We start from the raw sequence: 369,773 nt of genomic DNA on the forward strand, positions 1-369,773 counted from the left end.
GGTCACCCCGAAGATCACCAGGGCGCTGGGCCCTGCGATCCGGTTCAAGCGGCGGTCATCGGGGTCGCGGAGCGGATTGCGTCCGCGAGAGACTTCCACGGTCATAGGGGGGAGGCTCCTACTGGGCAGCTTCGAAGAGCGTGAGCACTTCGGCCTGCGGATCGGTCAGCGTGAGCGTCACGACGGGGCGTCCGTGCCCGTCGGCGAGCACGCTCGCATCACCGGCCGCCTGTGCCTGGATCAGCTGACCGAAGGTGAACGGCCGTCCGGGGATCTCGAGGTCGACGTCGGTCTGCTCGATGATCTGCAGGAACACACCCGTCGCGGGGCCGCCCTTGTGGTACTGACCGGTCGAGTGCAGGAAGCGCGGACCCCAGCCGAAGGTCGTCGGACGGCCCGAATCGGCCGCGACGAGTTCGCGAAGTCCCTGCAGCTGCGGCAGGCGCAGACGGTCGACATAGGCCTGCACCGCGACGTAGCCGTCGGCAGGGATCCGGGACCACAGGGCGTCGAGCACGCCCGCGAGGGTTCCGGATGCTGCGAGCTCGGGGTCCGAGACGCGCACCTCGACGCCGTTGACGGCGAAGGCAGGAGCCGTCGGCTCGGGGCGTGCGTCCAGCAGCCCCCGCGTGGCGATCTTGGCCGATTCGACATCGGGCTGGTCGAAGGGATTGATCCCGAGCATCCGCCCGGCGATCACGGTGGCGTACTCCCACACGACGAACTGAGCCCCGAGCGAGCCGCTCACGAGCACTTCGCCCTCGTGGTGCTCGAACAGGTGGAACTGCTTTGCCTCGTCGACGAGTCGCACGATCTGCATGTCTTCGGGCGTTCTCTCGACCTCGGGCGAGACGGGCAGCAGCACGACGGGAAGGATGCCGGTGCCGTTCTTGCCCGTCGACTCGGCGACGAGCTGTTCGATCCAGTCGGGCAGGCCCACGACGTGCGTGCCGTCGGTGATGAGACCGAGCTTGTCGCGGCGCGGTTGGGAGCCGGTGATCGCGGCGGCCAGAACGAGCGCGGGGTTGTCCGGGCTGTCGATCGAGACTTCGAGGAGCGTCGCCTCGGCTTCGTCGAGGATCTCCGAGATGTCGACGCCGGCGAGGCCGGACGGCACGAGACCGAACGCCGTGAGGGCTGAGTAGCGGCCGCCGACGGTCGGGTCGGCGTTGAAGACGCGGTAGCCGTCCGCGCGAGCGGCCATGTCCAGCGGGGAGCCGGGGTCGGTCACGACGACGATGCGCTCGAGCGGATCGATGCCGATGTCGCGGAACGCGGCCTCGAAGGCGCGCTTGGCCGAGTCGGTCTCGACGGTCGATCCGGACTTGGACGACACGACGAGCACGGTCTGGTCGAGACCGCCGGCCTCGGCGTCGCCGTCGATCGCGGCGAGCACCTGGCCGGGGGCCGTGGAGTCGAGGATGACGAGCGGCACGCCCGCCGTCTGGGCGATGACCTCGGGGGCGAGCGAGGAGCCGCCCATGCCGGCGAGCACGACCCGGGTCACGCCCTTCGCCACGAGTTCTGCGCGCAGGGCCTCGATCTCGGGCACGAGCGGACGCGATACGCTGACCGCCTGAACCCAGCCGAGACGCTGAGACGCCTCGGCTTCGGCTGCGGGCCCCCACAGGGTGGGGTCGCCCGCGGTGATGCCCGAGGCGACGAGGCTCTCGACGAGGGCCGGCAGTGTGGCCTCGACGACGGACTTGACTTGGCCGCTGAGGTGGATATCGAAGCTCATCGGGTTTCCTTCGCGTTCGTCAGGGCATCGGACACGGTCTGCTGCAGGTCGTGCCACGACGCGATGAACTTGTCGACGCCCTCGTCTTCTAGCACCTGCGTGACATCGGCGAAGTCGACGCCGACGGTCGCGAGATCGGCGAACACTTTGTGCGCGGCCTCGTAGGTTCCGGTCACCGTATCGCCGGCGATCTCGCCGTGGTCGAACGTCGCCTCGAGCGTCTTCTCGGGCATCGTGTTGACGGTGCCGGGGGTGACGAGCTCGGTCACGTAGAGCGTGTCGGGGAGTGAGGGCTCCTTGACGCCGGTCGAGGCCCACAGGGGGCGCTGGGCGTTGGCGCCGAGCTCGATGAGCTTGCGAGCGCGGGGCTCGGCGAACTTCTGCTCGTAGAGCTCGTACGCGAGGCGCGCGTTCGCGACGCCCGCGAGGGACTTGAGCGCGAGCGCCTCCTCGCTGCCGATCTCGACCAGCCGCTTGTCGACTTCGGTGTCCACGCGCGAGACGAAGAACGACGCGACGGAGTGGATCGATGCGAGGGGGAAATCGGCCGAGAAAGCGCGCTCGAGACCTTCGAGGTACGCATCGATGACCTCTGCGTAGCGCTCCAGGCTGAAGATCAGCGTGACGTTGACGCTGATGCCTGCCGCGATGACCTCCGTGATGGCGGGCAGACCGGCCTTCGTCGCGGGGATCTTGATCAGGACGTTGTCACGCCCGACGCGTGAGTACAGCTGCTTGGCCTGCGCGATCGTGCCTGCCGTGTCGTGCGCGAGATCGGGAGAGACTTCGATCGACACGCGGCCGTCCACACCGCTCGTGGCGTCGTAGACGGGCCGGAAGATTTCGGCCGCGTCGCGCACGTCATCGGTCGTCGCGGCGAAGATCGCCTCGTCGACGTCGGCCCCGGATGCCGCGAGTTCGGCGATCTGGGCACTGTAGGCCTCGGCGCCGCCGCCGATGGCCGCCTGGAAGATGCTGGGGTTGGTCGTGACGCCCGTGACGTTGCGGGTCTCGATCAGCTCGGCGAGGTTGCCGGACGTGATCCGTGAGCGCGAGAGGTCGTCGAGCCAGATGCTCACGCCTGCTTCGGACAGCTTCTGGGTGGGAGTGCTCATGCGTTCTCCTTGAGGGTTTCGCGGGCCGCCTCGACGACCGCTTCGGCGGTGATGCCGAACTTCTGGAAGAGCGTCTTGTAGTCGGCCGAGGCACCGAAGTGCTCGATCGAGACCGAGCGGCCGGTGTCGCCGACGATGTCGCGCCACGTGAGTGCGAGGCCGGCCTCGACGGAGACGCGCGCCTTGACGGCGGCGGGGAGGACCGATTCGCGGTAGGCCGCGTCCTGCTCGGCGAACCACTCGAGTGACGGCGCAGAGATGACGCGCGCCTGCACGCCTTCGGCAGCGAGCGTGTCGCGCGCCTCGACGGCGAGCTGCACTTCGGAACCCGTCGCGATGAGGAGGACGTCCGGGTTGCCGTCGGGGGCGTCCACGAGCACGTAGGCACCCTTGGCGACGCCGTCGGTCGTGGCGAAGCCGTCCTCGCCGCGGGGGAACACCGGGATGTTCTGACGGGTGAGTGCGATGCCGGCGGGGCCCCCGTGACGCCGCAGGATCTCAAGCCACGCGGCGGCGGTCTCGTTAGCGTCGGCGGGGCGCACGATCGCGAGGTTCGGGATCGCGCGCAGCGTCGCGAGCTGCTCGATCGGCTGGTGCGTGGGGCCGTCCTCGCCGAGGGCGACCGAGTCATGCGTCCACACGAACACCGACGGCACGTTCATGAGGGCCGCCAGACGCACGGCCGGCCGCATGTAATCACTGAAGATGAGGAACGTGCCGCCGTACGCCCGGGTGGGCCCGTGCAGCACGATGCCGTTCACGATCGCGGCCATCGCGTGCTCGCGGATGCCGAAGTGGAGCACCCGACCGTAAGGGTCGCCGGACCACTCGGTCGTGGACCACTCGGACGGGATGAACGACTTGGCGGACTTGATCGTCGTGAGGTTGGATTCGGCGAGGTCGGCCGAACCGCCCCACAGCTCGGGGAGGTGCTCGGCGAGGGTATTGAGGACGAGGCCTGACGCAGCGCGCGTCGAGACCTCTTTGCCTGCTTCGAAGCTCGGCAGCGCGTCGGCCAGATCCTCGGGCAGAGCTGCCGCCTCAAGCCGGTCCAGCAGCGCCTTGCGCTCGGGGTTCGCCGCGGCCCACGCGTCGAACGACTCCTGCCAGGCGGCGCGGTCTTCCCGTGCGCGCTCGGCGAGCCGGCGGGTGTGCGCGATGACATCGTCGGCGACGACGAAGGACTGTTCGGGGTCGAAGCCGAGGACGGACTTCGTCGCGGCGAGCTCGTCTGCGCCCAGCGCCGAACCGTGGATCTTGCCCGTGTTCTGCTTGCCGGGGGACGGCCAGCCGATGATCGTGCGCAGAATGATGAGGGACGGCTTGCCGGTCTCGGCCTTCGCGGCCTCGATTGCGGCGTGCAGTTCGGCGATGTCTTCGACGTACTCGCCGGACTTCTTCCAGTCCACCGTGCGCACGTCCCAGCCGTACGCCTCATAGCGGGCGGCGACGTCTTCGGAATAGGCGACGTTGGTGTCGTCCTCGATCGAGATCTGGTTGGAGTCGTAGATCGCGATCAGGTTGCCCAGCTGCTGGTGGCCGGCGAGAGAGGATGCCTCGCTCGTGACGCCCTCCTGCAGGTCGCCGTCGCCGGCGATGACGTAGACGAAGTGGTCGAAGGGGCTCGTTCCCGCCGCGGCATCCGGGTCGAAGAGACCCCGCTCGTAGCGCGCCGCATACGCGAAGCCGACGGCCGAAGCCAGGCCCTGCCCCAGCGGCCCGGTGGTGATCTCGACGCCGTCGGTGTGACCGTGCTCGGGGTGACCCGGGGTCTTCGAGCCCCACGTGCGCAGGCTCTTGAGGTCGTCGAGCTCGAGTCCGAAGCCGCCGAGGTACAGCTGCACGTACTGGGTGAGCGAGGAGTGCCCGACCGAGAGGATGAAGCGGTCGCGTCCGAGCCAATCTGTGTCGGTCGGATCGTGGCGCATCACCCGCTGATACAGCAGGTACGCCGCCGGGGCCAGGCTCATCGCCGTTCCCGGGTGGCCGTTGCCCACCTTCTCGACGGCATCCGCCGCGAGGATTCGCGCGGTGTCCACCGCGCGCCGATCGATTTCATCCCACTGCAGATCCGACACCCGGCCGCCTTCCAGAAAGAGGGGTTGCGCCCGCCGAAGCCGGTAAGCAGACCGCGTCCGCGAAGACACAGCCGGTGCGGGGCGCGCGTGTGGTTTCAGCATAGCGAAGGCGCATGCACCGGCGACGATACGACCGCGACGCAGGGCGTCCCGCTCACGGCGGGGGAGGGCGGACGCCCCATGGCCTAGACTTGGAGGGATTCTCTGGCGGGCGAAAAAGCGGGAGCGATGGACACGACGACACTGCGGACGACTGCGACTTCCGCCACCCGTCGCCCCCTCGGACAGACGATCCGTGCCTATGTGCAGCTGACCAAGCCGCGCGTGCTCGAGCTGCTGCTCGTGACGACGGTGCCGGTCATGGTCCTCGCCCAGAACGGCCTGCCGAACCTCTGGCTCGTGCTCGCCACCGTCATCGGCGGTTCGATGAGCGCCGGGTCGGCCGCCGCGTTCAACATGTACCTCGATCGCGACATCGACGCGCACATGGCGCGAACGGTCAACCGCCCCCTCGTGACGGGCGAGGTGTCACCGCGTGGCGCCCTCATCTTCTCGTGGGTGCTCGCCGTGGTGTCGACGCTGTGGCTGCTGGCCACGACGAACTGGCTCGCCGCGACGCTGTCGGCCGGCGCGATCTTCTTCTACGTCGTCATCTACACGATGATCCTCAAGCGCCGCACCGAGCAGAACATCGTGTGGGGCGGCATCGCCGGATGCTTCCCCGTGCTGATCGGCTGGACGGCCGTCACGGGGTCGCTCGCGTGGCCTCCCATCATCCTGTTCGCCGTCGTATTCCTGTGGACGCCGCCGCACTACTGGCCGCTGTCGATGAAGTACAAGGTCGACTACGAAGACGTCGCTGTGCCCATGCTGGGCGCGACGCGCAACGGCTCGCAGGTCGGCCTGCAGGTCATCCTGTACGCGTGGGCGACCGTCGCGTGCTCGCTGCTGCTCATCCCCGTCGCGCACATGGGACTCGTGTACTCGGTTTCGGCCGTCGTCTTCGGTGGCTGGTTCATCTACGAGTCGCACCGCCTGTACAGCCGCGCTGTGCGGGGCACCGAGCCCCGCCCCATGCGTGTCTTCCACGCGTCGATCACCTACCTGACGCTGCTCTTCGTCGCGATCGCCGTCGACCCGCTGCTGCCCTTCTAGCCCGCGGATCAGACGCCCGCCGCGCTATGCGGGGCATCCGTGACGTCGGCTGGTGCGCGCACCGAACCATCCGGTGCATCGGTCCGTCGCCGACCCACGCGCTGGTGTGTCCGTCTGCAGAGCGGATGGTGACTTCGGGAAGGGATGCCCGGTCGATGACCGGTGGTCTCTGAGCCTGTCGGATCTTCCGGCACGGTCAGGTCGCCACGGCACGGTCAGTCCCCGCGGTACCCGGTCGGGGATCGTGGCCCGTCGGGGACCGTGCGCTCGGAGACCCGGGCGCGGTGCGTCAGAGGGGGCGGGATGCCTCGGGCGCGCGAGTCGCGAGCTCGGCGTCGATCGCGGCCTGCGGCATCTTGAGGTGCAGGATGACGACGGTCATCACGGCGGCCGTGAGGGCGGCGAGCACCATGTGCACGCCGACGGCGAGGACGGGCAGTCCGTTGCGGGCCTGGTAGAGGCCGACGCCGATCTGCACGAGTTCGGCGACGAGCAGCAGCGCCGTCCACAGAGCGAGGCTCGGAACGGCCGAGCGCCGCGCCCACGAGCCGACGAGCAGGATGACCGTGAGCGCGAACAGGATGTACCCGGGCCACGCGTGGACATGCTCGAGCACTTCGGCGTTGAAGCCGCTGCGCCCCGCGTCCGCGTCACCCGAGTGCGGGCCGGCGCCCGTCGTGAGCACGCCGAAGAAGATCGTCAGGGCGACGGCGAAGGTCGTGACACGAGCGACCAGGGCGTACCACCGCGGCACGGCGAGGACGCGCGGACCGGGTTCCTGCCGCATCCGGACGAGGAAGGCCGCCGTGACGCATACGAGCATGACGGACGCGACGTAGTGGAAGCCGACGATGAAGGGGTTCAGCCCCGTCAAGACCGTGATCCCGCCGACGACCGCCTGCGCGACGACGCCGCCCACCACGATCAGGGCGAGCACGAAGAGGTCGCGGCGCGAACGGCGCAGGCGCCAGAGGAGCACGACGACGATGAGGGCGAGAATGCCGACGAGCCCCGTCAGGGTTCGGTTGCCGAACTCGATCACCCCGTGGATGCCCATTTCTGGCGTCGGCACGAGCGAATCTGCCGTGCAGTTGGGCCACGTGGGGCAGCCGAGGCCCGACCCGGTGAGTCGCACGGCACCGCCCGTGCCGATGATGAGCACCTCTGCGAGGAACGACAGCCACGCGAAGACGCGGACGCGCCGATCGACGCGGTCGGGCAACCAGCGCGGTGTCGGAGCGATGAGCGTCTGCACGGACATTGTTTCTCCTGCGGGTCGACTCCGGTGCGGCGGCGGAGCAGGGCGCCTCGCCCGCGAGCGCGGGCAAACCCTGTAGAATCGTGAAGTCGGATGCGGTCGCTCGAAGCGCCGAGATCCATAGACAGTCTAGGCGCGAAGCACAGCGCCACTTGAGGGGCCCACCAGCGGCATCCATTCCTTCGAATACATCATGTGAGTGGAATGCCGGGGCGGATGAAACCGTTGAGGCCCAGAGGAGAGTGTGACGATGTCAGATGTGCTGATCGACCGCCCGGAGCTCGATGGGCTGGGTGTCTACGAGTTCGGATGGCACGACGCGGATCCCGCGGGTGCCATCGCCAAGCGAGGGATCGATGAGAGCGTCGTACGCGGCATCTCGGCCCTCAAGGACGAACCCGAGTGGATGCTGAAGACCCGGCTCAAGGGCTATCAGCTCTTCGGCCGCAAGCCGATGCCGACGTGGGGCGCAGACCTCAGCGCGATCGACTTCGACAACATCAAGTACTTCGTGCGCTCGACCGAGAAGCAGGCACAGTCCTGGGAAGACCTCCCCGCCGAGATCCGCGAGACGTACGAGAAGCTCGGCATCCCCGAGGCTGAGCGCCAGCGCCTCGTCGCCGGCGTCGCCGCGCAGTACGAGTCCGAGGTCGTCTATCACCAGATCCGCGAAGACCTGGAGCAGCAGGGTGTCATCTTCATGGACACCGACACGGCGTTGCGCGAGCACCCCGAGTTCTTCCAGGAGTACTTCGGAACGGTCATCCCCGCCGGCGACAACAAGTTCGCGGCGCTCAACACGGCCGTGTGGTCGGGCGGATCGTTCGTCTACGTGCCGCCCGGCGTGCATGTCGAGATCCCGCTGCAGGCGTACTTCCGGATCAACACCGAGAACATGGGCCAGTTCGAACGGACCCTCATCATCGCCGACGAGGGCTCGTACGTGCACTACATCGAGGGCTGCACGGCACCCATCTACAAGAGCGACTCGCTGCACTCGGCCGTCGTCGAGATCATCGTGAAGAAGAACGCCCGCGTGCGCTACACGACGATCCAGAACTGGTCGAACAACGTCTACAACCTCGTCACGAAGCGTGCCGTCGCGCACGAGGGCGCGACGATGGAGTGGGTCGACGGCAACATCGGCTCCAAGGTGACGATGAAGTACCCGTCGATCTTCCTCATGGGTGAGCACGCGAAGGGCGAGACCCTGTCGGTTGCGTTCGCGGGCCCCGGTCAGCACCAGGATGCCGGCGCGAAGATGGTGCACATGGCGCCGTACACGCAGTCGTCGATCGTGTCGAAGTCGATCGCCCGCGGTGGCGGTCGCACGGGCTACCGCGGCGAGGTCCGTGTCGAGCCCGGAGCGCATCACTCGGCGAACTCGGTCGTCTGCGACGCGCTGCTGGTCGACACCATCTCGCGTTCTGACACCTACCCCGCGATCGACATCCGCGTCGACGACGTGCAGCTCGGCCACGAGGCGACGGTGTCCAAAGTCAGCGAGGAACAGCTGTTCTACCTCCAGTCGCGCGGCCTGCCCGAGGCAGAGGCGATGGCGATGATCGTGCGCGGCTTCATCGAGCCGATCGCGCGCGAGCTTCCCATGGAGTACGCGATGGAACTCAACAAGCTCATCGAGATGGGCATGGAAGGATCGGTCGGCTAGATGACGGCCCTGACACAGGCACCCACGACGGTGCCGGGTTCTCGAGCGCACTCAGACGGTGCCGGGGCATTCGTCCCCGTGCAGACGCGGTCCGAACGGCCCTGGTCGTTCGACCCCGCGGACTTCGCGGTGCCCACGGCCCGCGACGTCGGCTTCAAATACGCACCGCTTGACCGGCTCGCGCCCCTGTTCGCCGATGAGGCGGGCCCGCGCGAGGTCATCGAGGTCTCCGTCGACGCACCCGACGAGGTCGAGCAGCTGACTCTCGAGGTCGGCCAGTCCCCGCGCGGCGACGTCTTCACCCCCGAGGACCGGCCGTCGGCGATCGCGTGGAAGCAGGAGGCCGACGCTCCCCTGCTGCGGATCCCCGCCGGCGTCGAGCTCGATCAGCCGATCGTCGTCGACCTGCGCGGCACCGGCGGAATCGCACACGCCCACGTCGTCATCGAGGCGATGCCGAACTCGCGCGCGACCGTGCTGTTCCGCCACGTCGGGTCGGCCCACCACGCGCAGAACATCGAGATCATCGTGCGCGACGGTGCGCGCCTCGACGTCATCTCGGTGCAGCAGTGGAACGACGACGCCGTGCACGCGGCATCCCATCAGGCCCGCGTCGACAAGGACGCGTTTCTGCGCCACTTCGTCGTGAGCTTCGGCGGGGGCGTCGTGCGCGTCAACCCCTCGGTCGAGCTCGCAGGCCCCGGCGCTCAGGGTGAACTGTACGGTCTGTCGTACGCCGACGCCGGCCAGCACCTCGAGAGCCAGGTGTACCTGCACCACAAGGGGCCGCAGACGCGTGGCGACGTGCTCTACAAGGGCGCGCTGCAGGGTCAGTCCGCGCGCAGCGCATGGGTGGGCGATGTGCTCATCGGGCGGGATGCCGTCGGCACCGACTCGTACGAGGCCAACCGCAACCTGATCCTCACCGACGGCGCCCGCGCCGACTCGGTGCCGAACCTCGAGATCGAGACGGGTGACATCCAGGGCGCCGGGCACGCGAGTGCGACGGGTCGCTTCGACGATGAGCAGCTGTTCTATCTGCAGGCTCGTGGGATCCCCGAAGCCGAGGCGCGACGCCTCGTCGTGATCGGGTTCCTGACCGAGATCGTCCAGAAGATCGGCATCGCCGATCTCGAAGCAGAGCTGTCCGCCGCCATCGAGCGCGAACTCGAGGGTGAGACGGCCCCGTGAGCGCGACCCGCGTATGCGCGCTGAGCGACCTCGTCCAGGACGAAGCCCGTCGTGTCGAGGTGGACGGCGTGGCGATGGCACTCGTGCTCGACTCCAGCGGCGAAGTGCACGCGATCGGCGACGTGTGCACGCACGGTGACATCTCGCTGTCCGAGGGCTTCGTCGACGGTGAGACGCTCGAGTGCTGGGCCCACGGCTCGGCCTTCTCGCTGCGCACCGGCAAGCCCCTCAACCTCCCTGCGTATGAGCCCGTCCCGGTCTATGCCGTCGAGATCGACGGCGACGACGTGCTCATCGACCCCGCTTTGAAGAAGGAAGTCTGAATGTCTGTCCTCGAGATCCGCGACCTGTACGTGACGGTCCAGACGGATGCCGGCACCACGCCCATCCTCAACGGTGTGACCCTCACGATCCGCAAGGGTGAGACCCACGCCATCATGGGACCCAACGGCTCGGGCAAGTCGACCCTGGCCTACACGATCGCCGGTCACCCCAAGTACGAGGTCGTCAGCGGCACCATCACGCTCGACGGCGAAGATGTCCTCGAGATGTCCGTCGACGAGCGTGCTCGTGCGGGACTGTTCCTGGCGATGCAGTACCCCGTCGAGATCCCGGGTGTGACGGTGACGAACTTCCTGCGCACCGCCAAGACGGCGATCGAAGGCGAAGCGCCCGCGATCCGCACGTGGACGAAGGACGTCAAGCAGGCCATGAAGAACCTGCGCATGGACGGCAAATTCGCCCAGCGCAACGTCAACGAGGGCTTCTCGGGCGGCGAGAAGAAGCGCCACGAGATCCTGCAGCTCGAACTGCTGAAGCCTCAGATCGCCGTTCTCGACGAGACCGACTCGGGCCTCGACGTCGACGCGCTCAAGATCGTCTCCGAGGGCGTCAATCGCGCCAAGGCCGAAACCGGCCTCGGTGTGCTGCTCATCACGCACTACACGCGCATCCTGCGCTACATCCACCCCGACCACGTCCACGTCATGGTCGGCGGGCGCATCGTCGAAGAGGGCGGCCCCGAACTGGCCGATCGTCTCGAGAACGAGGGCTACGACCGGTTCCTCGACCCGTCGGCGGGCTCGGGCACCGACCTCGCCGCAGCCGACGCTTAGGATCGCCGTATGTCCGCAACGCTCGCACCCGAGAAGTACGAAGAGGTCATCGAAGCGCTCAAGGACGTCATGGATCCCGAACTGGGGATCAACGTCGTCGACCTCGGTCTCATCTACGACCTCGCGTGGGACGAGGAGAACGACGCTCTCGTGATCCACATGACGCTGACGTCGGCGGGCTGCCCGCTGACCGACGTGCTCGAGGAGCAGACGGCGCAGTCCCTCGACGAGGTCGTCGACCGCTTCCGCATCAACTGGGTGTGGATGCCGCCGTGGGGCCCCGAGCGCATCACCGACGACGGCCGTGACATGATGCGGGCGCTCGGCTTCGCGATCTGACCTTGGGTAGGCTTGCGCGGTGAGCGTGACCCCCCTTGAGGCCCTTCCCGTCGAACGTCTTCGGCAGCGCACGAGCGTCAAGTGGCGCGCGTATCCCGACGACGTCCTGCCGCTGTTCGTCGCCGAGACGGACTTCGCACCCGCGCCGGCCATCACCGCCGCGCTGTCTCGTGCCGTCGAGCTCGGCGACACCGGATACTCCGCGCCCGGCACGGGCGTGGCGACGGCGTACGCGGGCTTCGCGCAGCGCCGGTTCGGGTGGAAAGTCGACCCCGGGCGCGCTCGCACGACGTGCGACGTCATGATGGGGATCGTCGAAGTGCTGCGACGCGTCACGGCCACCGGCGATCGGGTCGTCGTGACGACCCCCGTGTATCCGCCGTTCTTCGACTGCATCCCCGAAGCGGGTGCCGTCGTCGAGACCGTGCCGCTGCGCGAATCGGATGCCGGATGGCAGCTGGATCTCGCGGGGATCGAGTCCGCCCTCGCGGCCGGCGCGCGGGCCGTGCTGCTGTGCAACCCGCACAACCCGACGGGCACGGTGCATTCGAGGGCCGACCTCGCCCAGCTCGCCGACATCGCCGAGCGGCACGGAGCCGTCGTGCTCAGCGACGAGATCCACGCTCCGCTCACGCAGCCCGATGTCGTATTCACGCCGTTCCTGTCCGCCTCGCCCGCCGCCGCGCGGGTCGGCTTCGCGTTCGTCTCGGCGAGCAAGGCGTTCAACCTCGCCGGTCTGAAATGCGCCCTCATGGTCACCGACTCCGACGAGAGCTCCGCCGTTGTGCGCTCGCTTCCCGACGAGGTCGAGTGGCGCACGGCGCACTTCGGCGCCCTCGCGGCGATCGCGGCCTTCTCAGGCGACAGCGACGACTGGCTCGATGCGCAGCTGGTCGCTCTCGACATCAACCGCCGGCTGCTGGCCGATCTGCTCGCCGAACACCTGCCCGGCGCGCGCTACCGGATTCCCGACGCCGGCTTCCTCGCGTGGGTCGACCTGTCGGCGTACGGATGGGGTGACGACCCGGGGCGTCGCATCCTGCGCGACGCGAAGGTGGCCTTCCACTTCGGTCCGCAGTTCGGAGAGCAGGGCGTGGGGCATGTGCGGATCAACTTCGGCTGCGCGCCCGACATGCTGCGCGAAGCCATCCGGCGCGTCGCCGCGTTGGTGGAGAAGTGACGGCGCCGACCCACCGAGGTGAGAGCGTGTGGAGCGCTCGCTACGTCTGGGTCACGATCGGCGCCGTCGCGCTGATCTTCCTCGCGGCGATGCAGTCACTCGCCGTCACGACCGTCATGCCGGTCGTCAGCGCCGATCTGTCCGGCGAGGCACTGTACGCCGTCGCCTTCGCCGGCACCCTCGCCACGAGCGTCATCGGCATGGTCGCCGTCGGCGCGTGGTGCGATCGCGGGGGAGTGCTCGCTCCTCTCGCGACGGCGGTCGTGCTGTTCGTCATCGGTCTCGTCATCGCCGGCGCCGCTCCCACGATGGAACTGCTCGTCGCCGGACGGCTCGTGCAGGGCCTCGGCACGGGAGGGCAGACGGTCGCCCTGTATGTCGTCGTCGCCCGCGTCTATCCGCCCGAGCTGCACGGTCGGGTCTTCGCGGCATTCTCCGCCGCGTGGGTCGTGCCGTCGCTCATCGGTCCGTTCCTCGCGGGAGCGGTCACGGAGTTCCTGCACTGGCGCTGGGTGTTCCTCGGCGTCGCGGGCCTCACCGTCGTGGCCTTCACGATGGTGGTGACCCGCCTGCGGGGGCTTCCGCTTCACACCGATGAACCCGCGACGGGGCGGGTCGCCCCGCGCATCCTGTGCGCCGTCGCCGTCGCCGTGGGCGCCCTGGCTCTGAGCCTCGCGGGCGAACTCGGCGCGGGAGCGTGGGTCGTCGTGGCGGCATCCGCTGTCGTGATCGCCCTCGCGGCGAGGCCGCTGCTGCCGCCGCGCACGCTCGTCTCGGGGCGCGGACTGCCGAGCGTCGTGCTCATGCGCGGGCTCATCGCGGGGGCGCTGTTCGGCGCCGAGATCTACCTTCCGTACCTGCTGATCGACGAATACGGCTTCTCGCCGACCTGGGCCGGGCTCGGGCTCACGGCCGCAGCTGTCACGTGGGCGATCGCCGCTGACGTGCAGGGCCGGTTCGGCGACCGCATCGGCAATGCCCGCATCACACTCCTGGGCAGCGCACAGCTGGTCGCCGCGATCGTGCTGGCGGGGCTCACGGCGCTCGCTCACCTGCCGCCCGGGCTGCTCATCGCGGGCTGGGCCCTCGCGGGCGGCGGCATGGGGCTCATGTACCCGCGGCTCACGGTACTCACGCTGGCGTACTCGACGCCGGGCAACCAGGGCTTCAACTCATCGGCGCTGTCGATCTCGGATGCCGTGGGCTCGGCGACGACGATCGCGGTCATGGGTCTCGTGTTCACGGCCCTCAGCGGCTCGGGCGCGGGGTTCACCGCCGTCTTCGCCTTGGCGGGCGTGCTCGCCGTGCTCGCGCTCGTTCCCGGGCTGCGGCTCGGTCATGCGAACGAGCGGAGTCGTCAGGCCTCGGCTCTGCCCACGCGCCAGTAGCCCATGAAGGCGACCGCACGCCGGTCGACGCCCCGATCGGTCACGAGGTGCCGCCGCAGGCTCTTGATGGCCCCGGCCTCGCCCGCGAGCCACGCGTACACCGGCGCTTTCTTTAGGGCGGCGCCGCCTTTCGCCGTGCGCGGGACCTCCCAGAGGATGTCACGGTCGATGTCGATCTCCTCGACGTCGGCGCCGTGTCCCGCGGGAGTGAGGCGGGATGCCGCATCCTGCACGGATGTGACCAGATGCTCATGGCGGCTGTGCTCGTCGCGTCGCGCGGCGACGAGGTACTCGAACCCCGGGTGGCGGGGCAGATAGTCGATGTCACGCTCGTCGGGCACTTCGAGCACGACGACACCGCGGGCATCGTGGGGGAGCTGCTCGAGGATGACGGCGAGCGCGGGAGCCGCCGTCTCATCGCCGGCGAGCAGATGCGCACCGGTGACCGCGGGGGGAACGAAGTCGATGCCGTAGCTGACCCCGGTGTGCGCGGTCGTGGGGGCGTAGATGAGCACCTCGTCACCGATCCGGGCGTCGGCGATCCACGCCGAGGCGGGCCCGAGCACACTGTGGGCGACCATGTCGACGTCGACCTCGCAGCGCTCGCGACGCACGGCGCGGGTCGTGTAGGTGCGAAACGGCGGCCGGGCGGTCTCGTCGAGCTCACGCCACCGCGTGTACCAGTCCTCGCTGCGGGGCATGGCCTCAAGTCCCGCTCCGGGGGTCGGGAAGACGATCTTGATCCGCTGGTCGAGCCCCGGGTCGCCGTAGTCGGCGAGGTCCTCACCGGTGAAGGTGAAACGCCTAAAGCTCGGGGTCAGGTCGGTGATGCTCCGCACCGTGGCGCGGAAGAACCGCGACGTGCTCATCGAGGCGGCCATGGGTCGTCTCCCGTCGATAGGGGATGGTCGAGGATGTGGTGGCGCCCGCGGGGGATCACGATGGGGCTGCCCGAGAGCGGATCCTTCACCACGAGGCTCTCCAGCTGAAAGACCTCGCGCATCAGGGCGCTCGTGATGACGGCGGCCGGTGGTCCCGCTGCCACGATGCGACCCGCCCGCACGGCGATGACGTGGTCGGCGTACCGAGCGGCGAGATTGATGTCGTGCAGCACCATGACGATGGTCGTGCCCCGGTCGCGATTGAGGTCGGTCAGCAGATCGAGCACCTCCACCTGGTGGGCGACGTCGAGGAACGTCGTCGGCTCGTCCAGCAGCAGGACATCGGTTTCCTGCGCGAGCGCCATGGCGATCCACACCCGCTGTCGCTGCCCTCCGGACAGCTCATCGACGGCCCGGTCCGCGAGGTCTGCGGTGCCCGTCGCGGCGAGCGCCTGCGCCACCACTTCATAGTCGTGCGGGCTCCAGCGGGCCAGGAGCTTCTGATGCGGGTGACGGCCGCGACCCACCAGATCGGCCACCGCGATACCGTCCGGAGCGGTCGGATCCTGCGGCAGCATCGCGATGATCCGCGCGATCTCTTTAGAGGCGAGTGTGGTGAGCGCTTTGCCGTCCAGCACGATCTGCCCCCGTCGCGGCGTCAGCAGCCGGGCGAGGGCGCGCAGGATGGTCGACTTGCCGCACCCGTTCGCCCCGACGATGGCGGTCACCCGGGCGGGGGGGACCTGCAGGTCCAGAGCCTGCACGACCGTGCGGTCGCCGTAGGCGAGAGTGAGGTCCTCGGCGGCGAGGGTGTGCGTCGCACTCATAGCGATCCTCCGGAGCGGTTCGTGCGGATGAGGAGGTAGATCAGGTACGGCGCGCCGAGGACGCCCGTGATGACGCCGACGGGGTAGCGCGTGCCGAGCGCATACTGACCGACGAGGTCGGCGGTGAGCACGAGGACGGCGCCCACGAGCGCCGACGGAAGCAGGAGCGCGGAGCCGGGACCCACGATTCGCGCGGCGATCGGTCCGGACATGAACGCGACGAACGCGATCGGGCCGGTCGCTGCGGTCGCGAAGGCGAGCAGGGCGACCGCGCCCAGGATGAGGAGGATGCGGGTGCGGCGCGCGGGGACACCGAGGGACATGGCGGCGTCGTCACCGAGCCGAAGCACGTTCAGATTCCGTCCGCCGGCGATCAGCATCGGAGCCACGACGGCGCACGCGATGGCGAGAGGGAGGACGGCGGCCCACGAGGCGCCCGAAAGGCTGCCGGTGAGCCACGTCAGCGCCGTCTGCACATCCCAGGACGATGCCCGCGAGAGCAGGTAGGTGATCGCGGCGTCCAGCATCGCGGCGACACCGATGCCGATGAGGATGAGGCGCGTCCCGGCGAAACCGCCGCGATGGGACAGTAGGTAGATCGCGAACGCGGTCAGAATGCCGCCGGTGAGCGCCAGGAGCGAGACGGTGGGTCCACTCACCGACAGAACCACGACCCCGAACACTGCGGCGGCGCTCGCGCCGGCATCGATGCCGATGATGTCCGGCGAGGCGAGCGGGTTGCGCAGCATCGTCTGGAAGGTCACGCCGGCGATGCCGAACGCGAGTCCCGCGAGCAGAGCGAGCACGGCTCGCGGAAGCCGGAGCTCGCCGACCGTGAAGCTCGCACCCGGCACCGTCTCGCCGAACAGGACGCGGAGCACATCGACGGGGCCGTAGAAGGTGTTGCCGATCATGAGGGACACGGCGAACACGATGGCGATGGCGATGGCCAACGCGGCGGTGCGGACATGACGACGGCGCGCACGGGCACGGCGCCCCGCGACGATGACGGCGACGCTCACAGTTCCCGCACCTTCTGGCGTCGCACGATCCAGATGAAGAACGGCGCACCGATCAGGGCGGTGATGACACCGACCTCGATCTCGCTCGGGCGAGCCACGACACGGCCTACCGTGTCGGCGGCCACCAGCAGACATCCGCCCACCAGGGCGGCCGCCGGCAGCAGCCACCGATGATCGGTGCCCACCAGCATCCGGCACAGATGCGGGACGACGAGGCCCACGAACGCGATCGGTCCGGCCACGGCCGCGGCCGCGCCGCACAGGACGACCGCGCCGATCGAAGCGACGATACGCGTTCGGGCGACGTTCTCGCCGAGGCCCGTCGCGAGGTCGTCGCCCAGGGCGAGGGAGTTCATTCCGCGCGCCGTCGCCAGAACCAGCACCGCGCCGATGCCGAGGACGGGGACCACGGTCGCGATCCGGTCCCACGTGGCTCCGCCCACGCCGCCGATCTGCCAGAACTGGAAGGTCTCGATGATGTCCACGCGCGGCAGCAGAACGGCGCTCACGATCGAGAGGAACGCCGCCGAGGTCGCCGCACCGGCCAGAGCGAGCTTGAGGGGAGTGGCGCCGCCTCGACCCAGGGAGCCGACGGTGTAGACGAAGACGGCCGCGACGGCCGCGCCGACGATCGCGGCGGCCATCGTGGCATACGGGTCGGTGAGGCCGAAGAACGCGATCCCGATCACGACCGCGAGCGCCGACCCGCCCGTGACGCCGAGGATGCCCGGGTCGGCGAGCGGATTGCGGGTGACCGCCTGCATGGTGGTTCCGGACAGCGCCAGTGCAGCTCCCACCACGATCGCGAGAACCGTGCGGGGCAGGCGGTTGACCACGGCGGCCTGATCGATGCTGTCGGTGGCGCCGCCGAGGCCGGCGAGGATCTCTTCGAGCGATACGCTGCGCACTCCGAACGAGACGGACGCGACGCACAGGCCGAGCAGCACGACGACCCCGACCGCCAGCCAGGTCGCGCGCACGGCTGCCGGACGCCGCAGTGCGGGGGCATCCGGCAGCGGTGCCTGAAGACGCGCGCCGCTCATGCGGTCTAGCCGAGCGCCCCAGCGAGCAGGGTGAAGTACTCATCGATGCCCCACGGGATCGACAGCGGCGAGGGGTTCGCGGATGCCGCGAGCGGGGTGCCGTTCTCGAGGACCGCGATGCGGCCCTCGGCGATCGCGGGGATCTGCGACATGAGGGGGTCTGCCTGGAGCGCCGCGACGATGTCGCCGCCCGGATCGCCGTACGTGACGAAGACGTCGACATCGGTGAAGCGGTCGGCTTCTTCGGCGCTCACGGTCGTGAAGAACTCCTCCGTGCCCTCGGACACCTCCGCGACGATGCTCGGCTGGGGCAGGCCCAGGCCCGTGAGGAAGCCGGGGCGCGTGTCGTGCGCCGTGTAGAAGCCGATCTGGCTGAAGTCGGCAGGGTCGAGGTAAGAGAAGAGGATGTTCGCATCGCTGAGCTCGGAGTGCTCCGCCAGCGCGGTGTCGACCTCGGACCGGAGGTCGGCGATCAGCTGATCGCCCTCGTCGGCGAGGCCGATCGCCGCGGCGTTCACCTGGATCATCTCTTCGTACGGTGTGCCCCAGGCCACTTCAGGGAAGGCCACGACCGGAGCGATCTTGGAGAGCGTGTCGTACTCCTCCTGCGTGAGACCCGAATACGCGGCGAGGATGACGTCGGGCTGCGTATCGGCCACGGCCTCGAAGTCGATGCCGTCGGTCTCGTCGAAGAGAACCGGAGTCTCGGCGCCGAGGTCTTCGAGGGCGTCTTCGACCCAGGGCAGCACGCCGTCACCGTCGTCGTCGCCCCACGTCGCCTTGCTCATGCCGACCGGCACGACGCCCAGCGCGAGGGGGACCTCGTGGTTGGCCCACGCGACGGTGGCGATGCGCTCCGGCTGGGCGGGGATCGTCGTCTGGCCGTAGACGTGGTCGATCGTGACGGGGAAGACCGCATCCGCGGCGGTGTCGGCGGGTTCGCCGGCGCTGTCCGCGCCTGCGCATCCGGCGAGGGTGAGGGTAGCGAGGGCGGTGAGAGCGGTGAACGTGGCAGCGGCACGGAGTCGGCGCATGCGGGAGTCCTTCGGCGTGGGTGGTTAGGGAAGCCTTACTTTACTCCTGTGGCGTCGCCAGCGCGAACCCGTCCCGGGTAAACTGGGACGTTCGGCCGCTCGGCCGCTCATCCACCCACCCTGAAGAACGGACGTCCGCTGTGCTCGCCGTGCACGACCTCGAGATCCGCGTGGGCGCACGCGTGCTCATGTCGGACGTGTCCTTCCGCGTCTCCGACGGAGACAAGATCGGCCTCGTCGGCCGCAATGGAGCCGGTAAGACGACCCTCACGAAGGTGCTCGCCGGCGATGTCATCCCCGCCGACGGCAAGGTCGAACGGTGGGGCGAACTGGGTTATCTGCCGCAGGATCCCCGCACGGGCGACCCCGAGATGCTGGCGCGCACTCGCGTGCTGGACGCCCGCGGCCTCGGTTCGCTCGCGATCGGCATGCAGGAGGCGTCGCTCGCGATGGCCGACAGCGACCCGGAGGTCTCGGCGCGCGCGATGCGCAAGTACGGCTCGCTGACCGAGAGGTTCGAAGCGCTCGGAGGGTATGCAGCCGAAGCCGAAGCGGCATCCATCGCGCACAACCTGTCGCTGCCGGATCGCATCCTCGATCAGCCCCTCAAGACGCTGTCCGGTGGACAGCGCCGCCGCATCGAACTGGCGCGCATCCTGTTCTCGGATGCGCAGACGATGATCCTCGACGAACCCACGAACCACCTCGACGCGGACAGCGTCGTGTGGCTGCGGGAGTTCCTCAAGGGGTACAAGGGCGGACTCATCGTGATCTCGCACGATGTCGAGCTCGTGGGCGAGACCGTCAACCGGGTGTTCTACCTGGATGCGAACCGCCAGGTCATCGACGTGTACAACATGAACTGGAAGAACTACCTGCGTCAGCGGGTCGCCGATGAGGAGCGCCGCAAGAAGGAGCGCACCAACGTCGAGAAGAAGGCGACGGTGCTTCAGCAGCAGGCCGCTCGGTTCGGGGCGAAGGCCTCCAAAGCGGCTGCCGCGCACCAGATGGTCGCGCGTGCCGAGAAGATGCTGGCGGGACTCGACGACGTTCGGCAGGAGGAGCGCGTCGCGAAGCTGCGCTTCCCCAAGCCCGCACCGTGCGGCAAGACGCCGCTCATGGCGTCGGGGCTGTCGAAGTCGTACGGCTCGCTGGAGATCTTCACCGACGTCGACCTCGCGATCGACCGCGGTTCGCGCGTCGTGATCCTCGGCCTCAACGGTGCCGGCAAGACGACGCTGCTGCGGATCCTCGCCGGTGTCGATCAGCCCGACACGGGTCAGCTCGAACCCGGCCACGGTCTCAAGATCGGCTACTACGCGCAGGAGCACGAAAACCTCGATGTCTCGCGGTCTGTGCTCGAGAACATGATGTCGGCGGCGCCCGACATCACAGCGACCGACGCGCGAAAGGTGCTCGGGTCGTTCCTTTTCACGGGCGATGACGTGCTCAAGCCCGCGGGTGTGCTCTCGGGCGGCGAGAAGACGCGCCTGTCGCTCGCGACGCTCGTCGTGTCGTCGGCGAACATGCTGCTGCTGGACGAACCCACGAACAACCTCGACCCCGCCTCACGCGAAGAGATCCTCGGCGCGCTCGCCCACTACGAGGGTGCCGTCGTGCTCGTCTCGCACGACGAGGGCGCCGTCGAAGCGCTCAACCCCGAACGCGTTCTCATCCTCCCCGACGGCGTCGAGGACATCTGGGGTCGCGACTACGCCGACCTCGTCGCGCTCGCCTGACACACCCTCGAGCCCCGCGGCCGAGAGCGGTCAGCGGACGGCGTCGAGGAGGGCATCCTCGGCGTCGGCGTCACGGTCGCGACGGCGAGCAGGTGCCGCGGGACGCGGTTGCCCGGTGGAGCCCGGGTCGTCGTCTTCGGCGTCTTCGCGCCGCGCGATGATCTCGGTGCGGATCATGTAGCCGATGAAGATGAAGCCCATCACGGCGAACAGGATCCACTGGATCGCGTACGACAGATACGGGCCCGGGTCCTCGGACGGCGAGGGCAGGGCACCGGGCATGACCTCGACGGCGGGATCTTCGGACACGACGATGCCGTACGCGCTCAGCACGAGTGCATCGCCCACCTCGGGCGCGACGCGCTCAGCGACGAAGGGCAGGTTGATCGTCGGCACCTGGCCGGCATCGGCCGTGCGCCCCGATGCGGGGAGCGCCTCACCGGGCCGCAGTCGCACGGTGACCGTCGCCTGGCCCGACGGCGGCGCCGGAACGGCATCGGGCTCGGGCTGGTCAGCGCCGGGCGGAACCCAGCCGCGGTCGACGATGAGCACGCGCCCGTCGTCGAGGCGGAACGGCACGAGCACTTCGTACGCGGCGGTGCCGCCGTGCGGGCGGTTGCGCACGAGCAGCTGCTCGTCGGGGAGGTATTCACCCGTCAGCACGACCGGATGCCACTCGTCGCCGGCGTCGAGCGTTTCGCCGGGGGGGATCAGCTCGGCCAGGGCGACAGGCGGCGCGTCATAGTTCTGCTCGACGAGCGCGAGCTGCGCGGAGCGGTCGCCGTTGCGGGTGAACTGCCAGTCCGACAGGAACGCGCACACCACGGCGAAGAGGGCGGCCACGAGCAGGTACGCCGACCAGCGGACGGCGGCGGGGGCATTCTTCACGTCGAAACCTCGAGTCGGCCCACATCGAGCGGGAAGGAGCGGGCAGCGAGGAATTCGCGCAGGTACGACACGTGCTCATCGCACGCGACCCACGTCTTGCGGCGGTCCTCGGTGTGGATGCGCGGATTGCGCCAGTCGATGCGCCAGCGCGCCGCCGCGCGGCAACCGGCGCGCGAGCACGTCGTGTCGACGTCGGCGCTCATGCGGAATCCTCTTGTGCACGGGGCGGTACATCGCGCGGGCCCTCGACGGCGCGGGTCTCGTCCAGCCGGATGACCGGGGCACCACCGCCCCCCGCGGGTGACGCCTGCGCGGGCAGGCTCCGCTCGGGGGATACGGCCGCCGTGCGGGTCGGGGGCTTGCTGACGTTCGCCGCCACGACGGCGAAGTAGGGCAGGAACACCGCCGCTGCACCGAGGAGCCACGTGTACCAGCCGTATGGCGTGATGGCGACCATGAGTACGAAGCACGCGACGCGCACACCCATCATGATCAGGTAGTGCTTCGTGCGCGCGCTCGATTCCTCTTGCGGAGACGTCGGCAGCGATGTCGCTGATTGCCGCTCGGACGAGTTCCCCACCCATCCAGGGTACGCCGCTTCGACTCCGGCGGATCAGCTGAAGGACGATTGCACTGCGGCGAGCGGGATGACCGAGAGGAAGAAGATCACGCCCAGCACGAGGAACGCCAATCCCACCCAGCCGACGATGACACCGGCCAGCGCCATGCCCCGGCCATTCTCGCCCGTCCGCGCGATCTGCTTGAGCGAGATGTGGCCCATGATCGCGCCGGCGAGCGAGCCGATGAAGGGCAGCACCCAGATGAAGCCGGCGATGCTGGCGATCATCGAGATGATCGCCAGGACGTTCGTCTTGGTCGCGGCGTAACCGTAGGCCGGAGGAGCGCCATACGGGCCCGCCGGGGCGCCGTACGAGGGGGCGCTGGGGTACTGCGGCTGCGCATAGCCGCCGTAGGCGGGGTACGCCCCGGGCGCCTGCGGAGGGACATCGGCTGCGGGCGGCGGTGGGGTGCCGGGGGATGCGGGGTACGCGGGGGGCGCGCTGTACGCGGGGGGCGGCGTGTAGGTCGGCGGAGCGTACGGGGGGCGAGCGTCGCCGTGTTCGTCGTTCGAGGGGTTCTCCGGAGGGGTCACGGCACGCCTTTCGTCGCTGAGGTCTCCAGCGTTCCAGCGCGGGCCGCGTAGGTCAAACGGCGCGCCGCTAGGCTGGGGCGGTTCGTCGTCATCCCGAGGGAGTGTCATGTCCACCGATCGCGTCGTGCTCGTCACCGGCGGAAACCGCGGCATCGGTCGCGCCATTGCGGAGCGTTTCGTCACCGCCGGCTACAAGGTCGCCGTGACCGCGCGCTCCGGCGAAGGCCCCGAGGGCACGCTGACGGTGCGCGCGGACGTGACGGATGCTGCATCCGTCGACGCGGCGTTCACCGAGGTCGAGCAGAAGCTCGGTCCCGTCGAGATCGTCGTCGCCAACGCGGGCATCACGAAGGACACTCTGTTGCTGCGCATGACCGACGACGACTTCGACTCCGTCGTGGCGACGAACCTCGGCGGCGCGTTCCGCGTCGTCAAGCGCGCCTCCAAAGGGATGCTGCGTGCTCGCTGGGGCCGCGTCATCCTCATCTCGTCGGTCGTCGGCCTCTACGGCTCGCCCGGCCAGATCAACTACTCCGCATCCAAAAGCGGGCTCGTCGGGTTCGCCCGGTCGCTCACGCGTGAGCTCGGCTCACGGGGCATCACCGCCAACGTCGTCGCTCCCGGCTTCGTCGAGACCGACATGACGGCCGAGCTCGCTGCCGAGACGCAGGCGGAGTACAAGAAGAACATCCCCGCCGGGCGCTTCGCGTCCCCCGACGAGATCGCCGGTGTCGTGACGTGGCTCGCGTCGGACGACGCCGCCTACATCTCGGGCGCCGTCATCCCCGTCGACGGCGGCCTGGGCATGGGGCACTGACGCCGCACTCTCAGACGGCCCCCGACCGTGGTCAGGGCAGCAGGGGGATGACTTCGCGCAGGTCGATCGGCCCGATCACGAGATCGGCCTGCTGGCGCACCGCGGGCTTGGCGTTGAACGCCAGCCCCAACCCCGCCGCCGCCATCATGAGCAGGTCGTTCGCGCCGTCGCCGACGGCGATCGTGCGCGACAGCTCGACGCCGGCTTCGGCTGCCCATTCGCCGAGGGCGGTGGCTTTGGCCGCGGCATCCACGATCTCGCCCTCGACGTGACCGGTGAGGATACCGTCGGCGGTCTGGAGGCGGTTCGCACGCCACACGTCGACGCCGAGCCGGGGAGCGATCGTGTCGAGGATCTCGTGGAAGCCGCCGGAGACGACACCGAAGCGGCCGCCCCGCTCATGGACGGCTGCGATCAGCTCGTGCACACCGGGCGTCGGCTCGACGCGCGCCAGCACGCGGGAGAACGCCGCGACCGGTACGCCTTCGAGCGTCGCGACGCGCGAGCGCAGGCTCGTCGCGAAGTCCACCTCGCCACGCATCGCGGCCTCGGTCGCCTCGGCGACCTCACGGCCGCGGCCCGCCTCGTCGGCGATGAGCTCGATGACCTCGTTGCGGATGAGGGTGGAATCGGCGTCGAGAACGACGAGGAAGCGGGCGTCCTGAAGCGGCATCCCTCCACGCTAGCGCCGTGCAGGCACGGGCGCGGACAGGTCAGCGCTCGACGCGGATGCCCTTGCCGACGACCGTGATGCCGCTGTCGGTCACGGTGTAGCCGCGCGCGATATCGTGTTCGAGGTCGACGCCGACGGTCGCCCCGTCGTCGACGAACACGTTCTTGTCGAGGATCGCGCGGTGCACCCGCGCACCCGCACCGACGTGCACATGGTCGAACAGCACCGAGTCGGTGATCGTCGACCCGCCGCCGGCGAGCGTCCAGGGGCCTACGACACTGCGTTCGAGGTGCGTGCCCGAGAGCACCGAGCCGAGCGAGACGACCGAGTCGATCGCGTTGCCGATGCGTCCGACGGCGTCGCGCACGAACTTGGCAGGTGGGGAGTTGACCGCCTGCGAGTGAATGGGCCACTGCATGTTGTAGAGGTTGAAGATCGGCAGCGTCGAGATCAGGTCGCGGTGCGCGTCGAAGAAGGAGTCGATCGTTCCGACGTCGCGCCAGTAGTACCGGTCGCGGTCGGTCGAACCCGGCACGTCGTTGAGCTTCATGTCGTAGACGCCGGCCTCGGCGCGGTTCACGAAATACGGCACGATATCGCCGCCCATGTCGTGGTTCGAGGTCGGCAGCTCACCGTCGGACTCGACGGCCTCGATGAGCGCGTCGGTGTCGAAGATGTAGTTGCCCATCGATGCGAGCACTTCGCCGGGGGAGTCGGCGAGCCCCGTCGGGTCCTGAGGCTTCTCGAGAAAATCGCGGATGCGTCCGGGGTGGGTCGGGTCGACGTCGATGATGCCGAACTGGTTCGCCAGACCGATGGGCTGGCGGATGCCGGCGACCGTCGCCCGCGCGCCGGACTCGATGTGCGCCGTGAGCATCTGCCGGAAGTCCATGCGGTATACGTGATCCGCACCGATCACGATCACGATGTCGGGCTTCTCGTCGTTGATGAGGTTGAGGCTCTGCAGGATCGCGTCGGCCGAGCCCGAGAACCACCGCTTTCCGAGACGCTGCTGCGCGGGAACCGACGCGACGTACGAGTCGAGCAGAGGCGACATGCGCCACGTCATCGAGATGTGGCGGTCGAGGCTGTGCGACTTGTACTGGGTCAGCACGACGGTCTGTCTGACACCCGAGTTGATCAGGTTCGAGATGGCGAAGTCGATGAGCCGGTACTGGCCGGCGAACGGCACCGCCGGCTTGGCACGATCTGCCGTGAGGGGCATGAGTCGTTTGCCCTCGCCCCCCGCGAGGATGATTCCGAAGACCTTCGGTGCTGCAGGCATGGGACCCACCCTAAGTGCGGCGCGCGGAGGAGGCATAGCAACTGTGACGGGAACCTCTCGTGTACTAGGTTTCGTGCCATGCGCGTCGACATCGTCACGAAGGAATACCCCCCACAGATCTACGGAGGCGCGGGTGTGCACGTCACCGAACTCGTGGCGGCGCTTCGCCGCAGCATGACGGTGCGCGTGCGCGCGTTCGGTGCGGGCCGCGACGAGGAGGACACGACGTCGTACGACGTGCCGGTCGAGCTGGCGGATGCCAATGCCGCGATCCGCACGCTCGGCACCGACCTCGAGATCGTGGGAGATGTCGCAGGCGCCGATGTCGTCCACAGTCACACCTGGTACGCGAACTTCGCGGGCCATCTCGCTTCGCTCCTGCACGGGATCCCGCACATCGTCACGGCGCACTCGCTCGAGCCTCTGCGCCCGTGGAAGGCGGAGCAGCTCGGCGGCGGATACGCCGTGTCGAGCTACATCGAGAAGACGGCGTACGAGGGGGCAGCCGCCGTCATCGCCGTGAGCGGGGGCATGCGCGAGGACATCCTGCGCAGCTACCCGGCGCTTGACCCCGGCAAGGTGCACGTCATCTACAACGGGATCGACGTCGAGGCCTGGCGCCCGGTCGATGATCCCGCGCTGCTCGCTGAGCTCGGAGTCGATTCCTCCCGCCCCTCGGTCGTGTTCGTCGGGCGCATCACGCGTCAGAAGGGTCTGCCGTACTTCCTGCGGGCCGTCGAGCTGCTGCCGCCCGATGTGCAGGTCATCCTGTGCGCGGGGGCGCCGGACACCCCGCAGATCATGGCCGAGGTCGAAGGGCTCGTGCGCGGGCTGCAGCAGACGCGTGACGGCGTCGTCTGGATCGACCGCATGCTGTCCCGGCATGAGCTGTGCACGATCCTCACCGCGGCGACGACGTTCGTCTGCCCGTCGGTATACGAGCCGCTCGGCATCGTCAACCTCGAGGCCATGGCATGCGGCGCCGCTGTCGTCGGCACCGCGACCGGCGGCATCCCCGAAGTGGTCGTGGACGGCGTGACCGGGCGCCTCGTGCCGATCGACCAGGCGAAGGACGGCACGGGAACCCCGACCGATCCCGACCGGTTCGTCGCCGATCTTGCGCGCGTGCTGACCGAGGTCGTGTCAGATCCGATCCGGGCGAAGGCCTATGGTGCGGCCGGACGCCGGCGTGCGGCGGAGGACTTCAGCTGGGCGCGGATCGCAGAGCAGACGGCCGCGCTCTACGCCGAGGTCGTGGCTTCGGGCCGTTAGGCTGGGCGTCATGTCCCAGGTGCTCGATTTCTCCGACGTCATCGTCCGCCGCAACTCCCGCAACATCATCGATCATCTCGACTGGACGGTCGACGACGACCAGCGGTGGGTCATCCTCGGGCCGAACGGCGCCGGAAAGACGACGCTGCTGCAGCTCGCCGACACGCTCCTGCACCCGACGTCGGGTGTCGTGACGATCTTGGGCGAACGCCTCGGTCGCACCGATGTGTTCGAACTGCGCCCGCGGATCGGCTTCGCATCGTCGGCGATGGCGCGTCGCATCCCGCCGGAGGAGACGGTGCTCGACGTCGTGCTGACGGCGGCCTTCTCGGTGCTCGGCCGCTGGCGCGAGGACTACGAGGACATCGACGAGCGGCGCGCGCTGCGCGTCTTGTCGCAGTGGAATCTCGAGAACCTCGCCGACCGCACGTTCGGCACGCTCAGCGACGGCGAGCAGAAGCGCGTGCAGATCGCGCGCGCCGTCATGACCGACCCCGAGATGCTGCTGCTGGACGAGCCGACCGCGAGCCTGGACCTCGGCGCGCGCGAAGAGCTGCTTGCGCTCCTGAGTGGATACGCGCTGGCCCCGACGACGCCGGCGATGGTCATGGTGACCCACCACGTCGAAGAGATCCCGGTCGGATTCACGCATGTGCTGCTGCTGCGCGACGGTCGCGCCGTCGCGCGCGGACCGATCGCCGAAGCGCTCACCGCCGAAGCCCTCACAGAGACGTTCGGCGTCCCCATCGTGCTCACCGAGGCCGATGGCCGGTACGCGGCGCGCGCGGAGCTGGTTTCCTGATAGGATCGCTCCTTGGTGCACTCGCATCACGGACCCTGGTTCCTGGTTCTCGGCAGGGACGCCATCCCCTTAAGGATTTTTCATGAAGACTGACATCCACCCCGACTACAAGGCCATCGTGTTCCGCGACCTCGGCTCGGGAGACACCTTCCTCACCCGTTCGACGGTGACCAGCGACAAGACGATCGAGCTCGACGGTGTCGAGTACCCCGTCATCGACGTCGAGATCTCGTCGGCATCGCACCCGTTCTACACGGGCAAGCAGCGCATCATGGACTCGGCCGGTCGCGTCGAGAAGTTCAACCAGCGCTTCAAGAACTTCGGCAAGTAATCGCCGCCCCGAAAGCCCCGCTCCGGCGGGGCTTTCGTCGTCTGTGCGCTCAGCGCACGGGCCACACGCCGTCGACGGCGTCGTCAGGGCCGAGTCGCCCGATCTGGATGAAGTACTCGGTGAGGCTCGCCGCCTGCGCGCGGGCCCACGAGATCTGGCTCGTGTGCAGCTCGTGCGGCGTGGCAGGCAGGTGCGTGGAGTACCGCGTGACAAGCGCCTGCGCGACGCGGCCTGCGGCGACGGCGTCGGAAGCCGCTTCGTGTGCGTTGTCGAGCGAGACGGCGTAGTGCGCGGCGACGGCCTCGAGCGTCCGCTTGCCGCGGCGGTAGCGGTCGCAGTGCTTGTCGATCACGAGCGGGTCGATGACGGGCGACGGAGATGCGATCCCGGCGATGCCGTGGCGCTCCGCTTCGTACTTGAGCAGCGAGAAGTCGTACGCCGCGTTGTAGGCGACGACCGGGATGCCGGCATCGAGCATCGCGCGGAGCGCCTCGACGACCTCGCCGACGACATCGCGCGCGGGTCGGCCCTCAGCGCGGGCGCGAGCGGTCGTGACGCCGTGGATCGCGGCGGCGCCGTCAGGAATCTCCACACCGGGGTCGGCGAGCCAGTCGCGCGCACGCACGACTGTTCCGGTGCGGTCCAGCAGTCCCACGTACGCCGTCACGATGCGGTCGGTGCGGACGTCGACGCCCGTCGTCTCGAGATCGAACACGCCCACGGCCGTGGACCAATCCGGATGCACCGAGGGAGCGGGCACGGCGGGCAAGAGCTGCATGCCGCTCACGGTATGGGACGCCGCCGACATCGCGTGCGAGGCGCTCCGCGGACGAGGCCGGCACCGGGCGGACCGCCTCGTAGACTCGTCCGGTGCCCGCCTTCAACCCGTATGCCGCCCTGCTCGAGCAGATCCCCATCGAGCGGCGCGAGGCCGAGGTGCTCGGCGGCACGACGGCGTACTGGCAGTACGGTCCGCACGACGCCGAGACGACGATCATCGCGGTGCACGGCTTCCGCGGCGACCACCACGGCCTCGAGCCGGTCATCGCCCAGCTGCGCGGCATCCGCGTCATCTCGCCCGACCTCCCCGGCTTCGGTCAGACGCCCCCGCTGCCCGGCCGCACGCACGACCTCGAGGCCTACGTCGAGTGGCTCACGCGCTTCGCGCAGTCGGTCGCCCCAGGCGCCGTGATCCTCGGGCACTCCTTCGGCTCGATCGTCGCCTCGGCGGCGGTCGCCGGCGGCTTGGCGACGCCACGCCTCATCCTGATCAATCCGATCGGCGCTCCCGCGCTCGAGGGGCCGCGGGGCGTGCTCACGCGGCTCGCCGTCTTCTACTACTGGGCGGGAGCGAAGCTGCCCGCGGCGATCGGCGACGCGCTGCTGCGAAACGGCATCATCGTGCGGGTCATGAGCATCTCGATGGCCAAGACGAAGGATGCGACGCTGCGGCGCTTCGTGCACGACCAGCACGACACCTATTTCTCACGCTTCGCCGATCGCGATGTTCTGCATGACGCCTTCGTGACGTCGGTGTCTCACGACGTGCGCGCCGCGGCGCCGCGGATCGATGTCCCGACACTGCTCATCGCCGCCGTGCGCGATGACATCACGCCGATCCAGGCGCAGCGGCACCTCGCGACGCTGTTCGCCGACGTCGAGCTGGTCGAGATCCCCGATGTCGGGCATCTCATCCACTACGAGACCCCCGCGCCCGCGGCCGCGGCGGTCAGACGCTTTCTCGCGCCTTCCGCTCCCGGTACGCGATGACGTTCATGCGGTTGCCGCAGTTGCCGGTGTCGCAGTAGCGCTTCGACCCGTTGCGCGAGTAGTCGATGTAGACCGCATCGCAGTCATCGGCCTCGCAGACGCGCACGCGGTCGTACGAGTCGCTGCGGATCACTTCGACGAAGGCCATCGCCGCTTCGACCATGATGCGCGTCGCGATGGGGGCGTCGTCGGGGGTCGCGTGGATGTGCCAGTCGTGGTCGCCGTGGATGACCAGGCGTGGCACGGCCTCTCCGTCGCGCAGCATGTCGTTGACGAGCGGCACGGCTCCTTCGCGGTCGACATCCCACAGTTCCCGCACCCGGGCGCGCACGTGGCGAATCTCATCGACCGTCGCGCGATCGCGCCGGACGGTGCCGGAATACGGGTGTTCGGCGAGGTAGGCATCGAGGTCGGCGACGGTCGTCATGGTGTCGTCGCCGTCGCCCAGCGGCAGGGTGTTCACGAGCGCGGCGGCGGCTTCGAGACTCTGTCTCGTGTCACGGATGAAGACCATGTTGACTCCTGACATTCGACTCGGATACTGTCACCAGTGTAATCACCCTTCACTCCTGACAGCCGGACGCCCATGACCTCGACCGCCCCCCTGCCCATCATCCGAGACGTCGCCACCTCGGCGCGACTCAATACGACCGGAGTGCTCTTCGCTGTCGGCTCCGCTCTGGCCTTCTCCTCGAGCGGCCCCTTCATCAAGCCGCTGCTCGAGGCGGGCTGGTCGGTCGGTGCAGCGCTCATCGTGCGGATCGGCCTCGCGGGACTGCTCCTGTCGCCTGCCCTGATCGTCGCGATGCGGCGCCAGCGGTCGTTCCTGCGTCGTCACGGGGTGCTCATGGCCGGGTTCGGTCTGACGGCCGTCGTCGGGTGCCAGCTGTTCTACTTCCTTGCGATGCAGCGGATGCCGGTGGCCGTGGCGTTGCTCATCCAGTTCCTCGCCCCCGTCCTGCTCGTCCTCCTCGCGTGGGCGCGCACCAAGCGCGCGCCGTCGCGGCTCGTGATCATCGGCTCCGTCGTCGCCGTGGCCGGCCTCGTGCTGGTGGTCGACATCTCGGGGGTAAGCTTCGACATCGTCGGCACGCTCTTCGCCCTCGGCGCCGCCGTCTGCGTCATGGCCTACTACCTGATCGCCGAGAAGCCCCGCGAGGATCTGCCGCCGCTCGCCCTCGCCGCCGGTGGCCTGCTCACCGGCGCCGTCTTCATGGGGATCCTGGTTCTCGTCGGCGTCCTGCCGTTCCACGCTCCGCCCGTGTCGGTCGAACTCGCGGGCATCGTGGTGCCGTGGTTCGTTCCGCTGCTGTGGGTCGCGTGCGTCGCGACGACGCTCGGGTACGGCCTCGGCGTGATCGCGGTGCCGCGCATCGGTTCGCGCGTCGCGTCGTTCGTCGGGCTCTCCGAAGTGCTCTTCGCTCTGGGCTTCGCCTGGCTGCTGCTGGCCGAGGTGCCGGCACCGATCCAGTTCGTCGGTGGCGCGCTCATCCTGATCGGCGTCGTGCTCGTGCGTCTCGACGCGTCGTCGGGTGGGCTTCCGCGCAGCCGTGCGAAGAAGGGCTACTTCTCGCGCCGTGCCAGCTCCATGAGCGGCGTGAGCCGATAGGGGATCACCTCGTCCATGACGAGCGAGGTCTCGGTGCGCTCGACGCCCTCGATCGAGAGGATGCGCGCATCCGTGTCGAAGAGGTGCTGCGTGTCGCGGCAGGCTACCCGCACGAGCAGGTCGATCTGACCGCTCAAGCCGTGCGCCTGCACGATCTCGGGGATCGCGGCCAGATCATCGGTGATGCGCGGCAGGTCGGCCTGCCGCACGATGACGCTGATGAACGCCTCGATCGGGAAGCCGAGAGCGGCCGAGGACAGGGCGCGCTCGTACGAGAGGAACACCTCGGCGCGGTCCAGCCTCGACATGCGCGCCTGCACCGTATTGCGCGAAAGGCCCAGGCGCTCGGCGAGGGCGACGACGGTCGCGCGGGGGTCGGCGGACAGGGCTGCGAGCAGGTCGAGGTCGATCTGGTCCAGAGTGCTCATAGTGCGAAACGTTAGCACGCCGTATTTTGGAATGGGTTGGCAACATGCTCAAGGACCTTCCGCTGGCTTGAGCTAGGTGCAATGTCGACGTAGTGTCTCGCATGTCGGCGCAGTCGCCGATGACCGCGACGAGCTGCCCACGAGGTCGGCTCCCGAGGAGGGATGACGATGACGCACACCCTGACACCGACCGCCGAGCTGGCCACCGACGTCGACGACGTCGCGCGGCTCGTGACACCCGAGGGCGAGCGGATCTCCGACCCCGAGCTGGAGCGCTGGGTGGCCGACATCGACGCCGACGCACTGCGCGGGCTCTACCGCGACATGGTGCTCGTGCGTCGCGTGGACACCGAGGGCGTCGCCCTGCAGCGCCAGGGGCAGTTGGGCCTGTGGGCACCCTGCCAGGGCCAGGAGGCCACGCAAGTCGGCACGGCCCGCGCGTTCCGGGCCGACGATTTCGTCTTCCCGAGCTACCGCGAGATCGGCGTGAACTTCGTGCGCGGCGCCAAGCCCGCAGACTTCGTGCTCGCGTGGCGCGGCGAGTCGCACTCGACGTACAACCCCTACGACATCAACACGGCCACGCCGCAGATCATCATCGGCGCGCAGGCACTGCACGCCGTGGGCTACGCGATGGGCATCCAGCGCGACGGCACCGACCAGGTCTCGGCGGCGTACTTCGGCGACGGAGCCACCAGCCAGGGCGATGTCAACGAGGCGATGGTCTTCGCCTCGTCGTTCCGCTCTCCCGTCGTCTTCGTCTGCACGAACAACCAGTGGGCGATCTCTGAGCCCGTCACGGTGCAGGCGAAGTTCCCGATCGCCGGACGCGCGCCGGGCTTCGGCATCCCCAGCATGCGGGTCGACGGCAACGATGTGCTCGCGTGCCTCGCCGCGATGCGCTGGGCGATCGACAACGCCCGCCAGGGCAACGGGCCCGCGTTCATCGAGGCCGTCACGTACCGGATCGGCCCGCACACCACCTCGGATGACCCGACGCGCTACCGCGACAAGGAAGAGGTCGAGCGCTGGCGCCACCGCGACCCGATCGCGCGCATCGAGGCGCTCCTGCGTGCCGAGGGCGCCTTCGACGACGCGTTCGCCGCCCAGGTCGCCGCCGACGCCGACGCGCTCGGCGCCGAGGTGCGCGCCGCGACGCTCGGCGCCGTGACGCGCCCCGCGATCGAGGCGCTCGACGACGTCTACGCCGAGCCGCACACGGGGCTCGCAGAGCAGCGCGAATGGTTCGGTTCGTACCTGGCCGGTTTCGACACCGAGGAGACGGCACGATGACTCAGCTCACGATGGTCAAAGCGATCAACGAAGGTCTGCGGCGCGCCATGGCCGACGACCCGAAGGTCCTGCTCATGGGCGAGGACATCGGCAAGCTCGGCGGGGTGTTCCGCATCACCGACGGCCTGATCGATGAGTTCGGCGCGCAGCGCGTCATCGACACGCCGCTCGCCGAGTCCGGCATCATGGGCGCCGCCGTGGGACTGGCGTTCCGCGGCTACCGTCCCGTCGTCGAGATCCAGTTCGACGGGTTCGTCTACCCGGCCTTCGACCAGATCGTCTGCCAGGTCGCCAAGCTGCACTACCGCACGCGCGGCAACGTCAAGATGCCGATCACGATCCGCATCCCCTGGGCCGGTGGCGTCGGTGCTGCCGAGCACCACTCGGAGTCGCCCGAGGCGTACTTCGTGCACACCTCGGGGCTGCGCGTCGTCGCGGTCTCGAACCCGCAGGACGCGCACGTCATGCTGCGCCAGGCCATCGCGAGCGATGACCCGGTCGTCTACTTCGAGCCGAAGCGGCTCTACCACACGAAGGGCGAGGTCGACTTCGACACCGACCTGGCCGACGCCCCGCCGATGGGCCTTGCCCGGGTCGCGCGCGAAGGCAGCGATGTGACGATCCTGACCTACGGCGCCCAGGTGCCGGTCGCACTCGATGCGGCGATGGCCGCTGAAGACGACGGACTGTCGATCGAGGTCATCGATCTGCGCTCGCTTTCGCCTGTCGACTACCGCACCGTGACGGCATCCGTCCGTAAGACGGGCCGCGTCGTCGTGACGCACGAGGCCGCGCGCGAAGCCGGCGTGGGTGCCGAGCTCATCGCGAGCGTCACCGAGCGCTGCTTCAACCACCTCGAGGCAGCACCGGCCCGTGTCACGGGCCATGACATCCCCTACCCGCCCGCCAAGCTCGAGAAGAACCACGTGCCTGACCTCGATCGCATCCTCGACGCCGTCGACCGCGTCCTTGACCGCCCGAACAGCCTGACGGGAGTCGAGCTGTGATCCAGGACTTCCGTCTTCCCGACCTCGGCGAAGGACTGCCCGAGGCCGAGCTCGTCCAGTGGCTGGTCGCCGAGGGGGACACCGTCGCCCTCAACCAGACGATCGCCGAGGTCGAGACCGCGAAGGCCGTCGTCGAATTGCCGAGCCCCCACGCCGGCATCGTGCAGAACCTCCACGCCGCGGCAGGCGATGTCGTCGAGGTCGGCGCGGTGCTCATCTCGTTCCAGCTCGAGGGGCAGGCCGCTACGCCCGAGGCGGCGGCATCCGCCCCCGCCGAGGCGGAGGATGCCGGCGAGAAAGCCCCGCCGAACCTCGTCGGCTACGGTGCGGCCCCCCGCTCGTCGAGTCGCCCGCAGCGGCGCTCACGCGCGGCCACCGGCGGACGGAAGGAGCCCGCCGACACGGCAGTGCTCGAGGCCGCACCGCACGACGCCGTCCACTCGCACGAGGTCATCGAGCGTCCGCTCGAGCGGCCGCGGTCGACCCCGCCCGTGCGCATGCTCGCGAAGAAGCTCGCCGTCGACCTCGCCCTCGTCGAGGCCAGCGGCGCAACCGGCATCATCACGCGTGAAGACGTCGAGGCCTACGCCGCCCGCGTCGGCGCCGCGCCGGCCGCGTCCGCGACCACGGCGCCCACGCAGGCTGCGCCCGCCCGTGAGCCGGGGGAGCGCACGACGCGCATCCCGATCCGCGGAGTCCGCAAGCACACGGCGGCTGCCATGGTGCAGAGCGCTTTCACGGCACCGCACGTCACGACGTTCCTCACGGTCGACGTGACGGCGACGAGCGAGCTGATCGCCTCGCTCAAGGCCGACCGCCGTCTGCAGGACCACCGCATCGGTGTTCTCACGGTCGCGGCCAAGGCCGTGTGCCTCGCGCTCGGCGCGCACCCCGAGCTGAACTCGAAGTGGGACGACGCAGCGGGCGAGATCGTCCAGCACCACTACGTCAACCTCGGGATCGCTGCAGCGACGGGCCGTGGTCTGGTCGTGCCGAACATCCGCGACGCGCAGGACCTGTCGCTCACCGAGATGGCCGACGCCATCCGTGCGCTCGCTGAAACGGCCCGGGCGGGCAAGACCTCGCCCGCCGAGATGATGGGCGGGACGTTCTCGATCACGAACGTCGGTGTGTTCGGTGTGGATGCCGGCACTCCGATCCTCAACCCCGGTGAAGCCGGCATCCTGGCAATCGGCGCGGTACGCCGTCAGCCGTGGGAGTACCGCGGCGAGATCGCCCTGCGCGATGTCATGACGCTCGCGCTGTCGTTCGATCACCGTCTCGTCGATGGGGAACAGGGCTCGAAGTTCCTCGCCGACGTGGCCGCCGTACTGCGCGAACCCGGACGCGCGATGCTTCTGCGTTGACGGTGATGATGAAGCCCGCCCGAGATGATCGGGCGGGCTTCGTCGTTCGCCGGGTCAGGCGCTGAGCGCCGCGATCGCCATGGACTCCAGGATGCCCCGGATGTGCGGTGCATCGGGTGCCTGGCGGAGGCCCCGCACGCTGTGCGGGGTCGAGTTGATGAGGCCGAAGCACGCGTGCGCGCGTACGCGCAGGTCGCTCGGTTCGCGGTCGGGATGCAGATCCGACAGCACGCCGATCCACAGCTCGACGTACTCGCGCTGTAACCGGCGGACGGTGTGTCGATCGTCGTCGGCGAGACTCGCGAGATCACGGTCCTGCACACGGATGACGTCGGCGTCGGCGAGTGCGAAGTCCACGTGGAAGCGGACGAGGCCCGCGAGCCGCTCGGCCGGGAGCTCATTCTCGGCCAGCACGGCGCGACCGCCCGAGAGCAGCCGCTCGCTCACGCGCACGAGGATCGCGGCGAGAAGGGCCTGCTTGTTGAGGAAGTGCCGGTAGACGGCGGGTCCGCTCACCCCGACCGCGGCGCCGATGTCCTCGAGACTGACACCGGTGTAGCCGCTTTCCGCGAAGAGCCGCGCGGCTTCGTGCAGCAGGGCGGCGTGACGGTCGGCTTTCGCGCGTTCGCGATCCGTGACACCACTTGTCATTTCAGTTAACCCTCGCTAACCTAAGAGCCCGGTTAGTGAACACTAACCAGTTCGGATCCTATGCCGTTCGAAGCGTGATCCGATCGTGACGTCGACGGAGATGACATGACCACACTCGAAACCGAGGTCGTCGCGGACGAGACGTTCACTCGAACGCGCGAAGCACAGGAAGACCTCGCACAAGAGCTGCGCGCCCGGCTGGCCGCTACCGCGCTCGGGGGACCGGAAGCCTCGCGGGAGCGCCACGTCGCACGGGGCAAGCTGCTTCCTCGCGAGCGCGTCGCGCGACTGCTCGACGAAGGCAGTCCGTTCCTCGAGGTGAGCGCGCTGGCCGCCGAGGGGCTCTACGGCGGGGATGCCCCCGCAGCGGGCGTCATCGCGGGCATCGGCCTCGTGCACGGGCGACACGTCATGGTCGTGTGCAACGACGCGACGGTCAAGGGCGGCACCTACTACCCGATGACGGTCAAGAAGCACCTGCGCGCGCAGGAGATCGCCCTGGAGAACCACCTGCCGTGCATCTACCTCGTCGACTCGGGCGGCGCCTTCCTGCCCATGCAGGACGAGGTATTCCCCGATCGCGACCACTTCGGGCGCATCTTCTTCAACCAGGCGCGCATGTCCGCCGCGGGTGTTCCGCAGATCGCCGCGGTCATGGGCTCGTGCACCGCCGGTGGCGCCTACGTGCCGGCGATGAGCGATGAGACGGTCATCGTGCGCAACCAGGGCACGATCTTCCTCGGCGGGCCACCCCTCGTGAAGGCCGCGATCGGCGAGATCGTCACGGCCGAAGAGCTCGGCGGCGGCGAACTGCACGCCATGCGGTCGGGCGTCGTCGACCACCTCGCCGAAGACGACGAGCACGCGCTGCAGATCGTCCGCGACATCGTCGCGACGCTGCCGCCGCCGGCCGAGCCGGCCTGGGACGTACAGCCCGCGGCCGACCCCGCCGTCGACCCGTCCGACCTCTACGGTGTCGTGCCCGTCGACGTCAACCAGCCCTACGACGTGCGCGAGGTCATCGCGCGCCTCGTCGACCGCAGCGAGTTCCACGAGTTCAAGCGCGCGTACGGCGAGACCCTCGTGACGGGATTCGCGCGGCTGCACGGGCACCCGATCGGCATCGTCGCCAACAACGGCGTGCTGTTCGGCGAGTCCGCGCAGAAGGGCGCCCACTTCATCGAGCTGTGCGACCAGCGCGGCATTCCGCTGCTGTTCCTGCAGAACATCTCGGGCTTCATGGTCGGGCGAGACGCCGAGGCCGGTGGCATCGCGAAGGACGGCGCCAAGATGGTGACCGCCGTCGCGACGACGCGCGTGCCCAAGCTCACGGTCGTCATCGGCGGCTCGTTCGGCGCCGGCAACTACTCGATGTGCGGACGCGCCTACTCCCCGCGCTTCCTGTGGACGTGGCCCGCGAGCCGCATCTCGGTCATGGGTGGGCCGCAGGCGGCATCCGTCCTCTCGACCGTCAAGCGGGACCAGATCGAGGGGCGCGGCGAAGAGTGGTCCGCCGATGCGCAGAGCGACTTCGAGGCGCCCATCCGCGAGCAGTACGAGCGCCAAGGCAGCCCGTACTACGCGACCGCACGACTGTGGGACGACGGCATCGTCGATCCCGCCGATACCCGTGACCTGCTGGGGCTCGCGCTCGACGTCGTGTCGCGCACGCCGCTCCCCGAACCGCGCTTCGGCGTCTTCCGGATGTGACCATGATGAACACCGATTCCGACGCGGTCCCAGAGTTCGCCGACGGGTTCGACACCGTCCTCGTCGCCAACCGCGGCGAGATCGCCCGCCGCGTCATCCGCACGCTCCGGCGCCTCGGCATCCGCTCCGTCGCCGTCTACAGCGACGCCGACGCCGACGCCCCGCACGTGCGTGAAGCCGATGAGGCCGTGCGCATCGGCTCCGCCGCGGCATCCGCGTCGTATCTGAACATCGACGCCGTCGTGCGCGCCGCCGTCGAGACGGGCGCGCAGGCCGTGCATCCGGGATATGGGTTCCTCTCGGAGAACGTCGCCTTCGCCCGCGCGTGCGCCGAGGCGGGGATCGTCTTCGTCGGCCCCGGCGAGCGCGCCCTCGATGTCATGGGCGACAAGATCCGCTCGAAGGAGCACGTCACCGAGCACGGTGTGCCGACGGTGCCCGGCTTCAGCGCAGCCGGCATGACCGATGACGCCATCGCGGCGGCTGCGGCAGAGACCGGTTTCCCGCTGCTCATCAAGCCCTCGGCGGGCGGCGGTGGCAAGGGGATGCAGATCGTCCGAGCCGCCGATGAGCTGCCCGATGCCCTCGCGACCGCCCGGCGCGTCGCCGCGGCGGCTTTCGGTGACGACACGCTGCTGCTGGAGCGTCTCATCGAGCGACCGCGGCACATCGAGGTGCAGGTGCTGGCCGACGCCCAGGGGCGGGTCATCCACCTCGGCGAGCGCGAGTGCACGTTGCAGCGCCGCCACCAGAAGGTCATCGAAGAAGCGCCGTCGCCCATCGTCGATGCCGAGACCCGCGCGCGTCTGGGAGCGGCCGCCTGTGCTGCCGCAGCGTCGGTGGACTACCGCGGCGCGGGAACGGTCGAGTTCCTCGTCGCGGGGGACCGCCCCGACGAGTTCTTCTTCATCGAGATGAACACCCGGCTGCAGGTCGAGCACCCCGTGACCGAGCTCGTGACGGGCATCGACCTCGTCGAGCAGCAGCTGCGCATCGCCGCGGGGTTCGCCCTGGAGATCGCGCAGGACGACGTCGTCCTCGACGGCCACGCGATCGAAGCGCGCGTGTACGCCGAGAGCCCTGAGCGCGGGTTCCTGCCCGCAACGGGCGACGTGCTGCTGTGGGAGACCGCAGACCCGGCCGGCGTGCGCACGGACTCCGCCGTCGAGAGCGGCTCGGTCGTGGGCTCGGACTACGACCCCATGATCGCGAAGGTCATCGTGTGCGGGGTCGACCGCGCCGACGCACTCGCGCGCCTCGACGCGGCTCTCGCGGACACCGTCCTGCTCGGGGTCGACACCAACATCGCGTTCCTGCGTGCTCTGCTCGCCGAACCCGCCGTGCAGGCGGGCGACCTCGACACGGGGCTCATCGATCGGATGCCGCCGTTCACGGCACCCGAGCCCTCGGCCACCGCGCTGAGCGCCGTCGCGACCGCCGACGAAGGCCGGCATCTCGCGGGACGGCAGCAGGGAGCCGCGGCACCGCTGTGGCGCACGGGCTCGGGCTGGCGGATCGGCGACAACGCCCCGGCACGCACAGTCACCGTGCTGGCCGAGGACGGCGACGTGCGCTCGGCGCCCGTTCCCGACCCCGATCCCGTCATCCCGGTCGGAGCCGGCGGCTGGCGCGCCGTGTCGCTGGGCCGCGCGCTGCCGGACGGCGTGCAGCTGAGGACCGGCCGCGACGGATGGTCGTGGGTGCACGCCGACGGCGTCGCACACCGCCTCCTGCCGTTGACGCGCCGTGAGGCGCTCGAGCGGCGCCTCGCCGCGACGGCGCGCGGGGCCGCGGCCACCGCGCCCGAACTGCGCGCCCCCATGCCCGGAGCAGTCGCCGCGGTGCACGCGGCAGACGGCGACCGCGTCGAGACGGGCGATCGCATCGTCACGATCGAGGCGATGAAGATGGAGCACCCTGTCACGGCGCCGCACAGTGGCATCGTGCGCCTGGATGTGGCCGCCGGCGACCAGGTGCGCCGCGATCAGGTGATCGCACACGTGACGGCTGACCCCTCGACGGTCTCAGAGACCGAGCCCGGCTCAGAGACAGAGACTAAGGAGTGACCATGGACCACCACAACCTCACCGATGACGAGCGCGAACTCGCCGGCCTCGTGCGCGAGTTCGCCGACGAGGTCGTCGCGCCGCAGGCCTACGAGGCCGACCGCACGAAGACGCTCTCGATGGACGTCGTGCGGCAGATGGGCGAGATGGGTCTGTTCGGTCTGCCCTTCTCCGAAGAGGTCGGCGGGCAGGGCGGCGACTACTTCGCGCTCGGTCTCGCGATCGAGGCACTCGCGCGCGTCGACCAGTCGATCGCGATCACCCTCGAAGCCGGGGTCAGCCTCGGTGCCATGCCCATCTACCGCTTCGGCACCGACCAGCAGAAGCACGCCCTCCTGCCCGACCTGCTCGCCGGAAAGGCGCTCGCGGGCTTCGGCCTGACCGAGCCCGAGGCGGGATCGGATGCCGGTGCGACGCGCACGACGGCACGGCTCGAGGACGGCCACTGGGTCATCAACGGCGCGAAGCAGTTCATCACGAACTCCGGCACGCCCATCACGCGCTTCGTCACCGTCACGGCGGTCACGGGGGAGCAGAACGGCCGCAAGGAGATCTCGACGATCATGGTGCCCCACGGCACCGAAGGATTCACGGTCGAGCCGGCCTACGACAAGGTCGGGTGGCACGCCTCCGACACGCACCCGCTGACCTTCCAGGACGCCCGCGTTCCCGAGGAGAACCTCATCGGCGAGCGCGGCCGCGGCTTCGCGAACTTCCTGCACATCCTCGACGAAGGTCGCATCGCGATCGCCGCGCTCGCGACCGGTGCGGCCGAAGGATGCCTCGAAGCGGCGATCGACTACGCGGGCAAGCGCACGGTCTTCGGCGAACCGCTCGCGACGCGCCAGAGCATCCAGTTCATGATCGCCCGCATGCAGCTGCGCGTGCACAACGCGCGTCTCGCGTGGCACCACGCGGCACGCCTGCGCGATGCCGGCAAGCCCTTCAAGACCGAGGCGGCGATCGCGAAGCTCACCTCCAGCGATGCGGCGATGGACAACGCGCGCGACGCGACGCAGATCTTCGGCGGCAACGGGTTCATGAACGAATACCCCGTCGCACGGCACTTCCGTGACTCGAAGATCCTCGAGATCGGCGAGGGTACGAGCGAGGTGCAGCTGCTCGTCATCGCCCGCTCGCTCGGGATGGCCTGAGCCTGTGAACGAGATCGTCCAGCGCGGACTCTACGTCGACGAGCTCGAGGTGGGCGCCCGCTACTCCCACCGCCCGGGCCGCACGGCGTCCGAGGCCGACAACGTCCTCTTCACGACGCTCACGATGAACGGTCAAGCGCTGCACCTGGATGCTGCGTTCGCCGCGTCGCAGCCGTTCGGGCAGCGTCTCATGAACTCGATGTGGACGTTGTCGACCATGGTCGGCGCCTCTGTCGGGCAGATCACGCAGGGCACGCTCGTCGCTCAGCTCGGGCTCGGAGACATCACCTTCCCCGCCCCGGTGTTCCACGGCGACACGCTGTACAGCGAGACCGAGATCGTCGAGAAGCGTCCGTCGAGCTCGCGTCCGGGTCAGGGCATCGTGACGATGAGGCACACGGGACGCAATCAGGACGGGGTCATCGTCGCGACGGCCACGCGCACCGCGCTCATGTGGATGAACGCGGAGTCGCAGGCGTGAGCGCATTCGACCTGGGTCCCGCGCTGCTGTTCTGCCCTGCCGATCGCCCGGAGCGGTACGCGAAGGCCTTCGACCGGGCCGATGCCGTCATCCTCGATCTCGAGGACGCCGTCTCGCCGTCGGCCAAACCCGCCGCCCGCGGTGCGCTGATCGAGTCCGATCTGGATCCTGCCCGCGTCATCGTGCGCGTCAACCCGCCCGAGACGGACGAGTTCGCCGCTGATCTCGCGACCCTGTCGCAGACCGACTACCGCCGCATCATGATCGCCAAGGCCGAGTCGCCCAAGCGGCTCAAGCGCCTGGACGAGCGCTTCGAGATCATCGCGCTGTGCGAGACGGCGAAGGGCATCGCGCAGGCCGACCGGATCGCGGCGCTGGACAACGTCGTCGCGCTCATGTGGGGCGCCGAAGACCTCGTGGCCTCGCTCGGGGGCACCTCGAGCCGCCGCGCCGACGGGCGGTACCGCGACATCGCCCGTCACGCGAGGGCTCGGACGCTGCTCGCAGCGGGTTCTCGCGGCAAGGGAGCGATCGACGCGGTGCACCTCGACATCGCCGACGTGGCAGGTCTTGCCGACGAGGCGGCTGACGCTGCGGCATCCGGGTTCACCGCCACGGCGTGCATCCACCCGAGCCAGGTCACCGTCATCCGCGACGCCTACCGCCCCGACCCCGAATCGGTGACGTGGGCGCGGGTGGTCCTCGCGGCTGCCGAATCCGAGCGCGGCGTCTTCGCGTTCGAGGGACGCATGGTCGACGAGCCCGTCCTGCGGCACGCGCGCGCCCTGTTACGACGCGCCGACTGAGGCCGACCGACTCGACGAGAGATCAGACGAGAGGTGAGCCGGCGTACGAGCGCAGGCTCAGTCGCTCGCGCTCGAGCAGGAACGAGAACGTCGCGCCGTTCGCGAGGCGTTCGCCGGACGGCGGCATCTCGCCCGCCGTCGCGTGCATGATGACCTCGCGGATCAGCGCGCCGTGCGAGACGACCACGAGTGCGGGCGACGCGGGCGCCGTCTCGCGGCGTGCCCGACGCACCGCCCGACGCAATCCGAGCACGGCGCGAAGGCGCAGGTCCTCGCGCGACTCGGCGCCGGGGACCTCGGCGGTGTACCAGTCGCCCCACCGTGCGAAGAACTCCGTCGTGACGATGCCCTCGGCCTCGCCATACGCGCGTTCGCGCAGCTCGGGGTATGCGTGCGACAGGTCGACGCCGAGTCCGTCGGCCACGATCGCGGCGGTCTCCCGCGCGCGCGAGAGGTCGCTGGACACGACGACGACGGGGGAGCCGTTCAGCTGGTCGCGCAACGACAGGGCGGCCTCGCGAGCCTGCTGACGGCCGGTGTCGTTGAGCGGGATGTCGGTGCTCCCCTGGATGCGTCGCGCGCGATTCCAGTCGGTCTCGCCATGGCGCATCAGGATGAGGGTCGTCACCCTTCGAGCCTAACCGCGCTCAGCGGTCCGGGAGCGAGGCGGCGAGCGCCTCGAGAATCCGGCTCGCGCTGCCGTCGATCTTGAGAGTCGCCCGATCGTCGGCGCGCGTGGAGCCGCGGTTGATGATGACGATGGGCAGGTCCTGGCGGCGGGCGCGTTCGATGAGGCGGATGCCGCTGTTCACGGCGAGCGAGGATCCGGCCACGAGCAGGGCGTCACCCGTGTGCACGAGCTGCTCGGCTTGGCGGAACTTCTCGCGCGGCACGAACTCGCCGAAGAAGACGACGTCGGGCTTGAGCATGCCATCGCACACGCTGCACGCGGGCACGCGGAAGCCCTCCGTGCTCTCGGGGAGCACATCGCCGTCGGGGCCGAGGGCGACGCCGTCGGGCACCGTGATCCAGGGGTTGTCCGCTTCGACGCGGGCGGCGATGTCGCGGCGATCGAAGATCTGGCCGCAGTGCGTGCAACCGACGCGGCGCATCGTGCCGTGCAACTCGACGACGCGGCGGCTGCCGGCGCGCACGTGCAGGCCGTCGACGTTCTGCGTCACGACGCCGGTGGCCAGACCTCGCTGCTCTAGGCGGCTGATCGCGTGGTGCCCCGCGTTGGGACGCGCCGTGGCGAACGCGCGCCACCCGAGGTGGCTGCCGACCCAGTATCGGCGGCGGTCGGCCTCGTCGCCGAGGAATCGGTCGACGGTCATGGGGGTGCGCACGGGAGCACCCGATCCCCGGTAGTCGGGGATGCCGGAGTCCGTCGACACGCCCGCGCCCGTCAGCACCGCGATGCGGTGCCCCGCGAGCACATCGACCGCCCGCGCGACGTCATCCGTTTCGGTCATCCGTCCCTCCCGCCCTCGCAGTCTAGGTCGCCACATCGACCGTGCGGCCGTCCCGCACGCGTCCGGGCTGGGATAGTGGAAAGGTGGCGACAGTGATCGAGACGGCGGACGACCCGCGGCTGGCCGACTATCGGGACCTGACCGACGTCGCCCTGCGGCGCGTGCTCGAGCCCGAGGGCGGGCTCTACATCGCCGAGTCCGCGAAGGTCATCGCGCGCGCCCTCGCCGCCGGCCACCGCCCGCGGTCGGTGCTGGTGCAGCAGAAATGGGCGGATGCCGCCCGGGAGCTGCTCGCCGATCATCCGGACGTGCCTCTCTACATCGTCACACCCGAGGTCGCCGAGAGCCTCACCGGGTACGTCGTGCATCGAGGCGCCCTCGCGGCCATGCACCGTCCGCCCCTTCCGCCGATGAGCGAGGTCCTCGCCGACGCGCGGCTCGTCGTCGTGCTCGAGGACATCGTCGACCACACCAACGTCGGCGCGATCTTCCGCGCCGCGGCGGGCCTGGGCGCCGACGCTGTGCTCGTCAGCCCGCGGTGCGCCGACCCGCTTTACCGCCGCAGTGTGCGGGTGAGCATGGGAACGGTGTTCCAGGTGCCGTGGACACGGCTGCCCGAGTGGGCGGATGCCGAGCGCGAACTGCACGACGCCGGATTCCACCTCGCCGCGCTCGCGCTCGCCGACGATGCCGTGCCGCTCGACGCGTTCGTCGCGGCCGGCCACGACCGCGTCGCTTTGCTGCTCGGGTCGGAGGGCGACGGGCTGTCCCGCCGCGCGCTCGCGGCATCCGACTCCCTCGTGACGATCCCGATGTCGGGCGGGGTCGACTCGCTCAACGTCGCGGCGGCGAGCGCCGTGGCGTTGTGGGAGCTGCGGCGCTAGACCTGATCGTCGCGCGGTTCTGCGGCATCCGCTTCGGGCGCGAGGGTGACCACCGGCAGCGGTTCGGGGCGCTTGGCGTTCACATGGTCGCCCGATGACCGGTGGCGCACGCGGCGCAGCACCCACGGCACGAGGTACTCGCGCGCCCACACCAGGTCGTGTGCACGCGCCGCGCGCCACGTGCGGGCGGGCAGGGGATCGGGCTGCATCGGCTGCAGGTCGTTCGGCACGTTGAGCGTGCGCAGCACCATGCGGGCGACCTCATGGTGCCCGAGCGGGTTGTAGTGCAGTCGATCGTCGTCGAAGAAGCGCATGTCCTGCACTTCTTTCAGCGCCCACTGGTCGGCGACGATGCAGTCGTGTCGCTCGGCGATCGCGCGGATGTTCTCGTTGTAGATCGCGACCTTGCCCCGGATGCCGCGGAAGACGGGCGTGAAGTTGGTGTCGATACCCGTGAAGAGGACGATGTTCGCGCCGCTGGCGGACAGCCGCACGACGGCGTCTTCGAACGACTCTGCGACGGCGTCGGGATCAGAGCCCGGACGGATGACGTCGTTGCCGCCGGCCGAGAAGGTCACGAGGTCGGGCTTGAGGGCGATCGCCGGCTCGATCTGGTCGTCGACGATCTGCCGGATGAGCTTTCCCCGCACCGCGAGGTTCGCGTACGCGAAATCGTCGACCTGCGAGCCCAGCACTTCGGCGACGCGGTCGGCCCAGCCGCGGTGCTGATCCGTTCCGGGGATCGGGTCGCCGATTCCCTCGGTGAAGGAGTCGCCGACGGCGACGTAGCGCCGCCAGGGGTGGGCCTCGACGTGGGGGGCGTCCGGGCCTCGGTCTGCATCGGTGCGCGGCATGCGCTCCTCCTGGGGAGTAGAGGCTTTCGAGGGTACCCCGTGGACCGATGATGTCGGGCGAACGGTTTAGGGTGGTCAATCGTGCTGTCCGCGGCTGAGGGCAGTTTTCGCGGAAGGGGGACCGGTGGACGAAGCGACCACGACCGCCGATCCCGCGGCGAGCGGCGCCCCGGAGCACTTCGGCAGCTTCGCCGCCGAGCACCTGTCTCCGGCGTATCCGCAGCGTGCCCCGTGGGGTACGGCGCAGCGCCTGCGTGCATGGCAGGCCGAGGCACTCGACCTGTACTTCGGCCTCGACGGCCCGGACGGTCCCGGCGGCGGCCCGCGCGACTTCCTCGCCGCCGCGACACCCGGTGCCGGCAAGACGACGTTCGCCCTGCGCCTGGCTTCCGAGCTGCTGCGCCGCGACATCGTCGATCGCATCGTCGTCGTCGCGCCCACCGAGCACCTGAAGACCCAGTGGGCGGATGCCGCGGCTCGCGTCTCGATCCGTCTCGATCCGTACTTCAGCAACCGTCACGGTCTGCCGTCGCGCCAGTTCCACGGCGTTGCCGTGACCTATGCCCAGGTCGCGGTGAAGGCGTCCGTGCACGAGCGGCTGATCCACGACCGGCGCACGCTGGTGATCCTCGACGAGGTGCACCACGGCGGCGACGCGCTCAGCTGGGGCGATGCGCTGCGCGAGGCATACGGCCGTGCGACGCGGCGACTGCTGCTGAGCGGCACCCCGTTCCGCAGCGACACCGCCCCCATCCCGTTCGTCGAGTACCACCCCGACGACAAGGGCATCCGCGTCTCGCGCACCGACTACAACTACGGCTACCGGCGCGCCCTCGAAGACGGCGTCGTGCGGCCCGTGCTCTTCCTCGTCTACGCGGGGCAGATGCGCTGGCGCACGAAGACGGGCGACGAGATGGAAGCCCAGCTCGGCCAGGACAACACGAAGGACGTCACGTCCCAGGCGTGGCGCACGGCGCTCGACCCCGAGGGGGAGTGGATCCCCGCCGTCCTGCGCTCGGCGGACCGCCGCCTGAGCGAGGTGCGCGAGCAGATCCCCGATGCGGGGGGCCTCGTGATCGCGACCGACCAGACCGCTGCCCGCGCCTACGCCGACATCCTCGACCGGATCACGGGCGAGAAGACGACCGTCGTGCTGTCGGACGAAGAGGGCGCCTCGGCGCGCATCGAGCAGTTCGCGAACAACACCCGGCGCTGGATGGTCGCTGTGCGCATGGTGTCCGAGGGCGTCGACGTGCCGCGCCTGGCCGTCGGGGTGTACGCCACGAGTGCGTCGACGCCGCTGTTCTTCGCGCAGGCGATCGGACGCTTCGTCCGCGCGCGGCGTCGCGGAGAGACGGCGAGCGTCTTTCTTCCGAACGTGCCTCAGTTGCTGGCCCTCGCGAACGCGATGGAGGTCGAACGCGACCATGCGCTGGATCGAGAGAGCGACGGAGATGAGTGGGCGCTCGATGACGATCTGCTCCAAGCGGCCGAGCAGGGCGACACGGCGTCGGACGCCCTCACGTACGAGTTCACCTACCAGGCGCTCGGGTCGCTCGCCCACTTCGACCGGGTGCTGTACGACGGCAAGGAGTTCGGTCAGCTCGCGGTCCCCGGCACCCCCGAAGAAGAAGAGTTCCTCGGCCTTCCGGGTCTGCTCGAGCCCGAGCACGTGCACGAGCTGCTCATCCAGCGTCAAGCGCGCCAGAGCCGCCACCGCCGCGTTCGCGAAGCACAGCAGCCCGCAGCGGACGCGCCCGCGCCCGATGCGCCGCCGGCGGCACTGCACCGCACGCTGAAAGAGCAGCGTCAGCTGCTGAACAGCCTCGTAGGGCTCTACGCGCGGCAGTCCGGTGAGCCGCACGGCGCCGTGCACGCCGAGCTGCGCCGCGTGTGCGGCGGTCCCGGTGTCGCGCAGGCGACCGTCGCTCAGCTGCAGGCACGGATCGATGTGCTGCGCGCTCGCGTGCGGTCGTGACGCGCGTTCGGAGCTCCGAAATGCTGGCAATACCGGGCTCACGGGGCAGGTCAGCGCCTCGGCGTGGCTAGCGTGGGGGCATCCCGCCACTCTTCCGGAGGCCACGATTGACCGCGCCAGCTGAACCGACCGCCCGCGACCGACGACGGTGGGCCCGGTATCTCGTGAACGAGCGCGCCGAGGCCGAGGTCTATCGGCAGCTCGCAGCCCGCCGCGACGGCGAAGAGCGCGAGATCCTGCTGGCGCTCGCCGAAGCCGAGAGGCGTCACGAGGAGCACTGGCTGGTGCTGCTCGGGGGCGAGCCGCCGCGCAACGCGCGGCCCGAGCTGCGCACCGTCGTGCTGGGGTGGATGGCGAAGCGGTTCGGGTGGATCTTCGTGCTCGCCCTCGCGCAGAATGCGGAAGGGCGCTCGCCGTACGACGATGAGCCGTTCGCGACCCCACGCATGGCGGCGGACGAGCGGATCCACCACGAGGTCGTGCGGGGGCTTGCGGCGCGGGGACGACGCCAGCTGTCGGGCACGTTCCGCGCGGCCGTGTTCGGCGTGAACGACGGCCTCGTCTCGAACCTCGCCCTCGTCCTCGGCATCGGCGCGACGGGGGTCGACGCGAGATTCGTGCTCATCTCGGGCATCGCCGGGCTGCTCGCCGGTGCGCTGTCGATGGGGGCGGGAGAGTTCGTCTCGGTGCGCTCGCAGCGCGAACTCCTCGAGGCCACCGCGCCGAGCGAGTACACCGCCGCAGCGCTTCTCGATCTCGATCTCGACGCCAATGAGCTCGCCCTGGTGTACCGCACCCGCGGGATGCCCGAGAGTGAGGCGCTGGATCGTGCGCGGCGCGCTGTAGCAGCGGCGCAGGCAGGCGATGTCGCCCCCGCCCGATCCGAGCGCGTGCAGGCGGACGAGGTCGTCGGCAGCGCCCGAGGAGCGGCGCTGTCGAGCTTCCTCTTCTTCTCGTCGGGGGCGATCATCCCCGTGCTGCCGTGGCTGTTCGGGCTGACAGGCGGCGCCGCCGTCGTCACGGCACTCGTGCTCGTCGGAATCGCACTGTTGGGCACGGGGGCGACGGTCGGTCTCCTGTCCGGCGGGCCGCCGTGGCGGCGCGCGCTGCGTCAGCTCGCGATCGGGTTCGGTGCCGCTGCAGTCACGTACGCGCTTGGTCTCGTCTTCGGCGTCACGATCGGCTGATTCCGATCCGGGCGGGCGAGGTCCGGACAGCAAAAAGGCCCCCTTTCGGGGGCCTTTTTGTTCTTGTGCGCGAGGGGGGAATTGAACCCCCACGCCCTATACGGGCACTAGCACCTCAAGCTAGCGCGTCTACCAATTCCGCCACCCGCGCGAGGTGGTTTTCGGTTTCGCAACCGAGGGTCGACACTAGCACGGTTTCAGAGACGGATCGAATCGAGCGTGCGGGTAGGTTAGTCCGCATGCCCACTTCCGACACCACGCTGCCTGAGGTGGTCCAGGTCGCCCGCGATCTCATCCGGATCGACACGACCAACTACGGCGGAGGCAACGCCAAGGGCGAGCGCGAAGCAGCCGAGTACGCCGGCTCCTACCTCGAGTCCCTCGGCCTCGCAACGCAGTACTTCGAGCCCGTTCCGCGTCGCACGAACGTGTGCGCCCGTGTGCCGGGCCGTGACCGCTCCCTGCCGGCGCTCGTGCTGCACGGCCACCTCGATGTCGTGCCGGCGATCGCCGAGGACTGGAGCGTCGATCCGTTCGCGGGCGAGATCCGCGACGGCATGCTGTGGGGTCGCGGCGCGGTCGACATGAAGGACATGGATGCCATGATCCTGACCTCGATCGGCGACATCCTGCGCGCGGGGGAGCAGCCCGCACGCGACATCATCGTGACGTTCTTCGCCGACGAGGAGGACGGCGGCGTCGAAGGATCCGCGCTCGTCGTGCGTGACCACCCCGAGTGGTTCGCCGGGGCCACCGAGGCCATCAGCGAGGTCGGCGGATATTCGATCGCGGCGGGCGACAAGCGCGCCTACCTGCTGCAGACGGGCGAGAAGGCGCTGTGCTGGATCCGCCTGCGGGCTCGCGGACGCGCGGGGCACGGCAGCCGTGTGCATCCCGAGAACGCCGTCACGCGGCTCGCCGAGGCGGTCGCTGCTCTCGGGCGCACGTCGTGGCCCCTCGCGATGACCCCCACGACGCGTCGCATGGTCGACGACCTCGCGGCGCTCGCGGGCGCCGACCCCGCCGATCCTGATGACGTGGCCGAGCGCTTCGGCGCGGCATCCGCTTTTCTGCGCTCGACGTTCCGCACGACCGCGAACCCGACGGGGCTCGCTGCGGGCTACAAGCACAACGTCATCCCGGACACGGCTGAAGCGCTCATCGACGTCCGGACGCTGCCGGGGCAGGAAGAGACCGTGCTCGCCGAGATCCAGCGCATCGTGGGGTCCGACGTCGAGGTCGAGATCGTCGTGCGCGATGTGGGGCTCGAGGCGTCGTTCGAGGGCGGCCTCGTCGACGCCATGGTCGCCGCGCTCGGACGTCACGACCCGGGAGTGCCGGTCATCCCGTACCTGCTGGGTGCGGGCACCGACAACAAGGCTCTGGCCCGGCTCGACATCGCCGGCTACGGCTTCGCACCGCTGCGACTGCCGGCCGACCTCGATTTCACAGGCATGTTCCACGGCGTCGACGAGCGCGTTCCCGTGGATGCCCTCGTCTTCGGGCAGCGCGTGCTGACCGACCTGCTGCGCACGTACTGAAGGACACGAATGCAACTGCTCGAGGCCCTCTTCCTCGGATTGATCCAAGGACTCACCGAGTTCCTGCCGATCTCGTCGAGCGCGCACCTGCGCATCGTCGGGGAATTCCTGCCGTCCGCCGAAGACCCGGGCGCGACCTTCACGGCGATCACGCAGATCGGCACCGAGCTGGCCGTGCTCGTGTACTTCTGGGGCACGATCGTGCGGATCATCTCGCGCTGGGCGCAGTCGCTGGGCGGAAAGATCCCGCGCAACGATCCCGACGTGCGGATGGGCTGGCTCATCATCATCGGCACCGTGCCGATCGGAGTACTGGGCTTCCTCTTCCAGGACGTCATCCGCTCGACCTTCCGCAACCTCTGGCTCGTGGCGATCGTGCTCATCGTCTTCGGCCTGCTGCTCGGTGCCGCCGACCGCTGGGGGCGTCGCGAGCGCGACCTGTCGCAGCTGACCTATCCCCACGGGCTGGGACTCGGCTTCGCGCAGGCGCTCGCGCTCGTGCCGGGCGTCTCGCGCTCAGGCGCCACGACGACGCTGGGTCTGGCCCTGGGGTACACCCGGCCTGCGGCAGCCGAGTATGCCTTCCTCCTGGCGGTTCCGGCCGTCTTCGGCAGCGGGTTCTATGAGCTGCTCAAGAGCTTCGAAGAGGTCGGCGGGCCGTACAGCCTGCTCGAGACGGGCGCCGCCACGCTCGTCGCGTTCTTCGTGGGCCTCGCGGTCATCGCGTTCCTCATGAGCTACATCAAGACGCGCAGCTTCCTGCCGTTCGTCATCTACCGCGTCGTGCTCGGCGCGACGCTCATCGTGCTGCTGAGTCTCGGCGTCCTGCAGCCGTACTGATCAGCGGCGCGGGTCGTCGCGCCCGTGCTTGCCCGGGCCGTCGGATCCGCGGCGCAGGTACTTCTCGAACTCCTGCGCGATCGCGTCGCCCGAGGCTTCGGGGGAGTCCCAGGTGTCGCGGGTGTGCTCGAGCTGACGGATGTACTCGGTCATCTCTTCGTCGTCCGCAGCGGCGGCGTCGATCGACGCCTCCCACGCGGCGGCCTGCACGGGCAGTTCACCCGGCGAGATCTCGGCCGACGTGAGCTCGCCCAGTCGCTCGAGCAATGCAAGCGTCGCCTTGGGCGACGGCGTGTGGCCCGCGACGTAGTGGGGAACGCTCGCCCACAGCCCCGCAGAGGGGATGCCGGCCGTATCGGCGGCGTCGGTGAGCACGCTCATGATGCCGACGGGACCTTCGTACGTGCTGCGCTCGAGCTTGAGCGTTGCGCGCAGGCTCTCGTTCTCGCTGCCCGCGAAGATCGAGATCGGCCGCGAGTGCGGCACGTCGGACATCATCGATCCGAGGCACACGAGCCCCGTGACGTCTTCGCGCAGGGCGACGTCGATGATCTCTCCCGCGTAGGCCTGCCACGCCCGTGCGGGCTCGACGCCCGTCAGCAGCCACAGTTCGGTGGGGCCGGTCACGTGCGTCGGGCGCAGGAGCGTCGTCTCGGGCCAGCGCAGCGTGCGCCGGCCTTCGCCGTCGGACTGGATGTGCGGGCGCGTGTACTGGTAGTCGAAGTACAGTTCGGGGTCGACCGAGAAGACCGGTTCGTACTCACCGGCCGCCCGCAGATGTGCGACAGCCGACGAGGCAGCCTCGCCGGCGTCGTTCCAGCCGTCGAACGCGGCGACGACGACTCTCCGACCCAGTCCGGACACACGGCCTCCTTCGCCCACGGCGCGGGCTTCTACCAGGATAGGTGCCCGCCCCGACCGCCCGGCAGTCCGGGTCGTGCTCGATACGATGGAACGATGACCTCTTCACCCCCCGCCGCTGTCCTGTGGGACATGGACGGCACCCTCGTCGACACCGAGTCGCACTGGATGGCGGCCGAAGGCGCCCTCGTGGCTCGTTTCGGCGGCGAGTGGACGCCGGACCAGGCGCTCAGCCTCGTGGGACTGGGTCTCTCGGATGCCGCCCGCATCCTGCAGGACGCGGGTGTCCGCATGAGCACCGACGACATCGTCGACCACCTGACCGACACCGTCATGAGCACGATCGCCGCCGAGGGCGTGCCCTTCCGGCCCGGCGCGCGCGAGTTGCTGCGCGACGTGCGTGCCGCCGGGATGAAGACGGCGCTCGTCACGATGTCGATGCGCCGCATGGCGACGGCGATCGCCGAGCTCATCGGCGAGGACATGTTCGACGTCGTGATCGCGGGCGACGACGCGACGCGCCCCAAGCCCTTCCCCGACCCGTACCTGCAGGCGTGCGAGGCGCTCGGCGTCGCCCCCGATGAGTCCGTCGCGATCGAGGACTCCCCGAACGGCATCCGCTCGGGCGTCGCCTCGGGCGCCACCGTGATCGGCGTTCCGCTGATGGTCTCCCTCGCGGGGGCGGGTGCGCACGAGATCTGGCCGACGCTGGAGGGACGCACGGCCGCCGATGTCTCGACGGTCCACGATTCGCACCGCACGATCGGAGTCGCACGATGACCGAACAGCCCCGCGGACCCTTCCGCCTCGGCGACCGCGTCCAGCTGACCGGCCCGAAGGGACGCATGCACACCGTCACGCTCCGCGAGGACGGCGAGCTGCACACGCACCACGGTGTGCTGCGCCACGCCGAGCTCATCGGGCAGCCGGACGGCTCTGTCGTCGTCAACAGCTCCGGCCAGGAGTATCTGGCGCTGCGTCCCCTGCTGCGCGACTTCGTCATGTCGATGCCGCGCGGAGCGGCCATCGTCTACCCGAAGGATGCCGCGCAGATCGTCGCGCAGGCTGACATCTTCCCCGGGTCCGTCGTCGTCGAAGCCGGTGTCGGGTCGGGTGCGCTGTCGCTGTCGCTGCTGCGCGCGGCCGGGTCGACCGGGCGCGTCCTGTCGTTCGAGCGGCGTGCTGAGTTCGCCGAGGTGGCCACGGCCAACGTGAGCACGTTCCTCGGAACAACCCCCGAGAACTGGCAGGTCATCGTGGGCGACCTCGTGGCCTCTCTGCCCACGGCCGTCGAGCCGGCATCCGTCGACCGTGTCGTGCTCGACATGCTCGCGCCCTGGGAGTGCATCGACGTCGTCGCCGATGCGCTGACCCCCGGCGGCGTCGTGCTCTGCTACGTCGCGACGGCCACCCAGCTGAGCCGGGTCGCCGAGTACATTCGCGGCACCGGGCTGTTCACCGACCCCGACGCCAGCGAGACGATGGTGCGCGGCTGGCACGTCGAGGGTCTCGCCGTGCGCCCCGATCACCGCATGATCGCGCACACGGGCTTCCTGATCTGGGCGCGCCGCCTCGCGCCCGGGGCCGTTCCGCCCGAAGTCAAGCGCCGCGCGTCGAAGTCGAGCTACGGCGACGAGGACGTCGAGCTGTGGACGCCGGGAGCAGTGGGGGATCGGCAGATCTCCGACAAGAACCTGCGCAAGCGGGTGCGCGAGGCGCAGAAGGCGGCGGACGGGGCCCGAATGGCAGCCGAAGCTGCGCCCGTCGAGACCACGTCTTCCACTTAGGATGTCCTGGTGCGCAGATTCCCCCTGATCCCCGCGGCCGTCTCGGTCCTCGGACTCGTCGCCGTCGGCCTCGTCGGGTGCTCAGCCCCCGCGAGTGCGGGCTGCGAGCGGCCCGACCTTGACCGTGCCGTCCTCGATGCCGTGACGGTCTCCGACGACACCACGCAGACCGCCGATGTCTCGGTGTATCCGCAGTTCCGCGCCAACGACCTCGCCGTGCGTGACGTCGTGACGGGCGACGGCCTCGCGATCGTGGGCGACAATCAGCTCGTCGGAATCGATCTGACGATCGTGAACGGCCGCACGGGCGAAGTCGCCCTCCAACAGGCTTACAACCCGATTCCGCTCACGGTCCTGCAGGGTGCGATCCCGGCGCTGCCCGAGATCCTGCACTGCGCGACCGAGGGCACCCGCACCGTGGTGGCGCTCGCCCCCGGCGACATCGAAGAGGGTTCCGCGTCGTCGATCGGCATCAACGCCGACGATTCGGCCGTCGCCGTCATCGACGTCCGCACCGTGTTCCGGTCCAAGGCCGACGGGGTCGATGTCCCGCAGTCCGGCTTCGGACTTCCCAGCGTCGTCCGCGCGCCGGACGGACGCCCCGGCGTCACGATTCCCGACGCCGCACCGCCGACCGAACTCGTCGTGCAGACGATCAAGCGTGGCAACGGTCCCGTCGTGACGGGCGAGCAGCCGGTCCGCGTCCACCTGACCGGCACGGTCTGGGAGACGCGCGAGGAGTTCCAGTCGACGTGGGAGACCGAACCTCCCTCCATCACCCTCGGCTCGTTCCTGCCCGCACTCGACGAGGCGCTCAAGGACCAGACGGTCGGCTCGCAGGTGCTCGTCGTCGTCCCGCCCGAGGACGGCTTCGGCGACGAGGCGCAGGGCACCGTCCCGCCGAACTCGACCCTCGTGTTCGTCGTCGACATCCTCGGCCTCGACCCCACGCCGACGCAGTAGTCCGCACCGGCCCGAGGCGCGGCACCGACCTAAGATGAGGAGGTGCCCGCCAAAGCCCCCGCCAAGAGCCCGCCCGAGGAGCGGCTTGTCAACCTCGTCGTGGCGCTGATGGCGACCGAGCAGGGACTCACGAAGGACACCATCCTCGCCTCGGTCGCCGGATATCGCGAGCACACCGAGGCCGGTGCCTCGAAGGACGCCCTCGAGAAGATGTTCGAGCGCGACAAAGAGAACCTGCGCGGTCTCGGCATCCCGATCGAGACGATCGGTGACTGGGCGGATCCGGATGACCTGCGCGAGGCCCGCTACCGCGTGCCCACCGCCGAGTACGCGCTGCCCGAGGACATCGTCTTCACCCCCGCGGAAGTCGCGCTGCTGACTCTCGCCGGCGGTGTGTGGAGCGAGAGCTCGCTGTCGGCCGACGCGCGTAGCGGCCTGCGCAAGATCCGCGCGCTCGGCATCGAGGTCGACGAGCCGATCATCGGCTTCTCACCGCGCATCAGCGTGCGCGAGCCGAGCTTCACCGCGTTGCAGCACGCGATCGAGCAGGCGCGCGTCGTGCGCTTCTCGTACCTCAAGCCGGGCGAGACGACCGCACGCCGCCGTCGCATGCAGCCGCTCGCGCTCGTCGAGTACGAAGCCCGCTGGCACGTTTACGGCATCGACACGGATGCCGGCGCCGAGCGCACCTTCCTGCTCTCGCGCATCGTGGGCGATGTCGAACCCACCCGGGAGACATTCGACGCGGCTCTGCGCGAGGGCGCCGGTGAGCGCGCCCTCGCGGGCCTGCGTGAGGTCGCGGCGCGCAACGTCGCACTGCTCGAAGTCACTCCGGGCACCGAGGCAGCGCTGCGCCTGGGACGGCGGGCGACCCCGGCCGACCAGGGGATCCTCGTGTCGTACGTCGACGTTCACTTCTTCGCCGATGAGCTCGCCTCGTACGGTCCCGAGGTGCGCGTCGTCGAGCCAGCGGATCTGCGGGATCTGGTCATCGCGCGGCTCGAAGCCGCGGCGACCCTGCACGGAGCCGCACGATGACGCCCCGCAAGCCGCTCGTCGCCACCGATCGGGCAGCCCTGCTGCTGCAGCTCGTGCCCTATCTCGTCGGCAAGGGCGAGGTCTCGATCGCCGAGGCGGCCGAAGAGTTCGACGTCGATCCCGAGCAGATGCGCGGCATGGTCGAGAAGCTCACCGTCATCGGACTCCCCGGTGACGGTGGGTACTGGCAGATGGCCAACGACCTGTTCGACATCGACTGGGACCTGCTCGACCAGCAGGGGATCATCTCGATCACGAACGCCGTCGGGCTCGAGCGGGCACCCCGGCTCACCGCTCGCGAGGCCGCCGCGCTGCTCGCGGGGCTGCAGCTGGCTCGCACGATCCCCGGAGTCGGCGACACCGAGCTGTTCACCGCACTGCTCGCCAAACTCGCGCGCGGAGCGTCGGCTGCTCCCGCTGACGTCATCGTCGCGCCGGGCCCCGTCGATGCCGTGCGAGACGTCGTCGCGGCGGCACTCCAGCGAGGCGTCGCGGTGTCGTTCACGTACAAGGCTCCGGATGCCGCCGCCACGACCCGCACGGTGGACCCCGTGAAGGTCGTCATCGCCGACGCTCAGTGGTATCTGCAGGGGTGGTGCCATCTGCGCGAGGGCATGCGCACGTTCCACCTCGACCGGGTCAGCGACCCTGTAGCCACCGACATCGCCACGACGCACGCCGAGGACCGCGTGCCGGATTGGTTCGAAGAGAGCGAGGGGCAAGACGTCGTGACGCTGTGCTTCGCCGACGACGTCGCACCGCTCTTGGGTGAGTACCTCGCCGGGGCGACGATGAAGACGACGAACGGCGTGACTCTGGCGACGTTGCGCGTCGCCGACGAAGTGAGCCTGCGTCGGCTCGTCACCCGCCGCGGCGGCGCCGTCGAGATCGTCGAGCCCGAGGCGGCCCGCCGCGCGGCGGCGGACTGGGCGGCAGCGGGCCTCGCGCTCTACCGCTGACGGTATTCGAACCCCGCCTGTCACCTGCGTCGCACGAAGTCAGCGGGGTTACACTGGGGCGACGACATCCTGGAAGAAGGACACTCATGGGAATCCAAGGCTGGCAGTGGCTCCTTATCCTGGCCGTGATCCTTCTGCTGTTCGGGGCGGCCAAGCTCCCGGCGCTCGCGAAGAGCATGGGCCAGTCGGCGCGCGTGTTCAAGGGCGAGATGAAGGCCATGAAAGAGGACGACAAGGCCGCTGAGGCCACGACGGCGACTTCTGTCGTCGCCGATCCGCCCCACCCCGTACCTGCATCACCGACCGAGAACCCCTCGAATTCGGGTGGGGCATCCAACCCCAAGCCGTAGTCGTCCGTGGTGACGGCTGAGCAACCGCACGCACGCGGACGCAGACCTTCGCGCCGCGACCGGCGGATGTCGCTGGGTGGGCATCTGGTCGAGCTGAAGAACAGGCTCATCATCTGCGCCATCGCGCTCGTGGCCGCCATGGTGGTCGCGTTCATGATCACCGACCCGGTGCTGCACATCATCACCGAGCCCATCCGCATCGTCGCGGATGCGCGCGGTGACGAGTCGCGCGTCGAGCTCATGTTCAGCACCGTGACGTCGGGCTTCGACCTGAAGCTGCGGATGTCGTTCGCGATCGGCATCCTGCTGTCGGCGCCGATCTGGCTCTGGCAGATCTGGGCGTTCATCATGCCGGGGCTGCGCCGCAGGGAGATCCTCTACACGATCGGGTTCGTGTGCGCCGCTGTGCCGCTGTTCTTCGCGGGGTGCGCGACGGGGCTCTACGTCATGCCCAACATCGTGAAGCTGATGGCCGAGTTCGTGCCCGACGGTGCGGCCGCGTTCTACGACGCGATGTATTACTACGACTTCGTCTTCAAGCTGCTCGTCTTCGTCGGCGTGGCCTTCGTGCTGCCGATCTTCCTCGTGGCGCTGAACCTCTCGGGCGTCATCTCGGGCCGGGCGATCCTGAAGGGCTGGCGTGTCGCGGTTCTCGTCGCTGTCACGTTCGCCGCGATCGCCACGCCCCCCGCCGATGTCGTCACGACATTCCTGCTCGCCGGCATCCTGACCCTGCTCTTCTTCGCGGCGGCGGGGCTGTCCATGCTGTTCGACCGACGCAAGTCCAAGCGCGACGCCACTCTGCTCGGCCCGGAGGCACCTTCATGAGCGACCTCGGCCCCGCCGACCGATACGCGCTCGCACGTAAGCGCTCCTCGCGCGAACGCCATAGCCCTGTGACGGCGGCGTTCGCCGAGGCGCAGCGCTTCGACCTGGACCCGTTCCAGATCGCGGGATGCGAGGCGCTCGAAGCGGGTCGCAGCGTTCTCGTTGCGGCGCCCACGGGAGCGGGTAAGACCATCGTCGGCGAGTTCGCGGTGCACCTGGCGATGCGGGAGCCCGGCGACAAGGCGTTCTACACGACACCCATGAAGGCCCTGTCGAACCAGAAGTTCCGTGAACTGCAAGAGGTGTACGGCGCCGACGAGGTCGGACTCCTCACGGGGGACACCAACATCAACGGCAATGCGCGCGTCGTCGTCATGACGACCGAGGTGCTGCGCAACATGCTCTATGCGGATTCGCCTGCACTGCGGGGCCTGCGCTTCGTCGTGATGGACGAGGTGCACTACCTCGCCGACCGGTTCCGCGGCGCCGTGTGGGAAGAAGTCATCATCCACCTGCCGCCGGCTGTGCGGCTCGTGTCGCTGTCGGCGACGGTGTCCAATGCCGAGGAGTTCGGCGATTGGCTCGACACCGTGCGCGGTGACACCGAGGTGATCGTGTCCGAGACGCGTCCCGTCCCGCTCGAGCAGCACGTCCTCGTGCGCGGCGATCTGCTGCCGCTCTTCGACGATCGCGCCGGCGTCGCGACGGCGCAGGTCAACCAGGAGCTGCTGCGCATCCGCTCGGCGAAGGCTCCCGCGGTCGCCGACCGCCGACGCGGCAACCGACGCCAGCCGCGTCGCTGGGACGCGCAGCGGGTCGAGCGGATCGACCGGCCCGACGTGGTCGAGCTGCTGGGCCGGGCGAACCTGCTGCCGGCGATCTTCTTCATCTTCAGCAGGGCGGGCTGCGACGCTGCCGTGCAGCAGGTCCGTCGCGCCGGCGTGCGCTTGACGACGCACGAAGAGCGACTCGAGATCCGCGAGATCGTCGAGGAGCGCACGCGCACACTGCTGGACGAAGATCTCGAGGTACTCGGCTACTGGCAGTGGCTCGACAATCTCGAGCGAGGAGTGGCATCCCACCACGCGGGTCTGCTGCCCGCGTTCAAGGAGGTCGTCGAGGAGCTCTACCAGCGCAAGCTCGTGAAGGTCGTCTTCGCGACCGAGACCCTGGCGCTCGGCATCAACATGCCCGCCCGCACCGTCGTTCTCGAAAAGCTCGAGAAGTTCAACGGCGAAGCGCGCGTCGCGATCACTCCGGGTGAGTACACGCAGCTGACGGGCCGCGCGGGGCGCCGGGGGATCGACGTCGAGGGCCATGCCGTCGTGCAGTGGACGGAGGGCCTCGATCCGCAGGGGGTCGCATCGCTCGCGTCACGGCGGACCTACCCGCTGAATTCGAGCTTCCGGCCCACGTACAACATGGCGGTCAACCTGATCGACCAGTTCGGACGCGCCCGAGCGCGGCAGATCCTGGAATCGTCGTTCGCGCAGTTCCAGGCCGACCGTGCGGTCGTCGGGCTGGCGCGCCAGGTGCGCGAGCAGGAGCAGTCCCTCGCCGGATACGCGCAGGCGATGACGTGCGACCGCGGGGACTTCGCGGAGTACTCCGGCATCCGCCGCGAGCTGAGCGACCTCGAGAAGCTCAACCGCAAGGACGCCAACGCCTCGCGGGCCACGCGCGACAAGCGCCAGCGGCAGATGTCGACCCTGCGCACGCGCATGCAGCGCCACCCGTGCCACTCGTGCCCCGAGCGCGAGGACCACGCGCGCTGGGGGGAGCGGTACTGGAAGCTCAAACGCACCGTCAGCAAGCTGCGCCGACAGATCGAGACCCGGACGGGCGCGGTCGCCCGCGTCTTCGACCGCGTCGTCGATGTACTGAGCGAACTGGACTACGTGCGGGTCGAGGACGACGGCACGACGGTGCTGACCAGCGCCGGTCGCACGATGCGGCGGATTTACGGCGAACGCGACCTGCTCGTGGCGGAATCGCTGCGCCAGGGCATCTGGCAGGAGCTGGATCCCGCGTCGCTTGCGGCCCTGGCGTGCTCGATCGTCTACGAGCCGCGACGCGATGACGGAATGACGGGCGAGCACGACCTGCCCCGCGGCCCGTTCCGGCGCGCCTACGCCGACACGCTGGCGCTGTGGCAGCAGCTCGACGACCTCGAGCGCGCGCACCAGCTGCCGGGATCCGAGCCGGTCGCCGCCAGCCTCGCCCGCGCGATGGCGTCGTGGGCCAACGGGCTGCCCCTCGAGCGGGTGCTCGATCAGGCCGACATGGCAGCCGGAGACTTCGTGCGCTGGGCCAAGCAGACGATCGACCTGCTCGATCAGCTCTCGCTCGTCGCCGACGAGAAGCTCGCCCGTACGGCGCGGAAGGCCCTCGACGGCGTACGGCGCGGCATTGTGGCGTACTCGTCGGTATGAGCGAGCCGCAGACTCCCCGCATCCGCCCCCTGCTGCCGCTGTGGGCTGCGCTCATCGTGTCCGCCGCGGCGGGGGCGGTCCTCGACCTCGCCTTCCCCGCGGTCGGCTGGTGGCCGCTCGCGTTCGTCGGCGTCGGGCTGTCGCTCGTCGCGCTCATCGGCCGCGGCGCGTGGAGTGCGCTCCTGGTCGGGCTCGTGTTCGGTGCGTCGTTCTACCTCATCCACATCATGTGGATCACGCGCTACCTCGGCGTCGTCCCCTGGTTCGCCCTCTCGGGCCTCGAGGCGCTGTTCATGGGGCTGGGGTCGATCCCCATCGCCCTGGCCTACCGGTGGATGCCGCGCGTCCTCGCGGGGCGCTGGTGGCGCCTTGTGGGCCTTCCCGCCCTCGTGGGTGCCCTCTGGACGGGGCGCGAGCTGTTCATGGGCTCCTGGCCCTACACGGGCTTCCCCTGGGGGCGCATCGGCATGAGTCAGTCCGAGAGCCCGCTCGCGCACATCGCGTCGTGGGTCGGTGTGGCGGGGCTCACATTCCTCATGGTCTTCTTCACCGCGGCCGTCATCGAATGGGTCCGGATGCGGCGTTTCCGCGACATGCGCACGGCGATCCCGTCGGCGGCACTTGCCGTGCTGCTGGTCGCCGTGCCCGCGTTCCCGACCGAGCCGGCGGGGAACCTGCGGGTCGGCGCCGTACAGGGCGACGGCCCCTCGGGGTATTTCGACGAACGCACCCGCAACGCGGTGCTGAACGCTCAGCTCACGGCCTCCGCTCCGCTCTTCGGCGAGGACATCGACGTGCTGCTGTGGCCGGAGGGTGGCATCGACTCGGATCCGCTGTCGAACCCCACGACGGCGGCCGTGCTCGACCGGCTCGCCCGGCAGGTCGACGCGCCGCTCATCGTGAACGCCGCGACGCAGCGTGGGGACGACACGTTCAACACGTCGATCCTGTGGGTGCAGGGCGAAGGTGCCGTGCAGATGCACGACAAGCTCAATCCGGTGCCCATGGGGGAGTACGTGCCCGATCGGTGGTTCTTCGAGGCTATCGCGCCCGATCTCATCGGACTGATCCAACGCGAGTACACGCCCGGCTCGAACGCGCCCTTCTTCGATCTCGACGGGATCGGCGTGGGGCTGGCGATCTGCTTCGACGTCATCTACGACGACGTCATCTGGCAGGGTGCGCGCGAGGGCGCCGAGGTCTACATGTTCCAGACGAACAACGCCGACTTCCGTGACACCGACGAGAACCTGCAGCAGCTCGCTTTCGCACGGATGCGGGCGATCGAGACCGGACGCGCGGTCATGAACCTCTCGACCGTGGGCACGAGTCAGGCCATCGCGCCCGATGGGTCGACGATCGACGGTCTGCCGGCGGGTGAAGCGGGGCACATGCTCACCGACGTGCCGCTGCGGACGGGGCTCACACCGGCGGTGATCGTGGGCGGCTGGCTGCAGCTCGTCATCGGGTGGGGCGGACTGGTCGCCCTCATCGCCCTCGGCGTCTGGGTGCGGGCGTCTGGCCGCACAACGAAGACGACGCCGGCCCGAGGAGGGGCCGGCGTCGTCGAGTCGTAGTCAGCTCAGGCGCTGATCTTCGTCTCGCTCGCACCACGGCGGGCGCGGACGAAGGCGAGACGCTCTTCGAGCAATTCCTCGAGCTCTGGAATCGTGCGTCGCTCGAGGAGCATGTCCCAGTGCGAACGGGGCACCTTCTCGTTCGAGTGGTCGACCGTCGCGGTCGTGTCGCCGATACGACGGAGTGCCTCGGCACCGCACTGGCGGCACTCCCAGGCATCCGGTACTTCAGCGTCGACTGCGAAGGTCATGACGGTGTCACGCTCACACGACGTGCACGCGTACGTGTGCTGTGCGCGCTCGTGGAAAACAACGCCTTCTTCGCTCTGTAGGCTCTGGGCGCCAAGGCGTATGCCGCGCAGGCTGCGATCTGCCATTGTGTGGTCCTCTCAACAGGTATCAGGTCTAACGTCTTGACCTGGGTGGATCATCCGAGAAGGGCCTGTTCCAGACCCTTTCACAGAGGATGCTCAGCGGGTGCCTCAGTGATGCTCAGGCGAGCACGTCGATGGCAATGTCGGCTCGGTCGGTGACGATGCCATCGACCCCCATGCCGACGAGGCGGATCATCGCGGCGGGGTCGTTCACGGTCCATACGTGCACCTCGACACCGAAGCGGTGCGCGGCCTCGATCAGGCGCGGTGTGACGACGCGCACGCGCCCGTGCCGCTCGGGCACCTGGAGCGCGTCGATGCCGCGCACACTGCGCGAGACGAGCACTCGCGAGCGCATGCGCACTCCCGCGATGACACGGGTGACCGTCTCGCGGCCCGCCGAGGTCGCGGGCACCATCTCCGCCCCGGCGGCCGCGATCGCTTCCAATGTGCGCCGGCGCCGTGCATCGGAGAAGCTCGCGACGAGCACGCGCTCGGCGTGGGGCGCGATCGCCGTGCCCATGGGCTCGGCGACAGCGTCCGACTTGGCATCGAGATTGAACCGGACCGTGGGGAACGCATCGAGCGCCTGAGCGAGCGTGGCGAGTCCGCCGCGCTCGGACATGATCGATTCGAGCTCGGTCGAGGTGACGTCGGCGATCTTGCGCGGGTCGCCCGTCACGCGCTGCAGATCGTCGTCGTGGAACAGCACGACGACGCCGTCGCGCGTGACATGACAGTCCGATTCGACGATGTCCGCGCCCGCGGCGTGGGCGGCCGCGATGGCCGCGAAGGAGTTCTCGGCGACGCCGAGTGCCGTGCTTTCTGGCGTCACGAGTCCCCGGTGCGCGAGCACGCGGGGTCGTACGCCGGCGAGGAACGGGTGCCGGCTCGCCGTCACGTCAGACGTCGCCTGGCGAGCGGCGTGCGGGCATCTCGGTCGACAGAGCCTCTGAAGCGATGTCGTCGGCTGCGGAGGCGGCTTCGCGGGCTGCGGCGACTGCGGCCGAGGCTTCCTGGCTCGCACTCGTCGCGGGCCGGCTCGCACGCGGCCGGGGTGTCGATGCTGCTGCGGCGGCTCGTCCGCCGAACGCGTCGCCGATGCCCTTGAGCGCCTCGGTGAGTTCGCTCGGAATGATCCAGAGCTTGCTCGAGGAGCTCTCGGCGATCTTGGGCAGAGTCTGAAGGTACTGATACGCCAGAAGCTGCTCGTCGGGCGCTCCGGCGTGGATCGCGTCGAAGACCATCTGGATGGCTTCAGCCTCACCCTGCGCGCGCAGCACAGCGGCCTGCTTGTCGCCCTCGGCGCTGAGGATCTCGGCCTGTCGCCGGCCCTCGGCCTCGAGGATCTGCGACTGCTTCGAGCCTTCGGCCGTCAGGATCGTGGCGCGACGCTCGCGCTCGGCGCGCATCTGCTTCTCCATGGAGTCCTGGATCGAGTGGGGCGGGTCGATCGCCTTGAGCTCGACGCGGTTCACGCGCAGGCCCCACTTGCCGGTCGCCTCGTCGAGGACGACGCGTAGCTGGCCGTTGATGTTGTCGCGGCTCGTGAGGGCCTCTTCGAGGTTCAGTCCGCCGACGACGTTGCGCAGCGTCGTCGTCGTGAGCTGCTCGACGGCGCTCAAGTAGTTGGCGATTTCGTAGGTCGCGGCGCGCGCATCGTTGACCTGGAAGTACACGACGGTGTCGATCGAAACGACGAGGTTGTCTTCGGTGATGACCGGCTGCGGCGGGAACGACACGACCTGCTCGCGCATGTCGACGAGCGGACGCAGGCGATCCACGAACGGCACGAGCAGGTTGAGACCGGGTTGCAGGGTGCGCTGATACCGCCCGAGACGTTCGACGACGCCCGCGTAGGCCTGCGGCACGATGCGGATCGAGCGGAAGACCACGACGATCACGAAGATCACCAGGACGACGAGCAGGGCGATCACGAAGATCTGCCCGATGAACGCTCCGGGGTCAACCATCGGGGTTCCTTTCGATAGGGGAAGGGGATGCCGCGGGCCCCACTTCGACGGTCGCACCCAAGACGGTGAGCACGATCGCCCGCGAGCCGACGGCCAGAGGGGTCGAGGTGTCGTGCGGGAGCTTCGCCGTCCAGGTCTCGCCGTTGTCGAGCCGGACGGAGCCGAGACCGTCGACGAAGGGCGCGACGACACGGGCGCCCATGCCGTACAGGGCGTCGACGTTCGTGCGCGCCGGGTCGGCGCGGCGATGCAGGATTCTCAGCAGGAGCGGCCTGATCGCGAAAAGCAGGAGCGCCGACAGTGCAGCCGCCAGTGTGATCTGCAGCCACCAGGGGCCGCCGAGAAGTTCGACGCCGAGGCCGCCGATCAGGGTTCCGGCGGCGAGCATGAGGAACGTGAACTCGAGCGTGAGCACCTCGATCACCACGAACAGCAGCGCGAGGACAATCCAAGCGATCCACAGGTACTGCGTCAGATCCGGAAGCATGGCCACCCCCTCGGTCGCTCCAGAAACACTACCAAGCCCGGGCGGAGCAACGGTCCGTTGATAGGGTCGATTCGTCCCCGAGCGTCGCTCGCCGCCTTGTCATTTCCAGGAGCAGCACCATGTCCCAGATCCTCGAACCCGGCTCGCTGAGCGGCAAAACGGCGCTCGTGACGGGATCATCCCGCGGGATCGGCGCTGACACGGTGCAGTACCTCGCCGAGGCGGGCGCGAACGTCGTCATCAACTTCCGCAACAAGGCTCCTCGCGCTGAGAAGCTCGCGGCGCAGGTGCGTGAGCTCGGGGTCGAAGCCCTCGTGGTCGGTGCGGATCTCACCGACGCCGACTCGGTGAACGAAATGTTCGCCGCCGTCCAGCGCACGTTCGGAAAGCTCGACATCCTCGTGCTGAACGCCTCGGGCGGCATGGAGGCCGGAATGGCCGAGGACTACGCGCTGCAGCTGAACCGCGACGCGCAGGTTCGGGTGCTGGATGCCGCCCTGCCGCTGCTCGGCGACGGTTCGCGTGTCGTGTTCGTCACGAGCCACCAGGCCCACTTCATCCGCACGACGCCGACGATGCCCGAGTACGAACCGGTCGCGCTGTCCAAGCGTGCGGGCGAGGACGCCCTGCGCGAGCGGATTCCCGAGCTGGAGGCGAAGGGCATCGGCTTCGTCGTCGTGTCGGGCGACATGATCGAGGGCACGATCACCGCGACCCTGCTCGAGCGTGCGAATCCCGGTGCGATCTCGTCGCGCCGCGAATCGGCCGGGCGCCTCTACAACGTCTCGGAGTTCGCGGCCGAGATCGCTCGGGCGGCGGTCGAGCCGCTGCCCGAAGACAACACGCGGCTCGTCGGCGATACCGGATCGTTCGCGAAGGAGTGAGCATGCGGGCCACCGACATCGGCAAACTCGTCGCGGTGGGTCGGCCCGACATCGCCCGCGACGGGTCGTTCGCCGTCTTCGCGACGTCGCGCCCCGATCTCGAGGCCAACCGAGACGTGGGCCAGATCTGGCGCGTCGACCTGCCCGACGGAACACCGCGCCGCCTGACGCGCGGCGCCGCCGACACGGCACCGGCACTCTCTCCCGACGACAGCAGACTCGCGTTTCTGCGCGGGGATGAAAAGGGGAGGCCGCAGGTCTTCGTCGTCTCGGCGAACGGCGGCGAGCCCGTGCAGGCGACGGCCGCGCCGCTGGGCGTCTCGGAGTTCGCGTGGGCGCCCGACGGTGCGCGGCTGGCCTACATCGCACGGATGCCCGAGCATGGTCGCTACGGCACGATCGAGGGGCTGGATGCTGCGGCTGAAAGCCCGCGCCGCATCACGGGCGTGCGCTGGCACGCGAACGGCCTCGGCTACCTCGCCGATCAGCCGGCCCACCTGTTCGTCATCGCGGCCCCGCTCGTGGACAGCGAGCCGTTCTACGAGCCGGCCCCCGCTGTCCTCCCCGAGGGCGCGGAGCCCGAGCATCGCCGACGGATCCCGGGGGAGCCGGTACGACTGACCGAGGGCACAGCCTCGCACAGCGGGGTCGTGTTCCGCGGCGACGAGGTGCTCGTGCTCGTCGACGAGATCGAGCCTGATCGCCGCGATCTGCGCTCGCGCATCATCGCGATCGCGCCCGAGGAGGGGGCGCGCGATCTGCTCACGCCCGACGCAGGGCTGTCGGTCACCGACATCGCCGTGGCGCCGGACGGAAGGGTGTTCGTGCTCGCGTCGGAGGTGGGGGAGTCGGGCGTGGATTTCGTCGCACCCGGTGTCGCGCTGTGGGAGCTCGGCGAGGATGCACCGCGCTGCCTCACCGACCCCGAGACGATCGATCTCGGCGAGGTCGGAAGCCACATCGGCTTCGACGAAGATGACGTGCTCGTGCAGGACCGCACGCGCGGCCGCGTGCGACTGCTGCGCGTGACGCGGTCGGGTGTGGTCGCCGAGGTGCTCGGCGGCGATGTGGAGGTCGCGGGGCACGCGGCCGGCGGTGGGCGCATCGTCGCGGCTGTGGCGACGCCTGAATCGTTCGGCGAACTCGTCGTGCTCGATCACGGCCTGCACCGCACCGTGACGGCATTCGGAGCAGCCGTCGCGGCATCCGGGGTCGTGCTGCCGGATGAACGGACGGTGATCGGCCGCGACGGCACACCCGTCCACGGCTGGGTCGCCGCGCCCGAGGGGGAGGGGCCGTTCCCTGTCATCCTGCAGATCCACGGGGGGCCGTATGCCGCCTACGGCATACACCTGTTCGATGAGACGCAGGTGCTCGTCGACGCGGGCTACGCGGTTGTCTACTGCAACCCGCGCGGGTCTGCCGGCTACGGTCGTGCGCATGGGCGCAGCATCCGGGGCGCCATGGGCACGGTCGATCACCACGACGTGATCGACTTCCTCGACGGAGCACTCGCGGGGGATCCCCGGTTGGACGCGTCGCGCGTCGGCATCATGGGCGGGTCATACGGCGGCTATCTGACCGCGTGGATCATCGCGCACGATCACCGGTTCGCAGGGGCGATCGTCGAACGGGGCTTCCTGGATCCGGCGTCGTTCCAGGGAACGAGTGACATCGGATCTTTCTTCGGAGACGAGTACGTCGGCGTCGATCCGGCAGACATCGCGCGGCAGAGCCCGCTCGCCGTCGTCGGCGGAGTGCGCACCCCGACACTCGTGATGCACGCCGAGCTGGACTTCCGGTGCCCCCTCGAGCAGGCGACGCGGTACTACTCTGCGCTCAAGCGGCAGGGGACACCCACCGAGATGCTCATCTTCCCGGGGGAGAACCACGACCTCACGAGGTCGGGTCGCCCGCGGCACCGGGTCGAGCGATTCGCCGCTGTTCTCGGCTGGTGGGAACGGATCCTGCCCACCGGGTGAAAGAGAACGGTCCCCGGCATCTGCCGAGGACCGTCCACCAGGAAGCGTGCCGTTACAGGTCGCTGCCCTTGAAGGTGAAGGCGCGGATGACGTTGACCACGCCGAGCACGATGGCCGAGATGCCGAGCAGCCACCACAGTGCGGCGATGTAGGCCGGCGAGAAAAGCAGGATGAGACCGGCGATGATGCTGATGATCGCGAAGAAGATCGTCCAGCCCTTCGACGAGGTGTCGTTGAGGGTCGTGAGAGACACGATTCCTTCGATGATCCACATGATGCCGACGAGGATCCCGATGAATACGGCGAGGAACGCCGTCGTCGCGCCGAGATTCATGAACGCGATGATGCCCGCGATGATGAACAGCACGCCGAGCAGGATGTGGCCGATCCGCGCCCATCCGCCCTTCGTCTTGGAGAAGATGCCGAGTCCGGCGTAGACGAGGCCGGCGGCGATGGCGTAGATCGCGATGATGGCGGTGACCACCATGGCGGTGCGACCGGGCCAGACGAGAATGAGGATGCCGACGATGACGGCGAGCACGCCGCCGATGCCGAGAGCGGTGCGAATGCCGTTGACGGCCGACTTCGCGACGGGGGAGTCTGTGGACATGGGATTGTCCCTTCCTGAGAGATTCCTGAAAACAGGGGCGCCTGAAGTCTAGACCTAAGGTTCAGAGTTATGTCGTTGTTTCGATGCGGCGTGTGGCGCGGCATCCGGGGGGTCACGACAGTAGGAATGTCGCGAGAAGAATCACGGGGACGCATCCGACCGTCGTGAGGAAGATCGTGTCCCGTGAGATGGTCTCGCCGACGCCGTAGCGCTGGGAGTAGTTGAAGACGTTCTGCGCCGTCGGCAGCGCCGCCAGCACGACGACGACGAGCACGTCGGAATCCGACAAGCCGAAGACGAATCTCGCGACGGCCCACCCGACGAGCGGCATGACGACGAGCTTCAGCGCGGTCGCCAAGACGATGTCCCGCCGGCGCCCGGACGCGCCGAGCACGCGCTGCCCGTAGAGCGAGATGCCGTAGCTGATGAGCAGGACGGGAACGCAGGCATTGGCGAGGAGGATCGCCGGCTCCATGACGATCGGCGGCAGCTCGAGGCCGCTCACGGACACGAGCGTGCCGAGCACGGATCCCAGCACGATCGGGTTGACGGCCGTGCGGCCGAGAACGCGCCAGATCGACGAGCGGCTGGAGCTGACCGCGTCGAGGATGCTGATCGAGATGGGCGTGAAGAGGAGCAGCTGCAGCAGGATGACCGGCGCCGGGAACGCGGCGCTGCCGAGCAGATAGAGCGAGAGCGGGATGCCGATGTTGTTCGAGTTGACCTGTCCTGCGCTCAGCGCCCCGATGAGGGTCTCGCCGACGGAGCGGCGCCAGGCCAGGCGCGCGATCACGACGTAGACCGCCATGACCGCGAGGGCGGCGATGGCCGAGACGGGCAGCAGGGCGGAGAAGAGCATCGCGACGTCGGCCTGTGCGAGTACGACGAACAGCAGGAACGGCGACAGCACGAAGAACGTCAGGCGCGCGAGGACAGGACGCGCGTGTTCGCCGAGCAGGTCGATGCGTCCGATGATCCAGCCGACGAGGATCGCGACGCCCACCACGACGAATCCCGTCAGCGAGTCGAGCATGCTTCGAGCGTAGGGCCGCCGGTGCGGCGATCGAGGACGTCGCCCACTCAGTGGTGTCGCCGATAATGCACATTATGTCAGCTCATGGTCGCGCGCCTCCTCCCCGAACCTCGCCCGCTTTCGTTCACCGGTTCGGGATGTAGGTGAGCGCGACGGCGCCGGAGGCGAACTCCACGCGCCCGGTGAGCGTGAGATCCAGTGGCGCGGACAGCCCGTCGAACAGCCGCGGACCGTGCCCGGCGATCCGTGGCAGCACGACGAACTGGTACTCGTCGATGAGCCCCCACTCCGCCAGTGCCGTCGGAAGGGTCACTCCGCCGGTATAGAGACTCTCCCCGGGCATCTCCTTCACCCGCTGGACCTCGCTCCGCAGGTCGCCGTGAAGAAGCTGCGCGTTCCAGTCCACAGAAGTCAGAGACGACGACACGACGAACTTCTCTGCGGAATCGATCGTCTCGGCGAACGGGTGCGTCCACTCGGGCATGTCGTCCGAGATCGGCGAGCGCCAGGCGTCCTCCATCATCTGATAGGTCACGCGGCCGAGGATGAGAGCGTCGGCACGCGCGATGAAGTCCGTCGCGTGGCGGTGGCTCTCGGGGTCGGGCATCCCCTCCCGGTGGTCGACGCACCCGTCGAGCGTGACGTTGATGGAGTACGTGAGGCTGCGCATGTGAGGAGATTACGACGCGGATGCGGGGCGGGAAAGGGCGCGCGCGTCGTGATCGCCGCGCGACCTGCGCCTGGGGCTACGCGACAGAGCTGCTCGAGGGCTACGGCTCCGTCCGCAGATCACTCCACTCCCCCTGATGTGTCGAAAGCTTCGGCAGTGCAACGTGGGCTCCGCTGAGCCGAGGCTGGCCGTGTCGAATTGACACGTTCAAATTCGCGCCTTACATTCGCCCACAGCCGATTGTAAGGATTCAATTGCGGCCTCGTGCGTGCCCCGCGCGAGCATTTCAAAGGAGAAACGCCCATGACGCCCGACACGCCCGATGCCGCAGGTTCTCGGATCACCCGGCGCCAGCTCATCCAATATTCGGCTCTGGCCGCGGCCGGTCTCGCGATCGCATCGTCCGTATCGACGCCGGGTCGTGCGTCGGCCTTGCCCGCCGTGGCAGGCAGCAGCTTCGGTGCAGGGGCTCGCGTCGGTGCAGCCGCTCAGGGCGCGACCATCGACGGATTCAGTGTTCCCTCCCCCGCGACCGCCGCGCGCTTCCGGTGGTGGTGGCCCAACGCCGAGGTCGACCTGGGCGAGATCGCCGCCGAAGTCAAGACGGTCGCCGACGCCGGCTTCGGCGGTCTGGAGATCTCGGATGTGCACCACAGCGTGAAGGGCGGACTCGACATCGAGCACGCCCCGTGGGGCGGCGAAAAGTGGGTCGCTGCGATGGAAGCCGCGCTGGTCGCAGGTAAAGAGCACGACGTCGAGATCGACATCACCCTCGGACCGTCCTGGCCCGCGGCGCTGCCCGACATCACGCCCCAGTCCGAAGCCGCCATCAAAGAACTCGCCCACGGGTCGGCTGTTCTGACTGCCGGACAGCGCTTCGACGACGTGCTTCCTCAACCCATCGTCGCCGCGCACGCTGGTGTGACCGCGAAGACCCTCATCGCGGTGCAGGCCGCCGAGATCGTCTCGGTCGGCACCCGCACGACGGTGCTGCGTCGGTCGAGCGTGACCGACCTCACCTCACAGGTCACCGGCGGCCGCATCGACTGGACCGCACCCGCCACGGGTGGCTCATGGGTTCTCTTCGCGTATTGGGAGCGGGGCTCGGGTCAGCAGCCCGAGGGTGGTCCGCACACCAATCCCGCGTCGTACGTCGTCGACCACTTCAGCGCGCTCGGCTCGCAGGCGATGATCGACTTCTGGAACGCCAACCTGCTCACGCCTCGCATGAAAGAGTTGCTGCGCGAAGCCGGCGGCACCTTCTTCGAGGACTCGCTCGAGATCGAGACCAAAGCCACGATCTGGACTCCGCGCATCCGAGAAGAGTTCCGCACACGTAAGGGCTACGAACTTCTCCCCCACCTGCCGGTCATCGTCGAGGTCAACGAGAAGTACCTCTACGACTTCGACGACATCGTCACGACGCGCCCGCGCGACGACTTCAACGAGGTCATGAGCGACCTGTATGCCGAGCATCACCTGATCCCGCTTCGGGACTGGGCGCACTCGCTCGGCCTCCAGTACCGCGTGCAGATCTACGGTCTCGAGCAGGACTCGATCCAGCAGGCGTCGATCGTCGACATCCCCGAGTCCGAATCGCTCGGGGCGAAGAATGTCGACGATTACCGACTGCTGGCGAGCGCGCGCGACATCGGCGGCAACACCATCCTCAGCTGCGAAGCGGCCGCCTACCTGAACAAGGCGTACGTCTCGACCTGGCGCAACGACGTGCTCGTCACGGTCGCCGAGATGTTCGGCGGCGGAATCAACCAGGCCGTGTTCCACGGGTTCCCCTACGCCACGGCGCCGGGCGCGACGTGGCCTGGCTTCGCCGCCTTCTCCCCCTACAACGGCGGCGTCGGCTACTCCGAGGCCTGGGGCCCGCGCATGCCCGTGTGGCAGCACATCCCCTCCGTGGCGGCATCCCTCGCGCGCACCCAGTGGGTGCTGCGTCAGGGTCGCGCCGAGTACGACATCGCCTTTTACCGCCAGAAGGGATGGGCGCACACCGGCATCGGCGCGCCGTGGGGAACGGCCGCCGGCATCCCGATCGGCTGGTCGCAGGGGTTCCTCAACGAATCGAGCCTGTTCCTGCCGCTGTCGAAGCTCGAGAACGGTCGCTTCGCTCCGCAGGGCGGCAACTACAAGGCGTTCATCATCGACGTCGACCGCTTTCGCGGCAGCGAGGCGACGATCTCCGTGCGCGCCGCCGAGAAGCTCGTTCACCTGGCGCGGGCAGGGTTCCCGCTCGTGCTGTTCGGCGACTGGAGCAACCCGTCGTCGACGGGATTCACCGATACCGCGACCAACGCCCGGGCCGCCGCCCTCATCGCCGAGCTCAAGGGAGTGCCAACCGTGGCTCAGGCGCCGGCCAACGACGATATCCCGCTCGCGCTCGCGGCGCTCGGGGTCACTCGCGCGGTGAGCCACTCGGCGTCGAACCTCAAGCACGTCCACCGCGTGGACGCAGGGGTCGACTACTACTACCTCGTCAACGGCAAGCACAATCCGGCCAAGGACAAGCTCGTCCGAATCGACCAGGAGGTCACTCTGACGGCGGCTGACGCCCACTCGGTGCCCTTCGAGCTTGACACCTGGACGGGCGAGGTCCGCCGCATCCCCGTCTTCACCCGCCACGGTGCGAAGATCACCGTCAGCGTCCGTCTGGAGCCCGCCCAGTCGATCGTCGTCGTGCTGGCTCCCGCCGGATGGGCCGACGCCGTCGCCCCGTCGCTGAGTATCGCCGGCACCTCTGCCGACGATGCGTCGATCGCCGCCGACGGCACCGTCATGCTTCACGCCGCGACGGCGGGGATTCACACGGCGACGTTGTCGAACGGGCACGTGGCGAAGGCCATCGTGCCTGCGCTTCCCCCGTCCATCCGGCTCACGAATTGGGCGCTCACGGTCGACGACTGGCAGCCGGTCGATGTCAACGGCACCCAGACGAAGCACGTGTCGCACGAGCTGCAGGTGTCGTCGCTGGCGTCGTGGGCGCAGCTCGGGCTGCCCGAAGTCGCCGGCATCGGAGACTACCGGTCGACCTTCACGCTCGACGCCTCGTGGCGGCCGGGCGAGGGCGGCGTGATGCTGTCACTCGGATCGGTGCTCGACACGTTCCGCGTCTGGGTCAACGACACGCTCGTCGACGGCGTCGACATCACGTCGACCGACGTGGACATCTCCGAGTACGTCATGGCCGGTTCCAACACGGTGCGCGTCGAGGTCGCTTCGCCGCTCATCAACCGCCTGCGTGTCGTCACCCCGAGCGTCTACGGAGTCGTCGGGGTGCAGAACTACGGCCTGATGGGGCCGGTCACGGTCTCGGCATTCGGCAGGGCACCCGTCGAGCAACTGCCGGCGACCGTCGAGGTGACGCCTCGCACGCTCGGCGGCAAGGTCTACCTGTCGGTCGAGGTCACCAACCACGCCGACATCTCCGTCAACGTGAAGGTCACGACACCGTACGGCGGCAAGACGTTCACGCAGATTGCCGTGGGGCACACGGCGGCTGTGTCGGTGAATACGCGTCTCGCCCAGCTCGTTGCCGGCACCGTGACGGTCGACGTGTCTGCGATCATCGCCGGTCAGACGGTCACCGAGACGACCTCGGTGCCCTTCGGCTGACCTTCCCTCCCGTGGGGCCCGTGCCGGACACGCGAGCGCGACTTCGGTCACCGCTCTCCCGGCACGGGCTCTCGCGTGCCGCAACTGCGACAGCAGAGGATGATGGATCCATGCCCGCCGCTCATCGCCCCGGCCTTCGGGTCGACTCGAGGATCACGATTCCCGAGTCCGAGCTGTCGTGGCGGTTCTCACGATCGTCGGGTCCGGGCGGGCAGGGTGTGAACACCGCCGACTCGCGGGTCGAGCTCGTGTGGGATGTCGCCGGCTCGGCGGTTCTCACACCGCTGCAGCGCGAGCGGATCCTCGATCGGCTGAGCGGCAGGCTCGTCGACGGCGTCGTCACGATCGCGGCATCCGAGCATCGCGCACAACTGCGCAATCGGGATGCCGCGCGCACGAGGCTGGCAGAGCTCGTGGCCGACGCCGTCCGGCCGCCCGCGCGTGCGAGACGCGCGACGAAGCCGAGTCGAGGATCGAAGGAGCGGCGCCTCGCGCAGAAGAAGCGCCGCACCGACGTCAAGAAGCTGCGTCGTCCGCCTGCGGACTGACAGGTCCGCGACCACCGCGACGGCGGGGCCAGAGTAACGCCGATCCTCCGCCGACCGTAGACTTCTGCGGTTGCGCGCCACCGGCGCCGAGCACGGGAGACCGCCATGTCCGCTGACCGTCCGTCATACCGGACGGTGCTGCGCACCCCTCACGTCACGCGGGTCTTCGGCGCCAGCATCCTCGGTCGCCTCTCGCTCGCGACGTCCGGCCTCGCTCTCGTACTGCTGCTCGAGCAGTCGACCGGCTCGTTCGCCGTCGCCGGAGCTGTCACGGCGGTGCTCGGGATCGCGAACGTCGTCGCGACGCCGTGGCGTGCGCGGCTCATCGACCGGCGCGGACAGCGCCTCGTGCTCGGAGCGCTCAGCTTCGCGCACGCGCTCTCACTCGTCGCGCTGGGGCTCACGCCGGACGCAGCACTCCCCCTGCTGCTCACCCTCAGTGCGCTCGCCGGGGCGAGCGCACCCCCCTTCGGCGCAGCGATGCGCGTGCTGTGGTCGTCGGCGCTGCCGATCGGCCGCATGCGCACGGCCGGCTTCAGCCTCGACGCCGTCGCCGAAGAAATCACGTTCGCCATCGGTCCCCTCGTCGCCGCGCTCCTCGCGGTGGTCATCGATCCCTTCACGGCGCTCGCCGTCGCCGCCGGCGCCGTGGCTTCGGGTGGTGCGCTGTTCATCCTGAGTCCGCTGTCGCGCGCCCAGCGCGGATCCCACGGCACCGAGCTCGACCGGCACCCCGCCGTGTCGCCGCTGCGATCGAAGGGGTTCGTTCCGGTCGTGCTGGCCATGGCGGCACCGGGGATCGTCCTGGGCTGCGTCGAGATCGCCGCTCCCGCCGTCGCTGTCGCCGAAGCCGACACGCTGCTCTCGGGCTTCCTGCTCGCCCTGTTCGCCGCGGCGAGCGCCGTCGGCGGCCTGGTCTACGGTCGTATTCACCCGCGCGTGCGTCTCGAACGACAACTGCTCGTTCTGGCGCTCGTCCTGCTGACGATCACCGCTGTCACGGGGCTGCTCGGCGGCACGGGCGCCGCGATCATTGGCTTCACGCTGAGCGGGATGTTCGTCGCTCCCCTGCTCATCGTCGGATACCTCGCTGCCGACGCGCGCACCGACGAGCGTGTGCGCACCGAAGCGAGCAGCTGGATCAGCGCCGCCGTCAATCTGGGCGCGGCCGGTGGCGCGCTCGTCTTCGGACTGCTGACGGATGCCAGCGGGCCCGGTGTCGCGCTCGCGCTCACCGCTGCTGCCGGAGTCGTCGTCCTCGCGCTGTGTGCCCCGTCCCTGCTGCGGGCGAAGCGGCACGACTGATCACGCGGTCATCCTCCGGCGATGTGCGACGATGCTTGCGATGGACGACGTGACCCGAGAAGAACTGCGGATGCTCCGCGCACGCGCCTACGGTCCGGACGCCGACATCGGGCTCGATCCCGCAGCGCAGGAGCGTCTCGAAGAGCTGGAACACCGCGCCCAGCGGGCGACGCGGCCAGCCGAGGCCGTCGAGGCGGCGCCGGTCGCCGAACCGTCCCCGCTGCCGCCGACGAACGCCGCCGTCGATGCGGTCACAGATGCAGACGAAGGCCCCGCTGACGATCCTGCGCCTGGGCGCTCACTCCCCCGGAGTACCCTCGCGCTGTGGGCCGGCTCGGTCGTCGTAGCGCTCCTCGTGGGCATCGCCGCGACGGTCGGTGCGTCGAGCATCTCGGCACTCGGACGCGACGCGAATGTCCGTCAGGTCGCGATGTTGCAGGCCGACGCCGGCCTGGAGGGGCCCGCGTTCCTCGGATTCGGCAGCGGAGAAGCTTCCGGCTTCGAGGAGTTCTTCGGCCTGACCCCGTTGCTGCCCGGAGAAGATGTCGCGGGGGGCGCCGACCAGACCTGCATGATGGTGGTTTTCACGAGCGACATCGAGGCCAGCGCCGAGTACATCCAGGGCGCCAGCTATTTGGGCTGCGGAGTCGGCGCGTTCCCGGCGACCGTGCAGATCGCGATCGATGCGGGCATGCCCGACCGATTGCGCGAGCGGTTTCCTGAGGGCAGCGCGCTGCAGTTCGTGCTCGAGGGCGACCGGGTGGTCGTCTTCTCGGACGCGGAGTGAGTCCGCGGGTCAGACGACGTCGCTGTCCGAGCGGGTCGTGCGACGCGTGACCTGCTCCCCCACCGTCGGGTCGACCGACGTGCGGGTCACCGAGTCGGTCTGCCGGCGTCGCGCGAGCATGATGAGCCCGATGATGAATACGACCGCGCCCGCACCCATCAGGATGTAGCCGATCAGATCGAGGTTGACCCACTCGACCTCGACATTGACGGCGAACGCGAGGATCGCGCCGACGACGAACAGCAGTACTCCGGCACCGATGCTCATGTTTCTCCCTCCCGGCACGCGCGACGCGTCCCGTCCTCTACCGATCCTCGGGGATGCCGCGCGACCGGGCCAACCGGTTGACAGGCCCTTCGACGGTCCGTTAGGGCGCGCGGATCGATAGCGCTCAGTGGGAGGTGGGCACGACCTCGCCCCACGTGCCGAATTTCGGCTCGCGGCCGTCGCCCGACGAGGTGCCCGACAGGCGCCGCCGCAGCCACGGACCGACGTGCTCGCGGTAGTACGCAGCACCCCGCGCCCCGATCGGCGCGGCGGTGGGCAGCGACCACCACTCCTGCGGGGGCTCGAAGCCGAGCGCGGTCAGCACCCGCGCGGCGACCCGGTGATGGCCGCGCGAGTTCATGTGCAGGCGGTCCTCCGACCAGTACGGCGCCGTGGACAGCTCGCGGTCTGGCCAGTTGAGTGCACGCACGATATCGGGCCGCTCCGCGATGTGCGCGACGACGGCGGCCGACAGCACATCGCCACGCCGCTGGATGACGCGTCGCAGGGGCAGCTGTCCCGAGGGGTTCGCACCCGACAGCAGAATGAGCTGCACGCCCTCCTCATCGCACCGGCGGATGACCCGGTCGAAGGCTTCCAGCACGTGCGCCATGCTCGTGCGCGGGCGCAGCATGTCGTTGCCGCCGCCGTTGAACGACAGATGCGTCGGCTTCAGGGTGAGGGCGGGCTCGAGCTGCTCATCGACGATCGGCCACACGAGCTTGCCCCGGATCGCGAGATTGGCATATGAGATCGGCTGCCCAGCGGCATCCGCCCAGCCCTGCGCGACGAGATCTGCCCAGCCGCGCACGCGGCCGTCGGGAAGATCGTCGCCCACGCCTTCGGTGAACGAGTCGCCGATGGCGACGTAGCGAACGGGAGTCACTGCACCAGCGTACGGCGGCTCATCGTTCATCCAGCGCGCTTCCGCGTCGATCGACGAGCCCCCACGCCGCGGCGGCCGCGACGACGAAGAAGACCGCGAACAGCACGAAGAGCAGGGGCGCTCCTCCTGCGAGCAGCAGCGGCGGCACGCTCAGCGGCGCGATGATCGACGCGATCCGGCCGACACCGGCCGCCCAGCCCGACCCCGTCGCGCGCAGCGACGTCGGGTACATCTCGGGGGTCACGGCATAGAGCGCCCCCCACGCGCCGAGGTTGAAGAACGACAGCGCCATCCCCGCCGCGATCACCGCCGTCTCGGTCGTGGCCGTGCCGAAGAGGACGGCGGCGGTGGCCGATCCCACGAGGAACACCGACAGCGTCGCCCGGCGACCCCAGACTTCGATGAGCCACGCGGCCACGGCGTACCCGGGCAGCTGCGCGAGGGTGATGATGAGCGTGAATCCGAACGAGCGCACGAGGTCATAGCCCTGCGAGACGAGGATCGACGGGATCCAGATGAAGGCCCCGTAATACGAGAAGTTGACGCAGAACCACACGACCCACAGGCTCAGGGTCCGGACGCGGAACTCCCGCGCCCACAGCGCGCCGACGCGCGATGACAGCGACGTCGCGACGGGGGCGTCCACGACGCTGAGCGTGACCGACGGTGCGGAGACGCCCGCGGACTGCTCGAACGACCGCACGATCTCGTCGGCGCGCGCGTGCTTGCCGCGCCGATTGAGCCATCGCGCCGATTCGGGGAGCCCCAACCGCACGATGATGGCGTAGGCCGCAGGGATCGCGCCGAGCGCGAACGCCCAGCGCCAGCCGTCGTCGGAGCCGGGGATCACGAGGAAGCCGATGAGGGCCGCCGCCGTCCATCCCACCGCCCAGAACGCCTCGAGGATGACGATGAGCCGCCCGCGCATGCGTGCCGGGGCGAACTCGCTCACGTACGTCGACGCGACGGGAAGCTCGGCGCCGAGGCCCAGGCCGACGAGGAATCGCAGCACGAGCAGCGCGGCGAGTCCCCCGACGAGCGCGCTCGCCCCCGTCGCGAGTCCGTAGACGAGCAACGTCGCCGCAAAGACCTGACGCCGCCCGAACCGGTCGGCGAGCAGGCCGCCGACGCTCGCCCCGATCGCCATGCCGATGAATCCCACCGACGCGATCCACGCCGTCTCGCCGGGGTGCAGCGACCACTGCGCGGCCAGCGCCGCGATGACGAACGAGATGAGACCGACGTCCATCGCATCCAGCGCCCAACCGAGCCCCGACCCCGTGAGCACCCGCAGGTGACGCTTCGTGAAGGGCAGGGAGTCGAGGCGCTCGGGAATCGTGGCGGCGTCGGTCATATCGTCATGCTACGGATGCCGCAGTCCCCTCACGACAGCATGTCGCGCACGAGCGGAACGACTTTCGTGCCGTAGAGCTCGATCGAGCGCATCATCTTCTCGTGCGACAGCGTCCCCGTCGAGAACTTCATGTCGAATCGCTGCACCCCCAGCGTGCGGACCGTGTCGGCGATCTTCCGCGCCACGGTCTCGGGCGATCCGGCGTAGACGGCGCCTTCGGGCCCGACATCCTGCTGGAAGCGCAGCCGGTTGTAAGCCGGCCACCCGCGCTCGCGCCCGATGGTGTTGTTGAGCGATTCGAACCCGGGGTAGGCCTCGTCCCACGCCTGCTGATCGGTCTCGGCGATATGACCGGGCGAGTGCACGCCGACAGGCAGCGTCTCGCGACCGAAGGATGCCAGTGAGCGGTGGTACAGGTCGACGAAGGGACGGAAGCGGTGTGCGGGACCACCGATGATGGCGAGCATCAGCCCGTAGCCGTACCGCGCCGTGCGAACGACCGACTCCGGCGATCCGCCGACGCCGACCCATGCCTTGAGGCCGCCCTCGGTCTTGGGGTACACGTCGGCATCCTGCAGCGCGGCGCGCGTCGTGCCTTGCCAGGTGACGGGCTTCTCAGCCATGAGCTGAGAGAACAGGTCGAGCTTCTCTTCGAAGAGCACCTCGTAGTCGCGCAGGTCGTAGCCGAAGAGCGGGAACGATTCGATGAACGACCCGCGGCCGAGAATCACTTCGGCTCGGCCCTTCGAGACGGCATCCAGAGTCGCGAACCGCTCGTACACCCGCACGGGGTCATCGCTCGAGAGGACCGTCACCGCCGTTCCGAGGTGGATCGATGACGTGACCGAAGCCGCCGCGGCGAGTACGATCTCGGGGCTCGAGACAGCGAACTCGGGGCGGTGGTGCTCCCCCACGCCGAAGAAGGACAACCCGACCTCGTCGGCGCGGACCGCCTGGGCGACGACCTGCCGGATCGTCTCCGCATCCGACACGCGTTCACCTGCCGCGTCGATCGTGATGTCGCCGAACGTGTCGAGCCCGAACTGCAGTTCCTGGGTCATGCGTGCACTCCTCTATTCACATGCATGCAAACCGTGCCGCGTGCCGGTGCATTCCCGCGGTGTTCGGGCGACGACGTGAGCCGCCCGCCCGTCAGCGACGGAGGGCAGAGCGCAGCGTGTCGAGCCCTACGCCGCCGACGTCGAGGGCGCGCTTGTGGAACGCCTTGATGTCGAAGGCGTCACCCTCGCGCGCGCGCACGTCGTCTCGCAGCTGCTCCCAGATCCGCTGTCCGACCTTGTACGACGGGGCCTGCCCCGGCCAGCCCAGATACCGGTTGACCTCGAACTGCACGAATTCGTCGGGCATGTTGACGTTGCTGCGCATGAACTCCCGCGCATAGTCGTGGTCCCACGTTCCCTGTCCGTCGAGCCGCGGTTTCTCGAGGTGCACACCGATGTCGAGAACCACACGGGCGGCGCGCATGCGCTGACCGTCCAGCATGCCCAGCCGGTCGGCGGGGTCGTCGAGGTAACCGAGCTCCTGCATGAGGCGTTCGGCGTACAGCGCCCACCCCTCCGCGTGGCCGCTCGTGCCCGCGAGCAGACGGCGCCACGAGTTGAGCTGCGCACGGTTGTAGACCGCCTGCGCGATCTGGAGATGATGGCCGGGCACACCCTCGTGATAGACCGTCGTCAGTTCGCGCCACGTGTCGAACTCGGTGACGCCTTCGGGAACCGACCACCACATGCGGCCGGGTCGTGAGAAGTCGTCAGTCGGGCCCGTGTAGTAGATGCCGCCTTCCTTCGTGGGTGCGATCATGCACTCCAGGCGGCGGATAGGCTCGGCGATGTCGAAGTGCGTGCGTCCGAGCTCGTCGACGGCACGGTCGCTCGTCTCCTGCATCCAGGCCTGCAGCGCCTCGGTGCCGTAGAGCTTGCGCGACGGGTCCTGCTCGAGCAGGGCGACGGCTTCTTCGACGGATGCCCCGGGGGCGATCTCGTTCGCGATCGCCGTCTGCTCGGCCACCATGCGGGCGAGCTCTTGGATGCCCCACTCGTAGGTCTCATCGAGGTCGATCGTCGCGCCGAGAAACCGGCGTGAGTTGAGGGCGTAGAGCTCGCGTCCGACGGCGTCCTTCTCGGTCGCGACCGGTGCGAGCTCGGTCGAGAAGAAGTTCGCGAGGGTTTCGTAGGCGACGCGCGCGGCGCCGGCCCCGTCGGCGATCTCGCGGGCGAGCGACGCGGGAAGCTGCCCCTCTGCCGGCGCCGCCTCACTGGCGAACTCGGCGAAGAACCCGTTGTCGGCCGTATAGCGGGCGATCTGGGTCACGCACTCGACGACCTGACGACGCGCGGGCACCACCCCCTCGGCGATTCCCGTGCGGAGCGTCTCGATGTACCCGTCGATCGCGGCGGGCACGGCGCCGAGCCGTGTCGCGATGGTCGCCCAGTCCTCGGTCTTCGCGGTCGGCATGAGGTCGAACGTCGAGCGGATGTCCTGCACGGGCGATGCGATGACGTTGACGTCGCGCAGATGCTGGCGCGCCTCGTGCAGGGCGAGGTCGAGTTCGAGCTCGCGCGCGAGGTCTTCTTTCGTGACGGCGTCGATCTCGTCGACCGGCTCTGCCCGGCGCAGCTCGGCGAGGGTCGCCCGCGTCGCATCGGCGCGGGCTTCGTGGCCGGCGGGTGAGAAGTCGGCGAGCCGACCGTTGTGCTCGAACCGGCCGATGTAGGTCGCGACGGCAGGGTCGAGCTCGGCGTAGGTGTCGACCCACGCGTCGGCGATCGCGTCGATCGGGGTGGGAGTGCGTGCATCGGTCATGCCTTCGAGCCTAAGCAGTCGCCTGGTGCTTCGACAGTGCCGGTGAGTGGGCGGTGCACCTCAGTGCCCGGCCTCGTTCCAGTCCGCGCCGCGCCCGATCTGCACGTCGAGGGGCACGGAGAGCTGTGCCGCGTCGCCCATGCGCGCGCGCACGACGCGTTCGGCCGCATCCCACTCCCCCGGTGCAACCTCGACGACGAGTTCGTCGTGGATCTGCAGCAGCACGCGCGACTTCAGCCCTTCGGTGCGGAATTCGTCGTGGATCCGGAACAGAGCGACCTTCATGATGTCGGCGGCGCTGCCCTGGATGGGTGCGTTGAGGGCGGCACGTTCGGCGTTCTCGCGCAGCACGCGGTTGGGGCTCGCCAGATCGGGGAACGGCCGGCGTCGCCCGAAGATCGTCTCGGTGTAGCCGTCGATGCGCGCCTGCTCGACCGATGAGCGCAGATAATCGCGCACGGCGCCGAAGCGGGCGAAGTACTCCATCATGAGCTGCTTAGCTTCAGACTGATCGATCCGCAGCTGCTTCGACAGGCCGAAGGCCGACAGGCCGTAGACGAGGCCGTACGACATGGCCTTGACCTTCGTGCGCATCTGGGGCGTCACGTCTGAGGGGTCGACCGAGAAGACGCGTGCGCCGACGAAGCGGTGCAGGTCTTCGCCCGAGTTGAAGGCCTCGATGAGCCCGGGGTCTTCGGACAGGTGCGCCATGATGCGCATCTCGATCTGCGAGTAGTCCGCCGTCAGCAGGGTGTCGTACCCGGTGCCGACCTCGAAGGCCGAGCGGATGCGGCGGCTCTCTTCGTTGCGGATCGGGATGTTCTGCAGATTCGGGTCGGTGCTCGACAGACGCCCTGTCTGGCTGCCGGTCTGCAGATACGTCGTGCGGATCCGCCCGTCGTCTTCGATCGCGGCGTCGAGCGATTCGATGATCTGACGCAGCTTCGTCGCCTCACGGTGCTGCAGGAGCTGACCGAGGAAGGGGTGGGGGTTGCTCTCCTGCAGATCGGCGAGCACTGCGGCATCCGTCGAATAGCCCGTCTTCGTCTTGCGCGTCTTGGGCAGCTGCAGGTCTTCGAAGAGCACCTCTTGCAGCTGCTTGGGGGAACCGAGGTTCACTTCGCGGCCGATCGTGGTGTAGGCCTCTTGCGCGATCGCCTCGGCGCGGGCGCCCAGTTCGGCTGAGAACGACGACAGTTTGTCATGCGACACCGCGACGCCGGCGAGCTCCATGTCGGCGAGGGTCAGCAGAGTCGGCAGCTCGATCTCGTCGAGCACGCGGCTGACCGGCGCAGGAAGCTCGGCGCGCAGCGCCTCGGCGACCCGCAGGATGAACCACGACAGTTGCCCGGGCGTGGCCCCCTCGGTCTCGGGCACGAGCTGCGTGGGGTCGGCCTCGGGCAGCTTCTCGCCGAGGTATCGGTCGACGAGGTCGGCGAGCTTCTTGTCCGGAAAGCTCGGGCGCAGGAGCCACCCGGCGAGGATGACATCGAACGCGAGATTGCGAACGGAAAGACCCGCGCGGCGCAGTGCCTTGATCTGCGGCTTCGCATCGGCGTAGACGGCGGTGTCGTCATCGGCGAGCCAGCGTGCGATCGCGGCGGCGACGTCGGGAGACCATGACGCCTCGACGACGTCGTCGGCCCGCGCGAGCCCGATGCGCTGCGGCAGCCCGCCCTCGGTCGTCACGGTCACACCGACAGCGCCCTCGGTGTCGGCCAGCCATGTCGCGAGTTCTGCCGCGGGCAGTTCGCGCACGGACGGCATCTCGGGTGCCGGGGTCGTCGCGGATGCCGTTGCCTGCTCACCCGCTGCCTCGAAGACGCGCGGCAGGAGCGTGCGGAACTCGAGTCTCGCGAAGATGTCGCGCACGGCCTGGGCGTCGATCGGCTGCACCTCGAGGTCGGCGGGGCCGACGGGAAGCTCGACGTCGCGCAGCAGCCGGTTGAGCGCGCGGTTGCGGCGCACGGTGTCGATGTTGTCGCGCAGGTTGCCCCCGACGACGCCCTTGATCGTGTCGGCGCCATCGAGCAGCGCATCGAGCGAGCCGAACTGCGTGAGCCACTTGACGGCGGTCTTCTCGCCCACCTTGGGCACGCCGGGCAGGTTGTCGCTCGTCTCCCCCACGAGGGCGGCGACGTCGGGGTACTGCTCGGGGGGCACGCCGTAGCGCTCGATGACGGCCTCGCGGTCGTAGCGCTTGAGCTGCGAGACTCCCTGCACGTTGGGATAGAGCAGCGTGACGTCGTCGGTGACGAGCTGGATCGTGTCGCGGTCACCCGAGCACACGAGCACCGAGAAACCCGCTTCGGCGCCCTGAGTCGCGAGCGTGGCGAGGATGTCGTCGGCCTCGAAGTCCTCTTTGGAGAGCACGGGGATGCGCATCGCCGCGAGGCAGTCCTGCAGCAGGGGGATCTGGCCTTTGAACTCGGCCGGACTCTCGGACCGGTTCGCCTTGTACTCGGCATACTCGCGTGTGCGGAACGACTGGCGCGAGGTGTCGAATGCGACCGCGAGGTGCGTCGGCTTCTCTGCCTTGATGAGATTGACCAGCATCGCCAGGAACCCGTAGATCCCGTTGGTGTGCTGGCCGTCCTTCGTCGTGAAGTTGTCGACCGGGAGGGCGAAGAACGCGCGGTACGCGAGGGAATGGCCGTCGACGATGAGAAGGGTAGGCTTTGCGGAATCCGTCACCCTCCCAGCGTAGACGCGAGGTGGGACAGCGTTCGAAAGCGAGACCCATGCCCGACCCCGTCTCCTCCCCCGCGCCCGTCGACGCCCACGAGTGGCTCACTGAATACGGCATGGGCGCGCTCGCCGAGAAGATGGGCGTCGAGTTCACCGAGTTCTCGGTGCAGCGCTGCGTCGCGACGATGCCGGTCGAAGGCAACACGCAGCCCGTCGGGCTCATGCACGGTGGCGCGTACGTCGTCCTCGGCGAATCGCTCGGCTCGATGGCGGCGAATCTTCACGCTGGCCCCGGCCGACTCGCCGTGGGGATCGATGTCAACGCGACCCACACCCGCTCGGCGACGAGCGGGGTCGTCACGGGCGTGTGCACGCCGATCCACCTCGGCCGGTCGATGACCGTGCACGAGATCGTCGTGACCGATGATCAAGGTCGGCGGTGCTCGACCGTGCGCATCACCAACATGATCAAGAAGCTCCCGCAGGACTGAGAGCCGCGGGGCCGCGCGGGTCTGCCGCGTCAGTCCTTCTTGGGCGCCAGCTGCTCGATGATCGCCTTCGCGACGTCCTGCATCGTGAGGCGACGGTCCATCGAGGCCTTCTGAATCCAGCGGAACGCCTCGGGCTCGGACAGGCCCATCTTCTCGTTGAGCAGGCCCTTCGCCCGGTCGACGAGCTTGCGGGTCTCGAAGCGCTCGACCATGTCGGCGACCTCGGCCTCGAGCGTGATGATCTGCTCGTAGCGCGCCAGCGCGATCTCGATCGCCGGCAAGAGGTCGTGCGGCGTGAAGGGCTTCACGACGTACGCGAGTGCGCCCGCTTCGCTCGCGCGCTCGACGAGCTCTTTCTGGCTGAACGCCGTGAGCAGAACGACGGGGGCGATGTGGTTCTTGCTGAGCTTCTCGGCGGCAGAGATGCCGTCCAGAACCGGCATCTTCACATCCATGATGACGAGATCGGGGCGCAGCTCAGTGGCGAGCTGAACAGCCGTCTCACCGTCGCCGGCCTCTCCGACCACATCGAATCCGTTGTCGCGGAGGATCTCGACGATGTCGAGGCGAATGAGCGATTCATCCTCCGCCACGACGACACGACGGGGTGCGGATGCGGACGCCTCAGCGGGCTGGTCGAGCTCTGTCACCCTTGAATCCTACGGTATCGTCGTTCGCGGCAGCGCGCCGAGCGATCACGCGTGCGCCGGTGTGGCGGAATGGCAGACGCGACCGACTCAAAATCGGTTGTCCGAAAGGACATGTGGGTTCGAGTCCCACCACCGGTACTTCCTCCTCCGACTCAGGTCTCCGACAGCCGGCTTCCGACGGCCTCTGAGCAATTTCACCCTGCCCTTCACCCCGGGTTAGCCCGGCCGCGATCCCAGTGCTGGCGCGGAAGACGCATCGCGCCCGGTATTCAGACCGCTGACACGCGCCCGGCGGAATCGACCCAGTGGGTATGGTGAGCGCGGAGCGGGACGAACGGGCATCGTTCATCCATGCTCAGGACTTCCGACCGAGTGTGGAAGAGACCGGTATTCGCGAGAGGCAACTGAAGTATGCGCAACGTCTGGCGTGTTTTTACTCGCGACCTCAAGCGTTTCGGGCGCGTCCCGCTGGCGTGGGTCATCATCGGTGGAGCGCTCATCACGCCGAGCCTCTACGCGTGGTTCAACATCTCTGCGTTCTGGGACCCGTTCGACAACACCAAGAACCTCAGTATCGCCGTCGTCAATCTCGACGAGGGCGGCTCGAGCCCGCTCACCGGCGACCTGAATGTCGGCGATCAGCTGGTGGCGCAGCTCAAGGACAACGATGATCTCGGCTGGCACTTCCTCTCTGAAGACGAGGCCATGGACTCGATCAAGAGCGGTGAGAGCTATGCCGCCTTCGTCGTCCCGGCGACGTTCACGGCAGATCTGCTCAGCCTCACGACGGGCGACTTCACCCAGCCCAAGCTGCTCTACTACGTCAACGAGAAGTTGAACGGGGTCGCACCCGAGATCACCGACACCGGTGCCACGACCGTCCAGACGCAGATGACGGACGCATTCACGAAACAGGTGGCCAGCGCCGTCGCGACCGCGATCAAGACCGACAGCGGTGCGGCCGAACAGGACCTGCTCGATGCCGAGGCCAAGATCATCGCCGACCTCGAAGCGGCTGCACGGATCGTGGGGCAGACCCGTGACCACGTGAGCGAGCTGCAGGCAGGCCTGCAGTCCACCCGCGAAGGACTGCAGAGCGGAGTCGTCACCCTCTCTGACATCGATCGCGCGCTCGGCGGTATCGAGGGGTCCCTCAGCGAAGTTCGCGCCCTCTCCGACAAGGCGCAATCCGACTTGCTCCGCTTCGCCGGCGAAGCCACGACCGGCCACGTCATCGGGTCTGCCGAGGTCGCCCAGGGTGCGGCTGCGGCCATCGCGGCGATCGGCAAGGTGACGGCCGCGAGCAACTCCCTCTCGGCCGGTGTCGCGGCGCAGCGCACGCTCCTCGGAGAGGCTTCCGGTCTGCTGTCAGGGCTCGACGGTCAGCTCGCTCAGACCTCGACGGCTCTCGCGAGCCTCGACGCCGACCTCGCCCTGCTCGAAGGCGACATGGGCATCGCCGTCACAGACCTGCGCACCATCGGCGGGGCGGCCGCCTTGCAGGAGCTGCAGAGCCTCACCTCGCTGAACCCCGAGCAGATCGCGGAGTTCATGTCGGCGCCGGTGGTCGTGACGCAGCACACCATCTTCCCGACCAAGACCTACGGGTCGCTGATGGCAGCCCTGTTCATCAACCTCTCACTGTGGATCGGCGCGTTCGTGCTCGTGGTCATCCTCAAGCTCGAGGTCGACCGCGAAGGAGTGCCGAGCCTGACGGAACGGCAGGGTTACCTCGGCCGATGGATGCTCTTCGCTTCGATCGCCGTGGCGCAGGCCATCACCCTCAGCATCGGCAACCTCATCATCGGCGTGCAGCACGTCAACCCGTTCGTGTTCGTGGTCACTCCGATCCTGATCGGGCTGAGCTATCTCAGCATCATCTACGCGCTCTCGGTGACGTTCGGCTACGTCGGCAAGGGCCTCGTGGTGATCCTCGTGATCATGCAGATCCCCGGAGCATCCGGCATCTATCCGATCGAACTCATGCCGCAGTTCTTCCAGTCGCTGTACCCGTTCTTCCCGTTCACCTACGGCATCGACGCGATGCGTGAAGTGATCAGCGGCTTCGCGGGCTTCGCGTACTGGCGCTACATGGGGACACTCGCCCTGTTCGTCGCCTTCGCGTTCTTCCTCGGCCTCGTCCTGCGGCCCCGCGTCTCCAACCTCACGAGGCTCTTCACGCAGCAGGTCCGCGCGACGGAGCTGTTCGTCTCTGAGGACGGCGCCCCGTCGGGCGCCGGCTACCGCCTCAACCACCTGCTGCGGGCACTCGCGGACCGCGCAAGCTACAAGGAGCGGCTCGCCAAGCGCGCGCTCCCCTTCGCTCGGTCCTACCGCAAGATGCGCACCGCGATCGTCGCGGTCGGACTGTTCGGGGTGTTCGTGCTCGCCGGGCTCGCGATGGCCTTCCCCGACAACAAGACCGAGTTCGTGGGGCTGTGGATTCTGTGGCTCGTGGTCATCTTCGCCTTGCTCATCACGCTCGAGTACATGCGCTACAGCCTGCGTCTCTCGACGGAGGTGGGCGACATGCCCGAAGCGGAGATACGACGAGAACTCGCTGAAGTGGAGGCGCAGAAATGAGCGGAATCTGGGAGCTCTTCCGCGCCGACCTGCGCCGCGCCACCCGCAATGTGATGTCGATCATCGTGCTGTGCGGCCTCATCGTGATCCCCTCGGCATTCACCTGGTTCAACGTCATCGGCAGCTGGGAGCCGTTCGACAACACCAAGAACCTCAAGGTCGCCGTCGCCAGCGTCGACGAGGGATACACGAGCCCGCTCATCCCGATTCACCTCAACATCGGCAGCATCGTCGAGTCTGCGCTGCGAGCGAATGACCAGCTCGACTGGGTCATCACGACGAAGGAGGATGCCATCGCGGGCACCACATCGGGCGAATACTATGCCGCGATGGTGCTGCCGAAGGACTTCAGCAAACGCATGCTGACGTTCTACACGGCGGGTTCCCAGCGCACGCAGATCGACTACTACACCAACGACAAATCCAACCCGCTGGCGCCGCTCATCACGAGTGAGGGCGCCGATGACCTGTCCGCGAAGATCAACGCCGAGTTCACTCAGGAGCTCAGCAACATCGCCCTCAGCCTGGTCTCCTCGCTCACGACATCATTGGGTGATTCCGAGGCGCAGGCTGCGTTCGCCCGCATCGAGGCCCACGTCGGTCAGGTCGCGGTGCAACTGCGTGCAGCGGCGGGGACGGCTGATATGTTCACCGCCCTGCTCGAGTCGAGCGTGCCGCTCGTCGACGGCGCCTCGAGCCTGCTGAGCACGGTCGAGTCCGAGTTCTCTGCCGCTACCGGCAAGGTGCAGGAAGGGCTCGGAGCCTCGCAGGATGCCGGCGGAGCGATCGCGCAGGCGACGCAGGCGCTGGCGGCGGCGGTGACCGCGAGCAGCGAGCAACTGGGCCGTTTCGGAACCCAGGTCGAGCGGATCTTCTCGAGCGTGGACGCGGACACCGATGTGATCATCGGGATGATCGGCGAGATGTCCGATCAGCTCGCCGATCTCATCAGCAAACAGCAGGAGTTGCGCGACAGGCTCGTCAATGACGTCCTGCCGAACCTGCCCGAAGAGGATGTGCCCGCCTTCGAGGTGATCCTCGACAGCCTCGACGCCGCGATCGCACAGGAGCAGGCTCTCGAAGACCGCATGCAAGAGGCCTCGGTCGGGCTCGCCGCGGGCAACGCCGACCTTCAGCAGTTCCGCGACGAACTCGACACCCGCATCGCGGCGGCGCAGGCTTCGCTCGCCAATGCCAACAGCGTGTACGCGAACGACCTGAAGCCCACTCTGGACCAACTGGGGGCGGATCTCACCGCCGTGGGTGCTGGACTGGGCGCCATCGCGGGTGATGTGGCCGCCGTGACGAACGTGGCCGGGGGTGCAGCTTCCCTGCTCGACGCGGCCGAGCGAGACAACGGTGCGCTCGCAGAGGCGCTCTCCACGGCAGCCGACTCGGTCGAGAAGCTGCAGGCGTCGCTGTCCCGTGCCATCGACTCCGGCGATCTGAGCATGATCGGCAGGATCATCGGTTCGAACCCGTCCGTGCTCGCCAGGGCACTCGCGCAGCCCATCGGAGTGGAGCGGATCGCGGTCTATCCCGTCGTGAGCTTCGGTGCGGGGATGGCTCCCCTGTACACCGTTCTGTCGCTCTGGGTGGGTGCTCTGCTTCTCTCTGTGACGCTGCGGGTGGACCCGCCCACGCGTGCGTCGCCGGGCGGCCCCCCGCTCAAGCTCCACCAGCAGTTCCTCGGGCGCTACGCGATCTTCGCGCTCATGGGCCTGGCACAGAGCACGCTGGTGTTCCTCGGCAACATCCTCCTCGTCGGTCTTGACCCGGTGCATCCGTTCCTGTTCATGCTCGTCGGATGGACGAGCTCCCTCGTCTTCACGTTCATCATGTACACGCTCGTCGTCTCGTTCAGCGAGGCCGGCAAGGCCTTGGCCGTGTTCCTGCTCGTCATCCAGGTGGCGGGCGCCGGCGGAGCCTATCCCCTGGCACTGCTGCCCGAGTGGTTCCAGAACATCAGTCCGTTCCTTCCCGCCACGCACGCCATCGATGCCTTCCGTGCGGCGCTCGCGGGGATCTATCGGGCCGACCTGTGGATCTCTCTGGGCTGGCTGCTCGCGTTCGTGATCCCGATGCTCCTGCTGGGTCTCGTGCTGCGCAGGCCGCTCATCGGCATGAACGAGAAGATGGAAGGCATGCTGCAGTCCACGAAACTCATGTAGCGCGCACACCCGCACCGAACGGCGAAGGCGGCCACCCCGAGGGGTGACCGCCTTCGCCGTTCGCTCGCGCGCTACTCGCGATAGATGGGGGCCTTGCCGTGCACGGCATCACCCACCTTGTGGACGCGGATGTCGTTGGTCGAGCCGACGATCCCAGGAGGCGATCCCGAGATGACGACCACCTTGTCACCGACGGCGGCGAGATCGTTGGACAGCAGGTAGTCGTCTACCTGGATGAACATCCGGTCGGTGTGCGGCACGTGCTCCACGAGGGTGGACTGCACGCCCCACGTGATCGCCATGCGGCGGCGGATGTCCGGTTCCGGCGTGAACCCGAGCATCGGGATGGCCGGGCGCAAGCGTGACATGCGACGTGCCGTGTCGCCGGACTCGGTAAAGATGCAGAGGTACTTCGCCTCGACGAAGTCGGCGACCTCGAGCGCGGCGAGCGTGATCGCCCCGCCCTGCGTGCGGGGCTTCGTCGTGAAGGGCTGGATGCGCTCCAGGCCGTGCTCTTCCGTGGATGCGATGATGCGGGCCATCGTCTCGACGACGACGACGGGGTAGTGCCCCACGCTCGTCTCGCCCGACAGCATGACCGCGTCGGCGCCATCCAGCACGGCATTGGCGACGTCACTCGTCTCGGCGCGCGTGGGGACGGGGTTCTCGATCATGGACTCGAGCATCTGCGTCGCGACGATGACGGGCTTGGCCATGCGGCGGCAGAGCTCGACGGCGCGCTTCTGCACGATCGGCACGGCCTCGAGCGGAAGCTCGACGCCGAGGTCGCCGCGGGCCACCATGATGCCGTCGAAGGCGTCGATGATCTCCTCGAGGTTCTCGACCGCCTGCGGCTTCTCGATCTTCGCGATGACCGGGACGTGTCGCCCTTCCTCGGCCATGATGACGTGCACGCGCTGCACGTCCTTCGCCGAACGGACGAACGACAGCGCGATGAAGTCGGCACCGGCTTGCAGGCCCCAGCGCAGATCCGCTTCGTCCTTCTCGGAGAGCGCCGGAACGTTGACGGCGACACCGGGCAGGTTGATGCCCTTGTTGTTCGAGACGGGCCCGGCGACGATGACCTTGGTGGTGACGACCGTGCCGTCGCTCTCGACCACCTGGACGCGCACCTTGCCGTCGTCGATCAGCAGGAAATCGCCCGGCTTGACATCGTGGGGCAGACCCTTGAACGTCGTCGAGACGATCTCCTTCGTGCCGACGATGTCCTCGGTCGTGATCTTGAAGATGTCACCGACGGCGAGCTCGTGCGGGCCGTCCGCGAACTTGCCGAGTCGGATCTTCGGTCCTTGCAGGTCGACGAGGATCGCGACGGCGCGCCGCGCGTCTTCGGCGGCCTTGCGCACATTGGCGAAGTTGGTCTCGTGGACCGAGTAGTCGCCGTGGCTCAGGTTCAGGCGAGCGACGTCGACACCGGCATCGATGATCGCTCGGACCATCTCATACGACGACGTTGCGGGACCCAGAGTGGCGACGATTTTTGCGCGTCTCATCCGTGCTTCTTCCGATGGTGTGCGAGTGGGGAAGCCTTCGCCAGCCTACGCGGACGGCAGGCCGATGGCGACATCGTCGGGTCGCACGGGCGCGGGCAGCTGCGTACTGCCCATCAGGAATGCGTCGACGGCTGCCGCCACCGAGCGCCCTTCTGCGATCGCCCACACGATGAGTGACTGTCCGCGACCGGCGTCTCCTGCGACGAACACACCGGGCGTCGTCGTCTGGTAGTCGGCATCACGCGAGGGGATGCCGCGCTCGGTGAAGCGCGCCCCGAGCTGGTTCTCGAGCAGCTCGCGGTCAGGGCCCGTGAAGCCCATCGCGATGAGCACGAGGTCTGCGGGGATCTCGCGCTCGGTACCGGGCTTGGGGACACGCCGTCCGTCGACGAACTCCGTCTCGGCCACGCGCAGCGCGCGAACCTCTCCCGCGCCGTTCCCGAGGAACTCGACGGTCGACGCCAGATACGAGCGCTCACCGCCTTCCTCGTGCGCCGACTGCACCTCGAACAGGGTGGGGGCGGTGGGCCACGGCTGATGCTCGGGCCGCTCCCCCGGCGGGCGCCGGCCGATCGCCAGGTTCGTGACGCTGAGCGCCCCCTGGCGGTGCGCCGTCCCGATGCAGTCCGCTCCCGTGTCACCGCCGCCGATCACGACGACGTGCTTGCCCGCAGCCGTGATCTGGTTCGGCACGATGTCGCCGGCTCCGACGCGGTTGGACTCCACGAGGTACTCCATCGCGGTGTGCACGCCGTCGAGGTCGCGCCCCGGCAGGGGCAGCTCGCGCGCAACCGGCGCGCCTGTCGCAACGACGATCGCGTCGTACCGCGCGCGCAGGTCGTCCCATGACAGGTCGGCACCGATCTCGATGCCGGCACGGAATCGTGTGCCTTCGTCCTGCATCTGGCGCAGGCGTGTCTCGAGGTGCTTCTTCTCCATCTTGAAGTCGGGGATGCCGTAGCGCAGCAGTCCGCCGATCCGGTCGTCGCGCTCGAAGACGGCCACCGTGTGGCCCGCGCGGGTCAGCTGCTGCGCGGCCGCGAGGCCGGCCGGTCCCGATCCGACGACGGCGACCGTCCGACCCGTGAGGCGCCCGGGCGGCTCCGGCTCGATCCATCCCTTTCCGAACGCCTCATCGGCGATGGACACCTCGATCTGCTTGATCGTCACGGCGGGCTGGGTGATGCCCAGCACGCACGAGCTCTCGCACGGGGCCGGGCACAGCCGTCCTGTGAACTCGGGGAAGTTGTTGGTGGCGTGCAGACGTTCGCTCGCCGCCCGACCCTCGCCGCGCCACGTGAGGTCGTTCCACTCCGGGATGAGGTTGCCGAGCGGACAACCGCGGTGGCAGAACGGCACGCCGCAGTCCATGCAGCGGCTTGCCTGGCGGCGCAGCACGGCGCTGTCACCGGGTTCATAGACCTCTTTCCAGTCCATGATCCGCACGGGAACGGGGCGCCGCGCCGGCAGCTCACGCTCGGTGGTCTTCAGAAAGCCCTTCGGGTCAGCCACCCGTCACCTCCAGGATGCGGTTCCACACGACGTCTCCGTCGGGATCGAGTCCCTCGGCGACGGCGGCTTGTCTTGTGTGCAGCACGGCGGCGTAGTCGCGCGGCAGCACCCGTACGAAGTTCGTCACCTCGGTCTCGAAGTCCGCGAGCAGCGATGCCGCGCGCGCCGATCCGGTGTGGGCGACATGCTGCTCGAGCAGATCGCGCAGCATGGCCGCGTCGCCCGATCCGAGCTGCCCGAGCTCGAGCTCGCCGTTGGCGAGCGCTTCGCGGTTGACCAGCGCCGGGTCGAGCCGGTGGACGTACGCCGTGCCTCCGGACATGCCCGCCCCGAGGTTTCGCCCTGTCGTGCCGAGGATGACGGCGAGGCCGCCCGTCATGTACTCGAGCGCGTGGTCGCCGACGCCCTCGACGACGGCGGTCGCGCCGGAGTTGCGCACGAAGAACCGCTCCCCCACGACACCGGCGAGGAACATCGTTCCCTGGGTCGCCCCGTAGCCGATGACGTTGCCGGCGATGACGTTGTGCGCCGCGTCGAACGCCGCCGCCCGGGGCGGGCGCACGATGATCTGACCTCCGGACAGGCCCTTGCCGACGTAGTCGTTGGAATCCCCCTCGAGGCGCAGCGTGATGCCCGCCGGAAGGAAGGCGCCCAAGGACTGTCCGGCCGACCCGGTGAGGTTGATCTCGATCGATCCCGTGCGCAGCCCGTGCTCGCCGTGCGCGCGGGTCACGTGGTGACCCAGCAGCGTTCCGACGGCGCGCTCGGTGTTGCGGATGGGCAGGTCGAGCGCGATGTGTCCGCCCTCGGCGATGACTTCTTGAGCGCGTTCGATGAGCGGCACGTCGAAGTGCTCCTCGAGTCCGTGCTCCTGATCGCGTGCGTGCCGGCGCGGCTGGTCATCGGCGAACCTCGGCCCGGCCAGGATCGGCGCGAGATCCAGGCCGTCGGTCTTCCAGTGCCGCACGGCGTCGTCGACGTCGAGCAGATCGGTGCGGCCGACGATCTCGTCGAGCGAGCGGAAGCCGAGCTGGGCGAGCAGCTCGCGCACCTCTTCGGCGATGAACTCCATGAAGTTCACGACGAACTCCGGCTTGCCCGTGAAACGCGCGCGCAGCGTCGGGTTCTGCGTCGCGATGCCCACGGGGCACGTGTCGAGATGGCAGACGCGCATCATGACGCATCCCGAGACGACCAGCGGCGCCGTGGCGAAACCGAACTCCTCGGCCCCGAGCAGGGCGCCGATGATGACATCGCGGCCCGTCTTGAGCTGGCCGTCGACCTGCACGACGACGCGGTCGCGCATGTCGTTGAGCATGAGCGTCTGCTGGGTCTCAGCCAGACCCAGCTCCCATGGCGTGCCGGCGTGCTTGAGGGAGTTGAGGGGGCTCGCACCCGTGCCGCCGTCGTGCCCCGAGACGAGGATGACGTCGGCGAGGGCCTTCGCGGTGCCCGCAGCGACCGCCCCGATTCCGGACTGGCTCACGAGCTTGACGTGCACGCGCGCCGAGGGGTTGGCTCGCTTGAGGTCGAAGATGAGCTGCTTGAGGTCTTCGATCGAGTAGATGTCGTGGTGCGGGGGCGGCGAGATGAGTCCCACGCCTGCCGTCGCGTGGCGCGTGCGCGCGACCCACGGGTAGACCTTGGTCGGCGGAAGCTGTCCGCCTTCGCCGGGCTTCGCGCCCTGAGCGAGCTTGATCTGGATGTCGTCGGCCTCGCTCAGGTAGAGGCTCGTGACGCCGAAACGACCCGAAGCGACCTGCTTGATGGCGCTGCGGCGTGTCGGGTCCAGAAGTCGGTCCACGTCTTCGCCGCCTTCGCCCGTGTTCGACTTCGCGCCGATGCTGTTCATGGCGATCGCGAGCGTTTCGTGGGCCTCTTGCGAGATCGAGCCGTAGCTCATCGCCCCCGTCGAGAACCGGGCGACGATGGATGCCACCGACTCGACCTCGTCGAGCGGCACGGGCGGGCGTTCCCCCGTCTTGAGACGGAACAGTCCCCGCAGCGTCTTCAGCTCGTGCGCCTGGTCGTCGACGAGCTTCGTGTACTCGCGGAAGATGTCGTACCGGCGTGTGCGCGTCGAGTGCTGCAGCCGGAAGATCGTGTCGGGGTTGAACAGGTGCGGCGAACCGTCGCGGCGCCACTGGTACTCACCGCCGGTCCACAGTCGCTCGTGCGCGCGGGCCGCGGCGTCTTCGGGGTAGGCGAAGTCGTGGCGCGCCTGGTTCTCAGCTGCGATCTCATCGATCCCGATGCCGCCGAGCTTGCTCTCGGTGCCCGTGAAGTACGCGTCGATGAGTTCTTGCCCCAGGCCCACGGCCTCGAAGGCCTGTGCCCCCGAATACGATGCGACGGTCGAGATGCCCATCTTGGACATGATCTTCAGCACGCCCTTGCCCAGCGCCCGGATGACGTTTCGCACAGCCTGCTCGGCCGAGATTCCCGTGATGAAGCCCGTGCGGACGAGGTGCTCGACGGTCTCCATCGCGAGGTACGGATTGACCGCGGATGCGCCGTAGCCCAGCAGCGTCGCGACGTGGTGCACTTCGCGCACGTCACCCGCCTCGACGACGATCCCGACCTTCATGCGCGTCTCGTTGCGGATCAGATGGTGGTGCACCGCCGAGAGCAGGAGCAGCGACGGGATGGGCACGAGGTCCTTGTTCGAGTCGCGGTCGGACAGAATGAGGAACTCGGCGCCCTCCGCGATCGCGGTGTCCGCTTCGGCGCACAGCTCACGCAGGCGCGCCTCGAGCACGCCCTGGCCGGCATCGAAGTGATAGAGACCCCGCAGCGTCACGGCGCGGCGACCCGGCATCGTGCGGTGGATGTTCTGGATCTTCGCGAGTTCGTCGTTGTCGAGCACCGGGAAATCCAGCGTGATCTGCCGCGCGTGATCCGGACCCCACGAGAGCAGGTTGCGCTCGGGCCCGATGCCGGCGCGCAGACTCGTCACGATCTCTTCGCGGATCGAGTCCAGCGGCGGATTGGTGACCTGCGCGAACTGCTGCGTGAAGTAGTCGAACAGCAGGCGCGGGCGTTCGCTGAGCACGGCGACGGGCGTATCGCTTCCCATCGCGCCGAGCGGCTCGGCACCGGTCTGCCCCATGGGGGTCAGCAGCATCCGGACTTCTTCTTCGGTGTAGCCGAAGGTGCGCTGTCGACGCGTGATCGAGGCGATCGGGTGCACGATGTGCTCGCGGTCGGGGAGCTCTTCGAGTTGCAGACGCTGACGCAGCCACAGCCCCCACGGCTCGAGGTGGGCAAGACGCGTCTTGATCTCGTCGTCTTCGACGATGCGGCCCTCGGCCGTGTCCACGATGAACATGCGCCCGGGGCGCAGGCGCCCGCGGCGCTTGATGCGCTCGGGCTCGAACTCGAGCACGCCCGTCTCGCTGCCGATGACCACGAGGCCGTCGGTCGTCTCGGTCCAGCGGCCGGGGCGCAGCCCGTTTCGGTCGAGGGTCGCACCGACGAGGGTGCCGTCGGTGAAGATGAGGGCGGCGGGGCCGTCCCACGGTTCCATCTGCAGCGCGTGGTAGTCGTAGAACGCGCGCAGTTCGGGGTCGAGATCGGCCTGCTTCTCGTAGGCCTCGGGCATCATCATCATGACCGCGTGCGGCAGACTCCGGCCGGACAGCGTGAGGAGCTCGAGCACTTCGTCGAACGAGGCCGAGTCGCTCGCGCCGGGCGTGCAGATCGGAAGCAGCGGTGCCATGTCGCCCAGCAGCTCGGATTCCAGCTGCGACTGGCGCGCGCGCATCCAGTTGCGGTTGCCACGCACCGTGTTGATCTCGCCGTTGTGCGCGAGCATGCGCAGGGGCTGTGCGAGCGGCCAGGACGGAAAGGTGTTGGTCGAGTAGCGCGAGTGCACGACCGCCAGCTCACTGGCGAATCGCTCGTCGGAAAGATCAGGGAAGAACGGCTCGAGCTGAAGCGTCGTGACCATGCCCTTGTAGCCGAGTGTGCGACACGAGAGGGAAACAAAATACGCGCCCAACTCATGTTGGGCGCGCTTGCGAAGACGGTAGACCACACGGTCCAGAGCAACACCGGACATCGCCGGAGCGCCGCCGATGGCGGGGCGGGACAGGAACAGCTGCTCGAAGTCGGGGCGCGCCGCCAGAGCGAGCTTGCCCAGGTGCTCTTCGCGCGTGGGCACGAGGCGCCAGCCGAGTACGACGAGGCCCTCGTCGGCGGCGATGCGGGCGATGCCTTCTTTCACGGCGGTGCGCTGGGCGTCATCGCGCGGCAGGAACGACATGCCGACGGCGTATTCGCCGACAGACGGCAGCTCGAAGTCGACGACGGCGCGCAGGAACGCGTCGGGGATCTGCGTCAGGATCCCCGCTCCGTCACCCGTGCCGGCATCCGAGCCGATCGCGCCGCGGTGCTCGAGGTTGCGCAGCGCCGTCAGAGCGTGGTCGACGATGTCGTGACCGGGAGTGCCGCGCAGCGTCGCAACCATCGCGAGACCGCACGCATCTTTCTCGAACGCGGGGTTGTACATGCCCTGAGCGGGGGGAAACCCGCTGAGGTCGCCAGAAAGCGGGCTCACGCCCATGGGAACCGTCCTCACTGAGTGGAGATGGGGGACGTCGTCGGCCCGTTGGACGAAGTGCGCGTGACGCTACTTCGTGGCGACTGTGCTTGTGGCGGTGTCCTCTTCGACGGTGTCGGTCGGCGGTTCGCTGACGTCGACGTAGTCGGGTGACTGAGATTCTACAGCCCCGTCAGGCTTCCACTCCCGCCCCGGCCGGTAGGGCGAGGGCTCATCGGCGGTGTGGCGTCGAGCCTGCACGATGAGGATGACGACACCGATGATGACGCCCGCGATGGCCGCCCACACGTTGGTGCGCAGGCCGAAGATGACATCGCTCGGGTCGATGCGCATCGACTCCCACACGATGCGGCCGGCGCTGTACCAGATGAGGTAGACCGCGAACAGCCGGCCCCACTGCAGACGCAGGCGACGGCCGAGCCACAGCAGCACGACGACGCCGAGCAGGTTCCAGATCACTTCGTAGAGGAAGGTGGGGTGGAACAGCGTGCCTTCGGGCAGTCCGATCGGCCACGCGGCGTTCGGATAATCGATCTCGAGACCCCAGGGCAGGTCGGTCGGGGTGCCGAAGAGCTCCTGGTTGAACCAGTTGCCGAACCGGCCGATCGCCTGCGCGAGCAGGAGGCCGGGCGCGAGCGCATCGGCGAACGTCCAGAAGCGGATGCCGGTCCAGCGGCAGCCGAGCCAGGCTCCGATGGCACCGCCGATGAGCGCGCCGTAGATGGCGATGCCACCGTCCCACACGTTCCAGATGGCGTCCTTGACGAACGGGTTCCACCACTCGCGTCCCTCGGCGAAGTAGAAGTTCGCGTGCGTGAAGACGTGATAGAACCGCGCCACGATGATCGCGAGCGGCACAGCCAGCAGGCTGATGTCGATCACGACCCACGGCTCGGCGCCCCGCTTGGTGAGCCGGTAGTTCGTCATGAACATCGCGACGATGATGCCCGTGATGATGCACAGCGCGTAGATGTGGATCGTCAGCGGACCGATCGAGAACGAGCTGATGTCGGGACTCGGGATGCTGGTGACGACGCCCGCGGCGGAGGAAAGCATGATTGCGAGTTTAGTTGTCGCGACCGACGGTCGTGACCGTACCGGCGGTGAGTGCGCGTGTCTCGGTCGCGAGGCCTTCGAGTCCACTGTCGCGCAGGGCGCGTACGAGGGCCGTTCCGACGATCGCGCCGGCCGCGTACTCGACGACACCGGCGACCTGATCGGCTGTCGAGATGCCGATTCCGACGCACGCGTGACCGGCTCCCCTGGCCTGCAGGCGCTCGACGAGCGTGCGAGCAGCGGCGTCCAGCTCAGCCCGCTCCCCCGTGATGCCCATCGTCGAGACGGTGTAGATGAAGCCCGTCGAGTTCTTGATGATGAGGTCGAGACGCTCGTCGGTGGATGTGGGTGCGGCGAGGAAGACGCGGTCGAGGCCCGTGCGCTCGCTCGCAGCGATCCACTCGGTCGCGGCTTCGGGCGTGATGTCCGGCGTGATGAGACCTGCCCCGCCTGCGGCGACGAGATCATCGGCGTAGCGGTCGACGCCGTACTGCACGACCGGGTTCCAGTACGTCATGACGAGGACGGGGACATCGACACGTGCCGTGATCTCGCGGATCGCCGTGAACGTGTCGCGCAGACGGAATCCCGCCGCCAGGGCCGTCTGGGTGGCTTCCTGGATGACGGTGCCGTCCATGACGGGATCGGAGTACGGAGGGCCGAGCTCGATGATGTCGGCACCGTTCTCGGCGAGGGTGACAGCGGCTTCTATGCTCGCCTGCAGATCGGGGAACCCGAGCGGCAGGTAGCCGATGAACGCTCCGCGGCCTTCAGCGTGAGCCTTGTCGATCGCGGCGGCGACCCGCGACGCCGTCACAGCTCGACCCCGTCGCCCTTGGCCGATTCGGCGGCGGCGGGTGCGTCCACGGGCGATTCCTCGTCGTACAGCTCGAAGTAGCGGGCGGCGGTGTCCATGTCTTTGTCGCCGCGGCCGGACAGGTTGACGGCGAGGATCGCATCCGGACCGAGCTCGCGTCCGATGCGCAGGGCCCCCGCGAGGGCGTGCGCGGATTCGATCGCCGGAATGATGCCCTCGGTGCGCGACAGGAGACGCAGCGCCTGCATCGCCTCGTCGTCGGTCGCGGGGATGTAGGTGGCCCGCCCGATGTCGGCCAGCCACGCGTGCTCGGGGCCGACGCCCGGGTAGTCTAGTCCCGCGGAGATGGAGTGGGACTCGATGGTCTGGCCGTCTTCGTCCTGCAGCACGTACGTCTTCGCGCCGTGCAGCACGCCGGGACGGCCTCGTTCGATGGATGCCGCGTGCCGGTCGGTGTCGACACCGTCTCCGGCCGCCTCGACGCCGTACAGGCGGACACCCTCGTCATCGAGGAACGCGTCGAACATGCCGATCGCGTTGGAGCCCCCGCCGACGCACGCGAGGACGGCGTCGGGCAGTCGGCCCGTCTCATCGAGGAGCTGCTGGCGCGCCTCTTCGGAGATGACCTTCTGGAAGTCGCGCACCATGGCGGGGAACGGGTGCGGGCCTGCGGCCGTGCCGAAGACGTAGTTCGTGTTCTCGACCGTGGCGACCCAGTCGCGGTAGGCGTCGTTGATGGCGTCTTTCAGCGTGCGCGAACCCGTCGTGACGGGGATCACCTCGGCGCCGAGCAGCCGCATGCGAGCGACGTTGAGCGCCTGGCGCTCGGTGTCGACCTCGCCCATGTAGATCGTGCAGTCGAAGCCGAACAGCGCGGCGGCGGTCGCCGTGGCGACGCCGTGCTGTCCCGCGCCGGTCTCGGCGATGACGCGGGTCTTGCCGAGACGCTTCGTCAGAAGCGCCTGGCCGAGGACGTTGTTGATCTTGTGCGAGCCGGTGTGGTTGAGGTCCTCGCGCTTGAGGAAGATGCGCGCTCCCCCGGCGTGCTCGGCGAACCGAGGCACCTCGGTGATGATCGAAGGACGGCCGGCGTACGTGTGGAGCAGGCGCACGAACTCGGCGTGGAACGCGGGATCGGCCTTCGCGGCGTCGTACTCGGCTGTCAGCTCGTCGATCGCCGCGATGAGCGACTCGGGCATGTAACGGCCGCCGAAATCGCCGAAGAAGGGGCCGGCTGCCGCCCGCAGACTCATGAGCCCGCCTCGAGGAACGCCTGAAGCGTTGAGACGGGGTCATTCGTCACGAGCGCTTCGCCGACGAGCACGGCGTCGGCGCCCGCGGACCGGTAGTGGGTGACGTCGTCGGGTGAGAGGACGGCGGACTCGGCGATCTTGATCGCGTCGGCCGGGATCCGGTCGACGAGGCGGCCGAACAGGTCGCGGTCGAGTCCGAAGTTCGACAGGTCTCGCGCATTGACGCCGATGAGACGTGCGCCGAGCTCAGCCGCTGTGTCGACCTCGCCCGCGCTGTGCGTTTCGACGAGCGGGGTCATGCCGAGTTCGAGCACGAGGGCATGCAGGCGCGTCAGAACGGGCTGGGCGAGAGCCGCGACGATGAGCAGCACGAGGTCGGCACCCGACGCGCGCGCTTCGAGCACCTGGTACTCGGTCGCGATGAAGTCCTTGCGCAGCACGGGCACCTGCACGGCGGACTTGACGGCCTCGAGGTCGGCGAGGCTGCCTTTGAAGCGACGTCCCTCGGTCAGGACCGAGATGGCGGATGCACCGCCCTCCTGGTAGCGCAGAGCCTGCAGGGCGGGGTCGGGGATCGCCGCGAGGTCACCACGCGAGGGGCTGGCGCGCTTGACCTCGGCGATGATCTTGACGCGGTCGGCCGGCGCGAGCGCGGCGAGGGCGTCACGAGCGGGCGGCTGGATGAGGGCGTCTCGCTCGACGACCGCGAGGGGTCGCGCAGCAGCGCGAGCCTCTGCATCCTGAACCGCGCCGGCCGTGAGATCGGCCAGCACCTCAGTGGGCCTTCGGCGAGTACTTCGGGCCGTTGACGCCGTAGCCGACCTTGGCCATGACCCATCCGACGATGAGCCCGACGACCAGGAGCGCCGCGGAGGCCCACACGAGGGCGGGCATGTCGAGGACGAAGAAAACGACGCCGAGAGTGACCGCGACGAGCATGATCACGACGGCCGTCCAGGCGGCGGGCGAGTGTCCGTGGCCGGGGTCGCCGATGTTGGTGCTCATGGATCTCCTCCGAAATAGGCGCGGGTCGACGTCAGTCTATCGGTCAGGTCGTCGGATCCTCGCCACGAGAAAGGCCGTCCCAGTCGTCGATCGCGTCGTGCGGGCGCGATCCCGCGCTCGTCGCCGTCGCACGCCCGGGAGTGTCGCCCGTCGTGTAGCGGCGCCCCGCGCCTTTCCAGCGGTGCGCCGTGGCGATCGTGAAGACCCCGGCGATGAGCAGCACGACCCAGCAGACGAGCGTCACGGCGGGCCACACAGAGACCTCGACCGTCTCGACGAGGCCGGCCACGGCCTTCTCGCCCGTGATGCCGGTCGCTTCGGTCACGGTCGAGGCGACGTGGGAGGTCTGCGGGCCCGTCACGACGGCTGTGGTCAGCACCAAGAGGATGCCGGCGAGCACGACCGTCAGTGCTCCGAACATGTACCGCAGCACCCGGCCGACGACCGACAGGGCGGCGCCGAGCGCGAGAACGGCGAGACTGAGCGGGGCGAGAACGGGGATCGCCGAGGCGCCCGGGACGGGCAGCGTGTGATGCGCGCCGTCGGCGAGCACGACGGTGAGCCAGGTCTGCGTGGAGGCGATGACTCCGATCGCTCCGGGCAGGAGCGTCGAGAGGATGGCGACGAGGCGCGCGCGGCTGATCATTCCGCGGGGCCGTCCGCGACGAGCGGGGCGAGGTCGTCGGCATCGAAGCACGTTCGCGTGCCCGTGTGGCAGGCGGGGCCCACCTGTTCGACGGTGAGCAGGATCGCGTCGCCGTCGCAGTCCAGGCGCGCGCCCTTCACGAGTTGGATGTTGCCCGACGTGTCGCCCTTGCGCCAGTACTCGCGCCGCGAGCGCGACCAGAACGTGACACGCCCCTCGGTGAGCGTCCGCCGCAGCGCCTCCTCATCCATCCAGCCGAGCATGAGCACTTCGCGCGTGTCCCACTGCTGCACGATGGCGGCGACGAGGCCGTCATCGGTGAAGGTGACACGGTCGAGCCGGGGATCGCGTTCGTGCGTCATGAGGCGACCTCGCGCACCGGGATGCCCTCGGCCACCATCGCCGCCTTGACGTCGCCGACGGTGAGCTGGCCGGAGTGGAAGACGGATGCCGCCAGCACGGCGTCGGCGCCTGCGGCGATCGCTGGCGCGAAGTCGGCCGCCCGGCCCGCACCGCCCGAGGCGATGACGGGCACGCTCGAGACCTCGCGCATGAGCCGGACCAGTTCGAGGTCGAACCCCTCACGTGTGCCGTCGGCGTCGATCGAGTTGACCAGCAGCTCGCCCGCGCCGCGCTCGATCGCTTCGCGCGCCCACTCGAGGGCGTCGAGCGTCGTCGCCGTGCGCCCACCGTGCGTCGTCACGACGAAGCCCGAGGGCACGAGGTCGGCCAGCTCGCCGGTCGCGCGCGCGACGTCGAGCGACAGCACGAGCACCTGCGCGCCGAAGCGATCCGCGATCTCGTCGATGAGGCCCGGGCGTGCGATCGCGGCGGAGTTGACGCCGATCTTGTCGGCGCCCACGGCCAGAAGCCGCGCGACGTCGTCGACCTGACGCACTCCCCCGCCGACCGTGAGCGGAATGAAGACCTCTTCGGCCGTGCGGCGCACGACGTCGTAGGTCGTCGCGCGCTCGTCGATGGTCGCGGTGACGTCGAGGAACGTCAGCTCATCGGCACCCTGGCGGTAGTACTCGCGTGCGAGTTCGACGGGGTCGCCCATGTCGCGCAGGTTCTGGAAGTTGACGCCCTTCACGACGCGACCCGCGGCCACGTCGAGACAGGGGATGACGCGGCAGACGACGCTCATCACAGCCTCGCGTTGTGGATCGCCGTCACGAGGATCGCACGGGCGCCGATCGCATACAGGGCATCCATCACCTGGTTGACGCCCTGACGCGCGACCATGACGCGCACGGCGACCCACCCGGGGTCGCGCAGGGGTGAGATCGTCGGTGACTCGACGCCACCGGCGACCGCGACGGCCTCATCGACGAGGTGGGCCGGCAGGTCGTAGTCGACCATGACGAAGCGGCGGGCGACCATGACGCCGCGCAGACGCCGCAGGAGGGTCTGGGTGCCGGGTGCCTCGGCGGGCGAGGTGATGAGCACGGCTTCGGACTCGAGGATGACGGGCCCGAAGATCTCCAGGCCCGCCTGACGCAGCGTCGTGCCCGTCGAGACGACATCGGCGATGGCGTCGGCCACGCCCAGCGCGACGGCGGATTCGACGGCGCCGTCGAGCGGCACGAGGTCGACGGCGATGCCGTGGTCATCGAGGAAGGCATCGACGAGACCGGGATAGGCCGTCGCGACGCGTGCGCCCTCGAGGTCGTGCACGCTCGCGAAGCGTCCGGGCGGACCCGCGAAGCGGAACGTCGAACCGCCGAAGCCGAGAGCCTCGACTTCGACCGCACCCGGCATGCGCGCATCGAGCAGCAGGTCGCGGCCCGTCACGCCGACGTCGAGGGCTCCGGAGCCGACGTAGGTCGCGATGTCCTTGGGGCGCAGGTAGAAGAACTCGACTTCATTGGTCGGGTCGATGACGTGCAGGTCTTTCGGGTCGCGGCGACCGGTGTAACCGGCCTCGGCGAGCATCTCGGTCGCGGTCTCGGCGAGCGAGCCCTTGTTCGGCACGGCGATTCGCAGCATTTCAGATGAGCTTTCTCATGTCGCAGATGACGGGTGGAGGCACGCTCACAGATGTCGGTAGACGTCCTCGAGCGTCAGTCCCTTCGCGAGCATGAGCACCTGCAGGTGATAGATCAGCTGTGAGATCTCTTCGGCCGCGGCGTCGTGCGACTCGTACTCGGCAGCCATCCACACTTCGGCCGCCTCTTCGACGATCTTCTTGCCGATCGCGTGTACGCCGGCATCGAGCTGCGCGACCGTCCCCGATCCTTCGGGGCGCTCGGCGGCCTTCGCCTGGAGCTCAGCGAACAGGGCGTCGAACGTCTTCACCATGCCAGGGTACCTGTCAGTGGCGGTGGGTCGCCGCCGCGGCGGCCGCGCGCAGCTTCGCAATGGCGGCATCCGGATCCGATGCGCCGAACACGGCGGATCCTGCGACGAAGGTGTCCGCCCCCGCTTCGGCGGCCTGCGCGATGGTCGCGTCGCCGATTCCGCCGTCGACCTGCAGCCACACGCTGGATCCGCGGCGGCGTGCTTCGTCGGCGAGGCGGCGCAGCTTGGGCATCATCTCGGGCATGAACGACTGACCGCCGAAGCCCGGCTCGACGGTCATGACGAGGATCTGGTCGAACTCGTCGAGCAGGTCGAAGAGGCCCTCGACGGGTGTCGCCGGCTTGACGGCGACGCCTGCCCGTGCGCCGATGTCGCGCAGGCGCCTGGCGAGCGCGACCGGCTCTGCCGCCGCTTCGAGATGGAACGTGACGGATGCCGCACCCAGCTCGGCGTACTCCGGCGCCCAACGATCGGGGTCGCTGATCATGAGGTGCACGTCCAGCGGGACGGGACTCGTCGCCTGGATGCGCTCGACCATCTGGGGGCCGAACGTGAGGTTCGGCACGAAGTGGTTGTCCATGACGTCGACGTGCACGAAGTCGGCCGCGTGGATGCGCGCGAGCTCGGCTTGCATGTTGACGAAGTCGGCGGCGAGGATGCTGGGGTTCACGCGGATGTCGGGCACCGCTCCATTATGGTCAGAGCCGGCGAAGCAGCGAGATCGACATGGCGTCGGTGTTGTGCCGGTGCGGCCACAGCTGCGCGCGCAGACTGCCGTCGGCCTGCGGCAGCAGGTCGGGATCGCCGACGGACGCCGCCGTCACGGCATCGCGGGCCGAGAGCTCCTCGACCGCGTCACCCCATTCACGGCGGACTTCGGCGACGACGCCGGCCGTTTCGGCGAGGTGGGGCGAGCACGTCACATAGGCGACGATCCCGCCGGGCCTCAGGGCGCCGATCGAGGCGGAGAGGAGCTCGCGCTGCAGCTCCGACAGATCGGGCACATCGGAGGGCGCCTTGCGCCAGCGCGCCTCGGGGCGCCGGCGCAGCGCGCCCAACCCTGTGCACGGCGCGTCGACGAGGATGCGGTCGTACGTGTCGCGGGCTTCGGCCGCGCGGATCCGTCCGTCCTGCTCAGAGACCGGCACGTCCAGGGGAATCCCCGCGACGGCCTGGCGGACCAGACCCGCGCGCGCCGGGGCGATCTCGTTCGCCTCGAGGCGTGCTCCGTGGGTGAGAGCCTCGGCAGCCAGCAGCGCGGTCTTGCCGCCGGGCCCGGCGCACAGATCCAGCCACCGCTCCCCCGGCTCGATCGGCGACGCGTGGGTCAGCGCGAGGGCCGCGAGCTGCGACCCTTCGTCTTGCACGCGGATGCGCCCCTCGGCGGCGCGGATGATGCCTTCGGGGTCGCCGCCGGACAGGCGGAAGCCGTACGGCGAGTACGGCGTGCGGCGCGCGTCATCGGGAACCTCGGCGAGCCCCGGTAGGGCCGCCATGGTGACCCGCGGCGAGACGTTGTCGGCGGTGAGGAGCGCCTCGAGCTCGCCGGCGCGTCCTTCCGCAGCCAGGGCGCGGCGCAGAGCCCGCACGACCCAGACGGGGTGCGCGAACAGCAGGCCCAGGCGCTCGTCGTCGGAGCGGGCCGTGTCGGCGACGCGCATCATCCAGTCACCGGGGGTCTCCCGCGAGACGCGGCGCAGGACGGCATTCGCGAATCCGGCGGCACCGCGTCCTGCCGCATCGCGTGCAAGCTCGACCGACTCGTTGACGGCCGCGTGCGATGCGACGCGGGTCGACAGCAGCTGGTGCACGCCGAGCCGCAGCGCGTCGAGCACGGCGGTGTCGATCTCGTGCACGGGCCGGTCGGCGGCGAGGGCGATGATCGCGTCGTAGGTGCCCTCGCGGCGCAGCGTGCCGTAGGTCAGTTCGGTGGCCAGCCCCGCGTCGGCGGTCGACAGGCCCGCGCGGGCGATCGAGGCGGGCAGCAGCAGATTGGCGTACGCGTCGGACTCGTGCACGGCGCGGATCGTCTCGAAGGCGACGCGGCGGGCCGGCTGCACGCGGCTCATGAGGCGACCACCGGCTGGACGCCGCGCAGACCCCGCCACCAGTCGGCCGCGCGCATCGCGCCCTTGCCGGCGGGCTGGATCGTCTCGAGGAGGACGGGCCGTGAACCCGTACCCACGACGACGTCCTTGCCGTGTGCGCCGAAGACGCCGGGGGCGAGGTCAGGCGCGTCGTCGGGCGCGGGGGCGGCGGCGAGGATCTTCAGGCGCGCTCCGCCGATCGTCGTGTGCGCGCCGGGCTCAGGGGTCACGCCGCGGATGCGGTTCATGACGGCGTCGCGCGTCTCGTCCCAGCGGATCCTGCCGTCGTCGTCGGTGAGCTTGGGAGCGTACGAGGGGTTTCCGGTCTGCGGCGTCGCGACGGCGGTTCCGGTCTCGATCGCGTCGACGACCTCTCGCAGCAGGTCGGCGCCGTCGTGCGCGAGTTCGTCGAGGAGCGATCCGGCCGTCGCATCGGGGCGGATGGGGTGCGAACGCTCGGCGAAGACGTCGCCCGCATCGAGAGCCGCGACGAGCTGGAACACGCTCGCTCCGGTTCGGTCATCGCCCGCGATGAGTGCGCGCTGCACGGGTGCCGCCCCGCGCCAGCGCGGCAGGAGCGAGAAGTGCAGGTTGATCCAGCCGTAGCGGGGTGTCGACAGCAGAGGCTCGCGGACGAGTCCGCCGTAGGCGACGATGACTCCGAGATCGGGCTCGAGCGCTGCGATCTGCGCGGTGGCCGCGTCGTCGAGCCGGTCGGTGCGCAGCACGTCGAGGCTGAGGTCGCGGGCGGCTGCGGTCACGGGCGACGGCGTCAGCGTGCGCTTGCGCCCGAGCGGTGCGTCGGTGCGGCTCACCACGAGCGCGATGTCGTGGTGCGAGGCGGCGAGTGCGCGCAGGGACGGTACGGCGGGCGCGGGCGTGCCCGCGAAGACGAGGCGCATGGTCTCCTCACAGATCGAGATCGGGCACGTCGACCCGAACTCTGAGTGTATTGCGGGCGGCGGGATTGCGGCCTTTGGCGGCCTTGCGCGCGCTCAGCGCATTGGCGACGACGGCGGCGCGCAGTGCTTCGGTGACCGCTGCGCCACTGCCGTAGTCGAAGCGCACGAGGGCGCGGACGCCTTCCTCGCGCGGCACGGGGCCGAGCACCGACGAATCGTCGAGTGTCGGCACGGCTGCGCGCACCGAAGTGATGGCCGTCTCGACGGCCGTGCGCGGGCCCTCGAGCGCGGCGACGCGCACGGTGGGCGGCATCCGCAGGGCGGCCCGGTCGGCGAGCTCGCCGCGCGCGTAGGCGGGCTGCGACCATGTCGCGAGGGCGCGGGCGACGGCTCCGGCGACGCCCACGAGGTGCACGGGCGCCTTCGGCTGGGCGAGAGCTGCCGCGTTGGACCACCAGCGCAGACACGACTCGCCGATCCGCAGGGCTTCGGCCTGCAGCATGCGGTCGCCGTCGAGCAGGATGACGGCGCGGTACCCGCCGTCGGCGATCGGCTCGGCGCCGCGCGTCGCGACGACGAGGGCGGGGCGTGCGTCGACGCGCATAACGGGGTGGTCGCCGTCGGCGACGATGATGCGCACGCCGGGGAAAGCACGGCCCAGTTCGTCGGCCGTGCGCTCACTGCCCGACGAGGCCATACGCACGGTCGTTCCGGCGCAGTCGGGGCATGTCCACGCCTGCGCCCGGCGCCCGCACCAGCCGCACACGGGAACGGCGCCGTGCGACTTGGCATGCAGGGGTCCGCCGCAGTGCGCGCATCGCGCGGCGTGGCGGCATCCGGCACAGACGAGCACGGGGGCGTAGCCGGGTCGGGCCACCTGGACGAGCACGGGGCCGTCGACGAGGGCTTCGCGCGCCGCGGCGAACGCCGATGAGGGCACGCGGGCGCCCTGCGACTCGCCCTCGCGCGTGGCGCTCAGCACGACGCGCGGGCTGCTCTTGCGGGCGGGAGCGACCTCGCGCACCCAGTCGAGCGAGACGAGGCGTTCGACGTCGGTCGTGCGCGTGTGTCCCGCGAACACGAGAGCGGGACCGTCGAGCTCCTGCCGGATCAGAGCGGCATCGCGGGCATGGACGCCGGGGCTCAGCGGCTCGCCGAGCAGCGGATCGCCGTCGTCCCAGATGGCGATGAGGCCGATCTCGTGCACGGGCGCGTACACCGCCGACCGGTTGCCCAGCACGATGCAGGGCACGTCGGTCAGGGTGCGAAGGAACGCGGCGTATCGCGCGGGCGAGGACTGCCGCGCGTCGACGGCGACGATGGCGTCGGGCGCGACCAGGTCGGTGAGGGCGGCGGCGAGCTGATCCTGATCGCGGTGATCAGGCACGACGAGCACGGCGCTGCGACCCGCCGCGAGCGTGTGCGCGGCAGCGGATGCCAGCAGCACGGCCCACGACCCCACGGTCGTGCCGTCCGAGAGCCGGGCAGGGTGGGGCGGGGCGGTGAGGGCGACGCGCTCGCCCGCGTCGAGCGCGTCAGCGAGCCCGGGGTACACGTCAAGCGCCGGGAGTGCGTCGGCGGTGACCTCGGCGGCGACGGGGCGGGCGGCGGCGAGCCAGGCCTTCTCGGCCCGCACCATGCGCTTGGGGATCGCCAGGCGCAGGATGTCACCGGCCGAGCCCGCCGCGCGATCGGCGGCACGTCGGGCGAGGGCGTAGAGCCGCGGGGGCAGCACCGGCACGGTCGACACGACGGCGTCGAGTTCGGACAGCGGGCGCTCGGGGTCGTCGGATTCGGCCACCTCGACGAGATAGCCGTCGATGACGCGGCCCGCCGTGCGCAGGGGCACCCGCACGCGCGCACCGGCGACGGCGTCGTCGATGAGGTCCCTCGGGATCTCGTAGTCGAAGAGCCGGTCCAGCTGCGGCAGCGGCGAATCCAGCAGCACCCGCGCGACGCGGCGCGTCACGTCAGAGTCCGGCGGCGCGCCGGAGGTCATCGACGCGGTCGGTGCGCTCCCAGGTGAAGTCGGGCAGCTCGCGCCCGAAATGCCCGTACGCGGCCGTCTGCGCGTAGATCGGGCGCAGCAGGTCGAGCTGCTCGACGATCGCTCGCGGACGCAGGTCGAAGACCTCGAGGATCGCCCGCGTCATCGCTTCGTCTGAGACCCGACCCGTGCCGAACGACTCGACGTAGAGCCCGACCGGCTTGGCTTTGCCGATCGCGTAGGCGATCTGCACCTCGAGGCGGTCGGCGAGCCCTGCCGCGACGGCGTTCTTGGCGACCCAGCGCATGGCGTAGGCGGCCGAGCGATCGACCTTCGACGGGTCTTTGCCACTGAACGCACCGCCACCGTGGCGCGATGCCCCGCCGTACGTGTCGATGATGATCTTGCGGCCCGTGAGCCCGGCATCGCCCTTGGGTCCGCCGATCACGAACGGGCCCGCGGGATTGATGTAGAACTTCACGTCGGAGATGTCGAGCCCCGTCGCCTCGAGCACGGGGTCGATGACCTCGGCCCGCACGGCGGCGCGCAGCGCCTTCTGCGAGATGTCGGGGTTGTGCTGCGTCGACACCACGACCGACTGAACGGTGCGCGGCGTGCTCCCCTCGTAGCCGAGGGTCACCTGCGTCTTTCCGTCGGGGCGCAGGAACGGCAGCGCGCCCGAGCGTCGCACTTCGGCGAGGCGCTCGGCCATACGGTGTGCCGTCCACGCCGCCATGGGCATGTACTGGGGGGTTTCGTTCGTCGCGTAGCCGAACATGATGCCCTGGTCACCCGCGCCCTGCAGGTCGTGCGGGTCGTCGGAGCCGCCCTCGCGCCGTTCGAACGCCTTGTCGACGCCGGCCGCGATGTCGGAGGACTGCGCGCCGATCGACACGCTCACGCCGCACGATTCGCCGTCGAAGCCCGTCTCGCTCGAGGTGTAGCCGATGCGGTTGACCACGTCGCGCACGATCGCCGGGATCTCGACGTACGCCGACGTCGACACCTCGCCCGCGACGTGCACGAGCCCCGTTGTGACGAGCGTCTCGACGGCCACGCGCCCGTTCGGATCATCGGTGAGGATCGCATCGAGGATGCTGTCGGAGATCTGGTCGCAGATCTTGTCGGGGTGGCCCTCGGTCACGGACTCGGACGTGAACAGGCGCAACTCGGTCATGATCCTCCAGATCGGGGCGGGGGCGGAAACCAGTATGCCCCCGGGTGCGGACATCGCATCATCGGGGGCATCGGGCCGTCACACAGACGGCGGAGGTGTGTCTTACTCCTCGTGGCGCAGGCGCAGCTTGTCCTCGTGGATCTCGTGCAGCGCGATCGTGAGCGGCTTGTCTTCGACGTTCGAGTCGACGAGCGGGCCGACGTTGTCGAAGAGGTTGCCCTCGTGCAGGTCGGAGTAGTAGTCGTTGATCTGGCGCGCGCGCTTGGATGCGTAGATCACGAGCTGGTACTTCGAGTCGACCTTCCCGAGCAGCGAATCGATGGGGGGATCGATGATCCCCTGGTTCTTCGTTCCGGCCATGGCGGAATCCTTTCGAAGCGGGTGGATGTCAGCGGTGGATGTCTGGGGCAGCGCGCCGAGCGCGCATGCATCCGACCATTCTATCCGACATGCGGGTCAGCGCGCCGTCACCTGGCGTTTTGATGAGATGACGCCCGTATCGAAGCCCGCCAGGCGCAGTCCGCCGTGGAAGCGGGCGTGCTCGATCTTGACGCAGCGGTCCATCACGACGCGGAGCCCGCCCGCCTCGGCGATCGCGGCAGCCTCTTCGTGCCATGAGCCCAGCTGCAGCCACAGCGTCTTCGCGCCGACGGCGACCGCTTCGCGTGCGACCTCGGGCAGATCGTCGTGCTTACGGAAGACATCGACGATGTCGGGGGCGACCGGCAGATCGGCGAGTGAGGCGTAGACGGGCCGGCCGAGGATCTCGGTCGCGCGCGGATTGACGAAGTACACGTCGAGGTCGGACCCGCCCAGCAGGTACGAAGCGACGAAGTAGCTCGCCCGCGCACGGTTCTCCGATGCTCCGACGATCGCGATGGAGCGAGCGTGGCGCAGCAGGTCGTAGCGCTGCGCCGCAGACGGCTCGTGCCACGTGCGTGCGACGTGCGCGGCCGGGGCGGCGGCGGGCAGCGCACAGGCAGCCGGCACCGCGGCGGGCGCGGGCAGAGCGCACGCATCGGGCTGATCGAGTCGCGCGGTCATCGCGGCAGTCCTGTCGCTCGGGTGAGGGCCTGATCGAGATCCCAGAGGATGTCCTCGGCGTCTTCGAGACCGACCGAGATGCGGATGAGGTCGACGGGAACGCCGGCTGCGGCGAGCTGATCGGGGGTCAGCTGCTGATGCGTCGTCGATGCGGGATGGATGACGAGCGTGCGCGCGTCGCCGATGTTCGCCAGGTGCGACGCGAGCTGGAGCGCATCGATGACGGCCTCCCCCGTGCTCCGTGCCGCGTCGAGGCGCTCGTCGCCCGACGCGAACTCGCCCGACGGTGTCACCCCGAACGCGAACACCGCGCCAGGCCCCAACGGCAGGTACCTGCGCGCGCGGTCGTGGTGCGGGTGACCCGCAAGTCCGGCCCAGGTGACGTACGAGACGCGGGGATCGGAATCCAGCCACTCCGCCACGACGCGGGCGTTCGCGAGGTGCGCGTCCATGCGCTGCGGCAGCGTCTCGACGCCCTGCAGCAGCAGGAAGGCCGACTGCGGGCTGAGTGCGGGACCGATGTCGCGCAGCTGTTCGGTGCGCAGCTTCGTGAGGAAGCCGTACTCGCCGAAGTTGTCCCACCAGCGGATGCCGCCGTACGACGGCACGGGCTCGGTCATCTGCGGGAACTTGCCGTTCCCCCAGTCGAACGTGCCCTTCTCGATCACGACACCGCCGAGGGTCGTGCCGTGACCGCCGAGGAACTTCGTCACCGAGTGGATGACGATGTCCGCGCCGTGCTCGAGGGGGCGGGACAGATACGGCGTCGCGAGCGTCGCGTCGACGACGAGCGGAATGGATGCCGCGTGGGCGACCTCGGCAAGGCCCGCGATGTCGGCGATCTCGCCCGACGGGTTGCCGATCATCTCGACGTAGAGCACCTTCGTCTCGGGGCGGATGGCGGCGGCGAAATCCGCAGGGTCGTCCGACGCGACGAAGGTCGTCTCGACACCGAAGCGCCGAAGGGTCACGTCGAGCTGCGTCACGGTGCCGCCGTACAGCTGTGCCGAGGCGACGACGTGGTCGCCCGCGCCCACGAGCGCGGCGAACGTGATGAACTCGGCGCTCATGCCCGACGCCGTCGCCACGGCGCCGATCCCGCCTTCGAGCGATGCCAGACGCTCTTCGAGCGCCGCGACGGTCGGGTTTCCGATGCGGGAGTAGATGTTGCCGTACTTCTGCAGCGCGAACAGGTTCGCGGCATCCGTCGCATCGTCGAACACGAACGACGTGGTCTGGTAGATCGGCACGGCGCGGGCGCCCGTCGAGGCGTCGGGGGTTCCGCCGGCATGCAGGGCACGGGTGCGGAATCCGAAGCGGTGGTCGTCGGTCATGTCTTCTCTCGGTGTGCGGGGCGGGGCGATGGTGACGCAGAGGCGAGCACGTCGGCGATCTGGGCGACGCTCCAGGGGTTCTGCAGCGAGGTGGTGTCGCCGAGGGGCGCGGGAATGTGCCCCGCTCGACGATCCCGCTCAGCCTGCCACAGCTGTGCGAGCAGGCGCCGAAGGATCTTTCCCGAGCGGGTCTTGGGCAGTTCGGGCACGACGTAGAGGTGCCGCGGCTTCGCGATCGGACCGATCTGCCGCGCGACGCCGTCGCGCAGCCGCGCCGGCTCTAGGTCGGCCCTGTCCGAGGCGACGACGAACGCCGCGACCGCGTGGCCGGTCACCGGGTCGTCGACGGCTGTCGCGCCGGCTTCGCCGACGCCCTGCTGCGAGACGAGAGCAGACTCGATCTCGATCGTCGAGAGGCGATGCCCCGAGACGTTCACGACGTCGTCGAGGCGACCGAGGATCCACACGTGCCCGTCGCCGTCGACGGTCGCACCGTCACCGGCGACGTAGTAGCCGCCGTGCGCACCGTGCCCCGCGAAGCGCGCCCAGTACGCATCGCGGTAGCGCTCGGGATCTCCCCACACGGTGCGGGCCATGCCGGGCCACGGTCGTCGCACGACGAGCGTGCCCGACCTGCCGGGCGTCACCGGGTCGCCGGCGTCGTCGACGACGGCCGCGTCGATTCCCGGCAGCGGAACGGTTGCCGAACCCGGCTTGAGCATTGTCGTCCCCGGCAGCGGCGCGATCATCGCGGCACCCGTCTCGGACTGCCACCACGTATCGACGACGGGCACGTCGTCACGGCCGAAGGTGCGCCGGAACCATACCCACGCTTCGGGGTTGATCGCTTCGCCGACCGTGCCGAGCAGGCGCAGCGACGTCAGGTCGTATTCCGCCGGCAGGTCATCGCCGAACCACGACATGAAGGTGCGGATGAGCGTGGGCGCGGTGTAGTAGACCGTGACCCCGTAGCGCTCGATGATCTCGAGATGCCTCTCGCGGTGCGGTGCATCCGGTGTGCCCTCGTAGATCACCTGCGTCAGGCCGTTCGACAGCGGACCGTACAGCTCGTACGTGTGCGCCGTGACCCACGCGAGATCGGCGGTGCACCAGTGCACGTCGTCGGGTTTCGCGTCGAAGTGCGCCCAGTGGGCCCAGCTGGCATGCGCGAGGTATCCGCCCGACGTGTGGACGAGGCCTTTGGGGCGCCCTGTCGTGCCGGAGGTGTAGATGATGAAGAGCGGATGCTCCGCCTCGAACGAGACTGCATCGTGCACGTCGCTCGCGGTGTCGACGACGTCGTGCCACCACACGTCGCGGCCGGCGGTCCACGGGACGTCCTGCCCCGTGCGCCGCACCGTGAGGACGTGCCGGACGTGGTCCAGACCATCGACGGCCGTATCGGCGGCCGACTTCACCTCGACGGCTGACCCCCGACGGAACTGGCCGTCGGATGTGACCAGGAGCGCCGCCCGGGTGTCCTGCAGGCGGAATCGCACGGCCTCGGCAGAGAAGCCGCCGAAGACGAGCGAGTGCACGGCGCCGATGCGCGCGCACGCGAGGGCGACCACGACGGTTTCGATCAAAACCGGCAGATACACCACGACCCGGTCTCCGGGCTCGATGCCCAGACCCAGAAGCGCGTGGGCTGCGCGTGCGACTCGCCGCTTCAGATCTGCGTACGTGACGCTCATACGGTCGCCCGGTTCGCCTTCGAAGTGCAGCGCGACGCGCTCGCCGCGACCGGCCTCGACATGACGGTCGACGCAGTTGTACGCGACGTTGAGCCGCCCGCCGGTGAACCATCGGGCAGCGGGGACCGAGAGGGTGCCGTCGGCACGCGTGACGGGTGGCTCCCACTCGAGGGGCGTATGCCAGGGCGCATCCCACGTCAATCGGTGCGCGGCCTCCTCCCAGAAGGCCGTGGGATCGGCGGCGGCGCGCGCGTAGGCCTCGTCGCCGAGGTTGGCCTGAGCGCGGAACGCGTCACCGGGCGGATAGGTTCGTCGTTCGACGAGCCGCGTCTCGGTCGTCACCTCAGGCCCACTTCTTGAGCAGGTGCTTCTGCACGATGCTGAGGATGCCGTTCGTCACCGCGCCCAGCAGCGCGAGCAGCACGATCGCGAGCAGGATGCGGTCGACGCGGCCCGTGCTCTGAGATTCGGTCAGCAGGAACCCCAGCCCCATCGAGGCGGCGATCAGTTCGGCAGCCACGAGGAAGAGCCACGCCTGCGCCATGGCAAGACGCAGTCCCGAGACGATCGAAGGAACGACGGCGGGCAGCTGCACGACGCGCAGCAGGTGCCACCCGCGCAGTCCGAACGAGCGGCCCATCTCGATCAGGTGGGGGTCGACGTGGCGCAGCGCCGAGCCGACGGTCGTGAAGACGGGGAAGAACGCGCCGATCGCGATGAGGGCGACCTTGGAGTCTTCGCCGATCCCCATCCACAGCAGCAGCAGCGGCACGAGGGCGAGGGAAGGGATGGCGCGGAGGGCAGCGAGGGTCGGGCTCAGCAGCACGTCGCCCGCGCGGGTGAGACCGACGAACGCCGCCGCGACGAGGCCGGCGAGAGCGCCGATCGCGAAGCCGAGCAGCACGCGCTGCACGGAGATGGCGATGTGCAGCCAGAGCACGCCGCTGTCGAGCATCTCGACGGCGGCCTGGAAGACCGTGGCGGGTGCCGGCAGCCGGTGCGGTGGCAGCACGCCCGTCACGGTGACCGCCTGCCAGAGCGCGAGCAGCGCGAGCGGCACGACGAAGCCGCCCGCGACGCGCACGACGCGGCGGTCCCAGAACGAGCGGCCCGCAGGTGCGGCCGTGGGCGCGGCGGTGACCGCCTCAGCCAGGGCGCTCATCGCCGGTTCACCGCCTCTTCGGCGAACGTCGCGTTGATGATCGTCGCCAGCGCGTCGGTGACGGCCTGCTCGCCGCCCTGCACGGCGTCGGAGTCGACCAGGACGGGGGCGATCTTCTCGAGCACCGCGAGCTGGGCATCACCGGGGATGCCGCTCACGTCGAGGTTCGACCGCTCCTGGACGACGGTCTCGGCGACGGCGAGGTCGATGCCGGCGACCTCGGCCAGCAACGCCGCCGTCTCGTCGGGGTGGGCCAGCGCCCACGCCCGGGCCTGTTCGTACGCGTCCACGACGACCTGGGCGACGTCGGGGTGATCGGTGATGAACTCCTCGGTCGCGTTGAGGAATCCGTACGTGTTGAAGTCGACGTTGCGGTAGATCAGCTGCGCGCCGGCATCGACTTCTGCGGAGGCCATGATCGGGTCGAGCCCCGACCACGCGGCGACCGATCCCGCCTCGAGCGCGGCCCATCCGTCGGCGTGCTGCAGGTTCTGCACTTCGACGTCGGCGATGCCGAGGCCCGCGGCCTGGAGCGCCTGCAGCAGGAAGAAGTACGGATCGGTGCCGATCGTCGCCGCGACGGACCGTCCCTTCAGATCGGCGACCGAGGTGATGTCGCTGCCGTCGGGAACGACGATCGCCGACCACTCCGGCTGCGAGAAGATGTCGATGACCTGGATCGGTGAGCCGTTCGCCCGGGCGAGCAGCGCGGCTGAGCCGGCTGTCGAGCCGACGTCGATCGACCCGGCGCGCAGCAGCTCGTTGGCCTTGTTCGAGCCGGCGGACTGCACCCACTCGACCGTGACGGAGTCGCCGAGCGTCTCTTCGAGGAGCCCCTGCTCCTTGACGACGAGGCTCAGCGGGTTGTACGTCGCGAAGTCGAGCGTCAGCGTGTCGGTCGACCACCCGCCCTCCCCCGCGGTGGCCGGTGCCGCGGCGGCGTTCTCGCCCGCGACGCATCCCGTCGCGCCGAGCATGACCACGCCGGCGAGGGCGAGGACGGGAAGGATGCGGCGAAGCGGACGGTTCATGGTGTCTCCTGAGTGAGGGTGTGGTGCGTGTCGACGCCGAGCCCCTCCAGCAGCTCGGCGCGCAGGTCGGCGAGAGTGCGGTCGGAGCGGTCGCGCGGGCGGAGCCCGGGAACCGTGATGGTGCGAACGATCGACGCCTCGCCGCTGTCGGGGCCCGGCTCGATGGCACGCAGCAGCAGCACCCGGTCGGCGAGGTAGAGCGCCTCTTCGACGTCGTGCGTCACGAGCACGACCGTGGTCGGCACCGCGGCGTGCACGTCATTCAGCAGGTCCTGCATGCGCAGCCGCGTCAGGGCATCGAGCGCGCCGAACGGCTCATCGAGCAGCAGCACCTCGGGACCGCGCGCGAGGGCGCGGGCGAGGGATGCACGCTGCGCCATGCCGCCTGACACCTCACGGGGGCGCAGGTGCGCAGCCTGATCGAGGCCGACGAGCGTCAGCAGTTCGGCGACGCGGTCACGACCGGCGCGCGTGTCGGTGCGGCGGTCGAGTCCCAGTGAGACGTTCTGGGCGAGCGTGCGCCAGGGTAGAAGTCGCGGCTCCTGGAAGGCGACGGCCGTCGTGCCGGCCACCTCGACGACGCCCGCGGTGGGTGCGTCGAGCCCGCCGATGAGGCGCAGCAGCGTCGACTTCCCGCAGCCGGACGGACCGACGATCGCGAGGATCTCGCCGTCTCTGAGGTCGATGTCGATGTCGCGCAGGACGGTGCGCGGCGTTCCACGCCCGGCGAAGGTGCGCCCGACGCCCGCAAGGCGGACAGCCGGAGCGCGGTCCACCGCGACGGTGGCCGTCTGACGAGGCGCGAGCAGGGTGCTGGACATGCACTGATGGTTTCGGAGGTGCCCCCCAGAACGAAGCCGCGCGTAATGTTCTGCAACGAGAGCGGCATCCGGACGATGCGATCCTGCGCCGCCGTCCGTTCGCGAACGCGTCAGGCCTGCGCGAGCGCGACCACTTCGTCCGCCGCACGAGCGACGTCGTCGTTCACGACGCGGTAGTCGAACTCGTCCTGCGAGGCCAGCTCGACCTTCGCCGTCTTGAGACGGCGGGCGCGCTCTTCGGCGCCCTCCGTGCCGCGCCCGACGAGCCGGTCGACGAGCTCGTTCCAGCTCGGCGGCAGCAGGAAGACGAGCGTCGCAGCGGGTTCAGCGGCGCGCACCTGGCGCGCGCCCTGCAGGTCGATCTCGAGCAGCACCGTGCGCCCCGCAGCCAGCGCCTCGTCGATCGGCGCGCGCGGCGTGCCGTAGCGGTACCGGTTGTGCACCGTCGCGTACTCGAGCAGCTCTCCGGCCGCGATCATGCGATCGAACTCGGCGTCGTCGACGAAGTAGTAGTGCTCACCGTCGACCTCACCGGGTCGCGGCGCGCGTGTCGTCGCCGACACCGACAGCATGATCTCGGGGTGGCGCTCCTTGATGTGCGCGGCGACAGTGCCCTTGCCGACCGCCGTGGGGCCTGCGAGCACGAGCAGGCGGCTGCGGCCGCTGCGGGGCTCGGGCTCGGGGCGTCGCTCGTCGAGGAAGCTCCGCAGCGCCGCGCGCTGGCGCGCGCCGAGTCCGCCGAGACGCTTGACAGGCGAGATGCCGAGCTCGGCGAGGATGCGGTCGCGCTTTCCTTCGCCGATCGCGGGGATGCAGGTGAGGAACTCGGTCACGCGCATCGCGCCCGCTGGGGCATCAGGCTGCGCGAGCGCGCGGCGCAGCAGCTCCTGCGGCGTGATGACGCGCGTCGTGACGTCGTGTTTGAGGGCGGCGCGTTCGCGGCGCGCCGCGACCGCACGGCGGGATGCCGCGATGCGATCGACGTCGGGAGGAGTGCGTGAGTCAGCCATCGGAACCACTACGGTACAACGCCGCGCGCTCGGCGATGCGCACCGCCAGGGCGTCGGGACCCGCCGAGAGGATGCTGCGGCTCTCGGACGCGACGACGTTCGCAGCGACCGCCCCGAAGAGCGACGTCAACTGCGCGGGCTCGGCGCCTTGGGCGCCGAAGCCCGGAGCGAGGATCGGGCATCCCGCGAGCACGTCGTCGGTGAGTCCGAACTCGAACCGATCGACGGTCGCCCCGATGACGAGACCTGCCGGTCCCAGGTCTCCGGAGAACGCTGCGGAGCCGTTGACCCACGCGATGTCGCGCGCGACGCGGGCTGCGACGGTCTGGTCGTCGGCCGATGCGACATCGACCGTCAGGGCGGTCTGCAGGGCCGCCGCCTCGGGATTGCTCGTCGCGGCGAGGACGAAGACGCCCTTGCCGCCGCGCACCGCGGTCGCGAGTGTCTCGCGCAGCGACTCGGGGCCGAGGTACGGGCTCACGGTGAGGGCATCCGCTTCGAGCGGGGAACCCGGTGCGAGCCAGGCGGCGGCGTAGCCGGCCATCGTCGAGCCGATGTCGCCGCGCTTGGCGTCGGCGATGACGAGCAGGCCCGCCGCGCGTGCCGCCTCGAGGACGTCCTCGAGGGCCGCGAACCCCGCCGACCCCCACCGCTCGAAGAACGCGACCTGGGGCTTCACGACGCCGACACGGCCGGCCGCGGCCTCGACGACACGCAGGCCGAAGTCGCGCAGGCCGCGCGCGCCGGCATCCATCCCCCACTCCGCGAGCAGGTGCTCGTGAGGGTCGATGCCGACGCACAGCGGTCCGTGCGCGTCGATCGCGGCGCGAAGCCGCACGCCGAACGGTGTCACGCGTGCGCTGCCCGCTCGGCGGCGTACTCCTGCAGGCTCTTCACGTCGAAGCCCTTGCGCAGCGTCGACATGCCGCTCACGGCGGCCCCGAGCACGGCCATCGTCGTGAAGAGAGCCTTGTCGCCCGCCACAGCCGCGGCGCGGATCTCGTAGCCGTCGGCGCGCGCCGTGCCGCCCGAGGGCGTGTTCACGACGATGTCGATCTCGCCCTGGTTGATGAGGTCGACGATGTTCGTCTCTCCGCCCTCCTGGGTCTCGCTGTACTTCGCGACGACCTTCACGGCGATGCCGTTGCGGGCGAGGATCTCGGCGGTGCCCTCGGTGGCCACGAGCGTGTAACCGAGCTCCTGCAGACGGTGCGCCGGCAGGATGACGGCGCGCTTGTCGCTGTCGGCAACCGAGATGAAGACGGTCCCCTCCAGCGGCATGCCGCCGTAGGCCGCCGCCTGCGACTTCGCGAACGCCGTCGGGAAGTCACGGTCGATGCCCATGACCTCGCCCGTCGAGCGCATCTCCGGGCCGAGTACCGAGTCGACCATCTTGCCGTCCTTCGTGCGGAACCGCTTGAACGGCAGCACGGCTTCCTTGACCGACACGGGCGCATCCAGCGGAATGCGCGAGCCGTCGGCCTCGGGCAGCAGGCCCTCGGCCTTGAGCTCGGCGATCGATGAGCCCACCATGATGCGAGCTGCGGCCTTGGCCATCGGAATGCCGAGTGCCTTCGAGACGAAGGGCACGGTGCGACTCGCCCGCGGGTTGGCCTCGATGACGTAGAGCACGCCCGCCGAGATCGCGAACTGCACGTTGAGCAGTCCCCGCACGCCCACGCCCTGCGCGATGGCGAGGGTCGCCGTGCGCACGCGGTCGACATCGGTGCGGCCGAGCGAAATCGGCGGCAGCGTGCACGACGAGTCGCCCGAGTGGATCCCGGCCTCTTCGAGGTGCTCCATGACGCCGCCGATGTACAGCTCGGTGCCGTCGAAGAGCGCGTCGACGTCGATCTCGATCGCGTCGTCGAGGAAGCGGTCCACGAGCAGGGGCTTGCCCTCTTCGACGATCACTTCCCCCGCCGTGCGCACGAAGTACTCGCGCAGCGCGGGGGTGTCGTAGACGATCTCCATGCCGCGGCCGCCGAGCACGAAGCTCGGGCGCACGAGCACGGGGTAGCCGATCTCTTCGGCGATGCGCACGGCACCCTCGGGGTCGATCGCCGTGCCGCTGCGCGGTGCGACCAGGCCCGCCTCGTCCAGCAGACGTGAGAACAGCTCGCGTTCTTCGGCGAGGTCGATCGCGGCGGGGCTCGTGCCGAGGATCGTGTAGCCGGCGTCCTCGATGCCGTGGGCCAGTCCCAGCGGCGTCTGTCCGCCGAGCTGGCAGATGACGCCGAGGATCTCACCCGACTGCGACTCGGCGTGCAGCACCTCGAGCACGTCTTCGAGCGTCAGCGGCTCGAAGTAGAGCCGGTCCGACGTGTCGTAGTCCGTGGACACGGTCTCGGGGTTGCAATTGACCATGACGGTCTCATAGCCGGCGTCCGACAGGGCGAACGACGCGTGCACGCACGAGTAGTCGAACTCGACGCCCTGACCGATGCGGTTCGGGCCCGACCCGATGATGACCACCTTCTGCCGCTCCGACGGTGTGACCTCGGTCTCGGCGTCGTAGCTGGAGTAGTGGTAGGGCGTGAGTGCCGGGAACTCCCCCGCGCACGTGTCGACCGTCTTGTACACGGGGCGCACGCCCAGCGCGTGACGGATGCCGCGGATCTCGGCCTCGGACACACCGCGCAGCTGCGCGAGCTGTGCATCGCTGAAACCGTGCTCCTTCGCCAGACGCAGGGTCGCGGCATCCAGTTCGGGTGCGTGCCGCACGAAGTCGGCGACCTCGTTGATGAGCACCATCTGGTCGAGGAACCACGGGTCGATCTTCGTCGCCTCGAAGGCCTGCTCGACCGTCGCACCCTTGCGCAGCGCCTGCTGCAGTACGACGATGCGGCCATCGGTCGGCGTCTTCGAGATCTCGAGCAGCTCGTCGACGGAGCGGTCTTCGGGCCCCCAGTGGAAGCTCGAGCCGCGCTTCTCGAGCGAGCGCAGCGCCTTCTGCAGTGCCGTCGCGTAGTTGCGTCCGATCGCCATGGCCTCGCCGACGGACTTCATGGTCGTCGTGAGGGTCGTGTCGGCGGCGGGGAACTTCTCGAAGTTGAACCGCGGCACCTTCACGACGACGTAGTCCAGGGTCGGCTCGAAGCTCGACGGCGTCACCTTGGTGATGTCGTTGGGGATCTCATCGAGCCGGTAGCCGATCGCTAGCTTCGCCGCGATCTTCGCGATCGGGAAGCCCGTGGCCTTGGAAGCCAGCGCCGACGAGCGCGAGACGCGCGGGTTCATCTCGATGACGATGATGCGCCCCGTCGCAGGGTCGATCGCGAACTGGATGTTGCAGCCGCCGGTGTCCACGCCCACGGCGCGGATGATGTCGATGCCGATGTCGCGCAGCTTCTGGTACTCGCGGTCGGTCAGAGTGAGCGCCGGGGCGACGGTGATCGAGTCACCCGTGTGCACGCCGACGGGGTCGACGTTCTCGATCGAGCAGACGACGACCGTGTTGTCGGACGTGTCGCGCATGAGCTCGAGCTCGTACTCCTTCCACCCGAGGATCGATTCCTCGAGCAGCACCTCGTTGGTGGGCGAGTCGTGCAGGCCCGCGCCGCCGATGCGGCGGAGGTCCTCTTCGTCATACGCGAAGCCCGAACCGAGGCCGCCCATCGTGAACGACGGGCGCACGACGAGCGGGTACCCGAGCTTCTCGGCGCCGGCGAGCAGGTCGTCCATCGAGTGGCAGATGACCGAGGCCGCGACGTCGGCGCCGGCTTCGAGCACGAGCTCCTTGAAGATCTGGCGGTCCTCGCCCTTGTTGATCGCCTCGAAGTTCGCTCCGATGAGCTCGATGTCGTACTTCTCGAGGATGCCGTGGTTGTGCAGCTCGATCGCGGCGTTGAGCGCCGTCTGGCCGCCGAGGGTCGGCAGAATCGCGTCGGGGCGCTCCTTGGCGATGATCGTCTCGATGACCTGCCACGTGATGGGCTCGATGTACGTCGCGTCGGCGAAGTCCGGATCGGTCATGATCGTGGCCGGGTTCGAGTTGACGAGGATGACGCGCACGCCCTCCTCACGCAGGACGCGGCACGCCTGGGTGCCCGAGTAGTCGAATTCGCACGCCTGGCCGATGACGATCGGCCCGGAGCCGATGACGAGGACGCTCTTGATGTCGTCGCGCTTAGGCATTGTTCTCCTTAAGTCCCTGACCTGCGTCCGACTGAAGGGTCGTGACCACGAGGTCACGGAACCGATCGAAGAGGTAGTTGGCATCGTGCGGACCCGCGGTCGCTTCGGGGTGGTACTGCACCGAGAAGGCGGGGATGTCGAGCGCGCGCAGTCCTTCGACGACCCGGTCGTTGAGGCCGACGTGGCTCACCTCGACCCGGCCGTAGCCGTTCGGGCTGTCGAACTCGCCCTCGAGGGGTGCCTCGACGGCGAAACCGTGGTTGTGCGCCGTGATCTCGACGCGCCCGGTCTGCTTGTCCAGCACCGGCTGGTTGATGCCGCGGTGGCCGAAGGGCAGCTTGTAGGTGCCGAGCCCGAGTGCGCGGCCGAGTAGCTGATTGCCGAAGCAGATCCCGAAGAACGGCAGGCGGTCATCGAGCACGGCGCGCAGGAGCGACACGTGATGGTCGGATGCCGCGGGGTCGCCCGGCCCGTTGGAGTAGAACACCGCGACGGGGCGGATCGCGCGGATCTCGTCGATCGTGACGCTCTGCGGCAGGACGTGCACGTCGAAGCCGCGGGCGGCCAGGTTGTCGATCGTCGCCTGCTTCACGCCCAGGTCGAGCACGGCGAGATTGCCGATCCGCTCCCCTGTCGCCGGGGTCACGCGCGCGGCGTCGACCGACACGGCGGCCGAGAGGTTCTGGCCCGCCATCGGCGGTGCTTCGTTGACGAGGCGCAGCTGCTCGTCGGGGTCGATGCCGGAGGCTTCGCCCGAGAAGATCCCTCCTCGCATGCTGCCCGCCGAGCGGATGTGCCGGGTCACGGCACGTGTGTCGATGCCGCTGATTCCGACGACGCCCTCGCGCACGAGCGCGTCGTCGAGCGAGCCGTCGGCCCGCCAGTTCGACACGACGCGAGAGGGGTCGCGCACGATGTAGCCGGAGACCCAGATGCGGTGCGACTCGACGTCTTCGGCGTTGACGCCGGTGTTGCCGATGTGGGGCGCGGTCTGCATCACGATCTGACCCGCGTACGACGGATCGGTGAGGGTTTCCTGGTATCCGGTCATGCCGGTGGCGAAGACGACTTCGCCGAGGGTCGTGCCGCGCGCGCCGTAGGCGCGCCCGGTGTAGCGGGTGCCGTCTTCGAGGACGAGCACCGCGGGGTCGGTGGAGAAGAAGGTCATGCGTCGCTTCCCGTCTGGGTCGGGGTGAGGATGCTCGAGATCGCATCGGCGAGGGCTCTGGCCGATGCGTCCTGAGGTCGGAGGTAGGAGTCGACGACGGTGCCGTCGTCGAGGCGCCACGTGAGGCGGACGAGCCCGTCGCGCTCGACGACGCGGTCGATCGTCACCGTGGCCTGCGTGACGCGATCGATGCGGTCGGCGCCCACGAACACGCGGGGCTTGCCGGTCAGATCGAGCGCGATGCCGGCGCTGGTCACCGTGACATCGGCGCGCGAGCGGAACGCGAGCCCGCGGATCGCCAGGCGCTCCAGCGGCTCGCCGTGTTTCGTCGTCGCGACGTACAGCGAGGGAAACTCGCTCATCGTCTCGGCGCCGGCGGGGGCTTCGCTCACAGGCGCGGACAGTCCCGAGTCGCGGCGCGTTCGTCGCCACCACGCGAAGGCCGCGAGCGCGAGGATGAGGACCGCGACGCCGATCATGACGGCGACGGCTCCTTCGCGGGTCATGCGCGCTCCCCCGGCCGGTCCAGCACGACCCCGTCGACGACCGTCGGCGTGCCGCGGTACAGCGTCCAGCGCACCTCGCCGGGGAGGTCGCGCCCGAGGTAGGGCGAGTTGACGCTGCGTCCGTGCAGGTCGTCCTTCGAGAAGGTGCGGACGGGCGCGGGATCGATCAGCGTGAGCGATGCCGCGTAGCCGGGCGCGAGCGGTGTGCCATGGCCCGCCAGCCGGCCGATCCGCGCCGGTTCGCGCGACATGATGCGGGCCACGTCGCTCCAGACCAGCATCCCCGTGTCGATCATCGTGTGCTGCACGACGCGCAGCGCGCTCTCGAGCCCGACCATGCCGTTCGCGGCGGCCTGCCACTCGCACGCCTTCGCTTCGGCCGGGTGCGGTGCATGGTCGGTGGCGACGATGTCGATCGTGCCGTCGGCGAGGCCCTCGCGCACGGCGCGGACGTCTTCTTCACGGCGCAGCGGCGGGTTCACCTTGAACCGGGCGTCGTAGTCGCGCACGAGTTCATCGGTGAGCAGCAGGTGGTGCGGTGTGACTTCGGCTGTCACATCGACGCCGCGCTTCTTGGCCCAGCGGATGATGTCGACCGATCCGGCCGTGGACAGGTGGCACACGTGCAGGCGGGAGCCGACGTGTTCGGCCAGGAGCACATCACGCGCGATGATCGACTCCTCGGCCACGGCCGGCCAGCCGGCCAGACCGAGCTCGGCCGAGACGGCGCCCTCGTTCATCTGGGCGCCCTCGGTGAGGCGCGGGTCCTGGGCGTGCTGTGCGATGACGCCGTCGAATGCCTTGACGTACTCGAGGGCACGCCGCATGATCAGCGGATCCCACACGCAGAAGCCGTCGTCGCTGAAGACGCGCACACGCGCCCGGGAGTCGGCCATCGCGCCGAGTTCGGCGAGACGCTCGCCCTTCTGCCCGACCGTGACGGCGCCGATCGGCTGCACCGTGACGAATCCGGCCGCTTCGCCGAGGGCAAGTTCTTGCTCGACGACGCCGGCGGTGTCCGCGACGGGTGAGGTGTTGGGCATCGCGAAGACCGCCGTGAAGCCTCCGGCCGCGGCCGCGCGCGATCCCGTGAGAATCGTCTCGGATGCCTCGTAGCCGGGCTCGCGCAGGTGCGTGTGCAGGTCGACCAGGCCAGGCAGGGCGATGAGCCCGTCGGCGTCCACGACGGTCGCTCCGGCACGGGACAGGCTCGAGCCGACCTGCGTGAGGACGCCGTCCTCGACGAGGATGTCTGCGGCGGGGCCGCCCTCGAGGCGGGCGCCTCGGATGAGGAACGTCTCAGTCATCGCGTGCTCTGCTCTCGTTCGGGTCGCTCGCCCGCCAGCAGCAGGTAGAGCGCGGCCATTCGGACTGAGACGCCGTTGGTGACCTGCTCGAGCACCGTCGAGCGCGGCGAATCGGCGGCTTCGGCGGAGATCTCCAGCCCTCGGTTCATGGGTCCGGGGTGCAGGACAATGCTACCGGCCGGAAGCGCGGCCAGGCGCCGTGCGTCCAGGCCCCATCGGCGTGAATACTCCCGTTCAGTGGGAAAATAGGCGGCGTTCATACGCTCGAGCTGGATGCGCAGCATCATGAGCGCGTCCGGACCCGCAGCGATGGCTTCATCGATGTCGTAAAGGATCCTCGCAGGCCACTGCGACGCATCCTGCGGAACGAGGGTGGGGGGCGCGACGAGCGTCACATCGGCGCCGAGGGTGTCCAGCAGCCACACGTTGGACCGCGCGACGCGCGAGTGCAGCACGTCGCCGACGATCGTGACCGACAGGCCCTCGAGGTCGCGACCGCGGCTGTCGTCGCCGAAGCGGCGCTTGCGGATCGTGAAGGCGTCGAGGAGGGCCTGCGTCGGGTGCTCGTGCGTGCCGTCGCCGGCGTTGACGACACCGGCCGTGATCCAGCCGCTCGTCGCGAGGGTGCGCGGAGCGCCCGAGGCTCCGTGGCGGATGACGACGGCGTCGGCGCCCAGGGCCTGCAGGGTCTGCGCCGTGTCCTGCAGCGACTCCCCCTTCGACACGCTCGACCCCTTGGCGGCGAAGTTGATGACGTCGGCCGACAGCCGCTTGGCTGCAGCCTCGAACGAGATGCGGGTGCGGGTGGAGTCCTCGAAGAAGAGGTTGACGACGGTCTTGCCGCGCAGCGTCGGCAGCTTCTTCACTTCGCGGCGCTGGGTGTCGGCCATGTCCTCGGCGACGTCGAGGATCTGCAGCGCGTCCTCGCGAGACAGGTTCTTGGTGTCGAGCAGGTGCCTCATGATTCGATCGTCACCTCGTCGGTGCCGTCGGTCTCCGCCAGGCGCACATTGACGCGCTCGTCGCGCGCGCTCGGCAGATTCTTGCCGACGAAGTCGGGCCGGATGGGCAGTTCGCGGTGACCGCGGTCGATGAGGGCGGCGAGGCGCACGACCGAGGGACGACCGATGTGCTGCAGTGCATCGAGGGCGGCGCGGATGCTGCGACCCGAGAAGAGCACGTCGTCCACGAGCACGACGACCTTGCCGTCGATGCCTCCGGCCGGGATCTGCGTCGGCTGGGGCGTGCGGGTGGGATTGCGGTGCAGGTCGTCGCGGTACATCGTGACATCGAGCGCGCCGGTCGGAATCGATGTGCCGCTGAACTCCGACAGCAGACCGCCGATGCGGCTGGCCAGGGTGACGCCACGGGTGGGGATTCCGAGGATCACGAGATCCTGGGGGCCCTTGTTGGACTCGAGGATCTCGTGGGAGATCCGAGTCAGTGCACGGGCGATATCGGCGCTGTGCAGGACGACGCGGGGCAGCTCGGTGCGCGTGCTCATCCGCCGCTCCCTTCTCCGCCTCACAGGACGGGGTTAAAGGTTGCTTGTTTCTTCCGACAGTCTAGGGGGTCGTGGGGGCTCGCGTGCTCGCCCGCTTCACCCCCGCGCGGTGAGTCAACGCCCGGGCGCGGGCGCCTCCTCGGCCTCGCGGGCGCGGATCGGGTGACCCTGCGTCGTCAGGCACTTTCCGCTGGCGAGATCCCACTTCCAATCGTGCAGCGAGCACGTGAGCACGCCGTCCTCGATCTTGCCCGTCTTGGTGAGGTCGGCACGCAGGTGCGGGCACCGGCGCTGCACGACCCAGTCGCCCAGCTGCGCATCCTCGGTCTGGTCGCTCTGCTCGGCGTACCAGTTCTCGACGTACTCGATGCGATCGCGCGACAGGCACTTGAGGAAGGTCGTCAGGAACTCGTTGAACTTACCGCTGCGTCCGACCTCGAACTGCATCGAGAGGAAGATCGAGTTCGACCAGTCGATCTCGTGGTCGGCGATGTTCGTCGAGACGAGGTCTGCGGGAATCGTGTACCAGTAGACGCAGTCCTCGCCGGCGTACTCGCGCACCTTGGCCTTAGGGAAGTCCACGACCATGTCGAGCTCGCCGATCCGAAAGCGCACGGCCCCGCCCACGCCGTTCCGGATCGTACGGGCGCGGCGCAGGAGCGGCTCCCACCACTCCTTGATCGCGGCGAGCATCTCGGCGGGGGGCAGCACGGCGGCACGGGTCGCCTCTTCGGCTGCGACCTCGTCCTGCCGACTGTCGCGCTGCTCGGCGAGGTAGGCCCACTTGTCGTCGAACATGCGGTCGATCTCGGCGTCGGTGTACAGCGTCTGCGTCACGGAGATCTCGCCGTGGTTCAGATCGACCTGCGTGCCCGGGACGAACTCGTAGCCCTTCTGCTCGGGTCGCAGCTCGCGCATGTGCGCGAGGAACTGACGCTGATCCGTGAAGATCGAGTCGTCCTCGGTGCCGTAGCCGTTGTAGCGGAACAGCTCTTCGCGCAAGAACATCGGCGGTCCGGCCATAGGGAAGACATGCGCCGCGTCGACCTTCTCGATGTAGTACATGGCCCGTTTGTTCTGTGCGTCGCGCTTGAGCTTCGCGAAGTTCTGCTTGGCGTCCTGCGGCAGGTCGTAGACCATGGGCCACCAGATCGCGCCGGACACCTGCGTGAAGTACGCGTCGGGCTTCGAGAAGGTCAGCAGCGTCTCGAGGTCGAGGGGGTGCGAGTCGTTCTGGTTCAGGATCGACGCCGTGCCGTCGTCGACCGAGAGCGAGGAGTCGCCGATGGGCCCGTCGCTCGGGGCACGCAGGGGGGTCACCATGAGCGTCAGGTCGCCGTAGTGCAGAGGCACGCCGGCCTGCGTGTAGACGATGTTCTCGTAGCCGAGCTTGATGAGGTCGACTTCGAGGTCGTCGGTCGGGTACTCCGGCAGGAGGACGGCGATGTCCTTCGGCACGTAGCGCTCGAGCAGCGCCGGGTCGAAATGGTCGCGGTGCCGGTGCGAGATGTAGAGGAAGTCGGCTTTGCCGAACTTCTCCCAGTCGAGGCCCCGGTTATCGGGAAAGGGGAACCACGATCCGAAGAAGCTGGGGCCGATGACCGGGTCGCAGAGGATGGTTCCGCCCGCCGTCTCGATGAACATTCCGGCGTGTCCGAGCCCCGTGATGCGCATGGAAATCCCTCCCGTATGAGCCTCTGAGTCTAGGCGAGGCCCGCCGCCTCACTCCGCGAAGAGCGCGCGGATGTCGTCCGCGCCGAGTGTCTGGCCGAACAGGCCGTCATCGTCCATGACCGAGCGGAACAGGCGCGCCTTGCGCTGTTGCAGCGCCATGACCTTCTCTTCGATCGTGCCGTTGGAGATGAGGCGGTAGACCATGACGCTGCGGTCCTGGCCGATGCGGTGCGCACGGTCGACGGCCTGCGTCTCGGCGGCGGGGTTCCACCACGGGTCGAGCAGGAACACATCGTCGGCCTCGGTGAGGGTCAGCCCGAATCCGCCCGCCTTGAGGCTGATCAGGAACACCGGCGCGCCGCCCTGCCGGAAGTGCGCGACGGCCGCGTCGCGATCGCGCGTCGACCCGTCGAGGTAGGCGAACGCGACGCCGCGCTCTTCGAGCCGCTGTGCGACCAGACGCAGGAACGACGTGAACTGGCTGAACACCAGGATGCGATGGCCCTCGGCCACCGCCTCGTCGAGCCGTTCGAACAGGGCGGTGAGCTTGCTCGGCACGATGTGCGCGTGCGCCGGATCGACGAGCCCGGGGGCCAGGCTCAGCATGCGCAGCAGCGTCAGCGAGCGGAACACGATGAACCGGTTGCGATCGAGGTCGTCGAGCAGTCCGAGCACCTTCTGACGTTCGCGCTGCAGCACCGTGTCGTACAGCGCGCGATGCGCTGCGTTGAGCTCGATCCGCAGCTCCTGCTCCTGCTTGGGCGGCAGTTCGGGCGCCACGAGCTCCTTCGTGCGGCGCAGCACGAGCGGGCGGATCCGTCGGCGCAGGCGCGTGAGGCGGCGGGCACGGTACTCGCCGCCCTCTTGCGTGCTCGGGATCTTGCCCTTCTCGATGGGCGCGATGTACTCGTCGCGGAACCGTCGTGCCGAGGCGAACAGCCCCGGCGCCGCGAGAGAGAGGAGCGCCCACAGTTCGGTGAGGCTGTTCTCGAGCGGCGTGCCCGTGATCGCGAAGGTGACGTCGGCGCGCAGCTCCTTCGCGACACGGTGCGTCTTGGTCTGGCTGTTCTTGACGAACTGCGCCTCGTCGAGCACGAGACCCGCCCAATCGATGGCGGTGAACGCCTCCGCGTCCAGTCGCAGCAGGGTGTACGACGTCACGATGACGTCGGCTGAGGAGGCGACATCGGCCACCTCGCTCCCCCGCGCGCCGACGACGTGTACCCGCAGGTCGGGGGTGAACCGTGCGGCTTCATCGCGCCACGTCGACAGCACCGATGTCGGTGCCACGACGAGGAACGGGCGTGTCTCGCCGGATTCCCGCACGTGCGCGAGGAGCGCGAGCATCTGCAGCGTCTTGCCGAGACCCATGTCGTCGGCGAGGATGCCGCCGAGTCGGTGCTGCCACAGGAAGGCGAGCCAATCGAAGCCAGTGCGCTGATAGGGCCGCAGATCGGCGGTCAACCCGCGAGGAAGGGGCGTGGGCGCAACGCCGTCGGCATCGCGCAGTCCCTCGGCGGCGGCGCGCCAGGCCGTGGCGGGCACCGCCTCGTCGGCGACGTCTTCGAAATCGGCCCAGAGATCCGTCTGGTACCGGCTGATGCGCGGCGCCGTCTGCCATTCATCGAGTTCTCCGGCTTCGTCGATCAGGTCGCGCAGGCGGTGAAGCGCCGGATGCGTCAGCGAGAAGTAGGCGCCGTCACTCAGCAGAAGCTTCTTGCGCCCCCGCGACATCGCGCTGAACAGGGTGCCGAACGGGATGTGACGCCCGTCGATCTTCACGACGATGCCGAGATCGAACCAGTCGGTGTCGGTCGTCTCGACGGTCGTGATCTCGATGCGCGGATCCCCGGAAAGCTCCCGATAGCGCGGGCGTTCGCCGGAGAGCACGACGTCCACCTCGTCGGTGGCCTCGAGGAGCGGCAGGACCCTCGAGGAGAACTCCGCCGCATCGATCCCCGTCAGCGAACCGGCGGGCGAGAAGTCGACCGGTGACGCATCGGCCCAGACCTGCTCGACACGGACGCGAATGCTGCTCTCGGCCGCCGGGTCGCGTTCCTGGCTCGCATCGGCGTCCCATGCCAGAGCCGCACCGCGGCCGTACTGCCACGACAGGGTGTAGTCGAGGCGGTCCGACGGCGAGAAGCGCACGGCCACGACGAGGGTCGGCCGGGCCGCCGCCGGGATCGCGATGCCGGGGGCGTCGACGGTGACGCGCCGTGCGATGCGCCCGAGGTGCTCGCTGACGAATTCGTCGGTCTCGTCCGCCGGCACCGACACGGCCGATCTCGCGGCCAGAAGCGCCGGCACGGGATCAGGCAGGGGAAGCTCCGCGAGGGTCAGCGCGATGCGGTCGCGGTGCACCGTGAACCGGTAGATGCCCGAGCGCCCCACGGGACGCAGCGCCGCGGCATCCGCTTCTACGTCGTCGATCGTGACGCGCGGCCGGATATCGATCGCGCCGGCCACCCGCTCCGCACGCACGACGACGGAGGCCGCCCGAGCGACGTCGACGCTCTGGTCGGGCTTGGTCGCCACGAGAGGGATGTCGTGCTCGGCTGCGGCGGCGAGATGGGCCCACAGCAGGCTGGACGCGATGTCGTCGAGGGTGAGCCACTCCGAGACGTCCGAGAAGGCGCCGAACGAGCGCACGTCGCGGCCGATGCTGTGCAGCTCGGCGAACCACCGGGCCTGCGCGGGTTCGTGGGTCGTGATGGGGCGACGCAAGGCGTCCCACGACACGGTGCCCTTGATCCATGACTTCGTGCGTGGGCTCTGCTCGAGCGGACGCAGCCCGACGAGAACGTCGGGGGCCTGCTGGTGGAGGCTCCGCGGCGTCGCCGTCTCGACGCGCGCAGGCGCCCACGCCGATGATCCCCGCCGCATCCGCTGGCGCAGTTCGATGCCGAGCGCGAGCCGTGTCGAGGTGCGAGTGGGTTCTGCAGACGGAGCGAGGACCGCACGCCACGACGACTCTGCGCGGGTCGCCGCCTCAGCCGACCGGTTGCTCGCGAGGATCGTGGCGACGGTGTGCTTGCAGTCGATCTGCATGGGGCACGTGCAGGTCGTCGCGATGATCGGCGCGAGCGGGCGGTGCACGTCGATCCGGATGCGGCAGCGATAGACCTGCGAGCCGGTCCCGGCGACGACGGATTCGATGAGGGACGCGACGGGGTCCCACGTGACCCGCTGCACGGCCCCGTCGGCGAAGTAGGCGACCCCTCGTTCGTACGCGCCAGGCCCGGCGAGACGCCGGATGTGGACCGCGTCGATCGACGGAGGGGTCACGCGATGACGCTCAGGAGGCGCGGGCGATCCGGCCCAGAACCCCGTTCACGAACGACCCCGCCTCGTCGGTCGAGAACTCCTTCGCGAGTTCGACCGCCTCATCGATCGCGACGGCGGGCGGGACCTCGTCGTTGTAGAGGATCTCCCACACGGCGATGCGCAGCACGGCGCGGTCGACGGCGGGCATGCGTGCGAGGCTCCAGTCCTTCGCGAACGTCGTGATCTGCTCGTCGATGGCGTCCCGGTTGTCGATGACGCCGTCGATGATCTCGCGGGCGTACAGCCATGACGTTGCGCGGGCCGGTTCGCTTGCCGCGCGCTTCGCTTCTGCGGCGAGGACGGTCTGCAGTTCGTCACCGCGGACGTCGGCCTGGAAAAGGATGTCGAGCGCGCGCTTGCGCGCCTTGGAACGAGCGCTCACGCCTTACTTCTCGCGACCGAGGTATTCGCCGGTGCGCGTGTCGACCTTGATCTTCGTGCCCGTTTCGAGGAACAGCGGCACCTGCACTTCGTAACCGGTCTCGACGGTCGCGGGCTTCGTGCCCGCCGACGAGCGGTCGCCCTGCAGGCCCGGCTCGGTGTAGGTGACTTCGAGCACAACGGATGCCGGCAGATCGACGTAGAGCGGGTTGCCGTTGTTGAGCGCGATCGTGACCTGCTGGTTCTCGAGCAGGAAGTTCTTGGCGTCGCCGACGGTCGCAGCGGGAACGGTCAGCTGGTCGTAGTCAGCGACATCCATGAAGACGAAGCCTTCACCGTCGTTGTACAGGTAGGTGAAGTCGCGACGATCGACGTTCTCGATGTCGATCTTGGTGCCGGCGTTGTACGTCTTGTCGATCGTCTTGCCGGTGACGACGTTCTTCATCTTCGTCCGCACGAACGCGCCGCCCTTGCCGGGCTTGACGTGCTGGAACTCGACGACGCTCCAGAGCTGGCCGTCGATGTTCAGGACGACGCCGTTCTTGATGTCTGCGGTCGATGCCATGAGGTGATTCAGTCCGATCGTGTGGGAAGCCGACGCTCGAGTCTACGGGATGGCACGAAGCACCAGTTCTCCGATTCGACGGCGTCGTCGGGTCGGGCGCGCGGTGGCGTGCCGCCGCGCGGTCGGTCAGGTGATGAGATCGACGAGCATGCCGACGGCTTTCGCGTAGCCGGGAACACCCTCACCCACCACGTGCACGGCCGCGACATCGGCGACGTACGAGCGGTGTCGGAAGGGCTCGCGTTCGAGCACGTTCGAGATGTGGACCTCTGCGACGGGAAGACCGACGCCGGCCAGCGCGTCGCGCAGCACGATCGAAGTGTGCGTCAGGCCGCCGGGGTTGATGACGATGCCGGCGCAGTCGTGGCGGGCGTCGTGGATCGCGTCGATCAGGACGCCTTCGTGGTTGCTCTGCACAGCCCGCACGTCGAAGCCCCGTGCGGCCGCGGCTTCGGTCGTGATCGCCTCGACATCGGAGAGCGTGCTCGCGCCGTACACGTCGGGTTCGCGGGTGCCGAGCAAGTTGAGATTCGGCCCGTTGACGAGCAGCAGTCGGCGTTCGGTCACGCGATCACCCTACCGATCCGCGCCCGCACGGTTGGCCCATCGTGCCGCGAACTCGGCACGGCGCGCACCCTGGAAGACTGGTGCCGTGCTCCGAAAGCAACCCCCTGTCGTCGCGGTCAGCGCCCGGGAAGACGTCTCGGCTCCTGCCACCTGGCCCGGTGGCATCCCTGCGGTGAGACAGTTGCTCGAAGACGGCTTGCGGCTCGATCCGGGAATCACCTTCCTCGTCGGCGAGAACGGCTCGGGCAAGTCGACGATCCTCGAGGGCATCGCGCTGGCGTACGGCATGTCTCCCGAGGGCGGCTCGACGAACGCCCGCCACACGACCCGATCGAGCGAGTCGCCGCTGTCGGATTGGCTGCGCCTGCAGCGCGGGGTCGGTGCCAGCCGCTGGGGGTTCTTCCTGCGCGCCGAAACGATGCACTCGTTCTACTCGTACCTCGAAGACAACCCGGGCGGGCCGGACCCGGCCTTTCACGAGATGAGTCACGGCGAGTCGTTCCTCGCCCTGCTCGACACCCGCTTCGATTCGCCGGCGTTCTACTGCCTCGACGAGCCCGAGGCCGCGCTGTCCTTCACGTCGACGCTCACGCTCATCGCAACGCTGCGCCGCATCGCCGACGAGGGCGGTCAGGTGCTCTGCGCGACGCACTCACCCGTGCTCGCCGCCCTTCCGGGTGCCCGCATCCTCGAGATCGGCCCCTGGGGCATGCGTCCCACGGCCTGGGAGGACCTCGCCCTCGTGGGGCACTGGAAGTCTTATCTCGACTCCCCCGAACGCTACCTCCGGCATCTGCTGGCGTAGCCGCGTCGGTCACAGGTCGGCGATGACGATCTTCTTCATTTCGAGCAGTCGCTGATAGACACCGGGTTCCTGCACCCGCTCCCCCATGTCAGCGGGCGTGATCTGCCAGCTGAGACCGAACCGGTCGACGAGCCACCCGCACGCTTCGGCCTCGGGCACGGCGCTCAGGGCGTCCCACAGCCGGTCGATCTCGGCCTGGTCGCGGCAGCGCACCTCGAGCGAGAGACCCGGCGTGAACGACGAGTCCTGCGGCACGGCCGAATCCATGGCCGCGAACCACTGGCCGGCGAGCTGGAACTCGCTGAACATCACAGCACCCGCGGCAGCTGGGCCCGTCTCGTGCGGATACGGCGCGACCATGCCGAGCCGCCCGTCGAACAGCGAGATGTAGGTCTCGACGGCTTCGGAGGCGCGGTTCTGGGCCGCTCCGCCGAACAGCAGCGAGGGGATGAGAAACGGCCGCGGCTCGCCCGCGGGATCCGTCAGCAGCAGCTGCCACGAGACGCCATAGCGGTCTTCGACCCACCCGTAGCGCGCGCTGAACGAATACTCCCCCAGCTCCATGAGCACACGTCCGCCGGTGCCGAGGTCGAGCCACAGGGCATCCAGCGCGCCGCGCGCGGCCGCTTCGTCGCCGTCGAAGAGCAGCGGATCGACGTTGACCATGAACGACACCGATGCATTCGGGCGGAAAGTCGCGTCGCCGTTGATGAGCGCCAGCCGGTACCCGTCGATGACGACATCGATCGTGAGCACGTCGCCCGCGAAGTCCTTCTGGAACTTCGGGAGACCCTCCGTCGGGTAGCGCAACGTCACTTCGCTCGTCGCCTTCGGGAAGATCCGCGTGTAGAACGCAGCAGCCTCCGTCGCGGTTCGATCACACCAGATGTTGGGGACGATCTTCTGCATCCCGCCACTCTTCGCCTGCGCGAAGCGTCGCGCAAGAGGTCAGCCTGCGACCTCTTGGTACGCCGCGAACAGCAGCGATTCGTCCGGGGCCCGCAGGACGGTGGGGCGGGCGATCTCATCGAGCACGATGAAGCGCAGCATGCCGCCCCGGCTCTTCTTGTCGCGCTGCATCGACGCCTTCAGCTGCGGCCACGCCCCCGCGCGGTATGTCGTCGGAAGGCCCAGAAGATCCAGGATGCTGCGGTGCCGCTGCGCCGCGTCGTCGGAGAGCCGCCCCGCCAGACGGGACAACTCGGCGGCGAAGACCATGCCGACCGAGATCGCGGCGCCGTGGCGCCACCGGTAGCGCTCCGCGTGCTCGATCGCGTGGCCAAGGGTGTGGCCGTAGTTGAGGATCTCGCGCAGTCCCTCTTCGCGGAAGTCCTCGCTCACGACGCGCGCCTTCATGTCGATCGCGAGTTCGATCGTGCGGCGGAACGCGTCGCTGTGCGGGTCGACGGCCTTCTCGGGGTCTGCCTCGATGAGATCGAGGATCTCGGGCGCCCAGATGAAGCCGGCCTTGACGACCTCGGCGTATCCCGCGACGGTCTCATTGCGCGACAGCGAATCGAGCAGGTCGAGGTCGCAGACGACGGATGCGGGTGGCCAGAATGCTCCCACGAGGTTCTTGCCCTCGGCGGTGTTGACGCCGGTCTTGCCGCCCACGGCGGCGTCGACCATGCCCAGCACGGTGGTGGGCACCTGCACGACCTCGATGCCGCGCAGCCACGTCGCGGCGACGAAGCCGGCGAGATCCGTGACGGCGCCTCCTCCGAAGCCCACGACGACGTCGGTGCGGCTGAAATCGGCCTTGCCCATGACCTGCCAGCAGAACGCTGCGACCTCGATGCGCTTGCCGGCCTCGGCGTCGGGGATCTCGGCGAGCAGCACCTCGCGGTCACCGAGGAGCGAATCCCGCAGCGCCTCGGCCTGCACCGCAAGCGTCGGCGGGTGCACGATGAGCACCTTGCGTGCGGCGTCGGGCAGCTGTTCGGCGAGGGACGGCAGGATGCCGCGGCCCACAGTGATCGCGTAGTCGCTCTGGCCCGTGACGGTGATGCGGGTCGTGTCGGTCATGGCGTCTCCTCGTCGGTGCGGTGCACCCACTCGACGACGGCATCGACGACCTGCTGGAGCGGGCCGTGCGACGTGTCGAAGGTGACATCCGCGAGTTGGTCGTACAGGGGGCGACGCTCGCGATAGATCGCGCTCCACCGCTCCAGTGCGTCGCCGTCCTGCAGGAGGGGACGCACCGAGTCCTTCACGCGGGCTGGCACGACGTGCGGCTCGACCGTGAGCAGCACGACGCGGTGCTCCGCGAGGGCCTCCCGCGTCGCGGGATCGAGCACCGCTCCCCCGCCGAGCGAGACGATGCCGCCGGCTTCGAGCCCTGCGCGCACGGCGTCGCGCTCGAGAGCGCGGAAATGCGACTCGCCGTGCTCGGCGAAGATCTGCTCGATCGGACCGTGGTCGCGCGCGACCGCGATGTCGCTGTCGAAGAATGCGCGACCCGTAGCCTTGGCGACCTTGCGTCCGATGCTCGTCTTGCCGGCGCCCATAGGGCCGATCAAGACGATCGCGTCAGAGCGCGACGTCATGCTGAGCGAGACCGGGGTCGCTCGTGTCGGTCGTGCGCAGCGTGGTGGGAAGCGCCGCCAGGTAGCCCTCGAGATTGCGCTTGGTCTCGGCGACGCTGTCCCCGCCGAACTTCTCGAGCACGGCACCGGCGAGCACGATCGCCGTCATCGCTTCGGCGACGACTCCCGCGGCCGGCACGGCGCACACATCCGAGCGCTGGTGGTGCGCGGACGCCGCCTCGCCCGAGGCGATGTCGACGGTGCGCAGCGCACGCGGCACGGTCGCGATGGGCTTCATCCCGGCCCGCACGCGCAGGACCGTGCCCGTCGACATGCCACCCTCGGTGCCACCGGCCTTGTCCGACGACCGTGCGATGCCGTCATCGGTCACGAAGAGCTCATCGTGCGCGGCAGAGCCGCGGCGCCGAGTCGTCTCGAAGCCGTCGCCGACCTCGACACCCTTGATCGCCTGGATCGACATGAGCGCTTCGGCGAGCTTCGCGTCGAGGCGGCGGTCCCAATGCACGTGCGAGCCGAGCCCGGGCGGAAGCCCGTACGCGAGCACCTCGACGATCCCCCCGAGGGTGTCGCCGTCCTTGCGAGCGGCATCGACCTCGGCGACCATCGCGGCGCTCGTCGCCGCGTCGAAGCACCGCAGCGGGTCGGCATCGAGTGCCTCGACATCGGCGGGGGTCGGAAGCGGTGCATCCGCGGGCGACTGCACGGGACCGATCGACAGGGTGTGCGACACGAGTGCGATGCCGAGCTCGGACAGGAACGCCCGGGCGAGGGCGCCGAGCGCGACGCGTGCCGCCGTCTCACGTGCGCTCGCGCGCTCGAGGATGGGGCGGGCCTCGTCGAATCCGTACTTCTGCATGCCGACGAGGTCGGCGTGACCGGGCCGGGGGCGGGTCAGGGTCGCGCCGCGTCCGCGTGAACGGTCGGTCAGCTCGACCGGCTCGGCACTCATGACCTCGCTCCACTTGGGCCACTCGGTGTTGCCGATGCGAAGGGCGATCGGGCTCCCCAGAGTGAGCCCGTGCACGACCCCCGACGAGATCGAGAGTTCGTCTTCTTCGAACTTCATGCGCGAGCCGCGTCCATAGCCGAGCTTGCGGCGGGCCAGATCGGCCTGGATCGCGGCGCGGGAGACGGGGATGCCGGAGGGAAGTCCCTCCATGATGGCAACGAGTTCGGGACCGTGGGATTCGCCGGCCGTGAGCACGCGGAGCATTGCTCTAGTCTCCCATGACCGCCCGGCGCATCGCGGACAGCACGTCGGACTCGGCTGCGAGGGGGATCTCGGGGTCGCCCGCGACGAAGATCCGCACCTGCAGGAGAGCCTGGTGAAGCAGCATCCCGAGCCCCGATGTCGCGCGGTGGCCGGCCTGCTGCCACGCTGCCCCGAGGATCGTCGGCCACTGCCCGTAGACGACGTCGAGCAGCACGCCGCCGCTCGCGGCGAGGGGTCGGGCCGCGGCATCCGGCACGGGGGCGTCGCCCGGCAGGGCGGCGATGGTCACATCGACCGGGGCGAATGACGGCGCGTCGAACGACGCCGCGCCCACCGTGACACCGAGCGTCTCACCGAGGGCGGCGAGCGGAGCGATCGCTTCGGGTCGCCGGGCGACGATCTCGGCTGATGAGGCGCCGAGTTCGGCGAGGGCGACGAGGGCCGACGTCGCCGTGGCACCTGCGCCGACGATGCGGCCGTGGGCGGCGGAGGTGACGCCCTCTTCGCGCAGCGAGGCGACGAGGCCGCCGATATCGGTGTTGTACCCGTGCAGGCCGTCGTCGGTCAGCAGCAGCGTGTTGACGGCACGTGTCGCCTCGGCCCGGGCGTCACGCACGACGGATGCCGCGTACGCAGCTCCCTTGAGGGGGTAGGTCACCGAGAGCCCGCGCCACGATTCGTCGAGCTCGATGAGCGCCGTCGCGAACTCCGCCTCCGTGACGCGGCGCCTTTCATAGCGCCAGTCGAGCCCGAGGGCGGCGTAGGCGGCGGCGTGCAGGCGCGGCGATCGGCTGTGGTCGATCGGATCCCCCCACACCGCGAGCCGGTTCGAGGTGGTCAGCACCCCGAGTCCGGATTGTCGCGGCACCACGCGACCATCTGATCGACGTATCGCAGATGCTCGTTGTACGTCTCGGTGAAGACCGTCTCGCCGGTGTTCAGGTTGACCGTGACGAAGTACAGCCAGGGACCCTCGGCGGGATTCATCGCGGCCTTGATCGCGACGTCACCCGGATTGGCGATCGGTCCGACGGGAAGACCCGCGTGGACGTACGTGTTCCAGGGGTTGTCGTCGTACTGGGCCTGTTCAGACGTGCTCGCCGAGCCGGCGTGCATCTCGCCGTAGCCGTACTGCGCCGTCGAGTCCATCTGCAAGAGCCCGAAGGTCTCCTGATTGTTCGGGTCCATCCGGTTCTTGATGACCGTCGAGACCTTCTGCATATCGGCCTCGTATCGGGCTTCGCGCTGGATGATCGAGGCGATGGTGAGGATCCGCTGACGGTCCTCGACGGGCACAGCAGCCGCATCCAGGGACTCGACCGTGCGGTTCACGAGCGTCGCGATCACTTCCGGTGCCGTCACCCCGGGGTTGAACTGGTACGTCGCGGGGAAGAGCCATCCTTCGAGGGTCGACGCGCTGACGCCGTAATCGGCGGGGTTGGCCACGGCGGCCTGGAATTCCTCGAGCGGGATCCCGATGACATCGGCGAGGATCGGCAGCGACTGGTCGACCGTGAGACCTTCGCGCAGCTGCGCCATGTTCTCGAGCTTGTTGCCGGGCTCGAGAATGGCCGCGAGCGCCGCGGCCGAGGTCATCTGCTTCTGCAGCTTGAAGACGCCCGGCTGGAAGGGCGGGTCGATCCCCTCGGCGATCAGGTAGTCGTAGAAGGCGTTCGGCGTCTTCGTGATGCCGGCGTCATGCAGCTTGGGCGAGATCGAGTAGCCCGTGTCGCCGGAGACGATCGTCAGCAGTGCCTCGCCGTTCGCGAGCCCTGCTTCATAGTCCTTCGGCTCCTCCCACGCCATGAACGCGCGGATGCGGTCTTCATAGGTCGACCAGACGTACCAGCCGCCCCCCGCGATGCCACCGAGGATGGCGACGATGACGCCGAACGCGATCCAGCCGGCGGTGCGGCGCCGGCGCTTTTCGCGCGGGTGGGGGTGCGTGCCGATCTCGTCGGTCGTGCTCTTGCCCGAGAAGAGGTCCTCGAGTCCGGGCGATGTCGGTCGTGGCGCGGGCGCGGGCGCTTCTGTGTCGTCGAGGACGGATGTCAGTCCGGCGCCGGATCGCGCGTAAGCGGGGCCGACGGCGTCGCTGACCGCCAGAGCCGGGGCGGGACTGCTCGGCCGCTCGCTCGCGTCGCGCGCGGCAGTCGGCGGTGCAGCCGAGCGCGGCGGCGCGTACTCGGCAGTCGACCCGGACGTGCGCTCGGGTGCCGGCGGGGTGGCTGAGCGCGGGGGCGCCTCGGGAGCGGGTTCGGGTGCGCGCTCGGCTGTGGGCTGCGAAGGTGCCGGAGGGACGGCGTCGCGCGTGTTCTCGGCGTTCTTCGCCGCGGCGGCGCGGAGGGCTGCCTCGCGCGCCTCTCGGCGGCTCAGGGGCGGTGCATCCGATCCGGACACGGCAGGCCCCGTCGGCGCGGGGCGCGGGGCGGGGTCGTCGCGGATCTCGCGCGAACTCGGGTCCGGCAGCTGGCCGAAGAGGTCCGCGAAGGGATCAGCGGGTGTGGGATCGGGCATTCAGGCGGGCTCCTGGGCGACGGGGGTACCAGCCGGGCGACCCGTGCTCTTCTCAACGTCGAGAGCCTGTTGCAGAAGGACGACCGCCGCGACCTGATCCACAATGCTACGAGAAGAACGCTGAGAACGCCCGGAATCGCGCAGAGCGGCGTGAGCTGACACGGTCGAGAGACGCTCGTCGATGAGGCGCACGGGCCGATCGGATGCCGCCGATACGGCCGCCGCGAACTCCCTCGCGTCGGTCGTCGAGGGCGTGTCCTCGCCGCGCATGTTGAGCGGCAGCCCCACGAGCACCTCGAGCACGTCGTACTCCTGCGCGAGCGCCGCGATGCGCGCCACGGAGACGTCATCGCGCGGCACGGTTTCGACGGGCGTCGCGAGCAGCCCGTCGGGATCGCATCGAGCGACGCCGATCCGTGCCCGGCCGACGTCGACACCCAGTCGCACGCCGCGACGGAAGCTCACCAGGCCTCGAGCGCCGTCGTGATCGCCGACAGGGCGGCCGGCAGAGCCGCGGCATCCGCGCCGCCACCCTGAGCGACGTCGTCACGCCCGCCACCGCCGCCGCCGAGCACACCGGCGGCGAGCTTGGCGAGCACGCCCGCCTTGCCGCCCGCCGTGCGCGCGGCGTCGTTCGTCGCGACGATGACGACAGGGCGGTCGCCCACCGTCGCGCCGAGGGCGACGACGGCGGGTTCTGAGCCGAGCCGGTCGCGCACCTGCAGGGCGAGCGTGCGCAGGTCGTCACCGGATGCCGCCGTTCCGACTGCGCTCGCGACGACTCGGTACGGACCGACGCGGACCGCGTCGTTCGCCAGCGCGGGAGCACGTTCGGCGAGGGCCTTGGCCTCGTACGCCGCAATCTTCTTCTCGGCGGCCTTGAGGCTCGCCGTGAGCTCGGCGATACGCGCAGGGAGCTGCTCACGCGGAGTCTTGAGCGATGTCGTCAGCTGCGACACGAGCGCGCGCTCGGCGGCCAGCGACCGGAACGCGTCGAGGCCCACGAGGGCTTCGACCCGACGGTTGGACGCGCCGACCGAGGACTCCCCCACAAGGTTGATGAGGCCGATCTCGGCGCTGCGCCCGACGTGCGTGCCGCCGCAGAGTTCGCGCGACCAGGGGCCGCCGATGTCGACCATGCGCACGACATCGCCGTACTTCTCACCGAACAGTGCCTGCGCGCCGAGCGCCTTCGCCTCGTCGAGCGGGAGCACCCGCGTCGTGACCTCGAGGTTGTCGCGCACGGCGTTGTTGGCGATCTCTTCGATCTCGCTCTTCGTCGCCTCGGACAGCGCCTGGCCCCACGAGAAGTCGAACCGCATGTAGCCGGCGCGGTTGAGCGAGCCCGACTGCGTCGCCGACGAGCCGAGCGTGTCGCGCAGCGCGGCATGGATGAGGTGCGTCGCCGAGTGCGCCTGCTGCGCGGCGCGGCGGTTCGCCGCGTCGACGACGGTCGTCGCCGGCTGGCCGACGCCGACCTCACCGGTCGTGACCTGCACGGTGTGGCTGATCAGACCCGCGACGGGGCGCTGCACGTCGAGCACCTCGAGTTCGTAGCCGGGCCCGACGATGATGCCCTTGTCGGCGACCTGACCGCCCGACTCGGCGTAGAGCGCCGTCTCGGCCAGGATGACCTCGGCGATCTGCCCGCTCGGAGCGCTGTTGACCGAGACGCCGTCGACGAGGATGCCGAGCACGGTCGATTCGGTCTCGAGATCGGTGAATCCCGTGAAGACGGTCTCGCCCTGCGCGCGCAGATCGCGGTACACGCTCGTATCCGCGAGCTGGCGCTTGCGCGAACGCGCGTCGGCCTTGGCGCGTGTGCGCTGTTCGAGCATGAGCGCGTCGAACGCGTCGCGGTCGACCGTGAGGCCGGCCTCTTGCGCGACCTCGAGCGTCAGGTCGATCGGGAAGCCGTACGTGTCGTGCAGCAGGAACGCCTCGGCACCGGCGATCGTCGTGCCCCCGGCATCCTTCGTCGCGACGAGGGAATCATCGAGGATCGCCTCGCCCGCTGCGAGCGTGCGCAGGAACGTGGCCTCTTCGGCCAGTGCGTACTGTTCGATGCGCGCATAGTCGGTCTCGACGACGGGGTACGTCGTCTTCATGGCGTCGCGCGACGCCGCGAACAGTTCGCGGAACGTCGGCCCGTCGACCCCCAGCAGGCGCATCGAACGGATGGCACGGCGCATGAGGCGGCGGAGGATGTAACCGCGACCGTCGTTGGACGGCGTCACACCGTCCGAGAGCAGCATGAGCGACGAGCGCACGTGGTCGGCGACGACGCGGAAACGCACGTCGTCCTCGTGGACGGCGCCGTACTCGCGGCCCGACAGCTCGACGGCCTTGTCGAGGACGGGACGCACCTGGTCGGTCTCGTACATGTTGTCGACGCCCTGCTTGATGAAGGCGACGCGCTCGAGCCCCATGCCGGTGTCGATGTTCTTGTTCGGCAGCTCGCCGACGATGTCGAAGTCGTACTTGGACTGCACGTTGGCGATCTCGTACTGCATGAACACGAGGTTCCAGATCTCGACGTAACGGTCGTCGTCGGTCGCGGGACCGCCGTCGATGCCGTACTCGGGACCACGGTCGAAGAAGATCTCCGAGCACGGACCCGCCGGTCCTGGCAGACCCGTCGACCAGTAGTTCGTGTCCTTGCCCAGGCGCTGGATGCGCTCGTCGGGCAGGTCGCTCAGGCGCCGCCACAGCTCGTGTGCCTCGTCGTCGTCTTCGTAGACCGTGACCCAGAGGTCCTTCGGATCGAAGCCGAGCCCGCCGTCTTCTTCAGGCGTCGTGAGCAGACCCCAGGCGAAGCGGATCGCGTCTTCTTTGAAGTAGTCACCGAACGACCAGTTGCCGAGCATCTGGAAGAACGTGCCGTGGCGCGGTGTGTGTCCGACTTCTTCGATGTCGAGGGTGCGCAGGCACTTCTGCACATCGGCGGCGCGCTTGTACGGGGCCGGAACATCACCGGACAGGTACGGGATGAACGGCACCATGCCTGCGACGGTGAACAGCAGAGCGGGGTCGTCGGTGACGAGAGAGGCGGACGGCACGATGACGTGGTCCTGCTTCTCGAAGTAGTCGAGGAAGCGCTGGGCGATCTCGGCGGTCTTCATGCGTGATGGCTCCTCGGAAACGTCGGCGGCCGGGTCACCGTCGACGGTTCGTGGTGGGTGGTCAGTCGGAGGTCGAACGAGCGGAGTCTGCGACAGCCGATGCGGTGTCGGAGACGAGTTCCGCTATCCGCGATTCCTGATCGCGGTAGGCATCGCCCATGCGATCGGTGAATTCGGTGATGCGCGTATCGACCTCGGCGAGCAGTTCTTGGCCACGCGGGTCTTTGTTGACGAGGTGCGCGGCGATGAAGCCGCTCACGATGCCGAGCAGAAACCACAGCAGGTTCTTCATGTGACCATTCTCTCGCGAACGCCGCGAGTCGCGGCTGGGTCCATCGTAGGCGGAAACGACGAAGGGCGCCGGGATTCCCCGGCGCCCTTCGTGCGGTACTGACGACGTGACGTCAGCGCGCGGCGTAGTACTCGACGACGAGCTGGACGTCACAGACGACGGGCACCTCGGCGCGCTTGGGGCGACGCTCGAGACGGGCCTGCAGCTTGTCGAGGTCGACCTGGAGGTACGGCGGCACGGGAGGAAGGACCTCGGCGTGTCCACCGGCGGCGGCGACCTGGAACGGCTCGAGCGCCTCGCTCTTCGGCTTGACGTGGATGAGCTGACCCGGCTTCACGCGGAACGACGGGCGGTCGACGAGCTGGCCGTCGACGAGAATGTGGCGGTGCACGACGAGCTGGCGAGCCTGTGCCATGGTGCGGGCGAAGCCAGCACGCACGACGAGCGCGTCCAGACGCATCTCGAGCTGCTCGACGAGGTTCTCACCCGTCAGGCCGTCCTTGCGGCGGGCCTCTTCGAACTGGATGCGCAGCTGCGCTTCGCGGATGTTGTACTGCTCGCGCAGACGCTGCTTCTCGCGAAGACGGACGGCGTAGTCGCTGTCCTGCTTGCGCTTGGTGCGGCCGTGCTCTCCCGGAGCGTACGGACGCTTCTCGAGGTACTTGGCGGCCTTGGGGGTCAGCGCGATGCCGAGAGCGCGCGAGAGGCGGACCTTGCGGCGGTCCTGGGCTTTCGAAGCCATGATTGCCTTCCGAAGACGTGGCCGTGTCTTTCACGGCTCACGGACGTATCTCCCGCTCCTCGCCCTGGCGATGTGCACGTCGGGGCACACCGGAAGGTCGGTCAAGAGGGTGGGGATGCCCGAAAACTCGGTTTCAAGCCGGTCAAGTCTACCAGCCCGGCGACGCGGCGGTTGCGCCGCTCATTCCGGAGTCACTCCCCGTCGAGGATCCGGCGGATCTTCTCGAGACGCGCCTGCAGATCGCGCTCGGCGCCGAGCGCCTTCGGCTCGTAGTAACGGCGCCCGCGGAGCTCGTCGGGCAGATACTGCTGCGCCACGATGCCGATCTCGGCGGCGTGCGGGTATCGATACCCCTTGCCGTGCCCGAGACGCTTCGCGCCGGGATAGTGCGCGTCGCGCAGATGGGCCGGTACACGTCCGAATCCGCCCGCGCGGACATCGGCGATCGCCTTGTCGATGGCGCTGTACGCGGCGTTGGATTTCGCCGTCGTCGCGAGATACGCCGTCGCCTCGGCCAGCGGGATGCGCCCCTCGGGCATGCCGATGAACTGAACGGCGTCGGCGGCGGCGACCGCGAGCGGCAGCGCGTGCGGGTCGGCCAGCCCGATGTCTTCTGCCGCCGAGATGATGAGGCGGCGTGCGATGAAGCGCGGGTCTTCGCCCGCTTCGATCATGCGCGCGAGATAGTGCAGCGACGCGTCGACGTCGGAGCCGCGGATCGACTTGATGAACGCGCTGATGACGTCGTAGTGCTCGTCACCCTGCCGGTCGTAGCGCAGCAGGGCGCGATCGACGGCCTGCGAGATGTGGTCGGGTGTGATGGTCGGAGCGTCGGCGTCGCTGTTCGTCTCGATCGCGAGGGATGCCGCGGCCTCGAGCGTCGTGAGAGCCCGGCGGGCGTCGCCCGACGCGAGGCGCACGATCGCGTCGCGGGCTTCATCGGGCAGTGTGACCGCACCGTGGAGGCCCCGAGGGTCGGTCGTTGCCCGGGTCAGCAGCATCCGCAGATCATCGTCGGTGAGAGGGCGCAGCGTCAGCAGGAGCGAGCGCGACAGCAGCGGCGAGATCACCGAGAAGGAGGGATTCTCGGTCGTCGCGGCGATCAGCACGACCCAGCCGTTCTCGACGCCCGGCAGCAGTGCGTCCTGCTGGGCCTTCGTGAAGCGGTGGATCTCGTCGAGGAACAGGATCGTCGAGTTGCCGTAAAGATCGCGCTGCGTCAGTGCGTCCTGCATGACCTCACGCACGTCTTTCACGCCGGCGGTGACCGCGGAGAGTTCGACGAAGCGCCGCCCCGACGACCGGGCGATCGCCTGCGCGAGCGTCGTCTTTCCGGTGCCGGGCGGGCCCCACAGGATCACCGACGTCGCAGCGCGCGTCGACGCCTCGGAATCGGCGAGGGTGACCAGGGGCGAGCCGGGCGCGAGGAGATGTCCTTGACCGGCGACCTCATCGAGCGAGGTCGGTCGCATCCTCACCGCGAGGGGCGTCTGACCCTGAAAGAGCGCGGTCGGAGGGGGCACAGTCACCTGTCCAGGCTAATCGCGTCGACCGACATGGGGCCTGTTCGTCGCACACGTCTTTTGCCGTGGGCCTGCGTTCTGAATAGGATCGTCCCGGCCCGGGGCTCACCCGGAAAAGGAGGTCCCGTGTCCAGCGTGGGAAAGGACCGTGGTGCGCGTGAAACGCGCGAACGGTCGCGGGTGTACCAGGCGCGTCAGGCGTTTCATGAGAGTCAGACCCGTCGCCGCACACGCGACAATCTGATCGCCGGCATCGGCGGCGGACTCGCCATCGTCGCGATCGTCGTCGTACAGACTCTCTACTTCACCGTCGGGCCGGGTGTGCCGGTGCCTGAGCCCGAGCCGACGTCGATCACGACGCCGCCGGCGCTGCCGACGCTGCCCGACCCGGTCGGATCCGAGACCCCCGTTCCCGAGCCCGTCGACACGGAGCTTCCCGAGCCCGAGCCGACCTCCACACCCTGACCCGAGAACACCGCTGTCGAGACGTCGTGCGATGAAGCTCGCGTACTAGGCTTGACGCGTCCATCCCCCACAGGCGGCGAGGCCGCGATGAGGTGCAACCCGTGACTGCCGACGCAGAGCCCACTCCCCTGTCCCCCGAAGACGACACGACGCCGGTCCCCGGCGCCGAGGCGACTCCGACCTCCGACGTCGAGGCGGCACCGCCCGCTGACGCCGAGCCCGCTGCGGAGCCGGAAGCCGAGGCGGCACCCGCCGCTGACGCCGAGCCCGCTGCGGAGTCGGAAGCCGAGGCGGCACCCGCCGCTGACACCGAGGCACCTGCGGAGCCGGAAGCCGAGGCGGCACCCGCCGCTGACGCCNCCGGAAGCCGAGGCGGCACCCGCCGCTGACGCCGAGGCACCTGCGGAGCCCGCCGGTGAGGCCGCGACACCCGCCCCGTCGCCCATCCCCACGCCGCGCCCGCGCGCTGTGCCGGCGCCGCCGGCCGCTGCGGCGCCCGCCAAGCCCCTTGCAGACGCAGAGGCGTCCGCTGCGGGCGGCGAGCCCTGGGGGCGCGTCGACGACGACGGCACGGTCTCGGTGCGAGAAGCCGCGGGATGGCGCATCGTCGGTCAGTACCCCGACGGCACCCCCGCCGAAGCTCTCGCATACTTCGAGCGCAAGTACACAGATCTCGCGGGCGAGGTGTCGCTGCTCGAAGCACGCCACCGCCGGGGCGGGGCTTCGGCCTCCGACCTGCGTTCGGCCGCCCGCGCTCTGCTCGCCCGCACCACAGACGCCGCGGCCGTCGGCGACCTCGCCGGTCTCGCAGCACGCCTCGGCGCGCTCACCGAGGCTCTCTCGGAGGCATCCGCGACGGAAGCCGCCGCTGCACGTCAGGCTGTCGATGAGGCCGTACGCGCCCGCACGACCCTGGTCGAGCAGGCCGAGACGCTCGCGGCCCGCGACCCCAAGACGGTGCAGTGGAAGCAGGCATCGGCTGACATGGCCGATCTGTTCGAGCAGTGGCAGTCGCAGCAGCAGAACGCCCCGCGTCTGCCGAAGTCGACCGCGCAGCAGCTGTGGAAGCGTTTCCGCGACGCGCGTTCGACGGTCGACAAGCACCGCCGCGAGTTCTATGCGCAGCTCGACGACTCCCACAAAGAGGTGCGCGAGCGCAAGACGAAGCTCATCGAGCGCGCCGAGGCCCTGGCGCCCAAGGGTGAGGACGGCATCGCGGCGTATCGCGAGCTGCTCGACCAGTGGAAGACTGCCGGCCGTGCGGGCAAGAAGGCCGACGACGCCCTGTGGGCACGCTTCAAGGCCGCCGGAGACGCGCTCTACTCGGCGCGAGGCGAGCGCGAAGCCGCCGACATCGAAGCATCGCGCGAGAAGATCGAGGCGAAGCGCGAACTGCTCGTCGAAGCCAAGACGATCGCCGATGAGCCCGACATCGCGAAGGCCCGCGCGGCGCTCACGAGCATCCAGCGGCGGTGGGACGACATCGGGCGCGTGTTCCCCCGCGACACTGAGCGTGGCCTCGATGACGACCTGCGCAAGATCGAGCAGGCCCTGCGCACGCGCGAAGAGGCCGACTGGAAGCGCAACAACCCCGAGACCAAGGCGCGCGCGAACGACATGACGCGTCAGCTCACGGACGCGATCGAGAAGCTCGAGCAGGAGCTCGACGCCGCGAACGTGTCGGGCGACAAGCGTGCGATCGCGAAGGCGACCGAAGCGCTCGAAGCGCGTCGCGGCTGGCTCAAGGCACTCGGCGGCTGAGCGAACCTCCCGCACCTCCAGATCGGCCCGGTTGTCCACAACCGGGCCGATCTGCGTCAGGACCGGCGTCTGGGTCAGACACACTTCCGTCATGAGCTCGCCGTTTCTGTACTTCCCCGGCGGCCGGCTGTCCGAGGCCGAGCTGTCTGCCGCGAGGCTCGATGGGCACGTCGTCGAACTCGGTGACGCGTTCATCCCGGCGGATGCCGTCGAGACTGCGGCCCTGCGGGCGGGATCCCTGCGCGGCATCCTCGGTGAGACGCTCGCGGCGACCCACCTCACGGCCGCCTGGGTGCACGGCGTGATCACCGCGCCACCCGCCCGGCACACGGTCCAGCGCGCGACCCGTCGACGGCTGCACGCCGTCATCGACGTGCGACTCCTCTATCGCGACCCCGCCGTAGCGGCAGAAGATCTGCAGCTGATCGGCGGCGTCTGGGTCACGACGCCGGGGCGCACGCTCGCCGACCTCGTACGCGTCGATGACGACGCCCACGCAGCGGCTGCCCGGGCACTCGCCGGCGACAGGCCTGAAGCCGTCCACGAGGCGGACACGTGGCTCGCGCAGCACGCGGGGGTGCCGCACAAGAAGGTCGGGCGAGAGCGCCTGCGCGCGCTCGGTCAGGACGACGTGACGCGGTAGACGTCATAGACCGCATCCACGCGGCGCACCGCATTGAGGACCCGGTCGAGGTGGACGATGTCCCCCATCTCGAAGACGAACCTGCTGATCGCGAGGCGGTTGTTCGAGGTGGTGACGGTCGCCGACAGGATGTTGACGTGATGCTCGCTGAGAACACGGGTGACATCGCTGAGCAGGCCCGCGCGGTCGAGGGCCTCGACCTGGATCTGCACGAGGAAGACGCTCTTCGACGTCGGGGCCCACTCGACATCGATGAGGCGCTCGGCGTCCTGTGTGAGCGAGGCGACGTTGGTGCAGTCGGCGCGGTGCACGGAGACGCCGCTTCCCCGCGTCACGAATCCCATGATCTCGTCGCCGGGCACCGGCGTGCAGCACTTGGCGAGCTTGACGAGGATGTCGGGTGCGCCGCGAACGAGGATGCCGGAGTCGCCGCCGCGCGGCGCGCGGGCGCGCCCGAGCTGCGGCAGATCGATGGGGCCAGTCGCGGTGTCGTTGACGTTGATGAGCGCCGTGACCTTCTCGATCACCGACTGCGTCGAGACGTGGCCTTCGCCGACGGCGGCGTACAGCGCCGAGACGTCTTCGTAGCGCAGCTGCTGCGCAACCTCGGTGAACGAATCCTGGCTCATCAGGCGCTGCAACGGCAGGTTCTGCCGGCGCATCGCGCGCGCAATGGATTCCTTGCCCTGCTCGATCGCTTCCTCGCGCCGCTCCTTCGTGAACCATCCGCGGATCTTGCTGCGCGCCCGCGTGCTCGTGACGAAGCCGAGCCAGTCCTGACTGGGGCCCGCGTCGGGGTTCTTCGACGTGAACGCCTCGACGACGTCGCCGCTCTTCAGCGTCGTCTCGAGGGGAACGAGCCGCCCGTTCACCTTGGCGCCCATCGTGCGGTGACCGATCTCGGTGTGCACGGCGTAGGCAAAGTCGACGGGAGTCGCGCCGGCGGGGAGTCCGATCACCCGACCCTTGGGGGTGAAGACGTACACCTCTTTCGCGCCGATCTCGAACCGCAGCGAATCGAGGAACTCACCGGGGTCGGCGGTCTCGGCCTGCCAGTCCGAGATGTGCGCGAGCCAAGCCATGTCGGTGTCGAGCGACTTGGCATCAGCCTTGCCGCCGTTCATCCGCTCCTTGTACTTCCAGTGCGCGGCGACGCCGAACTCGGCTTGCTGGTGCATCTCGTTCGTGCGGATCTGGATCTCGACCGTGCGCCCGCCGGGGCCGATGACCGTCGTGTGCAGCGATTGGTAGAGGTTGAACTTCGGCGTGGCGATGTAGTCCTTGAACCGGCCAGGCAGCGGCGTCCACCGTGCGTGGATGGAACCGAGCACGGCGTAGCAGTCGCGCACACTGCCGACGAGGATCCGGATGCCGATGAGGTCGTAGATGTCGTCGAACTCGCGACCGCGGACGATCATCTTCTGGTACACCGAGTACAGCTGCTTGGGGCGGCCCATGACGCGGCCGCGGATGCGCAGATCTCGCAGATCTGCGTCGACGGCGTCGATCACGTTCTGCACGTACTGTTCGCGCTGCGGGGTGCGCTGGCGCACGAGAGAGTCGATCTCGGCGTAGATCTTCGGGTGCAGGACGGCGAAAGACAGGTCCTCGAGCTCGGATTTGATCGTCTGGATGCCGAGGCGGTGCGCGAGCGGCGCGTAGATCTCGAGCGTCTCCGTCGCCTTCTTGGCAGCCTTATGGGTCGGCACGAACCCCCACGTCCGGGCGTTGTGAAGTCGGTCGGCCAGCTTGATGAGCAGGACGCGGATGTCCTTGGACATCGCGACGATCATCTTGCGTACGGTCTCGGCCTGCGCGCTGTCGCCGTACTTGACCTTGTCGAGCTTCGTGACGCCGTCCACGAGCATCGCGACCTCGTCGCCGAACTCGGCCGCGAGGGTGTCCAGCGCGTAGCCGGTGTCCTCGACGGTGTCGTGCAGCAGTGCGGCCGCGATCGCCTTCGGGCCGAGGCCCATGTCGGCCAGGATCTGCGCGACGGCGAGCGGGTGGGTGATGTACGGCTCACCGCTCTGGCGCTTCTGGTCGCGGTGCGCGTCGGCAGCGACCCCGTAGGCCCGCTCGATGATCGAGAGGTCACCCTTGGGGTGGTTCGTCCGCACCGTGCGCAGAAGCTTCTCGACGTCGTCGCGTCGGGCGGCCCGCGAGAAGATGCGCGGGACGAGTCGGCGCAGCGACGACGGGTGGGCAGGAGGGAGCGTCTCCGCCATGCGATCGACCTCCCTCCCCCGACCTGCCATCTTAAGCCCGCGGAACGGGCGAAAGGGTCAGGCGGGGACGCCCGCCAGTTCACGCGCCGCCAGAACACGCTCGTCGCGTGCCGCGATCGCCGGCTCTTTCTCGCGCATCAGCGAGTAGAGAGGCGAGGCGACGAAGATCGTCGAGTAAGCCGCGACGATGGTTCCGACGAAGATCGACAGCGAGATATCCGTGAGGGTCTGCGCGCCGAGCCAGAGCGAGCCGATGAACAGGATCGCGCCGGTCGGCAGAATCGCGACGACGGTCGTGTTGATCGAGCGCACCAAGGTCTGGTTCACCGCGAGGTTGACCGATTCGCCGAATGTTCGGCCGGACACTTCCCCGTCTTCGTTCGTATTCTCCTTGATCTTGTCGAACACCACGGCGGTGTCGTACAGCGCATAGGAGAGGATCGTCAGGAAGCCGATGACGGCGGCGGGCGAGATCTCGAAGCCGAAGGCCGCGTAGATGCCGACCGTGACGACGAGCACATCGAGGACGCCGATGATCGCGGCGACCGACATCTTCCACGTACGGAAGTACAGCGCGAGGATGATGAAGGTCAGGGCGAGGAAGATCGCGAGTCCCCACAGCGACTGACGGGTCACATCGGCACCCCAGGTGGGGCCGATGAAGGACGCCGTCACTTCACTCTCGGGAACGTCGAACTCGTCGGCCAGAGCAACGGTGACGGCGCGGGTCTCCGCCTCGGTCATCTGGTCGGTCTGCACGCGCACGGCGGTGTCGCCGATCGTCGTGACCTTGGTCGTTGCGCCGGGCACCACCGTGTGCACGGCATCGGTTGCCAGCGACTGCTCAGGACTGGACAGCCCCGACACGGTGAACTGCGATCCACCCGTGAACTCGATCGAGAACTGCACGGGCCGGATGAACGGCACGAGGACCGATCCGATCACGAGCACAGCCGCGATGATGAACCACAGCTTGCGCCGCCCGACGAACGGGAAGGATGTCTTGCCGGTGTAGAGGTCGTTGCCGAGCTCGCTCATGCTGCGCATCAGTCGCCTGCTTCCTTGACGTTCGGGCCGGGTTTCGAGGCGTCGCGGGAAGCGAGTTCGGCGGCTTGTCGGCGTTCTGCGATGGTTTGGCGGCGCACGGCTTCGGACCGGGATTTGACCGCCCGCCTGCCAGCAGGTGTCTTGCTCGTCGCGGAGACCGGGGCACGGAATTGCGCGCGTCCGCGGTAGACCGCACCGAGAGCCGCGGGGTCCATGCCCGACAGCGGGTGACCTTCGCCGAAGAACTTCGTCCTCGCCAGCAGCTGCATGACGGGGTGTGTGAAGAGGATGAAGATGAAGACGTCGATGATGGTCGTGAGGCCCAGCGTGAACGCGAAGCCCTTCACGGTCGCGTCGGCGAGGATGTACAGCACGACAGCGGCGAGGATGTTGATCGACTTCGAGATGTAGATCGTGCGCTTCGCGCGCGACCAGCCGTCCTCGACTGCGCCCGTGATCGACTTCCCGTCTCGCAGCTCATCTCGTATTCGCTCGAAGTAGATGATGAACGAGTCCGCCGTGAAGCCGATCGACACGATCACACCCGCGACGCCGGCCAGCGACAGGCGGAAGCCCATGCGCCACGCCAGGATGCAGAGCATCACGTAGGTCAGGACACCCATGACGAGCAGGGAGGCGATGATCACGGTGCCGAGCGCCCGGTAGACGATGAGCGAGTACAGCGCCACCAGGATGAGGCCGATGAGACCCGTGATGAGCCCGATCTCGAGCTGCTGCGAACCGAGCGTCGCCGAGATCGTGTTCGAGCTGACGACCTCGAAGCTGAGCGGCAGCGCGCCGTACTTGAGCTGGTCGGCGAGCGTCTTGGCCGTTTCCTGCGTGAAGCTGCCCGTGATGCTGGGCTTGCCGTCCATGATGACGCCGTTCATCGACGGCGCCGACAGGATGTAGCCGTCGAGCACGAACGCGAACTGGTCCTGCGGCGGCTGCGCACCGTAGAGGCGCTGGCTGATCTCGCCGAAGGTCTTGGTGCCCTCGCGGTTGAAGACGAGGTTGACCGCCCAGCGGCCGTCGGTCTGCTGCAGGCCGAACGTCGCATCCGAGATTGACGAGCCGTCGAGCTCGACCGGACCGAGGAGGTACTTCGCGGACCCGGACGGGTCGCACGTGATGAGAGGCTCGTCCTTGGGGGCGTTGGCCGGGTCGTTCGTCGGGTTCGCGCAGTCGTAGGCCATGAACTCGGCCTCGAGCTTGGGCGTGATCCAGTTCGTGTCGCTGCCGTTGGTCGGCTCGACCGTGGGCGTCGCTCCGAGCGTCGGGTCCGGCGTCGGGTACGGCGTCGATTCGCCGTCTTCTCCGACGAACGTGTTCGCGGGGGCGCCCGCTACGAGCACGGCGCGCAGCTGGAGCTGCGCGGACGCCTCGATGCGTGCACGTGTCTCGTCATCGGCCTCGCCCGGGATCTGGACGACGATCTGGTTGCCGGCTTGTGTGCCGACCTCGGCCTCGCCGACGCCGGACGCGTCGACGCGCTGGCGGATGATCGTGACCGCCTGGTTCATCTGCTCTTCGGTGGGCGCGGAGCCGTCAGGCGTCTGTGCCTGCAGGACGATCTGCGTTCCCCCCTGAAGGTCGAGCGCCAGGTCGGGGCTCCAGGAGCTCTGACCCTTGCCGTCTTCGTCAGTGAAGACGTAAACGCCCAGTGCATTGATGCCGAATAGGACGGCTGTCGTCACGACGAGCGCGATGAGCGCGCGCCAGGCGTGCCGGACAGGGGTGGATGTCGCCACGGTTATTCGCTTCTCTCGGGGGGATGGCCGCGAAGGGCCGGTCAGGCCTCGGGCTTTTTGTCTTCGTTGCCCGGCTGCGACTCGTCGCTGGCCCTGCGGGCGCGGTCGTCGCTGATCGAGGAGATGTCTCCATCGGCGACGGCCGCCTCGTACTCGGCCTCGGACTCCTCAGCTTCGATGAAGTCGTCTTCCGTGACGAATCCCTCGGTCGGGTTCACGACGCGAAGGATCGCCTGGCTGTGCACCTTGATGTCGACGCCGGGAGCGATCGACACGATCGCCGGCTGGTCGAGGTTCTCGCCGTCGTATTCGACGACGGTTCCGTACAGGCCGCCTTGCAGCAGCACCTCGGCGCCGGGAACGGTCTGGCGGGCCTTTTCTTCCTGCTCCGACTTCTGCTTCTGCATGCGGCGGCGCGAGCTCCAGAACATGAAGACGAGCAGCAGGATGAGCAGCACGATGAGGCCGTACTGCTGGAAGAAGAGACCGAATTCCATGGGGCGGGGTGCCTTTCGGGTCAGGCGTGCGCCACGGCGCCGATGCCTTGCAGGGGATGTAGGCGAGAAGCCTTCAGTGATTATAGGTCATTGAAGCCGAGGACCGCGGAGTCGCGTGGCGTTCCGAGGTGGTTATAGGCGGCGGGCGTCGCGACGCGGCCGCGCGGAGTGCGTCCCATGAAGCCGATCCGGACGAGATACGGCTCGACGACGGACTCGATGGTGTCCGGCTCTTCGCCGACGGCGACAGCCAGGGTGCTGAGGCCCACGGGCCCGCCTCCGAACCGGCCTACGAGCGCGTCGAGGACCGCGCGGTCGAGGCGATCCAGCCCCAGAGCGTCGACGTCGTAGAGGTCGAGCGCAGCGTCGACGGTCGCGGCATCCGCGGCGGCGCCGTCGCCGTGGACCACCGTGTAGTCCCGCACACGGCGCAGCAGACGGTTGGCGATACGCGGTGTTCCGCGCGAGCGGCGGGCGATCTCGGCGCGCGGGGTCGCGGGCAGCTGGATGCCGAGCATCGGCGCCGAGCGCCCGAGTACCCGCTCCAGTTCGTGGGGTTCGTAGAACTCCAGGTGCGCCGTGAAGCCGAATCGGTCGCGCAGGGGGTTGGGAAGGAGACCCGATCGCGTCGTCGCGCCGACGAGCGTGAAGGGTGCGAGATCGAGAGGGATGCTGGTGGCGCCGGCGCCCTTGCCCACCATGATGTCGATGCGGAAGTCCTCCATCGCGAGGTACAGCATCTCTTCGGCCGAACGCGCCATGCGGTGGATCTCGTCGATGAAGAGGACTTCGCCGGGAGTCAGGCTCGACAGGAGCGCCGCGAGATCGCCCGCGTGCTGGATCGCCGGTCCGCTCGACAGACGCAGGGGCCGTGCGCTCTCGTGGGCGACGATCATGGCGAGCGTCGTCTTGCCCAGCCCGGGCGGACCCGACAGCAGGATGTGGTCAGCGGGTCGCTGCTGCATGCGCGCCGCGTCGAGCAGCAGCTGAAGCTGACCGCGCACCTTCTGCTGGCCGACGAACTCCGCAAGGGACGCCGGGCGAAGGGCGCCCTCGATCGCGAGCTCGCCCTCGTCTACGGGCTCATCGGCGTCTCTCAGATCATCCACCGACGGGCTCCTTCCGTGCCGGGCCCAGGGCCGCGAGCGTGAGCCTCAGCAGAATCGGCACCGACGCGCGGTCGGTGTCACTCGCTGATTCGGCGACGGTCGCGACCGACTCGGTCGCGACGCGCTCCGACCATCCCAGGCCGACGAGGGCCTGGACGACCTGCGTGGGGATGCCCGCATCGGCGACGGCGCCCGTCGACGGGCGTGTGGCCGCGAGGGCATCGATCTTGCCGGCCAGTTGCACGACCATGAGCTTGGCGGTCTTGGGGCCGATGCCCGACACCCGTCGGAACGGCGCGTCGTCCTCGACGGCGACCGCATCCGCGATCTGCCCGACGGTCAGCGTCGACAGCACGCCGAGCGCGGACTTCGGGCCGACGCCCGTCACGCCCAGCAGCAGTCCGAAGACGGCGAGGTCTTCGCGCGTCTCGAAGCCGAAGAGCGACAGGGCGTCTTCGCGCACGATGAGCGTCGTGTGCAGCATGATCTCGGCACCGACCGCCGTGCTGCGCGCGATCTGAGGTGTCACGGCGACTGCGAAGCCGACTCCCCCGACCTCGACCACGACGGCATCGGTGTCGACGTGCACAGCGGTGCCGCGGAGCGAGGAGATCATGAGCCGAGCCTATGTGCGGATTCGGATCTATGTTCGACCGACACGCTATCGGCGGCTGACACGCTCGGCGTCTGCCCACGCGCGCTGCGCGGGGGTGAGCGGCGCCAACGTGCCCGAGACAGGTCCACCGCGCCACGCGTGGCAGAGGGCGAGCGCGAGGGCGTCGGCGGCGTCGGCGGGCTTGGGCAGCTCGTCGAGCCGGAGGATGCGGGCCACCATCGTCTGCACCTGACGCTTGTCGGCGCTGCCGTAGCCGGTGATGGCGGCCTTCACTTCGCTCGGAGTATGTGTCGCGGCGGGCAGTCCGCGCTCCCCCGCGACCAGCAGGGCGATGCCGCTCGCCTGAGCCGTTCCCATGACGGTGTGCAGGTTCTGCTGCGCGAACACGCGCTCCACCGCGATGACAGCCGGGGAATGCCGATCGACGACGGCGCGGATGCCGGCGGCGATCGCCGCGAGCCTCGTCTCGATCGGGTCTGTGGGCGCTGAGCGCACGACTCCGACGTGCACGAGGGTGGCCGAGCGGTCGCGCGCGACGTCGACGACGCCGATACCGCACCGCGTGAGACCGGGATCGATCCCGAGGACTCGCAGTACGCCACGCGCAGAGGAAGAGGTCACCGCTCCACGCTAAGCGAGCGCGCGACCCGCACCACCGAGGCGCGCCCGGGTGGTGGCATCCGTCGGATCAGTCGTCGGATTCGAGCTCGGCCTGCACCTCGGGGCTCAGGTCGAAGTTGCTGAAGACGTTCTGCACGTCGTCGCTGTCTTCGAGTGCGTCGATCACTCGGAACACCTTGCGTGCCGTGTCGGCGTCGATCTCGACCTTGAGGTTGGGAACGAACTCGATGTCGGCCGACTCGTAGTCGATACCGGCGTCCTGAAGCGCCGTGCGGACGGTCACGAGGTCGGTCGGCTCGGTGACGACCTGGAACCCCTGCGGGTGCGGTTCGACCTCTTCGGCCCCCGCGTCGAGCACGGCGAGCATGACGTCGTCTTCGGACACGCCTTCACCGGACACGACGATGACGCCCTTGCGCGTGAAGTTGTACGCGACGCTGCCGGGATCGGCCAGGTTGCCGCCGTTGCGGCTCAGCGCCGTGCGCACCTCGGCGGCGGCGCGGTTCTTGTTGTCGGTCAGACACTCGATCATGAGCGCCACGCCGTTGGGCCCGTAGCCCTCGTACATGATCGACAGGTACTCGATGGACTCGCCGCCGATACCCGCACCGCGCTTGATGGCGCGGTCGATGTTGTCGTTGGGGACAGAGGTCTTCTTCGCCTTCTGTACCGCGTCGTACAGCGTCGGGTTGCCTGCGAGGTCAGCGCCGCCGAGCTTGGCGGCGACCTCGATGTTCTTGATGAGCTTGGCGAACGACTTGGCACGACGGGCGTCGATGACGGCCTTCTTGTGTTTGGTCGTCGCCCACTTGGAGTGGCCGGACATGCAGATGATTCTACGGGTCCCGTTGCCCGCGACTCGAAGCGGGAGGACACTCGAGGCATGGACGACCGGGCGCGCGCCCTCGAGGCGGCTCATGAAGCGGCATCCCGATTCCTCGACTCGCTCGATGAGCGGCCCGTGTGGCCGCGCGCGAGTCTCGACGACATGCTCGCCGTCTTCGGCGGCGCGCTGACGGATGAGGGTCAGGATGCCGCCGAACTCGTGACCGACCTCGCCGAGCGGGCCGACCCCGGACTCGTCGCGATTCCGGGGGGCCGATTCTTCGGCTTCGTGATCGGCGGAACCCTCCCCGCCGCCCTGGCGACCGACTGGCTCGTCTCGGCGTGGGACCAGAACGCCGGCTCGAGCACGATGACGACCGCGACCGTCGCGCTCGAGCGCATCGCGGGGCGTTGGATGTGCGAGCTGTTCAGGCTGCCCGTCGATGCGGCCGTCGGATTCGTCACAGGCGCGCAAGTGTCGAACTTCGTCTGCCTCGCCACCGCTCAGCACGCCGTTTTGCGCCGGGCCGGGTGGGATCTCACGCGTCAAGGGCTGCGCGGCGCGCCAGAGGTCCGGCTCATCGTGGGCGAACAGCGGCACGGCTCCGTCGACCGCGCTGCACGCTTCTGCGGCATCGGAGCCGATGAGCTCGTCGTGGTGCCCGCCGACCGTGAGGGGCGGATGCTGCCCGACGGGCTGTCCACGGCGCTGCAGGATGCGCGCGGCATCCCGACGATCGTGTGCCTGCAGGCGGGTGAAGTGCACACGGGGGCGTTCGACCCCTTCGCGCAGCTCGTTCCGCTCGCCCGAGCGCATGACGCGTGGGTGCACATCGATGGCGCGTTCGGCCTGTGGGCGGCTGCCTCGCCCTCCCTGCGCTCACTCACCGATGGCGTCGAAGGCGCCGACTCGTGGACGAGCGACGCACACAAGACGCTCAACGTGCCGTACGACTGCGGCATGGCGATCATCCGCGACCCCGCCGATGCGATCGCGATGTTCCGCACGGGCGGCGACTACCTGATGTACACGAGCCTTGACCCGTGGGACGTGAATCCCGAGCTGTCGCGCCGCGCGCGCGGCGTGCCGGCGTGGGCGGCGCTGCGCAGTCTCGGTCGCCGCGGCGTCGCCGACCTCGTCGATCGGCTGCACCGCAACGCGGTGCGCCTCGAGACGGGTCTGCGACGGATGCCGCGGGTCACCGTCGTCAACGAGGTGGCGTACACCCAAGTGATGTTCCACCTCGAGCACGACGAGGCGACGCGCCGGTTGGGTGCCGCGATCCTCGCCGACGGGACGGCGGCGCTCACCGGTGCCGAGTGGGACGACCGCGCGACGCTGCGCTGCTCGATGTCGTCGTGGGCGACGACCGACGACGACATCGACAGGACGCTCGCGGCGATCGAGCGCCTCATCGAGACGGTGCCGACCGGGGCGTGAGCGTCACGCCGCTCGCACGTGTCCGAGGAAGCGCTCGTGGAAGCGGGAGTCGCCGTTCACCTCCGGGTGGAACGATGTGCCGAGCAACGCGCCCTGCTCGACGGCGACGACTCCCCCGTCGGGCAATGATGCGAGCGCGCGCACGTTCTCGCCGACATCGATCACGAGCGGTGCCCGGATGAACGTCGCGTGCACGGGCGGGCCCGTGAACCCGTCGACGGCGAGTGCGGTCTCGAACGAGTCGATCTGACTGCCGAAGGCGTTGCGGGCCACGGTGATATCGAGCCCGCCGAGGGACTGCTGACCGTCGATCGCACCCGTGATGCGGTCGGCGAGCATGATCAGGCCCGCGCACGTGCCGTACACGGGCATGCCGCCCGCGATCGCTTCGCGGAGGGGTTCGCGCAGGCCGAACGCGCGGGCGAGCTTGTCCATGACGCTGGACTCGCCGCCGGGGATCACGAGCCCGCGCACCCCGGCGAGTTCGTCGCGCCGGCGCACGCGGACGACCTCGGCGCCGAGCCCCTCCAGCACGCCGACGTGCTCGCGCACATCTCCCTGCAGCGCGAGCACCCCGACCTTCATGCGTCCTCCGTCACCAGCCCCGCTCCGCGAGGCGATGCGGAGCCGGAAGGTCGCTGACGTTGATGCCGACCATGGCTTCGCCGAGGCCCCGCGACACGTCGGCGATGACCTTCGGGTCGTCGAAGAACGTCGTCGCCCTCACGATCGCGGCGGCGCGCTCGGCCGGGTTGCCCGACTTGAAGATGCCCGAGCCGACGAACACACCGTCGGCGCCGAGCTGCATCATCATGGCGGCATCCGCGGGGGTCGCGACACCACCGGCGACGAACAGCACGACGGGCAGCCGGCCGGTCTCGGCGATCTCGGCGACGAGGTCGTACGGCGCCTGCAGCTCCTTCGCCGCGACGTACAGCTCGTCCTTGGTCATCGAGCGCAGCACATTGATCTCGCCCGAGATGGTGCGGATGTGCTTCGTCGCCTCGGAGACGTCGCCCGTTCCGGCTTCGCCCTTCGAACGGATCATGGCAGCACCCTCGTTGATGCGGCGGAGGGCCTCGCCGAGGTTCGTCGCGCCGCACACGAACGGCACGGCGAAGGGCCACTTGTCGATGTGGTTCACGTAGTCGGCGGGCGAGAGCACTTCGGACTCGTCGATGTAGTCGACGCCGAGCTCCTGAAGCACCTGCGCCTCGACGAAGTGCCCGATGCGCGCCTTGGCCATGACCGGGATCGAGACGGCGGCCTTGATGCCGTCGATCATGTCCGGATCGCTCATGCGCGACACGCCACCCTGCGCACGGATGTCGGCGGGCACGCGCTCGAGCGCCATGACGGCGACGGCGCCGGCGTCTTCGGCGATCCGCGCCTGCTCGACGTTGACGACGTCCATGATGACGCCGCCCTTCAACATGTCGGCGAGTCCGCGCTTGACGCGCTCGGTTCCGGTGGCGGCAGTCGACATCTGGTCCCCCTGGGGTAAGTGCAGCCAATCGATTGATTGACCTAGGCCAAAAGCTAGCATGTCCCCCACGTAGGATCGAGTGGTCGGAAGGGGCGGGATGGACCTCGCTATCAGCGGCGCCACGGCAGCCGAGATCGCCGACAGCGTGCGCGGTCTCGTCGAGCGGGGCGAGCTTCGCGCGGGCGATCCGCTTCCGCCGGTGCGCGCGCTCGCCGAACGTCTCGGCGTCAACCGCAACACGGCCGTCTCGGCTTACCGCCAGCTCACGCAGTCCGGAGTCCTCGAGGCGCGCGGCCGTGCCGGCACCCGCGTCGCTGACCGCTCCGTCGTCGCGCAGGAGGGCTTCGCGGTCGACAGCGTGCTGCGCGATGTCGCCACCGGGAACCCCGATCCCGACCTCATCCCCGACGTCTCCCGCGCGCTCGCCCGGGTCACCGGCCGCCCTGTGCTGTACGGAGAGCCCGTCGTCGATCCGGGCCTCGAGGCGTGGGCGCGCGCGTGGATGAGCGATGGCCTCGCGGGCCGCGAAGAGATCCACGTCACGATCACGAGCGGCGCGGCCGACGCCGTCGAACGGCTGCTCGCGCAGGCGCTCACGCGCGACGATGCCGTGGGCCTGGAAGACCCGTGCTTCCTGGCGAGCATCCATACCGTGCGCCTGGGCGGCTATCGCCCCGTGCCGATTCCCGTCGACGACGAGGGCATGACGGTCGACGGACTCCGCGCAGCCCTCGACGAGGGCGTGCGTGCGATCGTGTGCACGCCGCGGGCCCAGAACCCCACCGGGGCGAGCCTGTCGGCGCAGCGCGCGGTCCAGCTGCGCGACGTTCTGGCGCAGCATCCGTATGTGCTCGTGATCGAAGACGACCACTTCTCGATGCTGTCGCGCGCTCCGTATCACTCGCTCATCGCACCGGAGCATCGGCGTTGGGCGCTCATTCGATCGGTCTCGAAGTTTCTCGGTCCCGACATGTGCCTGGCGGTGACGGCGTCCGACGCCGAGACCGCCGAGCGCCTCGCGATGCGGCTCACCCCGGGCACGACATGGGTGAGCCACTTGCTGCAGCGGCTGACGCACGCGCTCCTCAGTGACGGTGAGGTCGCTCAGGCGATCGAACGCGCCGGCGCGCACTACGCCGAACGCAACATCGCCTTCGCTCGAAGGCTGGCCCGGCACGGCGTCGTGACGGAACCGGGCGACGGACTCAATCTGTGGGTCGAGCTGCCTGTTCCGGCCCGCGCCGTCGTCGAGCAGCTCATGCGACGCGGCTGGCTCGCCCGGGCGGGCGACGAGTTCGCGCTCGCGGCGACCGGCCCATCGCGGCGACTGCGACTGACGGTGCACGACCTCGACGAGCAGTCCGCCGACGCGCTGGCGCGCGATGTGGTGGCATCGATCGACGCGGCACGCGTGCGGTCGGCCGCACGAGAGGTGGCATGATCGTCCCGTGAAGGTGCTCTCGATCCAGTCCGCCGTCGCCCACGGTCACGTCGGCAATTCGGCCGCGGTGTTCCCGCTGCAGCGCATCGGCGTCGATGTCCTGCCGGTGTACACCGTCAACTTCTCGAACCACACGGGCTACGGCGCGTGGCGCGGGCCGCTGATCTCTCCCGACGACGTTCGCGATGTCATCACCGGCATCGAAGAGCGCGGCGTGTTCTCGAGCATCGACGCCGTGCTGTCGGGCTACCAGGGCAGTGAGGGCATCGCCGATGTGATCATCGACGCCGTCGCGCGCGTGAAGGCGGCCAATCCGAACGCCGTGTACGCGTGCGACCCCGTCATGGGCAACGCGAAGTCCGGATGCTTCGTGGCACCGGCCATCCCCGTGCTGCTGCGCGAGCGGGTCGTGCCGGTCGCCGACATCATCACGCCCAACCAGTTCGAGCTCGGGTTCCTCACCGACTCCCACCCCGACACGATCGATTCGACCCTCGACGCGGTTGACGCGGCGCGCGCCATGGGCCCTTCGACGGTTCTCGTGACGAGCGTCGAACGCCCCGACCGCGAAGACGGCACGATCGAGATGCTCGTGGCCGACGACTCCGGCGCCTGGGTCGTGCAGACCCCGTTGCTGCCCATGAAGGCGAACGGGTCGGGCGATGTCACGGCGGCGCTGTTCACCGCCCACTACCTGCGCGAGAAGAATGCCGCGGTCGCCCTCGAGCGCACGGCATCCAGTGTCTTCGACCTGCTCTCGCTCACGCTCCAGGCGCAGGACCGCGAGCTGCGGCTCGTCGAAGCCCAGGAGTTCTACGCTCACCCGCGCATGCAGTTCACGGCGCGTCAGGTGCGCTGAGCAGAAGCTCTGCGCGGTCCCGCCCGCGCTGGGCGCCCGTCTTCTCAGTGGATGGCGGCGTCGTGCGTGTCGCGGTGACTCAGGCGTCCCACGCGTCGGCGACCGTACGGCGCACGTCGCCGAGCAGCTGCGGAAGAGCCTTGGTCCTGGCGATGATCGGGAAGAAGTTCGCATCGGAGCGCCAGCGCGGCACGATGTGCTGATGCAGGTGGCCTTCGACGCCGGCCCCGGCGACCTGACCCTGGTTCATGCCGAGGTTGAAGCCGTCGCAGCGCGACACCGAGCGCAGCACCCGCATCCCGCGCTGGGTGAGCGCGCCGATCTCGGCGACCTCTTCGGGCGTCGCCTCGTCGTACGTCGAGACGTGGCGATAGGGGCACACGAGCAGGTGGCCGGAGTTGTACGGGAACAGGTTCAGCAGCACGTACGCCGTGCGGCCGCGCGCGACGATGAGGCCGTCTTCGTCGCTCTTGTCGGGTGCGGCGCAGAAGGGACACACGTCGCGCAGCGGCTCGGGTCCGGCGTTGATGTACGCCATCCGGTGCGGCGTCCACAGTCGCTGGAACTCGTCGGGCGTGCCGGGCAGCGTCGCCGCGTCGACGAGTCGGTCCTCGCCCTCGGTCTCCGAGCCTGCCGACGCGTCGTTCACGCCAGGTCGTCCGCCGTGTTGACCAGGGCGTGCGAGTCGACGGCGGCGCGGATCCGCTGCACCGCTTCATCAATGGGCACGCCGTTCTGCTGCGTGCCGTCGCGGAATCGGAACGACACGGTGCCCGCGGAACGGTCCTGCTCCCCCACGATCAGCATGATCGGAACCTTCGCCGTGGTGTGGTTGCGGATCTTCTTCTGCATGCGATCGTCGCTGCGGTCGATCTCGGCGCGCACGCCGGCTGCCGTGAGAGACGAGACGACATCCTCGAGATAGTCGGCGAAGTCCTCGGCGACCGGGATGCCGACGACCTGCACAGGAGCGAGCCACACGGGGAACGCGCCGGCGTAGTGCTCGAGCAGAATCGCGAAGAACCGCTCGATCGAGCCGAACAGAGCGCGGTGGATCATGATCGGGCGCTTCTTCTGCCCGTCACGGTCGGTGTACTCGAGCTCGAAGCGCTCGGGCAGGTTCACATCGACCTGCACGGTGGACAGCTGCCACGTGCGGCCGATGGCATCCTTCGTCTTCAGATCGATCTTGGGGCCGTAGAACGCCGCTTCGCCCGGCACTTCGGTGACCTTGAGCCCGCTCGAGTGCGCGACGTTGCGAAGCGCCGAGGTGGAGTACTCCCAGAACTCGTCCGACCCGATCCACTTCTCTTTCTGGTCGTCGCGCATCGACAGCTCGAGCTCGAAGTCCTCGAGGCCGAAGTCGCGCAGCATCGTGATGACGAACTCGAGCACGCGGGTCGTCTCGGCTTCGAGCTGCTCGGGCGTGACGAACAGGTGCGAATCGTCCTGCGTGAAGCCGCGCACCCGCGTGAGCCCGTGCAGGGCGCCGGAGAGCTCGTTGCGGTAGACCGTGCCGTTCTCGGCGAGCCGCATCGGCAGGTCACGGTAGCTGCGCGCACGCTCCTTGAAGATCAGGATGTGCATGGGGCAGTTCATCGGCTTCAGGTAGTAGTCGATGCCCGCTTTGGTGATCTCGCCCGCGGCATCCCGCTCTTCGTCGAGGTGGATGGGCGGGAACATGCCCTCCTTGTACGTGACGAGGTGGTTGGACTGCAGGAAGAGGTCCTGCTTCGAGATGTGCGGGGTGTACACGTAGGTGTACCCGCCCTCGATGTGGCGGCGACGCGCGTGCTGCTCCATCTCGCCGCGCACGATGCCGCCGCGCGGGTGCCACACCGACAGGCCCGACCCGATCTCATCCGGGAAAGAGAAGAGGTCGAGCTCCCGGCCGAGGCGACGGTGATCACGCTTGGCAGCCTCTTCCAGACGGTGCTGGTAGGCGCGCAGTTCGTCTTTGGTGGGCCAGGCGGTGCCGTAGATGCGCTGCAGCTGCGGGTTCTTCTCGCTGCCGCGCCAATAGGCCGCGGCGATGCGGGTGAGGTCCCAGCCGTTGCCGATCATGCGGGTGCTCGGCAGGTGCGGTCCGCGGCAGAGGTCCTTCCAGACGACCTCGCCGTCGCGGTTGACATTGTCATAGATCGTGAGCTCGCCCGCCCCGACCTCGACCGAGGCGCCCTCGACGGCTCCGGTTGTCGAAGAGCTGCTCTTCAGGCCGATCAGTTCGAGCTTGAACGGCTCGTCGGCGAGCTCGGCCCGAGCCTCGTCGTCGGTGACGACACGGCGGGTGAACCGCTGCCCCTCGCGCACGATGCGCTGCATCTCTTTGCTGATGGCCTTGACGTCTTCGGGGGTGAACGGCTCATCGACGCCGAAGTCGTAATAGAACCCGTCGGTGATGGGCGGTCCGATGCCGAGGTTCGCCTGCGGGTGCAGACGCTGCACGGCCTGCGCGAGCACGTGTGCCGTCGAGTGGCGCAGGATCGCGAGTCCGTCGGGGCTCTCGATCGTGACGGGCTCGACCTCGTCGGTCTCGTCCACCACGGTGGCGAGGTCTTTCAGCTCGCCGTTGACGCGCAGAGCGACGACGGAACGATCGGGGAACAGGGCGAAACCATCGGCGGGGTAAACCACGTCGGACGGTGCGGCAGCGTCAGTCACTAGTAACTCCAGAAGAGGGCGTGCGTAAAGGCTACCGGCCCGGGCGGGTGGATTCCGCGCAGCCGGCAGCTCAGCCCCCGGAGCTCAGTTGCAGAGCTCGCTCATCGCCTGGCCGGCGATGGCGACCTCCTTCGACACACTCTGCAGTTCGGTGACCCGGTCGGCGATCGCCGTCGGGTCTCCGTCGGGTGCGTCCTCGAAGATGCGGGCGAAGTCGCCCACCTTGTTCGCCAACGCGTTGAGGGTGCGGCGCACGTCGGCGTTGCCGAGAGATTCCGCGGTCTCACCGAGGTTCACGTGCAGGTCGAGGAGTTGCTCGGCGACGACCGAGAAGTTGCCCGCCGTGACCTCGGTCGTGATGTCCGACAGCCCGGACTGTGCGGACTCGACCGATGTCGCTGCCTGCGAACACGCGTCGGCGACGGATTGGTCGTCTGGCCCCCCAGGGCCGCCCGCGACACCCGAGCACCCCGTGAGTGCGACGAGCCCGAATGCCGCCGCAACCGCGACGACGGACGGCTTGGTGATGGTCCGCAAAATCCCTACCCCCTGTGCCGTCGCTTGGGGTCGACGGACTCGGTGTCATGACGGCGGCTTTTGGCGCAGCCGCTGTGCGAGCCTAACGGCTCAGCCTTGATGCGACAGGCGGCGGTCGGTGTCTGCGCACGGCACCGGTGGGGCTGATGGCGATGTCGTCAACGTTCATGCTCCGCGACTAGCCGATCACAGAGACCGACGTTCTCCGCTGTTTCCTGGGGCGTGATCGCCCAATGCTGGGTGCTTGACACTGTCGCCGACGAGCTTGCCGAAGCCGCCTCTTGCCCGGCGACGATGATGGTCATGATGTCGATCTCGTTGTGTCTCGCTGACATGCGGTCGCCCCCACGGAACGACGGGTTGTGATGGTTGCGTGGGAGCCGGGACATCCGCGGACCGTGTTCGCGTGGCGTCCATCCGTGACGCGCCGGGCGAAGTTGGTACGGTCGCAGGCATGACGGATACCTTCGCGCTACTGACAGTCGCCAACATCGCGGCGTCACTGCTCGGGCTGATCATCGGCTTGCTGCTGCTTTACCTCGTGATCCGCCTAGCGGTCACTCATGGGATGCTCTCCTACTCGCGTCGCATTGACGACGAACGAGGGCGGTCGCCACGGCATATTGGTTGAGTCATCCGGGTGAGGCTCTTGAAGTGACCCCCACAATTCGGTGTTGGCCATTCGGGTGACGATGCTGTCGCATCGCGCCCACCACGGAGGCCCTGAGAGCATCTGAGGCACAGGCTCACCGGCGGGGTCGTCCTCCCGCGGAGACGAGGTTCGTCGGCGCCGACTGCGGTCTCCTTGATCGGTTGCTGCGCCGTCTCGCGCGCGCTCATCTCAACCGATGCCCCACGTGAATCCCACGCAGAGAGTTGGATCGGACCTGGAAACCAGAAAACCCCCGGTAAGCCGGGGGTTCTTGTCTGTGCGCGATACTGGGATCGAACCAGTGACCTCTTCCGTGTCAGGGAAGCGCGCTACCGCTGCGCCAATCGCGCCCGTAAGGGCTATTAAGTTATGCAGGCGAGGTGGCGACGGGATTCGAACCCGTGTAAACGGCTTTGCAGGCCGGTGCCTAGCCGCTCGGCCACGCCACCGTGTGGTTTGACCCCACGTGCCGTGGTTCCCCGAAGGGAACCTCTGCACTCGAGCGGATGACGAGACTCGAACTCGCGACCCCAACCTTGGCAAGGTTGTGCGCTACCAACTGCGCTACATCCGCGTTCCCGGTTTGCCCCGGGCACTTGAGCAACTTTAGCCCATGAATTCTGACTCGCCAAACCGGTGACACCCCGAGCGTGTCGCGCCCGGCCCGTTCGCTCACACCCCCCGGTATCCGGTAGCATCGAGTCTCGGCCCTGAATGGGCCATGGGCGATTGGCGCAGTTGGTAGCGCGCTTCCTTCACACGGAAGAGGTCATCAGTTCGAGTCTGGTATCGCCCACCATCAGACCCCCGGAGATTTCGATCTTCCGGGGGTCTTCGGTTTTCGGTCCCGCACCGGTCGGCAACCCGCCCGGCGCGGCATCGAGCGCCCGACTGAGGTCCGTCCACGGTCACCGTGCGAGGCTGGAGCGGTGAGCAGAACGAAAGACCGCACTCGGCAGTCCAGTGCGGCAGCACTCTGCTGGTCACCCCTCGTGAATCCCGTGGGCGATCGACGGCCGCGGCGTGACGGACGTCTCGACGGACGCCGCGTGACCGGGGCCGCCACAACTGCGAATCCTCTTGGTCGCTGACGGTCACGTGCCGATAGGTTCGGTACATGGGCTCCGAGCACAACCCGCTGTTACCCGCTTCGTATGACGTCGCGTGGTCGGTCATCGCGATCGCGGTGACCGTCTTCACGATCGTCGGGTTGGTGCTCTTGGCGCGCGCTGCCTCTCGCCTCACGGCGACGCAGGCGGTCGTCTGGACAGTCGTGATCCTGTTCGTCCCCGTGCTGGGCTCGCTCAGCTGGATCACCGTGGGCCGTCGCGCGCTGTCGCGGGCCGACGACGAGTCCCGGGACGGTCAGCGGATAGCCAGCTGACCTGGCGCAGTCACCTTCAGTCGCCCCTGTGGCCCTCTGAACGCCGCCTATGGTCAGTCAGCCGACACTCCAGCCGTAGCGCTGCTGCAGCGCTCGCGCGACGACGGCGAAACGATTGAGATCGAGTGCGGATGCCTCGCGGCGCAGGCCCGACGCATGCACGCTGTACAGCTGGTCGATGTCGATCCACGACGGGCGGCCCTGCGAATCCCACGGGCCCGAGCCGATCGGAAGATAGTCGCGGTCGCCGTCGCGCCCTTTGCTCGTGAGGCGCACGGCATAGACCCGATCGGCGTTCTGGCGACCGATGACGAGCACGGGCCGGTCCTTGCCGCGACCGTCGTTCTCGGCGTACGGCACCCAGGTCCAGACGATCTCGCCGGCGTCGGGATCACCGTCCATCGCAGGGGCGTACGTGATGCGCAGCTTCGACGCCGGAGGGGGCACGACCTCGATCGTCGCGGTCGAACCTGCGGGGCCACGCGATTCCGCGCCCCCCGACGCCGAAGACCCCGACGCAGCGACGCGCGACGGGGTCTTCGTCGAGGTGATCGTGCGCAGAAGTCGAGACAGGGTGCCGAGGATGCCGGAGCGCGGAGCCATCCGCCCACCCTACTTCTGCGGGTTCGTCACACCCGTGCTTCGAGCAGGTAGCCCTCCTCGCCGTGCACGACGGTGTCCACACCGGCGAGTTCGTCCTCGTCCTTCACGCGGAAACCGATCGTCTTCTCGATCGCGAAGCCCAGGATGAAGGCCACGACGAGCGAGTACAGCAGCACGCCGATGACGGCGATGACCTGGACGATCAGCTGCTCGAACCCACCGCCGACGAGCAGACCCGTCTCGGTGGCGAAGAAGCCCAGGAACACGGTGCCGATCAGACCGCCGGCAAGGTGGATGCCCACGACGTCGAGCGAGTCGTCGAAGCCGACGCGGAACTTCAGCTCGATAGCGAAGGCGCAGGCGACGCCGGTGATCGCACCGAGCAGCAAGGCCCAACCGGGTGTGAGGTTCGCGCAGGCCGGGGTGATCGCGACGAGTCCTGCCACGGCGCCCGATGCGGCTCCGACCGAGGTGGGCTTGCCGTCTTTGAGCTTCTCGACGACGATCCAGCCGATGACCGACGCGGCTGTCGCACCGAGGGTGTTGATCGCGATGAGTCCGACGCCGCCCATGTCTTCTGAGAGCCATTCGGCACCGGCGTTGAAGCCGAACCAGCCGAACCACAGCAGCGCGGCACCCAGCAGCGTGAGTGGGACGTTGTGGGGCTTGAGGATGCCCTTCTGGAACCCGATGCGCTTGCCGAGCACGAGGGCGAGGGCAAGAGCCGCGGCGCCCGCGTTGATGTGCACGGCGGTGCCACCGGCGTAGTCGATGACGGCGACGCCGCTGTCTGCGCCGAAGAGGGTCGTGCCGAGCTCGTACACCCAGCCGCCGCCCCACACCCACGCCGCGACGGGAAAGTACACGAGCGTCGCGAACAGGCCCGCGAAGATCATCCACGAGCCGAACTTGGCCCGGTCGGCGATCGCGCCCGAGATGAGCGCGACCGTGATGATCGCGAACGTTCCGCTGTACGCGACCCCCAGGAGGCCCACGTTGGCGTCCTCCCCCGACGCGAGTCCGTTCAGCGCGAAATCGCTGAACGGGTTGCCGGCGAAGGCCGTGGGCGAGTCGACGGCACTCATGTTGAACCCGAACAGGATCCACAGGACGCCCACGAGACCGATGGCACCGAAGCTCATCATCATCATGCTGACGACGCTCTTGGCTTTGACGAGTCCTCCATAGAAGAACGCCACTCCCGGCGTCATGAGAAGGACGAAGGCGGTCGCAGTGACGGCCCACGCGATGTTGCCGGGTGCATCCATGGTGTTACCTCGCATCAGTCGGGTGACGAAGAGGCGAGGCGATCGCGACGTCGGGATCGCCTCGCACTGACGTCAGTGTGACCAGTGCGCGTTTCCGGCGACGTGCGTCGCGCGTTTCGCGTCGGTTACAGCGACCGCGCGCGTGTGAACATCACGTTTCGCGTCAGGCGAGCGTCGAGGCGACGAGGCGCGAGATGGCGCGCAGGTACTTCTTGCGGTACCCGCCCGCGAGCATCTCGTCGGGGAAGACGAGGTCGAGGGAGACCCCCGTCGCCCGGATCGGAAGCTGCGCGTCGTAGACGCGGTCGATGAAGGCGACGAAGCGCAGCGCCGAAGACTGATCGGTGAAAGGCGCGACATCGCGCAGCCCGATCGTCGAGACGCCGTCGATGAGGCGGATGTATCGCGACGGATGCACCCGAGCCAGGTGCGAGACGAGCTCTTCGAAGCTGTCGTCCGCGGCGATACCCTGCGTCGCGGCGTCGGCGATCGCCGCCTCGTACTGTGCATCGCTCATCACGGCGGCGTGTCCGTCGAGGGCACGCTGGCGGAAGTCGACGCCGTCGATGCGCAGCGTGTCGAAGCTCGCGGCCATCGCGTGGATCTCGCGCAGGAAGTCCTGCGCCGCGAAGCGGCCCTCACCGAGCGCATTGGGCGGAGTGTTCGACGTCGCCGCGAGGCGCGTGCCCGACGAGACGAGCTCGCCCAACAGCCGCGTCATCACCATCGTGTCGCCCGGATCGTCGAGTTCGAACTCGTCGATGCAGAGCAGATCGGCGCCTCGGAACAGCTCGACGGTGTTCTGGTAGCCGATCGCGCCGACGAGCGCCGTGTACTCGATGAACGAGCCGAAGTACTTCCGGCGGGCCGGAAGGGCGTGATAGACGGATGCCAGCAGGTGGGTTTTTCCGACACCGAAGCCGCCATCGAGGTAGACGCCCGGCTTGAGCGCCGGTGGGCGCTTCGCGCGGCGGAACAAGCCGCCCTTCGCGCCGGGCGCGCCCATGCCCGAGAACGACATCAGGCGGTCCTTGGCCTCTTGCTGCGAGGGATAGGCGGCGTCCGTGCGGTACGTGTCGAACGTCGCGTCGGCGAACTGCGGCGGCGGCACGAGCGCTGCGACCATCTCGGCGCCGCTCAGCTGCGGAGATCGTTCGGTGAGGCGGACGATCCCGGTGGCGGGCGTGGTCATGCGGATCCTCGTGAGGTGTGACGGGCGGATGCACTCCCCCGCCCGGGAATCTATAGGGTCGAAGGGCGGTTCAACCCTACGCCGTCCCTTCCGCGATTCCCGACCCCGAGGAGCTCCGTGGCCGTCGAGTTCGACACGTCATCGCCCAAGTTCGCCGAGTACGCCGCGCCCGGGCGGCTGGTGAGCGGCGACTGGCTCGAGGAGCGACTGGGTCTTCCGGGGCTCGTCGTCGTCGAGTCCGACGAAGACGTGCTGCTCTACGAGACGGGTCACATCCCCGGCGCCGTCAAGATCGACTGGCACACCGAGCTCAATGATCCGGTCGTGCGCGACTACATCGACGGAGCGGGCTTCGCCGATCTGCTCAGCCGCAAGGGCATCTCGCGCGAGGACACGGTCGTCATTTACGGCGACAAGAACAACTGGTGGGCCGCCTACGCGCTGTGGGTGTTCTCGCTCTTCGGTCACGAGGACGTGCGGCTGCTCGACGGCGGGCGCGATCGATGGATCGCCGAAGGGCGCCCGCTGACGACCGAGGCTCCGGCCCGCGCGACCACCGACTACCCCGTCGTCGAACGCGACGACACAGCGCTTCGTGCGTATAAGGACGACGTCCTCGCCCACTTCGGCCACCCGCTGATCGACGTGCGCTCCCCCGAGGAGTACGACGGCACGCGCACGACGGCGCCCGCGTACCCCGAAGAGGGTGCTCTGCGCGCCGGTCACATCCCGTCCGCGCAGAGCGTGCCGTGGGGTCGCGCCGTCGCCGAAGACGGTGGCTTCCGCCCGCGCGCGGAACTCGACGCGATCTACCGCGACGAGGCTGGCCTCACCGACGGTGAGCCCATCGTGGCGTACTGCCGCATCGGCGAGCGCTCGAGCCACACGTGGTTCGTGCTCAAGCATCTGCTCGGCTTCGACGACGTGCGCAACTACGACGGCTCGTGGACCGAATGGGGCAGCGCCGTCCGCGTGCCGATCGTGACCGGCTCCGAGCCGGGTGAGGCTCCCGCCCCGCGATGAGCGATCAGATGCTGCCTGCCACCCTCGCCGAGATCCGCGACGAGTTCCTCGAGCTGCCCGAATCCGACCGCCTGCAGCTGCTGCTGGAGTTCTCGTACGAGCTGCCGCCCGTGCCCGAGAAGTACGAAGGGCATCCCGAGCTCCAGGAGCGCGTTGCGGAGTGCCAGTCACCCGTGTACATCGTCGTCGACGTCGATGACGACGACATCGTCGCGATGCATGCGACCGCGCCGCCCGAAGCTCCCACGACGCGCGGCTTCGCCAGCATCCTGGCGCAGGGCATCACGGGCCTGAGCGCCGACGAGGTGCTCGCGATCCCCGAGGACTACCCGCAGAGCATCGGCCTGACCCGCGCCGTCTCACCGCTGCGCATCGCCGGCATGACGGGCATGCTGCTGCGCGCGAAGCGCCAGGTGCGCGCCAAGCGCGCGGCCGGCTGAGCCGCCGTCAGCCGTCGCTCTCGACCGAGAGGCCCTGCGCTGCGAGCCACGTCCGGATGCGCGTGCTCCACCGCTCCTGGTCGTAGTTCCACAGCTTCGTGTGCCGCGCGACCTCGAAAACCTCGAGCTCGACGAGGTCGGGCCGCGCGACGAGCAGATCGTGCGAGGCATCCGAGGGCACGAAGCCATCGTCGTCGGAATGCAGGATGAGGATCGGATGCCGCAGCTCTGCGGCGCGCGCGATGACATCCAGCCGGTCGAACGGGATCGCCGACCCCCTGCGCGTGGCGGGCGTCGCCCACCCGTGTCGCAGAGCTTGCAGCGCGAGGCCCGCCACGGCGGGCGGAATGCGCTGAAGCTCCGCCTGATAGTTCAGGACGACGCGCCAGTCGATGACCGGCGACTCGAGGATCAGTCCCGCGATGATGTCGCGATGGGCCGAACTGAGCTCTGCCTGCAGCGCGACCGCGCCGCCCATCGACCACCCCATCATGATGACGCGCTTCGCGCCGCGGCCCCGCGCGAAGCCGATCGCGGCGTCGATGTCGCTCCACTCGGTCGCGCCGAGCGTGTAGGTGCCGCTGCGGCTACGGGGCGCTTCGCCGTCGTTGCGGTACGACACCACGAGGCTCGTGATGCCGAGAGCGTGGAAGACGGGGACCGCGCGTAGGCACTCCGACCGGGTCGTGCCGCGACCGTGGATCTGCACGACCCACACGTCGCCGTCTCCGCTGGGGAACAGCCATGCCGGGCAGGGTCCGACCGTCGAGCCGATGAGTTCCGGCGTGAACGGCAGGTGCAGCTCTTCGGGGCGCTCGTAGTACCAGCCGCTGAAAGCCGCGTCGGCGGGCACCGTGGTGTCGGAGCCGACGTGGGTGAGCAGTTTTCGGGTCACGCTCGTGTCATCCTCGGACAGCACCGAGCCGAGCTTCACGTACCCCGACGGGTCGGCCGTGAAGAGTCCGTAGCGACCGGGCAGCACCGTGTCGGCCGTTCGCTCGAGCGTGACGGTCTGAGCAGCCGTGTCGAGGGCCAGGATCCGCGTGTCGGTCACGCGGGCTGCGGGGGTGACGACGAGGCGCGCGACGCGGGCTGCCGCGGCCACCAGCATGGCCATGGCTCCCGCTGCGGCCGTCGACACGAACAGCAGTCCGACGCGGACGCCGGGGAGGTACCGAGGGGATGCGCCGCGGTTAGCGGCGCGCCTGTGAGCGCGCATCGAGGCCTCACTCTAGTCTGTCCGCGTGGCAGACCAGCGTCCTCCCGCGTCCACCTCGTCGTTCGCCCACGCGGCCGACGAGGTGCGCGACACCCGATTCCGGGATGACTTGTCGGTGCGCGAGATTCCCGCGCCGACAGGTCTCGCTCCCGACGCCATCGCCCTCGCCGGCGATGTGCGACCCGAGCCCGGCGCCGAGGATTCGCCCTTCGGCACGGGGCGCTTCATCCTGCTGCACGACCCCGACGAGCCCGCGCCGTGGAACGGCCCGTGGCGGATCGTCTGCTTCGCGCAGGCCCCGCTCGAACGCGACATCGGGGTCGATCCGATGCTCGCCGACGTCGCGTGGGCATGGCTCACCGACGCGCTCGCGTCGCGGCATGCCGGCTTCCACTCGGAATCCGGCACGGCCACCACGACCCTCTCGAAGGGCTTCGGCTCGCTCGCGGCCGAGGGAGAGGGCGCACAGATCGAGCTGCGCGCCTCGTGGTCGCCGGAAGGCCCCCTCGGTCCGCACATCGAGGCATGGGCCGAACTCACCTGCATGCTCGCCGGGCTGCCGCCCGGATCGGAAGGAATCGCGATGCTCGCAAATCGCCGGTCAACACGTGACTGAGTATGTCGTCATCGAGGAGGCCGCCGGTCTGTCCCGCGCCCTCGACACCCTCGCCGCAGGGACAGGCCCGGTCGCCGTCGATGTGGAACGCGCCTCAGGGTTCCGCTACTCGCAACGCGCCTACCTCGTACAGGTGTTCCGCCGTGACGCGGGCGTGTTCCTCTTCGACCCGCCGGCGATCGGCGACCTCACACCCCTGCAGGAGGTCATCGGCGGCGAGGAGTGGATTCTGCACGCCGCGAGTCAGGACCTGCCGTCTCTGCGTGAGGCCGGGCTCGAGCCCGCGCGACTGTTCGACACCGAGCTGGCTGCCCGCCTGCTCGGTCACGAACGGGTGGGGCTCGGCGCTCTCGTCGAGGACACGCTCGGGATCACGCTCGCGAAAGCGCACTCCGCCGCCGACTGGTCGACACGGCCGCTCCCCCAATCCTGGCTCGAGTACGCCGCCCTCGATGTCGAGCACCTCGTGGATGTGCGCGACGTGCTCGTCGACGAGCTCGTCGCACAGAACAAGACCGAGATCGCCGCCGAGGAGTTCCAGGCGACGCTCGAGCGCACGCCGAAGCCGCCGCGCGAAGAACGGTGGCGTCGCCTGAGCGGCCTCCACACCGTGCGCGGGCGCCGCAACCTCGCCGTCGCGCGCGCCCTGTGGACCGCACGTGAGGAGTTCGCCCGCGACGAGGATGTCTCTCCGGGCCGTCTCGTGCCCGATCGAGCGCTCGTGGCCGCTGTCCTCGCCGAGCCCGACAGCAAGCAGGCGCTCGCCCGCGTCAAGGAGTTCACCGGTCGCGCGAGCCGCTCGCAGCTCGATCGCTGGTGGGCTGCGATCGAAGAGGGGCGCACGACGACAGACTTGCCGCTCGAGCGCGCTCGTGGCGGCGACTCGCTGCCGCCGCCGCGCGCGTGGTCCGATCGCAACCCCGAAGCGGATGCACGGCTCAAGGCGGTGCGCCCGATTCTCGAAGCGCGCGCCGAAGAGCTGAACATGCCGATGGAGAATCTGCTGACGCCGGATACGCTGCGCCGGATAGCGTGGTCCCCGCCGCAGGAGTGGGATGCGGCATCCATCGCGACAGCGCTCGAGGCGCTCGGCGCCCGCCGCTGGCAGATTGAGGAAACTGCACAGCGGATCGCGGATGCTTTTGTGGGTTCCGTGCAACCGGGCTCGTCAGGCTCGGACGCGGCTTCGTAGATTCTCCCCACCCGTTTGCCCGCGGGAGCGGGCCGGTTCGTAGGCTGAACTCATCCGACACTCTCTTGGAGGCTTCAGTGGCCGAGATCTCAGACGTCTTCTTCGTCGACGGAATGCGCACCCCCTTCGGGCGCGCCGGCGAGAAGGGCATGTACTGGAACACTCGTTCCGATGACCTCGCCGTAAAGGCGACGATCGGACTCATGGAACGCAACCCGAGCGTTCCCGCGGACCGCGTCGATGACGTCGCCATCGCCGCGACATCGCAGACCGGAGACCAGGGGCTCACGCTCGGCCGGTCGGTCGCGATCCTCGCGGGACTGCCGCAGACCGTCCCCGGATTCGCGATCGATCGCATGTGCGCGGGCGCTATGACGAGTGTCACGACGATGGCGGGCTCGATCGGCGTCGGCATGTATGACATCGCTCTCGCGGGCGGTGTCGAGCACATGGGGCATCACCCGATCGGCACGAACGCCGACCCGAACCCGCGGTTCGTGGCCGAGAAGATGGTCGACCCGGGCGCGCTCAACATGGGCGTCACCGCCGAGCGCATCTTCGACCGGTTCCCGCAGCTGACGAAGGAGCGCTCTGACCGCTTCGGCATGCTCAGCCAGCACAAGGTGCAAGCCGCCTACGACGCCGGCAAGATCCAGCCGGATCTCGTCTCGGTGGCCGTCAAAGACGCAGACGGCGCCTGGGCGCTCGCGACCGAAGACGAAGGCCGTCGCCCGCAGACCACGATGGACGACCTCGCGGCCCTCAAGACGCCGTTCCGCCCCCACGGGCGCGTGACGGCGGGAACGTCGTCGCCGCTCACCGACGGCGCGACGATGTCGCTGCTGGCCGGAGGGCGGGCCGTCAAGGAGCTCGGTCTCTCCCCCAAGATGCGGCTCGTGTCCTTCGCCTTCGCCGGCGTGCAGCCCGAGATCATGGGCATCGGGCCGATTCCCTCGACCGAGAAGGCGCTCAAGAAGGCCGGCCTCACGATCGGCGACATCGGCCTGTTCGAGTTGAACGAGGCGTTCGCCGTCCAGGTCATCTCACTGCTCGACCACTTCGGCATCGCCGACGACGATCCCCGCGTCAACCCGTGGGGCGGCGCGATCGCGTTCGGCCACCCGCTTGCCGCATCCGGTGTGCGCCTCATGATCCAGCTCGCGGCGCAGTTCGCCGAGCGTCCTGACGTGCGCTACGGCCTCACCGCGATGTGCGTCGGCCTCGGACAGGGCGGTTCGGTCATCTGGGAGAACCCCCACTACGACGGCAAGAAGCGAAAGTAAGGGTACGGACGAATGACGAACTACGACGACATCGACTTCTCTCCCATCCAGGCCCTCGCCGGCGACGAAGTGATCACACACTCCCGCGTGCGGGACGTGCTCCTGCCCTCGGGCAAGACGCTCGCGCTCATCACGCTCGACAACGGGCGCGACCACACACGGCCGAACACCCTGGGCCCGGCGACGCTGACCGAACTCGGTGAGACGCTGGCCTCGCTGAAGGCGCGGGCGACCGCGGGCGAGATCCAGGCCGTGGGCATCACGGGCAAGCAGTACATCCTCGCCGCCGGCGCCGACCTGTCCGACATCTCGAAGCTCGGATCGAAAGAGAACGCGAAGCTCATCGCGCAGCTCGGGCACAAGGTGTTCGGCTCCCTCTCCGAGCTCGGCGTCCCCTCGTTCGCGTTCGTCAATGGGCTCGCCCTCGGCGGCGGCCTCGAGATCGCCCTGAACTCGACATACCGCACGGTGGATTCCTCGGCGGCGGCGATCGCGCTGCCCGAGGTCTTCCTCGGCATCATCCCGGGGTGGGGCGGCGCGTACCTGCTGCCCAATCTCATCGGCATCGAGAACGCCCTCGAGGTCGTCATCTCGAACCCGCTCAAGCAGAACCGCATGCTCAAGCCGAAGCAGGCCTTCGACCTGGGCATCATGGACGCGATCTTCCCCGCGGGCAACTACCTCGAGGACTCGCTGCGGTGGGCCGACGGCGTGCTCTCGGGCACCATCAAGGTCGACCGCAAGAACGAGCCGGGCAAGATCGAGCGACTGACGAAGTGGCCGATCGCGATCAAGATGGCGCGCGGCATGCTCGAGTCCAAGATCGGCACCGTCCCCCGCTCCCCCTACGTCGCGCTGGACCTGCTCGACAAGGCCAGGAGCGGCACGAAGGCCGAGGGATTCGCGCGTGAGGACGACGCACTGGCAGAGCTCGTGACGGGCGATCAGTTCGCGGCATCCATGTACGCCTTCGACCTCGTGCAGAAGCGCGCCAAGCGCCCCGTCGGCGCTCCGGACAAGGCGCTCGCCAAACCCGTGACCAAGGTCGGCATCGTCGGCGCCGGGCTCATGGCATCGCAGTTCGCGCTGCTGTTCGTGCGCAAGCTGCAGGTGCCGGTGCTCATCACCGACCTCGACCAGGCGCGCGTCGACAAGGGAATCGCGTACATCCACGACGAGATTGCGAAGCTCGAGACCAAGGGTCGTCTCGACGGCGACGCCGCCAACCGGCTGCGCGCCCTCGTCACGGGCACCGTCGACAAGAGCCAGTACGCCGACTGCGACTTCGTCATCGAGGCCGTCTTCGAAGAGGTCGGCGTCAAGCAGGCCGTCTTCGGCGAGCTCGAGGGCATCGTCGCCGAAGACGCCATCCTCGCAACGAACACGTCGTCGCTGTCGGTCCAAGAGATCGGCGCCAAGCTCACGCACCCCGAGCGTCTCGTCGGCTTCCACTTCTTCAACCCGGTCGCCGTCATGCCGCTCATCGAGATCGTCAAGACGCCTCAGACCTCGGATGCCGCTCTCTCGACCGCGTTCGTCGTGGCACGTGGGCTCGGCAAGAACGCCGTGCTCACCGCCGACGCGCCCGGGTTCGTCGTCAACCGGCTCTTGGCGAAGGTCATGGGCGAAGCCGCGCGGGCCGTCTACGAAGGCACGCCCGTCGCCGACGTCGAGAAGGCCTTCGGCCCGCTCGGACTGCCGATGGGCCCCTTCCAGCTGATCGATCTCGTGGGATGGAAGGTCGCCGCGCACGTGCAGGACACGATGGTGCGTGCGTTCCCCGACCGGTTCTACGCGAACGAGAACTTCCACGCACTGGCAGAGCTCCCCGCCGTCGTCGAAAAAGACAAGGGCGGTCGCGTCACAGGGTTCACCAAGGCCGCAGAGAAGACGATCAAGGGCCACGTCGGGTCGTCGCCCGCGTCGGCCCTCACGATCCTGCGCCGTGTGCAGGACGGCCTCGCACAGGAGATGAAGATCATGCTCGACGAGGGTGTGGTGCCCGAGGTCGAGGACATCGACCTGTGCCTCATCCTCGGGGCCGGCTGGCCGTTCATCGACGGCGGCGCGTCGCCGTACCTCGATCGCGAGGGGGCGTCGGAGCGCGTCTTCGGTGACACGTTCCACCACCCGCCCATCCGCGGCGTGAGCGCCTGACAGCACGTCAACGGCGGCCCCGGGCTTCGGCTCGGGGCCGCTGCCGTATGCGCATCAGGCGCGGTGCGAACGCTGCCAGTCGGTGAGCGTCGGGATCTCGGACGTCGCCGGACGAGCGACGGGGATACGGGTGCCGAGCACCTGAGCCACGATGTCGTGGGCGATCTTGGCGGGCGTCAGCCCGGCATCCTCGAAGATCTGCTCGCGTGAGGCGTGGTCGATGAACTCTGCGGGAAGCCCCAGCTCATCGACCGCCGTATCGACGCCCGCTTCGCGCAGCACCTGGCGCACGCGCGTGCCGATCCCGCCGACGCGGATGCCGTCTTCGATCGTGATGACGAGGCGGTGGGATGCCGCCAGCTCGATGATCGACGGCTGCACCGGCACGACCCACCGCGGGTCGACGACGGTCGCGCCGATCCCCTGCGCGCGAAGGCGCTCGGCGACATCGACAGCGAGGTGAGCCATGGGGCCGATGCCGACGATGAGCACGTCCTGTGCGCCGTCGCGGGCGAGAACGTCGACACCGTCGGGCAGTCGCTCGAGGGCGGGCAGTTCGGGGCTCACCGAGCCCTTGGGGTAGCGGATGACGGTGGGGGCGTCGTCGACGGCGACGGCTTCGCGCAACTCTTCGCGCAGGCGGGCTTCGTCGCGCGGAGCGGCGATGCGGACGTTCGGCACGATCTGCAGCATCGCCAGATCCCAGATGCCGTGGTGGCTCGGCCCGTCGGGGCCCGTCACGCCGGCCCGGTCGAGCACGAACGTCACCCCCGCCTTGTGCAGTGCGACATCCATCAGCACCTGGTCGAAGGCGCGGTTCACGAACGTCGCGTAGATCGCGACGACCGGGTGCAGCCCGCCATAGGCGAGACCTGCCGCCGAGGCGACGGCATGCTGCTCGGCGATGCCGACGTCGTACACGCGGTCGGGAAAGCGCTGCGCGAAGGGCAGCAGGCCGGTCGGGCGCAGCATCGCCGCCGTGATCCCGATCAGTTCGTCGTGCTCTTCGCCGAGCGCAACGAGCTCGTCGGCGAACACGTCGGTCCAGCCGAGACTCGACGCGGACCCGACCGGTCGCCCCGAGACGGGGTCGATGCGGCCCACGGCGTGGAACTGGTCGGCTTCGTCGTCGCGCGCGGGCTGGTACCCGCGACCCTTCTCGGTGATCGCGTGCACGATGACGGGTGCGCCGTAGGACTTCGCCAGCTCGAGGGTCTCGATGAGCGTCTCGAGGTCGTGCCCGTCGACAGGACCGAGGTACTTGATGTCGAGGTTCGAGTACAGCTCGGTGTTGTTCGTGAAGCGCGAGAGGAACCCGTGAGTTCCGCCGCGCACACCGCGGTAGAGCGCGCGCGCGGCGGGTCCGAGCTTGCGGAAGAGCGTCGCCGAGCCCTCGTGCAGCTGCCGATAGGTCTCGGCGGTGCGCACGCGGTTGAGGTACCGCGCCATTCCGCCGATCGTCGGCGCGTAGGAGCGGCCGTTGTCGTTGACGATGATGACGAGATTGCGGTCGTTGTCATCCGAGATGTTGTTGAGGGCTTCCCACGTCATGCCGCCGGTGAGGGCGCCGTCGCCGACGACGGCGACGACATGCCGGTCGTCATGCCCCGTGCGTGTGAGCGCGCGCGAGAGGCCGTCGGCCCAGCTCAGCGAACTGGAAGCGTGCGAGGACTCCACGACGTCATGAGAGCTCTCGGACCGCTGCGGGTAGCCCGCGAGTCCGCCACGCGTGCGCAGCTGAGAGAAGTCCTGGCGGCCCGTGAGCAGCTTGTGCACGTAGGACTGATGCCCCGTGTCGAAGATGACGGGATCGTTCGGGGAATCGAAGACGCGGTGCAGCGCGATCGTGAGCTCGACGACACCGAGGTTGGGACCGAGGTGCCCGCCCGTTCGGGCGACGTTCTCAATCAGGAATGCGCGGACTTCGCCGGCGAGCTCTTCCAACTGCTCCGTCGAAAGGGCGTCGAGATCGCGTGGCCCGCGGATCGACTGAAGAAGACCCATGCCGTGTATGCCCTTCGTGAGCGGATGCCGCCGCTCGCGGCATCCCTAGATTCTACGTGTCCCTCATGCGGAACAGCAGAAGGTCCCGGAGCCTTCCCGCCCGGGACCTTCTGTTGTTCCGAATCAGACGAGCGAACGAAGCACGTACTGCAGGATGCCGCCGTTGCGGTAGTAGTCCGCCTCACCCGGCGTGTCGATGCGCACGACGGCGTCGAACTCGACGGTCTGCTTGCCCTCGGGTGAGAACTCGCTCGGCGTGGCCGTGACCTTGACCGTCTTGGGCGTGATGCCCTCGTTCAGCTGCTCGAGGCCCGTGATCGAGACGATCTCGGTGCCGTCAAGGCCCAGCGACTCCCAGCTCTGGCCGGCGGGGAACTGCAGCGGGACGACGCCCATGCCGATGAGGTTCGAGCGGTGGATGCGCTCGAAGCTCTCGGTGATGACGGCCTTGACGCCGAGCAGGCTCGTTCCCTTGGCCGCCCAGTCACGCGACGAGCCGGAGCCGTACTCCTTGCCGCCGAAGACGACGAGCGGAGTGCCCTGCTCCTGGTAGTTCATGCACGCGTCGTAGATGAACGACTGCGGGCCGCCCTCCTGCGTGAAGTCGCGCGTGTAGCCGCCCTCGACGACAGCGCCGTCGTTGACCGCACTCACGAGCAGGTTCTTCAGGCGGATGTTGGCGAACGTGCCGCGGATCATGACCTCGTGGTTGCCGCGACGCGAGCCGAAGGAGTTGAAGTCCTTCTGGCGGACACCGTGTTCTTCGAGGTACTTCGCGGCCGGCGTGCCGATCTTGATGTTGCCCGCGGGGCTGATGTGGTCGGTCGTGACGGAGTCGCCGAGCGTCGCCATGACGCGGGCGCCCGTGATGTCCTTGACGGGCGTGAGCTCCATCGTCATGCCGTCGAAGTACGGCGCCTTGCGCACGTACGTCGAGTTCTCATCCCACTGGAAGACCGAGTCATCCGGAGTCGGCAGGCTCTTCCAGCGCTCATCGCCTTCGAACACCGTGGCGTACTGCTTGATGAACTGCTCGCGCGAGATCGACGAGTTGATCGTGGCCTGCACCTCTTCGGGCGAGGGCCAGATGTCCTTCAGGAACACGTCGTTGCCGTCGTGGTCCTGCCCGAGCGGGTCGGTCTCGAAGTCGAAGTGCATCGAACCGGCGAGGGCGTAGGCGACGACGAGCGGCGGCGACGCGAGGTAGTTCATCTTCACGTCGGGGCTGATCCGGCCCTCGAAGTTGCGGTTACCCGACAGCACGGCCGTCACGGCGAGGTCGTGCTCGTTGACGGCGTGCGAGACCTCGTCGATGAGCGGGCCCGAGTTGCCGATGCAGATCGTGCAGCCGTAGCCGACCGTGAAGAAGCCGAGACCCTCGAGCGCCTTGTCGAGACCGGACTTCTCGTAGTAGTCGGTGACGACCTTCGAGCCGGGGCCGAGCGTCGTCTTGACCCACGGCTTCTGCTTGAGACCCTTCTGCAGCGCGTTGCGCGCCAGAAGACCGGCCGCGAGCATGACGGACGGGTTCGACGTGTTGGTGCACGACGTGATCGCGGCGAGGGTGACCGCGCCGTGGTCGAGCGTGTAGTTCAGCCCGTCAGGCGTCGTGACCTTGACGGGCTTGGATGCCGCGGCGGGCCCGCCGCTCGAGATGTGCACGTCGCGCGTGTCGACCTCTTCTTCGCCGGGCACAGCACCCGGGTCGGACGCGGGGAATGAGTGCTTCGACTCGAGGTCGACGATGTCGTCCGATACGTGCGGTACGGCGTAGTTGACGATGTCCTTCTCGAACTGCGTCTTGGCTTCGGAGAGCAGGATGCGGTCCTGCGGGCGCTTCGGTCCGGCGATCGAGGGCACGACCGTCGACAGGTCGAGCTCGATGTACTCGCTGAAGACCGGCTCGACCGAGGGGTCGTGCCAGAGGCCCTGCAGCTTCGAGTACGCCTCGACGAGCGCGACGGACTCTTCGCTGCGGCCGGTGAGGCGCAAGTAGTCCAGCGTCACGTCGTCGATGGGGAACATCGCCGCGGTCGAACCGAACTCGGGGCTCATGTTGCCGATCGTGGCGCGGTTCGCCAGCGGGACGGACGCCACACCGGCGCCGTAGAACTCCACGAACTTGCCGACGACGCCGTGCTGGCGCAGCATCTCGGTGATCGTGAGCACGACATCGGTCGCGGTGACGCCGGCGGGGATGTCGCCGGTCAGCTTGAAGCCGACGACGCGCGGGATGAGCATCGACACCGGCTGTCCGAGCATCGCGGCCTCGGCCTCGATGCCGCCGACGCCCCAGCCGAGCACGCCGAGGCCGTTGACCATCGTGGTATGCGAGTCCGTGCCGACGCACGTGTCCGGGTAGGCGCGCAGCACGCCGCCGACCTCACGGTCGTAGATGACCTTGGCAAGGTGTTCGATGTTGACCTGGTGCACGATGCCGGTGCCCGGGGGGACGACCTTGAAGTCGTCGAACGCCGTCTGGCCCCAGCGCAGGAACTGGTAACGCTCCCCGTTGCGCTCGTACTCGATCTCGACGTTGCGCTCGAGGGCGTTCTCCGAGCCGAACAGGTCGGCGATGACGGAGTGGTCGATGACGAGCTCGGCCGGCGAGAGCGGGTTGATCTTGTCGGCGTCGCCGCCCAGACCCGCCACGGCTTCGCGCATCGTGGCGAGGTCGACGATGCAGGGCACTCCGGTGAAGTCCTGCATGACGACGCGTGCCGGCGTGAACTGGATCTCGGTGTCGGGCTCGGCGTTCGGGTTCCAGGAGCCGAGCGCCTCGATCTGAGCCTTGGTCACGTTCGCACCGTCTTCGGTGCGCAGGAGGTTCTCGAGCAGCACCTTGAGGCTGAACGGGAGCTTCTCGTAACCGGGGACGGTGTCGAGGCGGAAGATCTCGTAGTCGGTGCTGCCGACTGTCAGGGTGCTTTTCGCACCGAAGCTGTCAACCGTGGACACGTGGGTCTCCTTCGTCGGCGGCGGAGCGCGGCACAGAGCGCGCTGCTCCCATCTTTCCCCCGCGTCAGCCCTGTGGCTAGTGAGGTTCACCTAACGCGGAGAGGAAGAATTTATCTCGATGTCGAGATAAATGTATCACTCGGCGGGATCATCCGGGGTTGACGCGCCGCGGGGGTAGACGGCCCGCACGACGAGCCAGGTGACGGCCACGAGGGGTGCGAACAGCGGAATGCCCATGACGAGTTTCAGGGTTCCCAGCGCCGTGACGTTGTCGGCCAGGTAGAGCGGAACCTGCACGATGAGGCGCGCGGCGAACAGGCCCGCCCACGCGATCGTGAGCCAGAAGAACACGCGCCGCTTGCGTTTGTCGCTTCGCCAGGCGGTGCCCTCCCCCATCAGGAAACCGACAGCGAGACCGATGAGCGACCAGCCGATGAGGGCCGAGGCGAGCAGTGCCGAGCCGTACACGATGTTCGTGATGAACCCGGGGATGAAGTTGTTGCTGGCCTCGCCCGTGAACGCAGCGAACGCGGCGGCCACGCCCGCGGCGACGAGACCTCCCACGGCGGCTGTCACGGGTTGGCGCGCGATGAGGCGAGCGATCGTGAAGACCGCGGCGATCCCGACCGACAGGCCGAGCGACAGCCACAGGTCGCCCTCGCCCGTGGCGGGGTCGATCGTGATCGTGTAGACGGCGACGAAGACGAGTCCGGGAAGGACGGATTCGAGGACCCCTCGCCAGCCGCCGATGGCTCCCCACACGACGTGGCCCGTGGTCTTGGACTCGGAAGGGTCGAGCCCTGCCCGGCGCGCAGCGCTACCCAGCGCCGCTCCGAAAATCTCGGACGCCGAGGGTGAGGCGTCCTCCGCCGGAGCGTCGCGCTCGGGCGGCGTCAGGTCGGGGCGGTCGCTCACGTGGTGCCCGGGGTTGCCGGCATCCGCAGCGGGATCAGGTCACGGGGCGGCATGGGCGTGCCGCCGCGCACCACGACGATGGAGCGGAAGAGGTCTTCGACCTTGCCGGCGGCCTCGACGTCGGAGGTCGCGGCACCGCCGATGACGCCGCGCAGGAACCAGCGCGGCCCGTCGACGCCGACAAAGCGCGCGAGGCGCTTGCCCTGCTGACCCTCGGCCGTCGCGACAGGGACCTCGGCGAGCAGTTCGGGGCCGAGCGGGCCCTCGCGCTCCTCGACGCGCCCACCCTGCTGGCGCACCTGCTCCCGGATCTGCTCACGCGTCTCCTCCCACAGTCCCGCCGACCGCGGAGCGGCGAACGGCTGCACCTGCAGGGTGGAATCGGCGTAGTCGAGCCCGACCGCGACGATGCGCTTGGTCTGCTCTTCGACCTCGAGGCGCAGATTGAGGCCTTCGCGGGGCAGGATCTTGATGCCGCCGAGATCGATGTACGGGCGGACCGGGTTCGCCTCGGACTCGTCGAACGGGCCGGAGGTGGCTCGATCCTGGGGGGCGACTTTGCCCGTGTTCGAGGGGGTGGCGTCAGTCATGATGTGACTCCGTTCTGGTAGCCGGTCGATCCGAACCCGCCATCGCCGCGCGGGCTGTCAGGCAGGACATCGACCGGGAGGAACCGTGCCCGCGGAACCGGCATCAGGATCAGTTGAGCGATGCGATCCCCGACGGCGATGTCGTAGGCATTGTCGGTGTCGGTGTTCAGCAGCGCAACCTTGATCTCGCCGCGGTATCCCGCATCGACCGTACCGGGTGCGTTGACGACCGTGATGCCGTGCTTGGCCGCGAGCCCCGACCGCGGCACGACGAATGCCGCATAGCCGTCCGGCAGTGCGATGCGCACGCCCGTGCCGACGAGGGCCCGCTGTCCGGGCTCGAGCCGCACGCTCTCGCTCGAGACGAGATCTGCGCCGGCGTCCCCCGGGTGCGCGTACACCGGGAGTTCGGGCGCGATAATGGGGACGTCCACGGTTTCGGTCACTCATCGAGGGTAATGCAGATGGCATCCACGAAAGGCGGAGCGATCACCGAGGTCGTCTACCGCGAAAGACTCAGTCCCTCCTTGTGGGTTCTCGTCGCCGCGGCGCTGTGCGGGCCCATGGCCGCGCTCATCTTCACGCCGATCGACACGACGCTCGCGCTGGCGATCGGCATCGCCGTCGCGGTGGTGCTGGTGGGATCCCTGGTGCTGGCGTCGCCCGTCGTCGAGGTCCGAGACGGGATGCTGCGCGCCGGCCGGGCGCGGATCGAGGTCCGCTTCACAGGGGAACCGATCGCGCACACCGGCGAAGTGGCACGGCACGCCCGCGGTTCGGGGCTGGACCCGCGCGCTTGGCACGTCATCCGAGGCGGCATCGACGGTGTCGTCATCGTGCCGATCCTCGACGTCGACGACCCCACGCCGAACTGGGTCATCTCTACCCGCACTCCCGACCGCCTGCAGGCGGCGCTTCGCCGTGAAATCGCGAAGGCGAGCGCTTCGTAGCGCTCGCCTTCGCGATATCAGGGGGTGCTGCTCAGGCTGCGCACTCCAGGCAGATGAGCCCGTCGGACGACTCGTGGTCGACCTGTGAGCGGTGCTTCACGAGGAAGCAGCTCATGCACGTGAACTCGTCTTCCTGCGGCGGCAGCACGACGACGTCGAGCTCGAGGTCGGACAGGTCCGCGCCGGGCAGTTCGAAACCCGTGGGGTTGTCGGCATCGTCGACGTCGACCGAGCCCGAGAGCTTGTCGGGAACGCGCTCCTTGAGAGCCTCGATCGATTCGCTGTCGTCCTCAGTCTTGCGGGGGGCGTCGTAATCGGTGGCCATGCGTGAACTTCTCGACTTCCGGGTATGTGGGGGCGCCTCGACCTCATCGGGCGGCGATAGTTTGCATGACGTGTGGCCATTTCGCAAATGCCATATGTCCTGCGCTCATGCGTCACCGTGAAACTCACGGCGCGCGCGCGATATTCCCGGCCAATCCGATGTCGCGTGACACGATGGGCGGCAGAGATCTCGATCGGAGGGCGTTTCGCATGGAACAGCTCAAAGTCATCGCAACCGAAGACGACACGCTGGTGCTGGCGACCCACTCGGGCGAACGGTTCGCGCTGCCTCTGGACGAGGCGCTGCGAGCCGAACTGCGCAAGACACGGCGTGATCGCGAGCCGGATCAGCGTGCTGACCGCCCGAGTCCGCGTGACATCCAGGCTCAGATCCGGGCAGGACTGTCTGCGCAAGAGGTCGCGACGCTCCTCGGCGCGCGCGTCGAAGACGTCCAGCGCTTCGAAGGACCCGTTCTCGCCGAGCGCGAGCACGTCGTCGGCCAGGCTCTGGCTGTGCCGGTGCTGCTCGGCAGCGACTTCGACGGCGACACGAACCCCACGTTCGGGGCTGCCGTTCGCGCCAAGCTCGCCGCCATCGGCGCGACTGCCGAGCGCTGGACGAGCTGGAAAGAGCAGACCGGCTGGATCGTCAAACTCGAGTTCACGGCGAGCGAGGTCGACCACGACGCGCGGTGGGGATTCGACCCTCGCCGCAGCACGCTGTCTCCCCTGAACTCCGATGCCATCCAGCTGTCCCGCCAGGGGTCGCTGCCCGAGGGCCTCATCCCCCGGCTGCGGGCGCTCGACTCCGTCGCGCCGAAGGACGAGTCGCGCTTCGACAGCGGCGCCTTCGGTCCGCGTCGCCTGCCCGACGCCGACATCGAGACCCCCGACCTGCCTGCGCCGGCGACCCCGGCGGTGCAGCAGGCCGCGATCAAGCGTGCGACCGAGACGACGGTCACATCCGCTGAGACGGCCGATCTGCTCGAGGCGCTGCGTCGCCGCCGCGGGCAGCGCGAGCCGCTTCCCGAAGCGCCGTCCGAGTCCGAGGTCGACGAGCCGCGTGGGCAGGCCCCCGTCGCGCTGTTCGATGCTCTCGAGCCCGGCTACGACGAGACGCCCGATGACGAACCCCGCTCCGAGGACCGCTCCGAATCGGCACAGGCCGTCGCGGGCGAGGCCGGCAGCCGTCGCAAGCGGCGCACGTCGATGCCCTCGTGGGACGAGATCGTCTTCGGAGCCCGCGGCGACGACTGAGGGTCAGGCGTACGCGCCGAGCTTGAGCAAGGGCACGATGCGCTCTTCATTGGTCAGCGAGCCGTGCTGGCCGACCATGTTCTGCGACGCCCTATCGTCCACACGATCGTCGTAGTACGCGATGCCCGATCGTGCAGCGACGAGGACATCGCCGATGCGCGCAGACACCGCGGGATCCACGTCGCCGAACAGTCCTGCCGCGGTCGCCTCGGCGCGCGAGAGCACCCACGATCGGCCACCCTCGGTCTGTCGCCACGTCTCGAGCACGTGATCGGCTTCGCCGTCCTCGGCGTAAAGGTGCAGCATCCGCGGTTCCCCTCCGATGAGCCGGACGCCCTCGACATGGGCGTCGCCGTCGCCCAACAGGATCTGGCGGTGCCGCGGCACGTCGACCATGCCGTGATCGGCCGTCACGACGATGCCCGTGCGCGGGTCTGCCGCGGCCGTGAGCGTGCGGGCAGCGGCATCGACGCGTTCCAGGGCGCTGACCCATTCGTCGGACTGCCAGCCGCGCCGGTGGCCGATGGCGTCGAGATCGTTCGCGTAGAGGTAGATGAATGAGCCGGGATGCCGCGCCGCGAGGTCGGCGGCCCGTTCGACGCGCGCCGTGAGATCGTTCTCGCCGACGAACTCCGCCTCGCCCATCGTGGCCTCGGTGAATCCCGTGCCGGCGTACTCGGTCTTGGACACGACGAACCGTGGCCGATCGGCGTGACGGGCGACGAGCCGCTCGGCGCGCTGCCAGCTCTGCGGAAGTCCGTCGGTGTCCCAGCCGCGCAGCTGGTTGACGACATCGTCCGTGCCCGGCACTCGCGCACGGTAGCCGACGATGCCGTGGGCGCCGACGGGTGCGCCCGTGAGGAGGCTCGTGAGCGCCGCAGCCGTCGTCGAGGGGAACACGGTGCGCACGACGTCCTTCTTCGTGCCGGCTTGAGCGAGGAAGCGCGCGTGACCGGCCCGTGCGGCCAGCGATGACGCGCCGAGACCGTCGATGACGAAGACGATCGCGCTCGTGGCCGCGGCGAACCATTCGGATCGGCCCTCGAGCGAGGCGAAAAGCTGTGGCGCGACACCGGTGAGGCTCCGGGCGCGCGGCGGGTCCGCAGGTAGGCTGAGTGACATCCGGGTCAGTCTCGCACACGCGCAGAAGGCCCTCTCCGGACCGCCGTAACCCGAGGTCGCACCCGCACCATGCCCGCATCCCGCCCCGCAGCCATTCCCGCCGATCACGGACGCATCGAAGACGTCGATGTCTCGGCAGAGATGCAGAACTCGTTCCTCGAGTACGCCTACTCGGTGATCTACTCGCGGGCTCTTCCCGACGCGCGCGACGGTCTGAAGCCGGTGCAGCGCCGCATCCTCTACCAGATGGCCGACATGGGCCTGCGCCCCGACCGCGGCCACGTCAAGAGTGCGCGGGTCGTCGGCGAGGTCATGGGAAAGCTGCACCCGCACGGTGACGCGCCCATCTACGACGCCCTCGTCCGCCTCGCCCAGTCGTTCTCGTTGCGCGTGCCGCTGGTCGACGGACACGGCAACTTCGGTTCGCTCGATGACGGCCCTGCAGCAGCCCGCTACACCGAAGCGCGCCTCGCCCCTGCGGCGCTGGCCCTCACCGAGAATCTCGACGAAGACGTCGTCGACTTCATCCCCAACTACGACGGCCAGTTCCAGCAGCCTGAAGTGCTGCCCGCCGCATTCCCGAACCTGCTCGTCAACGGCACGACAGGCATCGCCGTCGGCATGGCGACGAACATGGCCCCTCACAACCTCATCGAGGTCGTGAGCGCAGCGATCCACCTGCTCGATCACCCCGACGCGACGGTCGAAGAGCTCATGGAGTTCGTCCCGGGCCCCGATCTGCCCGGCGGCGGGATCATCGTCGGACTCGACGGCATCAAGGACGCCTACGCCAAGGGCCGTGGCAGCTTCCGCACGCGCGCCAAGGTCTCGGTCGAGTCGCTCGGTCCGCGTCGCACGGGTCTCATCGTGACCGAGCTGCCCTACCTCGTCGGGCCGGAGCGCGTGATCGAGAAGATCAAGGATGCCGTGCAGGCCAAGAAGCTGCAGGGCATCGCCGACGTCACCGACCTGACCGACCGGCACAACGGCCTGCGTCTGGTCATCAGTATCAAGACGGGCTTCGACCCTGACGCCGTGCTGCAGCACCTCTATCGGCTGACGCCGCTCGAGGACTCGTTCAGCATGAACAACGTCGCGCTCGTGAAGGGTCAGCCGCAGACGCTCGGGCTGAAGGAGATGCTGCGGGTCTATCTCGATCACCGCATCGAGGTCGTCACGCGGCGCAGCCGGTATCGTCTCGCCCGTCGCAACGAACGGCTCCACCTTGTCGAGGGGCTGCTCATCGCGATCCTCGACATCGACGAGGTCATCCAGGTCATCCGGGCCTCAGACGACAGCGAGCAGGCCCGCACGCGGCTGCAAGAGGTCTTCGACCTGTCGCAGCTGCAGGCCGAGTACATCCTCGAGCTGCGTCTGCGTCGCCTGACGAAGTTCTCGCGCGTCGAGCTCGAGAGCGAGCGCGACGCGCTCAAGACCGAGATCGCCGCGCTCGAAGAGCTCCTCGGCAGCGAGATGCTGCTGCGCGCTCAGGTGGCCCTTGAGCTCGACGCTGCGGCGGAGACCTTCGGGACTCCGCGCCGCACGCTGCTGCTCAACGGCGGACCCGTCGCACCCCGGTCGCGATCGGCCGCGGCCGCCGCCGATCTGCAGATCGCGGATGCACCGTGCCGTGTGTTCCTCTCGGCCACGGGCCGTATGGTGCGCGCCGAGCTGTCAGCCGATGCGTCCGCGGGCGGGATCGTGCCGCCGGGGCGCCGTTCGAAGCACGATGCCATCCGCTCGGCCGTCGACACGACGACCCGCGGCGACGTGGGGGCCGTCACGAGCACGGGACGCCTCGTGCGATTCTCGCCCGTCGACCTGCCCTCTGTACCGGGCAACTCGGTGCAGCTCGCCGCCGGCACGAAGGCCGACCAATACCTCGGACTTGCATCGGGCGAGCACGTCGTGGCGATCGTGCCGCTCGTGGACTCCCCCACCGTCGCGCTCGGCACCGCCCAGGGTGTCGTCAAGCGCGTCGCGGCGAGCGAGATCGCCAACAAGCCCGACATCGAGATCATCGCGCTCAAGCCCGGCGACCGCGTCGTCGGTGCAGCACCGGCGCCGGACGACGCCGAACTCGTCTTCGTCACGACGGACGCGCAGCTGCTGCGTTTCGACGCTTCGTCCGTGCGGCCACAGGGTCGCGGTGCCGGAGGCATGTCCGGCATCCGGGTCTCGTCCGGCGCGAGCGTGCTGTTCTTCGGCGTCGTCGAGCCGGGGGCATCCGATGTGTGTGTCGTGACGATCGCGGGCAGCAACGACGCCTTGTTCGGAGCCGAGTCGGGCACGGGAAAGGTCTCGTCGTTCGACGAGTACCCCGCGAAGGGCCGCGGCACCGGCGGTGTGCGTGCACAGCGATTCCTCAAGGGCGAAGATGCGCTCACCCTCGCGTGGGCAGGTCCCGAACCGCGCGCGGTCGGCCCGGACGGCGGCGTGCGTCCGCTGCCACCCACGGGTGCGAAGCGCGACGCCTCGGGCATCCCGCTGGACGGCGTCGTCGGCGCGGTCGGCTCCCCCCTCCGCTGACACCCGCCCTCGTCGCTGCGCGAAGCAGGCACGGAGCCGCGGGGCCCGCTCGCGAGGAGGGCCGTCAGGCGTCGATGCGCTCGCGGGCGAGGCTGTCGCTCGAGTCGATGATGAACTCCTTGCGCGGGGCGACGTCGTTGCCCATCAGCAGCTCGAACACCCGAGACGCGGCCTCGGCGTCTTGCATGCGCACGCGACGAAGCGTGCGACCTGCACGGTCCATCGTGGTCGTCGCAAGCTGGTCGGCATCCATCTCGCCGAGCCCCTTGTATCGCTGCACCGGCTCCTGCCAGCGTTTGCCCGACTTCGTCAGCTTCGTCAGGAGCGCATGCAGCTCTTGCTCGGAGTAGGTGTAGATCGTCTCGTTCGGCTTGGAGCCCGGATTGATGACGACGACGCGGTGCAGCGGCGGAACGGCGGCATAGACGCGGCCGTCGTCGATGAGCGGACGCATATAGCGGAAGAAGAGGGTGAGCAGCAGCGTGCGGATGTGCGCGCCGTCGACGTCGGCGTCGCTCATGAGGATCACCTTGCCGTACCGGGCCGCATCGATGTCGAACGAGCGGCCGGACCCGGCCCCGATCACCTGGATGATGGCGGCGCATTCGGCGTTGCCCAACATGTCCGAGACGGAGGCCTTCTGGACGTTGAGGATCTTGCCGCGAATCGGCAGCAGCGCCTGGTACTCGCTGTTTCGGGCGAGCTTGGCGGTGCCCAGCGCCGAGTCGCCCTCGACGATGAACAGCTCGGATGCCGTGACATCATTCGTGCGGCAATCGGCGAGCTTCACCGGAAGTGACGACGACTCCAGGGCGTTCTTGCGGCGCTGTGTCTCTTTGTGGGCGCGCGCTGAGAGGCGAGCCTTCATCTCGGAGACGACCTTCTCGAGCAGCTGGCCGCTCTGGGCCTTGTCGTCGCGCTTGGTCGAGGCGAAGATCGCGGAGAGCTGCTTGGTGACGACGTTCGCCACGATCTGCCGCACGGCTGGCGTGCCGAGGATCTCCTTCGTCTGCCCCTCGAACTGCGGCTCGGCCAGGCGGACCGTCAGAACGGCCGTGAGGCCGGCGAGGATGTCATCCTTCTCGATCTTGTCGTTGCCGACCTTGAGGCGCCGGGCGTTCTGCTCGATCTGGGATCGCAGCACCTTGACCAGGCCCGCTTCGAAGCCGGCCTGGTGCGTTCCGCCCTTGGGCGTCGCGATGATGTTGACGAACGAGCGCTGCAGCGTTTCGTAGCCTGTGCCCCACCGCAGCGCGATGTCGACGTGACACGTGCGCTGCACCTCGGTCGGCACCATCGCCCCGGTCTTCTGCAGCACCGGCACGGTCTCGGTGAACTCGCCGTCGCCGGTCAGCCGCCAGATGTCGGTGATGGGCGCGTCAGGCGCGAGGAACTCCGCGAACTCCGAGATGCCGCCGTCATAGCGGTACGACGTGACGACGGGTGCGCCGTCTGCGGATGCGGACACCGTCGACGCGCGCTCATCGCGGATGACGATCTCGAGCCCGGGCACGAGGAACGCGGTCTGTCGGGCGCGCTGCTCGAGCTCGACGAGGTTGAAGGCGGCATCCTTCGTGAAGATCTGGCCGTCCGCCCAGTAGCGGATGCGTGTGCCGGTCGTGCCCTTGGGCGCGCGGCCCACCATCCGCAGCTCGGAGCTCTTCTGGAAGGGCGTGAACACCGACGACGGCTCGGGGCCCGCGAAGATACCGGGCTCGCCGCGGTGGAACGACATGGCCCAGGTCTTGCCGCCACGGTCGACTTCGACGTCGAGCCGTTCGGACAGGGCGTTCACGACCGACGCGCCGACACCGTGCAGGCCACCCGAGGCGGCATACGAACCGCCGCCGAACTTTCCACCGGCGTGCAGCTTCGTGAAGACGACCTCGACACCCGAGAGGCCCGTGCGTGGTTCGATGTCGACCGGGATGCCGCGTGCGCGGTCGCGCACCTCGACGCTGCCGTCGCTGTGCAGCACGATCTCGATGAGCGAGCCGTGCCCGCCGAGCGCCTCGTCGACTGAGTTGTCGATGATCTCCCAAAGGCAGTGCATGAGCCCGCGGGAGTCGGTCGAGCCGATATACATGCCGGGGCGTTTGCGGACCGCTTCGAGGCCTTCGAGCACCTGGAGGTGGTGGGCGGAGTACTCTGCGGTCACATCCTCAAGGGTATCCGCGCCCCCTGACACCGCTGTCCGTGACACACGTCTGCCCGCTCCCCGTACGCGGACAGCGAACGGGGACCGGTTCCGGGCATGCTGACGGGCCGCGCATGGTTGTATTTCTGAGACCAGCTGGCCGTTCTGACCACCCGAGGAGGAACTGAGATGACCACGCTTACGACACCTACCGAGAACGCGGCCGTTCTCGAGCACCGCCTCACCGCGGCGGACCGTTGCGACTCCTGCGGTGCGCAGGCCTACATCGCAGCCGATGTGAACGGCACCGAGATGCTCTTCTGCGCGCACCACGGACGCAAGTACGAAGAGAAGCTGCGCGCCGTCGCGTCGTCCTGGCACGACGAGACCGCTCGTCTCGCCGAGGCCCGCTGAGGCGGCGTCAGGTCAGAGCTTGATCGCGGTGAAGTGCGCGTTGCGCGCGTGCCGTTCGATCTCAGCGCGGGCGAGCTCCGCGTGACGATCCACCGTCTGGTGTTCTTCGCGGACGACATACTCAGCGCCGGCGTGCGTCGCGCCGCGGCGTAGGAGCGCGTCAGCGAACTGCGGGTTCAGCGGCAGGACGGGGCCCTGCACGTTCGTCGCGTACAGCCCCTCGACACGAAGCGTCTCTCCGCCGTCGACCACGCTGCCGCGGCCGGAGACCACCGTGCCGTAGCGCACGTCAGCCGGTGCGGAGGAAAGCGGCGTCCACTCGGACGCGTGGTCTTCGAAGCCGACGAGCCGGCCGTCCGCGGTGTCGGCCACGATGTAGCCGACGCGACGCGTGCGCGTTCGGGCGACACGCGCAGGCACCAGGCCCAGGCCCTCGACGACGGATCCGTCGAGCATATCCACGCCCGCGCTCAGCAGTTCGGCGCCGCCGCCGACGGCGAGCAGCGCGGCACCATCGGAGTGCTGACGCGCGAGCCACTCGCGACGAGCCGTCAGGTCGGCGTGCACCGTCCGCATCGCGGAGAGCGGGCCGTTGCCGATCACGATGATGTCCGCGCGCTCGGGCTCGGGATCGCCGATTCCGAGCTGCGAGACGACGGGCGTGAGGCCGGCGAAACGCGCTCGTGCCGCGAGCACGTCGACGTTGCCGCGGTCTCCCGTCACTCCGAGCAGATCGGGATAGAGCTGCACAATGTGAAGCGTCGTCATCGGCGGGCCACCTCCTGGTCGCCGTAGCCGAGCACGCGGCGACCGCTCATCATCAGCTCGTAGTTGACGAACCACACCTGGCGGCGGGCTGCTGTCTCGGGGAACGCGCGCATGAGCTCGACGGCTTTCTCCATATCGGGCTCGACGACGCCGATCGGGATGCCGGCATAGGCCAGCCGCGTCGCGATCTGGTGCGCCTTCTCGCCCGTGACGACATCGACGTGGTCGAAGGCCGACAGGTCGACGTCGTACAGCCACGAGATGTCGGGCGTTCCCTCGTCGATGGCCATCAGGACGCGTTCGGGCGCGCCGTCGAGCGCATCGACGTTGAGCTGCAGACTGGGCCCGTTCTTGAACATGACGAACTCGACCTGCTCGCCGTTCGGGTCGCGCCGCAGCGGAACCAGTTCGCCTCGCCCGTACGCCGGTGCCATCCGGGCGAAGCCCGCTGACGCGGCATTCGGGGTGAAGCGGTCACCGAGCACGTGCACGGCGACGCTCAGGGCGGCGGCGGCGTCGACGGCGTAGTGCAGTCCGCGCGCCGGAAGGGTGATGCTCAGACGCGTGCCCGCCAGGTCGATCTCGACGTCGCGGCCCGAGATCGAGACGACCTCGGACTCGCTATCGCGCTTGTGGACGCCGGCGATGCCGCTGCGCGTGTCGACGGCGTTCGCCAGACCGTGGGCCGACGCTGCGACGATGTCGGCGGACGCCCCGAAGAACGATGCGGGTGCGCGCAGCGACGACTCATCGATCTTGCTCAGATACGGGTCGTCCCCGTTCACGACGACGCGCACGGATGCGCGCGTCGCGGCATCGAGCATCATGTCGGCGACCCGCTCCGTCTCGTAGAAGCGATACAGCTGATCGACCTGTACGTTCAGCGCCAGGATGACCCGGGGACCCAGGATGTCGGCCAGCTCGGACGCGAAGCCCTCGTCGACTTCGAGCACGGCGACGTCGGCGCGCACCTTGCCGGTGAGCGTCGCGTCGGCAAGCAGCGCACTCGTCACGCCCTGCGGCAGGTTCGCGCCCGTCGGGTTGGTGAAGACCGTCAGACCGTGCGCCCGCAGGATCTCGCTGATCATGTGGGTCGTGGTCGTCTTGCCATTCGATCCGAGCACGAACACCACGCCGTACGGGAACTGCCCGCCCAGCGTGTTCAGGAGTGTCGGCGCGAGCCGGTTCGCGATGTATCCGGGGAACGCCGAACCGCCGCCGCGCAAGCGCGTCGCGAACCGCGCGAGCTTGCCGGCGACGATCGCCGGAACGTACCGGAGGCCGCTGCCCTGGCGCGGGCTCACTCGAGATAGTCCCGCAGCGACTGCGAACGGCTCGGGTGACGCAGCTTCGCCATCGTCTTCGACTCGATCTGACGGATGCGCTCGCGCGTCACGCCGAACGTGTCACCGATCTGGTCGAGGGTCTTGGGCTGGCCGTCACCGAGTCCGAAGCGCATGCGGATGACGCCCGCTTCGCGCTCGGAGAGCGAGTCCAGGAGCGACTCGAGCTGACGCTGCAGCATCGTGAAGCCGACCGCGTCGGCCGGGACGACCGCCTCGGTGTCCTCGATCAGGTCGCCGAACTCGCTGTCGCCGTCTTCGCCGAGGGGGGTGTGCAGCGAGATCGGCTCGCGGCCGTACTTCTGCACCTCGACGACCTTCTCAGGCGTCATGTCGAGCTCACGGCTGAGCTCTTCGGGCGTGGGCTCTCGGCCCAGGTCCTGCAACATCTGCCTCTGCACACGGGCGAGCTTGTTGATGACCTCGACCATGTGCACGGGGATGCGGATGGTGCGAGCCTGGTCGGCCATCGCGCGGGTGATCGCCTGGCGGATCCACCACGTTGCGTAGGTCGAGAACTTGAAGCCCTTCGTGTAGTCGAACTTCTCGACGGCACGGATGAGGCCCAGGTTGCCCTCCTGGATCAGATCGAGGAACTGCATGCCCCGACCGGTGTAGCGCTTGGCGAGCGAGACGACGAGACGCAGGTTGGCGCCGAGCAGGTGGCTCTTGGCGCGCTGACCGTCGCGTGCGACCCACTGGAGGTCAAGGCCCAGCTGCGCCGACTTCTCAGCAGCCGACATGTGCGACAGCTTCTCTTCGGCAAACAGACCCGCCTCGATGCGCATCGCGAGCTCGACCTCTTCGGCCGCGTTCAGCAGCGGCACCTTGCCGATCTGCTTCAGGTAGTCCTTGACGGGGTCGGCGGTCGCGCCAGTGATCTGCGTCGAGTAGACCGGGACGTCCTCGTCGTCGGACGAGGAGATGACGATAGCTCCCGTGGGGAGGGGATCGGCGAAGGCCGGAGCCTTCGTCTCGTCTTCGTCGTCTTCGACGTCATCGCTCTCGTCGGACGCCTTGCCCTTGCCGGCGGCGAGCTTGGCGTCGGCCTCGACGTCGACCTCGGTCTCTTCGTCCATCTCGTCGTCGGCCTTGGTCGCCTTCTTCGGCGCGGCCTTCTTCGGTGCAGCCTTCCTCGGTGCAGCCTTCTTCGGCGCGGCCTTGGCGGCAGGTGTCGTCGCTGCCGGCTTCTTCGCCGCGGGGCGCTTGGCAGCAGCCTTCGGGGCGTCGGCCTCCTGCTCGGCAGCGCTTGTCTCAACCGGCTCGGCTGCCTTGGCGGCGGTCGAGCGGGCCTTCGTGTTCGTGCCTGGAGTCACGTTCTGCCTTTCACCGGTGAGACCCCGAGGGGGCCGGCGCCGGTAGATTTCGGACACTAGTAAGACCCTTGTCAAGTCCGCGAGCCGACAGGGTGCACCTGCGGAACGGTTGACAACGGGTCAATGCATCCAGTATCGCATACTCGCTCCACGACATTCGTCAGCCGTGGTAGGGGCGTGCGACACGGTGCTCTGGGGTCAACCTCGCAAGGCCCTGAAGCATTCCCGCGTCAGCCGCGTGTGTCGTCGTCGCTCGGTCTGTTCGCGAGGAATCGCTCCAGTTCGGCGGCGAGCTCGTCGGCGCTGGGCAGATCGCCCGTGTGCACCATGGGGGCGGCGAGCGTCGATCCGGCCATGTAGGAGTCATAGCGCTCCTCGAGCGCCTGGAGCATGCGGGACAGTTCGTCGCTCGCGGTCACCTGCTCCTGCACTCGGGCGAGGTAGTCGCGGTTCTCATCGCGCAGATCCTCGCCGGCGAAGACGAGCCCGGTCGCGACGGTCAGGCTGTCGAGGGCGGCCAAGGCCGCGGCGGGGTACTCGGTGTCCCCCAGGTAGTGCGGCACGAGCAGCACGAAGCCGGCAACCCGAGCGCCGGCCTCGGCGAAGCGGTACTCGAGAAGGTGTCCGGCCGTCGCAGGCACCTGCGTGTGCGGCTTCCACACCGAATGCGCCTCGGTGAGGTCCGTGCGGGTTCCGCTCACGGTCGTGCCGATCGGGCGTGTGTGGGGCACGGGCATGGGGATCGCGTGCACCCAGGTGACGGATGCCACGGAGTACTCGTGAGCGAGCGTGACGACGGCCGTCGCGAAGGCCTCCCACGAGAAGTCGGGCTCGTAGCCCGACAGCAGCAGGAAAGGCTGGCCCAGCGCATCGTGCGTGAGCGAGAGCTCGAGCCGAGCCGGCCGGTAGTCGGTGAGGTGGTCCTGATCGAACGAGATGATCGGGCGACGCGCGCGGTAATCGAGCAGCGCATCGTTGCGGAACACGACCAAGGGGATCGGCTGCAGCTCGGTGCGGAAATGCTCGACGAGTTGTCCGACGGCGCCTCCTGCGTCGGTGAAGCCGGTCAGCGCGATGACGAGCGGCAAGCTCGCCGGAACGGGCGGCGCCGATACCGAGCGCTCGAAGAGCTGACCGTGCAAAGGCATGGGTCCATGCTACGAGCCGTGTCGCGCGCGCGGGCCGCGTCGATCCCGCTCACAGCGAACGCCGCCTCCCTAGGATGGAGGACATGTCGTTTCCCGACCTCGAGTACCGCACCGATCCGATCCGAGAGGCCGACGCCGACGCTCTCCTCCTAGCGCTCCCGCCCGTCGAAGACGATGAGGTCCTCGCCGGCTGGCCGGGGCTGGCTCAGGCGCTGACGTCGATCGGCTTCACCGGCGCGCCCGGCTCGTATGCCCGGGTCTCCGCTCCCGAGAGCACGAGCCTGCCGCTGGCCGTCGTCGGCACCGGTGCTGATCCGGATGCCGCCGCGCTGCGTGACGCCGTGGGCACCGGCATCCGCACACTCGTCGGCTTCGAGACCGTCGCCGTCGGTGCGCCGCTGGCCGATGGGCAGCTGTGGACGGCGGTGGCAGAGGGAGCCGTGCTGGGCGGCTACCGCTTCGACTCATACAAGACCGAAGCTCCCAAGGCCCGCGCGGCGCGTGTCGTCGTGCACGGTGAGGTCGACGCCGAACCCGGCGCGATCGCCGACATCCTGGCCGTCGCCGACGCTGCGGCACTCGTGAAAGACCTCGTGTCGATCCCGGCTGAGTGGCTGGGCCCCGCCGACTTCGCCGATCGCGCGCTCGAGTCGGTCGAAGGTCTCGGCGTCTCGGTCGACGTCTTCGACGAGACCCGCCTGGCCGAGGGCGGCTACGGCGGCATCCTCGGTGTGGGCCAGGGATCTGACCGCCCGCCCCGCCTCGTGCGACTCGACTACGCGCCCGAAGGCGCTTCGCGTCACGTGGCGCTCGTGGGCAAGGGAATCACCTTCGACACCGGAGGGCTCTCGCTCAAGCCGGCGGCCTCGATGGTGGGGATGAAGTACGACATGTGCGGCGCCGCGACGGTGCTCGCCGTGCTGCGCGCCGTGGCGACGATGGGCCTTCCCGTGCGCGTCAGCGCCTGGCTGTGCGTCGCCGAGAACATGCCGTCGGGTCGCGCGACGCGCCCGGGCGACGTGCTGCGCATGCTCGACGGGACGACCGTCGAAGTCACCAACACCGACGCTGAGGGCCGCCTCGTGCTGGCCGACGGACTCGTCGCGGCGAGCCGCAGCAAGCCCGACGTCATCGTCGACGTCGCGACCCTGACCGGGGCGATCACGGTCGCGCTCGGCAACCGTCACACGGGAGTCATGGGCGAGGATGAAGCCGTCGCCGAGTATCTCGCGGCTGCCGATGCCGTGGGTGAGCTCGCGTGGCAGCTGCCTCTGCCGGTGCACATGACCGATGACCTCGACTCCCCCATCGCAGACGTGCAGAACGCCAAGATCGGAGACCCGGCAGGCGGGTCGATGTTCGCGGGGCTCTTCCTCCAGCGGTTCGTCGGACGCGTCAGCGATGACGCCGACGCGCCGCGCATCCCGTGGGTGCACTTGGACATCGCCGGTGTCGGCATGAACAAGGGCAGCGGCTACGGATTCACCGACAAAGGACCGACCGCCGCCACCGTGCGGTCGCTCATCCGCTTCATTGCGGGAGAGGAAACACAATGACAGATCACACCTTCGACCTCGTCGTCCTCGGCGGCGGCAGCGGCGGTTACGCCGCGGCCCTGCGGGCTGCCGAACTCGGCAAGACCGTCGCTCTGATCGAGAAGGACAAGGTCGGCGGTACGTGCCTGCACCGCGGCTGCATCCCGACCAAGGCGCTGCTGCATGCCGCCGAAGTCGCCGACACAGCGCGGGATGCCGCCAGCATGGGGGTGCGCGCGACGTTGGACGGCATCGACCCCGAGGGCGTGCGCGCCTACCGCGAGGGCATCGTCGCGAAGAAGTTCAAGGGACTCGAAGGTCTCATCAAGGCGCGCGGCATCACGGTGGTCCCCGGTGAGGGACGCCTCGAAACGGGCGCCGCCGTGCGCGTCGGTGACGACCTCTACCGCGGTACCGACGTCGTGCTGGCCACAGGGTCGTACAGCCGCACCCTTCCCGGCCTCGAGATCGGCGGACGCATCCTGACGAGCGAGCAGGCTCTCGCCCTCGATGTCATTCCGGACCGCGTCGTGATCCTCGGCGGCGGTGTTATCGGCGTCGAGTTCGCGAGCGTGTGGCGTTCGTTCGGTGCCGAGGTGACGATCGTCGAGGCGCTGGAGCACCTCGTGCCCAACGAGGACATCGCCCTCAGCAAGGGCCTCGAGCGTGCGTTCCGTCGCCGCGGCATCTCCTACTCGCTGGGCGTCCGGTTCCAGAAGGCGACGCAGACCGACGACGCCGTGACGGTGACGCTCGAGGATGGGAAGAGCATCGAGGCCGACTACCTCCTCGTCGCCGTCGGGCGCGGCCCCGCAACCGCCGGGCTCGGATTCGAAGAAGCCGGGCTCACGATCGACCGCGGGTTCGTCGTGACAGACGAGCGGCTGCGCACGGGTGTCGCGAACGTGTGGGCCGTCGGTGACATCGTTCCCGGCCTGCAGCTCGCGCACCGCGGATTCCAGCAGGGCATCTTCGTCGCCGAAGAGATCGCGGGGCTCAATCCCGAAGTGATCGCCGATGCGCTGATCCCCAAGGTGACCTACTCCCACCCCGAGGTTGCTTCGGTCGGCATGACCGAGGCGCAGGCCATCGAGGCGCACGGCGCAGACGGGGTCGTGTCGTACGACTACAACCTCGCCGGCAACGGCAAGAGCGAGATCATCGGCACGGGCGGGCTCGTCAAGGTCGTCCGCGAGAAGGACGGCCCCATCCTGGGCGTGCACCTGCTCGGCGACCGGGTCGGCGAGCTCATCACCGAGGGACAGCTCGCGGTGGGCTGGCAGGCACACCCCGAAGACATCACCCCGTTCCTCCACGCTCACCCGACGCAGAGCGAGGCGCTCGGCGAAGCGTTCCTCGCCCTCGCCGGCAAGCCGCTGCACGCGCTCTGACCTGCGTGCGCACCGGCATCACTAAGCTAGACACGACATTGGCAATCCTGAAGGAGACAAGCCCATGAGCACTTCCGTGGTCCTCCCCGCGCTCGGCGAGAGCGTTACCGAGGGAACGGTCACCCGCTGGCTCAAGAACGTCGGCGACACCGTAGAGGCGGACGAGGGATTGCTCGAGATCTCCACCGACAAGGTCGACACCGAGATTCCCTCCCCCATCAGCGGCGTGATCGAAGAGATCCTCGTCCAAGAAGACGAGACGGTCGAGGTGGGCGCTGTGCTCGCCAAGATCGGTGACGGCTCCGCAGCGGCATCGTCAGATGCCGCTCCCGAAGCGGCTGCGCCCGCTGAGGAGTCCGCACCCGAGCCGGCGGCACAAGAAGCGCCGGCCGAGGCTGCGCCCGCCGAAGCCCCGGCTGCCGAGGCGCCCGCGCAGTCGGATGCCCCCGCACCGGCGGCATCCGAAGGCAAGCAGGTCGTGCTGCCGGAACTCGGCGAGAGCGTCACCGAGGGAACCGTCACGCGCTGGCTCAAGCAGGTCGGCGACGATGTCGCCGTCGATGAGCCGCTGCTCGAGATCTCGACCGACAAGGTCGACACCGAGATCCCCTCGCCGTATGCCGGCGTGCTGCAGAAGGTGCTCGTCCAGGAAGACGAGACGGTCGAGGTGGGCGCTGTGCTCGCTGAGATCGGCGACGGCGCGAGCGTTGCCCCGGCGGCGCCGGCCCCGGCTACTGAACAGCAGGCGCAGCCTGCACCCCCAGCACCCGAGGCCAAGCCCGCGGCTGAGGCCAAGCCCGCGGCGCAGCCCGCGCCCGAGGCGGCACCGCAGGCGGCTGCTTCGGCTGCTTCGGCTGCTTCGGCTGCAGAGTCGTCCGATGCGACGTCGTACGTGACGCCGCTCGTGCGCCGCCTCGCGCAGCAGAAGGGCGTCGACCTGTCGACGGTCAGTGGCACGGGCGTTGGCGGGCGTATCCGCAAGGAAGACGTGATCAAGGCCGCCGAGGCCGCGTCGAAGCCTGCCGCCGGTGCTCCGGCAGCGGCACCCGCTGCTGCTCCGCTCGAGGTCTCGCCGCTGCGCGGCACGACGCAGCCGATGTCTCGTCTGCGCAAGGTGCTCGCGGAGCGTGCCGTCGCGTCGATGCAGCAGACGGCGCAGCTGACCACGGTCGTCGAGGTCGATGTCACGAAGCTCGCGGCATTCCGTGACCGCACCAAGGCTGACTTCCTCGCCAAGACGGGCGACAAGCTGTCGTTCCTGCCCTTCTTCGCCCTCGCGGCGGCTGAGGCGTTGCGGGCTTACCCCGTCGTCAACTCGACGGTCGACGGCACGAACATCGTGTACCCGGCGTCGGAGAACCTCTCGATCGCCGTCGACACCGAGCGCGGTCTGCTCACGCCCGTCGTGCGCGACGCCGCGAGCAAGAACATCGCGCAGATCGCCCGCGAGATCGCTGATCTCGCAGCGCGCACGCGCGAGAACAAGCTCAAGCCCGACGAGCTCGCCGGTGGAACGTTCACGCTGACGAACACGGGATCGCGCGGGGCGCTCTTCGACACGCCCGTCGTGTTCCTGCCGCAGTCGGCGATCCTCGGCACCGGCATCGTCGTCAAGCGGCCCGGCCTCGTGACGGTGGACGGCAAGGACGCGATCTCGATCCGTTCGTATGTCTACCTCGCGCTGTCGTACGACCACCGCATCATCGACGGAGCTGACGCCGCTCGCTTCCTCGGCGCGGTCAAGTCCCGCCTCGAAGCGGCGGACTTCGAGGGCCAGCTCGGCGCCTGATCTGACGCATCCTCATGGCTGTTGCGCGGCGTATACGTCGCGCAACAGCCATGAGTCGTCTGTGCGCTGTATGACGACGAGCTGAGATGCTGCGTCGGGCGCGTCGACCCTCAGCACCGCCACGCCGCCGAAGTCATCGAGCAGTGTGACGCTGCGGGTGTCTGCCGTTCGATCGATCGCCCCGGCGGGGAACGACACGTGGGGATCTGCCTGCACCTCAGTCAGGCATTCCGCGGATGCTCCGCAGGCGGCGCGCGCTGTCAGCAGGTCGGTCACGACCGCGGTGGGGTCGTCACGCAGCGCCGTCTCGGCCGGCGGGGGGCCGTCCAGCGGAGCGCTTGACGGGGATGGACTCCCGATCGATTCGCTCGTCTTGGCGATGGGCACCGGTGTGGCGGCCGCGAGGGGTTGTTCGTCGCCGGGCCAGAACGCGCCGAGAGCGACCACCAGACCCGCCGCCCCTGCCGCCACCGCCCACGGGGTGACGCGCGCCCGGCTGCCCCGTTCGCGCCACCGTCGCCAGACGCGCGTCGTCGTTTTCGACACGAGGTCGGCGACGTCGGCGTCGACGTGCCGGGCCAGGCTGTCGAACAGGCTGCCGCGCTCGTGCGCCGCCACCGGCGTCGGGACTGTGCCCTCGGCCGGTGCGGTCGCAGGCTCGGAACGCCACGATGCCCGCGCCTGAGCGAGAACCGCGTCGCCGAGTGGCTCCGGCCGGGCCAGCCTGAAGAGCTCGTCTTCGAGTCGAGCGATCGCCGCATCGGTGAGCGCGCGGGTCGCGATCGTTTCGATCAGGTCGTGCCACACCGCGAATCCGGGCTCGGCAACCTGCTCGAGCAGCTGGGTCGATGCCTCGAGTGCGTCATCGGACGAGACACCCGTCGCGAGCACCGGCCTGCCGGCGTCGGTCAGCCACCACTCCCCTGTCACCGTCGATCTGTCACCCGCGTGTGGGATCCGCGCGAGTTCGGCGACTCCGCGCAGCACGCTGACCGCGATCGTCACCCGCTCGCCCGACGTCAGCTCGACACGGGCTTCGCGCCGGCGGCGGACGGCGTCGGTCACGCGGCGCGGACACGGGGGCAAGACGACGTCGTGACCATCTTCGCGACGTACCACATCGAGGCACGCGAGAACGTGCCCTGTGTCCGACGCGTGCCATCCTGCCCACTCATCGTCGAACATCGCCGCGTCGACGAGCACCCGCGATTCTCCTGAGGCCAGTCGGACGAGGATGCCGGCCCAGGGGGTATCCGTACCCGAGCCCACGCGCCGCACGACGCGGTACGGGGCGAGAAGGCGCTCGTTCGCAGCGGTCGGCATGCGGGGAGTCTGCCCTTCCGGGCGGGGCAGCCGAACGAGGTGGAAGGAAGCGGCGGACGAAGTGCCGATGGATCGGTTTGGGGAGGAACGGTCGCAGGAGCAGAAAAGGTAGGCTGGGTGTCATGGCCCGCAGTACCGCTCCCGAGAAGCGCCCCGGCTTCTTTTCGCAGATCCGCACCCTTTACGTCTTCACGCAGAAGGCGTTCCGGTGGCTTCCGTTCCTCCTCATCGGCATTTTGCTGGTGGGAATCGGGCTCGGCGTCACCGTCGGACTTCTGATCCCCCCGGTGGCGATCTGGAGTGTCATCCTCTGGGGCGTCACGGGACTCATGTTCGGCATCCTGGGTTCGCTCATGGCGATGACCCGTCTGTCGACCCGCGCGATGTACACGCGACTCGACGGGATGCCGGGGGCCGCAGGCCACGTGCTCTCGACGTCGCTCGGGCGAAAGTGGCAGGGCAGCGAGATGCCTGTCGGTGTGAACCCGAAGACGCAGGAGGCGGTCTACCGCGCGATCGGCCGCGGTGGTGTCGTCATCGTCGGCGAAGGTGCGCGCGGCCGTCTCACCCGCCTCGTCAACGACGAGCGCATGAAGGTGCAGCGTGTGGCCTCGGGCGTGCCGATCACGGTTCTCTACGTCGGACACGGCGAGGACGAGATTCCGATCAGCAAGCTCGCGCCGACCATCAAGTCGCTTCCGAAGTCGATCGACCGGGCGACCATGGCCGCCGTCGTGAAGCGTGTCGACTCGGTGTCGCAGTCGCTCGCTTCGCTGCCGATCCCCAAGGGCATCGACCCCACGAAGGCCCGCGCACCGCGTCCTCGCTGACGGGTCAGGGTCAGGCGCGGACGAGCACCGTCCCGGCTGCCTTGTCGTGCAGACCACGGTTGTCGGCATCCCAGATCGCCGCCGGGATGACCAGCAGCAGAAGCAGCGTGCGCACGATGGGACGCCACAGTCCCGTCCAGCCGCCGGTGGCAAGTTGAAGACGCATGCCCATCAGGCGGTGCCCGGGGCTCCCGCCGATCGTCGGGATGAACAGCAGCTGCACCGCGGCGAACACGATCATGGGCGTGAACATCGTCAGTCCCGCCTCGGCGGGCAGTGCGAACTGGTCGTATCCGAAGAACGCAATCGCGATGACCGTCGCCGTGAGGTAGTCGATCAGAAGGGCGAGTGTGCGGCGCCCGAGTTTGGCGATGCTGCCCCGGCCGGATGCGGGAAGGCCGAGCCTTTCACCGGGGTACGAAGTGGCAGGAAGTGCGTCGGGCATTCCCCCAGCCTACCGAGCACCGCGTAACATGCCGGAAACAAAGGTGTCATGGCAGGGCAACCCCTGAGGGGTACCGTGCCAGACGTGCCCGGCCCGTTCGCGGCACGAGACGAAGCCCTAACTCTGGAGCATCAATGTTCAAAGAACCATCTGAGGTCCTGTCGTACATCAAGGATGAGGACATCAAGTTCCTCGACATCCGTTTCACGGATCTTCCGGGTGTTCAGCAGCACTTCAACATCCCTGCTTCGACGGTGGATGAGGAGTTCTTCACGGAGGGGCAGCTGTTCGACGGATCGTCGATCCGCGGCTTCGCCAACATCCACGAGTCGGACATGCAGCTCATCCCCGACGTTTCGACCGCCTACGTCGACCCCTTCCGTGAAGCGAAGACCCTGATCATGATCTTCGACATCTACAACCCGCGCACGGGAGAGGTGTACTCGAAGGACCCGCGTCAGGTCGCCAAGAAGGCCGAGAAGTACCTCGCATCGACCGGGATCGCGGACACGGCGTTCTTCGCGCCCGAGGCCGAGTTCTACATCTTCGACGACGTGCGCTACGACGTGACGCCGAACCAGAGCTTCTACTTCGTCGATTCCGAAGAAGGTGCGTGGAACACGGGCCGCGTCGAAGAGGGCGGCAACCTCGCCAACAAGACGACCTACAAGGGCGGCTACTTCCCCGTCTCCCCCGTCGACAAGCAGGCCGATCTGCGCGACGACATCAGCCTGCGCCTCATCGACGCGGGCCTGCACCTGGAGCGTTCGCACCACGAGGTCGGCACGGGCGGCCAGGCCGAGATCAACTACCGCTTCGACACGATGGTCCACGCGGCGGACGACATCCTGAAGTTCAAGTACATCGTCAAGAACACCGCGCTCGAGTGGGGTAAGGTCGCGACCTTCATGCCCAAGCCGCTGTTCGGTGACAACGGCTCGGGCATGCACACGCACCAGTCGCTGTGGCTCGAGGGCAAGCCCCTGTTCTACGACGAGAAGGGCTACGCAGGTCTCTCGGACGTCGCCCGCTGGTACATCGGCGGTCTGCTGGCCCACGCTCCGGCCGTCCTCGCCTTCACCAACCCGACGCTGAACTCCTACAAGCGTCTGGTCAAGGGCTACGAGGCCCCCGTGAACCTGGTCTACTCGGCCGGCAACCGCTCGGCTGCCGTCCGCATCCCGATCACGGGCAGCAACCCCAAGGCCAAGCGCATCGAGTTCCGCGCTCCCGACGCTTCGGGCAACCCGTACCTCGCCTTCGCAGCGCAGCTGATGGCCGGCCTGGACGGCATCCTGAACCGGATCGAGCCCCACGAGCCCGTCGATAAGGACCTGTACGAGCTGCCCCCCGAGGAGGCCGTCAACATCCCGCAGGTTCCGAACTCGCTGCTCGACTCGCTCGAGGCGCTGCGCGCCGACCACGAGTTCCTGCTGCGCGGCAACGTGTTCACGCCCGAACTGATCGAGACGTGGATCGAGTACAAGATCGAGAACGAGATCCGTCCGATCAACGCGCGACCGCACCCGTTCGAGTTCGAGCTGTACTTCGGCGTCTGATCGTCGCTAACGAACCCGCCTCCCCGCACGACACGGACGGGGAGGCGGGTTTCGTGCGTTCGGTTCTGCCAGACTTGCCAGAGCCGACTCCGGAGGAACGATGACAGATGGTGCCGCTGCCCCGAAGCATTCACGCCGGCGGGGCCGACGCATCGTGCTGGTGATCGTCTCCGTCATCGTCGGCATCGCCGTCGTCATCGGCATCGTCGGCGCGATCACGCCGTGGCCGTCGGCGATGCTGATCCGCGCGGTGTTCGAGCGCGGCGGCACGGCGGCGGCAGCCGAGATGGAACGTCACCAGCCCGCAGGGCCGGTGGATGAGACTCTCGACATCCCGTATGGCACGCCGGGCGATGAGACGACGACGCTCGACGTGTTCACCGTCGCAGAAGAGGGCGAGACGCTGCCGACGATCGTCTGGGTGCACGGCGGCGCGTGGATCTCGGGGTCATCGGCGAACGTCGATCCGTACCTGCGGATCCTTGCCGACGCGGGCTACACGGCCGTCGGCCTGAACTACGGGCTCGGTCCCGAGCAGACCTACCCCACGGCCGTGCGACAACTCAACGACGCGCTCGCCTACCTCGACGAGAATGCGGCCGAGCTGCGGATCGATCCCGACCGCATCATCTTGGCCGGCGACTCCGCCGGCGCCCAGCTCGCGAGCCAGCTCGCGACGCTCACGACGAACGAACGCTATGCCCACCTGCTGGGCATCGAGCCCTCGCTCGACGCGTCGCAGCTGATCGGGATCATCCTCAACTGCGGCGTGTACGACATGCCCGCCATGGCGGAACTCGAGGGCCTGATGGCGTGGGGCCTGCAGGTCTCGCTGTGGGCGTACACCGGCACGAAGGGCTGGTCGGCGACCTATGAGGGAGCCACGATGTCGACGATCGACTTCGTCACGGAAGGTTTTCCGCCGACGTACATCAGCGGAGGCAACGGAGACGGACTCACCTGGCTGCAGTCCATCCCCATGTCCACGGCGCTGCAGGATGCCGGCGTCGAGGTCACCGAGCTGTTCTGGCCGGCCGATCACACGCCCGCGCTCCCCCACGAGTACCAGTTCCATCTCGACAGGCCCGAGGCGCAGCAGGCTCTCGATGCGACGATCGCGTGGCTCGCTGAGCTCACGGCGTCGGATCAGCCGTAGAAGAGCTTCTCGAACACTCGGCGCGCCCGGCGCGTCACGCCGAGGTAGTCCTCTTCGACCTCGGTCGCCGCGCGCGGCGGGTAGCCGAGCAGACGACCGATCCCGTCGAGCTTCTTGCGGTCGGTCGGGAGCAAGTCGCTCGTGTGGCCTGACAGCAGGGTGTTCGCCGAGCGCAAGCGGCTCGCCAAGACCCATGCGGCCGTGAGCCGTTCTGCGGCGACCGTGCTCACCAAGCCGGCCTCTTGAGCCGCGGAGAGCGCCCCGAGCGTCGACGTCGTCCGCATGCCGGGGACGGCATGCGCGTGTTCGAGCTGCAGCAGCTGCACGAGCCACTCGACGTCGCTGAGCGAGCCGGGTCCGAGCTTGAGATGCCGCGCGGGGTCGGCACCCTGAGGCAGTCGTTCGCTTTCGACGCGGGCTTTGATCCGTTTGATCTCACGCAATCCCTGCGGGTCCACGGATGCCGGATACCGGATGTCGTCGGCCAATGCCATGAAGTCCGCCAGCAGGGCGGGGCTCCCTGCCACGCCGCGCGCCCGCAGGAGCGCCTGGGCCTCCCACGACAAGGACCAGCGCCGGTAGTACTCGGCGTACGAATCGAGCGAGCGCGCGACCGGGCCCTTGCGTCCCTCCGGGCGCAGGCCCGCGTCGAGGTCGAGCGGCATGCGGTGGTCCTCGGAGTGCTCACGCAGCGCATTGACGATCCGCACCGCCAGCGACTGAGCACGTTGCGGGTCGATGCCGTTGGGGCGGTACACGTACAGGATGTCGGCGTCCGAGCCGAAGCCGAGCTCGCCCCCGCCGAATCGTCCCATGCCGATGACGGCGAACTCGAACGCGTCGTCCTCTTCGGGGACGATCTCGCGGCGGACGGCGCGCAGTGTCGCCTGAATCGTCACGTCGGTGATGTTCGTGAGCGCCGCGGCGACATCGGCGACGTCGGACTCGGCGCGGAGGGCGCCCATTGCGATGCGAAGCAACTCGCGGCGGCGCAGCGCACGAACGGCGCGCATCGCAGCGGCGATCGTGCCGTGTCGCGTCTGGATTGCCCGCGCCTCTTCGAAGAGCACCTCTGCCGAGCGCGGCCGCAGCAGGGCGGCGTCGTCCAGCCACGCGGCGGACTCCGGTATCCACTCCATGAGGTCGGCCACGTAGCGCGAGCCCGAGAGCACGTGCGTGAGGTGCTCAGCCGCGCCCGAGGAGTCGCGCAGCATCCGCAGGAACCAGTGCGTCGACCCGAGCCGCTCGCTCAGACGTCGGAACGCGAGCAGGCCGTAGTCGGGATCGACACCATCGGCGAACCAGCGGATCATGACGGGCATGAGGTGGCGCTGGATCGTCGCCTTGCGGCTGAGCCCGCTCGTGAGCGCCGTGATGTGGCGCAGGGCACTCGCGGGGTCGGCGAAGCCGATCGCCGCGAGACGGTCGTGCGCCTGCGAGATCGAGAGTGCTCGCCCTTCGTCGGGCAGCATCCGCTCGTCTGCCGGCAGCGCGGCAACCGCTGAAAGCAGAGGTCGGTAGAACAGCCGCACGTGGATGTCGCGCACTTCGCGCTTGATGGCCTCCCACCGCTTCCACAATGCTTGACCGCTCGTGGCCAGACCCGACGATCGAGCCAGGACGCGCAGGTCATCGGGGTCGGCGGGCATGAGGTGCGTGCGACTCAGCTGGCGCAGCTGCACACGGTGCTCGAGCAGGCGCAGCTCGCGGTAGTCGCGAGAGAACGCGCCGGCCTCGGCCCGGCCGATGTACCCCTCAGCGACGAGCGCATCCAGTGCCGCCAGCGTGCCGCGCTGACGGATGCGGTCGTCGGCGAGCCCGTGCACGAGCTGCAGCAGCTGCACCGTGAACTCGATATCGCGGATGCCACCGGGCCCGAGCTTGAGCTGGTACGGAACCTCGGCGGGCGGGATGTGTTCGGTCACCCGCTCGCGCATGCGCTGCACGCTGTCGACGAAGTTCTCGCGCGCCGCGCTCGTCCACACTTTCGGCAGCACTGCGTCGACGTATGCCTGACCGAGCGCCGCGTCGCCCGCAAGCGGGCGTGCCTTCAGGAGCGCCTGGAACTCCCAGCTCTTCGCCCAGCGGTCGTAGTACGACAGGTGCGAGTCGAGCGTGCGCACGAGCGCTCCCTGCTTGCCCTCGGGGCGCAGATTGGCATCGACATCCCACAGGGGCGGCTCCATCTCGGAGCCCGAGACGCCGCGCATCGTCTGCAGGGCCAGCCGCGTCGCGATGTCGACGACCCGGCTCTCCCCCGCCTCGGCGAGCGTCTTGTCGTCGGCACCGCCGACGAAGATGACGTCGACATCGCTCACGTAGTTCAGTTCGCGCGCCCCGGCCTTGCCCATGCCGATGATCGCGAGCGCCGTCCCGGCGACCTGCTCGCGCGGAAACAGCCCGGCGCCGGCGACGCCCGTCGAGATCCGCGTGCGGGCGACCGAGAGCGACGCTTCGAGCGCTGCCCCCGCGGCATCCGCCAGCGTCGCCGCAACCGCAGGGAGTGCATCGACGGGGCTGTCGTTGAGTAGATCGAACGCGGCGATCCGGGCGAGCTGGCGGCGATAGCGCACGCGCAGCGCGACCCAGGATGCCTCGTCTCCGTCGGACGCGAAGCCGTCGACGTCGCCCACGGAATCGAGCAGGTCGGCGCGCAGCTCTTCTGCCGTCGGCAGCGTGGACGCCCCTCCGGCGAGGTGGAGGATCTCTTCGGGATGCCGGAAGAAGAAGTCCCCGAAACCCGTGGAAGCCCCCACCACGGCCCAGAGGGCACGCCAGCCGGGCTCATCGACGATGAGCGCGCGCACCGAATCGGGGTCACGGCGCCCGATGCGCGCGATCGCCGCCAGCGCGGCATCCGGATCGGCGGCGACGGACGCCGCCGAGGTGAGGTCATCGCGCGTGAGGCCCGTCTCCTCCTGCAGCTCACGCAGCAGCGCATCCGTCTCGGCGAGCCGAGAGAAGCCCTGCCGGGCGAGAGCGGTCAGTGACGATGTGCGTGGGCTCGCGGACATGCGGGACCGGTCAGAGCATCTCGAGGTTGTTCGTGAGCTCGAACGGCGTCACCTGAGCGCGGTACTCCTGCCACTCCTTGCGCTTGTTGAGCAGCACGTAGGTGAACACCTGCTCGCCGAGCGTCTCGGCGACGAGCTCGGACTCCTCCATGTAGCTGAGGGCGTGGTCGAGACTCTGCGGCAGCGGTGCGTAGCCGAGCGCGCGTCGCTCGGCGTCCGTCAGCGACCACACGTTGTCTTCGGCCTCGGGGGGAAGGTCGTATCCCTCTTCGATGCCCTTGAGGCCCGCGGCGAGCAGCAGCGCGTACGCGAGGTAGGGGTTGGCCGCCGAATCGAGCGCGCGATACTCGACGCGCGAGGACTGACCCTTGTTCGGCTTGTACATCGGCACCCGCACGAGTGCCGACCGGTTGTTGTGACCCCAGCAGATGAAGCTCGGCGCTTCGTCGCCCCCCCACAGTCGCTTGTAGGAGTTCACGAACTGGTTGGTCACCGCCGAGATCTCGTTGGCGTGCCGTAGCAGGCCGGCGATGAACTGGCGGCCCACCTGCGAGAGCTGGTACTGCGCGCCTTCTTCGTAGAAGGCGTTCTGGTCGCCCTCGAACAGCGACATGTGCGTGTGCATGCCGCTGCCGGGCTTGCCGCCGAGGGGCTTCGGCATGAACGTTGCATAGACGCCCTGCTCGATCGCGACCTCTTTTACGACAGTGCGGAAGGTCATGATGTTGTCAGCCGTCGCGAGGGCGTCGGCATAGCGCAGATCGATCTCGTTCTGGCCGGGACCGCCCTCGTGGTGGCTGAACTCGACCGAGATGCCGAGATCTTCGAGCATCCGCACCGAGCGGCGGCGGAAATCGTGCGCCGTGCCGCCGGGGACGTTGTCGAAGTAGCCCGCCGAGTCGACGGGAACAGGTCCTTCGGGGCCGAAGGACGAGGACTTCAGGAGGTAGAACTCGATCTCGGGGTGCGTGTAGAACGTGAAGCCCGCATCGGCGGCCTTCGCGAGCGCCCGCTTGAGGACGTGTCGAGGATCCGCGACGGCGGGCTGGCCGTCGGGAGTCGTGATGTCGCAGAACATCCGCCCGGTGGGGTCGATCTCGCCGCGCCAGGGCAACGTCTGGAATGTCGAGGGATCGGGATGCGCCAAGAGATCAGACTCGTACGAGCGAGTGAGGCCTTCGATGGCCGACCCGTCGAACCCGAGGCCTTCCGTGAAGGCTCCTTCGACCTCGGCAGGGGCGATCGCGACCGATTTGAGGGTGCCGATCACGTCGGTGAACCACAGGCGGACGAACTTGACGCCGCGCTCCTCGATCGTCCGCAGGACGAAATCGCGCTGCTTGTCCAACGTCACTTGCCGGTGTCCTCGGAGGAGCCGCTCTGTGCGGAGCCCCAGCGGTCCTCGCGGGCTTCATCCTCGGACCACGCGCGCGAACGCTCACGCAGGATTTCGGGTGCCCGTGCGGCCTCTTCGGCGGTGTCGAAAGGGCCTGCCCGGTCGATCGCAGGAGACTCGAAGCCCTTCTCCACTTCGCCCGTCGTGAGGTTGTACCAGTACTTCTCGTTCTCGCTGGACACCGTGACTCCTCCCATGCGGCGGTCGCGCCCGGATTCCCGGGCGTGTGTGGACGGATCCGCCTGGGTTGATCCTACTGATGCGACGGATGCTGCTGGATAGGCTGGCAGGTATGGCAGAACTCGCGACCCGGGCCGTCGGCGTGGACATCGGCGGCACCGGGATCAAGGCCGGTGTGGTCGATCTCGATCGGGGAGCACTCGCGAGCGAGCGCATCAAAGTGGCCACTCCCGCCGGAGCCGAACCCGGTGACGTGCTCGCCGCCGTCCGCACCGTGCTCGACCGGCTCGGGATCAGCGATCAGGGTGTGGCGCTCGGGATCGCGTTCCCCGCGATCGTGAAGAAGGGGCGCACGCTGTCGGCGGCCAATGTGTCCGACGCATGGATCGGGTTCGAGGCCGAGAAGTTCTTCGAGGACGGACTCGGTCGCGAGATCCACTTCGCCAACGACGCCGACGTCGCCGGCGTCGCAGAGCTGCGCTACGGCGCGGCGAAGGGGCGCGACGGGCTGACGATCCTTACGACGCTCGGCACCGGGATCGGCAGCGCGCTGATCCACGACGGCGTGCTCGTGCCGAACTCGGAGCTGGGCCACGTGCAGCGCGCGAAGCACGGGAAGGACGCCGAGGCCTACGCGGCCTACTCGGCGATGGAGCGCGGCAACCTGAGCTGGCAGGAGTGGGCGAGCCGGCTGCAGTGGTACTACAGCTACATCGAGTCACTCTTCAGCCCCGACCTGTTCATCGTGGGCGGAGGCGTGTCCAAGCACGCCGCTTCGTTCTTGCCGCTGCTGGACATCGCTACACCGATCGTGCCTGCGGTGCACCGCAACAACGCGGGCATCATCGGCGCAGCCGCGCTCGCGCTGGGCTGACGAGGCCGCGGCGAGCGGCGGGCGTGGAGGCGAATGGGCCGGCCTGTACGCCGGGTTCTGTCCGGGGGCGTGAGCCCCGTGGACGGTCATCTCTCTCGGCGACACGTTGCCGTGCCGCTCTAGCGGTCTACCCGGGGACTCGGCGGGCCGCGTCATCATCCCCTGTATGACCTTGCTCCGGGCGAGGTTTACCGTGCGATTCGCGTCACCGCGAACCCGGTGGTCTCTTACTCCACCCTTTCACCCTTACCGCCCGGTCCTGAGACACGCTCAGGACCAGGAGGCGGTCTGCTTTCTGTGGCACTGTCTCGCGGATCACTCCGGGTGGGTGTTATCCACCGCCCTGCCCTGTGGAGCCCGGACGTTCCTCGGCGCTACACGGTGAACCGTGCGCGACGCGACCGTCCAGCCGACCCATTCGCTGCGACGACTTTACCCGTATTTGCGGAACGTCCGAGAGAATGTGCGGAAAAGCGTTAGCGTGTGACCAGCCACGGTGCGCACTGGGAACGTGCCGCGGTTGTACAGTCTTCAGGGAGGCAAAAACAACTATGCGAAAAATCATGCTCGCTGCAATGGCCGCAGCGACACTCATCATCGCCACACCGCTCGCGGCCACAGCCGACGAATCCGAAGTACAGCCGCCGTCGGTTCAGATCAATGTCGAGATCGGCGACTACCCGCCCGGGACTCCTGACGCGCCGTCGCTTGCGGGCAGCACAGTCATGGGCGACTGCCTGCAGAGTGTTCCGTGGATCAGCTATTCCGTCCTGCGGTCTGATCCCGACGGCGTCGCGGCCGACATCCCTGCCGTGCTGCACCTGACAGACGGCATGAACAGCGTCGATGTTCCGCTCGGCACGCTGGTCGACAACCGTCTGAACGGCCGCGTCCTGTGGCCTGGTGCGTCCGCAGACGGCTCCGGTGTCGCCACCGGCCCGTACGCCTGGACGCTCGGTGACATCCACGCCACGATTCGCGCCGGCGCAGAAGAGATCGCGACGCCGCTGTCGTACCCGCTCGAGAGCCCCGAGTGCCTGTCGCTGCCCCTCACCGACGGTCCCGCCGGTGCCGATGGCGCGCCTTCGTCACTTCCTCTGACGGGAATGGACGCCGCGGTTCTTCCGATCGCGCTGGCCGGTGCAGTCGTTCTGCTCGCCGGCGTGGGCTTCATGCTCGTGCAGCGCCGCCGCCGCGCTTAGTGGCGACTGCCGAGACGCACCCGGGGACGACCCGCCGTACGCGGCGTCCCCGGGTGCGTCTGTGGTTCCTCCTGATCCTCGCCGTTCTCATCGTGGCCCTGGCCTGGGTCGGCGCGCGGGCAGTGCTGGCGAAGTCCGCCGTCGACGAGATCATGCCGCTCGCGCAGCAGATGCAGGATGCCGCAGCGGCAGGTGACCTGGACCGGATCGACGAGCTCTCCGTCGCGCTCGAGGACCATGCGTCCGACATCGCCGTCCTCGAGAACGACCCGCTTTGGCGCGCCGCCGAGTGGATGCCTTTCGGGGGACAGAATCTCGTCGCCGTGCGGACCGCCGGCAGCGAGCTCGCCACGATCGCCGAGGTGCTCCCCCGTCTGACGGGAGTCGCGCGTTCGCTGGACGAGCCGCACACCGGTGCGCTCGTCTCGCCCGCGGCCTTGTCGAGCGCTGCCGACGTGCTCTCGGACGCCGATGCCGTGTTCGTCCGGGCCGCCCACCGGCTCGGAGCCTTCGACGCCGACGCACTTCTTCCGCCCGTCGCCGACGGAGTCGCCCGGCTCGACGGTGTCGTGAGTCAAGCCGCCCCCTTGATCGCCACGGCGGCTCGAGCGAGCGCTGTGCTGCCCGCGATGCTCGGCGGGGAAGGCGAACGCACGATCCTGGTCATGATCCAGAACCCCGCCGAGTTGCGCACGGGTGGCGGCATCACGGGGTCCTTCGCCGAGATCCGCGCTCTCGAGGGAGAGCTGACGTTGGTGAGTCAAGCCGAGTCGGCTGACTTCGCAGCGCGGGCTGACGCGATTATCGACCTGCCCGAGGGCCTCACGACCGTCTACTCCGACGTCGTCGGACGCTTCGCCCAGAACATGTCCATGCCGGCGGACTTCGCCACCACCGGCGCACTCGCGACGGCATGGTGGCAGGAGCTGACCGGGCGCGTGCCCGATACGGTCGTCTCGATCGATCCGATGGTGCTGCAGGCGCTCCTCACCGTCACGGGGCCCATCGAGCTGGCCACAGGCGAGCAGTTGGATGCTGACGGTCTCCTGGACACCCTCCTGTTCGATGCCTACCGCACACTGTCGATCGAACAGCAGACCTCGCTCTTCGCGTCGGTGACCGACGCGGTCTTCGATCGCGTCGCCGGCGGGGGCGTCGATCTGGTCGCGCTCATCGGGGCTATGGCGGTGCCGGTGCAGGAGGGTCGCATCGCGGTGTGGGAAGCCGACGAGAACGCGAACGAGATCTTCGCTTCGAGCGCACTGGGCGGCCCGGCGGCACGACAGGATGTCGCAGGCGACGGCGCGTTCGCGGTGTATCTGAACGACGCCACCGGCGCCAAGATGGGCGGATTCCTTGACGCCGCGATCACCGCCGAGGTCGTCTCGTGCCGCGCGGACGGACAGACCGAGGTCGCGGTCACCGTCACCCTCACGAGCACCGCGCGGGCTGATGCCGCGTTGCTCCCGATGAGCGTCACGGGCGGCGGCTACTACGGAGTGGCGCCCGGGGACATCGCGACGAATGTGGCGGCTGTAGGGCCGACGGCGGGGTCGGTGGGCGCCGTGCTCGTCGACGGCGAGCCGTACGCCGGCGCGACAGCCGTCGACGACGGACGGCCGACGAGTGCTGCGCGTGTCGATCTCGCCCCCGGCGAGTCCAGCCGGCTCTCCTTCCACTTCTTCATGCCGCACGACGACGTCGCCGACCTCGTCGTGCTGCACACTCCGCTGCTCACCACGCCCCAGGTCGAGATCGGACCGACGGCCTGCGGCTGATCGGGCTTACTCCTCAGCCGTGTCGGCGATGCGCAGGTCGAGCGGGAAATCCAGCGGAAAATCTCCGAAAAGGTGCCGGGTCGCTGCCGCTGCGGCATCCGTGACCGCTTCGGCGACATCATCGACCATCGCTGCGGGCGCGTGCACGATGACCTCGTCGTGCAGAAAGAAGGCCAGATGCGGTGCCCGCTCGAACACGGCGCCGGACCGTGACGCCGCGGCATCCGTCGTCAACGGCATCGCCGCGAGGCGCCGCCGAATCTCGGCGAGCCAGGCCAGCGCCCACTCTGCCGCCGTTCCCTGAACGATGAAGTTGCGCGTGAAGCGCCCGCGATCGCGCGCCGCTCGGCGAGCGTGCGACTCCTCGCCGGTCGACGCACCGGTGTCGCTCGCGCGCGCTTGCGCAGCGGTCCACTCCGTCGAGGGCCGCGGTGACGTGCGACCGAGCCACGTCGACACGACGCCGCCCTGCTCTCCCGTCGCCGCCGCCGCGTCGACGAGCCCCATCGCTCGCGGGTACGTGCGCCGCAGCCGCGGCACGAGACGGCCCGAGTCCCCCGTCGTCGCGCCGTACATCGCGCCCAGGACGGCGAGCTTCGCTTCGGCGCGAGTCGGCACGGCGCCACCCTGGACGATGCCCTCGTAGAGATCGCGCCCGTTCGCCGCCGCTGCCAGAGCGGTGTCGCGGGACATGGCTGCGAGCACTCGCGGCTCGAGCTGCGCGACGTCGGCCACGACGAGCTTCCAGCCCGGATCCGCGCGCACCGCGGGGCGTAGCTGCCGCGGCAGCTGCAATGCTCCCCCGCCCGATGACGCCCACCGGCCCGTCACGACTCCCCCGGGCACATAGACGGGCCGGAAACGGCCGTCAGTGACCCATTCGTCGAGCCACGCCCAGCCGTTGGCAGACAGTAGCCGGGTGAGCTTCTTGTACTCCAGCAGCGGTTCGATCACGGGATGTGTGTGCTCCGCCAGCTCCCAGCGACTCGTCGATGTGACGAGTACACCGGCGCGGTGAAGAGCGCGCAGCAGCTTCGGGTGCGAGTCGAGGTTCGCGTGCGGGTCGCCGAGAGCGTCGCGCACCCGCTGCGCGGCCTGCACGACGAGCGCGGGTGTTCCCCCGCTCGCGGGGCGAGCGCCGAGCACCGCCGTCAGGATGCGGTCGTGCCCCACTGCATCCCACGGAACGCCCGCGGTGCGCAGCTCGACCGCGATGAGCGCCCCGGCCGACTCGGCAGCTGTCAGCAGGCGCAGGCGCGCGGGGTCGGTGGAGGTCGCGATCGCGGCACGCTGGCGCAACAGCTCGTCGCGCGACGCGTCGAGCCGGTCCGGCAGGGCCGATGACGCGGTATCGACGAAGTCGAAGAGCGCCGGTGTGTCATCGACCGGCGCCGGGGCGGCGTCCCAGGCCGACGGGGCGCGCAGAGCGGCATCCGTGACCAGTTCGCTGTCGCGCAGGATCGCACGGCACAGTCGCAGGTCGTGACAGCGTTCGACGCGCACGCCGTTCTCGAGGAGCGGTGAGTACCAGGCCGGGGTGTCGCTCCACACCCAGCGCGGATGCCCGAGGTGTTCCTGAGCCGTGATCCATGGGCTCAGGTCGGAGCGGTCGAGGCTGAGCCGCTCGAGCTCTCTTCCCTCGATGTCGAGCGTGACGATTCCGACGTCGTCGCCCGCGCGGCCGACGACGATCCAGGCGGGGGCGTCAGCGCCCGTCACAGCTCACAGACCGGATTCCTCCGTGCGCACGAGGATGCAGCCGCACTCGGGGCAGGTGAGGACGACATCATCGGCGGCGGAGCGCAGCGTCTGCAGATCGGTGCCCGAGAGAACCATGCGGCACCCTTCGCACGTGCGCGCACGCATGAGCGCCGCGCCGACGCCGCGCGTCGCGATCCGTTCGTAGTGAGCGAGCAGGTCAGCGGGAACATCGTGGGCGACCGCCGCGCGATCGCGGGTCGCAGCCTCGAGCGCTGCCGTCGCCTCGGCGACCACGCGCTTGGCCTCGGCGCTCAGCTCAGTGCCCTCGGCGTTGGTCGCCGCGATGAGGCCCTCCTGCTCGGCGACGGCTGCTTCGGCTTGTTCGAGTCGCTCCATGGCTTCGAGTTCGGCGTCTTCGAGCTCGCTCTTGCGGCGAGCGAGCGACTGCATCTCGCTCTCGAAGCCCTGCGCCTCTTTCACGTTCGAGGTGGCCGCGAGCCGCTCGGCGTCGCGCGCCGCACGGGCATCGACGACGGCGATGTCGGACTCGAGACGCGAGATCTCGGTGCGCACGTCGTCGCGCACTCCGAGACGCGATGTGAGCTCGCGCGACAGCTCCTGCCGACGCGCGAGCAGTTCCTTCACGCGCGCCGCCTGCGGAGGATTGCGTCGGGCGTTCTCGAACTGACGGATGCGGACGTCGAGGTCGGCGAGGTCCAAGAGGCGACGCTGGTCTGCGGGGCTGGCATTCACCCCTCAAACCTACCCCGCCGGGCGCGGAGCCTCGCGGGTCAGAGCTGCAGCACCCAGGTTGCGACGCCGAAGTAGATGATGAGGCTCGTCGCATCGCAGAACGTCGAGATGAACGGCGTGCTGAAGACGGCGGGATCGGCACGTAGCGTGCGCGCAAGCATCGGCATGATCCCCCCGACGGTGGCCGCGAGGGTGCAGATCGCGAACAGCGTCGAGCCGATCACGAGGCCGAGGGGCATACCGAAGACGAGACCTGCGATCGCGAAGCCGAGCACCCCGAGCATGCCGCCCAGCAGCGCACCGACCCGCACTTCGCGCCAGGCGACGGCGAGCACGTCTCTCGTGGACACTTCGCCGACGGCGAGGGCGCGCGTGACCGTGGTCGCCGCCTGGGCGCCCGTGTTCCCGGCGGTGCCGGTGAGCAGCGGGATGAACAGGGCGAGCGTCACGACCTGCTCGAGCGTCGCTTCGAAGACGTCGATCACGCCGACCGTCAGCAGCGCCGACACCGCGAGGGCGAGAAGCCACACGACGCGTGAGCGCACGATACCGAGCACGGGTGTCGTGAGGTACGGGCGACCGAGAGGTTCGGAGGCCCCTTGGCGTGCGGCATCCTCGTCTTCTGCCCGCTCGAGGATGCGCGCCGCGTCATCGACCGTGAGGATGCCGAGGAGCCGGTCTTCACCGTCGACGACCGGCGCGGCGAGCAGTTGCGCGTCGACGAGCGTACGCGCCGCGATCTCGGCCTCGTCGCTCGCGTGCACGTGACGGGCATCCGTCATGAGGTCGGCGATGAGCGTGTCGGATGGGCCCATCACGAGATCTCGCAGACCCACGACCCCGAGTACGCGCCGCTGCGTGTCGGTGACGGGCAGGGTGTAGACGGTCTCGGCGTCGCGGCCGCGGTGCTGGATGTGGCTCAACGCGTCACCGACCGTGAGCTGGGGCTGCAGGCGCACGTACTCGGTGCTCATGAAGCGACCGATGCTGCCTCTCGGGTAGCCGAGCATGGGGGCCGTGAGCTCCCGCTCGCGCGCCGACAGTCCGCTCATGAGCTTCTGCGCGACGCCCGCGGGGAGCTCGTCGATGAGCTGCGCCCGGTCATCGGGGTCGAGTTCTTCGAAGACGCGCGCGACGTCTTCGTCGCGGAGCCCTCGAAAGAGCTCGGCACGGATGCCGTTGTCGAGTAGCTCGAAGACCTCGAGCGCCTTCGCGCGGGGCAGCAGGCGATAGAGCACCGCGCGGTCGGCGGCGTCTTCGCGTTCGAGCAGGCGCGCGATCTCGTGGGCATCCTGTTCCGCAAGCATCCCGCCCAGCGCCACGAGGTCACGATCGCGCAGCACCGGTTCGATCCTCGAACGCAGCTCTTCGAACTCGTCATCCATGGCCGCATCATCTCAGAACCGGCGTGGGAATGACGTCGGCGACGGTCTATCTGAGTGAGGGATGCACGGTCAGTACACCTTTCGCAAGACACTCCCCCGTCCGGCCTTGATCGAGTTCACTCGCGTTGTAGCTATCGCACGGCTCATCCCTGCGGGACTGTTCCCCCTCGCGCTGCTTATCGCTCTCGCGGGTGCACGACCAGCGAACATTCCCCATCGAGCGAAGGAGAAAGGACGATCATGCGCACCGTCCCCACAACCCGCACGGTGAAGAACCCTTCCGAGCGGTTCACAGCAGCCATTGAGCACGCGATCGCTCCAACCGAAGCACCGCAGCACCGACAAGAGAGGGGCGCTCATGCGAGCAACCGTGATGTACAAGGCCGGCGACGTCCGCATTGAAGATGTCCCCGAGCCCACCGTCCAGAACCCCACGGACGCGATCATCCGGGTGACCTACACGTGCGTGTGCGGCTCCGACCTGCACCCCTACCGCTCTCTCGACGAGACCCCCGAAGGACGCCGGATGGGACACGAGGCGATCGGCGTCGTGGAGCAGATCGGCGCCGATGTCGAACGCCTCTCCATCGGAGACACCGTGATCATCCCGTTCGCCTGGTGCGACAACACCTGCGTATTCTGCCGCGACGGCGTGACGACGTCGTGCGTGCACGGCGGGTTCTTCGACGGCGCAGCCTCCGCGAGCCAGGGCGAGAAGCTTCTGGTGCCCCAAGCAGACGGCACCGCCGTTGTCATCCCGGAGGGGACGGATGAGGCGCTCATGCCGTCGCTCCTGACGCTCTCGGACGTCTACCTCACCGGTTACCACGCCGCTCACAAAGGTGGAGTCCGGGCAGGAAAGATCGTCGTCGTCATCGGCGACGGCGCCGTCGGACTATCCGCCGTGCTCGCCTCCCGCCAGCTCGGTGCCGACACGATCATCCTGATGGGACGCCACGAGGATCGAACCGCCCTCGGTCGCGAGTTCGGCGCTACTCACATCGTGTCCGAACGCGGCGACACAGGTATCCAGAGGGTGCTCGAGATCACCGGTGGGGAGGGTGCGCCTGTCGTGCTCGAAGCTGTCGGGCATTTGCTCGCGTACGAGCAGGCTTACGGCATCGTGCGCCCTGGCGGAACGATCTCTCGTGTCGGCGTCCCTCAGTACGAGGAGGCGCCCATCGGCTTCGGGTCGCTGTTCGGCAAGAACGCGACCCTGACCGGCGGGCCGGCGACCGTCCGCGCGTACATCGAGGCCGCCTTGCCGCAGGTCCTGGACGGGACGATCGCGCCCGGCAAGGTTTTCGATCGCGAACTGCCACTCTCTGAGATCGCCGAGGCGTACCGTCTCATGGACTCCCGCGAAGCACTCAAAGTCCTCATCCGCCCGTAAAAGCGTTCCGGCCTCCGCGAGCGGGAGCGCAATCCGGTGGTGCTCTTCGCGGAATACGTCCCTGCGGGACAGGCGACACCGCCCGATGGTTCGGTGGGCCCTGCCGGGATCGAACCGACGACATCCACGGTGGAGGCACCATGGTTCGACGAGGATCATCTCGCGCCGGTTACACCGCTTTTCGCGATCGCGCAATAGGTGGATAGGTCGTGCAAGCGCGCGCGCGTTTTTACACCGTCGCCGTGGGTTCCCTCTTTGACTATTCGCCGCAATATTGTCCCCCTGGTCTTGTGCGCGTTGGTTCTCGAAACCCATTCGTTTGCATCCATAGCGTCGGTACAGAAGCTCAACGATGAGATGGGGAGAGAACATGCATGACAGAGACCGCGACGCGCTGGAACTCTTCACCGATTACCAGCGCGCACAACGACTGGCCGCGACAACGATCCGTAACCGACGCAGCATCCTGACATCACTCGCGAACCGTGCCGATGGCCTGACCGACTTGGACGTTTTCACCCTCCGCCGGCACTTCGCCCGCGAGACCGTCACGGCTGGCACCATGCGCACCGAGCGGGGCGCGATCATCGCGTTCTTCACCTTCCTCCACGCCGAAGGTCTCCGCGACGACAACCCCGCACTGCGGCTACCGAAGGTCATCGCGCCGAAAGGCGAACCGCGACCGTTCACCGCCGAGCAGGTCACCGCGATGCTCACCAGCGGCGCATACACCCGCACCCGGGCGATGATCCTCCTCGGCGCGTACCAGGGGTTCCGGGTGTCATCGATCGCCGCCGTCCACGGCCACGACATCGACCAGCTCACCGGCACCATTCGCACCCGCGGGAAGGGCGGCAAGGATCGCACCCTCCCGCTGCACCCCGTGATCAGCGAGCTCGCCCACACAATGCCGGCCGACTCCTGGTGGTTCCCCGCCAGGCGCGGAGAGGGTCACATTCGGCCGTCGTCCGTGACCGACCTGATCACGAAAGCGAAGCAGCGCGCCGGGATCCTCGACCCCGGACTCACCCCGCACTCGCTGCGCCACGCGTTCGGAACCGACCTCGTCGACGCTGGTGTCGACATCCGTGTCATCGCCGAACTGATGATGCACGAGTCCGTCGCGACCACACAGATATACACGCGCGTCAGCGACCGCCTCCGCCGCGAAGCGATCGTGTCCCTGCAGCATCGAGAGATCCCGGCACGGTCCGGGCGACCACCGACCGAGAACTGGCGGCATCGTGTCGCGTGACCCGGCGGCGCGGTGACCCCGATATCACGCCGTCAGCGGGCAACGTGTGGGCAGACGTCGCGCAGGGCAGGGGTGGGGTGGGGCGCTCTGATGTCGGTGGTGGGCGCGTAACCTGGATGCTCTCTCGGCCGGAGGAAGGACACCAATGTCCAGCGGTCCACTCCACCCCGACGTCGCTCTCGGTGTGACGCTCTCCTCGATCATGTCCCGCAACAGATACACGACCGACCCGGGCCCCGTGATCGACGAACTACGCCAGACCGCAGGCGACCGGGCAGCCATCCTCGCGAAAGAAGCCGGCCTCTGGGCAGGGTTCTACGACAGCGAACACACGCACCCTCTCGCGGCCGCACTCCTCACCCTCCCCGACACCGAACGCTGGGTTGCGGAAGGGCGCCGCCGCGCGAACACCGGCAACCACGCGTTTCACCCCGACCGGTAACGTGACCGCATGCACCTGGTCGACGTGATCACCCGACTCGTCGACGCACGCCGTGCGATGGATGCCGCATACGACGCGGACCCACGCCCCTGGACGCCGACAGCCGCCGGGACTGTCGACACAGCCCTCGAGCACCTCGACAAGGCCCTCGACGCGGCAGTGACCGCGGCACTCGCATCCGGGGCGACCGCGACAGAGATCGAACAGTGCGGCGTCGACGTCATCAAACCGGAATGGTTCGCGTGAGTACCGCACGAACCCTCACGCCTCATCTCGAGCAGCTGTGATGTATCAGCAGCACCCCGCCGCCTCTGACCGAGCCACGGCCCCGCACGCGTTCCCCCACCAGGGTGGGCATTACATCGACATGGTGGAGAAACTGGTGAACAAGAAGCTAGTCTCCCCACCATGGGGCTTCTCTCCTATGGCTCGAGCGCCCGGCCCATCGAGGTCGATGATCGGACGCTCGCGCACCTCCGCCTTGTCATCATGAACAAGATGCGACGAGGTGAATCGTTCATGATGAAGCTGGAAACCACCGACCTCGGCGGCCGGTGGTTCTGGATCCATTCGTCGATCCCCATCGCGTTTCACTTCTACGGTTCCCGCGAACCCGCATTGAACATGACATGGGTGGATCAGCTCATGAAAAGCGCACGCAGCGCGCACGGGCTCGTCGTCATGTCAGAACCTGACTCGAGGGCGATCACCCCGCCCGAGGCGCTATAGCTTCGAGGAGATTCCCCGGTCGCGTCGCGTAGGCGGATCCGTCGCCCGGGAGTCGGGCCACCGGCGACCCTATTAGCCACGCGTCGACGAGCGCGACGCGACGGCCGAACACTTCCGGTCGGATGCTGGGCGGACGGGCGACTGGGTCATCTCGGCGTTCCTACCAGCCACGCTCCCGGTCGACTAGCCCGCGCAGATGTATCACAAGCCCCGCGGTTCTCTCTAGAGACGAGAACGGCCCTCGTGCGCGCCGGCAAGCGCACACGAGGGGCCTAACCCACCAGATCGACCTAACCGATTGGAGGGCTGTCGTGGATTCTACTCAGCAGCCTTACGTTCTGACTGCTGTCTCGAAGCACGGAAGCGTAGTGTTCGACGGCGACACCGTCACGATCCGCACAGCGACCGTCGCCCGCGCCGTCCCGGTCGAGGCGGTGACTGACAGCGACGCCATCGGGCCGCTGCTGCTCGGCCGCGGCCTGTTCCGATTTCGTGTCGACGGCGAGCTCATCCGGGTGCGTTTCGCACGCCGCGATGCACGCGAGTTCTCGCTCATGGCGGCCGCTCTCACACACGCGATGTTGTACTGACCGCGCGTGCCCCTCGTCGATGCGCGACACTGAGGTTGTGAACGCACCGTCGCCCGCTCCGGTCTTGCCCGTCGACGTCATCATCGATCCCGCGGCGATGTTCACGTACGAGTGGTGGATAGAGGCCGGGCTACCAGCGGCTGGTGTCATGGTCGCCGTGGCCTCTACGACAGCAGCCATCTGGATTGCCGTCGCGGGATCTCTTCGCGCCAATAGACGCACTCAGGATGATAGAGCTCGGCAAGTCCGCGAGCGCATGCTGCAGTGGGCGGTCGATGCGGGGAACATCGTCTGGCACGTTGAATACGACGGGAGACACAAAACGCTGGGGTATCTGGTGGTCGCGAACAACAGCGGCTCCGCTATCCGCGGTCTCGGAGTAATCGATGTCGTGACTGTGGGTGACACCGAGAAGCGACTCATTCTCGGCTCGACGCCGCAGGTCCCGTACCTAGCGCCAGGAGAGACTCACAGGTGGACAGGCTCCTGGGAGGATCCCACGAGCGACGACAACTGGCCCTTCAGCAGGGAGGCGATCGCAGCGCGCGCCGAACTGAGGTGGACGGGCCCAGGCGGCACCGCTTGGTCGACCGATTTTCCCGGGAACGTGCCGACGCTGGACATTGGGGTCTGGGCCCAGAACTATTACAGCGCGCACGGCCTGAACGCCCCGACCTACCTCCCGAAGCCCGACGACTATGTGGCTGCCGAGGTTTCGGCGACCTGGGCTGGAGTCCACTACCCAGCAGCTCCACCAAGCCCCGCTTGGTATAGCCCCCGGCGTTGGATCCAGCGAGATGCAGGCGCTTAGGGCTGGCAGATCTCATCGCATCACGAAAATCGGCCCTCCCAGCCGAAGCTAGGAGGGCCGATTTTCGTTCATACACCGATGAGCTGGTTGGGTGGCCGGCCTCGCATGACGGTGCCGTCTAGGTAGAAACGCCTCTGCGGGAGCACATTGACAGTCACCGACTGCTCGGGCGATACCGTTCCGCCGACGACGGCACGGACACCGATGACGACCGTGGCGCCCACGGGTGGGAGCGCTGACGGTGCGACGAACGTCATCGTCGCACCCTCCCCGATGAGGCTCACCGTGGGCCCGCTGAGCTGACGCCACAGCCACGAGTCCGCAGACCCGGACGGCACCGCAGTGATGTCCTCCACGACCAGGCTCGTCAGCAACGCATAACCAGCATCCGTCGCGTGGATGTTGTCCGCTCCGATGAGGTTGTCGGGGTCGGCGCCGGGAACACCCCGCGCCTCGAACTCCGGTGCGACGTCGAGGAACACGGTGTTCGTCGGGCTCGCTGCGGCGAGCTCGATGAGCACATCACGGTACAGGTGCCACGCGTAGGTGCCGACGACGTCCATTCGCTGGTACGAGTGGATGAGCACGACGATCGTGTTCGGCGCTTTCGCCCGGAGATCGCTGATGACCGACTGCAGATTGGTGCGGTACGTCGCCGGCGGGACGTTGAACGAGTAGTCGTTCGACCCGATCATGATGAACACCGCCGCAGGGTTCAGCGCCGCAACGCGGGTGCGCTCATCGGGGGTGAAGAAGTTCGCCGCCGTCGCGCCACCTTGACCGAGGTTGTATCCGTGGATCCCCTTCGTGGTCGTGATGGTCGTGAAGTTGGCGTCTGCGTTCGCCTGAACCGCGGACTCCGCGCCCCCGTTGGGATGCAGTAGCCGCAGGGCCGCGATGACCCGGTTCACATAGCGGTTTGCGGCCGATGACGCCCCCGTGCCCTGCGTGGTCGATGACCCGGCGAACGCGAGCGGGACAGCGCGCGTGCCCGCTTCCGCGAGCCGTGCATTGAGGATCGCCAACGGCCCCGACGCCAGTCCCCCTGACAGCTCGGCTCCCAGTGTGACCACCGTCGCGGGGATCACGTTGTCCTGTTTCGGTGGCGGCGTGACCGCGACGCTCGCGTCACCGGTGAGACCGATCTTGTGGATGCGGCCGAACGCCGACTCGATCGTCTCCCCGGACACCCCCATCCGGTGGACGCGTCCAAACGTGGCGACGACCTCGGACAGCCCGACCTTGTGGATGCGACCGTCTGCCATCAGGGAGTCACCACCTCAGCTTCGAACCACATCCGCTTCCAGTTGTCGCTCGTGATCGGTGCCGTGATGTTCTGCGGATAGTTCCGCGGCGTACTGTCCACGCCGTTGACGGTGAACTCCTGTCGTGGGCTTCCGCCGGTAGCGCTGTCATAGATGCGGAGCTTCCAGTTCCCGACCCCGGCGCTCATGCTGAGCCGCGGGGTGAAGACCGGACCGACCTTGTCGCTGGAAGGGACGAACGCCCACCGCCTCGGCGCCGGTGTCGTCGTGACTGGCGGGGACTGCACGAACGAGGCATCGCTGTCGTCAGCCATCGCCGCGCCTTCGGTCGCAGACCCGCCCACGATCGCCCATCCAGCGGCGCCGACCCCGTTCGCCGGGAGAGGCAGCATTTCCGCGCTACCTGCGAGGAGCACGCGGATCTCCACCGTGTCGAAGGCGACCGCACCGCTACTGTCTGTCACGGTGCAGCGCGCGACATACAACCCGGGGGTTGTGGGCACGGTCGCGGTCGTCGACAGCGCAGAGGGTGACCCGAACGACGGCGATCCGGACGAGGCATAGTCCCACGTCCACGCGACTGTCGCGATCGCCCCATCAGCGTCCGATGCGGTCGCGACGAGGTTCGTCACCCCTCCCGACGGCAGGTTCTGGTCGGCACCCGCGTTGACGGTGGGTGGCACGTTCACGGGAACGTACGCGGGGATCTCAGGACCGACCCCGTCGTTGATCTGCAGGTACTTGTGCCCGTACACGTAGGTAGCTGCTGGGCTGTCACCCGCGCGGAACATCGTCACCGGCGCGGCGCCGAGACTCGCGTTGATGATCGTCGACGAATACAGGGGGGTCGTCCCGCCGACTGCATACACCTTCGCGGTGTAGTCGCCGTCCGTCACGGAGAACTCGATCGAGACCCGATAGCGAGTACCGTCCGCGAGCGCCCCGGAGGAGATCTCGCGCAGCGCGCCACCGTTGTCGACGGAGATCAGCTTCCCGGCGGACGTGTACCCGAGCCCGAGGACACGTGCACCGCTGGTCGACGTCCCTGAACGCAGCGAGCCGACCGTCACATACCCGGATCCGGGTCGCGTGGCGGGCATCGTGATCTCGTCGCTGAACTGCCCGACCATCGCGGGCGCCGCGAACTGGTAGTCCTGAATGCACGGCTGCGCGGCGACGGTCTGGTAGCGGGTGCCCATAGCAGCGTCGAACGTGATCGAGCCGGCCCCGCCGACGTTCTGGTAGCTCGCACCGGTGTCAGCGGTCGTGGCGGGAGAGCCGGCGGGGCCGGTCAGCGGGAACTGGCGAAGCGTCATGCGGGGCTCCTAGTGGACGACGACGAAGTACTCGTCGGGGCGGATGGTGAGGTTGCTGGAGGGGTTGCCATAGATGTGGAACGGGATCAGCTCGCGGCCGTTCTTGATGACCTTCGGCGGGGTGACCTGCTTGTTGGGCTGGTCAACGTACGTCGCGCCCATCGAGACGGTGAAGCACCCGTTGTTCTTCGGCGCAGACTGATATCCCCAGTCCGGCTCGAGGATCACGATGTCGGGATTGTCAGCGAGGTAGTTCGCGAACGAGATGTGACCGCTGTTCCAGTTGAAAAGGTTTCGCATCCGCATGTAGGTGTACTCGTGGCGGATGCGACCGCCGACGTTCTCGTGGTTGATGATCCCGAACCGTTTCCCCGCGGCGTTGACCGTGTTCGCGTTGTCAACGATCCGGCACCGCCGTGTCGTCACCCCCTGGGTAATCGCCCCAGGGTTGGTGTGAGTGCCGGCGAAAGAGAACGTCAGCGACGACACGAATGAGCCGTGGAAGTTGCAGTCCTCCAGCAGGATGTCGAGCGAGTTGTTCCCACCGAACGGCGAGCCGCCCATGATGTAGCCGTCACGTGTGACGCCGTCGACTTCGATGCCGCGGTAGATGTTCCGCTGCCCCTTGTAGTCGTTGAATGCGAAGGTCTCGCCTGGAGGCGAATTCCACGTGCCAGCAGAGGCCCCGATGAGCTTGATGTTCTGGAAGATGGAATCGACCAGCATGTAGGAGATCAGGCCGCTGAAGTTGTGCGGTCGGCCTTCGTTGATCTCCAACGGCAGCTGCCGCGTCCCTTCGAGCGTGAACCCCGCAGCGACCATTCGCAGCTGCTTGGTGGGGCCGTTACCGATCCGGCCGATCGTGAGCGGGTTCGAGCCGCCCGATCCCTGGGGGGGGATCCGGTCACGCTGCGCTTGGGTGGATGACTGCGGCGCGAGCCGGATCCTCGCCTGGCTGGGATCGGATGCGATGATGCCCAGCAACCGGTTCGAGTAGAACCCGAAGCTGTCATTCGCGACGGGGAACCCCTGGATGTCCATATCGAACCCGTCAGGGAGAACCACTTGCCGGTCCGCGGTCATCCGGTTCAGCGCACCCTGGAAGGTGTCACCGGCGACGTAGAGCTGCTCAAACTTGACCTGCGGCAGATCCGGGAGAGCGGGCCAGACTGGGATCGACGCGTCGCGCGCGGACAGATCCGGAAGCCCCGGGTATCGCCACGCAGGAATCGTGTGATCCAGGTAATACGGGATGCCGCGAACGGGAACACTCATGCGAACGGCCACCATTCGTAGTACGTGGGGATCTGCGAAGCACTCAAACCCATCCACGGCATCGGGTGGACGCCGCCGGCGACATTTCCATTCGTCGGCAGGACGGGGCCGCGGAAGATGACCTCCCGCTTCCCTGCGGGCTTCGCCGTGGGCGGTTGCTCGAACTGCCCAGACCTGAAGTCCACGTAGAGCACGCCCGAATCGCCCGACCCGGCGCCGATCGTCGCTGCGCGTTCGAGCGCACCAGCGACCGTGGATACGCCCGCGAGGGGCGAGTCCTGTGCAGGGGTGAACGTGATCTCATTCGCGGCAAATGACTTGTCGCCACGCATAGCGGTCCCCGCTGTTGTCCCGAAGCCGGGAAAGCCCGCCACCGGGGCGCCAGCTCCGATACGCTCTCGAAACTGCTGAGCCGTGGGAGCGCTCAACGCATCAAGCACGAACGAGGCGAGAGCGGCGTTGCCATTTCGCAGCGTCGAGATCAGTTGCGTGTGATCCGCTGATGCGAGCGCCGGCTTGTCGCGCACCTGCTCCCAGGAGATCGGCCCGCCCGGGCCGCCCGTCACCGGTGCGAACTGCAGCCCTGTCCCCTCATCGTTGATGACCAGCGCGTATCCCGGCGTGCCTTCGGACAGGTTGGGGACAGCGGACTCTGTTCCATCGACGAGGGTGTACGAGCCTCCCACGACGCCGAGGTATTTCCCTTCTGCGTCGGACGGATCGGGGACCACCGACAGCACCAGCCCGAGCAGGCTGATCAGCGGCGTCTGATGGTTTCCCGACTTCGCGATCACCTGGATGTGACCGTGCGCCTGGAACTGCGGATAGAAGCCCTGCGTCGATGCCGTGATGGTTGTGCCCATCGGGACGCCCTGCAGATCGACGAGCTCGAGCGGCGTCGTGAACGACGTGTCCGAGATGTCGTAAATCTGAGCGGCCGCGTTTTGCAGCAGCGTCATCGACGTCGGGTCGACGGCAGCGGACGAGGGGAAGAAGTCGACGAGCGCCATGACGCCTCCGGTCAGGTCGTGGGTGGTCAGTTATCGCCAGGTGCGATCGAGCGACCGCTCGATGCCCAGCGCGTCGTCGAGTTGCTGCTGCTTGCCAGTGAAGATCGCGAGCAGGTTCGACAGCGCACCGAGCGCGAGCGACAGCGCGAGCAGGATGGTCGCGTTCAGCGCGGCATCGTAGAAGCCGAGAAGCACGAGCGCCGGGGACACCGTCGCGGCGAGCGTGTAGATCGCGCCGCGCAGCACCGTCCAGATGTTCGCCGCGCCGCGCAGGTTGATCACCGACAGAGCCGACGAGATGAACTGCAGCACCGCGCCGAGGATGATCAGCGACTGCTCCCAGACGCCCTCGGTGCCGAAGCCGAACAGGATCGCGAGGGGCGCGAGCGCGCCGAAGAACACCTGGATCGCCTGGCGACGATCCGGCGTGAACCAACGGATGAGAGCGTGCATGAAAGACCTCCTAGGTCAGTTGCGGGGTTGCTCGGTCGGCCACTCATCGACGAAGTGAGCGAGCCCGAGACGGGAAAGGATTTCTGCCGGCGGCATAGGCAGCTCGCCGAGACGCCCGCGCTGGTGCCACAGCCACACGGCCGACACCCACGTGCGGAACGCGTCCTGTATTTCGTGGGATTCGCGCTTCACCTTCGCGAGCTCGTCACGGATCGGCTTGACCTTCTGCTCGACCCGTTCGTCGATGTACTTGGTCAGGTCCGACGCGTCATCGAAACGCGCGGCGAGGTCCGCCTGGATGGCCGACTCTGACGACGTCGCGCGATCCGAGCGCACGCGCAGAAGCACTCCGACCAACGCAGCGATCGACCCGACCAACGACCCGATGAGAACGAACCCGGCGATGGTGATCTCAGGGCTCACGTCGCACGCTCCCGCGTCCGTCGCTTCAGGCGGCGAATGACCTCTTCCTCGCCGAGCAGCCCGAGCCGGAACAACGGCATCGGCAGAAGACCCGAGAGCATAGCCACGACGAACCACGCCGGCGGCTCCCCGGGCGGGACACGTGAATAGAGAGCAATCGCAGCGATGTAACCGACGATCAAGCCGACGAGGAACACCTTCCCGGCGATCTCCACTGCCCACAGGCGAGGGAATGCCACGCCCAAGAGGCACACCGTCGCGACGATCGCGTAGACCACCCCCACGACGTCGACAAGAGCCGCGTCGAACATCTGGTAGAGCAGTCGAGAACCGATCGTGAATGCCAGACAGCCGGCCCAGATCGCGATGATGTCGTAGACCGGTAGCCACACCCTCTTCAGGTGGCGGTACTTCCATTCCGATGCGGGGATGGCACCCGGCGCCCAGATCGACGCCCGCCACAGCGCACGCATCAGCTCGTCATTCGTCGCGCGGCGTCGTCGTTCACGGCCTTCGCTATGGCAGCGGCGTCCACCTTCAGCGACGTGCCCACCTGCTTCGCGATGGCGTCCGCGATCGTCGACACCTGTTGCGCGGTAATACCCTGCGCCGCTGCGATCGCGTTGGTCTTCGCGTCGGCGAGCTCCTGCAGAGCGCTGACGTTGCCACCCCCACGCTTGACCACAGTCGCCCATACAGCCGCCGCCACGCCCTTGACCGTCGGCACCTTCCGCACAGCGGCGAGCGTGTCCGTGATCACCTTGTTCACGGACCCCTGCGACTTCACGCCGGCCTTACCGGGCAGGAGCTCCTGGTACAGCTCCGCGATCATGCGCTCAGCGTCAGCGCTCATGTCATCCTCCTGAATCGGTTTTCCGGTGTTTCCGCTGCTCTGCCCCTGAGCGACCACCCGTGAGGCGGTGAAGAACCGCCAGAACCCGGCGGTCGTGGCGTGACCGGCGACCTCGACGTGCAGGTGCGGTCCCGTGCTCGCCAGGCCGAGGGAACCGACCAAGCCGAGGACCGTGCCCTCGGTGACGCGGTCACCGACGCGAACGTGCGTGGTGGGGCGGTCCATGTGGCAGTAGCCGACGAGCTGGCCATTGTCGTACCGCACCCACACGGTGTGCCCCGGCCGGGCCCCGTAATCGATCGACGTGACAATGCCCGGACCGGACGCGCGGAAGGGCGTGCCCCTCGGCTGGGGGAAGTCGACGCCCGAGTGCCCGGGGTAGGTGTACGGATTGCTGAACGGGATCGGAAGCATGGCGGTCTCCGTCACCCGATCCCGTTCGTCGGTGTCATCTGGATCGCCTGCCACTCGACTTCCACGCCAGCGATGCGCACACTGCCGATCGACCAGAGCGCGATCTGGAAGCTCGAGGCGGTGACGTTGACGACGCGCGCGATGCCGACCTGCGACTGCCGGCCGCCGGACGCGGTCACGATCGGCGGGGCGGTGAACCGGCCCGGCGGGAACGTGACCGTCGTCAGCGCCGAGACCGCCGTGTTCACCCGCCCTGCCGCGGTCGCGAATGGCCGCGCCGCGCCGGCGCCGGTCTGTTCCCACACGGCATTGCCGAGGGTGTTCAGCACCAGCGACCATTCCTTGCCGCCGATGCGCACCTGCGTTCCAGGCCGGGTCAGGTACTGCAGCGCGAGATCGTCGAACGCGAGCATGCCGGCGTCGCCGGGCACGCACCGCAGGTCGACGAGCTCGGTCACCACGGCGCCCTGCACCCGTGCCAACGCGACCGGCTGTTCGTCCTCCGTGCCGGGTGCGTTCAGGCGGCCCGGGAGCGCCTTCGACGCGCCACCCTGCACCACCTCGAACGTCGTCTCACCAGCTGCCCACACGCGGCGCGCGACGATCAGGTCCCACCGGTCACCGGCGGCGAGGTTCAACGTCACCGGGGCGTCGTTCACCGCCATGACGCCATAGCCCCACCCGATGCCGGCGGCGAGCGTGACCGCCCGGTCGCCGGGCCCACCGATCGTGGGCCGCCAGGATGCGAAGTCCTTCACGCCGTACTGAGTCCCGGCCGCGAACGGGATGATCTGGGCCCACTCCGGAGCGTTGACGTCGCCCGCGTACCCCCAGCTCTGAGTGATCGCCACGACTACCGCCTTCCTTCGTCGCGCACACCGCGGGCAAGCCGGGCGAGCGCATGAGCCAACTGCACATCTGTGTCAGCCGCGACATCCGCCGCGCCGATCTGCGACGTCACCACGACGCCGTCCTCTGCGGTGTCCGTCACCGAAACCCCGGTGATCGGGAACGTCCCCTCCACGGGGCCGAAGGACACCTGCACGACATCGCCCTCGACGTAGGTCGTGACGTACTCGAACGTCTCCGTCTCGACAAGCTCGGTCGCCAGGCCGACCATCGCCCCGCCCTCGTCGACGGCCTGCTGCGCCTCGACGGCGATGTTCGCGCCGACGTCGGTGTTCCGCGCATCGACGAACGCCTCGATGATGTCGCTCCACGCCGCCTCACGCGCGCCGTCGATGACCTGCTTGAACTCGCGGGCCACTCCCTCGCCGCGGCCGCCGACGACCGCGCGGGTCGCTGTCGGTGAGGTCCGGTTGTACGTGAACCGATCAGGGACACCCGAGTCCAACGTGAACACACCGGGGACCGTCTCAGGCTCCCGCACATCCACGACCACTCCCCCGTCGACATAGTCGAGGGTCAGCACCAGACCGGCCGCGTCCAGCAGCGGGATGATCTTGTCTGCCAGCGGATGCATCCGCAGCTCTAGCCGCTGCCCGGGAAGGCCACGGTTCAGGTTCGGCGCGCAGGTCCACGGCACGCCGAGCCGGGTGAAGTTCGCCGTCAGCGCCGCCTTCACCACCGCCTCCGTAGTGCCCGTCGCGGTCCAGTACTCGACGCTCTGCGCGTTCAGGGCCGCGTTCGGACGTTGCCAGCCGAGCCAATCCCACAGCTTCCGGAAGTCGCCTTCCACCGTCGCAGTGATCTGCGCCGTCTCGTCGTCGCGGGGCACCTCCTTGATGCGCCCCCGGAACCGTTCGCCCCGGAAGAACACCCAGCACCGCGACCCATCTGCCCACACATGCTCAAGGGCCGGGTCGTCGTCGTCGAGCGTGAACGTCGCAGTCGGGATCCCGTTCGCGAGGACATGCATGTCCCCCTCGACCCCGGCCAGCTCGAGCACGTACTCGTCGGCGGCATCCGCGATCACGAACCGTAGACCGTCCACAGACACCCCCTCAGAACGCGCGGAAGTACAGCGGCCGCAGGTGGAACGACACCGCGCCGGTGCCCGTCGCGTTCACGTGTAGATCCATCGACCGGCCGGGCTGGATAGCGGCATACGCCTGCAGCCCCAGATCACGGGTCATGTTCGTGCCGGAGAACGAGGCGACCGATTCCGGCTTCGACGGGTCGATCGCGGCGCCGAGCGTCGCTGTCGGCCGCCGCGGGTCAGTGTCGATCCGAAGCATCTGACCTGCAGGCACGTCGAACGGCACCGTCACCACCGCATCACCGACGCCGAGGGACACACCTTCGAGCGGGCCACCGACCCACCAGACACCGTGCGCCGGCACGTCCCCCGGATTCGGGACCGTCGCCGACCCGAACGCGGAACCCGCCGAGATCGTGAACGGCGGCCCGGGGAAGAACGGCTGCGGATCCGGCGCCCGCCACGGGCCACGCGTGATCAGCGGGCCCTGCCAGAACGGCTGGTCCGCTTCCAACGTCACCCCGTACCGGCCCCACCCGCGCTGCGCAGGATCCACCTCGTACACGTGGGCGTCGTCGAAGACACCGGTGAGCGCGAGCTCGCGCGTCTCCCGCGCCTTCACCCGCCAGATACCCGGCCGGTCCGGGTGGATCGACGAGAAGAACGCGTCTTGCCGGTCGAGCCACTCCGCAGTCGAGTCGGCCCACAGATAGACCGGCCAGAACACGTCGCGCTCCTCAGCGCGCCACCCACGCCGACGAGCGCCAGGCACCGCCCGCGACCGCGACTTGAACTTCGTTATCTTCGGGAAGTGGAGACCCTCGATGCCGCGGCGATCGAGGAGAATCCCGGCGTCCTTATCGTTGAGGTTCCATACGGTTCCGTCCGGACCTTCCCACGTGAGCTGCAGGCCGACCCACTGATTCGTGGGGACCGGCGAGGGTGCCTGACCCGGACCGGACAGAATCAGCCGACTGATCATCGCACCCCCGCCGCTCGCAGCGCACCGGACCGGTTGACCCGGCGGCGCTTCTTCTTCTCGATGACCGAACCGATCTCCTCGGCGGCCGTGTCGGTCGTCACGCCGAAGAACTGGAACGTGTCGCCTTCGCCGCCGCCCTGGTCTGTGCCCGAGCTGTCCCCGGCTGCCGTGCCGCGCTGAGCGGACACTGCACCGGCGACCGTCGCTGACACGGACCCCATCGCCTGCTGCGCGCGAGACGTTGCGTTCTTCGCCATCTCGACCAGCGAGTCACCGAACGCCGGACCCTCGTCCTCGACACCGACCACGGCACCGCGCACGACGTCACGACCGGGCTGGATCATCCGCCGCGCGGGCGACTTGATCCCGAAGAAGGACTTGAACCCATCGAACGCAGCGCCCGCGAGATCCACGACGGCATCGACGATCGCGCCGACCATCGACCCGAGCCCGTTGATGATGCCCATCACGATCTGCACGCCGAGGTCCCACCAGTCGACGCCTATCAGGCCGTCCCAGATCGCCGAGATGATCTGAGGGAGCATCGCGATGATCTGCGGGATCGCCTTGACGAGTCCGGTGATCAGCGACACGACGAGCTTGATACCCGCCTCGATCAGCCGCGGAAGCATCTTGAGCAGCCCGGCGACGAGCTGCAGCACGAGATTGATCGCGGCCGTGATGAGCTGAGGCAGCGCGTTCACGAGACCCGTGATCAGCGACAGCAGCAGCTGAATGCCCGCCTCGATCAGCCGCGGCAGATTCTCGATGATCGCGCCGAGCAGCCCCATCACGAGCTGAAGCGCCGCCTCGAGCAGCATCGGCAGCGCCCCGATGATCCCCGTGACCAGGGACATCAGTAGCTGGATGCCGCCTTCGATGATCATCGGCAGAGCGCCCACGATCGCCGTCAGCAGAGCGGACACGAGCTGTACTGCCGCAGTAACCAGCAAGGGCAGAACAGCCACGATCCCGGAGATCAGCGCGGATACCAGAGCGATCGCTCCGGAGATGATCATCGGGAGCGCAGCGACGATCGCGGTGATCAGCCCCTGCACCAGCGCGACCGCACCCGACGCGATCGCCGGGATCGCTGTCACGAGTCCCGACACGAGCGCGCCGACGATCTCGACGCCTGCACTCAGCAGCGCCGGGATCTGCGACAGGATCGAGGACACCAGCTGCGGCACGAACGTGACGACCTGCGAAACCACGCCCGGCAGTGCGGCGACCACGGACTCGAACACACCGGTCAGCCCAGTAATGAGCCCGCCGATGTCGCCGCCCGACAGTGCGAGCCCAGCGAACGCGGCGGCCGCGATCCCCAGCGGCCCGCCGAGCAAGCCGAGCGCACCGGTCAGACCTGGCAGCAGCGACGACAGCATCGGGATGCGCGACAGCAGACCGCCGAGCCCGCCAGCACCGAGAGCGGTGAACGCGCCCACGAGCGGCCCGATGATCCCCGACAGCCCGCCGAGCCCGAACTCAGCGAGAGACGCGCCCTCGCCGATCCGGTTGAGCATTCCGGTGACCCAGTCCATAGCGGGACCGAGCACCTTCAGCAGCACGTTGCCGAAGGACTTCGCCTTCTCCTCGATGGGACCAAGCGCCGACGTCGCGGCCTGGATCAGCGGAGCGATCTTGCCGTAGAGCGGCTCGAGCGCGTTCGCACCGATACGCCCCATCGAGGCGAAGAAGTTCTTCGCCGCGCCGGGGACCGTGCGACCCATCTCCTCCGCGACGGTGCCGGCGGCCGCGGTCGCAGCTGCCGAGAACGTCTCGAAGTCGATCTTGCCTTCGGAGGCCATCTTGAAGACCTCGCCGGCAGTGACGCCGAGCTGGTCCGCGAGGGCCTGGTAAATCGGGATGCCCTTGTCGGCGAGCTGGCCGATGACGTCGTTCTGGACGCCGTTCGCCTGCGTGGCCGCCTTGTTGAAGATGGAGCCCATCTCCTCCATGGACATACCCGCTGCGGACGCGTTGTTCGCGATCCGCTTGAGGTGGCCTTGGAGTGCCTGCCCGGGAGCAATGCCCGCGGCGACAGCGGACGCGGCGACCGTAGCCGCCTCGCCCAGACCGAAGCTCGTGCCACGGACCGACGTCAGAGCGTCGTCCATGATCGTCTTCACCGAGCCGGCGTCGTTCCCGAGGCCGGTCAGCTTCGCGCGCGCGGTGTCGATCGACGTGAGCCGCGAGAACCCCTTGCCGAGCGCGACGCCGATTCCGGCCGCCGCGACGGTGACACCGGCTGTGGCGACAGACTTGATCCCGTTGCCGAGAGCCTGCCCCGCCGCCGACCCTGCACGCTGCGCAGCATCGACGACCGTCCGGAACGCGGACGTCGCCGCCGCGCCGACCGGGCCAGCGATGCCGCGGATGCTCGACGCGATCCGGGAGAGCGCCGGGCCCGCCGAGGCCGCAGCCTTCGAGAACAGACCGGACACCTGCGACGTGACAGGCTGCATCCAGCCCGCGACCTTGCCGCCGAGCTGCACGAACGGTGTCGCGATCGTGCGGCCGACGTTCGCGAGAACGCGCCCCACCGGAGCGAGAGCCGTGCCCACGCTCGACCCGATACCCGACAGCCAACGGCCAGCCGAAGTCCAGGCGCGCGCGAGCGATCCGCCGACCATCGTCGCGAGGGACGTGAACGACGTCGACACGCGCTGAGCAGTGAGCCGAGCCATCCGGCCGAGAGCGGTCAGTCCGGACACGTCCGAAACGGCGCGGGCCAGGCCACCGACCGAGCCTGCGACGCCCGTGAACGCCGAGCGTGCAGCGTTCGCGTTGGACGCACCCGCGCGGAAGTTCGACAGCATCTGACGCATGCCACCAGAGGCCGCGACCGTCGCCGCCGTGGTCGCTTCCTGCGCGGAGCGGAGCGCGCTCTGCGCCGACTGCAGCCGGGACGATGCCGCCGCGACCGCATCCGCCGACGCGGCATGCGTGCGACGCGCCGACGCCAGCCGCTCCTCAGCGGCGACAGCCTGCGACGAACCGGCACCGGACTTCTCGATCGCTTCCGCGAGCCGCGTCTCAGCGACCCGCACCCGCCCGGCATCGTCCTGCTGCTTCAGCCGTGCTCGAGCGAGCACCGACGACGCCGACGCGATCTCGGACGTGAGCTTCTTCGCCTGAGCGGCGCCGAGGTCACCCGCCGCCGACGACAGGGACGACTTCATGTCCTTGCCGAGCGCACGGCCGGCCTTCGCCCCGGCGCCCTTGAACCCGCCCTCGAACGACTTCGCGCCCGCCGCGCCCGCGCCCTTCGTCTCCTTCGTGACCCGGGACTTGAAACCCGTCATCACCGGGAAGATGCTGATATGTCCGGTGCCGACCTCAGACGACATGGCACCTCCTAGTCGGCGAACACGATGCCGCTTTCCAGCGCAGCCTCAGCGGCGGCGATCTCGTCCGGCGTTGCGTCCGGTTCCGTCTTCCGCCGCGGGTTTTGCATCGCCCACGGCATGACCTTCTTCATCGCCTTCTCGTTGCCGATCTGCGCCGCGAGGGTCAGCAGGTCGTGCATCGACGCCGGGTAAGCCCAGCCGGCGAGGTCCGCGCCGAACGCGGTTGAGGGGTCGGAAGCGGCTTCCTCGATGAGAAGGATCGCCTCGCCCCAGGAGACTGCGCCGCCCAGGTCCGAGAGCCCGACACCGAACTCCTCGCGCAGAGTGCGCGCAATCGCGGGCCGGTGCTCTCGGATGGTGTGGGCGACGCTCAGGATTCCGGGAGTGCCGCCCCGGCGATCCGCGCGAACACCGCGAAGAACTTGTCCGCCATCGCGATGGTCTCCGCGAGGTTGTGACGGGTGAACTCCGCGAGCGCTTCCTTGCCGCCCATCTGCTCGAGCAGGATCTTCACCTGATCGACGGGGTTGTCGGACTTGTCAGTGAGCTCGTCGAGGTCGTCGAGGCTGATCGACAGCGGCAGTCGCACGATCACGCCGTCCTCGAAGCGGCCGATGAAGTTCTTCTCGACGATGACGTAGCGGACATCGGGCTTGAGCGCCTCGATGGCCGTCTTCTCGTCTTCCTCCGACCAGTTGTCGAAGTCGTACTCGATGGTCTCGGTCTTGGTCTTGCTGGCGGCCATGTGTCGGCCCTCCTTCACGGGTCACGGGTTCGGGTTATGAGGCTGGCCGGGGCGACCCGATAGCACCCCGGCCAGCCGGTCTGTGTCAGTCCTCGACTTCGACGACACCAGGGGTGCCGACCCACTGCCAGAACGGCGCACCGTTGAACAGGTCGTGCTCCTGGTAGGTGAACGTCACAGCGCGGCCTTCGACCTCGCCACGGGTCTCCTGGTCGTCCTCGACACCGGTCACGGTGACGACGCCGACGCGGCGCTTCTCCTTGCCGTTGCGGTAGCGGGTGGAGGTGAAGAGGATCCACTGCCCGTCGGGCAGCGAGGACTTTGCCTCGATGACGCCGTTCGCGTCGGGGGTGGCACCTTCGGTCACCTTCTGGACGATGGTGTTGAGCTCGGCGAGGTTGATCGTCACCGCCCGGGTGCCGTCGCCGGCGAGCTTGTACCCGATCTGGAAGAACTCGATCGGGTCGCCGCTCTCGCGCGAGTTCGACGGGCCACCGTCGACCTTGAACAGGCCGAGGCGCTCGTACGCTGCCGGCAGAACCATCGGCGATGCGGCGAGCGCCGCCTTCGCGATCACGTTCGCTTCGGTGACGGGCGCGATCGCCGCCATTCCGGAGAGCGGGACGCCAACGGCGTCGAGGTCATTGCCCTGAGTGTCAGCGGCCATGGGTCTTACTCCTTCTCCCGCTGAGCGGGCATTCGATGGGGTGGGGGTGGCTCACCACGAGCCGGTGCCGACGTACTGCGCCGTCATGTAACGGCGAGCGACGTCGAGGGTTTCGGTGACCGGGTATGGACCGTTGCACCCAGACGGGACGACCGCGGCGATCGGCGGCGGGGCGATCGGCGGCGGCACCTCGAGACCGAGAGGAAGGTCGACGTCGAACAGGACACCGGCGAGCCATCGCGCGAGGTCATCCGCCGGCTTGTCGTACAGCCGCGACCCGGCCAGGACCGACGCGCCGATCGACCGATCGAACGTCACGTGAGACAAGCGCGGCCCGGAGTCGTCGCGGATCACGATGACCGGCCGGATGAGCGGCAGCGACAGCGTCGGCGGCTCCTTGTTCGACACTGTTACGTTCAAGCCTTCAGCGGCTGCGAGCGCCCGCACGTACATGGTCAGCCACAGCTCGAGGTTCGGGGGCGCGACCCTCACTGCTTCGCCGCTTTCAGCGCGCGGGCGAGGTTGCCGGTCTTGGACTCGATCAGCAGAGTCTTCGGATCGGTGCCGACGACACGCGTCGTGCGCCGGAAGCGGGACTGGTGATGCTCGATGCGAAGGCCGCTGCGATACGCGGCCGTGTCGACTGGTGCGCTCCGTTGCGCCGCACCGAGCGCACGGTTACCAGCGCCGTCAGTGAGCGCGTCGACCTTCGGATCGCGCAGCGCCGACTCGAAGAATCGCGCGTTGAACTTGATGTCGGTGTCGCCACTGCGAGCCATGCGAGCTCCTTCCGGTCAGCCGACCGCCCGGGTCAGCGGGATCTCTCGCGGTGGCGTCCACCCCGTGAAGGGGTTCGTGTCCGCCGCCGGCGGGATGCCGTCGATGCTGTAGGTCTCGCCCACCATCACGGTCCCCTCGGGGACCGTGATTGCGTCGTCGGGTAGCGACGGAATGAACGTGCCGGTGAAGACCCGGTCACCCTTCTGCACGTCGAACGCGCCATCGCAGAACAGCGACTTCGATTCGAGTGCTTGCTCACGCGTCGCGCTCGACAGCATCGAAGTCGACGACTGCGCGATGAACCCGTCAGGGATCGGCAGGACGGCGGGGACCGACCAGTCACCGCGGATCGACTCGCCAGAGTAAGGATCCGGGATGCTGCCAGCGCGCAGACGGTAGACGGTTTGCCCGTGCGGAAAGTTCATCGGTATCGCTCCGGCCAGAGGCCCGTCACGATTCCGGCTTCGGGGAAGCTTCCCCGCGGCAGTCCGCGCTGGGCCGCACTCGCGCACAGGGACCGGAGCGCCGCCTTGTCCTCGGGCATCCACGTTTCCGCATCCCGGTAGTCCACCGACGCGGGCCCGACCCGCTGCGCTCGCACCCGACGCGTGCCAGACGCGGGAGCTTCGGCGAGCACGCCGAGCAGGATCGCGATCGCGTCCTTCTTCTCCTCGCTGTCGTCAGCGAAGGAGTCGATACAGGGGGCGATGGAGCGTGCCGCGACGAGCAGACGTCGTGCGACGTTCTCATCGGCACCAGTGATGTCGTTCGGCGTGATCACTCCACCGCCCCCCTTCTCTTATCAGGACTCGGTCGGCGCCAGCGCGGCGACCTTGTCGTCCTTGTTCTTCGCGTCGCGCACATCGACGCCCTTCGCAGCCGCGAGCGCGTCGAGCTGCTTGTGGCTCCACTTCGTCGTCGGATCCCCCTCGGGGATCTCGACCGAACCGGACTCGGTCGAGTCGGGATCCTCGGACTCGTCGTCCTCAGACTCCACGGGCTCGCCGATGGTCGGCTCCGGGTTGAACCGGTCGAACCGCTCGAGGTCGTCGTCGTGCACGTCGACCTCGTCGCCGAGGTAGCCGGTGACCGGGCGGCCAGCGGCGTCGGTGAAGACGACGAAGCCGGCGCGGACAGTGCGGGCAGCCATCAGCCGGCCAGCCCTGTCAGCTTGAACACCGAGAACGGGTCCGTGATGTACGACACGAAGCGCGCGTCGGTCTGCACCCACGTGCGCTGCGTGCCCGGTTCACGCCAGGTCTCTGTGCTCAGCGGCTTCTCGGCCCGCATCTCACCGGGCTGGCCCGCCGCGACGGCGTATGCCGTGCCCGGGGCGACCCGGTTGGAAGCGCGCAGCGTCTCGATGCCGTAGGCCTCGAGCATGTCGGCGAGGTCGTCGCCGTACACGATGCGCAGCTGCAGCGCCTGATCGGGGTTCAGGATCAAGGTGTCGATCTCGACGCCCAGCTCCTGCTTATCTGCGAGACCCTGGACGCGGGCGATGTCGGACGCCGGCCAGAGGGCCGCGTTCGTCTGCCCCGAGCCACCGGTGACGACCGTGTTCCAGTTCGTGCCGACCACGACCTGCGACGGGAGCTGCGCGAGGGTCGCGTCCACGATCGCGATGCCGCGGGCGTCCTGACGCCGCACCATCGCGTTCATGATCTTGCGACCTTCTCGCTGGATCTTGCCGCTGTCGTTGCGATCGCGCGCCTCGTCGGTGACGAAGAACTTCCCACCGTGCTTCTCGACAGCAGCGACCTTCGGCTCACCGTCCTCCGAGGTGAGGTTCGGGAACTCCCCGCCAGGCGCGACCTCCTGAACGTCCCGCGTCGGGAAGAGATCGTTCAGCGTGAGCTGGTCGTAGATGACCGCCCCGCCTGACACCCCACCCGGGGTCGAGAAGAACAGAGGGCTGATGTAGTTCCGCAGTTCGATGTCCGACAGGTAGCGGGTGATGCGCGTCGGCTGGTTGAGCATCGTCTCAACCGTGATGGTGGAACCGTTGACGGTCGGCGCCGCGAAGGGGTACGCGGTGGCGTTGGCATTGGCCATGATTTAGCTCTCCTTTCTCAGTAGAGCTCGATGAAGACGTCGTTGCCGGAGGTTCCGGCCGACCAGGCGCGGCCGCGGGCCTTGCCAGAGGCGAGCGTGACAGCACGCCCGTTGGAGCCGACCTCGATCTCGGCACCGACAGCGATCGTGCCGCCCGCCGTGACGGGGACGATCTGACCGGGACCCCGGAGGACGTGCAGCTTGCCGCCGGACGCGGTGTCGCGCGAGGCAACGCCCACGCTCAGGCCCGCGGCGGTGGCGGTGACGACAGTCGCCGGCGTCCCAGCGGTGACGCCGAGCGGCGCCGAGATGTCGACGAAGGTCTTGCCGGTGATCGCTCCGCCCGCCGTAGCGGTGAGGTCAGCGCCCGGCCGGTAGGCCGGGATGCATTCGTTGGCCATGATGGTTCCTCTCAGCGCTTCCAGTGCGCGGGGTAGGCGTCGCCCTCGACGGACGCCGTGGCGAGCCCGATCTCCTCGACCGGGACGGTGTTCTTGGCGAGCGAGGCCAGCACCGTGGTGGTGCCCTCTTCGTCGCTGTCGAGCAGCGCGCGGAAGTGGTCCCGCGACGCGGCGGTGATGCGGCCCTCTTCGAGCGCGGTCGCGATGATGCCGTCGCGGCGGGCACGGGTCTGCTCGGCGCGGGCCTCGGCGCCCATGCGGGCGTCGCGCTGCATCTCTGCCAGGACGGTCGCGTCGATCGCGACGATGCCCTCCGGCAGCGCGGCGGTGGGTGTGTTGGTGATGGTGGCGGTCGGGTGCTCGTCGGTGACGGCCGTGGCCGCCTCCGTCGAGGTTTCGGCATCGGTCGTGCCGAGCCGCTCGACACCAGCCTGGGGGGCGTCGTTTGCCACGACGTTCTCCTTTCGGTTGGGGGTACCCGGCTCGGACGAGCTCGGGGGCTTCGGAGCCGTCGCGCGCGCGGAGGCGGCGGCGGCGCGGATGCGTGCTGCATCCTCGGGTTCGCTGGAGATGACGAGGATCACGTCGTCTTCGTCGGCGCTATCACCGACTGTCGATGCGATGCCCGCATCGGGCACAGTGTCGACCCGGTCAGCCAGGCCGAGCTCCACAGCGTCCGCGGCGCTCAGCCACGTCTCCGCTGCGAGCAGCGCGGCCCAGTCCTTCTCGCCGGCCTTGTCGGCGTAGACCTCGACCATCGACTCCTCGAGCTTGTCGAGGAAGTCAGCCTGCTTGCGCATCTCGGCCGAGTTACCCCATGCGATCGACGACGGCGAGTGGATCATCATCTGGCTGCCGGGGCTCATAACCGTCTCGGTGCAGCCGGCGGCAATGAACGACGCTGCCGACGCGGCAAGGCCATCGACGACTGCGGTCACCCGGGCACGATGCGCACCGAGCATGTTGAGGATCGCCATCGCCTCCCATACCTCTCCACCGGGCGAGTTGATGCGCAGCACGATCTGCTCGACCGACGCGGGGAGGGCGTCGAGGACGCGGGCGACGTCCTCGGTGGAGATGCCCCACCAGCCACCCCACGAGTCGATCGGTCCGTACATGCGGACCGTGGCCACCGTCTGGTCGCCCTCCGCTGACGCCGTGGTCACCGCGTTGAAGAACTCCGCCTTCGACGTCGGCGGCTCCATCGAGCCCCAGTACCGGCGCTCTCGACGTTCGTCTCGCTCCTTCTCGGCGGCCTTGGCCGCACGCACCGGGGCGTCCATATTGCGGGTCATGCGGCCTCCTCAGGCTCGTTCGATGGAATGCGGCTCACGTCCGAGCCATCCCCGCTGAGCTCGCCTCCGGCGCGCCGGATGATCTCGCGCGCCTCGTCCTGTCGCAGCGGGGGCTTGTCAGTCGCTAGGTAGACCTTCTGCGCGGTCTCTGCGACGAACCGGGCGCGCTCCACCTCCGTGCTGTCGTCCTGGACTGCAACCTCGCCCTTGACCGGCAGGCCGTACTTCGCCCGCAGGAACTCCTCGAGCTGCGGATCGTTAGACAGCGCGCCGCACTCGATGAGCGCCTTGATCGACTCCGCTGTCACGGGCTGTTGCTCGCCAATGGCGGTCGCCACCAGCCGGGGCGCCGGCTCAGTCGGTCCCCAGTTCTGGTCGACGAGGTCTTCGATCACGTGCTGGTTGAATACGTCCGCGACCTGCTGTGCAACCGCGTTGAGGGAGTCGGTGAAGAAGTTCGCGAACGTCGACCCGAGCGCCCACGACCCTGTCTCGGTGCCGAGGTTCAGGAAGTGCGCGAGCACTGCGCGGGCGATCTGCTCGTCGTAGTACCGGATCGGCTTGTCGAGATCGGGGATCTTGCCTGTCACGCCGACGAATGCGAGAGACGACCCGTGCGCGACCGACACCCCGGCGGCGTCGCCCGCGCGGGCGGCCTTGGCAATCTTCTCGCCCCGAGCGATCTGCTCATCCATCCACTCGATCGCCTCGTTATAGGGCATATCCTCGGGAATCTCCGGGGCGGTGAAGACCGGCATGCCGAGGCCATTACGCTCGGCGGTGAGTGCCTGGATGCGCAGCACCCGGTCCTTCAGTACTGCCATCTTGTACGCGGCGCGAAGCAGCGACTCGCCAACCCAGTTCGCCCCCTCGCGCTCGTGGATGAACGCAACGAGACGGTCGACACCGATCATCTTCTCGACGCCGTGCTGATGGATGCCGACGAGGCCGCCGTCGCGAGCAACCTTGATCTCGGAGATCGTGCGCGGTGGCCGCCATGCAAGCTTCGCGAGATGCGCGCGACCGAATGCGTCATAGTCATAGACCTGCTCGAAGTACGAGTGCCCGTAGACGAGCATGAGCAGTGCGAGCCGCAGAGCCTCCTTGAAGGAGAACCGGCCCTTCGACCGCAGCGGAGCGACGAACGGCTCGCCCTTGACCGCGAGACCCAGATCAGCCGCCACGTGCGCGACGACCTCAGGCCGACACCCCGACCCGTCAACTACCCACTCCGTGCGGAGGATAGGCAGCGTGACAGCCCGCAGCACCGACTTCACCTGAGGATCTTCGCGGCGCATCCGGTCGGACACCTCGACCGACTTCGGCCACACCCAGTCCGGGTTCGTCTCGTTCGAGAAGTCCGCGGCGATGCTCCCCCAACCGAGGAGCCCGATGTCCGCCTGGTATCCGGTTTCAGTCACGGCGGCCTCCTTCGTCTAGAACTGGAACGTCGCCAGATCCACCTCGTCGCGGTCGACGTCGGCGCGCTTGATCACGCGCGCAGCGGGCGGTGGCGGGGTTTGCTTCTTCGGTGACGCCTCGGACTTGAGCACGCCCCACAGCGCCCACGTCACGGCCTGCGCGATCGTGACCGGCTTCGTCGGGTCGGACTGCTCCCACGTCTCGCCGGCGCGGCCGATGTTGCGGGTCGTCGCGAACTGCAGCGACTTGGTCACTTCTTCTTGCGGGCGGTGCGGCACGAGGCCGGCGTTGACGTGCTCGATGAACAGGCTGTGAGCTGCGGCGATCTCGTCGAGGTTCATCGCGAGGTACTTCACCTTCGCGCGGTCCAGCGCAGAGAGGACCGCGGCCGCGTTCTTGGCGTCCAGGACGAGCAGCGGGTTGCCGTGCTCGGCCTTCAGCTTCTTGAGCTCCGCGGCGATCCACATCGTGCCGCTGTCCGAGCGGTGGTGCTCGACAGCGATCGATTCGTCGACACGGGTCGCTTTCGCGATGGTGCCGTAGCCTCCGCCGCGGCCGAGTGCCAGCGCGAGCACCATGCCGTCGCCGTCGACTCCGGCTGCCTCGTCGGCGTGCCGACCCCAGACCTCGAGGTCGAGCTTCGACAGCGGCTTCTCTTCCTCGGCGACACGCGACGGCCAGATCGACAGCCGCTGGCGTGCGAACGCCTCGGGGCTGGTCTGCCCCATGCGGTCCCAGTCGTCCTGGACGGTCTTCCACGCAAGCCGGATCCCGAGCCCGGGGTTCGCCTCCCGCCACACCTGCCGCGACCCGAGGTCGAGCTTCGCTGCGGTCTTCGGGTCATCAGACCCGACCGGCGTGTGCTCGATCCATCCCGTGCGCTCGAAACCGCCCTTGCGGCCACGGTCGCGCAGGCCCTCGAAATACTCGCCGTCCTGGTCTTCCTTCGGCACTGTGCCGGTGAACAGCACTTGCTTGTTCGGGCTCGCGTCGGTGGTCGGCAGTAGAGCCTCAAGAATGGTCAGCGGCGAGTGCTGCGCTTCGTCGACAATCAGTACATCGAACGACATGCCGACGCCGGCCGCGCCGGTCCTGGTGAAGAACACCAGCCGGTTACCGTTCTTCAGCTCGATCGCCCAGTTACCATTCCCGGTCGAAATGCCGGTGATGCCCTGGGCGGTCTGCCTGCCACCGCCGACAAGCTGCGAGCGGAGTACGGGCGACCCCAAGATCGCGCGCTTCGCCCGGCGAAACGCTTCGCGTGCGGTCGCGCCCTCGTGCGCCGTGTGGCCGATGAGCTTCGGCGCGCCGTCCTCGCGCGGCCAGAGGTAAAGGTGGGAGAGCTCGTACGGCAGCAGAATGCCGCCCTTGCCCTGCTGGCGGGACACCAGCTCACCGAACTCGGTCGCGGCCCACTGGCCGAACGCGTCAACCGAGACGATCGCCTCGAGGCTGCCTTCCTGCCACGGATCCGGGACGATGCTCGCGATGTCGCAGATATCGAGGACATCGTCGATCAGCGAACCGACTCGACTAAGCGGAAGCGTCCTGACTCTGGGCTCTTGCAGCCCGAGCTGCTCGGGCTTCAGCGAGTTGCTCGGCAAGGGTCATCTCCTTCGGCGGCTCCACCGGCCCACGCTTCGCCTCGACTGCCGCCCGGAACTCCCGTGCTATCGGCGCGACCCTCGTCGGGTCCTTCTCTGCGACAGTCGTGAACGCCTTCCGGAGCGTCGTGACGATCAGCTCGAGGTCGTCGACCTCGGCGTCGTCAGCGGTCGACGTCGCGACTTCACCTTCGGGTTCGAGCCGGGATGCCGCGGGCGACCGGCGCGAGGCCCGCTGAGCTTCGGTGTGCGCCTGACGGCACGCATCATCGACCGTTTCGCCGTTGCGGAGGTGGCGGCGGTACGCGGAATCGGTGCCGCAGGGTGCCTTCGGGCGTCCCATTCACCCACCTCCTCCCAATTCCCCCACATTCGCGTTCTCACCCGCGGAGAGAGGCGCCAGGACCGCGCGGGAGGTGGGCAGTGGCCGGGCATCGCTGGATTTTTTGAGCGATGCCCGGCCGGGTGCTGATCGTCACGCAGGATTCGAACCCGCCACCCCGAGGGGTATGACCCTTTCGGGTCGGTGGCCATGCCTTACGCTGCGTTCTCAGCAGCCAGCCACCACACCAGTCCGATCAGTACAGCCATCATGGGGACGCCCGGGCGGTCGGTCAGCGCGGCTGTGTCCGGCTGAGGACGCAGGCGGGGTCGTGGCGGCCGTGCTCGGCGTTGCACACAGGGCACGGAAGGTCGACCTCGATGTAGTTGTGGCACGAGAGCTCGTGCGGTCTCCCCAGCCGGCATGGCCGGTCACAGGGTCCGTTGATACCGCTCGGCATCATGCCCGGCTGGTCCAGGTGGCCCAGGCCATGCGCAGGAACGCGACAGCGAGTCCACGGCGGTAGCGGCGGGCGCAAAGGGTGACCCCTGCCCCGCGTCCCGTAGCGCGCAGCTCCGAGGCGACAGTGCCCACCTCGACGGGGTCGCTGTTGCCCGTGGCGATGAGGATGCGGGTCTTGATGGTGCCAGCGATCGCGGCCATGGTCACGCCTCCCGGGTCGTGGCGAGGCACGGTGCCACGTGGGGCAGGAGTGCTTCGCGGTCCTCGGGGGTGAGCCCGGGTGCGTCCCACAGTGCGTCAGCGACGACACCATGCGCGGCGTGCACGCTGCGGGGTGTGACGATGGCGACAGGGTCGATGCCGGCGGCGAGTGCCTCGTCGCGTCCTATGACCTTCGACGGGGCGAGCACGACGATGCGCTGCTTCGGGTCAGGTGCGACGTCGACACGCTCGATGGCGTCGGTCTTCCGGATCTCCTCGACAGCGGCGGCGACCCGCTCGTCAAGGTCGGCTTGGAACTCGGGGGACGCGATGATCACGTCCACGCGGTGACTGGTGCTCATGCGGGCTCCTCGGGTGAGTAGTGACCGCCGACGACGTCGCGGGCCATCTGCTCGCACTCGGCGCGGTTCTCGTATCCCTGACCGCCATCGGTCGCGATGATGCGGCCATTGGTCGCGATCAGGCGCCACGCCCACTTACCGTCAGCGCGCTTATAGACCTCGACCCGCGGGCCCATCACGCCACGTCCAGTGTGATCGCGGTGAGGATCGCCCCCACTGCGCCGATCGCTCGGGCGGCGGCGTCAGCCTCGCTCTGGTCCAGTTCAGCGATCCGGGTCGTAGCCGGCTCGCCTTCCAGCGTCCGCAACTCGGACGTCTCCACCTCGACCTGATCAATCACGATCGCGAACGGTGTGCTGAAGTACTCCCCCGCGACCTCAGACGGAAGCTCAAGGATCTGGATACGTGCCATGACGGGTTCCTCTCGGGTGAAACGCGATCAGGTCGCAGCCCATATCTCGACGGCTGCGTGGTTGCTCTTGCGGCTGTTGCAGGACAGGTGCATCGGCACGAGGTGGCCGAGCAGGTGGCCTCCGTTGTCGAGGGCGTCGTCGTGGTCAGCGGTGAAGCTCATGCGTTGGCCGGCGGGCAGCGTGGTGTCGATCTGCTCGCCGCATCCCCAACCGTGTGTGGACCCGTACCCGCAGGGCAGCTTCTCGCGCGCGGTGCGGCGCTTCAGCGCGGCCTGCCGGCGACGGTACGCCCGGTGACCCTTGCCGTCCCGGATGCTGCGGTTGCTCACGTCCGGCCTCCCGCGTCGTGGGGGTGGACGCTCGAAGGACCCGAACCGCCCCGAGCGTCCACCCTTCACGCCAACGCCCCACAGCGCGCGAACCGCCTCGATGTCATGGTGTGTGACGTGCGGCCGCAGGGCGGGCCCGGACCAGGGCACCGGTCCGGAAGTCAGGCCAGGAACGACGAAAGCCCCACCCGAGATCCGGTGTGAGGCCCTGTGACGCACCTAGCGTGCTAGCACAGCGTACTGCATACCCGCGACACACGGTAGGGGTGCCGCGCCGATAGCGTGCGGGCTAGCGCCGGCTCGGTCACCAGCCCCCTAGCCTCGCAGCCCGAACGCATCCAGGATTACGGCGAGAGTAAAACCGCCCGCCACACCCAACAGCGCAACTACTGTTTGCACCTTGTACTGCTGTCGCACAGTCGCTTTAGCCTGAAAACGCTGTGCGCGGGAGGTGTCTCGGAAGTAGATGCCACGTGGTTTCACCATCTGGCTGAGGTAAATCTTGCGGGCGAAATAGACTGCGACAGCTGCTGCTCCCACCGCCGCCGCGAATCCGAAGACCACTCCTGTCGGCGTCCACCCCGAGGTCATGCCCGTGAAGGTGGCGAGAAACATGACTGCAGGCGGAATAAGCGTCAGCAGATAGGAGAGCCGCCCCAATTGGAGGACCGGTTTGCCGTTAGCCAATAGGAATTCAGCGATCCGCTCGGCCAGCAGCCCCTCGGCCTCCGGGACCCGATCGCCTCTCTCCCAGAACTCCACCAGGACGGCGTTCCCTTCGGCCCGGAGGAAAATGCGGACTTTGATGGGCGTCGGGACCCCGTGCGCCATCTGCTCATCCACGACGGAGACCTCAGCCATCAGCGTCGAGCGGGCGTGAGGACTCAAGTCCAGAATGTCTTCCGAATTGAGGGGCAAGCGGCCCTGCGTCAGGTACGTCGTCGAGACGTAGGCTCCCTTTGGTAGCCGACCTTCGAGATGATCTTTCGTGAAGCTGACAACCTCGAGCGCCGTTTCAATGTCGAGGAGTAGCGGACGGAGGGTCACGGAGCCGGGCTCGTCACTGGACATTCCGGGCAGGGGGCGGACCCGTGGGCCATACAGCCAGTTCAGAGACATGGCCGCAAATCTATCGGCATCGAGTGGCGCGCTCCCACACCCCGCATACTCGGGAGACTGCCTCGCTCACCTTTCCCGCCTTCTCCGCGTCAGGCCCGCTACTTGCCGATCCCGCATCTTGTCCCGCAGTGCGGCGACATCCCGCGCCCGAAAGAACCGCATCCGACGGCCTGCGACCCACACCTCACCAGCCGGTGTAATCTGCTCTTTCTTCAGCCACCGCTGTAAGGTGCGCACGGACCCCGCGATCTGCTCCGCTTCCTCCTGCGTCACCAGCGGGTCAGACCACTCCGGGATCGGCGTCACTTCCTCCTCACCGTCCTCCTCGACCAGGAACGGCACAGGGTTACGGTCCCGACGCTCCACCCCCCACGCATCCACCGCGTCCTGAACAGACCACACCGTGCGGAGACCATCGACAGGCGGGTGACGGTCCAGCAGCAGCTCGCCGAGGAAGGTCACCGTGTCGAGATCGTTCGAGTCGGCCTTCAGATCCGAATGCGCCCACGACACCGCCACCTCGACCGACCGGATCGCGTCGAGCAGGTCCGCACCAATCGGGGCCGGCGCCTCCACCTGCGACGACTGCGTCCGCACCTGATCCGTCACGCTCGCCTTCGACGGGTCACCCAGAGATCGCAGGCGTGCGAGGAGATCCGGGGCGTCATCGAGCAGACGACGCATCCGACCGAAGCACCCGTCACAGATCAGCGACCCGTCACGACACTCCCGCGGAGCACAGCCCCTGCACGACGAATCCCCGTCATAGTTCGGCGCCGCCGCATAGTGATCACACTGCGCATAGTGGACGCCCCGCTGAGTGCAGCCACGAACGCATACCCGATCAGACATGTTTCCTCATCGACAGCGCTCGTGCGTGCGCTTGCTCGATCGCTGCCGATGTCTCGGCGTCGGGCACGAAAAGCACGACAACGCGGCGGTTGAACCCGATACCGTATCCGTGCGTCTCCCCTACTTGGACGAACCCGCCGTCCGTGGACTGCCACTCGTGCCGCGGCCAGCCGAGCTGCCAGTCCTTCGCCCCTCCGAACTTCTCCCAGACCCGCTGCTCGTAGACCCCGAACCGCGTCGGATCGGTGACCGTCATAACCACGCTCCCGATCGGGAGCGCGTCAAGGTCAGCGCGCGACATCTCGGCCGGTTCAGAATGGTGTGTCGTCGCCATAGCTCTCTCCCTGCGGAACCGCCCACGAATCCCCCTCAGCGGGCACCGGGTCGGTCCCTCGCTGCTCGCCCTGACCGGACGGCTGCGCCGCCTGACCCTTCCCCGCTGCGCGAACCACCTGCGCAGTCGCATAGCGAAGGCTCGGGCCGATCTCATCCACCTCGAGCTCGATCGCCGTCCGGTTGTTGCCCTCACGGTCCTGATAGGTGCGCTGCTTCAACCGACCCGTCGCGACCACCCGCATGCCCTTGGTCAGCGACCCCGCGACGTGCTCGGCGAACTCACGCCACACCGACGCGCGGAGGAACAGCGGGTCGCCGTCCTTCCACTCGTTGGCCTGGCGGTCGAGGTTCCGCGGTGTCGACGCGATCGTGAAGTTCGCCACCGGCAGACCGTTCTGCGTGTACCGCAGCTCCGGATCCGCCGTCAGATTCCCGACGACCGTGATGATCGTTTCCCCGGCCATCAGCGCACCGCCTCGATGCGCTCGGCGAGCTCGTCGATGAGATCCGGGCGGAACCCCGCCCACGCCTGCTCGAACTCGTCGAGCGTCACCTTCCCGTCATTCACGATCACCACCGGCGCCGACCCCAACCCCAGCGACAACGCCGCCGCCAGGTTCCCCGGTTCCGTGATGTCGTCCACCTCGAACGCGATCCCGTGCTCCTCGAGCTTCCGCTTCGTCAGATCGCACTGCTGGCAGCTCGGCTTCGTATACACGCGAACAGTCGTCATGCCGTCTTCTCCTCGTCTCGCTCGGCCCGGATCACTGCCCGGAGCCGCTCAGTCTTTTCGTCGTAGGTCTTCAGCCGCGCCAGCTCGTGGTCGACGGGCCTCGCGGTGAGCTGCCCTTCACGCAGCAGCTTCAAGCGACGTGCGGGCCCCAGCGGGCGAGCCACGAACGCATCGAACTGGTCATCGGCAGCTGTGCGGCGGTCCGCGATCGGAACCACGCGTGCGACCCGCTCAGAAGGGCTCATCGTCGGTCCCCGTCGCCTCGAAGTGCGCGGCGAGCTTCTCCTCGTACACGCGCCTCTGCAACCACTCGTCGCGTATCAGACGGGAGTCCCGGCAAGGCCCACACTTCTTCTGCCCAGCGCCGTGCGGCATGTGGTCGTCGCAGAACATCGGGGGCGCTTCGAGCACCAGCGGACGCTCCGGCGCCTCGGGCGGCGTCGCTCGGTCCGCGCGCACCGCGTCCCACGCATCCGCCCTCGCCGCGTCCTCCGCCCGCACCCGCTCCCTCGCGCGCTCCCGCGCCCACTCGCGCTCCCGCGCGCGCCCTCCCCCCACAGCCACGGACGTCCATGGACGATCCCCCGGTGGCTCGGGCGTGCTGATCTTCGTGCGCCTCAGATCCGTCTTCAGCGGGTGCAGCAGCAGTATCCACTCCCGCTGCTCTGCGACGTATGTCGTCAGGAACCCCGCGTCCATCAACATCAGCAGGTGTTCGATCACCGTGTCTGTCGCCGGGCCGCGCTCCACCATCGGGTGCATCTGCTCGGCGATCCACTCCGGGTCCATCGGCCCCCGCCCCAGCGGGTCGAGGTTCAGCCACAGCCACATCGCCGTCGTCCTCGCCGACTCCGGCACCGGGTCGAGACGATCCAGATCCCTCGCGCTGATCATCCGCTGTTTCGTTGACACCTTGCTCGTTCCCTCTCGCAAATCCTTCGAAGCACCGGTCCAGTGCGTGCTGTACGTCCTCGGGCTCGACGTAGAAGCACTCGGTGAACCCGGCGCCTCCGGAGCCGAGCACCCACTCCGCGTCCTGCCACCCCTTGAATGCCGGCGGGAACCATCGCCGCAGCACCCGCAGGGCTTCGCGCTCCCACGTCGCGTCAGTGCCGCGCGCGCAAAGGATGATCTGCCCGCCCTGACGGATCATGTGCTCGATCCGCGACCACCGCCACGCCCGGCCGATCTTGAACGTCCAGCTCTTCTCGAACCAGACGACATAGGTCATCGCGTACTTCGGCATGCTCACGACGTCACCTCCCAGAGCGTGCGTGCGACGCCGTGCGACACGACGGGTTCGCCGCAGTTGATGCACCGTCGCGGTGCGCGCGGGCGGGACGGCATGTCCCATCCGCCACGCGCCGGCCTCTCAGCGAGGACACGGAACCCGGCCGCGCGGAGCGAAGCGCCCGACTCGCCCTCTTGCGTGTAGGTGATCAGCCGCTCGTAACCGAGCGCCTTCGCGACCTTCCATCCGTTGCGTGACAGCATGCTGTTCGCGTTCGGGGTGCCATCTGTCGCCGTCCGCAGAAGCTCGGCGGTCGCCCGGTCCCCCGAAGCGAGCGCACGTGCGACGGGGAGCCCGACGATGCCGACGCCCACGAGCACGTCGTCTACCGCCGCGCCGAACTGAGTGATCCAGATGGTGGGGTCGAAGTGATGGCGATGATGCGCTCGGACGAACGCGCGCGCGTCGGCGCGAGAGACAGGCACGATCCGGAGACTCATCCCCGTACCCCTGCCTTCTCGTCGGCGCGCACACCAGCACGCCACTCCTTATGCGTGATCGACGTCTTCGAGCACAGCCCGAACCGGTCCAGCACGTTCACCCGTTGCCCGCACAGCTCGCACTTCGGACTGTTCGCCTGCACTGCGTCGATCTCCTCGAGCGCGAGGTCGATACGTTTCCGCGCGCCGTCGTCGAGCGACCACTCACGGGACGTGTCCCGTGCCGGTTCCTCCGTCGCATCCATCGGAGGAGTGATGTCCTCAGTCACGCCGACACCCCCGATATAGTGCGGGCATGGACGCAGGATGGGCGGTCGTACTTGGCGCGCTTATCGCGCTTACGGGCTCCTCGCTGGTCCCGTGGCTGCGCGAGCACCTCTCGGCGACCCGCAGGGCACGAGAGGACGCAGAGACAAGACGACGAGACGCCATCGTGGATGTACTCGCCGCCAACTCTGCGCTCGGCTACGTGTTGGCTACCGAGTCCCGGGAGAACGCTCTCCTCGCGGTCAATGCACGCTCCCGCGCTGCCGCGCGCCTCCTGCTCGAAGTCAGCCCCGCTGAGAGGCGGTTCTTGTGGTTGCTCCTTGGCAGAGCTACGCCCGCCGCGCGCCCCTCCGAGGAACGCACCCAGGCCTCGCTGATAAGCGGTCGGATCTTCGGCTTTGAAGAGGTGCTTGTGCGTTGGTCGGCCGGAGATCTTCGCCTGGAGGATGCGCAGGAAGCCTTCGACAGGTACGTCGAGTGGCATGCACGCGAACGCGATACCGACTGAAGTATCCCCGCCCCTCATGACGCCACCGCCAGAAGAAACTCGGCGACCGCGTGCCCGAGGTCTCGTGCCGCGGGAGGCGTGACCGCGTTCCCGGCCTGCTTGACCTTGTCGCGTTTCGACCCCACGAGGTGGTAGTCGGCAGCGAAGCCCATGCCGAGCTGGATCTCGTGCGGCTCAAGCATCCGGAACCCGGCGTCGTCGACATCGAGGCTGATCGGCGCGAGCGGCTCGATGAGCGACTGGTGCCCGGCCGTTGTGAGCGTGCGCATCGGCTCCGCGACCGGCGTCGACATCTCGGCGCCGCCTTCGTTGTTCCTCATCAGCAGCGCCTGAGTCGTTGCCGTGGTGGCTGTGGGCAGCGGCTCCGTGACCGGGCGGGCGCGGTTGTTGTGCGTGTTGGTCAGCACGAGCGCGTGATGGTTGCCCTCGGCACTGACTGTGTCGATCGGGTGCGACGTCGTCTTCGCGACGCCGTGGTTGCGCAGCGGCACGACCAGCCCGGTCTCGTTGCGCGTCGACTGCGTGCGCAGCGGGTCAGCGACAGATGCCGCCGACTTCCCCTCGCGCCCCTCAACAGGGATCAACAGCGAGGCGTGCGTGCCGCCCGCGACGATCGACGGCAGCTCGCGCGTGACCGGTTCCGACCGGGACGCGTCCGCACCGCTGACGTTGTTCACGATCAGCGGTGGGATGGCGAGTCCGTGCTCCGCGCTGCCCGTCTGCACCGGCATCGGCGACTCGACCTCGGACACCCGCAGGTAGTTCGAGCCCGTCGTAATGCCGTCGTAGGTGTTCCCGGCGGCCTTCGCGATGATCGGGGCCCAGTGACGTTCGATGCCGCGGCGGATCCGCTCACGCGTTTTCTCCGCGAGCGGCTTCGCACGGTCCCCGATGCGCTGCGCGGGCAGCGACCAGTCGATGATCGACGCCGCCGGAAGCCACCCCGGCTCGACGATCTGCCAGCACTTCGGGCACCGGTAGAGGTACTGCGCCCGGTAGCGACCCCACTGCTCAGCCTTCTTGAACGCCTGCACTGCCTGGATCTCGCCGTGCTCGACACAGACCGCCATCGGCCGGGTCCACTTGGCGACGTTCGGCTGCGGGTGCTTCTTCGTCGCGAGGTCCGCGCGGTGCATCACGATGTACATGCGGTCACGAGACTGCGGCGCCGGTAGGCCGCCGATCTGCGCGTGCATGCTGTTCAGCCACACGAACTGCATCCGGTAGCCGAGAGCCTCCATCGCCATCTGCCACGCCGGGAACTGGTCCCACCGGTACGCGTCGACGACGTTCTCGAGGATGATCGCCATGTACCGGTGGTGCTCGGCGAACCGAGGGATGTCCCACATCGTCGCCCGTGACCGATTCGCGGCCTCGTCGGCCAGCGGACGGGTGCCGTCGATCTCGAACAGCGCCTGATCCTGCATCCGCTGCCGCTTGATGCCCTTCGCGATCGAGTGGTTCGTGCACTCAGGCGATCCCCACAGCACGTGCGTCTTCGGGAAGTACGCCGGATTCACCTGCGAGATGTCAGCCTGCGAGTGATCCGTGTCGGGATGGTTGATCTGGTGCGACTCGATCGCCAGCTCCCAGTGGTTCGCCGCGATGACGACCTTGTAGCCCGCTTCGATGAGCCCCGACGACGAACCGCCAGCACCGCAGAAAAGGTCCGTGACAGTGAGCCCGTTCCAGGGAGTCGTGGGCATCCGGTAGCCGACCGGCGCAGTCTTCGTCATCGTCATGCCGCCACCGCCTCGAGGTGACGGTCGACCTCGAACCGGGCCGCCGGGCGACGCTCCCGCGTCGACATCGGCACCCACCACCGGCCGGACGGATCCTGCACCGGGGTGAACAGCACCCGTTCGAGGGTCTTCCGGTGGGTGGATGCGGGGATCACGCGGAGGCCGCGGCGGATCAGCTGCAGGCGCACCTCGCCGGTCGCGGTCTCCTTGGCCGCGTTGCACAGCGAGCACGCGGCGATCAGGTTCGCGCCGTGGTCGAGCACGGCACCCGCCCCGCCCTGACCACGGTTCGCCCGGTGGTCGGCGGTCTGCGCCTCACGCGTGCACGGCTTCAGGGCGAGGAGACACAGGCCACCATCGCGGACGATGACGTCCCGCTTGTCCAACACGGTGACGGTCATCGGCGGCCGCCTGTCCGGGTCTCGCTGTCGACCGTCTTATTCGTGTTCATCAGCTCGAAGTGGCGCCGATTCACGGACGCCTGTGTGCGCTTCGCGTAGTCAACAATCACGTGAGCCTGCTCGGCTGCGCGGCGTGCTTCCCGCGTCTCGTAAGTGGCGCGATCGCGTGCCCGGGTGAGGGTGAGATTGTTCTCCTGGTAGGCGTCGATCAGACGTGCGCGTTCTGCGTCCGCGTCAACGGTCAGGTCCGCGGCGCGGGCCCCGAGATCAGCGATGGTCTTGTTCATCTCGCGGGACAGCATCGACAGGTGATGCATGGTTCGTGCGATCGTCAACGGATCCTCCGCTGATTGCTCCACGAGTGCTTCCGCTCGAGCTTCCTGCTCGGCGAACCGGTCCTCTACGGGACGGTCGTTCATCTGCGGCGTCCCTTCTTGCGGTCCTGCGCGCGACGCGCGGCACGGTTCGACGGGGGAAGGTGATCCTTCGGCTCCGGGCGTGCAGGCGCCGCGTATTCGTCGTTCGTCATCGCGGTCGCCGCGCCCGGGTCGCCGTCGACCGCGCCCTCACGGACCGCGGCGAGCCGCTTCCGCAGCTTCGTCTCAAGATCCGGCGTCACAGCGCGCGCCTTCTTCGCGTCGGCGTGCAGCGCGAGCACGGCGTCCTCGGTTGTCGCCGCGTCGACCTCAGCCGCCCAGTTGCGAGCGGTGGTCTGTGCCGGGGCCCACGGGTCGCCGGTCTCCTCGTCGGGCTCGCGGCGGTCGCCGATGACCTCGCGGAATGCCCGACGCAGTGCGGCGCGGAGCACGTAGGCGCCGAACAGCTTCATCGGCTTCGCGATCCACAGGTTCCGCCACGACTCCTCGGCGGGGACCGACTCGGCCCACGACACGACGACGACGATCGGGCGCATGCCCTTGCGGTAGACGATGGTCCGCGCGAAGGCCGGGTGCGCGGCGTCGTCGGTGGGGATCCACACCTGCATCCATGCGTCGCCGTCGACACTGAACTCGGGAGCGTCGATGCCCTCCCACTCGCCGGAGGTGATCGCGAGGCGTTCGTACTCGGCGAGAGTCTGCGCGACGTCGTCGATGTTCGCGGTCATGATGCGGCCTTCCTGGGGAGCTTGTCGACGGTGGTCGTCCACCAGATCGCGACGTTCGGGTTGTTCATCGCGGCGAGGGCGACCTTGCCGCTGGCGGACATTGCACGGATCACCCAGCGGATGCCGTCAACGGTCACGACTTCGCCGACCTTCCACGCAAGGAACTGCGAGCGGGGCTTCGTGGTGATGCTCACGGTCATACGCTCTCTCTGTTCTTGGCGGTGAGGCTCAGCGCCCGGAACCCGCTCGGCGTCCGTATGACGTAGACGGTCGGCTGCCCGCGGTGCGCCCACTGGACAACCTCGATGAGCCCGGCACGCCTCAGCTCAGCAAGACGCCTTCGCACGGCCCGGCGATCGGCGACCGACGCCGGGTCCTTTCCGCACCCTTCAGCAAGCGACTCTGCGCCACGGCAGAAGACAGGTCCTTCCGTCCCGGGGATTGATTCGAGGAGCATCCAGAGGAGCAGTCGGGTCGCACCGTCGCTGACCGCTTTTTCTGCTGCGGTCTCCATGGCCGCCCGCGTACGCGATGACATCCGATCGCTCACGGCTTGTCTCCATTTCGAGTGATTCGGAAGGTGGGGGCGGCGGGCTTGTCGGCTGAGTACAGGACGAGCGCGGCGGCCTGCTGCTCCTCGACCCGCTCGCGAGCGGTAAGCCACTCGGCGTAGGTCTCCGGCTCGGCATCCGCCCATGCGTCCTCGTCGAGGACCTTCGTCGGCGGCTTTGGCTGGAAGAACAGCGACGCGCGCGACCCGCCCTTGCGCAGCGGCTCACCCTCGGCGGGCGCGTGCTCGTCGGTGTACCCGTCGATGACCTTCCGCGCCGCCTTCTTGAGCGCGTCACCCTCGCTGGCGAGGGCGAGACCGCGGGCGTAGTCGGCGATCGCGTCGTCGACATCGTCAGGCAGGTCGTCGATCTCGGGGGCGCCGGCCTCCCGCCACTCGATGAACGCGTCCGCCTGCTTCACCAGCTGGCCGATACGGACGTCGTCACGGGGCACCCACAGGTACGACGGGTCGGCGAGCGTCGGCTCGCCGTCCTCCCCCATGACCTCCCACACGTACAGCCACCAGTCGAACCCGGTCACGTGCATGCCCCACTGCATCTGGTCGACGTGATCCGGCGGCGCGTCGGCGCGGGTCCAGCCGTGGTCGTGGGACTTCACCTCGACGCCGAAGCCGCCACGGGTGGAGTCCCAGCCGAGACCGTCAGGGGTTGCCAAATGTGCCGGGTGTGCCGGGTGCCCGAGCAGTGCCTCGTTCCCGCGGACCGCGCCGAACGTCTCGTCGGCCCAGTGCAGAAGAAACGCCTCGCGCTCGTGACCGCGGCGGGTGTGCTTGTTGCCGCGGAACGTCGATCCGTTGAGCTTGTCGGTGAGGATGCGCCGCCAGGTGCCGCGGCCGCCCTGCGCGATCGCGCGGGCCTCGGATGCGGTGACGCCCTCGGCGCGCGCAGCCAGCCCTTCCTCTGACCCCAGCGAGTCAGCGGCGACGATGCGCAGCGGCCGCTCGATCGTGTTGGTCATGACGTTCCTTTCCGGCGGCGCACACGCACCGACTGGACAGCGACCACCGCGAGGGTGCCGCAGACAATGGCGAGGGAAGCGGCCAGGCAGACGATGCTGGCCGCGAGGTACTCCGCGATCACGGGACGAGCGCGGCGAAGTCGTGGCGGCGGAACGCGAGATCGTCGCCGGAGACCGGCAGCTCGAAGTCGCTCGCCGCGGCGATGTCGTTCAGGGTGGACGCGGAGACGTGCGCGAGGAGCGTGCTCACCGCTTCGTGAATCGGGTGGTGTTCCATTCGAGTGCCCTTCGATGGATCGGTGGTCGGGTCAGAGGATGTGCGCGACGCCGGCTGCGAACAGCCCGAGCGTGATCAGCCCGGCGAACGTCGCGACGACCATCGGCGTGCCGCCGCGCAGGTCGTCGACGACGACGAGCCGGATCGGGCCGGTCGACACGCGGCGCGCGCGGACAGGTCGGGTGCGGTCGAGGTGCGGTGCGCGGACCTTCGGGGAGCGAGGCATCAGAGCCCCCGCTTGTCGAGGTCTTGGTCGATCGCGTCGAGCCGGGTCGACGTCGCCGGGTCGGCACACCAGAAGGCGAGGGTGAACACGCCCTGCAGCCACGCCCAGAGCAGCAGCAGCACGACGCCGAGGATGAATAGGCCGGTGATATGCAGCCGGGCGACGTCTGCGGCCATGAAAATCAGGGCCATGACGAACAGGCAGGGAGCGACAGTGCCACGGATCATGCGGAGACCTCCACAGCAGACAGGACCCCGAGGCGGACGCGGAGTCGCTCGAGACCGCGGGCCGTGATCCGGACCTGCGGGGGAACGGGGACGAGGATCTCGTCGTGGTTCACGCGGGGCGGCATCGCCCGCTCAGCCATGTAGCCGGCGTCGAGCGTCTTCGCGTATGGGCGCCACCGGCGCTGCTCACCGCGGTACGTCCACCCGATCTCGCCGAGCTTGTCGAACAGCCGCTGCGGGCCAGTGTCGACCCCGGCGCGCACCAGGATCGCTGCGGCATCCGCGACCGAATAGTCACCCTCGGCGTCTGCGAGCTCGTCCCACGCCTCCGCCCGGGGCGTCAGGTCGGCGATCTGCTCGTCCCGGCGGGCGAGAAGCTCCTGCGCCTGGATCACGGCGCGAGCCATCAGCTGCTCCGGAGACTCCGGGGCGGTGTAGGAACCCGTGCGGCGGACCTGCGGCAGGATGTCCTCGAACACCCAGCGCTCGAATCGTTCGGCTTCCGGGAGGCGGCTGCCGACGATCAGTCGGAGAAGGTCAGCCTCGGCGATCACACGGAAGTCCTGCACCCCACCGGCGGTGTGAAGGGGGTAGCGTTTCGCGACCCCCTTGCAGTGCTTCGAGATCGCATCGGCCGGGTTGGCGTATCCGAGGACCCGCGCGACGTCGTTCGCGACGAACCACGGCTCGCCGTCGATCATCACCGTGCGGACATCGGCGCCGTCGAAGCGGAAGATGCTCAGCCTCGACGCCTCGCGCTTGCGGAGGCCGACCTCGAACGGCGGGTGCCCGCTCACGACGACACCCCCGAGGGTGCTCCCGGCGTGGCCGAAGATTCCACGCCGGGAGCGACTCCTACGATCGGCTCAACGACATCGGGTGTGTGGGCACCCGAGTCACCAACCGAAGGAGCAGTCTCATGGCCACTGCCAGTGCGCTGAGGAAGGTCCGCGAGCAGTTCAAGACAGATGCGGAGGCGGGCAACGTCACCCGAGCGGAGATCGACGCCCTCTGGGACGTCCTGATCGAGAACGCTCAGGAGAGTGAGCGCAGCATCCGCCGTGTCGCTCAGCGCATCCGCAATATCTGACACGTCGACCACGGCGAGCGCGAACCGGGCTGTCAGTTCCTCGTCTGACCGGCCCTGGTGGATGTCGCGGAGTTCCCGGCGCGCAGTGCTTCGGGCGTTGCGTCGCTCGATCGCCCGCATCACTTCGTCGACGCTGACGCGGCGCTCCTGAGGTAGCAACTCGATCGTTGCGTCCGCGAGTTCAGGCGACTCAGCCGAGGCGTTCATGCTGCACGCTCCGGAGCAAAGTCCCCGCCCCAGCCACCGCGAGACGGCATCGGTACGCTGAGCGACATGGACTGGAACGCCGTCTCTGGAATCGCGGATGTCGTGGCTGCCTCGCTCACCCTGATCGCGATAGTCGTAGCCTTCCAGGCACTCCGTCCAGCGCTTCGCACAGTCCGCGAAGAGTACGAGCCCCATCTTCTTTGGGTTCTGCGCTCCCCCGAAGAAGGCGTCGGCGTCACCCCCGACACCACCTGGTCGCTGGTGCTCAGGAACACGGGACGCACAGACGTGTTCGGCGTTATCACCGTGATTTCGCGGCCCGACAGCAGCGGTTTGCCAATCGAGTGGCCATTCCTTGCTGAGCACATCGCAGGCGGCAGTGAGATCATCGTCCCGCTCACGAGGTTCAGGGCCCCCTCGGTGCTTCTTGACGCACTCATGGATACGGCGTCCGGAGGGCAGGCGATGGAAGACATCGGTTACTTCACCGCCCAGGGAAAGAGGCGCGCCCAGAAAGAACCACGGCTAGCGATTGGGGACGGCTGGCGCACCTCGTAGGTCGGCACCCTGCTCGGCAACCACTCGGGGCGATCCAACGGCGTGAAGAACGCGTATCCCTCTGCTTCGAACCTTGCCCTCTCGGCCTCGTCCACCGAGTACCGAAAACGTCCGCGCGGGGAGTCCTCGACCGTCCAACCGGTCCCGTCACGCCGCCCGAATCCGACTCCCGAACGCCCCTCAAAAACCTTCTGCCACTGATCAACGACGCGCGACACGATCGGGGCGTTCATGCTGCACGCTCACCGGACTCGAGTTCCGGGAAGAACCGAGTAACCGGCACGCTGAACGCGACGGCGAGCTTGAAGACCTCCGGCGCGGTGAACGCGACCCGGCCGCTGTAACGCTCCACGACGCTGGGACGGGAGAGGCCCAGAACGTCAGCGACGCTCTTCTGCGTGAAGCGCTTCTCGGCGGCGACGCCGCGCACCTTTGCCGCAATTACTTCATTGGGGGTTGGCATGCCTGCCAGTGTGGCACGAAATCCTTACACAAACCAGCCCTAGGTCACTGGGTTAGCATCTTTTCTGTTCGTCCTGTTCGTGATCCTTGATCTTGTGTAAAGAAATCCATACACTTTGGGCATGAGTACACCAGGGGACATCCGCGAGCTTCGGCCGAACGCGGACACCACGCGAGCCGCACGCGCTCGCTTCGTGCACAACGCACTCAAGAGCGAGCGCTGGTCGGTCCGTCAGGCCGCGATGCGCATCGGGACGAACCACACATCGCTGGGAACGCGCATGCGCGGAGAGACGCCATTCCTCGCCGAAGAAATCGAGGCGATCGCCGCGCTACTGAAGCGCGATCCGGTGGTGTTCTTCGCGGAATACATCGCTGCGGGACAGGCGACACCGCCCGATGGTTCGGTGGGCCCTGCCGGGATCGAACCGACGACATCCACGGTGTAAACGTGGCGCTCTACCAGCTGAGCTAAAGGCCCTCGACGGACGATTCTACGGTGCGTGCATCCCGGCTCAGTGCACCCCCAACCGCGCTAGGCTGGCGGACGGTGATTGTGCACGACCGACAACGTCGTGCGTCCATCGGTAGCGAATACCTGGCATGACCTGCCAGAACGACGAAAGGTCTCGCGTGACTGTCAACGACCAGGATCCCTACTCTCAGGAGCCGCTGGACAGCGACCCTGAAGAAACGTCGGAGTGGCAGGAGTCCCTGCAGCAGCTCGTTCAGGCAAAGGGTCACGGCCGCGGCCGCGAGATCATGCTGAGCCTGCTGCAAACGTCGCGAGAACTGCAGCTCAATGTGCCGCAGGTCCCTACGACCGACTACATCAACACGATCGCGCCGGACAACGAACCGGAGTTCCCCGGTGACGAAGAGCTCGAGCGGCGCTATCGCCGGTGGATCCGCTGGAACGCCGCTGTCACGGTGCACCGTGCGCAGCGCCCCGGCATCGGCGTCGGCGGCCACATCTCGACCTACGCGTCTTCGGCCTCGCTGTATGAAGTCGGGTTCAACCACTTCTTCCGCGGCCTCGACCACCCCAGCGGTGGCGACCAGATCTTTATCCAGGGTCACGCCTCGCCCGGCATCTATGCGCGCTCGTTCCTCGAAGGACGCCTCACCGAGGCCCAGCTCGACGGGTTCCGCCAGGAGAAGTCTCAGGCGCCGAACGGCATCCCGTCCTACCCGCACCCCCGGCTCATGGGCGACTACTGGCAGTTCCCGACGGTCTCGATGGGGCTCGGCCCCATCAACGCCATCTACCAGGCGATGACCAACAAGTACCTGACGAACCGCGGCATCAAAGACGTCGGAGACTCCCACGTGTGGGCGTTCCTGGGCGACGGCGAGATGGACGAGGTCGAGAGCCGCGGCCAGTTGCAGGTCGCCGCGAACGAAGGACTCGACAACCTCACGTTCGTCGTGAACTGCAACTTGCAGCGCCTCGACGGCCCCGTCCGCGGAAACGGCAAGATCATCCAGGAGCTCGAGAGCTTCTTCCGCGGCGCCGGCTGGAACGTCATCAAGGTCGTGTGGGGCAGCGGATGGGACGAACTGCTCTCGCAGGACGCCGACGGCGCGCTCGTGCGCCTCATGAACACGACGCCTGACGGCGATTACCAGACCTACCGCGCAGAAGACGGCGGTTTCATCCGCGACCACTTCTTCGGCCGCGACGAGCGCACAGCCGCTCTGGTGAAGGACTGGTCCGACGAGGACATCTGGGGCAAGCTGCGCCGCGGTGGCCTGGACTACCGCAAGGTGTACGCCGCCTACAAGGCCGCGACCGAGCACAAGGGCCAGCCGACCGTCATCCTCGCCAAGACGATCAAGGGCTACGGTCTCGGTCATCACTTCGAGGGTCGGAACGCGACCCACCAGATGAAGAAGATGACCCTCGACGACCTCAAGCACTTCCGCGACTCGATGCGCATCCCGATCACGGATGCGCAGCTCGAAGAGAACCCGTACCTGCCGCCGTACTACAACCCCGGTGAGAAGGACGAGACGATCCAGTACCTGCGCGAGCGTCGCCGTGCGCTCGGCGGATTCCTACCCGAGCGCCGCTCGCATCACGTCGACATCGTCCTCCCCGGTGACGAGGCGTACGCGATGCCGAAGAAGGGTTCCGGAACGCAGGAGATCGCCACGACGATGGCGTTCGTCCGTCTGCTGAAGGACCTGCTGCGCTCGAAGGACTTCGGTCACCGCATCGTGCCGATCATCCCCGACGAAGCCCGCACGTTCGGCATGGACGCGTACTTCCCCACGGCGAAGATCTACAACCCGCACGGCCAGAACTACACCTCGGTCGACCGCGAGCTGCTTCTGGCGTACAAGGAGAGCCCGCAGGGGCAGATCATGCACGTCGGCATCAACGAGGCCGGCGCGGTGGCTGCGTTCACCGCGACGGGCACGTCGTACTCGACGCACGGCGAGCCGCTCATCCCCGTCTACGTCTTCTACTCGATGTTCGGTTTCCAGCGCACGGGCGACGCGCAGTGGGCGGCCGGCGACCAGATGGCGCGCGGCTTCATCATCGGCGCGACCGCGGGGCGGACGACCCTCACGGGTGAAGGCCTGCAGCACGCCGACGGCCACTCGCACCTGCTCGCTTCGACGAACCCCGCCACGGTGTCCTACGACCCGGCCTACGGCTACGAGATCGCGCACATCGTGCGTGACGGACTCGAGCGCATGTACGGCGGCACGCACCCGGATCCCAACGTCATGTACTACATGACGGTGTACAACGAGCCGCTCGTGCAGCCCGCCGAGCCCGCGGATGTTGACGTCGAAGGCATCCGCCGCGGCATCCACCGTATCTCGTCGTCCGAGGGCGACGGACCCCGCGCGCAGCTGCTCGCGTCGGGTGTCGGTGTGCCGTGGGCGCTCGAGGCGCAGGAACTGCTGCGCAAGGACTGGGGCGTTCACGCCGATGTCTGGTCGGTCACGTCGTGGACCGAGCTGCGCCGCGACGGCCTGGCCGTCGACGAGCACAACTTCCTGAACCCCGCCGACGAGCCGAAGACGGCGTACATCACCGACAAGCTGCGCGGCACGCCCGGCCCGGTCGTCGCCGTGAGCGACTTCATGAACGCCGTGCAGGACCAGATTCGCCCCTGGGTCGAGCACAATTACTGGACGCTCGGCGCCGACGGATTCGGCTTCTCGGACACCCGCGCGGCAGCGCGCCGCTTCTTCAAGATCGACGGCCCGTCGATGGTCGTCCGCACGCTGCAGGCTCTTGCGGCCGAGGGCACGGTCGATGTGTCCCTCGCGGCGCAGGCGATCGAGAAGTACCGGTTGAACGATGTCAACGCGGGAACGAGCGGAAACGCGGGTGGCGAGAGCTGACCCGCGCGATGCCCGCATCCTCAGAAGGAGACAAGACCGAGACGCTCGCGTGGCTGCGGCGCATCTCGGGCGATCTCGCGACAGCGACGATCCAGCGCCTCGATGACACTCTGCCCTGGTACGCCGACATGCCCCCCGCGCGTCGGTCTGCCGTGGGCCTGGTGGCGCAGGCCGGGATCACGGCGTTCATCCAGTGGTACGAGGATCCGACGTCGACGCCCTGGATCGCCGCCGACATCTTCGCCGCCGCGCCGCGCGAGCTGCTGCGCAGCGTCAGCCTCCAGCAGACGCTGCAGCTGATCCGCGTCACGGTCGGGGTGACAGAGGAGCGTGTCGCGGGCAGGGGCGAGCATCTGCGCGAGGCGATCCTGCTCTACTCGCGCGATGTCGCCTTCGCCGCCGCCGACGTGTACGCCCGCGCGGCCGAGGCCCGGGGACTGTGGGATGCCCGACTTGAGGCGCTCGTCGTCGATTCGATCTTGACGGGCGAAGCCGATGACGAGCTGCCGAGCCGGATCGCTGCCCTCGGCTGGCACGGTCACGGCGAGGTCGCCGTTCTCGTGGGCACGACTCCGCCGCAGCTCGATGTCGATCAGCTGCGGCGCGTCGCACGCAAGCTGGGCATCGACGTGCTGATCGGTGTGCAGGGGTCACGGCTCGTGCTCGTGATCGGACGAGCCGATGTCGCGGGTCGTGAGGACGTCCCCGTGGACCTGCCGTTCATCGAGATCGCGAAACGCCTCGAGCCGGGCTTCGGTCCGGGGCACCTCGTGCTCGGGAGTACCGTGCCGGCGCTCGTCGATGCGGGCCAGAGCGCGCGTGCCGCCCTCGCGGGATTCGCTGTCGCGCGAGCCTGGCGCCACGCGCCGCGACCCGTCGAGGCCGACGACCTGCTCCCCGAGCGTGCCCTTGCGGGGGACCCGCTCGCGAAGGTCACCCTCGTCGAGCGCATCTACCGGCCCCTGCAGGCGCACAGCGCCGACCTCGTGGCGACCCTGTGGAGCTACCTCGACAACGGCCGCTCGCTCGAGGCGACGGCGCGCGAGCTGTTCGTGCATCCCAATACGGTGCGCTATCGGCTCAAGCGCGTCTCCGAAGTGATCGGGTGGGATGCCACGGGACCGCGCGAAGCGCTCATCCTGCAGACGTCGCTCATCCTCGGCTCGATCGGGTCGGATTCCGTGCGCCGGCGCCCCACGGCCCGGCGATCGGCGTCATGATGGGCATCGACAGCCTGTACAACACACACAAACCATCACGGGATTCTTGTGCGAGACTCGCCAGATCCGCAGAGACGATGATTGGCAGGATGAGTAAGTGATCATTGCGGTCTTCCCCGGACAGGGCTCTCAGTCCCCCGGCTTTTTGACTCCGTGGCTTGAACTCGACGGGGTCCCCGAGCGACTCGCCTCCTACTCCGAATGGGCAGGGGTGGATCTCGTCGCCGCCGGCACCGAGTGGGATGCCGACCGCATCCGCGACACCCAGGTCGCGCAGCCCCTCATCGTCGCCGCGAGCCTGCTGTCGTGGTCGGCGCTCGGAGCGAAGCACGCCGTTCAGGGCGTCGCCGGCCACTCCGTCGGAGAGTTCGCCGCCGCCGCGGCCGCGGGCGTCCTCTCGGAAGAAGACGCGATGCGCCTCGTCGGCATCCGCGGGCGTGCGATGGCCGAGGCAGCTGCGCTCGAACAGACCGGCATGAGCGCGGTCATCGGCGGCGACCAGGCGGCTGTCGTCTCGCGTCTCGAGGAGCTCGACCTCACCCCCGCCAACTACAACGGCGGGGGCCAGATCGTCGCCGCCGGCGCACACGCTGCGCTTGCGGCGCTCACGGCCGAGCCTCCCGCCGGCACGCGCGTCATTCCGCTTCAGGTCGCGGGTGCCTTCCACACGCGTTTCATGGCGCCGGCCGTCGACGCCTTGCGTTCCGCGGTCGCGGGTGTCGATGTGAACGATCCCGCCCTCACTGTGTGGACCAACCACGACGGATCCGTCGTGTCGTCGGGCTCGGAGTTCGCGCGCCTGCTCGTGGAGCAGGTCGCCTCTCCCGTGCGGTGGGATCTCTGTATGACGGCGTTCGGCGATGCCGGAGCGACCGGCATCATCGAGCTCGCCCCGGCGGGAACCCTCACGGGGCTCGCCAAGCGCGCACTGCGTGGCACGCCGACCGTCGCGCTGAAGACCCCCGCTGACCTCGACGCTGCCGTCGCCCTGCTCTCAGGAGGCACCGCATGAATCGCACGATCGTTCAGCCGACCGGCCCGGCCCACACGCGGATCTACGCGTATGGCGCGGCACGCGGCGAGATCGCCGTGCCGAACGAAGACCTCGTCGGCCCCATCGATTCGAGCGACGAATGGATCCGCCAGCGCACGGGCATCGTGACGCGCATGCGGGCGGTCAAAGAGACGACGGCCATCGAGATGGCGACGGATGCCGCCCGCGAGGCGGTCGAGCGCTCGGGCATCGATCCGGCTCTGATCGACGCCGTGCTCGTCGCCACGATCTCGAACCCGCGCCAGACCCCGTCCGTGTCGGCGATCGTGGCCGACCGCATCGGAGCGAACCCCGCCGCGGCCTATGACCTGAACGCGGCGTGCGCGGGCTTCGCCTACGGCGTCGCACAGGGTGACGCCCTGATCCGCGGTGGCCTTGCCACCTACGCGGTCGTCGTGGGCGTCGAGAAGCTCAGCGACGTCGTGGACCCCACCGACCGGAGCATCTCGTTCCTTCTCGGCGACGGCGCCGGCGCGGTCGTGATCGGACCCAGCGACACGCCCGGCATCGGCCCAACGGTGTGGGGTTCGGACGGATCCAAAGCGGATGCCGTCGCGATGAACGGCACTTTGACGCAGTTCCGCGACGGCGAGGTGCCGTGGCCGACGCTGCGCCAAGAGGGCCCGACGGTCTTCCGCTGGGCGGTGTGGGAGATGGTCAAGGTCGCTCGCCAAGCACTGGAGGCCGCCGGTGTCGAGGCATCCGATCTCGCCGCTTTCGTGCCGCACCAGGCCAATATGCGGATCATCGACGAATTCGCCAAGCAGTTGAAGCTTCCCGAGAGCGTCGTCGTGGCGCGCGACATCGAGACCACGGGGAACACGTCAGCTGCCTCGATTCCGCTCGCGACGCATCGGCTGCTCGAGGAGCACCCTGAGCTCAGCGGCGGACTTGCGCTTCAGATCGGGTTCGGCGCCGGCCTCGTCTTCGGCGCGCAGGTCGTCGTCCTCCCCTGACGCGTGCGACCCCAGCCCTACACTGATTCCGGACCGGCCGGTCCGGAATCCGAATGACAGGAGAAAAAATGGCACTCACCAACGACGAGGTCCTCACCGGACTCGCCGAGCTCATCACGGACGAGACGGGAATCTCGGCCGATGAGGTCGCCCTCGAGAAGTCGTTCACCGATGACCTCGACATCGACTCGATCTCGATGATGACCATCGTCGTCAACGCAGAAGAGAAGTTCGGCGTCACGATCCCTGACGACGAGGTCAAGAACCTCAAGACCGTCGGCGACGCCGTCACCTTCATCACGTCGAACCAGGCATAGCACGATCACCGGTGGGGGCTTCCGGCCCCCACCGGATCAAACCTTCTGCGAGGAACATCCGTCTATGACCATGTCACGCATCGTCGTTACCGGCATCGGGGCGTCATCGCCTCTCGGTGGCACCGCACCCGAAAGCTGGTCCGCACTGCTCTCCGGCGCGTCCGGCGCCCGGTCCCTCGAGCACGAGTGGGTCGAAAAGTACCAGCTGCCCGTCACCTTCGCGGCCGAGGCGCTCGTGCGCCCCGATACGGTGCTCGAGCGCCCGATGGCGAAGCGGCTCGACCCGTCGTCGCAGTTCGCGCTCGTCGCCGCACTCGAAGCGTGGGCCGATGCCGGCAGCCCCGAGGTCGAGGCGGAGCGTCTCGGCGTCGACTTCGCGACGGGCATCGGCGGAGTCTGGACGCTGCTGGACGCCTGGGACACTCTCCGCGAGAAGGGGCCCCGTCGGGTCATGCCGATGACGGTGCCGATGCTGATGCCGAACGCGGCCGCGGGGAACCTCTCGCTGCACTTCGGCGCACGCGCGTATGCGCGCACGGTGGCCAGCGCATGCGCTTCGAGCACGGAATCGATCGTCAACGCCGTCGAGCACCTGCGCGCAGGGCTGGCAGACGTCGTGATCGCGGGGGGCACGGAGTCCGCGATCCACCCGATCACGATCGCCTCGTTCGCCTCGATGCAGGCCCTCTCGCGCCGCAACGACTCCCCCGCGACGGCGTCGCGGCCCGGCAGCATCGACCGCGACGGGTTCGTCATGGGTGAGGGCGCCGGCGTGCTCATCCTCGAGACCGAGGAGCATGCAAAGGCTCGCGGTGCGAAGATCTACGCCGCCGTCGTCGGTGGCGGTGTGACGGCGGATTCGTACCACATCACGGCGAATGACCCCTCAGGCGCGGGCGCGGCACGCGCCGTGCGCATGGCGCTCGATATGGCCGACGCCGCCCCCGGCGACGTGACGCACGTCAACGCACACGCGACGTCGACTCCCGTGGGCGATCCCAATGAGTATCAGGCGCTGCGAAGCGTCTTCGGCGACCGCGTCGACGAGATCCCGGTCTCGGCCACGAAGGCATCGACGGGACATCTGCTGGGTGGCACGGGCGCGCTCGAGGGCATCTTCACCGTGCTCGCACTGCGCGACCGGATCGCTCCGCCCACGATCAACATCACCGAGCAGGACCCCGAGGTCCCGTTCCGCCTCTCTGGATCTCCGACTCCCCTGGGCGACGGGGACCAGCTGGCGATCAGCAACTCGTTCGGCTTCGGCGGGCACAACGCGGTCGTCGCGTTCGCGTCCGTCTGAGCACGCCAAGACGCCCCCGGTGATCGGTTCGATCGCCGGGGGCGTCTGTGGTTATCGGGCGGCGGCGATTCGCTTTCTCAGTACCGGGAGTCGTCACCGGCGTCCGCTAGTCGCGCCTCGCCACCGCCCCACATCTAGCCGACCTTGTGCAGCCAGACCACCGGAGCGTCATCGCTCGCGTGCCGGAAGGTATCCAGCTCCTCATCCCACGCCGAGCCGAGTGCGATCTGCAGTTCCCGCTGGAGTTCCTGCGGGTCACCGGCGGCGAGTTCCATCGCGTACCGGATGCGGTCTTCACCGATGACGATGTTGCCGGCGGAGTCGGTCTGCGCATAGTGGACGCCGAGACCGGGCGTGTGCATCCAGCGGCCGCCATCACTGCGCGGAGTGGGGTCTTCGGTGACCTCGAAACGCAAGTGCTCCCAACCGCGGATCGCTGTCGCCAGCGCGGCGCCCGTGCCGGCTGTGCCGTCCCAGTAGAACTCGGCGCGACGGCTGCCCTCGAGGACAGGCTGGTCGGCCCACTCGAAGTTGACGGCGCGCCCAAGGGCGCGACCTACCGCCCACTCGAGGTGGGGGCACAACGCTCGTGGCGCGGAATGGATGAGAACCACTCCACGCGCCTGCGATGTCGCCATGATGTTCTCCGTTTCGTCAGGTGCGTCTTCCCCTACGACCTGACACGGCTCACCGCGGCTTGTTCTGTTGTGCTGTGGTCATTATCACCCACGCGACCCGGGAATGACAATCGTGTGGTTCCGGCGTGTCATGAGCGATGCCCCCGACCTGGAGGGGTCGGGGGCATCGCGCGGAACGAAGGTCAGGCCTCGCTCATGACATTCCGCATGGCCTGGCCCTTGGCTGCGTAGTACGCGGCGCGTGCGGCATCCTTGCGTGCCTGCTCGGCGTAGCCGGCTTCGAGCACGTCCTGCGGCACCTCGACGTTGTCGACACGGTTCACGCCGTTGTACTTCTCGATGTAGGCGTCGAGCTCGGGACCCGAGGTCCACGACGTGATGAGGCAGTAGCGCGGCTCATCGCCGTTGTGCGTGGCCGCGTGCCACAGGCGCTGCGTGTCGACGATCAGCTGTGCGCCGGCGGGCAGCGCGATGCGCACCTCGCCCTCGGGGTCGGTGCGGTTCTCGCGCAGGACGAAGTAGCTGGTCGCGTCATCGGTCAGGTTGAAGAATCCGCGGACGACCCAGCCCGTGCCGTCGGGGTTGAGGCGGTTGTTGTCGTCCTGGTGCAGGTTGTAGAGGCACTCCCCGTAAGGCGTCGGCTGCAGCTCGATCACGCGGCACCGACCGACGTTGGCGCCGGGCTCCTGCGCGCGACGCGCGAGGATCGGGGCCTTGGCGACCTGCGAGTCGATCCAGACGCCGTCCTTGTCGGTGCGCGGGGGCTTGTGGTTCCAGAACCCGTTGCACTCGATCTCGCCGAAGGCGCTGGCGAGCGGTGCGAAGCGGGTGTCGCCCGAGGACTTCCAGTCGTTGTACTCGAGGTCGAGCCACTCCTTCGGATCGAGCTCCTGGTTGTAGCTGTCGAGGACGACATAGCCGGTCTCTTCGAGCGCGGCAGACTTGATGTAACCCATGAGGTGGATCAGCCTTTCGTAGGGGGCCAGCACGTTTTAACAGGCCCAACTTAGGCAAGCCTACCTCCGCGGTCTGGGTGATTCCCGGAGGACGAGCGGGGTGGTCTGCGTCCGCCGGTGGCGCACACGCCGCAGGGCTAAACTCGACGGCGGCGGGGCCGCGACGATTCTTCCGCGGATATCTGCACACCCGATGAGCAGGAGGCGAAGCGACGTGATGGCCACAGCCACGAACATCGATGCGACCGCGGTCAACACCATCGCGTGGCTCTCGGCACCGGACACCACGATCGTCGTCCCGGTCTATCAGCGACAGTACCGCTGGGACATCGGAGGCTGCGAGCAGCTGCTGGCCGATGTCCGCGCCGTCGCCGATTCGCCGTCCCGCACGATGCACTTCATCGGGTCGATCCTGTCCTCGGTCGACGCGGATGCCGCTGGTGGTGCCGCCGATCTCGTGCTGATCGACGGCCAGCAGCGTGTCACGACGCTCATGCTGCTCGTCGCGGCGCTGCATCACACGATCGGCGAGAGCGACCCGGAGCTCGCCGCCGAACTCGAAGCCGTGCTCGTCCGCGCCGATGATCCGGCGCGCACGAAACTGCGGCCCCACCGCGCGTGGGCCGATGTCTTCCAGGACGTCGTGCTCAACCGGCGCTCGACCGACATCGACGAGCGTGACTCGCGCTTCGACGACAACTACGCCTTCTTCCGCAGCCAGATCAGTCCGGGCGAGGCGCCCGCCATCTGGCGCGGTCTCCAGCGGCTCGAGCACGTGGCGATCACCCTCGGAGCGGGTGCGAACGCGCAGCAGATCTTCGCGAGTCTCAACTCGACGGGTGAGCCGCTGCGTGATCATGAGCTCATCCACAACTACGTGCTGATGGGCCTCACGCACGACGAGCAGACCGAGATCGAGCACGACTACTGGGTGCCGATCGAGCAGAGCACCGGTTCGGCGATCGGCGCCTTCTGGCGGCACTACCTCATCATGATCACGGGCCGTGAGGTCGCCGTCGCCGGCGAGCACGGCGTCTACAGTGCGTTTCGCCAGGAGTTCCCGCGCATCGATGTCGCGACCCTGCGCGCGCATGCCGCGGAATGGCGGGCGCACGCCGAGATCTATCGGACACTCCTCGACCCGACGCTCGAAGACGACGTCGAGGTCTCGCGTCACCTGAGCTACATCAACACCTTCGGTCGCATCGCGTATCCCCTGATCATGCGCGCCTACCGAGACGCGAGCACGGGACGGACCGATCGCTCAGACCTGCTGGCGACCCTCGAGCACATGCAGGCGCTCCTGCTTCGCCGCACGGTCGTGGGCCTCCCGAACGAGCGCCTCGTCGCACGGCTCTGCCGTGCGCGAGACGAGGGCGCGCAGGCGCTCGTGCACGCCATCGCCCGCATCACGCCGTCCGACGAGCGGGTGCGCGTTGCCCTCAAGTACGGCGATCTTCCGCACGCCGTGTACGTCCTCGGCCGGATCGCCGAAGTGTCGTCTGCGGATGGACTCGATGTCGAACATCTCTTCCCGCTGGCCCCCTCGGATGCCTGGACGGGCGACGGCGTGCGCGCGTGGGCGGACTACTCCGAAGACGAGCAGAACAGCCACCGCGCGCTCGCGCAGACCCTCGGCAACCTCGCGCTGCTCGAAGAGCCACTCGCGGAGCGCGCGCTGGATCGCGACTTCCCGGCCAAGCGCGAGCTCTATCGCGCGAGCGAGATCGACGACACCCGCGCCCTCGCCGACGAGGCATCCTGGGGCACCGCTGCGATAACGGCGCGCACGGCGCGACTGAGCGCCCGGTTCCTCGAGATCTGGGCCCGCCCCGCCTCAGTGCTCATCGACGACGACGGCCTCACGCCGATCCTCGACGCCGTCCGGCGGCGCGGCTGGCCGCGCGGCTGGGAGCGGGAGTTCGACTATACCGAGTACCGCGGCGAGCACTGGGAAGTGCACGACGTGAAGTACCTCTTCAACCGGATCTTCAAGCGACTGTGGGCCGACTCCCGTGAGAGCGTCGTCGCCTTCAGCGCCCGTCGCGGCGGACCCCTCTATCCGACCCGCTCATGGAACGGACAGTGGGACCAGCTCGACGAGAACACCCACCTGTACATGGGGTGGGATTCGAAGTACATGCTCACGGCGGTGCAGGGCGTCCTCGAGGAGGCCGGCATCGCTCATGAAGTGTTCGTCAAGTACTCCTACATCGCCGCCGCCATGTAGCGCGCTCCCGGCAGGGAGAGCACCGGGGCGTCGCCGTCCGAAGCCGGAGCGGGTGCCGTCACCTCGATGACGGCGTCCCGCACCTCCTGGGGAGTCGCGTACCGCTCACGCAGGCCCATGTCGCGCAGCCATACGACATCGCACTCCAGATCGTCCACGCGGTAGATGCAGGCGATGGTGCGGAAGGGATCGTGCTCGTCGCGTGATGCGTCCACGAGAATCCATTCCAACGAGGTCAGTCGTTTCAGTGCGTACCTATTGCTCACGTCTTTGACCATGTCCTTCTCTTCGTTGAGCGTGTGGGACCGGGTCGTGCCCCCGTTCAGCCCGAGGGCACGACCCAGTGGAGGGCTTACGCGTCGACGGTCGGGCGCGATTCTTCGATCTTCAGTTCGGAGGAACGGTCATCGGTGTCGATCGAGATCTTGCGGGGCTTGGCCCGCTCGCTGACCGGCAGAGTCACGCTCAGGACACCATTGCGGTAGGTCGCCGAGATGCGCTCGGTGTCGATTCCCTGTCCCAGACTGAGCTGGCGCAGGTAGCTGCCCGCGACTCGCTCCCGAGTGATCCAGGTCACCTCATCGCCTGTCGCGAGCGTGCGCTCGGCGCGGATGGTGAGCAGCTGTCCATCGACGTCGACGTCGACCGATCCGGGATCGACGCCGGGTAGGTCGGCGGTCAGGACGTAGTGGTCGCCGGCCCGGTACAGATCCATCGGCATCTCACGCGGACCCCGACTGCTCTGGCCGAGCATCGTCTGTGCAAAGCGCTCCAGTTCGCGGAGCGGATCATATGTTGCCATCATCATCTCCTTCGAGCGGGCTCGGACGGTGCTCCGAGCGATGGAACTTGAGCCGAAGGGGCTCAAGTGCGAACAGATTAGCACTCTCGCCCTGCGAGTGCCAGCAGGTTTTGCTTCGCTAGAAGGTGGTGTACGTTCCAGGAATAGCTAGCCTAGCTAGCAATTAGGGGAGTGGACAGCCATGGATCTTTCGTCGCCCACGGGCCGAGAGCCCCATCTTCGCGCTCCCGAGGATCGCGTCCCTCCCCCGCTCGTCCTGGTCCTCGGAGCAACCGGCTACATCGGGGGTCGCCTCGTGCCCCGGCTTCTCAATGCCGGATACCGCGTGCGTGTGCTGGCGCGCTCTCGTGATCGCGCACTCGCCTTCCCATGGGGCAAGGACGTCGACGTCATCGAGGGGTCGGCGCAGGATTGCCGGGTCCTCTCGCGCGCGATGGAGGGAGTCGACGTCGCGTTTCACCTCATCCATTCGCTCGGGACCGGCCGGGACTTCGAACAGACCGACCGGACCATCGCGAGAACCGTCGCCGCTGCCGCCGCCGAAGCGGGGGTCGGACAGCTGGTGTACCTGGGTGGCCTGCATCCGCGCGAGGACCTCTCGCCGCACCTTCGCTCACGGGTCGAGGTGGGCGAGATCCTGCTGGCCAGTGGGGTGCCGACCCTCGTTCTCCAAGCGGGAGTCGTGATCGGCTCAGGCTCCGCGTCGTTCGAGATGGTGCGCCACCTCACCGACGTGCTGCCCTACATGCCTGCTCCGCGGTGGGTGCGCAATCGGATCCAGCCGATCGCGGTCCGCGACGTGCTGCACTACCTGATGAGCGCTGCGCGGCTTCCGAACCCGGTCAGCGGCCAGTTCGACATCGGCGGCCCCGACGTCCTCCGCTACGGCCAGATGATGAACGGCTACGCCGTCGAAGCGGGACTACCGCAACGAGCGATCGCCGCGCTGCCCGTGCTGACTCCACGTCTCGCGTCGCACTGGGTGAACCTCGTCACGCCGATACCGCGATCGCTGGCGAGACCCCTCGTGGAGTCGTTGCAGAACGACTGCGTCATGGCGGATCACCGCATCGACGACATCATCCTCCCGCCCGAGGGCGGCCTGACGCCCTATCGCCAGGCCGTGCGACTGGCGCTGCGCCGGCTGGGCGAAGACGGAGTGGAGACGAGCTGGCAGGATGCGGGAGTCCTGACAGCGCCCGGAGATCTGCTGCCCAGCGATCCGGATTGGGCGGGGCGCACAGCCTACGTCGATGAGCGGTCGGCCACCTCACGCGCCCCGGTCGAATCGCTGTGGCGAGTCATCTCGGGAATCGGCGGCGCGAACGGCTGGTACTCGAGCCCCGTGCTGTGGGCGCTGCGGGGATGGCTCGACAAACTCGTCGGCGGCGTCGGCCTGGCACGTGGTCGACGCAGCCAGTCCCGACTGCAGGTCGGTGACGCACTCGATTTCTGGCGCGTCGAAGCCGTCGAGCACGGATCGCTGCTGCGTCTGCGCGCCGAGATGAGGGTGCCCGGTGAAGCATGGCTCGAGATGCGGGCGAGCGCAGAAGGCGCGGGTTCCCGCTACCGACAGCGCGCGATCTTCTTTCCGCGCGGCTTGGCCGGCCGCGCGTACTGGCTGGCGGTCCTCCCCTTCCATGGCGTGATCTTCCGGGGTATGGCCAACCGCATCACGGCCGCCGCGGCAGCGGAAACACAGCCGCGGCGAGGCCCCAAAGCGGACGCAGTGAAAGTTCTTTGATCAATCTGCATTCAGGTGCATCCAAAACGGCCATTCGAGGAGAAAGCACTTTCATAGGCGGAAATCACCGCCTTCTCATAAGGAGGAAGACAGTGCGAAAGACAGCAGCTGCCGGCGTCACCGTCGGCATCATCGCGGCCCTCGGCCTCGCGTTCCCCGCGTCGGCATCCACGGCCGATGCCGCCCAGCTCTCGGTGCTGCACGGCATTCCCGACACGCCGGTGGACGTCTACGTCAACGGTGATCTCACGCTCGATGACTTCCAGCCGGGAGATCTCGCCGGGCCGCTCGAACTTCCTGCGGGCGACTACGAGGTCGCCCTCACCGCGCCGGATGCCGCAGACGCCAGCTCGCCGGTGCTCGGGCCCGCCACGATCACGCTGACCGCGGGTGGCAACTTCACCGCCGTCGCTCACCTCACCGAGGCCGGTGACCCCGGACTGAACCTCTTCACCAACGACACCGCCACCACCGCGGCCGGAGAGGGCCGCCTCACGGTGCGCCACGTCGCGGCGGCACCTGCCGTGGACATCCTCGCGGGGGGAAGCCCCGTCGTCGAGGACCTCTCGAACCCTGACGAGGCGACGCTCAATCTCCCCGCCGGCACCGTGCAGGCAGCAGTCGCCCTCACGGGCACGACCGATCCCGTGATCGGCCCGGCGGACGTGCAGATTCAGGAAGGCGTCCTCACGATCGTCTACGCCTGGGGCAGCGCCGAAGACGGCAACCTCGCACTGGCCTCGCAGACGATCTCGGGCCTGCACTCCACGCCGGACGGCGTGCCGTCGGGCTCGGCGGGCTACCTCGCCGCTCGTGACACCGCCACGAGCGTCGGCTGGATCGCCGCGATCGGCGCGATCGTGATCGCGGCCGGCGCCGTCGTAACCATGCACACCCGTCAGCAGGCGGGCCGCTGATGAGCCGGGGCGTGCCGCGGCGGATCGGCCCGGTGTTCGTTCGCGGACTCCTGGCTGTGACCGCTGCGGCATGCCTCGTTGCATGCTCACCCGTGGGGGCGGGCGACGCGACCCGGTCGCTTCCCCCAACCGGCGACCGTGCGGTCACGTCGTCGCCCGCTCCCACTCCCGCCGTCAGCGTCCCGGTTCGATCCGGGGCACTGGAAGCACCCACGCTCGCCGTGGCTCCTGAACGACTGGTCATGCCCGGGCTGGGCGTGGATATGCCGATCTTTCCGGTCGGCGTGGAGAGCAACGGACAGATGGAGCTGCCGGAGGACCCCGCGGTCGCCGGCTGGTATCGCTACGGTGCGGACGCGGCCAGCAGTGAAGGCAACATCGTTCTGGCAGCCCATGTCGACGCACCCGACTACCCGATCGGTCCGCTGGCCCGCCTTCGTGATGCTGCCGTCGGAGAAAAGGTCGACGTCGTCGCTGCCGACGGCACGACCCGCAGCTTCGTCGTGGAGTCCGTCGTCAATTACGACAAGACGGGGCTCCCGACGACCGAACTCTTCCGCAGAGACGGCGCTCCCGCTGTGGTGATCATCACATGCGGTGGTCTCTACGACAGTGCGACGGGGCGGTACCGCGAGAACGTCGTCGCGGTCGCCCGGGAGGTGTGACGGTGAGTGCCGACGAGGAGATCGTGAATACGCAATCGGATGCCGAGGAGGCTCTCAACACCCGTTTCGTCGCGGGTGACGAGGCCGCCCTCGCGGAGCTGTATCGGCGGTGGTCACCCGTTGTGTTCACGCTCGCGTTGCGGTCGGTCGGAGATCGCGGCGATGCAGAGGACATCACCCAGCGGACCTTCGTCTCTGCCTGGACCTCACGAGCGTCCTACGATCCGCGCAAGTCGAAACTGTCGACCTGGCTCGTGGCGATCGCGCGCCGACGGATCGCCGACACCCTCGAATCGCGATCGAAAGTGCGTGCGCTCCAGCAGGAGATGGAACGCCTCACGAGGCCCGACGACCTCGTCCAGGACCACGCGGACCTGTCCGAACAGATCCTCGTGGCCCATGAACTCAAACTGCTCGAACCCGACGCGCAGCAAGTCATGCGCTTGGCGTTCTTCGACGATCTCACCCACGAGCAGATATCGCGAAGACTGGCGATGCCACTCGGTACCGTGAAGAGCCATATCCGACGCAGTCTCAAGCGACTGCGCGACCGTCTGGAGGTGAACCATGTCGCATCTTGATCCCGAACAGCTCGCACTGATCGCACTCGGCGAGCCGCTCGACGACCACGAGCAGACCGAACACCTCGCCTCCTGTCCCGTATGCGCGGCCGAAGTCTCGGAGATGATCCGAGTCACGACGATCGCGCGGTCCACCATCCACGACGGCGAGCTCGAGGCTCCGCCCGAGCGTGTGTGGGCGCGGATCGCCGACGAACTTCTGCTGGAACGGCCCGCTCCCGTCACGACTCCCCCGCTCCCCGAGACTGCTCCTGCCCCGTCGGACGCCCCCGCGTCGAGACTGCGCCGAGAGCGGAGAGCGGGCTGGCGGACGGCGTGGGTCCTGGCGGCATCCCTGGCGGGAGTCGCCGTGGTGGGAGCGGGCACCTGGGGCGTGGTCAACGCGCGCATGGCACCGACCTCGATCGCGACCGCAGCCCTCGATCCGTTCCCGGATCACCCGGATGCCGTCGGGTCGGCCGCCGTCGAACGGGACCGTGATGGTGCACGATTCCTCACCGTGAACCTGGATGGCGCGGATGCGCCGGACACCTATCGCGAGGTGTGGCTGATCCGCAACGACGGGGAGGCTCTCGTGAGCCTCGGTGTGCTGACCGGCGAGAGCGGTCGTTTCGACATCCCGAGCGGAATCGACCTGGACGACTACGACCTCGTGGACATCTCGTTCGAGCCACTCGATGGTGACCCGGCACACTCCGGCGACTCGATCGTGCGCGGCCAGCTCACGACCGCCTAGCCCCTGTGGCACAGATGAGGGGCCGCCCGGTGGGCGGCCCCTCAGTCGTAGGGCGGGTGGGACTTGAACCCACGATCGTCGGGTTATGAGCCCGCTGCCTTGACCAGCTTGGCCACCGCCCCGTTCGACAAGGAGCCTACTAGGCCGCCGAGTCCGGGTCCTTCTTGCGGTTGCCGCGACTGCCCCGCTCGAACGGCAGCTCGCGACTGTCGCTGAGCACTTGCGGGTGGTTTCGGGCGAGCGTCGCGACGCCGTAGATGGCGATCGCTCCGGCGACGGCGAAGCCGATGAACGCGCCGACGGGCGCCGTCGCAGCCTCCTGCAGAATGATCAGGCCGATGAGCACCGCGACGATGGGGTCGATCACGGTGAGGCCCGCGATGACGAGATCAGGCGGGCCGACCGAGTAGGCGGTCTGCACGAAGTAGGCACCGGCGGCGGTCGCGCCGAGGAGCGCGACGAGGCACAGAAGGGTCAGCCACTCGAAGTCGCCGGCTTGCACCCGCTTGATGACCACCTTCGCCAGGGTGGCTACGAAGCCGTAGATCACGCCGGAAGCGACGATGTAGAAGAGCGCCTGTGCGCGCTTGCGCAGCCACAGCCACAGGGCGCCGAAGATGACGATGACGACGCCGAGCAGGCTGAGGATCGTGATGAGCTCGCCTTCGTCGATCTCCTGCTCGGTGGCGACGAAGGCGGCAATCGTGACGAAGATGAAGACGCCCCCGACGCACGCGATGATCGAGCGGATCGACTGGCGCGTCGGCTTGTGCCCGCTGACGCGGGCGTTCAGCAGTGTCGTGATGACGAGCGAGATCGCGCCGAGGGGCTGCACGACGATGAGTGGCGCGAACGCGAGTGCGCCGAGTTGGCAGAGGATCGCCGCGCCCAGCATCGCCGAACCGAAGACCCAGGACGGCCGCTTGAGCAGGCTGGCGAGCTGCTTGCCCGACAGGCCGCTGCTTCCCGACGAGCCCGTGAGATGCTCGACCTTCACGACGCCGCGGTGCTGATACTGCGCTCCGAAGGACATGAAGATGGCGCCGAGCAGGGCCAGCGGGATGCCGATCAGGATCGCGGGGTCGCGAAAGACACCGATGAGTTCGCCGGTGACGTCACCGATCATCCCGTCCATCAGAATCACCCCTTGACACTAGTCCTCGTCACTGCTCGATAGGCTCAAGGCGTGGCTGTTCTCCCGATTCGCATCATGGGCGATCTCGTCCTGCACGCTCCTGCTTCCCCTGTCACCCACATCACCGATGACATCCGGACCCTCGTCGCGGACATGTACGAAACGATGGATGCCGCACCCGGCGTGGGCCTCGCCGCTCCGCAGGTGGGTGTTCCGCTGCGCATCTTCACGTACAGCTACGAAGACGACGAGGGTCAGCCCTGGCGCGGCGTCATCATCAACCCCGACCTCTGGATCCGTCCTCCGCTGCCCGGACACCCAGACCCCGACGAGGAATCTGAAGGCTGCCTGTCTTTCCCCGGGGAGCGGTTTCCGCTGCGGCGCTCTGACGCCGTGCTGGTGACGGGCACGGATCTCGAGGGCGAGCCGGTCCGCATCGAGGTCGACGGCTGGCGTGCCCGCATCATTCAGCACGAGTACGACCACCTCGACGGTGTCCTCTACGTCGATCGACTCGCCGACGGTGACTGGAAGACCGCGCAGAAGATCGCCCGCAAGCGCGGATGGGGGCGTCCTGGTCAGGCCTGGACGCCCGGAATCGACGATCTCGAGGGCTGAAGCGCCGCGGCGGCCACCCGAGAAAAAAGTAAGACCCGGGGTGGAAGCCCGGGTCTTGGTGAGGCTTCGTGTAGATGCACGAAGGCCCTCGCTCCCCGGCTTGGACTCGAACCAAGAACCTATCGGTTAACAGCCGATTGCTCTGCCAATTGAGCTACCGAGGAAGAGCCCCGCTTTCGCGAGGCAACTCAGATAGCGTACCAAATCTCAGAGTGTGCTCGTGACATCAGGTGGCGATCAATCGCCGATCCGATTCGATTCCCGGCGTCCACAGCAGATCGTCGGGGCTCCGCCCATATGCGACAGGGTGCCCCGCGTGCAGGACGAGCACGTCAGCACGCAGTTCCGTCGCGACATCCGGTTCGTTCGTCACGACGAGCGTGGACATGCCGTACTCGTCGCGGCGGCGCATGATCGCCTCGCGCGCTGCGACGCGCACCTCGACGTCCATGTTGGCGAACGGCTCGTCTGCCAGCAGCACCTTGGGCTGCAACACGAGCGCCCGCGCGAACGCCACACGCTGCCGCATTCCCGCGCTCAACTCGTAGGGGTACTTGCCGGCGGCTCCCAGCGGAAGCATGAGCTCGTCGAGCAGTGTGGCGACCCGTACGGCGAGGGCGCGCTGGTTGATATGCCGGTCACGACTCGTGATCGGTCCGCTGATCACCTCTGAGACCGTGTGGCGGGCGGGCAGTGCCGCGCCGGCTGACTGCGGCAGATATCCCGTCATGTAGTCGAGCAGCCGGTGCGAACGACCGGGCCGACGCACCGAGATGCCGTCGATCCAGGCGTCGCCTCCGACGATCGCCAGTCCCGTCGCGGACTCGACGGCCAGCACGCCGAGCACACTGGACTTGCCCGATCCCGTCGGACCCATCAGGGCGAGGGTGCTGCCGTGCTGCAGAGTGAACGACACACCGTCGACGAGGCGCTCCGAGCCGAGACGACCCGCCTGGGCGATCGAGAGATCACCGGCCCTGATCGCGGCGTCAGCTTCTCGAGGAGAGCTCATCACGCCATTTTGCCCGGTGATCGAGCGAGCGGCCAGCGGACACGACCGAGAGGTCAGGACTCTTCGGCGAGCCGGCGGCGCTCCGCATCGATCTCGCGCAGTCGCAGACGGATCACGCGACCGGCCTCGGAGTCCGGCGGCACGCGCTGGATCGCGCCGAGATGCTCGCTCTTCTCGAACTCCAGTGCGCGGCTGATGAGGCGGCGCGCGAGATCGGCGGCAGAGGCGACAGCCAGATCGTCGGTGAGCGCGGGAAAATCGGCCGCGAGCAACTCGGCCGCGAGTGAGCGATACGGCTCCCGGACGGTGCCGACAGCTTCGGCAGCCCAACCGATCCGCTGCCGATCCGGGGCGGAAGCGATCGCCTGCCGCACCGCGTCCAGCGCCGGATGCCGGTACGTCAGCGCCGTCGCCCGCGCGACGAGGGCATCGTCGAGCCGGTGCCCGAACTGCAAGAAGCCCATCAGCGCGTCTCGCTCGAGCGAGACGTCCTTCACCCGTGGAAGCGAGGCGATCGTCACGCGCTCGACGGGCGTCTCGGCGTCAGGCTGGCCACCCGCGCGTGGTGTGACCTGGTCGGCGTTCCGCCGTGCGCTGCGGCCAGCGCGTTCGACTTCGCGGCGCACGTCTTCGGTGTCCATCCCGAGGCGCCGCGCGAGCACGCGGATGTACTCCGGCTGCAGCAGCGCGTCGCGCAGGTCTGCCACGACCGGCGCGGCGGCGCGCAGTGCTCCCACGCGCCCTTCGGCGGCCGCGAGATCGAAACCGCCGATGCGCTGATCGAGCACGAACTCCACCATCGGCGTTTTGCGTTCGATGAGGGCGCGCACCGCACCGTCGCCGCGCTCGAGGCGCAGATCGCACGGATCGAGACTTTCGGGCCCGGTCGCGACATAGGTCTGCGCATTGAAGCGCTTCGCGTCGGCGAAGGCGCGCAGCGCCGCCTTCTGGCCGGCGGCGTCCGGATCGAACGTGAAGATGACTTCGCCGGCCGTCGTATCGTCGCCCATGACGCGGCGGAGCATCGTGATGTGGTCGGTGCCGAACGCCGTGCCGCACGTGGCCACCGCCGTCGTGATGCCGGCGAGGTGGCACGCCATGACGTCTGTGTACCCCTCGACGACGACGACACGGTGCTGGCGCGAGATGTCGCGCTTGGCGAGGTCGAGCCCGTAGAGCACCTGCGCCTTTTTGTAGATCGTCGTCTCGGGGGTGTTGAGGTACTTGGGCCCCTTGTCGTCGTCGAACAGGCGACGTGCCCCGAAGCCGATGACCTGCCCCGTCACATCGCGAATGGGCCACACGAGCCGACCCCGGAACCGGTCGTACACGCCGCGCTGCCCCTGCGAGACGAGGCCGGCCTGCGTCAGGATGTCGTCGGTGAACCCCCGGGGTCGGAGCGCCGCGATGACGCCGGACCAGCCCCGCGGTGCGTAGCCCACCCCGAAGTGCGCCGCCGCTCCCGCGTCGAAGCCCCGCTCGCCGAGGAACCGACGTGCGGTCTCGGCCTCGGGGGTCATGAGCTGCTCGCGGAAGAACTCGGCCGCCGCGGCGTTCGCGGCATACAGGCGGGCGCGTCCGCTCGTCTCGGGGGCCGATCCGCCGTCTTCGTAGTGCAGCGAGTAGCCGATGCGCCCCGCGAGCCGTTCGACCGCCTCTTGGAACGACACGTGATCCATGGCGCGCAGGAACGAGTAGACGTCGCCGGACTCGCCGCATCCGAAGCAGTGGTAGAAGCCCGCCTGCGGGCGCACGTTGAAGCTGGGGCTGCGCTCGTCGTGGAAGGGGCAGAGCCCCTTCATCGCCCCCACGCCCGCGTTCTTGAGGGCGACGCGCTCTCCGATGATGTCGGCGATGTTGGTGCGGGCCTTGACCTCGTCGACGTCGGCTTGACGGATGCGCCCCGCCATCAGGTCGCCTCTGCGAGAGTTGACGATGTCGTCGCGCCGGGCGCCCACACCCCGATGGATGCCGCATCGACGTCTCCGACGAGACGTTCGTGCCAGGCGATCGCGAGCTGGTCGGTGAGGCTCGCGACCTGATCGACGACGACCCGTCGGCGTGCGGCATCCGACGCGCAGGCGGCGAAGTCCGCGGCGTGCAGAGCGTCGAGCGAATCGGGCGATTCCCACAGCGCCGATGCCAGCCGCCTCAGAACACGACGCTGCTCCTTGTAGAGCTCCTTGCGCCCCTCGATCGAGACGACCGCGGTGCCGATGATGCCCTTCAGCACCGCCATCTCCGCGGCGACGACGGGGGGAACGACGACGTGTGCGCGGTAGCGGGTCAATGCCGTCACCGAGTATGCATCGCGGGTCGCCGTGGTCGCGGCGCGCGCGAAGCGTCCGATCAGGTCGGACGTGAGGTTCTTCAGCCGGGCCAAGTCGCCGCGCGTGCCGTCGAACGACGTGATCCACTCCGGCATTCGCATGAGGCGGTAGAGCGCGTCGGCGAGTGCATCCCGGGGGAAGTCGAAGCCGACCCACGCCTGGATGCCGTTCAGCAGCGCGTCGTGCTGCGCGGGGTCGCCGAGCCAGTCGGGCCGCAGGTAGCCGTTGACGATGGCGTCTTCGAAGTCGTGCACCGAGTAGGCGATGTCGTCCGAGAGGTCCATGACCTCGGCCTCGATGCAGCGCACGCGACCGGGAGCACCGGCGCGCATCCAGTGGAAGACGGGCTCATCGTCGGGATACACGCCGAACTTCAGACGGCCGCCGGGGTCGGGCAGCGGGTGCGCGGCCGTCCACGGGTACTTGCACGTCGCGTCGAGGCTCGCGCGCGTCAGATTGAGGCCGAACGTCGCTTTGTCGGCGCCGATCGTCTTCGGCTCGAGCCGCGTCAGAATACGCAGCGTCTGGGCGTTGCCCTCGAATCCGCCGATGTCCTCAGCCCAGTCGTTGAGCGCACGTTCGCCGTTGTGCCCAAACGGCGGGTGTCCGAGGTCGTGGCTGAGGCACGCCGTGTCGACGACGTCGGGCGACAGCTGCAGCGCGGTGGCGAGCTCGCGTCCGACCTGCGCGACCTCGAGGGAGTGCGTCAGCCGGTTGCGCGCGAAGTCGGCGGGGCTCGCGGGGCTCAGCACCTGTGTCTTCGCGGCGAGGCGTCGCAGCGCCGCCGAATGCAGCACGCGGGCACGGTCGCGCGCGAAGTCGTCGCGCAGCGAGCGGTGTCGTTCGGTGAAGAGGCGTTCTGCGTCGCGGTCGTCGTAACCCAGCGGCCGGGCGAGGGGCTCGACCGCCGTCTGCTCACCCGCCACTGTGGTCGAGCTCCGCTTCGGCGAGGGCGCTGCTCGCGGCGGAGCCGATTTCGCGGGAGTCGAGCCACCCCTGCGGCAGCGCGGGTCGCTTGGGCGAGCCGGCGCGCCCCCGCTGGCCTTCGGCATCCGCCCCCGGGTACGGCGCGGTGAGGTCGAGCGTGGCCAGAAGGTCGTCGATTTCGGCGAGCGTCGAGGCGGCCGCGAGTGCCGCCCGTGTCTCGCCGCCGACGGGGTAGCCCTTGAAGTACCACGCGACGTGCTTGCGCATGTCGCGGCAGCCCCGGACCTCGTCATCGAAGAAGTCGACGAGCAGCTCGGCGTGGCGGCGGAAGGCGTGCGCGACGAAGCCGAGCGTCGCATCGACGGGAGCGCTGCCGGGCCCCTGCGCGTCGGGGGTTCCGAGCGATCGGGCGAGGTCTCCGAACAGCCACGGGCGCCCGAGGCAGCCGCGTCCGACGACGACCCCGTCGCACCCGGTCTCGGTCATCATGCGCACCGCGTCGTCCGCTGCCCAGATATCGCCGTTGCCGAGCACGGGCACGCTCGTGACGGCCTGTTTGAGCGCCGTGATGGCGGTCCAGTCGGCCTGGCCCGAGTAGAACTCCGACGCGGTACGGGCGTGCAGTGCGACGGCGGCGACACCCGCGTCTTCGGCGATGCGGCCGGCGTCGAGGTACGTCAGATGGTCGGCGTCGATGCCCTTGCGCATCTTGATCGTGAGAGGCACATCGCCCGCGGCGCGCACCGCGCGCGTCACGATCTCGCGGAACAGGCCGAGCTTCCACGGCAGGGCTGCTCCCCCGCCCCGGCGGGTGACCTTGGGCACGGGGCATCCGAAGTTGAGATCGATGTGGTCTGCTCGGTCTTCGTCGACGAGCAGGCGCACGGCAGCCTCGGTCGTCGCGGGGTCGACGCCGTAGAGCTGGATCGAGCGCGGCGTCTCGGACTCGTGGTGCGTGATGAGGCGCATCGTCGTGGCGTTGCGCTCGACGAGGGCCCGCGTCGTGATCATCTCGCTGACGTACAGCCCCGCGCCGTACTCGCGGCAGAGTCGCCGGAAGGCGGTGTTGGTGATTCCCGCCATGGGCGCAAGCACGACGGGCGCATCGAGCTCGATGGGCCCGATGCGCAGCGTCCGTGCAGGAGCGAGGGCAGTCGTCACGTCTCCCATTCTCCCATCCCTTTCGGTCCCGCTGCTCAGCCGGGCTTTACCCTGGGGATATGACCGATGAGACGACACCCGACCTGCGCGAGATCCCCTTCCAGACCGCCGACGGAGGGACCTCGACACTCGCGGAGTACGACGGGGACGTCGTCATGGTCGTCAACGTGGCATCGAAGTGCGGACTGACTCCGCAGTACGCCCAGCTCGAGGAGCTGCAGAAGGCCTACGGCGACCGTGGATTCACCGTCGTCGGCTTTCCCTGCAACCAGTTCATGGGGCAGGAGCCCGGGTCGATGGACGAGATCCTCGACTACTGCGCGACCACGTGGGGCGTCACCTTCCCCGTGCACGACAAGGTCAAGGTGAACGGCAAGAATGCCGCCCCGCTCTACCAGGCGCTCAAGGCGGCGCACGACCTCGAGGGCAAGAAGGGTCGCATCGCCTGGAACTTCGAGAAGTTCGTCATCACTCCCTCAGGTGAGGTGCACCGCTTCCGCCCGGCCACGAAGCCCGACGACCCGGCCGTCGTGGCCGTGATCGAAGAGAACCTGCCGCGCTGATCAGGAGCCGGCGACGGGCGCGCCGCCGCGGGACTCGCTCCACACCTGGCGGACGATCTCGCTGAACGCCTCGGCGGGCTGTGCGCCCGACACGCCGTACTTGCCGTCGATGACGAAGAACGGCACTCCGTTGATGCCGTAGGCCGCGGCCTGTGCCTTGTCTGCCTGCACAGCCGGGGCGAACCGTCCCGACTGCAGCGCCTCGCGGGCCGCATCGACGTCGAGACCGGCGTCGGCAGCGAGCGAGACGAGGTCGTCCACGCGCCCCAGGTGCCGGCCCTCGGTGAAGTACGCCGCCATCAGGCGCTCGGCGAGCTCGGGCTGCCGGCCCTGCTCCTTGGCGAAGTGCAGCAGTTCGTGCGCTTTGAGGGTGTTGGTGTGCTGCAGCAGGTCGAAGCGGTACTCGAGGCCGACCTCGGAGGCCACACCGGTCACGCGATCGAGCATCTGGCGCACCTGGTCGGCCGGCATCCCCTTGTGGGTCGCGAGGAAGTCGATCTCGTCTCCGTCGAAGTCGACGGGGGTGTCAGGTGAGAGTTCGTACGAGTGGAAGGTCACCTCGACGTGCGGGGCGTCGTCATCGTCGGCGGTGGCCGCGAGACCGTTCTCGAGGTTTCGCTTGCCGATGTAGCACCAGGGGCACGCGATGTCGGACCAGACGTCGATCTTGATGGATTCACTCACAGCACGGTGCAACGGCGCCCGGACAGCGTCTATTCCGGCGAATGTTCTGCAGGCCCGCGCGGGGTGTCGACGGCGCCCCCGAAGCGACGGTCGCGGTCGAGGTAGAGGCCGATCGCGCGCCAGAGGTCGGTGCGCGAGAAATCGGGCCACAGCGTGTCGAGGAACACGAACTCCGCGTATGCGGACTCCCACAGCAGGAAGTTCGACGTACGCTGCTCGCCACTCGAGCGGATGAACAGATCGACGTCCGGCATGTCGGGCTGGTACAGCCGGCTGCGGATCAGGCGCTCGGTCACGGCAGACGGACGCAGTCGTCCGGCGTCGACGTCTTGCGCGATCGAGCGCATCGCGTCGACGAGTTCGATCCGACCGCCGTAGTTGACGCACATCGTGAGGGTGAGCACGTCGTTGTCGCGAGTGAGCTGCTCGGCGAACTGCAGCTCCTTGATGACCGAACCCCACAGGCGCGGCTTGCGACCGGCCCAGCGCACCCGCACGCCCCACTCGTTCAGCTGGTCGCGGCGTCGATGCAGCACGTCGCGGTTGAACCCCATCAGGAAGCGCACCTCGTCGGGTGAGCGGGACCAGTTCTCGGTCGAGAAGGCGTACACAGAGAGGTGCGTCACGCCGGCCTGCACGGCACCGGCGACGACGTCGAGCAGGGCCGCTTCGCCCGCCTTGTGGCCCTCTACGCGGGTGAGGCCGCGCCGGTTCGCCCAGCGCCCGTTGCCGTCCATCACGATTGCGACGTGCTTCGGCACGGAGCCCTTCGGGAACGCGGGCGGGTACTGCCCGGTCCAATCCAGCGGTCGGTACGCGACGGCGTCACGGTGCGTGTACGGCTTCGGGGTCATCGTGCTCCTTCCGAGCCGACGTGCGCGAGCGAGCGGATGCCACGCTCGAGGTGCCATTGTGCGTAGGCCGCGATGAGGCCGGACGCCGCTGCGGTCGACCCCGCGGTGGCAGCATCCACCTTCTCCCACTCCCCCGCCATGAGCGATCGCAGCAGGTCGGCGGTCGCGGAGGCGATGCGGGCGGAACCGGCGGGCGCGCACTGGGCGCACACCGTGCCGCCCAGCTGAGCGACGAAGGCATCGTGCGGTCCGGGGCGCCCGCACCGCGCGCACTCCGACAGACCCGGCGCCCACCCGGACAGCGCCATCGCCCGCAGCAGATACGAATCCAGGATGCTGCGCGGCGTGTGCTCGCCGCGCGCGAGCGAGCGCAGACCACCGACGAGCAGCAGGTACTGCTGGTGCGTCGCGTCGGCCTCGCTGAGGCGGTCGGCTGCTTCGACCATGGCATGAGCCGATGTGTACCGGTCGTAGTGGGCGACGATGTCCGCCCCGTACGAGCCCAGCGACTCGGCCTGCTGCACGATGTCCAGCGAACGGCCCTGATAGAGCTGCACGTCGGCGACCATGAACGGCTCGAGGCGTGCGCCGAAGCGCGACGACGTGCGGCGCACCCCTTTCGCCACCGCGCGGATCTTGCCATGGCGGCGGCTGAGCATCGTGAGGATCCGGTCTGCTTCACCCAGCTTGTGGGTGCGCAGGATCACGACCTCATCGCGGTAGGTGGGCACCACTTGATTATCCCGTCCAGGCGAGAGAATGGATGCGTGAACGACCCGCTCTTCCAGATCCCACTGTGGGTGGACCTGACTGCCGTCGGACTCGGCGGCGTGCAGGGTGCCCTCTTCGCGTCGGGCTTCCGCGGTCAGCGCCGCCTCGATCTGCTCGGTGTCGCGATCATCGGAATCGTGATGGGAATGGGCGGTGGCCTCATCCGCGACATGCTGCTGAACGTGCCGCCGGCGACCCTGCAGAGCAACTGGTATCTCATCACGGCGACGGCGGCGGCGCTGGTCGGCATGCTCCTGGCGGGGATCTTCCAGCGACTCAACCGCTTCATCGTGGGGCTCGACGCCCTCGTGATCGGCATGTTCGGCGCCCTCGGCACGAGCAAGGCCATCGGGCTCGGGTTTCCCGAGATCCCGGCGATCTTCGTCGGCGTGTGTGCCGCGGTGGGTGGCGGCATCCTGCGCGACATGATCATGGGGCTGCCGGTTGCGATCATGCACGTCGGGTCGCTCTATGCCGTGGCTGCCGGGGCCGGATGCGTCGTGCTCGCGACGACCCACGCCCTGGGCGTACCGCTCGTCGCAGCATCCGTCGCGGGGATCGTCGTGACGGCCGTGATCCGTCTGCTCGCGGTGATCTTCGACATCTCGCTGCCCGAGCAGCGCGCCCTGCACCGCCGCAAGGTGGCCGTCGAGACCTCGACGATCCCGATCATCAAGCCCTGACCCCGCCGCCGTCCGCCGCCGCTCCCCCGCTCCCCGCGAGACGGCAGCCGGCACGCCGGTGCCGCCTCGCTGCCGGGATGGTCAGGCGGAGACGAGCGAGGCCGAGCGCTCGCGCGTGCGGATCGCGCGGTTGACGCTCGAGACGACGGCCTTGAGCGACGCGGTCGAGATGTCGCCGTCGATGCCGACGCCCCACAGGCGCTCGCCGTCGACCTGCAGTTCGACGTAGGCGGCAGCCTGCGCGTCACCGCCGGCGCTCAGCGTGTGCTCGACGTAGTCGTAGAGCGAGATGTCGAAGCCGTGCGCACGCACCACCTCGAGGAACGCCGCGATCGGCCCGTTGCCGTGCGCCGTGGCGTCCTGCACTTCCTCGCCGTCGCGCAGACGCACCGCGAGCTCGACGTCACCGGTCATGTCGCTCGAACTGCGCGTCGCGAGGATCTCGAACCGACCCCAGCGGTCGGCCTCGTTGGCCGCGGGCAGGTACTCGTCGGTGAAGATCGACCAGATCTGCTCGCTCGTCACTTCACCGCCGTGTTCGTCGGTCTTGGCCTGCACGACGCCCGAGAACTCGATCTGCAGGCGGCGCGGCAGGTCGAGCGCATGGTCGGTCTTGAGCAGGTAGGACACCCCGCCCTTGCCCGACTGAGAATTGACGCGGATGACGGCCTCGTACGAACGACCGAGATCCTTCGGGTCGATCGGCAGATAGGGCACGGCCCATTCGATCTCGTCGACCGTGACTCCCGCCGCCTCGGCCCGGGCCTCCATCGCCTCGAAACCCTTCTTGATGGCGTCCTGGTGCGAGCCGCTGAACGCCGTGAAGACGAGGTCTCCCGCCCACGGGCTGCGCTCGGGCACGGGCAACTGGTTGCAGTACTCCGCCGTGCGCTTGACGTGGTCGATGTCGCTGAAGTCGATCTGCGGGTCGATCCCCTGCGTCAGCATGTTGATGCCGAGCGCGACGAGGTCGACGTTGCCGGTGCGCTCACCGTTTCCGAACAGGCATCCCTCGATGCGGTCGGCTCCGGCGAGGTATCCCAGCTCGGCGGCGGCGACGCCCGTGCCGCGGTCGTTGTGCGGGTGCAGCGACAGGATGACGTTCTCGCGGTGGTTCAGCCGCCTGCTCATCCACTCGATCGAGTCGGCGTAGACGTTGGGGGTTGCCATCTCGACCGTCGCGGGCAGGTTGATGATGACCTTGCGCTCGGGCGTGGGCTCGAAGACCTCGAGCACCTGGTTGCAGATGTCGAGGGCGAACTCCAGCTCGGTGCCCGTGTACGACTCGGGCGAGTACTCGTAGTAGACGGCCGTCTCGGGGACGCGCTTCTCGTACTCGCGGCACAGGCGTGCGCCCTCGAGCGCGATGTCGATGATGCCCTGCTTGTCGGTGCGGAACACGACGTCGCGCTGCACGATCGACGTCGAGTTGTACAGGTGCACGATCGCCTGCCTGGCGCCCGCGATGGCCTCATAGGTGCGTGAGATCAGGTGTTCGCGCGACTGCGTCAGAACCTGGATCGTGACGTCCTCGGGAATGAGGTCGTCCTCGATCAGCTGGCGCACGAAGTCGAAGTCGGTCTGGCTCGCCGAGGGGAACCCCACCTCGATCTCTTTGTAGCCCATCTTCACGAGCAGCTCGAACATGATGCGCTTGCGCTCGGGGCTCATGGGATCGATGAGGGCCTGGTTGCCATCGCGCAGGTCGACGGCGCACCAGCGCGGCGCGGTCGTGATGCGCTGTGACGGCCACGTGCGGTCGGGCAGGTCGACGCGGATCTGTTCGTGGTACGGCCGATACTTGTGGATCGGCATTCCCGAGGGCTTCTGGGTGTTCTGCATGACTCGTCGCTTCTTTCATCGCCCGATGGGGCTGGCAGTGTGCCGGATGGATAGCGGACCAACGACGATCGCCGCGACGAGGAAGGTCCTAGAGCGAGGACTCGTCGCGGCGGCTAAGAAGAAGGAGCCCGCCGAAGCGCATGCGTCGATGATACCAGGGGGCAAGGCACCTGAGACGAACCCGCCGCACGCGACACTGGAAGGACATGACACGTCATCGTCGACTTTCTATCGCACTCGCGGGCGCAACGTTCGCCGTCGTGCTCGCTGGCTGTGCGACGCCGTCCGCGTCCGATGCCGCTGCGGGGGCGTCGTTGGGCTCGGTGTGGCCCGCGCCGCCGCAGGGCGACGTCATCACGCAGGGCACGGTGCTGGACCAGGGCGGCGACCCTCAGCTGTGTCTCGGCATGATCGCCGAATCGTATCCCCCGCAGTGCAGCGGTATCCCGATCGAGGGATGGGACTGGGAGGGACTGGACGGCTCCGAGACGGCAGGTGACGTCACGTGGGGTGCGTATGCCGTCCAGGGGACGTACGACGGTGAGACTTTCACGCTCACGGAGGAACCCATCATGTTGGCGCTGTACGACCCGATCGCATCCCCCGAGACGACCCCCGGCGAGCCGGGCCCGGCCACACAGGAGCAGCTTGTCGACCTGCAGGATGAGATGCCGAACCGCTTGGGCGATGCTTTTCTGATGTCGTTCCCCGAGGACGGGCGGCTCCTGGTCGACGTCGTGTGGGACGACGGCACGTGGCAGAAGGCCGCGGACGAGGACTTCGGCGAGGACATCGTCGTGATCCGCTCGGCACTGAGGCCCCTCCCGGAGTGAGAGGTGCAGATCGGCGCGTGTGAGCGTGTCGCGCTCCGCTCGCCGCATCGGCGGTCGGCTGTCTGGACCCGCCGGGCCTGAGCGGCCTGTCACCCGCGTGGGGTAGCTTCGGCTGCATGAGCTTCGACCACATCGTTCGAGTGCTGGATGAGACCCAGGTCGTCGCCGTGGTCACGACGAAGGCCGACGGGCAGCCCGTCGCGACGCCGATCTGGTCGATGGTGGTCGACGGCGTGCCGTACATCCGGTCAGTCAACGGCCCCGGGGCCGCGTGGTACCGCCATGTTCAGTCCGGTCGCCCAGTCGCTTTCGCACTGGGGGACGGATCGATCGCCGAGCGGGACCGCGTCGCGGCATTGGACCTCGAGCGCGAGCGCGTCACCACCTCGCATGTCCCCGTCGACGACCCCGTACAGGCCGAGATCGATGACGAGCTGTGGCGCAAGTACGCGTCGAGTCCCGACCCGGTGAGGATGATGCTGAGCGCCGACGCCCGCGCGTGCACCCTGCGCGTCGAAGAAGCGCGCTGAGCGACTAGAACCCCAGTCGTCCGAGCTGCTTCGGGTCGCGCTGCCATTCCTTAGCGACGCGCACGTGCAGCTTCAGGAAGACGTTCGTCCCGACGAGCGGTTCGATCTGCGCACGGGCGCGTGCGCCCACGTCGCGCAGGCGAGAGCCGCGATGTCCGATGATGATCGCCTTCTGGCTGTCGCGCTCGACGATGACGTTCGCATGGATGTCCGTCATCGACCCCGTCTCGCGCTGCGACATCTCCTCGATCGTCACGGCGATGGAGTGCGGCAATTCGTCGCGGACGCCCTCGAGCGCGGCCTCGCGGATGATCTCGGCGACGCGGTCTTCGATCGACTCGTCCGTCACGACGTCGTCCGGATACAGCGGCGGGCCCTCGGGCATGAGTGAGAGAAGCTCGTCGGTCAGCACGTCGAGCTGTTCGTGTGTGAGGGCCGACAACGGGATGACGGCAGCCCAGTCCTCGCGCAGCTGGTCGACCTCGATGAGACGTGCCGTGATCTGCTCACGGGTCGCGGCATCCGTCTTGGTCACGATGGCGACCTTCTTGGCTCGCCCGTATCCCGACAGCGATTCGGCGATTCGCCGGTCTCCGGGCCCCACCTTCTCGGTCGCCGGCACGCAGAACCCGATGACATCGACATCGCCGAGCACCGACTCGACGAGGTCGTTGAGTCGCTGACCCAGGAGCGTGCGGGGCTTGTGGATTCCCGGGGTGTCGACGATGACGAGCTGCCCGGTCGGTCGGTTCAGGATGCCGCGGATCGCGCGGCGCGTCGTCTGGGGCTTGTCGCTCGTGATCGCGACCTTCTCGCCGACGAGCGCGTTGGTGAGCGTCGACTTTCCGACGTTGGGCCGTCCGACGAACGTCACGAAGCCGGAACGATACCCCGTGGGCTCGGGATTGGTCATGGCGTCTCCTCGTTCTGGGGTCTGCGGATCTCGCCCGTGCGTGGCAGGCGAAGCTCTCCGGTTCGGGGGTTTCGACTCGCGTCGACGGGCGTCTCGCCGCGCTCGACGAAGACGGTCGAGATGCCGCGCCCGCGACCGCGTGAGGCACCGCCGGTGAGCACGAGGCCGGCGTACTCCGCCGTGGCACCGGGATGGGGCACGCGTCCGAGGGCCTTGCCGAGCAGCCCGCCGATCGAATCCACGTCTTCGTCTTCGAGATCCATGCCGAACAGGTCGCCCACTTCGTCGAGTCCGAGACGCGCGCTGACGCGGAAGCGTCCGGGCTCGATCTCGCTGACCTCGTCGGCGCGCGGGTCGTACTCGTCGGCGATGTCGCCCACGAGCTCTTCGATGAGGTCTTCAAGGGTGACGAGTCCGGAGACGCCGCCGTACTCGTCGATCACGAGGCAGGCGTGCACGGCTTCGCGCTTCATCTGCTGCAGGAGCGACTCGGCCTTCATCGACTCGGGCACGAAGACGGCGGGACGCGCGACACGGGTGACGGGAGCGTCGGCCCACGCAGCTTCGTCGCGGAAAGCGAACTGCACGAGGTCTTTCAGATAGAGCATTCCGACGAGGTCGTCGGCTTCGTCGTCGACGATCGGGATGCGCGAGATGCCCTTCTCGAGGAAGATCCTCATGGCATCGCGGGCGGTGGCAGCGGAATCCACCGTCACCATGTCGGTGCGAGGCACCATGACGGCGCGCACGATCGTGTCGGTGAAGTCGAAGACCGAGTGGATGAGTTCGCGGTCGTCCTCTTCGATGAGCTCGTTCTCGGTCGCTTCGTCGATGATGCTGAGCAGCTGCTCTTCGGAGGCGAAAGAGGCACTGCGCCGCACTCCGGGGGTGACACGCGTGCCGAGCGCGACGAGCCCGTGCGCGAGCGGGCCGAGGATGAGGCGCATGCCGCGGATCACGGGCGCGGCCGAACGCAGCAGGCGCGTCGCGTGCTGCCGACCCCACGCGCGGGGACTGGCGCCCACCACGACGAACGAGATGCCGGTCATGAGCACGACGGCGGCGAGCATCGCCCACCAGATGTCCTCGAACAGGATCGTGAAAGCGACCGTGACCACCACGGCCGCGCCCGTCTCGGCGAGGATGCGGATGAAGACCACGGCGGTCGCGTGCGCTTCGGGGTCGGCGGCGATCCGCTGCAGCGAGGCCGCGTTGCGCCCGCCGTCCTCGCCCATCTCGGCGAGGTCCGCGCGCGATGTGACGGAGAGCGCCGCATCGATCGCAGCCATGAGGCTGCCGAAGGCGATGAGCAGGACGGCAGCGAGAAGGAGGAGACCCGCGATCATGCGCGTCGTCGGCGCTCGGCCGACTGGAAGCTGGTGATGAGCTCCTTCTGGAGGGTGAACATCTCACGCTCTTCGGCAGGCTCTGCGTGGTCGAATCCGAGCAGGTGCAGAAGTCCGTGGGTCGTCAGCATGACCAGTTCGTCCATCGTCGAATGGTGCGCGGCCACCGCCTGCGTCTCGGCGACCTGCGGGCACAGCACGATGTCACCGAGCAGGCCCGGGGGCGTCGGGGCGTCGTCCGTGCCGGGGCGAAGCTCGTCCATGGGAAAGCTGAGCACGTCGGTCGGCCCGGGTTCGTCCATCCACTGCACGTGGAGCGCCTCCATCGCACCCTCGTCGACGAGCAGGATGGCCACGTCGGCGTCGGGGCTCACGTGCAGGTGCGCAAGATTGTGCTCCATGAGCCGCAGCAGCACCGTTTCATCGGCGGGCATACCGGATTCATTGCCGATCTCGATCGTCATGAGCGTCCTCGCTTGGGGAATCGATCGCGGGGCCCCGAGGGGCGCTGAGCACCGCGCCGGTCGGCGCGGTTGGCGAGCTCCGACGCTTCGTCGCGCTCGCGCCGCCCGGCAAGGCGGCGCTCGTCGTACTCGCTGTACGCGTCGACGATGCGCCCCACCAGCGAGTGGCGCACGACGTCGGCGCTCGTCAGCTGAGCGAAGTGGATGTCGTCGATGTCTTTGAGGACGCGCGTCACGAGCCGCAACCCCGACGCGCCCTCGGGCAGGTCGATCTGGGTGATGTCGCCCGTGACGACCATGCGCGTGCCGAAACCGAGACGCGTGAGGAACATCTTCATCTGTTCGGGCGTCGTGTTCTGTGCTTCGTCGAGCACGACGAACGAGTCGTTCAGCGTCCTGCCGCGCATGTAGGCGAGCGGTGCGACCTCGATCGTTCCGCTGGCCATGAGCTTGGGAACGATCTCGGGATCCATCATCTCGTTCAGCGCGTCATAGAGCGGCCGCAGGTAGGGATCGATCTTGTCGGTGAGCGTTCCCGGAAGGAACCCGAGACGTTCCCCCGCTTCGATCGCGGGGCGGCTCAGGATGATGCGGCTGACTTCTTTGCGCTGCAGCGCCTGCACGGCCTTGGCCATCGCGAGGTAGGTCTTGCCCGTGCCGGCGGGGCCGATGCCGAAGACGATCGTGTTCTCATCGATCGCGTCGACGTACGCACGCTGCCCCGGCGTCTTGGGGCGGATGATTCTGCCGCGCGAGGACAGGATGGCCTCGCCGAGCACCTCGGACGGACGCGGTCCGCCTTCTGTGCGGAGGAGGCGGCTGGACGACGAGACATCGGCGGGTTCGAGACCCTGGCCGGCCTTGGTCATCTGGATCAGCTCGTCGACGAGGCTGCGGGCAGCGGCGACGGCGTCTGCGGCTCCGGTGAGGGTGATCTCGTTGCCGCGCACGAGAACGTCGACACCGGGGTGCTCGGTCTCGACGACCCGCAGCAGGCGGTCCTGCGGACCGAGCAGCTGCACCATCGCGACGCCGTCGACGTACACATGGTCAACGGTCGCTCCGTCAGGGGTGTCGTCAGGCACCGAGGCTCTCCTCTGACAGTCCGCCGCCGAGCACATGGGCGTGCACGTGGGAGACCGTCTGACCCGCACCGGGGCCCGTGTTGAAGATGAGTCGGAAGTCCCCGTCGGCGTGCTCGGCTGCGAGGGAGTTCGCGAGGCCGACGAGTTCGGCCAGCAGTGCGGGATCACCCGCGGCCAGCTCGACGACGTTCCGGTACTCCTCGGTCTTGGGGATCACGAGGAGGTGCACGGGCGCCTGCGGGGCGATGTCGCGGATCGCGAAGGCATTCTCGGTCTCGGCGATGATCTCGGAGGGGATCTCCCCGCGGAGGATCCGCGTGAAGATCGACGATTCGCTCATTCGGACAGTCTAATCGGCACCGGTCACCAGCGGCGGAGGGCGACACTCACGGCCGCGAGGGCTGCAGGCCCCGCCGTCGACGTGCGCAGCACCGTGCTTCCCAGACGCACGGCCCGGGCTCCGGCCTCGCGCAGCACGGCGAGCTCCACGGGCGCGATCCCGCCCTCGGGCCCGACGACGAGCAGCACGTCAGCGCCGTCGTGCCAGGGGTCCCCCGGTGCATCCGCGGGGCGGACGATGTCGGTGAGACGGTCCGTCGCGGACGGCTCGAGCACGAGCATGACGGATGCCGCGGCGCGGCCGATCAGCTGCTTCGTGGTCGTGAGCGGTTCGACCTCGGGAACCCACGGGCGATGGGCCTGCTTGGCGGCTTCGCGCACGATGGTGGCCCACCGCGCGCGGCCCTTCTCGGCCTTCTCGCCCCATCGAGACACACTGCGGGCGGCCTGCCAGGGCACGATCGCGTCGACGCCGAGCTCGGTCGCGGCCTGCACGGCGAGTTCGTCGCGGTCCCCCTTCGCGAGCGCCTGCACGAGCACGATGCGTGGGCGTGGCGCGGGCTCGTCGCGACGCGAGTCGACGCGCACGACGACTTCGCGCGGCGCGACCGACACGCACGACCCCGCGAGCCAGGCTCCGCGGCCGTCGCCCACCGTGACCTCTTCGCCGACGCGCACGCGCCGCACGGTCGCGGCATGGTGGGCTTCGGCGCCCGTCAGGGTGATCTCGTCACCCGACTGCGCCGCCGTCGGCTCGTCGAGCAGGAAGTGCAGTGGCATCGGTCACCCGTTCCGGAAGCGGTCCCGCAGCTTCGAGAAGAGCCCCTGGTGGTGTTCGGTGAGCTTGGGGCCGGGCGCCTTCGTGCGCTTGGCGAACTCCTCGATGAGCGCCCGTTCCTTGCCGTCCAGCCGGGTCGGGGTCAGCACGTGGACGCCGACGCGCAGATCGCCGCGCTGGGTGCCGCGCAGCGGCGTGATGCCGCGGCCCTTGATCGTCAGCACGTCGCCGGCCTGCACGCCGGGGCGGATCTCGAGCTCGACCGGCCCGTCAAGAGACTCGATGGTCGTCGTCGTGCCGAGGATCGCATCGGGCATCGACACGTCGAGCGTCGCGAGTAGATCATCGCCGTCACGACTGAACACGGGGTGCGGGGTCACGCTCACCTCGACGTAGAGGTCGCCGTTCGGACCGCCCGCCGGCCCGACCTCGCCCGAGCCCGGCAGCTGCAGGCGCAGGCCGGTCTCGACGCCGGCCGGGATGTCCAACGACACGGTGCGGCGAGAGCGCACGCGCCCCTGGCCCTGGCACGTCGCGCACGGGTAAGGGATCGTCGTGCCGTAGCCCTGGCAGACGTTGCACGGCTGCGTCGTGACGACGTTGCCGAGCAGGCTCCGCACCTGTCGCTGCACATTTCCCGAACCGTGGCAGATGTCGCACGTCACGGGCGACGTGCCCGGCTGGCAGCACGACCCTTCGCACGTGTCGCACAGCACCGCCGTGTCGACCTCGATGTCGCGGTGCACGCCGAAGACGACGTCGTTCAGTTCGAGTGTGACCCGCACGAGGGCATCCTGCCCGCGCTCGCGCCGCGAGCGGGGGCGACCGGAGCGCCCACCCCCGGCGGCGCCGAAGAACGTCTCGAAGATGTCGCCGAAGCCACCGAATCCGCCGGCGCCACCGAACGGCGTATCGCCGCCCCTGTCGTAGCGTGCACGCTGATCGGCGTCGCTCAGCACGTCGTAGGCGTGCGTCACCTCTTTGAAGCGCTCAGACGCCTCTTCGCCCGGATTGACGTCGGGGTGCAGCTCCCGGGCGAGACGGCGGTACGCCTTCTTGATCTCGTCGGTGGTGGCGTCGCGTCCGACGCCGAGGACTTCGTAGTGGTCAGCCACTGTCGCCTTCCCTCCGCGGCTCACCGCGGGGTCGTGTCATGCCGTCACCGCGTCAGCGGGCGGCTTCGTCTTCTTCGAGTAGTCGCGTGAGGTAGCGGGCGACCGCCCGCACCGCGGCGAGGTTGTTGGAGTAGTCCATGCGGGTCGGACCGAGCAGACCCACGCGCGCACGGGATCCGGTCGCGTCGTAGTCACTCGCGAGCACCGAGGCCTCGGTGAGCCCGAATGCTTCGTTTTCACGACCGATGCTCGCCGCGAGCCCATGCTCGTCGGCGACCATCTCGCTCATCAGGGTGAGCAGCGTCACCTGCTCCTCGATGGCCTGCAGCAGCGGGTAGATGCTGCCGCGGAAGTCGGTCTCGCGCCGGGCGAGGTTGGCCGAGCCCGCCATCACGAGCCGGTCCTGACGGAACCCGTCGAGTTCTTCGGCGACGATCTGCGCGATGGCGCTGATCGCGGTATCGCGCGACGACGTGCTCGCCGCGCGCACGGCGTCGTCATCGGTGAGGCGCTGCAGCCCGTCGCGGACGGGGCGGCCGACGACGAGGGCGGCGATCTCGGCACGGATGACGCCGAGCTCGACATCGTCGTACTCGTCTCCCACGTAGACGAGCCGCTGCGAGACGCGGCCCGTGTCGGTGACGAGGACGACGAGCATCCGTCCGCCGCCGATTTGGACCAGCTCGACGTGGGTGAGGGTCGCCCGCGCGAACGACGGGTATTGGACGATCGCGACCTGACCGGTCAGCTGTGTCAGGGCGCGCACCGAGCGGGACAGCACGTCGTCGAGGTCGCTCGAACCGTCGAGGAACGACGAGATGGCCGAGCGCTGTGCCAGGCTGAGCGGGCGGAGCTCTGCGAGGTGGTCCACGAAGACGCGGTAGCCCTTGTCGGTCGGAACGCGACCGGACGACGTGTGCGGAGCCGTGATCAGCTCTTCGTCTTCGAGTTGGGCCATGTCGTTGCGGATCGTCGCAGCCGACACGCCGAAGGCATGCCGTTCGACGATGGACTTGCTGCCGACCGGTTCATGGGTGTCGACATAGTCCTGCACGATCGCCCGCAGAACCTGCAGACCTCGTTCGCTGACCACTGCGACTCCTTCGAAAACGTCCGTGCTGGCACTCACCGCAAGAGAGTGCCAATTCTAGCGGACGCCCGGCCCACTCGACGTCATGACGTGAGGGCGCGCACGACGGCGTCAGCGAGCAGCCGGCCGCGCAGCGTCAGCACGATTCGTCCGGTGATCGCGGCGGCACCCTCGATGAGCCCGTCTGCGATGAGACCCGCCACGCCGGCGCGCGCCGACGGCGGCAGGTCGGCCAGGGGCATTCCCTCGCGGATGCGTGTGCGCAGCAGCACGGTCTCGAGTACCCGCGCGGCGGCATCCGGCGTCTCGCGGCCGGCGGCGGGGGAAAGGCCCGACGCGAGCCGCTGGGCGTAGGCGGCGGGGTGCTTGACGTTCCAGAAGCGGGTTCCCGCGATGTGGCTGTGCGCGCCGGGGCCGAAGCCCCACCAGTCGGTTCCCGACCAGTAGGCGAGGTTGTGGCGCGAGCGCTGGGCGACCGAGCGCGACCAGTTCGAGATCTCGTACCAGTCGTATCCCGCCTCGGCGAGCACTCTGTCGGCGAACTCGTACATGTCGGCCTGCAGATCGTCGTCGGGTGCGGGTACTTCGCCGCGACGGATCTGACGCGCGAGCTTCGTGCCGTCTTCAATGATGAGCGCGTACGCCGAGACATGGTCGGGCTGCAGCGCCGTGACCGCCTCGAGCGAGGCCCGCCAGTCATCGAGCGACTCCCCCGGTGCACCGTAGATGAGGTCAAGGCTCACGGCGAGGCCCGCGCGACGGGCGGCGGCCACCGCCGTCGCGACATTGCGCGGCTCGTGCGTGCGATCGAGCGCGGCGAGCACGTGCGGCACCGCGGACTGCATACCGATCGACAGTCGCGTGACGCCGGATGCCGCGAGCTCAGCCGCGACGGCATCTGTCACCGTGTCCGGATTGGCCTCGACGGTGATCTCGGCGTCGTCCGCGATGCCGAACGTGTCGCGGACGCCCGCGAGCATGCGCACCAGGTCGCCGGGCGGCAGCAGGGTAGGGGTCCCGCCGCCGAAGAAGACGGTCGCCGCGGGCCGCAGATCGCCGTGCTCGGCCAGGACGTTCCGCGCCAGCGCCACTTCCTGCAGCAGCGTGTCGGCGAACTCGTCCTGACGCGCCCCGCGCAGTTCGGTCGACGTGTAGGTGTTGAAATCGCAGTAGCCGCACCGCACGACGCAGAAGGGCACGTGCAGGTAAACGCCGAAGGGCGTGCTCTGATCGACGGCGGCGCCGGCCGGAAGGCGGCCGTCGGGCGGAGCGGGATCGCCGAGCGGAAGTGCGGAGCCCATCGTCAGGCGGGCGTCGTGTACAGCGGCGAGATCGCACGCAGGTAGCGCGTGAACAGCTCACGGCGGCGGCGCCGTGTCAGCGCGGGCACCAGACGGTACAGCGGGGAGACGGGGGCATCGAACGCGCGCACCGTGAACCACACTTCGTCGTTCTCGTGCCAGTCGATCATGAACGACTCTTCGCCGCTCACGACCGAACCGCCGACTGTGCCGAGCGCGAAGCCGACGCGGCGGGGCTCTTCGACGACGAAGATGACGCGCAGTTCGGCGTCGCCGTTCAGTCCCCTCACGCGCCCGTGCACCCGCACGCTGGTGCCGCTGGAGACGAACGGCGTGCCGTCGGCGTCGAACCGCTGCTCGGCATCGGTGCGGCTCGGCGCGATGGGGTTGCCCTCGGCGTCGAAGCCGACGCCCGAGTACATCGGCCCGGCGGCCGGGCGCACATCCCGCAGCGCAAGTCCTGCGCCGCGCTGCGCGCCCCACGAGAGCAGGGCTTCGCTCGCGCTGTGAAACCGCGCCTCGCCGCTGCCGATCCGCCAGGATTCCTCTGCCGGAATGCTGCGCTCGGGTGGGTAGCCCATGAGGTCGGGAGCCTGCGTGGCCCCGACGGCGGCGTAGTCGACGGTTCCGTCCCGAAAGGTTCCGCGGCGCATGAAGACCCGCCTACTTCGAAGTCTTCGCGTCGGTGTCGCCCGAGAGTGCGGCGATGAACGCCTCTTGCGGGACTTCGACTCGGCCGACCATCTTCATGCGCTTCTTGCCCTCTTTCTGCTTCTCGAGCAGCTTCCGCTTGCGGCTGATGTCACCGCCGTAGCACTTCGCAAGGACATCCTTGCGGATCGCGCGGATGTTCTCGCGGGCGATGATGCGTGCGCCGATGGCGGCCTGGATCGGCACCTCGAACTGCTGACGCGGAATGAGCTTGCGCAGCCGTTCGGTCATGAGGGTGCCGTACGCGTAGGCCTTGTCGCGGTGCACGATCGAGCTGAACGCGTCGACCTTCTCGCCCTGCAGCAGGATGTCGACCTTGACGAGGTCAGCGGTCTGAGAGCCCGCCGGCTCGTAGTCGAGGCTCGCGTAACCCTGCGTGCGGCTCTTGAGGTGGTCGAAGAAGTCGAACACGATCTCGCCGAGCGGCATGTTGTACCGCAGTTCGACGCGGTCCTCGCTCAGGTAGTCCATGCCCAGCAGGGTGCCGCGGCGGCCCTGGCACAGCTCCATGACGGTTCCGACGTAGTCCTTCGGCAGCAGGATGCCCACCTTGACGACGGGCTCGGTCACCTCGGCCACGCGGCCGTCGGGGTATTCGCTCGGGTTGGTCACGGTCACCGTTTCGCCCGTGTCGGTCGTGACCTCGTAGGTAACCGACGGGGCGGTGGTGATGAGGTCGAGGCCGAACTCGCGCGACAGTCGTTCGGTGATGATCTCGAGGTGCAGCAGACCCAGGAACCCGCAGCGGAAGCCGAAGCCCAGCGCGACCGAGGTCTCGGGCTCGTACTGCAGCGACGCGTCTGAGAGCTTGAGCTTGTCGAGGGCTTCACGCAGCTCTGCATAGTCGCTGCCGTCGATCGGGTAGACGCCCGAGAAGACCATGGGCTTCGGATCGGTGTAGCCCGGAAGCGCCTCGGTGGCGGGCTTGCGCAGGTTGGTGATCGTGTCACCGACCTTGGACTGGCGCACGTCCTTCACGCCCGTGATCAGGTAGCCGACCTCGCCGACGCCGAGTCCCCTGGAAGGGACCGGCTCGGGGCTCGAGACGCCGATCTCGAGAAGCTCGTGGGTCGCACGCGTCGACATCATCTGGATGCGCTCGCGCGGCTCGAGCTTGCCGTCGATCATGCGGACGTACGTCACGACGCCGCGGTACGAGTCGTATACGGAGTCGAAGATCATGGCGCGTGCCGGGGCGTCGGCGTTGCCCTGCGGCGGTGGGATCTGCTCGACGATGCGATCGAGGAGCGACTCGACGCCCATGCCGGTCTTGCCGCTCACGCGCAGGACGTCTTCGGGCCTGCCGCCGATCAGTCCCGCGATCTCTGCGGCGAACTTCTCAGGGTCGGCGGCGGGCAGGTCGATCTTGTTGAGCACGGGGATGATGTGCAGATCGTTCTCGAGCGCGAGATAGAGGTTCGCCAGGGTCTGCGCTTCGATCCCCTGCGCGGCGTCGACGAGCAGCACGGCGCCTTCGCAGGCCGCGAGGCTCCGCGAGACCTCATACGTGAAGTCGACGTGTCCGGGGGTGTCGATCATGTTGAGCGCGTAGGTCGACGCGCCCGCGGAGTCCTTCTCGGCGGTCGCCCACGGCATGCGCACGGCCTGCGACTTGATCGTGATGCCGCGCTCGCGCTCGATATCCATCCGGTCGAGGTACTGCGCGCGCATGTCGCGGTCCGAGACGACTCCGGTTATCTGCAGCATCCGGTCGGCGAGGGTCGACTTGCCGTGGTCGATGTGGGCGATGATGCAGAAGTTTCGAATCATCTCGGGCGGCGTCGCGGACGGCTCGAGGGGCTTCAGGGCGCGCGGTGACATATCCTGTCGATCCTACCCGGCGGGCGCGGGTGAGGCGGTCTAGCCTGGTGACCATGGTGGTCGAGGTCGTGTTCGTGCACGGGATCCGCACGTCCGCCACCATGTGGCGCGCACAGGTCGCGCATCTCCAGGAGCGCGGACTCGCTGCGACGGTCGTCGATCTGCCCGGTCATGGCGCCCGGCGCTCCGAGGTGTTCGACCTGGGCGAAGCGCTCGCCACGATCGATGGCGCCGTGAGGGACGCCGCGACACGCGGCGCCGTGCTGCTCGTGGGGCATTCGATGGGTGGCCTGCTGTCGACCGCGTATGCGGGGTCCGAGCAGCGCCCCCCGATCGCGGGCTTCATCGCGGCATCCTGCACGACGGTTCCGCGGGGTGTGGGGCTCGCGGCGTACCGGTTCCTCGCGCGGCGCTTCGATGCCCTTCCCGACCGGGGAATGTGGCTCAGCAACCGCTGGCTCGCCTCGACCCTTCCGGTCGAAACGCGCGCAGACTTCGGTGCGGGCGGCTATGCCTTCGACGCACAGGATGTCGCGCTGCGCAGCCTGTCGGTGCTGGATCTGCTCGCGGCCCTCGCGCGCATCGATGTGCCGCTGTGGTTCGTGAACGGGCAGTACGACCAGCTTCGGGCCAATGAGCGGCTCTTCATGAGGGTCGCCCCGCACGCCGAGCTCATCGTCGTGCCGCGCACCTCGCACCTCGTGACGGCGATGCGCCCGCGTGTCTTCAACGCCGTGCTCGATCTCGCGATCGCGACGCTGGATGCGAGGGAACAGGCAGTGCACGAGAACTGATAGACTCGGTGATTGGCTTGCGTGTGGGTTCTGCCCTCACGACCGCCGATGCGACGGCCCTCTCCCGGCGCCCGGCACTTCCATCGAATTCACTCCGAACGAAAGACGTCGAACGTGGCGAACATCAAGTCGCAGATCAAGCGCAACAAGACCAACGAGAAGGCGCGCGAGCGCAACAAGACCGTCAAGAGCGAGCTGCGGACCGTCATCCGCAACACGCGCGACGCCGTCGCCACGGGCGACAAGGCTGCCGCCGAGAAGGCGCTCAAGCAGGCGACGAAGAAGCTTGACAAGGCCGTCAGCAAGGGCGTCCTCCACGAGAACCAGGCCGCGAACCGCAAGTCGGCCATCGCGAAGCAGGTCGCCGCTCTCTGAGCCGCAATACTTCAGGCCCGTCCCTTCGGGGGCGGGCCTTTCGCGTTCCCGGCTGCCGGACGCTGATCAGGCGCCGAAGGGCGCGCGCGTCGCGATGACGGTGATGAGGCGCTCGAGCGCGAACACGGGATCGCGCGAGCCGCCCTTGACTTCGAGGTCGGCGCGCGCGGCGGCCTGGATCGCCATCCCGAGCGTCGTCTCGTTCCACCCCGTCAGGTCGCGGCGGGCCCGGTCGACCTGCCAGTCCTTGAGCCCCAAGCGGGCCGCGATCGCCGATGACGATTCGCGGTGACCCGCGACGCGTGCCATGGTGCGCAGCTTCGAGGCGATGGCGGCGACGAGGGGAACCGGGTCTGCGCCGGAGGCCAGCGCATGGCGGAGCGCGATGAGGGCGTCACCGTAACGGCCGGCGATCGCTGTGTCGGCCACCGTGAAGGCCGAGGTCTCGACGCGGCCGCCGTAATAGCGCTCGACGACCTGGTCTGTGATGTCGCCGGGCACGTCGGAGATCAGCTGCTGGCACGCGGCGGCGAGCTCGGTCACATCGTCGGCGAAGGCCGAGACGAGCGTACGCAGAGCCGTCGGCGCGATGCGTTTGCGGGCGGCGGCGAACTCGCCCGCTGCGAAGTCGAACCGGTCGGAGTCGCGCTTGATGGCGGGGCAGGCGATCTCGATGCCGCCCCCGGTGCCTGCCCGGATCGCGTCGAGCAGCTTCTTGCCGCGCACGCTCGCGCCGGTGTGCCGCAGCACGACCGTCGCGCCGTCTTGCGGGCCGTTGAGGTAGGCGATCGCCTCGGTGAGGAAGGTGTCGGAGCACTTCTCGACGCCCGAGACGCGCACGAGGCGCGGCTCGCCGAAGAGAGACGGCGACGTCATGCCCAGGAGCGACCCCGACGTGTAGTCGTCGGCGCGCAGGTCGGATACCTCGAGGCTGGGGTCCTCTGCCCGCAGGAACTCGCGGATGCCGGCGATCGCTCGCTCGGCGCAGACTTCTTCGGGGCCTGAGATGAGCACGATCGGTGCCGGCTGCGGCGCGCGCCACGACACCTGGGGGATGACCGATTTCGCCGCTCGACTCGACGATCCGGTCGATCGTCGGGGTGCGGCAGCCATGAGATCAGCCTACCGATCGGTACCGACCGCATTCAGCCGCGCTCCCTCCAGACCTGCAGGCCTCCATCGCGCACCGACAGCGCGATCATCCCCTCGGTGTCGGTTCGCGCGATCGACCCGCCCATCACGGTGAGGGCATCGAGGATCTCGCGGCGCGGGTGCCCGTACCGGTTCTCGCCGACCGTCACGAGCGCGACGGCGGGGTCGGCGTGGGCGTAGAGGGCGACGTGCTGGTCGGCACTGCCGTGGTGTGCGACTTTGACCAGTGCGTACGGCGGAGCAAGCGGGGCGGACGCGGCGAGCGCCGCCTGCGCCGTCGCTGACAGATCGCCTAGCAAGAGTGTTCGGGGAACGTCTCCCCCGCCGATGTCCACCACGACGCTCGCATCGTTGCCGTGCGGAAACGCGAGGCTGTCCGCGCGCGGCCACAGCACACGCCACCGGGCGGACCCGAGCCTCCCCCGCATTCCCGCTGTCGCCGATACGGTGTCGGCGCCCTGTCGAGCGAGCTCGGCGACAAGTCGCGCATCGGCGGCGGAGGCGGCGGGCCCATGCAGCACGGCCCCGACGCGTCCGCGCACGGCCTCCACTCCGCCGACGTGGTCGAGGTCGAAATGCGTCAGCACGAGCAGGTCGATGCGTGCGACGCCGACGCGCGCGAGGCACGCCTCGAGCGGTTCAGGCTCGGGGCCGGTGTCGATGAGTGCAACCGCCGCGCCCGATCGCACGAGCACGGCGTCTCCTTGCCCGACATCGCACACGAGGACGCGCCAGTTCCCCGGCAGGGTCCACCCGCCTGCGACCGTCGCGGTCGCGGTACTGCCCGCCACGACCCCGACGACGATCGCGACCAGCGCGCCGGATGCCACGCGCAGAGCGCGACGACGGCCTCGGCCCGGGCGCAGGCCCACGACGATGCCGAGCGCGGCCCCCGTCGCGCCGAGAAGCACCGCCCCCGCGAGACCCTCGGCCCACGGCACGAGGTCGCCCGGCAGCGCCGTCGCCGTATGGGCGGTTGCCGCGATCCATGCCGCGGGCACCCACGCGATCGCCGCGAGGCCGTGCTGCAGCCGGGGCAGCGGTGCGGCGAGGCAGGCCGCGAGACCGATCACGGTGCCAGCGGGTGCCGCGGGCGCCGCGAGCAGGTTGGCGAGCACGCCGTACAGCGGCACGCTCGGCTGGATCAGTACGAGGAGCGGTCCGCACGCCAGCTGTGCCGCCAGCGGTACGGCGAGCATGAGCGCCAGGGCCCGTGGCAGATGCCGGGCGAGTCCCTCGGCGAGCGGACGCGCGAAGACGAGCAGCGAGCCGGTCGCTGCAGCCGACAGCGCGAAGCCGAGCGAATGCGCGAGCCACGGGTCGGCGACGAGCAGCACCGTGACGGCGAGGCTCAGCACGCTCACCCCCGCCCCGGCGCGCCCGAGCAGCAGCCCGACCATGGCGATCGCGGCCATCGTCGCGGCGCGCACGACGCTCGGCTCGGGGGTGACGAGGATCACGAACCCCGCGAGCGCACCGAGCCCCGCGACGACGCGTGCTGTGCGACCGGCCCCGAGGGCAGCCGCGGCGAAGAATGCGATCCCCACGACGAGCGCGCAGTTCGCACCCGAGACGGCGGTCAGGTGTGACAGCGAGGAGCGCTTCATCGCCTCATCGAGGTCGCCGGAGACGGCGGAGGTGTCGCCGACGGACAGCCCGGGAATGAGTCCCGCCCCTGGTTCCGGCAGGCCCGCGACGGCACGTACGAGCCCCTGCCGCAGGTCGGCGGACACACCGAGGATGCTCCGCGCGGGTGCTATGACCGTCACGCCACGGCCCGCCCTCACATCGAGCACGGAACGCTCGCCGGGATCCGATCGTCGCGCTGTGCCGCGCGCGATCACCTCGGCCCCGACATCGAGGTCGCCGCGACGCGCGTCGATGTCGCCGGGCGCGACGCGCACGACGATCTCCCCAGTGACGCGGTGCTCGGCCGATCCGATGCGCACAGCGCTCACACGCGCGTCGAAGGCGAGCGTGTCGTCGGCGCGGCGTTCGACCTTGCCGATGACGCTCGCCCGCAGGTCGATCGAGCGGCCGCCGTCGACGGTCAGTGCCGCGAGGGCTTCGCGCGGGCCGTGCGCGACCGCGACGTGGGATGCCGCGGCGCCCCCGGCCGCCAGCGCCACGACCAGCACGACGGCGGCGCCGTGGAGGCCATCTCGTCGCGCCGACCGAGACCGGACCGACAGCACCACCACGGCCGTCAGTGAGGCGATCCACAGCAGGCCCGCTGTGGCGGCAGCGGTGTCGGGGGCGGCTGTCGTCCCGGCCGCTGTCGCCCACGCCACCCCGGCGGCAGGAAGCAGCCGGAGGCGCCGTCCGAGCCGACCGTCCTCCGCCACGCCTCGACGCTACGCAGCGGCATACGGGGCGCCGGGGCGGCATCCGTGATCCGTGCCGAGGTCGCCGGTCAGCGGCGGTGGGGAGGAGCCGAGTCAGCCGATCGCGTGCTCGTGGATCGGCGAGTTGAACGCCGCGCCGTTGAGCTCGAGGTAGAGGTGCCCCTCGGTGACCGAGAGCGTCGCGGTGTTTCGCCTCTGGATCGCCGGGGTGAGCGACTCGACGAAGCCGGGATCGAAGCTGCGCACGGGGATCTCGTCGGACCGGTGGATGCGTTTGCCCGACCATGTCGCGATCACCTTCGCGGGATCACGGTGGGTGTAGACGACCGTGCGATCGGCGAGTTTGCTGCCGTGGTGCAGCCGCGCCGCGTCGGGCGACCCCACTTCGATCCACGCCGTGACGCGGTTCGTGAGGTCGCGAACGAGCACGGCGGGCTCATCGGTCGCCGAGACGCCCTCGCTGAACGAGATGCCCTCTTCGTGCTCGAGGCAGTAGGCGAGCACGCGCGTCATCATGAACGCATCGGTCTCGGACGGGTGCCGAGCGACGCGCAGCATGAGATCTTCGTACACCCCGCGGTCGACGTCGGCGAGTTGCACATCGAACGTGTGGATCGTCGCACCGAGGGCCATGGGAATCGAGCCTACGCGGTCAGACGGTCACGAGATCACGCAGCGCCGCGAGCATCTTGTCGCCGATTCCGGGAACAGCCAGCAGGTCGTCGACGCTCGTGAACCGACCGTGCTGGTCGCGCCAATCGATGATGCGCTGTGCGATGGCCGGACCCACGCGCGGCAGCGTCTCGAGCGCGGCCGCATCGGCCACGTTGAGGTTGACGCGGCCGTCGGTCACGGGCGCGCCACCGGGCGCCGCGACGTCGTCGCCCTCCTGCGGCACCACGATCTGTTCGCCGTCGCTGAGCGGCCGCGCGAGGTTGACGGCGTCGCGCGCCGCCGTGTCGGTGAAGCCGCCCGCTGCGGCGATCGCATCGACGACCCGGGCCCCCTGCGGCAGGACATAGAGCCCCGGAGTGGCGACCGCGCCCGACACGTGCGCATAGAGGTCGGACAGCTGCACCCCCGCTGCATCCCGCGGTGCATCCGCCGCCTCGTCGAACGTCACCGACTCGACCGGCGCGGCAGCACCGCGGACCACGCCGATCCCGACCGTGACCGCCAGCGCGACGATGACGAGCACGACCGCGGCGCCCACGCCGAGGCGGCGCCGCGTCGCGGGCGGGTCCTCGGCCGTGGTCACCCGGCTACGCTAGGCCGCGTGAGCGCACCCGTTGTCCCGAGCACGGCAGGCCGTGCGCTCGGGGACGAGGTGCCCGTCTGTGGAGGAGTCGCTCAGCGCGTGCTGAAGCTCACGACCTTCGGTGCGCGCACGATGGCCCGGACGATCTCGCGATCGCCGAGCGAGCGCAGCACGCGCTCGTCACCGCGTGCGAGCGCCTCCAGGTCGTCGGCAGAGATACGCGCGGGCACGTCGAGCGTCGCGCGCACCTTGCCATCGATCTGCACGACGGCCGTCACAGAGTCCTCGACGAGAAGCGCCGGGTCGGCCTGACGCCACGGCACGAGGCCGACGAACGAGCTGTGGCCGAGCATCTCCCACATCTCCTCGGCCGTGTGCGGCGCGAAGAGGTCGAGGATCATGGCCGTCGCCTCGGCGGCCTCCCGGACGGCGGGGTCGGCACCGCCGGCGCCCGAGTCGATCGTCTTCCGCGTCGCGTTGACGAGTTCCATGAGCCGTGCGACGACGACGTTGAACTTCGTCTGCTCGATGAGCCCCGGCGCGTCCGACAGCAGGCGGTGGGTGACGCGGCGCAGCGCAGCGTCGCCGTCGGCCCACACGACATCCGGGGCGCTCGTGACGTCGTGCGCGACGCGCCACGCGCGCGCCAGGAACTTGGCTGCGCCGGTGGTCGAGACGTCGTCCCAGTCCTTGTCGTCTTCGACGGGCCCGGCGAATGCCAGCGCGACGCGCAGGGCGTCGGCGCCGTGCGCCTCGAGCTCGTCCGAGAAGAGCACGAGGTTGCCCTTGCTCTTGGACATCTTCGAACCGCCCAGGATCACCATGCCCTGGTTGATGAGCGACGAGAACGGCTCGGTGAAGTCGATGTAGCCGAAGTCGAAGAGCACCTTCGTGATGAACCTGGCGTACAGCAGGTGCAGGATCGCATGCTCCACACCGCCGATGTAGAAGTCCACAGGCGCCCAGCGATCGGCCTGATCGCGTGAGAACGCCTGGTCGGGGTCGCCGGGGTTGAGGAAGCGCAGGAAGTACCACGAGCTGTCGACGAAGGTGTCCATCGTGTCGGGGTCGCGCAGCGCCGGCTCCCCGGTCACGGGGTCGACCGTCTGCATCCATTCCGTCGCGCCGCCGAGGGGCGAGGTGCCCTTGGGCGACAGATCCAGACCGTGCGCGTCGGGCAGGACGAGCGGCAGCTGGTCGGCGGGAACAGGCTCGATGCGACCGTCGGCGGTGTGCACCATCGGGATCGGGGTGCCCCAGAAGCGCTGGCGCGAGATGAGCCAGTCACGCAGGCGGTACGACTTCGTCGCTCTTCCGAGACCCTTCGCCTCGAGCTCCTCTGTGATGCGCGCGATGGCGTTGCGCTTGGACATGCCGTCGAGAGAGCCGGAGTTGATGAGGCGACCCTCGCCCGTGAGCGCGACGCCGGTCTGTGCCGGGTCCTCGAGGGATGCCGCATCCGTGCCCGGATCGATCGGCACACCCTCGTCGTCGAGTTCGATCACGGGGATCGCGCCCGTCACGGGGGCGGTCGTATCGACGACGACGCGCACCGGCAGATCGAAGGCGCGCGCGAAATCGAGGTCGCGCTGGTCGTGCGCGGGAACGGCCATCACGGCGCCGTGACCGTAGTCGGCCAGGACGTAGTCGGCAGCCCAGATCGGCAGCCGCTCGCCGTTGATGGGATTGATGGCGTAGCGGCCGAGGAAGACGCCCGTCTTGGGGCGGTCGGTGCTCTGGCGCTCGATGTCGGTCTGCTTCTGAACCGTGGTCAGATAGTCCGCGAAGCGCATGCGCACGTCGGGATCGGCGTCGGCGACGAGCTCGGCAGCCAGGTCGCTGTCGGGGGCGACGACGAAGAACGTCGCGCCGTAAAGAGTGTCGGGGCGTGTCGTGAAGACCGTGACGCGCTCGTCGCGCCCCTCGATCTCGAACTCGATGTCGGTGCCGACCGAACGGCCGATCCAGTTGCGCTGCATCTGCAGCACCTTGTGCGGCCAGAACCCTTCGAGCTGGTTCAGATCATCGAGCAGGCGGTCGGCGTAGTCGGTGATCTTGAAGTACCACTGCGTCAGCTTCTTCTTGATGACCTCGGCGCCGCAGCGCTCGCATCGGCCGTCGACGACCTGCTCGTTCGCGAGCACCGTCTGGTCGTTGGGGCACCAGTTGACGGGGCTCTGCTTGCGGTACGCGAGGCCCTTCTCGTGCAGAAGCTGGAAGAGCCACTGGTTCCAGCGGTAGTAGTCGGGATCGCTCGTGTGCAGCACGCGATTCCAGTCGAACGACACCCCGTAGGCGTGGAACCCGGCCTTCTGCTGCGCGATGTTGGCATACGTCCACTCACGCGGGTCGGCGCCGCGCTTGATCGCGGCGTTCTCGGCAGGCAGACCGAACGAGTCCCACCCGATGGGGTTGAGCACGTTGTAGCCGCGGTGACGCCACGAACGGGCGACGATGTCCGAGTAGAGGTAGTTCTCTGCGTGACCCATGTGCAGGTCGCCGGACGGATAGGGGAACATCGCGAGCACATACTTGCGCGGCCTCGTGTCCTCTTCGCCGCCTGCGCGGAACGGATCCTGCGCCTCCCACCGCGCCTGCCACTTGCGCTGGACGGCGTGCGGGTCGTAGGCGCTGCCGTCGGCCGGGGAGTCGGGGGGCAGGGTCTGGCTCACAGAGAAACACCAATCATGGAATGCCGGGCGGGGCGCGAGGGCGCCACCCTCCAGATTAGCGGACCGCCCGAGTCACCACCCGTGCGGCAGATGCGCCCCCAGAGCGGCGAGGGGACCCCGTGCCTTGATCCCGACCTCGGCGACTTCGGCGCCGGCATCCGATCGCCAGGTGATGCCTCCGCCGGCCCCGACATAGGCACCGCGGGGGTGCACGACGATCGAGCGGATGACCATCGCGAGGTCGAGGGACCCGTCGACTCCGATCCAGCCGAATGCCCCCGAGAAGACGCCGCGCGGCGCGTTCTCGAGCTCGTGGAGGATCTGCATCGCCGAGAGCTTGGGCGCCCCGGTCATGCTGCCGGCGGGAAAGGTCGCCTCGAGCAGCTCTGCCACCGTCGTCCCCGTGCGCAGCCGGCCGGACACGGTGCTGACGAGCTGGTGCACGGCGGGGTACGACTCGATCTCGAGGAGCGCGTCGACCCCCACCGAGCCCGGTTCGCAGACGCGCGATAGGTCGTTGCGCATGAGGTCGACGATCATGACGTTCTCCGCGCGCTCCTTCTCGCTCTCGCGCAGCTCGCGTGCGAGAGCGGCGTCGGCGTCGGCATCGCCGCCGCGCGGGCGCGTGCCCTTGATGGGCCGTGTGCGCACCGTGCCCCCGCCCACGTCGAGAAAGCGTTCCGGGCTCGCACTCGCGAGCGCGTGGGCGCCGCTGACGACGAGGCCGCCGTGGTGGGCCGGCGTCGCCTCGCGCAGCCTGCGGAAGACGTCGCCAGGATCGACGGATGCGGCGACCTCGAACCGCGTCGTGAGGCACAGCTGGTACGCATCGCCGGTGCGGATCGCGTCGCGGCACCGCTCGATCAGATCCGCATAGCCGTGCGGAGTATGACGCGCACGGGCCGGCCCGAGGTCGGGCGGTGCGCTGGGAGCGGGAGCACCGCCGGCCGCAAGGAGCGCGTCACTGAGCGCCGTGCTCTCGCCCGGTTCCGCAAAGACCCACACCCGCTGCGCGGCGTGGTCGAACGCGGCGAAGCGCCGCACGCGCAGCCAGACCTCATCGGGCGCCGTCCCGTCGCCGGCCGAGACAGCCGCCCCGGCGCTCCGCGCGGCACCCTCGTACCCCAGCCAGCCGACCCACCCTCCGCGGAACGGACCGCCTTCGGTTGACTCCCCCGCGCCCCGGCACACAACCGCGCGCACACTCGCGGGGTCGCGCTCGGAATCGCCGCAGCCGACCCAGCTCCACCCCGACGCGGCGGAGGGGCCCGCATCGAGCCAGAACACCTCTTCCGCGGACGCCTCGAAGTGCGCGAACGCCGTCGCCGGGTCGATCCAGCGCGGCAGGACGACCGGCGAAAGAGAAGGCGACATGTTCCCAGGCTAGGGCGACGCTGGAGCTTTAGGCTCGTGGGGTGAACGAGATCCTGACGTGGCTGCTGGACACGGTTCAGAGCGTGGATCCGGCCGTGCGCGCCCTCATCGCCGGCCTCGCGATCATGTTGGAGACGAGCGTGCTCGTCGGCCTCGTCGTTCCCGGCGACACCATCGTGATCGTCGCCGGTACGGCGGTCGACGGATTCGTGGAGGGCGCTGTCCTCGTCCTCGTCGTCGTCATGGGTGCGCTCGTCGGAGAGAGCATCGGGTTCTGGCTGGGGCGGCTGCTCGGCCCCAAGATCCGCGACTCGCGCGTGGGCGGGTGGATCGGGCGTGAGAACTGGGCGCGCTCGGAGCGCTATCTGCAGCGCCGTGGCGGTCCTGCGATCTTCATCTCGCGGTTCCTGCCCGTCCTGCATTCCCTCGTGCCGCTCACCGTCGGCATGAGCGACTTCTCGTATCGGCGCTTCCTCGCCTGGACGACACCCGCCTGCCTCATCTGGTCGACCGCGTACATCTCGGTCTCGGCCGTCGCGGCCGAGGGATACCGCGCGCTCGCGGATCAGTTGCACTTCGCGGCATACATCTTCGTGGCCGTCATCGTGGTGTTCGTGGTGGCCGTCGTGATCGTCAAACGGCTCATCGAGCGCTCCGAACGGCGGCACCTGACCGGCTCGCCCGAGGCAGACGTCGACGCCGATGCGTCCCAGGGTGGCGCGGACGACATGAAAGACTGACGGGATGCCCGAGAACTCCGGGGCCGCCCGGCCCGCGAAGGTGATGTGGCTCGCTCGGCTCGAGCACCGTGTGCACACCTGGCGAGAACGTCGTGCGCGTGCTCGCGGCCTGACGCCGACGGTCACGCCGTTCCCCGGATACGGCGGGGTCGGGTGGATCCGTGTGCTCGGACGCGTGCTCATCGTGCCGCCCGCCGCGCCGCGAAACCCCGGCGAGTATGCCGGGGTGCGGGGGTGGCGCAGCTTCGCCGCCGTGCCCGTGGGCTTCGCGCAGGTGAGCGTGACGATCGCCGGTGTCACCCACGAAGTGGTCGCCGATCGCGGCGGAGTCATCGACACCAGGTTGCCCGCGACCCTCGAACCGGGATGGCAGACGTTCACGATGTCGGTCGAGGGCAGCGAGCCCGTCGAGACGCGCGTGTTCATCGTGGGGCCGGATGTGCGCTTCGGGGTCGTCTCGGACGTCGACGACACCGTCATGGTGACGGCGCTGCCGCGCCCGCTCGTCGCGGCATGGAACTCCTTCGTCGTCAACGAGCACGCGCGCCAGCCGGTTCCCGGAATGGCGGTGCTGCTGGAGCGGGTCGTGCGCGATCACCCCGGTGCCCCCGTCGTGTATCTGTCGACGGGCGCATGGAACATCGCACCGACGCTGATGCGGTTCCTGCGGCGCCATGTCTTCCCTCCGGGCGCGATGCTTCTCACCGACTGGGGGCCCACGCACGACCGGTGGTTCCGCAGCGGCAGGGCCCACAAAGAGGCGAACCTGCGGCGACTCGCTCAGGAGTTCCCGCAGGTGAGATGGCTCCTGATCGGTGACGACGGCCAACACGACGATGACCTGTACACGAGGTTCACCAGCGAGCACCCGGGCAATGTCGTCGCGGTCGCCATCCGACGCCTCACACCCGCCGAAGCCGTGCTCGCGGGCGGTCGCACCGCCGTGAACGACCACTCTGCGGCGGACATCCCCTGGGTCGCTGACAACGACGGGGCGGGACTGCTCGAAAGGCTCGAAGAGGTCGGCGTCATCGAACCCTGATGTCGGGTCCCCGACGTAGGCTGACGCCATGTGCGGACGCTTCGTCGTGGCAAATGTCAGCTCGGAACTCGTGGGTGTCCTGCGCGTCGACGTCGAGAGCGACGACCTGCCGCCCCCGTCGTACAACATCGCGCCGACGAGCGCGGTCGGAATCGTGCTCGACTCGACCAAGACCGAGCCGCCGACGCGCCGGCTCGAACCAGCTCGCTGGGGCCTCGTGCCGGGCTGGGCGAAAGATCCCAAGATCGGCGCGCGCGCCTTCAACGCCCGCGCCGAAGAGCTCGAAGACAAGCCCATGTTCCGCACGGCCCTGCAGCGCCGACGGGCCGTCGTGCCGGCATCCGGCTATTTCGAGTGGAACACCGCCGACGGCGCGAAGATCCCGCATTACATCCACCCGGCAGACGGTTCCCCGCTTTTCTTCGCGGGCCTTTACGAGTGGTGGAAAGACCCGGCGAAGGCGGATGACGACCCGAGCCGGTGGCTGTTGAGCTTCACGATCCTGACGCGGGACTCGATCGGACGGCTGGGGTCGATCCATGACCGCATGCCGCTGTTCGTCGACGCCGATCACGCCGACGCGTGGCTCGACACCGACACCGACAACGTGCGCGATGTGCTCGACGCCGCGATCGATGCCGCACCGGCCGTCGCCGAGACGCTCGACGACTACGTCGTCTCCGCTGCCGTCGGCAACGTCCGCAACGACTCCCCCGCTCTCATCGAGCCCGTCGAGGGGTCTTCCTGAGGCGCGGCGCCTATCCTCGAACGGTGTCCACCCTCGCCGCATCCCGCACCGTCCTCGACGTCGACGCGTGGCGTGGCGCCCAGGCGCGGCATGAAGAGCGCGCCGACGCACTGACTTCCGCCCACCGGCAGCGCGCGCGTCGCGGTGAGCGGCACCCGGTCGAGGACTTCCTCTTCACGTACTACTCGTACAAGCCGGCGGTGCTGCGTCGGTGGCACCCGGGAGCGGGTGTCGAACTGGCGGATGCCGCGGCTGAGCCGCGCGCGACGTGGCGCTGGTACGCGGTTGGCGCCGCCCCGGGGTCGGTGACGGTCGATACGGCCGCGTTCCGCGCCGACAGGGGGTCGCTCGTCGCCGGCATCGTCGCGATCCTCGGCGCGACCGCGGCTCGGCCGGCGGGCTTCGGCTGCTTCGGTCTGCACGAGTGGGCGATGGTCTACCGCCAGGGCGAGCACCGCCACCCCGAACCCCTGCGACTCGGACAGGCCGAGACCGACGCCGTCGTCGAGGCGCACGAGCTGCGCTGCACGCACGCCGATGCGTTCCGCTTCTTCACTCCCGCAGCCGTGCCGCGCAACCGGGAGCAGCCCACGCGCGCGACGCAGGCAGCCCTCGAACAGCCCGGATGCCTGCACGCCGGCATGGACCTCTACAAGTGGTCCCTGAAGCTGGGGCCGCTCGTGCCCGGTGACCTGCTGCTCGACGCGTTCGAGCTCGCTCGCGACATCCGCGCCCTCGACATGCGGGCCTCACCGTACGACCTCTCGGCGTGGGGGTATGCGCCGGTCCCCATCGAAACGCCCGAGGGCAAGGCGACGTACGTGCGCGCGCAGCGTGTCTTCGCCGAGCGCGGGCAGGCACTGCGTACTCGCCTCCTCGAGGCCGTCGAGCAGGGCTGATCACTCCGCCGGCGCGCACTCCGCGCACGGCAGCAGGCCGCGCCCGTCTGCCGCCAGCGTCAATCGCAGCTCGAGCACGCGGGCTGCGGCATCGTCCAACCGTGTCGCGGGCAGCGACCCCGACTCCACGGCCGTCACGATGCCGTCGATGATGAGTGCCGCCGAATCCGCCGTCGAGAACATGACGGCGAGCACCATGTCGTTTCCCGAGGCGAGAGCCGTCACGGCATTCGCGACCGGGTCGGCGTACGCGGGGTCTCCCGAAGCCTGCAGCATGCCGAGGTCGTCGGTGATGATGACACCATCGAAGCCGAGGTCCTCGCGCGCGATGCGGTGCCACTCGGTCGACAGCGTCGCCGGTGCGGCGTCGACGGCCGTGTAGGCGAGGTGGCCGAACATGAGCAGTTCGGCGCCCGCGTCGATCCCCGCGGCGAACGGCTCCCCTGCCGTGGCACGCCACTGCGTCGCCGACAAGCCCGTCGACGGGATGCCCGCGTGGGAGTCTCCGGGCGCAGCGCCGTGTCCGGGAAAGTGCTTGAGTGTCGACAGTGCGGCACCGCTCTCGCCGTCGACGGCTGCCTCGACCCGCTCGGCGCCCGCGGCAGGCGTCGTGCCGAGGGCGCGCCGGTGGATGAACATCCCCGGGTCGCTCGTGACATCGGCGACGATCCCGAAGTTGACGCCGATGCCGGCCCGCTGCACGAGTGCTGCGCGGCCCGCGAAGGCGTCACGCGTCTCGTCGGCCGGCCGGTCCTTGAGCGCAGCGGCCGAGGCGAAGTCGTCCCACGGCAGACGGCTGACATCGCCGCCCTCCTGATCGATGGCCAGCAGGGGCGGCAGCGAAGGGTCGATGGTCATCGCAGCCGTGAGCGTGTGCAGCTCGGCCTCGGTCGCGGGGATGTTCGATCCCATCAGGATGAAACCGCCGACGCCGGTGGATGCGAGGTAGGCACTCACCGCCGTGGCATCCGTCGTCGGGATATGCCCCATGACGACCGTCGCGGCACGCTCGCGCAGTGACATCGCGTCGCGCACGGCGGCTGCCTGGGTCGCGGTGTCGTCGGGCGTCGCGGCGAGGACGACGACGCGTGACGCCGTGACCGCTTCGTCGTCGGCGGATGCTGCGGGGGCGGATGACATCGCGAGCACCCCCGCGCACAGGAGCGCGAGGGTGAGGGCGCGCTGACGGGTCATCCGGCCAGCATAGACGCGCGGGTGCTCTCGCCCGTCGCGTCGGGGGTGGGGTGGGGCTTCGGCACAAATGCGAACGGGTGGTGCGGGCGGACGAGCCGCCGCGCACCACCCGTTCGGATGCTCAGATGAGCGTCAGCGTCAGAACACCCGAGTACGTGCCGACCCGGGTCGAGCCCGGCACGCCGAGCACGAGGTCAGCACCACACGTGAACGAACCCGCGCTGTGACCGGCGGCGGCGGCGCAGAGCGTCGCCGAGTCGCCGATACCGGTGCCCGGCGCAGCCGGTGCACCCGGCGTGACGACCGAGTTCTGCGAACCGTCGGTGGGCAGGTCGCTCACCGCGGCGCGTGCGTTGGGCGTCCATCCGAGGTTTTCACCCAGGATGCTGCCGGTTCCGCTCGTGAAGTCGGACATCTGTGCCGTCAGGTCCCAGCCGGCCGCAGTGCCGCGTCCGTCGAGAACGTCAACGGGGTGCAGCGCACCGGTCGTGGTCTGGTCGACACCCGTGAGGGCGACCGACTCGAGAACGACGGGCTCGTCGCTCGTGACGGTGAGCGAGAGCGTGCCCTGCTCGACCTCGGTCGTGATGACCTGGTGGTCGGTGCCGGGTCCGCTGGCGCCGAGGCGGGCGATGAGCTCCTGCGCGCCACCGACGACCGGCAGCGTGAGCGACGAACCCGAGGGGTCGACGGTCAGCTTGGTGCCGGGAGCCGGGCGAACGGTGAACTCGTTGTCCGACGACGTCACGACGACGCCGATCTTCGATCCGGCCGGGAACACGTAGTCGTGCGGCTCGAACGCGAAGGTGAACTGGTTGAACTCACCGGGGACGATCGCGTCGGTGCGTGCAGCCGACTCGCGGTTCTGCACGTCCATCCAGCCGCGCGTGATGATCTTCGGTGCGGCACCGTTCGCCGGGTACTCGACGAGAGCAGCGGACAGGTTCGCCTTCTCGCGGTCGACCGCCATGTCGAGCGACACGCGGGGGGTGCCCGAGAAGCGCACGCCAGCCGTCAGCTCACGCGTCTGGTAGACGAGACGGTTCGGCGACTCAGCAGCCGCAGCCAGCGCCTGCGTGCGCAGCGTGGCGTCGTCAACGAGGGTCTCGGTGACAGCGTCGCGCTCCGTGCCGAAGTCCAGCGTTCCGACGCCGTTGACGGTGTCGGCCGCGTGGAAGTTCAGCGTCACGTCGGCGGCAGCCACGTCAGGCCAGTTCGAGTAAGGCGTGTTGACGCGGTCTTCGCGCTGCACGGTCGCCTTCGGCATGTTCTCGACGCCGTTCTCGTGCTTGAACAGGTAGCGGGTGAACCAGCGGTTCACGATGTCCGCGGGCAGGGTGCTGGAGTGGCCGCCCTGGTGCAGGTAGATCTGGTGCGGCGTGCCGGTCTTCTTGAGCGCCGTGTACAGGTCGGAAGCGTTCGTCATCATGACGTTGCGGTCGTTCAGACCGTGGGTCACGAGCGTCGCCGCCTTGATCTTGTCGACGTCGTTCAGGTAGTTCCGCTCGTCCCAGAACTCGTTGTAGTCACCGGTGACGCGGTCCTGCTCGGCGCGGATCTGGTCGATGACGGGCTGGCACGTGGCCTGGTCAGGACGCGTGTGGACGTAGTCGGCGAGCACGTCGGCGTCTTCACCCTGGTATCCGCCGGGAGCGCGCACGGCGCCGTCCGAACGGTAGTACTCGTACCAGTTCGAGATCGCGGCGATCGGGACGATCGCGTCGAGGCCCTCGACACCGGTCGTGGCGACGGCGGTCGGGAGCGTGCCGTTGTACGACGTGCCCATCATGCCGACGGAACCGGTGGTCCAGTCAGCGGTGACCTGCTGCGAGCGGTCCATGCTCGTGTAGCCCTTCGCCCGGCCGTTCAGCCAGTCGATGACGGCCTTGCCGGCGAGCGTCTCGTTGACACCGCCCGTCGTGGGGCAGCCTTCGGAGAAGCCCGAGCCCATGCCCTCGGCGTGCACGACGGCGAAGCCGCGCGGAACCCAGGTCGACTCGTGGCTCGTGGAGATCTTGGGGCTGGTGCGGGGCGCCCGCGGTGCGGGGAAGCCGGGCTTCGATGTCGGCGGCTGGCCGATCTCGTGGTCGACTGACCAGTTCTCGACAGCGCCGCCACCGGCGTAGTACGGGCTGATCTCGAAGACGACGGGAACCTTGAGGCCGTTGGCCGTCTCGGGCACGCGCGTCACGTCGATGTGGATGAGGTCGAGCTTGCCGTCTCCGTCGGAGTCGATCTCGCTCTCGACCCACGCTTCTTCGCGGATCCAGGCGTTGCGGTCGGTCGTGAAGACCGCCTGCGACAGCCCGTCGACGAACGTCGGCGTCGTCGCCGTGTCGGCGTTCGCGGGCACGGCCGCGAACAGCAGGCTGCAGGCGACCGCGGGAACCGCGATCCCTGCGGCCACGACGCGGCGTCGCGTCGTGGATTTGGTGGAATGTGGCATGTTACTGCTTCTCCTTTTGTTCGGGTTTGAGGGAAGGGCTCAGTTTCCGCGCGGTGATTCTGCCGCGTCGGAAGCTTCGAGGTCGCTCGGGGGCGCGGCATCCGTTGTGCTGGTATCCGGCACTGTAGCGGGTTCGCGCGCCGCCGTCGCCTCGGCCGCAGCTGCCTCGGCCGCCGCGAGACGCTGGCGCAGACGTCGTCCGCGCAGCCAGACGAGCACGAAGATCGCGATGACGATGATGAGCGCGACGATCAGCAGCCACGGCACGGCCCAGGCGATCCCTGTGGCTGAGTGCTCGCCGTCGACGTCGGCGGCAGCGCCGGCCATCGTGGGCTCGAGTGTCACGGTGGCGAAGAGCAGCAGCGCGGGCGGTACGTTGTCGAGCTCTGCGCTGAGGGTGACGGTCGCTCCCGGCAGCACGTCGGGCACCTCGATCTCGTGCACCGCGTCGAGTGAGAGTCCGAAGGGCCCCGTGATCTGGATCGTCGCGGTGCCGCCGACGCGCATGTTTCCGGTGTTCGTGACGTCGAACGAGATCGTCGCCGGGCTCGACGCGAAGATGGGCGACGCCGAATACGCGACCGAGACATCGGAGACATCGACGGCGGGAAGCTGATCGCCCGGAACGTTGACGTACACCCGCGCACCGACGCGGCGGTCGACGGCGACCTGCTGCTCGCCGTCACCGCTTCCGGCGAGTTCGACGACGGATGCGACGATGCCACCGGCGTGATCACCCGGCGAGGCCGTCGGAGACACGGTCAGACGGAAGGGCACATCGATGCGCGTGCCCGGCTCGACGGTGAAGACGCCGTCGCCGTTGAAGCCGACCCAGGTGCCGACATCCGTCGAGGCCGTGTCAGCGGGCGGCAGCGTGAAGGCGCCGTCCGCCGTCATGGCGGCGTCCTGTGCGTACACGCGAAGGGAGAGCGGGGCGGTGCCGAGGTTCGAGACGCCGATGTAGTCGGTCACCGTCTCGCCCGGCGCCAGGGTGTACGTGAAGGCGTCGCGGCCGTCGGGCCCATCCACAGAGGAGGGCTGGACGGCCCAGGTCGTGACCTCGTCGGCCTCACTCGCTGCGGCCGGCGCGGCCAGCGCGGCGAGCCCCAAACCGAGTGCGAGCGTGCTGACGATCGCCCCGAACCGGGCGGCGATGCTTCTCACGTGGGTACTCCTGGATCCGCTGGCACGCGACACGGGCGCCCAGTCTCGGGTAATGATAGGTCGTGCGGCCCTCGACCTCATCAAGCGACCGTTCGAAGTTGACACTATCCCGTGCGACAGATGTCGCCCGAGGAGACGAGGCCGGCGACGGGTCACAGTGTGAAGGACTCCAGACGCAGCAGCAGAAGCGACGCGTGCAGGTTGAGCCGCTGCGCGCCGTCCTGAAGATCGGTGCCGAGCATCTTCTCGACGCGGGCGAGCCGGTGATACAGCGAACTGCGATGCAGATTGAGCCGCGCGGCCGCCTCCTGGACCTGGCCTCCCGTCGTGAGGTAGCAGTCGAGGGTCTCCAGCAGCACGGCGCCGTCGCGCTGCGTGCGCAGCTCTTCGAGCCGGGGCTGCAGCCCCTCGGCGCGCAGGCCGTTCTGCGCGGCCGTGTGCAGCACGCGGTAGATCCCGAGCTTCGACCACGCGAGCACGCGCTCCTGCAGCCCGAAGGCCGCGCCGAGTTCGATCGCGTGCCGCGCTTCACGGTAGCTCGTGCGTGCACGGATGAGCGTGTCGACGGGGCTCCCCGTGCCGACGACGATCGGCCCGGCGCCGGGCACCTCGGGCAGGCGCGACTCGGCGATCGAGAGGAATCGTTCGGCCGTTTCGGCGACGGCGTCATCGTCTCCCCCGGCCGCACCGGTCAGGATCACGACGCCCTGCTGGCCGATCGTTCCGTGCAGACCCGCGCCGCCGACCCCGCGCAACGCGCCGAGCGCGGACGCACGCAGCTCTCGGCGCAGCGCTTCAGACGGCTCGGCTTTGCGCTCGGTGCCCTGCAACGACAGCACGAGCACCCGGACAGTGCCCTGATTCCACGTGTGACCGCGTCCGACCAGTTCGCGCGCTGTGCGCGTGCGCATCTTGGTCGAGCCGGTGAGCAGACGCATCGATCGGTCTGCCCGCTCGGCTGAGCCGTCTTGCACCGTCGCCTCGGCCTGTCGCCATGCGCGACCGATGCGGGTGGCGAATTCGGACGCCACCGAAACCTGGTCGGCCGTCAGCTGGTCGGGAGCCTCGATGAACCACAGGTGACCGAGCCGTTCGCCGTCGGCGCGCACGGGCACGAGAAGCCTCGGCAGCATCCCGAGGTCGCCGTTACCAGGCACGTGCACCGCGAGATCAGTCGTGAAGGCGCCCATGCGGCGCAGCCATTCGCTGACGTCGGATCCCGCCTGCTGGCGCAGAATCGTCGCCTCGCGCACCGAGTCGATCCGGTCATCCTGCGGACTGAAGGCCACCATGCGCTGGCGCGTGTCTTCGAGGACCGCCGGACGCTTGAGCACATGGGCGACTTGATTGACGAGGTCGGGAACGATCATCGTGGACTCCGCTCGGGTCGGGCAGGGAGTGCCGTTACTGTGCAGCCGCTTCGACGTGACTACATGAGCAGATTCTCATGATCGACACAGGATGTGCAACTACGTCAGCGGGCGACCACCGTCACCGTCGCCAGACGCTGCAGGACTTCGTGGCTGATCGACCCCAGCAGGAAACGGCGCACGGGCCCGCGCCCGTGAGACCCGACGACGGCCATCTGCGCATCGGCGGCCGCATCGTTGATCACGTCAGACGGGAAGCCCTCGACGATGCGCTCGTCGATCACCAGGCCGGGATACTGTGCCAGCAGGCCCGCCAGAGCGAGGGCGAGCCGCTCGCGCGCGAGCAGCTCCATGCCCGCGCGGTACTCGTCGGGCAGCACCATGAGGGCGTTCCGCGGTGACGCGAGCGGCGTCCACGCGCAAACGGCGATGAGAGGCTGGCCCAGCCGGTCGGCTTCCGCGGCGGCGAAGGCGACGGCGGCTTCGGACACGGGCGATCCGTCGATGCCGACGACGACACCGCGTCGCTGTCCGAGCTCGAGGTCGGGCACGACGGCGACGGGGCATGACGCGTCGGCGACGACGCGGATGCCGTGCACGCCGCGGTTGGGTCCGTCTCCGGGACCGCGGTAGTCGCTGCCGATCACGAGCAGGTCGGCGGATTTGGTCGCCTCGACGAGGGTCGAGACCGGGTCACCGACCGCGACGCGGATAGAGACGTCGACACCGGATGGCGCCACGCGATCGCGTTCCTCTTCGAGCATCTCGCGGGTGTCGGCCTCGGCCGCCTGGAGCACGCTGCCTTCGCCCACGGCCCCGATGGCGCCGCCGACGACGCCGAGGAGCTCAACGCGCTGCCGGCGCGCTGCCGCGCGTGCGATGGCCCAGTCAACGGCCCGTCGGGTTACTGGAGCCCCCGTAACACCCACAACAATCGTGCCGGTCATGTCTTTCTCCTTCGCGTGCGCTTCCGTCCTCACTTTAGCGGTGGCCATCGGCCCGGAATGTGTGGCGGGCCCGCCCATCCGGACGAGCCCACCACCACCGTGACTCGGTCAGCCGCAGGAGGTCGCCGCGTACGACGCCGTCACCTCAGTGGAGACCGGTTCACCGTGCACGACCGACGACGCGGCCACCGTCACCGATCCCGCGGGCACGTTCGCCAAGCGCGTCGTGAACGCGTGCGTCGCGCCCTTGCCCGTCGCGATGCCCGCGAAGGATTTCGTCCCATACGTGCTCGTGACCCCGAGATCGACGGTGGCGTTGACATCGGCGTTCGCCACCTTGACCGTCACCAGGCCCTTGCCTGCCACGCACCGCACCGAAGCCGTCGCCGACACCTTCAGGTCCCACGCATCCGGCTGCCACAGGTAGTCCCGCGCGAACGTCGTGAACAGCTGGTTCCACGTGTTGAAGTCGTGAGCCCCGGACACGACGACGTTCTCGACGTGTGCGTTGGTCAGCGCCGCCACTCGCGTCGGGTTCGGCAGACCGAAGTCCCATGCCCCTCCGCCCAAGAGGATGTATGGCGCCCCGAGGTTCGGCGTGGCGTTGTCGAATCCCACGTCACGGCTCCAAGGGCCGAAGTATCCGAACAGCGTGGGGTCGTAGCTGATGAGGGCGTTCGTGACCCCGGCGCCCTGCGATAGACCGGCGAACGCCCGGTCCCTGACCTCCGTCGAGACGTTGTAGGTCGTCTCGACGAAGGGGATGACGACATCCCGCAGCACCGGGTGCCCCTGGTTCGCGGCGCCGAGGTAGGTCGTGTTGGTCGTGATCATGACGGCGGGCTCGGTGAGCCCGTCCTGCAGGAGGTTGTCCATGATGACCGGTGCGCTGCCGATGTTCATCCAGTCCGATTGGTCCTGACCGCTGCCGTGCTGCAGGTAGATCGTCTTGTAGGGCTCGGCGCGGTTCGCGTCGTAGCCGGGGGGAAGGTAGACCCCCATGGTGCGTGTCGTGTCGTTCACCTGGAACGGAACGTAGCTCCATGTGCCCTTGGGCGAGTCGGGCCGCGGGTTCTCGATCTCGCGCGCCGCCAGCGGAGCGAAGTTCTGCTTCTCCGGGTCGTAGGGCACGTTCACCTTATTGAAGGCGCGCCTGGCGGTGCCGGTCAGCCCGTCGGGCGCGTAAATCGGCGGGTTCGCCGGGTCTGCCACCCAGAGGTTGGTGTTGTTGTTGACGTAGAACCAGTACTGGTTGGCGCCGGCTGCGAGCGGGACGTCGGTGACCCAGTAGCCGTCGCCGACGTTTGTCATCTGCACGTCGTAACCGCCGCCCCCGCGCATCAGACCGGGGCGGTACTGGAACGGCGAATAGACCGTTGTGTCGGCGGGGTTCGCCCAGTTGCGCAGCATGATGTCGGCGACGAACCGCACGCTGGTGGCGGTCGGGTTGTAGTAGACGAAGTGCCCCGTGTAACCGGTGGGCGAGGTGGGATCGGCGACGACCGTCGGCCCCGGAGTCAGATCGACGTCGTCGGCTTGCGCTGCCACGCTCGACGTGCCCAGCACCATCGCCAAGGCGATCCCGAAGACCGCAACCGGCCTCAGGTACCGGCGGCGGGCCACCCGGCTCGAGCCGAGATCTCCTTCGGACTCCCTACTCCATCGGAATACCTTCATAGCCGTTCCTCCTTGAATGGCGGCTTCACGCCGGTCTGGGGTGAAGCGTCGCCAGGCTATCGACGGTTTACGACGTTGTAAATAGATCCGCGGCGACACACGTGTCCCTCGGCCCAGCCGCACGCGTCGTTACGGTGGACGGGGCCCGCGCGTCTCTCGCGCTTTGGCGAGCCCTCAGCTGCGCCCGGGCGCGGGACGCAGGGGGTGTGCGACCGTGCTCCGCGGGTCATCGATCGCCCGGACTGCGCGGAGGCGTCACTCTGGGGACGGCGGGTCTCGTGTCCGCCCTGTCGTTCCCGTCGGCCGCCGCGATCCTCGATCGCGTGCTCCCGGTGCCCAGGACGGATGACAGCCGGGACCCGCCGTCCTCAGCCCACGAAATCGGCGATCGCGCGCGTGAGCGTCGCATCGTCGACGCCGTGCCACTCGCCGGGTAGCACCACGAACCTCGCGTTGGGCATCGCGGCTTCGAGCGCCCGCCCCCCCGTGTACATCTCGGGGGCCGTGGAGTCCGACGCGATCACGAGCGTCGGCTGCCTCACCTCCGCGAACCGGCGTGCGGGCGTGGCCGGCAGGAAGGCCAGCTCGTGCAGGAGGGACGGCGCATCGCGCAATACGGCCTCCGAGGGTGGCCCGAGTTCGGCGAGCACTTCATCCGGGACACCGACGATCTCGGTATAGAACCACCTGTGCAGCACGTCCGGTCCCTGCTGCAACTGTCGCTCCCCTTCCGCCTGCAAGGCACCGTCGGAATCCGACTCGTCCGACAGCGGCGGCTCGAGCAGCGCGAGGCACTCGACCGGAGCACCGGCCGCGGCCGCGAGCAACGCGAGCGTGGCGCCGGAGGAGAAGCCGTAGGCCGTGACCGGCCCGGACGCGAGCCCGATGATCGCGGTCAGATCCTCGACTTCGCGCTGGACGTCGTACGGCTCGGTGTCACCGCTGTCGCCCGTTCCCCGGCGGTCATACGACCACACCGTGAAGGCGTCCGCGAGCGCCTCCGCGAGGGTCGGCTGTGGCGTCGTGGCGCGAGAGACGCCCACGGAATGCACCATCACGAGGTCGGGGCCCGAACCCATGCGGCTCCAGGCGATCCGCGTCCCGTCCTCCGACGCGACGACTCCGTCCGTGCGAGCCGACGGTTCCGCGCTGGTCATGAGCCACTCCCCTGTCCACGCCGTGCGGCCCACGCGGCCGCGCGTAATGCCACGTGTACCAGAGTGAAGGGGAGCACCGCCAGAGGGACAGGATGCCCCCGCGACGGAGGAAACAGGAACCCCCGCCGAAGCGGGAGTTCTGGTGGACTTGAGGGGACTCGAACCCCTGACCACCGGCATGCCATGCAGGTGCGCGACCAGCTGCGCCACAGGCCCGGATGATGTTGCATCGACCGGGTGAAACCTCGTCGATCTCGGCCTGATCCCGTTGATCCCCGCACGCAAGTCGCGAGCGGAACACCTCATCGATTGACGGGCTCGGCGCCGCCTAACCCAACTGCTTCCTGATCGCCTTGAGCTGCTTCGTGTTCTGGTCGACCGCCTTCGATAAGGCGAAGACCTGCTTCATGACGTCCACCAGCTGGGTCTCGTCGAACTGCAGGCTCGTGGGGCCGGGCGGCGGTGCCGGCGGAGTGCCCGCGCAGGGGTTCAGTCCCGCGTCCTGATCGTCGAATCTCGTGTTGCGAAGGATCTCGATGAACTCCTGCGGCCGGTTGACGAGGTCGAGCGTCGGACCGAACTTCGCGATGACCTGCTTGACGAGGGCGTGGTCCTTATCGGACATCGTGCCTTCCTTTCTCTTCTGGCCTCAGCGCACGGGTCGCTCGCGCGACCAGGTCGTGAGGATGGTCTTGCGCCCCTCGCGCACGGGCGTGGCAGCGTGGAGGAGGCGCCGGTCGAGCCCCCCGTCGGGGAGAAGGTTGTTCCAGGCCACGAGCTTCCCCGCCGTCGGCTCGACAAGCAGATCGAGCTCGGGAAAATAGGTCTCGCCGCCGGAGTCCGGCTGCTCGAGGAAGAGCAAGAGGGTGAGCACGCGCTCTCCCCCGAGCTCGTCGCGGAACGAGCCCCCGTCGAGGTGCGTCTCGAACTTGCCGCCTGGGTCGTACTGCACCGCCTGCCAGGTCTCGAGATGATCGGGCTCTACGGCGAAGTCGGCGCACACCCGCGCCGCGATCTGCGCGACGCGGTGGGACAGAGCCTCGTTGAACCACATCTGTCCCGCCGAGCGGCTCACGCGCATTGGGTCGTCCGCGATCATCCGCCCAGCCTCGCCCTGCGTGATGACGCGGCTTGACTGCCACCGCACGTAGCGGAGGTCTGAGACCATCGCAGCCGCGCGCTTGCGCGTGATGAACGACGCGTCCCATCCGATCCCGCGGGTCGCGATGTCCGCGACGATGCTCATGCCGGTACCACGAGTCGGTGCAGCGCCCACTCCTCGAACTGGGCGACACTGCGTTCGTCGCCGCGCAGTGACGCCGTGTCGGCACCCCCGGTGTAGAGAGAACGCTGTCGCGCGAGCGAGGCGCGGTGGGCGACGTGCCAGTCGGGATGCCGACCCCAGTGCGGCTCGCGGGTCGACCGGCTGTACGCGTGCCAGCCGAGCACGTGGTGAGGGTGGAAGACGTCCCACCCGTGGGTGAAGGCGCGGACGCTCAGCGTCACCTCGTCGCCGAAGAAGTAGATCTCGGGATCGATCCCGACCTCCTCGGTGAACGCGCGGGGCGCCAGCAGGAAGTGCAGCGATACGTACGACCCACGCACGGGCCCGGCAAGATCGCTCCAACGGTGGATGGGGTAGCTCGTGAGCCGTGTCAGGACGCCCCCCTCGCGCTCCATCGGCGAGACGGCGAACGGGTCGGTCTGGCGCAGCGTCTTGCTGCGGCCCGGGACGTATCTGGGGAGATATGAGCTCAGGACGGGCTTGCGGATGCCGGCGCCCTCGAGCCCGTGCAGCATCCCGATCGCCTGTTCGTCCCACCCACGGACGAAGCGATGGTGCGAGTCGAGCAGGAGCGTGTACGGTTCGTCGCCGAGTTCCCGCTGCAGAAGATTCCGGGCCCAGTTGGGCCCCCGGCTGTCCGCGGCATCCGTTTCGATGATCGTGAGACCGGGCAGCGCGCGGACATCGTCGGGCAGCACGTCGCTGTCGTCCTTCTGCCACAGCACGACGGTGCGCAGGGTCGAAGGATGCCGGGCTTTGGCATAGATGTCGCGCAGCGTCGCGGCAAGCTCGGAGTCGCGATAGGCGGGGATCTGCACGAAGATACGGGGCGGCATGCTCATGGCGCTTGACGCACCCGCTCGGCGAGGTTGCGCAGGGCCTTTTCGTCGTCGCCGATCGCGATCTTCTCGAGGCGCACGCTGACCTCATCGTGGTCGCGGAACCGCGCGGCGGAGTCGACTGCCTGCTTGCGTACCCCGACGTCCTCATCCTCGAGGAGTCGCCCCAGCAGTTCGGGTGCGTCGGCGACGCCCACCGCAGGCGCCACCGACGCCGCCGCGAGCCGCACGAGCGGCTCCGTGGCGGTAGCAGCCTCGCGGATGGCATCGGACGTTTCGTCCGACGGGATCCGGGCGACGAGGTAGGTCGCCTTCGGTGCGATCGCGGGGTCGCCCTCCGCGATGAGTTCGCGCAGAACCGGCACCGCGGCGGGTCCGAGATACTCCGCGACGGCGTTGTAGTTGATCTCGTCGGGCGAGAGCGCCCAGAGAACGTCTTCGCGGGTGACAGCCATGACCGCTCCTAGATGTTGTGCGTCAGACGGTTCGCGCGCAGCGCCAGATTCTCCTGCGCGGTGACGTCGGGCGGCGGGTCGGTGATGTTCCATGTGCCGCGGCCCGTCATGAGCCGGTTCAGCAATGGGGCGGGCGCTGCAGGGGCCGGCGGCGGCGGGTCGTCGACGTGGTTGAGCCCCAGCACATGACCGCACTCGTGCCCGAGCGTCCAGGGCGAAGCGGTGCTCGCGACGACAGCCCCCGGCCGCCCCGCCGGGAACGCCGCGCAGCCGTTGTTCGATGGCACCGTCGAGCGCACGAAGTACACCGTGAGGTCACCCGTCGGAACGTTGTTGCGGTTGCCGAAGAGCTGCGTCTGCTCCGCCGTGACTCTTCCCATCGTGCAGCCGCCGATATCGACATCCGTAAGAAGAGGGAGAGTGAGATTCTCCGTGCTGACGCGCTGCACGCGGACGCCGAGCAGCTCGTACACCCGCTGCATCTGACTGAACATCGTGTCGAGAGACACGGAAGTCGGCGCGGTGAGCACCTTCGCGTGGATTCGCAGGAGCTGCATGCCGATCCCGACATGGTTGTCGGCCGTGTTCAGCAGCCAGCCACCGGCGAACCGCGTGCCGTTGGGCGAGAGCATGAGCCCGGTCATCGTCCCGCGGCGGAACCCGAGCACACCGATCCCCCACGGGCTCGTGACGACGATCTCGTCACGGCCGTCGCCGTCGACATCGGCGACCGCGTCGACGTAGTTGTCGGCCGTATTCAGCAGCCAGCCACCGAACCGCGTGCCGTTGGGAGCGAGCCACGGATTGCCGAGCGTCGATCCGGACTTTTCGAGGATCCCCATGCCCCATGGGCTCGTCACGAGGATCTCTGCGCGGCCGTCGCCATCGAGATCGCCGAGCCGCGCGAAGCGGTTGTCGAGGGTATTGAGTCGCCAGTTCCCGTACATCGGGCCGTTGGGTGCCATCACCGACGCCGTCAGCCTCCCGGACGAGTACGACAGGATGCCGAGGCCCCACGGACTCGTCACCAGCAGGTCGCTGCGCCCGTCGCCATCGAAGTCGGCGAAGGCCCAGAAGTGGTTGTCGGCCGTGTTGAGCAGCCACTCGCCCATCCGGGAGCCGTTGCTGACGACGGCCAGCGAGGTGAGCGATGTGCCCGTGAGCTTCAGGATGCCGATCCCGTTCGTGCTCGTCACGAGGATCTCGGCGGATCCGTCCCCGTCGACGTCGCCGACAGGTCCGAATCGGTCGATCGAGGTGTCCAGGCGCCACGAGCCGAGCATCGTGCCGTTGGGCACGAGCATGACGCCGACGAACGCGCCGCCCCTCAGCTCCATGATGCCCATGCCCCACGGGCTGACCATGAGCCACTCGGAGGCGCCATCGCCGTCGAAGTCGCCGGTAGGCCCGATGCGGTTGTCGGCCGTATTGAGCAACCAGCCGCCGATGCGGGTCCCGTTGCCCGCGAGCGCGAGGCCGTTGAAGCCGGACCCTGCCTGCTCGAGTACCCCGATGCCCCACGAGCTTGTGACGAGCAGCTCGGCACGCCCGTCGCCGTCGACGTCAGCGGCGTCGACGAAGACGTTGTCGGCGGTATTGAGAAGCCAGCCGCCGAAGCGCGTGCCGTTGGGTTTGAGCGCGGGACTGCCGAGCGCACCGCCGGTGTACTCCAAGAGCCCGATGCCCCACGGGCTACGAACAGGCACCTCGGCCCGACCGTCGCCGTCGAAGTCGAGGTAAGAACCGACCATGATGCAGCCTCGCTCTCGTAGATCGCTACACTCTCCACACGCGCGCACCCGGTGCACCGCTCCCCCGAGACAGCCCGAACCTACTCCTGGGGGGCACGGGCCACAAGATGCTCACGCGCGAGGGCCAGCTGGATCATGCCCCTCGCGGACAGAACGTCTTACTGCACAAAGAAGGCGACCGAATCCGGCGCCAGCTCCCGCCTCATACTCGCCACTGGCGCAGACCACCTCCTCCTCGGAGTCGATCCGATGCCCTACACCGATATGACCGCGGCTCTATCTGAGCACGACCCAGGTGCAGTGGGTGCAGGAGGTGTACACCCTCGTCTTCGCCGCCCTGCTCATGGTGTGGGGCACGATGAGTGACCGATTGGGTCGTCGGCGGCTGCTCGTGATCGGTCTGGTGATCTTCATCGGCTCCAGCATCCTGTGCGCATTCGCCCTCAGCGGGACCTGGTTGATCGCAGCACGCGCCCTGCAGGGCGTCGGGGGGTCGATGATCCTTCCCACCACTCTGGCGCTGCTTAACGCGACCTTCCGCGGGGCCGAGCGCGGTATCGCGTTCGCGGTGTGGGGCTCCACGATCGGGGCGATGGCCGCCGTCGGCCCGGTCCTCGGCGGCTGGCTCACCACCGCGTTCTCATGGCACTGGGCGTTCTGGATCAACGTCCCGTTCGGCATCCTGGTCATCATTGGCCTGCTGCTCTCCCTGCCCGAGTCGAAGGAGAGCCGGACCGCCCCCTTCACGGACTGGATCGGCGCCCTCACTTCGGTGCTGGGATTCGGGCTGCTCGTCTTCGCCCTGATCGAGGGCCGCTCCTACGGCTGGTGGGACGCGAGGGATTCCGCTCCGATCAGCCTCGGCGGCTTCAGCGTCATCCCAGTCATGTTCGTGCTCGCGATCGCCGTGCTTGGCCTGCTCGTCCTCCGGGAGCGGCGGCGCGCGGCTGCCGGGAGCTCCGTGCTGCTCGATGTCACCCTGTTCCGGTTCAAGACCTTCAGCAACGGCAACGTCACGGCGCTGACCGTCTCGATGGGCGAGTTCGGGCTGATCCTCGCGCTTCCGATCTGGTTCCAGTACGGACTCGGGATGGACCCGCTGCAAGCCGGGCTCGCCTTCCTCCCCCTCGCTGTGGGCTCCTTCCTGGCCACGGGATTCGTCCGCCCGCTGTCGAAGCGGATGAGTGCAGTCCAGCTGGTGCGCACAGGCCTGGTGCTGGAGGTCCTCTCCCTTGCCGCGCTGGCACTGTTGGTCCGGCCCGACTCCTCTCCGTGGGTCACCACTGCACCCCTGTTCTTCTACGGCATGGGCGTCGGGCTGGCCACCGCGCAGTTGACGCAGCTGATCCTCGTGGACATCCCGGTGGACAAGTCCGGACAGGCGTCCTCCACGCAGTCCACGGCCCGCCAGGTGGGGTCGGCGCTGGGCATCGCGATCCTCGGGACCGCGCTGTTCACCACGCTGCGGGTCGGCACCGAGGCGCGCCTGAGCGAGCAGATCGCGGCCGATCCGCGGTTGGGTGAACTCGTGGACGCCGTTTCCGACTCGGCCGGGGCCATCATCGCCAAGCTGGCGTCCGACCCGTCGACGGCAGCGATCGCGGATGCCGCGCGCGAAGCACTCACGCAGGGAGTGTCGGTGGCTGCCTGGGTCGGCGTCGCCGCGCTCATGATCGGACTCCTCACCACGATCCCGCTGGGGCGCCGGTCGGCAAAGGAGTCCGCGTCGGACCCCGTCCCCGCTGCCGACTCGGAAAGCTGACCTGTACAGGCGCGCGCCTGCATCCGGAGGGGTATCAGCACCCTCCCCCGCTGCTCTTCCCTTCGGAATAGCCGACCGCAATGCCGGCTCAAGGGATGGGAGATTGACATGTCGGCGATCACAGGGATCCTCGTGCAGATCATCACGGGGGATGTCGAGAACGCGGGTACCGACGGCAGGGTCTATCTGGGCTTGGGTGGGAGGGAGTTCCGCCTCGACAGCGAAGCCGACGACTACGCGCGCGGCTCGTGGCGCGAGTATGTGCTCGGGCGCGGTCCGAAGGAGCTCGATCTGCCGAGTCCGCAGGTGCGCGTCGAATGGCCGGAGTTCAACGACCCCCGGGTGGGGTTCGCGATCGACACGGGGAACATCATGAAGAGCCCCGTCTATCTCCGGTTCGAACCCGAGGGCGACAGTCCGAACTGGAACCTGAAGTCGGTGTTCGCGCTCGTCTACATCGGCGAGAGCACCTTCTACATGTACTTCACCACGCCGCCAGGTTTCGACAACCTCTGGATGGGCGACCCGGTGGGAAAGATCGTCTACCTGACCGAGTTCTGGCGCCCGGAGCGCGTGCGGGAGCTACCAGAGAGCATCGGCGCGCACATCCCGAGACTCCATTCCACGAGTTGATAGCAACCGAAGCTGTCGAAACCGCAACAGGCACGCCTCTCTAGACTCGAGCACGTGACCACCGGCGCAACCCGATCGAGACGACCCGACTTCGCCGATCATCGTGCCCGCGACATGTCGTTGTGCTGATGGACGACATCCCGCTTCTGCTTCAGCGTCCACTTCAGCCCGAGCTTCCTGCGAGAGAGCTTCAGCCCCGTGACCACGTCATCGGTGACCTTCCATGTGATGAACGTGAGCCGGAAGTGGCCGGCGAGTGTGCCCAACGGACCCTCCTCGAAGGACAGAAGATCAAGCTCGAAGCCGAACAGGTCAAGCTCCGCCAAGCCCACTACGCGGACGCGATCCCCATCGACCTGCTCAAAACCGAACAGGACCGCATCCGCGCGAGCCGCCACGCCATCACCGGCAGGCTCGACACTGTTCGACCGAATCACCATCGACGACGAAGACCAAGCTGCCCTCGAACCAGCCCACACGATCGCGACGATCCTTGACGCCATCCCCAGGCCACACGACGAAAGAACCTTGCCCCGCGATCAAGCGGGGCAAGGTTCGAACGTTCAACTTTACGTGGACCTGAGGGGACTCGAACCCCTGACCCCCTGCATGCCATGCAGGTGCGCTACCAGCTGCGCCACAGGCCCAGACGCTGTCTCGATCGCTCGAGGCAACTCGATAATGCTACTACACAGCAGAGGGCATCTTTGACCGCGTCACTCGCTCGCAGCGGGGCGGGGCAGCTCGATTGGAACGACCGGGCAGTCCTTCCACAGGCGCTCGAGACCGTAGAACACGCGCTCCTGCTCGTGGAAGACGTGCACCACGAGGTCGCCGAAATCGAGCAGGATCCAGCGTGACTCCTGGCGGCCCTCACGGCGCAGCCGCTTGTGCCCCGCTTCGAGCAGCTTCTCCTCGATCTCATCGGCGATCGCGGCGACATTGCGCTCGCTGCGTCCGGTCGCGAGCAGGAAGATGTCAACGAGCGGAAGCGGCTGCGATACGTCGATCGCGACGAGGTCTTCGCCGCCCTTCGCATCGGCTGCGGCCGCGGCGATCGCGACCATCTCATGGGCCTGCGGACCGGCGGCCATCAGAAGAGGCCCGTCACGACGGCGACGATGAGAAGAACAGCGAGAGCTGCGAAGAGTGCACCGGCCGTGATCGCCAGCCAGAGCATGAGTCGATTGCCCTTTTCAGGAGCGGGGGGCCGGATCACTTCACCCGCGGGCTTGATCGTGCTGACCGCGGAACTTGCCGCGATCGGCGTCGGCGAGGAGTGTGCCGGCAGTTCGCCGTCGAGAAGCACGGAGTCGAGCTCTTTTCCGTCGGTCGTGCCGTGTGCGTGTCCCCGCGAGCCGAGGCCCTCGGGCAGGGCGAAGGTTCCGGTGACGAGCACGTCGCCGGTGGCCGTGACGGGCGCGACCATGGGCAGCTCCCCCGTCGACTGCGACAGGATCAGCGCGTTGGGCGCGCCGATCGAACCGGTCGCTCCGCGCGACAGAAGCTGGTCGAACGACGGCGGCAGATCGAGCTGCACGGGCGCCCCCGCGATCACGCCCGCGCCGAGCGACGGATTGACGATGCGCTCGGGCGTTTCGTCGACCTGCGAGCCGTCTCCGGCTTCGCCGTCTGCGTCTTCCTCGACGTCGGATGCGGCCTCCATGGCTGCATCCTCAGCCGGCTCCGGCTCGTCGTCGTACTCGGCGGTGTCGCCCGCCTGGTCCTTGACGATGTCGGATGCGATGAGGTCCACGTCGTCGTCTTCGTAGTCGACGACGACGACGGACTCGGGTGCTTCAGCCTCGACGACCTCGGCCTCGACGACCTCGGCCTCCACGGCCTGGTCCTCAGGCTCGACGTCCTCGTCCGCGACGACCTCAGGCTCGACGTCCTCGTCCTCGTCCTCGTCCGCGGGCGCGAACAGGCTGCGAAGCGCCTCGACGTCGTCGTCGGAGCGCTCGTCATCCTGCGGCACCGACGAGATCGGTGGAACGGCAGCGATGGCTGCTGCGTGTGCGGCGGCCTGCTCGGGCGTGATGACCGGCACCGACGCGGTGCGGATCCGCTCCTGCTGACGGGCCTGGCGCCGGGTCAGCGGTGCGGCGCTGAGGTCGACCTCGGAATCGTCCACGGGTGCGTCGGGTACGACGGCGGGTTCTGCGGGCCGCGGAAGCGGTACGGAGACGTCCGGAACCGTTTCGGCGGACTCTTCGGACGGGTCCTCATCCATCGTCACGATGGGCGTCACCCCTGTGCGCATCTCGCGCAGCTGTTTGCGCGTCAGTGGAGGGGTGTTCGGCTGCTCGGGTGTGCTCATGCCTCGCTCCGGTAAAGGTGGTGCTTCGCAATGTATTGGACGACCCCGTCAGGAACGAGGTACCACACGGGGTGCCCGGTCTGCACGCGTTCCCGGCAGTCCGTCGACGAGATCGACAGGGCCGGTATCTCGAGCTGACTGACGTCCTCGGTCGGAAGCCCGTCCGTGTTCAGGACATGGCCGGGCCGGGAGACAGCGACGAAGTGGGCGAGATCCCAAAGTTCATCATGGTCCCTCCAACTGAGAATCTGCGCTATGGCGTCGGCACCGGTGATGAAGAAGAGCTCGGCGTCGGGACGCTCGGCCTGCAGTTCACGCAGTGTGTCGATCGTGTAGGTCGGACCGTCGCGGTCGATGTCGACGCGGCTCACGGTGAAGCGCGGATTCGATGCGGTGGCGATGACGGTCATGAGGTACCGGTCTTCGCCCGGGCTCACGTCTTCTTTCTGCCACGGCTGACCCGTGGGCACGAAGATGACCTCGTCGAGGTCGAACGACTGCGCAACCTCGCTCGCGGCGACGAGGTGTCCGTGATGAATGGGATCGAACGTCCCACCCATGACCCCGATCCGCGGGGGACGCGCAACCGTCATGCGGTTTCGGCCTCAGTGGCCGTGACCGTGCCCTGCGTGCTGGACGTCGTTGGCGTGCGCCTTCGCGTAGGCGTCGGCCTTGGCGGCGTGGCGGTTGGCGACGTTGCGGTACGACAGCGTCACCAGGCCCAGGGATGCGAACGCGATGATCGCGACGATGCCGTACCCGACGGTCTCGAGGGCCACGTTCCCGTGGTCCGCCTCTTCGGCGGCGAAGGCGAGTAGCGTGGCGATGGTCATTCCGGCTCCATTCGAGGGTCTTTCCGCGCCTGTGGCACAGCGCGCCTCCAGTTTAGGTGGTCAGGCGCGTACTTGTCCTGAGCCGCGCGCGAGCCACTTCGAGCTCGTGAGTTCTGCGAGTCCCATGGGGCCCCGCGCGTGCAGCTTCTGGGTTGAGATGCCGACTTCGGCGCCGAAGCCGAACTCGCCGCCGTCGGTGAACCGCGTCGAGGCGTTCGCCATGACAACGGCGGAGTCCACTTCGGCGAGGAAGCGCTCTGCGTTGGCCTCATCGGTCGTGATGATCGACTCGGTGTGGTGCGTCGAGTACTGCCGGATGTGCGCGAGTGCCGCGTCGAGGTCGTCGACGATCCGCATCGAGACATCGAGGCTCAGGTATTCGGTCGACCAGTCGTCTTCGGATGCCGGCACGACGTCGGCTGCCAGAGCCGCGACCTCGTCGTCGCCGTGCACGACGACGCCCTGTTCGCGCAGCGCCGTGACGACGGGCTCGACGAGGCGTTCCGCGGCTGCGCGGTGGACGAGCACCGTCTCGACGGCGTTGCACACGCTCGGTCGCTGAGCCTTGGCGTTGACGACGATGTCACGAGCCCATTCCAGGGGCGCTGACGCATCGAGGACGATGTGCACGACACCGGCGCCGGTCTCGATGACAGGCACCGTCGATTCGGTCACGACCGTCTCGATGAGCTCTGCGCTCCCGCGGGGCACGAGCACGTCGACGATGCCGCGCGCCTGCATGAGGTCGCGCGCGCCGTCACGGCCGAACTCATCGACCGTCTGGATGGCGTCGGGATCGATCCCCTGTGCGTCCAGCGCCGCGCGCATGATGCGGACGAGCACGGCGTTCGTGCGCTCGGCGGCTGTGCCTCCGCGCAGCACGACGGCGTTGCCCGAGCGAAGCGCGACCGCGGCGATGTCGACCGTGACGTTGGGTCGCGCCTCGTAGATCGCGCCCACGAGGCCGAACGGCACCGCCACTTTCGTCAGGGCGAGGCCATTGGCAAGCGTCCGCTCGTCGAGCACGCGGCCCACGGGGTCGCGGAGGTCGGCGATGTCGCGCACGGCGTCTGCGAGCGCACTCACGCGCTTTTGATCCAGCGCGAGCCGGTCTTGCAGCGCCGTGGACAGTCCCCCGGCGCGACCGCGTTCGAGGTCTTCGGCGTTGGCGGCGATGACGGCGGATGCGGCCGTGTCGATGCCGTCGGCGATCGCGAGCAGCGCCGCACGCTTGATGTCATCGGACAACAGCGCGATCGAGCGGGAGGCGTCTTTAGCGCGCTGCATCCGCTCACGTGCTGTCACGGCGGTGGTGGTCACGTCCTCAGCCTATCGACGTGCGAACAGGGCCCGTCGCGAGGTCGGAGGCGGGGTCGGGGTTGGGGGCGAACCATGTTCCGACCGACTCACCGGCGAGGGCGTTCTCGACGAGGTCGGTGCGTGTCACGAGCACCCCGATTCCGGATGCCGCTGCCCGACGGGCCGCGGACACCTTGGTCGCCGCGCCCCCCATGCCGACGCTGTTGACGACGGTCGACCCGAACTCGAAGCCCGCAAGGTCTTCGTCGTAGGCGACACGTTCGATCGGGCGGGCACCGGGCTGGTCGGGCGGCCGTGTGTACAGGCATTCGATGTCGCTGAGCAGCACGAGCGCGTCGGCACCGACGAGACCGGCGACCAGTGCGGCGAGCCGGTCGTTGTCGCCGAAGCGGATCTCCTGCGTTGCGACGGTGTCGTTCTCATTGACGATCGGCAGGATGCGCAGGCCGAGAAGACGCTCCATCGCTCTGCGCGCATTGGACCGCGGCGTGGCGTTCTCGAGGTCGCCGGCGGTGAGAAGCACCTGACCGGCGACGATGCCGAACGGCTGCAGCGCCTGCTGATACTGATAGACGAGCACATTCTGACCGACCGCGGCGGCCGCCTGCTGCGTCGCGAGGTCGCTCGGTCGCTCGTCGAGCGCAAGGTACGGCATGCCGGTCGCGATCGCCCCTGATGAGACGAGGACCACCTCGGTGCCACGCCCGTGGGCTTTCGCGAGAGCGGCGACCAGCGGCGGGATGCGCGAGGCCTGCCCGCCGCTGATCGACGACGAACCTACTTTTACGACCACACGTCGAGCACCGGGGATGTCCCCGCGCTCGAGCGCAGTCATTCCGCTTCCTCGACCGGGCGCTGCTTGTCGGCGATCCGTTCCGCGTCGAGTTCGGCCCGGGCGGCCGCCTTCGCGTCCATGCGGTCGTGATAGCGCTCGCGACGCTGCGCGGTCGTGCGCCGCGCGTTGTCATCGAGGCGGGGATCGGTGCCGCGAGGTGCCGCCATCAGTTCGGCGGCCGAGCTGAGCGAGGGCTGCCAGTCGAAGACGACGCCGTCGCCCTCGCCGATGACGACCGTCGCACCGGGCGTCGCGCCGACACGGAACAGCTCGGTCTCGACACCGAGGCGGTCGAGTCGGTCGGCGAGATAGCCGACGGCCTCTTCGTTCTGGAAATCGGTCTGCTGCACCCACTTGAGCGGCTTGTCGCCCAGGATGCGGTAGACGTTTCCGTACGTGCCGCCCTCGACACGGATCGTGAACTCCTTGACCCCGCCCTTCGGCCGGATGACGATGCGCTCAGCGACGGGGGTCGCGGCCACTTCGGCACGGTGCTGGGCGACGATCTCGCCCAGTGCGAAGGTGAGCGGGCGCAGTCCCTCGTGGCTGACGGTCGAGATGTCGAAGACGCGGAAGCCACGCTCCTCGAGCTCGGGACGCACGAGGTCGGCGAGATCCTTGGCTTCGGGAACGTCGATCTTGTTGAGCGCGACGATCTGGGGCCGCTCCCGCAGGGGCGTCTGGCCTTCGGGAACGGGGTAGGCCGCGAGTTCTTCGAGGATGACGTCGAGGTCGGTCAGCGGGTCACGACCGGGGTCGAGCGTCGCGCAGTCCAGCACGTGCACGAGCGCCGTGCACCGCTCGACGTGGCGCAGGAACTCCAGTCCCAGGCCCTTGCCCTCGCTTGCTCCTTCGATGAGGCCCGGCACATCGGCGACGGTGTAGCGCATGTCGCCCGCCTGGACGACGCCGAGGTTGGGGTGCAGAGTCGTGAACGGATAGTCGGCGATCTTGGGACGCGCCGCCGAGATCGCGGCGATGAGGCTCGACTTGCCCGCGGAGGGAAAGCCCACGAGAGCAACGTCCGCGACCGTCTTGAGTTCGAGCTGAACGTCGCCTTCCCACCCGGGCGTGCCGAGCAGGGCGAAGCCGGGAGCCTTGCGCTTCGGTGAAGCCAGCGCAGCGTTGCCGAGTCCGCCGAGTCCGCCGGGCGCCACCACGTAGCGCATGCCGGGCTCGATCATGTCGACGAGCGGTTCGCCCTCGGCGTCCTTGACGACCGTCCCGACCGGAACCGGCAGCTCGACGTTCTCGCCTGCGGCGCCGGAACGGTTGTCGCCCATGCCGAATCCCCCGTTGCCGCCGGTGCGGTGCGGAGAGTGGTGGTACGACAGCAGCGTCGTCACCTGCGGGTCGGCCACCAGGACGATGTCTCCGCCCTGACCGCCGTTGCCGCCGTCGGGGCCGGCGAGCGGCTTGAACTTCTCACGACGCACCGAGACGCAGCCGTTGCCGCCCTTGCCGGCACGCAGGTGCAGCGTCACTCGATCCACGAATGTGACCATCTGCGTCTCCTATCTGTCTGAGGAATGCGAAAGGGGGCGAGCCGGAGCCCGCCCCCTTCGCTGAAGGTGTACTACCGCTGGTCGGTGAGACCTGTCGAGGTCACTCCGCCGCTGCGGCGACGATGTTGACGACCTTGCGGCCGCCCTTCTGGCCGAACTGGACAGCACCGGCTTCGAGGGCGAAGAGCGTGTCGTCACCGCCGCGACCGACGTTCGCGCCGGGGTGGAAGTGCGTGCCACGCTGGCGGACGATGATCTCGCCGGCGAGGACCTTCTGGCCGCCGAAGCGCTTCACGCCGAGGCGCTGTGCGTTGGAGTCACGACCGTTGCGGGTGGAGCTTGCGCCCTTTTTGTGTGCCATCTCTGCGTCTCTTCCTGGACTTACTTGATGTCGGTGATCTTGACGCGCGTGAGGTCCTGACGGTGGCCCTGGCGCTTCTTGTAGCCGGTTTTGTTCTTGAACTTCTGGATGATGATCTTCGGTCCGCGAAGCTCACCGAGAACCTCGGCAGTGACCTTGACCTTGGCGAGCTTGTCGGCGTCGCTCGTCACGGCGTCACCGTCGACGAGGAGCACGGCCGGAAGCTCGATCTTGTCGCCGATCGAGGCAGCCTGACGGTCGAGGACGACGATGGTGCCGACCTCTACCTTTTCCTGCCGGCCACCGGCTCGCACAACTGCGTAAACCACTTCACACCTGATTTCGTCTGGGAGCGGGATGCTCCGATTGAGACTGGAAAGTCTTGGTGCGGACGGCTGAGCTGGGCTGAGCTGTCGACGAACGCCGGGAGGCATGCGACACGGGACGCACCAAAGGAATACTTTACCGGATGGAACGATCTCCCGCAAAAGCACCGGCCGCTGTCATGGCCCGCCTAGGATCGCGGGGTGGCGATCCTCCTCGATGACCCGCTCTGGCCCGCCCACGGAAGACTGTGGGCGCACCTCGTGAGCGACACCGATCTTACCGAGCTGCACACCTTCGCGGCGGCCAACGGGATCCCCCGTCGCGGCTTCGACCTCGACCATTACGACGTGCCGGACGAGAGTCATGCCCGGCTCGTCGCCGCCGGTGCCGAGCACGTCAGCGGGCACGAGCTCGTGCGCCGCCTGATCGCATCCGGCCTGCGCGTCACAGCCCGCGAACGACGCGGGCTGTGACGGCGGGCTCAGTCCTCTGAGGCGGGTGCGGCCGGCGACGTCGTCGGCGAGACCGGCGTGCCCGTCAGCGCGGCCGTCGAGACCCGGCGGCGAGACCGCCCCTGGCCCGGAGCCTTGGGCTCAGGAAGCGCGCTGAGCACCGAATCCAGCAGCGCGTCCTTCTCGGTGCGGGGTGGATTGGCGTCCTTCGCGGACGAGTCCCGCCGCTTCTTTCGCTGCTTCTTCGGGCGCTCGACGGGCGCCTCGACAACAGGGGCCTGATCGTCGGCCTCGTCGTGGTGGATCGTCGATGCCGCAATCTGCGCGAGCGCCGTCTTGGCGCTTTCGGTGATGACGTGCGTTCCGTTGGAACCGGCCGGCGGAGTCGTGGCCCCGCGCGAGCGGCGTCCGCTGGACGAGCCGCCCGATGACGCGCGGTGCTTGACGACGGGATCGTGATGCACGATGACACCGCGGCCCGCGCACACGTCGCACGCCTCGCTGAAGGTCTCGAGCAGGCCGAGGCCGAGCTTCTTGCGGGTCATCTGCACGAGCCCGAGCGAGGTGACCTCGGCGACCTGGTGCTTGGTGCGGTCGCGGCTGAGGCACTCGACGACGCGACGCAGCACGAGGTCGCGGTTGGATTCGAGCACCATGTCGATGAAGTCGATCACGATGATGCCGCCGATGTCGCGCAGGCGGAGCTGACGGACGATCTCTTCGGCAGCCTCGAGATTGTTCTTGGTGACGGTCTCTTCGAGGTTGCCGCCCGAGCCGACGAACTTGCCGGTGTTGACATCGACGACGGTCATCGCCTCGGTGCGGTCGATCACGAGAGAACCACCCGAGGGCAGCCAGACCTTGCGGTCGAGGGCCTTCTCGATCTGCTCGGTGATCCGATACGCGTCGAACGGGTCGATGTCGTCTTCGTAGGCCTCGACGCGGTCGAGCAGGTCGGGGGCGACGGACTCGAGGTACTTCGTGATCGTCGCGTACGCCTCGTCGCCCTGGATGAGCATGCGCGAGAAGTCCTCGTTGAAGACGTCGCGCACGATCTTGACCAGCAGATCCGGCTCGGAGTGCAGCAGCGCGGGCGCCTGGATCGAATCGACCTGACGGGAGACGTGCTCCCACTGTTTGGTCAGGCGCTGCACGTCGCGGGTGAGCTGCTCCTCGGTCGCCCCTTCGGCCGCCGTGCGCACGATGACGCCCGAGGACTCCGGCAGGACCTCTTTGAGGATCTTCTTCAGACGTGCCCGCTCGGTGTCGGGAAGCTTGCGTGAGATGCCGTTCATCGCGCCGCCGGGGACGTACACGAGGTAGCGGCCCGGGAGAGAGATCTGGCTCGTCAGGCGCGCGCCCTTGTGGCCGATGGGATCCTTCGTGACCTGCACGAGGACCTTGTCGCCCGACTTGAGGGCGAGCTCGATGCGGCGCGGCTGATTGCCGGTCTCGACCGCATCCCAGTCGACCTCGCCCGAGTACAGCACGGCGTTGCGCCCGCGGCCGATGTCGACGAACGCCGCCTCCATGCTCGGGAGCACGTTCTGCACGCGCCCGAGGTAGACGTTGCCGATGAGGGATGCGTCCTGGTTGCGCGCGACGTAGTGCTCGACGAGCACGCTGTCCTCGAGCACAGCGATCTGCACGCGACCGTTCTTCGAGCGGACGATCATGACGCGGTCGACGGCCTCGCGGCGTGCGAGGAACTCCGCCTCGGTCACGACGGCACGGCGACGACCGGCTTCCCGGCCATCACGACGACGCTGCTTCTTGGCCTCGAGACGGGTCGAGCCCTTGATGCGCTGCGGCTCGGTGATGAGCTCGACAGCGCGCTGGCGGGGGGGCGGCGCGGAGTCGCCGTGATCGTCGTCACGGTCTCCCCCGCGTCGACGCCCCCGTCGGCGCGAACTCGTCGACGACAACTGGTCGTCGATCTGCGGACGCTCCTCGGGGAGCGAAGGCAGCGGCGCGACCTCGGGTGCGTAGAAGTGCAGATCGGTCGTCACTTCCGAGACGAAGGTCTCGGGAAGCAGGCCGAGCGACACGGCTGTGACGGGGCCGGAGGCCTCGGACTTCTCCGTGTCGGCATCCGTCGCCTCTTCGGGCGTCTCGGGCGCGTCGTCGGTGCTCTTCGCGGCAGCCGGTGCTTCGGCGTCGCTCGGCACCTCTATGTCAGGCGCTTCGTCGGCGACCGGAAGCCCGGTCACCTCAGGCGGAGAGATCTCCGCCTTCGTCGGGGCGCTCGATTCGTCGCCGTTGGGGTTTTCTGAGGTGCTGTCAACAGCCATCACTGGCGTACTCCCTGCGGGGCGACACCGCGCGTCGCCCGGCGAAATCTCGTGTGGCGCCGCACCTGCGGTGCCACGAACTCACTCGGTCTGCAGCCGGCTGTGCGCCCAGGCTGCGAAGGGCTGTCATCGCCCTGAAGTCTTCGATGATGCTGTGGCGGCGCGGCCGCGGCGCATCCGCATCATTATCGCACTTTCCCCGCCGGATTGCTCACATGAGGACGCGGCAGTCATTTCCGCGCCGCATCCATGCCTCACACATAGGCGGTGTTTGCCATAATCCGAGGTATGCCCCCGACTCAGACCCACACGCGCCCGACTGTTCTCGCGGTGTGGCTCATCATCGCCGGAGCGATCGGGTGGTGGGCGGCGTTCTCACTCACCGTCGCGAAACTCGACACGCTCGCGAATCCCGGCGCAGGCGCGGCCTGCGACATCTCGGTCCTCGTGCAGTGCAGCGCGAATCTCGATGCCTGGCAGGGCAGGATCTTCGGCTTTCCGAATCCGATCCTGGGGCTCGCATGCTGGGTGGCCCCGATCGTGGTCGGGGCGGCGATCCTCGCTCGTGCTCGCTTCGCGCGCTGGTTCTGGCTGCTGTTCTGGGCGGGGACGACCTTCGCTTTCGGCTTCGTGATCTGGCTCATCGGCCAGAGCATCTACGCGCCGAACCTGCACACCCTCTGCCCGTGGTGCATGGTCACCTGGGCCGTCACGATTCCGACGTTCTACCTCGTGACGCTGCATGTGCTGCGCTCGGGTGTGCTCGCCGTGCCGCCCGGCGTGCGCCAGGCAGCGGACAAGCTCATGTCGTGGGTGCCGCTCGCGACGATCCTCAGCTATGCGCTCGTGCTGCTGCTTGCCCAGCTCGAGATGAACGCCGTCGTAAGCATCGTGAACTCGCTGTTCTGACTCGCGTCAGAACCAGATGTCGAGTTCCCTCGCGGCGGACTCGGGGCTGTCCGAGCCGTGCACGAGGTTCTGCTGCACCTTGACGCCCCAGTCACGCCCGAAGTCGCCGCGCACTGTGCCGGGCGCCGCCGTCGTCGGGTCGGTCGTTCCCGCGAGCGAGCGGAACCCCTCGATGACGCGGTTGCCGGCGAGACGGATCGCGACGGACGGGCCCGACATCATGAACTCGAGGAGCGGCTCGTAGAAGGGCTTTCCCTCGTGCTCGGCGTAGTGCCGTTCGAGGCGCGCACGGTCGGGTTCGACGAGTCGGATGTCGACGAGGGCGTAGCCCTTCGCTTCGATGCGGGCGAGGATCGCGCCCGTGAGCCCGCGGGCGACGCCGTCCGGCTTGATGAGGACGAGGGTCTCTTCCGTGGTCATGTCTGGTGTTTCCGTTCCGTTGTCAGGCCTGGTCGGAGTACTGGGCCTCGATCGCGGCGTTGCGCCGATCGAGAGCCGCACCCTTGATGGTGGCATAGCCGTACATGCCGCCGAAAATGAGCGCCACGATGATGAGGACGGGTTCAAAGAGTGCGCCGAGGGCGACGACGACCTGCAGCAGCCAGCCGATCACGATTCCCCACCGGTAGCGGACGAACCGGCCCGTCAGGATCATGAGCACAGCGAGGGTCGTACCTGCGACGATCCCCCACCAGCGCTCGACGCCGTCGGGCAGCGCATCGAGTCCGAAGAGGACGAGCCCGCCGAGGAACGCGATGACCGATTCGAAGGCCAGCACGATCGAGGCGAGCGACTCGGCTGCCCCGCGCCGGCGGCGCGGCCGCGGTGTCTGTGTATCGGTCATGATGTCCACCCTGACTTCCAGTCTTCGAGTTCGGCGAGAGTGAGCGCTTGGCCTGCCAGCACGACCGATCCCGTCACGACGACGCCACGACGATCGGATGCCGCTGCCCATTCCCGAGCCGCCTCGACCGCGACGCTGAGGCCATCGTGAACCGTCACGAGCAGACCCGCTGCCTCAGCCGCGTCGGCGATCGTGTCAGGCTCATTCGCCCGGTCCGACTCGGGCGCCGTCGCGAAGACGTGCGAGGCGGTCTCGGCGAGGGCAGAGACGATGCCCACGGCGTCCTTGTCATCGAGGACGCCCAGCACGACGCCCCACTCGTCGAAGTCGAACGACTCGCGCAGAGCCGTCGCGAGAGCCTGCGCGCCGTGCGGGTTGTGCGCGGCGTCGACGAGAACGGTCGGGTGCGTGCCGGCGAGATGCAGGCGTCCGGGGGACGTCGCCTGGCCGAAGGCCTCGGCGAGCACGTCGCCCGCGATCGCCCGCGTCCCGCCACCGAGGAGTGACTCCACGGCGGCGATGGCGAGCGCGGCGTTGAAGCCCTGATGCGAGCCGTACAGCGGCAGGTACTCGTCTTCGTAGACCCCCGCGAGACCGCGCACCGAGACGAGCTGTCCGCCGACGGCGAGGCGCTGCGACACGAGGGCGAAGTCGTCGCCCTCGAACGCGATGGTCGCGCCTCGTGCTTCGGCGGCGTCGGTGAGGACGGCCTTCACGGCGGGCAGCTGCTGTGCCGAGACGACCGCCGCGCCGTCCTTGATGATGCCGGCCTTGACCGTCGCGATCTCGACCACGGTGTCACCGAGGCGATCGACGTGGTCGATGTCGATGGGAGTGAACACCGCGACGTCTCCGTCTGCCGTATTCGTCGAGTCCCACGCACCGCCCATGCCGACTTCGAGCACGAGCACGTCGATCGGCGCGTCCGCGAATGCGACGAAGGCGAGCACCGTGAGGAGCTCGAAGAACGTCAGCGCCGCGTCGCCCGCGGCCGTCAGTTCGGCGTCGACCATGGCCACGAACGGCTCGATCTCATCCCACGCGTCGGCGATCGCGGCATCCGAGATCGACTCTCCGTCGATCGCGATGCGTTCCGTGAACCGCTCGAGGTGCGGACTCGTGAACAGCCCCGTGCGCAGCCCGTGGGCGCGCAGCAGGCTCTCGATGAGCCGCGCTGTGGAGGTCTTGCCGTTCGTGCCGCTGATGTGCACGACTCGGTAGGTCTTCTGCGGGTCATCGAGCAGTTCGAGCACGCGTGCGGTGCGCTCGACGCGCGGTTGCACCCATTGCTCGCCCTGCCGCTGCAGCAGCGTTTCGTACACGGCGTCAGCCCGCGTGCGGTCGCTCATCCGGATGCCTCCATTCGTGCCACCGAGACGGTGAACGCGCCCCGGTTGGCGTACGTTCCCGGCTCGACGGTCGCCTCGAACTCGGGGTCTCCCCCGTCGCCCAGCGCCAAGATCGTCGCGGTGCTGTTCCGCACCGCGTAGGCGACGGCGAGTGTCTCGCCGGCGACGTCGGCCGTCGTGAACGCCTGCGCCACCGCTGCGGCATCCCCGGCGTCGTCGAACTGCAGCGCGAGACGGATGCGGTCACTGACGTCGAAACCGGCCGCCTTGCGCGTGTCCTGCACGGCGCGGATGACGTCGCGGGCGAGTCCTTCCGCCTCGAGCTCGGGCGTCGTCGTGGTGTCGAGCAGTACGAACCCGTCGCTGCCGCCGAGGAAGCCCATGGCCTCGCCCTCGGGACGCACCGAGACGTCACTGTCGAGCGATGCTTCGCCCTGCGCCATCACGACGTCGCCGTCTGCCGTCTGCACGACGATTCCGCGCTCATCCTCGATCCACTGGCCGGCTTTGGCCGCCTTGATGACCTGCTGGACCCGCTTGCCGAGTCTCGGTCCTGCGACGCGCGCGTCGACGACGAGCCGCAGCGCGACACCGTACTGGTCATAGGACTCCGGTCGGAACTCGTCGATCCGGACCTCCTTGACGTTGAGCTCGTCGCGGAGGATGTCTTCGAATTGCGCCAGGTCCGCGGCATTCGGCACGACGACCGTGAGCTGCGGCAGCGGCAGACGCACACGCTTGCCCTCCTTCTTGCGCAGCGCGTTCGCGACGCTCGAGACGTCGCGCACGGCGTCCATCGCGTGGCGGATGTCCGCCGCCTGCGGGAACGCGTCGGCGTCAGGCCAGTCCTGCAGATGCACGCTGCGGCCGCCAGTGAGGCCCTGCCACACGCGCTCCGAGACGAGCGGGATGAGCGGGGCGGCGACGCGCGTGAGCGTCTCGAGCACGGTGTAGAGGGTGTCGAACGCCTCGGTCCCGGTGGCCGCGCTCGACGACGGGTCGACGCCGATCCAGAACCGGTCGCGCGAACGACGGATGTACCAGTTCGTGAGCGCCGCGGCGAAGTCGCGCAGCTTGGCGGCCGCCGATGTCGAGTCGAGCCCTTCCAGGTCGGCGGCGACGTCGCGCACGAGGTCACCCGTGAGGGCCAGGATGTACCGGTCGAGCACGTTCGTCGAATCGGTGCGCCACGTCGCTTCGTAACCGCCCGGGGCAGCGGCGTTGGCGTAGGTCGCGAAGAAGTACCACGTGCTCCACAGCGGCAGCATGAACTCCCGCACGGCCGCACGGATGCCTTCTTCTGTCACGACCAGGTTGCCACCGCGCAGGACGGAGCTGGACATGAGGAACCAGCGCATCGCGTCGGACCCGTCGCGGTCGAAGACCTCGGACACGTCGGGGTAGTTCCTGAGAGACTTCGACATCTTGTGGCCGTCGCTGCCAAGCACGATGCCGTGGCACGACACCCCCGTGAACGCGGGGCGGTCGAAGAGCGCCGTCGACAGCACGTGCATGACGTAGAACCAGCCGCGCGTCTGGCCGATGTACTCGACGATGAAGTCCGCCGGGGCGTGCGAGTCGAACCACTCGCGGTTCTCGAACGGGTAGTGCACCTGGGCGTAGGGCATCGAACCGGAGTCGAACCATACGTCGAAGACGTCTTCGATGCGGCGCATCGTCGACCGGCCCGTGGGGTCGTCGGGGTTCGGGCGGGTCAGGTCGTCGATGTACGGGCGGTGCAGGTCGACGTTGCCGTCGGGGTCACGCGGCAGGCGGCCGAAGTCGCGTTCGATGTCGGCGAGGCTGCCGTAGACGTCGACGCGGGGGTACGCCGCGTCGTCGCTCTTCCACACCGGGATGGGCGAGCCCCAGTACCGGTTGCGGCTGATCGACCAGTCGCGTGCTCCTTCGAGCCACTTGCCGAACTGGCCGTGCTTGACATTCTCGGGAACCCACGTGATCTGCTCGTTGCCCGCCAGCAGGCGGTCCTTGATGTCGGTGACGCGCACGAACCAGCTCGACACGGCGCGGTAGATGAGGGGGTTCCGGCAGCGCCAGCAGTGCGGGTACGAGTGCTCGTAGCTCGCCAGGCGCAGCAGGCGCCCGCTCTGGCGCAGCAGGCGCACGAGCGGCGTGTTGGCGTCCATCCACAGTTCGCCCGCGACATCCGTCACCTGGGGCAGGAAGCGTCCGCCGTCATCGAGGCTCATGATGAGCGGGATGCCGGCGGCTTCGGTCACCCGCTGGTCATCCTCACCGAATGCCGGTGCCTGGTGCACGATGCCGGTGCCGTCCGAGGTGGTGACGTAGTCGTCGACGAGGATCCGCCACGCGCGCTCGGTGCCCCACGTGTCGGCATCGGCGTAGTAGTCGAAGAGCCGGTCGTAGGCGACATCCTCGAGATCGGCGCCGAGGACGCTCTGCTCGACGGCGTCCTGCGCGGCTTGTGCCGACTCGTACCCGAGGTCCTTCGCATACCCGGCGAGAAGCGATTCCGCCAGCAGGTAGCGGTGCGCCGTCGCCTCGAACGGCTCATCACCCGGCTGCACATCGGCTGCGCCCGCGGGACCGCCCGGCACGACGACATATCGGATGTCGGGACCGACGGCGAGCGCGAGGTTCGTCGGCAGCGTCCACGGGGTCGTCGTCCAGGCGAGGGCGCGCACACCCGTGAGGCCCAGAGCTTCGGCCTTCGCGCCGACGAGCGGGAAGGTGACCGTCACGGACGGATCCTGGCGCATCTGGTAGACGTCGTCGTCCATGCGCAGCTCGTGCGCCGACAGCGGGGTCTCGTCCCGCCAGCAATACGGCAGCACGCGGTGGCCCTCGTAGGCGAGGCCCTTGTCATGCAGCGTCTTGAACGCCCACAGCACGGATTCCATGTACGAGGGGTTGAGCGTCTTGTAGCCGCGCTCGAAGTCGACCCAGCGAGCCTGACGCGTGACGTAGTCCTCCCAGTCGCGCGTGTACGCCAGCACCGATGACCGAGCCTTGTCGTTGAAGACGTCGATGCCCATGGCTTCGATCTCGGCCTTCTCGGTGATGCCGAGCTGCTTCATCGCCTCGAGCTCGGCCGGCAGGCCGTGCGTGTCCCAGCCGAAGACGCGATCGACCTTCTTGCCCCGCATCGTCTGGAACCGCGGGAACAGGTCTTTGGCGTAGCCGGTCAGCAGGTGGCCGTAGTGGGGCAGACCGTTGGCGAAGGGCGGGCCGTCGTAGAACACCCACTCATCGGCGCCTTCGCGGTTCTCGATCGAGGCGCGGAACGTGTCGTCGTCTTTCCAGAAAGCGAGCACTTCGCGCTCGATCTCGGGAAACCGCGGGCTCGGCACGACCGCTGCGGGTCCGAACGCCGAAGCGTCGCTTCCTGAGCTTGCTGAAGGACGGGGGTAGGTCATGGATCTCTCGCAGGTGTCGTGGTCGCCGGTTCCTGCGAGGACGACCCTGTGAAGGACCGCGGTACCACCCCGCGTTGCCGTTGCCGGCCACTTTCACTGCGGCTGTCACGGGCCTGACCCGCTCGGTTCTACTGGGCTTGCGCCGTTCTTCCGAGAGCTCCCCGGTGATGGCCGGATCGGTGCTGCTCAGGCGATTCTATCCGACCGCGCCGAGGCGGCGACGAGTTCGGAGGTGAACGGATGCTGCGGGCTGCTCAGGACATCGGCGGTCGCGCCGCGTTCGACGACGAGGCCCTCCTTCATGACGAGCACGTCGTCGGCGAGCCCGCGGACGACCGACAGGTCGTGCGAGATGAGCACCATCGTGAGTCCCATCTCGCGCCGCAGCTGCGCCAGCAGCTCGAGGATGCGCCGCTGCACCGAGACGTCGAGGGCCGACACCGGCTCGTCGAGCACGAGCACATCGGGCTGCGTCGCGAGGGCGCGGGCGATCGCGGCCCGCTGGCGCTGGCCACCCGAGAGCTGACCCGGACGGCGCTGCGCCAGGGCGGCGTCGAGCTCGACGAGCTTCATCAGGTCGTCGGTGCGCCCCGCCTGCTGCGACGCGGGGACGCCACCCGCCGTCAGGGCTTCGCGCAGCGACCTGCCGATCGTCCAGCGCGGATCGAACGCAGCGCGGGGATCCTGGTGCACGAGCTGGATCCGGGCCCGGCGAGCGCGACGATCCCTCTCGCGGGCGGGGTTCCACAGTGTGTCCTCGAGGCGCACCGTGCCGCGGTCGGGAGTCTCCACACCGAGAAGCAGCCGTGCGACGGTCGTCTTTCCTGCACCCGACTCGCCCACGATCCCGAGGCTGCGGCCCGCCCGAACCGTGAACGACACGTCCTGGACGGCAGTCACACCGCGGAAGCTCTTGTACAGCCCGTCGGCGGCGAGCACGATGTCGCCGCCGACGGGCGACGCGGCGGGGGGAATCAGCGCGCCGACGACGAGTTCGCGCGTGTACGGGTGCTGGGGGGCGCCCAGCACCTGCGCGACGGGGCCCGACTCGACGACGCGCCCGTCCCGCATGACGATGACCCGGTCCGCGATGCGCGCGACGGCGGTGAGATCGTGGCTGACCAGGAGCAGACCCACGCCGTCGTCGTCGACGAGCGATCGCAGCAGACTCAGAACGCGCACCTGCACGGTCGCATCCAGCGCCGTGGTCGGCTCATCGGCGATGAGCACGCGCGGCCCGGCGGCGAGAGCCGACGCGATGAGCGCACGCTGCCGCAGGCCGCCTGACAGCTCATGCGGGTGCTGGCGCACGCGGCGCTCAGGATGCGGCATCCCGACCCGGTGAAGCAGGTCCTGCACGCGCCGCGCCCGTTCACGTCGGTCCAGACGCGTGTGGATCTCGAGCGGCTCGGCTACTTCGCTGCCGATGCGGGCGAGCGGGTCGAGCGAGACGAGGGCATCCTGTGAGACGACACCGACCCGGTCCCCGCGCACGGTGCGCCACGCGCGCTCCCCCGCATCGCGCAGGTCGGCGCCGTCGATCTCGAGCCGATCGGAGCGCACGTGCGCCCCGGGCGGTGTCAGCCCGAGCAGAGCCAGCGCCGTGAGCGACTTGCCGGCGCCGGACTCGCCGACGACGGCGACGCACTCCCCCGGTTCGACGGCGAGGTCGACGCCGTCGACGACGGTGCGCCCGTCGAACGAGATGCGCAGGTTCGCGACGTCGAGGGCGCTCATGTCGTGCGTCCTTCCGCGGCGGCGCGCAGCGTGCGACCGACGACCGTCGCCGAGATGACCGTGAGGGTGATCGCGAGTCCCGGGAAGACGGCGATCCACCACGCCTGCGCGAGGACGTTGCGCCCGCCCGAGAGCATGAGACCCCATTCCGGTACGGGTTCGACGGCTCCGAGGCCGAGGAAGCTCAGTCCCGCGGCGGCGAGGATACTCGTGCCGAATCCGATCGTCGCGATGACGCTGAGGGCACCGAGCACACCGGGTACGACATGCCGCAGCAGGGCGACCGGCCGGGCGACGCCGAGCAGCGCCGCCGCCTCGACGTGATCGGCGGCAAGGAGCGTCCGTGTCTGCACCCGCGCGAGCCGGATGTAGACCGGGATCACCGCGATCGTGACGCCGATCGCGACGTTGGTGGGGCCCGGCCCCAGGATCGCGACGACGACGAGCGCGATGAGGAACTCCGGGAAGGCCAGGACGACATCGAGGGCGCGCACGGCCACGGCATCGACGACGCGCGGTGCCGCGCCGATCGCTGTGCCCACAATGAGGCCGACGACGAGCGCGATCCCGACGGCGATCAGGCCGATCGACAGCGACGAGCGCGCTCCGTAGACGACACGCGCGAAGACATCCCGCCCGGTCTGGTCCGTGCCGAACAGGTGCTCGGCGCTCGGCGGCAACAGCGCTGCCCGCACGTCGGTCTGCAGCGGATCGAGCGGCGTGAACAGCGACGGCGCGACGGCCATCGCGAGGAAGACCGAGAGAACAGCCCCGGCGGCGGTCAGCGCCGCGATCTGACGGCGGCTCACGGCACGCCCACTCTCGCGTGATCGGCCGCTTTCGGTCGACGCAGCCGCGGGTCGATGACCGCGGAGGTGAGCTCGACGACGATGTTGATCACGACGAACACGAGGGCGCTCAGCAGGATGATGCCGCCGATGACCGGCAGATCACGGTCGGTGATCGCGACCAGCGTCACCCGGCCGAGGCCCGGGCGGCCGAACACCGTCTCGACGAGCACCGCCCCCCCGAGCAGTGTGCCCACGAGATAGGCGGCGAGCGTGAGGGCGCCCGTGGCGCCGTGTCTCAGTGTGTGGCGCAGCGTCATCCTGCTCGGGCTCGCGCCGCGCGCGCGCACGGTGATGGCGAACGGCTGTCGCTCGGCCGCCTCGATGCCGTCGCGCAGCACCTGCCCGAGCAGGGCAGCTGTCGGCAGGGCCAATGTGACGGCCGGCAGAACGAGGGATGCCGCGTTGCGCGACCCCGTCACGGGGAACCAGCCCAGAGTGAAGGCGAACACCGTGAGCAGGATGAGCCCGATCCAGAACACCGGTGACGAGAGGATGACCAGTTCGACCCCGGCCACGACGATCCGCGCGGCGCGTCGCCGCACCGTGACGGCGACGACCAGCGCGAGCACGACCGCGATGACGAGCGCGAGACCGGTGAGCTGGAGTGTCGGCAGCAGCTGCCTGCCGATGACGTCTGCCACCGGCATCCGCAGTTGATAGGACTCGCCGAGGTCGCCGCGCGCGAGACGCGCCATGTAGTCCATGTACTGCTGCAGCAGCGGGCGGTCGAGCCCCAGATCCTGGCGGATGCCGGCCTTGACCGAGTCCGAGACCTGGGCCTGCGGGCCCAGCATCACCTCGACGGGGTCACCGGGAATCAGTCGCATCGCGACGAACGCGAGGGTCGCCGCCCCCCAGAGGACCACGACGAGTCCGGCGAGGTGGCCGGCGATCCGCGCGAGGACGCGCCCCGCCGGGGTCATTCCACCGTGGCGTCGTAGAACAGGGGCCGGCCGTAGAGGTCGTACGAGAGTCCGCTCAGGCCCGGGGAGACGGCCGTGATGGACGACGGAACGTACAGCGGCACGATCGCGGTGTAGTCGGCGTTCCAGCGCTGCAGCTCGCGGTAGATGTCGCTGCGCTCGTCGATGTCGCTCGTCGCGACGCCGCGGTCCAACAGCGCGTCGATCTCAGGGTCGGACACCTGCGAGGCGTTCTGGAACCCCTCGGTGTGCAGGTGGCTGCGCAGCAGATCGGGGTCGACCCCCGAGAAGCCCCAGTCGGTCAGGTCGAACGTCTTGCCGCCGTACTGCTCGTTGTATGCCCCCGGCTCGAGCACCTCCCGCACGAGCTCGAAGCCGATCTCGCGCAGATCGGACTGGATCGCATTGGCCAGCGCCGTGCGGTCATCGGGCACGGGCGTCCAGGCGATCCAGCGGGCCGAGAGGCGCGCGCCGTCCTTCGTCCGGAAGCCCTCCGCGTCGCGCTCGGTCCATCCTGCGGCGTCGAGCAGCGTGTTCGCCGCGGAGGGGTCGAAGTCCCAGGTGCCCTCGAGGGACGGCTCGTAGCCCGGGGTCGGCGAGGCGAGGATGCTCCACGCGCGGGGGTACTGACCGAAGAAGACCTGCTCGACCGTGGGTTCGATGTCGATGCCGAGGGCGAACGCCTGGCGGACGCGCTCGTCGGCGAACACGCCGTACTGCTCATTGAGGTACAGCGAGTACGGCAGACCCGGCAGCTCGATCGACTCGACCGTGATGTCCTCGGGCAGGTCGCCGATCGTGCTCGGCGGAAGCTGGCCCGCGATGTCGGCCTCACCGCTCGTGATCACTCCGGCGCGCACAGCGGGCTCAGGCAGGATCGACACGCGCAGCGTCTCGATCTCGGGTGCGCCCTGCCCCTGGGGTCCCCACGCGTAATCGGCGTTGCGCGTGTAGACGATCTCCTGGTCGGGCGTGTAGTCGGTCAGTGTGAACGGCCCGGTGCCGATCGTGACGTCGGGCCCGCCGGCCGCGAGCAGGTCGGCGTCCGCGGCGAGCACGGCGGGCGAATAGAACCCGAGCTGCGCGGTGCTGGCCGCTTGCAGGAACGGGGCGTACGGCTGCGTGAAGGACACGCGCACGGTGTGGTCGTCGATGACCTCGGTGCCGGCGTAGAAGTCCGCGCCCAGCATCGCCGCCGCCTGCGCCGAGCTCGTCTCGGGATCGACGATGCGGTCGAAGTTGGCCTTCACTGCCGCTGCGTCGAAGGGCTCGCCGTCGTGGAAGACGACATCGTCGCGCAGCTCGAAGGTGTACTCGAGTCCGTCCTCGGAGATCTGCCAGTCCTCGGCGAGCCACGGCGAGAACGTGCCGTCGGGGGCCTGGAAGACGAGCGAGTCGAGCACGGCACGCTGCACCATGGCCGACACGTCGAGCTGACTCGTCTGCGGATCCATGTGACCGGCAGAGAGGTTCGCGCCCTCGATGGCCCAGACCAGTTCGCCGCCGGTCCCTTCCGCATCGTCACCCGTCGGCGCGCACGCACTCAGGACGAGCGCGGCGGCTGCGGTGAGGGCGGCCGCACGCAGCAGACGCGGAGTGAGAGAGCGGTGGGAGAGCATGCGGGAACCTCTGTGACGTGACGGGGACGAGATTACGCTAACGCACTTTTTGGACTGAGTTCACTTTGCGTCGTTCGGCGTCGTCCGTGGGCTCGATAGAATCGTCGGGCATCCCATACTCAGGCACGCTCACACGGTGCCGCACATACGGCGAGGAGACCTCATATGTCCACGATTCCCGACAAGCCCGTTCTCGAAGGTCTCGAAACCGCATGGGATGCCGCGTGGCAGAAGCAGGGCACCTACCTGTTCGACCGCGCTCGCGCGGCAGAGGTCGGGCGCGAGGGCGTTTACTCCGTCGACACTCCCCCGCCGACGGCATCCGGGTCGCTGCACATCGGGCACGTGTTCAGCTACACCCACACCGACGTCAAGGTGCGCTTCGAGCGCATGCGGGGCAAGACGGTGTTCTACCCGATGGGATGGGATGACAACGGTCTTCCCACCGAGCGTCGCGTTCAGAACTACTATGGCGTGCGCTGCGACCCGTCGCTGCCCTACGACAACGACTTCACGCCCCCGTTCCAGGGCGGCGACAACAAGAGCACCAAGGCCGCAGACCAGATTCCGATCAGCCGCCGCAACTTCATCGAGCTGTGCGAGAGCCTGACGCTCGAAGACGAGAAGCAGTTCGAAGCACTCTTCCGCCAGCTCGGGCTGAGCGTCGATTGGACCCAGACCTACCGCACGATCTCGGACGACACGATCCGCACGAGCCAGCTCGCGTTCCTTCGCAACCTCGAACGCGGCGAGGCCTACCAGGCGCTCGCGCCGACGCTGTGGGACATCGACTTCCGCTCCGCGATCGCGCAGGCCGAACTCGAAGACCGCGACCAGCCCGCGGCGTACCACCGCGTCGCTTTCCACAAGAGCGACGGCTCGGGCGACGTGCACATCGAGACGACACGTCCCGAACTGCTCGCGGCCTGCGTCGCGCTCGTCGCGCACCCCGACGACGAGCGGTACCAGCCGCTCTTCGGCTCGACCGTTCGCACGCCGCTCTTCGACGTCGAGGTGCCCGTGCTCGCGCACCCCCTCGCGCAGAAGGACAAGGGGTCGGGCATCGCCATGATCTGCACCTTCGGCGATGTCACCGACATCATCTGGTGGCGCGAACTCGACCTGCCCAACCGCACGATCCTCGGCAAGGACGGCCGTATCCTCGCCGAAGCCCCTGATGTCATCGTGACGGATGCCGCGAAGGCGGCCTACGCCGAGATCTCGGGCAAGACCGTGTTCAGCGCCAAGAAGGCGATCGTCGACCTGCTGCGCGCGTCGGGCGAACTCGACGGCGATCCCAAGCCGTTCACGCACGCCGTGAAGTTCTTCGAGAAGGGCGACCGCCCGCTCGAGATCGTTTCGACCCGCCAGTGGTACCTGCGAAACGGCGCCCGCGACGAGTCGCTGCGTGAGAAGCTCATCGCCCTCGGCAAGGACATGGCGTGGCACCCCGATTTCATGCGCGTGCGCTACGAGAACTGGGTCGGAGGCCTCACGGGCGACTGGCTCGTGTCGCGCCAGCGCTTCTTCGGCGTGCCGATCCCCGTCTGGTACGCCCTCGACGAGAACGGCGAGCGGGACTACGACCGCGTGCTGACACCGGATCAGGCGACGCTGCCGATCGACCCGACGATCGACGTACCGCCGGGATACACCGAGGACCAGCGCGGCATGCCGGGCGGATTCGATGCGGAGAAGGACATCTTCGACACCTGGGCCACATCATCGCTCACGCCGCAGCTGGCCGGTGGCTGGCAGCGCGATGAGGAGCTGTGGAACCTCGTGGCGCCGTTCGACCTGCGCCCGCAGGGACAGGACATCATCCGCACGTGGCTGTTCTCGACGATGCTGCGCTCCGCCCTCGAAGACGGCCGGGCGCCGTGGACGGATGCCGCCATCTCGGGCTTCATCGTCGACCCCGACCGCAAGAAGATGTCGAAGTCGAAGGGCAACGTCGTCACTCCCGCCGACATCCTCGACAAGCACGGCACCGACGCGGTGCGCTACTGGGCGGCCTCGAGCCGGCTCGGCGCCGACGCCGCCTTTGACCCGCAGAACCCCACGCAGGTCAAGATCGGGCGTCGCCTGGCGATCAAGGTTCTGAACGCGTCGAAATTCGTGCTGTCCTTCCCCGTGCCCGAGGGTGCTGAGATCACACATGCGCTCGACGCGTCGATGCTCGCGACGCTGGACGGCGTCGTGCGCGAGGCGACGAAGGCGTTCGAAGGCTATGACCACGCACGGGCGCTCGAACTCACCGAGTCGTTCTTCTGGACGTTCTGCGACGACTACCTCGAGCTCGTGAAGGAGCGCGCCTACGACCAGACCGACGTCGGGCAGCCCTCGGCGGCTCTCGCTCTGCGGACCGCGCTGTCGACGCTGCTGCGGCTGTTCGCGCCGGTCCTGGCTTTCGCCGCCGAAGAGTCGTGGTCGTGGTTCAACGATGACTCGGTGCACACGGCGCCCTGGCCGGAGCCCCTCGGCATCGAGGGAGACCCGGCAGTGCTGAAGGCCGTGAGCGCCGCACTCATCGGCGTCCGCCGCGCCAAGACCGAGGCCAAGGCATCGCAGAAGACAGCGGTCGAGCGCCTCACGATCACGGCGCCCGCCGCATCCCTCGCAGCGATCAGCCTTGCCGAGGGTGACCTCAAGGCCGTCGGTCGCATCAGCGACATCGCCTACGCGGACGGTGACGAACTCGCCGTCGGCGACGTGGTCCTCGCCCCGGTCGAGGAGGCCTGATGCAGCTCGGCACGCGCTGGATGTCGGGCGACGAACCGCCCACCTCGGTGCCCACGGCCCTCACCCGAGGCATCCGCTCAGTCGAAGGCGCGCTCGCCCTGACGGACGGGCCGCGTCCGCGGTGGACCCTGACGTGGCTCGAGGGGCGGCCGATCGCCGAACTCGACACGGGCACGATCGTCACCCTCGACGCCGCCGACGAGCCCGTCGTCAGCCACGACCCCGACGACGAGTTCTCCTGACCCCGCTACCCCTGACCGCGGGGTGAACTCGGCTGGAGGTCGCGCCGTTTTGCGGCGTTTAGGCTGGGCCCATGGCATCCGCGAACCCTCTGCTCACCCCGTCGACGTTGCCGTACGGCCTGCCCGACTACGCCGAGATCCGTCCCGCGCACTACCTGCCGGCCTTCCGCGAGGGCTTTGAGCGGCAGCTCGCCGAGGTCGCCGCCATCACGCGCGTGCGATCGATGCCGACGTTCGAGAACACCATCGTCGCGCTCGAGTCCAGCGGTGCGCTGCTGACGGACGTCGCCCACGCGTTCTACACGGTGTCCGCGGCGGATGCCACCGACGAGATCCAGGAGATCGAAGAGACGCTCGCGCCGCTGATGGCTGCGCACCACGATGCCATCCAGCTCGACGCGCAGCTCTTCTGGCGGATCAAGACGCTGCACGATCGCCTGGATGAGCTCGATCTCGACCCCGAGCAGCGCTATCTCGTCGAGCGGCGCTACCGCGAGATGGCCCGCGCGGGAGCCGGACTCGATGACGAAGCGAAGGCCCGTCTCACCTCGATCAACACTCGCCTGTCGGTGCTGACGACGACGTTCGAGAAGAACCTGCTCGCGGACACCAACGACCTCGCGGTCGTCTTCGACACGGCGGATGAACTCGCGGGGATCACCCACGGCGAGGTGTCGGCGGCTGCCCGTGCCGCACGCGATCGAGGTCTCGACGACGGATACGTCGTGACGCTGCCGCTGTTCACCGGCCACCCCTATCTCTCCTCACTCACCAACCGCGAGTCGCGGCGCCGCATCATGGACGCCTCACGGGCGCGCGGACGCCGCGGCAACGCGCACGACAACAGCGACGTGCTGCGCGAGATCGTCACCCTGCGCGCCGAGCGCGCACACCTGCTCGGCTTCGAGACGCACGCCGACTACGTGACCTCCGATGAGACGGCCGGCTCCCCCGCCGCCGTGCACGAGCTGCTGCGCAGCCTCGCGATCCCCGCCGCCCGCAACGCCCGGCGCGAGCGCGCCGATCTGCAGAAGATCATCGACGCCGAACCCGAGCCGTTCCCCCTCGCGGCCCACGACTGGGCGTTCTACACCGAGCGGGTGCGCTCCGCGCGCTACGACCTCGACACGGCGGCGCTGCGCCCCTGGTTCGAGGCAGAGCGAGTGCTGCACGACGGCGTGTTCCGCGCCGCGACCGAGCTGTACGGCATCACCTTCACCGAGCGCGCCGACCTGCACGCCTACAACCCGGACGCGCGGGTCTTCGAGGTGCATGACTCCGACGGATCGGCCCTCGGCCTGTACGTGCTCGATCTGTACACGCGGGACACCAAGCGCGGCGGGGCGTGGATGAACTCGATCGTGCTCCAGTCGCGTCTGCGTGGCACGGCCCCCATCGTGGTGAACAATCTGAATGTCTCGCAGCCGGCACCCGGAGAGCCGACACTGCTCACCCTCGACGAGGTGACGACCTTCTTCCACGAGTTCGGCCACGCGCTCCACGGCCTCTTCGCGACGGTGACCTACCCGCACTTCGCGGGCACGAATGTCTTCCGGGACTTCGTCGAGTTCCCGAGCCAGGTCAACGAGATGTGGATCTTCTGGCCCGACGTGCTCGCTTCGTACGCGCGGCACGTCGACACCGGAGAGCCGCTCCCCGACGACGTGGTGGACAAGCTCACGAGTTCGGCCGCGTTCAATCAGGGCTTCGCGACGAGCGAATACCTCGCGGCGACCTGGATCGATCAGGCGTGGCACTCGCTCCCGCCCGAGCAGGCGGCCGAGGTCGACGACGTCGCAGCTTTCGAGAAGGCCGCTCTCGGCGACATCGGGCTCGACATGGAAGAGATCCCGCCCAGGTACTCATCGACGTACTTCGCGCACATCTTCTCGGGCGGGTACAGCGCCGGGTACTACTCGTACATCTGGAGCGAAGTGCTCGACGCCGACACGGTCGAGTGGTTCCGCGAGAACGGCGGACTCACGCGGGCCAACGGGGACCGATTCCGCGAACGGCTGCTCGGTGTCGGCGGTTCGAAGAACCCTCTCGAGGCGTACCGCGACTTCCGGGGCCGCGACGCCCACATCGGCCCGCTGCTGACGCGACGGGGCCTCACCGACTGAGGGCCCTCGCGGGTCAGGCGCTCTTGCGCTTTTCTCGCAGCACGAGCGTCGGCGTCGCACCCTGTTCGACGGCGGCGCGCGTGATGATGACCTTGTCGATGTCGTCGGACGACGGGATCTCGAACATGATCGGCCCCAGCACCTCTTCGAGGATCGCCCGCAGCCCGCGCGCACCGGTCTTTCGCGCCACGGCGAGCTCGGCGATCGCCTCGAGCGCCTCGACGTCGAACTCGAGCGCCGCACCGTCGAGCTCGAACATGCGCTGATACTGCTTGACGAGCGCGTTCTTCGGGCCGGTGAGGATCTCAATGAGCGCCGCACGGTCAAGCGGTGCGACGGATGCGACAACCGGAAGCCGCCCGATGAACTCGGGGATGAGTCCGAACTTGTGCAGGTCCTCGGGCCGGACCTCGCTGAACAGCGAGAGGTCGTCGCCCTTGTTGTGCAGCGGTGCACCGAAGCCCACGCCGTGCTTGCCGACACGCGACGAGATGATCTCTTCGAGGCCCGCGAAAGCACCGGCGACGATGAACAGCACGTTCGTCGTGTCGATCTGGATGAACTCCTGGTGCGGGTGCTTACGCCCGCCCTGCGGAGGCACCGAGGCGACCGTGCCCTCGAGGATCTTCAGCAGCGCCTGCTGGACACCCTCGCCCGAGACATCGCGGGTGATCGAGGGGTTCTCGGCCTTGCGCGCGATCTTGTCGACCTCGTCGATGTAGATGATGCCGGTCTCGGCGCGCTTCGTGTCGAAGTCGGCTGCCTGCAACAGCTTCAGCAGAATGTTCTCGACGTCTTCGCCGACGTAGCCGGCCTCGGTCAGCGCCGTGGCGTCTGCCACCGCGAAGGGCACGTTGAGGCGCTTCGCGAGGGTCTGCGCGAGGTAGGTCTTGCCGCATCCCGTGGGCCCGAGCAGCAGAATGTTGCTCTTGGCGATCTCGATCTCTTCGGCCCGCTGCTCTGCGGACTGCAGCGTGCCGTGGGCGCGCACGCGCTTGTAGTGGTTGTACACGGCGACCGACAACGCCCGCTTGGCGTCTTCTTGGCCGACGACGTACTCCTCGAGAAAGTCGAAGATCTCGCGGGGCTTCGGCAGGTCGAAGTCGGACACGACGCCCGACGAGGACTCGGCCATCCGCTCTTCAATGATCTCGTTGCACAGCTCGACGCATTCGTCGCAGATGTACACGCCAGGCCCAGCGATGAGCTGCTGCACCTGCTTCTGGCTCTTTCCGCAGAAAGAGCACTTGAACAGGTCGGCGCTCTCACCGATGCGTGCCATGTGGCTCCTCCTCTGTCGGGCCGGGTCCAGCCGTTCTCCGAGCCTATCCGCAAGCTGCGACATGGAGCGGGATTGCGACGCGGCAAGTGGAAGCCGACATGGACGACGAAGCCCCGCCGCCCGGAAATGTCCGGACGACGGGGCTTCGCGGCATCCGCTAGCTCGTGATGGCGGTCTGCCCGCGCTTGCGTGTCGTGAGTACCTGGTCGACGAGGCCGTACGTGAGCGCCTCTTCCGCCGAGAGGATCTTGTCGCGGTCGATGTCCTTGTGGACCTCTTCGACGGGCTTGTTCGAGTGGTACGCGAGCGTCGCTTCGAGCCAGGTGCGCATGCGCATGATCTCCTGGGCCTGGATCTCGATGTCAGACGCCTGGCCGTGTCCTGCCTCGCCCATTGACGGCTGGTGGATGAGGATGCGCGCGTTCGGCAGCGCGAGGCGCTTGCCGGGTGCGCCTGCAGCCAGCAGCACGGCCGCCGCCGAGGCAGCCTGGCCCAGCACGACGGTCTGGATCTGCGGCGACACGTACTGCATCGTGTCGTAGATCGCCGTCATGGCCGTGAACGAGCCGCCGGGCGAGTTGATGTACATGATGATGTCGCGATCGGGGTCCTGCGACTCCAGCACGAGCAGCTGCGCCATCACATCGTCGGCCGACGCGTCGTCGACCTGAACGCCGAGGAAGATGACGCGGTCCTCGAAGAGCTTGTTGTAGGGGTCCTGACGCTTGTAGCCGTAGGCCGTGCGCTCTTCGAACTGAGGCAGGACGTAGCGGCTGTTGGGCATCTGAAGACCCTGGGGGATGCCGACAGTCGGGGTGTGCATTCGGTTTCTCTCTTTCGCCGTCAGCCGGGTCAGTTGGCGGTTCCGCCGCCGCCGATGACGTCGGAGGCGGATTCGCGGATGTGGTCGACGAAGCCGTATTCGAGTGCCTCATCGGCGCGGAACCAGCGGTCGCGGTCGCCGTCGGCGTTGATCTGCTCGACGGTCTTGCCCGTCTGGGCCGCCGTGATCTCGGCGAGACGCTTCTTCATGTCGAGGATCAGCTGCGCCTGCGTCTGGATGTCGCTCGCCGTTCCACCGAAACCGCCGTGCGGCTGGTGCAGCAGGACGCGGGCGTTCGGGGTGATGTAGCGCTTGCCCTTCGTGCCCGCGGTCAGCAGCAGCTGCCCCATCGAGGCGGCCATGCCGATGCCGACCGTCACGATGTCGTTCGGCACGAACTGCATCGTGTCGTAGATCGCCATGCCGGCCGTGATCGAGCCGCCGGGCGAGTTGATGTAGAGGTAGATGTCCTTCTCGGAGTCCTCAGCGGCGAGGAGCAGGATCTTCGCGCAGATCTCGTTGGCGTTCTCATCACGCACCTCCGAGCCCAGCCAGATGATGCGGTCCTTCAGCAGCCTGTCGAAGACGCTCGTCGCGACAAGTGGTTCGGCCATGTGACACTCCTGATTCCGTGGTCGTCGCATCGAATCTACCGGCGCGCCGCCGGCGACCCGCGCGTGTTCGCCCTGGGCAAAGACGAAGGGTGGATGCCGCGGCATCCACCCTTCGCTTCGCGTGTGCGACTTACTCCTTGTCAGCGGCCTTCTTCTTGACCGGCGCCTTCTTGGCGGGCGCCTTCTTCGCTGCGGGCTTCTTGGCGGGCTTCTCGGCCTCTTCGGCCGCGATCACCTCGTCGGCGTCGGCAGCGGCGTCAGCGATCTCCTGCGCCTCTTCGACGACCTCTTCTTCGGCGGTCGGCTCGTCTTCGACGGCCACGAAGCCGGTCAGGTCGACCGGCTTGCCGTTCGTGTCGACGACGGTGACCTTGCCGAGAGCGACCGCGAGGGCCTTGTTGCGGGCGACCTCGCCGACCATCGCCGGCAGCTGGTTGCCCTCCTGCAGGGCGTTGACGAACTCCTGGGGAGCCATGCCGTACTGCGAGGCCGACTGGATGAGGTACTGCGTGAGCTCTTCCTGCGAGACCTGCACGTCGGACTGCTCGGCGAGCTTGTCCAGGAGCATCTGCGTCTTGAACTGCTTCTCGCTCGCCTCGGCGACCTCGGCGCGGTGGACGTCGTCTTCGAGACGCCCCTCACCCTCGAGGTGATTGTGCACCTCGTCCTCGATGAGCTGAGCGGGAACGGGGATGTCCACCTCGGCGATGAGCTTCTCGATGAACTTGTCGCGAGCAGCGGCACCCTGTGCGAAGACCGCCTGCTGGCCCACGCGGGCCGCGAGGCTCTCGCGCAGTTCGGCGATCGTGTCGAACTCGCTCGCCATCTGCGCGAAGTCGTCGTCCGCCTCGGGCAGCTCGCGCTCCTTGACCGCGGTCACGGTGACCGAGACCTCGGCCTCTTCGCCGGCGTGGTCGCCGCCGACGAGCTTCGAGCGGAAAGTGGTGTCCTCACCGGCGGTGAGCGAGTCGATCGCCTCGTCGATGCCCTCGAGCAGTTCGCCCGAGCCGACCTCGTACGACACGCCCTCGGCGCGGTCGATCTCGGTGTCGCCGATCGTGGCGACCAGGTCCAGCTCGACGAAGTCGCCGGTCGCAGCCGGGCGGTCCACGGCGATGAGCGTGCCGAAGCGGCCGCGCAGGCGGTCGAGCTCTTCGTCGACAGCGGCCTCGTCGGTCTCGACGGCGTCGACCTCGACGGTGAGCGTCTCGAAGGCGGGAAGCTCGAACTCGGGGCGCACGTCGACCTCGATCGTGACCTCAAGGTCGCCCGAGAAGTCCTTCTCGTTGGGCCACTCGGTGACCTCGGCGTTCGGGCGTCCGATGACGCGCAGCTCGTTGGCGGCGACGGCTTCACGGAAGAAGCGGTCGAGCCCGTCGCTCACCGCGTGCTCGAGCACCGCAACGCGTCCGATGCGCTGGTCGATGATCGGTGCGGGGACCTTGCCCTTGCGGAAACCCGGGATCTGGACGTCTTTCGCGATGTGCTCGTACGCGTGCGCGATGCTCGGCTTGAGCTCGTCCGGGCTGACCGTGATGTTGAGCTTGACCCGTGTGGGGCTGAGCTTCTCGACGGTGCTGTTGACCATGCCTGTTCGTTCTCCTCGTTTGGACCGGACTCGGCCGCGGCGGATGAATGTCTGGGGTCTCGGGTCCCCGAGCGGGGTCGTGACGTCGGGGCGACAGGATTTGAACCTGCGACCTCCCGCTCCCAAAGCGGGCGCTCTACCAAGCTGAGCTACGCCCCGGGCGGGTCGCGCACGAATGCGGACACGAAACGGCCCTGTGAAGTCTAGCCGACGCGCGCGGCTCCCTTCCCCGACGTGTCCGGAACGTGCGTTCGGGTCCGTTAGACTGGGCGAAGTCGTGGTTTTCCGTCGCGATGATCGGCGGGATACTGCCGATAGTGGGGCTGTAGCTTAGTGGTAAAGCCTTAGTCTTCCAAACTAATGATGCGGGTTCGATTCCCGTCAGCCCCTCCAAGAACGCCGCAACCCTGCGCGTGTAGACGCCTTCCAGCCGGACTAGAACACGTAAGCTCTGGCCGCGTGGGCACACGCGGAGACTACGTTCGTTCTACCTCTTCGCGACGGACGTCGCGCTTGCCACCGCCGACACTGCCGCCTTTGCCAGAGGCGGCCGGTCTAACGGTTGAACTCAGCCAACACGTTCAAAACAGCAGCCGTCACCTCAGGAGTGACTCTGAGTTGCGGGTCGAGCATGATGCCGGAACTTCCACCCGGTATAGGCAGTCCGACCGAGATGCCCGTAGGCACGTCTTTGAAGAGGCAGTGCGTCATCGTGTCCAGATCATCGATGTGGAGCGCGGCCCCGTCGATCTTGAACTTGACGCCGTTCCTCCAGAACTGCCCGCGCTGGATCGTCACGAGGGACGGCGTCTGGAACTCGAGCTCTACAAACACCGACCTAGCCCGATCCCGCAAGATGAGGCGACTGCCGATTCGCTCCACGTCGTAGGCCTCCGTGGTGTGAACCAGTTCGTTGTCCGCGACTGCGATCATTCGCCGGTTCCGTACATCACGGAGGTCAGCCTGAAGCAAGTAATTGCCGTCCTCATACCGGAACCCGATGACGGGACGTCCGTCCACTGAGATCGCGCAGAAGCTATGCTCCTCAGCGGTAAAGGCGAGCGTGGGACTGCCCCTACTTTGGTTGACGGGTA

The 369,773-nt window shown here is 68.6% G+C and carries 355 protein-coding genes, 13 tRNA genes and 1 other RNA gene (1 of these 369 only partly in view); 117 read left to right on the forward strand and 252 right to left on the reverse strand.

What is annotated here, in order from left to right; genetic code table 11:
• The 4 genes in view from zwf to tkt are tightly spaced (at most 13 nt apart) and all read right to left on the reverse strand, a layout consistent with a single transcriptional unit that may run on beyond the window.
• Window positions 1-105, reverse strand: partial view of a glucose-6-phosphate dehydrogenase gene (zwf, locus tag AC25Y0_RS03510; protein ID WP_488134193.1) — the beginning only. 1,446 nt of this gene lie to the left of the window's left edge; only the first 105 of its 1,551 coding nucleotides appear in the window; the start codon lies at window positions 103-105; its stop codon lies off the left edge, out of view.
• A gap of 13 nt (window positions 106-118) precedes the next feature.
• The gene (locus AC25Y0_RS03515; RefSeq protein ID WP_488123003.1) at window positions 119-1,741 is read right to left on the reverse strand and encodes a glucose-6-phosphate isomerase; all 1,623 of its coding nucleotides are present in this window, start codon (window positions 1,739-1,741) and stop codon (window positions 119-121) included.
• Window positions 1,738-2,856, reverse strand: coding sequence for a transaldolase (gene tal, locus AC25Y0_RS03520; protein WP_488123004.1), 1,119 nt, complete (start codon window positions 2,854-2,856; stop codon window positions 1,738-1,740). Before tal ends, AC25Y0_RS03515 begins: the two co-directional genes overlap by 4 nt.
• Entirely contained in the window at window positions 2,853-4,934 is a 2,082-nt protein-coding gene (tkt, locus tag AC25Y0_RS03525; RefSeq protein ID WP_488123005.1) for a transketolase, read from the reverse strand. The genes tal and tkt overlap by 4 nt, the downstream gene beginning before the upstream one ends.
• Window positions 4,935-5,162: 228 nt before the next feature.
• On the opposite strand from tkt, the gene AC25Y0_RS03530 reads away from it, so the two are divergent.
• A complete protein-coding gene (locus AC25Y0_RS03530) occupies window positions 5,163-6,089 on the forward strand; it encodes a heme o synthase (RefSeq protein ID WP_488123006.1) in 927 nt (308 codons plus the stop codon).
• 289 nt (window positions 6,090-6,378) lie between these two features.
• On the opposite strand, the gene AC25Y0_RS03535 is transcribed toward AC25Y0_RS03530, so the two are convergent.
• The gene (locus AC25Y0_RS03535; protein ID WP_488134194.1) at window positions 6,379-7,350 is read right to left on the reverse strand and encodes a COX15/CtaA family protein; all 972 of its coding nucleotides are present in this window, start codon (window positions 7,348-7,350) and stop codon (window positions 6,379-6,381) included.
• 247 nt (window positions 7,351-7,597) lie between these two features.
• On the opposite strand from AC25Y0_RS03535, the gene sufB reads away from it, so the two are divergent.
• The 7 genes from sufB to AC25Y0_RS03570 are packed head-to-tail and all read left to right on the forward strand — an operon-like array spanning window position 7,598 to window position 14,229.
• The gene (gene sufB, locus AC25Y0_RS03540) at window positions 7,598-9,016 is read left to right on the forward strand and encodes a Fe-S cluster assembly protein SufB (RefSeq protein ID WP_488123008.1); all 1,419 of its coding nucleotides are present in this window, start codon (window positions 7,598-7,600) and stop codon (window positions 9,014-9,016) included.
• Window positions 9,017-10,207, forward strand: a complete 1,191-nt coding sequence (gene sufD, locus AC25Y0_RS03545; RefSeq protein WP_488134195.1) for a Fe-S cluster assembly protein SufD — start codon at window positions 9,017-9,019, stop codon at window positions 10,205-10,207.
• Window positions 10,204-10,530, forward strand: a complete 327-nt coding sequence (locus tag AC25Y0_RS03550) for a non-heme iron oxygenase ferredoxin subunit (protein WP_488123010.1) — start codon at window positions 10,204-10,206, stop codon at window positions 10,528-10,530. The genes sufD and AC25Y0_RS03550 overlap by 4 nt, the downstream gene beginning before the upstream one ends.
• Complete coding sequence (gene sufC / locus AC25Y0_RS03555; protein ID WP_488123011.1) at window positions 10,531-11,322, forward strand: Fe-S cluster assembly ATPase SufC; 792 nt, start codon at window positions 10,531-10,533, stop codon at window positions 11,320-11,322.
• A 9-nt stretch (window positions 11,323-11,331) separates the two neighbouring features.
• Window positions 11,332-11,661 (forward strand): metal-sulfur cluster assembly factor, encoded by a 330-nt coding sequence (locus AC25Y0_RS03560; protein WP_488123012.1) that lies wholly within the window; start codon window positions 11,332-11,334, stop codon window positions 11,659-11,661.
• A 19-nt stretch (window positions 11,662-11,680) separates the two neighbouring features.
• Window positions 11,681-12,841, forward strand: coding sequence for a MalY/PatB family protein (locus AC25Y0_RS03565; RefSeq protein ID WP_488123013.1), 1,161 nt, complete (start codon window positions 11,681-11,683; stop codon window positions 12,839-12,841).
• A gap of 26 nt (window positions 12,842-12,867) precedes the next feature.
• On the forward strand, window positions 12,868-14,229 hold the full coding sequence (locus tag AC25Y0_RS03570) for an MFS transporter (protein ID WP_488134196.1): 1,362 nt from the start codon (window positions 12,868-12,870) through the stop codon (window positions 14,227-14,229).
• On the opposite strand, the gene AC25Y0_RS03575 is transcribed toward AC25Y0_RS03570, so the two are convergent.
• The 5 genes from AC25Y0_RS03575 to AC25Y0_RS03595 are packed head-to-tail and all read right to left on the reverse strand — an operon-like array spanning window position 14,199 to window position 19,036.
• Entirely contained in the window at window positions 14,199-15,110 is a 912-nt protein-coding gene (locus AC25Y0_RS03575) for a siderophore-interacting protein (RefSeq protein ID WP_488123015.1), read from the reverse strand. The two genes, AC25Y0_RS03570 and AC25Y0_RS03575, sit on opposite strands and share 31 nt — an antisense overlap.
• Window positions 15,095-15,937, reverse strand: coding sequence for an ABC transporter ATP-binding protein (locus tag AC25Y0_RS03580; RefSeq protein WP_488134197.1), 843 nt, complete (start codon window positions 15,935-15,937; stop codon window positions 15,095-15,097). The genes AC25Y0_RS03575 and AC25Y0_RS03580 overlap by 16 nt, the downstream gene beginning before the upstream one ends.
• Window positions 15,934-16,959, reverse strand: a complete 1,026-nt coding sequence (locus AC25Y0_RS03585) for a FecCD family ABC transporter permease (protein WP_488123017.1) — start codon at window positions 16,957-16,959, stop codon at window positions 15,934-15,936. The genes AC25Y0_RS03580 and AC25Y0_RS03585 overlap by 4 nt, the downstream gene beginning before the upstream one ends.
• Window positions 16,956-18,002, reverse strand: a complete 1,047-nt coding sequence (locus AC25Y0_RS03590) for a FecCD family ABC transporter permease (RefSeq protein ID WP_488134198.1) — start codon at window positions 18,000-18,002, stop codon at window positions 16,956-16,958. Before AC25Y0_RS03590 ends, AC25Y0_RS03585 begins: the two co-directional genes overlap by 4 nt.
• Window positions 18,003-18,007: 5 nt before the next feature.
• The gene (locus AC25Y0_RS03595) at window positions 18,008-19,036 is read right to left on the reverse strand and encodes an iron-siderophore ABC transporter substrate-binding protein (RefSeq protein WP_488134199.1); all 1,029 of its coding nucleotides are present in this window, start codon (window positions 19,034-19,036) and stop codon (window positions 18,008-18,010) included.
• Between the two features lie 140 nt (window positions 19,037-19,176).
• Here AC25Y0_RS03595 and AC25Y0_RS03600 point away from each other — a divergent pair, with 140 nt between their 5' ends.
• Window positions 19,177-20,775 carry an ABC-F family ATP-binding cassette domain-containing protein gene (locus AC25Y0_RS03600; RefSeq protein WP_488134200.1) on the forward strand — a complete coding sequence of 533 codons (1,599 nt, stop codon included), beginning with the start codon at window positions 19,177-19,179 and terminating at the stop codon, window positions 20,773-20,775.
• Between the two features lie 30 nt (window positions 20,776-20,805).
• Here AC25Y0_RS03600 and AC25Y0_RS03605 read toward each other — a convergent pair whose 3' ends face one another.
• From AC25Y0_RS03605 to AC25Y0_RS03620, 4 genes are read right to left on the reverse strand one after another with little or no spacing between them, the layout of a single operon-like run.
• A complete protein-coding gene (locus AC25Y0_RS03605) occupies window positions 20,806-21,663 on the reverse strand; it encodes an SURF1 family cytochrome oxidase biogenesis protein (RefSeq protein WP_488123021.1) in 858 nt (285 codons plus the stop codon).
• Window positions 21,660-21,866: a hypothetical protein gene (locus AC25Y0_RS03610; RefSeq protein ID WP_488134201.1), complete on the reverse strand. Its 207-nt coding sequence runs from the start codon at window positions 21,864-21,866 to the stop codon at window positions 21,660-21,662. The genes AC25Y0_RS03605 and AC25Y0_RS03610 overlap by 4 nt, the downstream gene beginning before the upstream one ends.
• A complete protein-coding gene (locus AC25Y0_RS03615) occupies window positions 21,863-22,243 on the reverse strand; it encodes a DUF3099 domain-containing protein (RefSeq protein WP_488123023.1) in 381 nt (126 codons plus the stop codon). Before AC25Y0_RS03615 ends, AC25Y0_RS03610 begins: the two co-directional genes overlap by 4 nt.
• A gap of 33 nt (window positions 22,244-22,276) precedes the next feature.
• Window positions 22,277-22,816, reverse strand: a complete 540-nt coding sequence (locus tag AC25Y0_RS03620) for a DUF4190 domain-containing protein (RefSeq protein ID WP_488123024.1) — start codon at window positions 22,814-22,816, stop codon at window positions 22,277-22,279.
• Between the two features lie 106 nt (window positions 22,817-22,922).
• On the opposite strand from AC25Y0_RS03620, the gene AC25Y0_RS03625 reads away from it, so the two are divergent.
• Complete coding sequence (locus AC25Y0_RS03625) at window positions 22,923-23,633, forward strand: beta-ketoacyl-ACP reductase (protein ID WP_488134202.1); 711 nt, start codon at window positions 22,923-22,925, stop codon at window positions 23,631-23,633.
• A 31-nt stretch (window positions 23,634-23,664) separates the two neighbouring features.
• Here AC25Y0_RS03625 and serB read toward each other — a convergent pair whose 3' ends face one another.
• On the reverse strand, window positions 23,665-24,306 hold the full coding sequence (serB, locus tag AC25Y0_RS03630; protein WP_488123026.1) for a phosphoserine phosphatase SerB: 642 nt from the start codon (window positions 24,304-24,306) through the stop codon (window positions 23,665-23,667).
• Window positions 24,307-24,346: 40 nt separating this feature from the next.
• Window positions 24,347-25,591 carry a glucose-1-phosphate adenylyltransferase gene (locus tag AC25Y0_RS03635; RefSeq protein ID WP_488123027.1) on the reverse strand — a complete coding sequence of 415 codons (1,245 nt, stop codon included), beginning with the start codon at window positions 25,589-25,591 and terminating at the stop codon, window positions 24,347-24,349.
• 78 nt (window positions 25,592-25,669) lie between these two features.
• On the opposite strand from AC25Y0_RS03635, the gene glgA reads away from it, so the two are divergent.
• The 3 genes from glgA to AC25Y0_RS03650 all read left to right on the forward strand — a co-directional run bounded on the left by glgA (window position 25,670) and on the right by AC25Y0_RS03650 (window position 27,996).
• Window positions 25,670-26,863, forward strand: coding sequence for a glycogen synthase (gene glgA, locus AC25Y0_RS03640; RefSeq protein WP_488123028.1), 1,194 nt, complete (start codon window positions 25,670-25,672; stop codon window positions 26,861-26,863).
• Window positions 26,864-26,873: 10 nt separating this feature from the next.
• Window positions 26,874-27,665: an ABC transporter ATP-binding protein gene (locus AC25Y0_RS03645; RefSeq protein WP_488123029.1), complete on the forward strand. Its 792-nt coding sequence runs from the start codon at window positions 26,874-26,876 to the stop codon at window positions 27,663-27,665.
• Between the two features lie 82 nt (window positions 27,666-27,747).
• Window positions 27,748-27,996, forward strand: coding sequence for a type B 50S ribosomal protein L31 (locus AC25Y0_RS03650; protein WP_488123030.1), 249 nt, complete (start codon window positions 27,748-27,750; stop codon window positions 27,994-27,996).
• 49 nt (window positions 27,997-28,045) lie between these two features.
• Here AC25Y0_RS03650 and AC25Y0_RS03655 read toward each other — a convergent pair whose 3' ends face one another.
• Window positions 28,046-28,774, reverse strand: coding sequence for an exonuclease domain-containing protein (locus AC25Y0_RS03655; protein WP_488123031.1), 729 nt, complete (start codon window positions 28,772-28,774; stop codon window positions 28,046-28,048).
• 92 nt (window positions 28,775-28,866) lie between these two features.
• Between AC25Y0_RS03655 and AC25Y0_RS03660 the strand changes: the two genes are divergently transcribed.
• Window positions 28,867-29,766, forward strand: coding sequence for an alpha/beta fold hydrolase (locus AC25Y0_RS03660; RefSeq protein ID WP_488134203.1), 900 nt, complete (start codon window positions 28,867-28,869; stop codon window positions 29,764-29,766).
• Here the strand turns inward: AC25Y0_RS03660 and AC25Y0_RS03665 are convergent.
• A complete protein-coding gene (locus tag AC25Y0_RS03665; protein ID WP_488123425.1) occupies window positions 29,726-30,280 on the reverse strand; it encodes a CGNR zinc finger domain-containing protein in 555 nt (184 codons plus the stop codon). The two genes, AC25Y0_RS03660 and AC25Y0_RS03665, sit on opposite strands and share 41 nt — an antisense overlap.
• Before the next feature lie 72 nt (window positions 30,281-30,352).
• Here AC25Y0_RS03665 and AC25Y0_RS03670 point away from each other — a divergent pair, with 72 nt between their 5' ends.
• Complete coding sequence (locus tag AC25Y0_RS03670) at window positions 30,353-31,375, forward strand: EamA family transporter (protein WP_488134204.1); 1,023 nt, start codon at window positions 30,353-30,355, stop codon at window positions 31,373-31,375.
• Here AC25Y0_RS03670 and AC25Y0_RS03675 read toward each other — a convergent pair.
• The gene (locus AC25Y0_RS03675; RefSeq protein WP_488123034.1) at window positions 31,330-31,803 is read right to left on the reverse strand and encodes an Lrp/AsnC family transcriptional regulator; all 474 of its coding nucleotides are present in this window, start codon (window positions 31,801-31,803) and stop codon (window positions 31,330-31,332) included. The genes AC25Y0_RS03670 and AC25Y0_RS03675 overlap by 46 nt on opposite strands.
• Window positions 31,804-31,965: 162 nt before the next feature.
• Here AC25Y0_RS03675 and pdhA point away from each other — a divergent pair, with 162 nt between their 5' ends.
• Genes pdhA through AC25Y0_RS03690 form a run of 3 tightly spaced genes read left to right on the forward strand, consistent with a single transcriptional unit; the run spans window position 31,966 to window position 35,470 of the window.
• Window positions 31,966-33,096: a pyruvate dehydrogenase (acetyl-transferring) E1 component subunit alpha gene (pdhA, locus tag AC25Y0_RS03680; RefSeq protein WP_488134205.1), complete on the forward strand. Its 1,131-nt coding sequence runs from the start codon at window positions 31,966-31,968 to the stop codon at window positions 33,094-33,096.
• A complete protein-coding gene (locus tag AC25Y0_RS03685; RefSeq protein ID WP_488123036.1) occupies window positions 33,093-34,103 on the forward strand; it encodes an alpha-ketoacid dehydrogenase subunit beta in 1,011 nt (336 codons plus the stop codon). Before pdhA ends, AC25Y0_RS03685 begins: the two co-directional genes overlap by 4 nt.
• A complete protein-coding gene (locus AC25Y0_RS03690; RefSeq protein WP_488123037.1) occupies window positions 34,100-35,470 on the forward strand; it encodes a dihydrolipoamide acetyltransferase family protein in 1,371 nt (456 codons plus the stop codon). Before AC25Y0_RS03685 ends, AC25Y0_RS03690 begins: the two co-directional genes overlap by 4 nt.
• A gap of 54 nt (window positions 35,471-35,524) precedes the next feature.
• On the opposite strand, the gene AC25Y0_RS03695 is transcribed toward AC25Y0_RS03690, so the two are convergent.
• Window positions 35,525-36,121, reverse strand: coding sequence for an SACE_7040 family transcriptional regulator (locus AC25Y0_RS03695; protein WP_488134206.1), 597 nt, complete (start codon window positions 36,119-36,121; stop codon window positions 35,525-35,527).
• Window positions 36,122-36,226: 105 nt separating this feature from the next.
• On the opposite strand from AC25Y0_RS03695, the gene AC25Y0_RS03700 reads away from it, so the two are divergent.
• Genes AC25Y0_RS03700 through AC25Y0_RS03720 form a run of 5 tightly spaced genes read left to right on the forward strand, consistent with a single transcriptional unit; the run spans window position 36,227 to window position 42,338 of the window.
• Window positions 36,227-37,831, forward strand: coding sequence for a carboxyl transferase domain-containing protein (locus AC25Y0_RS03700; protein WP_488123039.1), 1,605 nt, complete (start codon window positions 36,227-36,229; stop codon window positions 37,829-37,831).
• 5 nt (window positions 37,832-37,836) lie between these two features.
• Window positions 37,837-39,897, forward strand: a complete 2,061-nt coding sequence (locus tag AC25Y0_RS03705; RefSeq protein ID WP_488123426.1) for an acetyl/propionyl/methylcrotonyl-CoA carboxylase subunit alpha — start codon at window positions 37,837-37,839, stop codon at window positions 39,895-39,897.
• Window positions 39,898-39,899: 2 nt separating this feature from the next.
• A complete protein-coding gene (locus AC25Y0_RS03710; RefSeq protein ID WP_488123040.1) occupies window positions 39,900-41,051 on the forward strand; it encodes an acyl-CoA dehydrogenase family protein in 1,152 nt (383 codons plus the stop codon).
• A 4-nt stretch (window positions 41,052-41,055) separates the two neighbouring features.
• Window positions 41,056-41,532: a MaoC family dehydratase gene (locus tag AC25Y0_RS03715; protein WP_488123041.1), complete on the forward strand. Its 477-nt coding sequence runs from the start codon at window positions 41,056-41,058 to the stop codon at window positions 41,530-41,532.
• Complete coding sequence (locus AC25Y0_RS03720) at window positions 41,529-42,338, forward strand: HpcH/HpaI aldolase/citrate lyase family protein (protein ID WP_488123042.1); 810 nt, start codon at window positions 41,529-41,531, stop codon at window positions 42,336-42,338. The genes AC25Y0_RS03715 and AC25Y0_RS03720 overlap by 4 nt, the downstream gene beginning before the upstream one ends.
• A 22-nt stretch (window positions 42,339-42,360) precedes the next feature.
• On the opposite strand, the gene AC25Y0_RS03725 is transcribed toward AC25Y0_RS03720, so the two are convergent.
• The gene (locus AC25Y0_RS03725) at window positions 42,361-42,966 is read right to left on the reverse strand and encodes a histidine phosphatase family protein (RefSeq protein ID WP_488134207.1); all 606 of its coding nucleotides are present in this window, start codon (window positions 42,964-42,966) and stop codon (window positions 42,361-42,363) included.
• 19 nt (window positions 42,967-42,985) lie between these two features.
• Window positions 42,986-43,810 (reverse strand): Sir2 family NAD-dependent protein deacetylase, encoded by an 825-nt coding sequence (locus tag AC25Y0_RS03730; RefSeq protein WP_488134208.1) that lies wholly within the window; start codon window positions 43,808-43,810, stop codon window positions 42,986-42,988.
• A gap of 83 nt (window positions 43,811-43,893) precedes the next feature.
• On the opposite strand from AC25Y0_RS03730, the gene AC25Y0_RS03735 reads away from it, so the two are divergent.
• The gene (locus AC25Y0_RS03735) at window positions 43,894-44,694 is read left to right on the forward strand and encodes a TrmH family RNA methyltransferase (protein ID WP_488123045.1); all 801 of its coding nucleotides are present in this window, start codon (window positions 43,894-43,896) and stop codon (window positions 44,692-44,694) included.
• On the opposite strand, the gene AC25Y0_RS03740 is transcribed toward AC25Y0_RS03735, so the two are convergent.
• The gene (locus AC25Y0_RS03740; RefSeq protein WP_488123046.1) at window positions 44,691-45,548 is read right to left on the reverse strand and encodes an SGNH/GDSL hydrolase family protein; all 858 of its coding nucleotides are present in this window, start codon (window positions 45,546-45,548) and stop codon (window positions 44,691-44,693) included. The two genes, AC25Y0_RS03735 and AC25Y0_RS03740, sit on opposite strands and share 4 nt — an antisense overlap.
• Window positions 45,549-45,672: 124 nt before the next feature.
• On the opposite strand from AC25Y0_RS03740, the gene AC25Y0_RS03745 reads away from it, so the two are divergent.
• Both AC25Y0_RS03745 and AC25Y0_RS03750 read left to right on the forward strand, forming a co-directional pair.
• On the forward strand, window positions 45,673-47,526 hold the full coding sequence (locus tag AC25Y0_RS03745) for a DEAD/DEAH box helicase (RefSeq protein WP_488123047.1): 1,854 nt from the start codon (window positions 45,673-45,675) through the stop codon (window positions 47,524-47,526).
• Between the two features lie 107 nt (window positions 47,527-47,633).
• Window positions 47,634-48,713, forward strand: coding sequence for a VIT1/CCC1 transporter family protein (locus AC25Y0_RS03750; protein ID WP_488123048.1), 1,080 nt, complete (start codon window positions 47,634-47,636; stop codon window positions 48,711-48,713).
• A 66-nt stretch (window positions 48,714-48,779) separates the two neighbouring features.
• On the opposite strand, the gene AC25Y0_RS03755 is transcribed toward AC25Y0_RS03750, so the two are convergent.
• Window positions 48,780-48,864, reverse strand: a tRNA-Leu gene (locus tag AC25Y0_RS03755).
• 88 nt (window positions 48,865-48,952) lie between these two features.
• On the opposite strand from AC25Y0_RS03755, the gene AC25Y0_RS03760 reads away from it, so the two are divergent.
• Window positions 48,953-50,254, forward strand: coding sequence for a M20/M25/M40 family metallo-hydrolase (locus AC25Y0_RS03760; protein ID WP_488134209.1), 1,302 nt, complete (start codon window positions 48,953-48,955; stop codon window positions 50,252-50,254).
• Between the two features lie 9 nt (window positions 50,255-50,263).
• The gene (locus tag AC25Y0_RS03765) at window positions 50,264-51,094 is read left to right on the forward strand and encodes an undecaprenyl-diphosphate phosphatase (RefSeq protein ID WP_488123050.1); all 831 of its coding nucleotides are present in this window, start codon (window positions 50,264-50,266) and stop codon (window positions 51,092-51,094) included.
• Here AC25Y0_RS03765 and AC25Y0_RS03770 read toward each other — a convergent pair whose 3' ends face one another.
• The gene (locus tag AC25Y0_RS03770) at window positions 51,095-51,958 is read right to left on the reverse strand and encodes a PAC2 family protein (RefSeq protein ID WP_488123051.1); all 864 of its coding nucleotides are present in this window, start codon (window positions 51,956-51,958) and stop codon (window positions 51,095-51,097) included.
• Between the two features lie 93 nt (window positions 51,959-52,051).
• Between AC25Y0_RS03770 and AC25Y0_RS03775 the strand changes: the two genes are divergently transcribed.
• The 9 genes from AC25Y0_RS03775 (at window position 52,052) to lnt (ending at window position 61,889) form a co-directional block, all read left to right on the forward strand.
• Entirely contained in the window at window positions 52,052-52,735 is a 684-nt protein-coding gene (locus tag AC25Y0_RS03775; protein WP_488123052.1) for an HAD family hydrolase, read from the forward strand.
• The gene (locus AC25Y0_RS03780; protein ID WP_488123053.1) at window positions 52,732-53,742 is read left to right on the forward strand and encodes a tRNA (adenine-N1)-methyltransferase; all 1,011 of its coding nucleotides are present in this window, start codon (window positions 52,732-52,734) and stop codon (window positions 53,740-53,742) included. Before AC25Y0_RS03775 ends, AC25Y0_RS03780 begins: the two co-directional genes overlap by 4 nt.
• Before the next feature lie 9 nt (window positions 53,743-53,751).
• Window positions 53,752-54,705, forward strand: coding sequence for an FKBP-type peptidyl-prolyl cis-trans isomerase (locus AC25Y0_RS03785; RefSeq protein WP_488123054.1), 954 nt, complete (start codon window positions 53,752-53,754; stop codon window positions 54,703-54,705).
• A gap of 42 nt (window positions 54,706-54,747) precedes the next feature.
• The gene (locus AC25Y0_RS03790) at window positions 54,748-55,743 is read left to right on the forward strand and encodes a helix-turn-helix transcriptional regulator (RefSeq protein ID WP_488123055.1); all 996 of its coding nucleotides are present in this window, start codon (window positions 54,748-54,750) and stop codon (window positions 55,741-55,743) included.
• Window positions 55,740-56,702 (forward strand): helix-turn-helix transcriptional regulator, encoded by a 963-nt coding sequence (locus AC25Y0_RS03795; protein WP_488134210.1) that lies wholly within the window; start codon window positions 55,740-55,742, stop codon window positions 56,700-56,702. The genes AC25Y0_RS03790 and AC25Y0_RS03795 overlap by 4 nt, the downstream gene beginning before the upstream one ends.
• An 86-nt stretch (window positions 56,703-56,788) precedes the next feature.
• The gene (gene tatA, locus AC25Y0_RS03800) at window positions 56,789-57,052 is read left to right on the forward strand and encodes a Sec-independent protein translocase subunit TatA (protein ID WP_488123057.1); all 264 of its coding nucleotides are present in this window, start codon (window positions 56,789-56,791) and stop codon (window positions 57,050-57,052) included.
• 66 nt (window positions 57,053-57,118) lie between these two features.
• Window positions 57,119-57,880: a twin-arginine translocase subunit TatC gene (gene tatC, locus AC25Y0_RS03805; RefSeq protein ID WP_488134343.1), complete on the forward strand. Its 762-nt coding sequence runs from the start codon at window positions 57,119-57,121 to the stop codon at window positions 57,878-57,880.
• Window positions 57,877-60,312, forward strand: a complete 2,436-nt coding sequence (locus AC25Y0_RS03810; RefSeq protein ID WP_488123058.1) for a DEAD/DEAH box helicase — start codon at window positions 57,877-57,879, stop codon at window positions 60,310-60,312. Before tatC ends, AC25Y0_RS03810 begins: the two co-directional genes overlap by 4 nt.
• Window positions 60,309-61,889: an apolipoprotein N-acyltransferase gene (gene lnt / locus AC25Y0_RS03815; protein WP_488134211.1), complete on the forward strand. Its 1,581-nt coding sequence runs from the start codon at window positions 60,309-60,311 to the stop codon at window positions 61,887-61,889. The genes AC25Y0_RS03810 and lnt overlap by 4 nt, the downstream gene beginning before the upstream one ends.
• Window positions 61,890-61,894: 5 nt before the next feature.
• Here the strand turns inward: lnt and AC25Y0_RS03820 are convergent, their stop codons facing one another.
• The 4 genes from AC25Y0_RS03820 to AC25Y0_RS03835 all read right to left on the reverse strand — a co-directional run bounded on the left by AC25Y0_RS03820 (window position 61,895) and on the right by AC25Y0_RS03835 (window position 64,723).
• Window positions 61,895-62,266 carry an RNA polymerase-binding protein RbpA gene (locus AC25Y0_RS03820; protein WP_488123060.1) on the reverse strand — a complete coding sequence of 124 codons (372 nt, stop codon included), beginning with the start codon at window positions 62,264-62,266 and terminating at the stop codon, window positions 61,895-61,897.
• A 115-nt stretch (window positions 62,267-62,381) separates the two neighbouring features.
• Window positions 62,382-63,164 (reverse strand): glycerophosphodiester phosphodiesterase family protein, encoded by a 783-nt coding sequence (locus tag AC25Y0_RS03825; RefSeq protein WP_488123061.1) that lies wholly within the window; start codon window positions 63,162-63,164, stop codon window positions 62,382-62,384.
• A 1-nt stretch (window position 63,165) separates the two neighbouring features.
• Window positions 63,166-64,236 carry an SPFH domain-containing protein gene (locus AC25Y0_RS03830; protein ID WP_488123062.1) on the reverse strand — a complete coding sequence of 357 codons (1,071 nt, stop codon included), beginning with the start codon at window positions 64,234-64,236 and terminating at the stop codon, window positions 63,166-63,168.
• Complete coding sequence (locus tag AC25Y0_RS03835) at window positions 64,229-64,723, reverse strand: NfeD family protein (protein WP_488123063.1); 495 nt, start codon at window positions 64,721-64,723, stop codon at window positions 64,229-64,231. The genes AC25Y0_RS03830 and AC25Y0_RS03835 overlap by 8 nt, the downstream gene beginning before the upstream one ends.
• A gap of 119 nt (window positions 64,724-64,842) precedes the next feature.
• Here AC25Y0_RS03835 and AC25Y0_RS03840 point away from each other — a divergent pair, with 119 nt between their 5' ends.
• Together AC25Y0_RS03840 and AC25Y0_RS03845 are read left to right on the forward strand one after the other, a co-directional pair.
• Entirely contained in the window at window positions 64,843-65,607 is a 765-nt protein-coding gene (locus tag AC25Y0_RS03840) for an SDR family oxidoreductase (protein WP_488134212.1), read from the forward strand.
• A 2-nt stretch (window positions 65,608-65,609) separates the two neighbouring features.
• The gene (locus AC25Y0_RS03845; protein WP_488134213.1) at window positions 65,610-67,589 is read left to right on the forward strand and encodes a S9 family peptidase; all 1,980 of its coding nucleotides are present in this window, start codon (window positions 65,610-65,612) and stop codon (window positions 67,587-67,589) included.
• Between the two features lie 52 nt (window positions 67,590-67,641).
• On the opposite strand, the gene AC25Y0_RS03850 is transcribed toward AC25Y0_RS03845, so the two are convergent.
• The 3 genes from AC25Y0_RS03850 to AC25Y0_RS03860 form a co-directional block, all read right to left on the reverse strand.
• Complete coding sequence (locus tag AC25Y0_RS03850; protein WP_488123066.1) at window positions 67,642-68,199, reverse strand: HdeD family acid-resistance protein; 558 nt, start codon at window positions 68,197-68,199, stop codon at window positions 67,642-67,644.
• Between the two features lie 112 nt (window positions 68,200-68,311).
• Complete coding sequence (locus AC25Y0_RS03855; protein WP_488123067.1) at window positions 68,312-69,232, reverse strand: AEC family transporter; 921 nt, start codon at window positions 69,230-69,232, stop codon at window positions 68,312-68,314.
• Between the two features lie 124 nt (window positions 69,233-69,356).
• Window positions 69,357-69,902 carry a dihydrofolate reductase family protein gene (locus AC25Y0_RS03860; protein ID WP_488134214.1) on the reverse strand — a complete coding sequence of 182 codons (546 nt, stop codon included), beginning with the start codon at window positions 69,900-69,902 and terminating at the stop codon, window positions 69,357-69,359.
• Between the two features lie 303 nt (window positions 69,903-70,205).
• Here AC25Y0_RS03860 and AC25Y0_RS03865 point away from each other — a divergent pair, with 303 nt between their 5' ends.
• The 4 genes from AC25Y0_RS03865 to AC25Y0_RS03880 all read left to right on the forward strand — a co-directional run bounded on the left by AC25Y0_RS03865 (window position 70,206) and on the right by AC25Y0_RS03880 (window position 76,169).
• Window positions 70,206-73,529, forward strand: coding sequence for a glycosyl hydrolase (locus tag AC25Y0_RS03865; protein WP_488134215.1), 3,324 nt, complete (start codon window positions 70,206-70,208; stop codon window positions 73,527-73,529).
• A 110-nt stretch (window positions 73,530-73,639) separates the two neighbouring features.
• Entirely contained in the window at window positions 73,640-74,077 is a 438-nt protein-coding gene (gene arfB / locus AC25Y0_RS03870) for an alternative ribosome rescue aminoacyl-tRNA hydrolase ArfB (protein ID WP_488123070.1), read from the forward strand.
• Between the two features lie 105 nt (window positions 74,078-74,182).
• A complete protein-coding gene (locus AC25Y0_RS03875) occupies window positions 74,183-75,382 on the forward strand; it encodes an MFS transporter (protein ID WP_488134216.1) in 1,200 nt (399 codons plus the stop codon).
• Between the two features lie 40 nt (window positions 75,383-75,422).
• Complete coding sequence (locus tag AC25Y0_RS03880) at window positions 75,423-76,169, forward strand: hypothetical protein (protein WP_488123072.1); 747 nt, start codon at window positions 75,423-75,425, stop codon at window positions 76,167-76,169.
• Between the two features lie 9 nt (window positions 76,170-76,178).
• Here the strand turns inward: AC25Y0_RS03880 and AC25Y0_RS03885 are convergent, their stop codons facing one another.
• From AC25Y0_RS03885 to polA, 6 genes are all read right to left on the reverse strand, one after another.
• The gene (locus AC25Y0_RS03885; protein WP_488123073.1) at window positions 76,179-76,436 is read right to left on the reverse strand and encodes a DUF6458 family protein; all 258 of its coding nucleotides are present in this window, start codon (window positions 76,434-76,436) and stop codon (window positions 76,179-76,181) included.
• Window positions 76,437-76,560: 124 nt separating this feature from the next.
• Window positions 76,561-77,322, reverse strand: a complete 762-nt coding sequence (locus AC25Y0_RS03890; protein WP_488134217.1) for an SGNH/GDSL hydrolase family protein — start codon at window positions 77,320-77,322, stop codon at window positions 76,561-76,563.
• Between the two features lie 19 nt (window positions 77,323-77,341).
• Window positions 77,342-78,676, reverse strand: coding sequence for an MFS transporter (locus AC25Y0_RS03895; RefSeq protein ID WP_488123075.1), 1,335 nt, complete (start codon window positions 78,674-78,676; stop codon window positions 77,342-77,344).
• Window positions 78,677-78,705: 29 nt separating this feature from the next.
• Window positions 78,706-79,737 carry an LLM class flavin-dependent oxidoreductase gene (locus tag AC25Y0_RS03900; protein ID WP_488123076.1) on the reverse strand — a complete coding sequence of 344 codons (1,032 nt, stop codon included), beginning with the start codon at window positions 79,735-79,737 and terminating at the stop codon, window positions 78,706-78,708.
• Window positions 79,738-79,828: 91 nt separating this feature from the next.
• A complete protein-coding gene (locus AC25Y0_RS03905) occupies window positions 79,829-81,499 on the reverse strand; it encodes a DUF885 domain-containing protein (RefSeq protein WP_488134218.1) in 1,671 nt (556 codons plus the stop codon).
• Between the two features lie 60 nt (window positions 81,500-81,559).
• Complete coding sequence (gene polA, locus AC25Y0_RS03910; RefSeq protein ID WP_488123078.1) at window positions 81,560-84,193, reverse strand: DNA polymerase I; 2,634 nt, start codon at window positions 84,191-84,193, stop codon at window positions 81,560-81,562.
• Between the two features lie 47 nt (window positions 84,194-84,240).
• Between polA and AC25Y0_RS03915 the strand changes: the two genes are divergently transcribed.
• Entirely contained in the window at window positions 84,241-84,678 is a 438-nt protein-coding gene (locus AC25Y0_RS03915; RefSeq protein ID WP_488123079.1) for a hotdog fold thioesterase, read from the forward strand.
• A gap of 29 nt (window positions 84,679-84,707) precedes the next feature.
• On the opposite strand, the gene AC25Y0_RS03920 is transcribed toward AC25Y0_RS03915, so the two are convergent.
• The gene (locus AC25Y0_RS03920) at window positions 84,708-85,328 is read right to left on the reverse strand and encodes an ANTAR domain-containing response regulator (RefSeq protein ID WP_488123080.1); all 621 of its coding nucleotides are present in this window, start codon (window positions 85,326-85,328) and stop codon (window positions 84,708-84,710) included.
• 55 nt (window positions 85,329-85,383) lie between these two features.
• Here AC25Y0_RS03920 and AC25Y0_RS03925 point away from each other — a divergent pair.
• From AC25Y0_RS03925 to AC25Y0_RS03935, 3 genes are all read left to right on the forward strand, one after another.
• A tRNA-Leu gene (locus AC25Y0_RS03925) sits at window positions 85,384-85,466 on the forward strand.
• Window positions 85,467-85,739: 273 nt separating this feature from the next.
• On the forward strand, window positions 85,740-87,911 hold the full coding sequence (locus AC25Y0_RS03930; protein ID WP_488123081.1) for a YhgE/Pip domain-containing protein: 2,172 nt from the start codon (window positions 85,740-85,742) through the stop codon (window positions 87,909-87,911).
• Complete coding sequence (locus AC25Y0_RS03935) at window positions 87,908-90,082, forward strand: YhgE/Pip domain-containing protein (protein ID WP_488134219.1); 2,175 nt, start codon at window positions 87,908-87,910, stop codon at window positions 90,080-90,082. Before AC25Y0_RS03930 ends, AC25Y0_RS03935 begins: the two co-directional genes overlap by 4 nt.
• A 71-nt stretch (window positions 90,083-90,153) precedes the next feature.
• Here AC25Y0_RS03935 and pyk read toward each other — a convergent pair whose 3' ends face one another.
• The 38 genes from pyk to aroQ form a co-directional block, all read right to left on the reverse strand.
• Window positions 90,154-91,596: a pyruvate kinase gene (gene pyk, locus AC25Y0_RS03940; protein ID WP_488123083.1), complete on the reverse strand. Its 1,443-nt coding sequence runs from the start codon at window positions 91,594-91,596 to the stop codon at window positions 90,154-90,156.
• A gap of 45 nt (window positions 91,597-91,641) precedes the next feature.
• Window positions 91,642-93,108 carry a glutamate synthase subunit beta gene (locus AC25Y0_RS03945; protein WP_488134220.1) on the reverse strand — a complete coding sequence of 489 codons (1,467 nt, stop codon included), beginning with the start codon at window positions 93,106-93,108 and terminating at the stop codon, window positions 91,642-91,644.
• Window positions 93,101-97,672 (reverse strand): glutamate synthase large subunit, encoded by a 4,572-nt coding sequence (gene gltB / locus AC25Y0_RS03950; protein WP_488134221.1) that lies wholly within the window; start codon window positions 97,670-97,672, stop codon window positions 93,101-93,103. The genes AC25Y0_RS03945 and gltB overlap by 8 nt, the downstream gene beginning before the upstream one ends.
• A 66-nt stretch (window positions 97,673-97,738) precedes the next feature.
• Window positions 97,739-98,725: a prolipoprotein diacylglyceryl transferase gene (lgt, locus tag AC25Y0_RS03955; protein ID WP_488123086.1), complete on the reverse strand. Its 987-nt coding sequence runs from the start codon at window positions 98,723-98,725 to the stop codon at window positions 97,739-97,741.
• 10 nt (window positions 98,726-98,735) lie between these two features.
• Window positions 98,736-99,542: a tryptophan synthase subunit alpha gene (trpA, locus tag AC25Y0_RS03960; RefSeq protein WP_488134222.1), complete on the reverse strand. Its 807-nt coding sequence runs from the start codon at window positions 99,540-99,542 to the stop codon at window positions 98,736-98,738.
• Complete coding sequence (gene trpB, locus AC25Y0_RS03965; RefSeq protein ID WP_488123088.1) at window positions 99,539-100,795, reverse strand: tryptophan synthase subunit beta; 1,257 nt, start codon at window positions 100,793-100,795, stop codon at window positions 99,539-99,541. Before trpB ends, trpA begins: the two co-directional genes overlap by 4 nt.
• The gene (trpC, locus tag AC25Y0_RS03970; RefSeq protein WP_488123089.1) at window positions 100,792-101,568 is read right to left on the reverse strand and encodes an indole-3-glycerol phosphate synthase TrpC; all 777 of its coding nucleotides are present in this window, start codon (window positions 101,566-101,568) and stop codon (window positions 100,792-100,794) included. Before trpC ends, trpB begins: the two co-directional genes overlap by 4 nt.
• Window position 101,569: 1 nt before the next feature.
• Window positions 101,570-101,800, reverse strand: coding sequence for a DUF6704 family protein (locus tag AC25Y0_RS03975; protein ID WP_488123090.1), 231 nt, complete (start codon window positions 101,798-101,800; stop codon window positions 101,570-101,572).
• 43 nt (window positions 101,801-101,843) lie between these two features.
• Window positions 101,844-102,446, reverse strand: a complete 603-nt coding sequence (locus AC25Y0_RS03980; protein ID WP_488123091.1) for a Trp biosynthesis-associated membrane protein — start codon at window positions 102,444-102,446, stop codon at window positions 101,844-101,846.
• A complete protein-coding gene (hisI, locus tag AC25Y0_RS03985; RefSeq protein ID WP_488123092.1) occupies window positions 102,443-102,808 on the reverse strand; it encodes a phosphoribosyl-AMP cyclohydrolase in 366 nt (121 codons plus the stop codon). The genes AC25Y0_RS03980 and hisI overlap by 4 nt, the downstream gene beginning before the upstream one ends.
• Complete coding sequence (gene hisF, locus AC25Y0_RS03990) at window positions 102,805-103,593, reverse strand: imidazole glycerol phosphate synthase subunit HisF (RefSeq protein WP_488123093.1); 789 nt, start codon at window positions 103,591-103,593, stop codon at window positions 102,805-102,807. Before hisF ends, hisI begins: the two co-directional genes overlap by 4 nt.
• The gene (gene hisG, locus AC25Y0_RS03995; RefSeq protein WP_488123094.1) at window positions 103,593-104,435 is read right to left on the reverse strand and encodes an ATP phosphoribosyltransferase; all 843 of its coding nucleotides are present in this window, start codon (window positions 104,433-104,435) and stop codon (window positions 103,593-103,595) included. Before hisG ends, hisF begins: the two co-directional genes overlap by 1 nt.
• A gap of 45 nt (window positions 104,436-104,480) precedes the next feature.
• Window positions 104,481-104,744 carry a phosphoribosyl-ATP diphosphatase gene (locus tag AC25Y0_RS04000; RefSeq protein ID WP_488123095.1) on the reverse strand — a complete coding sequence of 88 codons (264 nt, stop codon included), beginning with the start codon at window positions 104,742-104,744 and terminating at the stop codon, window positions 104,481-104,483.
• Between the two features lie 16 nt (window positions 104,745-104,760).
• Window positions 104,761-105,432 (reverse strand): ribulose-phosphate 3-epimerase, encoded by a 672-nt coding sequence (gene rpe, locus AC25Y0_RS04005; RefSeq protein WP_488123096.1) that lies wholly within the window; start codon window positions 105,430-105,432, stop codon window positions 104,761-104,763.
• A 13-nt stretch (window positions 105,433-105,445) separates the two neighbouring features.
• Complete coding sequence (locus AC25Y0_RS04010) at window positions 105,446-106,816, reverse strand: RsmB/NOP family class I SAM-dependent RNA methyltransferase (protein ID WP_488123097.1); 1,371 nt, start codon at window positions 106,814-106,816, stop codon at window positions 105,446-105,448.
• Window positions 106,813-107,736, reverse strand: a complete 924-nt coding sequence (gene fmt / locus AC25Y0_RS04015; RefSeq protein WP_488134223.1) for a methionyl-tRNA formyltransferase — start codon at window positions 107,734-107,736, stop codon at window positions 106,813-106,815. The genes AC25Y0_RS04010 and fmt overlap by 4 nt, the downstream gene beginning before the upstream one ends.
• A 7-nt stretch (window positions 107,737-107,743) precedes the next feature.
• Entirely contained in the window at window positions 107,744-109,735 is a 1,992-nt protein-coding gene (locus AC25Y0_RS04020; RefSeq protein WP_488134224.1) for a primosomal protein N' family DNA-binding protein, read from the reverse strand.
• Window positions 109,707-110,900, reverse strand: a complete 1,194-nt coding sequence (gene metK, locus AC25Y0_RS04025; RefSeq protein WP_488123100.1) for a methionine adenosyltransferase — start codon at window positions 110,898-110,900, stop codon at window positions 109,707-109,709. Before metK ends, AC25Y0_RS04020 begins: the two co-directional genes overlap by 29 nt.
• A gap of 102 nt (window positions 110,901-111,002) precedes the next feature.
• Complete coding sequence (gene rpoZ / locus AC25Y0_RS04030; RefSeq protein WP_376125986.1) at window positions 111,003-111,260, reverse strand: DNA-directed RNA polymerase subunit omega; 258 nt, start codon at window positions 111,258-111,260, stop codon at window positions 111,003-111,005.
• Between the two features lie 96 nt (window positions 111,261-111,356).
• Window positions 111,357-111,944 (reverse strand): CoA-binding protein, encoded by a 588-nt coding sequence (locus AC25Y0_RS04035; protein ID WP_488134225.1) that lies wholly within the window; start codon window positions 111,942-111,944, stop codon window positions 111,357-111,359.
• Window positions 111,941-113,278, reverse strand: coding sequence for an O-acetylhomoserine aminocarboxypropyltransferase/cysteine synthase family protein (locus tag AC25Y0_RS04040; RefSeq protein ID WP_488123102.1), 1,338 nt, complete (start codon window positions 113,276-113,278; stop codon window positions 111,941-111,943). The genes AC25Y0_RS04035 and AC25Y0_RS04040 overlap by 4 nt, the downstream gene beginning before the upstream one ends.
• Window positions 113,275-115,314: an acetate--CoA ligase gene (acs, locus tag AC25Y0_RS04045; RefSeq protein ID WP_488134226.1), complete on the reverse strand. Its 2,040-nt coding sequence runs from the start codon at window positions 115,312-115,314 to the stop codon at window positions 113,275-113,277. The genes AC25Y0_RS04040 and acs overlap by 4 nt, the downstream gene beginning before the upstream one ends.
• A gap of 1 nt (window position 115,315) precedes the next feature.
• Entirely contained in the window at window positions 115,316-116,134 is an 819-nt protein-coding gene (locus tag AC25Y0_RS04050; protein WP_488123104.1) for an ABC transporter permease, read from the reverse strand.
• Window positions 116,131-117,165, reverse strand: coding sequence for an aliphatic sulfonate ABC transporter substrate-binding protein (locus tag AC25Y0_RS04055; protein ID WP_488123105.1), 1,035 nt, complete (start codon window positions 117,163-117,165; stop codon window positions 116,131-116,133). The genes AC25Y0_RS04050 and AC25Y0_RS04055 overlap by 4 nt, the downstream gene beginning before the upstream one ends.
• A complete protein-coding gene (locus AC25Y0_RS04060) occupies window positions 117,162-117,986 on the reverse strand; it encodes an ABC transporter ATP-binding protein (protein ID WP_488123106.1) in 825 nt (274 codons plus the stop codon). Before AC25Y0_RS04060 ends, AC25Y0_RS04055 begins: the two co-directional genes overlap by 4 nt.
• 110 nt (window positions 117,987-118,096) lie before the next feature.
• Entirely contained in the window at window positions 118,097-118,996 is a 900-nt protein-coding gene (gene gmk, locus AC25Y0_RS04065; protein WP_488123107.1) for a guanylate kinase, read from the reverse strand.
• Entirely contained in the window at window positions 118,989-119,849 is an 861-nt protein-coding gene (pyrF, locus tag AC25Y0_RS04070) for an orotidine-5'-phosphate decarboxylase (RefSeq protein ID WP_488123108.1), read from the reverse strand. Before pyrF ends, gmk begins: the two co-directional genes overlap by 8 nt.
• Window positions 119,846-123,133, reverse strand: a complete 3,288-nt coding sequence (carB, locus tag AC25Y0_RS04075) for a carbamoyl-phosphate synthase large subunit (RefSeq protein ID WP_488123109.1) — start codon at window positions 123,131-123,133, stop codon at window positions 119,846-119,848. The genes pyrF and carB overlap by 4 nt, the downstream gene beginning before the upstream one ends.
• Entirely contained in the window at window positions 123,126-124,301 is a 1,176-nt protein-coding gene (gene carA / locus AC25Y0_RS04080) for a glutamine-hydrolyzing carbamoyl-phosphate synthase small subunit (protein ID WP_488123110.1), read from the reverse strand. Before carA ends, carB begins: the two co-directional genes overlap by 8 nt.
• A complete protein-coding gene (locus tag AC25Y0_RS04085; RefSeq protein WP_488123111.1) occupies window positions 124,298-124,807 on the reverse strand; it encodes a PH-like domain-containing protein in 510 nt (169 codons plus the stop codon). Before AC25Y0_RS04085 ends, carA begins: the two co-directional genes overlap by 4 nt.
• A complete protein-coding gene (locus AC25Y0_RS04090) occupies window positions 124,804-126,114 on the reverse strand; it encodes a dihydroorotase (RefSeq protein ID WP_488123112.1) in 1,311 nt (436 codons plus the stop codon). Before AC25Y0_RS04090 ends, AC25Y0_RS04085 begins: the two co-directional genes overlap by 4 nt.
• Window positions 126,111-127,076, reverse strand: coding sequence for an aspartate carbamoyltransferase catalytic subunit (locus AC25Y0_RS04095; protein WP_488134227.1), 966 nt, complete (start codon window positions 127,074-127,076; stop codon window positions 126,111-126,113). Before AC25Y0_RS04095 ends, AC25Y0_RS04090 begins: the two co-directional genes overlap by 4 nt.
• Window positions 127,073-127,618: a bifunctional pyr operon transcriptional regulator/uracil phosphoribosyltransferase PyrR gene (pyrR, locus tag AC25Y0_RS04100; RefSeq protein WP_488123114.1), complete on the reverse strand. Its 546-nt coding sequence runs from the start codon at window positions 127,616-127,618 to the stop codon at window positions 127,073-127,075. The genes AC25Y0_RS04095 and pyrR overlap by 4 nt, the downstream gene beginning before the upstream one ends.
• Before the next feature lie 114 nt (window positions 127,619-127,732).
• The gene (locus tag AC25Y0_RS04105) at window positions 127,733-129,292 is read right to left on the reverse strand and encodes a Rieske 2Fe-2S domain-containing protein (RefSeq protein ID WP_488123115.1); all 1,560 of its coding nucleotides are present in this window, start codon (window positions 129,290-129,292) and stop codon (window positions 127,733-127,735) included.
• A gap of 48 nt (window positions 129,293-129,340) precedes the next feature.
• Entirely contained in the window at window positions 129,341-132,580 is a 3,240-nt protein-coding gene (locus tag AC25Y0_RS04110) for a DEAD/DEAH box helicase (protein WP_488134228.1), read from the reverse strand.
• Window positions 132,581-132,590: 10 nt separating this feature from the next.
• The gene (gene nusB, locus AC25Y0_RS04115; protein ID WP_488134229.1) at window positions 132,591-133,001 is read right to left on the reverse strand and encodes a transcription antitermination factor NusB; all 411 of its coding nucleotides are present in this window, start codon (window positions 132,999-133,001) and stop codon (window positions 132,591-132,593) included.
• 3 nt (window positions 133,002-133,004) lie between these two features.
• Complete coding sequence (gene efp, locus AC25Y0_RS04120; RefSeq protein WP_488123118.1) at window positions 133,005-133,565, reverse strand: elongation factor P; 561 nt, start codon at window positions 133,563-133,565, stop codon at window positions 133,005-133,007.
• A 126-nt stretch (window positions 133,566-133,691) separates the two neighbouring features.
• On the reverse strand, window positions 133,692-134,132 hold the full coding sequence (aroQ, locus tag AC25Y0_RS04125) for a type II 3-dehydroquinate dehydratase (RefSeq protein ID WP_488123119.1): 441 nt from the start codon (window positions 134,130-134,132) through the stop codon (window positions 133,692-133,694).
• A 172-nt stretch (window positions 134,133-134,304) separates the two neighbouring features.
• On the opposite strand from aroQ, the gene AC25Y0_RS04130 reads away from it, so the two are divergent.
• Entirely contained in the window at window positions 134,305-134,937 is a 633-nt protein-coding gene (locus AC25Y0_RS04130) for an AAA family ATPase (protein WP_488123120.1), read from the forward strand.
• Between the two features lie 9 nt (window positions 134,938-134,946).
• Here the strand turns inward: AC25Y0_RS04130 and AC25Y0_RS04135 are convergent, their stop codons facing one another.
• The 11 genes from AC25Y0_RS04135 to AC25Y0_RS04185 form a co-directional block, all read right to left on the reverse strand.
• The gene (locus AC25Y0_RS04135) at window positions 134,947-135,846 is read right to left on the reverse strand and encodes a VOC family protein (RefSeq protein ID WP_488123121.1); all 900 of its coding nucleotides are present in this window, start codon (window positions 135,844-135,846) and stop codon (window positions 134,947-134,949) included.
• 39 nt (window positions 135,847-135,885) lie between these two features.
• On the reverse strand, window positions 135,886-136,962 hold the full coding sequence (aroB, locus tag AC25Y0_RS04140; protein ID WP_488123122.1) for a 3-dehydroquinate synthase: 1,077 nt from the start codon (window positions 136,960-136,962) through the stop codon (window positions 135,886-135,888).
• Window positions 136,959-137,483, reverse strand: a complete 525-nt coding sequence (locus tag AC25Y0_RS04145) for a shikimate kinase (protein WP_488123123.1) — start codon at window positions 137,481-137,483, stop codon at window positions 136,959-136,961. Before AC25Y0_RS04145 ends, aroB begins: the two co-directional genes overlap by 4 nt.
• Window positions 137,467-138,696 carry a chorismate synthase gene (aroC, locus tag AC25Y0_RS04150; protein ID WP_488123124.1) on the reverse strand — a complete coding sequence of 410 codons (1,230 nt, stop codon included), beginning with the start codon at window positions 138,694-138,696 and terminating at the stop codon, window positions 137,467-137,469. Before aroC ends, AC25Y0_RS04145 begins: the two co-directional genes overlap by 17 nt.
• A gap of 4 nt (window positions 138,697-138,700) precedes the next feature.
• Window positions 138,701-139,564 carry a shikimate dehydrogenase gene (locus AC25Y0_RS04155; RefSeq protein WP_488134230.1) on the reverse strand — a complete coding sequence of 288 codons (864 nt, stop codon included), beginning with the start codon at window positions 139,562-139,564 and terminating at the stop codon, window positions 138,701-138,703.
• Window positions 139,534-141,213 (reverse strand): endolytic transglycosylase MltG, encoded by a 1,680-nt coding sequence (gene mltG, locus AC25Y0_RS04160; protein WP_488134231.1) that lies wholly within the window; start codon window positions 141,211-141,213, stop codon window positions 139,534-139,536. The genes AC25Y0_RS04155 and mltG overlap by 31 nt, the downstream gene beginning before the upstream one ends.
• A complete protein-coding gene (gene ruvX / locus AC25Y0_RS04165) occupies window positions 141,214-141,681 on the reverse strand; it encodes a Holliday junction resolvase RuvX (RefSeq protein ID WP_488123428.1) in 468 nt (155 codons plus the stop codon).
• Window positions 141,675-144,335 (reverse strand): alanine--tRNA ligase, encoded by a 2,661-nt coding sequence (alaS, locus tag AC25Y0_RS04170; protein WP_488123127.1) that lies wholly within the window; start codon window positions 144,333-144,335, stop codon window positions 141,675-141,677. The genes ruvX and alaS overlap by 7 nt, the downstream gene beginning before the upstream one ends.
• 61 nt (window positions 144,336-144,396) lie before the next feature.
• Window positions 144,397-144,627, reverse strand: a complete 231-nt coding sequence (locus tag AC25Y0_RS04175; protein ID WP_488123128.1) for an ATPase — start codon at window positions 144,625-144,627, stop codon at window positions 144,397-144,399.
• Window positions 144,628-144,739: 112 nt separating this feature from the next.
• Window positions 144,740-145,369 carry a 30S ribosomal protein S4 gene (gene rpsD / locus AC25Y0_RS04180; protein ID WP_488123129.1) on the reverse strand — a complete coding sequence of 210 codons (630 nt, stop codon included), beginning with the start codon at window positions 145,367-145,369 and terminating at the stop codon, window positions 144,740-144,742.
• 191 nt (window positions 145,370-145,560) lie between these two features.
• On the reverse strand, window positions 145,561-146,892 hold the full coding sequence (locus AC25Y0_RS04185; protein ID WP_488123429.1) for a replication-associated recombination protein A: 1,332 nt from the start codon (window positions 146,890-146,892) through the stop codon (window positions 145,561-145,563).
• Window positions 146,893-147,018: 126 nt separating this feature from the next.
• On the opposite strand from AC25Y0_RS04185, the gene AC25Y0_RS04190 reads away from it, so the two are divergent.
• The 3 genes from AC25Y0_RS04190 (at window position 147,019) to AC25Y0_RS04200 (ending at window position 149,761) form a co-directional block, all read left to right on the forward strand.
• Window positions 147,019-147,357, forward strand: coding sequence for a dioxygenase (locus tag AC25Y0_RS04190; RefSeq protein WP_488123130.1), 339 nt, complete (start codon window positions 147,019-147,021; stop codon window positions 147,355-147,357).
• 468 nt (window positions 147,358-147,825) lie between these two features.
• Window positions 147,826-149,118: a DUF349 domain-containing protein gene (locus AC25Y0_RS04195; protein ID WP_488134232.1), complete on the forward strand. Its 1,293-nt coding sequence runs from the start codon at window positions 147,826-147,828 to the stop codon at window positions 149,116-149,118.
• Window positions 149,119-149,209: 91 nt separating this feature from the next.
• Window positions 149,210-149,761 carry a type IV toxin-antitoxin system AbiEi family antitoxin gene (locus AC25Y0_RS04200; RefSeq protein WP_488123131.1) on the forward strand — a complete coding sequence of 184 codons (552 nt, stop codon included), beginning with the start codon at window positions 149,210-149,212 and terminating at the stop codon, window positions 149,759-149,761.
• Here AC25Y0_RS04200 and AC25Y0_RS04205 read toward each other — a convergent pair.
• The 8 genes from AC25Y0_RS04205 to AC25Y0_RS04240 all read right to left on the reverse strand — a co-directional run bounded on the left by AC25Y0_RS04205 (window position 149,740) and on the right by AC25Y0_RS04240 (window position 158,456).
• Window positions 149,740-151,989 (reverse strand): RelA/SpoT family protein, encoded by a 2,250-nt coding sequence (locus tag AC25Y0_RS04205; RefSeq protein ID WP_488134233.1) that lies wholly within the window; start codon window positions 151,987-151,989, stop codon window positions 149,740-149,742. The two genes, AC25Y0_RS04200 and AC25Y0_RS04205, sit on opposite strands and share 22 nt — an antisense overlap.
• A gap of 57 nt (window positions 151,990-152,046) precedes the next feature.
• Window positions 152,047-153,036 carry a protein translocase subunit SecF gene (gene secF, locus AC25Y0_RS04210; protein ID WP_488123133.1) on the reverse strand — a complete coding sequence of 330 codons (990 nt, stop codon included), beginning with the start codon at window positions 153,034-153,036 and terminating at the stop codon, window positions 152,047-152,049.
• A complete protein-coding gene (gene secD / locus AC25Y0_RS04215; RefSeq protein ID WP_488123134.1) occupies window positions 153,036-154,787 on the reverse strand; it encodes a protein translocase subunit SecD in 1,752 nt (583 codons plus the stop codon). Before secD ends, secF begins: the two co-directional genes overlap by 1 nt.
• 41 nt (window positions 154,788-154,828) lie before the next feature.
• Window positions 154,829-155,284: a preprotein translocase subunit YajC gene (locus tag AC25Y0_RS04220; protein WP_488123135.1), complete on the reverse strand. Its 456-nt coding sequence runs from the start codon at window positions 155,282-155,284 to the stop codon at window positions 154,829-154,831.
• An 80-nt stretch (window positions 155,285-155,364) separates the two neighbouring features.
• Window positions 155,365-156,393 (reverse strand): Holliday junction branch migration DNA helicase RuvB, encoded by a 1,029-nt coding sequence (gene ruvB, locus AC25Y0_RS04225; protein ID WP_488134234.1) that lies wholly within the window; start codon window positions 156,391-156,393, stop codon window positions 155,365-155,367.
• Entirely contained in the window at window positions 156,386-157,009 is a 624-nt protein-coding gene (gene ruvA, locus AC25Y0_RS04230) for a Holliday junction branch migration protein RuvA (protein WP_488123137.1), read from the reverse strand. Before ruvA ends, ruvB begins: the two co-directional genes overlap by 8 nt.
• Window positions 157,010-157,054: 45 nt before the next feature.
• Complete coding sequence (gene ruvC / locus AC25Y0_RS04235) at window positions 157,055-157,630, reverse strand: crossover junction endodeoxyribonuclease RuvC (RefSeq protein ID WP_488134235.1); 576 nt, start codon at window positions 157,628-157,630, stop codon at window positions 157,055-157,057.
• A 67-nt stretch (window positions 157,631-157,697) separates the two neighbouring features.
• Window positions 157,698-158,456, reverse strand: a complete 759-nt coding sequence (locus AC25Y0_RS04240; protein ID WP_488123139.1) for a YebC/PmpR family DNA-binding transcriptional regulator — start codon at window positions 158,454-158,456, stop codon at window positions 157,698-157,700.
• Between the two features lie 57 nt (window positions 158,457-158,513).
• On the opposite strand from AC25Y0_RS04240, the gene AC25Y0_RS04245 reads away from it, so the two are divergent.
• A complete protein-coding gene (locus AC25Y0_RS04245) occupies window positions 158,514-159,896 on the forward strand; it encodes a pyridoxal phosphate-dependent decarboxylase family protein (RefSeq protein WP_488134236.1) in 1,383 nt (460 codons plus the stop codon).
• A 3-nt stretch (window positions 159,897-159,899) separates the two neighbouring features.
• Here AC25Y0_RS04245 and pdxT read toward each other — a convergent pair whose 3' ends face one another.
• Entirely contained in the window at window positions 159,900-160,481 is a 582-nt protein-coding gene (gene pdxT / locus AC25Y0_RS04250) for a pyridoxal 5'-phosphate synthase glutaminase subunit PdxT (RefSeq protein WP_488123141.1), read from the reverse strand.
• Between the two features lie 10 nt (window positions 160,482-160,491).
• A complete protein-coding gene (gene pdxS, locus AC25Y0_RS04255) occupies window positions 160,492-161,382 on the reverse strand; it encodes a pyridoxal 5'-phosphate synthase lyase subunit PdxS (RefSeq protein WP_488134237.1) in 891 nt (296 codons plus the stop codon).
• Window positions 161,383-161,479: 97 nt separating this feature from the next.
• Between pdxS and AC25Y0_RS04260 the strand changes: the two genes are divergently transcribed.
• On the forward strand, window positions 161,480-162,823 hold the full coding sequence (locus AC25Y0_RS04260) for an aminotransferase class I/II-fold pyridoxal phosphate-dependent enzyme (protein ID WP_488134238.1): 1,344 nt from the start codon (window positions 161,480-161,482) through the stop codon (window positions 162,821-162,823).
• 7 nt (window positions 162,824-162,830) lie between these two features.
• Complete coding sequence (gene pdxY / locus AC25Y0_RS04265) at window positions 162,831-163,682, forward strand: pyridoxal kinase PdxY (RefSeq protein WP_488123144.1); 852 nt, start codon at window positions 162,831-162,833, stop codon at window positions 163,680-163,682.
• A gap of 79 nt (window positions 163,683-163,761) precedes the next feature.
• Here pdxY and AC25Y0_RS04270 read toward each other — a convergent pair whose 3' ends face one another.
• From AC25Y0_RS04270 to AC25Y0_RS04280, 3 genes are all read right to left on the reverse strand, one after another.
• The gene (locus tag AC25Y0_RS04270) at window positions 163,762-164,331 is read right to left on the reverse strand and encodes an HIT family protein (protein ID WP_488123145.1); all 570 of its coding nucleotides are present in this window, start codon (window positions 164,329-164,331) and stop codon (window positions 163,762-163,764) included.
• Window positions 164,328-166,343: a threonine--tRNA ligase gene (gene thrS / locus AC25Y0_RS04275; protein WP_488123146.1), complete on the reverse strand. Its 2,016-nt coding sequence runs from the start codon at window positions 166,341-166,343 to the stop codon at window positions 164,328-164,330. The genes AC25Y0_RS04270 and thrS overlap by 4 nt, the downstream gene beginning before the upstream one ends.
• Window positions 166,344-166,427: 84 nt before the next feature.
• Entirely contained in the window at window positions 166,428-166,880 is a 453-nt protein-coding gene (locus AC25Y0_RS04280; protein ID WP_488123147.1) for a hypothetical protein, read from the reverse strand.
• 406 nt (window positions 166,881-167,286) lie between these two features.
• On the opposite strand from AC25Y0_RS04280, the gene AC25Y0_RS04285 reads away from it, so the two are divergent.
• Complete coding sequence (locus AC25Y0_RS04285) at window positions 167,287-167,511, forward strand: hypothetical protein (RefSeq protein ID WP_488134239.1); 225 nt, start codon at window positions 167,287-167,289, stop codon at window positions 167,509-167,511.
• Window positions 167,512-167,810: 299 nt separating this feature from the next.
• On the opposite strand, the gene AC25Y0_RS04290 is transcribed toward AC25Y0_RS04285, so the two are convergent.
• From AC25Y0_RS04290 to AC25Y0_RS04300, 3 genes are all read right to left on the reverse strand, one after another.
• A tRNA-Val gene (locus AC25Y0_RS04290) sits at window positions 167,811-167,882 on the reverse strand.
• 28 nt (window positions 167,883-167,910) lie between these two features.
• Window positions 167,911-167,981: transfer RNA gene (locus AC25Y0_RS04295), tRNA-Cys, on the reverse strand.
• A 52-nt stretch (window positions 167,982-168,033) separates the two neighbouring features.
• Window positions 168,034-168,106: transfer RNA gene (locus AC25Y0_RS04300), tRNA-Gly, on the reverse strand.
• Window positions 168,107-168,255: 149 nt separating this feature from the next.
• Here AC25Y0_RS04300 and AC25Y0_RS04305 point away from each other — a divergent pair.
• Window positions 168,256-168,331 (forward strand) — tRNA-Val (locus AC25Y0_RS04305).
• Between the two features lie 318 nt (window positions 168,332-168,649).
• Complete coding sequence (locus AC25Y0_RS04310) at window positions 168,650-168,916, forward strand: PLDc N-terminal domain-containing protein (protein ID WP_488123149.1); 267 nt, start codon at window positions 168,650-168,652, stop codon at window positions 168,914-168,916.
• 57 nt (window positions 168,917-168,973) lie between these two features.
• On the opposite strand, the gene AC25Y0_RS04315 is transcribed toward AC25Y0_RS04310, so the two are convergent.
• The 3 genes from AC25Y0_RS04315 to zapE all read right to left on the reverse strand — a co-directional run bounded on the left by AC25Y0_RS04315 (window position 168,974) and on the right by zapE (window position 171,979).
• Window positions 168,974-169,519, reverse strand: a complete 546-nt coding sequence (locus AC25Y0_RS04315; RefSeq protein ID WP_488123150.1) for a type II toxin-antitoxin system PemK/MazF family toxin — start codon at window positions 169,517-169,519, stop codon at window positions 168,974-168,976.
• Between the two features lie 26 nt (window positions 169,520-169,545).
• Window positions 169,546-170,787 (reverse strand): ammonium transporter, encoded by a 1,242-nt coding sequence (locus AC25Y0_RS04320; RefSeq protein ID WP_488134344.1) that lies wholly within the window; start codon window positions 170,785-170,787, stop codon window positions 169,546-169,548.
• A 163-nt stretch (window positions 170,788-170,950) separates the two neighbouring features.
• Window positions 170,951-171,979: a cell division protein ZapE gene (gene zapE / locus AC25Y0_RS04325; RefSeq protein ID WP_488134240.1), complete on the reverse strand. Its 1,029-nt coding sequence runs from the start codon at window positions 171,977-171,979 to the stop codon at window positions 170,951-170,953.
• Between the two features lie 117 nt (window positions 171,980-172,096).
• On the opposite strand from zapE, the gene AC25Y0_RS04330 reads away from it, so the two are divergent.
• Complete coding sequence (locus AC25Y0_RS04330; protein ID WP_488123152.1) at window positions 172,097-173,002, forward strand: sulfurtransferase; 906 nt, start codon at window positions 172,097-172,099, stop codon at window positions 173,000-173,002.
• Window positions 172,999-173,442: a SufE family protein gene (locus AC25Y0_RS04335; RefSeq protein ID WP_488134241.1), complete on the forward strand. Its 444-nt coding sequence runs from the start codon at window positions 172,999-173,001 to the stop codon at window positions 173,440-173,442. The genes AC25Y0_RS04330 and AC25Y0_RS04335 overlap by 4 nt, the downstream gene beginning before the upstream one ends.
• A 7-nt stretch (window positions 173,443-173,449) precedes the next feature.
• Here AC25Y0_RS04335 and AC25Y0_RS04340 read toward each other — a convergent pair whose 3' ends face one another.
• Entirely contained in the window at window positions 173,450-174,661 is a 1,212-nt protein-coding gene (locus AC25Y0_RS04340; RefSeq protein ID WP_488134242.1) for an alpha/beta hydrolase family protein, read from the reverse strand.
• A 25-nt stretch (window positions 174,662-174,686) separates the two neighbouring features.
• Between AC25Y0_RS04340 and AC25Y0_RS04345 the strand changes: the two genes are divergently transcribed.
• From AC25Y0_RS04345 to AC25Y0_RS04360, 4 genes are all read left to right on the forward strand, one after another.
• Window positions 174,687-175,277, forward strand: coding sequence for a DUF3000 domain-containing protein (locus AC25Y0_RS04345; RefSeq protein WP_488123155.1), 591 nt, complete (start codon window positions 174,687-174,689; stop codon window positions 175,275-175,277).
• The gene (locus AC25Y0_RS04350) at window positions 175,270-176,469 is read left to right on the forward strand and encodes a ribonuclease D (RefSeq protein WP_488134243.1); all 1,200 of its coding nucleotides are present in this window, start codon (window positions 175,270-175,272) and stop codon (window positions 176,467-176,469) included. Before AC25Y0_RS04345 ends, AC25Y0_RS04350 begins: the two co-directional genes overlap by 8 nt.
• A 77-nt stretch (window positions 176,470-176,546) precedes the next feature.
• A complete protein-coding gene (locus AC25Y0_RS04355) occupies window positions 176,547-177,752 on the forward strand; it encodes a thiolase family protein (protein ID WP_488123157.1) in 1,206 nt (401 codons plus the stop codon).
• Between the two features lie 12 nt (window positions 177,753-177,764).
• On the forward strand, window positions 177,765-179,909 hold the full coding sequence (locus AC25Y0_RS04360) for a 3-hydroxyacyl-CoA dehydrogenase NAD-binding domain-containing protein (RefSeq protein ID WP_488134244.1): 2,145 nt from the start codon (window positions 177,765-177,767) through the stop codon (window positions 179,907-179,909).
• A gap of 54 nt (window positions 179,910-179,963) precedes the next feature.
• Here the strand turns inward: AC25Y0_RS04360 and dxs are convergent, their stop codons facing one another.
• The 5 genes from dxs to dut all read right to left on the reverse strand — a co-directional run bounded on the left by dxs (window position 179,964) and on the right by dut (window position 186,822).
• Window positions 179,964-181,913, reverse strand: coding sequence for a 1-deoxy-D-xylulose-5-phosphate synthase (gene dxs / locus AC25Y0_RS04365; protein ID WP_488123159.1), 1,950 nt, complete (start codon window positions 181,911-181,913; stop codon window positions 179,964-179,966).
• Between the two features lie 123 nt (window positions 181,914-182,036).
• Window positions 182,037-184,871 (reverse strand): aconitate hydratase AcnA, encoded by a 2,835-nt coding sequence (gene acnA, locus AC25Y0_RS04370; RefSeq protein ID WP_488123160.1) that lies wholly within the window; start codon window positions 184,869-184,871, stop codon window positions 182,037-182,039.
• A gap of 135 nt (window positions 184,872-185,006) precedes the next feature.
• A complete protein-coding gene (locus AC25Y0_RS04375) occupies window positions 185,007-185,786 on the reverse strand; it encodes a DUF3159 domain-containing protein (protein ID WP_488123161.1) in 780 nt (259 codons plus the stop codon).
• Window positions 185,783-186,376 carry a DUF3710 domain-containing protein gene (locus AC25Y0_RS04380; RefSeq protein WP_488123162.1) on the reverse strand — a complete coding sequence of 198 codons (594 nt, stop codon included), beginning with the start codon at window positions 186,374-186,376 and terminating at the stop codon, window positions 185,783-185,785. The genes AC25Y0_RS04375 and AC25Y0_RS04380 overlap by 4 nt, the downstream gene beginning before the upstream one ends.
• Complete coding sequence (gene dut, locus AC25Y0_RS04385) at window positions 186,373-186,822, reverse strand: dUTP diphosphatase (protein WP_488123163.1); 450 nt, start codon at window positions 186,820-186,822, stop codon at window positions 186,373-186,375. Before dut ends, AC25Y0_RS04380 begins: the two co-directional genes overlap by 4 nt.
• A gap of 18 nt (window positions 186,823-186,840) precedes the next feature.
• Here dut and AC25Y0_RS04390 point away from each other — a divergent pair, with 18 nt between their 5' ends.
• Window positions 186,841-187,326: a DUF3093 domain-containing protein gene (locus tag AC25Y0_RS04390; protein WP_488123164.1), complete on the forward strand. Its 486-nt coding sequence runs from the start codon at window positions 186,841-186,843 to the stop codon at window positions 187,324-187,326.
• Between the two features lie 31 nt (window positions 187,327-187,357).
• Here AC25Y0_RS04390 and AC25Y0_RS04395 read toward each other — a convergent pair whose 3' ends face one another.
• On the reverse strand, window positions 187,358-187,651 hold the full coding sequence (locus AC25Y0_RS04395; RefSeq protein WP_488123165.1) for a DUF4193 domain-containing protein: 294 nt from the start codon (window positions 187,649-187,651) through the stop codon (window positions 187,358-187,360).
• 209 nt (window positions 187,652-187,860) lie between these two features.
• Here AC25Y0_RS04395 and sepH point away from each other — a divergent pair, with 209 nt between their 5' ends.
• Window positions 187,861-188,907, forward strand: coding sequence for a septation protein SepH (gene sepH, locus AC25Y0_RS04400; protein WP_488123166.1), 1,047 nt, complete (start codon window positions 187,861-187,863; stop codon window positions 188,905-188,907).
• Between the two features lie 3 nt (window positions 188,908-188,910).
• Here sepH and AC25Y0_RS04405 read toward each other — a convergent pair whose 3' ends face one another.
• The gene (locus AC25Y0_RS04405; protein WP_488134245.1) at window positions 188,911-190,029 is read right to left on the reverse strand and encodes an alkaline phosphatase family protein; all 1,119 of its coding nucleotides are present in this window, start codon (window positions 190,027-190,029) and stop codon (window positions 188,911-188,913) included.
• A gap of 69 nt (window positions 190,030-190,098) precedes the next feature.
• On the opposite strand from AC25Y0_RS04405, the gene AC25Y0_RS04410 reads away from it, so the two are divergent.
• Window positions 190,099-192,558 (forward strand): DNA gyrase/topoisomerase IV subunit A, encoded by a 2,460-nt coding sequence (locus AC25Y0_RS04410; RefSeq protein ID WP_488123168.1) that lies wholly within the window; start codon window positions 190,099-190,101, stop codon window positions 192,556-192,558.
• A 64-nt stretch (window positions 192,559-192,622) separates the two neighbouring features.
• Here AC25Y0_RS04410 and AC25Y0_RS04415 read toward each other — a convergent pair whose 3' ends face one another.
• Entirely contained in the window at window positions 192,623-194,716 is a 2,094-nt protein-coding gene (locus tag AC25Y0_RS04415) for a DNA gyrase/topoisomerase IV subunit B (RefSeq protein WP_488123169.1), read from the reverse strand.
• 168 nt (window positions 194,717-194,884) lie between these two features.
• Here AC25Y0_RS04415 and AC25Y0_RS04420 point away from each other — a divergent pair, with 168 nt between their 5' ends.
• Window positions 194,885-195,109 carry a DUF7455 domain-containing protein gene (locus AC25Y0_RS04420; RefSeq protein WP_488123170.1) on the forward strand — a complete coding sequence of 75 codons (225 nt, stop codon included), beginning with the start codon at window positions 194,885-194,887 and terminating at the stop codon, window positions 195,107-195,109.
• Between the two features lie 12 nt (window positions 195,110-195,121).
• On the opposite strand, the gene AC25Y0_RS04425 is transcribed toward AC25Y0_RS04420, so the two are convergent.
• From AC25Y0_RS04425 to AC25Y0_RS04440, 4 genes are all read right to left on the reverse strand, one after another.
• Window positions 195,122-195,877: a type 1 glutamine amidotransferase gene (locus tag AC25Y0_RS04425; protein WP_488123171.1), complete on the reverse strand. Its 756-nt coding sequence runs from the start codon at window positions 195,875-195,877 to the stop codon at window positions 195,122-195,124.
• Complete coding sequence (locus AC25Y0_RS04430) at window positions 195,874-197,181, reverse strand: MurT ligase domain-containing protein (protein WP_488123172.1); 1,308 nt, start codon at window positions 197,179-197,181, stop codon at window positions 195,874-195,876. The genes AC25Y0_RS04425 and AC25Y0_RS04430 overlap by 4 nt, the downstream gene beginning before the upstream one ends.
• A complete protein-coding gene (locus AC25Y0_RS04435) occupies window positions 197,178-198,536 on the reverse strand; it encodes an RNA polymerase sigma factor (protein ID WP_488123173.1) in 1,359 nt (452 codons plus the stop codon). Before AC25Y0_RS04435 ends, AC25Y0_RS04430 begins: the two co-directional genes overlap by 4 nt.
• A gap of 230 nt (window positions 198,537-198,766) precedes the next feature.
• Window positions 198,767-199,684 (reverse strand): PAC2 family protein, encoded by a 918-nt coding sequence (locus tag AC25Y0_RS04440; protein WP_488134246.1) that lies wholly within the window; start codon window positions 199,682-199,684, stop codon window positions 198,767-198,769.
• Window positions 199,685-199,767: 83 nt separating this feature from the next.
• Here AC25Y0_RS04440 and AC25Y0_RS04445 point away from each other — a divergent pair, with 83 nt between their 5' ends.
• The 3 genes from AC25Y0_RS04445 (at window position 199,768) to sucB (ending at window position 204,399) form a co-directional block, all read left to right on the forward strand.
• A complete protein-coding gene (locus tag AC25Y0_RS04445; protein WP_488134247.1) occupies window positions 199,768-201,240 on the forward strand; it encodes a leucyl aminopeptidase in 1,473 nt (490 codons plus the stop codon).
• Window positions 201,237-202,610, forward strand: a complete 1,374-nt coding sequence (lpdA, locus tag AC25Y0_RS04450; protein WP_488134248.1) for a dihydrolipoyl dehydrogenase — start codon at window positions 201,237-201,239, stop codon at window positions 202,608-202,610. Before AC25Y0_RS04445 ends, lpdA begins: the two co-directional genes overlap by 4 nt.
• A gap of 64 nt (window positions 202,611-202,674) precedes the next feature.
• Window positions 202,675-204,399, forward strand: a complete 1,725-nt coding sequence (gene sucB / locus AC25Y0_RS04455; RefSeq protein WP_488123177.1) for a 2-oxoglutarate dehydrogenase, E2 component, dihydrolipoamide succinyltransferase — start codon at window positions 202,675-202,677, stop codon at window positions 204,397-204,399.
• 12 nt (window positions 204,400-204,411) lie between these two features.
• On the opposite strand, the gene AC25Y0_RS04460 is transcribed toward sucB, so the two are convergent.
• A complete protein-coding gene (locus AC25Y0_RS04460) occupies window positions 204,412-205,722 on the reverse strand; it encodes a hypothetical protein (protein WP_488134249.1) in 1,311 nt (436 codons plus the stop codon).
• A 122-nt stretch (window positions 205,723-205,844) separates the two neighbouring features.
• Between AC25Y0_RS04460 and AC25Y0_RS04465 the strand changes: the two genes are divergently transcribed.
• Window positions 205,845-206,552 (forward strand): DUF4191 domain-containing protein, encoded by a 708-nt coding sequence (locus AC25Y0_RS04465; RefSeq protein WP_488123179.1) that lies wholly within the window; start codon window positions 205,845-205,847, stop codon window positions 206,550-206,552.
• Window positions 206,553-206,562: 10 nt separating this feature from the next.
• On the opposite strand, the gene AC25Y0_RS04470 is transcribed toward AC25Y0_RS04465, so the two are convergent.
• A complete protein-coding gene (locus tag AC25Y0_RS04470) occupies window positions 206,563-206,997 on the reverse strand; it encodes an RDD family protein (RefSeq protein ID WP_488123180.1) in 435 nt (144 codons plus the stop codon).
• A 134-nt stretch (window positions 206,998-207,131) separates the two neighbouring features.
• Here AC25Y0_RS04470 and glnA (AC25Y0_RS04475) point away from each other — a divergent pair, with 134 nt between their 5' ends.
• Window positions 207,132-208,556: a type I glutamate--ammonia ligase gene (gene glnA, locus AC25Y0_RS04475; protein ID WP_488123181.1), complete on the forward strand. Its 1,425-nt coding sequence runs from the start codon at window positions 207,132-207,134 to the stop codon at window positions 208,554-208,556.
• Between the two features lie 160 nt (window positions 208,557-208,716).
• The gene (locus AC25Y0_RS04480; protein WP_488123182.1) at window positions 208,717-209,712 is read left to right on the forward strand and encodes an alpha/beta hydrolase; all 996 of its coding nucleotides are present in this window, start codon (window positions 208,717-208,719) and stop codon (window positions 209,710-209,712) included.
• Here AC25Y0_RS04480 and AC25Y0_RS04485 read toward each other — a convergent pair.
• The 3 genes from AC25Y0_RS04485 to AC25Y0_RS04495 are packed head-to-tail and all read right to left on the reverse strand — an operon-like array spanning window position 209,703 to window position 214,304.
• Window positions 209,703-212,726: a bifunctional [glutamine synthetase] adenylyltransferase/[glutamine synthetase]-adenylyl-L-tyrosine phosphorylase gene (locus AC25Y0_RS04485; RefSeq protein WP_488123183.1), complete on the reverse strand. Its 3,024-nt coding sequence runs from the start codon at window positions 212,724-212,726 to the stop codon at window positions 209,703-209,705. The two genes, AC25Y0_RS04480 and AC25Y0_RS04485, sit on opposite strands and share 10 nt — an antisense overlap.
• 10 nt (window positions 212,727-212,736) lie before the next feature.
• A complete protein-coding gene (gene glnA / locus AC25Y0_RS04490; protein WP_488123432.1) occupies window positions 212,737-214,074 on the reverse strand; it encodes a type I glutamate--ammonia ligase in 1,338 nt (445 codons plus the stop codon).
• A 2-nt stretch (window positions 214,075-214,076) separates the two neighbouring features.
• The gene (locus AC25Y0_RS04495; RefSeq protein ID WP_488123184.1) at window positions 214,077-214,304 is read right to left on the reverse strand and encodes an SPOR domain-containing protein; all 228 of its coding nucleotides are present in this window, start codon (window positions 214,302-214,304) and stop codon (window positions 214,077-214,079) included.
• Between the two features lie 110 nt (window positions 214,305-214,414).
• Between AC25Y0_RS04495 and ppgK the strand changes: the two genes are divergently transcribed.
• On the forward strand, window positions 214,415-215,176 hold the full coding sequence (gene ppgK, locus AC25Y0_RS04500) for a polyphosphate--glucose phosphotransferase (protein ID WP_488123185.1): 762 nt from the start codon (window positions 214,415-214,417) through the stop codon (window positions 215,174-215,176).
• A 30-nt stretch (window positions 215,177-215,206) separates the two neighbouring features.
• Here the strand turns inward: ppgK and rnpB are convergent.
• Window positions 215,207-215,593: RNase P RNA component class A (rnpB, locus tag AC25Y0_RS04505), an RNA gene on the reverse strand.
• A 146-nt stretch (window positions 215,594-215,739) separates the two neighbouring features.
• On the opposite strand from rnpB, the gene AC25Y0_RS04510 reads away from it, so the two are divergent.
• Both AC25Y0_RS04510 and AC25Y0_RS04515 read left to right on the forward strand, forming a co-directional pair.
• The gene (locus AC25Y0_RS04510) at window positions 215,740-216,378 is read left to right on the forward strand and encodes an LPXTG cell wall anchor domain-containing protein (RefSeq protein ID WP_488123186.1); all 639 of its coding nucleotides are present in this window, start codon (window positions 215,740-215,742) and stop codon (window positions 216,376-216,378) included.
• A 53-nt stretch (window positions 216,379-216,431) separates the two neighbouring features.
• Complete coding sequence (locus AC25Y0_RS04515; RefSeq protein WP_488134250.1) at window positions 216,432-218,156, forward strand: DUF4012 domain-containing protein; 1,725 nt, start codon at window positions 216,432-216,434, stop codon at window positions 218,154-218,156.
• Between the two features lie 6 nt (window positions 218,157-218,162).
• Here the strand turns inward: AC25Y0_RS04515 and AC25Y0_RS04520 are convergent, their stop codons facing one another.
• From AC25Y0_RS04520 to mgtE, 3 genes are read right to left on the reverse strand one after another with little or no spacing between them, the layout of a single operon-like run.
• Complete coding sequence (locus AC25Y0_RS04520) at window positions 218,163-219,875, reverse strand: bifunctional 3'-5' exonuclease/DNA polymerase (RefSeq protein WP_488123188.1); 1,713 nt, start codon at window positions 219,873-219,875, stop codon at window positions 218,163-218,165.
• Window positions 219,876-219,878: 3 nt separating this feature from the next.
• Window positions 219,879-220,610 (reverse strand): zinc ribbon domain-containing protein, encoded by a 732-nt coding sequence (locus AC25Y0_RS04525; RefSeq protein WP_488123189.1) that lies wholly within the window; start codon window positions 220,608-220,610, stop codon window positions 219,879-219,881.
• Window positions 220,611-220,648: 38 nt separating this feature from the next.
• On the reverse strand, window positions 220,649-221,995 hold the full coding sequence (mgtE, locus tag AC25Y0_RS04530; protein WP_488123190.1) for a magnesium transporter: 1,347 nt from the start codon (window positions 221,993-221,995) through the stop codon (window positions 220,649-220,651).
• 358 nt (window positions 221,996-222,353) lie between these two features.
• Here mgtE and AC25Y0_RS04535 point away from each other — a divergent pair, with 358 nt between their 5' ends.
• The 7 genes from AC25Y0_RS04535 to AC25Y0_RS04565 all read left to right on the forward strand — a co-directional run bounded on the left by AC25Y0_RS04535 (window position 222,354) and on the right by AC25Y0_RS04565 (window position 227,215).
• Window positions 222,354-223,388 carry a zinc-binding dehydrogenase gene (locus AC25Y0_RS04535; protein ID WP_488123191.1) on the forward strand — a complete coding sequence of 345 codons (1,035 nt, stop codon included), beginning with the start codon at window positions 222,354-222,356 and terminating at the stop codon, window positions 223,386-223,388.
• A gap of 370 nt (window positions 223,389-223,758) precedes the next feature.
• Complete coding sequence (locus tag AC25Y0_RS04540) at window positions 223,759-224,643, forward strand: tyrosine-type recombinase/integrase (RefSeq protein ID WP_488134251.1); 885 nt, start codon at window positions 223,759-223,761, stop codon at window positions 224,641-224,643.
• 145 nt (window positions 224,644-224,788) lie between these two features.
• Complete coding sequence (locus AC25Y0_RS04545; RefSeq protein ID WP_488134252.1) at window positions 224,789-225,085, forward strand: hypothetical protein; 297 nt, start codon at window positions 224,789-224,791, stop codon at window positions 225,083-225,085.
• 9 nt (window positions 225,086-225,094) lie between these two features.
• Entirely contained in the window at window positions 225,095-225,331 is a 237-nt protein-coding gene (locus AC25Y0_RS04550; RefSeq protein WP_488134253.1) for a hypothetical protein, read from the forward strand.
• A gap of 162 nt (window positions 225,332-225,493) precedes the next feature.
• Window positions 225,494-225,814, forward strand: coding sequence for a DUF7882 family protein (locus AC25Y0_RS04555; protein WP_488134254.1), 321 nt, complete (start codon window positions 225,494-225,496; stop codon window positions 225,812-225,814).
• Window positions 225,815-226,182: 368 nt separating this feature from the next.
• Window positions 226,183-226,404 carry a hypothetical protein gene (locus AC25Y0_RS04560; protein WP_488134255.1) on the forward strand — a complete coding sequence of 74 codons (222 nt, stop codon included), beginning with the start codon at window positions 226,183-226,185 and terminating at the stop codon, window positions 226,402-226,404.
• Window positions 226,405-226,441: 37 nt separating this feature from the next.
• A complete protein-coding gene (locus AC25Y0_RS04565) occupies window positions 226,442-227,215 on the forward strand; it encodes a hypothetical protein (protein WP_488134256.1) in 774 nt (257 codons plus the stop codon).
• 68 nt (window positions 227,216-227,283) lie between these two features.
• Here AC25Y0_RS04565 and AC25Y0_RS04570 read toward each other — a convergent pair whose 3' ends face one another.
• From AC25Y0_RS04570 to AC25Y0_RS04760, 39 genes are all read right to left on the reverse strand, one after another.
• Window positions 227,284-228,480: an SGNH/GDSL hydrolase family protein gene (locus AC25Y0_RS04570; RefSeq protein ID WP_488134257.1), complete on the reverse strand. Its 1,197-nt coding sequence runs from the start codon at window positions 228,478-228,480 to the stop codon at window positions 227,284-227,286.
• Window positions 228,480-229,796, reverse strand: coding sequence for a PKD domain-containing protein (locus tag AC25Y0_RS04575; RefSeq protein WP_488134258.1), 1,317 nt, complete (start codon window positions 229,794-229,796; stop codon window positions 228,480-228,482). Before AC25Y0_RS04575 ends, AC25Y0_RS04570 begins: the two co-directional genes overlap by 1 nt.
• 9 nt (window positions 229,797-229,805) lie before the next feature.
• Window positions 229,806-231,071 (reverse strand): hypothetical protein, encoded by a 1,266-nt coding sequence (locus AC25Y0_RS04580; RefSeq protein ID WP_488134259.1) that lies wholly within the window; start codon window positions 231,069-231,071, stop codon window positions 229,806-229,808.
• Complete coding sequence (locus AC25Y0_RS04585; protein WP_488134260.1) at window positions 231,068-232,081, reverse strand: hypothetical protein; 1,014 nt, start codon at window positions 232,079-232,081, stop codon at window positions 231,068-231,070. The genes AC25Y0_RS04580 and AC25Y0_RS04585 overlap by 4 nt, the downstream gene beginning before the upstream one ends.
• Before the next feature lie 30 nt (window positions 232,082-232,111).
• A complete protein-coding gene (locus tag AC25Y0_RS04590; protein WP_488134261.1) occupies window positions 232,112-232,534 on the reverse strand; it encodes a hypothetical protein in 423 nt (140 codons plus the stop codon).
• 15 nt (window positions 232,535-232,549) lie between these two features.
• A complete protein-coding gene (locus tag AC25Y0_RS04595; RefSeq protein WP_488134262.1) occupies window positions 232,550-232,957 on the reverse strand; it encodes a hypothetical protein in 408 nt (135 codons plus the stop codon).
• Window positions 232,954-233,430, reverse strand: a complete 477-nt coding sequence (locus tag AC25Y0_RS04600) for a hypothetical protein (protein ID WP_488134263.1) — start codon at window positions 233,428-233,430, stop codon at window positions 232,954-232,956. Before AC25Y0_RS04600 ends, AC25Y0_RS04595 begins: the two co-directional genes overlap by 4 nt.
• On the reverse strand, window positions 233,430-234,224 hold the full coding sequence (locus AC25Y0_RS04605) for a M23 family metallopeptidase (RefSeq protein WP_488134264.1): 795 nt from the start codon (window positions 234,222-234,224) through the stop codon (window positions 233,430-233,432). The genes AC25Y0_RS04600 and AC25Y0_RS04605 overlap by 1 nt, the downstream gene beginning before the upstream one ends.
• An 11-nt stretch (window positions 234,225-234,235) precedes the next feature.
• Window positions 234,236-235,075 (reverse strand): H-type lectin domain-containing protein, encoded by an 840-nt coding sequence (locus AC25Y0_RS04610; protein WP_488134265.1) that lies wholly within the window; start codon window positions 235,073-235,075, stop codon window positions 234,236-234,238.
• 2 nt (window positions 235,076-235,077) lie between these two features.
• Complete coding sequence (locus tag AC25Y0_RS04615) at window positions 235,078-236,178, reverse strand: Gp37-like protein (RefSeq protein WP_488134266.1); 1,101 nt, start codon at window positions 236,176-236,178, stop codon at window positions 235,078-235,080.
• Between the two features lie 10 nt (window positions 236,179-236,188).
• A complete protein-coding gene (locus tag AC25Y0_RS04620) occupies window positions 236,189-236,890 on the reverse strand; it encodes a hypothetical protein (RefSeq protein WP_488134267.1) in 702 nt (233 codons plus the stop codon).
• Between the two features lie 251 nt (window positions 236,891-237,141).
• Entirely contained in the window at window positions 237,142-240,495 is a 3,354-nt protein-coding gene (locus tag AC25Y0_RS04625) for a phage tail protein (RefSeq protein WP_488134268.1), read from the reverse strand.
• Window positions 240,496-240,503: 8 nt separating this feature from the next.
• Complete coding sequence (locus tag AC25Y0_RS04630) at window positions 240,504-240,674, reverse strand: hypothetical protein (RefSeq protein ID WP_488134269.1); 171 nt, start codon at window positions 240,672-240,674, stop codon at window positions 240,504-240,506.
• Window positions 240,675-240,865: 191 nt separating this feature from the next.
• Complete coding sequence (locus AC25Y0_RS04635) at window positions 240,866-241,240, reverse strand: hypothetical protein (protein WP_488134270.1); 375 nt, start codon at window positions 241,238-241,240, stop codon at window positions 240,866-240,868.
• A gap of 85 nt (window positions 241,241-241,325) precedes the next feature.
• On the reverse strand, window positions 241,326-241,907 hold the full coding sequence (locus AC25Y0_RS04640; RefSeq protein WP_488134271.1) for a hypothetical protein: 582 nt from the start codon (window positions 241,905-241,907) through the stop codon (window positions 241,326-241,328).
• A 51-nt stretch (window positions 241,908-241,958) separates the two neighbouring features.
• Window positions 241,959-242,399, reverse strand: coding sequence for a hypothetical protein (locus AC25Y0_RS04645; protein WP_488134272.1), 441 nt, complete (start codon window positions 242,397-242,399; stop codon window positions 241,959-241,961).
• Complete coding sequence (locus tag AC25Y0_RS04650) at window positions 242,396-242,686, reverse strand: HK97 gp10 family phage protein (RefSeq protein WP_488134273.1); 291 nt, start codon at window positions 242,684-242,686, stop codon at window positions 242,396-242,398. Before AC25Y0_RS04650 ends, AC25Y0_RS04645 begins: the two co-directional genes overlap by 4 nt.
• A 15-nt stretch (window positions 242,687-242,701) precedes the next feature.
• Window positions 242,702-243,112: a hypothetical protein gene (locus tag AC25Y0_RS04655; RefSeq protein WP_488134274.1), complete on the reverse strand. Its 411-nt coding sequence runs from the start codon at window positions 243,110-243,112 to the stop codon at window positions 242,702-242,704.
• Window positions 243,109-243,468: a hypothetical protein gene (locus AC25Y0_RS04660; protein WP_488134275.1), complete on the reverse strand. Its 360-nt coding sequence runs from the start codon at window positions 243,466-243,468 to the stop codon at window positions 243,109-243,111. The genes AC25Y0_RS04655 and AC25Y0_RS04660 overlap by 4 nt, the downstream gene beginning before the upstream one ends.
• A gap of 21 nt (window positions 243,469-243,489) precedes the next feature.
• Complete coding sequence (locus AC25Y0_RS04665; protein WP_488134276.1) at window positions 243,490-243,837, reverse strand: hypothetical protein; 348 nt, start codon at window positions 243,835-243,837, stop codon at window positions 243,490-243,492.
• Entirely contained in the window at window positions 243,837-244,742 is a 906-nt protein-coding gene (locus tag AC25Y0_RS04670) for a major capsid protein (RefSeq protein ID WP_488134277.1), read from the reverse strand. The genes AC25Y0_RS04665 and AC25Y0_RS04670 overlap by 1 nt, the downstream gene beginning before the upstream one ends.
• A 17-nt stretch (window positions 244,743-244,759) precedes the next feature.
• Complete coding sequence (locus AC25Y0_RS04675; protein WP_488134278.1) at window positions 244,760-245,143, reverse strand: hypothetical protein; 384 nt, start codon at window positions 245,141-245,143, stop codon at window positions 244,760-244,762.
• A gap of 11 nt (window positions 245,144-245,154) precedes the next feature.
• The gene (locus AC25Y0_RS04680) at window positions 245,155-246,438 is read right to left on the reverse strand and encodes a head maturation protease, ClpP-related (protein ID WP_488134279.1); all 1,284 of its coding nucleotides are present in this window, start codon (window positions 246,436-246,438) and stop codon (window positions 245,155-245,157) included.
• Window positions 246,435-247,859, reverse strand: a complete 1,425-nt coding sequence (locus AC25Y0_RS04685) for a phage portal protein family protein (RefSeq protein ID WP_488134280.1) — start codon at window positions 247,857-247,859, stop codon at window positions 246,435-246,437. The genes AC25Y0_RS04680 and AC25Y0_RS04685 overlap by 4 nt, the downstream gene beginning before the upstream one ends.
• A gap of 15 nt (window positions 247,860-247,874) precedes the next feature.
• The gene (locus AC25Y0_RS04690; protein WP_488134281.1) at window positions 247,875-249,464 is read right to left on the reverse strand and encodes a hypothetical protein; all 1,590 of its coding nucleotides are present in this window, start codon (window positions 249,462-249,464) and stop codon (window positions 247,875-247,877) included.
• 781 nt (window positions 249,465-250,245) lie between these two features.
• Window positions 250,246-250,449: a hypothetical protein gene (locus AC25Y0_RS04695; protein WP_488134282.1), complete on the reverse strand. Its 204-nt coding sequence runs from the start codon at window positions 250,447-250,449 to the stop codon at window positions 250,246-250,248.
• Window positions 250,450-250,451: 2 nt separating this feature from the next.
• Window positions 250,452-250,811 carry a hypothetical protein gene (locus AC25Y0_RS04700; protein ID WP_488134283.1) on the reverse strand — a complete coding sequence of 120 codons (360 nt, stop codon included), beginning with the start codon at window positions 250,809-250,811 and terminating at the stop codon, window positions 250,452-250,454.
• Window positions 250,808-250,987 (reverse strand): YegP family protein, encoded by a 180-nt coding sequence (locus tag AC25Y0_RS04705; protein ID WP_488134345.1) that lies wholly within the window; start codon window positions 250,985-250,987, stop codon window positions 250,808-250,810. The genes AC25Y0_RS04700 and AC25Y0_RS04705 overlap by 4 nt, the downstream gene beginning before the upstream one ends.
• A complete protein-coding gene (locus AC25Y0_RS04710) occupies window positions 250,987-251,223 on the reverse strand; it encodes a hypothetical protein (RefSeq protein WP_488134284.1) in 237 nt (78 codons plus the stop codon). Before AC25Y0_RS04710 ends, AC25Y0_RS04705 begins: the two co-directional genes overlap by 1 nt.
• A 27-nt stretch (window positions 251,224-251,250) precedes the next feature.
• Window positions 251,251-251,553: a hypothetical protein gene (locus AC25Y0_RS04715; RefSeq protein ID WP_488134285.1), complete on the reverse strand. Its 303-nt coding sequence runs from the start codon at window positions 251,551-251,553 to the stop codon at window positions 251,251-251,253.
• A gap of 315 nt (window positions 251,554-251,868) precedes the next feature.
• Complete coding sequence (locus AC25Y0_RS04720) at window positions 251,869-252,672, reverse strand: hypothetical protein (RefSeq protein ID WP_488134286.1); 804 nt, start codon at window positions 252,670-252,672, stop codon at window positions 251,869-251,871.
• Between the two features lie 66 nt (window positions 252,673-252,738).
• Complete coding sequence (locus tag AC25Y0_RS04725; protein WP_488134287.1) at window positions 252,739-253,281, reverse strand: hypothetical protein; 543 nt, start codon at window positions 253,279-253,281, stop codon at window positions 252,739-252,741.
• 235 nt (window positions 253,282-253,516) lie between these two features.
• Complete coding sequence (locus tag AC25Y0_RS04730; RefSeq protein WP_488134288.1) at window positions 253,517-253,780, reverse strand: hypothetical protein; 264 nt, start codon at window positions 253,778-253,780, stop codon at window positions 253,517-253,519.
• A gap of 55 nt (window positions 253,781-253,835) precedes the next feature.
• On the reverse strand, window positions 253,836-254,324 hold the full coding sequence (locus AC25Y0_RS04735) for a single-stranded DNA-binding protein (protein ID WP_488134289.1): 489 nt from the start codon (window positions 254,322-254,324) through the stop codon (window positions 253,836-253,838).
• On the reverse strand, window positions 254,324-254,593 hold the full coding sequence (locus AC25Y0_RS04740) for a glutaredoxin domain-containing protein (RefSeq protein ID WP_488134290.1): 270 nt from the start codon (window positions 254,591-254,593) through the stop codon (window positions 254,324-254,326). Before AC25Y0_RS04740 ends, AC25Y0_RS04735 begins: the two co-directional genes overlap by 1 nt.
• On the reverse strand, window positions 254,590-254,838 hold the full coding sequence (locus tag AC25Y0_RS04745; protein ID WP_488134291.1) for a hypothetical protein: 249 nt from the start codon (window positions 254,836-254,838) through the stop codon (window positions 254,590-254,592). Before AC25Y0_RS04745 ends, AC25Y0_RS04740 begins: the two co-directional genes overlap by 4 nt.
• The gene (locus tag AC25Y0_RS04750) at window positions 254,825-255,487 is read right to left on the reverse strand and encodes a hypothetical protein (RefSeq protein ID WP_488134292.1); all 663 of its coding nucleotides are present in this window, start codon (window positions 255,485-255,487) and stop codon (window positions 254,825-254,827) included. Before AC25Y0_RS04750 ends, AC25Y0_RS04745 begins: the two co-directional genes overlap by 14 nt.
• 354 nt (window positions 255,488-255,841) lie before the next feature.
• A complete protein-coding gene (locus AC25Y0_RS04755) occupies window positions 255,842-256,309 on the reverse strand; it encodes an XF1762 family protein (RefSeq protein ID WP_488134293.1) in 468 nt (155 codons plus the stop codon).
• Between the two features lie 11 nt (window positions 256,310-256,320).
• A complete protein-coding gene (locus AC25Y0_RS04760; RefSeq protein ID WP_488134294.1) occupies window positions 256,321-256,593 on the reverse strand; it encodes a hypothetical protein in 273 nt (90 codons plus the stop codon).
• Between the two features lie 26 nt (window positions 256,594-256,619).
• Between AC25Y0_RS04760 and AC25Y0_RS04765 the strand changes: the two genes are divergently transcribed.
• On the forward strand, window positions 256,620-257,099 hold the full coding sequence (locus AC25Y0_RS04765; RefSeq protein ID WP_488134295.1) for a hypothetical protein: 480 nt from the start codon (window positions 256,620-256,622) through the stop codon (window positions 257,097-257,099).
• Between the two features lie 14 nt (window positions 257,100-257,113).
• Here the strand turns inward: AC25Y0_RS04765 and AC25Y0_RS04770 are convergent, their stop codons facing one another.
• The 11 genes from AC25Y0_RS04770 to AC25Y0_RS04820 form a co-directional block, all read right to left on the reverse strand.
• Window positions 257,114-258,841, reverse strand: a complete 1,728-nt coding sequence (locus AC25Y0_RS04770) for a DNA cytosine methyltransferase (RefSeq protein ID WP_488134296.1) — start codon at window positions 258,839-258,841, stop codon at window positions 257,114-257,116.
• Complete coding sequence (locus tag AC25Y0_RS04775) at window positions 258,838-259,242, reverse strand: HNH endonuclease (RefSeq protein ID WP_488134297.1); 405 nt, start codon at window positions 259,240-259,242, stop codon at window positions 258,838-258,840. The genes AC25Y0_RS04770 and AC25Y0_RS04775 overlap by 4 nt, the downstream gene beginning before the upstream one ends.
• Window positions 259,239-259,661, reverse strand: coding sequence for a hypothetical protein (locus tag AC25Y0_RS04780; RefSeq protein ID WP_488134298.1), 423 nt, complete (start codon window positions 259,659-259,661; stop codon window positions 259,239-259,241). The genes AC25Y0_RS04775 and AC25Y0_RS04780 overlap by 4 nt, the downstream gene beginning before the upstream one ends.
• Window positions 259,658-260,347 carry a hypothetical protein gene (locus AC25Y0_RS04785; RefSeq protein ID WP_488134299.1) on the reverse strand — a complete coding sequence of 230 codons (690 nt, stop codon included), beginning with the start codon at window positions 260,345-260,347 and terminating at the stop codon, window positions 259,658-259,660. The genes AC25Y0_RS04780 and AC25Y0_RS04785 overlap by 4 nt, the downstream gene beginning before the upstream one ends.
• Window positions 260,344-260,541, reverse strand: coding sequence for a hypothetical protein (locus AC25Y0_RS04790; RefSeq protein ID WP_488134300.1), 198 nt, complete (start codon window positions 260,539-260,541; stop codon window positions 260,344-260,346). Before AC25Y0_RS04790 ends, AC25Y0_RS04785 begins: the two co-directional genes overlap by 4 nt.
• A 2-nt stretch (window positions 260,542-260,543) precedes the next feature.
• A complete protein-coding gene (locus tag AC25Y0_RS04795) occupies window positions 260,544-260,861 on the reverse strand; it encodes a hypothetical protein (RefSeq protein WP_488134301.1) in 318 nt (105 codons plus the stop codon).
• Window positions 260,862-260,893: 32 nt separating this feature from the next.
• Entirely contained in the window at window positions 260,894-261,877 is a 984-nt protein-coding gene (locus AC25Y0_RS04800) for a YqaJ viral recombinase family protein (protein WP_488134302.1), read from the reverse strand.
• 118 nt (window positions 261,878-261,995) lie between these two features.
• Complete coding sequence (locus AC25Y0_RS04805; protein WP_488134303.1) at window positions 261,996-262,127, reverse strand: hypothetical protein; 132 nt, start codon at window positions 262,125-262,127, stop codon at window positions 261,996-261,998.
• A 58-nt stretch (window positions 262,128-262,185) separates the two neighbouring features.
• Window positions 262,186-262,380 carry a hypothetical protein gene (locus AC25Y0_RS04810; RefSeq protein ID WP_488134304.1) on the reverse strand — a complete coding sequence of 65 codons (195 nt, stop codon included), beginning with the start codon at window positions 262,378-262,380 and terminating at the stop codon, window positions 262,186-262,188.
• On the reverse strand, window positions 262,380-262,607 hold the full coding sequence (locus tag AC25Y0_RS04815) for a hypothetical protein (RefSeq protein WP_488134305.1): 228 nt from the start codon (window positions 262,605-262,607) through the stop codon (window positions 262,380-262,382). The genes AC25Y0_RS04810 and AC25Y0_RS04815 overlap by 1 nt, the downstream gene beginning before the upstream one ends.
• Entirely contained in the window at window positions 262,604-263,404 is an 801-nt protein-coding gene (locus tag AC25Y0_RS04820; RefSeq protein ID WP_488134306.1) for a BRO family protein, read from the reverse strand. Before AC25Y0_RS04820 ends, AC25Y0_RS04815 begins: the two co-directional genes overlap by 4 nt.
• Window positions 263,405-263,526: 122 nt before the next feature.
• Between AC25Y0_RS04820 and AC25Y0_RS04825 the strand changes: the two genes are divergently transcribed.
• Both AC25Y0_RS04825 and AC25Y0_RS04830 read left to right on the forward strand, forming a co-directional pair.
• Window positions 263,527-263,697, forward strand: coding sequence for a hypothetical protein (locus tag AC25Y0_RS04825; protein ID WP_488134307.1), 171 nt, complete (start codon window positions 263,527-263,529; stop codon window positions 263,695-263,697).
• A gap of 273 nt (window positions 263,698-263,970) precedes the next feature.
• Window positions 263,971-264,462, forward strand: coding sequence for a hypothetical protein (locus AC25Y0_RS04830; RefSeq protein WP_488134308.1), 492 nt, complete (start codon window positions 263,971-263,973; stop codon window positions 264,460-264,462).
• 229 nt (window positions 264,463-264,691) lie between these two features.
• On the opposite strand, the gene AC25Y0_RS04835 is transcribed toward AC25Y0_RS04830, so the two are convergent.
• Both AC25Y0_RS04835 and AC25Y0_RS04840 read right to left on the reverse strand, forming a co-directional pair.
• Window positions 264,692-264,925, reverse strand: coding sequence for a helix-turn-helix domain-containing protein (locus tag AC25Y0_RS04835; protein ID WP_488134309.1), 234 nt, complete (start codon window positions 264,923-264,925; stop codon window positions 264,692-264,694).
• Between the two features lie 407 nt (window positions 264,926-265,332).
• Window positions 265,333-265,405, reverse strand: a tRNA-Val gene (locus tag AC25Y0_RS04840).
• A gap of 152 nt (window positions 265,406-265,557) precedes the next feature.
• On the opposite strand from AC25Y0_RS04840, the gene aceE reads away from it, so the two are divergent.
• The 6 genes from aceE (at window position 265,558) to AC25Y0_RS04870 (ending at window position 273,137) form a co-directional block, all read left to right on the forward strand.
• A complete protein-coding gene (gene aceE, locus AC25Y0_RS04845; protein WP_488123192.1) occupies window positions 265,558-268,287 on the forward strand; it encodes a pyruvate dehydrogenase (acetyl-transferring), homodimeric type in 2,730 nt (909 codons plus the stop codon).
• A gap of 8 nt (window positions 268,288-268,295) precedes the next feature.
• Window positions 268,296-269,507, forward strand: a complete 1,212-nt coding sequence (locus AC25Y0_RS04850) for a PucR family transcriptional regulator (protein ID WP_488123193.1) — start codon at window positions 268,296-268,298, stop codon at window positions 269,505-269,507.
• A 97-nt stretch (window positions 269,508-269,604) separates the two neighbouring features.
• Window positions 269,605-270,519 (forward strand): ACP S-malonyltransferase, encoded by a 915-nt coding sequence (locus AC25Y0_RS04855; RefSeq protein WP_488134310.1) that lies wholly within the window; start codon window positions 269,605-269,607, stop codon window positions 270,517-270,519.
• The gene (locus AC25Y0_RS04860) at window positions 270,516-271,517 is read left to right on the forward strand and encodes a beta-ketoacyl-ACP synthase III (RefSeq protein ID WP_488123195.1); all 1,002 of its coding nucleotides are present in this window, start codon (window positions 270,516-270,518) and stop codon (window positions 271,515-271,517) included. The genes AC25Y0_RS04855 and AC25Y0_RS04860 overlap by 4 nt, the downstream gene beginning before the upstream one ends.
• Window positions 271,518-271,585: 68 nt before the next feature.
• Entirely contained in the window at window positions 271,586-271,834 is a 249-nt protein-coding gene (locus AC25Y0_RS04865; RefSeq protein ID WP_488123196.1) for an acyl carrier protein, read from the forward strand.
• Between the two features lie 64 nt (window positions 271,835-271,898).
• Window positions 271,899-273,137 carry a beta-ketoacyl-[acyl-carrier-protein] synthase family protein gene (locus AC25Y0_RS04870; RefSeq protein WP_488123197.1) on the forward strand — a complete coding sequence of 413 codons (1,239 nt, stop codon included), beginning with the start codon at window positions 271,899-271,901 and terminating at the stop codon, window positions 273,135-273,137.
• A gap of 134 nt (window positions 273,138-273,271) precedes the next feature.
• Here AC25Y0_RS04870 and AC25Y0_RS04875 read toward each other — a convergent pair whose 3' ends face one another.
• Both AC25Y0_RS04875 and AC25Y0_RS04880 read right to left on the reverse strand, forming a co-directional pair.
• A complete protein-coding gene (locus tag AC25Y0_RS04875; protein WP_488123198.1) occupies window positions 273,272-273,775 on the reverse strand; it encodes a DUF3145 domain-containing protein in 504 nt (167 codons plus the stop codon).
• A gap of 182 nt (window positions 273,776-273,957) precedes the next feature.
• The gene (locus tag AC25Y0_RS04880) at window positions 273,958-274,731 is read right to left on the reverse strand and encodes a hypothetical protein (protein WP_488123199.1); all 774 of its coding nucleotides are present in this window, start codon (window positions 274,729-274,731) and stop codon (window positions 273,958-273,960) included.
• Window positions 274,732-274,948: 217 nt separating this feature from the next.
• Between AC25Y0_RS04880 and AC25Y0_RS04885 the strand changes: the two genes are divergently transcribed.
• Complete coding sequence (locus tag AC25Y0_RS04885) at window positions 274,949-276,961, forward strand: DUF262 domain-containing protein (RefSeq protein WP_488134346.1); 2,013 nt, start codon at window positions 274,949-274,951, stop codon at window positions 276,959-276,961.
• On the opposite strand, the gene AC25Y0_RS04890 is transcribed toward AC25Y0_RS04885, so the two are convergent.
• Both AC25Y0_RS04890 and AC25Y0_RS04895 read right to left on the reverse strand, forming a co-directional pair.
• Window positions 276,940-277,176 carry a hypothetical protein gene (locus AC25Y0_RS04890; protein ID WP_488123200.1) on the reverse strand — a complete coding sequence of 79 codons (237 nt, stop codon included), beginning with the start codon at window positions 277,174-277,176 and terminating at the stop codon, window positions 276,940-276,942. The genes AC25Y0_RS04885 and AC25Y0_RS04890 overlap by 22 nt on opposite strands.
• A 137-nt stretch (window positions 277,177-277,313) precedes the next feature.
• Window positions 277,314-277,763, reverse strand: a complete 450-nt coding sequence (locus AC25Y0_RS04895) for an Hsp20/alpha crystallin family protein (RefSeq protein ID WP_488123201.1) — start codon at window positions 277,761-277,763, stop codon at window positions 277,314-277,316.
• Between the two features lie 181 nt (window positions 277,764-277,944).
• Here AC25Y0_RS04895 and AC25Y0_RS04900 point away from each other — a divergent pair, with 181 nt between their 5' ends.
• From AC25Y0_RS04900 to AC25Y0_RS04920, 5 genes are all read left to right on the forward strand, one after another.
• On the forward strand, window positions 277,945-279,507 hold the full coding sequence (locus tag AC25Y0_RS04900; protein ID WP_488134311.1) for an SDR family oxidoreductase: 1,563 nt from the start codon (window positions 277,945-277,947) through the stop codon (window positions 279,505-279,507).
• A gap of 92 nt (window positions 279,508-279,599) precedes the next feature.
• Window positions 279,600-280,424: a DUF4397 domain-containing protein gene (locus AC25Y0_RS04905; protein ID WP_488123203.1), complete on the forward strand. Its 825-nt coding sequence runs from the start codon at window positions 279,600-279,602 to the stop codon at window positions 280,422-280,424.
• A 221-nt stretch (window positions 280,425-280,645) separates the two neighbouring features.
• Complete coding sequence (locus tag AC25Y0_RS04910) at window positions 280,646-281,089, forward strand: class F sortase (protein WP_488123204.1); 444 nt, start codon at window positions 280,646-280,648, stop codon at window positions 281,087-281,089.
• Between the two features lie 122 nt (window positions 281,090-281,211).
• The gene (locus AC25Y0_RS04915; RefSeq protein ID WP_488123205.1) at window positions 281,212-281,670 is read left to right on the forward strand and encodes an RNA polymerase sigma factor; all 459 of its coding nucleotides are present in this window, start codon (window positions 281,212-281,214) and stop codon (window positions 281,668-281,670) included.
• Window positions 281,657-282,406, forward strand: coding sequence for an anti-sigma factor (locus AC25Y0_RS04920; RefSeq protein ID WP_488134312.1), 750 nt, complete (start codon window positions 281,657-281,659; stop codon window positions 282,404-282,406). Before AC25Y0_RS04915 ends, AC25Y0_RS04920 begins: the two co-directional genes overlap by 14 nt.
• Before the next feature lie 48 nt (window positions 282,407-282,454).
• On the opposite strand, the gene AC25Y0_RS04925 is transcribed toward AC25Y0_RS04920, so the two are convergent.
• Window positions 282,455-282,528, reverse strand: a tRNA-Ile gene (locus tag AC25Y0_RS04925).
• 17 nt (window positions 282,529-282,545) lie between these two features.
• The gene (locus AC25Y0_RS04930) at window positions 282,546-283,541 is read right to left on the reverse strand and encodes a DMT family transporter (protein ID WP_488134347.1); all 996 of its coding nucleotides are present in this window, start codon (window positions 283,539-283,541) and stop codon (window positions 282,546-282,548) included.
• A gap of 51 nt (window positions 283,542-283,592) precedes the next feature.
• Here AC25Y0_RS04930 and def point away from each other — a divergent pair, with 51 nt between their 5' ends.
• Window positions 283,593-284,159, forward strand: coding sequence for a peptide deformylase (def, locus tag AC25Y0_RS04935; protein WP_488134313.1), 567 nt, complete (start codon window positions 283,593-283,595; stop codon window positions 284,157-284,159).
• Between the two features lie 91 nt (window positions 284,160-284,250).
• Here def and AC25Y0_RS04940 read toward each other — a convergent pair.
• From AC25Y0_RS04940 to dusB, 5 genes are all read right to left on the reverse strand, one after another.
• A tRNA-Asn gene (locus AC25Y0_RS04940) sits at window positions 284,251-284,323 on the reverse strand.
• 62 nt (window positions 284,324-284,385) lie between these two features.
• Window positions 284,386-285,171, reverse strand: coding sequence for an ATP-binding cassette domain-containing protein (locus AC25Y0_RS04945; RefSeq protein ID WP_488123208.1), 786 nt, complete (start codon window positions 285,169-285,171; stop codon window positions 284,386-284,388).
• 53 nt (window positions 285,172-285,224) lie between these two features.
• Complete coding sequence (gene dnaG / locus AC25Y0_RS04950) at window positions 285,225-287,081, reverse strand: DNA primase (RefSeq protein WP_488123209.1); 1,857 nt, start codon at window positions 287,079-287,081, stop codon at window positions 285,225-285,227.
• Window positions 287,081-288,427, reverse strand: coding sequence for a deoxyguanosinetriphosphate triphosphohydrolase (locus AC25Y0_RS04955; RefSeq protein ID WP_488123210.1), 1,347 nt, complete (start codon window positions 288,425-288,427; stop codon window positions 287,081-287,083). Before AC25Y0_RS04955 ends, dnaG begins: the two co-directional genes overlap by 1 nt.
• A complete protein-coding gene (dusB, locus tag AC25Y0_RS04960; protein ID WP_488123211.1) occupies window positions 288,417-289,598 on the reverse strand; it encodes a tRNA dihydrouridine synthase DusB in 1,182 nt (393 codons plus the stop codon). The genes AC25Y0_RS04955 and dusB overlap by 11 nt, the downstream gene beginning before the upstream one ends.
• 50 nt (window positions 289,599-289,648) lie before the next feature.
• Here dusB and AC25Y0_RS04965 point away from each other — a divergent pair, with 50 nt between their 5' ends.
• Entirely contained in the window at window positions 289,649-290,152 is a 504-nt protein-coding gene (locus AC25Y0_RS04965) for a glutathione peroxidase (protein ID WP_488123212.1), read from the forward strand.
• Here AC25Y0_RS04965 and AC25Y0_RS04970 read toward each other — a convergent pair whose 3' ends face one another.
• Genes AC25Y0_RS04970 through recO form a run of 3 tightly spaced genes read right to left on the reverse strand, consistent with a single transcriptional unit; the run spans window position 290,153 to window position 292,421 of the window.
• Entirely contained in the window at window positions 290,153-290,836 is a 684-nt protein-coding gene (locus AC25Y0_RS04970; RefSeq protein ID WP_488134314.1) for a DsbA family oxidoreductase, read from the reverse strand.
• A gap of 29 nt (window positions 290,837-290,865) precedes the next feature.
• Window positions 290,866-291,690, reverse strand: a complete 825-nt coding sequence (locus AC25Y0_RS04975; protein WP_488123214.1) for an isoprenyl transferase — start codon at window positions 291,688-291,690, stop codon at window positions 290,866-290,868.
• Window positions 291,687-292,421 carry a DNA repair protein RecO gene (gene recO / locus AC25Y0_RS04980; protein ID WP_488123215.1) on the reverse strand — a complete coding sequence of 245 codons (735 nt, stop codon included), beginning with the start codon at window positions 292,419-292,421 and terminating at the stop codon, window positions 291,687-291,689. The genes AC25Y0_RS04975 and recO overlap by 4 nt, the downstream gene beginning before the upstream one ends.
• A 36-nt stretch (window positions 292,422-292,457) precedes the next feature.
• Between recO and AC25Y0_RS04985 the strand changes: the two genes are divergently transcribed.
• The gene (locus AC25Y0_RS04985) at window positions 292,458-293,144 is read left to right on the forward strand and encodes a trimeric intracellular cation channel family protein (RefSeq protein WP_488123216.1); all 687 of its coding nucleotides are present in this window, start codon (window positions 292,458-292,460) and stop codon (window positions 293,142-293,144) included.
• An 81-nt stretch (window positions 293,145-293,225) separates the two neighbouring features.
• Here the strand turns inward: AC25Y0_RS04985 and leuA are convergent, their stop codons facing one another.
• Entirely contained in the window at window positions 293,226-294,986 is a 1,761-nt protein-coding gene (gene leuA, locus AC25Y0_RS04990) for a 2-isopropylmalate synthase (protein ID WP_488123217.1), read from the reverse strand.
• A gap of 206 nt (window positions 294,987-295,192) precedes the next feature.
• Between leuA and AC25Y0_RS04995 the strand changes: the two genes are divergently transcribed.
• Together AC25Y0_RS04995 and AC25Y0_RS05000 are read left to right on the forward strand one after the other, a co-directional pair.
• The gene (locus AC25Y0_RS04995) at window positions 295,193-295,819 is read left to right on the forward strand and encodes a hypothetical protein (protein WP_488123218.1); all 627 of its coding nucleotides are present in this window, start codon (window positions 295,193-295,195) and stop codon (window positions 295,817-295,819) included.
• A gap of 116 nt (window positions 295,820-295,935) precedes the next feature.
• A complete protein-coding gene (locus AC25Y0_RS05000; protein ID WP_488123219.1) occupies window positions 295,936-296,349 on the forward strand; it encodes a DUF2255 family protein in 414 nt (137 codons plus the stop codon).
• A 4-nt stretch (window positions 296,350-296,353) separates the two neighbouring features.
• On the opposite strand, the gene era is transcribed toward AC25Y0_RS05000, so the two are convergent.
• The 11 genes from era to lepA all read right to left on the reverse strand — a co-directional run bounded on the left by era (window position 296,354) and on the right by lepA (window position 307,312).
• Entirely contained in the window at window positions 296,354-297,262 is a 909-nt protein-coding gene (gene era / locus AC25Y0_RS05005) for a GTPase Era (protein WP_488123220.1), read from the reverse strand.
• Window positions 297,259-298,608, reverse strand: a complete 1,350-nt coding sequence (locus AC25Y0_RS05010) for a hemolysin family protein (protein WP_488123221.1) — start codon at window positions 298,606-298,608, stop codon at window positions 297,259-297,261. Before AC25Y0_RS05010 ends, era begins: the two co-directional genes overlap by 4 nt.
• Complete coding sequence (gene ybeY, locus AC25Y0_RS05015) at window positions 298,605-299,072, reverse strand: rRNA maturation RNase YbeY (RefSeq protein ID WP_488134315.1); 468 nt, start codon at window positions 299,070-299,072, stop codon at window positions 298,605-298,607. Before ybeY ends, AC25Y0_RS05010 begins: the two co-directional genes overlap by 4 nt.
• Window positions 299,069-300,097, reverse strand: a complete 1,029-nt coding sequence (locus AC25Y0_RS05020) for a PhoH family protein (RefSeq protein ID WP_488134348.1) — start codon at window positions 300,095-300,097, stop codon at window positions 299,069-299,071. The genes ybeY and AC25Y0_RS05020 overlap by 4 nt, the downstream gene beginning before the upstream one ends.
• A gap of 52 nt (window positions 300,098-300,149) precedes the next feature.
• Window positions 300,150-300,497, reverse strand: coding sequence for an HIT domain-containing protein (locus tag AC25Y0_RS05025; RefSeq protein ID WP_488123223.1), 348 nt, complete (start codon window positions 300,495-300,497; stop codon window positions 300,150-300,152).
• Between the two features lie 23 nt (window positions 300,498-300,520).
• The gene (locus AC25Y0_RS05030; protein ID WP_488134316.1) at window positions 300,521-301,276 is read right to left on the reverse strand and encodes a 16S rRNA (uracil(1498)-N(3))-methyltransferase; all 756 of its coding nucleotides are present in this window, start codon (window positions 301,274-301,276) and stop codon (window positions 300,521-300,523) included.
• 3 nt (window positions 301,277-301,279) lie between these two features.
• Entirely contained in the window at window positions 301,280-302,389 is a 1,110-nt protein-coding gene (gene dnaJ, locus AC25Y0_RS05035; protein ID WP_488123225.1) for a molecular chaperone DnaJ, read from the reverse strand.
• Window positions 302,390-302,441: 52 nt separating this feature from the next.
• Entirely contained in the window at window positions 302,442-303,482 is a 1,041-nt protein-coding gene (gene hrcA, locus AC25Y0_RS05040) for a heat-inducible transcriptional repressor HrcA (protein ID WP_488123226.1), read from the reverse strand.
• An 80-nt stretch (window positions 303,483-303,562) separates the two neighbouring features.
• Entirely contained in the window at window positions 303,563-304,780 is a 1,218-nt protein-coding gene (gene hemW, locus AC25Y0_RS05045; protein WP_488134317.1) for a radical SAM family heme chaperone HemW, read from the reverse strand.
• Between the two features lie 2 nt (window positions 304,781-304,782).
• A complete protein-coding gene (locus tag AC25Y0_RS05050; protein WP_488123228.1) occupies window positions 304,783-305,433 on the reverse strand; it encodes a DUF1990 domain-containing protein in 651 nt (216 codons plus the stop codon).
• Between the two features lie 10 nt (window positions 305,434-305,443).
• Window positions 305,444-307,312 carry a translation elongation factor 4 gene (gene lepA / locus AC25Y0_RS05055; protein WP_488123229.1) on the reverse strand — a complete coding sequence of 623 codons (1,869 nt, stop codon included), beginning with the start codon at window positions 307,310-307,312 and terminating at the stop codon, window positions 305,444-305,446.
• Between the two features lie 53 nt (window positions 307,313-307,365).
• Here lepA and AC25Y0_RS05060 point away from each other — a divergent pair, with 53 nt between their 5' ends.
• A complete protein-coding gene (locus AC25Y0_RS05060; RefSeq protein ID WP_488123230.1) occupies window positions 307,366-308,106 on the forward strand; it encodes an alpha/beta hydrolase in 741 nt (246 codons plus the stop codon).
• 114 nt (window positions 308,107-308,220) lie between these two features.
• A complete protein-coding gene (gene rpsT, locus AC25Y0_RS05065; protein WP_488123231.1) occupies window positions 308,221-308,481 on the forward strand; it encodes a 30S ribosomal protein S20 in 261 nt (86 codons plus the stop codon).
• 66 nt (window positions 308,482-308,547) lie between these two features.
• Here the strand turns inward: rpsT and holA are convergent, their stop codons facing one another.
• From holA to pabB, 6 genes are all read right to left on the reverse strand, one after another.
• Entirely contained in the window at window positions 308,548-309,594 is a 1,047-nt protein-coding gene (gene holA, locus AC25Y0_RS05070) for a DNA polymerase III subunit delta (RefSeq protein WP_488123232.1), read from the reverse strand.
• 32 nt (window positions 309,595-309,626) lie between these two features.
• The gene (locus tag AC25Y0_RS05075) at window positions 309,627-311,978 is read right to left on the reverse strand and encodes a ComEC/Rec2 family competence protein (protein ID WP_488134318.1); all 2,352 of its coding nucleotides are present in this window, start codon (window positions 311,976-311,978) and stop codon (window positions 309,627-309,629) included.
• 93 nt (window positions 311,979-312,071) lie between these two features.
• On the reverse strand, window positions 312,072-312,611 hold the full coding sequence (locus AC25Y0_RS05080) for a YaeQ family protein (RefSeq protein ID WP_488123234.1): 540 nt from the start codon (window positions 312,609-312,611) through the stop codon (window positions 312,072-312,074).
• 19 nt (window positions 312,612-312,630) lie between these two features.
• Complete coding sequence (locus tag AC25Y0_RS05085; RefSeq protein ID WP_488134319.1) at window positions 312,631-313,236, reverse strand: helix-hairpin-helix domain-containing protein; 606 nt, start codon at window positions 313,234-313,236, stop codon at window positions 312,631-312,633.
• Window positions 313,237-313,328: 92 nt separating this feature from the next.
• Window positions 313,329-315,908 (reverse strand): leucine--tRNA ligase, encoded by a 2,580-nt coding sequence (leuS, locus tag AC25Y0_RS05090; protein ID WP_488123236.1) that lies wholly within the window; start codon window positions 315,906-315,908, stop codon window positions 313,329-313,331.
• A 72-nt stretch (window positions 315,909-315,980) separates the two neighbouring features.
• Window positions 315,981-317,282, reverse strand: coding sequence for an aminodeoxychorismate synthase component I (pabB, locus tag AC25Y0_RS05095; protein WP_488134320.1), 1,302 nt, complete (start codon window positions 317,280-317,282; stop codon window positions 315,981-315,983).
• A 41-nt stretch (window positions 317,283-317,323) separates the two neighbouring features.
• Between pabB and AC25Y0_RS05100 the strand changes: the two genes are divergently transcribed.
• Genes AC25Y0_RS05100 through AC25Y0_RS05115 form a run of 4 tightly spaced genes read left to right on the forward strand, consistent with a single transcriptional unit; the run spans window position 317,324 to window position 320,711 of the window.
• Window positions 317,324-318,022: a DedA family protein gene (locus AC25Y0_RS05100; RefSeq protein WP_488123238.1), complete on the forward strand. Its 699-nt coding sequence runs from the start codon at window positions 317,324-317,326 to the stop codon at window positions 318,020-318,022.
• A 4-nt stretch (window positions 318,023-318,026) separates the two neighbouring features.
• Window positions 318,027-319,064: an App1 family protein phosphatidate phosphatase gene (locus AC25Y0_RS05105; RefSeq protein WP_488134321.1), complete on the forward strand. Its 1,038-nt coding sequence runs from the start codon at window positions 318,027-318,029 to the stop codon at window positions 319,062-319,064.
• 28 nt (window positions 319,065-319,092) lie between these two features.
• Window positions 319,093-319,812 carry an SOS response-associated peptidase gene (locus AC25Y0_RS05110; RefSeq protein ID WP_488134322.1) on the forward strand — a complete coding sequence of 240 codons (720 nt, stop codon included), beginning with the start codon at window positions 319,093-319,095 and terminating at the stop codon, window positions 319,810-319,812.
• A gap of 23 nt (window positions 319,813-319,835) precedes the next feature.
• Entirely contained in the window at window positions 319,836-320,711 is an 876-nt protein-coding gene (locus tag AC25Y0_RS05115; RefSeq protein WP_488134323.1) for a 3-methyladenine DNA glycosylase, read from the forward strand.
• Here the strand turns inward: AC25Y0_RS05115 and AC25Y0_RS05120 are convergent, their stop codons facing one another.
• The 13 genes from AC25Y0_RS05120 to AC25Y0_RS05180 form a co-directional block, all read right to left on the reverse strand.
• Entirely contained in the window at window positions 320,712-321,905 is a 1,194-nt protein-coding gene (locus AC25Y0_RS05120) for a glycoside hydrolase family 3 N-terminal domain-containing protein (RefSeq protein WP_488134324.1), read from the reverse strand.
• A 121-nt stretch (window positions 321,906-322,026) separates the two neighbouring features.
• The gene (locus AC25Y0_RS05125; RefSeq protein ID WP_488134325.1) at window positions 322,027-324,351 is read right to left on the reverse strand and encodes a Xaa-Pro dipeptidyl-peptidase; all 2,325 of its coding nucleotides are present in this window, start codon (window positions 324,349-324,351) and stop codon (window positions 322,027-322,029) included.
• A gap of 39 nt (window positions 324,352-324,390) precedes the next feature.
• On the reverse strand, window positions 324,391-325,515 hold the full coding sequence (locus AC25Y0_RS05130; RefSeq protein WP_488123244.1) for a COG1470 family protein: 1,125 nt from the start codon (window positions 325,513-325,515) through the stop codon (window positions 324,391-324,393).
• A gap of 152 nt (window positions 325,516-325,667) precedes the next feature.
• Window positions 325,668-326,885 carry a PucR family transcriptional regulator gene (locus AC25Y0_RS05135; protein WP_488134326.1) on the reverse strand — a complete coding sequence of 406 codons (1,218 nt, stop codon included), beginning with the start codon at window positions 326,883-326,885 and terminating at the stop codon, window positions 325,668-325,670.
• 104 nt (window positions 326,886-326,989) lie between these two features.
• Complete coding sequence (locus AC25Y0_RS05140) at window positions 326,990-327,832, reverse strand: universal stress protein (RefSeq protein ID WP_488134327.1); 843 nt, start codon at window positions 327,830-327,832, stop codon at window positions 326,990-326,992.
• 108 nt (window positions 327,833-327,940) lie between these two features.
• Window positions 327,941-329,509 (reverse strand): alpha/beta hydrolase, encoded by a 1,569-nt coding sequence (locus AC25Y0_RS05145; protein ID WP_488134328.1) that lies wholly within the window; start codon window positions 329,507-329,509, stop codon window positions 327,941-327,943.
• A gap of 368 nt (window positions 329,510-329,877) precedes the next feature.
• On the reverse strand, window positions 329,878-330,666 hold the full coding sequence (locus tag AC25Y0_RS05150; protein ID WP_488134329.1) for an alpha/beta fold hydrolase: 789 nt from the start codon (window positions 330,664-330,666) through the stop codon (window positions 329,878-329,880).
• Window positions 330,667-330,806: 140 nt separating this feature from the next.
• Window positions 330,807-330,882: transfer RNA gene (locus tag AC25Y0_RS05155), tRNA-Ala, on the reverse strand.
• Window positions 330,883-330,994: 112 nt separating this feature from the next.
• Window positions 330,995-331,291 (reverse strand): hypothetical protein, encoded by a 297-nt coding sequence (locus tag AC25Y0_RS05160; RefSeq protein WP_488123249.1) that lies wholly within the window; start codon window positions 331,289-331,291, stop codon window positions 330,995-330,997.
• Window positions 331,292-331,315: 24 nt separating this feature from the next.
• Window positions 331,316-331,912 carry a prolyl hydroxylase family protein gene (locus AC25Y0_RS05165; protein WP_488123250.1) on the reverse strand — a complete coding sequence of 199 codons (597 nt, stop codon included), beginning with the start codon at window positions 331,910-331,912 and terminating at the stop codon, window positions 331,316-331,318.
• A complete protein-coding gene (locus AC25Y0_RS05170; RefSeq protein WP_488123251.1) occupies window positions 331,909-332,793 on the reverse strand; it encodes a GlcNAc-transferase family protein in 885 nt (294 codons plus the stop codon). Before AC25Y0_RS05170 ends, AC25Y0_RS05165 begins: the two co-directional genes overlap by 4 nt.
• Window positions 332,790-333,245, reverse strand: coding sequence for a HEAT repeat domain-containing protein (locus AC25Y0_RS05175; protein WP_488123252.1), 456 nt, complete (start codon window positions 333,243-333,245; stop codon window positions 332,790-332,792). Before AC25Y0_RS05175 ends, AC25Y0_RS05170 begins: the two co-directional genes overlap by 4 nt.
• 8 nt (window positions 333,246-333,253) lie before the next feature.
• The gene (locus tag AC25Y0_RS05180; protein WP_488123253.1) at window positions 333,254-334,996 is read right to left on the reverse strand and encodes an FG-GAP repeat domain-containing protein; all 1,743 of its coding nucleotides are present in this window, start codon (window positions 334,994-334,996) and stop codon (window positions 333,254-333,256) included.
• A gap of 280 nt (window positions 334,997-335,276) precedes the next feature.
• On the opposite strand from AC25Y0_RS05180, the gene AC25Y0_RS05185 reads away from it, so the two are divergent.
• Both AC25Y0_RS05185 and AC25Y0_RS05190 read left to right on the forward strand, forming a co-directional pair.
• Entirely contained in the window at window positions 335,277-336,758 is a 1,482-nt protein-coding gene (locus AC25Y0_RS05185; RefSeq protein WP_488123436.1) for an MFS transporter, read from the forward strand.
• Between the two features lie 108 nt (window positions 336,759-336,866).
• Window positions 336,867-337,391: a hypothetical protein gene (locus AC25Y0_RS05190; protein WP_488134330.1), complete on the forward strand. Its 525-nt coding sequence runs from the start codon at window positions 336,867-336,869 to the stop codon at window positions 337,389-337,391.
• A gap of 98 nt (window positions 337,392-337,489) precedes the next feature.
• Here AC25Y0_RS05190 and AC25Y0_RS05195 read toward each other — a convergent pair whose 3' ends face one another.
• The 11 genes from AC25Y0_RS05195 to rplU all read right to left on the reverse strand — a co-directional run bounded on the left by AC25Y0_RS05195 (window position 337,490) and on the right by rplU (window position 344,894).
• On the reverse strand, window positions 337,490-337,831 hold the full coding sequence (locus tag AC25Y0_RS05195; RefSeq protein ID WP_488134331.1) for a hypothetical protein: 342 nt from the start codon (window positions 337,829-337,831) through the stop codon (window positions 337,490-337,492).
• 134 nt (window positions 337,832-337,965) lie between these two features.
• A tRNA-Ala gene (locus AC25Y0_RS05200) sits at window positions 337,966-338,038 on the reverse strand.
• Window positions 338,039-338,107: 69 nt separating this feature from the next.
• A complete protein-coding gene (rsfS, locus tag AC25Y0_RS05205; protein WP_488123256.1) occupies window positions 338,108-338,485 on the reverse strand; it encodes a ribosome silencing factor in 378 nt (125 codons plus the stop codon).
• Window positions 338,485-339,711 carry a hypothetical protein gene (locus tag AC25Y0_RS05210; protein WP_488134332.1) on the reverse strand — a complete coding sequence of 409 codons (1,227 nt, stop codon included), beginning with the start codon at window positions 339,709-339,711 and terminating at the stop codon, window positions 338,485-338,487. Before AC25Y0_RS05210 ends, rsfS begins: the two co-directional genes overlap by 1 nt.
• Entirely contained in the window at window positions 339,708-340,304 is a 597-nt protein-coding gene (gene nadD / locus AC25Y0_RS05215; RefSeq protein ID WP_488134333.1) for a nicotinate-nucleotide adenylyltransferase, read from the reverse strand. The genes AC25Y0_RS05210 and nadD overlap by 4 nt, the downstream gene beginning before the upstream one ends.
• Before the next feature lie 12 nt (window positions 340,305-340,316).
• Window positions 340,317-340,544 (reverse strand): hypothetical protein, encoded by a 228-nt coding sequence (locus tag AC25Y0_RS05220; protein ID WP_488123259.1) that lies wholly within the window; start codon window positions 340,542-340,544, stop codon window positions 340,317-340,319.
• Between the two features lie 60 nt (window positions 340,545-340,604).
• Window positions 340,605-341,864, reverse strand: coding sequence for a glutamate-5-semialdehyde dehydrogenase (locus AC25Y0_RS05225; RefSeq protein WP_488123260.1), 1,260 nt, complete (start codon window positions 341,862-341,864; stop codon window positions 340,605-340,607).
• Window positions 341,865-341,868: 4 nt separating this feature from the next.
• Complete coding sequence (proB, locus tag AC25Y0_RS05230) at window positions 341,869-342,699, reverse strand: glutamate 5-kinase (protein ID WP_488123261.1); 831 nt, start codon at window positions 342,697-342,699, stop codon at window positions 341,869-341,871.
• Entirely contained in the window at window positions 342,696-344,204 is a 1,509-nt protein-coding gene (gene obgE / locus AC25Y0_RS05235; protein WP_488123262.1) for a GTPase ObgE, read from the reverse strand. The genes proB and obgE overlap by 4 nt, the downstream gene beginning before the upstream one ends.
• 100 nt (window positions 344,205-344,304) lie before the next feature.
• The gene (rpmA, locus tag AC25Y0_RS05240) at window positions 344,305-344,565 is read right to left on the reverse strand and encodes a 50S ribosomal protein L27 (protein WP_488123263.1); all 261 of its coding nucleotides are present in this window, start codon (window positions 344,563-344,565) and stop codon (window positions 344,305-344,307) included.
• A 20-nt stretch (window positions 344,566-344,585) separates the two neighbouring features.
• On the reverse strand, window positions 344,586-344,894 hold the full coding sequence (gene rplU / locus AC25Y0_RS05245) for a 50S ribosomal protein L21 (RefSeq protein WP_488134334.1): 309 nt from the start codon (window positions 344,892-344,894) through the stop codon (window positions 344,586-344,588).
• A 198-nt stretch (window positions 344,895-345,092) separates the two neighbouring features.
• On the opposite strand from rplU, the gene AC25Y0_RS05250 reads away from it, so the two are divergent.
• Entirely contained in the window at window positions 345,093-345,365 is a 273-nt protein-coding gene (locus AC25Y0_RS05250; RefSeq protein ID WP_488123265.1) for a DUF4031 domain-containing protein, read from the forward strand.
• Window positions 345,366-345,373: 8 nt separating this feature from the next.
• Here AC25Y0_RS05250 and AC25Y0_RS05255 read toward each other — a convergent pair whose 3' ends face one another.
• Window positions 345,374-347,635, reverse strand: a complete 2,262-nt coding sequence (locus AC25Y0_RS05255; RefSeq protein WP_488134335.1) for an Rne/Rng family ribonuclease — start codon at window positions 347,633-347,635, stop codon at window positions 345,374-345,376.
• 288 nt (window positions 347,636-347,923) lie between these two features.
• On the opposite strand from AC25Y0_RS05255, the gene AC25Y0_RS05260 reads away from it, so the two are divergent.
• Entirely contained in the window at window positions 347,924-348,544 is a 621-nt protein-coding gene (locus AC25Y0_RS05260) for a vitamin K epoxide reductase family protein (protein WP_488123267.1), read from the forward strand.
• A gap of 6 nt (window positions 348,545-348,550) precedes the next feature.
• Here AC25Y0_RS05260 and ndk read toward each other — a convergent pair whose 3' ends face one another.
• From ndk to AC25Y0_RS05300, 8 genes are all read right to left on the reverse strand, one after another.
• Window positions 348,551-348,964 (reverse strand): nucleoside-diphosphate kinase, encoded by a 414-nt coding sequence (ndk, locus tag AC25Y0_RS05265; RefSeq protein ID WP_488123268.1) that lies wholly within the window; start codon window positions 348,962-348,964, stop codon window positions 348,551-348,553.
• Between the two features lie 22 nt (window positions 348,965-348,986).
• On the reverse strand, window positions 348,987-349,388 hold the full coding sequence (locus AC25Y0_RS05270) for a DUF4233 domain-containing protein (RefSeq protein ID WP_488123269.1): 402 nt from the start codon (window positions 349,386-349,388) through the stop codon (window positions 348,987-348,989).
• A complete protein-coding gene (locus tag AC25Y0_RS05275) occupies window positions 349,385-350,737 on the reverse strand; it encodes a bifunctional folylpolyglutamate synthase/dihydrofolate synthase (protein ID WP_488123270.1) in 1,353 nt (450 codons plus the stop codon). Before AC25Y0_RS05275 ends, AC25Y0_RS05270 begins: the two co-directional genes overlap by 4 nt.
• Entirely contained in the window at window positions 350,734-354,135 is a 3,402-nt protein-coding gene (ileS, locus tag AC25Y0_RS05280) for an isoleucine--tRNA ligase (RefSeq protein WP_488123271.1), read from the reverse strand. The genes AC25Y0_RS05275 and ileS overlap by 4 nt, the downstream gene beginning before the upstream one ends.
• Before the next feature lie 186 nt (window positions 354,136-354,321).
• A complete protein-coding gene (locus AC25Y0_RS05285) occupies window positions 354,322-355,872 on the reverse strand; it encodes a dipeptide ABC transporter ATP-binding protein (protein WP_488123272.1) in 1,551 nt (516 codons plus the stop codon).
• Window positions 355,869-356,681 carry an ABC transporter permease gene (locus AC25Y0_RS05290; protein ID WP_488134336.1) on the reverse strand — a complete coding sequence of 271 codons (813 nt, stop codon included), beginning with the start codon at window positions 356,679-356,681 and terminating at the stop codon, window positions 355,869-355,871. The genes AC25Y0_RS05285 and AC25Y0_RS05290 overlap by 4 nt, the downstream gene beginning before the upstream one ends.
• On the reverse strand, window positions 356,678-357,646 hold the full coding sequence (locus tag AC25Y0_RS05295; protein ID WP_488123274.1) for an ABC transporter permease: 969 nt from the start codon (window positions 357,644-357,646) through the stop codon (window positions 356,678-356,680). Before AC25Y0_RS05295 ends, AC25Y0_RS05290 begins: the two co-directional genes overlap by 4 nt.
• Window positions 357,643-359,265, reverse strand: a complete 1,623-nt coding sequence (locus AC25Y0_RS05300; protein WP_488123275.1) for an ABC transporter substrate-binding protein — start codon at window positions 359,263-359,265, stop codon at window positions 357,643-357,645. The genes AC25Y0_RS05295 and AC25Y0_RS05300 overlap by 4 nt, the downstream gene beginning before the upstream one ends.
• 165 nt (window positions 359,266-359,430) lie before the next feature.
• Here AC25Y0_RS05300 and valS point away from each other — a divergent pair, with 165 nt between their 5' ends.
• The 3 genes from valS (at window position 359,431) to AC25Y0_RS05315 (ending at window position 364,372) form a co-directional block, all read left to right on the forward strand.
• Window positions 359,431-362,007 carry a valine--tRNA ligase gene (gene valS, locus AC25Y0_RS05305; RefSeq protein ID WP_488134337.1) on the forward strand — a complete coding sequence of 859 codons (2,577 nt, stop codon included), beginning with the start codon at window positions 359,431-359,433 and terminating at the stop codon, window positions 362,005-362,007.
• Window positions 362,007-362,249: a hypothetical protein gene (locus AC25Y0_RS05310; RefSeq protein ID WP_488134338.1), complete on the forward strand. Its 243-nt coding sequence runs from the start codon at window positions 362,007-362,009 to the stop codon at window positions 362,247-362,249. The genes valS and AC25Y0_RS05310 overlap by 1 nt, the downstream gene beginning before the upstream one ends.
• 71 nt (window positions 362,250-362,320) lie before the next feature.
• Window positions 362,321-364,372 carry a M3 family metallopeptidase gene (locus tag AC25Y0_RS05315; RefSeq protein ID WP_488134339.1) on the forward strand — a complete coding sequence of 684 codons (2,052 nt, stop codon included), beginning with the start codon at window positions 362,321-362,323 and terminating at the stop codon, window positions 364,370-364,372.
• Between the two features lie 13 nt (window positions 364,373-364,385).
• Here AC25Y0_RS05315 and clpX read toward each other — a convergent pair whose 3' ends face one another.
• The 5 genes from clpX to AC25Y0_RS05340 form a co-directional block, all read right to left on the reverse strand.
• Complete coding sequence (gene clpX / locus AC25Y0_RS05320; protein ID WP_488123279.1) at window positions 364,386-365,654, reverse strand: ATP-dependent Clp protease ATP-binding subunit ClpX; 1,269 nt, start codon at window positions 365,652-365,654, stop codon at window positions 364,386-364,388.
• Between the two features lie 157 nt (window positions 365,655-365,811).
• A complete protein-coding gene (locus AC25Y0_RS05325; protein WP_488123280.1) occupies window positions 365,812-366,477 on the reverse strand; it encodes an ATP-dependent Clp protease proteolytic subunit in 666 nt (221 codons plus the stop codon).
• 29 nt (window positions 366,478-366,506) lie between these two features.
• Window positions 366,507-367,091, reverse strand: coding sequence for an ATP-dependent Clp protease proteolytic subunit (locus AC25Y0_RS05330; protein ID WP_488123281.1), 585 nt, complete (start codon window positions 367,089-367,091; stop codon window positions 366,507-366,509).
• A 130-nt stretch (window positions 367,092-367,221) separates the two neighbouring features.
• A complete protein-coding gene (tig, locus tag AC25Y0_RS05335; RefSeq protein ID WP_488134340.1) occupies window positions 367,222-368,679 on the reverse strand; it encodes a trigger factor in 1,458 nt (485 codons plus the stop codon).
• Window positions 368,680-368,764: 85 nt separating this feature from the next.
• Window positions 368,765-368,838: transfer RNA gene (locus AC25Y0_RS05340), tRNA-Pro, on the reverse strand.
• 160 nt (window positions 368,839-368,998) lie between these two features.
• On the opposite strand from AC25Y0_RS05340, the gene AC25Y0_RS05345 reads away from it, so the two are divergent.
• A tRNA-Gly gene (locus tag AC25Y0_RS05345) sits at window positions 368,999-369,072 on the forward strand.
• A gap of 162 nt (window positions 369,073-369,234) precedes the next feature.
• Here the strand turns inward: AC25Y0_RS05345 and AC25Y0_RS05350 are convergent.
• A partial coding sequence (locus AC25Y0_RS05350; RefSeq protein ID WP_488134341.1) for a hypothetical protein occupies window positions 369,235-369,773 on the reverse strand: 539 nt, incomplete at its 5' end.

Source organism: Microbacterium sp. Y547, from assembly GCF_057669785.1.

Excerpts from the sequence above, each read along its gene's own strand:
- AC25Y0_RS03515 (WP_488123003.1), bottom strand. The coding sequence starts at position 1,741 with ATGAGCTTCGATATCCACCTCAGCGGCCAAGTCAAGTCCGTCGTCGAG.
- tal (WP_488123004.1), bottom strand. The coding sequence starts at position 2,856 with ATGAGCACTCCCACCCAGAAGCTGTCCGAAGCAGGCGTGAGCATCTGG.
- AC25Y0_RS03530 (WP_488123006.1), top strand. The coding sequence starts at position 5,163 with ATGGACACGACGACACTGCGGACGACTGCGACTTCCGCCACCCGTCGC.
- AC25Y0_RS03535 (WP_488134194.1), bottom strand. The coding sequence starts at position 7,350 with ATGTCCGTGCAGACGCTCATCGCTCCGACACCGCGCTGGTTGCCCGAC.
- sufB (WP_488123008.1), top strand. The coding sequence starts at position 7,598 with ATGTCAGATGTGCTGATCGACCGCCCGGAGCTCGATGGGCTGGGTGTC.
- sufD (WP_488134195.1), top strand. The coding sequence starts at position 9,017 with ATGACGGCCCTGACACAGGCACCCACGACGGTGCCGGGTTCTCGAGCG.
- sufC (WP_488123011.1), top strand. The coding sequence starts at position 10,531 with ATGTCTGTCCTCGAGATCCGCGACCTGTACGTGACGGTCCAGACGGAT.
- AC25Y0_RS03560 (WP_488123012.1), top strand. The coding sequence starts at position 11,332 with ATGTCCGCAACGCTCGCACCCGAGAAGTACGAAGAGGTCATCGAAGCG.
- AC25Y0_RS03575 (WP_488123015.1), bottom strand. The coding sequence starts at position 15,110 with ATGGCCGCCTCGATGAGCACGTCGCGGTTCTTCCGCGCCACGGTGCGG.
- AC25Y0_RS03580 (WP_488134197.1), bottom strand. The coding sequence starts at position 15,937 with ATGAGTGCGACGCACACCCTCGCCGCCGAGGACCTCACTCTCGCCTAC.
- AC25Y0_RS03590 (WP_488134198.1), bottom strand. The coding sequence starts at position 18,002 with ATGAGCGGCGCGCGTCTTCAGGCACCGCTGCCGGATGCCCCCGCACTG.
- AC25Y0_RS03595 (WP_488134199.1), bottom strand. The coding sequence starts at position 19,036 with ATGCGCCGACTCCGTGCCGCTGCCACGTTCACCGCTCTCACCGCCCTC.
- AC25Y0_RS03610 (WP_488134201.1), bottom strand. The coding sequence starts at position 21,866 with ATGAGCGCCGACGTCGACACGACGTGCTCGCGCGCCGGTTGCCGCGCG.
- AC25Y0_RS03625 (WP_488134202.1), top strand. The coding sequence starts at position 22,923 with ATGTCCACCGATCGCGTCGTGCTCGTCACCGGCGGAAACCGCGGCATC.
- serB (WP_488123026.1), bottom strand. The coding sequence starts at position 24,306 with ATGCCGCTTCAGGACGCCCGCTTCCTCGTCGTTCTCGACGCCGATTCC.
- AC25Y0_RS03635 (WP_488123027.1), bottom strand. The coding sequence starts at position 25,591 with ATGCCTGCAGCACCGAAGGTCTTCGGAATCATCCTCGCGGGGGGCGAG.
- glgA (WP_488123028.1), top strand. The coding sequence starts at position 25,670 with ATGCGCGTCGACATCGTCACGAAGGAATACCCCCCACAGATCTACGGA.
- AC25Y0_RS03645 (WP_488123029.1), top strand. The coding sequence starts at position 26,874 with ATGTCCCAGGTGCTCGATTTCTCCGACGTCATCGTCCGCCGCAACTCC.
- AC25Y0_RS03650 (WP_488123030.1), top strand. The coding sequence starts at position 27,748 with ATGAAGACTGACATCCACCCCGACTACAAGGCCATCGTGTTCCGCGAC.
- AC25Y0_RS03655 (WP_488123031.1), bottom strand. The coding sequence starts at position 28,774 with ATGCAGCTCTTGCCCGCCGTGCCCGCTCCCTCGGTGCATCCGGATTGG.
- AC25Y0_RS03665 (WP_488123425.1), bottom strand. The coding sequence starts at position 30,280 with ATGGTCTTCATCCGTGACACGAGACAGAGTCTCGAAGCCGCCGCCGCG.
- AC25Y0_RS03670 (WP_488134204.1), top strand. The coding sequence starts at position 30,353 with ATGACCTCGACCGCCCCCCTGCCCATCATCCGAGACGTCGCCACCTCG.
- AC25Y0_RS03675 (WP_488123034.1), bottom strand. The coding sequence starts at position 31,803 with ATGAGCACTCTGGACCAGATCGACCTCGACCTGCTCGCAGCCCTGTCC.
- pdhA (WP_488134205.1), top strand. The coding sequence starts at position 31,966 with ATGACGATGACGCACACCCTGACACCGACCGCCGAGCTGGCCACCGAC.
- AC25Y0_RS03685 (WP_488123036.1), top strand. The coding sequence starts at position 33,093 with ATGACTCAGCTCACGATGGTCAAAGCGATCAACGAAGGTCTGCGGCGC.
- AC25Y0_RS03695 (WP_488134206.1), bottom strand. The coding sequence starts at position 36,121 with ATGACAAGTGGTGTCACGGATCGCGAACGCGCGAAAGCCGACCGTCAC.
- AC25Y0_RS03700 (WP_488123039.1), top strand. The coding sequence starts at position 36,227 with ATGACCACACTCGAAACCGAGGTCGTCGCGGACGAGACGTTCACTCGA.
- AC25Y0_RS03705 (WP_488123426.1), top strand. The coding sequence starts at position 37,837 with ATGAACACCGATTCCGACGCGGTCCCAGAGTTCGCCGACGGGTTCGAC.
- AC25Y0_RS03710 (WP_488123040.1), top strand. The coding sequence starts at position 39,900 with ATGGACCACCACAACCTCACCGATGACGAGCGCGAACTCGCCGGCCTC.
- AC25Y0_RS03730 (WP_488134208.1), bottom strand. The coding sequence starts at position 43,810 with ATGACCGAAACGGATGACGTCGCGCGGGCGGTCGATGTGCTCGCGGGG.
- AC25Y0_RS03740 (WP_488123046.1), bottom strand. The coding sequence starts at position 45,548 with ATGCCGCGCACCGATGCAGACCGAGGCCCGGACGCCCCCCACGTCGAG.
- AC25Y0_RS03760 (WP_488134209.1), top strand. The coding sequence starts at position 48,953 with ATGCCCACTTCCGACACCACGCTGCCTGAGGTGGTCCAGGTCGCCCGC.
- AC25Y0_RS03765 (WP_488123050.1), top strand. The coding sequence starts at position 50,264 with ATGCAACTGCTCGAGGCCCTCTTCCTCGGATTGATCCAAGGACTCACC.
- AC25Y0_RS03775 (WP_488123052.1), top strand. The coding sequence starts at position 52,052 with ATGACCTCTTCACCCCCCGCCGCTGTCCTGTGGGACATGGACGGCACC.
- AC25Y0_RS03780 (WP_488123053.1), top strand. The coding sequence starts at position 52,732 with ATGACCGAACAGCCCCGCGGACCCTTCCGCCTCGGCGACCGCGTCCAG.
- AC25Y0_RS03795 (WP_488134210.1), top strand. The coding sequence starts at position 55,740 with ATGACGCCCCGCAAGCCGCTCGTCGCCACCGATCGGGCAGCCCTGCTG.
- tatA (WP_488123057.1), top strand. The coding sequence starts at position 56,789 with ATGGGAATCCAAGGCTGGCAGTGGCTCCTTATCCTGGCCGTGATCCTT.
- tatC (WP_488134343.1), top strand. The coding sequence starts at position 57,119 with ATGTCGCTGGGTGGGCATCTGGTCGAGCTGAAGAACAGGCTCATCATC.
- AC25Y0_RS03810 (WP_488123058.1), top strand. The coding sequence starts at position 57,877 with ATGAGCGACCTCGGCCCCGCCGACCGATACGCGCTCGCACGTAAGCGC.
- lnt (WP_488134211.1), top strand. The coding sequence starts at position 60,309 with ATGAGCGAGCCGCAGACTCCCCGCATCCGCCCCCTGCTGCCGCTGTGG.
- AC25Y0_RS03820 (WP_488123060.1), bottom strand. The coding sequence starts at position 62,266 with ATGGCAGATCGCAGCCTGCGCGGCATACGCCTTGGCGCCCAGAGCCTA.
- AC25Y0_RS03830 (WP_488123062.1), bottom strand. The coding sequence starts at position 64,236 with ATGGTTGACCCCGGAGCGTTCATCGGGCAGATCTTCGTGATCGCCCTG.
- AC25Y0_RS03835 (WP_488123063.1), bottom strand. The coding sequence starts at position 64,723 with ATGCTTCCGGATCTGACGCAGTACCTGTGGATCGCTTGGATTGTCCTC.
- AC25Y0_RS03840 (WP_488134212.1), top strand. The coding sequence starts at position 64,843 with ATGTCCCAGATCCTCGAACCCGGCTCGCTGAGCGGCAAAACGGCGCTC.
- AC25Y0_RS03845 (WP_488134213.1), top strand. The coding sequence starts at position 65,610 with ATGCGGGCCACCGACATCGGCAAACTCGTCGCGGTGGGTCGGCCCGAC.
- AC25Y0_RS03850 (WP_488123066.1), bottom strand. The coding sequence starts at position 68,199 with ATGTCCACAGACTCCCCCGTCGCGAAGTCGGCCGTCAACGGCATTCGC.
- AC25Y0_RS03855 (WP_488123067.1), bottom strand. The coding sequence starts at position 69,232 with ATGCTCGACTCGCTGACGGGATTCGTCGTGGTGGGCGTCGCGATCCTC.
- AC25Y0_RS03860 (WP_488134214.1), bottom strand. The coding sequence starts at position 69,902 with ATGCGCAGCCTCACGTACTCCATCAACGTCACGCTCGACGGGTGCGTC.
- AC25Y0_RS03865 (WP_488134215.1), top strand. The coding sequence starts at position 70,206 with ATGACGCCCGACACGCCCGATGCCGCAGGTTCTCGGATCACCCGGCGC.
- arfB (WP_488123070.1), top strand. The coding sequence starts at position 73,640 with ATGCCCGCCGCTCATCGCCCCGGCCTTCGGGTCGACTCGAGGATCACG.
- AC25Y0_RS03875 (WP_488134216.1), top strand. The coding sequence starts at position 74,183 with ATGTCCGCTGACCGTCCGTCATACCGGACGGTGCTGCGCACCCCTCAC.
- AC25Y0_RS03880 (WP_488123072.1), top strand. The coding sequence starts at position 75,423 with ATGGACGACGTGACCCGAGAAGAACTGCGGATGCTCCGCGCACGCGCC.
- AC25Y0_RS03885 (WP_488123073.1), bottom strand. The coding sequence starts at position 76,436 with ATGAGCATCGGTGCCGGAGTACTGCTGTTCGTCGTCGGCGCGATCCTC.
- AC25Y0_RS03895 (WP_488123075.1), bottom strand. The coding sequence starts at position 78,676 with ATGACCGACGCCGCCACGATTCCCGAGCGCCTCGACTCCCTGCCCTTC.
- AC25Y0_RS03900 (WP_488123076.1), bottom strand. The coding sequence starts at position 79,737 with ATGACCCAGGAACTGCAGTTCGGGCTCGACACGTTCGGCGACATCACG.
- AC25Y0_RS03905 (WP_488134218.1), bottom strand. The coding sequence starts at position 81,499 with ATGACCGATGCACGCACTCCCACCCCGATCGACGCGATCGCCGACGCG.
- AC25Y0_RS03915 (WP_488123079.1), top strand. The coding sequence starts at position 84,241 with ATGCCCGACCCCGTCTCCTCCCCCGCGCCCGTCGACGCCCACGAGTGG.
- AC25Y0_RS03930 (WP_488123081.1), top strand. The coding sequence starts at position 85,740 with ATGCGCAACGTCTGGCGTGTTTTTACTCGCGACCTCAAGCGTTTCGGG.
- AC25Y0_RS03935 (WP_488134219.1), top strand. The coding sequence starts at position 87,908 with ATGAGCGGAATCTGGGAGCTCTTCCGCGCCGACCTGCGCCGCGCCACC.
- pyk (WP_488123083.1), bottom strand. The coding sequence starts at position 91,596 with ATGAGACGCGCAAAAATCGTCGCCACTCTGGGTCCCGCAACGTCGTCG.
- gltB (WP_488134221.1), bottom strand. The coding sequence starts at position 97,672 with ATGGGCGTGAGCCCGCTTTCTGGCGACCTCAGCGGGTTTCCCCCCGCT.
- lgt (WP_488123086.1), bottom strand. The coding sequence starts at position 98,725 with ATGCTTTCCTCCGCCGCGGGCGTCGTCACCAGCATCCCGAGTCCCGAC.
- trpB (WP_488123088.1), bottom strand. The coding sequence starts at position 100,795 with ATGAGTCTGCGGGCGGCAGCCGGCCCCTTCTTCGGCGATTTCGGCGGC.
- AC25Y0_RS03975 (WP_488123090.1), bottom strand. The coding sequence starts at position 101,800 with ATGAGCACCAACATCGGCGACCCCGGCCACGGACACTCGCCCGCCGCC.
- AC25Y0_RS03980 (WP_488123091.1), bottom strand. The coding sequence starts at position 102,446 with ATGATCAGCCGCGCGCGCCTCGTCGCCATCCTCTCGACGCTCCTGCCC.
- hisI (WP_488123092.1), bottom strand. The coding sequence starts at position 102,808 with ATGACGCACGAACGCGATCCCCGGCTCGACCGTGTCACCTTCACCGAT.
- hisF (WP_488123093.1), bottom strand. The coding sequence starts at position 103,593 with ATGAGCGTCGTCTGCCGCGTCATCCCCTGTCTCGACGTGGCCGCGGGT.
- hisG (WP_488123094.1), bottom strand. The coding sequence starts at position 104,435 with ATGCTGCGAATCGCCGTGCCGAACAAGGGCTCGCTCGCCGAGACCGCG.
- AC25Y0_RS04010 (WP_488123097.1), bottom strand. The coding sequence starts at position 106,816 with ATGAGCCGCGTGCAGCCGGCCCGCCGCGTCGCCTTCGAGACGATCCGC.
- fmt (WP_488134223.1), bottom strand. The coding sequence starts at position 107,736 with ATGCGCCTCGTCTTCGCGGGCACGCCCGCGCCCGCCGTACCGTCCCTG.
- AC25Y0_RS04020 (WP_488134224.1), bottom strand. The coding sequence starts at position 109,735 with ATGACCTCCGGCGCGCCGCCGGACTCTGACGTGACGCGCCGCGTCGCG.
- metK (WP_488123100.1), bottom strand. The coding sequence starts at position 110,900 with ATGACCGAGTTGCGCCTGTTCACGTCCGAGTCCGTGACCGAGGGCCAC.
- rpoZ (WP_376125986.1), bottom strand. The coding sequence starts at position 111,260 with ATGGCCGGAACGAAGAACCAGGGGATCATCGATCCCCCCATCGATTCG.
- AC25Y0_RS04035 (WP_488134225.1), bottom strand. The coding sequence starts at position 111,944 with ATGACCGCGCGACTCGATCAGCCCGATGCGTGCGCTCTGCCCGCGCCC.
- AC25Y0_RS04040 (WP_488123102.1), bottom strand. The coding sequence starts at position 113,278 with ATGACCGACGACCACCGCTTCGGATTCCGCACCCGTGCCCTGCATGCC.
- AC25Y0_RS04050 (WP_488123104.1), bottom strand. The coding sequence starts at position 116,134 with ATGAGCGCCCTGGCTGAGGCGGTCACCGCCGCGCCCACGGCCGCACCT.
- AC25Y0_RS04055 (WP_488123105.1), bottom strand. The coding sequence starts at position 117,165 with ATGAACCGTCCGCTTCGCCGCATCCTTCCCGTCCTCGCCCTCGCCGGC.
- AC25Y0_RS04060 (WP_488123106.1), bottom strand. The coding sequence starts at position 117,986 with ATGTCCAGCACCCTGCTCGCGCCTCGTCAGACGGCCACCGTCGCGGTG.
- gmk (WP_488123107.1), bottom strand. The coding sequence starts at position 118,996 with ATGGCTGACTCACGCACTCCTCCCGACGTCGATCGCATCGCGGCATCC.
- carB (WP_488123109.1), bottom strand. The coding sequence starts at position 123,133 with ATGCCTAAGCGCGACGACATCAAGAGCGTCCTCGTCATCGGCTCCGGG.
- carA (WP_488123110.1), bottom strand. The coding sequence starts at position 124,301 with ATGACCTTCTTCTCCACCGACCCCGCGGTGCTCGTCCTCGAAGACGGC.
- AC25Y0_RS04085 (WP_488123111.1), bottom strand. The coding sequence starts at position 124,807 with ATGACCCGCGAAGGAGCCGTCGCCGTCATGATCGGCGTCGCGGTCCTC.
- AC25Y0_RS04090 (WP_488123112.1), bottom strand. The coding sequence starts at position 126,114 with ATGACTGAGACGTTCCTCATCCGAGGCGCCCGCCTCGAGGGCGGCCCC.
- AC25Y0_RS04095 (WP_488134227.1), bottom strand. The coding sequence starts at position 127,076 with ATGAGGCACCTGCTCGACACCAAGAACCTGTCTCGCGAGGACGCGCTG.
- pyrR (WP_488123114.1), bottom strand. The coding sequence starts at position 127,618 with ATGAGCACGCGCACCGAGCTGCCCCGCGTCGTCCTGCACAGCGCCGAT.
- AC25Y0_RS04105 (WP_488123115.1), bottom strand. The coding sequence starts at position 129,292 with ATGCGCATCACGGGGCTCGGACACGCCGGAATGTTCATCGAGACGGCG.
- efp (WP_488123118.1), bottom strand. The coding sequence starts at position 133,565 with ATGGCATCGACCGCAGACATCAAGAACGGCGTCGTCCTGAACATCGAC.
- AC25Y0_RS04135 (WP_488123121.1), bottom strand. The coding sequence starts at position 135,846 with ATGCAGAAGATCGTCCCCAACATCTGGTGTGATCGAACCGCGACGGAG.
- aroB (WP_488123122.1), bottom strand. The coding sequence starts at position 136,962 with ATGACCGACACGACCCGCATCACCGTCACGGGCCAGAGCGACTACGCG.
- AC25Y0_RS04145 (WP_488123123.1), bottom strand. The coding sequence starts at position 137,483 with ATGACGTCGCGCTCTGACGCGATCGTCTTGATCGGCCCTATGGGCGCC.
- aroC (WP_488123124.1), bottom strand. The coding sequence starts at position 138,696 with ATGCTCCGCGTGCTCACGGCCGGCGAATCCCACGGTCCCGAACTCGTT.
- mltG (WP_488134231.1), bottom strand. The coding sequence starts at position 141,213 with ATGCCCGATCCCACACCCGCTGATCCCTTCGCGGACCTCTTCGGCCAG.
- alaS (WP_488123127.1), bottom strand. The coding sequence starts at position 144,335 with ATGAAGACCGCCGAGATCGCCCAGCGCTTCCTCGACTACTTCGAGAAG.
- AC25Y0_RS04175 (WP_488123128.1), bottom strand. The coding sequence starts at position 144,627 with ATGAAGAACCTGCTGTGGTTTCTGCTCGGCATCGTGAGCGGCTTCATC.
- rpsD (WP_488123129.1), bottom strand. The coding sequence starts at position 145,369 with ATGGCTTCGAAAGCCCAGGACCGCCGCAAGGTCCGCCTCTCGCGCGCT.
- AC25Y0_RS04200 (WP_488123131.1), top strand. The coding sequence starts at position 149,210 with ATGAGCTCGCCGTTTCTGTACTTCCCCGGCGGCCGGCTGTCCGAGGCC.
- AC25Y0_RS04205 (WP_488134233.1), bottom strand. The coding sequence starts at position 151,989 with ATGGCGGAGACGCTCCCTCCTGCCCACCCGTCGTCGCTGCGCCGACTC.
- secF (WP_488123133.1), bottom strand. The coding sequence starts at position 153,036 with ATGCGCAGCATGAGCGAGCTCGGCAACGACCTCTACACCGGCAAGACA.
- AC25Y0_RS04220 (WP_488123135.1), bottom strand. The coding sequence starts at position 155,284 with ATGGAATTCGGTCTCTTCTTCCAGCAGTACGGCCTCATCGTGCTGCTC.
- ruvA (WP_488123137.1), bottom strand. The coding sequence starts at position 157,009 with ATGATCTCCTCGCTCCGCGGCACCGCTGTGCACGTCGACACCGATGCC.
- AC25Y0_RS04240 (WP_488123139.1), bottom strand. The coding sequence starts at position 158,456 with ATGTCCGGCCACTCCAAGTGGGCGACGACCAAACACAAGAAGGCCGTC.
- AC25Y0_RS04245 (WP_488134236.1), top strand. The coding sequence starts at position 158,514 with ATGGACGACCGGGCGCGCGCCCTCGAGGCGGCTCATGAAGCGGCATCC.
- pdxT (WP_488123141.1), bottom strand. The coding sequence starts at position 160,481 with ATGAAGGTCGGGGTGCTCGCGCTGCAGGGAGATGTGCGCGAGCACGTC.
- pdxS (WP_488134237.1), bottom strand. The coding sequence starts at position 161,382 with ATGTCGACTGCCGCCACCGGAACCGAGCGCGTCAAGCGCGGACTCGCC.
- AC25Y0_RS04260 (WP_488134238.1), top strand. The coding sequence starts at position 161,480 with ATGGACCTCGCTATCAGCGGCGCCACGGCAGCCGAGATCGCCGACAGC.
- AC25Y0_RS04310 (WP_488123149.1), top strand. The coding sequence starts at position 168,650 with ATGGGCTCCGAGCACAACCCGCTGTTACCCGCTTCGTATGACGTCGCG.
- AC25Y0_RS04315 (WP_488123150.1), bottom strand. The coding sequence starts at position 169,519 with ATGGCTCCGCGCTCCGGCATCCTCGGCACCCTGTCTCGACTTCTGCGC.
- AC25Y0_RS04320 (WP_488134344.1), bottom strand. The coding sequence starts at position 170,787 with ATGGATGCACCCGGCAACATCGCGTGGGCCGTCACTGCGACCGCCTTC.
- zapE (WP_488134240.1), bottom strand. The coding sequence starts at position 171,979 with ATGACCACGCCCGCCACCGGGATCGTCCGCCTCACCGAACGATCTCCG.
- AC25Y0_RS04335 (WP_488134241.1), top strand. The coding sequence starts at position 172,999 with ATGAGCGATCAGATGCTGCCTGCCACCCTCGCCGAGATCCGCGACGAG.
- AC25Y0_RS04340 (WP_488134242.1), bottom strand. The coding sequence starts at position 174,661 with ATGCGCGCTCACAGGCGCGCCGCTAACCGCGGCGCATCCCCTCGGTAC.
- AC25Y0_RS04360 (WP_488134244.1), top strand. The coding sequence starts at position 177,765 with ATGACGAACTACGACGACATCGACTTCTCTCCCATCCAGGCCCTCGCC.
- dxs (WP_488123159.1), bottom strand. The coding sequence starts at position 181,913 with ATGGGTCTTCTTCAGTCGATCCGCGGGCCACGCGATCTCGACGCCCTT.
- AC25Y0_RS04380 (WP_488123162.1), bottom strand. The coding sequence starts at position 186,376 with ATGACTGACGCCACCCCCTCGAACACGGGCAAAGTCGCCCCCCAGGAT.
- AC25Y0_RS04390 (WP_488123164.1), top strand. The coding sequence starts at position 186,841 with ATGGCATCCACGAAAGGCGGAGCGATCACCGAGGTCGTCTACCGCGAA.
- AC25Y0_RS04395 (WP_488123165.1), bottom strand. The coding sequence starts at position 187,651 with ATGGCCACCGATTACGACGCCCCCCGCAAGACTGAGGACGACAGCGAA.
- sepH (WP_488123166.1), top strand. The coding sequence starts at position 187,861 with ATGGAACAGCTCAAAGTCATCGCAACCGAAGACGACACGCTGGTGCTG.
- AC25Y0_RS04405 (WP_488134245.1), bottom strand. The coding sequence starts at position 190,029 with ATGTCACTCAGCCTACCTGCGGACCCGCCGCGCGCCCGGAGCCTCACC.
- AC25Y0_RS04410 (WP_488123168.1), top strand. The coding sequence starts at position 190,099 with ATGCCCGCATCCCGCCCCGCAGCCATTCCCGCCGATCACGGACGCATC.
- AC25Y0_RS04420 (WP_488123170.1), top strand. The coding sequence starts at position 194,885 with ATGACCACGCTTACGACACCTACCGAGAACGCGGCCGTTCTCGAGCAC.
- AC25Y0_RS04425 (WP_488123171.1), bottom strand. The coding sequence starts at position 195,877 with ATGACGACGCTTCACATTGTGCAGCTCTATCCCGATCTGCTCGGAGTG.
- AC25Y0_RS04440 (WP_488134246.1), bottom strand. The coding sequence starts at position 199,684 with ATGCCTTTGCACGGTCAGCTCTTCGAGCGCTCGGTATCGGCGCCGCCC.
- AC25Y0_RS04445 (WP_488134247.1), top strand. The coding sequence starts at position 199,768 with ATGTCGTTTCCCGACCTCGAGTACCGCACCGATCCGATCCGAGAGGCC.
- lpdA (WP_488134248.1), top strand. The coding sequence starts at position 201,237 with ATGACAGATCACACCTTCGACCTCGTCGTCCTCGGCGGCGGCAGCGGC.
- sucB (WP_488123177.1), top strand. The coding sequence starts at position 202,675 with ATGAGCACTTCCGTGGTCCTCCCCGCGCTCGGCGAGAGCGTTACCGAG.
- AC25Y0_RS04460 (WP_488134249.1), bottom strand. The coding sequence starts at position 205,722 with ATGCCGACCGCTGCGAACGAGCGCCTTCTCGCCCCGTACCGCGTCGTG.
- AC25Y0_RS04465 (WP_488123179.1), top strand. The coding sequence starts at position 205,845 with ATGGCCCGCAGTACCGCTCCCGAGAAGCGCCCCGGCTTCTTTTCGCAG.
- AC25Y0_RS04470 (WP_488123180.1), bottom strand. The coding sequence starts at position 206,997 with ATGCCCGACGCACTTCCTGCCACTTCGTACCCCGGTGAAAGGCTCGGC.
- glnA (WP_488123181.1), top strand. The coding sequence starts at position 207,132 with ATGTTCAAAGAACCATCTGAGGTCCTGTCGTACATCAAGGATGAGGAC.
- AC25Y0_RS04485 (WP_488123183.1), bottom strand. The coding sequence starts at position 212,726 with ATGTCCGCGAGCCCACGCACATCGTCACTGACCGCTCTCGCCCGGCAG.
- ppgK (WP_488123185.1), top strand. The coding sequence starts at position 214,415 with ATGGCAGAACTCGCGACCCGGGCCGTCGGCGTGGACATCGGCGGCACC.
- AC25Y0_RS04510 (WP_488123186.1), top strand. The coding sequence starts at position 215,740 with ATGCTCGCTGCAATGGCCGCAGCGACACTCATCATCGCCACACCGCTC.
- mgtE (WP_488123190.1), bottom strand. The coding sequence starts at position 221,995 with ATGGATGACGAGTTCGAAGAGCTGCGTTCGAGGATCGAACCGGTGCTG.
- AC25Y0_RS04535 (WP_488123191.1), top strand. The coding sequence starts at position 222,354 with ATGCGAGCAACCGTGATGTACAAGGCCGGCGACGTCCGCATTGAAGAT.
- AC25Y0_RS04540 (WP_488134251.1), top strand. The coding sequence starts at position 223,759 with ATGCATGACAGAGACCGCGACGCGCTGGAACTCTTCACCGATTACCAG.
- AC25Y0_RS04545 (WP_488134252.1), top strand. The coding sequence starts at position 224,789 with ATGTCCAGCGGTCCACTCCACCCCGACGTCGCTCTCGGTGTGACGCTC.
- AC25Y0_RS04550 (WP_488134253.1), top strand. The coding sequence starts at position 225,095 with ATGCACCTGGTCGACGTGATCACCCGACTCGTCGACGCACGCCGTGCG.
- AC25Y0_RS04555 (WP_488134254.1), top strand. The coding sequence starts at position 225,494 with ATGGGGCTTCTCTCCTATGGCTCGAGCGCCCGGCCCATCGAGGTCGAT.
- AC25Y0_RS04570 (WP_488134257.1), bottom strand. The coding sequence starts at position 228,480 with ATGGCAGACGGTCGCATCCACAAGGTCGGGCTGTCCGAGGTCGTCGCC.
- AC25Y0_RS04575 (WP_488134258.1), bottom strand. The coding sequence starts at position 229,796 with ATGACGCTTCGCCAGTTCCCGCTGACCGGCCCCGCCGGCTCTCCCGCC.
- AC25Y0_RS04580 (WP_488134259.1), bottom strand. The coding sequence starts at position 231,071 with ATGAGTGTTCCCGTTCGCGGCATCCCGTATTACCTGGATCACACGATT.
- AC25Y0_RS04585 (WP_488134260.1), bottom strand. The coding sequence starts at position 232,081 with ATGGCGCTCGTCGACTTCTTCCCCTCGTCCGCTGCCGTCGACCCGACG.
- AC25Y0_RS04590 (WP_488134261.1), bottom strand. The coding sequence starts at position 232,534 with ATGCACGCTCTCATCCGTTGGTTCACGCCGGATCGTCGCCAGGCGATC.
- AC25Y0_RS04600 (WP_488134263.1), bottom strand. The coding sequence starts at position 233,430 with ATGCGTGCGCTGTGGCGGGCGTCGATCTGGGCGCCGGGTGCCATCCCC.
- AC25Y0_RS04605 (WP_488134264.1), bottom strand. The coding sequence starts at position 234,224 with ATGCTTCCGATCCCGTTCAGCAATCCGTACACCTACCCCGGGCACTCG.
- AC25Y0_RS04625 (WP_488134268.1), bottom strand. The coding sequence starts at position 240,495 with ATGTCGTCTGAGGTCGGCACCGGACATATCAGCATCTTCCCGGTGATG.
- AC25Y0_RS04630 (WP_488134269.1), bottom strand. The coding sequence starts at position 240,674 with ATGCACGACCTGCTGACCCTCGCGGCGCAGATCGGCAACGAGAAGGCG.
- AC25Y0_RS04635 (WP_488134270.1), bottom strand. The coding sequence starts at position 241,240 with ATGGCCGCCAGCAAGACCAAGACCGAGACCATCGAGTACGACTTCGAC.
- AC25Y0_RS04640 (WP_488134271.1), bottom strand. The coding sequence starts at position 241,907 with ATGGCCGCTGACACTCAGGGCAATGACCTCGACGCCGTTGGCGTCCCG.
- AC25Y0_RS04650 (WP_488134273.1), bottom strand. The coding sequence starts at position 242,686 with ATGGCTCGCAGTGGCGACACCGACATCAAGTTCAACGCGCGATTCTTC.
- AC25Y0_RS04655 (WP_488134274.1), bottom strand. The coding sequence starts at position 243,112 with ATGAACTTTCCGCACGGGCAAACCGTCTACCGTCTGCGCGCTGGCAGC.
- AC25Y0_RS04665 (WP_488134276.1), bottom strand. The coding sequence starts at position 243,837 with ATGGCTGCCCGCACTGTCCGCGCCGGCTTCGTCGTCTTCACCGACGCC.
- AC25Y0_RS04670 (WP_488134277.1), bottom strand. The coding sequence starts at position 244,742 with ATGGCCAATGCCAACGCCACCGCGTACCCCTTCGCGGCGCCGACCGTC.
- AC25Y0_RS04675 (WP_488134278.1), bottom strand. The coding sequence starts at position 245,143 with ATGGCCAACGAATGCATCCCGGCCTACCGGCCGGGCGCTGACCTCACC.
- AC25Y0_RS04680 (WP_488134279.1), bottom strand. The coding sequence starts at position 246,438 with ATGACCCGCAATATGGACGCCCCGGTGCGTGCGGCCAAGGCCGCCGAG.
- AC25Y0_RS04695 (WP_488134282.1), bottom strand. The coding sequence starts at position 250,449 with ATGGCCGCGATCGCTGGCACCATCAAGACCCGCATCCTCATCGCCACG.
- AC25Y0_RS04700 (WP_488134283.1), bottom strand. The coding sequence starts at position 250,811 with ATGAGCACCAGTCACCGCGTGGACGTGATCATCGCGTCCCCCGAGTTC.
- AC25Y0_RS04705 (WP_488134345.1), bottom strand. The coding sequence starts at position 250,987 with ATGGGCCCGCGGGTCGAGGTCTATAAGCGCGCTGACGGTAAGTGGGCG.
- AC25Y0_RS04710 (WP_488134284.1), bottom strand. The coding sequence starts at position 251,223 with ATGGCACGTATCCAGATCCTTGAGCTTCCGTCTGAGGTCGCGGGGGAG.
- AC25Y0_RS04720 (WP_488134286.1), bottom strand. The coding sequence starts at position 252,672 with ATGTCTCTGAACTGGCTGTATGGCCCACGGGTCCGCCCCCTGCCCGGA.
- AC25Y0_RS04730 (WP_488134288.1), bottom strand. The coding sequence starts at position 253,780 with ATGACGGTCACCGATCCGACGCGGTTCGGGGTCTACGAGCAGCGGGTC.
- AC25Y0_RS04735 (WP_488134289.1), bottom strand. The coding sequence starts at position 254,324 with ATGGCCGGGGAAACGATCATCACGGTCGTCGGGAATCTGACGGCGGAT.
- AC25Y0_RS04740 (WP_488134290.1), bottom strand. The coding sequence starts at position 254,593 with ATGACGACTGTTCGCGTGTATACGAAGCCGAGCTGCCAGCAGTGCGAT.
- AC25Y0_RS04745 (WP_488134291.1), bottom strand. The coding sequence starts at position 254,838 with ATGAGCCCTTCTGAGCGGGTCGCACGCGTGGTTCCGATCGCGGACCGC.
- AC25Y0_RS04750 (WP_488134292.1), bottom strand. The coding sequence starts at position 255,487 with ATGATCAGCGCGAGGGATCTGGATCGTCTCGACCCGGTGCCGGAGTCG.
- AC25Y0_RS04765 (WP_488134295.1), top strand. The coding sequence starts at position 256,620 with ATGGACGCAGGATGGGCGGTCGTACTTGGCGCGCTTATCGCGCTTACG.
- AC25Y0_RS04770 (WP_488134296.1), bottom strand. The coding sequence starts at position 258,841 with ATGACGATGACGAAGACTGCGCCGGTCGGCTACCGGATGCCCACGACT.
- AC25Y0_RS04775 (WP_488134297.1), bottom strand. The coding sequence starts at position 259,242 with ATGACCGTCACCGTGTTGGACAAGCGGGACGTCATCGTCCGCGATGGT.
- AC25Y0_RS04780 (WP_488134298.1), bottom strand. The coding sequence starts at position 259,661 with ATGAACGACCGTCCCGTAGAGGACCGGTTCGCCGAGCAGGAAGCTCGA.
- AC25Y0_RS04785 (WP_488134299.1), bottom strand. The coding sequence starts at position 260,347 with ATGACCGCGAACATCGACGACGTCGCGCAGACTCTCGCCGAGTACGAA.
- AC25Y0_RS04795 (WP_488134301.1), bottom strand. The coding sequence starts at position 260,861 with ATGGAGACCGCAGCAGAAAAAGCGGTCAGCGACGGTGCGACCCGACTG.
- AC25Y0_RS04800 (WP_488134302.1), bottom strand. The coding sequence starts at position 261,877 with ATGACCAACACGATCGAGCGGCCGCTGCGCATCGTCGCCGCTGACTCG.
- AC25Y0_RS04810 (WP_488134304.1), bottom strand. The coding sequence starts at position 262,380 with ATGCCTCGCTCCCCGAAGGTCCGCGCACCGCACCTCGACCGCACCCGA.
- AC25Y0_RS04815 (WP_488134305.1), bottom strand. The coding sequence starts at position 262,607 with ATGATCCGTGGCACTGTCGCTCCCTGCCTGTTCGTCATGGCCCTGATT.
- AC25Y0_RS04825 (WP_488134307.1), top strand. The coding sequence starts at position 263,527 with ATGGCCACTGCCAGTGCGCTGAGGAAGGTCCGCGAGCAGTTCAAGACA.
- AC25Y0_RS04830 (WP_488134308.1), top strand. The coding sequence starts at position 263,971 with ATGGACTGGAACGCCGTCTCTGGAATCGCGGATGTCGTGGCTGCCTCG.
- AC25Y0_RS04835 (WP_488134309.1), bottom strand. The coding sequence starts at position 264,925 with ATGCCAACCCCCAATGAAGTAATTGCGGCAAAGGTGCGCGGCGTCGCC.
- AC25Y0_RS04850 (WP_488123193.1), top strand. The coding sequence starts at position 268,296 with ATGCCCGCATCCTCAGAAGGAGACAAGACCGAGACGCTCGCGTGGCTG.
- AC25Y0_RS04860 (WP_488123195.1), top strand. The coding sequence starts at position 270,516 with ATGAATCGCACGATCGTTCAGCCGACCGGCCCGGCCCACACGCGGATC.
- AC25Y0_RS04865 (WP_488123196.1), top strand. The coding sequence starts at position 271,586 with ATGGCACTCACCAACGACGAGGTCCTCACCGGACTCGCCGAGCTCATC.
- AC25Y0_RS04870 (WP_488123197.1), top strand. The coding sequence starts at position 271,899 with ATGACCATGTCACGCATCGTCGTTACCGGCATCGGGGCGTCATCGCCT.
- AC25Y0_RS04875 (WP_488123198.1), bottom strand. The coding sequence starts at position 273,775 with ATGGCGACATCGCAGGCGCGTGGAGTGGTTCTCATCCATTCCGCGCCA.
- AC25Y0_RS04880 (WP_488123199.1), bottom strand. The coding sequence starts at position 274,731 with ATGGGTTACATCAAGTCTGCCGCGCTCGAAGAGACCGGCTATGTCGTC.
- AC25Y0_RS04885 (WP_488134346.1), top strand. The coding sequence starts at position 274,949 with ATGGCCACAGCCACGAACATCGATGCGACCGCGGTCAACACCATCGCG.
- AC25Y0_RS04895 (WP_488123201.1), bottom strand. The coding sequence starts at position 277,763 with ATGGCAACATATGATCCGCTCCGCGAACTGGAGCGCTTTGCACAGACG.
- AC25Y0_RS04900 (WP_488134311.1), top strand. The coding sequence starts at position 277,945 with ATGGATCTTTCGTCGCCCACGGGCCGAGAGCCCCATCTTCGCGCTCCC.
- AC25Y0_RS04920 (WP_488134312.1), top strand. The coding sequence starts at position 281,657 with ATGTCGCATCTTGATCCCGAACAGCTCGCACTGATCGCACTCGGCGAG.
- AC25Y0_RS04930 (WP_488134347.1), bottom strand. The coding sequence starts at position 283,541 with ATGGACGGGATGATCGGTGACGTCACCGGCGAACTCATCGGTGTCTTT.
- AC25Y0_RS04945 (WP_488123208.1), bottom strand. The coding sequence starts at position 285,171 with ATGAGCTCTCCTCGAGAAGCTGACGCCGCGATCAGGGCCGGTGATCTC.
- dnaG (WP_488123209.1), bottom strand. The coding sequence starts at position 287,081 with ATGGCGGGGCGCATCCGTCAAGCCGACGTCGACGAGGTCAAGGCCCGC.
- dusB (WP_488123211.1), bottom strand. The coding sequence starts at position 289,598 with ATGGGAGACGTGACGACTGCCCTCGCTCCTGCACGGACGCTGCGCATC.
- AC25Y0_RS04965 (WP_488123212.1), top strand. The coding sequence starts at position 289,649 with ATGACCGATGAGACGACACCCGACCTGCGCGAGATCCCCTTCCAGACC.
- AC25Y0_RS04975 (WP_488123214.1), bottom strand. The coding sequence starts at position 291,690 with ATGACCCCGAAGCCGTACACGCACCGTGACGCCGTCGCGTACCGACCG.
- leuA (WP_488123217.1), bottom strand. The coding sequence starts at position 294,986 with ATGCAGAACACCCAGAAGCCCTCGGGAATGCCGATCCACAAGTATCGG.
- AC25Y0_RS04995 (WP_488123218.1), top strand. The coding sequence starts at position 295,193 with ATGACACGTCATCGTCGACTTTCTATCGCACTCGCGGGCGCAACGTTC.
- AC25Y0_RS05000 (WP_488123219.1), top strand. The coding sequence starts at position 295,936 with ATGAGCTTCGACCACATCGTTCGAGTGCTGGATGAGACCCAGGTCGTC.
- era (WP_488123220.1), bottom strand. The coding sequence starts at position 297,262 with ATGACCAATCCCGAGCCCACGGGGTATCGTTCCGGCTTCGTGACGTTC.
- AC25Y0_RS05010 (WP_488123221.1), bottom strand. The coding sequence starts at position 298,608 with ATGATCGCGGGTCTCCTCCTTCTCGCTGCCGTCCTGCTCATCGCCTTC.
- ybeY (WP_488134315.1), bottom strand. The coding sequence starts at position 299,072 with ATGACGATCGAGATCGGCAATGAATCCGGTATGCCCGCCGATGAAACG.
- AC25Y0_RS05020 (WP_488134348.1), bottom strand. The coding sequence starts at position 300,097 with ATGGTGCAGCTGCTCGGTCCGCAGGACCGCCTGCTGCGGGTCGTCGAG.
- AC25Y0_RS05025 (WP_488123223.1), bottom strand. The coding sequence starts at position 300,497 with ATGAGCGAATCGTCGATCTTCACGCGGATCCTCCGCGGGGAGATCCCC.
- AC25Y0_RS05030 (WP_488134316.1), bottom strand. The coding sequence starts at position 301,276 with ATGCCACTGCACTTCCTGCTCGACGAGCCGACGGCGGCGCAGTCGGGT.
- hemW (WP_488134317.1), bottom strand. The coding sequence starts at position 304,780 with ATGGGCTCCGCACTTCCGCTCGGCGATCCCGCTCCGCCCGACGGCCGC.
- AC25Y0_RS05050 (WP_488123228.1), bottom strand. The coding sequence starts at position 305,433 with ATGCGCCGCGGAACCTTTCGGGACGGAACCGTCGACTACGCCGCCGTC.
- lepA (WP_488123229.1), bottom strand. The coding sequence starts at position 307,312 with ATGTCACCGCGCGCCCTGAAGCCCCTCGAGCCGTCCGCGACGCCGCCC.
- AC25Y0_RS05060 (WP_488123230.1), top strand. The coding sequence starts at position 307,366 with ATGGTGGTCGAGGTCGTGTTCGTGCACGGGATCCGCACGTCCGCCACC.
- holA (WP_488123232.1), bottom strand. The coding sequence starts at position 309,594 with ATGGCTGCCGCACCCCGACGATCGACCGGATCGTCGAGTCGAGCGGCG.
- AC25Y0_RS05080 (WP_488123234.1), bottom strand. The coding sequence starts at position 312,611 with ATGGCCCTCGGTGCGACGATCCACACGTTCGATGTGCAACTCGCCGAC.
- pabB (WP_488134320.1), bottom strand. The coding sequence starts at position 317,282 with ATGTCGCCTTCTCTTTCGCCGGTCGTCCTGCCGCGCTGGATCGACCCG.
- AC25Y0_RS05105 (WP_488134321.1), top strand. The coding sequence starts at position 318,027 with ATGCCCGAGAACTCCGGGGCCGCCCGGCCCGCGAAGGTGATGTGGCTC.
- AC25Y0_RS05110 (WP_488134322.1), top strand. The coding sequence starts at position 319,093 with ATGTGCGGACGCTTCGTCGTGGCAAATGTCAGCTCGGAACTCGTGGGT.
- AC25Y0_RS05120 (WP_488134324.1), bottom strand. The coding sequence starts at position 321,905 with ATGACCCGTCAGCGCGCCCTCACCCTCGCGCTCCTGTGCGCGGGGGTG.
- AC25Y0_RS05125 (WP_488134325.1), bottom strand. The coding sequence starts at position 324,351 with ATGCCACATTCCACCAAATCCACGACGCGACGCCGCGTCGTGGCCGCA.
- AC25Y0_RS05135 (WP_488134326.1), bottom strand. The coding sequence starts at position 326,885 with ATGATCGTTCCCGACCTCGTCAATCAAGTCGCCCATGTGCTCAAGCGT.
- AC25Y0_RS05140 (WP_488134327.1), bottom strand. The coding sequence starts at position 327,832 with ATGACCGGCACGATTGTTGTGGGTGTTACGGGGGCTCCAGTAACCCGA.
- AC25Y0_RS05145 (WP_488134328.1), bottom strand. The coding sequence starts at position 329,509 with ATGAAGGTATTCCGATGGAGTAGGGAGTCCGAAGGAGATCTCGGCTCG.
- AC25Y0_RS05150 (WP_488134329.1), bottom strand. The coding sequence starts at position 330,666 with ATGACCAGCGCGGAACCGTCGGCTCGCACGGACGGAGTCGTCGCGTCG.
- AC25Y0_RS05160 (WP_488123249.1), bottom strand. The coding sequence starts at position 331,291 with ATGTCCGATAAGGACCACGCCCTCGTCAAGCAGGTCATCGCGAAGTTC.
- AC25Y0_RS05165 (WP_488123250.1), bottom strand. The coding sequence starts at position 331,912 with ATGAGCATCGTCGCGGACATCGCGACCCGCGGGATCGGATGGGACGCG.
- AC25Y0_RS05170 (WP_488123251.1), bottom strand. The coding sequence starts at position 332,793 with ATGAGCATGCCGCCCCGTATCTTCGTGCAGATCCCCGCCTATCGCGAC.
- AC25Y0_RS05175 (WP_488123252.1), bottom strand. The coding sequence starts at position 333,245 with ATGGCTGTCACCCGCGAAGACGTTCTCTGGGCGCTCTCGCCCGACGAG.
- AC25Y0_RS05180 (WP_488123253.1), bottom strand. The coding sequence starts at position 334,996 with ATGGTCGGTTCTTACCTCGACTTCGACGGCGACGGTCGGGCCGAGGTG.
- AC25Y0_RS05190 (WP_488134330.1), top strand. The coding sequence starts at position 336,867 with ATGTCGGCGATCACAGGGATCCTCGTGCAGATCATCACGGGGGATGTC.
- AC25Y0_RS05195 (WP_488134331.1), bottom strand. The coding sequence starts at position 337,831 with ATGGTGATTCGGTCGAACAGTGTCGAGCCTGCCGGTGATGGCGTGGCG.
- rsfS (WP_488123256.1), bottom strand. The coding sequence starts at position 338,485 with ATGGCCGCCGGTCCGCAGGCCCATGAGATGGTCGCGATCGCCGCGGCC.
- AC25Y0_RS05210 (WP_488134332.1), bottom strand. The coding sequence starts at position 339,711 with ATGAGCACACCCGAGCAGCCGAACACCCCTCCACTGACGCGCAAACAG.
- nadD (WP_488134333.1), bottom strand. The coding sequence starts at position 340,304 with ATGACGGTTGCGCGTCCCCCGCGGATCGGGGTCATGGGTGGGACGTTC.
- AC25Y0_RS05220 (WP_488123259.1), bottom strand. The coding sequence starts at position 340,544 with ATGACCATCGCCACGCTACTCGCCTTCGCCGCCGAAGAGGCGGACCAC.
- proB (WP_488123261.1), bottom strand. The coding sequence starts at position 342,699 with ATGACTGCGCTCGAGCGCGGGGACATCCCCGGTGCTCGACGTGTGGTC.
- obgE (WP_488123262.1), bottom strand. The coding sequence starts at position 344,204 with ATGGTCACATTCGTGGATCGAGTGACGCTGCACCTGCGTGCCGGCAAG.
- rpmA (WP_488123263.1), bottom strand. The coding sequence starts at position 344,565 with ATGGCACACAAAAAGGGCGCAAGCTCCACCCGCAACGGTCGTGACTCC.
- AC25Y0_RS05255 (WP_488134335.1), bottom strand. The coding sequence starts at position 347,635 with ATGGCTGTTGACAGCACCTCAGAAAACCCCAACGGCGACGAATCGAGC.
- AC25Y0_RS05260 (WP_488123267.1), top strand. The coding sequence starts at position 347,924 with ATGCCCCCGACTCAGACCCACACGCGCCCGACTGTTCTCGCGGTGTGG.
- ndk (WP_488123268.1), bottom strand. The coding sequence starts at position 348,964 with ATGACCACGGAAGAGACCCTCGTCCTCATCAAGCCGGACGGCGTCGCC.
- AC25Y0_RS05270 (WP_488123269.1), bottom strand. The coding sequence starts at position 349,388 with ATGACCGATACACAGACACCGCGGCCGCGCCGCCGGCGCGGGGCAGCC.
- AC25Y0_RS05275 (WP_488123270.1), bottom strand. The coding sequence starts at position 350,737 with ATGAGCGACCGCACGCGGGCTGACGCCGTGTACGAAACGCTGCTGCAG.
- ileS (WP_488123271.1), bottom strand. The coding sequence starts at position 354,135 with ATGACCTACCCCCGTCCTTCAGCAAGCTCAGGAAGCGACGCTTCGGCG.
- AC25Y0_RS05285 (WP_488123272.1), bottom strand. The coding sequence starts at position 355,872 with ATGAGCGCCCTCGACGTCGCGAACCTGCGCATCTCGTTCGACGGGCGC.
- AC25Y0_RS05295 (WP_488123274.1), bottom strand. The coding sequence starts at position 357,646 with ATGACCCCGGCGGGGCGCGTCCTCGCGCGGATCGCCGGCCACCTCGCC.
- AC25Y0_RS05300 (WP_488123275.1), bottom strand. The coding sequence starts at position 359,265 with ATGCTCTCCCACCGCTCTCTCACTCCGCGTCTGCTGCGTGCGGCCGCC.
- valS (WP_488134337.1), top strand. The coding sequence starts at position 359,431 with ATGTCCACGATTCCCGACAAGCCCGTTCTCGAAGGTCTCGAAACCGCA.
- AC25Y0_RS05310 (WP_488134338.1), top strand. The coding sequence starts at position 362,007 with ATGCAGCTCGGCACGCGCTGGATGTCGGGCGACGAACCGCCCACCTCG.
- AC25Y0_RS05315 (WP_488134339.1), top strand. The coding sequence starts at position 362,321 with ATGGCATCCGCGAACCCTCTGCTCACCCCGTCGACGTTGCCGTACGGC.
- clpX (WP_488123279.1), bottom strand. The coding sequence starts at position 365,654 with ATGGCACGCATCGGTGAGAGCGCCGACCTGTTCAAGTGCTCTTTCTGC.
- AC25Y0_RS05325 (WP_488123280.1), bottom strand. The coding sequence starts at position 366,477 with ATGCACACCCCGACTGTCGGCATCCCCCAGGGTCTTCAGATGCCCAAC.
- AC25Y0_RS05330 (WP_488123281.1), bottom strand. The coding sequence starts at position 367,091 with ATGGCCGAACCACTTGTCGCGACGAGCGTCTTCGACAGGCTGCTGAAG.
- tig (WP_488134340.1), bottom strand. The coding sequence starts at position 368,679 with ATGGTCAACAGCACCGTCGAGAAGCTCAGCCCCACACGGGTCAAGCTC.